Source organism: Wenyingzhuangia sp. 2_MG-2023 (assembly GCF_030548295.1).
GTDB lineage: Bacteria > Bacteroidota > Bacteroidia > Flavobacteriales > Flavobacteriaceae > Wenyingzhuangia.
In genome coordinates this window covers 57,526-473,180 of record NZ_JAUOSB010000002.1, presented here as the reverse complement: position 1 = coordinate 473,180, position 415,655 = coordinate 57,526, and the positions used below count along the sequence as shown (strand labels likewise).

The window sequence follows — 415,655 nt, the reverse complement described above, 5'->3', positions numbered from 1 at the left end:
TTCAAAATATAAATGAAGTGTTTCTTCTTTTTTATGATGTTTTACTAAATCAAAGTGATCAATTAAGAATTCAGGTAAGATCAGTTTTAATAAGTCTGAGGATAATTCCAATATAAGTCAGTTTAAAAACTCCTAAATTAATGCTATCCTAATTCACACACAACTTTTGGGCTTGATCCATAATTAGGGAGAATTAAAAGAAATATAAGGATATTGAATTGAGGAAATGATGGTTTTCTAGGCAAGTAATCATTAAAAGGGGTAAGTGAAAATTAGGCTTTAAGGTTCTCAACAGTGTTCAAGATGATTAAATTGTTTGAATCCTCTACTAGGTTTTTTATTATAATGATTTATAGTGGCATAGGTATTTAAAATATAAACAAGTAAAAAAAAGTTACAAATCTGTGTGTTAATGTTTTTTTTACGACTACAGATTAACATTTTTTTAAGAAGTGAAACTTAGGTGAAGATCCGATTTATGGTTCGTAATATCTTTGTTATTTTTGCTGTATAAAATTTTAGTATTATGAAAGGAGAAGTTTCTTTGATGCCTCAAAACGACAAAGCAAGTCTGTTTATTGCAATTGCTGTTGTCATGTTTGTTTTAGGTACTGAGTATTTGATTGCTCGAAGAAAAGGAAAGACGATTTTTAGATTTGAAAATACCATTGCAAATATTTCTATGGGTATTTTTGATCGAATAGCAGGAGTCTTTATGGTGCCTATTATTTATTTTTATTTTCATTATCTGCATGAGTACTTTGCAATTTTTGAAATTCCAGAAACTGTAGGGTGGTTTGTTTTTGCCGTATTTGTTTCTGATTTTACATGGTATTTCTATCACAAGTCTGGACACAAAATAAATTTGTTTTGGGGGGCTCATATCATACATCACCAAAGTGAAGATTACAATTATTCAGTAGCATTTAATTTAACTCCTTTTCAGGTATTTGTAAGGGTTATGTTTTGGTCTTTGATGCCTATTATTGGTTTTAGTGCTAAAATGGTTTTAGGAACACATCTAGTAATTGGTTTGTATCAATTTTTATTACATACTCCTTTAATTCCAAAATTAGGAATTATAGAAGAGTTTATGGTAACTCCTTCTCATCACAGAGTACATCACGGAAGTAATGAAAGATATTTGGATAAAAATTATGGTGGTGTTTTGATTATTTGGGATCGATTGTTTGGTACATTTCAAAGAGAAGATGAAGAGGTGAGTTATGGAATTACAAGAGATATCAATTCAAGAGGTTTTTTAACAGGTGTTTTTCATTATTATGGAAATTTATTTCATTTAATGAAGCAGATGCCAACTCTTGGAGGAAAATTAAATGTTTTGCTAAAAGGCCCAGATTGGATTCCTGCATCAGGTGAGTTAGAGCATTTGCCATTGTATGTAGATAAAGGAACGTATGAATATAAAGTATACACAAAAGGTCAAAAAACATATATTATAGGAAGTTTGGTTTTGACCATTGTTGTGCTAGGATTCATGTCAGCGTTCATAACTTACATTCCAACTGCTGGTATGGAAATCATCACAATGTTTATTTTAACAACTCTAATTACCATAGGAAGGATGATGGAAAAACAACCCGTGGTAACTTTAGAGTTGGTGAAATATGGAGTGGTTTTGGCTTATGTAGGCTATCTGTTTATATAAAAACGTAGTGTAGACAACAAGATTTTAAATGCAGAGAGGAGCTTCTATAAGTTTCTCTCTGTTTTGGTATCTAAACCTTATATTTGTAAGTAGAATCTATTAGAAATGAACGAAAACTTAAACCCAGATAATTCAAATTTTTCAAATGATGAATTGGATGTAGAAAAAAAACTACGTCCTCTTTCTTTTGATGATTTTACAGGTCAGGAGCAGGCTATAGAAAACTTAAAGATTTTTGTAGAGGCGGCTAATATGAGAGATGAAGCACTAGATCATACTTTGTTTCATGGACCTCCAGGGCTGGGGAAAACAACATTGGCTCATATTCTTGCAAATGAATTGAATGCGGGAATCAAAGTTACTTCAGGTCCCGTTTTAGACAAGCCAGGAGATTTAGCGGGTTTGTTAACAGGGTTGGATGAAAGAGATGTTTTGTTTATTGATGAAATTCATAGATTGAGTCCTATTGTAGAAGAGTATTTGTATTCTGCAATGGAAGATTTTAAAATTGATATAATGATTGAGTCTGGACCCAACGCAAGAACGGTTCAAATCAATTTAGAACCTTTTACCTTGATAGGAGCTACCACTCGTTCAGGTTTGCTAACAGCTCCAATGCGTGCACGTTTTGGAATTTCTAGCAGATTACAATATTACGACACAGAATTGCTAAGTACTATTGTACAGCGTAGTGCTCAAATTTTGAAAACACCAATCAGCATGGAAGCGGCAATAGAAATTGCTGGAAGAAGTAGAGGAACACCTCGTATTGCCAATGCATTACTGCGAAGAGTAAGAGATTTTGCTCAAATAAAAGGAGATGGAACCATTACCATAGATATAGCAAAATATGGATTGAAAGCTTTACATGTAGATGCTTATGGATTGGATGAAATGGATAATAAAATTCTAAAAACGATTATTGAAAAATTCAAAGGAGGGCCTGTGGGTATTAGTACATTGGCTACGGCAGTAAGTGAGAATTCGGAGACTATTGAAGAGGTGTATGAGCCATTTTTGATTCAACAGGGATTTATTATGAGAACTCCAAGAGGTAGAGAGGTTACGGATTTAGCATACAGACATTTGAGTATTACCAAACCAACCAATCAAGGAGAATTGTTTTAAGCTATGAAAAATATATTTCCCATACTAGAATGGCTGCCTAGGTATTCTAAAGAAAAATTTAAAGCAGATTTGGTAGGTGGTTTGACTGTTGGAATTGTATTGATTCCTCAGGGAATTGCGTATGCTTTGATTGCAGGTTTGCCACCAATTTATGGGTTGTATAGTGCGTTGTTACCCCAAATTATGTATTTAATTTTTGGTACTTCACAGCGTGTTGCTGTGGGGCCAGTAGCTATGGATTCCTTAATTGTTGCTGCCGGAATTTCTACTTTGGCGGTAGCAGGAACCGATGCATATATTTCCTTGGCTATTTTACTAACGTTTATGGTTGGGCTTTTTCAGTTTGTGTTAGGGATTGGGAAGTTAGGTTTTATCGTGAATTTTTTATCCAAACCAGTGATTAGTGGCTTTAGTTCTGGGGTAGGTTTGATGATTGGGGTAAATCAATTGAAAAACTTGACGGGGATAGACATTCCTAGAAGTAGTCATTTGCAAGCCATTGTGTATTCGTTTGTTAAAAATTTTCAAGACTTAGATGTTCAGACTTTTTTAGTTGGAGGAGGAGCAGTTGCTATTTTATACCTTGTTAAGTACACAAAAATAAAAATTCCAGGCCCCTTGTTGGTTGTGGTTTTAGGGATTTTAATTCTTCATTATTTTCACGATTATTTGCCAAATGTTAATGTGTTGAAAGAAATTCCATCAGGATTGCCTTCTTTTGAAATGCCAACATTTACTTATAAAATGATGGCAGATGTATTTCCAATAGCTTTGACTTTGGCGGTGATAGATTTTTTAGAGACAATATCAATAGGGAAATCTTTAGAACAAAGTACAGATGATGTTGTGATACAGCCTAACAAAGAATTGGTGGCCTTAGGAATGATGAATATGGTAGGTTCGATGTTTAAATCATATCCAACAAAAGCAAGTTTTTCTAGATCGGCAGTTAACGATGAGGCGGGGTCTAAAACGGCTATGGCAGGTCTTTTTTCGGTGATGGTAATTGTAATTGTATTGTTGTTTTTAACGACTCATTTTTATTATTTACCCAAAGCAGTTTTGGCTGCTATTATTATGGTTTCCATTGTTAAGTTGGTAGATTATAAAGAAGCTTCTAGATTGTGGATCTTGAATAAAAGTGATTTTTGGATGTTGATCGCTACTTTTGCAGGAACTGTTTTTTTAGGAATCAAAGAGGGAATTTTAATAGGGGTGGTTTTGTCTCTATTAATGTTGATTGCAAGAACTTCTAGACCTCATGTAGCTGTATTGGGTAGAATTCCGAACACCAATATTTTTAGAAATATTGAAAGATTTGGAGAGGTAGAAGTAGATGAAAATATTTTAATTATACGGTTTGATGCAAGAGTTTATTTTGCAAATGCCAATTATTTTAGTGAGATTTTACAACTTGAAGTTCAACGAAAAGGAGAAAAACTAAAACTTGTTTTGTTGGATTGTGAATGTATCAATGGTGTAGATAGTACGGCGATACAAATGTTAGAATCAGCAATAGATTTCTATAACGATAAAAAAATAGAAGTCTTCTTTTCTAACGTAAAAGGTCCGGTGAGAGACATGCTTACCAAAAGCAATATTGTTGATAAAGTTGGTTTTCAAAAGTTCTTTATCAACAATAATGATGCTGTTACCTACTTTAAAACGGGTAGGTTAGATAGAAAAGAAGACTTGACTAATTATATTGAGCAAGCCAATGTTTAATTAAGCTTGGTGCATTGGCGAAAGCAAATCTGTTACTGTTTTTACAGGGTTGAATGTTTCGATAGGTACTTCTACAAACACAGACAACCAGTCATGCATTGCACCGTTCCATAAACCTGGTAATTCTAAACCTTTTACCTTAATTCCGTTAACTGTTTTGTCTGTAATAAAAACGGCATCGTGGTTTACGTACTTGGTCAAATCAAATTTATTTCCTTCAAAATCTCTAACAGAACAAACAATGTCTACAGGATTAAAATGGGTTGCTTGGTGCATTACTCCTAACTGTTCTTTATTGGTTTTGTCAACCTGAGCACTTTCTATAATTTGTAAAGACACACCACCTTCAGTATTGCTAATCCAGAAAGGTCCACCTCCTGCATCTCCCTGATTTTTAATCATACCACAAACTCTAATAGGTCTGTTCAAGAAATCTATCAAACAATCGGTATCACAGCTATCATCAAAACTAATAAAGAAGTTTTCCATAATAAAATAACGAACTTCTTGTACGTCTAAATTTTTAGAATTACTTTTTAAAAGTGTTAAATAATGGAATATTTTTTCTTGTAAAAACAATAATTTTCCAGCCAATACTTGTTTGTATTTGATGGTTTCTTCCATGTGGTTTTGGTGACTTACATTATCAATATTTTTGATAAAAATAACGTCAGCATCTAGTTCGTTTAAGTTTTCAATCAAAGCTCCATGTCCACCAGCTCTAAATAGGTAGTTCCCATTTTCGTCCTTAAAAGGAGTATTGTCGTAATTCAACGCAATGGTATCAGTACTTGGTTTTTGTATAGAATACGATATGTTAAAGGTTACTCCAGAATCTGAGTAGTTGTTTTTGATGTAGTCTTGAGCCTTTTTCTGAAATTTTTTCACAAAATCAGGGCTTACAGTAAAATGAATATTTACTGTTTGATTTTTACAAATAGCATAATAGAATCCTTCGTCAATTTGTTCCTCCAAAGCAGATTTGTTATCAATATCGTATTGGTGAAATTTGATCAATCCTTTTGGAGTTTTTTGATAATTCAATCCATTGTCTACGTCACTTAAAATAAAGCTTAAGAACAATAATTTGTTGGTTAAATTGTCTAATTTTTTAATAGAAGGATAAAGTTTGTGAAACTCTATAATCACATCTTTATAAAAAGGAAACTTATGTAAGTTGTTAAAAAAGTATTGTGACATTGGGTTGTTGGTTTTAGTATTGTAAAACTCAGACAAACCTTTGAACATTCTTGAGGCCAAACCAGAAGCGGGAGTAAATTTAACGATAGAAACCTCTTGTTGTTTCAAGTTGTAAATATTCATGAATTTACTTCTGTCGTAGCTGTTAATTTCAATAATTCCATCGCCAAGGGTAGCAATTCTATCTAATTTGATAGTCGGAGTACCTTTTACAAATGCCAACATTTGATGTGCAAGCATCTCTTTTGTAATACCTCTCTTGTCAATTTCCTCTCTTAGTTTTTGTTCTAACCTCATACTTGTTTTGATAATTTTAATAACACTTTTTTTTGTAAGACACTCCCTATTATTTAAGTAGGGATTTTATCTAAGACAATAATAGTGATATTTATCTAATTAACTACTAGTAGGAAAACATGTTTTTGTAAAGCTTTTGTCAATTTTTAATAAATATATGTTAATAGAATCTTTTTGAGTGGTTTAGGTGATTTATGTTAGTTTTGGTTAAGAGTCAAAGCAATTGCTAACGAATAGTTTTCTATTTGATAGAAATGAATGTGGCAGTTTTGTTGTAGTTCATCTGTATTAATGTAACCATCTGCATTTTTAGTGTTTAAGTTTTTGACAATCAGATCTTGTTTAAAGTTTAAACCACCACATGGATGAATTTTAAACATAGATTCTTTTGCACCCCATACAAAAGTTAGTTGTTGTATGTATGCTTCATCTGTCAGTGTGTTTTGTTCTAAATCTGTAAAACGATGACGGATAATTTTAATTTTATCCCTGTTTTTTTCAATGTCTATTCCCACAATTTGGTCAGAAATTACAATAGCAGAAAAGTCAAAAGAATGGGTGATAGAAATGTGTCTTTGATCTTTTAATAGGGGTTTTCCAAATTCATTGTAATACAAATCTTCATCATTCAGTTGAATTTGTTTCAACAAGTGCCTGATGCTTAAAAAACCTTTTTGATGTGAGACTGATTTCATGGAATTCAATCTATTTATACTGTTTTTAGATAAGTAAACATCCCTTAAAATATCTAGGCTCTCGGTAATTTTCCACACATAAATAATCGTATTTGGTGTGATTTGGAATGTTTTAAATAAAGACATTTATTGTAGTAAGGATTTCGTAAATTTGTAGTCTAAAAGCAACAAAGATAGTAATATGAGTTTAGAAACAACATACGTTCCTTATAAAGTAAAGGACATCTCATTAGCAGAATGGGGTAGAAAAGAAATTAGATTGGCTGAGTCTGAAATGCCAGGTTTGATGAGTCTTAGAGAAGAGTATAACGGTCAAAAACCATTGGCAGGGGCAAGAATTGCAGGGTGTTTGCACATGACAATTCAGACAGCAGTATTGATTGAGACTTTGGTAGATTTAGGTGCAGAGGTAACTTGGTCTTCTTGTAACATTTTTTCAACACAAGATCAAGCAGCTGCGGCAATTGCTGCAACAGGAGTTCCTGTATATGCTTGGAAAGGGATGAACGAAGAAGAGTTTGATTGGTGTATTGAGCAAACTATTTTCTTTGGAGAAGATAGAAAACCATTGAATTTAATACTAGATGATGGTGGTGATTTGACCAACATGATTTTGGATAAATATCCTGAATTAGCAGGTGGAATTAAAGGTTTGTCAGAAGAAACAACTACAGGGGTTCACCGTTTGATAGAGCGTGTAAAGGCTGGAACTTTACCAATGCCTGCTATTAACGTAAACGATTCTGTAACCAAGTCTAAGTTTGACAACAAATACGGGTGTAAAGAATCTCTAGTAGATGCTATTCGTAGAGCTACGGATGTAATGATGGCTGGTAAAGTTGCCGTTGTTGCTGGTTATGGTGATGTTGGAAAAGGTTCTGCCGCATCATTAAGAGGAGCAGGAGCAAGAGTAGTAGTAACAGAAATTGATCCTATTTGTGCTTTACAAGCTGCTATGGATGGTTTTGCTGTTAAAAAGATGGATGATGCAATTAAAGAAGCTGATATTGTAGTTACTACAACAGGTAACAAAGATATTATTGTAGGTCGTCATTTTGAAGCATTAAAAGACAAAGCAATTGTATGTAACATCGGTCATTTTGACAATGAAATAGATATGGCTTGGTTGAATAACAATCATGGAGATTCTAAGGTTGAAATCAAACCTCAGGTAGATTTGTACAACGTAAATGGAAATGATGTAATTGTATTGGCAGAAGGGCGTTTGGTAAACTTAGGATGTGCTACAGGACACCCAAGTTTTGTAATGTCTAACTCTTTTACAAACCAAGTATTGGCTCAATTAGAATTGTGGTTAAATGCAGATGCTTATGGAAATGATGTTTACACGTTACCAAAGCATTTGGATGAAAAAGTTGCTCGTTTGCACCTGGCAAAAATTGGTGTAGAATTAGATGTTTTATCAGAAGACCAAGCAAGTTATATTGGTGTTTCTGTTGAAGGTCCTTTCAAACCAGAATACTACAGATATTAATATTTGTACAGTTTATAACAAAAAAACCTGTGAATTTCTTCACAGGTTTTTTTTATGTATAAGCTTAGATCTTAGAACTAAGCTTGTTTTCTTTGTATTACTTTTTGAGCAGAAGCAACAATTGCAGCAGCGTTCAATCCGTATTTGTCCATCAATTGAGCTGGAGTTCCAGATTCACCAAAAGTATCATTTGTAGCAACAAACTCTTGTGGAGCAGGAGTGTTTAATGCTAATGTTCTTGCTACACTTTCTCCCAAACCTCCTAAAAAGTTATGTTCCTCAGCAGTAACAATACATCCTGTTTTGGCTACAGATTTGATAATAATCTCTTCATCCAAAGGTTTAATTGTGTGAATGTTGATTACTTCAGCACTAATTCCTTTAGCTTCTAACTCTTCTGATGCTTGTAAAGCTTCCCAAACTAAGTGACCAGTTGCAATAATAGTTACATCGGTTCCTTCTGTCATTTGAATTCCTTTACCAATCACAAATTTGTTTTCGTGTTCAGTATCCGTAAATTTAGGCATGTAAATAGGCACTACAGGTCTACCAAAACGTAAATATACAGGACCATAGTGTTCTGCAATAGCTACAGTAGCAGCTTCTGTTTGATTGTAATCACATGTGTTGATTACCGTCATTCCTGGTAACATTTTCATCAAACCTAAATCTTCTAAGATTTGGTGTGTTGCTCCATCTTCACCCAAAGTCAAACCTGCGTGAGAGGCACATATTTTTACATTTTTATCAGAGTAGGCAATAGATTGTCTAATTTGATCGTATACACGACCTGTAGAAAATCCTGCAAAAGTACCTGTGAAAGGAATTTTACCACCAATAGTCAAACCTGCAGCAATTCCCATCATGTTAGCTTCTGCAATACCAATTTGGAAAAATCTTTCAGGATTTTCTTTGATAAATTCATTCATCTTTAATGAACCAATTAAATCAGCACATAAAGCAACTACATTAGGATTTGTTCTACCTAAGTGAGCCAAACCAGCACCAAAACCTGAACGAGTATCTTTTTTCTCTGTGTATGTATATTTTTTCATTTTACAGTTCTAACGTTTAATTGCCGACAAAAGTAATAATTTTATAATGGGATAGGGAATTTTATAAAAAGTTTTTAAGCTCTTTGTACAACTTGCTGGTTGGTATTCCCACAACATTTGCATAACTACCTTCTATTCTTGAAACTCCAATCCATCCAATCCATTCTTGAATACCGTAACTTCCTGCCTTGTCAAAAGGTTTGTAATGATTGATGTAAAAATTAATTTCTTCAGAATCCAATTCCTCAAAGTAGACTTTTGTTTTGTCTGTAAACACTATCGATTTTTTATGAGTAGCAATACAAACAGATGTAATGACTTCGTGACAAGTACCAGATAAGGTTTCTAACATTTTACAAGCTTCTTCTTTGTTAGAAGGTTTTTCAAGCGCTTTGTTGTTTGCCCAAACAATAGTATCTGCGGTTATTAAAAGTTCATTGTTAGAAATTTTGATGGTGTTTGACTTCTGTTCTGCTAAAAATTCTGTGATTTTTTCAGAGGTTAAGTGATGTGGATAAACTTCATCACAATCAGAAGTTCTTATTTCAAAAGGAATGTTTAAGTCTTTTAAAAATTGTTGTCTTCTAGGTGATTTTGAACCTAAAATAATTTGATAAGTATTGAGTAGTTGTTGTAGCATTTACTTGTAATCTGTTTACTGTGCTATATAATAAGTGTTAATTGAAGCTCTTTTTAATTCTATCCAAAGCTACTTTATTGTCTCTGTCTTTTAGAGTTTGTCTTTTATCATGTAATTTTTTACCCTTACACAAACCAATTTCTAATTTTGCAAGACCTTTGTCATTTAAAAATAATTTAAGGGGAACAATAGTCAACCCAACATTTTGTACTTCTTTGTACAAACGTTTCAACTCTTTTTTGTTTAGTAATAATTTTCTAGAACTTTTAGGTTTGTGATTGTAAGCATTACCGTATAGATATTCTTCTATAAACATGTTGATAGCAAACAATTCTCCCTGATGGTTAAACTCACAAAAACTTTCTGTAATTCTAGCTTTACTCAACCTGATGGATTTTATTTCAGTTCCTGTTAAAACAAGTCCAGCTACGTATTTGTCTAGAATTTCGTATTCAAAACGAGCTTTCTTATTTTGGATGTTTATTTTTTTTTGCATTTTTGTAAGTTTTATAGTTCGTTAATTCTGTAACGAACGTTGAAACCAAATTGTAAAATTTCTAACGATGTTTTGGTTAAAATGTTTACTTGTGGTCTCCAATCAACTCCTATAGTTATTGGAGTTTTTTTAAAAAGATATTCAATTCCTGTTTCACCATTGATTCCTAAAGTAAAAGGATCTCCAATAAAAGTAGACAATCCCATCCCAAAATAATATTGAAAGTCTAATTTTTCAATAGCTAGTTTTTCTACAGTAAAGTCATACAACAAATCGGCTCCTATTCCATCTCCAAAAGTAATATTCCCGTGGAGTCTTGTGTTGTCTTCAAAATTCACAATACCATCAATAGCTACATTACTTTTGTAAAAACTACCAAGTCTAATTCCAATTTCTTGAGCACTAACAGTTGCACAAATAGTGAATATTAGGAGTATAATTAATTTCTTCATTTATTTTTCAATTTTATTAATGGCAAAAATACAAAGTTTCCATTACAAACTCTATAGATAGTTACAGAAGGAAATTTGTTTTTAAAAATGGTATTAAGTTGTATGAATTCTATAAAACGAGCAAAATAATAACTGGTTGTATTTTTAATGACTTAAAGCGTTTTTATAAGTTTAGTGTTTGTTTGTTGTAAAAAAAAACAAATAAATAGTTTGTTTAATGATTCGTATACGTATTTTTGCAATATAGTTTACGTATATTTACGTAGTTAATGTTAAGTATATTGTTAAAATAAGAAATATGTCAACTTCATCTAAAGCAACAAAATTAGAATTATTTAATTTAAAGAGTAAGCCTATTCAAACTTTTTGGATCACATCCATAGCCTTTTTCATGTGTTTCTTCGCTTGGTTTGGTATTGTTCCATTCATGCCGTATGTGGTAAAAGATTTGGGGCTGACTCCAGATCAGAAGTGGAATTCTATCATTTTAGCGGTTACAGGAACTGTCTTTGCAAGGCTACTAATAGGAAAACTATGTGATAAATATGGCCCTAGATTGTGTTACACATGGTTGTTAACTTTGGGTGCTTTGCCTGTAATAGCTATTGGTCTGGTTCAGACACCTGCTCAGTTTTTAATATGTAGATTGTTTATTGGTTTTATTGGAGCTTCTTTTGTAATTACACAATTTCATACATCCATCATGTTTGCTCCAAATATTGTAGGAACAGCAAATGCAACTTCTGCAGGATGGGGAAATTTAGGAGGTGGAGCCAATCGTTTGGGAATGCCTTTGATTGCTGCTGGAGTGATCAGTTTTGGTGTTGCAGAAACAGAAGCGTGGAGGTATTCTATGATTATTGCAGGAGTGATTTGTTTTTTGATGGGGATTGTTTACTATTTCTGTACACAAGATACTCCAGAGGGAAATTTTAAAGATTTAAAAGCCTCTGGTCAGATGCCGGAATTGAAGAAAGACGAAGCTGGTTTTGGTGTCGCGGTAAAAGATTATAGAGTTTGGATTTTGTTTTTGGTATATGCAGCTTGTTTTGGAATGGAGCTAACGGTTTACGGAACTATGGATGATTATTTACAAAATACATTTCAACTTGAGCGTGTAACAGCTGGTAATTTGGTTTTATCTTTTGCTTTGATGAATATTTTTGCAAGAACTTTAGGAGGTTTTTTTGGAGATAAATTTGGTAAATTAAAAGGGTTGAGAGGACGTGTAATTTTCTTAACTGTAATTTTAGCTATAGAAGGGATGATGTTGATGCTATTTTCTGGAGTTGATAATTTTATAGTGGCATTTGCATTTTTAATAGGGTTTAGTTTGTCTGTACAAATGGCCGAAGGAGCAACTTTTTCGGTAGTTCCATTTATCAATAAAAAAGCGATTGGTTCTATTAGTGGAATTGTAGGAGCAGGGGGGAATGTTGGAGCATTTTTAGCTGCAATTTTATTAAAATCTAAATCAGCAGTTGCAGAAAAAGCAGCTATTATAGAGACACAAGGAGCTAGTGAAGCAGTTGTCAAAGCAGCTCAATCTGCAGCTTCTTCAGATGCGGTTTCTAGCGGATATTTTGTCATCGGTATTTTAGTGGTTGTAGCAGCGTTGGTTTCGTTAACTATTAAATTTTCTAAAGAAGATGAATTGCTTTCTGCCTAAACAATAATAGGTTACTGAGTTAATACATTTGTTATATAAATATTTTAAATCCACCACTATCTATGTTAGTGGTGGATTTTTGTGTATTTCAGCTTTTATTAGGTATTGTATTGTTTATGATGTCTTTACATGTTTGGAAATTTAAAATAGACTAGATTTCTTTTTGGATTCTATAAAACATTACTTAGTTTTGTACGTATAAATACTTAATTTAATTTTGTGTTTATAATTTCTACGATCGTTGTGTGTTTTCCGTCAACATAATTGAATAAAATTGAGAGTTTTTTGAGATGAAAAGTTGTTTTGTCAGTATAAGGAAAGATACATTTTTGGAAACAATATTTATTAGGTTGAAATCCCCTTATGCTGTAAATTCTGGAAGTTTAATGTTTGATAGAATTTGGTTTTATCTGCTAAGAAACACCAATGTATCGTAGAATCTTTTTAATACGTATTAGTCTGCACTTTATTATTTTATAAAAGGTAGTTTTAATAGTTTCTAGTTATTCTTGCCATTTCATTAGTCAGTTATGGCAAGAATTTTTAATTTATTTCACGTACAAAATAAGAGTAGCTCTGGATGGTTTTCTGGGGTTACTTTTTTGTATTTTTGGGGCTTTAAAAATACATTTATGATTTCTGTAGATAATTTAGCGGTAGAATTTAGTGGACATGTGCTTTTTAGTGATGTTTCATTTGTAATTAATGAAAATGACAAAATAGCCTTGATGGGGAAAAATGGTGCTGGAAAGTCTACCATGATGAAAATTATTGCAGGTATGCAAACTCCTACCAGAGGAGGAATACGCTGTCCTAAAGATACCGTTATTGCTTATTTACCACAACACTTATTAATAGATGATGATTGTACGGTAGTAGAAGAAGCATCAAAGGCTTTTAATGAGGTTTTTCTTATGAAATCTGAAATGGAAGAGTTGAACAAGCAATTAGAAACCCGTACTGATTACGAATCTGATGAATACATGAAAATTATTGAACGTGTGTCAGATTTGGGTGAAAAGTACTATGCATTAGAAGATGTAAATTACGAAGCAGAAGTAGAGGTGGCTTTAAAAGGATTAGGATTTACACAAGAGGATTTCAGCAGATCTACATCTGAATTTAGTGGAGGATGGAGAATGCGTATAGAATTGGCTAAAATTTTATTGAAAAAACCAGATTTGATATTGTTGGATGAGCCTACCAATCACGTAGATATTGAATCGGTTATTTGGCTAGAAAACTTTTTACTGAACAAAGCAAAAGCGGTTATTGTAATTTCTCACGATAAAGCCTTTGTAGATAATATTACCAATAGAACATTGGAAGTTTCTATGGGAAAGGTATACGATTACAAGGCAAATTACTCACATTATTTAGAATTGCGTAAAGAACGTAGAGCTAATCAACAAAAAGCTTACGATGAGCAGCAAAAAACAATTGCAGATAATAAATTGTATATAGAGCGTTTTAAAGGAACATATTCTAAGGCTTCTTCGGTAGCTTCTAGAAAAAGAATGCTTGAAAAAATGGAAATTATTGAAGTAGATGAGGTAGATACTTCTTCTTTAAGACTTCGTTTTCCACCTTCTCCGCGTTCAGGAGATTATCCTGTTAAAGTGGAGAATATGAGCAAAGTTTATGGAGATCATGTGGTGTTTAAAGATGCGAATATGGCCATTGCTAGGGGAGAAAAGGTAAGTTTTGTTGGGCGAAATGGTGAGGGAAAATCAACCATGATCAAAGCGATTATGGGGCAAATTGATTTTGAAGGTGTTTGCGGTTTGGGTCACAATGCAAAAGTGGGATACTTTGCACAGAATGAAGCTTCTTTATTGGATAATGAACTTACAATTTTTGAGACGGTAGACAATGTTGCGGTAGGTGATATTCGTACACAAATTAAGAATATTTTAGGTGCCTTTATGTTTAAGGGTGACGATATTGAGAAAAAAGTAGGTGTGCTTTCAGGGGGAGAAAAAACACGTTTGGCCATGGTAAAATTATTATTAGAGCCCGTAAACGTATTGATTTTAGATGAGCCAACCAACCACTTGGATTTACGTTCTAAAGATGTGATTAAAGAGGCTTTGCAGAATTTTGATGGAACGTTGATTTTAGTTTCTCATGATCGTGATTTCTTAATAGGATTGTCAGAAAAAGTTTTTGAATTCAAAGAAAAGAGAGTAATAGAACATTTTGAAACAATTGATGCCTTTTTAGAGCGTAATAAAGTTGAAAATTTAAAAGAAATGGAACTGTAAGAATTCAGTACTACATTTCAAAAAGCCCAAATAACTTAAAGTTATTTGGGCTTTTTATTTTTTATTTTTTTCGTTCTTTTAATTGTTGCAAGTAATATCTTTTAATAGGTTGTAAGGGACCAATTCTATGTTGAATTTCTGGAAAAATATCATCATAAGGTCCATAAGGAATATCTGCTCCTTTAGTCAATCTATCTGGGTAATCTTGTTCTAAATCAGGAGGACTAGGTCTTTGCTTTGTGTTAACATAAGCAGCAATGTCATAAGCATCTTCATCAGAAATTTTAGGGTCATTAGCTTCAACACCATAAGGCATATTTCCTTTTATAAAACCAGCTAAGGTTCCAAGTTTAGCCATTCCCGCTCCTAGATTGTAGGATTGTTTTCCCCATAGTGGGGGGTATACATATCCTTTAGATACATTTCTATCGTCAAAAAATATTCCACTACCATTAGTACCATGACAATAAAAACACTCCTTATTATAAAGAGCTTTTCCTTTTATTGTATCAGCAGCTCTTTTGGGTAAATCAATTTTTAAAAATCCTTTGTATTGTGGTAAATAATTTAGTTTTTTATCTGTGTTTAGCCATCTAAAGTATTCTACAACTCCTTGCATTTCTTTGGAATCCTTTTCTAAGGGACGACCGTTCATACTTCTTTCCATACATCCATTAATACGCATATAAATATCATTTACTTTACCGTTTTTGGTTCTATAAGCAGGATAACTACTCATAACACCAATCCAAGAACCTGCATAAGCCTTTGTACCTCCGCTAATGTGACAGTTTACACAAGCCAAATTGTTTCCAGCGTATCTTTTTTTAGGATTGCTAACCACATAACCCACATAACGAGATGTTGTTGTTAAAAATTTATAACCATATTTAATCAATTCAATATTTAACCCTTTAGGAGGATGTTGATCTATGTTTTTAATGTTGAATTTTAGGATGTTTGGATCAGAAGTAAATATTTGTGTTTCTGATGTCAATGTGTCTTTTTGCAATTCTAAATAAGCACTGTATTTTTTTTCTGTTTTTTTGCAAGCGATAAGACCAAGTTGTAGGCAAAGAATTATCAATGCTTTTGATATAGTTTTAACTGTTTTCATTCTATTTTGTTTAATTCTTCTTTATCTTTTTATTGAGATATAAGCATGAGAAGTCTGTTATTTAGGAAAGACTAAATAATTGTAGAGGGTAGTGTAAGAGTCTTAGATTTTTTTACTACGGCATTAATACGTATCCTTTTAGGACGTAGTTAGGAATGGTAATTAGAGCAGATAAGCTAAGGTGTATGTATGGATTCATTTCTGAATATGGATCTATATTGTTTTCTGCTACCGCTTGTCCACAAACATAAATTTTTACACCTTGTTTAGTCAAAGCTTTCAAAATTTCTAAGTTGGGATTGTGTTTGTTATATAGTTGTTGATGTTTGTTGTCTGATAAAACAATAGATGTTGCAGGGCCATGAATAACAGCTACTATATGAATTTTTTTAAGGGGAATTTCAGCGGCACCTAATAAATTTATTTGTCTAGCAATATGCCATAAAACTTTATTAACGCCATCCTTTTCCTTAGCATCTTTAATGTCAAAAATAATTTTATAGTCTAAATGTTTGTTGGGAAGTATTTCTGCATCTCTGTAATATTTTATACGACCATATTCTTTAATAATTGGGTTTTTCCATTCTTGTGCAGTTGTTTTTGATCCAAAAAATAGAAGTACTAGTAAAGCGATTAAGTTAAATGCTTTCATGATTTTTAGTTTTTAATGGTGTCAAATCCGTATTTTTTGTAAATATTTTGTGCTAGATCGGTAGCTAAAAAAGCTATAAACTGATTTGCAGCTTTTGGATGCGGAGCATTGTTGTAAATCCCAGCCATGTAGACTGTTGATACATTGTTTTCATCAGGTATAGTAATCATATCTATAGGATGATTGGTTAGTTTTGAATGATAGTAGGCTTCAGTATACCAAACAGGACCTGCGTCAGAATTATTATACATAATTCTTAAAGGTGTTTCTCTATGATGAATTGTAGTGAGAAAGGTGTTGTTTTTTTCTACTTTATTTTCCATTATGGTTGTTGTTAAGTTAGGGCCACCAACATTTTCATAAGCTTTAACAATTCTTGTTGCAATTCCTTCCCACTTAGGATTAGGCATACTTACTTTTACATCAGCTCTCGCCAAATCTATCAAAGATTTTATGTTTTTAGGATTTCCTTTTTGTACCATAATTGCCAATTTATTTTTAGCATAAGCATAGGTATTTTTTAGTACGTGTGTTTTTTCTTGCGCAATAATTCTGCTTTTTCCTGCTGTTACTACATCTGGTTGTAGTGTGATTTTCATATTTCCAAATACCAAGGTTCCACTTTTTTGTTGTGACTCTTCAATTCCTGGTGGAATAGTTTCTGCAAATACACGTGTGTATTCAGGATGTTCTTTTTTAAATGCAGCTAATAATTCTGGTACAACCATGTATTGATTTCCTGCAAAAAAAATTACCAAATCAGGATTGTTTATATCTCCATGAAAATCTGGTGCATTGTCTATTCCGTAACCTATAAAAGTAGTGGCTTGTTGTGTTTTTTGCTGCCATGGAGCATCATATCTATGTTCGTAATCTTTCTCTGTTTTTTGTGCTGTTAGCACGTAATTGGTAAAGATCAATAGACTGAATAAAATGATTTTTTTCATAATTGTAATGATTTTTAAATTGAATAATTATGTTTATGTGTATTTCAAATGTAGAATTAATAGATAATCATACGAAACCGATTTAGTTATAGTAGATAACTGTTAGTTATGAAATGATGGTGGATGAAACAAAAGAATGGGCTAGGTTGTAATTTTGTTTGTATATATGTTACTTGTTAAAATAAGGTGTAAATTAAAAATAGAGCCTATGAGTTGTTGTATTTTGAAAGCTATAATCAGACTCGAGGTAATTAAAGATTACAATAGCTAGGTGTTTCTAAAGGTATGGTGTTTTAGATCAAAGAACATAAAGTCATACGTATCACGTAGGTGAATAGGCTGTCTAGATATGTTAGTAACAAAGCTGTGGTGATAAGAAAAGTACTAGTTTGTGGCTTTAGATTGTTGAAACTAGTAATTGTTTAATGTATTTTAAGCGAAAAAATATCTATGATATATACTTCAAATAGCATATGGAGAAATAAATGTTCTTTTGTCAAGTGAATAAGTTTAGTTTCTATAAAAGGAAAATAACTTAAAAAAGAATATTGGGTACACGTAGAAAATATTTGCTAGTTAAAGGATTTGTCTATAGATAAAAGTGAATTGTAAGTACCTAACAAATAAGTCAAACCTCTTAAGATTATTAAGAAAAATTTAAGAGGTTTGTAATTTTCTTTGTGGTTGTTAATTTCTTTTGTTAGAAGAATATAGTTTGTCCCTTTCTTTTTCTAATGTCAATTCATTAAGAAGCTTTACGGTAAATGTAGTTCCTATATTTTCTTCACTTGTAAAAGAAATATGACCATTTAACAAATCAAGATAATGTTTTACAATATTTAACCCCAATCCAGTTCCTTGGATGTTTGAGGTGTTTTTGGCTCTAAAAAACTTTTCAAACATTTCACCTTGTTGATCTTTTGGTATACCAATACCATGATCAATAACTTCAATCTTTATTATTTTAGGATCAACAACAATATTCAATTCAATATCCGTTTTTGAATATTTAATAGCGTTAGAAACTAAGTTTTGAATAATGTTTCTAATTATTTTTTTATCACTAACAATTTCTTTATCTCCTTTAAAGGAATATTTAATTTTTTGTCCTCTCTTGAGAATTTCTTCAAATTGTTTTAAAAGGTCTTTTAGGTAATCATCAAAATCAAATTGTTCTTTTGTGGTGTCTACTTTACCATGCCCTAATTTGTCAGCGGTTAAAAAGTAATTAAGTGTTTCTACAAGATTTCTGACAGAGGATTTAATTCTTTTAAAATGTTTTTCTCTTTTGTCTTGTTGAGAACTTTCCGTGTATTTTTCTGCAAGATTTGCACTGGTTAAGATGATTCCTAAAGGGGTTCTTAATTCATGAGAAGCCATGGAGATAAATGAACTTTTCATTTTAATAAGTTTTTTCTGACGATCAAGTGATTCACGAAGTTCTAGAGTTCTCTCAATTACTAAATTTTCTAGAAGCTCATTCATTTTGAATAATTCTTCTTCAGCTCTTTTTTGAAGTGTAACATCATACGTCATGATAAGAATTCCTTGAGGAATAGGCTCAATACGTAAACTAAACCAATTTTTACTTTCGTCTGGAAATTTAAATTCAGTAGTTATTTGAGTTGGAACTCTTTTAGTCATACTTTTCAAAATAGGAGCAAAAATATCTGTTTCTTCAATACCAGGGTATTTTTCCATCATTGTATGACCAAGTAATTCCTCTCTGGTTAGTTTACTGTGAACAACCATTGAATCGTTTACATAGACGTACTGCCATTTTTTATTTACGACTTGTACGCCCTCTATCATGTTATCGAATATGCTATAGTCCGTAATCTTCATTTGTTATTTAATAATAACCATTGTTAGTCTGGTTTGGGGTAAATATTACTTTTAATTAATTAAAATAGGAATCTATGGTTTTGACTATTATAAAATTAATTTATTTTTTCACATGCAAAAAAACATAAAAAATACTGTTTAAAAACATATATCAATAAAAATTATATATTTGATAAACAATGTTTTAGAGAATTAACTTTTGTTATTCATAGTTCATATGGGGTTTAAGGGGTTTGGTAAGCATGAAGTTAATATAAAAATTTGAGCTAAACTAGTACTAAAGAACTAGTGTTGTTAAAAAATAAAAAAAATCCTCATTTATAACTATAGACGAGGATTTTAGTGGGGTATTTAATAAAACTAAAGTGTGGTAAACTAAACCTGCCCCAAATTTACAGATTTCTAGTTTTACTTACAGAACTTCTTTACTGTGTCTTTCCGTAGTTTTATCGCTTAATTTTAACTTTTATTGATTTTGAAGAAGGTGTGTGGCTTAAATGTGCCGTTAAATTAATGGGAACTAATGGGTTTGATTCTGGGTAATAAGTAGCCAAACACCCTTTAGGAATGTTGTAAGGTACTACAGAAAAATTATCAACTTGTCTTTTTACGTTGTTGTAGTTGTTGTACAAAGAAACTTTATCTCCTTTTTTTAATTCTAATTTATAAATGTCATTTGGATTCATAAATACAACCATACGACCATTGTAAATTCCTCTATAACGATCGTCTAAACCATAGATGGTGGTGTTAAATTGGTCGTGGCTACGGGTGGTCATCATGATAAATTCATTATCTTCTACAGTAATTTCGTTGATTTTATTGACTGTAAAATTTGCTTTTTTGTTTGGTGTTGTAAATTCACCAGTTCTGGCACCATTTGGTAACTCAAAACCAATAGGTTGCTGTATTCTTTGGTTGTAGTTTTCAAATCCAGAAATAGTTTTTTCTATCAGATCACGAATATTGTTGTAGTCTTCTGTTAAAAAGTCCCAGTCTACTTTGTCTTGATTCAATGTAGCTTTGGCAATGTTGGCAACAATCACAGGTTCACTTTCCACAAATTCAGAAGGAGGCGTTAACATACCTTTACTAGTATGAACAACTCCCATTGAGTTTTCTACCGTTACAAATTGTTCCTTACCATTTTTTACAAAAGTATCAGTTCTTCCCATAGAAGGTAAAATCAATGCGGTTTTACCAGGAGTTAAGTGAGAACGATTTAATTTGGTAGAAATATGAGCTGTAAGATTGCAATTGTTTAGTGCTTTGGTTGTGTAGTTGGTGTCTGGTGCTGCAGATAAAAAATTTCCTCCCATTCCAATAAAAACCTTGGCCTCTCCCTTATACATAGCTTCAATAGCTTCTACTACAGAATACCCATGTTCTTTAGGAGGTGTAAAACCAAAATTTTCACTAATTTTATCAAGTAGTTCTTTGGACGGTTTTTCTGCAATTCCCATAGTCCTATCTCCCTGTACATTGCTGTGTCCACGCACCGGACAAGTACCAGCTCCTTCTTTGGAAATGCTTCCTTTCATCAATAAAAGGTTGACGACTTCTTGAATGTTATCAACACCATTAACGTGCTGGGTCAATCCCATTCCCCAACAAGCAATAATTTTACTTCTATTTGCAATTAAATCAACCAAAATATCAATTTCACTTGTTGCTATGCCTGTTTTTTGAATGAGTTTCTCTATGTCATGACCTAAGATTTCCTCTTTAAATTCCGTAAAACCAGCAGTTTTGTTGTTGATGAATTCATGATCTAATACTTCAGGTCTTGTCGCAGTAAGTTGAAATAATTTAGCCATTACAGCTTTTAACAAAGCAACGTCTTCGTTTATTTTTATTTGCAAATACAAATCGGCAATATCAACCCCTTTTAAAATTCCGCTTGGACTCTGAGGGTTTTTAAAGTTGATCAATCCAGCTTCTTTTAGTGGGTTGATGGCAACTACTTTAGCTCCATTTTTTTTAGCCTTTTCTAAAGTAGACAACATTCTAGGGTGATTGGTTGCTGGGTTTTGACCAAAAATTAGAATCAATTCTGCTTTGTTAAAATCATTTAAAGTAACAGATCCTTTTCCTATTCCAACGGTTTTGGATAGTGCAACCCCGCTAGATTCGTGACACATGTTAGAGCAATCTGGCAAGTTATTTGTTCCAAACATTCGTACAAATAATTGATATAAAAAGGCAGCTTCGTTGCTAGTTCTTCCTGAAGTATAAAAAGCGGCTTCGTTAGGACTGCTCAAACTATTTAATTCTTTCGCAATAATTTGATTGGTTTCTTTCCAGGAAATAGGAGTATAGTGAGTTTCTCCATTTCTTAAAATCATAGGATGTGTCAATCTACCTTGTTGTCCCAGCCAATAATCACTTTGATTAGACAATTCTTCAACGCTGTATTTTGCAAAAAAATCAGGATCAGCCACCCGTTCCATAGCTTCTTCTGCAATTGCTTTTACACCGTTTTCACAAAATTCACCCAGCTTAGATCTATGATCAGGATCTGGCCATGCACAACCAGGACAGTCCATTCCTTTTTTCTGATTCAGTTTACTCAGTACTTTAAAAGAGTTCTGAAAAGACATTCTGCTAAAAATTTGTTGTAATGAAATATACACAGCTTTTATTCCTGCTGCACTTTGGGCTTGTGAGGCAATGACGAGATCTTTTTTATTCTTCATTTTATTATTTTAGCTGATAAAGATTAATAATATACTTTATGAATGTAGCGTACAATTCTAAGATTATTTATTGAAATGACTTGAAACCTTATTGATGAATTTTTGTACAGAATTAACTGATTTTGTGTTGTCATTTGTTAAAATAAACAATTTTGTGTTTTGTGCTAAAAGAATCAGTTTTCATAAATTTCTAAAGGTAAATTGTCTGGATCAGCAAAGAAAGTGAATTTTTTACCCGTATGTGGGTCCATTCTAATAGGTTCTACATTTACATTTTTATCTTGCAAAATTTTCACATTTTCTTCAATATCATCTACTTCAAAAGCAAGATGTCTTAATCCAAGCGCTTCGGGCCTTGATGGTCTTTGTGGTGGGTTAGGAAAGGAGAATAATTCAATAATATAAGTTCCGTTTAGACACAAATCTAATTTATATGAATCTCTTTCTTTTCTGTAAATTTCTTGTAGTATAGTAAAGCCTAAAACGTTTGTATAAAATTCCTTAGAAAGCTGGTAGTTTTTGCAAATAATGGCTACATGATGAAGTTTGTTGAGTTTTAGCATGTTTTGATGTTTGGTTGTGATTTGCCTAAAATAAAAAAACTCCATGAAATAAATCATGGAGTTTAAAAATTGGATAACAATTTTAGATGTTTGGTTGAGGTGTTACTCTCAAATAAGGTTTTACTTCTTTGTGTCCTTTAGGGAACAAAGTTGGGATTTCTTCGTTACTTACGGCAGGAGAAATTACAACGTCTTCACCATTTTTCCAGTTTGCAGGTGTTGCTACTTTGTGGTAAGCTGTCAATTGTAAAGAATCAATTACTCTTAACAATTCATCAAAATTTCTTCCTGTAGAAGCAGGATATACAATGATCAATTTTACTTTCTTGTCAGCACCAATTACAAATACAGAACGAACAGTTAAGGTGTTGTCAGCATTTGGGTGAATCATATCGTACAAGTCAGATACTTTTTTATCTTCATCGGCAATGATTGGGAAATTTACAGTTGTATTTTGAGTTTCGTTGATGTCTTTGATCCATCCGTGGTGAGATTCTACACCATCTACACTCAATGCAGCAATTTTCACATTTCTTTTGTTAAATTCTTCTTTGTATTTAGCAACGGTTCCTAATTCAGTAGTACAAACAGGAGTGTAGTCTGAAGGATGAGAGAATAAAATTCCCCAACTGTCTCCTAACCATTCGTGAAAATTAATTTCACCTTCTGTAGTTTGTGCGGTAAAGTCTGGTGCAATGTCACCTAATCTTAATGTGCTCATAGTTATTTATTTTATTGAATTATGATTTTATATATATCCACCCTTTTATACCAGAGGCAAAAGTGGCTTCTATTCGTTTGTAATCAGACACTTCATAAGCATCTGCTTGGTCTAGCTCTTCTTGGGTAATTTCAAAAAGAATTCCTTTTATTTGGTCGTTATTATTTTTAGAAATTTCAGCAATTGGATGAAATTCTTGCTCACTTTTTGCAAGTACGTCTGCATCAGTAATTTTAAGTTTCCCTAATTTGTATCCTTTAAGAGTATCTGGAGTTCCTGTTAAGGTCCTTCCAAAAGATTCTTGCTGAACTTTTTCTAACTGTAAGGTTCCGTAGGAAAATAGTAAATGCATTTTGTAATAGAATTGGTGAATTTTTGGATTAAGATTTTCAAGAATAATGCCAAATAAATTTAAAAATTAAATATGATATTGAAATGGAAAAGACCAATAAATAATTAGAAAAAAAAGAGAGCTAAACATCAGTGGGTTTAGCTCTCTTAGTTATAAAAAAATGTTTATCAATTTTTAAATAATGATTTTCATATTTACTTTGTTATTTTTTTGCTAAAAAGCTTTCCTTCACTACCAATGTTTACAATGTATACTCCAGTTTTTAAATAGTTAAGGTTGATGCTTTTTTCGGTCGTAGAAATAATTAATTTTCCACACACGTCATAAATAGCAATATGGTCAATTATTTTTTTACTTGTAATTGTTAGATTGGAATTAGAAGTGTTGTAATAAATGGTAATTGCTTTTTTTAATTCAGCACTAGAATTGCTTAAGGTTGTAGGGTTCAATTCATATGAGCTTCCTGAAGTAAATGCAGATACATATCCACTAGTTCCATTTCCGTTACCTGCAGGATCTATTAAATTGGTGTTTGCTTTTAAATCTAAACGAATTGTACCACTATCTACTGTTGGGTTAGAAATAACAACGTTAACAATTACGTTAGAACCCGTTCCTGATGAAGGTGTGATAGAGTTGATAGATGCTCCCACGGAATTTGTCAAAGTTAATTCAAAATCATCAGCAGAAATGTTGTTTACTTTTTCACTAAAATTCACCAAAAAATTGATAGATGTTGGTTGTGTTTCGCTAGGAGTAACTACTGCAATAGACGTTACTTCGGGAATTATAGTATCTATAGTTACTGATTTTGGATCAGAGTCCATTGATTCACCACCTAATGAAGATTCGGCAATAAAGGTTGTCGTACCATCGTTTAAAGGATCATAGGGAGTTAAGTCAAAAATAAAGTTTCCTGAGCTATCAGTTATTACATATACGCCAAAAAGGGAAGTGGAAAATCCGTTTATTTTTAAAGCTATTTGACTATTTGGTGTTGCTGTACCATGTATTTGAATACTTGTGTCGTTGGTAATGTAGTCAGAAACGCTTATACCGCTATCTGTTGTAATACTAGTTATTACGGGTTTTGTCAATGCATGTGCATTTATTTGATAAGCAAAAAGAACAAAAAGTGTAATGAGAATGTTTGTTTTTTTCATTATTGATTTAGAATAATGTTGTTTCATGTTGAATAATTTTGTGTGGTTATTTGTATTGTTAAATGTTAGGTAAAACTAGTTGGCTTTTTCTTGATTTTTATCATACTTTAGTATGCTTTTCTATAAAAAAAACTCTTTACCTGTAGGTAAAGAGCTTTAGTGTTCATTGAGAAAACAACGTATAATTAGCGTTAATTTATAGTTATGTTTTTGAAGAATAATTTATGATCAACAGCATCTAAAATTACATGACTCTTATTGCTAATGTTCCCTGCTAGTATTTCTTTAGACAAAAGATTCAAAACTTCTTTTTGAATTACACGCTTTACAGGTCTTGCACCAAATTCAGGATCAAATCCTTTTTCTGCTAATGTCAATTTAGCATGTTCTGTAGCTTCTAAAGTAATTTCTTTGTTGCTTAACAGATGTGTCAATCCTTTCAAGTGCAATTCTACAATTTGTGCAATTTCTGTTATGTTTAAAGGAGTAAACATTACTATTTCATCAATACGGTTGATAAACTCGGGTCTTACTATTTGTTTTAAGTTTTGTAAAACATCAACCTTTGCTTCCTCAGCAATTTGTTCTCTGTTTTGTGCTGTTGCTCTTTCAAAACGTTCTTTAATGATTTCAGCTCCCATGTTAGAAGTCATGATAATGATAGTGTTTTTAAAATCTGCCAAACGACCTTTGTTGTCTGTCAACCTACCTTCATCTAAAACTTGTAACAAAATATTGAATGTGTCAGGATGAGCTTTTTCAATTTCATCTAGCAACACAACAGAATAAGGTTTGCGTCTTACGGCCTCGGTCAACTGTCCACCTTCATCATAACCTACATAACCAGGAGGTGCCCCTACCAATCTACTTACTGAATGACGTTCTTGATATTCACTCATATCTATACGAGTCAATGCATTTTCATCATCAAACAAATATTCAGCCAATGCTTTTGCCAATTCAGTTTTACCTACTCCTGTTGTTCCTAAGAAAAGAAAACTTCCAAGCGGTTTTCTAACGTCTTGCAAACCAGCTCTAGACCTTCTTACAGCATCAGAAACTGCTTGAATAGCATCCTCTTGTCCAACAACTCTTTGGTGTAGTTCATCTTCTAACTTTAGCAATTTTTCGCGTTCACTTTGTAGCATTTTCTGCACGGGAACTCCAGTCCATTTGGCAACAACTTCCGCAATGTCATCTTCCGTTACTTCTTCTTTTATCAAAGAGGTTTCTTGATTTTTAGCCAATTTTGCTTGAGCAACTTCCAGTTTTTCTTGCGCATCTTTAATTTTTCCGTAGCGTAATTCTGCTACCAAACCGTAATTTCCATCACGTTCTGCTATTTCTGCATCTTGTTTAAATTGATCAATCTCATCTTTAATGGTTTGGATATTGTCTACCACATCTTTTTCAGATTTCCATTGTGTGTAAATACTATCTCTATTTTCTTGAATATTGGCCAATTCTTTACGCAAAGCAGTCAGTTTTTTCTCATCCTTTTCACGTTTGATAGCTTCAATTTCAATTTCTAACTGCATTATTTTTCTATCCAATACATCTAGCTCCTCTGGTTTTGAGTTGATCTCCATTCTCATTTTAGCAGCAGCCTCGTCCATTAAATCAATCGCCTTGTCTGGTAAAAAACGAGAAGTAATGTATCGTTGACTCAATTCTACAGCAGCAATAATCGCACTATCTTTGATTTGAATTTTGTGATGTGCTTCGTATTTTTCTTTAATACCACGCAAAATAGAGATGGCACTTTCTGTATCAGGTTCGTTTACCATTACTTTTTGGAAACGTCTTTCTAGTGCTTTGTCTTTTTCAAAATATTTTTGATATTCATCCAGAGTTGTAGCTCCAATAGCTCTTAATTCTCCACGAGCCAATGCTGGTTTTAAAATGTTGGCTGCATCCATAGCACCTTCACCACCACCAGCTCCTACCAATGTGTGAATTTCATCAATAAACAAAACAATGTCTCCGTGAGCAGAGGTTACTTCTTTTACTACAGATTTCAAACGTTCTTCAAACTCACCTTTGTATTTAGCTCCCGCAATTAAAGCCCCCATATCCAAAGAAAACACTTGTTTGTCTTTTAAGTTTTCGGGTACATCACCTTTTACAATACGATGAGCTAAACCTTCTGCAATAGCTGTTTTACCTACTCCAGGTTCTCCAATTAAGATTGGATTGTTTTTGGTTCTACGTGATAAAATTTGCAAAATTCTACGAATCTCTTCATCACGACCAATTACAGGATCTAATTTTCCTGTACTAGCCAATTTGTTTAAATCTTTTGCATATTTGTTTAGCGCATTGTAGGTCTCTTCAGCACTTTGAGACGTTACATTTTGTCCTTTACGGATTTCATCAATGGCTGCTTTTAGACCTTTTTCGGTCACCCCTTGGTCCTTTAATAACTGGCTAACAGTGTCTTTGTTTTTTAACAACGCAATTAATAAATGTTCAATAGAAACATATTCATCGTCCATTTTTTTAGCAATGTTGCTAGCGTCTGTCAATGTTTTAGACGATGTAGCGGATAAACCTATTTGCCCTCCACTTACCTTAGGATAGCTTTCTAATGTTTTGTCTAAAATTTGAGGTAGTATAGAAATGTTTACCTGTAGTTTTTTTAGAATAAAAGGAGTAACATGTTCATCTACTTCTAAAATGGCTTTAAATAGATGTGCATTTTCTATTTGTTGATGACCCAACCCTTGAGTTATCTGTTGAGCTTGTTGTACAACCTCTTGTGATTTTATGGTAAAATTATTAAAGTTCATTTTTAATTGATTTATAAAGTTTGACTTTTTAAATAGCTATTTCTGATAGGTAAATAGCAATTGTTGTTCCCATCCTGTAAAACGGAAATCTTGTCGTGTTATTAGACAAAATGACTTAATATTTAGATAGTTAACCGACGTTTTGACCTATAGTGTAAGTTGTGAGTGATGTTACGACTTAATTTTTGATATTTGTAGAAGGAATTATTAACAATAAATTAAAGTATATGGGATTTTTTGATAAAATTTTAGGAAGTACATCAGAAGAGAAAAAACAAGGGCATAAAAAAACACAATGGAATTATTTAACAGCGGTGTCACAATTAGATCAAGTTGTTGAAGATTCTAAAACTCAGAAAGTAATTGTTTTTAAACACAGTACAAGATGTAGTATTAGTGCTAGTGTTTTGAATAAATTTGAGAAACAGGTAGGTGAAGGTTATAAATTGTATTTTTTAGACTTGATATCTCATAGAGATATTTCGGCTGCTATTGCTGATAAATTTCAAGTAGTGCATCAATCTCCACAGGCTTTACTTATCGAAGATGGAAAAGTAACTCAGCATGATTCTCATTACGGAGTTCTAGAATTGTCATTATAAATAGCACCTCTTACCATACCATATATTATGATGGTGGATTTTGGCTTGTAAAAACTGTTTGTTAGCAGTCATGAAAATGTTTTTTGATTCCTAATGTTAATTTAATGTTAATTAAATGTTGTTTAAGTGTAAAATAGTTGTATATTTGTATCATCAACATTTAAATAATAGAATTATGAAAAAAATATTAATAATCGTAGGATTAATGATCGGATTCGTTTCTTACAGCCAAGATAAAAAAGTAAAAGTAGAACAAGAAGGTGATTTGTTTGAGGTAACATTTTACCATGACAATGGAGAAGTTTCACAAACAGGTTACATTACCGCAGACAAAAAATTACAAGGAACTTGGAAATCATTTGACTTAAAAGGAGAGAAGAAAGCTTTGGGACATTATGACAATGGTAAAAAAACAGGAACTTGGTTTTTTTGGAATGCAAACAATAATCAAGCTTATACACAAGTAGATTTTGGTACAGACTATAGAGTTGCTAAAATTTATGAGGTAAAACAAACTTCTCAATTTGCTGAGAATGATAGTGATGAATAAATCAAAGACTTGTCTAGTATAAAAAAATCCACTCAATTTGAGTGGATTTTTTTTATGAAATAACTTCTTCGGTATTTTTTTCTGAAACTCCAGAATCTATGCAAATGGATTTGTCTATTCCTTTTAGGTAAGCATAAAATGCACTACATGTAGAACAGTTTAACAGTTCAACAAAGAACAATAGCTTCAGAAACTTCTTTTTACGTTTTTTTGAACGTAATGTTGAATCACAACATGGACAGTATCTTTTTTTCATTTTGTGTTTATAAATGATTTGTATATAAAATTATGAAAAAAAAGAATCAAAATAGTTGACATTGGTTAGTTTTTGTTTCTTTTGTTGCGATTTATGTATTATAACAGTTTTTTTTCTATGATTTCTGCAACACCATCGTTGTTGTTTGAAGCTACGATGAGGTCTGCTTTTTCTCGCAATTCAGGAGTTACATTGTCTACCCAAACACCTAGTCCTGCAAATTCAACCATGGTCAAATCATTTCCAGCATTTCCTACAGCAATGATTTCTTTTTGTAAAATACCCAATTGATCAATCAATCTTTTTAGAGTGGCAGCTTTGTCAATTCCTTTTGGCATCACTTCTAAAAAGAAAGGTTTGGACATAGATACGCTCAAATCAGGTCTTACTTGTTTTAATTTGGTTTCTACGGTTTTTAAATAACTAGGCTCTTCCAATAACAAACATTTCACACAGTTTTTGGTAATGTTAGTTTTCAAATCAACTACTTTTTTATATGGCATTCCTGTAAGTTTTCTTTCAATATCAATGTATTCAGAATCTTTAGTACCTATAATTACTCCATCTTTGTAAGTAATAAAAGCAGTATTGTTTGCTTGTCCAAAGTCATAAATATCATGTACGTCTTCTACAGACAATGTTTGTTCAAAAATACATTCTTCCTTAGCCATGTCTATAATTTGACTTCCGTTAAAAGAGATAATATAGGAGTTGTATTGATCTAATTGCAATTCTTTGGCATAATGAACCATAGCAGCAGTGGGTCTTCCGGAGGCAAGTACAACGTAAATTCCTTTTTCTTGGGCTGCTTTTATAGCTCTTTTATTTCTGTCAGATATAGTGTGATTGTCGGTTAACAAAGTGTCATCCATATCCAAAACTATCATTTTATATTTCATAGAATTCTGTGTTGATTGAGGCAAATTTACTTAGAATTTTAAACCCATGAGTTGATTTTGCATTTGATTTTTGATCTCGTTTTCAACATCTAAAATCATTTGTTTATTATTTAGGATTTAAAGAAGTAAGATCTAAATATTGTTTGGATAAAGCTCTTTTATCTCCAGATTGTGTAGTATATATATTCAAAAACATAATGACTGGTTACTGGAATGGAAGAAGTTATTTGGTTTGTACGATTATCAATAATATGAATATTGACAATTCTAGTTGAATGGTGAACACCCCAATAATTGTCAAAATTGTACCTAGTTATGCTTAGTGAATTCATTTCTATTACTATTAGGAATGCTAAGTTGTGAGTTGTTTTGTAATTGTATAAATCAAATATTCAATAGTATAATCGTAATTACAATGCTAATTGTTGATGAATTTTTTAGATTGATTGCTACACTTTATAGATAAAGTAGTAATAAGTAGAGTCGTTTTTTACCAGAAACGCTTTTTTTGGAACAAGAATTAAAATTTAACACCAAGCTAAATAAAATTTATCAGAAGAAAAGAAATGTAATGTTTTGGTTGAAATACAGCTTGTAAATCATACTAAAAGTAAAATTTACCAATAGCAATAGTTTGCAATACGGTAAATAGAATAGGTTTCTAAATAGGGTTAATATAAAGAAATATATTCTTTTGAGTTTTAGCTTAGTGTGAATAAATATTTATTATTTTTGCATTTTATTTTCAACTTCAAAAACACCTAGAATATGAAACGTGATCAAATCATATTTGATTTAATTCAAGAGGAAAAAGAGAGACAATTAAAAGGAATTGAATTGATTGCCTCTGAAAACTTTGTTAGTGAACAAGTGATGGAAGCTCAAGGTTCTGTTTTAACTAATAAATATGCTGAAGGGTATCCTGGAAAAAGGTATTACGGAGGTTGTGAAGTAGTTGATGTTGTAGAACAATTAGCTATAGATAGAGCAAAAGAATTATATGGAGCGGAGTACGTAAACGTACAGCCTCACTCTGGGTCTCAGGCAAATGCAGCAGTGTATTTTGCAGTATTAGAGCCAGGAGATAAAATTTTAGGTTTTGACTTATCTCACGGTGGTCACTTAACACATGGTTCTCCAGTAAACTTTTCAGGAAAAATTTACAAAGCAGTTCACTATGGTGTAGATAAAGAAACTGAGGTTTTAAACTACGATAATATTTTAGAGATTGCAAAAGCAGAAAAACCTAAAATGATTGTTGCTGGTGCATCTTCTTACTCAAGAGATATTGATTTTGCAAAATTCAGAGAAATTGCTGATGAAGTAGGAGCTTATTTATTAGCTGATATTTCTCATCCATCTGGAATGATTGCAAAAGGAATCTTAAATGATCCTATGCCTCACTGTCACTTTGTAACGACAACTACTCATAAGACCTTAAGAGGTCCAAGAGGAGGGATGATTATGATGGGTAAAGACTTTGATAACAGAGATGGTCTTACGTTAAAAAACGGAAGCTTAAAGAAAATGTCAGCAATGCTTAACAGCGCAGTATTCCCAGGAATGCAAGGTGGACCTTTAGAGCACGTTATTGCTGCTAAAGCTATTGCTTTGGGTGAAGCTTTGACAGATGAATATTTATATTATCAAGTTCAAGTAAAAAAGAATGCTGCTAGATTGGCTGCTGAATTGGTTGCTAAAGACTATAAAATTATTTCTGGAGGAACAGACAACCACTGTATGTTGATAGATTTAAGAAATAAAAACTTATCAGGTAAAGATGCTGAGCAAGCGTTGGTAAAAGCAGATATTACAGTAAATAAGAACATGGTTCCTTATGATACTCGTTCTCCGTTTGTAACTTCTGGGATCCGTTTAGGAGCTTCTGCAGTTACTACTCGTGGATTAAAAGAAGATGATATGGCTGTAATTGCTAACTTTATTGATGAAGTAATTAACAACTTTGAAAATGAAGATTTACTAGAAACTATTGCAGGTAAAGTAAACGAATTTATGCAAGATAGACCATTGTTTCAATGGTAGTATTTAGCAAATAAAATACTATAAAATTAAAAAGAGTCACTAATTAGTGACTCTTTTTTGTTGGTTTTAACTTTTCTATTTTAATTTGATGGTACAATTTTCCCGAGTCTTTTGTGTAATCTGTATCTTGAAAAATACCACAAGATGTATTGGCTCTTACTAGAGATTTATGACTCTGTAATTTAGACAATGCTTCTATATCTTTGCTTAAATATTTCATAATTGTTATTTTGTATTAAGTCAATATTTACAAAACAAACTTACACAAAAGAAAAAGGATTACTTTTTCTATCTCTACGATAAAGTGCGGATTCCTAAACCAGATTCTTTTACTAGAAATAGGTTGTAATCAGAAGTTTTAAAAATATCATCAGTTAAAGTACGGTTTGCAATAGATGTATTGTTTACTTTTTTAGTACTTGGTTCAATACTTTTGTTCAAAAATAAATAGCTCATAGTTTTAAATGTTTAAAAGTTGTGATTTATAGGTTCTCTTTCTCTATATGATTTATAAACGATACTAAATGAAAAGATAATTTATAGAGTTTTCATTTTCGCTTGATTTGTCAGTTTTACTGCTTTGAAGAGAGTTTTTTACAGCAGGACTATTGTAATCGTGATTTTGAAATATTCCACATGATGTTGAACGATTCACCAATGATTTTTCACTAGTCTTTTTTCCAATTTCTTCGATGTTCTTGTTTAAATACTTCATGGTCTTAAATTTTAAGTTTTTATTTATATTTCATATAGTAAATTTAAAAAACAGTGACAGTATACGAACTGATATATCGCAGTTTGAAATCATCTTTTTTATAATATCAAACACTAGATTTGGTTTTTGTTTAAAATTTTTAGGAATAACTAAAGAATTGTTAAATTATAGTTTTTTAAGGCTAAAAATAAGAGATGTAGTTTGTAGAGATTTCTTTACTTTTATAAAGTATAAAATAGAACAATATGCTAACCTTACTGGAACAACATTACGGATATATTTTTGAAAAAGAATTGCTAGAAGAAATTGTTAGGGTTTCTACTATTAAAGAAGTTCCTGCAGGAACTACATTGATGAATATAGGACAGTATGTAAAATCAATGCCTTTGTTATTGGAAGGAGTCATCAAAATTTTACGCGAAGACGAAGAAGGTGACGAATTGTTGTTGTATTTTTTAGAAAAAGGAGATACTTGTGCTATGACTATGAGTTGTTGTACGGGTAATAAAAAAAGCGAAATAAAAGCAGTAACGGAATTAGATACAAAACTGGTGATGATTCCTGTAGAAAAAATGGACGAGTGGGTAGGAAAGTATAAAAGTTGGAGAACTTTTGTGTTGGGTAGTTATCATCATAGATTGATGGAATTACTGGAGACTGTTGACAATATTGCGTTTAAAAAAATGGACGAACGTTTGTTAAAGTATTTGCATGATAAAGTTGCAGTTACAGCAAGTCGTAAAATTAAAAGTACGCATCAAGAAATTGCTTACGAGTTGCATACCTCTAGAGTAGTGATTTCTAGATTGCTAAAAAAATTGGAAAATCAAGGAATAATTGCTTTGCATAGAAATTCTTTAGAAGTGTTGTAGTTTTTTATTTAAAAACGGAATTGCATTCTGTTCTAAAAAAGAAAAAGCCTCTCCAAAAGAAATGGAAAGGCTTTTTGTTTGTAAACAATAATATAATTACTAATATGTATTATAACATATCAATATGTCTGTCATGGTAACCTAATAAGTATAAAACACCATCCAGTCCTAAACTAGAAATAGAACTTTCTGCGTTTTCTTTTACTTTTGGTTTGGCATGAAAAGCAATTCCCAGACCAGCTAAATTTAACATGGCCAAATCGTTAGCACCATCACCAACAGCAATGGTTTGGTTTAAGTGAATTCCTTCTTTTTCAGCAATTGCTTTTAAATATTCTGCTTTTTTGTTACCATCTACAATTTCTCCTAAATAACCACCTGTTAAGGCACCGTCTTTAATTTCTAATTGGTTGGCATGTACGTAATCTATTCCTAATTCTTGTTGCAAATAATGAGCAAAATAAGTAAAACCACCAGATAATATTGCAGTTTTAAATCCGTAATATTTCAAGGCCTTGAACAAACGATGTGCTCCCTTGGTAATAGGTAAGTTTTCAGCAACATTACGCAATACATCTTCGCTCAATCCTTCCAACATTGCCATGCGTTTTTTAAAACTAGTATTGAAATCTATTTCTCCTCTCATTGCTGATTCCGTAATAGCAGAAACTTCTTTTCCAACACCAGCCAATTCAGCCAATTTATCAATAACCTCAGCTTGAATTAGAGTAGAATCCATATCAAAACAAACCAAACGTCTGTTTCTACGGTAAATATTGTCTTCTTGAAAAGACAAATCCACATTTAAGTTTCTAGAAATGTCCATAAACTTAGCTGTCATTTCTGATTTGTTTTTTACTTCTCCTCTCACAGATAACTGAATACAAGAACGAGGATGATCGTTATTTTCTATTAAAGAAGTACGACCAGTCAAACGTTTGATAGCGTCAATGTTTAAGTTTTCTTCAGCCATAACCTTAGTTACTGCAGATACTTGTTCTGCGGCCAAAGTTTCTCCTAAAATAGTTACAATATAACGAGGTTTTCCTTGAGATTTTACCCAGTTTTCATAATCCTCTATAGAGATAGGAATGAATTTTACTTTGATGTCTAATTCATAAGCTTTGAATAATAAATCTTTCAATACAGGTCCTGAATCAGCTCCTGCAGGAACTTCGAACAACATTCCTAAAGATAATGTATCGTGAATATCAGCTTGACCAATATCTAAAATATTTGCTTTGTATTGTGCCAATACAGAGGTCAAACCTGCTGTAACTCCTGGCTTATCTTGTCCTGAAACCTTTAGTAAAATGACTTCTTTTTGTGCGTTTTCCATAGAAAATCGATAATTAATTTCGAGCGGTAAAAATCGTTAATCTATTGTTGATAAAAAAAAATATCACTTGTTTTTTTACAGGATTGCTAAACAACTTTGCTGTTCTGTAACTTTTGTTACTGCCTGTTTTTAGAAAGATAAGTTTCTTTGTATTAAAATATAAACTATGAAAATGTATTTTCCATTCTTTACGTGGATTCGTGACTATCAAAAAGAGTTTTTGTACGGAGATTTGATGGCGGGAATCACAGTTGGAATTTTGTTAATTCCGCAGGGAATGGCGTATGCATTAATTGCTGGATTGCCACCTGTGTATGGATTGTATGCTGCTCTTATGCCACAAGTTGTATATGCTTTTTTAGGAACCTCTAGACAACTAGCAGTTGGGCCTGTAGCTATGGATTCTTTGTTAGTGGCAGCTAGTTTAGGAGTATTGCACCTTTCGGGTATTGACGATTATATTGCAATGGCAATTGTATTGTCTTTGTTTATGGGGTTGGTACAGTTGATGTTAGGAGTTTTGAGAATGGGTTTTTTGGTCAATTTTTTATCCAAACCTGTAATTAGCGGATTTACATCAGCAGCTGCAATTGTAATAGGATTGAGTCAGTTGAAACATTTATTGGGAGTCTCTTTAAAAGGGAGTTCCAAATTACATATTATTTTAGGACAGGTAGTAACGGTACTTGATCAAGTAAATTTCACAACATTTTTATTGGGGTTGTTGGGAATTGTTGTTCTAGTATTGTTGAAAAAATTTGTACCTAAAATTCCAGCTGCACTTGTAGTAGTAGCAGTAGGAACCTTGGCAGTTTATTTTTTGGATTTACAATCTTTAGGGGTAAAGATAGTGGGAAGTATTCCAGATGGACTGCCAAGTTTTAAAATACCAGAACTCAAACACCTTCCTTATGCAGAACTGATACCAATGGCTATTACGTTGGCTTTGGTGGCTTTTATGGAGGCTATTTCTATTTCTAAATCTTTAGAAGAAAAAGTAGAGAATTATAAGGTAGATGCCAATCAAGAATTGATAGCATTAGGAACATCTAACATGATAGGGTCTTTTTTTCAAGCGTATCCTACTTCTGGTGGTTTTGCTAGAAGTGCCGTCAATCATCAGGCAGGAGCAAAAACAGGAATTGCAAGTTTGGTAAGTGCTGCAGTTGTTGGGGTAACATTGTTATTTTTAACCCCCTTGTTTTATTATTTGCCCAAAGCAGTGTTGGCTTCTATGATTATGGTTGCCGTTTATAAATTGATAGATTTTAAATTTCCCGTGCAATTGTGGAAACAAAATAGAGATGAGTTTTTTTTGTTGTGTGTTACATTTATCATCACACTTTTTGTAGGTATCATTCATGGTATATTGGTAGGAATTGTAGTTTCTTTAATTTTAATGGTATACAGAACATCTCAGCCACACATTGCAGTATTGGCTAGAATAGAAGAAAGTAATTATTTTAAAAATATATCAAGATTTAGTGGTGAGATCCAAGAGCGAAATGATGTGCTCATCGTACGATTTGATGCTCAGTTGTTTTTTGGAAATAAAGATTATTTTAAGAATAAATTAGAAGCATTGGTTCAACATAAAATCAAGACTTTAAAAGCAGTAATTTTAAATGCAGAATCTATTAGTTATATAGACAGTAGTGCCAATGCAATGTTGATATCGTATATAGAGCAATTAAAATCACAAAACATTAAATTTTTTATTACAGGAGCAATTGGTCCTACTAGAGATGTGCTGTTTCAGAATGGAATTGTAGATGTTTTAGGAAAAGAAAATTTGTTTGTGAGAACCTATGAAGCCGTAGATTGTTTTGATGGAATTGTGTGTAAGGATGATTTACAAAATAAAATTTGTCAACAAAATTCAACAACTGTGTAACGTATGTTACTGTAAGAGAAATAGAAACCACTTATTTTTGAAGTATAAAAAAGTCATAAGATGAAAATAGAACAAATATATACAGGATGTTTGGCTCAAGGAGCCTATTATATTGAAAGCGAAGGAGAAGTAGCCATTATTGATCCTTTAAGAGAAGTGCAGCCATATATAGATCGTGCTGATAAAGACAATGCAAAAATCAAATATATTTTAGAAACACATTTTCATGCAGATTTTGTGAGTGGTCACGTTACTTTATCTAAAAGAACTGGTGCTCCTATTGTATACGGTAAAAATGCCAACCCTAGTTTTGAGGCTATTATAACAGAAGATGGACAAGAGTTTTCTTTGGGGAAATTAACCATTGTTGCAATCCACACTCCAGGACATACTATGGAGTCTACTACATATTTGTTGAAAGATGAAGAAGGTAAAAATTACGCATTATTTACAGGAGATACGTTGTTTTTAGGAGATGTAGGTAGGCCAGATTTGGCTCAGAAAGCTGCAAGCATGACACAAGAGCAATTGGCAGCAACATTGTTCCATAGTTTGAGAACTAAAATAATGCCTTTAGAAAATGAGTTGATTGTATACCCAGGTCATGGAGCAGGATCTGCTTGTGGTAAGAACTTGAGTAAAGAAACAACAGGTACTTTAGGAGGGCAGAAAGAAAATAATTATGCTTTACGAGCAGATATGACAGAGGCTGAGTTTGTAAAAGAAGTGACAGACGGTTTGTTGCCACCGCCACAGTATTTTCCTTTGAACGTGAAAATGAATAAGGAAGGTTATGAAGATATTAGTGAAGTAATAGCACAAGGTACGCATGAATTAACGCCTCAAGAATTAGAGAATTTGGCAAACGAGACAGGTGCTTTGGTGCTGGATGTTAGAACGCAAGAAGAGTTTGCAACTGGACACATTCCTCAATCTATTTTTATAGGAATTGATGGAGGTTTTGCTCCTTGGGTAGGTGCATTGATTGGTGATGTAGAACAGCCTATTGTATTGGTTATTCCAGAGGGAAGAGAAGAGGAAACAATAACACGTTTGTCCCGTGTTGGTTTTGATCACACTTTAGGATATTTAAAAGGTGGTTTTGAGTCTTGGATTCAGGCTGGAAAAGAATACGACACAGTTCAACAGATTTTAGCAACTGATTTAGAAGATGTTTTAACGGATAATTTGCCTATTTTTGATGTAAGAAAACATACAGAATTTTTGTCGGAAAGAATTCCACAAGCAAAAAATACTCCTCTAGATGTATTGAATAGTCATTTAGAAGATTTTCCAGAAAAAGAGAATTTTTACATTCATTGTGCAGGTGGTTACAGAAGTATGATTGCTGCTTCTATTTTAAAAAGTAGAGGTATTCATAATTTTGTAGATATTATGGGAGGTTTTGCAGCTATTAAGGAATCGGATATTTCCACAACAGCTTATGTGTGTCCTTCAACATTATCGTAAATATTTTTAAATAATTGAGAATGAGAGTTGTTTTTATTGTTATAGCCGTTGTTTGGGGATTGAGCTATTTTTACAGATTAAATGCCCAGGTAAAATTTAATAGGTTAAATGTAGAAGAATTTCAGAAAGCAATAGCAAAGGATGGAGTTCAAGTTTTAGATGTGAGAACAGATCAAGAGTATAAAAACGGACATATTGCCAGTGCTATTAATATGGATGTCTTGTCTAATATAACTTTTAAACAACAAATAGAAGCTTTAGATAAAACAAAGCCCTTGTATGTTTATTGTAGGTCTGGAAAAAGAAGTCTGATGGCTTTGAGAATTCTACAAAAAAAAGGATTTGTAAGTATTTGGGATTTAAAAGGAGGTTATCAAGAATGGGAAAAGACTCATAAGAATTAAAAAGATGCTTAGGCATCTTTTTTTGTTTCCATATTTTTGTTGAGATTATTACAAATACTCTTAAATTTAACGGTATAGTAGATCTATTGTATTTGTCTGCTTAATACCCTATCAGAAATATGAATTTTTTCAAATCACTAAGTGTCTTTTTTTTATTTATAAATAGTGTTTTTTCTCAAGGATTGCCACCTATATCTGTTTATACAGCAAAGGATTATCATGCAGAAAATCAAAACTGGTCAATTACGCAATCTCAAAGCAAAGAAGTTTATGTTGCCAACAATCAGGGACTTTTAGAATTTGATGGTGCTTCATGGAGGTTGTATCCCATGGAGAATGAAACCATTGTTAGGTCTGTAAAAGCTGTTAAAGATAAAATATATACAGGTTTTTACAACGGATTTGGTTATTGGGAAAAAAATGATTTTGGGGTGTTAAAATTTACATCACTTTCTTCCGAAATAGACTTGTTAGAAGATGAACAATTTTGGCATATTGAAATTCTAGAAGGATGGGTTTTGTTCCAGTCTTTAGAACGTATCTACTTGTATAATTTAAAAACAAAAGAATATAAAATTATTCAGGCAAGAGATCAAATTTTATCCATGTTTAAAGCAAAGGGTACAATTTATTATCAAGTGTATGATGAGGGAATTTATTTGTTGCGTAATGGAATTTCTCAGTTAATTTCTAGTCATAAAATTTTTAAAAAAAATAAAATTGTTGGAATTCATGAACTTGAAAACCGACTAGTGTTTACGTCAGAGAGTCAAGGTTTATTTTATTTAGAAAATGGTGTTTTACTTCCGTGGAATGAATCTCTAAATTCAAACTTAAGAGATTACACACTTTACAGTAGTCTAAAATCAGCCAATGGAAATTTAATTTTAGGAACTATTTCTGAAGGGGTTATTGTTTTAAATAATGAAGGGAATATTAAGTATTACATCAATCAAAAAAAAGGGTTGAATGATAATACGGTGCTTTCTGTCTTTGAAGATCAAGAAGAAAATATTTGGTTGGGGTTAGATGATGGAATCAATATTATAGATATCAATTCTCCTTTTAAAGTACACAGAGATTATAACGGAATTTTAGGTACAATCTATGCGTCAATTTTACATGAAGGGAAAATTTATTTAGGAACCAATCAAGGGTTGTTTTGTAAAACATACAAGAAAGAAGAGGAATTTAAGTTTGTTGAAAATACAGAAGGTCAGGTTTGGGGATTGAAAATTATTGAAGGGGAATTGCTCTGTGGTCACAATTCTGGAACTTTTTTAATAAAAGATACAAAGGCAGAATTGATAGGGGATGTTATGGGAACCTGGAAAATAGAATCTTTGGGTAAGAATAGGTTTTTACAAGGAAATTATTCTGGTTTGTATGTTTTTGCGAAGGAAAAAGGAAGTTGGAGGTTGAAAAATAAAATTGAAGGATTTAACATTTCAAGTCGATATTTTGAAATTGGAGATGATGCTTCTGTTTTTGTAAATCACGAATACAAAGGAGTTTACAAAATAGATGTAGATGAGGAATTCACAAAAGTGGAAAATGTATCAATTTTAAATTCTGTAGAGAAAGGAATTCACTCTGCATTGTTAAAGTACAAAAACAACATTTTATATTCGTATAAGAAAGGGGTTTATAGGTATAATTTTTCTAAAAATATTTTTGAAAAAGATACAGTGCTCTCTAAATATGCCTTACAATCTGAGTATATTTCAGGGGTTCTGGTCAATACTTCTGCGGAGAATAAATTATGGGGGTTTTCTAAAAAAAATGTTAGTTATATAGAGCAAGGAACTTTAAGTAAAGAGCCTATAATACATCATATTTCAATTCCCTTAAAAGATCGAAAAGGAGCAACTGGTTTTGAGAATATTTGTGAATTATCTCAAAATCGATATCTGTTAGGAACCTCTAATGGGTATATTACTTTAAACTTGAGAAATATAGAAAAACACAAAGATTATAAAGTAAAAATCAATCAAATTAAAAATTCATCTTTGACTAGTTGGCCCAAAAATGTGAATTTAACTACTACAGAATTATTCCATAACAATCAGAATAATTTTAAGTTTACGTGTAGTGTACCTGTTTTTAATGAATTTTCTCAGGTTGAATATCAGTATCAATTAGAGGGATTGAATTCACAATGGAGTTCATGGAGAGAAGAAAGCGATGTTTTCTTTGAGAATTTGCCTTTTGGTAAATATCATTTTAGAGTGAGGGCAAAAATAAATGGGATCTTAACAACAAATGTTGCTAGTTATCAATTTAAAATAGACAAACCATGGTACATTTCTATTCCTATGATTGTTTTTTACTTTGGTGTTTTGGCATTGTTTTCTGTTTTTATGCATATTATGTACAATAGGTATTATGCCAAACAACGGGAACGAATTTTATCAAAAAAACAAAGAGAATTTGAATTGCATAAGCTAGAAAACGAGCAAAAAATGACCTTGTTAGAAAATGAAAAATTAGAAGCAGATGTAACATTAAAAAATAAAGAATTGGCAAGCTCTACAATGAGTGTTATCAAAAAGAATGAATTGTTGAATAGTATTAAAGAGGAGTTGCTTAAAACTGATGGTCAAAAAAATATAGACAATGTAATTAAGATCATTGATAAAAGTTTAAATAATAGTGATGATTGGAAATTGTTTGAAGAAGCTTTTAACAATGCTGATAAAGATTTTATTAAAAAAATAAAAACAGAACATCCATCATTAACTAATAACGATTTAAGGTTGTGTGCTTATTTAAGATTGAATTTGTCATCTAAAGAAATAGCTCCGTTGTTAAATATTTCTACAAAAAGCGTAGAAGTAAAACGCTACAGGTTGAGAAAAAAGATGAATTTGACAAATGAAGAGAATTTAGTGGATCATATTTTAGAAATGTAAAGTTTTATTTATGATTTATTCTTGTGAAAAACCCTTTAAAAATAGGAAATATCTATTTTTAAAGGGTTTTTTGTGTGTATTTGTTTGTGTAGATGTCTTTGTGTTTGTTCTCTAACTTGACGTTTTTAGATTCTTTTTTTGTAAATACATGTTTTAAAGCAGGTTTTAGTACACTACATATTTGATTTTTACCACTACAACACCACTACATTGTGTTTTTTTACTGTTTGAAAACCTAGAGGAATACTACTGGTATGGTTTTTTTTAAGTGTGTATGTTTTTTGTAGTGGGCGTTTTTGGTTAATTATCAGTTTTTGGGGTGTAGCTTTGTTTAAAACACAAATAATAACTAAATCATATGAAAAATTATCTTATTTTAATTCTTTTGTTAGCAATTCCGTTTTTTGGAGTTGCGCAGAGTGTAAATGTAAGTGGTATTGTAACAGACTCGCAAAATGATATTGTTTTATCAGGAGTAAATGTTACTGTAAAAAATACTACAAAAGGGGTGTATTCTAATTTTGATGGAGAGTACACTATTAGTAATGTAACCAAAGGTGAAATATTAGTCTTTAGTTATTTGGGATTTGAATCTCAAGAAGTAACTATAGGTTCTGAAACTACAATCAATGTTCAATTAAAAGAAAGTGTTGAAGCTCTTGAAAGTGTTGTCTTGATAGGTTATGGTACACAGAAGAAAAAAGAAATTACAGGTGCAGTATCTGTAGTAGAAGCAGAAACTATTGAAAAGTTAAATCCTGTAAGAGTAGAACAAGCTTTACAGGGACAAGTTTCAGGAGTTGCAGTAACTTCTTCTTCGGGTTCTCCGGGTGCATCATCTAACATTAGGATTCGTGGAATTTCTACCAACGGAGACAATGCTCCTTTAATTTTAGTTGATGGGAACCCAATTACAGATTTGTCTGTAATCAACCCAAATGACATTAAAAGCGTAAACGTATTAAAAGATGCAACTGCAGGAATTTATGGAGTACGTGCTGCAAATGGAGTGATTTTAATAGAAACAAAATCAGGAAGAAAAAATAGTGAACTAAAATTTAACGTTGATAGTTACTATGCTTTTCAGCAAACCAGTAAAAAACTGGATTTGTTAAATCCATCACAATTTGCTTCTTATGTAAACCAAGCTAACGGAAACTTAACGTACTTTGAACAACCGGTAACTGGGCAAATTTACAATCCTTCTGTAAGTGCAGTAACACCAATGGGTACAAGTAATTGGCAAGATGAAGTTTTTGAAACTGCACCAATGTATAACTTAAACTTATCAGCTAATGGAGGTACTGATAAATTAGCTTATTCTTTTGGAGGTTCTTATTTAACTCAAGACGGTATTGTTGGAGGAAGTCAGTCAAACTATCAAAGAATGACGGCAAGAACAAAATTACAATATGATGTAACTGATGACTTTACATTATCAGCAACTGCAATATACACTTACTCAGAAAAAAATAACCTGACTGAAGATGGAGTAGGTTCTGTTTTGTACAATGCAATCAACGCAGATCCTTTAACAGGGGTTTACGATGATACACCACTTGCCGATGCTGGATATGAAAAATACAGAAATGGATTTGGAATTGTAAATACCAATGCAATAGAAGTAGCCAACCCAATGGCTCAAATAGCAAGCACATACAATACAAATGTTGTTAGAAAAATTAGTCCAACTTTTACTGCGGAATACAAGTTTTTAGATCATTTTTCAGTAAGGTCTAAATACCAAATGAATCACGCAACAGACGAATCTACTGTTTTTAGACCGTTGACTTTTTTAGGTATAGGTAAATCTTTAACAAGAAGTACTAGAAATGAATTGTCTGATAATAAAGACACTTATGATGATTATACTTGGAATAACTTGGTTACCTATAAAAATACTTTTAACGAATTACACAATTTAAATGTATTGTTAGGTCAAGAGATTAGAGAAAATAGAGGGGAATATGCAGGAACATTTGGTCAAATATTAAGAGATGGAAGCAACTCTTTTAGCGATGCAGTTATTTCAAATTTTGAAGAAGTAATAGATCGCTTTACAGAGGCACAATATGCTATAGGTAGCGATCAATTCAAAGAGCGTTTGTCTTCTTATTTTACAAGAGTACAGTACAACTTTGATGAAAAATATTTGATTTCGGCAATGTTTAGAAGAGATACATCTTCAAAATTTGGACCTAATAATAAAGTAGGGTATTTTCCTTCAGTTTCTTTAGGGTGGGTAATTTCTGACGAATCATTTTTAGAAAATACAGACTGGATTAACAACTTAAAATTAAGGTTGAGTTATGGTAAAATAGGAAACGATAGAATAGACGACTTTGCTTACATTTCTAGATTGGACGGAGAAGGAGTTTACAGTAACAATGAAGAAAGTTCTGTTGAAGATTTATTGACAGGAGTTGCAATTGGAAAATTGGCAAATCCAGAAATCAAATGGGAAACAAGTGTTACAAGTAATCTAGGTGTTGATTTTTCTATGTTGCAAAACAGAATCAACATTACAGCAGATGTATATTCTAAAAAAACAGAAGATTTATTAATTGCAGCTCAAATTTCTGGATTGACAGGAGTAGGAGGAATTGGTTCTTCTGCACCAGTAATTAATGCGGGTACTGTAGAAAATAAAGGTTTTGAATTTATGGTTTCTTACAGAGATCAATTCTCAGATGATTTTAAATTTAATACAAGTCTAAATTTCTCAACTATTCATAACGAAGTTTTGTATGTAGGTAGTGAATCAGGTTTTATTGAAGGAGGTGCTTTTGGTTTAGGTACGGGAATCTTACCATCAAGAATGGAAAAAGGACATGCTATTGGTTATTTCTATGGATACAAAACCAATGGAATTTATCAATCACAATCTGAAATTGATGCATTAGATACAGCTTCTCCAGATGGAACTTATCACAGTGGTGCAGGTGTAGGAGATTTAAGATTTGTTGATGTAAATGGAGATGGACAAATTAGTGAAGATGATAGAACAGATATTGGAGATCCAATTCCAAACTTTACAGCTGGTTTAAACATAGGGTTTTCTTATAAAAACATCGATTTTAGTGCATCTACTATTGGTTCATTTGGAAATGAAATGGTAAGAGATTATGAAAGAGTAAATACTTTGGCAAATAAAAGTACTAGAGTTTTAGATGCATGGACAACTACCAATGCAAGCACAACAACACCACGTGTTGTTTCAGGAGCATCTGTAAATACAGACTATTTCTCAGATTATTATGTAGAAGATGCTTCGTATGTAAGAATTCAAAATGTACAAATTGGGTACACTTTTAATAAAGATTTTTTATCAAAAGTAGGAATCGATAAGTTGAGATTGTATGCATCTGCAAACAACTTACACACTTTTACAGATTATTCTGGTTTTGATCCTTCTGCTTCTTCTTCAGATCCAATTGGAGCAGGAATTGATAGAGGTTTTTATCCAGTAGCAAAGACCTATATTTTTGGAATGAACCTAAGTTTTTAACCTAAAAAAAGAAACAAATGAAAAATATAAAAATAGTTAAAAAATCAGGCTTGTTATTTTTTATGATAGCTATGACGGCCTTAGTTTCCACATTGCAATCTTGTGATGATTATGTAGAATTAGATCCAGTAGGACCAACTTCAGACAATTACTTTAACAGTCAAGAAGAATACGAGTCTGCTTTGATTGGTGCTTATGACATGTTACAAAGTACTTATATAAATGTAATGACTTCTGTAGTGGCTTCAGATGATATTATTGCAGGTGGTGATGCAGCCAATTTTGATCAGCCAACACTACAAAGAGTTGATAAAATGGATCAAACACAAGCAGATAACAATCAGTTGAGAGATGTGTGGAATTTTATGTATGCAGCCATGAATAGGGCTAATTACGTATTAGAATATCAAGGCAAAACTGAGTTTGAAGGAAGAGACGAAATTATTGCTCAAGCTTATTTTTTAAGAGCTTATTTTGGTTTTGAATTAGCTAAGTTTTTTGGAGATATTCCTTTGTTAACAGAAACAAGAGATGGTGTTTTAAGAATTGCTGATAGACAGGTAAGTGTAGGTGATGAGTATGAAATTAATCGAGTAGGAAGCATTGCTCAGGTTTACAGTTTGCTTGAAGAGGATTTAAAAGAAGCAATTTCTGATTTGCCTGTAGTACAAGGTCAAAAATACGAGATTACCAAAGGAGCTGCGCAGGCATTGTTAGGAAAAGTGTATTTGTATCACGGAAAATTTGACAACACTAAATTTGCAGATGCTGCTGATGTTTTAGAAGAAGTTATCATTTCAAATGTATATTCTTTAGTTGATTTTACCGTTTTGTTTACAGATAGTGGTGAAAATGGTGATGAAGCTGTTTTTGAAGTTCAATATACCAATGTAGAGGGAGCTGGTTGGGATTGTATGCAATGTAGCGAAGGGTATTATTTTCCGAAAACAAATGCTCCACGTAACCTAGCAATTGCACCTTACATTGCTGGTTGGGGACTTAATTTACCTACTCAAAATTTATACGATGCTTATGATGATAATGACATCAGAAGAGATGAAACTTTATGGGATTTGAGAACCAATGATTCGTATGAGAAAAGTAGAGAAGATACCGGGTTTTTTAATAAAAAATATTTACCAACTCAAGAGGATGAAAATGAAAGAGCAGGTTCAGATCCATTAAACTACAGTAATAATTATCGTGCAATTCGTTATGCAGATGTTTTGTTAATGGCTGCGGAAGCAGAAGTACAAAGCGGAGGTTCATTAACCAATGCGGTTAGTTACTTGAATCAAATCAGAGCAAGAGCTTTTGGAGACAATTCACACGATTATCCTTATGGAGGAGAAACAGATATGTTAGGAGCTATTTATGCAGAAAGAAGGTTAGAGTTTGCGGGAGAAGGACACAGGTTTTTTGATCTGGTAAGAACGAATAAAGCCTCAGAAGCATTCGCAAATTACAATAGTAGTAAGTCTGCTGATTTTGGAACAATCAATTATACAGAAGGAAAAAATGAAGTTTTTCCAATTCCTTTGGTTGAGTTGAATTTAGCCAATGCGGTAGAAAGATGGGGACAAAATCCTAATTACTAATTTATAGATAAACGATAAAACTTAAAGATATGAAGTTATTAAAAAGAGGAATAGGGATCCTAGCAGTTTTAGGGCTATTTGTTGCTTGTACTAGTGATGATGGTGAAATGAATGGTGGAGTGTTGACTGATGTAGATTTTACAGTAAGCATAAGTGGTGATGGAACCGTAGCTACGGTAACACCAACCTCATCAGGAGCAACCATGTTTGAAATAGATTTTGGTTCAGATGCTACGGATGATGTACAGCAAACAGTAGGAGTACCACTAACATACAATTATGAAGATGAGACAGCTACTTATACAATAAAAGTAACAGCACAAGCAGAAGGAAAGGAAAGTGTGTCTGTGGCAAAAGAACAATTAATTACATATCAAATACCACAAACAGATGTAGTTGGTAGGTGGGTAATGTTACACGATGCAGGTGCCATGGCTATAGGGCCTAGTGTTACAGATTTCTCATGGTGGTCAAATGGTTTGCCTGATGTTAAAACTCGTTCTTGTTTCTTTGATGACGTGTTTGAATTCAAAAGTGATGGAACTTTTGTAAATGAGTTAGGTAGTGAAACTTGGATGGAAACATGGACAGGAGTAGATACGGAAGGATGTGCAAGTCCATTAGCACCGTTTGACGGAACAGCTTCGGCAACTTGGTTCCATAACGAAGAAGAAGAAACAATCACACTAACAGGAAAAGGAGCTTTTTTAGGATTGATTAAAGCCATCAATGGTGCAGAAATTTCATCATTAGATCAAGCAGCAACAAGTCTTACATATACGAGTGTGAGTTTTTCAGATGATAAAAACATCATGACTGTACAAATTTCAATCGGTAGTGGAGTTTGGCAATTTAAGTTGGCAAAAGAAGGTTCTGAAGGAGCTTCTTTACCAGATGTTGATTCCGATGGTGATGGTGTGTTAGATGTAGATGATGAATGTCCAAACTTACATGGTGGTGACAATGAAAATGGGTGTCCTGATACAGGTATAGGTGAAGATCCTAATGATGATTTTGAAGGAACTGGAAATATTACTTGGGAGGGAGATGCTGCAGGAGCTAACACAGGTGTAGCCAATCCATCAAAAACAGGTATCAATACTTCAGATAATGTATTACAATATGTTGATGAGGGTGGACAATATGCGAACATCCGTTTTGATTTAAATGCAGACAAAACAGATAAGTTTGATTTGTCAACTAAAAATGTATTCAAAGTAAAAGTATATGTACCAAGCCCTGGAACAGCTCATGTAGAGTCAAACAATATAGTTTTGAAGTTACAAGACGGTTCAAGTGCTTCTCCTTGGGAAGGTCAAGTTGTAGTAGAACATACTTATGAATACGATACTTGGCAAGAATTGACATTTGATTTCTCTGCGTACAGTGCAGAAACTAAGTTTAGTAGAGTTGTTGTTCAGTTTAATGGAGAAAATAATTATGAGTGGGTAACTGCTTATTTAGATGACTTTACTTACGGTGCAAACGAATAATAAGTTTATTTAAAAATCTATCCGTGTTGTTTTACGGTGCGGGTAGATTTTAACTCAAAAAAAATACAAAATGGAATACAAACAAATTATTACAGCTGGTTTATTACTAGTTTCCTTTTTTTCTTGTGGAAATGATGGTGGTGTAGAAAGTGTTGATCCGCCAGAAGAATCCTGTAATGCATTGATAGAATCAGCAATTCCTACAGGAGACTTTACTACTTTGGTGTGGGCAGATGAGTTTGATGTTGACGGATCCCCTTGTTTAGAAAACTGGAGTTATGATATTGGAGCTAGCGGATGGGGAAATAATGAATCTCAATATTATACTAGAGAGGCTGACAATGTTAAGATTGAAGATGGAGTGCTTAAAATAACAGCTAAAAAACAATTGTATAACGGAGCGGAGTATACTTCTGCACGATTGATTACACAAGAAAAATATGGTTTTACCTATGGAAAAGTAGAGGTAAGAGCAAAATTACCAGATGGTGGTGGAACTTGGCCTGCAATCTGGATGTTAGGAGAAAATATATCAACTATAGGGTGGCCAGCTTGTGGTGAAATTGATATTATGGAACACACAGGTAACGATTTAGGAATTACTTCGAGTGCTATACATACTACTTCAGGTTCAGGAGGAAACCCTTCATTTGTAAAGCATTATGACAAAGTGGATGATGTTGCAACTGCTTTCCATGTCTATGGAATCAATTGGACTGCTGAAAAAATAGAATTTACTGTAGATGGAGTGGTAAAAGGTACTTATCAAAAACCTACTGATAGTACTAGCTCTAATTGGCCATTTTACCAAGATCAATTCCTGATTTTAAATTTAGCTATGGGAGGAACTTTAGGAGGAGACATTGATCCTGATTTTACAGAATCGACTATGGAAGTTGACTATGTAAGGGTTTACCAATAGGGATTTTTTAAAGTTCAGAAGACAAAGTGATAAGTAAAGAAATAAAAACATGAAGAAATTAAACAAAATAGTAAGTTTTTTGACACTTGGGGTAATGTTGCTTTCGTGTGGTCAAAAAAATGAAAGTACTTATGAAAACAATGAGTTGTCAGTAGATAAACGAGTAGAAAATTTATTGTCTAAAATGACTTTGGAAGAGAAAATCGGACAAATGAATCAATACAATGGTTTTTGGAATGTAACAGGTCCAAGCCCTATTCAAGGAGATGCTGCAAAAAAATACAAAGATCTAAGAAAAGGGTATGTTGGGTCTATGTTAAATGTTAGAGGAGTTGATGAGGTAAGAGCCATACAAAAAATAGCAGTAGAAGAAACTAGATTGGGAATTCCGTTGATTATTGGTTTTGATGTAATTCATGGGTATGAAACGATGAGTCCTATTCCGTTGGCAGAAGCGGCTAGTTGGGATTTAGAAGCTATTAAAAAATCAGCAGAAATGGCTGCTTTAGAAGCATCTTCTGTAGGGATTAATTGGACATTTGCTCCAATGGTAGACATTTCTAGAGATGCTCGTTGGGGACGTGTGATGGAAGGTGCTGGTGAAGATACTTATCTAGGAAGCAAAATTGCCATTGCTAGAGTAAAAGGTTTTCAGGGAGACGATTTGTCTAAACACAACACTATTGTAGCTTGTGCCAAACATTTTGCTGGTTATGGTTTTGCAGAATCTGGAAGAGATTACAACACAGTAGATGTAGGAACTTCTACATTGAACAACGTTATTTTTCCACCTTTTCAAGCCTCTATTGAAGCTGGTGTTAGAACTTTTATGAATTCATTTAATGAATTGAATGGTGTACCTGCAACAGGGAATAAATTTTTACAAAGAACTGTTTTAAAAGAAAAATGGGGATTTGATGGGTTTGTAGTTTCAGATTGGGGATCTATCTCAGAAATGATTTCACACGGTCATGCAAAAGATAACAAAGATGCTGCTAATATTGCTGTAAATGCTGGTTCAGATATGGATATGGAATCGTATGCGTATGTAGATCATTTGGCTACTTTGGTGAGTGAAGGAAAGGTAGATGCGAAACTAATTGATGATGCAGCTAGAAGAATTTTAAAAGTGAAATTTGAATTAGGATTGTTTGAAGATCCTTACAAATACTGCGATAACAAAAGAGAACAAGAAGTTTTAGGAAGTAAACCTGTTTTAGACGCTGCTTTAGATATGGCAGTAAAATCTATTGTATTGCTTAAAAATGAAAAAAATATATTGCCGTTAAAAAAACAAGGACAAAAAATTGCAGTAATTGGAGCTTTGGCTAATGACAAAACAAGCCCGTTGGGAAGTTGGAGAATTGCAGCAAAAGATAGTACAGCAGTCTCTGTTCTAGAAGGTTTGTCAGAATATGAAGGAAACAATGTTGTGTATGCTAAAGGAGCTGATGTTTCTTTAGGGACTCCAGATTTTATTACAGAAGTTAAAATTAACGAAACGGATAAAAGCGAATTTGATGCTGCCAAAAAAGCAGCAAAAAATGCAGATGTAGTGGTGATGGTTTTAGGAGAGCATGGTTTTCAAAGTGGTGAAGGTAGAAGTAGAACAGAAATAGGTTTGCCTGGAGTACAACAAGAGTTGTTAGAAGAGGTTTATAAAGTAAACAAGAATATTGTTTTGGTCTTAAATAATGGAAGACCTTTGACTTTAGGTTGGGCAGATGCTCATATTCCATCTATTTTAGAATGTTGGCAGTTAGGTACGCAGAGTGGTCATGCCATTGCAAAAGTGCTGTACGGAGATTACAATCCAAGTGGAAAGTTACCAATGAGCTTTCCTAGACATGTAGGGCAATTGCCTTTGTATTACAATTATAAAAATACAGGAAGACCAACTTTACCAGGAAAAGATGTGGTGTTTTGGTCTCATTATCAAGATGAAAAAAACGAAGCTTTGTATCCTTTTGGACATGGGTTAAGTTATACACGGTTTACTTATGAAAATTTAAAAGTTGAGTTACAAGGAAACGAAGTATCAGTAAAAATAGATGTGAAAAATGTTGGAGATGTTCATGGAAAAGAAGTCGTACAGCTTTATTTGAGAGATATGGTAGCAAGTGTAACTAGACCGGTAAGAGAATTGAAAGGTTTTGAAATGATAGAATTAGAAACAGGGGAAGAAAAAACAATTCAATTTAGATTAACTGCTAAAGAATTAGGGTTTTACAACAATGAAGGAAGTTTTGTTGTTGAGCCAGGAATGTTTAAAGTGTTTTTAGGAGGAAGTTCTAAAACAGTGATTGAAACAAGCTTCGAAATAAAAGAATAAGATATATAGTTTGCCCCTATATCTTAATCGGCTGAAGAATGAGTGTTAAAATTCTGCTTCAGCCTTTATCGTTACATCCTTTTTCGAGATAGGATGGCGAAAGGTGATAGACTCTGCATGTAAGTGGAGTCTATTTTCTTTTATACCATACAAATCATCACCTACAATGGGAGTGTTTAAGCCTAGTTGATGAGATGCGTGTACTCTTAATTGATGAGTTCTACCTGTAACAGGAAAAAAATAAACTTTGGTTTTCCCATTCTTTTGTTCAATATTTTCCCATTTTGTTCTTGCAGATTTTCCATGTTCAAAACAAACCAATTGTCTAGGTCTGTCATCAATATCCAATCGTAGAGGCAAATCAATAAAACCTTCGTCTTTTTGTGGAATACCATCTAACAACGCTACATAACGTTTGCTTATTTGTCTTTTGATAAATTGGCTTTGTAAATATTCATGAATATCTTTGGTTTTGGCAATCAGCATCAAGCCAGAAGTAGACATGTCTAAACGATGTACAATTAAAGGTCCTGTAGCATTTGGGAATTTTAGTTTGACACGTAAATAAACAGAATCAGAAATGGTTTTTCCTGGTACGGATAAAAATTCGGCAGGTTTGTTTACCACAGCCAAGTATTCATCATTGTATACATATTCTAATTCTTTTCCTATAGCAGGGTTTTCTAGCAAAGGGTTTTTGTCCATTTCTATTCCTTCTAGCATATGTCCTAAAATAGGCTTGCACTTTCCTTGGCAAGCAGGGTAGTATTGTCCGTGTTTTCTAATTTCAGACTTAGGACTGTCCCCCCACCAAAATTCAGCCATGCAAATAGGAGTTAAACTGTGCTCAAAAGCATATTGTAATAATTTTGGAGCTGCACATTCTCCTGCTCCTGCGGGAGGAATGTCAAAAGGAGTGTGTTTAAAAATATGAAGCAAATCACGCTTGGTTCCGTATTGATTTAAAAACTGATATTGTTGGAACAAATAATGTTGCAGTGTGTTGGATTTCTCTTTACGTTGCTGTTTTAGTATTTCTATTTGAGATTCAAATACATGCAATTCTTTTTGAATTTGAATTAGTTGTTGCTCCCATGTTTGAGTCAACTTTTTAAGTGCTAGTTTAGAGGTTACACTTTGTTTGGCCAAATTATCTATCAATGTCAAATAATCAGTTTCATTTAATGTTGTTTTGGCTTTTATTCGTTGTTGCTTTCTAATTTTTCTATCATCAATGATTTGCAGTCTAAGAGTTTCAATTTCTTGTTGAGATTGTTTTTTGAATTTGTTTAATCTCTCTAAAGTGTTTAGATAAACCAGATTGTTTTCTAAGGTGTCTAAATCCTTGTTGATTTGATTCAGTATTTTCTCTTCTGTTAAAAAATGACTATCTTTTTGCAACATGTCATACACCGGGGGAACAAAAAAACTATGTTGATTTGTTCCTGCTAGTTTTCCAGAAAAAGCAGACAAATAACCAAGTTGTCCTTTTGAGTTTTTTACAACTAAGACTCCAAACATTTTTCCAATGGCTTTTTCGTTTTGCTCATTTGGTTCTTTAAAAGGATGTTCCCATTCGTTTTGGGTAGTAATGTAGTTTTGTACTTCTTGAGCAGCTACTTCACACAAAAGATGTGTCTCGTAATAAAATGGGAAGGTGAATTTTTGTGGCAAAGAAATGTTAGAAACATCACTTGTAAAAAGATGAAAATGTTTATCGGAGGACATTCAACGTATTTTAGCTTGCAAATATATTGAATCTAAAAAAGAAATGAGGTGTTAAAAAACATATTGATGTTTACATATACACATACCTCTTGGTGGATGAGTTTGTATCTTTATGCACGAAAAAAAAGAAGGTGTAGTGTTGGTTGTTAAAAATGAGTATTTCAAAAATGACTGTTCTATAATCCATAACAAATTTAAAAATGATAGAAACTAAAGAGCATTTAAAAAGAGAAGTTGGAGTTTTAGGTTTGAGTGCAAATATTGTAAATATTGTAGTAGGAGCCGGAATTTTTACACTACCAGCTATTGTTGCTGCTGGTTTAGGAACTTCAAGTATTTTTGCCTATTTGTTTTGTGGTGTTTTGGTTACCCTAGTCATGTTGTGTTTTGCCGAGGTAGGAAGTAAATTGACAGATTCTGGTGGTGCATACACGTATATTAGAACTGCTTTTGGACCTTATTTTGGTTTTATAACCGTGATTCTTTTTATTTTATCTACCATTTCTGCAGATGCTGCTGTGGCAAATGCCGTTGTGGATGTTCTAGGTTCTGTAGTTCCCGAATTCAAACTAAAATGGGTAAAGATTCTTACGTTTGTGTTGTTTTTTTCTGGTTTTGGATACATCAATATAAGAGGTGTAAAAGAGGGAATGGCCGTAGTAAAGTTGATTACTATTGCAAAGTTAATTCCATTGTTATTACTTGTTTTCTTTTCTTGGGGAAATGTTTCTATCGCTAATTTATCTATTACTTCGACAGCGAGTTTTACCGAAGTTGGAAAAATGTCGTTGATTTTATTTTTTGCTTTTCAAGGTGCAGAGTCAGGTTTGTCTATTGGAGGAGAAGTACGCAATCCACAAAAAACAATACCCAAGGCAATATTTATAAGTATTCTCGGAATTTTAATTTTGTACATTTTGATACAAACAGTTTCTTTAGGTGTATTAGGAACCTCATTGGCTACGTTCAAAGAAAACCCATTGGCTATTGTTGCACAACATGTTTTTGGGCCAGCAGGTTTTGTATTGATGACTATTGGAGCAGCTATTTCTATGACAGGTTATTTGAGTAGTTCTATTTTAAGCATGCCAAGAATTTTATTTAGAGCAGCAAAAGATGAAGTATTGCCTGTAAAAGCTTTCACAAAAATCCATTCAAAATTCTACATTCCACACATTTCTATCATAGTGTATGCTACTATGGGGTTTTTATTTGCTTCGTTAGGAGGTTTTGAGCAATTGGCAATTATTTCAAGCGCAACTATTTTATTGGTCTATTTAGGAGTGTCTTTGTCTGTAATAAAATTGAGAAAAGATAAGACTAAAAGCACAACTAATAAAACAGAATTTAAAATTCCTGGTGGTTGGTTGATTCCAATTTTGTCTTGCGTTATCATTCTTTGCTTGCTTTCTAATCTTGCGATGAGTGAATTTGTAGGTATTGGAATGTTTGTTGCTATCCTAACAATTGTCTATTTTGTAAAAAAAGGAAAAGCAGATCGTTCTTGATGTTATCTAAACCCTACCCACAATTGCTTCCAAAATGAAGTAGGAATGTTTTCATCTCCTTTAAAACCAAGTTTTGTATTTTCATCTACTTTGGGAATGTAATATGTTCTAAAAATATAATCCCAAAGGCTAAGACTGATTCCAAAATTGACACCATATTTTTTGTTTTTAGGCAAGTTATATGCATGATGATACAAATGCATTACAGGATTGTTAAATACATATTTTAAAGGTCCCCAAGTAATGTTTAAGTTGGAATGATTCAAGTGTCCAATACAGATAGCAATAAAATGAACAATGTATGCTTGTTCGGGTTCAAAACCTCCCAATAGCATAATAGCGAATGTCTTTAATGGTTTGTATAAAATGTTTTCCATCCAATGATAGCGCAAATGTGCTGCAAAACCCATTTCTTTTACGCTGTGATGAATTTGATGAAACTTCCAGAAAAAATCATATCGATGTAAAAGCACATGCGTAAACCACTGAAAAAAATCACTGATGACAAAAAATACCAGTAATTGAGTTGCAGGATTTAGTTTTTGAATGTTTAAAACAGCAAAGTCAGTGATGTTAAAACCTAGAAAATTGATGAGGTTTGAGAACAAAGCATAAATTCCACTAATAAAAATGGTGAATAAGAAGAAGTTGAAAAACATGTAAAAACCATCCAGCCAAAAGTCTTTTCTAAAAATGCCTTGTTGTTTACGCCAAGGGAATAAAATTTCTAATCCCCAGACAATTAAAGAAATAAGAATCAATCCCCAGAAATAATTGTGATACCAAGCAGATTGGAACGTAATTAAGCTCCATACCCAGTTAAGTGTATTGTAAATTCCACCCATAAAAACATCTTCAAATACAATCATATTTCAAAAATAGCATAAATAAAAAGGATCAATGTAACAATTGTTACTGCCGTCTTTGTCGTTAAAAAATATCTTTGCTTAAAAAAAATACAAAGTATGATGGATTTAATTTTAGCTCCGTGGCCTTGGTACGTTTCCGGGTTTTTAATAGCATTGGTAATGTTTTTGTTGTTGATGATGGGAGATAGTTTTGGAATGTCGTCCAATTTAAGAACGTTGTGTACTATATGTGGTGCAGGAAAAAAAACGGATTTCTTTCAGTTTGATTGGAAAAGTCAAAAATGGAATTTATTGGTGATGATTGGAGCGGTAATAGGTGGTTTTATAGGAGCTTATTTCTTGTCTTCAAATTCGGGAGTAGATATCAGTAGTGAGACTGTTTTGAGTTTGAAAGATTATGGAATTACAAGTTCTGCAACCTCTTATTTACCAACTGAGATTTTTTGGGATTTTAGCATTAAAAACTTATTGTTGTTGGCTATTGGTGGGTTTTTAGTTGGCTTTGGTACTCGTTATGCAGGAGGTTGTACCTCAGGACATGCTATTTCAGGATTGAGCAATTTACAACTACCTTCTTTAATAGCTGTGATTGGTTTTTTTGCAGGAGGTTTGTTTATGATTCATTTTTTATTTCCTATCATTTTTTAAATTAATAACATGAAAAAAATAATATATTTAAGTATCGGGATTTTGTTTGGAATTACCATGTACAAATCTGAAGCAGCTTCTTGGTTTAGAATTTATGAAATGTTTAATTTTCAAGCTTTTCATATGTACGGAATTATTGGTGTAGCTGTTGTATTAGGCTTGATAACTACCCAATTGATTAAAAAGTTCAACATCAAAAGTTTTTATGGATTTCCTATTAAAATAGACGACAAAGCTAAAAGTTTTAAAAGGTATTTGTTTGGAGGTTTGATTTTTGGACTGGGTTGGGCATTGGCAGGAGCGTGTCCAGGTCCTATGTTTACACTTGTAGGAGCAGGTTTTTTTAGTTTGCTAATAGTAATTGCTTTTGCAATATTTGGAACCTATGTGTATGGTGTTTTTAAAGAGAAGCTACCTCATTAAAGAGAATATTTATAAAAAGAAAGAAAAGAGACTGCATAAAAAACAGTCTCTTTTTGTTGTTATTTTAAATCGACAAGTTTTTCACTAACAGCCCATTCGTAAAAACGTTCTATCCAGGTGTCAGAAGGCAATCCCTGTTTTTTCATTCCAAAACCGTGTTTTCCTTTGGCGTACATATGTAATTCTGCACTAAACTCATTCTCTTTCCAAGAATTGTACAAGTCAATACTACCTGTGGCCAACTTTAAAGGATCGTTTGAAGCACAAACAATAAACATTGGAGGTTCATCATTTTTTGGCTTTTGTATAGGATATTTTGAAGTCCAAGGATAAATAGGTGCTAAAAAATCAGGTCTATTTTTTGGGATATAATTGTAAGCAACTCCCATAGTTACAGCACCACCTGCGGAAAACCCCATCATTCCAATTTTATTAGGATTCACATTCAATTCTATTGCATGTGTTCTTATATAATCAATAGCATTCAAAGCATCAGCAATAGAATAAGGAAATACATTTTGTAATAGTTGTTCTTTTTTTATAAAATCGTTGCTTTTGTTTACCTTATTAAAATCTGCCATGTCTCTTCCTTTTTGAGTAGGAACCAATCTGTATTTTAAAACGATGGCTGTAATTCCTTTTTTTACGAGCCAATCGGCTACCCAAGTTCCTTCGGTAAGAATACTATTGATACGCAAACCTCCACCGGGAGCAATAACAACGGCTGTACCTGTACTGTTTTCTTTTTTAGGACTGAAAATTTGAATACTAGGTTCAGAAATATTTGCAATACGAACAATACCTTCTGTTTCATAGCTTTGTTCACCACCTGTCCAAGTAACATTTTGGGGTTTCTCAAAAGGAAGTTTTATTGTTTTTTGAGCATTTATACTTAAAGAAGTAGCAAATACTAAAAGGGCAATTTTTTTAAGCATGGTTTAATTATTTGTGGTTATCAATTTTTCATTTAGAGCCCATTCGTAAAAACGATCAATCCAAGTATCAGAAGGCAGCTCTTTTGTTTTTAATCCAAAACCGTGACCTCCTTTGGCATACATATGTAGCGCAACATTTAAGTCTGCTGCTTTCCAAGATTTGTATAGGTTTGTACTTTCCAAAGCCAGCTTTAAAGGATCATTAGAAGCGCAAACAATAAATAATGGCGGAGCATCTTTTTGAGGTTCTCTCACAGGATATTCAGTGAGCCAAGGATAAACAGGCACTAAAAAATCGGGTCTATTTATAGTGGTGTAATTGTAGGAAGCACCCACGGTAACAGCACCACCTGCAGAAAATCCCATCAATCCTATTTTGTTAGGTTTTATGTTGAGTTTGCTAGCATTTTCTCTAACGTAAGAAATAGCACTTAAAGCATCGGACACAGAATAAGGCATGGTTTTTTGAACATTTTCATGAAGCAAAGATCTATTTTCTTTACTTAGTTTTTGATATTCCTTAATTCCATCATCAGTATACGTTGGTACCAATCTATATTTTAAAATTACGGCTGTAATTCCTTTTTTTACCAACCAATCTGCAACCAAAGTTCCTTCATTATTCATACTCAAAGCATACAAACCACCTCCGGGAGCAATAATTACACAGGTTCCCGTGTTTATTTCTTGGTTAGGTGAAAAAATTTGAATGCTAGGTTTAGATACATTCGTTACAACCTCTGAATTCCAACGTTTGGAAAAAAACGCTTTTTCTTCACCAATCCATTTGATATTGTCTGCCTTTTGATGAGGTAGGTTTACAATAACTTGAGCGTTTGCAATACATACAAATAAGAACAAATGAAAAATTAAAAAAGCTTTATTTTTCATTTTCTTTGTTTCCGCTAATGATTCTTGATATGATTCCCTTATCTTTTTTAAATTCAGCCCACAACACACCTCCTAGATGTAAAGCAATATAGGCTAGTAGATAGTAAATAGACAATACGTGAATTTCTTCAGAAGTATGGTGTATAGATTTTGGTCCAAAAACAACTAACAAACCTGTTACTAGAGAAATAACAATACAGATATAAAAAAGGATGTATGTCCAGGCCTTAGAAGTATCGATAAAAGAATTTTCTTTGTCAAAAGGGTTTTGAAATTTCATTCTACCAAACAATGGCAACGAAAATCTAACGGCAAACAATCCCGTTAATACATAACCTAAATAAATGTGCCAATTCCACATAGGGCTTCTAATGGTTTTTGCTAATTTGATAGCTTGGTTGTGTGTCAAAGTAACATCGGTATTTGCTTTCAAATAGGTTTCAATAATTTCTGCAACATGATTTTTATTAAGCCATGTAGCTCTTAAAAAAATGGTGATTAGTAACAAAATCATCGAAAGGGCAATTGCCCAGTGCATGATTCTGTAAATGCTGGAGTAAGATTTAATTTTCATGAGATTTCTTTTGTATTTAATGGTTTGTGTTGTGAGGTGTCTTTTTAGAGTTTGAAATAAAATCCATCTTCTTTTAGTTTCTGATAAACATCTTCGTCAAAACGATATAAGATAGCAGGTTTGTGCGCTACATTTTCTTGTTTTTTTCCTGTATCAATCAACAATTTCATTTGATTGATTTTTGTTCTAAAGTTACGTTTATTCAATTCTACTTGTAAAATTGTTTCGTAAACATGTTGCAAATTTGTCAAACTAAATTCATTAGGAAGTAAGTTGAAGCCAACCGGCTCGTGTCTTACTCTTTGTTTGAGTCTTCTATGAGCAGACTGAATAATTTTATGATGATCAAAAGCCAATTCAGGTAATTTATCTATATCACACCATTCTAATTTCTCGGCAGTATATCCTGCTTGCGGAGAATATTTTTCAATATTGATAAGCGCAAAGTAGCTAATGGTAATGACTCTTTTTCCAGGGTATCTATCCGTTTCTCCAAAAGCCCTGATCTGTTCAAGATAAATATCTTCTAGGTTGGTAATTTTTTTTAATGTGTTTCTAGCGCTGTCATAAATACTAACATTAGCATCTAAAAAATCTCCAGGCAAAGCCATCAATCCTTTCTGAGGATCGTTTTTTCTTTTAATTAACAACACTTTTAAACTTTCATCTTTAAAACCAAAGATGACACAATCCACAGAGTTTTCTATCATATTCATAATTGTAAATGTAAATAAATGAAGATAGTTTAAAAAATAAACATAGTTTGTATTTGAAATTTAATTTCAACTCTATATATTTGCTTAGTTTGTTTTGTAAACTAAGATTTTTTAAGACATTAACTTCTTTTAAAAGAGTTAAATATAAAGGATTCAAAAGGTTTCAATTCAACAATATTCATGAAATTATAAAAATAAGATATGTTATCAATAGGGTATGATTTAGGAAGTTCGTCTATAAAAGCAGCTTTGATAGACAATAAAACCAAGCAAGTTTTGGCAAAAGCTCAGTATCCTGAAAAAGAAATGACCATTGATGCCCCTGAAGCAAATTGGGCAGAACAGGACCCGCAACTTTGGTGGGAATACATCCAGAAAGTAACGGAAATTCTTTTTGAAAAAAACTCGACAAAAAAAGAAGAGGTTGTGGCTATTGGTATTTCATATCAAATGCATGGTTTGGTTACGTTAAAAGCAAACGGAGAACCTGCAAGACCTGCTATTATTTGGTGCGATAGTAGAGCAGTAGAAGTAGGAAACAAAGCTTTTAAAGAAATAGGAGAAGATAAATGTTTGTCTAGTTTGTTAAACTCACCAGGGAACTTTACAGCATCTAAATTAAAATGGGTGCAGGAAAACGAACCTGAAGTTTATAAAACCATTGCCAAAATTATGTTGCCTGGAGATTACATAGCTTATAAATTGACAGGAACTTATACTACTACCAACTCAGGATTGTCCGAAGGGATTTTTTGGGATTTTAAGAAGGAGCAAATTAGCGATGAGGTGATGAATTATTTTGGGTTTGATGCTTCTTTGATGCCCGAAATTGTGCCTGTTTTTGCCAAACAAGCAACCATTAGTAAAGAGATGGCAGAAAAATTAGGTTTTAATGCCAATGCTGTAGTTTCTTATAGGTCAGGAGATCAACCCAATAATGCTTTTTCTTTGAATGTTTTGAAACCTGGAGAAATAGCTGCTACTGGAGGAACATCTGGAGTAGTGTACGGAGTGGTAGATCAGTTAAAATACGATTTTAAAAACAGAGTAAATACGTTTGCACACGTCAATCATACAGAAAAAGAAAGACGATTGGGAGTGTTGTTGTGTATTAATGGAACAGGAAGTGCTTATGCTTGGTTGCGAAATAATTTGGCTGCAGATCAGGATTATTTTGAATTGGAAACTTTGGCAAAAACCGTCGACGTAGGTGCAAATGATTTGTCCTTTTTACCTTTTGGAAACGGAGCAGAACGTATGTTGGAAAATAAAATTATTGGAGCACATTACCAAGGATTGCAGTTTAATAGACACAAATTGGCTCATTTGGTGAGAGCTTGTTTGGAGGGGATTGCTTTTTCTTTTGTGTATGGAATCAATTGTATGAAAGAGTTGGGGTTGACTCCAGAAGTTATGAAAGTAGGAAATGACAACATGTTTCAATCAGAAATATTTGCCACTACCATTGCTACATTAACAGGAGCAACTATTCAAGTAAAAGAAACAAATGGTGCTGTAGGTGCTGCTATTGGAGCAGGTTTTGGAGCAGGAGAAATTGAAGATTTAGAGGAGGCTTTTGTGAATGAAAACATCATCAAAACTTACAAAGCAGACAACGCAAACGAAACCTTGTATAGAAAAGCCTATGCAACTTGGTTGAAAACATTAGAATCAAAATTATCATAAAATAAAAAAAGATGTCAAAATTAACAGTAGGAAGTAAAGAGTACTTCAAAGGAATTGGAGAAATTAAGTTTGAAGGAAAGGATTCAAAAAATCCATTAGCATTTAAATATTACAATCCAGATCAGGTAGTAGCAGGAAAAACAATGAGAGAGCACTTTAAGTTTTCTATTGCTTACTGGCATACCTTCTGCGGACAAGGTTCTGATCCTTTTGGACCAGGAACACAAAACTTTGAGTGGGATAAAAATGCAGATCCAATACAAGCGGCAAAAGACAAAGCAGATGCTGCTTTTGAATTTATCACTAAAATGGGATTTGATTACTACTGTTTTCACGATTTTGATTTGGTACAAGAAGGAGCAACTTTTGAGGAGTCTGAAGCTCGTTTGAAAGAAATTGTTGCTTATTTAAAAGAAAAGCAAGCTAAAAGTGGAGTGAAATTGTTGTGGGGAACGGCAAATTGTTTTTCAAATCCTCGTTATATGAATGGAGCAGCAACCAACCCTAATTTTGATGTTGTAGCTAGAGCCGGTGCACAAATAAAATTGGCTTTGGATGCTACTATGGAGTTGAAGGGAGAAAACTACGTGTTCTGGGGAGGGCGTGAAGGTTACATGTCTTTATTAAACACAGATATGGGACGTGAATTGAATCACATGGGACAATTCTTAGGATTGGCAAAAGATTACGCTCGTGGAAAAGGGTTTAAAGGAAACTTTTTTATTGAGCCGAAACCAATGGAACCCACCAAACATCAGTATGATTTTGATGCAGCTACTGTAGTTGGTTTCTTAAACAAGCATGGTTTACAAGATGATTTTAAAATCAACTTAGAAGTAAATCACGCTACTTTGGCAAGCCATACAATGCAACATGAAATGGATGTGGCTGCACAAGCAGGTATGCTAGGTAGTATAGATGCCAATCGTGGAGATTATCAAAATGGATGGGACACAGATCAATTCCCAAACAACATTCAAGAAACGGCAGAAGCTATGTTGGTATTTTTACAAGCTGGTGGATTGCAAGGAGGAGGAGTTAATTTTGATGCAAAAATCAGAAGAAACTCTACGGATTTAGAAGATATTTTCTTAGCTCACATTGGTGGTGCAGATACGTTTGCTAGAGGTTTAATGGTTGCTGATAAAATTTTGCAAGAATCTAATTACAAATCCTTAAGAGAAAAACGTTACAGTTCTTTTGATGACGGAAAAGGAAAAGAGTTTGAAGAAGGGAAATTAACTTTTGAAGACTTGTATGCTATTGCAAAAGAAAATGGTGAATTAACAAGCATTAGTGGTAAACAAGAATTGTTTGAAAACATTGTAAATCAAAATATATAATAAGATGAAATCTAACAAAGCATATTTAGTAGGGGTTACATTGGTAGCCACACTTGGAGGTTTTTTGTTTGGGTATGACACAGGTGTTATCTCTGGAGCCGATAAATTGATTCAGTTGTATTTTACACTTTCTGCAACAGAAATTGGCTTTGTGGTTTCTAGTGCCTTATTAGGTTGTATGTTAGGTTCTACAGTTTCTGGAGTTTTATCCAAAAGATTTGGAAGAAAAAAATCGATGCTGTTTGCAGCCATTTTATTCTTTATTTCCGCTATGGGTTCAGCATTGCCAGAATCCGTAACGGAGTTGGTGATATACCGATTGTTAGGAGGAATAGGAGTTGGGTTGGCTTCTGCCATAGCTCCTGTATATATTGCAGAAATTGCACCTTCTAATATGAGAGGTAAGTTGGTTTCCATCAATCAATTGGCAATTGTAATGGGGTTTGTAGTGGTCTTTTTTGTGAATTATTTTATCAAAGATCCTGTAAATTTAGATTGGAACTTAAACACAGGATGGCGTTACATGTTTGGTTCTGAATGCATTCCTGCATTGTTATTTTTCTTGTTGTTGTTAATTGTTCCTTATAGCCCTCGCTGGTTGGTGATGAAAAACAGAAATGAAGAAGCATTGTCTATTATTACCAAGGTAAATGGAGCGGAAAGAGCTGCAGAAGAAATGATAGAAATTAAAGATTCTCTAAAAGGAGATGATGGAAAATCGTTTAGCTTTAAATATCCTAAAATAGGTTTGATTATTTTGATTGGAGTAGCCTTGTCATTCTTTCAACAAGTAACGGGGATCAATGCCATTATGTATTACGGACCTAGAATTTTTGAAAGTATGAATCTTCCTGGAGATGTTGCTTTAGTGAATCAGATTGTGGTAGGATTGGCGATGATGATTTTTACGATTATAGCTATTTTTACCGTAGAAAAATTAGGAAGAAAACCCTTGCTGATATGGGGAACAGTGGGAATGGGAGTTTGTATCATTCTGTTTGGAGTTTTGATGTACAACCAATATTCAGGGATTTTTGCCTTGGTAGTTTTGGTAGGTTATATTGCTTTCTTTTCTTTGTCGCAAGGACCAATTGTTTGGGTATATTTGTCAGAGTTGTTTCCGAACAAAGTAAGAGGAGCAGTAATGTCTATGGCTGTATTGGCTCAATGGACAGCAAATTATTTAGTTTCTCAGACTTTTCCAATGATGGCGGATGAATCAGGAACAATTTATCAAACCTTTCACGGAGGATTTCCGTTTTGGTTGTATGGAATTTTCTGTTTTATAGCGGTAGTATTTACATGGAAAATGGTGCCAGAAACCAAAGGAAAATCATTAGAACAAATAGAGACATATTGGTCAGAATAACATAAATAACTAAAATTATAAAAGAATGAAATTTTTTATCGACACAGCAAACTTGGATCAAATCAAGGAAGCTCAAGCATTGGGAGTTTTAGACGGTGTAACAACCAACCCATCTTTAATGGCTAAAGAAGGTATTTCTGGATCTGAAAACATTTTACAACACTATTGTGATATTTGCGATGCTGTTGACGGTGATGTAAGTGCTGAAGTTCTTTCTACTGTATTTGAAGAAATGGTAGAAGAAGGAGAGGCTTTGGCAGCGTTGAATCCTCAGATTGTGGTAAAATTACCAATGATCAAAGACGGAATTAAAGCTTGTAAATATTTTTCTAGCAAAGGAATTAAAACCAATGTAACCTTAGTGTTTTCTGTAGGACAAGCATTGTTGGCTGCAAAAGCTGGTGCAACGTACGTATCTCCATTTATTGGTCGTTTGGACGATATTTCTACTGATGGATTGCATTTGGTTGCTGAAATTAGAGAAGTATATGACAACTACGGTTTTGAAACTGAAATTTTAGCGGCATCTGTAAGACACACAATGCATATTGTAGATTGTGCTAAAATTGGTGCAGATGTAATGACAGGTCCTTTGTCTGCAATTGAAGGTTTGATGAGGCATCCTTTAACTGATAGTGGTTTGGCTACTTTTTTAGAAGCTGCTAAAAAAATGTAATAGTATAAAATTTACTAAAGTATTTAAAACTCTCTTTTTGCAATAGAAAGAGAGTTTTTTTGTGGTTTAGAATTTTTCGTATCTATTTTATAATGTCATTGGTCTATAAAAAAATAGGATTGGTATAGTTGATTTTATCAGAAGATGTCTTTCTGTATATTTTTGGTTTAAGAGTAAATGTAAACGGAATAGTAACTTCTTAAAAATCAACAAAAATGAAAACAATACTTAGAATAACAATGATGGTTCTGATGTTAATAGGAGGAACTTCAGAAGGATTTTCACAAAAAAAGACAAAGAAAACAGTAGTTGTACAAAATAGATCAATTTCTAGAGCAAAGGTTGTCTACAAAACTCCTAGAAAAAAAGTTGTCACAGTACGTAGTTTGCCAAAATCTACCATAGCTATAAAGCATAATGGAGCAACGGTACATTACGATCAAAATCATTTTTATAGAATGAATGGTGGTAGGTATATGCCTATAGTGCCAAGTATTGGTTTGCATATAAAAGCACTTCCTGTAGGTTACCGTGTAGTTATATTTAACGGAAGAAGGTATTACAATAGCAATGGGGTGTTTTTTGTGAAAATGAATAACGATTACGAAGTTGTAAATCCTGAAATAGGAACTATAACCTATGAGTTGCCATCTGATGCTGAAAAAGTATTGGTGGATGGGCAAACAATGTACGAATACAACAATGTGTTGTATGAAAAAATACAAGTTGATGGTACCAGAGCGTATGAAGTTATAGGATTTGTAGAAAATTAATCTACAACTATTAGCACTGTTTTATAAAGGTAGCCTTTAAAAAATATTTTAGTTTTTTGATAAATGTGTGAATGCTCTCTTTCTATAATGGAAAGGGAGTTTTTTGTATCAATACCTCCAAGCTACAAATCTACTTTTTTTATTTCCCTGTTCCATGTCTACAATTTTTACTTCAGCTGGCTGTGTTTTGTTAATGGCTCTTTTGATGTTTTTTAAATGTTCCTTTTGAGAAACTAAAGAAGTAAACCAACCTACTTGAGTTTTAAAATTAGCACTTTCTTCGGCCATTTTTTTTACAAAAGCTTCTTCACCTCCTTTGTACCACAATTCGTTAGATCGTCCTCCAAAGTTTAAGGTTTCATCAGTATCTATTTTTAAATTTTTTATTTTTCGTTTGTTTGTTTGATCAGCATCAAAAGAGTTTTTAAAAAAAGGAGGATTGCAAACCACCAAGTCAAAAAAATCATCGGGTTGAATAATGTGTTCTAAAATACTGTTTTTAAAAGGTTGATGCCTTAGGTTGATGGAGTTCAGAACAGGATTTTTGTCTGTCAAGGCTTGAGCATTTGTCAAAGATTCTTTATCTACTTCACTCGCAGTACAGCTCCAATTAAAATGACAAGTCCCTAAAATGGGATAAATCAAATTAGCACCTGTTCCAATATCTAAAAGTGAGACTTCTTTTTTGTCCGTTAACAAATCATTTGCGTGTAATAAATAATCCAAACGCCCTGGAATAGGAGGACAAAGATTGTTTTCTGGTATGTCCCAAAATTGCAATTGATAATATTGTTTTAACAAAGCTTTGTTCAGCTCTTTAACTGCTGTTTTGTCTGCAAACTTAATGGTTTTGTTTCCGTATTCATTCACAAATACATGTGGTTCTAGTTCGGAGTTTACCTTGGTAAGAATGTCAAGATTGTAGTCGGCTACAAAGGGATTGTTCGGATGCATAACATGTTTTAATCTGTATCAAATGTAATTAGAATAACGATTTATATAAACTTAGAAAACAAAGTTTGGATGTAATTTAGAATTATTTTAAATACAATGACTATTGTCATATTTCTAACATAGAATGAGTCATACATTTGGTCTTATAAAAACAATTAAATATGTGTAGAAAAAACAAAATTAGAATAGTAATGTCTTTGATGTTGAGTTTGTGCATAGGAGTTTATGGACAAGAATATAAAGGACAAAAAGAAGGGAGTTTTATTAAAGTTTTAGGAACCTCTACGTTGCATGATTGGGAAGAAAGTGCTGAAGATTTTTCTACCAAATTAACCTTAGCAAGTTCTGAAACTATAAAAATTAAAGCTTTAGAAGTAAGTGTGAAAGCAGAAAGTTTAGAGAGTGGAAAATCTACCATGAACAAGATTACCTACGAAGCTTTAAAGTCTGACAAAAACCCTAATATTTTGTTCTCTTTCATCAGTCAAGAAAATACAACTAAAGTAAAAGAAGGGGTTTGTGTTGTTTTAGTAAAGGGGAATTTAACTATAGCAGGAGTTAAAAACGAAATCACCTTAGAATTAGAAACTACTCAAAAAGAAGCAGAAGTTGTTTTAAAAGGAAAAAAGACAATTAAAATGACAGATTATGGAATGAAACCTCCAAAAGCAATGTTTGGAACCATAAAAACAGGAAATGAAATAACAATAGAATTTATAACAAATTATAAAAATTAAGAAGTATGAAAGCAATATTAAAAAACTCAATGTTGGCGACTACTATGTTGCTGGGAATTACAGTGTTTGGACAAGGAGGAGATAGGAGTTTGGACAATTTTAACGATGTAGGAAAAAAAGGAGTAAATGTTTTTGAAGCTCCTAAAACAGTAGATTACACTTTTGATGGTTTAAAAGTTAGAATAGGTGGAGCTTCTACCTTACAATTTCAGGGTGTAAATCATGAAAATTCTGGAGCGGTATCTATTGTAGATATTGGAGATAACTTTAACCTTGCAACAGCCAATTTAGATTTAGATGTGGCATTGGCAAAAGGGATGAGAATGCACTTAAGAACCTATTTGTCATCTCGTCACCATAACGAGCCTTATGTAAAAGGAGGATATTTACAAATAGATCAGCTTGATTTTATTCAAGAAGGGTTGTTTGAAGATGTAATGAAATATGTAACTATTAAAGTGGGTCATATGGAAAACAACTATGGGGATGCACATTTTAGAAGAACTGATAATGCATTTGCAACGCACAACCCATTTGTAGGGAATTTAATTATGGATGCTTTTACAACTGAAGTTGGAGCTGAGGTTTACTATAGAAATAATGGTTGGTTGGCAATGTTAGGAGCTACCAATGCAAAATTAAATCAATCTGTAGAAGATCCTGGAAAAACAAAAGCTTCTGTAATGGCTAAATTGGGATTTGACAAACAATTGAATGATGATTTAAGAATTAGATTAACAGGATCAGCATATCACAATAATAAAGTAGCTAATTCTTATTTGTATACAGGAGATAGATCTGGAGCAAGATATTATTCTGTATTGGATGAAGATGAAACTGCAACAGGAGGTATTAATAAAGCAGATTTTAGAACAGGTAGATACAATCCAAATTTAAAAAATGAGATTACAGCATTGATGTTTAACCCATTTTTAAAATATAAAGGATTTGAGTTTTTTGGAACCTTAGAAAGTTCTTCAGGAAAAATTTCAACAGAAGCAGATAATAGAGTTGCCAATCAATATGCAGGGGAATTGCTTTATAGATTTGGATCTAATGAAAGATATTACTTAGGAAGTAGATACAATAAAGTAGCTGCGGAAGATGCAACTTATGGAGATGTTGATATTGATAGAATTCAAGTTGTAGCAGGGATGTTCTTAACCAACAATATTTTAGCAAAATTGGAATATGTAAGTCAAAAATATGATGGATTTGGTTCTACTAGTGAATATGAAGAAGGTAAATTTAATGGTATAATGTTAGAAGCTGCTATTAGTTTCTAGAGGGGATAATTAATAAGTTTTATCTAAAATCACATCTTGATATTCTATAGATTTTAGAAATATTAAGGTGTGATTTTTTATTTAAATAGTTAAGACATGAAAAAAATAATCATTGCTTGTGCAATTCTTTCTTGTTTGAGTTTTAAACAAGAAAAAGTAATCAAAACAGTTTTAGGGGTACTTCCTGAAAGCGAGATTATAGTGTCAGGAAAGTCTAACGTAAACAGTTTTGATTGTGAATATCAGATTCATGATTTGTCAAAACCAATCACGGTTTCTTTTAAACAAACTAAAAACGATGAAAATAAAGATCAATTAGAATTTAAGAACGCTAAATTTTATCTGAAAAACAAGTGTTTTGATTGTGGGAATAAATTCATCAATAAGGATTTTCATAAAATGCTTCAAACAGATCAGTTTCCTCAAGTTTTAATTGAATTACTTTCTGTTTGTGTTGCAGAAGATGGTTGTAGCGCTTTGGCTACTATGGGCGTGAAAATTGCGGGAATTATACAAGAGTATAAGATTCCGATTAGTTTTTATTATGAAAATAACACTTATGAAGTAGGTGGAATTATCAATATGAATTTGGATGATTTTAATATCAAATCTCCTAAAAAGGTATTGGGTTTGATTAAAGTTGATAATCAGGTAAATGTGAATTTAGATTTAAAATTAAAAGAGTTAACTATTACCAAAAAGTAATAAAAAAACGTTTGTAAATTTCTCCTCTTTTCATCCAAACTAACGGACTGTGATTTACTTTAATTTGTTCTAGAATAATGGGTTTTGCATCTGTAAAAGAAATCCATTCAGTATGGTGTTTAGGATCAATCAACCAGTCTTGTTTTACAGGAATGTGATAGGTGGCTAAAGCAAACAAAGAATCAATCTCTGTGTAACTTATATAAAATCCTTGAATACAATCGTTATTCACATGTGGAAACGTGTGATTCTTTAAGTTGAATGGAACATACAATTGCCCTTTTAGATGTATAGATTGTTGAATGTTGCGAGTATCAATTCCTTTTTCTTGTAATATTTCCTGTGTTTTGGAATGATGTAACATAGGAAACTGTTTTTCTGTTAGTTTTTGAAGTTTTTGTGTTAAGGAATCTTTTAAGTTAGGACCTACCCATTTGTCTATTTCGTAAGGAATGTCTGTCTTGTACAGATAAAACTTATAAGCAAGTTCTATGTGATGAATCTCTTTTTCTGGAGTTTCTACTATAAAATCGATTTCTCCAATAGTTTGATGTTTGTCTATTTGAATTTGAACATTATGAGTAAGAGACCTAAAATCAGCTTGAGTTTCTAAGTTTATTTGATAAAAGACTTCTACCAATTTTCCTAATCTATGATGTTTCTCTGTATCAATAGTTGTTAAGTCTACATTTTCTGTAAAAGGAATTTCAATGTGTGGGTACTCATAAAAAGTAGCTTCTTTCCATAAGTTGGGAGTATTACACAATCCTTTGTATTGAAAAGTCAAACGTTTTAAAGAACTCATTTAAGCTAGATGTTTTTCAAATGAGTTTCTAAAATTTTTACACCCTCTACAGCAGAAGTTTTAATACAAGTGTAATGATTTGGAATGTTAATTTCATCAACCTTTGGGTCTATTATAAAGACAGGACAGTTTGAAGGTACATTGTAAATCAATCCTGCAGCAGGGTAGACTTGTAAACTGGTTCCAATAATTACAAAAATATCGGCAGTTTCACAAATGGCAGCAGCTTTGTCTAGCATTGGAACTTCTTCTCCAAACCAAACAATATTAGGTCTTAACTGATGTCCTTTAGGACAAAAATCCCCAAGCTGAATTTGTTTTTTTGCAATGTCAATTACATGATTAGAATCTCCTTCACTTTTGGCTTCGGATAATTTTCCATGCAAATGAATTACTTGTTTGCTTCCTGCTCGTTCGTGTAAATCATCAACGTTCTGAGTAATAATTTGTACGTTGTATTTTTCTTGTAAATCACTTAAATACAAATGGGCAGCATTGGGTAGTACGGTTTCAGCTTGTTTTCTACGTTGATTGTAGAACTCTAAAATCAAAGCAGGATTTTTATACCAACCACTAATAGAAGCTACTTCCATCACATCGTGGTTTTCCCACAAACCATTACTATCTCTAAAGGTTTTAATTCCGCTTTCGGCACTAATTCCTGCTCCTGTTAAAATAACTACGTTTTTCATCAAATTAAAATTTCATGGTCAACCCAATACGTTTGTTGTCTAAATCCAACTGAATTATTTTTACGTTTACAATCTGATTCAAATGTAAAACATCGTTGGGTGATGATATAAAGGTATCGCTTATTTGCGAAATATGGATCAGTCCATTTTCTTTAATTCCCAAATCTACAAAAGCACCAAAATTGGTAATGTTGCTCACTTGTCCCTTTAAAATCATCCCTTCATACAGGTGATTGATACTTGTAATGTTTTGGTCAAAAGTCAATTGATCTTCTTGATTTCTTGGATCTTGATTGGGTTTTGCCAATTCGTTTAACAAATCCGTCAAAGTCATTTTTCCTAATTTTTGCTGTAAAGAAACATCGTCTATTAAGGATAAAATGGTGGAATTTCCTATTAATTCTTTTGTAGAGATGTTTAACGTTTTAGCAATTTGTGATACTTCGTCATATAGCTCTGGGTGTACTCCTGTGTTGTCTAAAGGCTGTTCACCTTCTAAGCGTAAAAAACCAGCACACTGTTCAAAAGCTTTGTCTCCCAGTCTCGGAACTTTTTTCAGTTGTTTTAGGTTGGTGAATTTTCCATTTTTAGTTCGGTAATCTACAATGTTTTTTGCCAAGCTAGGGCCAATTCCAGAAATGTACTGCAACAAGTATTTACTTGCGGTGTTTAGTTGTACACCAATTTTATTCACACATTTTTCTACTATATGATCTAATTCTGTTTTTAACAAAGTCTGATCTACATCGTGTTGGTATTGACCTACTCCCATAGACTTAGGGTCAATTTTAACCAATTCAGCCAAAGGATCTACCAAACGCCTACCAATACTCACGGCACCACGTACAGTAATGTCATGATTCGGAAATTCTTCTCTTCCTATTTCTGAGGCAGAATAGATAGAAGCACCATCTTCATTAACCAAATAGATGTCTAGTTTCCTATCAAAAGGAATTGATTTTATTAGAATTTCAGTATCTCTTCCTGCGGTTCCGTTTCCAATAGCAATGGCTTCTATGTTGTGTTTTTGAACCAGTTGAATGAGTGTGTCTACCGTTTTGTTTTTTTGTTGCTGTGGAGGATGCGGATAAATAATGGTATCTGTAAGCAAGTCTCCTTGTGCATTTAGACAAACCACTTTGCAACCGGTTTTGTAACCAGGATCTATGGCTAAAATTCTTTTTTTACCAATTGGAGTAGCTAATAACAGTTGTTCTAAATTTTTTGAAAAAACCTGAACAGCATCTTTATCAGCTTTTAGTTTCAATTCTTTAATGAATTCTTTCTCCAAAGCAGGTTTTAAGTTTTTGCTATAAGCGGTTTGTACTACTTGTTTGATGAGTTGACTAGCTGCATTATTTCCTTTTACAAAATTTCGTTCCAACTGTGCTACGGCTGTTGTTTTGTCTATAGCAATTCCAGAGCTTAAAAAACCTTCATCTGTAGCTCTTAAAATAGCCAGAACTCTATGAGAAGGTACTTTGGTTGCTTTTTGTTCAAAATCAAAATAAGTTTTGTAAATCTTTGCTTCTTCCTCTTTTCCTTTTTTAAGTTTACTAAACAACATTCCCTCTCTGTTGTACAGTCGTCTTAGTTGTGTTCTTGAGTAACTATGTTCAGCAATCCATTCATTAATAATGTCCAATGCTCCATCAATAGCCTCTTCCTCAGTTTTAACAACACCTTTAACAAATCTACCCGCGCTGATAGTACCGTTGTTTTGAGACATAATAATTTTTGCCAAAGGTTCTAATCCAAGTTCTTTGGCAGTACTTGCTTTGGTTTTTCGCTTGGTTTTGTACGGTAAAAACAAATCTTCCAATTCTTTTTTGTCCCAGCAATTTTCTATTTTCTGATGTAACCCTTCGTTGTTAACGTTTTGACTAGATAAGGTTTCTAAAATATAAGCCTTTCTTTTCACAAGTTCATCTATAAGTTGGGTCTGTTTGTGAATGGTGAAAATTTCATGATCCTCCAAGCCACCTGTTAGGTCTTTACGATAACGAGCTATAAAAGGAATGGTAGCTCCTTCTTTTAATAAGGTTAATACGGTGTTTACTTGTTTTGGATTTATGTTTGTTGAGCGGGCTATTTGCTGCGAGTTGTCTAAATGCATTTTGAATAACTGTTTTTTAAGGGATGTAAATATAGTTTTTAAGAGTTTTTCTACATAATTATTATGCTAGTTTTGACCTTCGGTAGATAAAAAGAAATCAAGAACAATAAAGTAAAGTCATTTTAGTATCTTGCGATATATTGATATTTTTAGGATGAATTGGATTGACAAAATTCGTTATTTTTTTGAAAGACATGGTTTTGATGTTTCCTCAAGATTGGCAGATCGTTTGGGAATAAGAACTGTAAATGTAAGATTGTTTTTTATATACATCTCATTTGTAACCTTTGGTGTCACGTTTGGGATTTATTTGACATTGGCATTTGTGTTAAAACTAAAAGATATGATTCGTACCAAAAGAACATCTGTATTTGATTTGTAGAGATCTATGTTTAACAAGATATACAAAGGATTATTTTTATTTGCTGTTGTTCTGCTCATTGGAACATTGGGTTTCTTTACGGCTTTTGACTATTCTTGGTTAGATGCTTTTTATATGACCATTATTACCACAACTACTGTTGGTTTTGGAGAAGTTAGACCTTTAGATGATTGGGGTAAAATTTTTACAATTGTTTTGCTCTTAATGAGTGTAGGTGTATATGGTTATTTGGTTACAGTTATTTCAGATTTTTTTTCAAACAATGTACTTATGGAAGCTTTTCGTATTAAAAAGGAATTAAAAGAAATTGCCAAACTAGAAAAACATACCATTATTTGTGGATTCGGACGAAATGGAAGACAGTCTTATGAAAAATTAAAAAAGTTCAAAAAGACTTGTGTTGTGATTGAGCAAGATGATAATTTTATAGAAAATCCTATATATGAGGAGATTCAATTTGTCAAAGGAGATGCTACCAATGACGATGTGTTGAGAAATGCGGGAATTGAAAAAGCTGCAAATCTAATCACCGCATTACCTTCGGATGCAAACAATTTATATGTAGTATTGTCAGCAAGACAGATCAACGGAAAATTGAACATTGTTAGTAGAGCAAATGACGAAAATGCAACAAAAAAGTTAAAAATAGCGGGTGCAGATCACGTTATTATGCCAGACAAACTAGGAGGAGAACATATGGCCTCTTTGTTAGTAACTCCAGATTTGGTTGAGTTTGTCAACCGTATCAATATGGAAGGTGATTCTAATGCCAATTTGGAAGAAATAGGTGTAGATGAATTGCCAAAAGAATACATGATGAAATCTATTCAAGATTTAGACGTTCGTAGAAATTCAGGATGCAACGTTATTGGTTTTATAACGGAGAAGGATGAATACATTGTAAATCCCTCTTCAAAAATGATTTTAAAGCCACATTGTAAGTTAATCGTTTTAGGAAGGCCTGAACAAATTGAAAAATTTAAAGAAGTTTATGAGTAAAAAAGTCAAACAATTTTTAAGTGCTTTGGTATTAATAATTCCAACATTTACATTTGCAAACGGTGGGATTGATGAAAAAATAAATAGCGTTTTTGAACCTTTGGTAGAGGTTTTAGCAACTATATTCTTTTTCAAACCTTTTGGTTTTTTAGGTTTTGAAATGCCTATGATCGTGATGTGGTTAATTATAGGAGCTGTTTTTTTTACCATCTATTTAAGATTTGTCAATCTAAGAAAAGCCAAGCATGCTATAGAATTGATCAAAGGAGATTTTGATGATCCCGATGACAAAGGAGAAGTTTCTCACTTTCAGGCATTGGTAACTGCTTTGTCTGGAACCGTAGGTTTAGGAAATATAGCAGGGGTAGCCGTTGCAATAGCAACCGGTGGAGCTGGAGCTACTTTTTGGATGGTTTTTGCTGGTTTTTTCGGAATGTCTGCCAAATATGTAGGGTGTACTTTAGGAGTAAAATATCGTGAAATTAATGAAGAAGGAGAAGTTTCAGGTGGTCCCATGTATTACTTGTCTAAAGGTTTAGAAAAGCAAGGAAAAGGTGTTTTAGGAAAAATATTAGCAGTAGTTTTTGCCATTCTATGTGTAGGAGGTTCTTTTGGAGGTGGAAACATGTTTCAATCTAACCAATCATATGCTCAATTAAGCAATGTGTTTCCTGTGTTTGAAGGATATGGTTTTGCTTACGGTATAGTAATAGCTATATTGGTGGGAGTGGTAATTATTGGAGGAATTAAATCTATAGCAAAAGTAACAGATAAAATAGTTCCAGTAATGGTTGGAGTATATGTTTTGGCTTGTTTGATTATTATATTTGTAAACTTTTCTAATTTAGGACATGCGGTTTCTTTAATTTTAGAAGGTGCTTTTACAGGTAAAGGAATTCAAGGTGGTATAATAGGAGTGTTGGTTATTGGAGTTCAGAGAGCTGCCTTTTCGAACGAAGCTGGTGTAGGATCTGCAACTATTGCACATGCAGCAGTTAAAACAGACGAACCCATTACAGAAGGTGTTGTGGCAATGTTAGGGCCATTTATTGATACGATTGTAATTTGTACCATGACGGCTTTGGTTTTGATTTTTACTGGATTTGCTGAAGACACAACAGGTTTGACGGGAGCTGAATTGACTTCTGCTGCTTTTAGTAGTTTGTTTCCTTGGTTTAGATACGTATTATTGGTGGCTATTGTTTTGTTTGCATTCTCTACCATGATTTCTTGGTCTTATTATGGATTAAAAGCATTTACTTTTCTGTTTAAGAGATTTATAGGAGAAAAAACATCAGAAATTATATACAAAGTTATGTTCTTGTTTTTTGTAGTCGTAGGTTCTTCTTCAAGTTTAGGTGCTGTAATGGATTTTTCGGATATGATGATTTTAGGGATGGCTCTACCAAATGTATTAGGATTATATTTCTTAGTTAGAGAAGTAAAAGACGATACTGTAGATTACTTTAAAAGAGTTGCCTCTGGAAAAATAAAGAAATTCAAATAAAATTACGATATTTATAGAATGATCAAATTTCTTAAATCCCATTTTTCTTACTCAAAAAGTCAGAGAAATGGGATTTTTGTTTTAATTCTATTGGTAGTTTTACTCCAAGGATTTGTTTTTTATGTCAAGTTTGAGACAGAAGATGGGTATGTTTTAGATTCTGTTTCTATGCAAATGCAAGTAAAATTAGATAGTCTAGAGAATGCTGCATCTAGTCCTAATATTATATATCCTTTCAATCCTAATTATATTTCAGATTACAAAGCTTATCAGTTTGGAATGTCTGTAAATGAAATTGATCGATTGTTTGCGTATCGAAAAAAAGGAAAGTATGTGAATTCAGTCAAAGAATTTAAAGACATCACTCAAGTTTCAGATTCGTTGTTAAAAGTAATGAGTCCTTATTTTAAGTTTCCAGACTGGGTGAACAAGTCTAATAAACAGCCTAAGAAAACTTTTGTGGCTCCTAAAAAAGTCATTGTAAAAGACATCAACACTGCTACTGAAGAAGAGTTGGTTAAAATTTATGGAATTGGCCAGAAAAGAGCTCAGACAATATTAGGTTACAGAACAAGGCTAGGAGGTTTTACCTATGATCGTCAAATAGACGAAGTTTGGGGATTGACTCCCGAAGTATTGATAAATCTAAAAAAAGAATTTCAAGTTCTTTCCAAACCTGTGATTGTTAAAATTGACATAAATCAGGCAACGGTAAATGATCTAAAAAGTATAATTTATATAAATTACAAACAAGCCAAATCTATCATAGAATATAGAAGAGAAGTTGCAGAAATTCAGAACTTAGCCGAATTAAAGACAATAACAGATTTTCCAGTGGACAAATATGATTTAATAAGTTTATATTTGCACGCTCAATAAAACCAACTAAAACTTTTTTTTGAATGAATTTCGAGACGAATGAAACCCAAAAAATGATTGCAGAATCGATTAGAGATTTTGCGAAAATTCACATAGCACCTAATGTTTACAAATGGGATGAGTCTCAAGAGTTTCCAGTTCCTTTATTTAAAAAATTGGGAGAGATGGGGTTTATGGGAGTTTTGGTGCCTGAAACTTATGGTGGATCAGGTTTGACCTATCACGAATACATTACAGTAATTGAAGAAGTTTCAAAAGTAGATCCAGCAATTGGTTTGTCAGTAGCTGCGCATAATTCACTATGTACAGGACATATTTTGCAATTTGCCAATGAAAATCAAAAACAAAAGTGGTTGCCTAAATTGGCTTCTGGTGAATGGATTGGTGCTTGGGGATTGACAGAGCACAACACCGGTTCTGATGCTGGTGGAATGAGTACAACTGCTGTTTTGGATGGAGAGTATTATGTGTTGAATGGAGCAAAAAATTTTATTACACACGCAATTAGTGGAGATATTGCAGTGGTTATTGCCAGAACAGGAGAAAAAGGAGATTCTCACGGAATGACTGCTTTTGTAATAGAAAAAGGAACTCCTGGATTTAGTTCTGGTAAAAAAGAAGATAAATTAGGAATGAGAGCTTCAGAAACTGCGGAGTTAGTTTTTGACAATTGTAGAGTGTCTAAAGAAAATGTTCTAGGAGAGGTAGGAGATGGTTTTATACAGTCGATGAAAATATTAGACGGAGGAAGAATTTCCATAGCGGCTTTGTCTTTAGGTATTGCAAAAGGAGCTTACGAGGCAGCCTTAAAGTATTCTAAAGAAAGAGTACAGTTTGGAAAACCCATTTCATCTTTTCAAGGTGTTTCTTTCAAATTGGCAGATATGGCAACTGAAATTGAAGCATCTGAGTTGTTAACACACAAAGCAGCAGCAAAAAAAGAGTTGGGAGAAAAAATGACCACGATTGGTGCTATGGCAAAAATGTTTGCCTCAGAAACTTGTGTGAAAGTTGCGAATGAAGCCGTTCAAATTCATGGAGGTTACGGTTATACAAAAGATTATCCGGTAGAGAAATTTTTCAGAGATAGTAAATTATGTACCATTGGAGAAGGGACAACTGAGATTCAGAAAGTTGTAATTTCTAGAAACATTTTAAAAGATTAGTTTTATTAGGAATTTAAACTATCTTTGCAGTCCAAAAAATAGATTTAAAAACACTTAAAATATATTACGACAATGAAGGGAGGTGCTATAGTATGTTAATCATTCCAATTAAAGACGGAGAGAACATTGATAGAGCTTTAAAACGTTTCAAAAGAAAATTTGATCGTACAAAGACAATGAGAACTTTACGTGAACGTCAACAGTTTAATAAACCATCTGTTGTTAATCGTAAACAAAGAATTAAAGCGGCTTATGTTCAACGCATGAGAACAAACGCTGAACAAGCGTAATTTTTTGAATAAGTTTATTTTAAGACCCTGTGAATTTTCACAGGGTTTTTTTGTACCTTCAAATCAACGATAGAAAGAATTATTATGGAGTTGTTGGATAAGTTTATGGATTATTTGTTAATGGAGAGAAATTACTCACCACATACCATTACTGCTTACAAAAAAGATATTCAAGATTTTTTTAATTTTTCAAAAGAAACTTCTGGGGTTGTGTCTGAAGCTGAAATAGCTTACACGCATGTTAGAATGTGGGTTGTATCGCTTAATCAAGATGAAATCAGTAACAGGTCTATCAATAGGAAAATAACCGCTCTAAAGTCGTTTTATGCATTCTTGCAAAAAATAGAAGCAGTGAAAGAAAATCCGATTGCCAAGCAAAAAAACTTAAAAACGCAAAAAAAAGTAATCATTCCTTTCTCTGAAAAAGAAATTGGAGAAGTTTTTTTGATAGAAAATGACGATTTGTGTGATTTTGATAAGGTTCGTAATCGAGCGTTGATTCATTTATTTTATGCAACAGGGATTCGTCAGGCAGAATTGATGGATTTAAAAATATTTGATGTCGATTTAAAACAACAAACAATTAAAGTATTAGGGAAAAGAAATAAAGAAAGAATAGTGCCTGTTTATGAAGAGGTTGTAGAGGATTTAAAGAGGTATTTAGAAGATAGAGGGAGTATTGGCACGAATTTAGATTATTTTTTTGTTACTAAAAAGGGAGGAAAAATGTATGGTGCTCTTGTGTATCGAATTATTAATTCATATTTTAGTAAGGTTTCCACCAAGCAAAAAAAAAGTCCCCACGTTTTAAGACATTCTTACGCAACGGATTTGGTAAACAATGGAGCGGATTTGAATTCTGTCAAGGAACTGCTAGGGCATTCCAGTTTGGCTGCAACTCAAGTTTATACCCATAATAGTTTGGAAAAGTTAAAGAAAGTTTATAATCAGGCACACCCTAGAAGTGCTCAAAAAAAGAAAAACATATGAAAGTAATTGTACAGTCAGTAAATTTTACAGCAGACAAGGATTTGGTAGAATTTGTAAACAAGAAGGTAGAAGGTCTAGAGAAATTTCATGATAAAATTGTAGATGGAGAAGTGTTTTTAAAGGTGCAACAGACAAGTGAGAAAGAAAATAAAGTATCAGAATTAAAGCTGAACATTCCCAATCATGATTTGATGGTGAAAAAAGAGTCTAAGACGTTTGAAGAAGGGATTAGTTTGTGTGTAGACTCAATGAAAAGGCAGTTAATGAAGATTAAAGAAAAGGAAAGAGAGCTACAACAATAAAAAAAAATAAAATATTGCTCAAAATTTTTGGAAGATATCTAAAACTTTATAAATTTGCAGTCCGTTAAGATAGCGGGCTGCTTTTTTGTGGAAACTATCTTGAAAAAATAAAAGCCGATATAGCTCAGCTGGCTAGAGCAGCTGATTTGTAATCAGCAGGTCGTAGGTTCGAGTCCTATTATCGGCTCAAAAAAAAGAAAGTCGTTCTTTTACATTTTAAGGTAAGGTGGGATACTCAAGTGGCCAACGAGGGCGGACTGTAAATCCGCTGACTATGTCTTCGAAGGTTCGAATCCTTCTCCCACCACAAAAAGGTTTTGTGAAATAAAATCTTTCTAATTGAAATAAATTAGTAAAACGCGAAAGTAGCTCAGTTGGTAGAGCGTCAGCCTTCCAAGCTGAATGTCGCCGGTTCGAACCCGGTCTTTCGCTCGAAAGTTTTGTTAAGCCGGTGTAGCTCAGTCGGTAGAGCGCATCCTTGGTAGGGATGAGGTCACCGGTTCAAATCCGGTCATTGGCTCAAAAGAATAAAAAGGTTTAAAATAAACACTAATATATATAACTAAGAATTAAATTTAATAATCATGGCAAAGGAAACATTTGACCGTTCGAAACCGCACTTAAACATCGGTACAATCGGACACGTTGACCACGGTAAAACTACTTTAACAGCTGCTATTACTACAGTATTAGCGAATGCTGGTTTGTCTGAATTGAGATCTTTCGACTCTATCGATAACGCTCCAGAAGAAAAGGAAAGAGGTATTACAATTAACACTTCTCACGTAGAGTATTCTACAGCTAACCGTCATTATGCTCACGTTGACTGTCCAGGTCACGCGGATTACGTAAAGAACATGGTAACTGGTGCTGCTCAAATGGATGGTGCGATTTTAGTAGTTGCTGCTACTGATGGACCAATGCCACAAACTCGTGAACATATCTTATTAGGACGTCAGGTAGGTATTCCACGTATCGTTGTTTTCTTAAACAAAGTTGACATGGTAGATGATGAGGAGTTATTAGAGTTGGTTGACATGGAAGTTCGTGAATTATTATCTTTCTACGACTATGATGGTGATAACACTCCAGTAATCCAAGGATCTGCTTTAGGAGGGTTAAACAATGAGCCTAAGTGGGTTGATTCTATTATGGAATTAATGGCTGCTGTTGATGAGTGGATTCAAGAGCCAGTTCGTGAGGTTGAGAAAGATTTCTTAATGCCTATCGAAGATGTATTCTCTATTACAGGTCGTGGTACTGTTGCTACAGGACGTATTGAGACTGGAATAGCTAACACTGGAGATTCTGTTGATATTATTGGTATGGGAGCTGAAAAATTAGTTTCTACTATTACTGGAGTTGAAATGTTCCGTAAGATATTAGATAGAGGTGAAGCTGGAGATAACGTAGGTATCTTATTAAGAGGTATTGCAAAAGAAGATATCAAAAGAGGAATGGTAATCTGTAAGCCAGGTTCTGTAACTCCACACGATAAATTCAAAGCTGAGGTTTATATCTTGAAAAAAGAAGAAGGTGGACGTCACACTCCATTCCACAACAACTACCGTCCACAGTTTTACGTACGTACAACTGATGTAACAGGAACTATTAACTTACCTGATGGAGTTGAAATGGTAATGCCAGGAGATAACTTAACTATTACTGTTGATTTACACTCTCCAATCGCAATGAACATTGGATTACGTTTTGCAATCCGTGAAGGAGGTAGAACAGTAGGTGCTGGTCAGGTAACTGAAATCTTATAGTCTAAGATATATTTATATAAAGGGGCTTAGCTTTAAAATTAAGCTCCTTATTTACGGGCGTAGCTCAGTTGGTAGAGCACTGGTCTCCAAAACCAGGTGTCGGGAGTTCGAGTCTCTCCGCCCGTGCATTCAAAAAGGAATTATATAATTATATAGTTCCTTTTTTTTACCAAACAAAATTAAAAAAAGAGTTAATCTTATTCATGTGTTGAATAATTTTATATCTTTGCACCACTTTTTAAGAAAATAAAATGAATATTATTAATTACATAAAATCGTCATTCTCAGAATTAAAGGATGAAATGACTTGGGTGTCAAAAGAAGAAGCTCAGAAATCTACTGTCGTAGTAGCGGTTTTTACCATAATTTTTGCGATAGCGGTTTTTCTAGTAGATCAAGGATTTCAAAAAGCACTAGAAGGTTTTTTTAATATTTTAAAGTAAAAGTGAATTATGGCTGATTCTGTAAAGAAATGGTATGTAGTAAGGGCTATAGGTGGTCAAGAGAATAAAGTAAAGTCTTACATAGAGCATGATATTGCTAGACTAGGCTTATCTGACTACGTAGAACAAGTATTGGTGCCAACAGAAAAAGTTGTTCAAGTGCGTAATGGAAAAAAATCTACAAGAGAACGTGTTTATTTTCCAGGTTATGTAATGGTAGAAGCAAATTTAACGGGAGAAGTTCCTCACGTTATCAAAGCTGTTACAGGAGTTATAGGTTTTCTAGGGGAAACAAAAGGAGGAGATCCTGTTCCTATGAGACAAAGTGAAATCAATAGAATGTTAGGTAAAGTTGATGAGTTGACTGTAGAAACAGAAAACAACATTGCAATACCATATTCAGTTGGTGAAACAGTAAAAGTAATTGATGGACCGTTCAATGGATTTGACGGGGTGATTGAAGAAATTCATGAAGAGAAGAGAAAGCTTGAAGTAATGGTGAAGATCTTTGGTAGAAAAACACCATTGGAATTGAACTATATGCAAGTTGATAAAATATCATAAATAACAAGAATGTTACAAATTGATTTTGTGTTTGCTTCCAACAATTATACACAAGGTTTAATTTAATTTTATATTAAAAATGGCAAAAGAAGTAAGTAAGATTGTAAAGTTACAGGTAAAAGGAGGGCAAGCTAACCCTTCACCACCAGTAGGTCCTGCTTTAGGTGCTGCCGGAGTTAACATTATGGAGTTCTGTAAGCAGTTTAATGCTAGAACCCAAGACAAACAAGGGAAAGTTTTACCGGTTGCAATTACTGTATACTCGGATAAATCTTTTGAGTTTGTTGTTAAAACTCCTCCAGCTGCAGTTCAGATTTTAGAAGCTGCAAAGTTAAAAGGAGGATCTGGAGAACCTAACCGTAAAAAGGTAGCAAGTATTTCTTGGGATCAGGTTAAGGTAATCGCAGAGGACAAAATGCCAGACTTAAATGCATTTACTGTAGAGTCTGCAATGAGAATGATCGCAGGTACTGCTAGATCTATGGGTGTAACGGTAAGCGGAGACGCTCCATTTTAATCGATAAACAATAATAACATGGCAAAATTAACAAAAAAGCATAAAGAAGCTCTAGCTAAGATTGACAGTTCTAAAGTTTATTCTTTGAATGAAGCATCTACTTTAGTAAAAGACATCACATCAGCTAATTTTGATGCATCGGTTGACCTTGCTTTGCGTTTAGGAGTTGATCCTAGAAAAGCAAATCAAATGGTACGTGGAGTAGTAACATTACCTCATGGAACAGGAAAAGATGTAAAAGTATTAGCGTTGGTTACTCCAGATAAAGAAGCTGAGGCTACAGAAGCAGGAGCAGACTACGTTGGATTGGATGAGTATTTAGCAAAAATAAAAGCAGGATGGACAGACGTTGATGTAATCATCACAATGCCTTCTGTAATGGGGAAATTAGGTCCTTTAGGACGTATTTTAGGTCCAAGAGGTTTGATGCCAAACCCTAAGACTGGTACAGTTACTATGGATGTTAAGAAAGCGGTAGCAGAAGTAAAAGCTGGTAAAATTGACTTTAAAGTTGATAAAACAGGTATTGTTCATGCTGCAATCGGAAAAGTATCTTTTGATGCTGAAAAATTATCCGAAAACGCTAACGAATTAATTCAAACTATTATTAAGTTAAAGCCAACTGCGGCAAAAGGAACTTATATAAAGAGTGCTTTTATTTCTAGTACTCAGTCTCCTTCAGTTCAGTTAGATACTAAATCGCTTTAATTAGCTGTTAAAACTCACAAACAATGACAAGAGAAGAAAAATTTCAAGTAATTGAAGATTTAACAAGCCAATTAGAGAATAATGGAGTAATCTATATTGCTGATATATCAGGATTAGATGCAGCTACAACTTCTAACTTAAGAAGAGCTTGTTTTAAAGCAGATATCAAATTATCTGTTGTAAAAAATACTTTGCTTGAAAAAGCAATGGAGAAGTCTGACAAAGACTTTGGAGATTTACCAACAATTTTAAAAGGAAATACATCTGTATTGTACTCTGAAATTGGAAATGCTCCAGCAAAATTAATTAAAGAATTTCGTAAGAAAGCTGAGAAGCCTATTTTGAAAGGTGCTTATGTAGAACAAGCAGTTTATATTGGTGATGACCAATTAGATTCACTTGTTAGCATTAAATCTAAAGAAGAGGTTATTGGTGACATCATTACGTTGTTACAATCTCCTGCTAAAAATGTTATTTCAGCATTGCAGTCAGGTGGTCAAAAATTATCTGGAATTGTTAAGACTTTGTCTGAACGTCCAGAATAAGCTACGCGCACAAATAAATTAATATACAAAATTACAAATCAAACGAAAATGGCAGAATTAAAAGATTTCGCAGAACAATTAGTTAACTTAACAGTTAAAGAAGTAAACGAATTAGCAACTATATTAAAAGAAGAGTACGGTATTGAGCCTGCTGCTGCTGCTGTAGCTGTTGCTGCTGGTGGAGGTGCTGGAGCTGAAGCTGTTGAAGAGCAAACTGAATTTGATGTTATCTTAAAAGAAGCAGGTGCTTCTAAATTAAAAGTTGTTAAAGCTGTTAAAGAATTAACAGGTTTAGGATTGAAAGAAGCTAAAGAATTAGTTGATGGTACTCCATCTGCAATCAAAGAAGGAATTTCAAAAGAAGAAGCTGAAGGAATCAAAGCTTCTTTAGAAGAAGTTGGAGCTGTAGTTGAGTTGAAATAATAATTTCACTACAAAACCTTATCGGTTTAGGTCTTTCTCAGTAGAGAAAGACCTAAACCATTTTTTGCGTTTAAATATTTCGTTATTTACGCACCTCTCTCAAAAATGCTATAAAAGAGAATAGAATTATTAATTCACCTAAATTTTTTCACCTTTGGCAACGAAAAATAATACAAGAGTTAACTTTGCTTCAGCCAAACTAAGTACAGAATATCCGGACTTTTTAGATATTCAGATAAAATCTTTCCAAGATTTTTTCCAGTTGAAAACTAAGGCTGACGAACGAAGCAATGAAGGTTTGTATAAAACTTTCATGGATAATTTTCCAATTACTGACACAAGAAACAACTTTGTGTTAGAATTTTTAGACTACTTTGTGGATCCACCAAGATACTCTATTGAAGAGTGTATTGAGCGTGGTTTGACTTATAGTTTACCATTAAAGGCTAGATTGAAATTGTACTGTACAGATCCTGAACATGAGGATTTTGAAACAATTGTACAGGATGTGTATTTAGGTACAGTTCCTTACATGACAAGTTCTGGTACCTTTATCATCAACGGTGCTGAGCGTGTTATCGTTTCTCAGTTACACCGTTCTCCAGGGGTTTTCTTTGGACAGTCTTTTCATGCAAACGGTACAAAATTATATTCAGCAAGAGTAATTCCTTTCAAAGGTTCTTGGATTGAATTTGCTACCGATATCAATCAAGTAATGTATGCTTATATTGATAGAAAGAAAAAATTACCTGTTACTACTTTATTCCGTGCGATTGGATTTGAAAGAGATAAAGACATTTTAGAAATTTTTAACCTTGCAGAAGAAGTTAAAGTTTCTAAGTCTGGATTAAAGAAAGTATTAGGACGTAAATTAGCAGCTCGTGTCTTAAGAACTTGGTTCGAAGATTTCGTAGATGAGGATACTGGAGAAGTTGTCTCTATCGAACGTAACGAGATTGTTTTTGATCGTGATACTATTTTAGATAAAGAACATATTGATGAAATTGTTGATACAGGTGTAAAAACAATTTTATTACATAAAGAAGATAATGATAGTGGAGATTATGCAATCATCCACAACACATTACAAAAGGATCCTACCAACTCTGAAAAAGAAGCAGTAGAGCATATCTATAGACAATTGCGTAATGCTGAGCCGCCAGATGAGGAAACTGCAAGAGGAATTATTGATAAATTATTTTTCTCTGAGCAACGTTACAACCTAGGTGAAGTAGGACGTTTTAGAATGAACAAAAAGTTAGGATTGAACGAATCTTTGGATGAGAAAGTTTTAACTAAAAATGATATTATCACTATTATCAAGAACTTAATTGAGTTGGTTAACTCAAAAGCAGAAATTGATGATATTGACCACTTATCTAACAGGCGTGTACGTACAGTAGGAGAACAATTAGCAGCTCAATTTGGAGTAGGATTGTCTCGTATGGCTCGTACTATTAGAGAAAGAATGAACGTTCGTGATAACGAAGTGTTTACACCGATTGACTTGATTAACGCGAAGACTTTATCTTCTGTAATTAATTCTTTCTTTGGAACTAACCAGTTGTCTCAGTTCATGGATCAAACAAACCCGTTAGCAGAGATTACACACAAACGTAGATTATCCGCTTTAGGACCTGGAGGTTTATCTAGAGAAAGAGCAGGATTTGAGGTTCGAGATGTACACTATACGCACTACGGCCGTTTGTGTCCTATTGAAACTCCAGAGGGTCCAAACATTGGATTGATTTCATCTTTAGCAGTATATGCAAAAGTGAACAATTTAGGGTTTATTGAAACAGCATATCATAAAGTAGATAACGGAAAAGTTAACATAGTTGATGTTCCTACTTATTTAAGTGCTGAGGAAGAAGAAGGAATGAAGTTTGCACAATCAAACATTGATATCGCAGATGACGGACAAATCAATTTAGAAAAAGTAATTGCTCGTGAAGAGGCTGATTATCCAGTTGTAACTCCACAAGATATCGATTACATGGATGTATCTCCAAACCAGATTGCATCTATTTCAGCTTCATTGATTCCTTTCTTGGAACATGATGATGCCAACCGTGCATTGATGGGATCTAACATGATGCGTCAGGCAGTACCTTTGTTACGTCCAGAAGCTCCTATTGTAGGAACAGGATTGGAGCGTAGAGTTGCTAAAGATTCAAGAATCTTAATCAACGCACAAGGAGTAGGTGAGGTTATTTATGTTGATGCAAATAGAATAACAATTCGTTACGAAAGAACTGAGGAAGAAGCTTCTGTAAGTTTTGATTCTAACGAAATTAGTTACAACCTAATTAAATTTAGAAAAACCAACCAAGGAACTTCTATCAACTTAAAACCAATTGTTAAAGTTGGTGATGTTGTTGAAGAAGGACAAGTTTTGTGTGAAGGTTATGCTACGCAAAAAGGTGAATTGGCCTTAGGACGTAACATGAAAGTTGCCTTTATGCCTTGGCAAGGATACAACTTTGAGGATGCGATTGTGATTTCTGAAAAAGTGGTAAGAGAAGATATTTTTACTTCTATTCACATTGATGAATATTCATTAGAAGTAAGAGATACAAAGTTAGGTGCAGAAGAATTAACCAATGACATTCCAAACGTTTCTGAAGAAGCTACTAAAGATTTGGATGAAAATGGTATGATTCGTATTGGAGCAGAGGTAAAACCTGGAGATATCTTAATTGGTAAGATTACACCAAAAGGAGAATCTGATCCAACACCAGAAGAAAAATTATTACGTGCTATTTTTGGAGACAAAGCTGGAGATGTAAAAGATGCTTCTTTAAAAGCTTCACCTTCATTAAGAGGAGTTGTAATTGGTAAAAAACTGTTTAAGAAAGCAGTTAAAGATAAATCAAAGCGAGTAAGAGATAAAGAGCAAATTGAAGCTTTAGAGGCACAATTTACACATGATTTTGAATCGTTGAAAGATACTTTGATCGACAAGTTATTTACGTTGATTTCTGGAAAAACATCTCAAGGAGTACAAAACGATTTGGGTGAAGAAGTTTTTCCTAAAGGTAAAAAGTATACGTTAAAAATGTTAAACTCTGTTACAGACTTTACACATTTAACAAAAGGTTCTTGGACTACTGATGATCAAATTAATGAATTAGTTGCAGAATTGATTCACAATTATAAAATCAAAGTTAGTGATTTACAAGGATCATTGAGACGTAAGAAATTCTCAATCACTATTGGAGATGAATTGCCAGCAGGTGTGTTAAAATTAGCAAAAATTTACATTGCTAAAAAACGTAAGTTAAAAGTTGGGGATAAAATGGCGGGTCGTCACGGTAACAAAGGTATTGTTGCACGTATCGTACGTCAAGAAGAAATGCCTTTCTTAGAAGACGGAACACCAGTTGATATTATTTTGAATCCATTAGGGGTACCTTCTCGTATGAACATTGGACAGATTTATGAAACGGTATTAGGATGGGCAGGACAAAAATTAGGTCAAACATACGCAACACCAATTTTTGATGGTGCTAAGTTAGATCAAATAAATGCCTTGACAGACGAAGCAGCGATTCCAAGATTTGGACATACTTACTTATATGATGGAGGAACAGGAGAACGTTTTGATCAACCTGCAACAGTAGGAGTGATTTATATGATTAAGTTAGGTCACATGATTGATGATAAGATGCACGCTCGTTCTATTGGACCATACTCATTAATTACACAACAGCCATTAGGAGGTAAAGCTCAATTTGGAGGTCAGCGTTTTGGAGAGATGGAAGTATGGGCATTAGAAGCCTATGGAGCATCTAGTATCTTACGTGAAATTTTAACAGTAAAATCTGATGATGTTATTGGTAGAGCCAAAACTTATGAGGCAATCGTAAAAGGAGAACCAATGCCAGAACCAGGTTTACCAGAATCTTTTAACGTATTAATGCACGAATTGAAAGGTTTAGGATTAGACGTAAGATTAGAAGAATAACTAAAGTATTAAGTAAAGAGTACAAAGTAAAGGGCATTAAAAACTTAATACTTTGTACTTAGTACTAAAGACTAAAAAAGAAATCATGGCAAGAAATAACGATAAAAACCCTACACAAAAGAAATTTGAAAAAATTTCTATTGGTTTGGCATCACCAGAGTCTATTTTAGAGGCTTCTCATGGTGAAGTTTTAAAACCAGAAACAATCAATTACCGTACACACAAACCAGAAAGGGACGGTTTGTTTTGTGAGCGTATCTTTGGACCTATTAAAGATTATGAATGTGCCTGTGGAAAATACAAAAGAATCCGTTATAAAGGAATCGTTTGTGATAGATGTGGTGTTGAAGTAACCGAAAAGAAAGTACGTAGAGATAGAGTTGGACACATCAATTTGGTTGTGCCAATTGCTCATATATGGTATTTTAGATCATTGCCTAACAAAATGGGATACCTTTTAGGTTTGCCATCTAAAAAGTTAGACATGATTATTTACTACGAAAGATACGTAGTAATTCAACCAGGTAATGCAACTCAACTAGACGGAACTCCATTACAAAAAATGGACTTCTTAACAGAAGAGGAGTATTTAGATATTTTAGAAACAGTGCCGTTGGAGAATAGATATTTGGACGATGAAGATCCAAATAAATTTATTGCGAAAATGGGAGCTGAGTGTTTGATTGAATTGTTAGACCGTATCGATTTAGATGCGTTGTCTTACGAATTGAGACACAAAGCAAACACAGAAACTTCTAAACAACGTAAAACAGAGGCTTTAAAGCGTTTGAATGTTGTTGAGGCTTTCCGTGAATCACAACAAAATAGAGATAACAATCCGTCTTGGATGATCTTAAAGGCTATACCTGTAATTCCACCAGAATTACGTCCATTGGTGCCTTTAGATGGAGGACGTTTTGCTACTTCTGATTTGAATGATTTGTACCGTAGAGTAATTATCCGTAACAACCGTTTAAAGCGTTTGGTAGAAATTCAGGCTCCTGAAGTAATCTTACGTAACGAAAAGCGTATGTTGCAAGAATCTGTAGATTCATTATTTGACAACACTCGTAAATCATCAGCAGTAAAAACAGAATCTAACAGACCATTAAAGTCTTTATCAGATTCATTAAAAGGTAAGCAAGGACGTTTCCGTCAAAACTTACTAGGTAAGCGTGTGGATTATTCTGCTCGTTCGGTAATTGTTGTAGGACCTACTTTGAAATTATCAGAGTGTGGTATTCCTAAAGACATGGCTGCGGAATTGTACAAACCATTTATCATTCGTAAGTTGATTGAGCGTGGTGTTGTAAAAACAGTAAAATCTGCTAAGAAAATAATAGACAAAAAAGAACCTGTAGTTTGGGATATTTTGGAAAATGTAATTAAAGGACACCCTGTTTTATTAAACCGTGCTCCTACATTACACCGTTTGGGAATTCAAGCATTCCAACCTAAGTTGATTGAAGGAAAAGCAATTCAGTTACACCCATTAGTATGTTCGGCATTTAACGCCGATTTTGATGGGGATCAGATGGCAGTTCACTTGCCATTAGGACCTGAAGCTATTTTGGAAGCTCAAATGTTATTGTTAGGTTCTCACTCTATCTTAAACCCTGCAAACGGTGCTCCTATTACAGTACCATCTCAGGATATGGTATTGGGTCTGTACTACATGACCAAATTGAGAGTTACTGATGAAACGTATAAGGTAAAAGGTCAAGGATTGACGTTCTATTCTCCAGAAGAAGTTACAATTGCTTTTAATGAAAAAGCAGTTGATTTGAATGCTGGAATTAAAGTTAGAACACAAGATGTTGATGAAAATGGAAATCAAGTAACAAAAATTATTGAAACTACTGTAGGTAGAGTTTTGTTTAATGAACATGTACCACCAGCAGCAGGATATATAAATGATATCTTAACTAAGAAATCTTTACGTGGAATTATTGCAAAAGTTTTAAAAACTACCGATATTCCTACAACAGGTGAGTTCTTAGATAATATTAAAAACATGGGGTTCAAGTTTGCCTTTAGAGGTGGATTGTCATTCTCATTAGGGGATATTATTATTCCTGAAGAGAAAAAAGCCATGATTGCTGATGCAAATGCTGAAGTTGATGTGATTATCCAAAACTATAACATGGGTATGTTAACGAATAAAGAACGTTACAACCAGGTGATTGATATTTGGGGATCTACAAACAACCAATTGACAGAATTGTCTATGAAACGTTTGAGAGAAGATCAACAAGGATTTAACTCAGTGTTTATGATGCTTGATTCTGGAGCCCGTGGTTCTAAAGAACAAATACGTCAGTTAACAGGTATGCGTGGATTGATGGCGAAGCCTAAAAAATCTACATCATCAGGAGGAGAGATTATTGAAAACCCGATTTTATCTAACTTTAAGGAAGGGTTATCAATTTTAGAGTACTTTATCTCTACGCACGGTGCCCGTAAAGGTTTGGCCGATACGGCTTTGAAAACTGCCGATGCTGGATATTTGACACGTCGTTTGGTGGATGTTGCACAAGATGTAATTATCAACGAATTTGATTGTGGTACTTTAAGAGGATTGGAAGTTTCTCCATTAAAGAAAAATGATGAAATTGTTGAATCTTTAAGCGAGCGTATCGTTGGTCGTGTTACTTTACACGATGTTAAGGATCCTATAAAACATGAAGTTCTTGTTTCTGCTGGATCAGTAATTTCTGATGAATTGGCTGAAATTATTGAAGCTTCTGGATTGGATACTGTTGAAGTTCGTTCTGCATTGACTTGTGAATCTAAGAGAGGAATATGTGCTAAGTGTTACGGACAATCAATGTCTACACGTAACATGGTTCAGATTGGAGAATCTGTAGGAGTTATTGCAGCACAATCTGTTGGAGAGCCTGGTACACAGTTAACATTGCGTACTTTCCACGTTGGAGGGGTTGCGGGTAACTTCTCAGAAGATAACAAATTGACTGCTAAATTTAGTGGTAAGTTGGTTATTGATGATTTGGTAACTGTACCTGGTAAAAATCCACAAGGAGAATCAGTAGAGATTGTAATATCTCGTACTGCAGAAGCCAAAATTATAGATGATAAGATTGGAACAGTGTTAAGTAACACTGTAATTCCTTACGGATCGTATATTTTTGTAAATGGTCAAAATACTATTGATAAAGGAGTTGCAATCTGTCAGTGGGATCCATTTAACGGTGTAATTGTATCTGAATTTGGAGGTAAAGTTGTCTTTGAAGATTTAGCACAGGGTGTTAACTACTCTGTAGAAATTGATGAGCAAACAGGTTTCCAAGAAAAAGTAATTATTGAATCTAAGAACAAAACTAAGATTCCTGCATTATTAATTCAAGATGCTGATGGTAATACCTTACGTTCTTACTCTTTACCTTTAGGTGCTCACTTAATGGTTGATAACGGAGAAGCAATTGAAACGGGTAAAACATTGGTTAAGATTCCTCGTAAGTCTGGTAAGGCAGGGGATATTACTGGAGGTTTACCACGTGTAACAGAATTGTTTGAAGCACGTAACCCATCTAACCCAGCTGTAGTAGCTGAAACTGATGGAGTGGTAAGTTTTGGTAAAATCAAACGTGGTAACCGTGAGATTATTGTTGAATCTAAGTTTGGGGACATTAAGAAATACTTAATCAAACTTTCTAACCAAATATTGGTACAAGAAAATGATTATGTAAAAGCAGGTATGGCTTTGTCTGATGGTTCCGTAACTCCAGAAGATATCTTAAGAATTCAAGGACCTTCAAAAGTTCAAGAATACATTGTAAATGAAATTCAAGAGGTATATCGTTTACAAGGGGTAAGAATTAACGATAAGCATTATGAGGTGATTGTTCGTCAAATGATGCGTAAAGTTAGAATTATTGATTCTGGTGATACTCTTTTCTTAGAGAATTCATTAGTACATAAGAATGACTTTATAGAGAAAAATGATGAGATTTATGGAATGAAAGTAGTTGAGGATGCTGGTGCATCTGATAGCTTTAAACCAGGTCAAATTGTTACTTCTCGTCAATTGAGAGACGAAAATTCTAAATTGAAACGTGAAGATAAAGCAGAAGTAGTAGCAAGAGATGCGAGACCAGCAACGGCTGAGCAAATTTTACAAGGTATTACAAGAGCTTCTTTACAGACAAAATCATTTATCTCTGCAGCATCGTTCCAGGAAACTACGAAAGTGTTGAATGAAGCAGCTGTTAATGGTAAGATTGATTACTTAGAAGGATTGAAAGAAAATGTTATTGTTGGTAAGAAAATTCCTGCTGGTACAGGTATGAGAATCTACAATAATATGATTGTTGGTCCTAAAGAGGAAATAGAAAAAAGCTTTGAAGAGTAATCTTTGACTTTTTATAAATATAAAATCAGCTTCTATTTTTTAGAAGCTGATTTTTTTTGCCTTAAAATTAATAGTATTTTAGAACTCTAGATAAATTAAAATAGCATTATGCAAGAATCAAAAAAGGAAGACGGAAGTATCAATATAGAATTGAGTCCAGAAATAGCAGAAGGAACGTATTCAAACTTAGCCATTATCAATCATTCAAATTCTGAGTTTGTTGTGGATTTTGTGAATATCATGCCAGGAGTACCTAAAGCAAAAGTAAAGTCAAGAATTGTATTGACTCCACAACACGCTAAAAGGTTGGCTCAGGCATTGATTGACAATATCAAACGTTTTGAAGCTCAAGTAGGTGAGATAAAAGAGTTTGAGCAGCAAGATTTTCCAATTAATTTTGGCCCTGTTGGTGAAGCTTAAACATTATTATATTCTCCTTTTGATTTTTTTCAGTTGTGGAAAAGGATCTGCACAAAATACAATAGAAACTATTGGAGATGTGGCTTTGTATGCTTCTCCAGCAATAGTTTTAAGTGTTTCTTTAATAGAAAAAGACAAGAAAGGATTGATAATTTATGCCAAAGGAGCAGCGTTAAATGCAGCTGTTACTTTAGTATTAAAAGAGATTGTAAAAAAGGAAAGACCTAACGGAGAGGATTTTAAATCTTTTCCATCGGGGCATACTTCAGGAACTTTTCAGGGAGCTGCTTTTCTGCAAAAAAGATACGGTTGGAAGTACGGAATACCTGCTTATGCTTTGGCAACTTACACGGGTTTTAGCAGAATACATGCTAAAAAACATTTTGTAGAAGATGTTGCTGTAGGTGCTGTAATAGGAATACTTTCTTCTTCTATTTTTACAAAAAAGAAATTAATACCCAATAGCACTTTTTATTTTGATAAGAAAGGGAAAGATTTTTACCTAAGTTATAGTTATCAGTTTTGAAAGGAATTTTTTTAATAATCAAAGAGATTCTGTGGCAAACTCATAAAAGTAAGATACACAGGATTCAGATACAGATTAATTAAGTACAGGGTTAGAACATTTATACTTCAATAAAATTTAATTTTACCCATAAAAAAACCTGTCTGAGATTTATTCAGACAGGTTTTTTATCAGATTTAAAGTTTAGTAAATTAATTAACCAATACTTTCTCAGTAACCAAAGTGTTGTTGCTTTTTACAATAACGATGTAAAGACCAACAGCTAATTTACCATTTTCAACTTTTTGCCCAACTACATTGTAGATGGTTGTAATTTCACCTGTATTAGTAGTCACAGTTCCGTTAGATGCTGTTAACACCAATCCAGGGATTTTGTTGTCTTTGATAGATAAAGTAGCACCAATCCAAGCACCTGGGTCAAAAATACCATCTGTAGTATCTACAGGAGCATTAGAGTGACTTGTACATCCAGAAATATCATTATCAGCTTTAATATTCCAGTTGGCTTCATTCCATATACCTGAGTTTCCAAAAGAAACACTAGAAATTCTTTCCGCCCTACCATTTTCAAATTCATGACAAGTACCAGTACCATCTTCTCCAGGAATTCCAAAAATATCTAAAACATTAGAAGAAGCGTCTACCAATTGAATTTGATCGTCTCCATTACTATCTGCGGGACCACCAGTACTTATATCTTGGTGAGGTGCAAAACCATAAGCAGTTTCAAAACTAGTAGCATTTGCAGCTACTATATAAAAACCTCCAGCTTCAATAGTCCCAGTTAATGGCACATTGGAAGTAGTTGCAGCATTACCGTTTGTATATCTCTCTAAAGCATAACCTGTGCTTAGGTCTACATCAGCTGTTCCAGCGTTGTACAATTCAAGGTATCTAGCAGTATCGTTGTTGTTAGGGTCTGCAATTTCAGTAATAAAAATAAGGCTAGGAGGCAAATCACTAGCTGTAATATTAATTGTATGTTCAGCTATGTTTCCAAGTTTAGCAGAAGTTCCTCCAGAAACATTTTCTAAGTTTAAAACAATAGTTTCTTCAGCTTCTTGAATCTCATCATCGGTAATAGTGAAAGTAAAACACTGATTGGTACTACTTCCTGCAGGAAAAGTAATTGATTGAGGAAAAGTTACAGTAGAATAATCTGTTCCATTAACAGCTGTACTTGTTACGTTTAAATTCAAATCAACAGTTGTAGCATTGGTGTCGTTAGGGTTGGTAATAGAAATACAAACATCTATAGTTCCGATATTTTCTGAAACACTAGTGGATGAAGTAAAGAAAGAAACTGAAGTTGTTGTATCTGCATCCGGGCTTCCAATCCAAGTACCAGGGTCATAAATACCATCTGTAGTGTTTACTGGAGCATTAGAGTGACTTGTACATCCAGAAACATTTGAATCAGCTCTTACATTCCAATTTGCTTCGTTCCAAGTTCCATTATTTCCAGAAGTAACGCTTGCAATTCTTTCTGCTCTACCATCTTCAAATTCGTGGCAAGTACCAGTACCATCTTCTCCAGGAACTCCAAAAATATCTATAACATTTGATGAAGAATCAATCAATTGAATTTGATCGTCTCCGTTACTATCTGCAGGTCCACCAGTACCTATTGCTTGGTCAGGAGCAAAGCCATAAGCATTTTCAAATTCTGTAGCGTTTGCTGCTACCAAATAAAAACCACCAGCTTTAATAATTCCTGTTAATGGTACATTAGAAGTAGTTGCAGCATTATCGTTTGTATATCGCTCTAAAGCATAACCCGTGCTTAGATCTACATCAGATGCTCCAGCGTTGTACAATTCAAAATATCTAGCAGTAATGTTGTCATTAGGATCTGCAATCTCAGTAATAAAAATTTGTCCAAAAGACAAAGTGGTCACTAATAAAGTGATAAAAAGAGTAATTTTTTTCATGCGGTTGTCATTTTATGATTCGTTGCAAGTTTTGAAAAATATACCCTTATAGGGTTGAGTTAATGTTATGAATTTTAAAGAGCTAGGTTAATATTTAAAGTCTAATCTTAAGTAATTATTAAAACCAATCAACATGTTAAACATATGTATGCGTAAAATGTTGTTTATGTACTTTAGTTGGTTTTTGAATAGCGACTTAGGTCTTAAATAAATCTACAGTTTATTGTTGTGCTTAGTTGAGTGATAAATTGATTAGAAAAACAAATTTTGTACTCCTTTTACAGTTGTGATATGATTTCTAAGAGTAGGATTTGTAGTACAATCTAGCGTTAATGTTCTCGGTGGAGCATAATTATAGTAAAGACTTCCTTTAAAATAAGCATTTTTTATTATTTTCTGAACATGTTAAATAGGGGGAAATACACTTTTTCTCCCCACATTGAACAACAAAATTACGAATGATATAAGTATCAAAAATACCAGGTTTCAAACCCAATTTTCAACAACTATTTAGAAAGAAAAAATTGTAGCGTTTTCTACTCTACTTTTAATGAACAGAGTTGTTCGTTTATTCTTTAATTTTAAAATGGCACATCATCATCTTGATCAGGAGCTACAGGAGCATCAAAAGCATCAGAAGGAGATATACTTCCAGAAATTTCGTTAAAAGTATTCATAGAAGACTCCAATTGACCTCCATAATCTTCTTCCAAATCCGAGAATTTAGCCAAATGACCTGTAAATTTCAAACGGATGTTGTCCAATCCACCGTTACGGTGTTTGGCTACTATAAATTCACCTTGTCCTTCACAAGGAGTATGATCATCGTCATCCCACTCAGTCATTCCGTAATACTCTGGACGGAAAATAAACGATACAATATCGGCATCTTGCTCTATCGCTCCAGATTCACGTAAATCAGATAACAAAGGTCGTTTGCTACCTCCACGTGTTTCTACAGAACGAGATAGCTGAGATAAGGCAATAACAGGAATATTCAATTCTTTTGCCAAAGCTTTTAGGTTACGAGAAATCATAGAAATTTCTTGTTCACGGTTACCTCCAGCAGCGCTTCCTGCAGTCATCAACTGCAAGTAGTCAATCACAATAATTTGGATGTCGTGTTGCGATTTTAATCTTCGTGCTTTTGCACGCAAATCAAAAATGGACAATGAGGGAGTATCATCAATAAAAATAGGAGCTTCTGTTAAGTTTTTTACCTTAATGTTTAGCTGTTCCCATTCATGCGGTTCTAAAGTTCCTTTTCTCAGTTTTTCAGAAGACAATCCTGTTTCCGAAGAAATCATACGGGTAATCAACTGTACAGAAGACATCTCCAGAGAGAATACGGCAACTCCGTGGTTAAAATCTATTGCCATGTTTTTAGCCATAGAAATTACAAAGGCTGTTTTTCCCATACCAGGACGAGCTGCAATAATAATCAAATCAGAAGGTTGCCAACCTGATGTTAAAGCATCTAGTTTGGTAAATCCAGTTTGCAAACCAGACATTCCTTCTTTACCACCCATTTCTTCAATTTTTTTAAGAGCTTGTCTTACCAAAGAATCAGATTTTTCAGAACTTTTTTTCAGGTTTCCTTGTGTAACTTCAAAAAATTTGGTTTCGGCCATGTCTAACAAATCAAACACGTCTGAAGTTTCATCGTAAGCATTTTCAATAATTTCACTACTGATGCTAATAAGCTGTCTCTGTATGTATTTTTGTAAAATAATACGAGCATGGAATTCAATATGTGCCGAAGAAGAAACTTTTTGAGTCAGCCCAATCAAGTAAAAATCACCACCTACAAAATTCAATTTTCCATCTTTTTTTAATTGATTGGAAACTGTTAATAAGTCAATAGGTTCTGAGTTTTGAAACAAGGTATAAATAGCTTGATAAATGGCTTGATGCTGTTCTTTGTAAAAAGCATCAGGATGCAAAATATCAATTACTGCATCAATTCCTTTTTTATCAATCATCATAGCACCTAACGAAGCTTCTTCCATATCCACTGCTTGTGGGGGGATTTTTCCGTGTGCTAAGTTGACCACTTTACTCTTGTCAACTTTGTTATTGGTGTATTTTTTCGTCTGTTCCATGGGGAGAGCAAATTTAGTTGATATTCTGATTTTTCAACTAAAAATCTAAAATTAATTTCTTGACAAAATCTGTTGATAACTTTTATATTGTTAATAACTGTTTTTAAAGTTGAGTGTAAGTGCTTGTTTGGACTATTTTTATTTGAAAAATGAAGTAGAAGCTTTAAAATGAGAGCCGAGGAAAAGTGTACCTTTGCGGAGATTCTAAAAGCAAAAAAATACATGGATTTATCTAAAGTAAAATTGATTGTGTCTGATATGGACGGAACTTTATTAAACTCAGAACACAATGTTAGCGAGCTGTTTTTTGAGCAGTTTGAAGTGTTAAATTCAAAAAACATAAGATTTGTTGCTGCAAGTGGAAGACAATACCATAGTATTTTGCAAAAGTTAGAAAGCATACAAGAACACATTACTATTGTGGCAGAAAATGGAGCTTATGTGGTGGAAAACGGAAAGGAACTTTTTGCTAATGTTTTTGTTAAAAAAGACATAGAAAAATTGATTGCTGTTAGTCAAAAAATTCCGAATGTACATATTGTGCTTTGTGGAAAAAAGAGAGCTTATTTTTTACGAGAATCTGCTGAATTTAAAAATATTGTTACAGAATATTATAGTGAATACGATACGATTGAAAATTTTGATGAATTGCCAGAGGATGATTTTTTTAAGATTGCTCTGTGTCATTATGATGGATCAGAGGCTAACATATACCCTTATTTAAAAGAAATTGAAGGAGATTGGCAAGTAAAAGTGTCGGGGGAATTGTGGGTAGATATTGCTTTAAAATCAAATCATAAAGGGAATGCTTTAGAACGTATTCAAGAACAGTTTGGGGTGACTGATGCAGAAACCATGGCTTTTGGAGATTATCAAAATGATTTGGAAATGCTAAAAAAAGCAGCGTTTAGTTTCGCAATGGAAAATGCACACACAGATGTGTTAGAGGTTGCAAAATACAAAACAGGTTCTAACAACAATTTTGGAGTAGAATCGGTATTGAAAAAGCTGATAGAAGTAATTTCATAATTTTGCATCAAATTTAAAGACAAACATGCATAAACAGATTAGCAGTGTTCAAAATGGATTGATCAAATCTTTGGTGGTTTTGAGCGAAAAATCCAAAATAAGAAAAGAAAGCCAAACATTTATTGTAGAAGGAAGAAGAGAGGTTTCTTTGGTGCTACAAGGTGGTTATCAAATAAAGCAATTGTTTTTTTATCCAGAGTTGTTACCTGCTGATTTTGAAATAGAAGAATTTAAAGCAGAAGAATATATAGCAGTAAGTAAAGAGGTTTATGAAAAGGTAGCTTACCGAGGCTCTACAGAAGGTGTTTTGGCGGTGGTTAAAGAAAAATCGATGTCGCTTCAAGAGTTGAAATTTGAGACTCAACATCCGTTAATTTTGGTTGCAGAAGCTCCCGAAAAACCAGGGAACATAGGTGCAATGTTGCGTACTGCGGATGCTGCCAATGTAGATGCAGTGTTGATTGCCAACCCTAAAACCGATTTGTACAACCCTAACATTATCCGTTCTAGCGTAGGTTGTTTGTTTACTACACAAATAGCTACAGGAACTACTCAAGAAATTTTAGAATATTTAAAGAAACAGAATATAGCTACGTACGCAGCTGCTTTAAAAGAGGATTCGGAACTTTATCATCAACAAGATTATACCAGAGCTACTGCTTTGGTAGTAGGGACAGAAGCCGATGGTTTGTCTGACGAATGGTTGAAACAAGCAGACAAAAAAATCATCATTCCTATGTTAGGAAAAATAGATTCTATGAATGTGTCCGTTGCGGCAGGAATTTTGGTGTATGAAGCCAAAAGACAAAGAAATTTTAAATAAATGACAGGAAGTTTACTATTTGCCATCATCATTACTGTTTTGGTGGTGAATTATCTAAAAGACGAATTGATAAGTTTTGTAAATGCCAAGCATTTTAACGATCCTGTACCTACAGAATTACAAGATGTGTACGATGCGGAAGCGTATCAAAAATCTCAAGAATACAAATTGGCAAATTATAATTTTTCTAAATATTCAGGATTGTTTTCTTTTGTGTTGACTTTGATGTTTTTTGGTTTGGGAGGAGTTGCATTGGTAGATCAATGGAGTTTACAAATAACAGAACAACCTATTTTACACAGTTTGGTGTTTTTTGGAATTGTAGGTTTGGCTAGTTCTGTACTTCAAATTCCTTTTGATTATTACCATACGTTTGTGATTGAAGAAAAATTTGGTTTTAACAAAAGCACTAAAAAATTATTTTGGTTAGATAAAATCAAAGGTTTGCTGATGTCTGTAGTTTTGGGAGGTGCAATGTTGTCACTCATTGCTTGGTTGTATCTGCAAATGGAAGATCGATTTTGGTGGTATGCTTGGTTGGTATTTGCCGTTTTTACTTTATTTTTCACCTTGTTTTACTCCAGTTTAATTGTGCCTTTGTTCAACAAACAAGCACCGTTGGAAGAAGGGAGTTTGAAAGAAAAATTGTTTACATATACAGCAACTCAAGGTTTTAAATTAAATAATATTTTTGTGATTGATGGATCTAAAAGATCTACCAAAGCCAATGCTTATTTCACAGGATTTGGTCCCAAAAAAAGAATTGTATTGTACGATACATTGATTAATGATTTAAGTGAAGATGAAATTGTGGCGGTATTTGCGCACGAAGTAGGGCATTACAAAAGAAAACATACAGTTTACAACATGGTGTTGTCTTTGGGGTTGACAGGGTTTACTTTATATGTTTTGGGAATTTTGTTAGGAAATCCTTTGTTGTCAGCAGCTTTTGAAGTAGAAAAAAGCAGTTTTCATATTGGATTGTTAGCTTTTGGGATTTTATATACACCTATTTCTGAAATTACAGGATTATTGATGAATGTGTTGTCTAGAAAGTTTGAATACCAAGCGGATGATTTTGCAAAAGAAACTTACGAAGGACGTTATTTAATTTCGTCTCTTAAAAAACTGTCCAAAAACAGTTTGAGTAATTTGACGCCACACAAATGGAATGTGTTTTTTCACTATTCGCATCCAACATTATTACAAAGAGTTTTGAATTTAAAAAATACTCGTACATCTTAGAGAAAAACAGTATATTTAGTAATCAAGAGCATAAAAATTTACTGATGACCGATGTTAAGGTTGTCAGTAATTTTCGTTTTAAAAAAACTAATTTATGGGGTATGTAGTTGATCCAGAAAAGGAAAATAAAGAGATTACTCGCAGGTACAAAGATTTGTTGAAAGATAGTTATCAACATTTGTCTGAAGAGGATAAAAAACTCATCAGAAAAGCCTTTGACCTTGCGGTAGAAGCTCATAGCGAACAAAGAAGAAAAACAGGGGAACCTTATATTTATCACCCAATAGCAGTGGCAAAAATAGTGGCCTCAGAAATTGGTTTGGGAGCTGTTTCTATTGCATCTGCTCTGTTGCACGATGTGGTGGAAGATACAGACTATACCATAGAAGATATGGAACGTTTGTTTGGTGAGAAAATAGCCAAAATAGTGAATGGATTGACCAAGATTTCTCGAATGAGTAAAGATCAAATGGCTTCTATTCAAGCGGAGAATTTCCGTAAAATGTTGTTGACTTTAAATGATGATGTTCGTGTTATTTTAATCAAAATAGCAGACCGTTTACACAACATGCAGACCATGGATGCCATGCCTCCGTTAAAACAAATAAAAATAGCTTCGGAAACGTTATATATTTATGCTCCGTTGGCACATCGTTTAGGTTTGTTTAATATCAAAACGGAATTGGAAGATTTAGGATTGAAATATACCGAACCTGAGGTTTACGATGATATTGAGAAAAAAATCATTGCAAATAAAGACAATCAAACGGATTATATAGAAAATTTTTCGTCTAAGATAAGTGATGCCTTGAAAAAACAAGGTTTTGAATTTGAAATTAAAGGAAGAACCAAATCCATTTTTTCTATTCGTAAAAAAATGCGTTCTCAAGGAGTACGTTACGATGAGGTTTATGACAAATTTGCAATTCGAATTATTTACGATTCAGATAGTGAAAATGAAAAGTTTGATGCTTGGAAAATATACTCAATTGTAACAGACAATTATAGACCAAACCCTAGCCGATTGCGAGATTGGATTTCTCAACCCAAAACAACAGGTTATGAGGCATTGCATATTACAGTAATGGGGCCTGAGGGACGTTGGGTAGAAGTTCAGGTTCGTTCTAAAAGAATGAATGAAATTGCAGAAAAAGGATATGCAGCCCATTTTAAATACAAACAAGCAGATGTAAATGAAAGTGGTTTAGAAGGATGGTTGAATAGATTGAAAGATACTTTAGAAAATCAGAGTACTAGTGCTGTAGATTTTGTTGAGGATTTTAAGTTGAACTTATATTCCAAAGAAATTTACGTATTTACTCCTAAAGGAGATATCAAATCTTTGCCAAAAGGATCATCGGCATTAGATTTTGCTTTTAGCATTCACACAGACATAGGCTTGAAATGTAGAGGTGTAAAAGTAAATGGAAAATTAACACCATTAGATAGAGTTTTAAGTAGTGGAGATCAGGTAGAGGTAATGACTTCGGAGAATCAGAAACCTTCGGAAAGGTGGTTGACTTTTGTGGTAACAGCAAGAGCAAGAGCAAAAATACGTACAGCTTTAAAAGAAGAAGAAAGAAGAGTTGCAGAAGAAGGTCGTGAGGTATTGAAACGTAAGTTAAAGCATTTAAAAATCAATCCTACAGATAAGAATTTAGGAGCAATGGTATCGTTCTTTAAATTACAAACCACGTTTGATTTGTTTTATAGAGTAGGAATTGGAACCATCGGAAATACCGAAATAAGAAATTTTGCCAATCAGCAAACAAGTACTTTTGCGAAGTTGTTTAGAAGAACAAAATCCAATCCTGATAAAGTTGTTAAGAAAGAAGAAATTAGTACCAATTACGACACTTTGTTGTTTGGGAATGACAATGAAAAATTGGAATACACACTTTCTAAATGTTGTAATCCAATTCCAGGAGACAAGGTTTTTGCCTTTTTAACGATTAATGAAGGAATTAAAATACACAAGAACAACTGTCCAAATGCCATCAGTATGCAGTCCAATTATGCATACCGAATTATGAAAGCAACTTGGGTAGATTCTACCAAACAAGAATACAAAGTTACCTTAAGTATAAAAGGAGAAGATGGATCGGGGATGTTAGGAAATATTACCAGAATTATTTCTGTAAACAATAATATGAACATCAATAATTTGAATATTTCGGGTGATGGAAGCTTGTTTGATGGGAAATTTACAATTACGGTAACGAACAAAGCAAAATTAAGTAAGGTGATTAGTCAATTGAACGGAATCAAAGGGGTGAAGCAAGTGAAACGTATCATTTAAGAAAAAAAACATTTCTTTCTATTATCGATATCAAATAAAAGTATAAATTTGCACCTTGCTGTTTTAAAACAACATTTTTGAGTTATGGATACTAAACAGAAGAATCAAGAAATTGTTAAGAATGTGTTTGTGAAGTTTTTAGAAACGAACAAACACCGTAAAACGCCTGAGCGTTTTGCTATCTTACAAGAAATTTACGATTTAGAAGAACACTTTGATATTGAATCATTGTACATCAATATGAAAAATAAAAAGTATCGAGTTAGTAGGGCTACGCTTTACAATACGATAGAATTGTTGTTGGAGTGTGGTTTGGTAAGAAGACATCAATTTGGACAAAACCAAGCACATTATGAGAAAAGTTTTTTTGACAAACAGCACGATCATTTGATATTAGATAATGGTGAAGTAATTGAGTTTTGTGATCCAAGAATTCAAACGATTAAAAAAACAATAGAAGACGTTTTTAATGTAGAAATAAGCAAACATTCGCTTTATTTTTACGGATCGAAAAAAGAAAAATAGAATTATACATTATAAAGTAAGATGGCGGTAGATTTATTATTAGGATTGCAGTGGGGTGATGAAGGAAAAGGAAAGATTGTAGACGTTTTAACTCAGAACTACAATTTGATATCTCGTTTTCAAGGAGGTCCAAATGCAGGACACACTTTGATTTTTGACGGACACAAACATGTATTACATACAATTCCTTCAGGGATTTTTCACAAAGAGGCTGTCAATGTTGTAGGAAACGGAGTGGTGATAGACCCTGTGATTTTTAACAAAGAAATTGATGATTTGTCTCAGTTTGATATTGATTTTAAACAAGTCTTGTTGATTTCAAGAAAAGCACATTTAATTTTACCAACACACCGTTTGTTAGATGCTGCTTCTGAAAAATCAAAAGGGAAAGATAAAATTGGTTCTACTTTAAAAGGTATTGGTCCAACATATATGGACAAAACAGGACGTAATGGAATGCGTGTTGGAGATTTGGAGCTAGATAATTGGAAAGAGATTTTTGAAAAATTGGCTCAAAAGCACATCAATATGCTTGATTTCTATAAAGTAGAATTGGAGTACGATTTGGATGCGTTGAGAGAAGAGTTTTTTGTAAGTGTAGAAAAGTTGAAAGAATTGACTTTTATAGATAGCGAAGAATACTTGCACCAAGCAATCAAAGCAAATAAAACTATTTTGGCAGAAGGAGCACAAGGTTCTTTGTTAGATGTAGATTTTGGAACGTATCCTTTTGTAACATCATCTAATACAACTGCTGCAGGAGCTTGCACTGGTTTAGGTGTAGCACCCAATCAAATAGGTGAGGTTTTTGGAATTTTTAAGGCATATACTACTCGTGTAGGTTCAGGACCTTTTCCAACTGAATTGTTTGATGAAGATGGAGCAACAATGGCTAGAGTTGGTCATGAGTTTGGAGCAACAACAGGTCGTGCACGTAGATGTGGATGGTTGGATATGGTAGCTTTAAAATATGCTTGTCAAGTAAATGGAGTTACACAATTAAACATGATGAAAGCAGATGTGTTGTCTGGTTTTGAAACGTTAAAAGTGTGTACAGCTTACGAATACAAAGGAGAAGTTATTAGTCACTTCCCTTACAATATTGAACCAGAAAATGTAAAACCTGTTTATACAGAGTTAAAAGGTTGGAAAGAAGATTTGACAGGAATGACTTCTGAAGATCAATTGCCACAAGCTTTGTTAGATTATATCGCTTTTATAGAAAAAGAAACAGGTATTAAAATTACGATTGTTTCTGTTGGACCAGATAGAAAACAAACTATTGAAAGATAAGATAGTCGAATCAATTTCGAAAAAATAATATAAAAATCCCTCATCATATTGATGAGGGATTTTTGTTTACAGAAATTTTAAAAAGTACTTCAGTGCATTTTAGAGTTAACTTCTGTTTTTCATTAGTTGATTTGTATGTACTAGATATTTAGATTTTTGTAAAAAAGCAACGACTTTAGATTACTAAGTATATACACAAATAGTAGTTAATAGAAAGATTCAGTATTTAAAATGTTAACCAAATACATAGCAGATTAAATCCATTTCTATTAATAAAGAAACTTTTTCATGTTTGTGAATTGAAATGATAGTACTATTTTATAGAAGAAATGTTTTTTACTATTCTATAGCTACTTATTTTACGTTGTGATTTTACCTTGTCTTATGAATTGTTTTCTCGGAGGATTTAAAAATAAAACCTATGTTTTAGTGTGTTTTTCATCTATAAAGGTAGGTTTTGTTGAGTTTTTGTTGGTTAGTTGTACATTTGATGTAGGGAATTGTTAATGTGTCACCCTTGCGAATATGGAATTTAATCAACTTTGTAAGAGTAATATAAACATACTTAAACTATGAGATTTAAATTATTTGATAACTTAAAAATGAGAGGTGTAGTGTTCGCACTCATTAGTGTTTTTAGTTTCAGTTTTATGCATGCTCAGACCAAAAAAGTTACTGGGGTAGTAACATCAAATGGTGAGCCATTAATTGGAGTAAGCATTAGTGTAAAAAGCACGGGGTTTGGTACAATCACTGATTTTGATGGAAATTATGAAATCAAAGCAAAGAAAGGTGATGTGATACTTTTTGATTACTTAGGTTTCCGTAAAAAAGAAGTTAAGATAGCTGATCAAACAAAATTAAATATTGAGCTGATAGAAGATGCTCAAGCTTTGGATGAAGTAGTCGTGATAGGATACGGTGAAATAAAAAAGAAAGAGGTTATTGGTGCAGTAGGAAGGGTAGATTCTGAAGTAATAGAACAGACGGCAACATCTGATATTGGTTCGGCATTACAAGGACAAATTGCAGGGGTAACTGTTGTGGCTAGTACTGGAGATCCTGGTGCGGAGTCTAACATTCAGATTAGAGGATTGACTTCAGTGGATGGGTCTAATTCGCCACTGTATGTGGTTGATGGGGTTCCGTTTGATGGAGATCCTAAATTGAGTATGAGTGAGATTGAAAGTGTAGATGTATTAAAAGATGCTGCATCGGCTGCCATTTATGGTACGCGTGGTGCTGCTGGGGTTATTTTAATCACAACAAAAAGAGCTAAAGAAGGAGTTATGAAAGTTAGTTTGAATAGCTATTATGGTGTTCAAAACATTACTTCTAGTACACCTATTATGAACACAAAAGACAAGTTTTATACAACGCACCTACAATCGGCTGCGTTGAATGATCTTTACTATGGTAATACTTGGACGGTAATCAACAATTCACCACATCAATTGACAAACAATACCAACTTATTCAACTTGATTGAAAATAATCAAGCTCCTATACAAAGTCACAGTTTAAACGTATCTGGAGGTAAAGAAGGATTGTCTTACAACATTAACGCTAACTTTTTTAGTCAAGAAGGTGTTTTGATCAAATCAAAATACGATCGTTTTAATGTGAGAGCAAATACTCAGTACAACAAAGGAAAGTGGAAAATAGACACGGGAATGTCTTTTAGAATAGAAGACAAAGCCAGTTCTCCTTATGGATTGATACAAGATGCTATCAAATACAATCCTTATCAACCAGAATTGTCTTTGAATACGGATGAATTTACAGATGCAGGTGAAGGAACACAAGCAACCAACTTGTCTTACTTAGGATACAAATTGTTACAGACAGATACTCAAGAAAATCAATATTTTGATGGAAGATTAAATGTTAAATACCAATTCAATCGTGATTTAAGTATTACAGCAAGAGCTTCTGCTAGTTATAATAATGGTACAAGATACATTATCAACCCAGAATTTGTTGCTTATGATGATCAAGGAGATAAAATACCTTCACAACAGTCTAGAATTAGAAACGTAAGTTCTTTAGATAAAAAAACAACAATGGAAACTATTTTAAACTATAAAAAAAGGTTTAATAGTCACACTTTTAATTTTACAGCTGTGTATTCTGCGGAAAAGTATACACATTCAGAATTCTTAGCAGATAGATACGATGTGTTTAATAATGATATTACTGTTATTAATGGAGGTACGGGAGATTCTTATGCTGAATCCGGAAGAAATAGATGGACAATGGATAGAGAAACAACATTGATTGGTTCTTTGGCAAGATTGCAATACAACTACAAAGGAAAGTATTTGTTAAGTGCAAGTGTACGTAGAGATGGTTCTTCTAGATTTGGAAAAGAGCACTACGGTTATTTTCCTTCTTATAGTTTAGGATGGAATGTGTCTGATGAATCTTTTTGGGATCCTATCAAACATGTAATGCCTTCGTTCAAGTTACGTGCAAGTAGAGGTACTACAGGTAACCAGGGAATTGCAGATTATAGTTATGCTTCTGTTATTGATTTACAACAAGATTACGTTTTTGGTAATGATGATGCTCAAAACCTAGTTGTTGGAGCAATACAAACAGCTTATGCAAATCCTGAAGTAAAGTGGGAAACGTCAGTATCAACCAACGCAGGTTTAGATGTAAGTTTTCTTAAAAATAAATTGACAGCTTCTGTTGATTATTATGTTACAAATAAAAAAGACATGCTGTTTCCGGTAGTAATACCACCTAGTACAGGTGCAGGTTTGGATGGACAAGTAACCTTGAATGCAGGAGATATGGAGAACAAGGGGTTTGAATTTGCAATGAATTACAGACATTCAGGTAAATTTTCATGGAATGCAGGGTTGACCTATACACAAAACAATAACAAGATCACTAAAATGAGTGGTACTAATAAAATTATCTATTTTGATGATAGTACAATTTCTGGTCATGATAACGATCAAGATTTAACAACTGTTATTGCAGAAGGTTATGAAGCTGGTGCATTCTTTTTAATGAAGACAGATGGAACAATCAAGACAGAAGAAGAGTTGGCAGAATATAAAAAACTTGAGAGTGAAAAAGAAACTGCAGAATTAGGAGATTTAAGATATGTAGATTCTAATGGAGATGGTACTATTGACATCAACGATAGAGTATATGTAGGTAGTGGTACACCAGACTTTGAAATGGGATTAAACTTAGGTGCCAACTACAAAAGATTTGATTTTTCTATGCAGTTGTACGGTTCTTTTGGAGCAGAAATATTAAATGGTAACAAAGCATTGGCATACAAATCATCTAGTCACCAAGATTTAGTATATCAATGGACACCAGCAAACAATACGTCTAATATTCCTGTAAATAGAAATGCAACACATAACAATTATAGGGGGCATACAGATTACTGGATGGAAGACGGAACTTTTGTAAGATTACGTAACGTAAGTTTAGGTTATACATTCAATAAAAATAAGATAGAGCAGTTTGGTTTAAAGAGACTTAGACTGTATGTGGCAGCACAAAACCCACTAACACTTACCAAGTATACAGGATACGATCCTGAAGTAGGTGGAAACGGATTGAGTACAAGAGGTATTGATAAAGGAAGATACCCTATTAGTAGACAAGTAAGAGCAGGTGTACAAATAGACTTTTAATCAAAAAACTTTAAAGACATGAAAAAAATAATATATACAAAAATTGTCAGCCTATTGATACTGGCAATCACTGTAATTGGATGTTCGGATGAATTTTTAGAACAGACCAACCCAAACAGCCTGTCTACAGGTACGTTTTGGCAAAATATGGACGATTTAAATATGGGACTTATTGGAGCTTATAAAAGTTTTAGTAGCCCAAACAATATACTTTTGGTAGATGATATTTTAAGATCAGATCTTGCCTGGGGAAGTGGTTACCAAAGACCAACCAACACAAATGTATATTACTTACAAACATTTAACGATGCAGCTGATTTTCCAAACAAAGTTTGGGCACAGAACTATAAAACAATATTTGGAGCCAATCAAGTAATAGTAGCAACAGAAAAATTGTTAGAAAATACTTTTACAACTGCTACAGAAATTGAAGAAGCTACTAAAATTTTGGCTCAAGCTAGATTTATAAGAGGATACATGTACTTTTTATTACATCATGCCTTTAACAATGGAGATGTTCCTCTTTTTGATTTTGTTCCAGAAAAGGAATCAGATTATTTTCAGCCAATTAGCCCAGGAGAAGAAGTAAGAGCATTTTTGTTAGCAGATTTAGAATTTGCAGCAGAAAATCTACCAAACTCATGGGATGCCAATGAAGAGGGGAGAGTTACAGCTGGTGCAGCCGTTGCTTTGATAGGACAAACGTATTTATATCAAAATCAATTTGATCTTGCAGCTCCTTATTTTAAAAGTGTAATTGAAGATTTTGACTACGCTTTGACATCTAATGTAGGAAGTAACTTTACAAGTATGGATGAATTGAATGAAGAGTCTATTTTAGAAGTTGTTTATTCAATGGATTACAAAAATGAATTGGGACAATGGGATTCTAGAGATGTAGCAAACACTGCATATAATAAAAAACTAACAGGAGGACCAGGATCTTGGAGAGGTGCTATACCAGCTAACTGGTTAATTGTTGAGTATAGAAATGATCCTATTGATACGTCAGACCCAAGAAATAAAGTAACAGAGGAAGATGGAACAGAAAGATTTAGAAAATTTAGTTTAAGAACATCGTACTCTATTGCTTTGGTAGATGATGAAGATTTAGGCTACTATGGTTTTGATACACCAGGACAAGCATCTCCATTTAATGTGAATTTAACCTCTTTTTGGAGAAAACATACCAACTGGGATTTAGGATTTGGTAGTGAAGATTTAATGTCTCCAGGAAAAGTAAGATCTCCAATAAATGAAAGATTGATCCGTTTGGGAGAAATTTACTTACAGTATGCAGAATGTATGATTGAAACTGGAGATTTGGATGAAGCGTTAAAATACATCAATAGAATAAGAAGACGTGCAGGTGTTGTTTTATTAGGAGCTGCAGGTACTGGAGAATATCCAGCTAACGATCATGACGATGTTACCTATACAGCAGAAACTTTAATGGAGCATTTAAGATTTAAAGAATATCCACTAGAATTGTCATGTGAAGGAGATAACAATAGAAATATTGATTTAAGAAGATGGGGAGTTAAAAAAGAACGTTTTCAAGAGTTGTCTGAAAGAAGATACGATGTGTTACATTATGATGTAACAATGCCATTGCCTGAAGCAAATGTGGTTACACGTTGGTCTTCTATAATGGTAGAGGTTTCTCCAAGTGACCCTGAAGTTGATAATAATTTGAATGAATTTGTAAAAGCTGCTGCGAATTATACCGATGATAAAGCTTACTGGCCAATTCCAAACAGTGAAATTATTGCTAACCCTAAATTATATGAATAAGCATTTGAGCTTTCAATTTATATAAACTAAAATATTAATAAGATGAAAAATAAAATAATCATATTACTGGTATCGTTATCTACATTCTTTATGGGATGTAATAAGGAATACGAAGCACCGCTGTCTTTTTCCGACATAGGATTTATGACAGGCCTAGGTACTGAGAAAACACTACAGTTAGGAATTTATAACTACCTAACTTTTGCAGATTTATCACAAGGAGTTGTAGATCATGCTTGGCAAATTGAAGAAGGAAATTTTTTCATAAAAGGACCTATCGATAGAAAACAGACAGATTTTGAAAGTCTAATCATCAATGCAGGAGATACTATTTCTAATGAAGATATTGTAAATGTCTATTTTAAGAAATCAGGTTTGCAAAAAGTACGTTTGTACAATGTGTTTAACGATTCTGTAACTTTTAGAGGAAATAATGGATTAGAGGATTATATAATGCCTTCTAAAAAATTAGGAAATAAATGGGTAATTGACACTACTTTTGTAGTAAAAGTATACGATACTATTGTGCCAGATGTTATGGTAAAACAAGCAGATGTAGAAATAGATATTACTAGTAAAGATACAGTGTATGTAGAAGCAGGAGATTTTTTAAACTTTACAGACAATACAACTCAGGGAGAACCAACTACTCGTAATTGGTATGTTAGAAAAGTTGGAACTGGAGAAAGTATAGCCAGTAGCAATGATCAAGAAGTAGATATTGTTATGAAGAAATTAGGGGATTTTGTTGCAGGTATCACTATATCAAGATCCGGAGAGAATATACCAGGAGATTCTGAATCTACGCAATTTGCATTTCCTATTAAAGTTATTCCATCTTCTAAACCATTTGAATTAATTGGAGTTATTAGAGAGTTAGAGGATGAAACTATTCAAATTCCTTTTAATGGTGAGTTTGTTCAGTTCTTTAATAAAGAAGCTTTCTTTGAGGTTAAGGTAAACGATGTAGTAACTAATATTAGTTCTGTTGTTGTAGATGCTGATGATGCTACTTTCATTAATATTAAACTAGATACTCCAATTTTTCAAGATGATGAAATTAAGGTAACATGGTTAGATGGAAGTGGAATCATGTCTACAGATACTAGAACCCCTGTAACATTTACAGATGAAATAGTTAAATCATATGTTGAGGAGTATTTAGTTTCTGAAGGAATGTTTGAAAAATCTCTAGGAGCTGATTGGGTGAAGCCTTTCGTAAATGAAACAGTAGAAGGAATTACTGAAGTATTAATTGTAGATGCTCCTGTGGGTAATGCATCAACTGTAACTCCAACTGGACAAGTAATTAACTTAGCATTAAATAGAAATGGAGGAACTATAGCTACTAATGTTAGAGCAGAAACTAGTAATTTAGAAATAAATTTAGTTGCAGGTAGGGAATATACTATTGAATTTAAGTATTTAGTTAGATCAGGATCTCCTAATATATTATTCCGTTTTGATAATAAAGGAGGTACTAACCAAATTACATTTAACCCTGGAGCTGGAGACCCTGCAAATGTAGATGTATGGAAAGAAGGACAAGTTAAGTTTATTGCATTAACTGCGCATCAAGGTAAATTTAGTATTCTTTCTGCTTGGAGTGCTTATGCGGATTTCTATATAGATGATATCGTGATTTCATCTGATGAATCAAGACCATAAGAATTAAATTATATTAAACTTAAAAACCCTGTTTGAGGTAATCTCATACAGGGTTTTTTGTTTTATAATGGTAAGGTATTAATGTTTCTAGATTGTTTACGTAACTTATAAATAGAGAACAAATCTTGTTGTTTCTTTTGTGAATTATATATAGTGTAAAACCATTTTAGCTTGTTAAGTTGGTGTTGTGTTACAATCAAACAATGATTATTGTATGTAAGGAATCTGTTAAAAAGTAGATCGTTTTTATAAATAATTTTGTTGGTTTTATTACAGAAAGTAATAGAAGTTGTTTTAGGGAATATATGAGAGCTCTTGAGAATGGTTGACAAGTTTATACAATAGAAACAGTTTGTACTTATATATGTGTTTGTGAAAAATGATGCTTTTCTAAATTTATTACGCATAAAAAAGAGCTTATTTCTAATTAGAAATAAGCTCTTTTTTATGTTGTATAATGTTTAATTAAAGTAAATCATCAATAGAAATATTATCATTATTTCCTTTTTTCTTGTTCAAATAATCACTTGGTTTGGCTCCAAATTGTTTTTTAAAGCACTTAGAAAAGTAAGAGGCTGTGCTAAATCCTGTTTTGTACATTACTTCTTTTACAGGTAAATCTGTAGTGTCAAAAAGCTGCATAGCTCTTTTTAAACGGATACTTCTAATAAATTCACTAGAAGATAGTCCTGTAATTTCTTTTAGTTTTAAATATAAATTACTTCTACTTTGACCAATTTCTTGCACCAGTGTTTCAACACTAAACTCTGTATTGGTCATGTGTTTGTCTATAATTTCAATTACTTGTTTTAAAAATCTTTCATCTGCTGAGGTTACTGTTACTTCTGCAGGTTTTAGGTTCACTTCTCGGTTGAATCGTTTTCTTAAAAGCTCTCTTTTTTTGGTGATGTTTTTAAGTTTTAAATTTAAGAGCTCCATGTCAAACGGTTTTCTAATGTAATCATCAGCTCCATTTTTTAGTCCTTCTATTTCGGTTTCTTGAGATAGTTTTGCAGAAAGAATTAGAATTGGAATATGGCTTGTTGTTACTGTTGTTTTTAGTTTTTCACAGAGTTCCAAACCATCCATAATATGCATAACCAAATCCGTAATAATTACATTAGGAATAATTTTGGTAGCCATTTCAAAACCTTCTAATCCATTTTCTGCTTCGTATATTTTGTATTCATCAGACAAAGAATGTCTTATAAATGTTCTAATATCCTTATTGTCATCTACAATCAAAAGAATAGGCAATTCGTTAGATCTTCTCTTAGTCAGACTTTCGTCAGTAAGTTCATCGTTCATATCTATTGCAAAAGACTCTGTTTCGGAAGTTCTTCTTACAAAATCACCATCTGTATTGTCTTTACAAACAACCTCTGGAATGTTTTCGTATGATTTTTTGTCTATAGGCAGTTTGATGATAAACTCTGTACCTACGCTCTTTTCACTAATTACTGTAATTTCTCCTTGATGTAACTCTACCAAGTTTTTAGTAAAAGCCAAACCAATTCCGATTCCTTTTGGATTGTTTTCGTCCTTTTCTTTTTTGGTATAATAACGTTCAAAAATATTATTCATTCTTTCGGGAGCTATTCCAATTCCAGAATCTTTTACTTTTATAATTACATAATTGTCTTCTTTTTGAATATAGGCATCTATATTTCCAAACTTGGGAGTAAATTTATAGGCGTTGGAAAGTAAATTGTTGATGATTTTTTCAATAGCATCATGGTCAAACCAACTGTGTATTGTATCCATTTCTTTATGAATGTTAAAGTTGATTTGTTTTTTATGAACTAAAAATTGGAAAGGTTCTGCAACCTCTTGTATAAAGCTTACAATGTTGCTGTTACGCATAACCAAAGTTGTTTTTCCTTGATTCATTTTTCTAAAATCTAACAACTGACTTACAAGACGTAACAAATAGTTGGTGTTTTTTTGCATCAAGCGCAATTGCTCATTATAAACCTCAGGTTTTAGAGTTTGTCCTTTTTTAAGTAGTTCATCCAAAGGCCCTTTGATCAATGTTAACGGAGTTCTAAATTCATGAGATATATTTGTGAAAAACTCAAGTTTAAGGTTTTGAAGTTCTTCTTTTTTGTTTTTTTCAATTTCTTGAACCTCTATCAAATGTTTGTTTTTTGCTCTGTTTAAAATGTAATTTCCAAAGAATAGCAACAACAATACAGTGAATAAGAAATAGATGAAATAGGCTTGGGTTGTCATCCAAAAAGGAGGAATTATCTTTATTTTTAATTCTGTGTAATGATCTTCCCAAACATTATCATTATTAGATGCTTTTACTTTTAATGTATACTCACCAGGACTTAAATTGGTATATGTAGCAAATCTTTTTTTAGAATTGGTATATACCCAACTTTTATCAAACCCTTCTAGTTTATAGGCAAATTTGTTTTTTGATGGAGCTGAATAATGCAATGCAGCAAATTCAAAAGAAATACTGTTTTCATCATATTGTAATTCTAGCTCTTTGGTTTCATAAATTGCCTGATTAAAAATAACTCTATCGTTAAATTTCTGTCCTCTTTTGATAGGTTTGTTGGAAATAGAAAAAGAAGTAATCACAGCATTTGCTTTGTGCGGATTGTCTTTTATTTTATTTGGATAAAAAGTATTGAAACCGTTGATTCCTCCAAAAATTAATTCTCCATTTTCTCTTTTAATACAAGAGGTTTCTACAAATTCATTGGATTGAAGCCCATCATTTACATCGTAATTTTTAAAAATTTCGGTTGATGGGTTAAACTTAGAAAGTCCCTTGTTGCTAGAGATCCATAAATTTTGATCTTCGTCTTCTAGAAACCCTTTGATTACATTGTTAGCCAAACCATCCTTTTCAGAGTAGTGTATAAACTCTGCTTTAGGTTCATCCTTAGGAGTGATTAATTTGTTAATTCCTCCTCCCAAAGTTCCTATCCACAAAGAACCGTCAGAAGTCTCTTTAATTTGTAAAATATAATTGTGACTTATACTTTTTTTATCTTGACTATTGTTTTTATAGTTGATGAATTTAGGATGTGCTTTGTATGTTTCATCTTTATCTAATTTAGACAAGCCGTTACCAGTACCAAACCAAATGTTTCCTATACTGTCTTCATAAATAGAACGTATAATATCACTAGAAATACTGTTTGGATTGCTAGGGTCGTAGAAGAATTTATCTTTTTTATAAGTATCAGTTTTAGGATCTTTAATCCAACGATGAATACCTCCACTATACGTACCAATCCAGACAATTTTATTACGATCCTCAAACAATGAAAAAACACTTTGTTCAACATCATGATGAGGAATCATATCGTCTTTTTCTATGTCTTCTAAATCTTTAATTTTAGTCAAATCAAGTTCGTAAAGACCAGGGAAAGACTCGTAACCAAGAAGCATCTTTTTTCCATTATCAATCTCTAGCATGGTTAAACTTTTCTTAAGATTACTGTTTATATTAATGAACTTAGAATATTTAGTTCCTTTCTTAGCAATATTTATTCCTCCACCTGCAGTACCAATCCAAAGGTTTTGGTTTTTATCTTCGTAAAAAGTTCTAACATTGTCGTAGCTAAGACTATTGTTATCAATTGTTTTTTTGATGATACGAAATTGTTTTTTTTCATGATCAATTTTGTTCACTCCTCCTCCTTGAGTCCCAATCCAGACAATTCCTGTTTTATCAACAAATAAAGAGGTGATGACATTTTTATTAATGCTAAAATCATCCTCAGGGCTATAAATATATCTTTTAACAAACCTTGGCAGTTTATCTTTGTTTTTTATTTTATAATGAAACAAACCACCATATCCACCTATCCATAAATTATTCTCTTTGTCTATGGTTAGTGTGTTTACAAACCCTTTAAAGAAAGGTTTAACTGTAGATTCTTGTTTTCTTAAATCATAGATGTATAGACCAATTCCTGTTCCTATAATCAATCTTCCAAACTTATCTTCTACAATTGAATTGATAGGAGCTTTGGGTAGTTTCATGATTTTGTTTATATGTTTAAAATAAATTTCACCCATAGAATCTCTAGACATAAGAAATAAACCGCTATTATCTCCTACCCATATTTGACCTAAGCTATCCTGAAAAATGGAATGAATTCTATTTTTGTACGACTTTTGAGCTATCTTATTTTCGTTAAGACCAAAATGTTTAAATTTAATAGAACCATCATAGTCGTTAAGATTAGCAACATCCAACCCATTATTGTTCCCTACCCAAAGTCTATTTTCGTTGTCTACAAAAATATAACTGATATGGTTGTTAGAAATGCTTTCAGGATCGTTTTTGTCAGAAACATAACGTTTAAATTCATCTTTGTATTTATCGTAATAATTAATTCCATTTCCTGTGGTACCAATCCATAAATTATCATTTTTATCACCTGTAATTGTATAAATAAGATTACTACTAATAGATGAATCGTTATTCATGTCGGGTTTGTAAACAGTAAAATTATACCCGTCAAATTTGTTCAATCCATCGTGAGTACCAAACCACATAAACCCTTTTTTGTCTTGATAAATACTATTGATGTCACCTTGAGAAAGTCCATCATTTGTGGTGATATGATCAAAATAGATAGATTGTTGACTCCAAACAGCATTCGTAGTGAAAGACAACAAAATAATAGATATAATGAAGGAAGTTTTAATTTTATGAAGCATTGTTAAATAATTGTTATTGTATTCTATCAAATATAAGAATATACTAAACACTACATATGGTTATTCACTTTATGAGGTAGTGTATAGGCCATTTGTTACAATATATAGTGTTTATAACTCTTTTGATAAGTTAAGAATATATTTTTAAGTTGGAAAAGGTTTATGAGTATCTTTATAAAGATAAAAAAGTCTTTTTATGTTTTTTTTTAGTTTTGACGTTGTTTTTAAAGAAGTACCTGGAGAAGTAAGTCTATGTTTTTCTATTTGTGGTTGTCCGTTACAATGCAAAGGGTGTCATTCACCTTATTTGTTTAAAAAAGAAAATGGGAAGTTTTTAGATGATGATTTTTACCAAAAAACATTAATTGATTATCAAAAATATGCTACCTGTGTTTTGTTTATGGGTGGAGAATGGGAAAAACAAGAATTGCTGTCAAAATTAAAAATAGCTAAGATGTTGAATTACAAAACCTGTCTGTATAGTGGGTTAGAAGATATAGATTCTGAAATTTTAGCACATTTAGATTGGGTAAAAACAGGAGCTTGGAAAGACAAATTAGGAGGGTTGGATAAAAAAACAACCAATCAGATTTTTAAAAACGTAAAAACAGGAGAAGTGTTAAATCATCTTTTTCAATAAAATATTAAAATTATGATCAGATTGTCAGAAGAACAAATCAATCAAAAATTAAATTTCATCAACAATTATTTGTATGCAGAAAATGCTGCGGATGGTTCTAAAGTAGATGCCAATGCCAATGTAACGTCTAAAAACATTGCTACTATGGAGGCTGAATTGAATAAGGACATAAATATTCAAATCAACAGAGCTTTGTTAAAACGTAAAATAGCGGAGTTGTTTGGGGATGAATTGGCAGAAGAGTACGAACGTCAAATAGAGCATCATGAAATTTATGTACACGATGAAACGTCCTTAAAACCTTATTGTGTTTCTATTAGTATGTATCCATTTTTAATAGATGGTTTGACCAAGTTGGGAGGAGAAAGTCAAGCCCCCAAACATTTAGAAAGTTTTTGTGGAGAATTTGTAAACTTGGTTTTTGCAGTTAGCTCGCAATTTGCAGGTGCTTTGGCCACGGTTGAATTTTTAATGTATTTTGATCATTTTGCAGGAAAAGATTACGGAGATAATTATTTAGAAACGGTTCCTAATACCATTAAAAATCACTTGCAACATGTGGTTTATGCCGTAAATCAACCCGCAGCTGCTAGAGGATATCAATCTGTTTTTTGGAATATTTCTTTGTACGATGCCTATTATTTTGAAAGTATGTTTGGTGATTTTGTGTTTCCTGATATGACAAAACCAGAATGGAATCGATTGAAAAAATTACAGGCTTTTTTTATGACTTGGTTCAACAAAGAAAGAAGCAAAGCTGTTTTAACTTTTCCTGTGGTGACGGCAGCCATGTTGGTAGATAACAATGCACCTAAAGACAAAGAATTTACAGAACTGTGTGCTAAAGAATTAAGTGAGGGGAATTCTTTTTTTATTTACCAATCAGAAAATGCAGACAGCTTGGCATCTTGTTGCCGATTAAGAAATGAAATTACAGATCATACTTTTAGTTATTCTTTAGGAGCGGGAGGAGTAGCGACAGGTTCTATTAATGTAATTACACTGAATATGAACAGATTGGTTCAGCAAAAAAAAGATGTGAAAAAGGAAGTAAGAAAAATTCATAAATACCAAGTAGCGTATCGTAAGTTGATGGATGAATATAGCCAAGCAGGGTTGTTGCCTGTTTACAATTCAGGATTTATAAGTTTGGACAAACAATTTTTAACCATAGGGGTAAACGGAATGGTGGAAGCTGCTGAAAGTTTGGGTATCAAAGCACACAATACTTCAGAATATAAAAGATTTATCAATAATTATTTGAAAGCAATTTTTGACGAAAATAAAAAAGCAAAAGAAGAATGGGGATATATGTTTAATACTGAATTTGTTCCTGCTGAAAATTTAGGAGTTAAAAATGCCAAATGGGATAAAGAAGCTGGCTTTAAAGTACAAAGAGATTGCTACAATTCCTACTTCTATGCTGTAGATGATGACGAATTAAACAGCTTGGATAAAATAAAATTACATGGAAGAGAGTATATTCAGTACTTGGACGGTGGTTCAGCATTGCATTTAAATTTAGAACAAACATTAACTAAAGAAACGTTTGTAAAATTATTACACGCTACGGCTCAATCAGGATGTAATTATTTTTGTTTTAATATTAAAATTACGATCTGTAACAGTTGTAATCATATAGATAAACAAACATTGCAATCTTGTTCAGAATGTAGTTCTTTAGACATAGATCATGCAACAAGAGTCATAGGTTATCTTAAAAAAGTATCCAATTTTAGTTCAGCAAGACAAAAAGAACATGCGTTAAGATATTATGATAGGAATCATTCTAAAGTAGAGTTGTAAAATAAATTATAGGTATAAAACGTAATTTTAATATTCTTAGGAATAGAGATTACGTTTTATTTTTCTAAAAGTTTTAGAGAAAGTAAAGTCCCTTTAGTTTCTATTTCTTCTTTCAATTGATAAATAGTCTTATGTTTAAAGTCGTTCAATATCTGATTTTTGAAAGGTTTGAAAAGATGGTGTACGGGGCAAGGATATTTGTCACTGCACAAAGCTAGCCCTAAAAAACATTCATCAAAGCGTTCTGTACCGTCAATATTCACAATTATATCCCATAATTTAATATTCAAATCTTCTTCAGATAAGTAAAAGCCTCCACCAGGACCTTTGGTAGAGGAAACCAAATTATGTGTGCTTAATTGTTGTAACAGCTTGGCTAAGAAAGGTTGGGGTGATTGTAATTCTTCGGAAATACGCTTAATTCCTATCTTTTTATCTTTATTTGAATGAATGGCTAGGTACAAAATTGCCCTAACTGCATATTTACAGGCTTTGGATAACATATGAGGTAAGTCTTGGTTGATTAATCAAAGATAAGAATCTAGTAGAGGAACTAAGAAATAAAATAAGTTAAATATTTAAGGAGATGTGTTGTGTATATTGTTAATATTAACTATCTTTGCCATCCAAATCGCGGGATAGAGCAGTAGGTAGCTCGTCGGGCTCATAACCCGAAGGTCACTGGTTCGAGTCCAGTTCCCGCTACTAGAAAAACACTTCATAATTGAAGTGTTTTTTTTTGCCATAAACTTAATGTGGTCGTATAGATGAGGGTTTTTTGCTGAGTAAAATGCAATTAAGTCATGTTTAGTCTAACTTTTTCTAGTATAGAAGAGTTCTAAGTAGATTTTTTTGTTTTTTAAGAGGATTTAGAGAGTAAAAGGATGAGAGATTTAAAATTACTCCAAAGGGTTTTGTTGAAAACAAAAAAACCACAACAATTACGTTGTGGTTTTTAATGTGGTGCCTCCAGGAATCGAACCAGGGACACAAGGATTTTCAGTCCTTTGCTCTACCAACTGAGCTAAGGCACCATGCTTAACTTAGCGGTTGCAAATATAAAACCTTTTTGAAGTTTCACAAACTTTTTTGAATAAAAATGTTTCTATATTTGAAGACCATAGAATGAGAAGATGAATTTAATTATTGACGAAGGAAATACAAGAATCAAATTGGCTGTTTTTGACAAAGGTCAGTTGGTTGATATAGAGTATACTAAAATTGAATCCTATAGAGAAAGTGTTAAAAGAATAATTACAGGTTACAAAATAGAGGCTGTTATTTTATCTTCTGTAACGGATGAAATAATTTCAGTTTTTAATGAAATTGAGATTAAAAACAAGATTATTTTATCTTATAAAACCCCATTACCGTTTAAAATTAGTTACGAAACTCCTAATACGTTAGGAGTAGATAGAATAGCATTGGTGGCAGCAGCATGGAAAAAAAATCCAAATGAAAATAGTTTGATTATAGATGCCGGAACTTGTATAACGTATGATTTTATAGATGCAACAGGGAATTATCTGGGAGGAGCTATTGCCCCAGGGTTGGGCATGCGTTTTAAAGGTATGCATTGTTTTACCAAAAAGCTTCCAGATTTAAAAGTTCCAGAGGGTACTATAGGTTTGATAGGAAAAACAACTAAGCAGTGTATGGAAAGTGGTGCTTTGAATGGTATGGTGTTTGAGATAGAGGGTTCGATTAGGGCTTATCAACAAAAATTTAAAAAAGTTAATATAATATTAACCGGTGGAGATGCTAATTTCTTGTGTAAGCAATTAAAAAATAGCATATTTGTCAACTCGAATTTTCTGTTAGAAGGATTGAATGAGGTTCTAACATATCAATTTAAAGATGAAGCAAAACTTAAATAATGTTGTAGTAGTAGTGGTAATGTTCTTATGTGTAACTATTTATGCTCAAGAACAACAAGTATCGTCGTTGTTGTCCAATTATGGTTTGGGTACAACGTTTTCTGAAACTACTATGGTCGAAAAATCTCAAGGAGATTTATCTGTGGTAACTAATAATAATGATGAGGTTGCTTCTATAGCCAACCCAGCATTGTTGTCAGATTTAAAATTAACTTCTTTCTCCTTGTCTATGCAGGTTCTAGGAGCCAACGTAGAAAATATGGATAGCAATTATAAGTCTGGAGCAGTATCTCTAGCAAATATTTCTTTAGCTGTTCCGCTAGGTAGTAAAGGTGCTTTTTCATTAGGACTTAGAAATCATTCTTCTGTTGGGTTTGAAACGAGCAATAGTGAATTTTATAATTTTGGGAATGGTAGTGTCAATCAGTTTTATTTATCTGTAGGACTTAATGTTACTAAAAACCTTTCTATTGGAGCACAAATGAATCGATATTTTGGAAAAACAGACAAGAGACAAGCTTTTAAAGGAGGTATTCAAAAATCAACAGTGTTTGATCAAAGTTATAACGTAACAGGTCTGTCTACTAAAATAGGAGCACAATACAAACAACCTATGTTTAAAACATTAGAAGCTGTTTTTGGTGCATATGGAGTTTTAGCATATAAGAATAAAGCAAAAGGCGAATCAAGGTTTTTTGAAGCAGTACAAACAGATGTAAATACATTTAGTGAGTTGATCACAAGAGATTCTGATGGAAATATTGTAGACACGGCAATTGAAAAAGATATTTCTGGAGAAGAAAAAAAATCTTTTAAAACAGTATTAGGAGCTGGTTTAGGAGAAAAAAATCATTGGTTTGCAGGAGTTTCATATGAGCTTCAAGATGCGGTTTCTTATACTGGAAATGTGTTCAATCAAACTACGTCATCCCTTATTCCTGTTGGATTTGAAGCTTCTAATAAAATTAGTTTAGGAGGATATATTATTCCAAAAAAATATTCATTGAAGAGCTATTTTAGCAGAGTTGCCTACAGAGGAGGATTTAAATATGAAAATACAGGATTGACCCTGAATGAGAACAGTGTAAAGAATCTTGGCATATCTTTTGGTCTTGGTTTACCACTAGGTAGAAGAATTTCGTACGCAAATTTTTCGTTTGAGTTAGGTAGATTAGGCGATTTTTCAAAAAACAAGTATCAAGAAGAGTATTTTAACGTGGGAATTGAACTATCCTTATCTGACAAATGGTTTAACAAAAGAGTGATCGATTAAATTAACAATATGAAAACAAAACTAACTACATTATTTACAACAGTATTTTCAGTTTTTATTTTAACAGTACAAGCGCAAGATGATTGTGCCTTAAGGTACAATATGTTAAAAACTGATTATAAAACCAAGAATTACGAATCTGCCTTAAAGAATCTAGACTACTGTTTGGATAATTGTGGAAAATTGACAGCAAATATATATATATACGGAGGAAACTTGATTGATGCTGTTTTAAAGACCGCAACTCCAGAGAAAAAAACAGAATTGTTTGCGTTAGGAAAAAAGATGTTTGCAAAACGTTTTGAGAATTTTCCAGATGCGTATCCTGCAAAAGCTCACAGTGATTATGCAGATTTTTTGAAAGAATTAGGTGGAGACAAAGACGAGATATATAACAATTACGAACAAGCTTTTAAAATGGATCCAACCAAATTAGGGGTAGGATCGATCATTTCATATTTTAATCAAGTTGTTGAAAGAAATAAGGACAGTAACTTACAGGTTGTATTTAATACTTATGATGTTACTTTAGAAGCTATCAACAAAAAAGTAGAAGGATACTTAGCAGATATAGCTGAATTACAAGCAAAAGAAGAAGCTGGTCAAACATTGCTGTCGTCTGAAAGTAGAAAATTAAGAGCTGCTACATTAAACTCTAAAGCATTAGGTCAGGTAGAAGGAGCTTTAGATCAAAAAATAGAAGAAATTTCTACGTGTCAATATTTAATTCCATTGTACAAACAAGAGTACGAAGCTAATAAAAATGACAAGTTGTGGTTGCACAGAGCAATCAACCGTATGTACAAAAAAGATTGTACTGAAGATCCTTTATATGTTACATTGGTAGGGCAATATCAAGAAATAGATCCATCTCCAGAAGCATCTGTATTGTATGCAGGTATCTTAATGGATAAAGGAGAAGTAAACAAAGCAGTTTCTTATTTTGAAAAAGCAATTGAACAAGAAACAAATGCTGATAAAAAAGCAAAAAACTTGTATAAAGTTGCTGATATTTTTAGAAAAAAAGGTCAAAATTCTAAAGCAGTATCTTACGCTAAAAAAGCAATTGCAGCTAAACCAAACTTGGGTAGAGCATATACAATGATTGCTACTTTGTATGCAAGCGGTGCTAACAGCTGTGGGAGTGATGAGTTTGAAAAAAGAATGGCTTATGTAGTTGCTGAGCAATATGCTTTAAGAGGAGGAAAAGTAGATCCAAGTATTGGAGTCTATGCTTCTAAATTGGCAAGATCATACAAAGCAAACCAACCAAGTAAAAAATTAGTTTTTAACAACGAAGGAGGATACAAATCAGGAGATAATTATACCATCAAATGTTGGATTAACGAAACAGTTCAAGTTCCTTAAGTATAAGAACGATAAACGATCAGAAGCCAAAGAACTATCTTTGGCTTTTTTTATGCTCTAAAGCTAGGTTTGTGATACTAGCATTAGAATTTATAATTATATATTTGTAGTAGTGATAAAAAACATGACATTACCCGTAACATCTATTTTAAAACAGCTTGGTAAAGTAGCTTTGCTATTGTTTTTGTTAGCAAGTTGTAAAAACTCGTCTAAAGAAATCAATGATTTTTTAGCGGATCAAAATTTACCGATTGGTGTTGCAGAAGATATCAATATGGTTCATAAAGATTCTGGAAAAGTAACAAGTAGGATGATTTCTCCTCTTTTATGGGATTTTACCAATCGGAAGTTGAATCCTTATTTTGAGTTTCCTAAGGGAGTAAAAATTGTTACAATTGATAGAATTACTAGAGACTCGGTAACGATTACTGGTGATTATGCTATTTCGTATCAAAACACTGCTATTTCTGAAATTATAGGAAATGTTGTTGTGGTAAATCATAGGAATGGAGTTGTGCTAAATTCTGAGCAAATGTTTAGAGATCAGAGAGAAAACTATTTTTTTACAGAAACACCGTTTACTTTGTACACGGAAAAAGATACTTTGCATGGAGTTGGTTTTGAATCAAATGGTGATTTGAGTAATTGGATATTAAATAATACAAATGGTAATATTGCCATTGAGGATAAAGAAGATAAATAAAATGCGTAAATTTTTAAAAGTTATAGAGTGGGCATACCTTATTGTAGGGATCGTTTTTGTAGTAGAGGTATTTTTAAATTGGAATACAGATAGACAAAAATCAATAGTTTCATTGGTCATGGCTGCATTGGCTTTTTTTATGTTTGTTTTTAAACGAAGGTTTCGAAATAAACGTTTTGAAAATAATTAAATGGACTCAGAAATACTTATCATTATTGTATCCATCATATTGTCCGCCTTTTTTTCAGGCTTGGAAATTGCCTTTGTGTCTTCTAACAAGTTGCAAGTTGCGTTAGAAAAAAGGAAAGATGGATTCAGATCTCAGTTGTTGACTAAGCTAACAGAAAGATCTTCCAAGTTTATTACCACCATGTTGGTTGGGAATAACATTGCTTTGGTTGTTTACAGTTATTATATGGGAGAAAAGTTGTTAGCTTTTTTTCCATCAGGATTGAATGAAGCAACAGTATTGATTTTATCGACACTGATTTCTACATTGCTTATTTTGGTGTTGGCAGAGTTTTTACCCAAGGCAATTTTTAGAGTATATGCCAATGAAACACTTCGCTTTTTTGCTGTACCAGCTTACTTTTTTTACTTGTTATTTCATTTTATTTCCATAGCTATAGATAGTATTTCTAGCATGTTGTTAAAATTCTTTTTTGGAGCTCACAGTGAAGAAGGAGAAACAGTGTTTAGCAAAGAAGAACTAGGACATTATATTGACAAACAAATTGAGATTGGTAGAAAAGATGATGAACAAGAAATAGATTCGGAGATTCAAATTTTTCAAAATGCTTTGAGTTTTAACTCGGTAAAAGCAAGAGAAATTATGGTTCCTAGAACAGATTTAGTTGCTGTTGAATTGCACGAACGTGTAAGCAAATTGAAACAACTTTTTGTAGATACTGGTTTTTCTAAAATTTTGGTTTACAAAACATCAATGGATGATATTGTAGGGTATGTGCATGCTTATGAGATGTTTAAAAACCCAAAAACAATAAAAACAGTTATACTGCCAGTAGAATATATTCCAGAATCCATGATGATTAACGATGTACTAAACGTTATGACTAAAAAACGTAAAAGCATTGCTGTGGTAATTGATGAGTACGGAGGAACTTCAGGAGTTATTACTGTTGAAGATATTATAGAGGAATTGTTTGGTGAAATTGAAGATGAACACGATAAGATTGCGTTGGTAGAAGAAAAAATTAACGAAAATGAGTTTCAATTATCAGCAAGGTTGGAAGTGGATTATTTAAATGAAGCTTACGAACTGAACATTCCAAAGTCAGAATCTTATGAGACTTTAGGAGGGTTTATCATTCAGAATGTAGAGAATATTCCAGAAGTTGATGAAGAATTTGTGATGAATAATCTTCATATAAAAATCACAAAAGTAAGCAATACACGTATTGAAGAAGTGTATCTAAAATCCGATTATAAATTGGAATAATCTTTTTTCTTTAAAACTTGTCTTTTTATTTTAGGATTTCAATTGAAATTGTATTTTAGCGGACAATCAAAAAAATAGACGTATAACATGGCAATATTATCAAAAATCAGGGATCGCTCGGGATTTTTAATCATAGCTATCGGATTAGCAATGTTTTCTTTTGTAGTGAGTCCTAAAGATATTTTCGACTTTCTTACAAGCAAAAATGTAGATGTAATTGGAAAAGTAAATGACGAAGAAATTTCGCACAAAGAATTTGCAAGAAGAGTAGAATTATACAAGTCTCAATCCAATTCACCAAATTATGGTGGTTTGGCTATAGAAAATATGGTTTGGAACCAAATGGTTCGTGAAAAAATATATGAGATAAAATTAAAAGAAGCTGGCGTTGTCATTGGTGAAGGAGAAATCTGGCAAGCAATCATCGCTAGTCAACAAGTGTTAAATACACCCCAGTTCAAAGATCAACAGGGAGTATTTAGTCAAGATATTTTGAAAAATTACATTGCTGATTTACAAAATGACAAAACAGATCAAGGGAAAGTACGTTTGCAAGGATGGTTGAACTTTGAAAAAGACATCAAATACAATTTGTTGACTCAATCTTACAATGATTTGGTGAATTTAGGTGTAGGAGCAACTGAAGAAGAAGAGTTGAAAAACTATGTGTTGAACAATACAAAAGTAAGTGCAGATTTTGTGTATTTACCTTTTTCTACAATTCCTAACACAGATGTGAAAGTTACAAAAGATGATGTAGCTGCTTACATTAAAAATCATGAAAATGAATTTCAAACAGAAGCTGCAAGAAATTTAAAATTTGTGAAGTTTTCATTTCAAGCATCTACAGAAGATGAGGAAGAAATTAAACTGGAATTGGCTTCTTTGGTAGACGGAGAAGAAGGTTTTAAAAAAGCAGAAGATGCTTATTTGTTTGTAGACGAAATTGGAACAGATTTACCAGTTGTTGATAGATTTCAAACAGAAAGTGAATTGCCAACAGTAATTAAAGAAGAAGTAGTAAACGGAACTAAAGGAGCAATTGTAGGTCCTTATAAATTTTCTAAATATTACAAAATTTCTAAGATTTTAGATGTACAAAAAATTCCAGATTCGGTACAATCAAGTCATATTTTAATTTCTTTTGTGGGTGCTCAAGGTGCACAGCCTAATGTAACAAGAACGTTGGTAGATGCGCAAAAATTGGCAGATAGTCTTTTGACTGTGGTGAAAAAATCACCAGCTAAGTTTGGAACATTGGCACAAAACTATTCTTCAGATCCAGGTTCTGCTGTAAAAGATGGTGATTTAGGATGGTTTGGATACAGAAGTATGGTTCCTGAATTTAGAGATTACTGTTTTGAAAACAAAAAAGGTGATATTGGAGTTGTAAGAACTGCTTACGGATTTCATGTTATTAAAATTGAGAATCAAAAAGATTTTAACCAAGCATACAAATTGGCAACAATTTCTAGAAAAATTGAAGCATCAGAAGATACAGAAAACAAAGTTTTTCAAAATGCAGAAACATTTGCAAGTGAGTTGAGAAACGGTGCTGATTTTGATAAATTGGCTAAAGATTCAGGTTACGAAGTAAGTACTGTAAATGGAATCAAAGCAATGGATGTTTATGTTGGAGCTTTAGGAGAAAACAGAAGAATTGTAAAATGGAGTTTTGAAGAAGATAATGACGTAAATACATCACAACGTTTTGATTTGGATGAAAAAGGGTACGCTGTTGTTATGATTAACAATAAACAAGAAAAAGGATTGAAATCTGCTAGCAATGCTTTTAGCCAAGTAGAACCTATCTTAATCAAACAAAAGAAAGCTGAAATATTAAAAGGAAAAATGCAAGGAGCAAGTTTAAAAGCTATTGCAGATAGCAACAACGTAACAGTTGGTTCTTTTGCAAATGTAACAGTTGGAGCTCCAACTATTGGAGGTGTTGGTACAGAACCAGCAGTTATTGGAGCAGCAGTAGTTAGCAAAAAAGATGCATTGGTAAAAGAAGTTGTTGGAGATAAAGGAGTCTTTGCTTTTTCTGTGAATAATGTAGCTGAGGCTAAAACTGAAGTAGGTGCGTTAGATGTAAAATCAGCATCAAAAAAATTAAAAGGATCAGTTTCAAGACAATTGTACGAAGCATTACAAGAAGGAGTGACAATTGAAGATTATAGAGCTGAGAGATATTAAATTAAGTATCCTAAAAAAATAAAAGAGGCTTAAGGGCCTCTTTTTTTGTCTCCAACAATCCCCTTTTATACCTTTATATTATGATAAATCAAGAACAATTACAAAAATTATCCGATAGAGTTTCTAAACTGAGAGTGTATTTAGAAATAGATAAAAAGTTGATTGAAGTTCAAAATCAAGAAGAACAGTCTTTATCACCCGATTTTTGGAACGATCCTAAAAAAGCAGAAGCACATATGAAAGCTTTACGAGGATTGAAAAAATGGGTAGACGATTATAAATCGGGAAAAGAATTGGTAGAAGATTTAGGAGTTACTCTTGAGTTTTTTAAAGAGGGAGAAGCAACGGAAGAAGAGTTGAGTGAGCTAGAAAAGAAGACAATTACTTTGATAGAAGACATAGAATTCCGAAACATGCTTTCAGAAGAAGGAGATGAAATGAGTGCAGTACTTCAAATTACTGCAGGAGCTGGAGGTACAGAAAGTTGTGATTGGGCTGCTATGTTGTTTAGAATGTATACCATGTGGGCTCAAAAACAAGGATACAAAATAAACGAATTGAATTTACAAGATGGAGATGTTGCTGGAATTAAAACAGTAACTGTTGAAATAGAAGGAGAATTTGCTTTTGGTTACCTAAAAGGTGAAAATGGAGTGCATCGTTTGGTGCGTATTTCTCCTTTTGATAGCAATGCTAAGAGACATACTTCTTTTGCATCGGTATATGTATATCCGTTAGTAGATGATTCTATTGAAATAAAAATTGATCCTTCGGAATATACATTTGAAACCATGAGAGCTAGTGGTGCAGGTGGTCAGAATGTAAACAAAGTAGAAACTGCGGTTCGTTTGCGTCACCATCCAACAGGAATTATGATTGAAAATTCAGAAACACGTTCTCAATTAGACAACAAAACCAAAGCAATGCAATTGTTAAAATCACAATTGTATGAATTAGAGTTGCAAAAGAAAATGGCTGCTCGTAGTGAAATAGAGGCAGGTAAAATGAAAATTGATTTTGGTTCCCAAATTCGTAATTACGTAATGCATCCTTATAAGTTGGTAAAAGACGTTAGAACTGCTCACGAAACAGGAAATGTTGATGCCGTAATGAATGGAGAAATTGATGGTTTTTTAAAATCATATTTGATGAAATCTGGGCAACCAGAAACAAAGGATGAATTGTAAAAAGAAGTTATGATAAAAATATATCACAATCCACGTTGTACCAAAAGTAGACAAGGTGTTGCTTTTTTAGAAGAAAAAGGTGTCTCTTTTGAGGTGATTAAATATTTAGAAACTACGTTTACCGTAGAAGAATTGTCTAAGGTTATTGATGAGTTAGGGGTAAAACCAATCGAACTAGTTCGAAAAAACGAAGCTATTTGGAAGCGTGATTTTAAAGGACAAGAAATGACGGATTCTGCAATAATAGAAGCAATGATAGCACATCCCAAACTGATAGAACGTCCTATTATTGTAAACGATGGAAAAGCGGTAATTGCAAGACCTACAGATAGAATTGAAGAAGTTTTATAAAGTTTTTTTTCCTATCTTGATTAGATGTTTAGTAGTTTTATAAGACATCATTTGGGCAAAGAGGATACAAGTCTATTTGTAATACAAGATTGATTGTTGAGTAATTCACTGTTTTTTATTTAATTTTAATTAAAAATTATGATGGGAGGAGCGGGGCATATTCAGGATATGATTCATAAAGTAAAACAAAACAGAGCTTTAAAATCCTCGCAAAAGAGAGACTTAAAAAAACAATTCGGAAGAAAAGCAGATACAAGGGAATTAGAGTTTGTGAAAGTGTCTGAAATGGAATTGGAACAAATCAAACAAAAAAACAGATTAAAAGCTAAAAAGGAAAGAATAAAAAAGCATGTGATGACTTTATTGATTTTTATCCCTTTGTTTATTCTAATCATGTATTACTTAAAAAAGTCACTCTTTATGACTTTAAAATAATAAAAAAGTGCATAGACATTTTATCATCCATAAGCCCTATGGCTACATTTCACAATTTAGCAGTGCTGAAAAAAATGCTCATAAAAAAAAGTTTTTAGGAGATTTGTACAAAGTGCCTACAGGTACTATGGCAATTGGACGTTTAGACGAGCCTAGTGAGGGTTTGTTGCTTTTAACTACAGATGGTCAGGAAAGTGAGCGTGTAAGGTCTAGAAAGGTAGAAAAGGAGTATTTTGTACAGCTAGACGGTCTACTTACTGATGAAGCTATTCAAGTTTTAGAAAAAGGTGTGCTCATTGGAGTAGAAGGGACTCAATATAAAACTTTGCCTAGTGAGGTAAAAAGTATTCCAATACCAGAAAAACTGCCTCATAGAGCAAAAAAAATAAGAGATGATAGACACGGTCCTACTTCTTGGGCAAGTATTGTTATTACCGAAGGAAAATTTAGACAAGTTAGAAAGATGTTTTCTGCGGTTGGTTTCCCAGTATTGCGCTTAATTAGAGTTAGAATTGGACAGGTTTATTGGAGTGAAATTCCAGAGGAGGGAATATTAGAAAAGGTTTTTTTTAAATTATAAGATAAAAATAAATGATTTTTGTTATCTTGTCTGTAAAATTTACTTTATGGAACAACCCCTAATCAATTGTGTCCTATTTACCTCCGTAGGATTGCTTGCAATTATTATCAGTATCGCCAATTGGGATTTCTTTTTCAATTCCAAAACAATCGGTAACACATTTCTTAGTGTCTTAGGACGAAAAGGGATGCGTGTCGTTTATTTATTGGTAGGAGTAGTCATTATCACCAAAGAAGTGATGATGATAACATCTAGAGGTATATAATCAAGTTTTCTGATTTTTTGTCTCAAAAAATGAATGTCTAACTTTTCCACAACAAGTTTTATTTCTTGTTGTGGAATAATTTTTTTCCTATTTTTCAAAAAGAACAATGCTTTCTATGTGTGCTGTGTGTGGAAATTGATCTACCATACTCATCTTAGAAATTTTGTATCCTGCTTGCATCAATGTTTCAGTATCTCTGGCTTGTGTAGCTGGGTTACAAGAAACATATACCATTCTACTGGCTCCTAATTGAATTACTTTTAACAATGTTTTTGGTGCAATTCCAGCACGAGGAGGATCCAAAACAATGGTCTCTATTTTGCCTTTGTATTCAGGATATTCTACTAAAAATTTACCAACGTCGGCAGCGTAAAAATCAACTCCAGTGATGTTGTTTCTCAATGCGTTTTTTCTTGCATCTTTGATGGCATCTTCAACAATGTCTACCCCAATAATATGAGCATCTGTAGTTTTAGAAGCTAAAATTTGTCCTATAGTTCCTGTTCCACAAAATAAATCCATTACTATTTTTCCGTTGACAGTATCTGCTTTTTCTAAAGCGTAGTCAATCACTTTACTATATAGCTTTTCTGCAGATTTAGGATTGGTTTGAAAGAAACTCTTCATTGAAATTTCAAAATTCAAACCTAATAAGTTTTCTACAATATGATTTTCACCAAAAACCAATCGTTCGTTTCCAGTAACCGCTAATGTACGATCTCCAATTTCATCGTTGGTGGTGTGAATCAATCCTGCAATTCTATCTCCAAACAATTCTTTTAACAAGGCAACAAATCCTTCCATATCAAAATGCGATAGTTGTGGAGAGGTAGTTACCAAATTGCATAAAATCTGGTTGGTTTTGTATGACTTGCGTACTACAAAATAACGGAAAAACCCTTTTTTTTGTGGAGCATGCCAAGGTTCTAAACCTGAGTCTATACAGAATTGACGAATGACTTTTAAACCATCTTCTACTTGAGCATCAAACAGTCCGGAGTCTTTATCTAAATTTTCTGCACACCACCAAGTTCCACGTTTTTTGAATCCTAAAGCAAATTCATCCACATCTGTTTTTTGTTCAAAATCGTAACGGATGGCAGAAAAACCATATTCCATTTTGTTTCTGTAGTGAAATACTTCTGGAGATGCAATAAAATCATCAAACAGATCTTCAATATTAGCTACTTTTCCAATACGTTTAAACAGTTCTAAAGTACTGTCTTTTTTGTATTGGTGCTGAATATCAATAGGTAATTTAATGTAGGGAGCACCTGGAATGGTCTGAAAAGGCACTTCAACTTCTTGGTCTGATGGACTCAATACTTCAAACAATTTGGCTTCTGCATAGCGTTTGCTTGTTTTGTTGATTTGTGCTCTTACGGTTTGTCCTGGCAAAGTGTTGGGTACAAAGACCACAAACTCACCTTCTTCGTTTCTTATTCTTCCAATACCTTTTCCTCCAAAGGCATAATCTTCTATAGTAATAGAGATGATTTCACCTCTCTTTACAAACTTATTTCGTTCTCTTCTTGGCATGGGGCAAATTTACTTTTTTATTGTTAGTAAAAAACCACAGCTTCAAAAATTTAATTCATCAAAATAATATAAGCATTTAAAGAACTGGCGATAAGTAACCAGATAAAATACGGAGCAATCCAAAGAGAGTTTAATTGTAAATTTTTTCTGTATTGGAATAGAAATATACTTACGATACTTGTTAAACTTAAAATAACAAACAAGCCCAAAACGGTTTGCTGTAAATAGAAGAAAATAGGGTTCCAACTAGTATTTAAAACCCACTGAATAACAAACAAACCAATGATTTTTTTACGATTGTCTGTTTTGGGAATCAATAAAGCCATGTAAATTGCAAAACAAATCATAATAGTAGTCCAAGCCACACCAAACATCCAACCTGGAGGAGTCCAAGGGGCTTTGTTTAGGGTTTGATACCAGTCTGAGGAAACTCCCGCTGTGGTATACAAACTTCCAATTCCCAAAGCAGAAAAGTTAAGTACTAAAAATAAAAAGACTCGTTTTAACATAGTGCTCAATCTTTAGGAATGATGTTGTTTGTCAATAACAAATAGTCTAGATAATTGGTGATTAATTTGTTTTGACTGCTAAGTAATTTCAATTCAGATTCAATTAGTTTCTCTTGTCTCTTGTTGATCAAAAACATAGAGCTCTCCCCGTAATCAAATTTTTCAGTTTCAGCGGCCAACAATTGCTGGTATCCTTCAATATTTTTTTCTAACAAAGATATTTGCTGTATCAATGCTTTTTGATTTTGCTTGTTGGCTAAAATTTTATTGGTAACCTCTGTTTTTTTATAAGCAATTTCATAGTTAATCTCTTCAATTTTGTACTCGTTCTCTCTAATTTTTCCTAATTCTTTTCTAAAAAATAAAGGAAATGTAAGACTAGCTCCCCATTTGTAATTATCTACATTGTAATTAGGAGAAACGTTGTTTTGACCCGTACTTAACAATGCATTGTATTTCAGTTTCAATTTTGGTTTTAACTTTTCTTTGTTCAAACGTTGTTTAAGAATCAATTGTTCTTTTTTAGCACTTTTTTCGGCAATGATAGGAATGCTATCCAAATTGTTAATCAACTCTATTTCGTCTGATTTGTGAGGGATAATGTTCTTTTCAGGAAATACGCTTTCTTGCAAGCCTACAGGAAGATTGTCTAACCACAAATGATTTTCAACTTTTAGCCTTTTTTCAATTAATAACTGCTTGTATTTTACAATATCTATCTGATTGTTTTGCAAATAAACTCTAGCTTCTAAAGTATCAATGGCTGTTTTCTCACCACTTTCTAAGGCACTTTTGGTATTGTTTAAATACAAGTAGCTTAGTTTAAGATTGTCTTGTAAAATCTCATAAGTAGAAGCATATTGTTGCCAGTCTGCATACGCTTGCGAAGCTTTGTATACCAATTCATTCAACAATTGCAACTGTTGATTTTGCGCAATTTGCTCGTAAATTTTTGCGTTTTTTAAATCAGTTTTTCGTTGGTTGGTTAGCAAACCTTGCAATACATCTATTTCAACACCCGCACTCCAAAGACCTTTATTTGTGGTTTTATTTTCTGGGTTTAAATAAGTTCCTGCATTGTTGTCAAAACCTCCTGTAATATTTACACCTATTGGTGTAGGAATGGTGATTTTGTTTTTAAAAACACTATAATACTCTTTGTTGTCAAATTCCTTTTGATCAATGCTAGAAGTCAATATAGGGTCAAATCCACCTTTGGCATTTAACAATTGAGCTTTGGCTGTTTTCTCTTTAAGCCTTGCGGTTTTAGCTATTGGATGCTGGCTAATTACATTGTAAATAAACTCCTTGTATGTAAGGATGTTTGGATCGTTGGTTTGTGCAATTAGATTTGCCGAGAACAATAGTAAAAAAAGATAGATTGTTTTCGTCATTATTTAACCGATTTTAAAGGTGCTTTTTTCTTTATGCTTTCAGATTCTCCACTTTGACGATCATTGTTGTCTCTGTAAAAATCAGGAGGAAATCCGTTTAAGTTTCTCCACAATTCATACCAAACTGGTACATCTTTTAAAAGAATAAAAGTATAAGTTCCTGTTCCTACACGTAGATTTTCTGGCCATTTTTTTTCTTTTTCATCAGGAGCAATCAAAACACGGTATTTTCCGTTTTCGCTAATGTGCTGATCTATAGCAAAAATTCTACCAGAGAAGATACCTGTAGATTTTTCTGGCCATCCAGAAATTACCATAGCAGGCCAACCGTCAAACCGCAATCTAGAATGATCGTTCATTTTTAGCAAAGGTAAATCTTGTGGTTTTACATAAACTTCTACTGCCAGGTCGTAATCTGCAGGCATAATGGTTAAAATGTCAGTTCCTTCTTTTATAAGCTGTCCTGTTCCTTTCTTAATGGTTTTGGTAATGTACCCATTGGTAGGAGAGGTGATGTAATACAAATTTTGACGTTGCTCGTAGTTACTCAATTGATTTCTTAACTTAGAAGTATTAGATCTAGCTTCCAGTTTAGAAGACAATGCGCTTTGAATGTCAGAATTGGTTTTTGCTATTTTTTGATTATAATCTTCTATGGTTGATGACAATTCTAAGGACAAATTGATCAAGCCATTTTTTTGATTCTCTAACTTATTTTCTTGAGAAAGATAAGAAGCATATGTTTCTTGTTTTTTCAATTCTTTATCTTGAAAATCGGATAAAGATTTCAATCCTTTATTATATAGCTCTTGCGTTCTTTTTAATTGATTGGTCGCAATTTCATATTTAATTTTGTAAGCATTTAAATCAATACTATCAATCGTTATTTTGTTTTTGGTTTGAAGTATTTTGTTTCTTACTTGCTCCATCTTTAAGTCTTTACTCTGTCTGATGGAAAGCAATTGAGCTTTTAATGCATTTATTTTGTCATCATAAGAAGTAATACTTTCAGATTTTGCCGTTACTTGCTCTTGTGTTCTAGAGATCAAATTCGGATCAAAATAATCGTTCTTTACTTCGGTAATGTAAATCAAAGTATCTCCTTTTTTTACATAATCACCTTCTCGGACATACCATTTTTCCAACCTACCAGAAATGATAGACTGTATAGGTTGTGGTCTTTGTTCTGGCAATAAGGTGGTTACATATCCTTTACCTTCAATATTCTGTGTCCAAGGAACAAAAATAACAATCAATAATGCTATCAATATTGTAATACCGTAATAGAATCTTTTTTTACTGTCTTCTTTGTTTTTTAAATACAAATAAGATTTAAAACTATTTAACTTCACTAAGTGAGCAATGCTATTGTTTGAAATGTTTAACATGAGCTTATAGTTTTATGATTTGGTTAGACTTATGTGCCCAGTATTGATGATCGGCTATTACGATGACTGTCCAAGGTTTTTCTGGATCCATAATGTAATCAATAATAGATTTTTTTTCTTCTTCGTCAATAAATTGTAGAGGATCTTCCAGCAATAAAATACTTGGTTTGCTAATCAATGCTCTGGATAGAATAATTTTTTGAATGATACTTCTAGAAAATCGTCTTCCTTCAGAATCTACTTTGGTTTCTATACCTTCTGGCAATTGAGAAATATAATCAGTCAATTTAAGAGCTTCAAAAATTTCTTTTAAATAATCATTATCTATAGCTCTGTTTAATGCAATGTTTTCTTCAATAGTACCTTCAAACAGTCCTGTGGTGGGAACAATAAAAGATATTTGTTTAAAAAAAGTATCCAGTTTGTAAAAAGAAGCAGGTCGGTTGTTGTATTGAATTTCTCCGTTTTCTAGTGTATGTATACGTGCTATAAGGTTTAATAAGGTAGTTTTACCAGTACCAGCGTTTCCTTTTAATAATACTTTAGACTTTGCTTTTATAGAAAAAGAAAGGTCTTTTAAAATGTTGTTTTCACTATCTTGGTAACTGAACGATAAGTTTTTTGCCTCTATAGAAACACCGTTTGTGGTATCTAATTCTCCATGTCCATTTTCATCATCCAAACTTAAATCGGTTACGTATCCAATTTTATCTAAAGCTGTAAGTACATCATAAATTGTTTCAACAATTCTAGTAATTTTTTCTACTGAGTTGATGATCATGATGATGATGATTTCTGAAGCTACAAATTGTCCTATATTCATTTGTTGTTGGAAAACTAAAAAACCACCCAACACCAATAATGCTGCAGCTACCCAAACTTTAAAACCAATGAATAGCATAAATTGTTGAATCAAAACATTAAAGTGTTTTTCTCTACTTTCTAGATAATTCAGATTGATTTGATCTGTTTTCTCCATGTGTAGATTTCCTTCGTTTAGAATTTTAAAGGTTTTGGTATTGCTTGCTATTTCTTCTATCCAATGAGCCAAGCTGTATTTGTACTTACTTTCTTTGATGCTTGTCTCCAATCCTTTTGGCCCAGTAAGTTTAAAAATTAAATAGATGATAAGGAACAAACTAATTCCTAAAATAATAAAGTAAGAACTATAAAAAGTTAATAAAATCAATCCAAAAATGATCTGAAAAGCAGCCAAAGAGAAATCAATTAAAATTTTAGGAAGTCCTTTTTGAATTGTCATCACATCAAAGAAACGATTGACCAATTCTGGGACATGAATTTTATCAAAATTGAGCTGTTTTATTTTGGGAATTCTATAGGCAAATTCAAATGCAGATCTGGCAAATATATCTTGCTGAATGTCTTCTACAATTCTTAATTGATTGATTTGAATTTTACCATTTACAGCAATACCAATTAGCACAAATACCACCAATACCATCCAAGATGTAGTAGTTTCTCCTGTTTGCAAATAGTTTATAATTGCTTGTATTCCAAGAGGTAAGGATAGATTTACCATTCCGCTAATAATAGCGTAATAATAAATTAATCGAATTCTTTTTTTGTATTGGTTGATCAAATTCCAAAACCGTAACAAAGGCGATGTCTTCATATTTAATTTAGTTTGCGTAAAAATAAGAAATACTTAGATTTTAGAACAATAATAAACATTAATATTTATGAAAAAAACTATAAATTAAACTTATCATTTACAACCTTAAATCTGTATGAAAAAATGGTTTCTAGCTGCTTTTTAATAAACAATTTATTGGCCAATGCCCCTATAAAACCCATAGGAGGTTGGTAGGTTACAATATCTTTCATCAACACACCATCTCCTAGGTCTTCTAGAATGTGTTGGTGGTGCCATAATTTGTAGGGTCCGATGCGTTGTTCGTCTACAAAATATTTTTTTTCTACCACATGTGTAATTTCTGTAACCCAGGTAGTGGGGATATTTAAAACAGGTTTTACAATATAACTGACAATCATGCCTTGGTACATTTTTTCGTCTTTGTTGTTAGAAGTAATATCAAAACCCATGTGTTTCGGGGTAATTTCTTTTAAGTTTTTAGGAGAAGACATAAATTCCCAAACAGTATCAATATCTGCGTTGATGAATTGTTCTTTTTGTAATTGGTAAAATGCCATGACTGTATATGTTTGAAATGTGTTTTAGAAGTTAATTAGGGATCCATTATTTCTTTATGACGACGAGTTCTTTAATTTTTGAATTTGAATAGCAATAAGCTCTGCTTCGTATATTTTTTTATCACTCAGACTTCTGTTTGTTGTAGAAAGTCTATGAGCTTCTTCCAATAATTTTTTGTATTGAATCTCTAAGGCATTCATGGGATTCTTTTTTTTGAAAAATGAAAACATAGCAAAAGATTTGGATTAATAATTAAGAGCGTATTTCTTTATTTTTTGAATTCTCTTGGCTACTTTTTCAGCATCTTGAATTCTAGAGTAGCTTTTTTCTCTGTTGATTTCAAAAAAGACAAAAGATTCGTTTAGCAACCTTTCATGTTTTTCTTGTAAAATTTTGATGATATATTTTTTAACAATTGAAATTTTCATAGTCCTTATATTTTTAATGTTGACATTCCGCCGTCTATTCCTAAAACTTGTCCTGTGATCCATTGCGATTTTTCGGAAAGCAAAAAATCCACCATATGAGCAATGTCAGTTGGCTTTCCAATTTTTTTCAAAGGATGTCTTTGTGCGTTGGCATCAATTTTAGCTTGGTTGCTCAAAAGTTTAGAAGACAAAGGTGTTTCTGTAATAGAAGGAGCAATACAGTTTACACGAATGGTAGGCGAAAATTCAGCTGCCAAACTACGTGTAAGTCCTTCTATAGCTCCTTTAGATGCTGCTACTTGTGAATGAAAATTAAACCCATGTTGTACGGCAACTGTAGAAAACAAAACAATACTTGGGTTGATTCCTTTTTTTAGCTGTTTTAGTATTGTCTGAATTACTTTGATAACTCCCACTACTTGTAGTTGATAATCTTCTAAAAAAGCATTTGGCTGTATTCTTGCAAAAGGTAATAAATTAATGCTTCCGGGACAATAAACCAATCCGTCAATTGTCTCTATGTTTTCCAAGAATTCAAAGTTGTCATCAAGTACATTTAACGAATGAAAATTGATGTTTTCTGTAGTTTCTGGAGTTGTTTTGTAATAGGTTGCTATAACTTGATGTCCTTGATTTGCTAATAAGGTTGCAGTTGCTTTTCCAATTCCAGAAGAAGCTCCAATAATTAAGTAGGTAGACATAATTTATCTTTTTGAAATTTTTGAGTTGCTAATTGTTCTTTGCAAAGAAGATTTGAAAATCCCCTTAACAAAGTGTCTTTTTTTTAGGTGTTTGGTTTTTCTGCCTTGTACTCTTTTTCTCCAAAGTTTAAAACTACTGGGGTTTATTTCTGATCGCATCAATTCAATAACTTGTGATTCTGAAAGATGAAATTGAAAATAAATTGCTTCAAACGGTGTTCGATCTTCCCATGCCATTTCTATAACTCTGTCAATTTGGGCAAGCGTTAGTATTTTATTTTCTTTGTTTTTTCTCATTAAGATTGATTTTAATTTACACAGCACGAATCAATGTAGCATGCTTTAATGTGTGTTTTTTTAGAATGCGATTATTTTCTTCCATAACCAAAGGATCGTTTTTCATTTCCCAAAGTATTTTACTTGCTTTTTTTCTGTTTGCTTTCAGATCAATAATGGGTTCAGGATAATCAATTCCTAATTTTACATTGTACATTCCTTGTTCTAGTGGAGTCATCAAATAGGGTTCGTGAATGTGTTTGGTTTGTAAGCTAGCTAGTTCTGGAACCCATTTTCTAATAAAATCTGCATTGGTATCGTGTTCATAACCATTTTTAATAGGATTGTAAATTCTAAGTGTATTTATACCTGTTTCTCCTGCCTGCATCTGAACTTGTGCAAAGTGAATTCCTGGCTCAAAATCTATAAACATTTTAGACAGATATACAGCACAATTTTGCCAAGGTTGCCACAATAAGTGTGTAAAAAAAGAAACAATCATAGCACGCATTCTAAAATTTAAATATCCAGTTTCATTCAAACACCTCATGCATGCATCTATCATAGGAACACCTGTTTGTCCTGTTTCCCAAGCAATTTGATATTTTTTAGAAATGGCCTTTTTTAACATACTATATCCTTTATTTATGCTGGAGTCTTCCATGGTATGTTCCATTTCAAATTTTTGAATAAAATGAGCTTGCCATTTCAAACGAGCTGTAAAAGCATCCAAATCCTTTTTGTTTTTGCTTAGAGGTCTAATTGTTTTTGCAGCTTGCCAAACTTGTCTTGTAGATAAATTTCCCCATGCTAAATAAGGAGAAAGTCTACTGCATGAATCCACAGCTTCTTTAGGTTTAGAAATTCCTCTGGTATAGTTTATATAACGTTCCTCAAAAAAACTATTTTGATAGTCTAACGCTTCAGTAATACCACCTTTCTGAATAGAGCATTGTTTTGGGGTAGACAAATCTGCAATGCTAAATTGTTTTTCCAGTTCGTTGATTTCATGAAGCGTTAGTAATTGATTTTTTGGGTGAAAAGGTAATAATGGAGTTTCCATATAGTTTTTCCAGTTTTTTTGCCAACCTTTTCTATTTTGAATTCCTCTTAATATTCCGTTCCAAATATTTTCTTTCCAATTGATGAGATTGTTATGGCAGTAACGAGCAATTTTTAAATCTCTATGGTAAGTGCACATCAAACCGGTCTCTTGATGAGAAAACAAATCACGGATATTGTAGTATTGTTGCAGTTGGTTAATGGTAGCGCTTACTTCAGAATTTACAGCTAAAACCTTGGAATTGTAAGGAAGCAATCGCTGGTTTAAATCCGCAATAGATTCTTTGATAAAATTCCAATGTCTAGTGTCATAATGAGGATCTTTTAATAAAAAGTCTTCAAAAACAAACAACAACAATACTCTTTTTCCAGTTTGTATTGCGTTGTAAATGGCTTCGTTGTCTTGTAATCTTAAATCACGTTTTAACCAAACCACAGCTAAAGATTCTTTAGGATACATATTGTGATGGTTTTAAATTTTAATAATATTTTGTAACATTCCTTTGAATATGAATCCATGAAAAGGCCAAACAGCATACCAGTACAAACGTCCGTACAACCCTTTAGGTCTAAAAATTGCCCTTTGGTATAGTTTGTCTCCTAATATTTTAAATTCCAACCAAGCTTCTCCGGGTAATTTCATTTCTGCGTAGAGCAATAATTTTTTTTCTTTTTTGTTGGCATACAATACTCTCCAAAAGTCAATAACATCTCCTGTTTGTAATTTGTATTGATGGGTTCGTCCTCTTCGGAGTCCTACACCTCCAAAAAGGAGGTCTATATACCCACGCAGTTTCCATAAAAAGTTTCCATAGTACCAACCTGTTTCTCCACCTATAGCCCAAATTTTCTCCAATGTTTTTTCAGCATCTATAACTTGAGAAAAGCGTAGGTCTTTAAAGCATCCATGTTTAGGAGGGTTGATGTGTTTTCCAAAAAAATCAGCATCTTGGGCCGCATTGATAGCATCTTTCCAACTAGAAACAATAGCATTTTGTTCAATTTTTTTAAAAGCATTTTTTACAGCTTCGTTGTATTTTATAGGTTTTATGTTTAGAACATCGTTAATTTTTGATGGATTTCCAATAATTTCTACATTCATACTGTCTACCAAACTAGCTGCTAATGAATAGGTTGTAGCAGTTACGAAATACAACCAATAAGAAGAAAGTTTTGGGGTCATGATAGGAATGGTGATAATCCATCTTTTTAAGCCTCTTATTTCTCCAAACTGCAATAGCATTTCTTTGTAGGTTAAGATTTCGGGACCGTAAATATCAAAGGATTGGTTGTAGAGTTTTTCAATTTTTAATGCCCTGTGTAAAAATTGAATCACATCAGAAACCGCAATAGGTTGTGTTTTGGTGTTCAGCCATTTTGGGGTCACCATTACGGGAAGTTTTTCTACTAAATCTCTTATAATTTCAAAAGAAGCACTACCACTACCTACTATAATTCCTGCTCTAAAAGTGGTCAGAGAAAATTCTCCAGAGGCTAAAATATCTTCTACTTTTTTTCTAGAACTAAGATGTTTGGACAGTACATGATCGTTTACAATACCACTCAAATAAATTACCTGTTGGCAATGGGTGTTGTTGATGGCATTTCTGAAATTATCAGCACAAGTAGATTCTAAACTTTCAAAACTACGAGCATCCGCAGACATAGAGTGAATTAGGTAGTAAGCTACGTCTATGCTTTGGGGAATTTCATCCAGCGTTTTAGATTTTAAAAAATCAACTTCGATAAAAGAAATTTGTTGATGATTTTTGTATTCTTCTGGAATTCTATTCAAATCTCTCACACAGCAAATCAAATTGTGCTTGTTTTGCAACAATACGGGGATCAATCGTAACCCTATATACCCTGTGGTTCCTGTGATTAAGATGTTCATGTTTTTCTTTTTAATAATGTATTGTTGGTAAAATATTTCTGAGTTTTTATAACTAAAAAAATTACTGATGGTTTATTTTAGGTCTTTGATATGGCAATCTTTCTATCAATTCCGTTTTTACATATCCATCCAAACCATTGATGCCAACTACGTTTCCTTGTGTCAAACTCACAAAACCATCGTTCTGAATCAATTCTTCATTTATGTATAATTGTTGAATTTCTCCTAATAATAAAATAGTTCCGTTTTCCTTTATCTTATATTCATTTACGTATTTTAACAACATTTGGATTGGACTATTTTTTACAAAAGGCACGTAAGATGCATCTTTGTATTCTTCTTCTAGTGTTGTCATTTCAAATTCATTAACATCAAAAGGATATTTGGCACTTGTGTGATGTGCATCTTTTATGATGGAATGGTGAATAGCATTAAGTGTATAATATTCATTTTCTTTGATGTTGTCATACGTGTTTCGTTCCACGGTGGTAGGTCTAAATACCATACCAAGAAGTGGGGGAGCAGAACCAAAATGTACTACAGAACTAAAAACAGAAACATTAGGAATTCCACTATTAGAAATTGAGCCTATAAGGTTTGCTGACTTGATTCCCGTAACACTATTAATCAAATTGATTTTGTACAAATGTTCTAGTTCAGAAATTTCTTTTTTACTAAAAACTTTCATGAATTAATAATTTTTATAATTGTTGATGATGATATTTTTAGATTTTAAATCGTGCATCAAATTGTATAGCCCAAAAAAGGTTCTGTTCATGTATATAAAATGTTTAGAACCTCTATTTCCGTTCATCTTTTTTAATTGAGGGTCATTGTTGAATCGTTCTCCTAAGCTTGCAATTTTCCAAAAGAAAGTTTCGTCAGAAAAATCAAAAGAGTCTCCATGAAAAGGTTGTGTAAACAGACTGAGTAATTCATGAAATAACTTTGTGAAAAAGTCAATTTCTACAGCATTGTCTTGAGAAGTTAAAATTTCCAAATCGTACAGTTTCTCTTTGAATAATTGTGGATTTCCTATCACTTCTGGATTCGCCAATTCAAAATAAGGAATGTAAAAACTGTTAGGAATTACTTTGGTACAACCAAAATCTAACGCAATTAAATCTCGTTTTTCAGAAACCATAAAATTTCCTGGATGCGGATCTGCGTGTACTTTTTTAAGTACGTGAATTTGATACATATAAAAATCCCAGAAAGCTTGTCCAATTTTTGTTCTAGTTTGTTCATCAATAGTACTTAAATCTAATTCTGATAGATGTACTCCATCCATCCAATCCATAGTAATAATTCTATCCGAAGATAGTTCAGGGTAGTATTTTGGGAATTTTAGATTGGGTATGTTTTGACAAGCTTCTGAAATTTCTATGCTTTGTTGTACTTCTAGAATGTAGTTGGTCTCTTCAATCAATTTATCTTCAACCTCTTTAAAATATTTGTCAGAACCTTCTCCTTGAATGTTAAACATTTTAATAGCAATTGGTTTTACCAAAGCCAAATCTGAACTAATACTTTGTGCGACACCAGGATATTGAATTTTTACAGCCAATTTTTTTCCGTTTAGAGTTGCTTTGTGAACTTGCCCGATACTGGCAGCGTTTACAGATTCAAAATCAAAAGAATCGTAAAGATCATTCGGACTTTTACCGTAGTATTTTCTAAAGGTTTTTAAAACCAACGCAGATGAAAGTGGGGGAACAGAGAATTGAGAAAGCGAAAATTTTTCTACATAAGCTCTTGGCAAAATACTTTTTTCCATGCTCAACATTTGAGCAACTTTTAAAGCACTTCCTTTTAAATCTTTTAGACTATCGTAAATATCTTCGGCATTAGATTTGTCTAAATTTTCTTTTGCAACACGGGAATCACCAACGGTTTTTTCTACGTTGTATTTTAGGTAATTAATTCCCACTTTGGCTCCTGTGCTAATAAATTTAGTAGCTCTTTGTAATTTTCCCGTTGGGATGCTATCGAGTTTTTTCATAGGGTAGGATTATAATGTAGGTTTGATTTTTTCTTTGAAAAAGAATTTTCCAAAATCGATTAAATTTTTAATAGGTGTAATGTCTAGCAGGTCAAAACTAGCATTGACAGATTTTTCAATAAAAATGTCTGTTTTTTCAAAAGATGTAGAAGTGTCTTCTAGCCAAAATTGGATGGTAAATAACAATTGCTTCCAAGCCATTTCTTCTAAACTTTTTTGATTCCATTGATTCAATTTATCTTGTTTCAAATCAAGGGTTTCAATAGGTAGAGATTTTATGAACTCTCTGAATTTTACTCTCAAACCTTTTAATGTTTGAATTTTTTCAATAATATTTTTGTTTTCTTTTAGTGTCAGTAACACATAACTTCTGTTGGCGGTTAACAACTCAAAAAAGGTATAGTAAAACAGAAGAAGTTTATTTTTGGCATCTGATTGTATAAAAATTTCGTCGCCAGAAATCATCTTATGAGTTTCTTCGTAAAAAGTTTCATACACGCTATTTGCAATGTCTTCAAAAGAAGTGTAATGCTCGTATATGTTTTTTTCTTCTATCGTTAATGCTTTGGCAAAAGCATAAATTGATTTTGGGTTTTCTCCATGTTCCAAAACGTATTCCATGTATTTGGATAAAATTTCTTGTTTGCTTACAGCCGATGTTTCCATAATAATTCCGTTGTTTTCTATTAAAACTAGTACGAAATCAACAAGAAATCAATTTTTTTACGAGTATTTTTAGCAGAAATCGCTCGTGGTAAATGGTACACCTTAAAAGCTGTAAAGCCCCTTTTTTATTAATGTTTTTTTTAAAATGTGACGAATAGGAATCTCAAAAAAACACAAATAAGAATCTTTTTTTATGGCTTGGGGTTGTTGGGAGTCAAATGTTTCAGATGGGATGGGAGAAGTTGCTGATAATGATCTTATTGTTAACGATTAGTTAACAATTTACATGGGGTAAATTAACGAATATGTACATAAATTTGTCACCCTGTATATTAATAATATAGAATGAAAAAATTTATCAACACAACCATTTTAGCTTCAGCAATGTTTTTTGCAACAATAGTGTGTGCTTCAAATCCTACTTCAGGAGGAGATGATAAATTGAACAATGCTCATAAAATAGACACTTCTATTTTTTCTACACCTAAAGTAGATTATAAAGAAGTGAAAGATGTTTTTAGAATCAATAAAAGAGTAGACAGAATCTTTAAGCCTAAAAAGAAACTGTCTAAATTAAAGTACACAATTGCTTAACTAAACTTTTATAGGTGCTAATTTTTACTGCAAGCATCAACTACTGCTTGTGGAGCAAACTTGCTCAAATCTCCTTTGTGTTTGATGATATCTCTAACAATACTAGAACTAATAAAGGAAGTATCTGCACTGGTCAATAAGAATACAGTATCAATTCCAGATAATTTTCTGTTGGTGATGGCAATGGCTTTTTCAAATTCAAAATCCGCAGGGTTTCTCAAACCTCTTAATAAAAAATCTGCATTTACTTCTTTACAAAACTCAGTAGTAAGTCCTGTGTAAGTTGCTATTTTAATGTTAGAATATTCGCTAAAAGTTTGTTGGAGAAAAGCCAATCTTTCGTCTAAAGAAAATCTATATTTTTTAGCATCGTTGGTACCAATTGCAATGATTAATTCATCAAACAGAGGAACTGCACGTTGAATCACATTTACATGTCCTAAGGTTACAGGGTCAAAAGAACCAGGAAAAACAGCTTTTTTTTTCATAACAATCGTTATTTGGTTTTGATAGCCATTTCTATGGCATTGCTTAACAAATTAGGTAATGGAATTCCTGCTGCTTTTGCTTGTTGTGGCAGCAAACTTTCAGTAGTCATTCCTGGTACTGTATTCATTTCTAAAAAGTAAGGAATATCTCCGATAAAAATAAATTCTGATCTAGAAAAACCTTTCATATTTAATGCTTTGTAGGCTTTGATAGCTTCTGCGTGCAAATTGGTCAATTGTGTTTCTGAAATTCTTGCAGGTGTAATTTCGTTAGATTTTCCTTCGTATTTGGCTTCGTAGTCAAAAAAGTCGTTTTCAGAAACAATCTCTGTTGCGGGTAAAGGAATTACTTTGTCTTGATAAGTAATTACACCAATTGAAACCTCTGTTCCGTTTAAAAAAGATTCAATTAAAATTTCATGATCTTCTTTAAAAGCTTTTTCAAAAGCAACATCAAAATCTTCTAAATGATGAACTTTTGAAATTCCAAAACTAGAACCTGCATTGTTAGGTTTTACAAAACATGGCAATCCTAATTCTTGTGCAACCATATCAATATCAATGTTATCTCCTTTGTTAAAGTACAAAGACTTAGCCGTGTTTATTCCGTGTTTTCGCAACACGCTCAAACAATCTCTTTTGTTAAAAGTCAATGCCATTTGATAAGCAGGAGCAGAAGTGTGAGGAATGTCTAACATTTCAAAATAGCCTAAAATTTTTCCATCTTCTCCTGGGGTTCCGTGGATAACATTAAAAACACAGTCAAAAGTAATTTTATCCCCGTTTATTACAGCTGAAAAATCATTTTTGTCTATGGGAAATTCTAAATTATCTTCAGACAAAACAACCCATTTCTCTTTGGTAATAATGACTCTGTACGGATTGTATAAATGCTTGTCTATGTGGTTGTAAACTACATTTCCGCTGATGATAGAAATAGAATATTCACTAGAATACCCTCCCATAATTACTGCAATAGTAAGTTTCATAAATAGGCTATATTTAGGTGCTAAAAATATTAAATATTAATTCAAAACCCTAGATATAGGTTTTATATCTTTGCCAAAAATAGTTTGAAATGAAATTATTGCGTTTTTTAATCAGTAAAGTTTTTTTGATAAACCTTGCTATTGCGTTGGTTATTACTGTGCTTGCAAGTTACGGAGTGGTAAAATTTTTACATTCTTATACCAATCAAGCTCAAAAAATTGAGGTTCCAGATTTAGCAGAATTGACACTAGATGAGGTAAAAGTGGTTTTAGATGATTTACAATTAAGATCTGAAGTTTTAGATGCAGGAGCTTATCAGCCAGAAATTCCCAAAGGAGCTGTTTTAGAGCAAGAACCAAGTCCTGGACAAATAGTAAAAGAAAAAAGAAAAATTTACATTACGGTAAACCCTCAAGGATATGCAATGACATCTATCCCTGATTTTTATGGGAAAACAAAAAAAGAAATAGAACAAATTATTGCCAATAGTGGATTTATCATTGGTGAATACGAAGAAATAGAAGACATAGGAACGGTGGTTCGTGGATTAAAATACAAGGAACAACCACTAGAAACAGGAGACAAATTGCCTAAAATGTCTGTGATAGATATTGTAATAGGAAATGGATTGAATAGCAAACCGGTAGAAGCAGATAGTTTGCAAGTAGCACCGGTTGCAAACGAAAATTAAGAACATAGATGGAAGAAATAACAAGTGATATTGATGGTGTAGAAGATAATTTTGAACACTATAGATTTGTAGCAGAGCAAGGACAACAACCTTTACGAGTAGATAAGTTTTTGATGAATTTTGTGATGAATGTAACTCGAAACAAAGTTCAGCAAGCAATAAAAGATGGAAATGTTTTGGTAAATGATGAGGTGGTAAAAGCCAATCATAAAGTAAAACCAGAAGATGTGGTGAGAGTTGTTTTTGAATACGCACCAAGAGAAACAGAAATTTTGCCCGAAGATATTCCCTTAGATATTGTGTATGAGGATGATGATGTGATTGTAGTTAACAAACCTGCAGGATTGGTAGTACACCCAGGTCATGGAAATTATGATGGAACGATGGTCAATGCATTGTTACATCATTTTAAAAATTTGCCAGAAAACGCAGATGGTCGTCCAGGATTGGTACATAGAATAGATAAAGATACAAGCGGATTGTTGGTGGTTGCTAAAACCGAAGAAGCGTTGGTACATTTGTCCAAACAGTTTCACGACAAAACATCAGAACGTTTGTACCATGCTTTGGTGTGGGGAAATATAGAAGAAGATGCAGGGACTATAGAAGGACATATAGGTAGAAATTTAAAAAACCGTTTGCAACAAGATGTATTCCCTGATGGAGAACAAGGAAAACCAGCAGTAACTCATTTTAAGGTTTTAGAACGATTTTTGTATGTAACTTTGGTAGAGTGTAAGTTAGAAACAGGACGTACACACCAAATTAGAGCACATTTTAAACACATTGGTCATACTTTATTTAATGACGAACGTTACGGAGGAAATGCCATTTTAAAAGGAACAACTTATACCAAATACAAACAATTTGTAGACAATTGTTTCAAAATCATTCCTCGTCAAGCATTGCATGCAAAAACATTGGGATTTGAACATCCAACCACAGGAGAAATGATGCGTTTTGATTCTGAAATTCCAGAAGATTTACAACAAGTATTAGAAAAATGGAGAGGATATACGTTGACAAATAGCTAAACTTGACGTATAATAAAGAATTTTGAATTTGATGTTATAGTGTAAGGATAGGAAAAGTTTTTACACTAACCTTTTATCAAAATATAAAGTATAAATGAAAATTGTAGTTTCCCCAGCAAAATCATTAGACTTTGAGTCTAAAGTACCCACAAATAATTACACGCAAGGAGTTTTTTTAGAACAAGCAGAGAAATTGAGCAACGTTTTGAAAAAAAAATCACCGAAAGATCTGTCTGCGTTGATGAAAATTTCAGACAAATTGGGTGAGTTAAATTGGCAGCGAAATCAAGATTGGGTATTGCCTTTTACTCCAGAAAATGCACGTCAAGCAGTATTTGCTTTTAACGGTGATGTGTATACAGGTTTGGATGCTTATACGTTGAAAGAAGAACAAATAGATGTATTGCAAGATAAATTGAGAATTTTATCAGGACAATATGGTATTTTAAAACCCTTGGACTTGATGCAACCTTACCGTTTGGAAATGGGAACCAAATTGAAAATTAACACCAAGAATAATTTGTATGAATTTTGGGGAGATACCGTAACTCAAAAATTAAACGAAGAATTGTCTAAAGATGAGTTGTTTTTAAATTTGGCAAGCAATGAATATTTTAAAGTGGTTAAGCCAAAAGTTTTAAAAACAGCTATCATTACTCCAGAGTTTAAAGATTACAAAGATGGAAAGTTGAAAATTATTTCTTTTTACGCTAAAAAAGCAAGAGGATTGATGGTGCGTTATATTATAGATCACAACATAGAAACTCTTGATGGTTTGAAAGGATTTGACTGCGAAGGTTATGCTTTTGATGCCAACCTTTCTACCGAAACAGATTTGGTGTTTACAAGGTAGGCTTATTTAGAATAAAAAATTTAAATCCCCAACAACAGTAAAAGTTGTTGGGGATTATTGTCTAGGGGTAGTAACGATAAATTATTTTTGTTGACTTTCTATGTTGGGTAAAAAAGCGGTTAAAATTCCAATTAAAGGTAAAAAAGCACAAATAGAAAATACATAACTAATACTTGTCATGTCTGCCAATTTACCTAAAACAGCAGACCCTATTCCTGCCATTCCAAAAGCAAATCCGAAAAAGAGTCCAGCAACCAAACCTACTTTTCCTGGTAGTAGTTCTGTAGCATACACTAAAATTGCAGAAAAGGCAGAGGATAAAATCACTCCTATAACTACAGATAAAATTCCCACCCAAAACAAAGAGGCATAGGGTAACATTAAAGTAAAAGGAGCAACTCCTAAGATGGAAATCCATATCACATATTTTCTTCCAAATTTATCACCCAAAGGACCTCCTAACAAAGTTCCTGCAGCAACAGCTCCTAAGAATATAAATAAATAGACTTGAGATTCTTGAATAGATACGTTGAATTTATCAATCAAATAAAAAGTATAATAACTAGTAATACTTGTCAAATAAAAGTATTTAGAAAAGATTAAAATCAACAAAATGAGCAAAGAGAAAGTGACCCTTTTTTTAGATAAATTATGGAGTCTAGCTTCTTGAAAAGTGGATTTATTTTTACGTTTCATTTCCATATGAGCTCCATACCAAAGCCCAATTTTGTACAAAACTCCAATTCCGATAAAAGCAATTAAGCAGAACCAAATAATGTGCAACTGTCCATTTGGAATCACAATCATGGCAGCTAGCAAAGGTCCTACGGCAGTACCCGCATTCCCTCCTAATTGAAAGATGGATTGTGCCAATCCTTTTTTACCACCTGAAGCCAAATGTGCTACTCTAGAAGATTCGGGATGGAAAATAGAAGATCCTATTCCTATCAAGCTTACAGATAATAATAAGTAAGTAAAGCTAGAAGCTATGGAAACTAAAAACAAACCAATAAGAGTAAAACTCATTCCGATGACCAAAGAAAAAGGTTTGGATTTTTTATCTGTATACATTCCTACAAAAGGTTGTAAAATAGAAGCGATTATTTGATAGGTAAGCGTAATCAAACCAATTTGAGTAAAATTCAACTGAAACTGATCTTTTAACATAGGATATACAGCAGGAATTACAGCTTGTAACAAATCATTGATGAAGTGAGAAAAGCTAATGGTAAACAGAATCGCATATACTGTTTTTTGAAGCTCTTTGGGTGGAGGTGTTGTGTTTGCAAAGGCTAATTTTTGAGCATTCATGGTTGTAGATTTGTAAATGGCAAAGTTGCAAATAAAAAAGACTGTCTAAATTGCTATATTTGGACAATGAATAAGGATTATCAGACATATCCAATACAGAGTCTTGGATTTTTAATCAATGCGGATGTACCTGTTACAGGTTATTCCGAAATAATTACCGATGCCGTATGTTCGTCACACTCACACCCTAGAGCACAATTGATTTATGCAACTAACGGTGTGATGAAAGTAATAACTCCTGATCAAATTTGGGTTGTAAATCCTTTGCAAGGATTTTGGCTTCCTGGAGGTGTAGCACATCAGGTTTATTTTCAGAAAGACGTGAGTATGCACAGCGTTTTTGTAGATCCTTCTGTTGCTGGTTTATTGCCTTCTTTAAGTTTTGCTTTTGATATTTCTATGTTTTTAAAACAGTTGATTTTTAAAATTATTTCTTTTAAAGATATTGAAAATACAAGTATTTCAGAAAAAAGAATAGTGAATGTTTTTTTAGATGAATTGGCATTGATCAGTCCAAGTTCTACGTTTTTACCCACTAGCAACCATGATAAATTAAAAAAAGTGTTGACTCTATTGATGGAGGATGTTTCTAGTAAATACACAGTAGATTATTACGCAGATATTTCTTGTATTAGCAGCAGAACCTTGTCTCGTTTGTTTGTAAAAGAATTGGGAATGAACTTTAGTGATTGGAGAATTCGACTAAAACTCATAGAGGCCATCAAAAAATTGGGAGAAAATCAATCTGTAAAAAAAATAGCATTGGATTTGGGCTACGAAACTACGAGTGCTTTTATTTATATGTTTAAAAAGAATTTAGGAAAAACACCTTCTCATTACATTTTAGAACAACATAAGGCAAAATAATAGATGCAAGAACACCAGGAGTCTTGCCCTTTACCTATTTAGATATTAACAAATCACTAAATATTGTATTCAGGCCTGTACTCTGATTGTTATTTCTATACTTTTGGTTGCAATTAAAATATTTTACTTTATTTAATTCAGGAACTTAATATGTTGGAAACATCAAAAGATTTAGAAATTTTACAAAATCTTAAGAAAGGTGATGAGAAAGCGTATAAAGAATTATTTGATCTCTATTATATTCCTTTGTGCATTTACTCTTTAAAATATTGTGATTGTTACGATGTGGCAGAAGATATTGTTCAAGATTTGTTTATCAAATTTTGGAATGAAAAATTGTACTTAAAAATAGACAACACTATTTCTCCTTATTTATTCAAAGCTGTAAAGAATAATAGTTTGCAGTTTCAAAAATCCAATCCTCATACAGATGAAATCAATGATTATGTGTATAAAGTGATTGAAGGTGATGAAGAAGAAATAGATATGGAATCTTTAGAGACGGAAAAGGAAAAATTGTACCAAGAAATAGAAAAATTACCAGAAAAAAGTAGAGAAATATTTAAAGCCATTGTTTTAGACAATTTAAAATATAAAGAGGTTGCTAATCAGTTTGATATCTCTGTGAACACTGTAAAAACTCAATACTCAAGAGCACTGTCTAAGTTAAGAGAATCTTTAGACATTATTGTCTTATTGTTAATTGTCTCCTAAGGCCATTTTTCTTGTCACCCATTTTAGTGAATTTCTATTTGTATAGTATAAAACGTGCAAATAATGAGTTTCAAGGAGATTGATATTTTTTCATTGGTAAAATCATATATTGATAAATCTTTAGATAAAGATCAGTATGTAATTTTGAAAACATGGCTGGAAGAAGACAAGGAACATCAAAAAATATTTTCTGATTATTTACAAGTGTACAAAAAGTACCGACAAATTTCTTTTTTAGAAAAGATAGAGAAAGAGAGCGCTTGGTTAAAAATTACTTCAAAATTAAACCAGCCTGTATCTAAATCAATCAAAGTTAAACAATTGTTCTCTAGGGTTTCTATTTACAAATACGCGGCTATTTTTATCGGAATAATGGCTGGGGGAGCATTTTTTTACAACTTAACACAGAAAACGGTTGTATCTCCTACCGAAGTAGCTTTAAGGTTGACCAATGGTACTATAAAAACACTAAAAACTTCGGAACCTAAAACTATTTTAAAGATAGAATGTAATGCGGTTCAATTAGGAAGTCAGTTAACCTACGAGAAAACAAGCTTTGATGAAGTTGCTGTTGAATATCATAAAATTACCGTTCCTTATGGAAAAGTATTTGACATAGTTCTTTCTGATGGAACTCAAGTAAAGTTGAATTCAGGTTCTTCATTAAAATACCCAACTCAATTTGTAGCTCATAAAAATAGAGAGGTTTTGCTAGAGGGTGAAGCTTATTTTGAGGTGTACAAAGATCAAGCACATCCTTTTGTGGTGAATGCAAATAAAGATATCAATATTAGAGTATTGGGAACCAAGTTCAACATTTCTGCTTATCCAGAAGATAAAAACATCAGCACAGTATTGCTGGAAGGATCTGTGAGTTTGTATCCGGAAAAGAACAAATACAATATAAAAAATAGCACGTTGTTGTCTCCAGGACACATGGCAATATGGGATGTAGAGTATAGAAATTTTTCAGTACAAAAAACAGATATTGAACAGCATACTGCATGGTTGGACGGAAAGTTAATTTTTAAAGACACTCCTTTCAAAACAATTCGAAAAAAGCTAGAAAGAAAATACAACGTACAGATTGTGAATGACAATTTGTTGTTGGAAGAAAATACGTTTAATGCGGTTTTTGATTCAGAAACTATTGAAGAAACAATGGAGATTCTAAGCAGAAGTTTTGGAATTCATTATCGTATAAAAGAAAATACAATCACCCTAGAATAAAATGAGATGCCAATGAAATAAACCACAGATTTATTTAAAAAAAGAACCGGAAAGTGGTTGCAACACTTCCCGATTTTATGTAGTGACTATAGAATAACCACAAATTTTCAAAACAAAAATATGAAAAAAAATAATGATTGGATGAAAACATCCTGCTTTACTTTAAGGCAAAACATTAAAATGAAGATAACAATACTTATGTTGTTATTAACAATTACAAGCGTTTCCGCAGGAAACACTTATGCTCAAGACACAGAAATTACTTTGAAATTAAAAAAAGTAAGCATGAGTCAAGTATTGAACAAAATAGAATCTATAACTGATTATAACTTTTTTGTAGATACAAAAAAGATTGATTTATCTAGAATTGTTTCTGTAGACGAAAATCAAAAAGGAGTTTCAGAAGTGTTAAAAAAGTTGTTTTTAGGAACGGGAATTTCTTTTGAGATTTATAAAAATCAAATCATCTTAAAAAAAGAAATCAAAAACACAAAACAAGCTGCTATCAAAATTAAGGGAATGGTAACGGCTGAAGATGGAACACCTGTTCCAAGTGCAACAATTAAAGAAAAAGGAACCGAAAATGTAACGGTTTCTAGTTTTGATGGTGAATTTTCTATGGCAATTTCTGGTACTAATAAGGTTTTGATAGTTAGTTGTTTGGGGTATAGAACCAAAGAGGTTGTGGTGTTAGGGAATGACTATTTAAAAATTCAGTTGATAGAAGATTTACATCAATTGGATGCAGTTGTTGTTGTGGGGTATGGTAAACAGAAAAAAAGAGATCTTACAGGAGCAGTGTCATCAGTTTCTGAAAAAGATATTTCTGAAATTCCAACCACCAATGCACTACAAGCATTGAAAGGTAAAGTAGCAGGAATGGATGTTTTTAGTGGAGGAAATGAACCAGGAGGAGCTATTACTGTTAGAATTCGTGGAGAACGTTCTATTGGAGCAGACAATTCTCCCTTAATTGTTTTGGATGGAATTCCAATTATTGGTGGAATTAATGAAATCAATCCCAATGATATTTCATCAGTAGAGGTGTTAAAAGATGCTTCTTCTACAGCAATTTACGGTTCTAGAGCTTCTAACGGGGTTATTTTAATTACTACCAAAAGAGGTTCAAACAAAGGAAAAACGACTGTGAGTCTTTCTTCTTATTACGGACAAACTTCTGTAATGAACAAATTAGATTTGATGAATGGAGAAGAGTTTGCACAGTTAAGACGTGAGGCAGAAAGAACAGTAACAGGTGTTTATCCGGACGATAGCGATATTTTTGACAATATTGGTTTGGAGTCTATTGCACAAGGTAGAGATACAGATTGGCAAGATTTGATTTATGGAAACGGAAGCAAACAAAATCACCAGTTGAGTATTAATGGAGGAAACGAAAAAACACAATTTAACACGTCTTTAAACTATTTTAAAGAACAAGGAGTAGTGGCTAATTCTAAGTTTGAAAGAGGTTCGTTAAGAATAAATTTAGACCACAAAGTAAACGATGCGTTCAAGTTTGGAGTGTCTTCTTTTATTAGTCGTTCTAAACAAAATATTACTCAGAATGATTTGTTTGACAATGTTTTGAGATTAAATCCTTTGGGAATTCCTTATGATGAAGAAGGAAATATATTGTTTAGACCTACCAATGATGAGAGTCAACGTGTAAATCCATATTCAGATATTCAAAACTCGGTAAGTGAACAATTTAAGACAAGAGTTTTTGCAAGTATCTTTGCAGAATATGCCTTTTCAGAAAGTTTGAGTTACCGTTTGAATGTAGGGCCTGACATGCAGTTTGGTAAAAAGGGATATTTCTACGGAAGTATGACTACTAATAATCAAGGTGGAGCTTCTACAGCAGGAGTGAATAATAGTGATACAGTATCGTTAACGGTTGAAAATATTTTGAACTACAAACAAGATTTTGGTGATCAGCATGAGTTTGCGGCAACGTTTGTGCAGAGTTCTCAAAATCAAACAGAAAAAACAAGTTATACCAATGTAAAAGACATTCCTTACGATTCTCAAACATACAACAATTTGGGTTCTGCAGGTGAGGTATCTAGTATTGGTAGCAATCATCTAAAATGGAGATTATTATCTTACACAGCAAGATTCAACTATCAATTTGACAAACGTTATTTGTTAACTTTTACAGGAAGAGCAGACGGTTCTTCTAGATTTGCAGAAGGGAACAAATGGGGGTATTTTCCATCTGCAGCTGTAGCTTGGAGATTGTCAGAAGAATCTTTCTTTAAAGTGCCAGAGAACATTGTTTCAGACTTAAAGTTTAGAGTAAGTTTTGGTAAAACTGGAAATACAGCAATTGCTCCATACCAAACATTTAGTTCTTTAGAAAAGAGTTATTATGCTTTTGGAGATGGTGGAGCTCCTGGTTTTGTACCTGGTTCTATTTCAAACCCAGAATTAAAGTGGGAAACGACCAAACAAACAAACGTAGGTTTGGATTTTGAAATTTTAAAAAGAAGAGTAAGCGGTAGCGTAAACTATTACCAATCTAACACGTCAGATTTGTTGTTGCCAAGAAGTTTACCAACAAGTTCAGGATTTACCACTGTTTTAGAAAATATTGGAGCCACAAGTAATGAAGGTTGGGAAGTAAACGTTTCTTTCAAAGACATCATTCCTTCTAAAGATTTTAAATGGGAAGCAGATTTCACCTTTTCTACCAATAAGAATAAAATCACTCAAATTTACGGAGATGGTAAAGATGACATTGGAAACTTGTGGTTTATAGGAAAACCAATCAATGTTTTTTACGACTATAGAAAAGTAGGGATTTGGCAAACAAATGAAGCAGAAGAAGCAGCTTCTTACGGTTTTACTCCAGGTCAAATAAAAGTGGAAGACATTAATAATGATGGAGCTATAGATGCAGATGATAGAGTGGTTTTAGGGTCTCCTACACCAAAATGGGTTGGAGGGATGACACATAGATTTTATTACAAAGGATTTTCATTGTCTACAGTAATCCAAACCAGACAAAACAATATGACAAGTTCTGAGTTTTATGGAAACAACAACAGACTTGCAGGACGTTACAATAATTTAGATGTAGACTATTGGACTCCAGAAAATCCAACAAACAGCAATCCAAGACCTAATGTTAGTCAAGAAAGTGTGTATTTAGGGTCTACATTAACTTACAAAGATGTGAGTTTTATTAGAGTAAGAAACTTAGTGTTTACCTATTCTTTGCCAAATCATTTGTTGAAAAAATTAAACTTAACAGGAGTCTCATTCAATTTTACGGCAGAAAACCCATTTACCATTACCAATTATAAAGGATTTGATCCTGAGTTTGAATCCAACGGAGAACGAGCTTTGTATCCTTCTACAAAAACCTATGCTTTAGGTTTAAATATCAACCTTTAAAAGAAGTTAAAAATGAAAAAAAGATTTTTTTACATAACAATTTTAGTGTCCATTTTTTTCTTTAATGGATGTAGTTTAGAAGAAGAGCCTTTGTCAGAAGCTGCTCCAGATTCTATATTTAGCACTCCTACAGGAATTAGAGATGGAGTAAACGGAATTTATTCCACTTTAAGAAATATTTACGGAACGCAAGAAGGGTTTACCGTAACAACCTTTGGAACAGATCTTTTTAGACACGGTAAAGATGGAGGTGCTAAATTTATGGATACTTATTCTAATGAGTTGAATTCTACTGAGACTTATTTGTATAGAATTTGGACATATTTGTATGCGGGAATCAATTCAGCAAACACCATTTTAGATAGAATTGATGCAGTTTCAGAACTGACAGAAGTACAAAAAAATACGTACAAAGCAGAAGCACGTTTTTTAAGAGCACATTACTACTATTGGCTTACGCTGCAGTTTGGAGATGTGGTACTAAGAGAAACAGAAACCAAAGGAGTAAATACAGAAGATTTGCCTACAGACAAAAAGGTGATTTGGGAATTTATGAAAGCGGATACTCAGTTTGCAATAGACAATTTAACGTACACAGCATCAGATTATGGTAGAGCAACCAAAGGAGCAGCGTTGCATCAAATGGCTAGAATTTTAATTTTGTTAGAAGATTATCAAGGAGCAGAAACAGCAGCTAAAGAAGTAATTAATAGTGGGGCTTACAATTTGTTAGATAGTTATGCAGATGTGTTTGATTATAACAATCAAGAAAATTCGGAAATTATATTTTCCGTACAATATTTAAACGATGCATTGAACAATGGAAATGGAAACCAAGGGCATTTGTTTTTTACACCTGCATACGATCAGTTTCCTGGTTTGACAAGAGATGTAACTCAAGGAGGTCGTCCTTACACAAGGTTTAGACCTACAGAGTTTTTTAGAAACCTTTTTGAAGAGAATGATACTCGTTTTGATGTCACTTTTAGATATACATGGTATTACAACAAAGCAGAAACGCTTCCTGATGGAAAATCTATTGGAGAAGTAGCTATTTGGGAAACAGAACCAGGAGTGTTTTCTGAGATTGCTCCAAATACTGATAAAATGCACTGGGGAATGAAAAAACACGACGATCCTACCAGAGCTAGTTTTCAAGACAAAGCAGGATTTAGAGATTTCTTTGTATTTAGACTTTCTGAAACCTATTTGTTAGCTGCCGAAGCATTGTTGATGCAAGATAAAAAAACAGAAGCATTGGTGTTTTTAAATACGGTACGTAACAGAGCTGCCAAAGCAGGAATGTCGTTAGCAGATATTGTTGCTGGAGATTTAGACATAGATGTTATTTTAGATGAAAGAGCTATGGAACTAGGAGGAGAAGAATTGCGTTGGATGGATTTGGCTAGAACAGGTAAATTGGTAGAGCGTGTGCAGAAATACAATCCTAACGGAGCTGCAAATATTCAAGATTTTCATCAGTTAAGACCTATTCCTCAAACTCAGATAGATTTAAGTACGGTTGATTATCCACAAAATGATAAATATTAAAAAATGAAAAATACTAGAAGTAGTTTTATTACAGCAATCTTTTGTTTTTTCTTATTGATTTCAACGTTTGGATTGCAAGCACAACATACCCAAGCAGAAAAAATTCTTCAGAATTTTCATGAAAACAAAGAAATTTTGGTGGTTTCGCACAGAGCTGCGCATCAAAAATATCCTGAAAACTCCATCAAAGCCATTCAAGAATGCATCCGTTTAGGAGTAGATATTGTGGAGTTGGACGTAAGGCAAACCAAAGATGGTATGTTAGTAATTATGCACGATAGTTCTGTAGACAGAACCACAAATGGTAAAGGAAAAGTAAGCAAATTAACTTGGGCAGAATTGCAAGAACTTTATTTGGTTGTTGATGGAGAAACTACGAATGAAAAAATACCAACGTTCGAAGAAGTTTTAAAAGTAACCAAAGATAAAATTCTGATAGATGTAGATTTTAAAGCTGATAGTAAAAAAGCAGCAAAAGATACGTATACACTTATAGAGAAACACGGAATGGAAGATCAAATATTGTTCTTTTTGTACAATTATAAAAAGCTTCCAAAGTTACGTAAACTTAACCGTGCTATAAAAATTATGCCTAGGGCTTATAGTGAAAAAGATGTAACTAAGATACTTGAGTATGGAAACATAGACATTATTCATGTAGATGAAAGTTATTATACACAAAGTTTTATGAAAAACCTTGCAGACAAAGGGATTAGAGTTTGGTTGAATACTTTAGGAAAATATGATAGAATGGAGAGAGTATCTAAAAATTCTGGGTTTAATGAAATGTTGAAAAAGAAATATGTAAACGTGATACAAACAGATTTACCAGAAGAATTATTACAGTTTTTAAAGGCTAAAAAATTACATCACTAACAAAAAATAGATTTAGTTTATTTTTGATTTTTTCAGACAAGAAACCTCTAGCGATTAGATTTGCTAGGGGTTTTTTAATTTTAAAGTTATTCTCTTAAATTTTAAAAGAAGCCCCAGATTTTACAGAAATTAAGACAGTGTATTCAAGTATTTTAAAAGTAGATGAAAAAAATATGATCTTGAAATAGGATGCTGTAGATGATGGATAAAATGGATTTTAGTATGCTTTTAAAGCTGCAACTTGTTTAATACTAGTTTTTTAATTTAAATATGCACTTGTTTGTATATAGGGTTGTTTTAGTGTTGAATATGAGGAGTGAAAAGTTGTTTTTGTGAGATAAGCTTTTGAAATGGATTATTTAGAGTGTTTTTCTTATCTTAACACATGAAAAAGAAAATTTGTCTAAACTAAACATCTATGAAATTTTACCAATTTTCTCTTTTACTTAAAAGTTTTTTTTTAAAGTCTAATAAAAAAAAATACTACGAAAGTCTATTGATAGACAAATACACAGGCATAAATTCTTATAAAAAATTAGTTGAGGAATTTGAAACGGCTACTTTTAAACCTACAGCAGAAAAAGTCTTGTTTATGGGGTTGGTTTTTGGAATGTCGCAAAAAATGATATTAAAAAAACTAGGAAATCCTAGTTTGATACACATTGTTTCTAAAAAAGAAGAGATTTATGTTTTGTCTTATACCCTTAAAATAATGAAAAAAAGAGCAAAAGCGGATTTTCATTTTTTTAGAAATAAATTGTTCTATGTAAACGTAAATTTTTACAATCAAGAAATAAATTCTATTGAAGATGTTTTAAAGATCCTAAAAATTAAATATGGAAATTTCTTGTCTTCAGGTAAAACCTTCTTTAAGAATAATTTAAACAACTCAATTGGAATTGATGTGAATTTAGGCTTGAGTCTGAACTATTATTCCATGTGTTCTAATTTTCATGAAAAGTTTAATGTTTTACGAAAAATAGAAGAGCAAAAGTCTATAAAGGAAAAAGACAAGCAATCTAAAATTCTTTTCGAAAATTTATAGTCTTTTAATAAATTCATGGTCCATATAGGGAATTTTACAACCTTTATTTTTTTCAACAGATCAATAAAGAATATTCAAAAAGTTGATTAAAAACAACTTAAGTTTGATTTTTGATCAATTAGAAAAGGAGAAGGCAAGGGTATCTTTGGGTAAGTTGCTATACTTTAACCCCAATTAATACCCCAAAATTATGATTAGATTTATTCTATACCGTTCGTTTTTTAGATTTAAAAGTTGTGTGAAATGTTCTTTAAAAAAATGTATTGATGTTCAAAATTACAGAGATTTACTCAATGAAAAATATCCTACAATAAGATCATATATTCCAGTTGTTGATAGGATTAATAAGATTTCCAATAGCAATGTGTCAGATAGAAACATATCATTATCAAATGTAGAGTTAGGAATTTCGAGAAAAGAGTTATTGCATGTGTTGGGGATTCCAAAAACCATTTTACAAGTATCCAAAAAAAACAAAGTTGAGGTATTTTATTACAAACGAATGTTTGGAAGACATAAAGCTAAGGTTGAATTTCATTTTCATGAAAAAAAACTTTTTTATATAAATGTAGTACTTCCTAATTTAGACGAAATAATAAACACACTTGAATTAAAGTATGATTTTACGCTAACCGATAGAGAGTATGGGTTTAGAGCAAAATACAATCATGCATTTTATATAGAAAAAGATGTGAATATTGTCTTGAGTTGCTTTTCTAATGATCTATATTTTTTACAAGTATTAGAATCAGAAGATGCATACTTCAAAATTCAACAAGAAAAGGTTGAAGAAAAGAAAATGAATTATTACTACGAAACATTCTGATTTATTATTTTAAGATAAGGGTTGCTGTCATATTGTCATATATTTGTGACAATTTATGAAATAACTACACATGGCATGCATATTGACTAATTCAAATTGTAAAAATGAATTAACAACCTTATTAAATAAAATATATCATTATGAGTAAGATTATTGGAATTGACTTAGGAACTACAAACTCATGTGTTTCTGTAATGGAAGGAAACGACCCAGTTGTAATTCCTAATGCTGAAGGAAAAAGAACAACACCTTCTATTGTTGCTTTTGTAGAAGGAGGAGAGCGTAAAGTAGGAGATCCTGCAAAAAGACAAGCGGTAACCAACCCAACTAAAACGGTTGCTTCTGTAAAACGTTTTATGGGAAACAAGTTTTCTGAATGTACAGATGAGGTAGCAAGAGTACCTTATGCTGTAGTAAAAGGAGATAACGATACACCACGTATTGATATTGACGGACGTTTGTATACGCCACAAGAAATTTCTGCAATGACATTGCAAAAAATGAAAAAAACTGCTGAAGACTATTTAGGTCAAGCAGTAACAGAGGCTGTAATTACAGTTCCTGCATATTTTAACGATGCACAACGTCAAGCTACAAAAGAAGCTGGAGAAATTGCAGGTTTAAAAGTACAACGTATCATCAACGAGCCTACTGCTGCTGCATTGGCATACGGTATTGATAAAAAAGGATCTGATCAAAAGATTGCTGTGTACGATTTAGGAGGAGGTACATTTGATATTTCTATCTTAGAAATTGGAGACGGAGTTTTTGAAGTATTGTCTACCAACGGAGATACTCACTTAGGAGGAGATAACTTTGATGAAGTAATTATTGACTGGTTAGCAGATGAATTTAACGCTGCTGAACAAATAGATTTACGTAAAGACCCAATGGCTTTACAACGTTTGAAAGAAGCTGCTGAAAAAGCAAAAGTTGAATTGTCTTCTTCTGCTCAAACAGAAATCAACTTACCATATGTAACTGCTACGGCTTCTGGTCCTAAGCACTTGGTAAAAACATTGTCTCGTGCTAAATTTGAACAATTGGCAGCAGACTTGGTAAATCGTTCTATGGAGCCTGTTAAAAAAGCATTACAAGATGCTGATTTAGATATTTCTGATATTGATGAGGTAATTTTAGTAGGTGGATCTACTCGTATTCCTGTAATTCAAGAAAGAGTAAAAGCGTTTTTTGGAAAAGAGCCTAACAAAGGAGTGAATCCTGATGAGGTTGTAGCAATTGGTGCTGCTATTCAAGGTGGAGTTTTAGCTGGAGATGTTAAAGATGTATTGTTGTTAGACGTTACACCTTTGTCTTTAGGTATTGAAACTATGGGGAATGTATTCACAAAATTAATTGAAGCGAATACAACCATTCCAACTAAAAAATCTCAAGTATTCTCTACAGCTGTAGATAACCAACCATCTGTAGATATTCACGTATTACAAGGTGAAAGAGCAATGGCTGCAGATAACAAAACAATTGGTCGTTTCCAATTGACTGACATTCCACCAGCACAAAGAGGAGCACCTCAGATTGAAGTAACTTTTGATATTGATGCTAACGGAATTATCAAAGTTTCTGCATTAGACAAAGCAACAAACAAATCTCAAGAAATTAAGATTGAAGCTTCTTCAGGATTGTCAGAAGAAGAAATTGCTAGAATGAAAGCAGATGCTGAAGCAAATGCTGAATCAGATGCAAAAGCAAAAGAAACTGCTGAGAAATTGAACACTGCAGATCAAATGATTTTTCAAACAGAGAATCAATTGAAAGAGGTAGAAGGAAAATTACCAGAAGACAAAAAAGCTCCTATCGATGCTGCTTTGACAGAATTGAAAGCTGCTTATGCTGCTAAAAATGTAGAAGGAATTGATCCTGCTATCGAAAAATTAAATACTGCATTACAAGGTGCTGCTGCAGAATTTCAAGCGGCTGCTCAAGGTGAAGCTGCTGGAGCTCAACAAGCAGAACCAACAGCAAATGCTGAACAAGATGATGCTGTAGAAGATGTTGATTTTGAAGAAGTAAAATAAGACGAAAGTTTTAGATTAAGTTGAATATTAGAAAACCGTTTCAGGAAACTGAAACGGTTTTTGTTGTTTTAAAAAGTATGTTAGGAAACATTATAGAGTCTTTGGGAAATATATAATGCAATTTAAAAAGAGAAGACGTATCTTTTTAGATTGAAATTAAATTGATGATTGTGATTGAATCTAAGTATAGTAAAATCATTAGGTTAGGGGTGAATTCTAATTATTCTAGCGAACAAAATAAAAGAATACAGCTGTTAAATACATATGCATTAATTTGGATGCATTTTACAATTTTGTTTCCATTATCAGACTATTTAACAAAAGATGTAGATTCGGTCGTTATCAATTCTACAATAGCTCAATTAACAACGTTTACGAGTTTAATTATAGTGATTGTATTAAACAGGTATGCTTTTTTTAAAGTTGCTAGGTTTTTATGGATTTTTACCGCTTTCTTAAACTTTTTTTGTTTTTCTATATATATACTTCCGGGTATGTATATGGAATATTATTATCTGCTTATTCCAGGTATTGCACTTTCCTTGTATACTAAAAACACCATTCCTTGGGTGATTGTTTTTTTATGTTTTGTGTTGTTTTTAACTCCGTATTTTTTTATTGTGGTGTATCCAGTAGATTATGTTGAGAGAATGGAGGTTCCAGCAATATTAGGTGTTTTTTTAAGTCTCTTTTTTTTAGTGAATTACTTTAAAAAAAATAACATCGAAAATGAAAAGAAATTAGCAGTTGCCTATCAAAAATTAGAAGAAACAAAAAAGAGTGAATTGGCACATTTGCAATTGAAATCTTTAAAAGCACAAATGAATCCTCACTTTATGTTTAACGCTATGAATTCTATTCAAAGTTTGGTGTTGAAAGGAGATAAGAATGAAGCTTATAATTACTTAACTAAGTTTTCTTTAATGATACGTGAGAACTTAAACATGAGCGAAAAAAGTTTTGTTTTCTTTGAAGAAGAGTTGTCATTATTAAAAAAATATTTAGAATTAGAAAAATTGAGGTTTAAAGATGATTTTGAGTATCAGTTATTTGAAGTAGAAAACATGGAAACGGTTAAAATTCCAGCCATGATTATTCAACCTTTTATAGAAAACTCCATCAAACACGGATTGCTACATAAAATAAATGGAGTTAAAAAGCTAGAAGTGTTTTTTAAACTAGAAGAAGAGGTATTGGTGTGTGTAATTGTAGACAATGGAGTAGGTGTTGTAGCATCTGAAATAATAAACGAACAGAATGATGATAAACAAGCTTCTTTTTCTACAAAAGCTATTGAAGAAAGACTTGTTTTTTTAACAGATTTTTACAAAACAGATATTGGATTTAAATATTTGCCAACAGATGTAGGAACCAAAGTAGAGGTTAAAATTCCGTATGTAAAAGACAACTATTCATATTAAAACTTGTTATTTTGAAAAATATATATCATGCTTTTTTAGGAGTAGGACAGCAATCAAACTACTCTTCTTTAGAGAATAAAAAGATAAAATTATTAAACATTTACGTGCTGATAACACTTCACTTTGTAGTAATTATGCCTATAGGAGATACTATTACCGGGATTATTACATCAAAAATAATGTTGAGTTATTTGGTCTTGTTGTTGTTTATGGCGGTTATTTTAATCTTAAACAAACATCATAAATATTATTTGGCAACATCTCTGTGGTTAGGGATTGTTTTGTTTACCATTTTTATGTTTTCAACAGTTTTGCTACCAGAGGCTTATAGCGAATATTACTATGTGTTTGTACCAGGAATAGCATTAACGCTTTTTAATAAAAATACCATTCCAGCTTTTGTTACATTGTTTAGCTTGTTTCTTTTTTTTATTCCTTACTATGTAATTGTTGTGTATCCAGCATCTGTCGTAAATAAATTAGATCCATTTGCTGTATTTGGACTGTTTACCTGTGTTTATTTATTGGTGAATTATTTTAAAAAAATTAACACAGATAATGAGAAAGAATTAAGAGCAACTTATTTAAAACTAGAAGAAACTAAAAAGAATGAACTAGCTAATTTACAGTTAAAACTTTTAAGGGGTAGAATGAATCCTCATTTTATGTTTAACACTATGAATTCCGTACAGAACTTGGTGATTAAAGGCAATACCATGGATACTTATACGTATCTCTCTAAATTTTCTGCAGTGATTAGAGATAATTTAAAAATGAGCGAGAAAACGTATGTGTTTTTTGAAGATGAATTCTTTTTGTTACAAAGGTATTTAGAGCTGGAAAAATTAAGATTTAAAAACTCCTTAACATATAAGTTAGAGAAAGTAGATGTTGCTCATCATGTTAAAATTCCATCTATGATTGTTCAGCCTTTTGTAGAAAATGCTTTGCATAGAATGTTTCATAAAACAGAGGGAATCAAAGAAATTAACATTCAATTTCATCAAAATAATAATTTTATCACCTGTACTATTTTAGACAATGGAGTTTATTTAGAGGAATTGTTTTTAGATGATTCTAAAGATTCTTTAAAAGAACAGCCCACTTTTTCTGTAGAAAATATAAAGCAGCATTTAGAGTTGTTAAAGGAGTATTATAAAATAAATATTCATTTTGAATATTCGTTGCTAGATAATAAAACAAGATGTTTGATACAAATACCACAAACTAAATAATGAAAAAAAACAAAGCCATTATCGTAGATGATGAGTTGAGTGCTAGGGAAAACTTAAGTTATTTAATTCAAAATTTTTGTCCAGATATTTGTATCATAGATACTTGTTGCAATGTTAATGAAGCAGTACTTAGCATAAAGAATAAAAAACCTGATGTGGTATTTTTAGACATAGAAATGCCACAAAAGAACGGATTTCAATTGTTAAAAGAGTTTGATGAAATTGATTTTCAAATTGTGTTTATTACAGCTTACGATCAATATGCAGTAAAAGCTTTTGAAGTTTCAGCGTTGGATTATTTGTTAAAACCTATAGATATTGATAGACTTTTGGAAGTATCCAAAAAAATTGAAAATACCTTAGGTTTGATCAGTTTTCAAAAAAGATTAAGTACGTTGTCCATCAACAAAAAGAAATTATCCAAAATTTCTATTCCATATAAGAGTGATTATGTAATTATTGATATTGATGATATTTTATACATAGAAGCAGATAGAATGTATAGCCATGTTTATACTACAGGAGAAAAAAAATATACAGCATCTAAAAAACTAAGTTATTACGAAGAATTGTTGTTTGAAAGTGAAAAAATAAAACGAATTCATAGGTCTTGGGTTGTCAATTTAGACATGGTGACAATTTATTCTAAAGCGGAAAGAAGTTTGATGATTCATGGGAAGGAAATTCCTGTAGGAAAAACATACAAAGAACAAACAGAGTCTTATTTAAATCCTTAAAAAATAGATTGGGAAAGAATAATTTGTAGTTCGGAAACTATGTAAAAGTAAATGTTGATAAAAGTTTCATTTTTGGGTCAAATAAAAATTATTAAAAATGAAAAAGACCCATTATTTATCAAGAGCATCATTGTTTTTGTTGTTATTTGTTACGTGTTTAATAACTGTAAGTTGTTCAAAAGAAGATACAGAAGATACTGCTACGTTAGAACCAGTAAGTATTCAAAGTGCCAATTTTGAAAATTATACATCAAAAACAGCTAGTTTAAATAGAGCAGTGTATGATTTTAAAAATACTCCTGTAATTCAAGTAGAAGGATACAATGAAAACTATACTTATGAATTAAAATTAACAGGAAGGTATTTAGAAAATGAATATACCTTAGACTTAACTGCTGAAAATTCTGGAGATGAAATTAAAGTAGAAGAGGGAAAAAAAGGAGGTGAAGAATTGGCATCTGTGTCGGTTCCCGTAGGTAATACTACAGAAGAAACAAGGGTTAATTTAGAAGCGGATATTTCAGACTTAGATTTAGAAGTAGATGATTATATTGCTGTTATTATTGAAAAAGAAAGTGCTACCGAATTAACAGTCACATCTTCGGATGATTTACAATCTGAAAGTGTAGCCTATGAAACTTATGTAATTGATTCTGATGCAACAAATTTTTTAAGCGGTACACAAATAGAAAATTATGATAATTGGACAGTTTTGACAGAACTTAATTTAAATAGCCACACAGAATTTAGAGTAAGACCTAGTGTAACAAACTTTCTTAATGGAGTTGGAGTGGTATTGGGAATTTATGATTTAGATGCTAATAAAATAGATTATATCTCCTCAAATGGTTCAAATGGATCTGGATCGGGAACTTATTCTTACAAGTTTACAGCTAGTAAATTAAATGAGATCATTACAGAGGATGGAGAGTATTTGTTAAGGTTGGAAGAAAGAACAAGTACTATAGATGCAGACGATACAGGATATAGAAATGGATTGTTTCAAAAAATAAACATTACAAAAATTACAGGTTTTGGTGTAATCATAGAAGAACATAAGTAAGAAAAAGGAAAGCTATTTATTGATTTTACCTCTACATTTTTTTGTAGAGGTTTTTTATGTTTTAAAGTGTCTTTTTGATGTTTTAGCTCTGAGACTTTTTTATTTTAGTGTTAGAAAAAAAATTATGCAGTTTTATCAAAAAGAAATTCAGCTAGCTCCCAAAAAAAGAGGATATCATTTAATTACAAATGAAATCCTTTCAGCTATTCCAGAACTAAAAAAACTAAAGATAGGACAGCTACAAGTATTTATCAAACATACATCAGCAAGTTTAACTATTAACGAAAATGCAGATCCTACGGTAAGATTAGATTTTGAAACACATATTAATAAAATGATTCCGGAAGATATGCCTTACTATATGCACGATTATGAAGGAAGTGATGACATGCCTGCACATATAAAAGCATCTATGTTAGGAAGCTCTATAACCATTCCTATTTCTAATGGAAAGTTGAATTTAGGAATTTGGCAAGGAATTTATTTGGGAGAACATCGTAATTATGGTGGAGCTAGAAATGTTGTGATTACTGCATTTGGAGTATTCGTTTAATTGTATTTTCCTTTGAACTGAATCGCATTTTTAATGTGGGCTAAATGATGGTTACAATGCCAGGCATAGATACCAATATTTTCTGCCAAAGAGAATTTTTTGCCGTGTTCAGGGTGTACAAATTCTAGTTGCAACTTATCTTGAGACAAACTTTTTAACAAACAGATCCATTTGCGATGCAAAGCAGTGAGTAGTGCTAAAGAAGGTGAAATATCATTATCTACAGCATCGGCAAGTTCTGCCCATTTGTCTTCGTAATAAGGACGAATGTCAGGAGTTTCTTCTGTGAGCGCTAGTTTGAAACGAATAAAGCTATTCATATGGCTATCGGCACAATGGTGAACTACTTGTTTGATCGTCCAACCTTTTGGACGATATTTCCAATTTAATTCTTCAACGGTTAAGTTTTGGGTGATTTTTGTCACCAAACTTGGAAAAATTTCAATGTCTTGTAACCACAGTGTCAATTGTTCTGAAGAAGGTGATTTGCAATCTGTACATTCACCAATTGGAAATTTTAAATGCTCTAAAGTCATACTATAGTAATGTTTACCTGCCTAAATATAAATAAAACATATAGGATCAATGCTGGTATCCATAAATAATTTGTGTTATCATAATATACAAATTGATAAGAGAGATGAGAAAAATTACAGTCTTTTGTTTACGAGTCATTGCATAAATTTTAAAAAATAGTCTTTGTTTTTTAAATTCACTTACAAAGTAAAACCCATATATTTTGATAACTATCAAAATATATGGGTTTGTATTTTTTAGAAACCAAAATAGGTTTGTAGTTAGTCTATAGAGATAAGATTGATATCAAAAACAAGTACAGAACCTCCAGGAATTGTACTATAATCATCTGAACCATATCCTAAACTTGAAGGAACCAATAGTTTACCAGAGCCACCAGTTTTAAAGTAAGGAATTCCTTCTGTCCATCCTTTAATTACACTTTGTAAATTAAAACTAACACCAGAAACACTGCTTTGATCGAAAATTGTTCCGTTGGTATAATACCCTTTATAGGCTACTGTAACATTGTCTGAGCTTGTTGGGGATTCACCCGTTCCGTCACCTTCAATAATGTAATATAATCCGGAATCAGTTTTAACGGCAGTATCTGTTAAGTCATTTTCAGCAAGATAATCTACAATTTCTGCATCGTTAGCGGTATCAATATCATTATAAATAGCAAGTAATTCAATATCAAAAATAAGTACAGATCCTCCAGGAATGCTACCGTAATCGGAATTACCATAAGCTAATTTTGAGGGAATGATGATTTTTCCAGAACCTCCTGTTTTAAATTGTGGAATTCCATAAGCCAGCCCCAATAAAATTTTTTGTAAAGTCAATTGAGTTCCATTGTCAGCACTTTGGGTAAAAATAGTTCCATTAGTAAAATAACCTGTGTAATTTACTTTGACAATATCTGAGGAGATAGGAAAATCTCCTGTTCCTTCTTCATCAATTACATAGTAAATTCCGGTATCACTTTTTTCTGCATTTAGATTGTTATCAGCAATGTATGTCAACATTTCGTTTTCATTATCTTCGGTATAATCTTTAGGAAGATCGTCTCCAGAACAAGCAGTTAATAGAATAAAAGATAGGGCAAAAAGTAGTTTTTTCATGTTGTTAATTCTTTAAAAAAAATAAAGATATAACAAATAATGGGTTTAGTTCAATTTCCAATGGTACTCTCTATGCACTTTTAGCATAATATATCCAAAAGGAAGCCACCAAATGAGATCATTAAAAATAAGGGTGTAGAAAAATTCAAAAGGAACAATTCCTTGAGCGTAATTACCTACAAAACCAATGGGTCCAAATATTTTCCCCAGAAAACCTACAGCAACTATCGGCCAATGTCTCATCGGGTTGTAAGATGCCCACCAATAACCCAAACCATATACGCCAACAATCATTCCCACACCTTGCCAAATCATAGGTAAGTTTAAACGCTCCATGCCTACCAAATCAAAGAATTGATTGGGAAATAGCACTACCCAAGCTCCCCATATAAGATTGTAAACAGCTGCCAGTTTTAAAATTATTTTCATGATTTAAATGTTTTGTAAAGCTTTTTTGTACGTTTCAATAGCACGTTCTCTAGCTAATTTATGATCTACCATAGGTTTAGGATAGCTTACTGTTTCTAATTCTGAGATCCATTTTTTAATGTATTTTAAATCTTTGTCAAATCGTTGAATTTGAGTTGTAGGATTGAATACTCTAAAATATGGAGCAGCATCGCAGCCGGTTCCTGCTGCCCATTGCCAGTTCCCGTTGTTGGCAGACAAATCATAGTCTAATAATTTTTCAGCAAAGTAAGCCTCGCCCCATTGCCAATCTATCAGTAAATGTTTGCATAGAAACCCAGCAGTAATCATGCGGACTCTGTTATGCATATGCCCCGTTGTATTTAGTTCTCGCATACCTGCATCTACCAACGGATAACCTGTTTGTCCGTTACACCATTTTTCAAATTCTTCTTCGTTATTTCTCCAAGGAATGGCATCGTATTTAGCTTTAAAATTACGATGCTGTACTTTAGGAAAATGAAATAAAATCTGCATAAAAAATTCTCTCCAGATCAATTCACTCAAATATACATCACTCTGTTCTTGTAAGTCCAAAATTACCTGACGAATGCTAAGAGTTCCAAAACGTAAATGAGGACCTATGTGCGTGGTATGGTCTTGTGATGGGAAATCTCTATAATCTCCGTATTCTTTAATTTTTTTAGGATTAAAATCATTAACTTTTATAGTTGAGGTTTCAAACCCAATTTGAGCTAATGATGGTATTTCTTTTTCTTGTTTGATGAAATTTTGAAAAGAACTAGTTTCTGTGTGTAGGTTAATTTCTTTAAAAGTAGCCAACCATTTGTTTTTGTATGGAGTGTATACTGTGTAAGGTTTACCATCAGCCTTCACAATTTCTGATTCTTCAAAAATCACTTGATCTTTATAGCGATGAAACTCAGCATTGTTTTCTTTGGCTAGTTTGTAAACGTTTCTATCTCTTTCTAACGCATACGGTTCGTAATCCTTGTTGGTGTATATTGTTTGAATATTATAGTCTTTAAACAATTGTTTCCAGACCTCTAAAGGGGGGCCTTTTAAGATATGTAAACTGCTACCTTTTTCTTTTAATTGCCGATGAATGTTTTGCAAACAGTCGTAAATAAAATTAACACGGGCGTCATTTTTATCTAAGTGTTCTAAAATATTGGTGTCAAAAATAAAAATAGGCAACACAGGAATTTCCCCTTTCAGGGCAATATTTAATGCCGTGTTGTCTGTTAAACGTAAATCACGTCTAAACCAAAAGATATTAACTCTTTGCATGATATCTTTGTTTAAAGTATTGATGTAGGTAAATGTTTCCAAAAATTAGCAACATGCCATAAAAAGTATCTTCTATAGGAATGGTAAACATTCTAATTCCTAAATTCTCTGCATTGTTATACCAAACAATGGGAGCTTCTAAAAAACTACCTGTAAGTATTCCGTTACTTACAAAAAAGAATGGAATAATAGTTAAAAAGGTTAGGTAGTGGTAATATAGATTTACTCTTTTAATATGCAGGAACCACAAGAATATTCCTAAAAAAAAGAAAGTTAAAAAAGTATACCATTTAAAATAATATAATCCACTTGAACACAATAAAAATATAGCTAAAAAACTATTTAATTTTTTGATGAATAAAGTGTTTTGCTTATTGGGAATTAAATATTGATAAGCAAAAAAAGTAAAAGAACAAGCGTAAGGAATACAGACAAAAAACAGAAGTTCTTCTATAGGTAATTGTCCTACATAAATACCTGTTAAATACGTTGGGTTAAAACCCCAAAATCCTGCTTGAGTAAAGATTTCATCCCAAATTAAAAAAAACATTCCCACCAATATACAGCTAGAGAAAAAGTATTTCCACTCTTTGTAAAAGGCATGTTTGCTGTAAAAACTAAATAAAAAAGGAATTATAATACAGCCCAAGTCTATGATTAAATAGGTGTACTGCATTAAAAGTATTGTTTAAAATATTTAATAGGGACATACAACATTCCAAAACATTCTCCTTCTTCTTTTCCTAAGTGTTTGTGATGTACTTTATGAGCTTTTCTTAAAGATTTTATATACGGGTTTTTAATGTTTTTAAACCAATTAAAACGTTGGTGTATGATAATATCGTGTACTAAAAAATAGGCCATTCCGTAAAACAATATTCCCAAACCAATAAAAAACAAAAAATTTAGTTCGGGCCTAATTCCGTAGTAGAATAAGGCAATACTAGGCATAGCAAAAATCACAAAAAAAGCGTCGTTTTTTTCAAACACTCCTTGGTATTTGGGCTGGTGATGATCTTCATGCAAATACCATAAAAAGCCATGCATTACAAATTTATGGGTGCACCAAGTAATACACTCCATCAATAGAAATGTACCTAAGGTAACTGCTATATATATAGGAATACTATTCATTTTTTATTTTTTTTAGATGCGCTAGCATGATTTTTTGGTAACTCGAGTCAATATCACTTTTATTGATGTTTTTAAGTATAAAAAGTTCATCTTGTTCTAGATTGTTATGATATCCTAAAAAACGAGGAGCCATTTTTTGAGTCAACCAACGAATGTATTTAGCTTCAATATTTTTAGGATTTTTTTTGATGAAATTTTCTAACATTTTTTTTCCTCTGTTAAAGTTAGCCAACTTATCAAAAGGAGACCAAGCAAACTCTGCTTTTTTCATGGTAGCTGCTGCTAGGTAGGGAATTACTTCTTCACAATCAGATTGTTTGCAAATGGCAATCATTTCTGTCAATTCTTTTTCGTTAACTCCAGCTTGAAAAATGTTTCTGATTTTGTTCAGAGAGTCACAATTACTTGCTTGTAATTGAAGTGTTAAAAATAAAACAAACCATAATTTTTTCATCATTAAACCAATCTTAAAGAATACTTGGTGTAAGCCCTCATTAAAATTAATATTTTTGTGGGATTTGACACACGTATTCGTTCATTCATTATTTGTTCACTAGTTGTTTTCTTTAGTTTGTACAATAATTTTAAGTAGTATTTGTAGGCTAAATAGACACCCATTTTACTTTCTATCGGTAGTTTTTGAATTCCGATTAAAGCTTCATTAAAGTCATTTTCTATATCAAGAATAATGGTTTGTTTGGTGTGAGCATCCATAGGTAAAGAGGTTAGGTTTGGAAAATAAGATCTTTCTAAACTTTCTAAATCATCTTTTAAATCTCTTAAAAAATTCACTTTTTGAAATGCAGAACCTAATTTCATAGCATAAGGTTTTAACTCTTGAAATTTTTGTTCGTTATTGTTTACAAAAACACGTAAGCACATCAGTCCTACAACATCGGCAGATCCATAAATGTAGGCTTCATATTCTTCTTGAGTTGCATAGACTGTTTGAGACAAGTCACGTCTCATGCTTTTTAAAAATTCTTTCACAAAAGGCTGTAAGTCATAACGAAGTGCAACCTCTTGAAAAGCATTCAAAATTGGGTTTAAACTAATTTTTCTATCTAAAGCTTTGTAATATTCTTCTTCAAATTCATCTAATAGAGTTTGTTGAGGATACTCTAGAAAGGTGTCTACAATTTCATCGGCATAGCGTACAAATCCATAAATGGCATATATAGCAGGTCTAATGGAAGGTTTAAATAGCAGGATTCCCATAGAAAAGGAGGTACTGTATCTTTTGGTAATCAATTGGCTGCATTCGTAACTGGTACTGTCAAAAAGTGCTTTCATAATTACTGATTTTTAAGGATTAATTCGCTTACAATTTCCCCAGATATAATAGCGGGTGGCACTCCAGGTCCTGGAACGGTTAGTTGCCCAGTAAAATATAAGTTACTAATTTTTTTGCTTTTTAGTTTAGGTCTTAAAATATGTGTTTGCAACAAGGTGTTTGCCAACCCGTAGGCATTTCCTTTGTAAGAGTTAAATTGCTCTTTAAAATCGTTTACACAATAACTCTCTTTAAAAGTTACGAAAGGAGCAATGTTTTGGTTTGTTATTTTTTCTAATCTTTCTACAATAATGTTAAAATAGCACTCTCTAATTTCTGGGGTATCTTTTATTCCTGGAGCAATAGGAATTAAAAAAGTACCCGCTTCTTTTCCGCTAGGAGCAAAATAAGAATCTGTAATGCTAGGGAAACTAGCATAGAATAAAGGTTTTTCTGGCCATTCAGGAGTATCGTAAATTGATTTAGAGTGTGCATCAAAATCAGTGTCAAAAAATAAGGTATGATGTGCTACATTTTCTATTTTTTTATCAAAAGCAACATAAAACAATAGGGCAGAGGGGGCAAAAGTTTTTTTATTCCAATAGTTTTCGGAGTACTGTCTAAATTTTTTAGGCAACAAAGTTTCTGTAAAATGATAGTCTGCTCCGCTTAATAAAGTATGACAAGAATAAGTGTTGTTGTTTGTAGTTACAGAAACAACACTGTTGTTTTTTAGATTGATGTTGGTAATGTTTTCATTGCAAATAATGTTAACTCCTAATTCTTTGGCCAAAGTTGCCATTCCCAATGCTACTTGATGCATTCCTTTGTTGGGGTGCCAAGTACCTAGTTTTAAATCGGCATAATTCATAAAGTTATAAAAACCAGGAGTGGTTTCTGGTTTTGCACCTAAGAACAATACGGGGAATTCTAATATTTGTTTTAAATCAGGATGTTTTAAATGTTTGGCAACTTGAGATTTGATATTGCTAAAAAAAGCTCCCACTTTTAAGGCTGTTTTGGGAGTAATAATTTCAAATAAATTTTCTCCAGGTTGATATACCAAATCTTTAATAGCCAAGTTGTAATTTTTCTCTGCATCTGCAATAAATTTTAGCAAAGCTTTACCAGCTCCTTTTTCTTTTTCTTCAAAAGTGTTTACGATGGTGTTAAAATTGGCTGCAATACAAATGGAGTTTTGAATGTCTGAATAGACTTGGTAACCAGGATCTAGTTGTGTGATTTGATAGTATTCTGCAGTTTGTCTATTAAAATCAGCAAAAAACTTATCAAAAACATCTGGCATCCAATAAAAAGTAGGTCCCATATCAAAAACAAAACCATCTTTGTGTAATTGTTGTGCTCTACCACCAACGTGATTGTTTTTTTCTAAAATAGTTACATTAAAACCTGCTTTGGCCAAATAGCAACTAGCCGACAGCGAAGAAAATCCAGCACCTATAATTACAATTTCTTTCTTATTCATAACTTGTTCTTTAAGTACCTTGTGTTTAAGTTGTTACACAATGATACGAATTACAAGAAAGATATTTTTAAAAAAGGTGTGTTTGGGTTGATTTTGTGATTAATGGGAAGTTTGGACACTTTACAGTAGTGAAATGTGGTGAATTGCAACTTATGAGGTCAATTGGTCTTTGGGAAAAGAGCGTGAAACAGGAATAACATCTTTTACATATTTCAAATGTACTTGTAAAGAACGAGCATTTCCTTCCACATTTAGTATCTCATTTTTATTGATTAAAAACGAACGATGACATCGGATAAATTGAGGATATTTCTCTAAAATGTCTGCTACCTTTTTTAGGGTGATTCTCATCAACTCATGTTTTACCACATTGTTTTCTAAATAGCTAATGGTGGTGTAGTTGTTGTTAGATTGTGCATACAAAACAGTATCTATGTCTAAAACTAATGGAGCTTCTTTAATGTTGTCTGATGGAATGACAACGTTTTCCTTTTTCTCTTTTCTGATTTTTTCAATAATGTTTGCTGGTTGTGCATTGTGGACTCTATACAGGTGTCGTTCTACCATAAAAATGATGAATAAGACAGGAAAAATACCAATAGAGAAAACTACAGAAACAAAACGAATAAAAGAGAAATCAGGCAAATATACAGCAACAAAAGCCGTGTGATAAAAATAATTAGTAGTGCTGATAATTAAAAAAGAGAAGAGTAAAAAAAGAGCTTCTTTTTGTACAGTCCAACTTTTAACGCTAAAATAAAAAGGAAGTAATTTGGGTAAAATAAAATAGCTGATAAACAAACTAAAGCTAACCAAAAATCCGTAACCTACAATTAAAAAATGATTGGCATTTACAACCTGATCAATACCGTAAGGTTGAAAAGTATACAAGAACAAATAAGTAAACAAACCAACACCCAAAACCATGGATGTTTTAATATTGAAATTGTCAATTAAATAATAAGGTTTGTTACACCAGTTTTTAAATTGTTCTAGCATCTATTTTTTGTTTTAAGCCACAGGTTCTTCTGTTTTTGGAGCTTGTCCTAGATATTTAAATCTTTTATGTGTCCAAAAATATAGCTCAGGGCATTTAGCAATGTCTTTTTCTAATATTCTTAAATACTGATCTGTCAACGGATATCCTTCTGTTTTTTCAGGAGAAGTAGTCAACGTTTCAAAAGTAATTTCATAATAACCCCTTTTAGGCATGGCTACATGCATGTAAATCACAGCAAAATCAAAACGTTTAGCCAACATTTCTGCTCCTGTGTGAATGGGAACGGTATGTCCAAAAAATGGAGCCCAATAATGCGTTTTACTAATGTGTGGCGTTTGATCACTCAACAAACCATACATAGACGGAATTCCTTTTCTGTAATTTGAAATTATTTGAGGAATGGTGTCATTGGTTTGCACAAAATTAGAACCAAATCTACTTCTGTTTTCTTTTACATATTTGTCAAAATGTTTGTTTTTCAATCTTTTGTAAGCACCATAACATTGCAAACTTGTATGGTGGTTGATGTTGAAAAGCCATTCCCAATTTCCGTAATGTGCCCCTAATAAAATCACACTTTTGTTCAATCCTTCTATTTCTCTAAATACTTCAGGGTTGATGTATTTGTAACGTTTGTCAATTTCTTTTTGAGGAATTCCAAAACCTTTTAACATCTCTATAAATATATCAAGAAAATGGTGAAAAGACTTTTTTTCGATGATCAATCTTTCTTTATCGGATTTTTCAGGAAAACAAAGTTTTAAGTTTTTACGAATAGTACTTCTTCGGTATTTGATAACGTAATAAAATAAATAATATAGCAGATTTGATACTCCATATAAAAACCAAAGCGGTAATTTTGATAACAAGAATATAACAGGGTATAAAATCCAAAAAATAAGTTTGTCTTTATTCATTTTTGTTTAAAAATAAGTAAGTGCAAATATCGGATATATATCCAATAAAACTAAATCAAACAAAATGAATTTCATCGTAATTGCTTTAATCATAGCCAATGTATTGGTCTCATTGCAAGGATTTAAAGATATGTCTTTTTTTAATAAATATAAGTTCAATGTGTTAAGCATTCAAAGAGGGGAGCAGTATAGACTAGTTTCTTCTGGGTTTTTACATGTAGATTATATGCATTTAGGTTTTAATATGTATGCATTGTATTTGTTTTCTAATTCCATTCTGTATGACTTTAACAGTTTTCAGTATTTGTTAATTTATGGAGTTAGTTTGGTGGCAGGGAATTATTTATCGTTGTTAATTCACAAATTAGATTCGTATTATACTGCAGTAGGAGCTTCTGGTGCGGTTACGGGAATTGTGTATGCTAGTATTGTGTTGCACCCTGATATGAAATTGTCTTTTTTGCTTTTACCCATAGCAATCAATGCTTATGTGTTTGGAATAGCTTATTTGTTTTATTCCATTTACGGAATGAAAAAACAAGTAGGAAATGTAGGTCACACAGCACATTTAGGGGGAGCTGTTACGGGGTTTGTAATGGCTATAGTAATGAAGCCAAGTGTTTTACAATTGCATCCGTTTAAAATATTGCTTTTGGCAATTCCTATTGGTGTTCTGTTAGTGTTAGAGAAAAAGAATCTTTTTCAGTAGTTATTTGAAGCATGATTGTTGGTTTCCTTCATTTTTAAAACTTACTTTTGCGGTTCAAAAAAACAAAGAATCATGAATAAGTTTTTAAGAGGATTGACTGCAAATCCAAAGAACGATATTTTGGCAGGAATGACGGTTTCACTAGCAATGATTCCTGAGGTTGTAGCCTTTGCCTTTGTTGCTCAAATAGATCCGTTAGTTGCCTTGTCTGGTGCTTTTATCATTGGTTTGATTACAGCAATTTTTGGAGGGAGACCTGGTTTAATTTCTGGAGCAGCAGGAGCTGTAGCTGTAATTTTTGTGCACATGATCCAAGAAGGACATGAAAAAGGAATGTTGTTTGACAATCCTATAGAAAATATGGGGTATTTCTACCTATTGGGAGCAGTAATCTTAATGGGGTTGATACAAATTTTGGCAGGTGTGTTCAAACTAGGACGTTTTGTGCGTTTGATTCCACATTCTGTAATGTTAGGATTTGTAAACGGGTTGGCTATTGTTATTTTCTGGGCTCAAGTAAAAATGTTTAGTCATAAAACCTTGGAAGTATCTTCAGATGGTGTCAAACATTATCTAACTAGTTTTATGACAGGTACTGAATTGTACATTATGATTGGTTTGGTAGCTTTTACCATGGCAATCATCTTTTTATTACCAAAAGTAACCAAAAAATTGCCCGCTGCTTTGACTGCTATTTTGGTGGTTACTTTGATTGTAGTTTTTTCAGGATTGGAAGTTTCTACAGTAGGTTCATACATACGTGAAGGTGGTGGAGAAGGATTAAAAGGTCATTTTCCCACACCAAATATAGAATTATGGCAAAATTTACCCATCAACTTAGATACGTTTACATTCTTGCTGCCTTTTGCTTTTTTAGCAGCTTCTGTAGGGTTGATAGAATCTTTAATGACTATGAATTTGGTAGATGAATTGACAGATACCAGAGGAGATGGAAATAGAGAATGTATAGCTCAGGGAGTAGGAAACATTACAAGTGGTTTGTTAGGAGGAACAGGAGGATGTGGAATGATTGGACAAACAGTTATCAACATCAATGCTAAAGGTAGAGGACGTTTGTCAGGAATTATGATGGCAGTAACATTATTGTCTTTTATTTTATTTGCTGATAAATATATAGAACAAGTACCTATTGCAGCATTGATTGGAGTTATGTTTGTAATGGTGATAGAAACTTTTGCATGGTCTAGTATTAGAATTTTAAGAAAAATACCTAGAGCAGATGCTTTTGTACTGATAGCTGTTTCTGTAATTACTGTTATTTTTGATTTGGCGATTGCTGTATTTGCTGGAGTAATTATTTCAGCTTTGGTATTTGCATGGGAAAATGCAGTGAGAATTAGAGCTAGAAAAAGAGTAAAAGATGGAGTTCCTACCTATGAAATTTGGGGACCTTTGTTTTTTGGTTCTGTAAATGTATTTAATGAAAAATTTGATCCTAAAAACGACCCAAAATATGTTGAGATTGATTTTATAGAATCTAGAATAACGGATCATTCAGGTTTGGAAGCTATCAAAAACATTGTAGCAAAATATAGCGAATTAGGAAAAGAAGTAAAGTTGAGACACTTAAGTAAAGATTGTAAAGTTTTATTAAAAAAGGCAGATCCTAAGTTTGCAGAAATCATTCTAGAAGATATAGACGATCCACGTTACCATTTGGTAGAAAATCCAGAGGCTTTTAAAAAAGGGCTGAATGAGGCTTAAATAAGAAACAATAAAAAAGGAGATACTCAATTAGAGGATCTCCTTTTTTATTTCCGATGTTTTGACTTTATGCTAAAAAAATAAATAATAATTCAGGTTGAATGATTTTAGTAAATCAATGATTGAATTGCGTGTGGTTCAATATTTAGAGTAACACTATTATTGTTTATCATTAAGTTATAAGCTATTGTATCATCTGTTTTGTTCATTACAACTGTTACCATTGTATTGTCAATATTTCTAAATGTTGTACTCTCAATAGTACTTCTACTAGTTGTAGTACTTACTCTTACAGCTCCTTTCTTGATGAATTTTGAAAAGTGACCAATGTAATAATAAGCAGGAGTATAAATTAACTCACCAGTTTGAGTATCTGCGTGAACAGGAGAAAAACATAAGTTTCCAACGTGATTTGGACCTCCTTTTTCATTTAATAAAATGTTCCAGTCTGTCCAACCTACAGTTCCATTATTAAAATCATTAATCATAGAGTTTCCGTAACGCTCTGCATTTGGCCAATATTGATATTTTGTAGGGTCGAATTTTTCGTTACATCCTTCTGTAAAAAGTAAGTTTTTATCAGGAAAAGATTCTTTAATATTTTTTAGGTTATCATACTTAGGATCTCCACCTGTCCAAGTTTCGTACCAATGGAATCCTGTTCCCCAAGCGTATTTAGCAGCTTCTTCATCTTCAAAAATTGTGTTTGCTCTTTGCGACACTAAATCTCTGTTATGATCCCAAACCACAATGTTTTTATCTCCCAAACCAGCTTTTTCAAAAGTAGGCCCTAAGTAATTTTTTAAGAAATCACGTTCTTCTTCGGCAGTATAAATACAAGACTCCCATATTTGAACAGCCATAGGTTCGTTCTGAATGGTAACTCCCCAAACATGTAGCCCTTCAGCTTCATATGCTTTTATGAATTTTACAAAATAATTTGCCCAAGCTTGGTTGTATTCTGGTAGTAACTTACCACCATGTAGCATGTTGTTGTTTGTTTTCATAAAAGCAGGAGGACTCCATGGACTTGCGTAAAAAACAAGATTATCTTTAATTAAATTAGCCGCTTTTTTAATCATTGGAATTCTGTATTCTTTATCTTTCTCTATAGAAAAAGTTTTTAATTCAGCATCTCCTTCTTCTATGTAGGTATAGCTTCCTGTGCTAAAGTCGCAGCTATGAATATTTGTTCTGATTATATTATAACCAATACCGTTTTCTCCATAGTAAGAGTTTAATAATTGACGTTGTTTTTCCTTGCTTAGCGTAGCAAATACTTCAGCAGAAGCATCTGTAATGGCTCCTCCTATACCCAAAAAAGTTTGAAATGTTTTTTTAGGGTTTACAAATACTGTAATGTCAGTTTCTTTAGGTTGTTCAGAAGATTTAAAAATCAAATTGTTTGTGTTTGAAAGCTTTAAGTCTGTGTCTTTAGCTGTAGTGTATACTTTAAGGTTTTTATTTAGAAAAGTTTTTGTTTTTTCTACCTTGGGTTGTGTGTTGGTTGTTAAGTTTTCTTTTTGCTTAGTCTTTCCACAAGACATTATTGCAATTGCAAAAAGTATTAAAAAGTTGTGTTTACGATTCATGATATAGATGTTATTTAAATTTTATTTCCAAACAAAAGTTCCAACAGATCCTGCATCTAAAGAAGTTATGATACTTTCTGTAGATGTTTTTATGTTGAATAGTTTATTGATAGTAGTATTGTTAGCCACTACAACTACAATTTTACCTGTAGGTGTTTTAAAAGCTACATTAGGTAGATCTGAAGAATAGTTTGATTGAATTCTATAAGATCCTGGTGTTACAAACTTAGAAGCATGCGCAATAATATAGTAAGCAACATTACGCTTTACATTGTTTCCATCAATAGTTAAGGCACCTAAACATTCTGTACATCCACCTGGTGTATGTGGTTCTAGTTGAGAATTAGCAGCCAAATTCCATTCCAAAGCAACCTTGCTCCAGTTTCTAGTAGCTCCAACAATTATTTCTCTAGTGTGCCACAGTAAATTATCTTTAAATTCACTGTTAGAACCTACCCATTGCTCTGTAAAGTATAAATTTTTATCGGGATAAGCATTGTGTACGGTACTAAGATTGTTTATTGTACCAGCATACAAATGAAACGCAGCCCCATCAATGTATTTGTTTGCCAAAGCATCATTGTAAATCTCTATTGGGTAACTAGGATTGTCAGCGTTGTGATCCCAAACAATAATTTTAGAGTCAATGTTTTCAGTTTCAAAAGCAGGACCTAAATGATTTTTAATAAAATTAGCCTGATCTATAGCTTCCATATACATGCTAGGATTGTTCCCATCATGTAGAGGTTCATTTTGTATAGTAACCGCATCAATTGTAATTCCTTCTGTTTGATAAGCTTTGATGTATTTTACAAAGTAGTTTGCATAAACTGAATAATATTCAGGTTTTAAACTTCCACCAACACTAGCATTGTTTGTTTTCATCCAAGTTGGGGCAGACCATGGAGAGCTCAAAATTTTAATATTAGGGTTGATGGTTAAAATTTCTTTTAAAACAGGAATAAGGTTTGTTTTGTCTTTTTCTATTGAAAACATTGATAAATCAATATCTGTTTCACCTTCCTCTAAGTCATTATAAGAAAAGACCTCTGCATCTAAATCTGAGGCACCAATACTTATTCTTAAATAGCTAACTCCTATATCATTGTTGGTATTACCAAATAGTTCATTTAGTAATTTAGTTCTCTCTGATGGCAACATGTTGTTAAGCAACTGAGCGCTACCTCCTGTTAAAGAAAAACCAAAACCATCAACTTCTTGATAAGTAGTTTCGGAATCTACAGTTATTGAAAAATTAATATTTTCTGTGTACAAAGGAGGATTGTTTGCCTGTAGTTTAAACAATTCGGATTTATCAGCCTTGGTAAGATAAAGATTTACATTGCTATAATTAATTTCAACGGAATTATCTTCTTCTTCTTGTTCATTGATATTTGTACTAGAACAAGAATAGTTTAACAGTAATAGTAAAGAGAATAATAAATTATAATATATTTTCATGTTTTATTTTTATAAAAGAGGTTGGGTATGTGTGTTTTGGCAAATGATAAATAACACTTGCCAAAAGCAAACACAAATATTAGTTAAATGATTATTTTACACCTCGAATTTCAATGTTTTTGATGGTGATTCCTGCAGCATTAAAATCTTGACCACCACTTCTTATAACTAAATAAATGGTTCCAGATTCAGAAAATGTTACAGTATTGTCAATAGTATCTGTGTTAGAATTTTTAACACAACCTGCTTCTGATAGCCATCCTGAGAAAGCTGATGTAGCACAACCGTCCCAAGTACTTAAGCCCATAATTCTATTGTCTGAATATTCTTGACCTTGAACAGGAGGTGTTGTACCTGCATATACTTCAAACCAGGTATTTGTAAAGCTACCTTCGGCAGAAACCAACATATCAACACTATATTTTTGATCTTTAACAACTTCAATAGCTTGATAGATTCCTTGCTGAGCCCATTCTTGAGTGCTTAGAATTGTAGCGCTTCCTTGGTTAAAAATCCATTGAGCACCGTTGTCACTTATATTTAATATTGTCCACTCATTGTGATCGTTAGTATCTTTTAATTTACCTCCTTTAACGATGTTTCCAACTAAAGGGTCTGATGTTTCAACATCAATAGTTTGAGAAACCAATGCAGATTCACCACCAATTCCAGAAACTTTATGTTGAACGGTATATGTGTCGGCATCTGGGAAAAAAATTTCTTTTGTGTTTCCTCCTGTAGTAAAACCTTCTCCGTTATCAATATCCCAATTGGAGCTTATATAGCTATGGTTTGCTGTAAGTAAATAAGTGTTGGTTGCATCGCTAACCTCTGTAATGGTAAATCCTGCATCTAAACTGGCAGTTGTTAGTCCGTTTCCTTCTCCAATATCATCTGACTGACAAGAACTGATTGTTGTTGTTATAGTAGCTAGAAAGAAAAGATTAGCTACGTTTTTGAATTTTATATGTAGGTTCATGAAATTTAATTTTAGTGATTAGTATTCAGGATTTTGCTCTAGTAAAGTATTTTCTAATTCGGTTAATGGAATTGGTAAAATTTCGTGTTTACCTGCAACAAACCCTTTCTCTGCTAATACAGTTGCAGCTCTACCTGTTCTTACTAAATCATACCAACGATGACCTTCTCCAGCCAACTCTAAACGACGTTCATTTAAAATAGCATCAATAGATACTGGTATTGATGGCAATCCTACTCTTGCTCGTACAGCATCTAACAAAGCTTGCGCTCTTGCTCCTGTACCTCCTAAAGCTTCTGCCTCCATTAGATAGGTGTCAGCCAAACGAATCATATAAGTATGTTGTTTGTAATTTAAAGCGCTTGCACCTCCACCTGTTGATACATCAGAATTTAGAGGCATGAATTTTTTTAGAAAATACCCTGTGTTTTGAAAGCTTTCATCATATTCTACTTCTCCAGCAGTTGCAAAAGCTCCTATGTTTGCTATTGTATCGTCAAATCTAGGATCTCCATCTAAGGCATCATATAAACTTTGAGTGATAATTCCAAATCCCCAACCAGTAGCATAATCTGGAGAAGAAGAACCATTGGCTCTTACAAAACCTCTAGGACCTACCATTACATTTAAGCTATTTCCTTCATCATTACCCCAGCCCCAGTTTCCCCAGTCAGCATTGCTCTGGTCTGTGTGTGCTACTTCTATAATAGATTCGGTATTGTAAATGTTGCTTATAGACCATAAATCAGAAAAATTGTCTAGTAATTTATATCCATAAGAACTTGTTGTACCTGGAGTTCCGTTAACTTCTGCTAACTGGTTGACAGCCTCATTGTTCTTTCCTTCAAATAAATAAACTTTTCCTAGTAAGGCTTTTGCTGCTCCTTGTGTTAAACGACCTCCTTCGGTTTCTATATTCAAAGTGCTAGGTAAGTCAGGGATAGCTTCTGTTAAATCTGTTTCAATTTGTGTGTAAACATCATTTGGATCTGCTTGCAGCACTGTGTAAATTTCGTCTGTAGCTAAAGGGGATGTGATTAAAGGTATGTTTTTAAACATTCTAACCAATTCAAAATAATAGATAGCTCTTAAAGCTTTGGTTTCTGCCGTAAACCTCTTTTTGGTATCTTCATCCATATCTACTTCTGGAAGTTTTGTTAAAAGAGTATTGGCTCTAAAAATACCTTGATAAAAATCGCTCCAATAACTAACAGCCATATTAGATTCGCTTATGGTATAGTTAGAAAATGCTTGTAATTGTGAACCATCTGCTGAGCTACCACCACCTGCGTAGTGATCATCAGAACCAGAGTTCATTAAAATAATCATGTTTTCGAATCCTCTAGATTGTTTTCCTATCACATCATAAACAGCCACTAAACCAGAATAAGCTTCAAATTCGTTGGTGTAATAATTGTCTTCTAGAGACGTACCTTTAGGTTCTACTTCTAAAAAATCTTTGTTACAAGATGTGATTAAAAGAGTTACCATTAACCCAAAGTATATGTTTTTAATATTTATTAGTTTTTTCATATCTCAATAATGTTTTTTAAAATTGTAAGTTAATTCCAATTTGATTTGTTTTTGCTTGAGGATAATATCCACGATCAATACCAAAAACACCACCTCCAATTTCAGGATCGTAACCGCTGTACTTTGTAAAAGTGAACAAGTTTTCGGCAGTGAAATAAATTCGAAGTTTATCAATATGATACTTACTTACTATTTTTGAAGGAACTGTATATCCTACTTGTATGGTTTTAAATCTTAAATAATCACCATCTTCAAGATAGAAATCAGAAGGATTAGAGAAGTTGTTGTTAGAGTCGTTAGAAGTTAGTCTAGGAAAGCTATTAGAAGTTCCTTCTCCTACCCATCTACCCAATGCTGTTGTTTGATAATTAGCATTTTCTATGTCTAATCTTCTTAAACCTTGGAAAATTTTATTACCACTAGCTCCTTGTGCAAATACCATGAAATCGAAGTTTTTGTAATCCATATTTAGTGTAATACCAAAAGTGAATTTAGGAATAGAGCTTCCTAAAAAAGTTCTATCATCGGCATCAATATTTCCATCATCATCTAAATCTTTCCATTTAAAATCTCCAGGTCTTGCATTTGGCTGAATAACTGTTCCAGATGAGTTTACATAGGCATCAATTTCTGCTTGGTTTTGAAAAATTCCATTTGTTTTAAAACCGTAAAATGAATTTACTGCTTGTCCTACTTGTGTTCTTGTAATAGGGTAGGTGCTAGATTGTATGCTTTCTCCACCCGATAGAAAATCAACACCATTTCCTAAAAAAGTAACTTCGTTTTCTAGGTAAGAAACATTTCCATTTAAAGAAAAGTTAACCTCATTAAATTGTTTGTTGTAGCCTACCTCTAAGTCAATCCCTGTGTTTTTCATGTCTGCAACATTTCCTGTAGGACTACCAACAGCACCTACATATCCAGGAATGGTTACACTTTGTAAAATACCAGTAGTTTCTTTCTTATACCAATCAAAAGCGACGTTGAATCTTTGAAACAATCTACTATCAAAACCAATGTTAAGTTGGCTAGTTTCTTCCCATTTTAAATCTGGGTTAGAAGGAGCATCGGGACTACTACCAATAGTAACAGAACCAGTGGTTCCTATAGTATAGTCTCTTCCTCCACCAACAGTTGATAGATATTGGAAATCACCAATATTATCGTTTCCTGTAACACCGTAACCTCCTCTTATTTTTAATTGATTGATGACCTCGTTATCTTTCCAAAATTCTTCTTTTGATGGCACCCAACCAGCAGAAAAAGAAGGGAAATATCCATATTTATTATTGGTTCCAAATCTTGAAGAACCATCTCTTCTAATAATAGCTGTTAATAAATATTTTTCATCAAAATTATACGTCAACCTAGAGAATAAAGAAGTTACCCTGTGTTCTACACCAGTTGAGGCAGAGGCATTAATTTGATCAGTTGCCACACTATAGTTAAAAGAAGCATCTTTGTAACTATCTACAGGAATATTGTAATAGGTTACTGTTTCACCACTTGTAATATTATCAACATATGCACCTTGACCTAATAAAATATTAAAGTTGTGTTTGTTGATGCTTTTTGCATAAGATACGATGTTTTCAATATTCCATCCAAAGCCTTTATTGGTTCCTCTAGATATGTTATTTTGTGTAACAATAGATGAAGCGTTTAAATAAGATACTGGAGTGTAATTTTGATAACCCCAGTAGGCTAGTTTAGCTCCTAAAGTCGATCTAAAAGTTAATCCTTTGATTGGCTCATACTCTACATAAGCGTTTCCTACAAAATTATCAGACCAGCTAGAATTTCCTAAAAGAGTTTGTTGATAGGCTAGGGGATTAGATATTTCTTGGGCTACTAAACTAGAAATACCATAAGGATTTCCGTTAGCATCTCTAAAAGCTCCATTATTGGTATAAGGTGCAAGTGATGCTTTTGTAGGATCTGTTTCTACGGTAGGAGTTAAAGGATCTAAGTTGATGGCAGAAGCTAATGGTCCTCCAAATTCACTATTAGTGTTTCCAATCCCTTTGTTTTTCTCGTTAGAGAATCCTATTGTTTGACCAAATCTTAATTTGTCCGAAATATTGTGTGTTGAGTTTAATCTAATGTTTTTTCTAGTGTATTTAGAAATTTCACTCAATACAATCCCTTCTTGATCTGTATATCCAAAAGAAGCATAGTATTTAGAAACATCATTACCTCCGCTTAAGCTTAATTCGTGACTTGTTCTTTGAGCGTTATTGTTAAAAATTTCTGATTGCCAATCTGTTCCTTCTCCGTAAGATTGAGGGTTAGAAAATAGAATTGAACCTCCACCATTAACAGATTTTTCGTTGAGTAATGTGGTGTATTGTGTTGCATTTAATAAATCTAGTTTTTTGGCAGCAGAAGAAACCCCAGTATACCCGTTGTAATTAATACTTAATTTCCCGGATTTTCCTTTTTTAGTGGTAATAAGTATTACTCCTGTTGCTGCTCTTGCACCGTAAATGGCTTGAGAGGCAGCATCTTTTAATACTTCAACAGATGCAATGTCTGATTGGTTTAAATATCCAATTCCTCCAGCATCTACAACAACACCATCAACTACCCAAAGAGGTTCATTACTTCCTAAGGTAGTAATTCCTCTTATTCTAACAGTAGAAGAAGATCCAGGTTGACCAGAATTAGAAGCAATAGTTACCCCAGATACTCTACCTTGTAGCGTTTGTTCTACCCTTGTAATAGGCAAATCTTCTAGTTCACTTTCTTTAACTCCAGAAATAGCTCCAGTAACCACACTTTTTTTCTGGGTTCCGTAACCAACAACAACAACTTCCTCTAGTTGGGCAAGGTCTTGTTTTAAGATGATTTTTAAATTTGAATTACTTCCAATTACTACATTTTGAGTTGTATAACCAATATAGCTAAATGTTAAAGTAGCTCCTTTTTTTACATTATTGATGATGAAGTTACCATCAAAATCTGTGATTACACCTTTGTTGGTGCCTTTTTCAATGATGTTTGCTCCTGGAATAGGAAATCCCGTGTCGTCTGTAACATTTCCGCTTACAGATATTTCTTGTGCAAAAGCAGCAAAAGACATTATCATAAATAAAATTGTTAACGACTTAAATTTCGAAAAATGTTTTTTCATATTTAGTTTGATTTTAAGTTCAGTGATTATTAAATCGGTCCTATGATTTGACGATAAGACAAATTCAATAATTATGATACAAACTAAGCCAAGAAAAGTCTTTGGTACAACTAGAAGTAGGTAATTGGTAGTTGTATTGAGTTTTTTATTTTCTTAAAAACCTATTTTTTAGTAAGTTATGATTTTTTTAGAAAATAAAATAGTAGTTGTGGTGTGATATAAATGTGAGTTTTATTTCGGTTTTTTGTTTTTAAATATGAGAAATATATAATTAAGTAGCTTTTGATTTGGGAATAATTTTGTTTTAAGGTATTTTTTTAACCATATTCTCAAATTCATCTCTGTTGATTGCTCCGTTTCTATTCTTAACACGGTAGTTGTAAATGGTGTTTACGGAGTATCTAAGTATTTTAGAGATTTTAGAACTATTTGTTATTCCTAATCTTATTAAGGCATAAATTCGTAATTCAGTATTTAATAATTCTCCTTTTTTAACCACAATTTTTTTGTCATCTTTTAACAAGGCATTCATGTCTTGAACAAAATTTGGATAAATATGTAAAAAAGATTCGTCAAAATTTGAGTAAAATAATTTTAACTCACTTTCAATAACTTGTTTTGATTTGGTGAATTCAAGTAAGGCATTTGTTTTGTTTGTTGTTAAATGTTTGACCACCATTTTTCTATATACATCAAGTTTGTTGATGTATTCAGAATAAAGGTTTAAAAACGTACCAATGTATTGTTCTTTAATTCTATCAGAAGCAGACAACTCCTCATAAAGTCTTTTTAAATCTTTATTGGTGTAGCTTAATTGATTATTTAAATCTTTCAATTGATTATTGGCAGATTTTAATTTATTACGGGCAATTTTTAATTTTTTAAATTGATCAAAAATATAAAACAACAATCCTATAAGAATAACAAACAATACACTAATAAAAATAAGCGACTGTTTAAGTTTTGTTTTTTGTATGGTACTTTGTTTTTCGTAAGATTTGGAAATTAGAGGAAGAATGTTAGAAATGTTTAAAAAACGAAGCTGTGAGTTGTAAAATTTAGCATCATCAAAAGAAAAACTGATGTATTTATGAGCTTTATCTACATAGCCTTCTTCAAAAAGAATTACAGCTAGAGTTGTTAATGATGCATTGTCTTTTACAGATGCCTTGATATCTGAAATGGCAGATAAAATCAAGTATTTTTTTTGATCGGTTCTCTCATTAAGATAATCATAATACGTATAAGATCTTTCAAAAGCAATCATAGAGTAGTCACGTGTTCCTAATTTTACTTGTGACAATCTTTTGGTATTTAATTCTAGGGCTTTTACATACTCCTTTTTATCTCTATAATGTTCTTCCGCCAACGCTAAAGCGTGTAATGAGTTTGGGTTGAGTTTAGCAATTTCTATATTAAGTGAATCTTTATAGGCTTGAAACAGATTAACATATTTTTGCTTTGTGGTTTTAACTATAGAATAGTAATTAAGTTCAGAATAACATCTTTGGTAATTAAAATAATACTCTTGTAATAACTCCCTGGGAATGTTAGCTCTATAAATTTCATTCAGTACATCTATAGATTCTTTAAATCGACCAGACATGGCTAATAATTTAGCTAGTTTTAATGATGATTCTTTACTAAAATAGTTATTGTTTAATTTTTCAGAAATGGATATGTTTTCTTCTATATAAAAGAGAGCGTTATCAAAACTGTAATATTCGTATTCTAATATAATTTTGTTGTTGATGAAATACTGATTTTCGAGGGTAATATTGTTGTCAGATTTTAACTTTTTTAAATTATCAATACGTTGTTCTTTTAAGTTATCGTATTTTTTTTGATTTAGCATTTCTTCTTCTAATACTATTAATAATGAATCTAGTTCATTATTTGCATGTATCGAATTAGAGAAAATAGATAAAAAAAAGAGTGTAAAAAAGATAGATGTTTTAGCCATAAGAAAAAGATACGTAGAAAAAAATCTAATTAGAAATACAAATTTAGGAGTTTATGACGAATAAAAATGTTGATATTTTAGGAATTGTCTAAGGAATCTTAATTTATTAAGGCTTTCTATTTAAAATAATTAATAACATCCATGTGTCATTATTTTTTATGTGAGTTTTGTTATTGTGAGTGTTTATAAGAATTTTAATTTTCAAAAAATTATCTGCTTTTAGAATTAAACAAATACATGATTCTTTTTAAAAAGCGGAAAGGCAAATTTTTTTGAATTGATTTTTTCTGAAAGTAGATTGATAGTCAAAAGGTTGTGCTTAATTAAGGTGTTTAAATACATTTGTTAAAATCTATATTTAGATGCCTTTATCTCAATAATTAGACCTAGCTTTGCACGAAATATAGAAAGTACTAGAATGAAACGTATCAACGAATATAAAAAGTTATTCAATGTCCAAGGGGCTATTGATTTGAAAGAAATAAAAACAACCTACAGAGGGTTGGTGAAAAAATATCATCCAGACAAGTTTCAAGACGAACAAGAGAAGGAAGAAGCAGGAGAAATTAGTCTGAAAATTATTGATGGTTACCATTTTTTAGTAAGCATTGCTCCAGAAACTAAAGAGGCTAATTTAGAAGCTTACACCAAAACAATTAAAGAATCTTATATAGAGGATTTTAAGCACAAAAGTATGTTGATGGAAATTACCTTTTCTGATGGTAATGTCTATGAATATTTTGGTGTGAATAAAGCATTGTACACTAAGTTCTTAAACACGCCACAAAGAGCAAACTTTGCAAGAAGAAAAATATTCAATTCGTTTATTTACAGAAAAGCAATGAAAGCATCAGAATTGGTGTAAACAAGCTTAAAATTATACAAAACCCCACTTTTAATACATTAAAAGTGGGGTTTTTTGTGCTAAACAATTAAAGATTCAGTTACTTGTTGAATCTCTAGTTTAGTTATGAATTTTTTTATGATGAGATTTTTTTTTCTTTTTTTTCGTCATGTTTTTCTCAAAAGTAATCAACAATGAAGGAAGTAAAATCAAATTAGAAATCATAGCAAATAATAAGGTAATAGAAACCAAACCTCCTAAAGCTTTGGTTCCTCCAAAACTGGAAATTACAAAAACCAAAAATCCAAAGAACAGCACAATAGAAGTGTAAAACATACTGATTCCTGTCTCTCGTAAAGCTTTGTAAACAGAAGTTTTTACATTTCCTTTGCTAGCCATTAATTCTTGTCTGTATTTGGCTAAAAAGTGAATGGTATCATCTACAGAAATTCCAAAAGCAATACTAAAAACCAAGATAGTTGAAGGTTTTAGAGGGATTCCTAAATAGCCCATCAATCCAGAAGTTAAGATAAGTGGAAAGATGTTTGGAATTAACGAGATTAAAATCATTTTGTAATTTTTGAACAAACCTCCAATGAATAGTGCAATTAACAAAATGGCCAATCCTAAAGAAATGATTAGGTTGTGAATTAAATAATTGGTTCCTTTTACAAACACCAATGCTTTTCCTGTCAATGTAACATCGTACTGGTTTTTAGGAAAATTTTTATCAATAATAACCTGCAATTCTTCTTGAATCTGTTCCATGCGTTCTGTACCAATATCTTTCATAAAAGTGGTAATACGCGTGTGTTGTCCTGTTTTATCAACCATGTTAGCCAGAGAAGATGTGTTTCCTCCTGAATTTTTTGCGTAAGCTAGAATGAAGTTTTTTTCTTGTGATGTAGGTAAGGAATAAAACTTAGGGTTTCCGTTGTAAAAAGCTTGTTTAGAGTATTTTACAATGTTATTGATAGAGATAGGCTTAGAGAGTTCTGGTATTTTGTTTATTTCGGATTCTAGTTTATCAATACGCTTAAGAGTGCTTAAGTTCATTACTCCTTTGTTCTTTTTAGTATCTACTAAAATTTCAAGCGGTAAAATTCCCCCAAATTCATTTTCAAAAAAGACGATATCTTTAAAAAATTGCGTTTTTTTAGACATGTCTTCAATCAGACTTCCAGAAACTTTTATACGATTTGCACCAATACCAGCAATAACAATCAAACTAAAAGCAACTACGTAAACGTAAGGTTTTTTGTTACGAATAATTTTTGCCATTCCGTTAACAATACCATCAGCCCATTTTTTTTCCAAGTGTTTTAGGTGTTTGGGTTTGGGTAATGGCATAAAACTATAAAGAACAGGAATCAAACAAAGAGAGATGACAAAAATTCCCATAATATTGATTGAAGCAATGATACCAAATTCTTTTAAAATAGTACTCTTGGTAAAAATAAAGGTAGCAAAACCAGCAGCAGTAGTTATATTGGTCATTAAAGTTGCGTTTCCAACTTTGGTAATAACCCTTTGCAGAGATTTTGCTTTGTTACCGTGTTTGTGAACTTCTTGTTGGTATTTGTGAATCAGGAAAATAGCATTGGGTACTCCAATAACAATAATTAAAGGAGGAATCAATGCAGTAAGAATAGAAATTTTAAACCCTAACAATCCCATAAAACCAAAAGACCATAAAACACCAATAATAACGACAGATAGCGTAATTACAGTAGCTCTAACAGATCTGAAAAACAAAAAGAAGATAAAACCCGTAACACCCAAACCAAGAATAACAAACATTCCCATTTCAGATTTTACACTCGCCGCATTCATACTACGCACGTAGGGCATTCCTGAAACCCTAACTTGTAAATTATTTTCTTTGTCAAACTTTTTTATAAGTGGATTGAAAACGTTTTTAACAAAGTCAGAGCGCACTTTGGTGTTTACAATAATTTTATCAATATAAACAATGGTTTGAACCGTTCCCGTTTCTTTGTTAAAAAGGATGTTGTCATAAAATGGCAGGTTGTTAAAAATATGATCTTTAATACTGTCTATTTCATGCTTGTTGAAGTTTTTTTTATGGAAAGAAGATTTTAGTTCAAACTTTTGTTCTTCTATATTTTTTTGAAGCTCTTGTATGTTGCTAAAAGAAATAACCCCTTCAATAATTTTTTTATAGTTAGAAATGGAATCAGCCAAAGCCAACCAATTGTTAAATTTTTTTGGATTTGAAAATAATGTAGAATCTTTAACAGCTAAAACAACAATATTCCCTTCTTCACCAAAAATGGATAAGAATTTATTGTATTCAATATTGGCAGGATTGTCTTCTGGTAATAAGTTTGCTTCTGTGTAAGAGAACTTGACATTTTTAAATTGTGATGCCAAAAGACCTGTGATGACAGCAATAATAATGATGGTTGCTACTCGGTGTGTTAGAATGGTTCTAGCAACGGTATTCCAAAATTTCATAAGTTAAATATGATTGAATGAGAGGTGTAAAATTAGATAAAAAAAGCCATCTAATTAGGTAACAGTGTACTTTATTAGATGGCTCTATGTATTTTTAAATTGAGAGTAGTAATTATATTTTCATGATTTCTGTATCTTTTACAGCATACAATTCATCCACTTTCTTAATATATGTATCTGTCAATTGTTGAATGTCAGCTTCAGCAGCTTTTTTCTCATCGTCAGAAATATCAGCTTTTTTAACATCGTTGTTTGAATCACGTCTGATGTTACGAACACTAATTTTTGCATGTTCAGCTTCTGCTTTTGCTTGTTTAGAAAGTTCTTTACGTCTTTCCTCTGTCAAAGCAGGTACGTTGATCATAATCAAATCTCCGTTGTTCATTGGGTTGAAACCTAGGTTTGATACAATAATTCCTTTTTCAATTACAGGAATCATAGACTTTTCCCAAGGCTGAACCGTAATGGTTTGAGCATCTGCAGTACTTACATTTGCTACTTGGCTTAATGGCGTTAAAGATCCATAATAATCCACCATTACACTTCCTAGCATGGCAGGGCTAGCCTTACCTGCTCTAATATTTCCAAATTCTTTCACCAAATGAGTGATGGCAGCTTCCATTCCCTCTTTGGTTGTGTCAATAATAAATATAACCTCTTCGTTCATTATTAATATTATTTATCTGTAACTATTGTTCCTATGTTCTCTCCTGTAATTAATTTTTGAAGATTTCCTTTCGTATTCATATCAAAAACTAAAATAGGTAAATTATTTTCTTCACTTAAGGTAAAAGCTGTAGAATCCATAATTTTCAAACCTTTGCTCAACACATCTTTGTAAGTGATGGTGTCAAATTTTGTTGCAGTCGGGTCTTTTTCAGGATCTGCAGAGTAGATTCCATCTACACGAGTTCCTTTTAAAATAACATCAGCCTGTATTTCTATAGCTCTTAAAACAGAAGCAGTATCTGTTGTAAAATAAGGATTTCCTGTTCCAGCACCAAAAATAACCACTCTTCCTTTTTCCAAGTGTCTTACAGCTCTACGCTTGATAAATGGTTCAGCAATTTCTTCCATTTTGATGGCAGTTAATAGCCTTGTTGGAACTCCTTGAGCTTCAATAGCACTTTGTAATGCCATTCCGTTGATACAAGTTGCTAACATTCCCATATAATCTCCTTGCACACGATCCATTCCTTGTGCAGCACCAGAAATTCCTCTAAAAATGTTTCCTCCTCCTATAACAATTGCAATTTCTAATCCGGTATCTACGGCAGCTTTTACCTCTTCGGCATATTCTTCTAAACGTTTAGGATCAATACCATATTGATTGTCTCCCATTAAAGCTTCTCCACTTAATTTTAAAAGTATTCTTTTGTATTGCATAGTTATTGATTAGGTAGTGCAAATATAAAATTTTAGATGAATATTTATACTTTGCTAGGTTTGTTTCTTGTTTTTATTCCAAAAAAAACCTCTCAAGTTATTGAGAGGTTTTTGATATTTTATAAGGAAAATTATCCTAGTGTTACTCTTGAGAAGCTAGTTACTTCTACATCAAAAGAAGAAACGTAATCTGCAACAGTTTTCTTTTCGTCTTTGATAAAGTTTTGATCCAATAAACATTGTTCTTGATCTAAAGTAGTATTGTCAGAAATAAATCTTTCAATTTTTCCTGGCAAAATTCTATCCCAAATTTTTTCTGGTTTACCTTCTGCAGCCAACTCGGCTTTTGCATCAGCTTCTGCTTTTGCTAAAACTTCCTCAGTCAATTGAGACATAGAAATGTATTGAGGAACATTTTTCAATGTTTTACCCAATCTTCCTAACTCAATATTATCTTTTTCGATAACAGCAATTCTAGCTTCGGTTTCAGCAGCTACAAATGAAGGTTCAAAGTCTTTGTAAGATAGTGTGGTAGCACCCATAGAAGCAACTTGCATTGCAACATCTCTAGACAATTCATCTGCTTTGTCAAATGCTTTAGACAAACCAACTAAAGAAGCAATTTTGTTTCCAACGTGAATGTAAGATCCAACAAAAGGAGCCTCAACTCTAGAGAAATCATTGATTTCTAATTTTTCACCTACAACACCAGTTTGCTCAACTAATTTCTCTGCAACAGAAACACCCTCAAACTCAGAAGCTAAAAATTCTTCTTTTGTTTTAAAGTTCAATGCATGTACAGCTAATTTTTTAGCCAAAGCAACAAAATCATCGTTTTTACCAACAAAATCAGTTTCACATCCTAATACGATAGAAACTCCTGCAGTTTTGTCTTCGTTTACAACAGCAATAGCAGCACCTTCGCTAGACTCACGGTCAGCTCTCTTTGCAGCCATTTTTTGCCCTCTCTTACGTAATACGTCAACTGCTTTGTCAAAATCTCCTTCAGCTTCAATCAAAGCTTTTTTACAGTCCATCATTCCAGCTCCTGATGATTTTCTTAGTTTCATCACGTCAGCTGCCTTAATATCTGCCATAGTATTGTGTTTTAATTATTTTTAAAAAAATGAACGGTACAAAATTATAAAAGTTTTGTACCGTTGCATGTTAAATTTGTGTGATTATTTTGCTTCTTCTACAGGAGCTACAGTTGTAGGAGCTACAACTTCTTCTTTACCTGATTTTCTTTCGCTCAACCCTTTAGCTACAGCTTCAGTAGTTAAGGTTAAGATTTTATCGATAGATTTAGAAGCATCATCGTTAGACGGGATTACAAAATCAATATCACTAGGATCAGAGTTTGTATCTACCATAGCAAAAACAGGAATGTTTAATTTCTTAGCTTCTGCAACAGCAATGTGTTCTTTTTTAACATCAATAATGAACAAAGCTCCTGGCAAACGTGTCATGTCAGAGATAGAACCTAAGTTCTTTTCTAATTTAGCACGTTGACGATCGATTTGTAACTTTTCTCTTTTTGACAATGCATCAAAAGAACCGTCAGTCTTCATTCTATCAATTTGAGACATTTTTTTAACTGCCTTACGGATAGTTACAAAGTTAGTCAACATTCCCCCAGGCCATCTTTCAGTGATGTAAGGCATGTTTACAGCCGCTGCTTTTTCAGAAACGATGTCTTTTGCTTGTTTTTTTGTTGCAACAAATAAGATTTTTCTTCCTGATGCAGCAATTTTTTCTAAAGCAACAGATGCTTCGTCAATTTTAGCTGAAGTTTTGTACAAATCAATGATGTGTACTCCATTACGTTCTGTGTAGATGTAAGGAGCCATACTTGGATTCCACTTTCTAGTTAAGTGTCCAAAGTGTACACCAGCTTCTAATAATTCTTGAATATTTGCCATAATATGGATATTGTTTAGATGTTAGCAATAGCGGAGTAGTTCTGTGTAGAAGTCTCTACTATTTTTGCTAAACAATCGATTAATTTTAATTTTAAATAAATGTGTAAGATTAACGTTTCGAGAATTGGAACTTCTTACGTGCTTTCTTCTGACCAAATTTCTTACGTTCAACCATTCTAGGGTCACGAGTTAACAATCCTTCTGGTTTTAAGATCAATCTATTTTCAGGGTCTAATGCACACAATGCTCTAGAAATAGCCAAACGGATCGCTTCTGCTTGTCCTGTTACACCACCTCCAAATACATTTACTGTAATGTCAAAAGATTCTAAATTTTCAGTCAATAACAATGCTTGTTTTGCTTTGTATTGTAATGTTCCTGTAGTAAAGTATTTTGCTAATTCTCTACCATTGATAGTCATGTTTCCTGTACCTTCAGAAACATATACTCTTGCTACGGCAGTTTTACGTCTACCAATTTTGTGAATAGTTTCCATATTATAATAGGTCGTTTAAGTTAATAGCTGTTGGTTGTTGTGCTTCTTGAGCGTGCTCAACACCAGCATAAACATATAAGTTTCTGTAAAGAGCGCTTCCTAATTTGTTTTTAGGTAACATTCCTTTTACTGCCTTTTCGATCAATCTTGTAGGATCTTTCTCAAACATTTCTGTTGCAGATAAACTTCTTTGACCTCCTGGATATCCTGTGTGACGGATATAAGCCTTGTCAGACCATTTTTTTCCAGATAATTGAATTTTTTCAGCGTTGATAATAACAACGTTGTCTCCACAATCTACGTGAGGAGTGTAACTTGGTTTGTACTTACCTCTAATCAATTTTGCAACGATAGAAGCTAAACGACCCAATGTTTGTCCGTCCGCATCAACTAGTACCCACTGCTTGTCAGCAGTCGCTTTGTTAGCTGATACTGTTTTGTAACTTAATGTGTTCATTTACACCAGTTTTTGTAATAATTAAACAATAATTCTTCTTGGATTCTCCAAGGGATTGCAAAAGTATTAATTATTATTTATTTAGCAATTTATTTTTTGTGTTTATTTAGTTTTATATTGACTGTTGTTCCTTTAGGTTTGTTTTGATTATCAGCTAAATCAACTATTTCTATAGTATTTGGTGTACCGTATAGGTTGTATAATCTATCTTGAATAAGTTTAATGCCTAATGATTTGTTTTGTGTAATTTTTCCTTCTTGTAATTCTTTGCTTTTTTTTCTGCCAATACCATTATCATCAATCTTAATTTTTATGGAATTATTTGTAGCTGTAATATAAATATCAATTTGTTTATCACCTTCTTTGGTAGCCAATCCGTGCCAAATAGCATTTTCTACAAAAGGTTGAAGTATTAAAGAAGGAACTTTTATTTGTGTTGAGTTGATTGACGAATCTATTGATATATTTGTGTGTACAGGTGTTGTTAATCTAGTGTTTTCAATATCAATATAAAGTTGTATAATTTCTAATTCTTCTTCTAAAGAGATATAATCTAAGGAAGAAACTTCTAGTATCTTTCTAATCAATCTGGCAAAACGATCTAAGTATTTACTGGCTTTATTAGTATCGTTTTTGTTGATATATAATTTTATAGAGTTTAAAGCATTGAAAATAAAATGTGGTTTTATTTGACTTTTTAATGCGGTGAGTTTTAAACTTTCAACTTCTTTTTGGAGTTTAATTTGTTTGTCTAATACTTTTATTTTTTCTCTAAGTTCATCGTAGGCAATTTTTTTCAACAGTTTATTTTCCTCTAGCTTTAAAATCAATTTGTTTTGTGTATTGCTTTTTTCCAAAGCCATTAGTTTTTGTTTTAAACCTAGTGCTAAAGAAAAACACAGGTTTTCTAACAGTATTCCAATATAAAATATAAAAAAACCAACAGTAGCTGTATTTGTTAATGCTCCAAAATCAATAATTAAAATGGCAAATAGAGATCCTATAAATAAAAATGAACATCCACATAAAATATAATATTTGGTGTCTTCTTTTACTTTAGCAGTTAAATAAAAACCCCAAAGAGTGATAAGTACAATTATTTTGGTGTAATATGTTGTATAAATAAAGTTTAGTAATTCGTTTGTATGGGTAATAACGGTATAGGTAAATAAAGCGATTCCAATGAAAAACAAACTAATGAGTAGCATTAATAAAATTTTATTTTGCTTGGGATAGTGTTTTTGGAAGTTTAAAAAATACAGTACAAAATAAAAGTAAATGATATTGTATATCCATACCCAAAATTGATGTGTGAGTTTTAAAAATGAAATTCCTTTTGGTGGAATAATATTTATGAAACTGTTTTCTGGATAGATAACATAGGCAATAAGCAATAAAAAAGTATATAAAGAATAATATAAATAGGACTTGTTTTTTTGTTGGAAGTATAAAAGGAAGTGATAAAGACTTAAAATAAAGATAACTCCTAAAATAAATAAAAGAAAACCGTTTTGGTGTGGAGATGTAAATAGTGTAATAAAACAGGTTTCCATATGCCCTATATTTTGGTTAATAAAATGCTTTTATAGGTTTTGGATACAGGGATATTGATATTGTTTTTTAAAATGATAAAATTATCAGCCACAACAAAACTTTTAATTTTTTGAATATTTATGATGTAAGAATTATGAACCCTTAAAAAAAGGTGATTGGGCAATAACTCTTCGATTTCTTTTATTTTTTTAGTTAAATAAAGTGTTTCTTTATTGGAAAGAAACACTTTAGAATAATTTCCGTCAGAAATAACATGACTAATTTCATTTGGCTCAAAAAACATCAATTTACCGTTGTTTTTAAAAGCTATTTTTTTAGGACTAGCAAGCTCATTAAGAGCAAGAAGTATAGAGCTTGCGTTTTTTTGAGAAGTTAAAAATTTTGAATTTATTTTTTCAACCGTAACAGCTAGTTCTTCGCTATTTATGGGTTTTAACAAATAATCTATAGCATTGTGTTTAAATGCTTTAATAGCATAATTGTTATAGGCGGTTGTTATTACAATGTCAAAGTTTTGAAGGTCTACTTCTTGTAGTAATTGAAACCCATTCATAAAAGGCATTTCAATATCTAAAAACACCAAATCAACAATGTTGTTGTTCAGGTAATTTAATGCTTCTTTGGCGTTAAGAAATGTTTTTAAAATGTGAATGGTTTTGTGTATTTCCAATTCAATCACAAGGTTTTCTATAGCGTTAGGCTCATCATCAATTACAATACATTTAATCATTTTTCTAAGATACCTTTTTTATGAGTGTATCGTAATATTCAATTATACACTTTATAGTGCCATCTATACAATATACTTTGCGGCTTTATATTTATAAAAATATTTTTATAGTCCTAATTAAATATAAAACTATGAAAACAAAATTACTTGTAATAATTATACTATTTATTAGTCAACAAAATTTTGCTCAATGGGCACAAGTTGGTAATGATATTGATGGGGATGCAGCCTATGATTATTCAGCGAATTCTGACCAATTGTCTATCTCTGGAGATGGAAGCATAGTGGCTATAAGTGCTCCTGATAATGATGTTAATGGAGGTACCTCTGGAAAAGTTAAGGTCTTTAAAAATGTTAATGATACATGGCAACAAATAGGCGGCGATTTAAACGGAGAGGCTATAGGAGATTATTTTGGGAGTGGAATAGACTTGTCTAAGAATGGAAATGTGCTTGCGGTTGGAATACCAGGTGCAGATGCTTTGGTGAATAATTCCGATAATGGAGAAATAAAAGTGTATATAAATTCAAATGACAGTTGGGTTCAGTTTGGAAGTACTATTAATGGTAATGGAATTGGTGGTAGTATTGGCTCTGATATAGCATTAAACGCAAACGGTTCTATTGTAGCAACCTGTCTGAGTAATACGATTAATATCTATTATTTTACAGGAGTTGATTGGAATTTAGCGCATGAAATTCATCTTAATGGTGAGAGGAATTTTTTAAATGGTGAATCTTTAGAGTTTAATGATGTTGGTGATGTTTTAATTGTTGGTAACAATCTGTATAATGGTGATAATGATGGAACAGAAGATGGAAGGGTAATGGTTTTTCAAAATATATCAGGAGTTTGGTCAATGAAAGGAAATTCAATCATAGGAGTTGATGAACAAGGTTATTTTGGATCTTCAGTTACAATAAGTGGTGATGGTAATATGATTGCTTTTGGTTCGCCGTATAGTGAGGTAGGTGGTAATATAGAAGCAGGTTTTGCTAGAGTTTATAAGTATGAATCTAATGATTGGGTACAGGTTGGTAATGATTTAACAGGTAAGGTTGAGAGTATAAATTTTGGGAGGTCTGTAAGTTTGAATACTGATGGTACAGCATTGGCTGTTGGTTCTAGTGGTAGGGGTGAGTTTGGTGCAAGTAGAGGAATTGCTCAAATTTATAATCTAGAAAATAACTCTTGGAATCAAATATCGTCAACAATTGTTGGAGAAGCTAGTAAAGATGATTTTGGGTCTTCTATTGCTTTAAGCGATAATGGTGCTATTGTTGCTGTTGGAGGTTCTTATAACGATGGAGGAGGTATTAATTCAGGTCATGTTAGGGTGTATAAAAATGATTTACTAACACTTTCTACAACAGAACATAACGTAGAAAAATTGGTGTTTGAGATTGTTAAAAGAAAGGTAGTTGCTAACCTAGAAAACGTTGAAATTCATGTGTTTAATGCATTAGGGCAACAAATAGCTAATGAAAACCTTAAAAAAGGAGTGTATATCTTGATGGCTAAAAATTCAGAAGGAAAAATACAGCGATCTAAAATAATTGTTAATTAACTTTTTTAGAATTATAAAAAAAACAGGGTTAGAACATTTTAAACCCTGTTTTTAAAACTTACACACTTTATGGCTTAGTGCCTAAGAGATGTTAGTGAGCATCTAACCAATTGTCTCCCATGTCAGTATCAACTACTAGAGGGACACTTAATTTATATGCATTTTCCATTTTAGAAACAATTAATGGTTTTAGCGTGTCAATTTCTTCTTTGTGCATGTCAAACACCAATTCATCATGTACTTGTAGCAACATTTTACTTTTGTAGTTTCCTTCTTCTAATGCTTGTTGAATGTCAATCATGGCTATTTTAATAATGTCGGCAGCAGTTCCTTGTATTGGAGCATTTACAGCATTTCGTTCATCAGCAGAACGAACAATAGCATTGGCAGAGTTGATGTTTTTTAAATATCTACGTCTGTCTAATAGTGTTTTTACATAGCCATTTTCTTTAGCAAAAGTTACCTGATTGGCCATGTATTTTTTTAAAGTAGGATACGTTTCGTAATAGGTATCTATCAATTCTTTAGATTCTTTTCTGCTCAAATTGGTTTGTTGGCTCAACCCAAAGGCAGAAACACCATATATAATTCCAAAATTCACCGTTTTGGCTTGACTACGTTGTTCACGGGTTACCTCTTCTAAAGGAACTCCAAAAACTTTGGCAGCAGTAGATTTGTGAATGTCATCTCCGTTTTGAAAAGAAGCTAGCATTTCAGGGTCTTTACTCAATTCAGCAATCAAACGCAATTCTATTTGAGAATAATCGGCAGCAAAAAGCACGTAATCTTCGTTTCTTTTGATGAATGCTTTACGAATTTGTTTTCCTCTTTCGGTTCGGATAGGAATGTTTTGTAAGTTTGGATTGTTAGAACTCAATCTACCTGTAGCAGCAGTTGCTTGACTGTAGGTGGTGTGTACTCTTTTTGTAATTGGGTGTACTTCGTTAGGTAGCGAATCTACATACGTATTTTTCAACTTTACCAATCCTCTATATTCTAATATTTTAGCAACTATTTCATGGTCTGTTGCCAATTTGCTTAAAATATCTTCTCCTGTAGCATACTGACCCGTTTTGGTTTTTTTTGGTTTTTCAATTAATTTCAAGTTTTCAAACAATACAATTCCTAATTGTTTAGGGGATGCAATGTTGAATTCTTCTCCAGCTAAGGAATGAATGTCTCTTTCTAAAGTTAATATGTCACTAGTAAGGTCTATAGATAGATTTTTTAAATAATCAACATCTAAATTGATTCCTTCTAATTCCATAGTAGCTAGTACTTTTAGTAAAGGGAGTTCAATGCGATCGTATAAGTTTTCAAGATTGTTCTGATTCAATTCTTTTCTAAATAAACTTTCTAATTGCAAACAAACATCAGATTGTTCACAACAATAAGGTGTGGTGATGTTCAAATCAACATCTACTAATTTTAACTTGTTTCTTCCTTTTCCAATCACGTTATCTTGATGTGTAACTTCGTATTTTAAATAAGTTTCAGACAGTACATCTAATTGGTGTCTCATGTCTGGATGCAACAAGTAATGAGCAAGACTAATGTCAAAAATAGGGCCTTTCAATTGAATGTTGTAATGAGCCAAATATTTGATATTGCTTTTTAGATCGTATGCAACCTTTTCAATGACTTCACTTTCAAAAAAAGGTCTCAAATCATTTAAAATTTCATTTTTATTTTCTGAAATAGGAATGTAGTAACCTGTGGTAGCTTCGTAAGAAAAACCAAACCCAATAATAGTGTCTACAAAATTTTCTCTTTCTGTAATTATTTCAAAAGCAACTTTGGTTTGTTTTGATAATTTTTTGATGAATAGTTGTCTTGCAATTGTAGTATTTAAATATTGATAAATAGGTTTATTGCTGGCAATGGTTTTGTATCCAAAAGAAGATGTAGTGGTGTTGGCATCGGGATTTCCAAACAAATCTAATTGACTGTCTGTTGTGTTGGCAGCCACAGTTTCTTTGGGAGCTTGTTGTGTAACTTCTGTAGAAGGAGTCATGTCAAATAATTTGTTGACCGCATCTGCAATTCTTCTAAATTCTAATTCTTGAAATATTTTGGTTGTTTGCTCTATATTAGGTTTGCATAAAGTGTAATCCTCTTCGTGATAGGTTACAGGGCAGTCTAAAATAATGGTTGCAAGTTGTTTGGATAATATTCCTAATTCTTTATTGTCTTCAATTTTTTCTTTCATTTTACCTTTTAGCTCATGAGTATTTGCCAAAAGGTTTTCCATAGAACCGTATTGTTTGATGAATTTTTTTGCTGTTTTGTCTCCAACTCCTGGAAGTCCAGGTATGTTGTCTGCAGCATCTCCCATCATTCCTAGGTAGTCAATTACTTGTAGCGGATTTTCTACCTCAAATTTTTCTTTTACTTTTTCTAAATCCCAGATTTCAATCCCGTTCCCCATTCGTGCGGGTTTGTACATAAAAATATTTTCAGAAACCAACTGAGCGTAATCTTTGTCTGGAGTTACCATATACACCTGACAACCTTCTTTTTCGGCTTGTTTGGCAATGGTTCCAATCAAGTCATCTGCTTCAAACCCTTCTTTTTCTATGATGGGGATATTCATAGCATTCAAAATTTCATGAATGTAAGGAATCGCTATTTTGATAGCTTCGGGTGTTTCTTGTCTGTTGGCTTTGTAAGCTTCAAAAGATTCTGTTCTAGAAACGGAGCCTCCTTTGTCAAAAGCAACGGCTAGCAATTCTGGTTTTTCTCTTTTGATAACGTCTAATAAAGAATTGGTAAAACCTAAAATAGCCGAAGTATCCATTCCTTTGGAGTTGATTCTTGGGTTTTTTATCAAAGCGTAATACCCTCTAAAAATTAAGGCAAATGCATCCAGTAAAAACAGTCTTTTTTGTGAAGCCATGAGTGAAATTTAATGTAGCGTAAATGTAGGCAAAAAGTGATGAAATTGAAACGAGCAGTGTTTGTTTTCGTTGGTTTTTGATCTTCTTTGTTAAGAAATCAGATGAAATACGTAAAAATATAGTTCTGTTTTTTTGTATAATTCGAAAAAAAGTTATATTGCATTGAAAAAGGAGTCATTACAAGAGAATAACAGTTTGATGTAGTGAATTTTAAAATAATTACATATGACTAAGTTTGGTGATTTGATCAAGGTTGACATTCCCGTTTTAATCGATTTTTATGCTCAATGGAGTGATGAAGAAGAAGAGCCGACTGGAATGGTTTTAAAAGACGTGGTTGCTGCTTTGGGAGACAAAGCAAAAGTCATTAAAATTGACATTCAGAAAAATGAAATTTTAGCCAGCGCTTTGAAGGTTAAGGCAAATCCTACTTTTGTGATCTACAAAAATGGAGAAATGAAATGGAGACATTCTGGAGAGCAAGATGCCAATACATTGATTAGTTTGGTACAGCAGTATGTTTAACCAATAGTTTTAAATTGATATCCTTTTTTGTGCAATTTAGCTAAGACCTTAGGGAGTGTTTCTTTTAGTCTAGGAAAAGCTTTTTTGCTGTCGTGAAAAACGATGATGCTTCCATTTTGTATATTTTTTAATACATTTTCAGTACATTCTTCAGTAGTTATTTTTGTGTCAAAATCAGCACTTAGTATTTCCCACATCACAATTTTATAGCCAAGAGTTCTCAGAGATTTGGATTGTTCTAAAGTGATTTTTCCATAAGGAGGTCTAAACAATTTAGAGCTAGTTTCTGGTATGAATTTTTCTGCTTTTAAAATATTATCAATGTATTTATTTGGTTTGCATCCCCATCCTTTTAGGTGGTTGAATGTATGATTGCCAATTTTGTGATGGCTGTCAAGCAAAAGTTTAAAAACATCAGGATGTTTTTGGATGTTGTCTCCAATACAAAAAAAAGTAGCTTTGGCGTTGTATTGTGCTAACAGTTGCACAACCCAAGGTGTTATTTCAGGAATTGGACCATCGTCAAATGTAAGGTATACTTCTTTACTAGTGGTGTTAAAAGCCCAAATCCATTTGTGAAAAATGGATTTGAGTAGTTTTGGAATTTTAATAGGATACGTTCTCATGGTGGAGATTAGTTCATCATATCTTCAAATAACTTGATATGTGCAATAAATTCATCTTCCACTTTTTTCTTGTATGTTTCGTCTTTTTCGTATTTATTAATATCGGCTGCTATGGTTTGATATAGTTTAAATTCAGTTTCAATTTCATCAAACAAATAATTGATGTTTGAACTGTTTAATTTGCTGAAATAAATTAATTTTTCTTGAAAAATATTGATGAGTACATCTGCTGCTTTTTGAGCTTTTTCAGGCTTATTAAGTAAGTAGTATTGCTCAGGAAAACCTAAACATACACCGTATTGCTCGTATTTTTCGATAGGCATTTTTTCGTAACTAAGGTCTAACATTTCTTCTGCCTTGTCTAGCTTTCCTTCGTTTATAAGAGCTTCTACCAATCTAGAAATATTATTTCTATAAGAAATAGAGTTTTTTCTAGATTCTGGGTCTAAATAAAAGTCTTCTCCGTGGTGACCAAAATCCCAGTTTTTAATTTGAGCGTAAAGTTTGTCAGTGTCAACTCTACCCATTCCTAAAATTCCGTATTTATTTTCGGTTTTTATAGGAACCAGTTGAAAAGCCAATCCGTCTAATTGCAAGTGATCTTTTAGCCATAAATATTCTTCGTCAGCATTAGATCCTCCTGTAAAATAAATAGGTCTTTCCCAGTTGTTGTTGGCTAAAATATCCAACATTAAAATTCTGTTTTTTGTCAAACCTCTATCGTCAACATCTAAATCCATATAGTCAACAATCAAATCAGCATCTTTTTGTTTTACAATTCCGTTTTTCAATACAGCTTGTTTGTCTACAGTCAATCTTAATTTGTTGGTAGGATAAAACTTCTCGTATTTTCCTTCAGAAATTTCAATGTATGTTTTTTTGTTAGAAACACTGATCCATTTCATAAAGTTGTGAATGTCCCATCGGTCTTTTACTTGTCCGGTATGGTAGGCTACGTCCAAAGTTCCAAATCGATATTGTTCGTGTGTTAATTGTGATGGAATAGGTGCGGCATCATAAGTTTTTCGCTTCATTTGATCAATGTACCAATCTGTAGCTAACAAACTTGTATTGATGATTTTAATGTCTGTTCTATAGCCTTCTACTTCTTGCATGTACCAAAGAGGAAAGGTGTCGTTATCACCAATAGTAAATAAGATGGCATTTTTATCACAGGAATCTAAATAGGCTTTTGCGTTAAAATAAGCAGTGTATTTGTTAGATCTGTCATGATCGTCCCAGTTTTGAGAAGCCATTAGAATAGGAGAGGCCAAAAGGCAAATAGTAGGAATGGCTACAGCAATTGCTTTGGATGATTTTAGGCTGTCTATTTTTTCAAAAATAGCATAAACTCCAAAACCGACCCACATGGCAAAAATGTAAAAAGATCCTACAATAGCATAATCTCGTTCTCTAGGCTCAAAAGGTCTAGGGTTGGTGTAAAATATAATTGCAAACCCTGTAAAAGCAAAGAACAATAATAGATTGTAAAAGTTTCTTTTGTCTTTGCTAGATTGGTAAAACAAACCAATCATACCTAATAAGAAAGGAATTCCGTAATATAAATTTCTTCCTTTGTTTTCTTTTACTTCGGTTGGTAAATTGTCTTGAGGAAGATCTAACATAAATTGGTCAAGTGGTTTGATTCCAGACAGCCAATTTCCGTTAAAAGGATCCATTCTCCCTTGTTCATCATTTTGTTTTCCGATAAAATTCCAAAACAAGTATCTAAAATACATGTACCCAAATTGGTATTTTACCATAAAGGTAATGTTTTGAGCAAATGTTGGTTTTTCTTGACTTTTAGAAGGGATTCCGGCAATGGATTTGTAATAAGGCTCAGAAGATGGCATTACCATTCTAGGAATAAAACCTTTGTGTTTGTCAGAGGTTTTTTCTCGTACTTTTTTGTAGTCGTTTACAATAATGTACTTACCACTCTCTTTGTCCATTTCATATTTTGGTTCTACATCTTCCATTATAGGTTCTCCATTAGCATCCAAAGCGGGTTGTCTGTCGTATTTAGAAGAGTAATAAGTATCGTAAAAAATATTAGAATCCCCGTACTGTTCACGATTGTAATACGCTAAAAGTTCTCTTGCGGATGAGGGATTATTTTCATTAATAGTTGTGTTTGTATTTGCTCTAATAGGAAGCATCAGCCAACAAGAAAAACCAATCATTACAAATAAGATGGATAAAAGAGCAGTGTTGGCTAAGTATTGTTTGTGATTTCTGGTGTAGTTCAATCCAAAATAAAAAGCAACAATAATAATAATTCCAGCAATGATTGTTCCTGTATGGAAAGGCAACCCTAAGTTGTTGATGAAAAACAACTCAGAAGCACTAAAGAATTTTAAGGTAAATGGAAAAAGGAACTTGAAGATAAAAATCAAGGTACCAATTGCAATCACATTGGCAATGATGAAATTTTTGATTGTGTATTTTTTATAATAATGGTTTAGGTAGATAAAAACGATAGAAGGAATTACCAAAAGAGATAAAATATGCACTCCAAAAGAAAGACCAATAACCAAAGAAATTAAAATCAACCATTTGTTTCCACGAGGTTCAGAAAAGGATTTTTCCCATTTCAAACCTAGCCAAAACAACAAAGCCATTAAAAAAGAAGACATGGCATACACTTCTGCTTCTACAGCACTAAACCAAAAACTATCAGAAAAAGTATATGTCAAACTTCCTACAAAAGCACTACCTAAAATAGCAATTCCTTTGTTTGTGGTTAGTTCGCTGTCTTTGATAGCTACTCTTTTGATCAGATTCGTCAAAGACCAAAACATGAATAGAATGGTAAAGGCACTTGCCAATCCAGACATAAAGTTTACCATATAAGCAACATTACTACTAGAACCGCTAAACATGGCAAAAAAGGCACCCAGCATTTGAAATAAAGGAGCACCTGGTGGGTGACCTACTTCTAGCTTCACAGAAGTTGAAATGTATTCCCCACAATCCCAAAAACTAACAGTGGGTTCTAAAGTAAGTGTGTACGTTATTAAAGAAGCGATAAAAACAATCCATCCAAGGATTATGTTCCATTTTTGATATGTGTTTTCTTTCATCTGAAGACTAAAGGCTAAATTTTAGTCACAAATTTAATTAAATATAAATGCTGTATGTCTAAATGGTTAAAAATGTTCTATGTTTTATGAGATTGTTATGGTGTTTTGTAAAGTAGTTTGTTGATATTCAATTGTTAGAAACAAACGTGTAAAAAAAAACGATTTTTTTTTGAAAAAAATTTTGCAGAATTGTAGATGTGCTGTATATTTGCAACCGCTAACGCACTGTCCCATGGTGTAATGGTAACACTCCGGTTTTTGGTACCGTCATTCAAGGTTCGAGTCCTTGTGGGACAACTTCAACCCCTTTTAATCGACTGATTATTAGGGGTTTTTCTTTTTAAACACTCTAACTTGCACAGTATCTGCACAGTAATACTTGCTTTAAAAAAAACAAAACAGGTAGTTGATTTTAATCAACTACCTGTTTTGTTTTAGTTTTTTTTTAAATTACACTTTGTAGAATACGTAAAATTGTTTTAAGTTGGCTTCTTTGTTGACCGTACACGGCAGCATTTTTTTTATTAATCTTACAACTTAAAAAATGAAATCAAAAAAAAATAATTCTTTAAAAAAAATAGAGGTAACCATTGTAGCTGTCGTAACTCCAGAAATGGAAATTTATGAAGAAAATAAAATACGTGCAAAGCTATATGAGAGCAGGCTATTGAAATCAAATAGAGTTAATCTTCTGACTTCATTTGATTAGAATGATACTCTGTTAACATTCTAAACGACATATTACCCTTAAACCTTTCGTAATTATCCATTATATATCCCAAAACTAGATTGTCTGGAATATTAGACAAAGCTTCTTTTATCTCTTTCAAACTCTCCTCTGCTTTAGCATCCAAAACACCAGGAGACTGTATGCTTTCTTTTTCTATTTGACTAATAACATCACTATATACTTCTTTTATTTTTTTCGCGGTGCTTCTATTAGGGAATCTATCCCCAGATTCCCATTTTTGAACACTAGGCACGGAAACATTTATTGACTCAGCAAACTCTCCTTGTGTCAACTTGGTCTTTAACCGTATTTTCTTTATTCCAATATTAGTAAAATCCATATTTTTTGTATTAGGGGGTTTAAAAAACTATACTAAAAAGTTGCAACACATACAAAATGTATGTATGTTTGCTTCCTATATGTACAAATATACATCAGCTATGTTTCCTATGCTAAAATTAAGAGAAGATTTAACAAAAAATAAACAATTGCTTATAGGTAAGAACTTGTTTATCAATGGTGTTGAGTACTTTACATTGAAAGATTTTGGAAATAAGATACTAGAATTCAATAAAGATCTATACCATACAGAAATAAGGTTGTCTCACTATCAAGAGCGTGATTCTTGGGAATCTGAGTCAATAAGCGGGCAACCAAAAGGATTTAAGGCATTATATGTTTATATCTACAAAAAAAGAAAAGCTTCTAAAACTAAAACATCCGACAGTGGTGCGGCTGCCTTTTATAAGGAGCACGGAACTAAAGGAGAATTTTAATAATACAAAAATAATATGAATTCAAAACTAAGCAACCTAAAAAGACTTTACTCGCAAATCGATAACAAAGGAGAATTCGTTCAGTTTGTTGCAGATGAATGTAAACTGTCTTACGGTCACGTACTTAATAGATGGTTTCAATCTAAATGGAAAATCCCAGAGGATCAACTTGATACTATGATTTCTTACGCTCAGAAATGGATTTTTAAGCAAACCGAACACAAAAGAAAAATACTACTAGAAACGGGGTTTTCTTTTAGTGAAAACGTAAATAATTAGAGCTTTTTCATAGCAATTTCCGTCCTGCTTAGGGGTAGGTGGGGCGGTTTTAAAACAAACACTTCAATTCAATGGATATAACAATAAAACTACCAGATGATTTTGCAGAAAAGGTTGCACAGAAGATAATTGAGCTTACAGAAGACTCAAAACCTGTAAGAACTAGACTTAAAATAAATAGAGATACAGATATTTCTATAGACTCTATAAAGCCTAATACATTTTATAATACTCAAGAAGCTTCGTGCCTTTTAGATAAAAGCCAAAGAACTATATCTAAGTATGTTTTAGACAACGTGTTGATTGGTACTAGAAACGGTAGATCTTGGTTAATTAAAGGAAGTGAAATTTTAAATTTTATAAACGGTGATGACGAATAAACTAAACAAGAAAGCTATTGGACTAGTAGCTAAAGGGTATACAGAATTAAACCCTACTACAGAATATAGACTTTGTAATGAGATTTTTATTGATTCTGAAAATAAGACTTTTTGGTTCACTACTAAAGAAACAGCAAAGCATACCAAGCAATTAGCAAACATTAAAACCTATTGTAAAAATGAGTAATAACAAAAACATGATTATAGCTACCGAAAGACAGGTAGATATTGCAAAAGCTTTTAAATACTCTATTGAGGAAGTTGCAGTAATTCAAAACACAGTCGCTAAAGGAACTAATGGAGTAGAACTGGGTTATTTCCTAAGCGTATGTAAATCTGTAGACCTTAATCCATTTAATAAGGAAATTTGGTGCTACAAAGACAATAAAAACAACATTATTATAATAACTGGACGTGACGGGTTTTTAACCAAAGCCCAAAGGTCACCACAGTATAATGGTATTAGAAGTTCTGAGGTTTGTGAGAAAGATGTTTTTAACCTAGATGTCGCCAACAACAAGATAACTCACAACATTACCGAATCAAGATCTAAAAGAGGAGCTATAATAGGAGCTTATGCTATTGCTTTTAGAAAAGACGGTGAACCAACAATTGAATGGGCTGATTTCGCTACTTACAACAAAGGTTCTTTCGTTTGGAAAAGTCATGATGCGGATATGATTAAAAAAGTAGCTGAATCACATGCGTTAAAAAAAGCGTTTGGTATGAGTAATCTACATTCTGAATATGACTTCAATACCTCTAGCGGTATAGCAGTTCCTGTAAACCAAGAGTCAACATCCAACGTAGATACAGGGCAGCAGAAAAAGGATGATTTAAGAGATAAGAAAACTATAGAAGTAACAGAAATGCCGTAATTATGAGTAGACAGAATCAATTTAGAAATCTAACTCCAGAGCAATCAGAAAATCACTTTAGTAATTTTCTGATAGATAGCTGTAGCTATTCAAAAGTAACCGCATTCGCTAGAAACGAAAAAGCTTTTGAAATGACATACATATATCGTATGCCTTTTAAAAGTTCCGCTTCAAACATAGCAGGTAAAGCCTATCACGAAGCATTGAAGTTTTATTTTGATGAAAAAAAATTAAACATAGATACAGATATTGTTGACTTACAAACAACAGCTTACAATTTCATAGAATCTGTACCCGCTAACGATTGGAAATTACAAGCAACCACCCCAACGATAGATAAATGTATAGAAAAAGCAACCAAAGATGTAAATGCTCTTTTATCATACTTTATTAAAGAAGTATCTATTTATGACTTTGTGGAAATTCTATACGTAGAAACCTACTTGAAGGAATTCTTAATTATCAACGGAGTTGATATCCCTATTCCTTTTTCTGGAATTATAGATTTAGTATTAAAAACAAGTGACGGAAAGATTGTTATTGTAGATCATAAATCTAAAAGCAAATATTCCAACGAAGACGAAATTGCTTTGTCGGTTGGTAAACAAGCAGTTACTTACTACAATTTACTATTTGAAGTATTTGGCATTAAGGCTGATGAAGTTTGGTTTGTTGAAAATAAAGCATCTAAAAACAGAGGTGGAGGACCTCAATTAGTGTGTTTTAAAATACCATTAGATAAAAACAACATCAAGTTATTTGAAGCATTATTGTACGAGCCATTAAGAAGAATGATACAAGCGGTTCAAGATCCAGACTACGTGTATTTAATGAATGAAGACGATAACTATGTAGACAAAGCTGAACTACATGCTTTTTGGGCTAAAACCATGATAGCTGAAGTTGATGATTTTATTGAAATTCCAGACGATAAAAAAGAGGTAATAGGGAAAAGACTTAAAAAAATTAGAGACTCTTCTATTACCAATGTATCTCCTACAGTAATTAAAAAATTCAGAGATCAAGCAAACAACTTTATACGATTTGATTTAAAAGACAAAAACATGACTAAAGAAGCAAAAATTGAATACCTATTAAAAACATTCAACACCTTAGTAGAAACAGCTCATAAAATAGAAGGATATGCTTATGACACCTTCTTACTAAGAACTTCTATGGGTACTAACATAGCAAGTGTTAAAAAATACAAATTAGACATCGCCAACGCTTTAGATGTTTCAAATGTTAGAATTCAATCAGATTTAGTAGTACACGAGAATGAATCTTTTGTAAGTATAGAAGTACCTAAAAAAAGAAATGCAGACCTGTTTTGGGATCCTAAATACCTATCGGAATACAAAATACCTATAGGACTAGATAATTTAGGAAACTTAATCTTTTGGGATTTAAAAAATCATTCAACACCTCATGTAATTACTTGTGGAGCCACTGGTTCTGGTAAATCAGCAGGTATATTTTCACAAATAGAATATATGTTGTTAGCAGGAATCAAAGACATTGTTATTCTTGATCCTAAAAACGAATTTTCTAAATACAAGAACACTCCAGGAATAGAAGTAATAGAAGACATAGAAGATATTGAAGCAATGATGGAATTGTTGGTTGATGAAATGAAAGAAAGAACTCAAAGCGGATATAAGAAATTTAAGGTTATCATTTTTGACGAGTTTGCCGATGCAGTTGCTAATTCCAAAAAAGGAAACGCTTTAAAAGTTTACGAAAATCAAATAGTAGGCGAGTATAAAAATGGTAAACCAAAATACAAAAGAGTTCATGTTGATACTAAAAAATCACTAGAAGAAAACTTGCAAGTTTTATTACAAAAAGGTAGATCACTAGGGTTTAGAATTCATGCAGCAACACAAAGAGCATCCGTAAAAGTTATTAATGGAGATGCCAAAGCAAACTTTCCTGTACAAATATGCTACAGAGTACCTAAAGAAGTAGATTCTAAAGTGGTTATAGACGAAGGTGGAGCAGAACTACTACAAGGTAGAGGTGACGGCTTAATTAAGTCACCAGAACTACTATCAGTAACCAGATTTCAATCATTCTTTAAACCAGAGTAACAAATGAAGACTTTTGTTTTTTACAACATCAACAACGCATTTATAAAAATTAGTATAGATGCCACAAGTATTGCCTACGCAAAGCACTTGCTTAAAGGTGCTGTAAAAGACATCAATCACTACAAACATATTAATTAATCCAAAAACAAACATTTATGTGGTACGAAGTAAAAGTCAAATATTCTAAAATTGACGACAACGAAAAAATTAAAACCTTCAATCAGCCTTATTTATTTGATGCCTTAACGCATACAGAAGCAGAAGCAAGAGCTAATGAAGAAATGGGGAAATATCTTTCAGAAGGATTTAAAATTACAAGAATAAAACCCGCTAACTTTTCAGAAATATTCCCAAGCGAACACGGAGATCGTTGGTTTAAAGCAAAAGTTTCTTTAGTTGTTTTAGACGAAGATAAAGGACTAGAAAAAAGACAGAACTCTTTTGTTTTAGCACAAGCTTTAGATGTTAAAGATGCTTATGAGTGGATTCAAGAACAATTTGAGGACACCGTTTCTGATTACTCAATTCCAAGTATTACAGAAAGCCCAATTATAGACATATTCCCATTCTTTGATGAAGATATAGAAGAAGTAGATTTTGAGGAGCCTACAAAAAAAGAGTAAAAACCACAAAAACAATACACAATGAGTGATTTTAAACAAAGGCTAGAAGCCGAACAAGCAGAACTTAAAGATAAGCTATCTAAGTTAAATGGATTTATAGGAACAGGCAATTTCAATAAAGTAGACAAGGATCAAAAGACTTTATTAAAAATCCAAAGTTCAGCAATGGAAACCTATCTAAAATGTCTTACCGAAAGACTAGAAAGGCTTTAATCAACAAAAAACAGTGGTTATAAACAAGCTCATTAAATCTGGAAAGTCGAAACACAGTATTTAAATATAGCTAAACAGTTTTAACCACTGTTTAAATCAAAACTTTATGCAAGTAACAGGAACAATAAAACTCATAAGCGACACACAGACGTTTGGAGTAAGCGGATTCAGAAAAAGAGAATTAGTATTGACTACTGATGATCAATACCCTCAAATGCTCTTAATCGAGTTCGTACAAGACAAATGCGATATCTTAGATAATTACAAACTAGGCCAAGAGGTAACTATATCTATCAATTTACGAGGTCGAGAATGGATTAATCCAGAAGGAATTGCTAAATACTTCAACTCTATTACAGGTTGGAGAATAGAAACAACACCTCTGTCAGCTATTGATAGAAAAGCAACGGCTCAAAACACTTCTGTAGCCCAAAACGAAGAACCAGACGATTTACCGTTTTAAACAAAATTTAATCACTACAAAAACACAATAGATGGAAGGACAAGACCCTGCGTTATTAGTTTATACAAAAGACTTCTTAGAGGGCACTGCGGATCTTTCTGCAGAAGAGTTTGGAGCCTACACTAGACTTATATTTCACCAACATCAAAGAAAAGTTTTACCAAAAGACACAAAGAAATTAGCAAGACTTTGCGGTGTTGGTATCTCAGAATTTAAAGAAATATGGGAAGAAATAAAGCACAAATTCACGCTAAGCGAGCGCGGTTACGCTAACAAAAGGTGCGCTGCTGAGATCGCTAAGCGTTCGCAAAGCGGTACGCTAAAATCCATATTAGCGGTGTACGGAAATTGGATAAAAGCCAATAAAAAACTCAGTAAAAGAACAGTTTTACACATAAAAAAAGAGTTCAACGCTTTTGACTTTGTTAACATAGAAGATGATAAAAAAAGAAAAGAAGAAATATTAAATTTTCTTAGGAACGAAATTTTAGCGTTCGCTAAGCGAACGCATATAGGAAATGAAAATGAAAATGAAAATGAAAGTATTAATAACAATACTAATTCTTCTTTAAGCAAAAATTTCAATTTTAAAAATTCATTGATCGAGAGTGGATTTGACAAAGAGTTATCGAACGAATGGATGATTGTTAGAAAAAACAAAAAAGCATCTAACACAAAAACAGCTTTCAATAAATTCATAAGTGAGGTTGAAAAAACAAACAAAGAAAAAGATGATATTCTGAAGACTTGCGTTGAAAGAAGTTGGGGGAAGTTTGAAGCCATTTATTTAGAAAATATAGAAAAACAAGGAATAAGTCATGGAAAACAACAAGCTATCAGTAACGAGCCAAGAGTTAACCGTCAATCAATTTCAGAAGTTGGAACTAACCAACAAAACATCAGAAACATTCCTAACCCACTTAAATAAAACTTGCAATTTAGCTCCTGTTAAATTTTTATCAGTACCCAAACAAAGAATTGATGAGATAGAGTATGATTTGTTTAATGAGGCTTTATCTGCAATTCTCACAAAACAATCTAATTTTTTAGGGATTAAAGGACTTATAGACATTCCAACACTGGAAGATTTGATAAAAATGATTTTAACGTGTTTTAAGCACTTATCTCTTGTCGAGATAAATAAAGCGTTTGATTTAGAAAGATATTCGCAGTACGAGTATAAAACAGAGCATTTTCAGCTATTTAATGCGGATTACGTGTCTGAAATATTCAAAAAGTTCGAGAATTGGAAAAACAACAACATCAAAAAGAATAAAAAACTATTTGAAAAAAAAATAGAAGCTTCTAAGCCATCACAGGAAGAAACTAATAAAATTATTCAAAACGCAATTATTGAGTGTTATCTGTATGTTGAAAAACACAACAAGCTGCCAAACAACAAGCTGTATTTGTATTATGAACTTTACAAAAAAAATCAACTACCAAAACATGATTTAGCTTTTAAAGAAAAAGTAAAAAAAGCTGTTTTTAAAAAACTATATAAATCAAAAGGAAACAACACAGACTCTCTAAAACTTTTAAAAAGAAATGCAAAAGTAAAATTACTCTTATCAAAAGGAATGTCTCCAGATAAAGTAGCTGAAATTGTATCAAAAGAAGAAAAATATTGCATAGAAATGGAAAACTATTCAATCAAAAAAAAGATAGATCAAGTTCTTAAAAAAAAACAAGACATCCAGTCACTATGTAGAGAGTATATTTTGTTTCAATATTTCAAAAACCAAATTAAGAACAGCCAATAATTATGGAATTCATCAAGGTTAAAATAAAAAAAAGTTCTTTCAGAGATATTTGGTACAATCAATCTATAGGCGATGAATTTAAAGTATCAGAACATCAACACGATAGTGAATTCTATAATTTGGTAGGAGAAAAAAGAGTTATATACAAAGATGATTGTTATATATCTAACGGGGCAGTAAGGAAAAAACCTATTCCAGAAACAACTATAGAAGAAAGATTTATTAAAGATGGCTATAATAACGCTTCACACGCATTAAGCGTTTTAGGTACACTAGAATTTAAAAAAAAATACATTGGATTTCCTAAAAGATAAAATACGATCTCAGCTAAAAGAATACCATCAAAAAACAGGTGGCTACTGCGGAATTTTAATAGTAAACATTCCTGGAGATTTTAAAAAAGTAAAAGAAGTTTTAAGAGGTCTAAAAAAAGAAGGAAAAATATCAGTCCATGATAGCGTTAAAGGACATATGGTTAAATGGAAGGAGAGATAACGGTTTGTGGCTATAAGAAGTTGCCGATAATTAAACACAGAAATTAAAAACACAAAAACAAGTTACCGAGTAAGGATAGATAACGGTTTGAATATGAATTTTAAAAATTACGGATTATGAGCATACAAGTTAAAAATATAGATACCAACCAAGCGAAAGCCGAGTTGAAGAAATGCCCTAAAATAGTAAGAGATTACGTTAAGAGTTTAGAAGGTGTTTATGAAATGAATAGAGCGACCTTAAACAGGGCAATTGCTAAATTAAGACAGAAGTAAGTAATTTTTATTATTTATACTCTGTGTTGTTGTGGCGAAGCGAACGTTTTAATGCACTGCTTACTTAGCTAGGAATAGTACGATTAGAACAGCACAAACATTGATTAAAGAACAGAATTAAATTAATATTAACCAACACCGATAAGGCACTAAACCGCTTTTAATTTTATACGGTGTTGTTAAAAGTTTTAAAATTTACATTATGAAAGCAATAACTTATTATAAAAGGACAAACTTTTTTTGGTTCCGAATATTTGGACGTGGAATAGTTGGCAAAAACTTAAAAACAGAACCTTTACTTTTTAGCGAAAGAATTGGTAAAAGAAAAGTTATACAAATATTTGGATGGCGATTTAGCTACTTGAAAAAGATATAAATTTTACAATTTTTTACAACGCTTTGGCTGTGAAGCGTTGAGGAACGAAATGATTTTATAGCCTGTGTTATCTACTGCACGGGCTTAACAACTAAAATTTAATGATATGAGTATAAAAATGAAATTCAAAGATGCTCCGATAGGTGCAAGATTTAACTTTATTGGTGATGATGTGCCAAAAGATATTTATGTGAAAATACACGCTTACGATGATGGGCTTGTTGTAAAATGGAATGGTAATGTAGAAGGACATCAATCACATTGTTGTTGGTTAGATGAAGAAAACGGATATGACTTTGACACGGAAATATTAGTGTTGTAGATAACTGCACACGATAAGAATTGGTTGCTACACGTAGCTACTCTTTGCAACTGATTTTTATTGGTTGTTCTGCGGAGTTACTGAAAAAATAAGCCTGCCGTAGGCAAACACGGAGTTACGAATTATAAAAAAGTAAAAACAAATAAAATGGAAAATATAGTACAATTAAGAAAAACACAGTATGATGATTTAGTTGAAAAAGCTGAAATGAATGAAGCTGAAATAGAAAAAAGAGCTGATGAATTGTATCAAAAAAATGGAACGTATGCTATTAGCATAGAGCCTAAAGTTACTGATTTTGATAATAAAATTAAGATTAAGGCAAGTGCTTATGTTAGCGATTGGAATAGTAAGTTTCCTATTTCAGATAAAGATAAAAGAAAAATAGTTCAAGTTGCGGAAGAAAAAGCTGCTAATTTATTAGAAAATGCTTTCGGAGATATAATTTACAATATCAACGCTATAAAGAGTGCTAAGGCTGTTTTAAGAAACAGAATAAGATTATTTACAGGAGTTAGTGTTACAGGTTGGATTTTAGCTATAATAGGCATTCTAGTTATTTTATTCAAAAACTAATTAGTTATATTTTCGAATATGGCTAGTTGGTTTTAGCGTTGTTACTGGGCTTATTTTTGCAGTAATTACGTTGAACTTACTTAGCTAAGGTTAGGCTTGAAAGGTCGGAGACATTTCGAACCGAAACCGAAAGCGAGTAGACTAGGACAAAACTTTGAAAAAGCACAAAAGTAAGCTTGACTTTAGCGTGTGTTGTGGCTAGTTTTTGTAAAAAGCCCATGCCGTAGGCAAACCCCATTACACCAAGGAATAAATATTAATAATTAAAAATAAAATTATGAGTAAAAGTAAATTTGATACAATACACGAAATGCACCAAGACGATGTTAAAAACGACACTAGATTTGTAGCGGTTAGCCCTTATTTTGTTGATAGTAAAAATGTAGAGCAAGGAGCGTTGGTTACTATGGGTATAGATGGTAGCACTCACTTAGAAATGGTTAGGCAAAAAAGATTCCCTTTACTTATTATGGTTGATAAAGAAGAATATGAAAAGAGAATAAACACATAGCTACTGTGGGCTTTTTGCAACAATTAGCTACAACGGTCTTGTATAACCGTAGTTGCGTGGAATTATAAACTAAAATTAGTAAAAATGGACAGACCAAATAGAAACGAAAGAATAAAAATGCAAGATGAGTATTTTAATAAATATAATGATAAAAGTTACTTACAAGCATTAGAGAAGTATGCAAGTGCGCTTGAAGAGCAATTACGGTTATACGGTGTTAGCAAACGTTTAAAAGACTATGCTAATTGGATAGGTAAAAACGAGTTTACAATGTTTGCAGATGGGAACTGGCGTGATGGTTTTGGTAATGAGTTTACAAATAGTGAACTACATAGCTTATACTTAAATAAACCAAATAAGTAAATGTTTGCTAACTTATTAGCTAGGAATAGTTAGGTAAACAATCACAGAGTATCACGAATGATACTCACTTAAAAAACAAGAACAAAACTTTAGGAAAGCACGGAACTAATTATTTTTAGCGTGTGTTGCTAGTTGCTACTGTAAAAAACAGCCTGCCGTAGGCAAATACGGAGTTACTGAGTTATAAATTATTAAAATTAAATATTATGAAATGTAAGGATGTATTAGACAAACCTATACTAGAATTTCTAAAAGAAAAAGATTGTTGGTGTACTTATGGGAATGGTTACTCCATGCCTACTGTTCAAGACGTAATGCCAAAGGAAACACCTATTAAATTGCAATTAGCAAAAATGAGACAATTAAAAAAAAGAGGTTTGATTGATGGGTGTACTTGTGGATGCAGGGGTGATTTTGAAATAACAGATAAAGGTTTAGAGTATTTAGAAAAAAACTAATTAGTTATATTTCTGAATATGGCTAGTTGGTTTTAGCGTGGCTACTGTGGCTGTTTTTTACAGTAGTTACTTGTCAACATTCCTCGCATATGATTTGGTTGCTAAACGCATCGACTAATCGCAACTAAATTATATGCAGTGTTGGCTAATGTATGCGTAGCATCGGCATTTAAACGGTGTAGTAAAGTGGTTGTAAAACCTGTTTGCGTTAACTGAAATTCAAATAATAAAACATCAATTTATGGAAACCAAAATAATTATAGAAAGTCTTAAAAAAACAATAATTGAATTAAGAGATGAGAAATATCAGCAAGAAAAAAATGGATTAGCACACTCAGCTCTTGAATTTGTTAAAATGATAGAATTTAAACTACCTACGGAAAATACTAAAGAAGACTATTGCCAGTGTATTAGTACGGTTGGTGTTAGTGGTGAACCTTATGGTAAGCATACTTGTGATAGTTGTGGAAAAGAAGTTCCCAATAAGAATAGAAGGTATTGAAGGCAAAAAAATAAACGTGCTTGTCAAAGCTTGTTTATTGCGGGCAAAGGCAAAGAGCGTTGGCAGGCATATTTTAGCTCAACACTGGATAACATCACTAATTACGCAAGGTGTAATGTTATCCAGTGTTACACCCCAAAAACATCACCTTTTTATATAAAACAATTTTTACAAGTAAATAACCATGTTTAATTTAAAAGCAAGATTAACAACAATAGAGGATTATCCAGAATTAGTTGAATGGTGGAAATTTCACCGATGGTCTGTACCACCAAGCACGGATCTGTTAGACGATTTAAGGCACGGTATTATAATTTCTTTAGATGGAGAAAATATTTGTGCCGGGTTTGTTTATTTTACCAACGCTAGAGCTTTTGGGCTTTTAGAATTTATTGTTTCTACCAACAAAGTAAGGGATAAAGATATTCGTGCAGAAGCATTGCATACTTTAATTGAGGTTTTAAAACAAGCTGCAAAAAATAAAGGGGTAAAGATGTTGTTTTCGTCTTTAAACAACCCTAAATTAGTACAACATTACCTAGACTGTGGTTTTGTTATAGGATCTGAAAACACCAAAGAAATGACTTGTAAATTATAGATTATGGAAAATTTAACAGATTGGAAAGGAAATAAAATTACAGCAGGACAAACATTAGTTTTAGTAAGAACAAAACCTATTTTTGGAGAAATGAAATTAATGTTGTTTGATTTTAAAGAAAAAATGATGGAGCAAATTGGCGAAACAATAGTATCTCCAAAACATATATGGGAATTAGGCGGAGAATTTAAAGTATGGGAAGATAAGAGGGGAACTTTGTTTTACACCTTAAAAGAAGATGATTATAAATGCCACATTCAATTATCTTCTTTATTTTGGATGAATAATGCTGTTGTTTGTATTAAAGGAGTTTCAGATAACGAAAAGGATTATTACACCGAATTTTTTAAAAATTAAAATTGATGGAAAATAAATATTACACACCTAGTTTAGAAGAATTCCATGTGGGTTTTGAGTATTCTTACAAATCTAATTTATGGGGTTATTTGGATTGCACAAAAGGTTACTGGGCTTTAGTAGAGTTTTCTGCAGGTAGTTCAGAAGGTGACCTTTCAGAGATTCAAATGATACAAAATGCTATTGATAGTGAATCTGACGATATAGAAGTTAGAGTAAAACACCTGGACCATGAAGATATTGAAAGTTTAGGATTTAAGTTAGTATCTTCTGACTGGTATCACAACAATAATGATGAAAATCCTTTTCAGATATTAAAATCTTATAACAAGGAAAATGAATATCACATATCTTCTGGAACTCACGAACATAATAAAACACTTTTTAACGGTGTTATTAAAAACAAATCTGAGTTAAAGAGACTATTAAAGCAACTTAAAATTATTGATTAATGGAAAAAATCATAAAAGACATAAAGCATAAATTTAAAAACTCTCAAAGCTACTTGTTTGAAAACAACATTAGTATAGATTTAATGAATGATGTAATTTCTGAGATAAAAAAAGAAGGTAACTATATATAATTTTACACTAATCTAATTAGGTTTTAGTGTAATTAAGTTCTATATTTGTTTTATCAAAATGATAATACAATGATTAGCAACGACTTTAACTCTATATTAGAACTTATAAACGCTTTCCCAAATGAGCAAGCTTGCATCAATCATTTAGAAAAATTACGTTGGAACGGAAACGTTGTAAGTCCTTTTGATAACACCTCTAAGGTTTATAACTGTAAAGGTAATAAATACAAGTGTAAAAATACAGGTAAATACTTCAACGTAAGAACTCAAACTATATTTGACAATACTAAAATGCCATTGCAAAAATGGTTTCTTGCTATTTGGTTAGTTACTTCACATAAAAAAGGAATTTCATCTTTACAATTAGGCCGTGATTTAGATATTACTCAAAAATCTGCTTGGTTCATGCTTCAAAGAATTAGAAACTGTTTTGGTATTGATAATGATGCTCAATTAAATAATGAAGTTGAAGTTGATGAAACTTATGTAGGTGGAAAAAACAAAAACAGACACGCTAACAAGAAAATAAAGAATTCACAAGGTAGAAGCTCAAAAGACAAAACTCCTGTAGTAGGAATGGTTGAAAGAGGTGGTATAGTTACTGCTAGAGCTGTAGACAATGTGAAATCGGTTACTTTAACGGCTGAAATTATTAGAAACGTAAAAGAGAGTGCTAAATTATATTCTGATGAATGGTTAGGATATAATGGTATTGCTAGAATATATGACCACAGTATTGTAAAGCACAATCAAGGACAGTATGTTAATGGTAGAATTCACACGAACACGATAGAGGGGTTTTGGTCACTTTTAAAACGTGGTATCTTTGGAATATATCACTTCACATCTAAGAAGCACTTACAAATGTATGTTGATGAATTTGTATTTAGATACAACACTAGAAAAGGAACAGAAAGTAATAGATTCAACTTGCTTTTAAACAATATTGAAAATAGAATAACTTATAAAGAATTAATAAATGGATAACAAAATTTACGCTACCCACGCTTCTGACAAAACTCCTCTAGCTATAGGAGACGTTGAAATACCAGCTTATGTTTTAAGTAACGGTATGAGGGTATTATCAAGAAGCGGTTTGCAAAAAGCTATTGGTTTTGAAGGTAGTTCTGGTGATTGGATAATAAATTTCACTAATTCAAAATCAATATCACCATTTATAAATGCTGGGGTTTTTGATGCTTTAAGTAATCAAATAGAGTTCAAAAGAAACAACGCTGGTGGCTCTGTTTCAAAGACTTATGGATATGATGCTACGATACTTATTGATATTTGCGATGCAATTATTGAAGCTAAAAATGCTGGAAAATTAACTGAAAAACAGATTAAATACGCTGAAAAAGCAGAATTAATTATAAGATCAGTAGCTAAAGTAGGTATAATTGCTCTTGTTGATGAGGCTACAGGTTATCAATATGATAGAGAAAGTGGTGAGCTACAGAAGATACTGAAAGCATATATCAGTGAAGAATTATTACCTTGGCAAAAGAAGTTTCCAGACATCTTTTACAAAGAGTTGTTTAGATTGAATAGCTGGGATTTTACTGTAAAAGGAATTAAAAAGAGACCAGGAGTTATAGGAAAATGGACTAAAACACTTATATATAATGAATTACCTAAAGGTGTTTTAACAGAACTTGAAGAAAACACTCCTAAAAACCCTAAAGGTAAAAAAATTGCTCACATGCATAGATTACTAACTGATGATATAGGTAATCCACACTTAACAGCTCAAATAAATCAAATTGTAACTTTATTTCAGTTGTCAGATAATATGCAACATATGTGGAATCAATTCGAAAAATTAAAATTAAGACAAGGTGGTCAATTAGAGCTTCCTTTTAATTTTGATGATAAAGGTAGAACAGTAGAACCAATAGAGGAGAATACATTATCTGATTTTGACCAAAAACTAAAAAAAGGGTTGAATTACAATCCTAAAAAAGAATAAAAAATAAAAGCCCGAAATTAGACTAGTCGGGCTGATTTTTTATTTGGTGTAAACTTGTAAGTAGTTACCAAAAAGAATTCACCATTGGTGTAACTGCTGTGGGTAATATTCCAATGATTTGGGAAAAATAAAATATTTAAAATTATTGAGTAATGAGTAAATTCACTCCAAAAGACTACCCGAAAGATCAATTAATAAATGGTGTTTATTTTAAATCAGATAAACACATAGGATATCAATATGTTATAGAATTATGTAATGTAGATAAAGAAATTAATGCTTTAGTTAGAATACATGAGATAACACCACCAGAAAATCATTTTGACATAACTGGTTTAGTTAATGGTTCAGAAATATCATTTCCTAGTTATGATTCTGAATATATTGCAGAAGTTAATTTATGGGGTAAATATTTCTTTCCAAAATTTAGCGAAGATCTTCAATTGTACTACAATGATATAGATAATAACGAAGAAAAATGTAAATCTAACGCTATAACCTCTTTGTTAGAAGCTATCAATTTTGCAATAGATTACGGACTAAAAAAAAGCAACATAAACCTTTACTAATTATGAAATTTGATTCCAAAAAAACAATTGACACAGAAGAAGTAAACAAATATCATACATCCGAATTAACATATAGATTAAAAACGACTAAATATTTTACTCCACCAAATAAGTGTTTTAAAAACAGTGAGATCAAAGAATAATCTCGCTGTTTTTATTATATTTGTTATTCAACTTTATCCCTCCAAGAAACAAGTTTACCTGTCAATTATCTTATTATTATAAACCTGTATTCTCACTACAGGTTTTTTTATTATAAATAACTCTTAACCACATTACAACTTACTGCAAATAGTTCGTTTTGATCTTCAGAATCATCTTCTAAAGTAACTTCTAGTACATATCCACGCATAGCAGCACCTTCTATTCTGCTATCTTTTTTACCAAAGCAAAAAGCATCAAAATTAGGAGCGTTAATAAAAGCACTAACAGTTATTTTATTGTCTTGTATAGAGTCTATAATTCCAATTTCATCTGTAATATTATTATAAACTTGATATAATTTATCACCAATACTAATCATGTCGTTTAATAGCTTAAACTCGACCTCTAGTCCGTTTATATCTTGAATTATCCCAGTACCATGAGTAGATCCTTCTAAACTGCTAGAATCTTCGCTTTTACGAGTATATGCAAACCACCTACTTTCACGTTTGTTATATTCGTTTTTAGTAATTGTACTGTTGCTTAAATTTGTTTTCAAGATTGTTTCCCAAGGCGAACTACTTTCAGTTGTAATTGTCTTGTATATCTTATCCTGGTTGTTCGCTTCGTTAAAAACAGTCTTAACAAAAGATTTGTACTGAATACCATAGAATTCACCAAAGCCAATATTGTTGACATTGTGTCTATACAAGTCTCCGTTTTTAAAAGAAAAGAACAAACTATTAACTCCTATCATGTTTTCTGGAATAAAAGAATGAAACGAGGTCCATCCTTTAATGATAGGTGAGTATGATAAGTTTTGATTTCCTAAAGTAACAAAGTAAAGATCATTTTCTTGGTCATATGCTCCAAAAATTCTTCCTTTATAACTTTTTAATTTCTCTCTAAAATAACCTTTCACACCTGTTGTTATTTTATCAATACCGCTATTGCTCAATCTTAGAGCAGCTCCTCTCTTGCTGTCTATCCAGTAAATATGAAAATCATTAAAAGCAATGCTCTCTGGTTGACTACCTATACCAAACTCTCCTTTGTAAGATATCTGATTACCGAAAAAACTATCTGTTGTGGTAAGACTTGTGGTTCCGTCTGCATTAGTTACAATACTTTTCTTTATTAATACATAAGACACTTTGTCTTCTTGAAAAATGATCAAATTAGTGTCTCTAGCAATTAATTTATGTACTGGTCCGTATTTTTTATCTATATCATCTTTGTAATTAATTCGATATAGATTAAATTCATTAAGACCATTGTAGTTTGATGATTCATTGTAAGGTTCTGAGTTTGTTAAATCTGCAAATCTTCTTTTTTTAGAGAATTCCTCTATAGTTGTGGTAGTTGGCCTTAAATCTATGTTTAGATAATTTTCGTTAAAAGCGTCTAAGTAAGAAATACTCTCAATACCATTACCCATAACATAGCAATTAAACCACCCTAACAATACTTCTGAAGGAGTTGATGTAGTTTGATTATTTACGTTACCAGTATGTAGCCCATTTACAATATCAAATACCTCGGAAGTTTCAAAGAAAACATTAATGTTGGCATCTACAGGTTTTGATTCAAATATAATATCGGCAGTATCATTTTCTGGATTTCTAAAAAAAACAGTTACAGTGATATCAGTAGTTCTCCTTTTATTACCACCTCCATCAAGACCTGTCTCAAATCTAACTCCAGTACCTTCGTCATAAACTTTTATATATTTCTGACTTTCTGTTGTTTGATCACCTCTATCTTCCTCTGGAATATACAAGTCTCTAAAACCGATTTCATTAGCGTAAAAATCTCTAAAGTTATCATATGAATTATTAGAAACGTGTTCTGTTTCATAATCTATATATCTACCTGTTCTTTCTGTATGAGACTGAATACGTATTCTTATGTATGCGTTGTTATTTATTTTTAAAGCAAGGTTGTTTCTAATTGGAGCAATAGTTACTGTAGGGTAACCGCTGTGACTTGCAATATGTTCTTCTTCCTCGTCAAAAGTATTGGAATTATAGACCATATTAAATCCAGAAGGTTTAATTTTCATGTATGTCCCTGCAGGTTCTATAATTTCATTGTCTCCTCCAACAACTACAGCTCCAGTTTCTTCATCAAAAGCGTTACCCGTAATAAAGTTCTCTTCTTGAACAGTAACCTCCAAAACTCTTACTTCTGTAGTTTTACCTATAATCCCAGAGGTGTCAGATTTAACAAATAAAGTATCTCCAGTTTTAACTTTGTCTTTGTCGCTTCCTTCTAGTTTTACCCAAACATACTCTTTGTCAACATAAAAATTAAGTCCAAAAATATTGTAATATGTGTATCTGTTTTGTTTTATTGCAAACTTATATCTTACAGCATCAGCAGGGGCTTTGTTGTATATTTTCACCTTAAATCTATTCTGAAAATCTGACAAGTATTGGGCTACACTAATACCGTTATTTTCACAAGTTAAAACAGACGATGATCTGTTGTATTCGTCTAAGTATATTATTCCTAATTCATAGTCTCTATTTGTTTTGACACTTCTGTTTGCACCAGAATTAGATATTTTCACAAATACATTTTCAGAATCCGACCAAACCCAATCATCATACTCTATAGAGGTTATAGTAGGGGCTCCGACTGTTGTGACTACGGTGGTTATTGTTTCTATCACGGTAACTACAGTCTCGCTAGCTTCATTTGTAGTTGTTACTGGATCACTAACTACAGTTGTAGTCTCTGTAGAATCAATTATAGTTACATTGTCCGTAGAGTCTGATACAATAGTATCTGTATCAGACTCAGTTGTTGTACTTGGCTCACCTCCGTCAATAGTAACGGTCGTATTTGTTACCACGGTAGTTTCTACAGTAATTGTAGTTGTTATTGTGGTGTATTTTATTTTTGGAATAGTTATAATTATAATATCCGGACTACTATATGTAAAAGAAAAAGAAGTTACTTCTTTGGTGGTATAGTTATCTGGAGGGATAGAGTTTTCTGTATTTGAAAAAGAGTTTGTAAGAACCTCTGTTATAAAAGAAACAAATTCATCACTACTCGTAAGATCACTTACTGAGTCGTAGTCTGTATTTAATGAAAAATCTATTTGTGTTTTATATTTTCCGAAATAATCATCATCCTCACTCTTTAAGTCAAACAATATTGATATAACTTTCCCTTTAGATAAGTCTTGATTTTGTAGATCTATACTAATGCTTTTTGTGGTATTCAGTGTAAAAGGAATATCTTCTTCAAAAGTCTCATTAGATTCTAATTCTACTCTAAAATCAACATCTATAGAATTATTATTACTATCAACAAGATCAAAACCTTCTTCGTAGTTAGAGAATACTAGTCTGTTACCAATATACTCTACACATTCTGCTTTATTTGGAACATTATCAAACCTTCTAAACAACTCATCCTCGGCAAGCTGCCTATATAGTTTGTTGTTAGAGAATTTAAAACTAAAGCCATCTTCAATATTATCACTCAAGTTAAGATTATCTTTGTTAAAGCTTTCTATCAAGTAAACAGCGTTGGATCCAGATTCTTTATAAACTAACTCAATATCTGTTACATTGTGGCTCCCAGTATTCATAGATACGGTATAAGCATTAAAAGCGTTAACCATTCCTTTGTTCTCGAAAGTACTATAGTCTATCTTTAAATCTTTTGGCTCAAACGCATAGTAGCTAAATGAAGATAGTGCACTATACTCGCCATCAATGTACTTGTATCTATACGCAAAAGCTATAAACTTATCTTGTAAAGATTCTAGTGAAGTATTACTTTCAAAAGAATATCCAATATTAGGAGCTCTAAGTGGTGGTTTTTTTATTAAAGAAATATCATCCTCTGTAAAACCATCAACAGTATATGTTTTGGACCTTGAGATATTAATAATTCTAATAGGGTTATTATTGTCTGTCCAGACTAATAAATCTTTTTTAGAATCTTCATTATATATTTTTACAATTCCTGTAATAAGAAAGTTAGTACTAAAATTTAATACTCCTGTAGTTGTGTTAGACTCTAAAAGCACTGTATGACTATCTGAATCCGTATTGTATTCAACAACTAAGTCTTTAGAATCGCTATGAATAAAAAAATATAGATTTTCATTAGAAGAGTCTCCATAAGAACCTATAGTCTTTGCGTTAGATAACTCTAAAGAAAGAATTAATTTATTGCTTTTAATTTTTCTTATAGCTCCAACGTTCCCTTCACTATTGTTTAAGATGTCTATATTCTGGGCTTCTCTAAAAAAGCCTTTTGGAATAAGTCTTTCATCGGAGTCAAGGTCCATTTTACCGCCTACAAATGTATTTCTTACTTCCATGTCTTAGTCGATCTTGATGTTCTTTGTAAATTCACTAAACTAAATTTCATTGAATCTACTTTGGCTTCGTGTCTAGTTGTTTTGAATCTTAGCAGAGCTGAGTTAATTCTATTCTGAGGAATTCCTCTTTTATATTTTATCAAGTCGTAAAAAATCCAATCTTTTAAAACCTGTATAGCGTTTTTATGAACGCTTATTTCGTCTTCCTCATAAATACTTTTAGAGAGCCCATCGCTCCTGTATTCTATTACTACATCTGAGTTAGATAAGTCTGAGCTAAAGAATATTTTACCCCTTCTACTATCTATTTTAAAGTCACCATATTTACTTGTTCCGTTACCATCTTCACCAAATTCGTAACGCACATACGGCTTGTGGTATGTGTTTAAATGATCTGCTGCCAATATATTTCCGTTTCCATCGTAAATAAGCTCTTTGTCATTAGTTTGCAAATAGCTAATTGCTGTATTGATGTCGTTATTACCGTTTAGCGGGTACAGCCTATAACTATTGTTTTTTTCGTCAAGAATTAAAACAGATACCCTAATGCTATTCACAAAGTCGTTGGGTAGCGTAAAGCTAGGATTGTCTGGAATCGTAAACTGAATAGACCGTATGTCGTTAATTACGTTTTTATTTAACTCTCTTAGCCCTGCCTTAGCAGAATCTACAATTCGGTATCTCCTTGTGTTTTTTAACAAACTATCATCGTCCATGGATTCTCTAACAAAATCTTTTACAATCTCAGATAGTTTTACGTATTGGTAGCTTCCGTTTAGCTTTCTGTTGGTGTGATATTCAAAAGGTGTAGGCTCCATTAGTTAGTGATTTTTTGGTTAAAATCTTGTGCTTCGTGTCTTTGTGCTATTTCCTGTAAATCTTTTTCTTTTAGATTTATACCGAATCTAAGTAAGATTTTAAATAATAGCTTGTGTTCTTCTCCAGGATGAATGTCTACATCTTGGAAATCATTTGCATCTGGATTAAACATTTCCACTCCATCTACAAGTATATAGGTCCATTTATTTAATTTTGGGTTTCTTAGGTAGGATATTTCTACATTATCCTTTATACTAACAGGAGCTACTTTAATAGATAAACCTTGCTTAATTCCTACAGGGTACTCAATACCAACATCATCTTGTATCTCATTAAACTCCCTATAACTTTTAAGCATTTCTATACTTGTAGATTTATATCGAACAGAATCAAAATATCTTAAATCTGAAGGAATTAAGAAAGAACCATTTTGGTAAACCATGGATTTACTAGGTTCTAAATAATGCTCTAGTTTCTCCCTGTTTTTTTCAAGAGTATTTTCTAAATCTACACCAATAAGACCTCTATTGTGCCTGTTAGATAGCTTTGTAGCATCCTCAAATAATTCCTCGTACATTTCTACAACAGAGCTATATACTATTAAATTAAAATCACTAGGCTTAAAATTACCGTTGCCATCGGTGTTTACAATTGTTTTTGTTGTATTGAATAGCCTGTTTAACATTCTGTATAGGTAAAAATTATTATCATAACAAAGATAATAAATAAAAAGTATCAAATAATTGATGTTTAAATGATAAAAAACATCAATTTGTTTGTATTTTTGAATTCACTACAAAAACGACAAATGAAATACAATATTTTTCAACAAAGCGATATTTTACAAAATACCGTAGCCAAGGCATTGGGTATTGAGCCAAATGATAAATATCCATGGCTGATAACTTCCAATATGTATTTTGAAACTTATTTCTATCTATCTAGAAGATTTGGCCCTCCAAAAATATTAGATGATTTAAAAGATGGTGGTACTTGGGATTTTGCTGTTAAAAATTATACCATAAGAATTTGCTTAAACTCTAGTTGGGTTAGTTTTATTGTGTTTGGAGAATATCGCCTGCAGAATAATTTTATACATAGTGGTTTTTGGGTAAAAAAACAGAGAGAAGAAAGAAAGAAGAACCATTTGTTAATTAAAGAATTAGAAAATCCTTCTGAAAGAACTGATTATGAAAATGAGCAAATTCAAATACTTCTTAATGAGTTTCAAAAAGAACAAAATATTCCAGATGATATTACCCCAGAAGAATTTAATGATACATATGGTGTTCAGTTTTGGTATGATAAAATAAATGATTTTAATAATAAAATTATTGATGTAAAACTAGAAGACTACGAAGAGCATGGTGAGTATTCTAATTCTAAAACAAGACACGCACTAAAAACACTAGATCAGTTTATTAAAAACATGCTTACTCCTATATATATTAGAGATCGTGCTTTTAATATAAAAGGAGTTTTAACAGATAAAGAATCATGTGATTTAGTTAGGTACGAAAATAATATAAAAATTGAATATAAAAAACCATGAACGCAGATATCAAAGGAGCCTTAGAGCAAATAAATAGAAGTTATAAAGCTTTTACCCACAAAGGTAAAAGTATGACCAAACAACAGGTTAAAAAAGTTCTTGAATACGGAATTAGAAAAGGATATACAAACACAGGACAACTAAGCGATGATGAAGTTGATGCTGTTTTAAAAAACTCCCATGAAACACAAAATTAAGAGCATAAAAGACCTATCTAAAGTCGCTACAGAAGAAAACGTAGATAGACTCCTAAAAGATTTAGAAGGTGTATTAAAAGGTTTTGTGCAGATTAAAAAAACAGATCCTAAATCTACCCTAGAATATGTTGAGTGGAAAGATGATGGAGAGAACGTAATAATTGATTTAAATAATCTATAAGCACAGAGGATAGTATCGACTTATCAGCCTTAGTATTTTATGACGATAAAAGAAAGGGTGTTAATATCACCGAACATGAGCCTAGTAGCGTATCTGTAATGGAGTAAAACGAAAAACCCGCAACATTAAGTAAGTAAACGTTAATTAATCTGTGCTAAATTTTAAAAGATATGCCAATAGACTACAAAAAATATCCACCAAACTGGCTTTCAGAAATAAGGCCAAGAATAATGAAGAGAGCAAATAACAAATGTGAGTGTTGTGGGCTAGAGCATAAACAAATAGTTTTCGCTATAAAACTTTTCGTTAGGATAGATAAAAATTACAAACAAAGAACTATTTGGTTTAGAAATTTAGAAGACGCTGAAAGAGAGTTGATGCAAGATAAAGTCAAAGAAGTAAAAGTAGTAATTACTATTGCTCATTTAGACCACGATGAACTAAACCATGAGGTTAAAGATGATAGATTAAAAGCAATGTGTCAGATATGCCATTTAAGGTATGATGCTAAAGAAAAATACAGAAGAAGCTTATTTTAAAATCATGAAAAAAATAACCGAAAAATTATATTTCAGAAGCATAGACCATAACGTATGCTATCCTTTGTCTCATTTTATAGAGGAAGCAAAAGAAGAAGGGTTAACAGAAATAACTCTAGTTCAAGCAATACCAGACAAAGACACTAAAAATATTTTTTGGTGTTCTGAACATTTAGAAACAGTAGAAAAATCAGATTGTGTAAAGTCTTATTGCGATAGCTATTTTTCTAAAAGTGGACGTGGACCTTGTAGTAGTAGAGGTAAGCTCTATTTACACGGAGAAGAAGAAACTTTTAAAATTGCTGATTAAATGATAGTAGTACGACCACTAACAGAAAAAGAAAAGTCTAAAAACAAGGACATGGAATTTATCATTGAAATAAATGGTAAAAAAAGATTCTTCACTCAAAAAGCACTAACAGAGTTAAAAAATAAAATCACTAAATCATTAGACAAATGAAAAAACAAATAAAACAAGTAGAAGAGTTCCAGACCACCTTTAAGCAAGCCGTAAGACATACTCCACAACTAAACCATTAAGCACTTCTATTCTAAGATATGATTTAATGGAAGAAGAAAACAAGGAATATAGGGATGCTATTTTAGCAGGTAATTTAATAGAAGTAGCCGATGCACTAGGCGATATGCTTTACATTCTTTGTGGTACTATCCTAGAGCATGGAATGCAGAACAAAATAGAAGAAGTCTTTAACGAAATCCAAAGAAGCAACATGAGTAAGTTGGGCGAAGATGGTGAACCAATATTCCGTGAAGATGGAAAAATATTAAAAGGACCTAATTACTTTAAACCAAACATTGCTAAAATATTAGTAGAATAAAATGTGTGCGTTTAAATTGCATTAATAAAAAATGAAATGCCATTACATTCAAGATGAAATTGCAGGCAAAGTATTAATACCTGGTTGTTGGGGAACAGTTCACTCCAACGATATGAGTGATTGCTATTGTGATCGTTCTAAAAAAAGTCCAGAGCAAGTAATAGAGGATCTTAAAGAACAAGTTAAAAAACTAAAAAAACAATTAAATGAAAAAACTACTAATATGCAGTAAAAAAGGAGCATCCTTATTAGAAAAACTATTAAATCATTTTAAATCTCTTAGCCACCAACCGGTAACCATGGAGTTAGATCGATTAGATGGAAGTGATTATATAGATGTTACAGTTCGTTCAGCAGAAGGAACCATGAAGTTTAACGCAGAAGTTCACCAAAGAAAAAATAAGGTTCCTGTTTATCAAAATGAAAAATTGATTAATAACATGTGCCTAAGTTATAGACATGATTTTGGTTTATTACCTAAATTAATTCAACAGGACTTGGTTAAAGAATGCAAGGAATGGCTTATGGCTTATGAAAAAAATAAAAACCTAACTCCTTAATGGTAGTTAGGTTTTTTGCTTTTAGAACCTTTTTTGGCTTCGTCTATTTTGTACTTACTATATCCCATAATGTGTTTTGCTTTATCAGATATTTCGTAGTCTTCTTCTAAATAAACTTCATCCCAATTTTTGAGAATATCAAGTAATATTTTTGGAGCTCCTACAGACATCATGGCAACTTTAGAAATTGCTTTTTCTATGTTTTTGTCTCTAGTTTCCTCACTCTTTGCTTCTAAAGCTTTACCGATTAAATCCTCAATACTTTTTACTTCTTCATATAATTGGTTGTCTATAACTCCACCATAAGTAAAGTCTTTGTCTAAGACAATTCTATCTACGGTATAAAGCAGCATACTACCAATAACAGGAACAGAATTTACATTTCCTAAAATAGCAGCACTTAACATAGACTTATCATCGTCAGTAGCTTCTTCATCGCCAAAACCTAAAGCGTTAAAAATACTTCCTGCCATCATGTTAGATAGGTAGGTGTAGAGCATTGGTTGTGCAAATTGGTAGTTTGCAAAGGCCATGGCATTGTTAAAATTGGTACCTTTTTTATTTAGTCCTCTTAATCCTTTTACCAATTCTCTTCTATGGTAATTAGCGTTATTCTGGTTTTGAATAGGCGAGGTAGCAAACATCATAAAATATCTAAAACCTGGATGCTTTTGAAGTTCACTCTTACCAAAAGCACTATTAGATTGCTGTGCTCTATCTACAACACTTTCAAACTTAACCATGGCTTTTTGTCTAGCTGCTTCTGGAGTATTGGTTTTTAAATAATGATCGTACCATGCACTATAAACAGGAGCCGAACCTAAAACCCCAACAAAATCACCTAGTTTTACATTTGCCATCATGTAGTTTCTAGCCTTATTAAAGAACCTTGCACCTTGTTTTCTTCTAGCTTCAAGAGTTGGGTTGTCTAAAGAAAAACTATCTGAGTTTTTAGAAATATCTGTTAATCCTGTAACGGCATCGTCCAGACTTTCCATGTCATATCTATTTTTGATATAATCAGAATTCTTTACCAAAAATTTCATAGTAGAAACAATGTTAGTAGGCGAGTAGTGTTTTACAAAATTTACGGGGCTTAGTCTTGGCATTTCAAAAGCACCGTTCATAAAAGATATGGTTTGCGTAATCATAATTTTACCTTTACCCGCTAAAACAGATACCGCAAAATTCCTACCTAATAAATCAATGTTTTTTTCTAACAAACCACCTTTCATACCTTGCTGCTCAATATCTCTTTCTTTGTAAAACTTTAAACTTTCTAAAATCTTATCTCCAACCTTTCCGTTGTTTAACAGAATAGCCTTCTTAATATTTTTATCGTTTAGTATTTTTCCATATTGTCTATTGGCTTCTGCAAAAGCAACGTAATGTGAAGACTCGTTTATATGTAATCTAAGCAACGTATTTACATCTTTAGGTATAATCGGCTTAGAATTGGTTACACGTTCTTTAAGGCTTCCAAAATTAACTGTACCCGCATTGGTTTTGTCTAACAAATCACTATCTCCAGACTCATAACCTTCTCTAATTACTTTACCGGCATACTTTTTAGGTTTTCCTAATGAAAAAAAGTTTTGATCGTAATAAGCTTTGTTTAATTCGTCATAAGATTGTTCGTAAGCTTCAAATAAAAAGTCTCCGTACTGTTTTACTTTTTCTGGTAGTAATTCATCAATAGCAACTAAGTCAAAACCAGAATTTTCTAAACCAGGAACTAGATCCTCATTTTGTGAATTCATCCAAACATTTAATAATTGTGAATAGGTATAGCTTGCCTTCTCCTGTTTTAAAGGTGCGTTGGTGTCGTTATCTGGGTGTCTTAGTAAATCTATATCTACTTTAGTATTTAGTAGAGTATCGGCTTTAACAATACTACCAAATATTTTTTTCTGAGCGTTCTGAGCTTTTTTAGATAGATTTTTAATTCTAGTCTTTTTAGCCGTCTCAGCTCTCTTTAAACTATTTACAAATTGTACCCATGGACTAGAATCTCTACTTTCACCTCCAATCTTAGAAATAATAGTAGCAATGCTGTCTAAACTACCTATCCATTTACCAGAAAAAGCAGTGAAAAAACTTCTTTGGAAAATAGCATTTTTATTTTTTTCCTTTAATTTGTCTTCGGGCAAAATAGTACTCTTACCTTCTGGGTTTGCATCTTTTTCTAAAGCATCAACAAGCACCTTGTCACTGTTTAGTCTTTGCTCTTTTAATGCTTTTAGTTCACTTCTACCATTTTCAAAAACTCCGTTTAACTCATTAAAAGCTTCTGCTAAAAGTTCCATTTTTTGTTGTGAGCTTTCTGCAGTCAATCCGTTTAAGACGGATAATGAAATTTGCTTAGATATTAGATCCGTGTTTTCTTCATTGGTCCTATTTTCTTTTTGATTAAGAGTATCTATTTCAGCACTTAAATTTTGAATAAACGCAATTGAGTTTCCTAAAACAGTATTTGGAATAGTAACGTTTTTCTTTTTGGTTGCTTCTTTGTGGTTGTTAAGTATTTTTTTTACCCCTTTTAAAATTGTTCCTGCTTCTTCTGTCGTTAGGTTTGCCTTACGCAACCCATTAAGGTTTTTACTAAGGTTTTTACCTAAGATGGTATTGATTGCTTTTAACGTTTTTCGGCTTTCAATATCATAAGAAATATCCGTTACTTTGTCTAAAGCCTTCTGTAAAGAACGCTGAGTTTTAACCTTATTTAATTCACTAAGAATTGTATTAAGATTAGATTTGGTGATGTAACTTATATCTTTAGAGTCAATTGCTTTCTGTACGTGTTTTTTTAATTGATTTCTCAATGCAATTACATTAGCACCTCTAGTTTTTAATTGGGTAACTATTCTGTTAGATTTTGATAACAATGTTTTTAATCCATTATTCTCTTTTTCTAAGTCTTGAATTAAAACCGTTTTTTTAATATCTTCATCAAACTTGTTATCTACAATAGTTTTAGATTCTTCTGATAAGTTTTTATACCAATCAGATTTTTTTAAATGAGCAATTCCTTTTTGAATAGCATCATTAATGGTGGCTCCTGCTTCTAGTGCGGTAGCTGTAATTTCTACGGCTCCATCCCATGCTACTTTTATAATTCCTAAAGGATCACTTTGTAGTTTCCCTAAATCTTTATGCGATTGTATAAACTTTGCTTTACGTAATACTTCTGCAGCTTTACGGAAATTTTCACTACTACTTACTATTTCTTCTGTTGGTTCTTTTTCTTTTGTTCCATTACTTTCTTGAACGCTTTTACTTTTGGTATTTCCTCCTTCGTTAGTTTTCGGTTGATATTCTTGGTATTGTTCTTCATAATATTCGGCTTTTTGTTGCTCTGTTAATTCGCTAAGATAATCATCTTCTGCTTTAATAGATTCATACATAGCAAACTCTTCCGGAGTTAAACTATTTATGTATGCTCTTAATTCTTCTTCCTCCTGTATTTGTGCATTTTCAGAATATACATTTTTAATTTCATCTTTTACCTGTTGAATATTATCATTGTCTTTAATAGCTTTGATAATCTCATTTCTTACTTCTTGCTCGTCTAAGTCTAAGTCAGATTCTTGTGTAATTAATTCTGCAGCTCTTTCTATAGAAACAGATTTGTCTTTTTTATTAAATCCAACAGCCCAAATAACTTCTTTGTGAGATAGTCCAGTTTCGTTTTTTGCTGATTCTGCATCAATGTTACCACCTCTAGCAAAATAATCTAAAACCGCTTCTTTTTCATTGGTAGGAGTAAAATCATTAAGGATTCTTTTTTCCTCAGCAATTTCCTCTTCCTTTATTTGATTTTCAGTTTTAGTACCTGTTGCATCAGCAAGTATTTTAGAGTAGTTGGCATTTCTTTGTAACTTCTTTTTGCCTGTTTTTTTATCGGTTACTTCTCTAAACTTAGAAATTTCTCTGCCGTCTTTTGTGCTTTTAATCTTGGTAACGTTTCCGTCTGTACCAAAATAAACATCATAAATTGAGTTCTTTAAAGATGTTACTTGCTTTACGGTTTCCTCTACTTCAACCTTTCCTTCACTTGCTTTAGACTCAGTTCTGGTTTGTACACTTTCCTGCTTAACTTCGGTTGGTGTCTCGTTACTGATAGGAGTACCAGGTCGAACTTCTCCATCAGTAGCAATATCGCTTGTCTGTGTTCCTTCATCTGGTTTTAATGTTACTCCACGTTCTGCATTGTCAAGATTATTTTTTCTAGCTTCGCTTTCGTATCTTAAATACTCTTGTTCTTCATTTGTTTCAGAATTTCTATTCTGTCCTTCATTGGCAACTTGTTCAGCTTCTCTCTTAGAGATTGCTTCGTCTGCAAGTCTATTGGCTTCTTGGTAATCTTGTTCTGTTGCATTTTCTTGGAAATTTAATAGTTTATACTCGTAAGCTATTTGCTCGGCTCTTTGTCCTCTAATAGTTCTCTTATTACCGTTTTCATCTTCTAGGCTAACTGAATAACCTTTAGAGGTTTCTGTAATAGCTGCTTCTGGATCGCTATAGTTATTATTATATTTTTGTCCATCAATTTCAACTCCGTAAGCATCATCTACTTTTATATCTAAAGCTTCTTCTTTGGTAATGTTTAAATCTTCTAAAGTTCCGTTTTTAGACAACTCATCTATATTACCCAGTTCGTGAATAGTTCCATTAGTATCTTCAAAAACTACTTGTTGGTTTTCGGTAGTAATAGATCCTTTTTCGTTATTGTATAGATAAATATTTCCATCATCAATAGTATTGTTAATAGGAGTTTTTACTACTTCATCAACCTGTTTTGGTGGTTCAATTTTTGTTTCTGGTACTTGTTCAGTAGGTTTAGTTTTTTCATCACTTCCTTTATCAGTATCGTTTCTAGTGATAGTATCTTCATTAACAGGAGTTTTTACAATTTCTTTTCCAGGGTTTTCAGCAATACCGCTTAACTCTGTGTCAATTTCTGCAATACGGTCTTTAAAGCCTTTGGTAAGTCCATCGTCTAAACCTTGCATATTTTCTTTTAGAGTTTGTTTTTCAACAACCAATTGGGCTGCCTTAACTCTGTTAGGGTCTGAGATTCCTTTTATTTTTGTTTTGCTTAATGCTTCTCTTGATTTGTCAAAATTCACTAAAATTTCATCGGCTCTTTCCCTGGTTAATTCTCCGTTTACAACAGCATTTTCTATTTCATTTTTTAAGAAATATTCAGATTTGGGCGAAGCTGTAACTTTTAGTGTAGATAAATCAATTTCGTTATTGCTATATACGTCAGAAATTGATGTATATGGGTTTGATTCATCTTTAACAACATTTTCTATAACGTTGTTGGTTATGTTGTCTTGAATAAGGTTTTTTGAGTTCTTGACTAATCCAGTTAATTGTGCTGCGGAACCTGTAGATCTTGACAAAGCAAAACCAACAAAATAACTATCCATTGCCTTAATTAATGATTCTTCTAAATTTCCTTCCTTACCTTGTATATAAACGTCAGATAGGTCTTGGATAGCTGATGTTGCTGCTTCTGATAGACCTTCCATATTAGCATCTGCAGTAAGTGATATAAATTTTTCTGCTATTTGCTTGGTAGAGAATCCTTTTGATACTGCTTCTGAAAAAAACTTTTTAGATAATTTTGCTGAAAATATTTCTGTTAAAAACTCTGCCGAAGTTTTAACTGCTGAATTAAGAAGTGTTTTGTTCTCAAGTTTTTCTCCAGACTCTTCAAGTTCTTGAATGTTGTCTGTAAACATTTGATGAGCTGCAGCCGCAGATGTTGGAATTGTAAGAAACTGAACCATATCTAAGAGTGATCCTGCACCTTCTGTTAGAGCTCTTTTTGTTGCTTGTCCAATATCACCATTACTGAAATCCTCTGTAATAGAACTTTCGTATTCACTTACCTTTTGCAGTACTTTATCTGCATATTCTTTTTGAATACGGCTTGTTTTAGCTCCATATTTTAGTATGTCTCCAACTGTCTCCGAAACTTTTCCGTATCTATCTGCTATAAATAAATCTTTTTCTAACTCTACATCTGCTTTATCATCAAATAACTGGTCTAAATTATTGTAGATGTCTTTATCTTTATTAGAAGCAGTTAATGAGAATATGGCTTTGGCACTACCCATTAACATATTTCGCAAGGAACCGTCTAACCTATAAGCACTAGATTTGATTTTGTTTTTAGTGTCTTGCCAAAAAGAAGGTTTTTCTTTTTCTTGTATAGTAGAGTCTTGTGTTGGCTCTATATTTGTAATATCGTTGTCTACCTGCTCTGTTGGTTCTGTAACGGTTGGTTCTGCAGTATTATTATCAGTAATACTACCACCAAAAACTTTGTTATTCCATGTATCATAATCAGCGTTTAATTTTTCTTGTCCTCCAAAATGATCAAACATTCCTTGCTTGTAATCATCATTGTCTTTTATTTTATTAGCCCATGTGTTAAAATCAACCCCCAAAGATTCTTCTCCCCCAAAATCGTTATAGGCTCCTTGTAAATATTCCTCGTTCATTGTTTAAAATTTTGTAGGATCAAAAGCTTTTGGCTTATCTTCTTTTGGTTCTGGTTTTGGAGTTTCCTCTTTTGGTTCCTCTATATTGTCTTTTTTAATGTATTCTTTCAAAGACCTCATACCTTCTTCTGTATTTACGTTATATACTTCCCCAGTAGGAGTTTTTATCTTGTTGCTTAAACTAAATCTTCCAGAGCTTTTGTCTTCAAAACCTTTTAAACCTATGCTTTCTATGTCTTTGATTATGTTTTGTGATTTTCCTGTTTTAGACCAACTATCAACTTTTTCTGTGATCTTTTTAATTTGCTGTTGCTTAACTTGATTTTTCTTTTTAGAGAAATCCGGCTCTTTTCCTTTGTTGTATTCTTCAATGACTAAATCGGCCTTGTCTTTAGGTCTTAACAATCTGGCTACTTGAATAGAAGCTGATTTAGGATCTGAGGTATCTATTCTTGTTGTTGTTGGAGTTGACTCATTTCCTTTAGGATCTATTTTTATATCAGTTACCTCAAGAATTCCGTTTTTGTACTCGGCTCGTCTTATCTGGCTCTTGTCAGTAATATTTAAAGATGAAACATACTCTGGAATTCCTGCTACAATACCATCTGCCGTTTTCCTAAGAGTATCTGCGTTCTGTTCGTTTTCTTTTTCTTTTAAAGCAATCTCTCTTTCTCTTAATGCTCTGTCTTTATCGCTATTGGCTACGCTATAGTTAATGGTTCGGTCATCGGTCTTCGGATATTTGTCTATTACTTTTTGAGCGAATTGATCTTTTATCTTATTGAATTTTTCATCGTCCATTGTGGATATATCTATATTCATAGTATCTCCTATAAAAGATTTTGCTTCGTCTGTTGCGTTTTCCCAATTGGTTCCAAAAAGACTATTTATATCTTGGTATAATGATACTGTTTTTCCAGAGTCAAAACCTTTTACAACCTCTCTTACTCCTCCTTGACTATCGGTAGTTTTTGATATAGAACCGTAGTTTTTAAAGGTTTTTTCAAGCCATTGTTGAGCGTTGAACTTCGTTTTCAATCCGCTTAGAATAGTCCCTCCTGCAATATCGTTTAAGGTGAATTTATCTGGAAGACCATCACCGTCATAATCTCCTAGATTTTCTACAATAACATTACCATTATCATCTAGCTTGTACTCGTATTTGTAGTTGTTGGATATTTTATCAATATTATCAAGTAGGCTTTTGTTGAGGGTGGGGCTTATGTTAGGGTCTGATTTTAATCTGCTTTGTAGCTCTATAAATGAGTTCTGAGTTTTTTTAATTGTATCAACTGCGTTAAAAAGCTGTTTCTTTCTAGCTATTAATTTATAGTTGTTAGGTTCGTTTTTTAAGGCAGAAGTAACCTCGTTGAACTGGTCAAAAACTCCTCCAGGACCTTGAAGTATTTTTAAAGTGGCTTCATCATGGCTTTCGGATCCAGTTTTGGAAATATTTAATTTATCAAGACCTGTCTCATAGTCTTTACCCTCTTGTCTTTTCTTTTGATACTCTTTGTCTTTTATAGCCTGCTCATTAGCTTCTGTCAGACGTTGTTCTTGCCTGTACTTGAAGTTTTGATTCTCATTGGCTAAAACAGTCTGGCTCAGACTTTGGGTAGGCTGTAATCCTTTATAAAATGCTCCTGTTCCTTTGTTCATGACTATTAGTTTTTTAAATAGGAGTCTGTGTAGTTAAGGCTAGGCATTCCTAAAGAGGTATTGTCAAATGAAGTATTTCCTGCTTGGTTTGTAAAGCTCCCTGTAAATCCTGTTTCTCCGGTTGTTGGTGAAGCTCCAGGAATAGATCTTGCTAAAGATCCAACACTTGTAATAGCTCCTTGTACACCGTTCATCATTGTTTGTTGGCCAGAATTGTACAATGCTCCGTAGCCTGCTAATTCATTTTGATACCTATTTTCCTCAACTCTATTTTTTTCAGTTTCATAATTAGCTATAGAGTAATTACGTTTTGTTATTTGATCGTCTAAATATTTGGCTGCTTGTTGATTTACGGCATTGTTTAAAGAAAAAATACGAGGAACGTTGGCAGCCACAGATCTTGCCCCTCCTTGTCTTGCTGCATCTATTAAATTAGCCGTGGTTGCTTGCCCTTGTTCTATCATTAAATCAGAACCTTTAGTACTTATAGGCATATTTTCAAAAGGGTTCTCAAAATCTGGAACCTCTATGTTGTTTAAAGCATTTTTGGCTTCCTTTTTTTGTTGCTCTCCTTGTACTATTTGATATGCTGAACCGGCTAAAGAAGCTCCTCCTGCTACAATAGCTGCTGTTGTTAATGCTGCCATGACTATAGATAAAAATTATTAATATAACAAAGATAATAAATAAAAAGTATTAAGTATTTGCTAGTTGGTTAATAATAAATATTAATACTGGCTACAAAAACAAAAACCCTCCTTAATTAAAAGGAGGGCATGAACTGGGAAGGTTCAAATATCCAAAAGAATCGGAAGTATATTATTCTGCTTCTTTAGCATTTATTTTGTCAGTCAACCATTCGATATTGTTTTTCATGTTATTTGGCACAGGACCTACAACATCCTCGAACTTAGCTCTAAGTTCTAACAGCTTTTGTTCTTCGTTGTCTACAGTATCAACGTTTCCATCTTCTGCAGGAGTGTTTTTAGCAGCTAATTGTTCTCTTAGCAAAGCTATTTCTTTATCTTTTTCAGCTAAAACTTCATCTTTAGAAGTGTCCTTTTCCTTTAAATTGATTTCTGCCTTTTTGACTTTATCTGTTAATGTTTGTAGAACCAATAATGACTCATCTGTTCTTTCAGATAAAAAGTCTGCTAAAGTGTTGATTCCATTTTGACCTTTTGCAACTTTTACAATAACACCTCTGCTTGAGTCGTTCCAAATAACAGCATCTTTACCCATACTGTCTGTAACAATATTTTTAGCAAAAGCCAAAGCAGCTAAATACTTGGTTTGGTAGTCTTTTCCGTTTAATGTTTCTTGTAGCTTTAATGGGTTGTTTTCTGCAAATAATCTTAATTCGTATTCGCATTTAGCAGGTCCCCAAGCTAAGGCCATAACACCAAAAAGAGCAATAGATATGGCTTTTTGTTTTTCTTCATCAGACTCTTCAACAATAGAGCCTATTTTGGTTTTGAATCGTAATGATTCTAATTTCTCATTGAATTCTTTTTCTTCATCAACCAACTCATACTTAACATTTAACCATGGGTGTAATTCCATAATCTTAATTAGGTTAAGGTCGTTTATCGGTACGTATAAAAGTCCTTTTTCAAACCAAACTTGTTTTGGTGATAAATTACCAGATATATCTTCTTCCCAAATAGAAGGGGCTCCTTTGACATAGACTATTTTTCTATGTCCTAAATTTTTAGTTTCTTTTGTTACTTTATCTACTATTTCCCTAGTAACGTATACTTCTGACAAAGGCAATTGGTAATATCCATTGCTTTTGATTTTTAGTTTGTATATTTTAAACTGCTCTCCACTCATAATATTTGTATTAAAAACCCAGTCTATAAACTATAGACTGGGTAATGATTTATATTTAAGAACCTGTGTAGATTCCTGTTCCTTTTCTAATAACAAAATGTTCATTAGCTCCAACCAACTGGCTTGTTTGCTCGGTTGTATAAGTTACTCTCATTTCGTCTTCGTCAATAGGAGTACCTATATCTCCACCAAAAATCTTTGTTTTTTTGTATCTGTTGATACCTTTTAATCTTCTGTATTTAAGGTTGAAATAAGAAGCGTCAAAAGTTTCACCACCAGACATGATTTTCTTTTGACCTGCAGGCATAATAATACAAGCGATAGAAGAATCTTTAAATTTAGAAGTTCCTAATAACTTAGGGTTATCTAAAATATTTAACGGAGCAAAATGGAATGTTACACCGGCAACTTTAATAGAAGTGAAATCTAAATTAATAGCCATTTCTTTATCGTTGTCAAAAAGTCCATAATTTTGACCAGTAGCATAAGCACCGTTGGCATCAGCAGCAATATCGCTAAAGTAAATTCCTTGTTGGTGATCTCCCCAAACAGTAGCAACGGTAACACCACCTTGTTGTTTTAATCTAAAAGCAATAGCTTGTAAATCAGCTTTTGTTTTTACATATTCATTACCAATATTACCTCTTTCTTCAACTTGTTGAACGTAACCTTTCATTCCTCTTGGCTTTCCATCAATTGCAGCAGCAGAGTCAGCAGATAGTCTTCTACCTAACAAGTGAGTCATTTCAATTTCATTCTCATACAAATCAAGGGTTCTTTGCATTTCCATGTTGTACCATGCTTCACCACCTTTAAATTGAGGTGTTTCAAACCATTGTAAGTGAGCCATATCACTCTCATTAATAGAATAGTATTCTTTAATAATTTGAGGATAATTGTAGATTGTTTCAGACTTCCATTGCTTACCAATAGTAAATCCACCCGTTCCTTTAGCAAAAGAGTTAGAGTAAGGGAATAAAGAAACTGTACCGGTAAAACCAAAAGCACCACCTTCGTTATTTAAGGCTTCGATAACAGTTGGTGACGTAATAGAGTCTACTGTTGCGTGTTTTTCAATAGTACCATCAGAAATAATGATAATTTCACCTGGTCTAAGGTTGTGAGCTTCTGTAAATGTAAACGTGCTACCTACCACAGTTACATTCTCAAAGTTTTCATGTAATTCTCCTAATTCAGCGTGCAAAACTTGATCCGAAGCAAAAGAAGATTCTTGTCCAAAATAAGAACAGAATTTCATTAAACTCCCACTACCTCTTTTTAGGTATGCTTTTTTGTGTTTGTCTGGCTCGTATTGTTGAGCGTATGTATACGGGTCTATAAAGTTACCAGGTGTTGCTAACTGACCTCCAGGTGATGTTATTGCATCATTTCCTAATGCAGTGTTATTTTTTAAAGGCATAATATGTTTTTTTAGTGTTTAAAATATTACACTCCCTTATTGTTTATTGTTAACTTTCCCAATTTAACAGATGCCTAAGCATACGGATCTACATAACCTTCTTTCTTCGCAGGTTTATCATCATGTAGGTTTTTACTAGTAAAATTCTCATTGTTACCATTAGCTATCATTTCTTCAATAGCTTCAGCTCTTACTTGTTTTGCAACAGCAGCTAAAACTTTATCAAAATTTTGCTTGTCACCTCTCCATAATGTTTCAGAAAGACCTTTGTGGTCAAATCCTTTTTCGGTTTTGAATTTTTGATTTACAAAAGCATCAAGATCTAAGACGTTCGACAACATACCATGCTTGTCTTCTTTAGAAAATTCATACGAGTAATTCAAAGTTTTTTCTTCACCATTGTCGTCAATAGTAACGCTAAACTCATTAGCAGTAACACTGTTCACTGCTTCTGTTACGTTTTTCGTATACTCTTCACGAACTAACTGATTATATTTTTCTCTAGGCATTTTTTGTCCATCCGACAACGTAACAATATCTTCTTGTTGTTGATTTGGTTGAGCTTGCCTTTCAGTAGCTTTGTATTTTTCTTGCTGTGATAATATTTTGTCAATTTGTGGTTTGACATACTTATTAAGAGTGATAGAGTTTGTTGGTGACAACTCTTTTTCTGACAAATCTATTCCTAGTGAGTCTTCTAAATAAGCATCAATATCTTCGTTAGACAAGTTCTTTTTTCCAGTTTCTTCTTTTACTTGCTGTCTTGCAAGGTCTAAAGGGTTTAATGTAGAAACATCTTGTTGAACAAAATCAAACTCAGCTCTACCAAGACCTGTATCTTTTCTAAATTCTAAAAGCTTATTTAGATAATCATCTTGAATATCTTCGTAAGGATTTACAATTTTCTCTTCAATAATTTTTTCGGGCTCTTTAAACAAGTTGTCAAAAGAATCAATTTCTTTTCCGTATTTGTTTTTAAAAAAAGCTTTTACAGAATCCTCATCAACTTCTTTGTCAATGATTACTGGGTCTGTATTAGGGCTTACTATCTTGTCTTTTTCATCGTCAACGTCCTCACTTTCTTCTGCATCAATATTAGGGTCTGGAATATTATCCTCTTGAATCTCAGCATCTGGAACCTTACCGTCTATTAAGTCGTCTAATGAAGCGTATCCTATTTTTGACATCACTAATTGTTTTATAGTTAAAAATTATAGTTAAAGCAAATTTAGTAAATAATATCTATAATTAATAAAAAACATCATAAATTGATATTAAACATCAATTTATGGTGTTTTGCTTATTTTATATCATTGGGTTTACGTCTTTAAACTCAAAATCAACGGGTTGCTTATAAGAGTGCTTTCTTTGATCTATCAGTTGGCTTTGTTGAGTAGATTGCTTGTCTAGCCTATCATCTTTTGCCTTCTCTTGAAAAGCCCTCATGTTCAATACGCTTGCATTTTTTAGTTTTTCTAAATAAACCTCTTGCTCAAACTCTTTGTCTGCTACAGGTTGTCTCACTTGCTGCATCATTTGTTCTTTGGTTACTTCAATTTCAGCTAGTTGTTTATTATATATTAAATCAATCTGTTTTTGCTGTTGGTATGATTTTAATTTGTTTTGAGTTGCAGCCGTATTAGATTGTATATCGCTTTGACTTTTCGCCATAAGCATCTGTTGTTCTTGCTGTTGTTTTTCTTGAATTCTTTTCTTACGCATATAGAACAGGTATTGGTGAGCAAGTTTCATGTTTACTCTAGCTACCCTTTGAGCTTCTGCTTTTATTTCTACATCTATACTTCCTTCCTGGAGTGCTATAGTTAAGTCTCCAATGAAGTCTTGTATTTCTTTCTGAGCAGGCAACATTTCAATTGAAAATCCAAAATCATGCAAGTGTCTATTTTTCATAGCTTCTAAAGCTTCAACATTTTGTTTACCAACGGCTCGTGTATATATGTCTTTTAACGATTTTGCATTTGGGTTTCTAAATATAGAATGAACTCTTGAAGAAATTGTTTCTGCTATTCTTTTATTAAAATCAGTAGCAGCTACAACTATATGTTTAGTAACGGTGTTACTTGCTAATTGAGCCATTTGATTGACTCCTAATAAAGCATCGGACGGTAAAGATCCGTCACGAGCAGGATTGATACCTGTTGTTTCTCTAATAAGATTTAGGTCTGCAGCAAATAAGTTAAACAGGACGGTTAGGGCACTTCCTTGTTGACTAGCAACAGGTCTTGCAGCAGCAGCATTTTTCATACCGGCTTCACCCATATCTATGTTTTTACCAATAGATACACCTTTTACATCAATAATATCTATAGCTATCTTCCAGTTGTCTTCTTTTTTTGCTCCTTCTGCAGAGGATAAATCTGCTAAGGCATCTATATCAATAGCTATTAAATCTGGTCTTAATTGTGATCTAAGGTGACGTATTTTGTATACGGTTTCATTTAATCCATCTGCAATAGTTTCAATATTGTCTAAAAAGGAGTGAAGCTTGTTTTTGTAAATATCTGTAGCTCTAACAATAAAAGGAGGTAGAGCTTTATTTAACTCGTCTCTAACTATGTTTTCGCATTCTTGATATCCGTAAATGTAATCAGAGCCTATAATATAACTTCCTTCCATCCAAGTGTCTCGAACATCAAATAACGCTTCGTAGTCTTTTCTTTTTGGTGCGTTGTAGTCTTCTTCTCTTTTAGAAACTTTAACTGTTTTTCCTTTACGGAAATTCTTTTTAAAGGTTTCTTTTTTAAATGTTTTGAAGGAAAATCTTAACACGTCTATACGCATAGACATTATTTCACTTATTTTACATTTTTCAAAATCAAGATCGCCATAACCTTGGTTTTGTGCGGAGTATGTTTTTGCTATTTTTCTCATAGCTATTTCATCAAGACCACCTTCTCTATAAATATCTCCAATGCTAATTGGGTCTAAATATCCATAATAGTTGCATTTAGAAAAATCATTAGAAACTACAGGGCCATGAACAAGATATTCCGGATCAATATATTCTAATTTTATACCTTCTTTTTTGTCGGTATACACTCTGGCTGCGCAAATTCCAATGTCAGTTAAATCTTTATTTTTTGAATCTTCTGTGTTATCCCAATTGTTGCTTTTCTTGATGTAGTCTATAACTATTTCTTCTGCAATTTCTATTTTAGGACGTTCATTTATTTCGCTGTAAATCTTCAACTCTTCCTCATCTTGAGGAATAAACTCATCGGGTACTAGTCCAGGTATATTGAAAACTTCCTCTGCTTTTTTTCGCAAAGGTAATGTCCTCATATTTTTTAAATGATTGTCATATCGGTCTTGTTTCATTTTTAGACTAAGACGGTCATTGGCACGGATATCTAACATGTAGTTTTCATCATTGATCCCGTTCGACACAATTCTACAGAATTTTTCGCCAAAGTTCACGACTCTAAAGTCTTGATTGTATAGTGAAAGATCTCCAGACAAACTTTTCTTAAATTTCTCAATAGATTGTTCTCCTCTTACAAATTTTCTTTTTTTATTGATGTAGTCTCTACGGTCAGCGTACTCGCATTTGTCTGAAACAAGAGAACCATTAAACCAATCTTGACCTATCATTTTAGCAAATGACAAACCGTAACTATCTTCTTTTTTTTCTGACCATGGTGCTAATGGGTCTGGTGTATGTTTTTTCATATTGCTATAGATTTTGATCCAGAATTATCGTATCTGGGAAAAGGATTGAATGGTTTAGGCTTTTCAGTTTCTTTCTTTTTTTGTCTTCTTTGGTTTCCTAGTCTTGATAAACTACTAGAAATGTAGGCATCGTATTTGGTCCTGTTTTTTAAATCAACATCTTTCCATTGTTCTAAAGTTCTGGTGAATGGCATATTCCCCATATATCCTTTAGGTCTAATTCTGTTATCCATAGAAACACCTACATGATCTACTATATAGGATTCAATTGCATAAAATTGTTGATCGGCTATTTTATCATTTTGTGGTGGTGCTCCACCTAGTTTCTTTTCTGTTGGGTTTAACTCACTGTAATTTTTAAAAGGATTGTTTAAAGAAAAATGTCTATATCCTCTATCTGCTACATATTGTAAAAAGGCTTCGTTTGAAAGTTCTGATAGCATTGGCATAGAAAAATATACCATAGCCATAATTACTTCTTCAAAAAATATAGTCACCTTACTAGCTCTGTCTAAATATTCTAAAATAAAAGCTTCGTTGGGTAGGGTAGAAGTATTGGTTTTAGTGGATAAATGAATAGCTCCTTTTGATCCTCTACCATCGGCACTTTTATCACGGTTATAAGGGTCAACTCCAAAACAACCTACGTCTTCCGCCATTGGTCCCCATGCTAATATTCCGTTTTTAAATATCTTCTCCTTTTTGTTTCTAAATTCTAACGGAGGGTGACAATCTTTTCTTAACCAAAATCTACCTTCTGGATCTGGAGTCCAAATTACTTCTGTATCTTGAATTCCATCTTTCCATATAAAATTTCCTCTTTCAATATCGTTGTTACCAATAATTATTCCTCCACTTGATTTTTCTTCTAGTTCAACATCATTGTGTTCTTGTTGTTCAATAAGTTTATTGATGTTAAATTCACATTCTTCTGAACTTGCTCTAAAAGCATGAGCTTCTTTTCTTGGGAATTTTCTTAATTCTTCGTTTAATATATCTGGAGTTTCTTTTAATCCTCTAAACTTATTTTCTAAAAAGGTAATTGAACCGTTTATTTTGATTTTACCTTGATCGTTTTTAACAGGTTCTTTAGGGTCTTCTGTAATACAGAATCCATAAACATCATAATATCCTTGAATACCATATTCCGCAGGAATAAATAAGCTGTACAATCCGCTTATAGTTTCGTCATTTTCGTTTCTAACGTTTGGGTTTGATGTATCGTAAACCTCTTTAAATTCTCTACCTCCTTGGTCTAAATGGTTAACCGTAGAACCTACCATTGCTTTTCCTGTAATATCTTCTCCTACGGTATGAGAAGTTTTCACAACGTTCCAATAAGCGTTAAACCTACAGTCTTTCGGGAATTTTCCTACTTCATCTAAAGCAGATCTAAATATTGCATCCCCATCCATTGAGTTTAATGTTGTGGTGTGCCATCTAATTACAGTATCTAAAGCTTCATCTTCGTAGTCTGAATTTTCTTCATCTGTTTTTCTTTTACCGTTGGGTTCTGCAAAAAATATTTCCTTTTTAGGAGTTTTGTTACCATCATAAATAGGTCTAAAAAAACAAGGTAATTTTTTAAAGGTCCTTACTAACCTTCCAAACAGCTTAGAAGCATCTGAACCTTCTTTAGATATAATACCTAATTCTTTTTCGTTGTGCATGGTTCCAGAATACAATAGTTCTGCATTACAAATTGTACTCCATCCAAAACGTCTGTTTTTTACATAACAAATTCCGTAACATCTATAGTCTGCTTTACAAGCTTCCCAATAAATCATTAACTCGTTTTGAATAATTCTAAAAGTTGGTGCTCCAATGTTTATTAAATTCCATTGATAGAAGTAATAAGCAAGTCCTGTAAAATAAACAGGCTTACCTTTTATATACACATACACACCGTTCTTTCTTCTTTCTATTTCTTCTTCAATATAATCGTTGTATTCTTCATTATATTGGGTTTTAGAATTAAGTCCTTTAGGCGGTTCTTTTCTTTTCCATTTTTGGTTTTTTTCCGTTTTATCCCAGTTGATGATTTTTTTTCTATCTGTTGGTACATGAGGTAATCCAATATGAATTCCATTAACATAAAATATATCGCCCAAAGTTCCGTCCTTAGAAATAATAATTACATCATATTCTTCGTTGTAACCATATTCCCATGACTTAGCTTTGTTACCGTTTACACGAGTAACAACGTCTATTTTATCTTCTACCTTATGTCCTAAATAGAATATCATTGTTTTTCTGCCATTTTTTTAGCCCAACTTACTTTCTTATCTGTTTTATTATTGCTGTTTAAATCAGAATTAAGTAAATCAATGGTTGTCATTACCCACTCACAATCTTCTGCTGCAGTTTTTCTGGACCTAATTACATTGTGAAGCTTATCTTCTGTAATAGATTTTCCAGAATTCCTTAAAAGAGCTGCTACGGTTTTTTTACCAAACATTTCTTCTAATTGTCCTTCTACTTGTTTTATTAAATTGGTATCATCTTCAAACGGATCTAAATCAATATCAATTACTTGTAGATTTAAGGTGAACATGGATTTTAAACTTTGAATTAAGTCCGGTAGTTTTTCTTTGTAATACCCACTTACTTCATCTTCTGCCAAACCATCTATTTCTTTGTACAGGGCATCTACTTTTTTCATTCCCCAAACACATTGTTCTGCTGCAGTTCTACGTCCTTTTAAAACATTGTAGTATTTATCCTCGCTAACATCACCTTCAACTTCTTTCACAACAATCTCCATGTTTTTATCGACCATGCTTTTTAAGTGGCCTATGTAAACAGGAATATTTTCTTTGTAAAAACTCATACTTTTTATTTATGCTGAAACATATTTTAATCCTGTTGTTGGATCTACTATTTCTTTATTCTTAATTTTTGCTAAAATCTGACTATTATATACCCACCATAATTCTTTTCCTCCAAACCATATTTTAATACCACCTATGGTATTCATTATAGCAGTATCACCAACGTTAAGTCCTAGTCTTTTAAGCGTATCGTTAATGTGCACCAATTTTATTTTTCCTTTAAAAGAGGTTTTATCTATTTGGTGAATAGGACTCTTGTTTTCTATCTTTTCAATAATAGGTTCCGCAATTGCGTTTTGTCCATAGCCTATCCAATTTTCTGTTTCGTTTTCACGATAACAAATTATCAAGTCGGGGTCTATGTAGTAAAGCTTTTTTTCTTCGCTAATACAGTTTTGGTACTCTTGTTTTACACCTCGGTAAATCTGTCTTCTAAAGTTTGAGTTGTCTATAAGGACCTCGTAACCTGGTTTAATTTCTGAGGGAAACATTTCTGGAATTAAAGCGACTTTAGCTATTCGATTTCCCATTCTATCTGCGTTAAAATCTACGTTCCCATGTAATTCCAGACCTCCTTCTGTCTTGAATGTTTCGTTATATGGGTTTTGGACTTCAATAATAAAATGATGTAATGATTTCATATAATTTTAATTAATGTTGGTATGTAATTTTTTATTGGAGAAATTAAGATGAGTAATAAGGCAATGGCAGATATTAAAAAAGTATAAGTCCATTTGGACCAGGTATAGTTTGTCGTTTCTGTAGACTTTAGTTTCTTTATCTGAAGGTCTTTTTCGAGAATTGATTTTTCAAGAGTCTCTGTTTCTTGACTGTGTTTTGATTCAAGTTCAGAATATTTACTTTCTAATCTTTCATACTCGCTCTTTATTGTTTTTATAGTAGAAACTAAGTCTTGATTCTGTTTTGATTGGATGTTGAGTTTACCATTTATATTGCGAATAATAAGCTCGTGGTTTTCAGATCCTAAAGTTTGATTTATACTGTTTAAATTTCCAAGGCTATCACATATATTGGAAATATCTGTTTCAAGATTTGTAGCTTTTGTGATTGTAGTTTCTGTAGTTTCTGTATGGTTTTTGTATACAGAAACACTGTCTCTGTATTTTTCAACCAAACTATTTAACTCTTTGTTTACTTTAGAGATAGAGTCTTTTTGAGCAATCAAAAGTTTTTCTACTGACTTATCTTGGATCTCTTCTGTTGATTTGCACCCAAAAGTGAAAATCATTAATAATAGGATAATTGCTATTTTTTTCATCGTAATTGTTTTATAGAATCCACATTTCTTTATATTCTTTTAGAATAGATTTTCTGTCTTTAAGGCCGTTGTAACCTCCGTTTATTTTCTTGGTAATACCGTTGATGTCGTCAATGTCTGCCAATGCGTTTAGTCCTCTTTTCGTCCAGAACCATAATGCAGCAATCATAGAATATTTTTCTTCAAGCAATAGGTCTGGGTTGGTCATGAAGTCAATTCCTGTGTCGTTCGTTAATTGTTGATAGTTATCCCTCAAGGTGATTTGAATAAAACCACGACCTCTAAACTTCCAACCATCACCACTTGCTTCGTCACCATTACCTCCTTGGTTAGCGTACACAAAGTTTGCAATGGCTTCTGGGTTTCCTATTAAAGAGATAGCCTTGTTTCTTTCGTTTTTGTCTATCTGTCTATTTTTGTTACTGTCAAAGTCATAAATAAAAACTTGTAGTAATCGTTCTAGTGAATAATTAAAACTTTCTTCGCAAGGCTTTAAACCACTCTCGTGTTCTAATTGCGTGAATAAATGACACATTCTTAATGGTGTTTTTATTCCTGCTTCAATTAATAAATCAGCGTATTTTAAATTTAGTATGCTTGGCTTCATAATTAAAAATTGTCTATTTTGTCTTTGTACTTAATAAGCCTACCGTTTACATCATCAAAGCTCAACATAGCATCCCTAGGTATTACATATAAACTCAAAGCGTATACGTCAAAAATGGCACTAAGTTTATCGTAATTGGTGGAGTAGGTGTTGTTGGTGGTTATACTTTCTACACTCTCTATAAAGCCTTCCGTAATTACAGTTCTGAAGGCATCATAACTATCTAATATAACTTTAGCATCCTCCGAAGATATACCTCTTGACACGTAAAAAGTATAGGCTTCCTCCATGTAAATCAGCTTTATACAGTCTAAACACTGTATAAACTCATACTTTAATCTAAGAGAAGATAATTTGCTGATATCGTCTCTATCTAGGAACTCATGAAACTTAGCAGTAACAGTGTCTACTTTAAGTGCTATTAATTTATGGAGCATAGCACTTTTAACAATATCTGGATTTCCGTGAGTTATGAATTGTATTTTTGTTACCTTGACTTTAACGGCATTAGCTACTAAAAACATAGTGTGAATCTTTAAATCATCTATGTTCCCTTTTTTACGGTATGCTGAAATAGCATCTGTAACTACGTCTTTATACTTTACTAGTATAAATGCTATAGCAGCTATTGTAAAAGCCGATAAAGCATATATGTTAGTTATACTCTTTATAGAGTTGAATATTTCTGTCATAATTAATTATATTCTAGTTGTCATCTCTGCATGAACCCCTATTGCTAACTTTTCTGCACCGCTATCATTAGGGTGTATTCCATCAGAAATGAGAGCTGTAGTTGCATCTTTTAAATAATAATCTCCTCTACATAAGTGAATATCCCCTTTTCTTATTACCCAAGCTCTAACACATTCTTGTATAACAATCTGCATTAATCCATTTGCATGGTATCTATCCTCTGTTGGTAGATAAGTAGAGCCATCAAAACTTATAACTTGTGGGGTAGGTACTATTAAAAAGAACTTAGAACAACTTGTCTGAGTTATTATTAAGTCTATTAATTTATTTAAATTAACTCTATACCATTCTCTAAACTCCTCATCTCTTCTGTTAGTAGCAGTAGCCCCATGATCTGAAAACCAATGTGCTATATCATTCATACCTATCATTAAAGAAGCTATATCATGGCTTGTTTTTGGGTTACTTATTAGATTTAAGTAAACACCATCTGCATCACTACCTGATCTACCACCATTTGTAACAGTAATATTGTGGCCATCTGCATTTAACTTTGTAACAACTCTATCAATAAACTTAGTTGTAGCACCTACTCCATATGTAATACTATCACCAGAAGCATACCATGACCCTGTAAATGGTGTTATAGTATAAGGAGTTAATATAGAGCCTACAGAAAATGTGGCTATAGTCAAAGGACTTACTACGACTCTCAATTCTAAAGACCCTCCATTATCATATAGGTAGGATTTACCTTGTGTAAGTACTGAAGGTAAAACATCTGTTTCTCGCATCTCTACCTTACCTTCCCAAGATGGTACATAAATATCCGCTACTGCGTTATCTAGTCTATAGTTAGGTATAGCATCATTAGTTTTTTCTTCGGTAGCTTTTACTACTCCTTCTTTTATGCTTAATGTTTCTTTATTCCAGTTGTCTTTTGTAGCGTACAACTTAAAGCTACTATCTGTGTATGTTTGTCCACAAAAAACTACGTACCCTTCACTTGGTATCTGATCTTCATGTACTAAAGATTTCACAAAAGTAGTATCATCTTTCTCTGTATAAAAGGCACAAAATAAGGCAGCTCCCCCTTTGCTTGCTTCTGTAATACTAACATAAAACTTAGAATCTACTCTAATAAAATCAGAATAGTAATGACCTACATTTGCCTCAAGTAGAGTACCATCAGTTTCAATGTAACCTAAGTTAGTTGGGGTAAAAGTAGCTTCCCCATTAATAGTATCAACTACTGTAGTAGATGCTTGTTTCTGTATTATAAAGCTATCATCCTCAAATATATCAGCACAAAAGACTACATACCCATCACTAGGTACAACTCCACCCTCATTCATAGTTATTACATAAGACGCGTCATCTTCTTCTGAGTATAAAGTACAGAATTTAGCAGAACTACCTTTTATGGCATCCTTTATAACTATAACGTTACCTTTTTCAACAGGTCTAAATTCAGATATCCTAGCTCCTCCATATGCCGACCCTAATGCTATACCTCCACTACTATTAACGTAACCTAGTATAGTAAGAGGGACAATCTCCTCTTCCCCTACTTTTATAGTCATATTATCGGTCTCTCCTGCTTTGTACACCCAATCACCTAACCCCGCTATACTTACAACACTATTTTCCCAGTCTAGTTTACCTTGAGCATCAAGAGCATCATAGAAAGCAATAGCAGAATCTTTATCAGAGAACTGCTTGTAATTATTAGTAGCATTAATAGCATCTACTTCTGACTTCTTTGCAAAAGGGTCTAGAGCCTCATTATTAAACTCAGATAAATCAGTTTGAGTTGGGTCAATAGTAACTCCCTCTAAGTCACTTTGTTTTGCAAAAGGATCTACACTTTCATTTTTAAACTCATCTAAATCTGTCGTGCTAGGGTCTATTGTAGAACCATCAGAGGTATTGTTTTTAATATTAGTGATGAAGTCTTTAAACGTTTCGTGAGTGTATGGGACTCCTTCTTTATTTGTTGCTACAGCAGCATCAAACAATCCTCTTCCAAAATGAATTTCAACTCCTTTTTTCTTTACTTTGTATTTGTTTGAGTTTTCAGAATCTTCTAAGAATTCAAAATATTTTGAACGTCCACTAACAATTTCCCCTCCCTGCTTAACTATATATAAATAGTTGTTTTCTGTATAGACTTTAAATGACATAATTATTGTTTTTTGAGTTGATTAAAGACTAGTGACAAAATCTCTAAAACTAGTTTCTGTGTATGGATCACCTTCTTTATTTGTGATGTTTTCTGCTGTTAAATCCCCTCTTCCGATAGAGACAGGCACACCATCTTTCTCTACGGTGTATTGGTTGTTGTTTTCAGAATCTTCTAAGAATTCAAACGTGTTTGAGAATCCGCTTATCATTGATTTATCGGGCTTAACTATATATAAATAGTTGTTTTCTGTATAGACTTTAAATGACATAATTATTGTTTTTTGAGTTCTCTAATCCCTGCTTCCGGATATCCTTCTGCGTTGTATTCTAAATTCGATTTATCTACAGTTGTAAAAGGCTCCCATAAAATTCTGTTTATTTGGAAATTGCAAACTTCCCATTTAGCTGTAGTCCCTGCCCACGATCCAGTTCCTTCTTCGTATAGGTTTCTGTATTCTAATTCTATCCATTCCTGTATCTTAGCTAGGTTATAGCTTGGGAACCAACCTCCTAAAGTATATTTCATTATATTAAAAGGGACGAACACGGTTGTTGTTCTTATCAGTTCTCCATCTACCCACAATTCTGTTCTGTCTGGGTACCAGGCTAACCCCCAGTCATGGTATTTATTATCGTTGTATTTGTATGACAGCTTGGTTAGTTTTGCAATGTACTCCTCTCCATCATAGTCGTTCTCGTTATAAGCCCAACCGTTACCACTAGATTTTTCTCCTACCCAGTTGTTGAACTTACAGTTGTCGTATGTTGGCTGCTCTCTTCCTTGTACGTATTTAGATACTCTGGTCCAGGACTCTCTAGCATTAGGATTCGCTCTTGCATTATCGGTATCTTTTAGTAAGAAAGTACCATTGTTTTCTGTTGTTGGGTCGTCTGTTATACCTATGTGATATTGGTTATCTAAAGCATCTAAATCAAAGTATGCTGTTGATTGTTCGGTCCATGTAGCAAAAGCCCCCATAGTCACTTGTGACGGCAACTCCATATCTATTTCGTTGTTTATAACCATATAAGGGTCGGCTCCTCCGTATGGTTGTCCTCCTTTAGCTATCCAAGTGTCCCATCTAGGGTCTGTTGGGTATAATTCCATGTAATGAAAAAACCATAGAGCAGGGCACACCCCGTATATTCCTACGGGAAGCTTCATTCTTACGGTCATTTTTCCATATTCACAGTATTTTTTTGTGATAAGAATTGAGCCTACTCTAGTTCTGAAAGGGCTTAAATAATTAGGGTCGTCAGCTCCTTCATAAAAAGAAGGTTGTCCGTAACCTTTGAATTCGTAATTTTTAGGTGGCTTTGCAACACCTATAATCTCACCGTCTTGAGGATAATTATCACCGTGATTTTCTAGTACAATAGATTTATCTGTCTCATTAAAGTAGATTAATTCTCCGCTACATCCTCCGTTATAACCTCCCCATTGTGTATGATTTGTATCAAATAATTCAAAAAATTTATCTTTTTCGGCTTCAAAATCTACGGCATTCTCAAAGTCTATTAAAAAAGCTTCGTCTTGTAGCCATTCGTTAGAAGATATAACTTCAATAGGTATTCCTCCAAGTCTGAATCCATCTATATCATCAGATCCAGTAGAGCCTATGCTCATAGAATAATTTCCACTAGGTATTAATGGATCTATGATCATATTCATAGAATCTGACCTTACGAAACCTAGCCATTTACTATCTGCGAAATACTCTTCATCGGTTAGTGTTCCGGTGGCTAGTGTAGGTATGCTTAATAAATGTGAGTCACTTAGTAGTTCACTTACGAGTGCTCCATCTATGTTGTCTCTTACAAGTAATGGTTGTCCAGATCCTAATCTAAGAATTTGATCAACTGTTTTTGTTACTGTGGTTTGCAATTCATAACTAGAGTTTAGTTGGTCTAAAGTGATACTAGTTATGTCTACACCTACAGGAACTTTTGTCGTTCCTTTTATTAAGTCTATACTAACTTCTAATCTTACGGACCAGTTGTCTGCATTTTCAAAAGCAAACCATTGTCTGTCAGTATTTCCAAGACTAGAGTTGTATATTTTATTTGTAACAGTTCTATATGCTGTGTAGTTTGTGCTTGTTGGTCCTACATAAAAATATGCGTGAACTGTCATTTCATAATAATCCTCTAACTCTGCTAAGGTTGCTGTAGTGGTAGTGTCATAGGTTATGGTTACTGCCATTACAGGAGCTTTGTTTGTGTCAAAAGTCTCGGTTCCAACGGAACTTCCTTGGCCTAGTAGTACTTTTGCTCCGATACCTAGTATCTTATCTGAAGGATTGCTACTTGTAGTTTTATTAAATATGAACGTTGGTTGAAAGTCGTAGAACTTTGCTATTTTGCTAAAGTTTGCATAAGCATTAAGTACATTTTCAGACCTTCCATCAGCACCGTGTTTAAGTCTTACTTCTGTAGCGTTTGAAACATTGTAAACATCTAAAGGTAAGTCAACACCCATAAATACTCTCTGTATAGCAAGTCCTGTTGTCCCTCCTTGTTTATCTCCTATGTATATAGGGAATTTCACAGAAGTATCAGAAACGGGAGCTGCCCAACTTTTAATATCGTAAGCTATTTTTTCATGATGTTTTAAATCTCCTGCTTCGTATATAAAAATATCTAAATCACTAGAGTTTAAATGCAACCTCATGGTGTACCAATTTTCTACAGGGAAATTGGTAGATAGGGTAGTGGTGTCTAATCCATCGGCTACAGTAATAGATCCGCTACTGTATGTGATTTTGAATTGTTTTGTTCCTGTATTTCCAAATATATGGAACAAAACTACACTAGTATGTACGGTGTCAACAAAGAAGTTCATTGCAAAATACACCCCCTCATAAGGATCTGTATCTCCACTTGAAGCGTTTGGTTGTGTTGTAAACAATAATCTTGAATCTATTCTAGCTTCTTCATTTTCATGTGTTTGATTTAACCATAGATATAAGCTATCGCATAAGAAACATTTAGATACAACATCGGTGTTATTTGTAGATGTTCTGCTTGTCCAGGATTTACCACTTGAATCCATGCTACCCCACCATTCACGGTATTCTCTAAACTTATCTAGCATACGGTAATAAAACCCTGCTCTTTCACCGCTAGGCTCTACTTCATTATCTACTCCGGTTATGTACCAAGTAAAATGTTGCTCTTTAAAAAGTTTTTTTAAATAATAAGGGCTTTCCCCTACGGTAATATTACTGTTAGTTTTAAATACATCATCATACTCTACGTTATTGCTAAGAGTGGTCAATCTAACTCTATACTCTGTAGCTTCTTCTAAGTCAGTAAGAACTACTTTGGTTTGAAGGTAACCTACTTCATTACATTCAACTAAAGGATTAGCTACAGTCCATTCCACCGAATCTTCTTTTCTGTATTTAACAGAAATCATAAAAGGAGCAGCAACTTTCTTAGCTAAATTTACTTTTAGTATTTCGTATTTTATAGGTATTCTTGACATAATTACTTAAAGTTTACTACGTTAATACCTTCTATAACAGCTTCTGGGTCTATATCTGTACCTACTGCCACTCCAAAAGTCTTTATCCATAAACTTACACCTACCTTTTCGTAGATGGATTTATGGACAGTATCTACTACCTTGGTGCCTACATCTTGTCCTCCGTAGGTCGTAGAAAAATAATCTTCATGATCCACTACTTCATCATCCATGATATGTAAAACTCCAGAAGCCGATACGGAAGTAACTATTGGTATTAGATTTTCATCTAGTATACCAGTCTTCCACATAGCCATATAAGCTTCACCATCTTCAATGATTATCACGTCTTTCCCTATAGCTCTAAGAGCAGAAGGTATGGCTGTGTTAGCAGCAGCAATAGATTCATATGGCCCTCTGTCATAGTCAGCACTTACTACAGCTTTAGTAATTACTCTTAATTGTTTTGTTATCCCTATATAATTTGACATTAGACTGTTGTTACGTTAATAATTACATCTTGACCTAATGGAAGTATAGAAGTGAAAGCGTATAAGCTGTAAGTCTCTCCTCCTATAGTTATTGTGCTTTTTGTGTAGTCGTTGTCACTTTCGCTAGTGTATAGTACGTCTGCTGTGATAACGCTATTGTACGCAGAGACAATCGACAACTCATTTGGTATTGCAAACCAGTGGACAACCTCAGTATCAAATGGTGCGTTTACATTAGTGTTTCCTGTTATGGAGCTGCTAAATCCTAATTGAACGGCTGCTGCATCTGGAACTGTTGCACTTTGGCCATAATACATAGTGTATGAAGCGGGAAGTGGAACATTTATTGATTCTGTGGATTCTGTAGAGTAGCTGCTAGAGTTATCAGATGAGTCAATTGACTTGACTCTAAATTTATAATTACCACTCGTGTTTATGTTTAAGACAGAGCTTGTATTCTGTGTAGAAACAACTTGCTTGTTTGCCCATGTAGAGTCTGACGTTAGCGTGTACTCTAATACGTAAGAGCTAACTTCAATATTGTCTGTAGCTTCATCCCACGAAGCAGTCACTTGTGTATTGTTAGATACGCTTGTAGTGAAGTTCAGAGGTGTGCTTGGGTTTTCAGTGTCTTGTGGAATACCTCCTTGAAATAAGGAAATAGGATATCCGCAAAGAATCCCATCTTTGTCTATAGCTAAAACGATATCACTATCGTCTAGTATCTGCTTTATTTTCAATTCTGGTAGGTACATAATAAAAACTTATTGAATATTACAAATTTATAGAAATTATTTATTAAACTGTGTATTTTTGTGTAATAAATATCAATTGACTAATAATAAATATCAATTCAGAATGAGTGAATTAAACTGTAATGCTTCAAAAAGAGTGAAGAAGGTGATCTCTGATAAAAACGCTCAACTTGTGTGTGTGAATGAAATTCCGAAGTATTCTAAGAAACAATTTAAGGAGGTTTATAAAGGGTATGATTTCTTGGAAAATCTTTTTACAATACGTACTTATATCCAAAAAAAACACAATGTTCCTTATGAATTTTTGGAGTTGATGTTGAGATTAATGGGATTGAATCTATTTACTATGGTAGATTTCTTTGACACACCTAGAACTTTTACCTATAAAAAATGGAATAGCATAAAAGAATCTGGGTATATTAACCTCGTAATGGATGATAAAGATGTTATGAAGCGAGTGTATTGTTTGAATAAAAAAGGGCAGAACATTGTAATAGATTTTTACGAATGTCTTTCCGGGGAAAAGAGAATTCCAGAATCTCCAGAAGAAAACCCTTTTGAGGATGATAGTAAGAAGGTGGATTTTGATAGAAAAAAAATGGAACTGATAAAAAAGTTAAATAAATTACCAGTTCCAGATCATAAAAAACATTTATTTAGGGGTTAATCTAAGACCGTCCAATCTTCTGCTAAAACATCTTCTTCTGTAGGAACCCATGTGGTAGAGTTCTTTTTGTCAATAGTTATTCTAATAGACCCTATGCTATTTTCTTTTTCTCCCTCAAAAGAATCAATTATTTTAGAACTTCCAACCCATTTTTTTCTTTCCGTGGGGCTAGGTAAAAACCATATGAAATTAACCTTTCCGATCCATTCAGATCTATAAGCTTTTTTACCTAACTTAATAGCTTCTAACACTAACCCAAAAGTTAATCCTTTTGTTTTTCTGTAGGCTTTATCAAAAACATCTTTTGGACTCCAAGATATATAACCTTTGTGGTTTGGGTGTACGATTTTTTTCGAGTCTAAATATTCAACTAGATATCCTTTTTCAGAACCATCTTCATCTTTAGGTAAGTCCCAACCTCTGTACCTGTTGTATTCACCCCTTGTCATTGGACTAGCCTTGATGTTTTTAACACCTATGTAATTTTCCATAATATATTTGGATTTTAAGATTAATCAATAATGTACCAGTCTTCTTCTAGTGTATCTGCAACACTTGGGGACCAACCTTGAATTTTATTTTTTTTATCTACAATAGCCATTTGGTTCACATACTGTAGAGTAGTGTTGGTTTTGCTGAAAATATTTTGCTCTTTGTGTTTAGCTTCTCTTTTCAAAAATTCTTGCTTAACACTTTCTGGAAGGGATTGCATTTTAGGAACGGTTTTTACAACATCTATAACAGAAGGCACTTGCATAAACACAAATAAACCTTTTCCGTTCCATCCTTTTCTTTGTATCATTTTTCCTTGCTTTACAGCTTTTAACGCTTCGCTATAGCTGTATAATTTTTTTCTTTCTGCCATGGTCTTTAGATTAAATTTTTATTTTTCAAAAAAGAATAATATGTGATTTCGATATCTCCATCTGTGGCTATACCAATCATATCATACCATTCGTTAAAATATTTTTTAGGTATATCGTTTTCAAGGTCCAGTCTTATGTCTTTAAAACATACTGAATAGGCTCCGTTAAAATCGGCTGTACCTCCAATTTGATCACCAATCCAAAAATGAAAACCTAAATCGTGTTTTTCCTCAAATATTCTAACATACTGTTGGATAGCATTATTTAGCTTGCTGAATAGGTTTAATGGTATTTTTCCTTTTTTTAAAACTTTGTTGTTTGCTTCCATATTTTTGTTGCAATTATTGCAGTTTGATTTACAGTTGTTTTTAGGCATTATTTTAATTTTTTTCCTTTCTCTTTAATAAATTTATGAACTTGGTCTGTTACCCATCCCTGCAGATACGCTAATGGTTCATCATTATTAAAATCTGCTACAAATCCTCTTGTGTCGGCAATGAAGCTTGTGATATGTAAGGCTTCATGTGACACTACTCCTGGACTTATATTTTTCTGGTCAGAATCTATGTTTAACACAATGCAAAAAGTCTCTCTGCTTTTGTAGTTTAAATGTATTGCATGTGCGTAAACATAGTCTCTGCTGAAATTTGGGTCTACTTTGGTTTTTAAAAGATGTAAGTCGTTGGTGAGAACGATAGCTAAATACCCACCATACAACGGAACTTTTCTTCTTTTTATATGTATGTATGGATTGTTCATTACAGTACTGCTATGATATCATCTTCCTTTAAAAAGAGACACTCTTCTCCTTCGTAAACTTGACTTATACCTGTGTGCGGATGATGTTTTACTTTATCACCAACTTTTACAATTTCGGCTTTAGGGCCTGTTAATAAAACTTCTCCAACGTTTTGTTTTTCGGCTTTACCTTCTGGAATAATTAAACCGCTTGCTGTTTTGTTCTCTTCTTTTATTGGCTTTACCAATATTAGATTTCTTAGTAATTGCATATTCGTATTGATTAATTATTGTTTCATAGTGGTGGCCACACTTATTTTGTCTTGTTTGTATAGCTCATCAAGCTCTTTTAATAAGTGTTTGTTTTTTATAATAGGAGCGTTTAAAAAGCTCTCAAATAAATTAGATAGAATAGCAAAGGTTTCTATGCTGTAGCAGGTTTTGGTGTTTAAAATATGTCTGCTTTTAAAATCTATTAGCGTTTTAGTTTCTACTAAAAAGACTTTTATACCGTCTTCTCTTTCTGCTAACTGAATTAGAATTCTTTTGTTTTTTGCTTTAGCTTCGTTTGCTTCTAGGACTTTCATTTCTTCTTAATTTTTATATTATGTATTAACATGTAAGCATCCCTTTGTTCTTGATTTGTTCGGATTTTTATTCCTGTGATCATTTTAAAAAGTCTTGCATTTACTTTACTTGTTGTGGGCTTGGTAACTTTATGAGGAATCTCTAAGTAGATTAACATTTCTACAATCTTTCTACCCGTCTCATGGTTACGTCCTGTATTGTTTCCTATGGCTGCGTTTACTGCTGCAGTACCATCTTCATCTTTATGCCAATTCCCTTTGTTTAGCCAACCTCCTTCGATAACTACAAGCAATGGCCTGTTTTCTTTTAAAAAATCAAAGAGTTCAAAAAAAGTCAGATTCATTAATTTAACTTCTTTACTTTCTATGGTTGCTAAACCCGACTTATCTACATCTGGATCAATTCCTGCTATCATTTTTTTCGAGAATTATAAGTGTATTTTTTTTTACACTCTTCGTTTTTACAAACAACTGTTTTACTTCCAGATCTAACTTGTTTTAAATTGCTTCCGCAAATACATTTGTCTTTTTTTAGCCTTTCAATAATTTGAATGTTTATGTTCTCGTTTCTTTTGATACGAATTTTTTTTTCTATATTTTTTTCCAAATCTGTTTTTGGTAAAAGAATTTTCTGCAGCCTTTTATACTCTTTAGCTATCCAAGGGTCTTCGTGGTGTAGTCCGTCTCCTATAGCTTCTCCTAGTCTACAGAACGACTCCCAGTCATGATCGTTGGAATTACTCATTTTGTGAGATTGTTTTTTGAAGATTTCTTAATTCACTTTTTGCTTCGTAGTGTTTTATCCAACTCTCAAACCATTCATTGTCATATGGTATGTTGGCTTTGTTTAAAGCCCTTCTGTGAATTTTTAAGAGCATGGCATTTGTTTTAACCTTCTCACCATATTTTATATGGTTGTCTCTAGTAAGAAACATTAAGTTTTCTATCCTGTCTTCACGATTTACTATGTGGTGAACATCATTCCCTTTTGCTCCACATATTTCACATGGAATAAATTGATCGCTAAAACTCATTTCAAGGTCGTAGCCAAAAGCTTTTAAATATATTTTAGTGTGATTTTTCATGAATTGTATTTATATAAATTAACCATTGATTAGTGCAATCTCTAAGGCAGCAAGTACATTGTCTATTCTCTCCATGCAATTCAATGACTGTTGAATTGCAGCAATCTGTTCTAAATCCATCTACTCTTTGATTAAGATTTTTCACTGTACATTTTCTTTAAAAAAACAGGAGCGTGCTCATCTGTTACTAAGTAGAAATGTTTGCCTTGGTGCATAAAGGAAAAAAAGTGTTCGGTATTTACTAGGTTTGTTACCATAAGTATAGCGGGTGTATTTTGGTATATTTCCTCTATTTCATTTTTAAAAGATTTTACATCTTTCTCAGAGCATATTATAATCACCTCAGAACCCCCGCTAAAACCAGTTGCCAATTGTTCGATCCTATTCATTAGATTCCTTTTTTAAAGATTCAAGCTTGGCTAAATAACCCTCGTGTATTCTAGCTACAGCTTGGACCACCTCTATATCTCCAGAAGAAAGTTTTTTTATAAGCCCATCAATGTCGTTTAGGATGGTTTGAGCTCCTTCCCCTCCTTCGTCATAAACCAAATCGTACTGATTAGCTAAAGAATCTATGCTTTTACAAAACTTGTTAGCGTAATTCTTTGCCTCTCTTACATATAGATCCGTACCTATAAGTCCGGCTATAGCTTCACAGGCTAGTTGACAATATATAACTGCCTTTAATCCTCTTTTTTGTGCTTCTTCTTGTGTGATTTTTTTCATTTGTTTAATTTTGTAACTCTTCCCAAAGTTGTTCTATTGTTTTTGTAGGCTCCAATCTTCGTCCAAAATCAAGCTCATAACAAAAATGCTGTATACTGCAAAAATCTTTTCCTGGAGGAAATTTTTGGTGTAGTATTTTAAAGAAGCTATTGATCAATCTGCTATTATCGTAAATAGTTGTATCGCAGTTTAAAATCTCTGAAAGTTTTTCAGATTTAAACAAGTCATAGTCGTGTTGGTTTTTGATAGTAGTGATTATATCAACGAATACCTCCTTAGTTAGATTCATTATTTTTGTCGCTTTAATTCTGTATGCCCTGCTATCTAGGTATCTAGTCCAGAAACTCATAACAAGTATTAATTGTACACTTAGTACTTGCTGTAAGCTTTCACAAGGCTTCTTTTGATTGTTGCTCTCAAGATAGGGGTCGAACCTATAACCTCCCGATTAACAGTCGGGTGCTCTAACCAGTTGAGCTACTTGAGATTTTTGTGGCCCCTATTGGAATCGAACCAATGACCTTCACTTTATGAGAGTACTGCTCTAGCCAATGAGCTAAGGGGCCTTTAAAAGACTCTAGTAAAACACTAGAGTCTTTTCGTTTTCTTTTATTGGGGGTTTGTTTTAAACCATCCTAATACCGTCTCTTGGCTTTCGGTGGTTTTCAGCAAAAAAAATATTGTTATGTATATCATTATCCTTTAAGCCTTTTATTAATGGAGGTTTGTATACCGAGCCAACGTATTTGTCTTTTATTTTAGCTTCCTTCGCTGTTATCATTAAGTCGGAAACTTTAAAAGAAGTGCTTTTGACCTGGCTCTGATAGCCAATGACAATAACAACTTCATCCAGTGAATCATCTACGTTTTTAATTACTGTAATGGGGCCATCGTCCTCATAAACAGTAATAACCGAATTTATGGCCAGGTCGGGTGTAGAATTCCCGAATCCCGCAAATCCAATCATACAGATCAGAAAAGTAAAAAGCCTAGTTACCGCTTTCATGGTTGTTATCATAACAGGATTTGAACCTGCGACCTCTCCCAGTTACAAAGGAGTGCTCTAGCCACTGAGCTATATGATAAACCAGTGTATTGATTTTAGGTTTTAACAAATTCACTTTGGCCGTAGTTTTAACTATTCGTACAAGCTCAATACACTTTTTTGTTAACCTAGTTAGGGTAAAGGGAGTCGAACCCTTACGGCAATTAACTGAGTCGGTCAAGACTCTACCACCACTTACCAATTAAAAAAAGACCGCACCTATTGACTAGATAGGGTTGATCGCCCCTTTAATAAAAATTTCAATTTTAAAAACCTTGTACTTTAGTTTTTTAAATATCTCCGTGGAATCACCTTATTCGATTAACGTCTACCAATTCCGCCATACCCTTATGTGACGGTTTATTTACTACCGCCAAATCAGTCTTATCGTTATTTATGGCCATGAAATATGGTTCAACCACCTAGCTCAACCACTTTAATGCTTTACGCACCATAACGAATAGCGACCTTGCCGACAAGCAAAGATTCAAAAGAGCCAGGTATTACGAGTCCAAATATAGGAAAAATATCAATCTATTGATATTTTATATCATAAAAATTGATAATTTTAACACGTCAAAAGTGTTGATATGAAAAAACGATATAAATATACTGCTATTAAGCAAGATGTGTGCAGCGTGTACGCAGTGATTAATGATGAAAATCAGACCATTACATTGGGGAGTTGTCCAGGAGATGTAAAGATACATAAGGAGCTATCTGAGGCTATAGGAGCTAAAACAAGACTACTGTTTAAATCTAAAGAAATCTATGAATACAAGACCGTGCTGCAGACTGTAGGGCTTGAATACAAGGACCTAAAGACTATTGGAAAATGGTACAAAGCACCCGAAAAGGAGATCGTAGAGCGATTAGAATCAATCTGTGCTAATGCAACCACCTGTAAAGTGATTGAGTCATTTATGAGTAGTCTGAGTGCTACTGAGGTGGCGAGACAGTTCCGTGCATCCAGAACAGGTGTGATAAAATATCTTAAATCCAAAGGCATAGACCATGCAGAGCACAATAAGCCAAGAGTGTATAAGAACACCAAGGATGAAAAAGAAAAGCTCAGCAAGGACCGAATAGAACGAATGATACAGGCTCAGAAGCTTAAATATAAAAAATTGTAAGCCATGGCTATATTAACAAAGAAACAATTCATAGAGGATATAGAACACAGTAGAGCAATGAAGGAAAGACGTGATCTCGGAGAATGGAACGAGGGCTACCTCAATGCTCTTGAAAGATACGAGGAACTTATTCTATCTATGGAGTCCGGTAATGATCCAGAAGTTAAAGGCTAATAGGTTTATTGGTCGATACTTGGTCGATATCTGGTCGATAACATTTAATAGGGCCGGAATCCCCAAGTGTAATCCTCAAGCCTTAATTAACGCTGCCACCTTTAAAGCAATTCAAAGGGGGAAAGGGGTTTTTATTTTTTGCTCTATAACTGTTTTTTTGGGGCTGTATGGGGTGCTACGAGCAATTGCCGGGAATAGGAAACTCGAATCTTTTGGGGTATGGGGTGTCTTTTGTTGGTCTTTGGTTTAAAATTCTAGCTTTTGGTTTGGCTATTGGTTAGCCCGCATTAACTCAGTCCCTCGGGGACAACAACATCACAACGTACTTATTTATTAATCAATCTATTAAGGAAAAACTATCTAATATTTGCACAGTATTTGCACATTAAAGCGAAATGTACGGGCAATTTTGTACGATACCCAAACGCAACAACTATATTACAAGAATCTAACAATCAGTAATTTATATTATTTATTCTCTTATGTTTGAGTGTGTGCAATAGCCCCGCACAAAATTTTACAGTCACCTAGAAAAAAAAAGAAAAAGGTGTTTAACACTTTCTATGTTTTAGTGTGTTGTTATGTTGGTTGTTCTTATGATGTATAGTATAGAGTACTTCTTTGCTATAGTTTTGTTTGAGTCCTTTGTTTTACTGGGTGTTTGGCTTTGTTTGGTGGTTCTAGCACTTATATAGTTGCAGGACGTTTAAAAGGGTGTTTATACGCTTATATAGTTATATAGATTTATAGATCCTTAATTAATAGGCTTTTGATATTAAATATTAATCTGTTGATAAAAAATATTAAAAAAAGTTTGCGTAATTATATACTTGTGTATATATTTGCGGTATAATTTAATCACTACAACATCATGAAACATTTAATCGCTACTATTATTATTGCTTTATCCGTTACAACTGCAAACGCTCAAAGCCCTATTTCGAAGCACATACAACACAAAGTAAACGATATAGCTAACTTGAAAGTAAATGAGACTATCAATGTAAGCGCGACGTATTTTATTGCCGTTTATCATTCTTTAATTGATAACCACTATACAGTTGTTACAAATGGGAGAATAATTGAAAGACTAGTAAAGGATAATAAATCTATCACATACACTCAAGTAAAAACATTAGTTAACGGTAAAATGCAAACTACTTCTTTTAATTTCAAAAGAATAAAATAATTAATAAACCTAATCACTACACTATTATGAGCATTCAAAAAAACAAGCTTTCTGTTAAACGTTTCTTTGCTACAAGCGTACAGACTACAACGTTATCAACAGGGGTACAAATCAAAAGCAGTATTTCAAACGGGGTACAAGTATTTAAAACTACTCCCAACCCCGCGAAGTATTCGCAAGCATTCAACCATCCATTTAAAAGAGTTTAATCGCTCAGTTCCTTACTAGTTATCACAGGGTAACGTAAAACTCATATTTTGTAAGGAAACTAATTTTTACTACTTGTTAGTAGTGCGTTAAGCCGTTGAGGGCTAAGGCTTTTAAAACCTCGCAGTTCATTGAAATATTGTTGCCACAGTGGGCAAGTAAACAATACGCGTTAAATCACTCTTTTTTTTATTGCCAGTCGTTGACTAGTAGATAAAATTATAAGGCTCGCAACCTTAGAGAGTAGCAAATAAATATTAATCACTACAAAAATTTAATTATGAAGTATTTCAAAGAATGCAACACACTGGACGAAGCAAAGAACAAATTTAAAATACTTTGCTTTGAGTTACACCCCGATACAAGCGGAGGAAACACACAACAACAATTTATTGCAATGTTTAAAGAGTTTAAAATTGTTTCTAAGACTTTAAAAAACAATAGCACAAACGAAGCAGAGCAAAATTTTGATTCTGATAAGTTTTATAACTTAATCAAAAAGTTTGACGGCTTAGAGAATATTAAAATTTCGTTTGTTGGTTCTTTCATTTGGCTTGAAGATATTGAGCCGTTTGCAATGTATCAACAAAAAGACATCATTAAAAGTATCAAGATTGAAGACTATAACCCGCCAAGGTGGGCAAGAGCCAAAAAAAGTTGGTACTTCTCCCCGCAAGACTACAAGAGCAAAGGACGAAGCCGTAAGAACTTAGACGAATTAAAAAGCGTTTTTGGTTCACAATCCTACAAAACAAAATCAAAAATTCGTTTAACTGCTTAATCTTTTTTCAACATGATGAATTTATCAAATAGAGCGTTTGTAAAAGGTAATCACATTTTTTTTATTGAATATGTAAAAAACTTCAAACACTTGTTAACAGCTAAAGCGATAACAAAAAAAGAGTTTAAGAGAAGAATAAAAGAAGACCACAAACACAGCCAAGCAAACAAAGACAAGTTTATTAAATGGCTCAACAACTCAGATTTTAAGACTATTTTTTTAAAATCTGACAGTATTATTTACTGGAATTATTAAAGACCACCACCCGCCACCGTGCGGGTTTTGGCAGTATAAAAAAGCATTAATCTAAATCACTACAATATGAAAAGCAACAAACAAAAAATTGAAGCATTGACAAAAGAAATGCTAAAAGAAGCAACAAAGCAAATGCAGTCTAAAATAAAAAAAGCGATAGAAAGCGGATCTTTAGATACTGATAACTGGAGCGAGAAAAACAATAAAATGATCTTGCCTAAAATTATTTTAATTGCGATCCTAGAAAATGAAGCCGATCAATACAAGGCCACAGGTACACGCTTTGAAAAGGAGGTAAAAAAAGAAGTTAAAAATATTAAATACTTTATTTAAAAAACAGATCACAAAAAAAAGCCCGCAAAAGCGACAAAGCAAAAGCGGGCAAATAAACGTTAATCACTACAAAAACGCATATTAAGAAATGCAAATATAAGGCTTTAAAAACCTAATACAAAATATTTATTAATTACTTAAATCACTACAAATGAAAACATTTAAAAAATCTTATTTGCCTGATCAAATAAAATACAACGGAGAAATATACAAACTAAACAGTACTATAAGCGGAGGAATGGAAGCAAGCGGTACAAGTCCTAAAAAAGTTTTAGAAGCCTTAAAAACCACAGGAAGAAAAGGGGTTTTAGTTGAAGTACACAACCCAAGACTAAAAAACAAAACAGATTTACACGGACAAACATACAAGCCGAGCAAATTTATATTTACTAATTCTGATAAGCTTTAATACGATGATAGGAATATTAAAAGCAAAAAAAAAGGTTTGTTGTTCAGTATGCAACAGCAGTTATACAAGACGGCTAAAACAGGGAGTAAAGGAAAACACACCCGAAGAAATAAACAAAGCTAAGGTTTTATTAAGGGCTAAAATAAACAGCCCTTATACTTGCAAAACTTGTAAATCAATTTTAAAACCAGTATAAATATTAATCACTACAAAAATATGGAAATATTAAACACTTATTTAAAAAAAGCTCGCAGAGTATACACCGAAGAAGTAACAGTAAACGAGTACCAAAGTATTTATAAAGAACTTAAAGAGGGTGAAGATCTTATAAAGGCAGAATTAAAAACAAAGACCGTTAAAATTTTAAAATCTGTTTGCTATCAACTTGGTATCTGGTCAGATAACAGAGATAAAAAAGCAGATTTGATAAATAAAATCTATGAAAGCTTAAGCGATTATTTATTATTAAATAGGTCAGTTTCTTATTTTATAGGAGAAGAGACACACGAAACCACAAAAGAAAAGTTAATTATAAATACGACTCCAGAAGTTTTGCAAAATTTCTACAAGGAAAGAAAAGCAAAAAAAGAAGCCACTAAAAAAGCTATAGAAAACCCTAAAACACTAGAGGAGTTCAGAACTTTTATAAGGGTCGAAGGTTTAGATAAATTAAATATTGAACAGGTCGCAGAATTTGAAAGGCTAAAATCTGATGTTTTACTAAAGAGACAGGAAGAACAAAAAAAGCAAGAAGCCACAGTAAATAAAATAAATATTGATAATGTAGACTTTGACCTGCACCCCACAAAACACAGCAAAACAGGAGCCGACATTTTTACTGTATTAATGCTTAATAGAGTAGGTAAAGAAGAGTTTAATACCCTTAGAACTAAAGCCAAACAAATGGGCGGTTACTATTCAAGATTTACAAACCTTAGAGCAGACCCACCGATAAAAGCGGGGTTTAACTTCAACACAGAAGAAGAAGCGAAAGCCTTTATCGGTTTAAAAGAAGAAGATAAAAACACGGCAGAAAAGGCAGAAGCGAAAGACAGCGAAAGACAGCAAACAGCAGCCGAAAAGATGAAAGAAAGAGGTTTAAAACTTATTGAAAAAGGAACAGAAAGCAAAAACAAAGAAAGAAGAACCAACACACACAGACAGGCAACACAAGCAGCAAACAGCGAAGAAAAAGCACAGGACGAAATAAATTTCGGTAAAAAGTTAATTTTAATTTCTGACGGCTTAGAAAGCGGATCTATAAAATATTTACATGCCATTAGAAACGGTAAACAATTAGAACAGTTGCAAAATTTATTAAACATTGGTTTTAGCAATAGATTATCCTCTTTAAATTTAACATATACAGAGAAGCAAAACGAGATTAAACAACCTTATTTAGATGTTAATTTTATAGAGTACCCATATCCAAAATATGGATCAAACGTTTTAAAAACAATTTTTTTAAAATATAAAGATACTACAGGAATGAAGAAGGCTGTAAAAACGATTTTAGACTACGAAGCAAGAAACAAGACTAAAAGCGAACTAGTAACCTTTAAAAATGAATCTATTATAAACACTCTAAAAACCACAGCCTTAAAAATACCCGATTCTTGGGATCGTGATAGAATACTAGATAGTATCAAATCCTTTGAAAGAATCCAAAAAATGGGATTAACAAACGAAGCCATTTTAAAAACGGCATTACGTGAGTTAATTTGTTTAACAGAAGGAGCAGAGCCAACGGAAGAGGAGAAAAAAGCTACAGAATTAAAAGCAATAGAAAGAAGCTTTATAAATAAAAAAATAGACGGATTTTTTCCAACACCAAAGCCGTTAATAGATAGAATGTTATCCATGGCTAAAGTTTACGAAAACGAAACTATTTTAGAACCTAGTGCAGGACTTGGACATATAGCAGAAGCCATAAGGGAAAAATACCCACTCAATGATCTTAGTTGTATAGAATTTAACTATCAACTATCTGAGGTACTTATCAAAAAAGGATTTGAAGACACCGAGAATATAAACTTTTTAACATCCACGCACAAATACGATGTTATTTTTATGAATCCACCATTTGAAAAACACCAAGACATTGATCATGTTAAACATGCTTTCAACCTACTTAATACTGGAGGTCGTTTAGTCGCTATCATGGCGGGAAACAAGCACGAAAGTAGCAGTAATAAAAAAATAAATGAATTCCTTCAAATGGTGGAGGAATACGGACACATACAAGAAAACGAAACAGGAAGCTTTAAAAACGCATTTAACAGCACCAACGTAAACACTGTTACGGTTTATCTGGAGAAATCTTAAATAATTTAACAAAACCCTTTCATTCATTAAAAAATAAACTACATCATGGAAAAAACAATCAACCTATTTAGTTGGGCTGTAGTAATTACAGCCATAGTATTATTTGTTTTATTTATTTAAACACACCACCCGCCCTAAAAAGCGGGTTTTGGTGGTAAAAAACAATATTAATTTAAAAATCACTACAATGAAAACAGTAAACAAAAACGAATTTATAGACTGGTATTTTGAAGACCTTGAAAAAGATACTTTAAAAAACCTTTGTATCAATTTATCACTAGGAAAAACAAATATTCAACAAATTTTTAACGAGTGCGGATATATTCCTTCACACTTAATTATTGAAGAAGTTAAAAACGACAATAAAGAATTTACCCCAAATGAAGATTGTATTTTATTAGATCTAGTTGATAAAATTCAACAAGCTAAAGACCTACTAAAAGACAACGGTTATTTTGTAGACAACCTTTGGACCATACACGATGTTAAGAAAATATTTGAGTGCTCAACAAATCAAGCACAAGAGATCTTAAAAGAATCCTTAGTAAACGACAGCATAACAGACCAAGTAAATTTAAATATTCGTTTATCGGGAGAAAACAAAAATTTAACAGCAATAGAAGACATGGAAGAAGAAGTCGTTTAGACGACTATAAAAAGACTTTAAGCCTAAAGCGTTGCGGGTTCGCCCGCAGGTAGTATAAACATTAAAATCACTACAAAAAATGAATTATAGCCAATTTTTATTCAGCCAGTTACTAAGAGAAACGAATTCTTACTATAACGAACTACCTTACGATGAGATGTTTAGTAATTATATTGGTTTATATAACGAGTTTACGAAATCAAAATTTAATTGCGAAGAAGAAACAGAGTATCAGTGTATTTTAAATTTCTTTAATCACAACAAAGTAGAATTATTAAAATTTTAATCACAACAAAATGGAAGATAACAGCATCATTTGGAAAGACCTCGAAGACATATACGGAAAGTATTACGAGGTTTCTAATACTGGAATTATTAGATCCAAAAAAAGAACTCTAAAAAGAAGTAATTGCAACACTACAAAAAACAGTTTTGAACTAAGCAGATCTTTAAATAAGGAAGCTGATTTACTGTATTCTGATATAAGATTTACAGATGGCAAAAAACTAAACAAAAGAAGAGCCTATATTCATAAAGAAGTAGCTATTGCTTTTTTAGAAGAGCCAACAGACCCAAAAAGAAAATACATCAAGCATAAGGACGGAGACAGAAAAAACAACAATTCTGATAATCTTGAATGGATCACTTTTGCAGAAGTCAAAAAAATTAAGAGAGAATTAAAACAGTTAACCAATTAATCACTACAAAATGGAACACAAACACTTCACACTTACAAACGAAGACAACGAGATAATAGGAGTCGTAAACTCCAAAAACAACTCTATTACAGAGTTTTCAGAATTAATACAAGAAGCTATAAAAGAGCACTACACAGCTACTAAAGTTTTTATTGTCGCAGACACGGAAGATCTCATAATGGCACACGGTAGTTCTGATAATGAATCAGAATACATTACAACTATAATAACTCTTGACAACGGAACAGAGCCTTTGATCAAAGTAAAAGTAACTCCTGTTTCCTTGTATCAAAAAAAACAAGAACCAAAAGTGTTAGTATATTTTGAAACACCGAATCACAGCTATGCAGAAGTAGCAGCAACTTTTGACAGCGAAGAATTATATCTTGCTTGTAGACCAATTTTGGTAGCCAAGGCAAAAGAAAGCAGAATGATAGTAACAGAATCAATTGATTAATCTTATTTAAAAAAAGCGACAAAATGAAAGATTTATACAACGAATGGGTTATGCTTCATAACTTTTTTTACGACAATGAACCTATTAAAAACTGGATCAACGAAGAAAATTTTAACAATAATTTTAAAGACGACTGGGAGTCTCTTATGGAATTTGTTGAAAAAATAGAAAACATTAAAAACGAAGAAGGATCTTCTTTGTTTAATATTATAATCGAGCAATGTTTTGTTGAGATCATAATAAACCAGTCCTCTGAAACTATTGTAAATATAGACGGAGACAACAAAATAGATGCTATTTACAAATCTATTTTAGAATTTGTTAAATGGAACAACTTAAATAATAAATAAAAAAATGGACACAATTAACGCAATTTTAGAAAATGAAAACCTTGATTATATAGAAATAACACAAGGTTCAAACGGATATCCCAAAAATCTTTACAGAGCAATAACAGGGAGCAATTTTAAAAACTTTAAAGAACTAGAAGAGTTTGCAGACAAACATAACTTAGAAGTCTTTAAAGCTCATAAAAAGGACGGCTGGCAGTTATGGGAAAGTCAAGGATGGACTAACAAACCCATTAAAGCTTCAGAAGACGATTATGGAGACGACTACGGATCTATTAATTATATGGAGTTTGACAATGAAGAGGATTTTATTTCAAGAGAAATAAGTAAAACTATAAGCGAAGATACAGATCTTAATTTTGAAGGACTTGAAAGTTTTATCAACTCAAAAAAAGAACTTTGGGAAAAAATAGAAAGTCTTGAAGAAGACGAGTTGATCATAACTCACTTTGGAGTGTATTCAGATACGGTAAAAGAAGAATCACTTACTTTTTATCACGACACGCATCATTATCAAATCTGTTTACAAAACAAAAACTAATTTTTATCAAAAGAATTTTGAAACAATTTTGAAACATAATCTTTTGCTCCTTGAACTGACGGATGAGCCAACAACTCTTCATTAGATAAGGAGCAATCGTATGTTTCTATCAGTACGAACCTTACTGGTACTTCCTGTTTTACCCAAACCAAAAACTGAGGATCTTCTCTATGAAGCACATATATTTCATTTGTAGCTTGATCTACACTAGTCAAATAAGGAGATATAATTTTTGGGTACATGATAATTATTTTTAAGCAACAAACATAATAAAAAACCAATAATTAAAGACGACAAAAATGTTGAAGAAAAAACTCATAAATTTTGTAATCGAAAAAAGGAAAGCTTTAGGAATGACACAAGCTGAGTTTTCCGAGCACGTTTTTGGAGACAAAAGATACCAAAATAGAATAAGCAATCTTGAAAACGGCAAAAGAGGAACAAGCACCGAGACATTAATCGAAATGCTTGAGAAACTAAACTGCGATCTTGATATACTTGAAAATTAAAAAACTCCGAACTAACTAATTGTTGGTTTCGGAGTTTTTTTTTGCCAAAATCTCATCTAACTTTTGTTCCATCACCTCCATCTTCTCCGACATATCTAACATTAAAGCCCACAGCATATTCATACTAGGCTTCCTACCCATAAGATTAGATTGACCTATCTCTTCTTCTTTTTCTAATAAAATAGGACTAGAGCCTGTTTTTAAATACAACTCGTTTACATTAGGATATTTCAACATGATCCTATTTATCATACCAGGAGATATTGACTCGCCCCGATTTAATACTCCGTAAATTGATGCAGGACTTTTATATCCTAATTTCAAGGAAAATGAATTTCCTGTAACATCCAATTCTTTCATTAGGCTGTTTAATATTTCTGAATCTTTCATTATTTTTCGTGAATTTTAATTAAGTTATCTACTATTTCCCATTAATCAATTTATTAAGCTCTTCATCTTTAGACCATACTTCAATCAAAGACTTACCATGCTCTCTACTGGTTCTCTTGAGATAAGTCATCATCATTTCTACAGTTGTCCAACCTCCAATTCTCATTAGATCCTCGTTAGGTACTTTCCCTAAATGATTAGTAACAAAACTCCTTCTACATATATGCGAAGATACTAATTTGTATTTTTCGTAAACACCCTGTACTTTTCTATTTACACTAGGATCAACCAATCTTCCCTCCATCATTTCCTTGAAACCACATAGCTTACTAATGACTTTAATTTTCTCGTTAAAATCCTTGTCGCTAGTCTTTTTAGGCAGACGACCATTTCTTTTGATCAAAATTTGCTTTATCACTGGATGAACTGGAATAGAAACACGGGCTTTTGTCTTTTGATTTATAATCTCAATATAATCGTCAATAAAATTTGAAATATCTAACCTTGAGTTAAAATCACTAACACGAAGTCCAGACCAACAACCTATAAGTAGATTATCTCTAGCATCATCCATAGGATCGCTAATGTCTAATTTTAAATTATACACCTTAGCCAATTCTCTAGGACTTAGAAAAGGCTCTAGTATTTCTTTTTGCTTTGGAACAAATACTCTACCCTTATAAGAAGAGTCAATTTTCAATCCTTCATCTGAAGCTCGATTGCAGAAAAATTTAAACCTCTTTACATTTCTTGATATAGTTGCGGGGGAATAAGATTCGTCTATCATTTTTTTCACAAAATCATTGATCACTGAGTGTAAATCCCCAGTTAATTTAATTTTTGTTTTTCCTTCAAAATTGACAAGCTTGTCTACAAAAATAGAATATTGATTCTTGACTCCTTTACTCATGTACTCATCACTTGAAGTCAGCCATCTGTTAGCTTTATTATCTAGCCACCATTGGCAAAAATCTACAAGATAAATAGTGTGATTTTTATTAGTCAAACGGATCTCTTCTTTTGGCCTATTAAAAAATAAGCGGACTTGGTTATCAAACCAAACCCTATCAATTATAGTTCCATTCATAAAATCAGAATTGAAGTTATCCAAAACCTCTATTTTAAAATAAGCAATCTTTCTATTTATCTCGTCTCTATTCTTTATAGAAATAACGTTTTTGATTTTTTGATTCTTTTTATCCCAACATTTAGGATCTACATATATCCCTGTCTTGATAAAAAAATCAATACCTGTCCCGCTAAATCTAAAGTATACTTGTGAGGGATTTTTAGCCCCTCTAAGCATGAAGTTTAAGCTCGCCATATTCGTTTATTTTATATTAGAAAACTTCCCAGTAATTTCTATATTAACAACTAACCTACTTTAAAAACTGCACAGTATTTGCACAGTAATCAACGATACTAGATACCGCTATAGTGTTTTATATCAGCAAATATAAGTAAAAATATCAATCTTTGCCGTAATCATAAGTAATTATATGGTTTTTTTAGTGGTTTTTAATATCAATCCTAGTCCTTGTGGGACAACAAAAAAGTCTTAAATCTTACGATTTAAGGCTTTTTTTTGTTTTATTAATTTTCTTAATTCATTTGTGATATAGATATAGTCATATGTTTTAGACGTTTTGTTAAACTATTTAGTTCTTTATATTTAGAAAAAATATCAACAAATAATTTAAGATTATGAAAAAATATATATTCCTGTTTCTAACCCTAGTCTCTATGGGGTTCTCTTTTGCACAAAATCCTTTTATCACGCATAAATTTACAGCAGATCCATCAGCTAGAGTGTTTAATGGAAAGTTGTATGTTTATAGTTCGCATGATGAAGATGATGCTACTTATTTTGATATGTTAGATTGGGCTTGTTTTTCAACAACCAATATGGTAGATTGGAATGATCACGGAGCTATTTTTTCTTTAAAAGATATTAAGTGGGCTAACAAATGGGCTTGGGCTCCAGATGCTGTAGAAAGAAACGGTAAGTATTATTTTTATTTTCCTGTAGAAAGAAAAAAGATTGGAGTTGCGGTTGCTAATCATCCAGAAGGGCCCTTTAAAGATGCATTGGGAAAACCTTTGATAAATTCCTTAGAAGAACCCTTTGCAGGACCCGAACCAATTGATCCTGGTATTTTAATTGATGATGACAAACAAGCTTATTTGTATTTTGGATGTAGAGATGCTAGAGTAGTAAAGCTAAAAGAGAATATGATTGAAAGAGAGGGATCTTTGCATGAAATTGTAATTCTAGACAAACAAGGTAAACGCTTGCTTTGGAAAGAAAGAGCTAAAAGTGCTGCAAATCTACAAGTAAATCACGGAGGAGATGGAGTATATGGAGAAGGTCCTTGGGTCTTTAAAAGAAAAGATTTGTATTATTATGTTTATTCAAACGGGTGGGCAAAAGATGCTACCATGGTGTATGCAACCTCTCAAAATCCGCTCGGGCCTTTTGTGTATCAAGGAAAAGTTATGGAGCCCGTTAGTTCTTGGACTTCTCACGGTTCTGTGGTTCAATACAAAGGAAAATGGTATGTTTTCTATCATACTCAAGATATTTCTAACAGTGGGTTTAAAAGATCTATTTGTGTTGATGAACTGTTTTTTAATGAAAAAGGAGAAATAATCCCTGTAAAACCTACCAGAACAGGAGTCATAAAACTAAAATAATACAAAATAGAAGTATTGTAATATAGCCTTAAGCAGTAATGTTTAAGGTTAGATGTATGCCTGGACAAAAGAGTTAGTAACAACTACTTTGTATGCTAAAAGACAAAGTTTATACCGCTAGAATTTAAACTTAAATATTTGATTTCATTTTTGTAGAAATTAAATTTAAAGTGATTATGAATTTTAATAAAGTATGGAAGTTCAGTTTGTTTGATAGCCTTGATTATTCTATCGAAAATTGCAATGGTTTTCGACCCCATTTATCCAATCATATGCTAACGCCTAATCAAATGCACAAGCAAAATAAACTCAAAAGAAAACAATACACAAACAAAAAATATAGCAATATAGAATCACTACCTCTAATTTATTAATTTGTAACGCTATTTCAGGACAGTACAGTGAAATTTGTAATTCAAAAGGAATGATTGATTCGTATTTGTGATAATTTAAAAATATACGGAGGAGTAATTTTAATTTACACAGCTAGACATACTTTTTTTAAGAAAATCATTATTTCGTAGTATTAATTTTTAACATTTAAAATTATTTTCAAATGAAAAAACAAATACTTAAAATTTCGGCATTGTTTTTAATGACCGTAGGTGCAAACGCACAAATATTAAATGCAGATGCGTTTGGTTTTGAATTGACCAATGTAGATTACAGTGGTAGTACATCTGATATTGTAACAGCTTGGACTCAAGTTGCGGGTTTTTCACAATCTAGTGATGAAGCACATTCAGGAACATACAGTATGAAAGCAGAGTTTGATTACAGTGATGGGGATCCTACTGCGGCTAAATTACAAACATGGAGGTCTAATACAAATAAAGAAGGGAATTTTAGTTTAACGGAAAGAGATTATTTAGTTTCTGCCTGGATAAAAGTAACTAGTGGTACGCAACCAAGTGTGTTAAATTTACCTATTAAAGGTGCTGGGGTAAACATTGATGTTTCTGGAGTATCAACAAATGTATGGACAAAAGTTTATAAAGTTGTTACGACTACTGCTGATTCAGCTCTAGGAGATGACAAAAATTGGATGACAATAAACTTTCAAGGAACGGTACCTGCTACTGGAACTTCTACTGTGTATGTAGATGATATTTCTATTGTGGAATATAATGGAATACAAAGCTATACTACGGAAGAATATTTAGGTTTTGAAGGAGCCGATGCAGAAGTGGATGGTATAATAGAACCATTAGCAAATGGAAATTCAGGAGCAACAGGTTGGTTTTTACAAAATAATACATATTTCTCTTTTTCAGACGAACAAGCTAATTCTGGAGATCATAGTGTAAAGTTTGATTCAAGTGATGGGGCTGCTGAAAAGCAAATTCAAGGAGGATACAATACTACACCAGGAACATCATTGGTTAGTTTTGCTGCAGGTGATTATGCAATTCAAGCTAATATATATATTCCATCAGGAAAGTCTGTTCCGTCAAAACTATCATTAAATATTAAAGAAAATAGTGATTCAAGTCCAGTGACATCTTTTATGGCAATGTCTATTGATATAGATCCAGGTTTGGCAAAAGATACTTGGCATACTATTACTTCTGATGTAGCTACTTTTGGACAAACTACAGATGCAGGATATACATTAAAAGTAAAGGCTGATGATGCAAATACAGTCGTGTATATAGATGATTTAAAATGGGTAGATGGAGTAACATTATCTACCAAAACATCTAAAATAGAAGGGGCTTCTGTAAAAACTGAAAATGGAACTATTAGTGTTTCAGGAGCAAATTTAGACTCAGTATATTCTATTACAGGTCAACAGGTAAGTGTAGATGGATTGTCTAGTGGAATTTACATTGTAAAAATTTCAAAAGGAAGCAAACAAGATATAATCAAAATAGTGATGTAGTTGATGTTTTTTTAAAGCTTATAAAACCTTTTCCATTTTGATGGAGAAGGTTTTTTGTTTGGAAATACAAATTATATATTTTCAAAGACGTCGGAATTGAAAAAAAAAATGTTTTAATCGAGAATAATTAAGTAATAAACAGTGAATCTAATGAAAAATAAAATGTGTTGTTTTTTGAGTGTTTTTTTGAGTGTTTTGGTTGCAAATGCACAAAAAATAAATACCAGTTCTGCTCTTTACAGCATTGAAACAGGGTATACAATTTCTAAAGTGAGAACTGCTCAGAATAAAGGGAAGTCTTATATTGTAGGAAGTAGTTTTGAAGGTACTTTGATTGGTGTTTCTTATGAAGGAAAAACTTTATGGGAAAACAAATTGTCAGGGTTTATGAATCACGATTTGTGGTGTAGAGATTTAAACAATGATGGGAAAGATGAAATTGTTGTTGCCAACGCAGATGGTTCTATTTATTGCTTAGATAGTAAAGGTAAATTGTTGTGGAGTTTTAAAAAGAATGATGCACCTATGTATGCTGTTACCATTCTTAAAAACGGAAATAAATCTTATGTAGTTGCAGGTGGTTTTGACAAAAATATTTATTATTTATCTGCTAAAGGAATGTTGTTAAAAACAATTCATTCTTCTGTGTTTTCTATAGAAAAACCTTGGAGCAAGTACAAAAAGGAAATGCCTAAAAGCAATGAGTGTGCTGCCAATTTTATTAGGCCTGTTAAAAAAGCTGATGGTACCGAAGTGTTGTTAGTTTTAGGGAGTAACAATCATATGAATGTTCCTGGAACTTTATATTTCTTTAATCCTTTAGAAGAAACTCCTTTTAAAAAAACAAAAATTGTAGCTCCTAAGGAACTAAAAAACAAAATAAGAATTAGACCTATTGGGCATGTAGAAATTGTAGATGTAAATAATGATGGAAATCAAGATGTTGTTCTTGGAGCATCGGCACATGTAAATGATTTACTAGTTTCAACTTACGATTTAGAAAAGGATACTTTTAGTTTTAAACAAATCAACAAAGTTAAATTTGGATACGATATTGTGCATACGGTATTAATTGATCAAAAAACTTTTTTAAGCAGAGCAGGGAATCAAATTCGCTTGTACAATGTTGAGAATCCAGCCAAAGAAGAAAGGCTAGAAGGAACTTATGCGTATAATGATTTATGGAAAGATTCTCAAACAAATAAAGTGTTATTAGCTAGTTCACAAAGTGGAGGGAGTTGTATACATGTAATAGATACGGATCAGAAAGATTGGAAAAAAAAGTTTAAAGAGTTAGAACCTAAAGGGAAGATTGCACAAATTATAGAGGAAAGAGAAAAAGTAGCCCAAAATTTAAAAGATTTTGAGAAACCAAAATGGCAAAATCAATCAGAATCTGTGTTTTTAATGACAGAAGGTGTGCCAGATAATTTGGTTAGTCTAAAGAATAATATTGATAAAAAGTATCATAATCCAATCTTTTTAAATTCTATATTTTTAAGAAATGTAGAAAAGTTTGATAGATCTAGTTTTACAAATGCTAAGTATAAAAAAGCAAGAGATAGAAGAAAGAAATATACGTTAACCCAGCAACAAGCTGTAGAAACTATAACAAAAGAATACAATGGAGAGCCTGGAGTTGCTTATTGGGCAGGACATGGTAACGATCCTTTTATGTTTAGTTTAGAAACTACAAAAAAAGTAATAGACAAAGCAGATGGAAAAAAGACGGTGTTAATTTATCCGGAAGTAGAAGATCACAATCCAGAAAATTTAAGTTTTTTAACCAATCATTTAATATATCCTTTAGCTGATTATGCAAAAGGAAAAAATACTAATGTGTTTTTAAGAAATAAAAATGTGTTTTGGTTAGGATCTAATTATTTAAGTGAATGGTCTAGATTAATGTCTGGAGAGTTTGCTGATGTATTTGTACCTTCTATGGAAGAAACTACCGATAAAACAATGGAATTTAGTTTGGCAGGTAGAATGGGAATGTGGACAAGTGGTGTTGTAAACGGTTGGGGAACTCGTGCAGTTCCAGACAATGTTTCTATAGATAGAGCTCGTCAGTTAGGTTATCAAAGATTACCAAGCCATTTTTTAAGAATGTTAATTTTTCATACTTCTAACGGAGCCCAGTTTATTAACAACTTTTCTATAGATCAAGATTATATGAGTGTCTATTGGGAGTTAATTGCCAAAGGAGCTTTGTATGTTCCTAAGCGTAATCAAATTTTAAGTTTATCGCCAGTACATGTTAGTATGAAAGAACCAGATCATCACTTTTTAAACGATGGAGCTAATGTAAAATGGACTACTTTTTACGATGAAGAATTTGAGAAAAACAATCCTTTTGTGTTTAGTAGAATGAATGGTTCTTGGCCAGGAGCACAAGTTACCAATTGGGACTTTTCTAGATATGCAGCAGGTGTTAAAGAAAGAAGAGTAAACTTTTTAGCTCCGTATCAAAACGGATTGGTGCTAATTACTCCTCCTCAACAAGGTGTATTTGCCGATGCTAATGCTCCTAGAGGATTGTTAAAAGATAATTTGCATCCTATCTATAAAAATATTTTAAAAGAATTTATTACAGATGGACGTAATTATTATTCAGCTGATGGAAAGCAAACCTATAAAGCAGATGAATATTACAAAGTAGTAGAAACCGCTATTAAAGAAGGTGCTAAAAAATTACCAATTACGGTGTCTGGAGATGTGGCTTGGGTAGTGGCTCAAACTTCACCAAGGCATTTAAGGTTAACGTTAATAGATAATGGTTATATCAATCCTGCAAAGAGTACAGCTGTAGTACAATTCAATACTATAAAACCAGTTGGGGTTACTGACGTGTTGAGTAAAGAAAAATTTAAAGTTTCAAATTCAGCGAGTCAAATAGAAATTCCTTTAGGTGGATTTAGGTTTATAGATATTGAACTGGATACTGTTTTCGAATAGCTTATATCATAAAAATTATAAAAAAGGCATTAGTGTTTCTCTCTAGTGCCTTTTTTAATTAAAAGGTAATATTTGTTTGAATAATATCAATATAATGTTGTTGTTTGTTTTTGACGTGTTTATTTGTAAAGTATTGTTTTGTTAAATTGTATTCAATTATTAACTATAAAAACTAATAAAAATGATTAAAAAACTACTTAAAAAAACAATTATCGTAATGAGTGTGTTTTTTGGAACGCAACTACAAGCTCAAACTTTTGATTTTGATATAGATTTGCAAAACTGGGCTGTAAGTTGGGGAGGAAATAGTGAAGTAACATATGCTGGAACAGAAGGTGTATCTGGAGATGGTGCTTTAAAATTAGAAAGATCAGGAGCAAATTCAAACTTTGGAATTAAAAATAATGTAGCAGGTACTGTAGTCACAGGAATTGATGCTACGGTTAAAAAGTTTATTAGAATTAGATATAAAAATGAAACCAATGGTACTCAAATAAGAATTGGGGGTACTAATGGAGATGATTCTGCTATTAAGACAAATGCCAATGGAGATATTAATTTTTCTATAGGGGCTAATTCGGATGAGTATGTAACCAGTTATATTGATATGAGTTCTTATACCTTATGGAAGGGAGATTTGACAAACTTTTATATGATGGTTAGACAGAATGAACCAGATACTGCCGGAGATGCTTTTTACTTAGATGAGATTGAGTTTTTAACGTCAATGCCGGCAATTACCTATTCAGAGTTTGTTAAAAATCCTAGTTTTGATGGTCCTTCTGGAGATACACATCTTTCAGGAAATAAAGGATATGCTACCAGAGGAATTACTTCTACGGAAGCTCATGATGGAGGTCAAAGTTTACGATTTGCATTTACGAGTGATGCAACAGACCCTTTTTGGACTTTTAGTAGTTACGAAAAAGTATATGGAACTCAATATCCTGCAAATACAGATATTCAAGTTAAAATGTGGGTAAAAACAAATAGAGCAACTCCTATTTCTTTATCTGCGAGAGTTAGTTTAACAGATGGAAGTGTAGATACAGCTACTAAGCCTATTGCTACGGTTACGACAACAAATACGGCAATGGAATGGGAAGAAATAACGTTTAACCTAACTTGTCCAGATGCTTTTGATGGAGTTAAGTTTTGGTTTGCTTTAAATTATACAGATGGGGATGCTGCTAATTTACTGAATGGAGATATTGTTTACATAGATGAAATGTCAGCTACCTTAACAACACCATCATTATCAACATCTAATTCAAAAATAGAAGGAGCTTCTGTAAAAGCAGAAAATGGAAGTATTAGTGTTTCTGGAGCAAATTTAGAGGCAGTGTATTCTGTTGCGGGTCAGCAAGTTGGTGTAAAAGGACTGTCTAGTGGGATTTACATTGTTAAAATGTCAAAAGGAAACAAGCAAGATGCTGTAAAAGTTGCTTTATAATTACAAAACAACTTTATTTTTTAGTTAAAGACCACTTTTAGTGGTCTTTTTTGTACCCAAAAGCACATTAAATATACCTACAAAATCATGAGATTTGTAGGTAGTAGGTATATTTAAATATTGAACAATTAGTAATAATATTTATTTATGCATTTAAAAAATTACTTTTTAATAGTGCTACTTTTTATGAGTAATGCTCTTGTTTTTTCTCAAAAAGAATATGATTTTGAAGAAGGAATAGAAAATTGGAGAACAGCATCAACAAGTCTTTGGAGTATTTCAGACAGTAAATCTTTTAAAGGCAGTAAGTCTTTACAATACAAACTTCCAGAAAAAGTGAAAGAGAATGGTGCTATTTTAAGTATTGAAACCGGGCATACCATCCATAAAGTAAGAACGGCTAGTTTTAACAATGTTAGCTCCATTGTTGCAAGTTCTTATGATGGAATTGTAATGGCAATTGGTTTTGATGGAGTTATCTTATGGAAAAATAAATTGTCGGGTTTTATGGTTCACGATTTTTGGTGTGCTGATATTACAGGAGATGGAAATGATGAGGTTTTGATAGCCAATGCAGATGGAACTATTTACTGTTTAGATTCAAATGGGAAAACAGTTTGGCAATACCAGAAAAATGAAGTGCCAATGTACGCAGTAACTGTTGTTCAGAAAGATGGAATTCCACATGTGATTGGAGGAAGTCTGGATTTGAATTGTTACTACATTTCTGCAAATGGAATTTTGGAAAAAGAATTAAAATCTTCAGAATATTCAGAAGAAAAAACATGGGGAACCACTACAGCAAAAGACAATGTTCACTATGCAAATTTTTTAAGACCCATTAAAAAAGATGCATCCAATGATTATTTGATCATGCATGCAAGCAACAATCCGTCTCAAGACAAAGGAGCTATTTATGTGTTTGATGTTTTAGAAGATGAACCTTTAAAAAGAATAGAAACAGAAGGACTAAGTCCTATCGGAGAATTAAGGTTTTCAGACTTTGATAAAGATGGTACACAAGAAATTTTAATGGGAGCTTCTAACCATCAGAATAGCGCAAATGTATCTCGGTTAAATTTAAAAAATGATGAGACAGACCAATATGCATTAACAAAGCTTGGTTTTGGCTACTCTGTAGTGCAGCCAGAACTAATTGTTGATGTCGATACAGAAAAATATTTCTTTTTAGTGGGGAATCAAATTGTGTTGGTTAACAAAGATTTTGATGTGGCTAGTGAAGAAAAATTAAACACAAAATATTCGTATTACGACTTGTGGAAAAAACCCAATTCCAATACATTAATTTTAGCAAGTTGTCAGAGTGGCGGAAGCCAAATTCACATTTTAGATACTGAAAATCCAGATTGGAAAACGGCTTATGAAGATTTAATTCCTCAAGGAAAAATTCAAGACATTTTAGAAAACACAGCAAAAATAAGAACAAATTTAGCTTCATACGTAAAGCCAACTTCGCAAAGAGAAGCTAGAGAAATTTATTTTATGACAGAAAGTACTGAAGAAGGTTTGGCCAAAACAACTGCAAACAACATCAGAAACAATTACAATTCTCCTGTGTTCTTAGGAGGAAGTCATATGGGGCAAGCAGAAAATTGGGATCGCTCTAGTATGGGAAATGCTAAATATCAAAGCAAAAGAGATGGACGTAGAGATTATACGTTGACACAGCAAGGAGCTATAGATTACATTACGGCTTGGTATGATGAGGTTCCAAATGGAGATAAAGGAATCGCGTATTGGGGTGGTCACGGAAACGATCCCTACATGTTTCAGTTGAATACCACCAAACAAATATTAGACTATGCAGATGGTAAAAAAACAGTATTGATTTATCCTGAATTAGAAGATCACTCTTCTGATTTTGAATGGGTAATGAATGATTTGTTTTATCCTTTGGCAGATTATGCAAAAACTAAAAACGGAAATATTTTTGTGAGAACAAAACATAATTTTTGGCAAGCAAATGTGTTTTTGCCTATGTGGGGAGGATTGTTATCAGGAGAATATGCCGATGTTTTTGTGCCTTCTATGGAAGAAACTACAGACAAAGCTATGGATATAAGTGTGGCAAGTAGAGTTGGTATTTGGGCAAGTGGATCTGTGGATAATTGGGGAACAAGAACGGTTCCAGACAACCCTAGTTACGATAGGTCTAGACAATTTTGTCATCAGCAATTGCCGAATCATTTTTTACGTCATTTGATTTATCACATGGCAAACGGAGCAACTTTCATTAATAATTTTGCAGTAGATCCTGATTACATGAGTATTGTTTGGGATTTGGTAGCCAAAGGAGCTTTGTTTGTGCCTAAGCCAAATGAATTGTTGAGTATATCACCAGTTCATATTGGTATGTTTGAACCTGATGAAGATTTTTTAGTAGAAGGAAGTAGTTTGAAATGGGCAACACATTATGATGAGGAATTTGTGAACAACAATCCTTTTGTGTTTAGCAGACAAAATGCCAATTGGATGGGAGCTAAAAATACTTCTTGGGATTTTTCAACCTATGCAGGAAATGTAAAAGATCGTAGACAAAATTATTTGCCTAATTATCCAAACGGATTGGTTTTAATCACACCTCCGCAGAAAGGAGTTTATGCTGATTTGTCAGCACCTAGGGGATTGTTAAAAGATCATTTGCATCCTATTTATAAAGATATTTTAAAAGAATATTACACGGATGGTAGGTATTATTACTCAGCAGACGGATTGCAAAAATTCAATGCCAATCAATATTACAAAACTGTTGAAGCTGAAATAAAAGAAGGAGCAAAAAAAATTCCTCTTACAGTTAGTGGAAATGTAGCTTGGGTGGTTGCTCAAACATCTTCAACCAACCTTCGCTTGACGTTGATAGACGGAGGATATCTGAATCCCGAAGACAGAAAAGCCGTGGTTACATTTCAGAGTATAAATGCCATCGGAATGAGGGATGTTTTGGATGGGACTACGTATGGAACTTCAGGAAGTGTTGAAGTAAATATTCCTACTGGATCTTTTCGTTTTATAGACATTACATTGAGCTCACCATTAAACTAAAAGCTATGAAAATTAATAATTTGTTTAGGTTGATTGTGGTTTTTAGTCTGGGAAATATATTGAAAAATCAGGCACAGGAAAAAGTAAATATTTTGGATTCTGAGTATTATGGTTTTGAAGTTTCTACAGGAGATGATGGATGGTGGATGCAACAACCTGAAAATTGGTCTATTGTAACTAATAAAGGGGCTGATGGAAGTTCTCGTAGCTTAAAATATACCAATGATGTTTCTTTTACAGGAAGTAAAAAAGCGTTTGGGAGCAGTACTATTTCTGAAATGTTAATTGCTTTAGAAGCGGGTAATTACGATTTGAAAACCAAAGTATGGGTAGAGACTGGAGCAAATATATCAGCAATAAAAGTAAATTTTAGAACGGAAGGAGAGACGGATGTAAATGTGATTTTTGACTTGTCTACTGTGGCAAAAGATCAGTGGGTTGAGCTTTCTATACCTTTTGAAATATCAAAACCATTTGTAAATACCAATGTTAGACTTTTAATGGATGCTTCTTATGGTGGAATTGGGACTTTATATGTAGATGATTTGCAATTGTTGGTAAATGAAACAGAATTGCCAGCAGAAGTTCCATTAATTGGTGAAATAAGTACTATAGAAAGTGAAAATCTGTACTTGTCTACAGGGAGTTACGAGGTAAGTTTACAGGTGTGGATAGAGAGTGAAACAACCATTCCTAGTTTTTACACACATATTTCAGAACCATGGATTTCTACAGAATGGGAAATAGAAGAACTTCCTAGACATGAATGGGTTGGTTTAAAAAAAGAATTTGTATTGAATGAAAAGGCAGAAAATACTGATTTTAAAATTCTAGTTTCAAATTTTTCTGATGATGAGGCTTACAAAGGTAGTTTTTATGTAGATGCTATTGTTTTTAAAAAAATAGGGGAAATAGAGGAGGTAGTACTCTTTGATGTAAGTACTGTTGGTGAGTCTTGTCAAGATAAAAATAATGGTCAAATTAACATCAACGCTCAAGAAGAAGGAAGTTATTATGTTTTATTGGAAGGAGTAAAAACAACATTTTCTAGATCTATAAGTATTGAAAATTTAAATCCTGGTGATTACGATTTTAAAATTGGTTCAGAAGAATCTACAACAGTAAATGAATATGTTGTCAATATTATTGAAGCAAAAAATATTGAAGTACATATTACTTCTCAATTAAACAATTCAACAATTGTGGTGAATGAGGGAACAGCTCCTTATACTTTTTATAAAAATGGAAATAAAGTTCAAGAATCAATGTCTAGCACGTATAAAATGAGCACTGAGCCTGGAGATTTATTAGAAGTAAAAACTGCTTTAGATTGTGAAGGTGTGTTTTCGAATAGGGATAACGGGGTTTATGTATATCCCAATCCTGCAGATTCTTTTTTTAACGTTTATTGTCCTAAAGGAAGTCGTGTTAAAATGTACAATTCTGTAGGAAGTTTGATTCAAGAATTTGAAGCGAAAGAAACCAATCCTAGAATTGATATCTCAGAGAAATTAAGTGGTGTGTATTATTTAGAAATATTAACAGGTTCAACTTCAGTTGTTAATAAAGTTGTGGTAAAGTAGGTATCTCTCTTTTTATGTACTGTAAAGAACATAAAATCACTAGTGAAAGACATCTTTAAGAAGATAGAGCGGTAATTTTACGTTTACATATAATTTGTAAAATTCATCAAAATAATGAAGGTAAGTAGTAAATATTTAATTCTTTTTTTATTCGGTTTTGTGTGTGTTTCATGTGCTCCTAAACAACATAAGGAAGTAAAAAAAACATCGAAACCAAATATCATTTTGTTTGTTGCAGATGATCATGGAAAAGATGCTTTAGGAAGTTATGGAAATAAAATAATTCAAACTCCTAATTTAGATAAAATGGCATCAGAAGGTGTTCGTTTTAACAATGCGTATTGTACCAGTGCAAGTTGTGCAGCCAGCAGATCGGTTATATTGACAGGTAAATTTGGACATGCAACAGGTTCTTACGGACATGTACACGATTATCATCATTTTAGTACTTACGACAACGTAAAATCTTTACCTGTTTTGTTAGAACAAGCAGGCTATGAAACAGCTAGAATAGGAAAATATCATGTAGCTCCAGAAAAAGTGTATCATTTTAATACTGTTTTAGAAGCAGATCCGAGAAGTACTTTAGAAATGGCAGATGCTTGTGTAGATGTGTTAAAATCAGAAAAACCTTTCTTTTTATATTTCTGTACAGATGATCCACATAGGGGACATCCTTTTGTTTCTGATCCATGGAATTTACCCAATACTTTTGGAAATAAAAAAGAACCTTATCCAGGAGAAAAACAAGTTGTATATGATCCTAAAGATGTAATAGTTCCAGATTTTTTACCAGACACCAAAGAGTCTAGGGAAGAAATAGCGCAATATTATCAGAGTATTTCTAGAATAGATCAAGGGTTTGGTCAATTAATGAAACATTTACAAGATGTAGGGAAATTGAATAATACGATTGTTTTTTATATATCAGATAACGGAATGGCTTTTCCAGGAGCAAAAACAACGGTTTACGAACCTGGAATTCAATTGCCGTGTATTGTTAAAAATCCTATGCTAAAAGAAAATAAAGGCGGGGTAAACAATGCTAAAATTTCTTGGGTGGATTTGACACCAACAATTTTAGAAATGGCAAATGTAGATTATGATACTACAGAGTTTCATGGAAAATCTTTTGATAAAATTATAGGAAAAGAAAATCCCAAGGGATGGGATGAGGTGTATGCATCTCATACGTTTCACGAAATTACCATGTATTATCCAATGAGAGTTGCTATAGAGGGAAAATACAAATTGATTTGGAACATTGCTTGGCAATTGGATTATCCGTTTGCTTCAGATTTATGGGCTTCATCTACTTGGCAAAGTGTGTATAGAAATCATGCTGAAATGTATGGGAATAAAACCGTGGATCAGTATTTAAGACATGCTGAATTTGAACTGTTTGATTTGGATAAAGACCCGGGAGAAGTAAACAATTTGGTTGAGAAAAAAGAATATCAAGAAGTATTGATACATATGAAATCTAAGTTGAAAAAATTTCAATTGAACACGAAAGATCCTTGGTTGATTATGTGGAATCATGACAATACATTACAAGGGACAGGAGTAGATTTATAATACGATCAAAAAATGAAAAGAAGAAATTTTATTAAAAACGTAACAGGTGTAGCTGTAGCATCTAGTGTATTTCCATTAGCAGTTTCATGCAAAACTTTAGATGGTGTTGCAGAAGAAGTAAACAAGGGAAATACAATTGAGGGTGATGAACAATGGCATCAATTGAGTACGGGGAAAAAAGTTCCGAATCCAGACAGAAAAAAGACAGAAGTGTATGATGTAGTGGTTGTTGGAGCAGGTGTGGCAGGTATTTCTGCAGCAGTGGCTTCGGCTAGAAATGGAGCTAAAACAGTTTTGATCAACGATCGCCCTGTGTTGGGAGGAAATGCATCAAGTGAAATTAGAGTAACTCTAAACGGAGTGAATCGTTTGGCAACGGGTTTGGCAGAGCGTGAAACAGGAATTGTAGAAGAACTAATGTTAGAAAATAGGTTGTACAATCCACAAGAATCTTATCCTGTTTGGGATCATATAGTGTATGATTATGTGGTTAGAGAGCCCAATTTAACTGTGATGTTAAATACACAGGCAATTGATGCTGAAATGGACGGAACTAAAATAGTAGCTGCTCGTTGTTGGCAATTGACTACAGAAACAGAGTTTACCATAAAAGGAGCTGTTTTTATTGATTGTTCTGGTGATGGATTGATGGCTGCAAAAGCAGGAGCTTTATATAGAACAGGACGAGAAGGAAAAGCAGAGTTCAATGAAAAATATGCTCCAGATCAACCAGATGGTTGGCAAATGGGAGCTTCTATTTTGTTACAAGGAAAAGATCACGGTAGACCAATGCCGTACACACCACCAACATTTGTAAAAAAATACGATGGAGACAATGCCAATCATGAAAGAAAAATAAATAATTATTTAGATGGATATTGGTGGGTAGAATTGGGGAGTGATCATGACATTATTGATGTACAAGAAGACAACAGACATGATTTGATGGGGTATTTGCATGGAGTTTGGGATTATATCAAAAACTCAGGGAAATTTCCAGATTCAGAAAATTATGCTTTAGAATGGGTGGGCTCTTTGCCAGGTCGTAGAGAATCTCGTCGTTTTATAGGAGATCACATGTTGTCTGAAACAGATTTGACAGGTCATAGACATTTTGAAGATGCCATTGGTTATGGCGGTTGGTCTTTAGATGAGCACAATCCTGGAGGAATTTTAGACATAAAGGAAAGACCAAGTTTTTTTCATGAAAAATTCAAAACTGTTTACGAAGTACCTTTTAGTAGTTTGTATTCTAAAAATATTAGCAATTTAATGTTTGCTGGACGTAATGCAAGTTTGACTCACATTGCATTGTCGTCAACAAGAATTCAGGGAACTTGTGCACTAATGGGGCAAGCGGTTGGAACGGCAGCTACTATATGTGTAACTAAAGGAATTCTTCCTAGAGAAGTAAAGAATAAGCATATTAAGCAATTGCAAGAAATGTTAATGCGAGATGATGTTTATATTCCAAATGTAATTGCCAACGACCCTAAAGATTTGTCAAGAAAATCGAGTGCAATTTTTGGCTCTTCTACAAAATCTGGAAATGCAAAAAATGTGATTAATGGAATTTCTAGGGATATTGATGGTGAAATTAATCATTGGCAGTCTGAAGGTGTTCCAGCTACGTTTCAAATGGAATGGGAAACTCCAATTAAATTGTCTAAAGTAGAAATTAAGTGCGATACCAATTTGCATAAAAATATCACCATGCGTAAACAACCTTTGTCAGATTGGTTGAAAAAAAGTTTCATTACCACAGTTCCACCAGAATTGATGAAAGAGTTGGATTTGGAAGTAAGAGTAAATGGTGTTTGGGTGAAAGTGGGTGAAAAGGATAGAAATATAACTCGTTTGATAAAGTTTGATTTTGACCAAGTGAGAACAACTGCTATCAGAATTAATTTAAAGGAAACTTACGGTGCAAAAACAGTTAAGTTGTTTGAGGTTCGTTGTTATGAGTCTTAATTATAATTCATTGTTTTTAGTTTGTGTGAATAATGTTTAAAAAGTGTTGTTTTTGGTAGGTTATGGCTTGCTAATAAGGTAATAACCTTAGTTTGAAGTGACAAATATTTGTCATTTTTATGGTTGATTTTGGTGATAAATAATACAACTGTAATAGATTGATAATGAAAATAAAAAATCAAAAAATAGAGTTTGTTCAAGAAGGCAAAATACAATCTTTAGGGGTAAAGATTGTAGGTTTTGTATTGTTGGGACTTGTTTTTTTTGGTTTGCAGGCTAGTACTCCACCAAATGAGGTTAAAATCACACATACTGTATCTGTAATTCATCCAGCGATCGATAAATTAAAACCAATAGATTGTTATCTGGTAGAAGAAGTATTAGAAGATGGAACCAAACAATTTTATTTAGATGTAGATTCTGTAAACTGCGGAGAAAATGTATGTAAAGTAGTAGTGGTAAGAATGTATTGGGATGAATTGGGAAGATACACTACATACAAATTACAAGATGACGAAGGATTGGAGAAGAAAGAAGGAGCTCCTTTTACCAAACAAGATTATATAAAATTAGAAAAAATTTTAAAGAATAAAGATTCAGAATTAAAATCTGTTTTTAAAGATGAGTTGGTAACTAGCGATTTTATAGATCACGGAAATGTTGATGTGGATGCTGTTTCTGGAGCAACTTCAAGTGTACGTCCAGAAGAAACAGTAGAAGGAGCTGTGTGGACTTGTTATACATTATGGCATTGGGCAAACGGAGGTATGGTTTCTGAAATTAGAGACATTACGAGTCAATACTTATCGGCAAAACAGTTAAGAGAGAATTATTTGGCTGATAAAAATATTGCGTACAAGGAGTTTGCAATAGAAAAATTGATTCAGAAAAAAGCTTATGATTCGGTGACTGTTTTAGAGCTAGAGTCTGAAGCAATATTGGGAGAATATGCTGTGTTTAAAATGGCTTTAGAATATATAGAGCAGCTACCTAAAGATGTTTATTATTCTGCAATTACAACTCTTTTTGAAAAAGGAAGTTATAAGAAAAGAGTGGCATGTTTAAATTCAGTTTCTAAAACAAAAAAAGGAAATAATAAAGATTATTATGATACACTGAGTAAGAAAATAGGAGATTTTAGTTATCAAGAATTGGAAATGTTTTTATCCTTATTGCAAAGAAATCAATATACGTCTAATACACTTTTAGAGGAGTTGATGCCCTTGTTAAAAGCAGATAATTTTTTAATAGCAAGAAGAGCTTTTTGGTTTTTATCCAACCAAGAACAAGTGTTGACTAAAAAACAAAAGAAAATTTTAAAGAAGTTTAAAAAGAAGAATTTAGAAAAATTATAGATCAATTAATAGAAAGTAAATGAAACAGATGGATAGAAATAATAGAATAATTTTATTTTTATGTATGGTATTTGCTATACAAGTAAATGCTAAAGAAATTATAGAAATAAAACCAGGTAAAGAAGACATGACTACCGTGGTGAGAAATGCTATAGAAAATGCAAAAGACAAAGATATAAAGCTTGTTTTTTCAAAAGCTACTTATAGATTTTTACCAGATTATGCAAAAGAGCAATTTTCTTTTATAACGAATCACGGTAATGGATTGAAAAAAATCATTTTTTTATTATCTGACTTTGACTCTGTTGAAGTAGAAGGAAATGGAGCTGAGTTTATTTTTCATGGACAAGTAGAACCTTTTCAGTTCAACAACTGTAAAAAAATATCTGTAAAAAATATAACTATTGATTGGGACATACCTTTTAGTTTTCAAGGAGATATTACTGCGGTAAATGAAAAAGAACATTGGTTTGAAATGAAACCATACACAAAAGGATATTCTTGGAAATTGAACAAAGGACGTATTTATTTTCCAAATGTTGATGACTTTCATTTTGCTTCTTTGGGAAGTACGTTGGCTTTTGATAAAGACACCAAACAAGTTGCTTATGGAGCTTGGGATATGTCTTTAAGGCCTAATAAAGTAGAACGAAAAAAAGATGGTGTTTTACGTATTTATGATGAGAATATGAAGAAATATCCCAGAGTTGGTTCTGTTTTCCATTCCAAAGGTCCGCATGAACAAAATAGATATGCTCCAGCATTTCAAGTTACAGAATCTAAAAATGTAGTTTTTGATCATGTTGTTATTCACCATGCATTAGGAATGGGGTTTTTGTTTGAAAGAACGGATGGAGTTCAAATTTTAAACTCAGGAATTTATATCAAAGATGGTTCAGATAGGGCAATTTCTACCATAGCAGATGCAACTCATTTTGCCAATTGTAAAGGAAATATTTTGATTGAGAATTCTCGTTTTGAGGGAATGTTAGATGATGGTACCAATGTTCATGGAACCTATGTTGTCATAAATAAGGTTATAAATAAAAATACGGTAAGAGTAAAATTAGAACACTTTGAGCAAACAGGCTTTAAATTTGCAGACAAAGGAGATGAAGTGTGGTTCATCAAATCACCAAACCCAAGTAGAGGAGAAATCAACACTGTGAGCAATGCAAAATACATCAACGATGTGTATACCGACTTGACATTTACAGATGAAATTCCATCAGACTTAAAAGTAGGAGATGTACTTGAAAATAAAACATGGAATCCCGTTTTTACAATGAGAGGATGCACGATTCGTGATCATAGAGCGAGAAATATCATCATCAAAACTCCTTTAAAAATTATTATAGAAAATAATGATTTGTCTTCTATGATGTCGTCAATCATGTTAAGAGGAGAAACTTATTTTTGGTTTGAATCTGGAAATGTAGAAGATGTGGTAATTAGAAACAACAGATTTGTGCATTGTGCCTATGGAGGTGCTCCAGAACATGCAATTTTAAAAGTATCTCCAAGATTGGGGAAAACCTTTGACCAAACAGCCTTGTATGATAGAAATATCCTGTTTGAAAACAATACCATTGAAACTTTTGACAATTGCATCATTTGGGCAGACAGATTGGATGGATTGATTGTTAGAGGGAATACCATCAAACAAACTACAACTGAAAAACCTCAATACCCAGATGCAGCTTTGTTTTATTTAAAGAATTGTAACGATGTTGAAATCTCAAAAAATAAGTACGATGGAGACGTAACAAATTACTTTGATGTAGATGATAAAACCAAACAAACTTTAAAAGTTAAAAGGAATAAGGGATTTACCTATAAGAAATAAAGTAAATTATAAATAGACAAAACAAGCACAACTAACCAAAGTTGTGCTTGTTTGTTTATAAATAGTGCTTTTTGGTTTATGGTTTGTATTTCAGTTTGTTGTAAGGCTTTTTTTAGTCCTAAATTTGTAATGATATATAATAATAATTCACAAAATGAAAAAAATAACCATCTTGTTTATTTGCCTATTTTCTGTTCAGTTCTATGCGCAGGATTTAGAAAAAGAGGCATTAATTAAAATTAAAGCCTTAGAAAAGCTGATTAAAAAAGCGGAGAAAAAGGGAATTGATGTTTTAAAAGAAAAAACAACGGTTAGAACTGCCGAAGTGTTTTTGAAATATGCCAATTGGGATGAGAAGAATACAGAAGCAAATACCAAAGCATTCAATTTAGTTTCTATTTATAAAAATGAAGCTGACAAATTAGCCAAAGAATTACCAGACTTTGAAAGAAAAGATGTGGTTCTAATGTTAGATCAAGCTACGCAAGAATTGAGTCTAGTCTTGAAAAAAGAAATACATAGAGCACCTTCGCCTATGGTTGATTGGACAAAAGTGACTGTAGATGCAGATCAACTGTCTTACAAAGGGAAGCCCGTTTTTTTAGCAGATTATACTTGGAAGCCCAAAACGTCTGAATTGACTGAGTATCACGGAGATCAGGACGGTTTTTTCATTACACCTTCTTATTTGATAGCTAAAGAAGGAACAATCAATCCTAAAAAAATGATAGAACTTACTTCTAAAACTACAGGTTCTTTAGGGTTTATATTTCTAAATCATAAAAGTGTGCCTAAATGGGCTCTTGCGGAGTATGGTCAAGATTTTAAAATGAGAGAAGACACTTACACAGCCTATGATATTGACAATCCTGGAGCAAGAGAAATTCAGGAAAAATTATTGGGAGGGATTGTGCCTTATACAGCTGGAAAAAACTTTTCTAAATTAGGATACATGTTGTGTAACGAACCTCATTTTTATACTCAGAAAAATGGAGATAAAAAAGTTTGGGCATCGGGACCTGTTTCTGCGTATACTATTGATAAGTTTAAGATGTGGTTAACTCAAAAACATAAAAATATAAAGGAACTGAATCAATTATGGGGAACTAATTTTGCATCGTTTGAGGCAGTTTCTATTGATATTCCAATCGAAATGAGTTTGAGAGGAACTCCAAAATGGTACGATTGGACTATGTTCAATATGGATAGAGTTACAGATTGGTACAAATTTCTAAAGTCTGAGATTTTAAAGAATGATTCAGAGGCAAAAGTGCATTTGAAAATTATGCCTAATTTATGGACAGACAATTTGAGAGTTCATGGAATAGATTTAGAGGCATTGACAGATATGAGTGGAATTATTGGAAATGATTCTGGAGCTGCACATTCTAAATTATGGGGAAAAGAACAAGAATGGGAAAAAGATTACAAATTTGAATGGAGAGAATTGTGTATGGGGTTTGATTTTATGAAGTCAGTAAGTCCTAACAAAGTAAACTTCAATTCAGAATTACATTATTTGTCTACGGTAAAATCAAGAGATTTGTATTTAGATCCAGCATATGCCAGAGCTACTTTTTGGTTGGCACATACGTACGGAATGACGGCGAGTCAAATTTGGTATTGGCCAAGAGAAGCGGATGGATCCATTTCTAAAAAAGCACAAAATGACAAAGGATATGCAGGTTCTAATAACATGCAACCAAGAGTAACAAATGAAGTGGCAATGACTTTGATTGATTTGAATGCATATTCAGAAGAAATAATGGCTATGCAACGTCAAAAAAAATTATTACGTATTTTTTATTCTAAAACGTCAGCTATCAATAAGAAAAAACACATGGACGATGTTTTTGAATTGTACGAAGGTTTGCATTTTAACGGAACTCCTATTGGTTTTGTGACCAAAGATATCATCAAAAAACAAAATAATAAAGATTGGGAGGTAGTGATGATCAATAAAACTCAATTTGTAACGCAAGCAGAGTTTGATGCTGTTCAAGACTATTTAAACAATGGAGGAACTGTGTTGATTGACAAACTGAGTTTTAAGAAAAATGAATATGGAGAACCTTTAAAAACTTTGTTGAAAGCTGGAAATGGAACATTAATTTCACTAAATACTACTAAAGAAATAGAAGACAAAGCTATGGATTTGTTAGCACAGAGAAACTTGTTATCTAAAGTTTCTGTGAAAGAAGAAAATAGTATTGGTAAAAAAGGATGTGCATGGAAAGTGATTCAGAATAAAGATGGAAAATATATTTTGTCAATTGTAAATGTTGGTAAAACAGATGCAAAATTAGAGATTACTTTGCAAGGAGCTAAAGAGATAAATTGTACCGATTTGTTAAAAGGAATAACAGTTAGTACAAGGCCAACCTTAAAGCCAAATGAAGTATACTTTGTAGCAATATCAGCAAAATAAGAAAGAATTTAGAGTTGATTTTTAGTTGAAAACCTACAAGTGATTGAAATAAATCATTTGTAGGTTTCTGATTTTTAAAATCAAAAAACAGATAAGTATTTTAGACTATTTATTTACTTCTGAAAACAAAAATTAGATTCAAGAGTACATGTAATAGGTATAAAAGAAGTTATTTTACTTTGTAATAAATACAAACGATATGTTTTATAGAAAGTTACTATTTCTGGTTTCATACATTCTTTTTTCGGTATTTGGTTTTGCTCAAAAAAAAGAAGTACAAGTAGTTTTGTTAGCGGGTCAATCTAATATGGCAGGACATGGGAATTATGAAAATTTAGATGCTAATCTGAGAGTAAGAATAGATAAAATAAAACACAGAGTGTTGTTAAGTGATGGTGGAAAAGAGGCAAAACCACTTTCTTACACTAGAATAAAACCAAGTGAAAAATATCAATTTACCAAAAGTTTTGGGCCAGAAATATTTATAGGACTTACGCTGGCAGAAGCACACCCTAACCAAGAGTTTTTATTGATAAAAAAAGCACAAGGAGGTACCGCTTTATATGGAGCTTGGAATCCTGAATGGTCTGAAGATAAAGCTAAAGAGATTGAAAAAGGATTTAAGCAAAAATTGAATCTATGTAAGATTCATATAGCGGCAATACACAAAAACTTAAAAGCATTAGAAAAAAAGGGACAACCGTACAAAATTATAGGAATGGCCTGGATGCAAGGAGAAAATGATGCCATTTTAGATGTCTCTGCAAATACTTATGGAGAAACGTTAAAAAAGTTGATATTGTTGTATAGAAAAGAATTCCATTTAGAAGAAATGCCTTTTGTTATTGGTCAAATTAATTCAAGATATGGTGTAGAAAACGGAGCTGCTAGAGTAAGAAAAGAGATGGAGGAGGTTGCAAATGATGATGCTAAAGTTGGTATTATTAAAACATCTACAGATACTTCTTGGAATGATTATCCTAAGAATCCTGACAATGTACATTACAATGCAGATGGACAAAAACGTTTGGGGATATCTTTTGCAGAACAACTAATAATATTACAAAATAAACACTAAAATGATTTTAGATAAGTTGTTTTTAATTTGCTCTTTTATAAGTGTGTTTTGTGTGGCACAGAAAAAAGAAATACAAGTAGTTTTGTTAGCAGGCCAGTCTAATATGGCAGGGCATGGGAATTACGACACCTTAGATGCAGAGACAAAACAGAGAATAGAAAAAGTAGCTCATAGAGTATGGTTAAGCACATCAATCAAATCTACTATAGCTCCCAAACCATTGTCTTTTTACGTTTCAACATCACAATCAGAAAAATATGATTTTACCAAGCATTTTGGTCCAGAGTTATTGATAGGATTAACATTGGCAGAAGCACATCCTAATGAACAATTTTTATTGATAAAAACAGCAGTAGGAGGAACATCATTGTACGGAGCTTGGAATCCTAATTGGACTCAAGAAAAAGCAAATATAGCAGAGAGAGGTGCAGAAAGAAAATCGTTGCATTTGTATCGTACACATTTAATACATTTTCAGAAAGAATTGAATCGTTTAAAGTCGGAAGGACAGCCGTACAAAATTATAGGAATGGTTTGGATGCAAGGAGAAAGTGATACAAACAAAGAAATAACAGCCTCAAATTATCAAAAAAATTTAGAAAATTTAATAACGGGATATCGTAAAGAAGTGAGTTTGCCAAACTTGCCCGTTGTTATTGGTCAAGTAAACCCATTGCCAAGAAAATTTAAACAAGGACCTGGTTTGGTTAGAAAAGCAATGACAAATATTGCAGATTACGATAAAAATATAGTCGTTGTAAAAACAAGTACAGATCCGTTGTGGAAAGATTATCCAAAACATACAGATAACTTACATTACAATACAGAAGGTCAAAAAAGATTAGGAATTGCTTTTGGAAAAGCATTGATAGACTTACAGAATTAAATTAAAATGAAGATGCATAAAATATTTTTTAAGATACTAGTTGTTGGTGTTTTGTTATTTGGTTTAGGTTTGACTGCTCAACAAAAACCGAACATTGTTTTTGTTTTAGTAGATGATTTAGGGTATGCGGATGTTGGTTTTAATGGATCAACTTATTACGAAACTCCCAACTTAGACAAATTGGCTGAAAATAGTTTGGTGGTTAGTAATGGATACATGTATCCGACTTGTTCACCATCAAGAACGGCTATATTTACAGGGCAACAATCTTTTAGAACAGGGGTGTATAATGTACCTGTCTTAGAGTATGGTACTGCTAATGAAAATATTTTTTCTAGATGGACGGTGACTAAAGATCATCAGATATACGCAGAGCCTTTGGCAAAACATGGATACAAAGCTATTCATTTGGGAAAATATCATATTGTAGGACCTTATCCTCAAAAAGAGTTGAGTTTGGCTTACCCATTTCAGGAAAAATTAACTCAACCAGAACCAGGAGATTATTCTTGGTTGGCAGCACACAAAACAAAAGAAGTTTTGCAATATTATCCTCAAGGAAGAGGATTTTTAGAAAATGTAGGAGGAACTTATAAAGGAGATCCTGCGTTTGAAATGGGAGGATACAAAAGTCACAAAGGAGGATATAGAGCCCCATTTAGCAATCCGTTTATTATTAATAAACCATCGGATGAATGGCTAACAGATAGATTAACAGATGAGGCTATTGACTTTATAGGTCAACATAAAAACGAACCCTTTTTTATCAATTTAGATTATTATGCAGTTCACAAACCGATCAAGAGTAGAAATGAGGAATTGTATAAAAAATACATCAACAAACCTGGAGATTCTATAAGGGGACAAGGCTTGGGAAGAAAAAGAGAAATTATGGCAGGATATGCTACAATGATTGAATCTGTAGATGCTAATATTCAGCGTATCATAGATTATTTAGAGGAAAAAAATTTAAGAGAAAACACCATGATTGTAGTAACGTCTGATAATGGATACAATGGAGGTGAAAGCAGTAATAACTTAATGAGAGGTTCTAAAAGACAAATATATGAAGGAGGTATTCGTGTGCCTATTTTGTTAAATTGGAAAGGGAAAATAGCTCCACGTAGAACAGAAGTACCAGTAACATTATTAGATTTTTTTCCAACATTTTTAGACGTGGCAAATATCAAAGATTATAAAGATGTTTTGGATGGAAATTCCCTAGTTCCTTTGTTTAAAAAAGATGTGAAAAAATTAAACAAAAGACCTTTGTATTGGCATTTGGCAAGTAATAATAAAATTCAAAAAGCTTGTTCTGTAATTAGAAAAGATGATTACAAACTGATTCAGTATTTGGCTACAGGAGATTTAGAATTGTACAATCTTAACAAAGATCCTAAAGAGTCTACCAATTTAGTAGCGTCTGAAACTGATGTAACCAAAGAATTGTTGCATGATTTAGTTACTTGGAGAAAAGAAAATAATGTGCCATTACCACCTAATTCAGCATTAAAATTTTAAAATAAGACAGATGAAAAATATAAAATATAGTTTAATAACCTTTTGTGTTTTGTGTTTTAGTGTTATAAATATACACGCACAAAAGAAACCGAATGTATTGTTAATTATGGTAGATGACATGAATGATTGGGTGGGAGCTTTTGGAGGACATCCACAAGCCATTACTCCTAACATGGATGCGTTGGCTAAAAAAAGTACGGTATTTCAACAAGCATATTGTTCTGCTGCATTATGCAATCCATCAAGAACCAGTATGCTTACAGGGTATCAACCTTATAAAACAGGAGTTTACGGAAATAATGAAGTCTTTAGACAAATGAAGGGATTTGAAAATACGGTTACATTACCACAATACTTTGAGCAAAACGGATACAAAACGGCAGCTGCAGGTAAAATTTTTCATAGTCCAAGAGGAACTTCAAAAGAACCTAAAGAAGGAAGTGATCCAGGATCATTTCAACAAGAACACAAAGGAGGTTTAGGGGTACAATATCCTGAAAAAGAAGATCGTTTTCAACACGGATTAAATTTTAAAAGAGCAGGAGTAAAAGGAAGTAAAACAAGATCTTTTGATTGGGCTGGAGTAGATATTGCTGACGAAAAAACACACGATTGGAAATCTGCTGATTATGCAGTTAAGTTTTTAGAGCAAAAACACGACAAGCCATTCTTTTTAGCATGTGGAATTTTTAGACCTCACTTGCCTTTATATGCACCTAAAAAATATTTTGATTTGTTTGATGAAAAAAACATTCAATTACCTAAAGTATTACAAAACGATTTAGAAGATACGGGTAAAATCGGTCAAAATTGGGCAGGATCTAAATTACATGCAGAAATTTTAAGAAACAACAAATGGAGATCTGTTGTAAGAGCCTATTTGGCAAACCTAGCTTATGCAGATGCTTGTGTGGGGCACTTGTTAAACAACTTAGATAAAAGTGAGTATAAAGAAAATACCATTATTGTTTTAATGGGAGATCATGGTTGGCATTTGGGTGAAAAAGAACACTGGTCTAAACAAACTCTTTGGGAAGAAGCTACTAAAACTCCTTTAATTGTTTTTGATCCTAGTAAAGGAAAAAACGGAATAAGCATGCGTACGGTTTCTTTAATAGATGTATATCCTACGTTGATTGACTTGTGTGGATTACCTAAGAAAAAAGATTTGGATGGAAATAGTTTTAGTCATTTGGTAGCCAATCCAAAAGCAGATTGGAACCATTCAGCCATTACAACCAAAGGAGAAGGGAATTATACACTAAGAAGTGAAGATTACAGATACATTGTCTATTCTGATGGTTTTGAAGAATTGTACAATCATAAAAAAGATCCTATGGAATGGGATAATATTGCTAAAGACAAAAGCAACAAAAACATCTTAGACAGATTTAGAAAAGAGTTAAAAAGCTTAGTAAAATAAAACAAAATGAAGAACAGAATATTAGTTATAGCAATTGCAATTTTCTCGTTGATAGCAAATGCACAGGAGAAACCAAATGTTATTTATATTTTAGCAGATGACTTGGGGTATGGAGATTTAAGTTGTTATGGACAAACAAAATTTAAAACTCCCAACATAGATAAGTTAGCTAAAAAGGGAATGAAGTTTACAGATCACTATTCTGGAAATGCAGTATGTAGTCCTTCAAGAGCAGTTTTAATGACAGGACAAAACCCGGCACATGTATACATAACTGGAAATTCCAAAGCAGAACCAGGCATGGATTTGGCAATGACCAATTTACCAGAGTTGTTTAAAAATGCAGGGTATACAACAGGTGCATACGGTAAATGGGGATTAGGGGATACTACATCCAAAGACAATAGAAATCCATTAAATCAAGGGTTTGATGAGTTTTACGGATGGAAAACTCAAGTAACAGCCCATACATATTATCCTTCTAAAATGGTGCATAATGGAAAAGAAGTGCCTGTAGAAAAAGGAACCTATGTACATGATATTATTATGGATCATGCATTTGATTTTATCAAAGAAAATGCGAAAAAGAAACAACCTTTCTTTTGTTACATTCCCACAGCAATACCACATGCAGCCATGCATGCTCCTAAAAAATTACATGACAAATGGAGAAAGAAATTACCTCAGTTTGAGAATGTAATAGGTGAATATTATGCAGATCCAGAACCAACACCAGATGTTATAAATCCTGTTGCAGCGTTTCCAGCTATGGTACAGCATTTAGATGCACAAGTAGGAAAAATTGTGAAAATGTTAAAAAAATACAACGTTGATAATAATACATTGATCATTTTTACGAGTGATAATGGAGCACATCATGAAGGGGGACATGATCCTAAGTTTTGGAATTCTAATGGGGATTTAAAAGGAGGGAAAAGAGACGTGTATGAAGGTGGAATTAGAGCTCCAATGATTGCTTATTGGCCATCAAAAATAAAACCAGGAAGTGTTACAGATTTACCAAGTGCTTTTTGGGATGTAATGCCTACCATGGCTGATTTAACAAAACAAAATACTCCTAGTCAAAGTGATGGAGTTTCTTTCTTACCTACTTTATTAGGGAATAATAAAGAGCAAAAAATAGCAGATTATTTATATTGGAAATTTACCAATTGGGAAGCAACTAAAGAAGCTGTTAGAATAGGAAACTACAAAGGAATATCAATTCATTACAATAAATCTAACAAACATAAAGAGCATACAGCTCCTTTTGAATTGTATGATTTGTCTAAAGATTTGGGAGAAGAAAAAAACATAGCTACTCAAAACGCTGAGATGGTGGCAAGAATGAAAAATATTATAACGAGTTTAAAAAACTAAACATGCTTACAAGTAAATCAATGTTTTGAGAATATTTTTATTGAAGTTTGTAGTTTGGACTTAAATTTGAGGAGAATTGGGCTAAATGTTATTATTTTACATTAAAATCTAAAGCCCTTTTATTAGAATGAAATACCTAATAAGTTATTTTCTTTTTAGCGTTGTTTTTACTGCAAATGCACAAAAACCAGACAAATTAAATTCCAATCAGATATATGAAAAAATTCAAGAATTAAATTTTTTAGGAACAGCGCTTTATATTGCAGCACATCCTGATGATGAAAATACACGATTAATTTCTTATTTATCCAACCAAGTAAAAGCTAAAACGGTGTATTTATCGTTGACACGTGGAGATGGTGGGCAGAATTTAATTGGTCCAGAAATTAGAGAATCTTTAGGGTTGATTCGTACACAAGAGCTTTTAGCAGCGCGTGGCATAGATGGTGGAGAGCAAAGATTTTCAAGAGCTAATGATTTTGGTTTTTCTAAAGATCCAGAAGAAACTTTAGAAATCTGGAATAGAAAAGAAGTGTTGAGTGATGTGGTTTGGGCAATTAGGACTCTAAAGCCAGATGTTATCATCAATAGATTTGATCATAGAACTCCAGGTACTACACATGGACATCATACATCTTCGGCCATGTTAAGTGTCGCTGCTTTTGACTTAGCTGCGGATAAAAACCAATTTAAAAACCAATTAAACTATACGGATGTTTGGCAACCACAACGTTTGTTTTTTAACACGTCTTGGTGGTTTTATGGAAGTGAGAAAAAGTTTGAAGAAGAAAGAGATGATACCAAGTTTTCTACTTTAGATGTGGGAGTGTATTATCCACAAAAAGGACTTTCAAACAATGAAATAGCAGCCTTGGCAAGCAGTCAACATTTGTGTCAAGGTTTTGGGCGATTGTCTACACGTGGTTCCGAAAAAGAATATTTAGAATTTTTAAAAGGTGACAAACCAACCAATTCTTCGGATATATTTTCAGGAATCAATACTACTTGGTCACGCGTAAAAGGTGGTGATAAAATTGCTGCTATTTTATCTAAAGTTGAAGAGGGTTTTAATTTTAAAAACCCATCAAAGCATCTTTCTGAATTGATGAAAGCCTACGTGTTGATTGATGATTTAGAGGATGAACATTGGAAAGCTATCAAGAAAAAAGAAATAGAAACTATTATTTTAGCTTGTTCTGGTTTGTATATAGAAGTTTCTGCAAACACAGGAGCTGTTACACCAAATAGCAATGTGAATTTAGAGATAGAAACGCTGAATAGAAGTTCTGAGAAAGTGATGTTGAAGTCGATTGTTTTACTTCCTAAAAGTAAAATTATTTCAAAAAATGTTGAGTTAAAAACAAATGTAAATCAGTCTTTTAAGGAAGTCTTAGCTCTAGATAATGAAGCAATGACCAATCCTTATTGGTTGAATGAAATAGGTACAGTAGGAATGTATACTGTAAAAGAACAGCAAAAAATAGGACTGCCAAATACACCTAGAAATATTAGTGTTGATTTTAATTTAGAAATAGACAATACTCCAATCACCATTACAAAAGAGGTGGTACATCGTTTTTCAAAAAGAGACAAAGGAGAGTTGTATGAGCCTTTAGAGGTTGTTCCAGAGTTAACAACAAAAATTAAAGAAAAAGTGCTCATTTTTTCAGATTCTAAAGCAAAAAAAGTAATTGTAGAAGTAAAGTCTGGAATTAAAAATGCAACAGGAGAATTAACGCTAGAACATCCAAAGGGTTGGACAGTTTCTCCTGAAAAGATTTCCTTTTCAATTGTTGAAAAAGGAGATGCAAAAGATTTTGTGTTTTATGTGAGTCCTCCATCTCAACAATCGGAAGGAGAGATTTTGGCGGTTGCATCAATGCAGGGGAAAAAATATAATAAAGAACAAATTGAAATTGTTTATGATCACATTCCAAAACAAACTTTATTACAAAAAGCAGCTACAAAAATAGTTAGATTAAATATTGAGAAAAAAGGAACCTTTATCGGATATATACAAGGAGCAGGAGATGTGGTTCCAGAAAGTTTAACTCAAATAGGTTACGAGGTTTCTACCATTCATCCTGAAAACATCAATACAGAAAATTTAGAAAAATACGATGCCATTGTTGTTGGAATAAGAGCTTATAATACGGTAGATGCATTAAAATTTAAACAAAAATTTTTATTAGAATATGTTAAAAATGGTGGTAATTTAATTGTTCAATACAATACCAAAGGGAGGAGTGAACTAGATGTTTTAGCCCCGTTTCCTTTAGAGGTGTCTAATAAACGTGTGACTAATGAAAATGCAACGGTGACTTTTTTAGACAACAAGCATGATATTGTAAATATACCTAACAAAATAACTTCTGCTGATTTTGAAGGTTGGGTGCAAGAAAGAGGTTTGTATTTTCCAAACAAATGGAGTTCGGAATACGAAGCTATTTTTGGAATGCATGACAAAGGAGAGCCATTGTTAAAGGGAAGTTTGTTAGTGGCCTCTTATGGAAAAGGAAATTACATCTACACAGGGTTAAGTTTTTTTAGAGAATTACCAGCAGGTGTGCCAGGTGCATATAAATTATTTGCGAATATGTTATCTTACAAAAAATAAGACTCAAAAGATAGTTGATGAAAACAAAAAAATATACTTGGAAAAAATCATTTACAGTTATTCTAATTGCGAATGCAATATATTTCGTTCTGTTTTACTTAATAACCAATCATTTTTCACTTTAAATAAGAAACAAAAACATGCAAGTTATAGATTGGATAGTACTGATAGGAACCTTATTGTTTATTGTAGTTTATGGAGTATACAAAACACGAGGTAGTAGCAATGTAAACGATTATATTAGAGGAGGTAGTGAGTCTAAGTGGTGGACTATAGGATTGTCTGTAATGGCAACTCAAGCTAGTGCTATTACATTTTTGTCTACTCCTGGTCAGGCTTTTAACGATGGAATGGGCTTTGTGCAGTTTTATTTTGGTTTGCCTATTGCTATGGTGATTATTTGTTTGGTGTTTATTCCCATTTATCACAATTTAAAAGTTTACACGGCATACGAATATTTAGAGCAGAGATTTGACCTTAAAACCAGAACTTTGGCAGCTGTTTTGTTTTTGGTGCAGAGAGGGTTGGCAGCAGGAATTACCATTTTTGCTCCAGCAATAATTTTGTCAGCTGTTTTAGGATGGAGTTTGATTCCATTAAATATTATCATTGGAATTTTAGTGATTATTTATACGGTTTCAGGAGGAACAAAAGCGGTAAATGTGACTCAAAAACAACAAATGGGGATCATTTTTTCAGGAATGTTTGTTGCTTTTTATTTGATTTTAAGTTATCTACCCAAAGAAATAACGTTTTTAAAAGCACTTGAAATTGCAGGTGCTAGTGGAAAAATGAAAGTGTTAGATTTTTCATTTGATGTCAACAATCGTTACACAGTATGGACAGGTTTGATAGGAGGAACTTTTTTAATGCTGTCTTACTTTGGTACAGATCAAAGTCAGGTACAACGTTATTTATCTGGAAAATCCATCCGTGAAAGTCAATTAGGAATGCTGTTTAATGGTCTGCTAAAAGTACCGATGCAGTTTTTTATCTTGTTGGTAGGGGTATTTGTTTTTGTGTTTTATCAATTCAACGCTTCTCCTTTAAATTTCAATCCAAAAGCAGTAGAGGTAGTTTCAAATTCGGAATATGCAACTGCTTACCAACAATTGAATGTTAAGCATAAGGATATTGAATCTGAAAAACAAACCTTGTTATTGGGAGATTTAAACTCGCAAGCAGTAGCAAGAATTAAATTTTTAGAAAAAGAAGATAAAAACTTAAAAACGGAAGCTAAAACAATTATAGAAAAAGCGGACTCTAAAGTGGAGACAAATGATAAAGACTATGTATTTATCCACTTTATATTAAACAACTTACCAAGAGGATTGATTGGCTTGTTATTAGCCGTTATTGTTTCTGCAGCAATGTCATCCACAGCTTCAGAGTTAAATGCATTGGGAGCTACAACAGCTTTAGATTTGTACAAACGAAATGCAAAAGGAAATCATCAAGAGGAGCATTTTGTAAAAGCTTCTAAATGGTTTACATTATTGTGGGGAATTATAGCAATAGGAGTTGCTTGTATTGCCAATTTGTTTGATAATTTGATTCAGTTGGTAAATATTATAGGATCTATTTTTTATGGAAATATATTGGGGATTTTCTTATTGGCATTTTTTATAAAATACGTTAAAGGAAATGCTGTTTTTGTGGGAGCAGTAATTACACAAACTATAATTGTTACCGTTTGGTATTTAGATGTATTGCCTTATTTGTGGCTAAATTTATTAGGCTGTATGTTGGTGGTAATGTTGGCAGTGGCACTTCAAAAGGTGTTGCCAAAACAAAAAGAAATAGCAGTATAAAAAAATCCTCATTTCAGTATTTATGAAATGAGGATTTTTTTTTTGAGAATAGCATTTACAATGCTCCCCATTCTTTTAGAGAATCTAAATTCATTTTAACATAATCATCATTCTTTTCTTTTTTAGCCAATTCTAAAGACTTTTTTGCAGCTTTAATCGCTCCTTTTTTATCTCCTGCTTTTGCATGGATCAATGACTGTTTTCTAAGTGCCCAGAACTTAGGAGTCTCACCTTGTAATTCAATAGCTTCATCAATCCATTGTAAAGATGTTTTAATATTCTTGTTACTCTCAAAATAATATACAGCAGCTGCGTAGTAATCATTCATTTTAGGTTCTGCAGCCATTGTTTTTTTAATGTTTGCCATCACTATTTTATCTGTAGGTACTTCAAACGGAATAGAAATGTATGTTTTTTCCCAAGCAATGTCTATTGTAGCACTATCGTTTTTTAAGTTGTTAATGTCAATCATAAGACTCTCTACATTAAAAGGCATAGAAAATGATTTTACAGTTGTTTTGGCAACAATTTTTGTTTCATCCCATTCTTTAGGATTTCCCCAGTTTTTTGCATCGTTGTAAAAAAATACCTCCCAAGAATCTTTGTTAGGAATTGTATATATAGCGTAAGTACCCGCTTTTAGTGTGGAACTTGCTATGGTTACTTCTGTACTAAACGTAATCGTTGTATTTTCATTGGCACCTGTTCTCCAAAGTTTTCCAAAAGGAATTAAGTTTCCAAAAACAGTTCTTCCTTTTACGCCAGGTCTTGAGTAGTTTAAGTTAACATCTGTCAGTCCTACTTTTTGTTCTACTTTAGAAAACGGACTAGCTTGAGGTGTGTTAATTTGCGCTTTTATAGAAAAAGCAATCATAAAAGTGAATAGGAAAATTGAGATTTTCTTCATGATATTTTGTGTTTATGCATTTGTATTACGAACGTAAATTTAGTCTATATATGTTTTACAAAGACGAATGAACTTTTAATTTTTTGAGTTTTATAGGTTATGTTTTGTTGTTTTAAAATTTGTGAAATTAGACTGAGAAAGACAATAACTTAACTTGAAGGGACAAACATCTGTACAATTAGTTATTATTTAGTAGCGGTTTTAAAAGATAGACTTCTAGCATCGTATAATTTGTTAACTAGAATAAAAATATGGATGAACACAATGAGTAATAGAAGAGATTTTATAAAAAAAATAGGGTTAGGAGGTTTGGCAGTTGCTAGCGTAGGAGCTAGTGCTATGAATCCTTTGCAAAGAATAAATGGAACTCCTTTGTTTCATAATAATAAAGTAGTTACAGGTAATGGAGAGTTTCTTAAAATAAAAGTAAAAACACCTTTGTTTTGTCCATATCACAGTGTGGGTGGTCCTAAAGGGGGTGATGCCTATTATTTTTTAAGTGAAGCTTTTACACACAACCCTTTTACGATTGAAGCAAGTGGAATGTCAGGTTCTCCTGTTGTTATAGATGCTTCAGGTAGTTTTGTAGGATTTATGACAACTTTGGGATATGAAAACTCAACCTTTAGTTTTGATGGAAAAGAAACATTGACGATTTCTATTCCTGAGGGACAAAAAGTGTTTGTAGACGAATCTGGAAATGGAGATGAAGCTTGGAAAGAATACAATACACAAATGATGGAAAGGTTAAATATTCAACCCTATACACAAACTCCAAATTTCTGGTCGGATGTAGAATATTGTACTTGGTCAGAACAAAAATATTTATCAACAAAAAGACACGAACACTTTCATTTGTTGAATCACGATTTTGTGGAAAGCTATTTGAATAAAGTTATTGAATTTGGATATCCTAAGGGAAAAATGACCTTAGATCATGGATGGGGAACTTTCCCTGATGGCAGTATCAATTCCGGTTTTGGTTCTTGGGTTCCTGACCCTAAAAAATTTCCGAATTTTAGAAAAACTATGGATATGATCAACCAAAAAGGATTTACGCCAGGTTTGTGGATTGGCTTTCCTAAAATTCATCAGAATAGTTTAGCAGCTAAACAGTATCCAGAACTATTAGGGAATTATCAACAAGGAAGCACAGCTGATAGAAAAGATGATATTCAATGGTTAAATGCCAAAGCGGATATTTTTGATTATGCATCAGAAGTAATTTCAAGATTTCATGCTATGGGGGTGATGAAATTTAAAATAGACATGTCTTACAATACCAAGTCAGATATGTTACACATTCACAAAGAATTGTACAAAGCAGCAAAGTTGATTGATAAGGACATAGAAATGGAATTTCATGTGCCAGATATTTTCTTTACCAAATACACAGATGTATTAAGGACTAATGATGTATGGTTGAATGATAAATACGATTGGCCAGCTAGAGTAAAAACGCATTATGAAATTTGTTACAAATCTTCTCCAGGTAGAGCAATCAATTTAGATCATATTGGAGGGAATGATACAGGAGCTATTACAGAAAAAAAGTTTTTACAGCATTTAGAAATGTATAAAACCAAAACAGGTTATCCTTTGGTGTCTGTATTGCCACATCACTACTCTCAAAAATGTGTAGACAGAACAGGAGATTATTTATGGGAATACCAAAAAGGAACTAAAAATATATTGTCAGATTTTTATAAAAAATAAAACAGCACTATTTAAACCTTTAGAACCACTATATCTATTGCGGTTAATGTTCTTATTAAACCAATGTTAAAAAAGACTATCTTAAAAGTTAGAGTAATAAACCAATAATTAAAAATTAAATGTATTTAAAAAATCAATTTAAAAAAATAATATTTTTTGGGGGAGTTGCATTGTTTGGCTATTATGCACAAGCGGCCAAAAAAGAACCTATCAAACCCAATATTTTATTCTGTATTGCAGATGATGCTTCTATGAAAAGTTTTGGGGCTTATGGAGATACATTTATCAATACTCCGGCCATTGATAAATTAGCAAAAGAAGGATTAACATTTAACAATGCATACAACTGTAACCCTAAATGTGCACCCGCTAGAGCGTGTATTGTAACAGGAATGTATAGTTGGCAATTAAAAGAAGCAACCAATCACTTTCCTAAGTTTCCGGATCAATTTAAATTTTATCCACATTTGTTGATGGAGAAAGGATATAATGTTGGATTTACTGGAAAAGGATGGGGACCCGGAGAATACACAACCCAACACAATCCTGCAGGACCAGAGTACAGCCAAATAAAGTTAACTCCGCCACACAAAGGAATTAGCAATGTAGATTATGCTGCTAACTTTGAAAAGTTTTTAGTTGATCGAAAAGAAAATCAACCTTTTTGTTTTTGGTTAGGAACTAAAGAACCACACCGTTTTTACGAATTAGATTCATGGAAAAAAGAAGGGAAAAAATTAGCAGATGCTAAAGTGCCTCCGTTTTATCCTGACAATGTAACTGTAAGAGGAGACATTTTAGATTATGCGGTAGAAGTAGAATGGTTTGATTCTCATGTTGGAAAAGCGATTAAATCTTTAGAAAAAAGAGGATTGTTAGAAAATACGTTGGTGGTGATTAGTTCTGACCATGGAATGCCGTTTCCTAGAGTAAAAGGACAAATTTACGAAGAAGGATTTCACATACCATTAATTGCTTATTGGAAAGGAAAAATTGTCAAAGGTAGAGAGGTAGAAGATTTTGTGAGTTTTCCTGATATTGCTCCAACTTTTATGGAAATAGCAGGTTTTAAACCTCATGAACAAATGACAGGAAAGAGTTTTGTTGATTTATTGTTTTCAAAAAAATCAGGACAAATAGACCCTACTAGAGACCATACCTTATTAGGAAAAGAAAGACATGATATTGGACGTTCTAACGAAGATGGAACGGACTTGTCTTATCCTGTAAGAGCTATTAGAACACATCAATATTTATATACTCATAACATTCAGCCAGAACGTTGGCCAGTTGGAAACCCAGAATACGGTTTTAGAAATGTAGATGGTTCGCCAACAAAAACATTTTTAATGAACATAGATCCATATGATAAAGATTATCGTTTCTATGAATTGAGCTTTGCAAAAAGACCAGAGGAAGAATTATACGATATTAAAAAGGATCCACATTGTATGGTAAATTTAGCAAGTTTACCTGCTTATAGAAAAGTATGTAAAGAGTTACGTGCTCAAATGGAAGAAGAATTGATTGAACAAAGAGATCCTAGAACTTTAGGAAAAGGAAAAGTATTTGATCAATACCCATATTATGGAAGACAGTTTAATTATGAAACCGGAAAAAGTATGGGCTTTAGAAAAGACTAATAGCAAGATGATGAATAAAGCTAGCAAACTACAAATAGCATTAGCTTTTTGTAGTTTGTTTTCTATAGCAAATATTGTCCAGTTAACGCTAGGATTTCGTTAATCGATTATATAGTTATCCAACAAAATACGGATGGAAAAGTTATATAGATGGTAGTTTGTATAACACAGCAGGTTTACCTGATTCTAGTTTTACAACCGAAGAAAAATAAAATAAGTAAAGACAATTTAGAATAAAGATTATGAGTATTAAAAAGTACCTACTGTTAGTTTTGTGTTTTATAGCATTTACAGCCAATGCACAAAGAGAAACGACATCATTTAATGAAAATTGGAAATTTGCCCGTTTTGGTACTATGCCAGATGGTTCAACAAAAGCTGAGCCTAAAGATATTGATGAAGTAGCTTATGATGATGCCGATTGGAGAATTTTAAATTTACCTCACGATTGGGGAATAGAAGGTCCCTTTAGAGCCGATTTACCTAACCAAACAGGAAAGTTACCTTGGGCAGGAATAGGATGGTACCGTAAAGTATTTACAGCCACAGAGTCAGACTTATCTAAAAAAGTTTTTGTAGAATTTGATGGTGCTATGTCTAACACATCTGTTTTTGTAAACGGAGGTTATGTAGGAGAATGGGCTTATGGATACTCTTCTTTCAGATTCGAAATTTCTCGTTATTTAAAAGAAGGAAACAATACCATTGCCGTAAGATTAAATAATAAAGAAGAATCTTCTCGTTGGTATCCTGGTGGAGGAATTTACAGAAATGTACACTTGGTAAAAACCAATCCAACTCATATTGCACATTGGGGAACTTTTGTAACCACACCTAATGTTTCTAACAAAGAAGCTACTGTAGAAATTACTACAGAAGTTGTGGGGGTTAAAAAAGATGTTGAGGTAATGCATGAAATTTATACGGCAGGTAAAAATGCTGTAAAAGTTGCTGAGCAAAAACTACCCTATTATCAACCAAGTAGCATTACTATTTCAAATCCAAAATTATGGGATTTAGAAAATCCAAATCTATATACCTTAAAAACTACTTTAACTAAAAAGGGTGAAATTTTAGATGTGTACAAAACAACTTTTGGAATTCGTTCTATAGAGTATAATGCCAATGGTTTTTTCTTAAACGGAAAAAAGGTAAGAATGAATGGTGTTTGTCAACATCACGATTTAGGTCCTTTGGGAACCGCAGTAAATGTAAGAGGAATGGAACGTCAAATAGAGATATTAAAATCTTTTGGAGTTAATGCCATTCGTACAGCTCATAATCCACCTGCTCCAGAGTTTTTAGAATTGTGTGACAAAATGGGAGTTTTGGTACAAGTAGAAGCTTTTGATGTTTGGGGAAAGAAAAAAGTAGATAATGATTATGCTTCTTTATTTGGTGCTTGGCACGAAAAAGATTTAATCACTATGGTAAAAAGAGATCGTAATCATCCTTCTGTAGTTATGTGGAGTACTGGAAATGAATTGATTGAATTAAGAGAAGCAAACGATGCTCCTTTGGCAGCTAAATTGGCTGATATTATTCGTTCTGTAGATACTACTAGACCTACTACTTTTGGAAACAGTAGACCTGAAGCAGCAAGTAATGGATTTGAAAAAACAGCTGATGTTTTTGGATTTAACTACAAGCCACATATGTATGAAGATTTTATAAAAGCAAATCCTAATACTCCATTGTATGGAAGTGAAACTGCTTCTACAATTAGCTCTAGAGGAGAATACTTTTTTCCTGTAAATTTTGATGATAAAAAACAAGGAAACGGAGGTTTCTTTCAGGTAAGTAGTTACGACTATTCTGCACCAAACTGGGCAGATGTTCCTGAAAAAGATTTTGAAGCAGAAGATAAATTTCCTGGATTGTTTGGCCAGTTTGTATGGACAGGTTTTGATTATATTGGAGAACCTACTCCTTATAACAAAGACAAAACTAACTTGTTAAATTTTTCTGATCCTAAGGAAAAAGCAAGAATGCAAGCAGAATTAGCTAAAATGGGAAAACAAATTCCGCCACGTAGTTCTTATTTTGGAATTGTAGATTTATGTGGTTTTCCTAAAGATAGATATTATTTGTATCAATCTAAATGGAAACCAGAATTACCAATGGCACATATTTTACCACATTGGAATTGGCCAGAAAGAGTAGGAAAAGTAACTCCTGTTTTGGTGTATACCTCTGGTGATGAGGCAGAGTTGTTTTTAAACGGTAAATCTTTAGGAAGAAAAAAGAAAGGTCAATACGAATATAGATTGATTTGGAAAGATGTGGTTTATCAAAAAGGAGAATTAAAAGTAGTTGCCTATAAAAATGGAAAAAAATGGGCATCAGAAAAAGTAAAAACTACAGGTGCTGCAAACAAAGTTTCTTTAACGGCAGATAGAACTATAATAAAAGCAGATGGACAAGATTTATCTTTTATAACAGTTGAAATTAAAGACAGAAAAGGACAAACAGTTCCTAGAACTCACAATGTTGTAAGTTATACCATTAGTGGGCCAGGGGAAATTGTAGCGGTAGGAAATGGAGATGCTACCAATCACGAATCTTTTCAAGCTACTACAAGAAAAGTGTTTAACGGAATGGCATTGGTTGTGGTAAAATCTAAAAAAGGAGAAACAGGAAAAATTACAGTAACTGCTACTTCTAAAGGATTAAAAACCACAAAAATTAATTTAATCACAGAGTAATGAAAACAGTAAAAAAATATATTAGTTACGCGTTTGTGTGTATGGGTTTGCAAGCTGGTTTGGTTGCACAAAATAAAATGCCCAATGTTGTGGTGTTAATGGCTGATGATATTGGTTTGGGAGATTTAAGTTTTTATCAAAAAGAAAGAGGTGTTAAAAAAGTAACTGTAGAAACTCCTAATATTGATAAGTTAATCAACCAAGGAATGCGTTTTACCGATGCACATTCTCCAGCTTCCTTATGTGCTCCAACTCGTTTTTCTATGTTAACAGGGAATTATTCTTATAGAAACTCAAGACCTTTTGGAGTGTGGACACCAGAAGCAGATGCTTTGATAGATAAAAATGAATATACAACTAGTGCCCGTATTGCTAAATCAGGAGGCTATACGACTTCGTTTTTTGGAAAATGGGGACTTGGAGGTTCTTGGGTTAGAGAACAAGGAAAAAAAATAGATCATGCTTATTTAAACGGAGGAGCATTAAGTTATGGTTTTGAATATGCTTGTGAATTACCAGAAGGAATTCAGAATGAACCTTATGCTTTTTATGAAAATAGAAAATGGTTGCCTTTAAAATCAAACTCAGTTTTAAAGGAGTTAGATGCCAATCAAACAGGGTATGCAACATCAAAAAAACACAAAACCCGTGGCGGATTAGGAGATTCTAATTGGGATCCAAAATCGGCAGGAAATATTTTAGCGCACAAAGCAGTTGATTATATTCATACTCAAAAGAAAAGTAAACCATTTTTTATGTATTACTGTAGTCAAGCTGTACACATTCCACACGAACCACCAGCTAGGTTTGATGGTACTAAAGTGGCAGGAACAACACCTGGAGATCATGGAGATATGATTTTTGAATTGGATTTACAAGTAGGATTAATTGTAGATGCTTTAAAGAAAACAGGAGCTTATGAAAATACCTTGTTCATTTTTACGTCTGATAATGGAGGATTGTCTTTTGATCAAGGAATGAAAAAAGCGGGTCACGATACTAGTAATGGATTGCTAGGAAGTAAAGGATCCATTAACGAAGGAGGACACAGAGTTCCTTTTATAGCAGTTTGGCCTGGTAAAATTAAACCCAATACAATTTCTAACGAACCTATTGTGGGACAAGATGTAGTGGCTACTTTGGCAGCATTGTCTCATCAAGAATTAGACAAAACAAAAGTGTTAGATTCAGCAAACCTATTGCCATATTTTAAAGGAACTGCTAAAGGAAAAGCACATATTTATTTAATGCATCAATCTGCAGGAGGTCCTACTTATGCTTTAAGAGAAGGAGATTGGAAATTAATTGTAAAATCTGATGTTAAGAAAAAAGCAAACAAGGTAGGAAACTTAACCAATGTAGCTTTGTTTAACTTAAAGGATAATTTATCGGAAGATGTATCTAAAAACTTAATTAACGATGCAAAATATGCAAAGAGAATTGCAGAAATGAGAGCTAAGTATATTGAGTTGAGAAAAACAGGAGTAAGTACTGTAAATTAATATAGTTCTAAATTATGATAAATAACAAGATTCAATTTTTACTTATTCTGTTTGTAATAAGTATGGGGTATAGTCAACAAAAAACAAAAATTTTGTTGGTTGGAGATAGTACCACTATAGGTAATATGCCAAGGCAAGTAAAGCCAGAAGGACCACATTTAGAGCAAATGATAGCGCAATTGGCTGTGGTAGAAGGTTTGCCTGAATTAGAAGTAGTTAATGCTGGAAAAGGTGGAGAAACCGCCAAAAGATTGTTAGGTAGTAAACATTACGAACAAAAAATAGCAACCGTTAAAGATGTAGATATTATCTTTTTAAGAATGGGTATTAACGATTGGTTTAAGTGCAAAGATTTTAAAAAGGAATTTCCTGTTCAAATGAAAGCCTTAATACATCAGTTGCACAAAGATCATCCTAAGGCTGTTTTGTACTTGGCAACTATTACTAGCTTTATGCCACCAGAAGAATGTATACAGGTAAACAATCAAATTTATAACATAGCCAAAGACCAAAAATTAGAGGTGTTAGATATTTTTACACCTTATAATAATTATTTAATAGTCAATGGTACAAATAGTTTAAATGTTCGTCAGTGTTATTTAGATAAAATTCCAGAAAAATACCATGCTTGGTTAAAACCTTATACTTATTACCGAAAAGGATGGGGAAGTAAACCTGATGGATATGTGGTAAAAGTGAATGATATGTCTTTAGATCCTATTTTTGGAAACATCAAAGGATGGTATTATGATCGTCATCCCAATTCAACAGGATACAATTTAATAGCTTATGAAACGGTTCAGTTTTTAAAGAAAAAACAATAGTTTTTTACCACTCAAAACTTTAAAAGTCTTTCATAAAATTGGAATTTCCATTTTTTGAAAGACTTTTTTCTTAGGTATAAATGTACCCGTACATCTTATGAATCAACAAACACATTAATATGATACAGATGTGCTTTTTTTGTAGGGTCTGATATTAGATGTAAATAATAACATATGAAGAAATTAAATAAATATTTATCGGTTTTTAAAAGCGTACAAGCTTTAACCCTTTTTTTAGTAGTGTCATTTGGTAAAACAAATGCAACCAGTTTGGCTACTAGTAATTTTTCTGTAGAAGAAACAAATATTAGAAATTCTGTAACGGCAACCATTAACAAACAACCAATGTTGTACGTTTCTAGTTTAAGTGATGGAGTAGGTTGTTATTCTTTAGACGGAAAAAAAATATGGAATCTAAAAATAGAGCCAGCTGCGGTTATTTTTGAAATTGAAGCAGCAGATATTGATGGTGATGGAAATGATGATGTATTAGCAGCATCAGGAAACGGAAACATTTATTGTTGGTCTAGCAAAGGAAAATTATTGTGGAAGTTTACACCAGATCATAAAGTACGATTTTCTGAAATTGCAGTAACAAAAAACAATCAGCAAACAAGAGTTTTTGCAGGAGGAAACGATTCTAAATTGTACGAATTAGATACAAAAGGAGTTCTAGTATCTACTACTAAAATAGAAGGAGTTGTAAGAAAAATAGAAGCAGGAAAATTTACCAATTCAAAAAATGATGAATTGTTTTTAATGACTTACAATCACGATAAATTTAGATGGGAATTTATGGGGGTTTTAAACGCAGAAACAAAATCAGTTATAAAATCAGTAAGTATTAAAGATGCTCATTTAAAAGAACTAAGTAAAGCAATGATTACCAAAATTTCAGTATCGGATCTTAACAAAGATGGTTTGTCTGATATTTTGTTTTTTGGAGATGTTTCTTTTACACCAATGTTTACAGCTGTAAATGGAGATTTTAAAATTATAGCAAAATTTAAAGCCTCTAAAAAAGATGCTCAACGATACGGTAATGCTAAAGGAACTAGTTTACTACCTGTTAGAGATGAAATTATGTTTCAATTTGGAGGAGTCATGTTTCGTTTAGATTTAGCAGGAAAGCTAATAGAAAAAAATGGAGAGCGTTATGGCGGAAATGTATATAGCAATTTTGTATTAGAGCCAAAAACCAAACAATTAATTGCCACGGGTGAGGTAGATGGTGGAAATGGAATTTATTTTTACGATTTAAAAAGTAGCAATTGGTTGTTTAAAAATCAGAAGTTAGTAGGAACAATGGTTCAGGTAGAAGAAAACTTAGATTTGTTGTACAAACAAATTTTAGATTTTGAAATGCCTAGTTATCAAAAAAAATCTGAAGAAGAATGGGTAATGGTTACAAGTAAGCAGGTAGATGCTAAAGTAAACAAGTTAAAAGGAAACGATGTTCAGTTTGTAATTCAGAAATCGCCAAAAGAAAGTACTGATAGAGCTCCTTTGGTAGCTATTATAGGGAAAGATGCTCTTAAAAAAGATAAAAGAGGAAAGTATCAAGATTCTAGAGAAGACATAGTAAACATGGCTAGAAACTACGAAAAACAAGGGCAACCTTTTACGTTTTGGGCAGGTCACGGAAACGATCCTTTTTACATTCAGATAGAAACTTTAGAAGAAATTTTAAGAGTAGCTCCTAAAACTTGTAGAGGATTTGTATATGCAGAAATGGATAAAGTAGACGATCCTAGAGTAATTCATTTTGTAAGAGAATACATTCCAAGATTGGCAAAAGCAATTAGAGTTAACAATAGAGCTAAACTATATTTTAGATATAAAAACACCTTTTGGGGGCTGACCAACAAACTACCTTTATGGCAAGAATTGTTTTTCTCTAAAAAATATAACGACTTTTTAGTACCAGCATCAGAAGATACAAGTAACAGAACGCAAGATGTAAATTTAGCAGGTAGAGTAGGAATGTTAGCAGCTAATTATGTAGATGATTTTGCGATGCGTTTGGTAGATGATAACCCTACAAGTTGGAGACCGTTATCTCCTGGGGGACAGCGTTCTTTTTCGCCATATTTAAGACAAGGAGTAATGATGGCTGCTTATGGGGCAAAACACGGAGTTATTATTGATAATCATTTTACCAAAGGTCCTGGGTTAAATATTTTATTCGGTTTGATGAAATCTGGAGCCTTGCCAATTGTACATAAAGAAGATATTTTATCGATTGGTTCTTGGCACTTAATCAAAGATGTAGATGCACATTTAATTCACTCTATAGAAAATCATCATTCTTTAAACCAGTATAAAAAAACAGACGATAAAGATGTGTTTTCTGTAACGCAAATGCATTGGGCAGGAACGAGTATTCCTGAACATGATTTCTCTAAAATTGCTTTAGGAGTAGACTATAGATGGTTGAATTATATGCCTATAATGCCTAATGGAATGGTGCCAATTGCTCCTGTAGAATATGCAACTCATTTGGAAAAGAACAATATTCCTTTTAGTATAAGTAACGGTTCTAAAGGATTTTATAACGGAAATTTAGTGTCAGCAAAAGAGTATGCAAATGAGTTTAAGAGTATTGTAGCTAAAGGAAAATCACAGTTGCCAATTGTAGTGAATGGTGCTTCGTGGAGTGCTGTTCGTATTGATGAAAATCATGTACGTGTTATTTTGGTAGACCCAGGTTATATAGAGCCAAAAGACAGAGAGGTAACCATCTCTTTTAACGGAAAAACTCCCAAGTCTGCTATGGACATCTTAGCCAAAGAAGATGTGAAGGTGACTAAAAACGGGATACAAACCAAAGTATTGGCAGGTTCGTTAAAATTTATTGATTTAACATATTAATATTTAAGAATGAAAAAAATAATAGTGTTACTCTTTATTTTGTGTGTATGTGTTTCAGCATACACACAAAATAAACAACCTAATGTACTATTTATTGCTATTGATGATTTGAATGATTGGATAGAGCCCTTGGGAGGAAACAAACAAGCTATAACTCCTAATATGGATAAGTTTACGAAACAAGGAGCTATGGTATTTAAAAATGCGGTTTGTGCAGCTCCAATTTGTGGACCATCACGTTCGGCAATTTTGTCTGGTTTTTTACCAAGTACTTCGGGTGTTTATGGAAATGCGCATGACATGGTCTTTTCTGATGTGGTAAAAAAGAATGCAACCTTACCTGAGTATTTCTCCAAGAATGGATACCATACGCTGTCTAACGGAAAAATGTTTCATAAGCACGGAACTAAAAACGGAAAGACTGATTTTGGAGCTTGGGCTTTTGATGAGTTTGCAAGAGGAAGAAGGTATAACAACGATAAGGCAGATCCAAAGTTTTTAACTTCGTCTAAAGGAGGAATTATCAATGGTAAAAAAAGTCCTGAATTTAAAGACAAGAAAAGCAAATTGAGTTGGGGACCTACCAAAGATTCTTTTGAGGAAACGGTAGATTATGCCGTAGCAGATTGGGCAACCAAACAACTTTTCATGTCTGTAGGATTTATCAAACCTCATTTGCCTTGGTTTGTACCAAAGGAGTTTTTTGATCTATACAATGTTGATGAAATTGAGGATGTTATTGTTAAAGAAGATGATTTAGAAGATATTACCAACGCTGAAGGAAAGCCATTGTTTAAGCCTACAGGAGAGTATAAATGGATTCAAAAACACGGATTAGGAAAAGAAGCTACAAGAGCTTATTTAGCCAATATTTCTTTTGTAGATAAATGTTTAGGAATGGTAATGGATGCTTTGGAAAAAAGTGATCATGCTGATAATACCATTGTTGTAGTTTGGGGAGATCATGGATGGCATTTGGGAGAAAAACTTCGTTACCTTAAAAATACCTTATGGGCAGAAGCCGTTAAACCTCCATTAATGGTAAGAGTGCCTGGTATGAATAAAACTATTTATTGTGAAAAGCCAGTGAGTCTCCTAGACTTGTATCCAACTTTGGTAAGTCTGTGTGATTTGCCTAAAAAGAAAAACATAGAAGGACATGATTTTTCAAAATTGCTTAAAAATTCAAAAGCAACATGGGAATATCCAGGGCTTACAGTTTCTACTGCTGGAACTTCAGTGTTAACAGAAGCGTATCATTATATTCAGTATGTATCTGGCGAAGAGGAATTATACAATGTAAAAAAAGACCCTAGAGAATGGAATAATCTAGCTCACAATAAATTGTACAGTAAAGTTATTAATGACTTAAAAAAATGGGTGCCAAAAAAAAGAGCTAATCCTAAAAAAGAGCACTATCAAAAGCCTAAGAATTATGTAGATGCGGATCAAGATCCAACGATCAAAACAACTCGTAAATTGAGTGAGTTAGAGTAGCTAGAATTTTTATATAGAAATAACAAAACCTGAGATATTCTCGGGTTTTAATTTTTTGTGTGAGGGATGTTTAATTAGAAACTTAAAAAGACAAAATATGAATGTGTAAAGACAAGATAGTACTAATATTCATAGAACTTCGTGATGTTGTACAATTAATAAGAACATCATATGAACATATTTAAAATTTTTACTATTTCCATAGTATTGCTAACTGCATGTAAAACTAAAACAACATCAGAAAAAGAAAAACTTAATAAACCAAACATCATCTACATTTTAGCAGATGATTTAGGTATTGGAGATTTGGGAACCTACGGACAAGAAAAAATAAGTACACCTAATATAGATGCCATGGCTAAAAATGGTATTAAGTTTACACAACATTACAGTGGTTCTGCAGTTTGTGCACCTTCAAGATCATCGTTAATGACTGGTCAGCATACAGGACACACACCTATTAGAGGAAATAAAGAGGATGTTGTGCTTGGAGGACAAGTACCATTACCAGCGGAGTCTATTACCATTGCCGAAATGCTTAAGAAAGTAGGATACGTGACAGGAATGTTTGGGAAATGGGGCTTAGGTTTTGGAGAAGGAGATCCAAACAAACAAGGCTTTGATGAGTTTTATGGGTACAACGATCAAAAATTGGCTCATAGATATTATCCAGCCTATTTAAATCATAATCAAGAAATTGATTCCTTAGAAGGGAATGATTGGACTCAAACGGAGATTTATGCGCAAGATAAAATTCAGGAAAAAACGTTAGAATTTATAGAAGTTAATAAAGACAAACCTTTCTTTGCGTATGTGCCTTTTGTGTTACCACATGCAGAATTAATTTCTCCTAAAGATTCTATTTTACAAAAGTATATTGGAAAGTTTGATGAGGTGCCTTATAAAGATCATCCTTATTCATCAGATTATGGCCCTAATATGGTTGAGTATAAATATTGTACACAAGAAATTCCGTTTGCTGTTTTTGCTTCTATGGTAGATAGAATGGATACCTACGTGGGGCAAATTATAACCAAAGTAAAAGAATTAGGATTGGAAGAAAATACCATTATTATGTTTACAAGTGATAATGGAGCTCATGATGCAGGAGGTGCCAATCCAGCATATTTTAACAGTACTGCAGGTTTAAGAGGGATAAAAAGAGATTTGTACGAAGGTGGAATTAGAGCTCCTTTTATAGCTTCTTGGCCTAAAACTATCAAGCCAGGAACCGTAAGTAATCATATTTCTGCTTTTTGGGATGTTATGCCAACTTTGGCTGAATTAGTTGGTGTAGAAACTCCAAAGCAAAGTGATGGAATTTCTTTTTTACCAACGTTATTAAATCAAAAAGAGCAAAAACAACACGATTATTTGTATTGGGAATTTAACATTAAGGGAGGTAGAAAAGCGGTTCGTTTAGGAGAATGGAAAGGAGTTATTTATAAGGGAAATAATAAAAAATCAAAAATTGAATTGTACAATTTGGAGTTAGATGAAAAGGAGACAAATAATGTTGCTAGTGAACATCCAGAAGTGGTTTCGAAAATTGAAAAAATAATGACCTCTGCTAGAACAAAGAGTACTCATTTCGAATTTTAAAATTAAAAGATGAAATTTATTTTAAAACTATTTTTGTCGCTTTTCTGCTCTACAGTATGTGCGCAGTTAGAAAATACTGCTATTACTAAAATAGCTGATTTGAATACTTTAATTATTCAAGCAGAAGATGAGGGCTTGGATGTTACTAAAGAAAAAATGAGCATTAGGGTGGCCGAAGTTTTTTTAAAATATGCCAATTGGGATGAGAACAATGTTCAAGAAAATATAGATTATTTTGGATTGGTGAGTAGATACAAGAATGAAGCAACACAATTAGCAAATGATTTGCCTGACTTTGAAAGATCAGAAATCATAGCCATGTTAGACGATGCTATTGTCACAATTCAAAAAGTTATTTCGGGAGAGATTGTTAGAAAAGAGAGTCCAGAAATAGATTGGTCTAAAATCACCATCGATGGAAATCAAGTAAAGCAGAACGGAAAGCCTGTTTTTTTAACAGATTATACTTGGAAACCCTATATATCTGAGTTGAATGAATTTTTTGGAGCAAAAGACGGTTATTATTTGACTCCAAGTCATGTAGAGAATGCTTCTGGAGAAGTGAAAAACTGGATTTTAAATGAGTTGAACTCTAAAACTACAGGAACTTTTGGAAGTATATTTTTAAACCATACCAATGTGCCAGATTGGACAGAAGCTCAATATGGACCTGATTTTAAAATGAGAGAAAACACATATGTTGCTTATGATATAGACAATCCTGGAGCACGAGAAATGTTGAGTTACTTGTTAGAAAAAACAGTGCCAAAAATGACGGGTAAAAAATATACTCAGTTAGGATATATGTTGGCAAATGAACCTCATTTTATCACCACAAAAGATGGAAGTAAAGAGGTTTGGGCATCAGGATCTGTTTCCGAATATAGCAAAGCTAAGTTTAGAACTTGGTTGGAAAGCAAACACAAATCAATAGCGGATTTAAATACATTGTGGGGAACTAGTTTTTTAAATTTTTCTAATGTTACAATTGAAATTCCCATTGAAAGAAATCTACAGGGTACACCCATGTGGTACGATTGGCAAAGATTTAATATGAATCGTGTTACGGAATGGTTTGGTTTTTTACAAAGTGAAATTAAAAAGTACGATCCACAGGCAAAAACTCACATCAAGCTGATCCCTAATTTTTGGACAGAAAACCAAGGAGATCATGGTTTGGATATAGAAGCTTTAACCAGACAAAGTGATATTATAGGAAATGATGCAGGAGCATATAACAATTACATGTGGGGAAGTAAAGAAGAATGGGAAGATAAGTACAATTTTGAATGGAGAGAAATGGCGATGTCTTACGATTTTTTTACGAGTGTAAGTCCCCATAAAATCATGTACAATTCAGAAACACATTTTCTTTCTACGGTAAAAGCTAGAGATCTGTATCAAAAACCATCGTATGCAAGAATGACGTACTGGTTGTCTCGTTTGCACGGTTTAGATGTAGATCAATGTTGGTTTTGGGCAAGACAAGAAGATGGCTCTATCAGAAATGGAGCTGGTAACGGTTATGGAGGATCTAACAACCAACAACCAAGAATTATCAATGAGGTGACTGCTACCATGATGGATTTGAATGCTTATGCGGAAGAAATTACTGCAATTCAAGATTTAAGAAAATCAATTAGAATTTTTGATACACAAACAACATCCATCAACAAACCAGATCATATGGATGCTGTTTTCCATTTGTACGAGTCTATGTATTTTGAAGGATTGCAGTTAGGGTTTGCAACTAAGGATATTATTAATTTAGAAAATAACGATGATTGGGATGTGATTTTGGTGCATGACAGTGAGTTTGTTAAAGAGTCTGAGTTGGATGCTTTGCAAACTTATTTGAACCAAGGAGGAACAGTGATTGTGGATGCTGTAAGTTTGAAAAAAGATGAATATGGTAGAGCGCATACAAAAGCTTTAACAGCTGAATCAGGTTCTTTAATTCAAGTATCTACAAGATTAGAAATGAAAGAGAAAGCTTTGCAGATAGTGACTTCTAAGAATAGATTACCAAACTTAAATTTGTCTGAAACTAACGAAGTTGGAGCTAAAGGATGTCATTGGAGAGCCATTACAACTAATGATGGTAGAGAAATTATTAGTATTGTAAATATTGGAAAATCTAAAGCAAGCGTGACTTTAAATTTTAGAGGAATTACTACAAATGTAATTTGTACAAATTTGCTGAATGGTAACAAATTTAAAGGAACTTTTGAGATGGAACCCGAACAAGTATTGTTTTTACAAGTAGAGGATTTTGGTGATGTTCAAACTCATTATGAAATAAAAGCAATAGGAGAGAGTTGTCCCAACACTAATAATGGCGAATTGCAAATTTCAGCAGCACACATTGGGAATTATAAAGTTGTTTTTAATGGAGAAGAAATTCCTTTTACACAAACGACAACATTACAAGACTTGGCACCTGAAACACATAAGGTGTGTTTGATAAATGTAGATTTAAACAAAGAACAGTGCTACGAGTTTGTGATTGAAGAAAGTCAAGAAATAAAGGCAAGCACCACCAAATCTAACAATACGCTTTATGTGAATCTAAAGCAAGGTACTCCACCTTATCGTGTCATGATAAATCAAAAAGAGATTTTAAATACGACAAATTCTGTTTTTTCTTTACAGACAAATCCTGGAGATAAAGTAGAAATTAGTACAAATGCAGATTGTGAAGGAAAGTTTATAGAAAACATAAGTCCCATAACAATTGCTTATCCAAATCCAACGGATGGAGTTTTTCATGTGTACGCTCAAACGGTATCTAAAAATGTTTGGGTAGAGTTGTATGATATGCAATCACAATTGGTAAAAATATTTGAAACTAATGTAGAGAATAATAATGTAAGTGTAGATATTTCCGAGGTTTCAAATGGTGTTTATTTGGCTAAAATAATAGGAGAAAAAACAATAATGGTTAAAGTGATAAAAAGATGATAAAACAATTTTGGTACACAATGTGTTCGGTGTTTTTGCTCTCTTGTGGAGGAGGAAACAAAGGAGGAGATACAATAGAGGATGTTCTTGTTGCAACCCCTGTTTTGAGTGAGCCGTCAAATCAATTTATTTGTTTAAATCATGAAAATATAGATTTTAGTTGGAGTCAAAGTACAGGTGCTCAGAACTATTTGTTAGAAGTAGCAACAGACAAACAATTTTTAGAGAAAGTAAGTTCCATTAGTGCAATTACTCAAACAAATAAGACCGTTTCTCTTAACAAAGCAACTACTTATTATTGGAGAGTAAAAGCCATAGGAAATGATTCGGAAAGTGAGTATTCATCCATATTTCAATTTTATACCCAAGGAGATGCAGTTATCAATCATTTACCTAAAACTCCAAGTATCATTAGTCCAGAGAATGGTGATGAAATTTTTAGTACGAGTGTAAGTTTGGAGTGGGAAAGTACAGATGAAGATAGCTCTGATGTGTTGGTTTTTGATGTGTATTTGGGTACAGAAGTAGCGAATTTAGAATTGATTTCAGAAAATCAAACGAGTAAAACACATTTGGTAAATGTAACGTTAGGAACTAGCTATTATTGGAGGATTGCTGCAAAAGACAATCATGGAGGTGTAGCTCTTGGTTCTATGTCAAATTTTAATGTTCAATAAAGAAGAAAATAAGAAAAATGAAGAATTGGATTGTAAGTTTAATGGTGGTATTGTCTGCATCTATATATGCACAAGAACACATTAATTTTGATGAGAACTGGAAATTTATACAAAAAGATGCAACGGGAGCAGAAGTTGTAAATTACAACGACACTAGTTGGAGAACCCTAAATCTACCTCATGATTGGAGCATAGAGGGAGAATATGATGAAACAAATCCGATGGGAGACCAATGCGGATATTTACCTGCAGGGTTTGGTTGGTATAGAAAAACCATTACGGTTCCCAAAGAATGGAAAGAAAAACAAGTAGAAATTGCTTTTGAAGGAGTTTTTATGAATAGTACCGTTTGGGCAAATGGAATTAAACTAGGAAACAGACCTTATGGATGGATTTCTTTTGCGTATGATATTAGTGAAATTGCTCAAAAATCTGATAAAATTACTTTTGCTGTAAGAGTAGATAATGACAAGCAACCATCAGCAAGATGGTATACTGGGAGTGGAATCTATTCTCATACTTGGATTGATGTAAAAAACAAAGTAAATATTGCTAGAGATGGTGTCTTTGTAAGAACCCAAGGAAATAAAGTTTTAGTAACTACGGACTTAAATAATACCGGAGACTCTAAAAAAGTAAGGGCTACTTTAAGAACTTCTGTTGTAAATGCACAAGGAGTTAAAGTTGTAACTACTTCAGAAAAATTAAAAGCAGTAAATGGAGTTCAAAATACTATTGATAATCAATTAGAAATAGAAAATCCTAAGCTATGGAATCCAGGAGCACCTTATTTGTACACGTTAGTATCAGAAGTATTGGTAAAGGGAAAAGTGGTAGATGTTGTAAAAACAAAGTTTGGAGTTAGAGATGTAAAATGGGTAGCAGAGTCTGGAATTTGGATCAACGGAAAAAATGTAAAATTACAAGGAGTTTGTAATCATCAAGATGCAGGGCCTTTAGGAGCCGCAGTTCCCGATAAAATTATTCGTTATAGAATTCAGCAATTAAAAGATATGGGGGTTAATGCCATTAGAACTTCACACAATCCTCAAACGCCAATTTTTTACGATATCTGTGATGAATTAGGAATGTTGGTAATGGATGAAATTTTTGATGGATGGATGGAAAAAGCTCCAGAAGATTATGGAGGTAGATTTTTTGATGAATGGTGGAAACAAGATTTAACTGATTGGATCAAAAGAGATAGAAACCATCCTTCTATAATTATTTATAGTGTAGGTAACGAAACCAAAGGAGAAATTGGGGCAGATTTGGTAAAAGCTTGTCACGAATTAGATACTACTCGTCCGGTAACTTCAGGACATTCAGGTTCAGAATACATGGATGTTTTGGGAGTGAATGGGCATAGTGAGAAAAAAGGATTTTTTGATCATATAGAAGAAGAGCAAAACGGAAAAGTTTTTATTGGTACAGAAAACACACATACTTGGCAAGTAAGAGGGTATTACAGAACCAAAACTTGGTTTAGAGATGGATATCCTAGTAAAAAACAAAAACCTTACGCATTACCAGATTTAACAGAAAAAGAAGTGTTTACACATGATTGGATAGATGAATTAAACAGAACCAATCACAAGCAAATATTTAATTCTAGTTATGATAATGCCATGGTACGAGTATCATCTCGTTTAAATATTGCTCAAATAAGAGATATTCCAGCATATGCCGGTTCTTTCCGTTGGACAGGTCACGATTATATTGGAGAAGCAGGCTATGTACATGGAGGTTGGCCTTTTAAAGCATTTATGGGAGGTGCAATTGATTTGTCTAACTTTGAAAAAGATCTATTTTATCTATATCAAAGTCAATGGACAACAAAACCAATGGTACACATATTACCACACTGGACACATCCTAAAGTTGCTTTAGATACAGAAATTCCAGTTTGGGTGTATTCTAATTGCGATGAGGTTGAATTGTTTTTTAATGGTAAATCTTTAGGAAAACAAAAACCAGGTAAAGAGTGGTTAAAAATGCAGTGCCAATGGATGGTAAAATGGCAGCGAGGAACTTTAAAAGCTGTAGGATATAAAAATGGAAAACTAATAACAGAAAAAGTTATTAGAACGGCAGATGTTCCTAGTCAAATAAAATTATCGGTAGATGGGGAATCCTTAAATCAGCAAGAAAATGACATTGTACAAGTACGTGTAACCACTACAGATGCTAAAGGAGAATTTTATCCTTACGGAGAAAATAGAACTTATTTTAATGTAATTGGAGCAGGAAAAATTAAAGCTTTAGGAAACGGAAGTCCTGTAGATGTAGAACAACATGTAGGTCCAGACAATAGAATTGCTTTTTATGGATTAACAAGAGCTTTTATAGAGTCTACCAATGCAAATGGAGATATTGCTTTGTTGGCGAGTTGTATTTTGGGAGAAAAAAAACAGATTACCTCTAACAAAGTAAGCATAGATACAGATGTGTTGGTGTTAAGAGGTGAAAAACCAAAAACTGACATTCAAATTTATTATACTACAGATGGAACAACACCTACTAGAAAATCAAACTTATATACCAACAGTTTTGAAGTTTCTTTAGAAACTACGGTAAAAGCTTTGATTGTTTTAAATGGAAAAGAAGTTCAATTTTTAGAAGAAACGTTTTCTAAGAAATTAGGTTTTACTTGGAACAAAAATACTGGAGAAAGAGTAATTGCAGGAGAACAAGCAGAAGATGCCAAAATTACCAAAGGAAAAGTTATAGAAAAAAAGACTTTGGTAAGAGGTAAAGGCTATGTAAAACTAGACAATGTAGTTGGAGCAAGTTTAGAATGGTATCAAGAAAATGATGGAGGAGCTGGAGAGGCCGATTTATTTATACGTTACAGCGGTAAATACAAAGATACTCCAGGGACGTATATTAAAGTAATTGTAAACAAAATAGTTGTTGATGATAAATTGTTTTTACGAAACACCAGAAATACAGGTAACTTTTGGAACAAAGTAAAGTTGCCAATTCAACTAGAAAGAGGTGCGAATACTGTTAGAATAGAAACAGTAGAAGACAAAGGAATTTTAATAGATGAAATTCTAATCAATTAAAAAAAGAGCCTTTCTAATTAGAAAGGCTCTTTTTTTTTAATATTTGCAATCACTAGGTTTGTTTTTAACATAGTAAGATTTGTAATTTTTAGCTTTAGGGTCTGTACAGCCACATAAATCTAAAAGTTGAATGTTTTTAAAATCAACAGGATGACTTTCTGCTTGTAAAGCAATATATCCACTATCTATAATTTCACCTTCTTTATGAACCCAATCATTTTCATCCATACCCCATTTTTTCCAATTTTCTCCTCTATAATATTTATTACGTTTGCTAGCTCCTATTTGTGGGTTTTTAAATTTAAGAACCGTATCGTTTTCAACAATAAAAACCATAGATTCTCCACCATGTACAATAGCTTCGGCATGCACCCATTGGTCTCCATAATACGTTTTAGAGCTAGAAGAAATACAGTGTTTATAGTTAATAGTATCTCCCATTACCACAGCTGTTCCTGGGGTACATACATTTGCCGTAGTTCTTTCTTTGTTATCATTTAATCCGCCTAATAATTGTAACTCTACAGAAACAGGAAAGTTTTGGTTATTTTTATTACTTGTGGCAGCTTGTGAATGTAGCATGATTCCACTGTTTCGAATGTTAGACTTAAAGCCTCCTTCTATCTGTTCTCCTACAAACCTATAATCAAAAGCTAATTTGTAATATGAGTAAGGAGTTTTGTAATATAAATGACCGAATTTATTGTCAAAATTAGTGTACTCATCATATTTAACTCTAAGCATATTATCTTCTACCGTAAAAGTATTTTTGTAATTATCGTTTAGTTTTAAGCCTACAATCTTAATATCCCAACCCGTTAAATCTTTACCGTTAAATAACGAAATCCAATTTTCTTCATCTGCAGAGCTACATCCTATAAGAGAAGTAAGGCTAATTAGAAGTGTAAAACTAAATCTTGTTTTTGTTAAGAAGTTGATGAGTTTTGTTTTTTTCATTTGTCTAGTTTAATTATGGGATTTAAATATATAGATTTCTATTGTGTTTGAATGAATTATCTTTTTGAGATTGTGAAATTTACGGATAAGTGCTTTTTATAAACGCACGATTACATTCTTTTTTTTAATTGTGAGTAGTTTTATATCTCGAGAATAAAATAACGTAAAAATTTTTTTTAACTAAAAAAAGTAACATGTATAAGATTCAATTGTGTTTAGCAATTGCACTTTTAGGAATAAAAGGATTTGCACAACAAACCCAAAAAACCAATATTATATGGGTAATTACGGATGAGCATAACTTTAGAACATTAAGTTGTTACAGAGATCAATTAACACCTGAGCAAGCTTTGCAATGGGGAAAAGAAGCTGTGGTAGAAACTCCAAACATTGATTCTTTAGCCGAATTTGGAACTATTTTTAATAGAATGTATTGTAGTGCTGCCGTTTGTACAGCATCTAGAGCCTCTATGTTTACAGGAATGTATCCTATGACTTTGGGAATTCCTAACAATTCAAACAAAAAAGGAGATGGTAAATATTTAAAACCAGAAGTAACAACCATTGCAGATGTATTATCAGAAGCAGGATATTACACAGGTTATGCAGGTAAATGGCATTTGGCCGAGAGTAGATCGGCAGATGGTAATAAAGATCATGATGAATGGTGGTCTCCATTTCCAACAAATCATCCACAAGACACTTATGGTTTTGCCGATAAAAAATTTATGTTTAACGGAGCTCATGATAAATTTAAAGGAATAGATGCAAATGGAAATCCATACAACGCTGCTAAAAGACCTAAATTGATAGGAAAAGATACATACGGACAACCTTTGTATCAAGATGGGAAATCTAAAAACGTAAAATTCACCACAGATTTTTTAGGAGATAGAGCTGTAGAGTTTATTGGAAAAAACAAAAGCAAACCCTTCTTCTATGTAGTCAGTATTCCAGATCCACACACGCCAGACATAGCGCGTACTCCGTATGATACTTTGTATAACAATATGAAAGTGGAATTGCCAGAAACTTATAGATATGCGTTTGCTAATAAAAAAAAGCTACCTAAGTGGCAAAGCCCAGATAATAAAACCAATGATGAAGAAAAGTTGAAAAAAAGTATTCAACAATATTTAGGGATGGTGAAAATTATAGATGAAAATGTGGGTAGAATTATCCAGAAATTAAAAGAAGAAGGAATTTTAGAAAATACCATTATTATGTTTTCATCTGATCATGGAGATTTGTTAGGAGAGCATGGACGTGTAAATAAAGGAACTATTCATGAAGCTTCTGCAAAAATTCCATTTGTAATTGCACATGGTAGAACCCATAAGAATCCATTAATTCCAAGAAAAAAAGTGGTGAACTTGGCAGCAAACAATACAGATTGGATGCCTACATTCTTAAGTTTATTGGATATTGATTGCCCTAAAGTTGCAGGAAGAGATATTAGTCCGTTGTTTCATAATGAATTGCCAACCAACTGGGATGATGTTACTTTTTCTAGATTAGGATACTATGCAGCCATTACAAGTAGATACAAATTACACGTAATGGGAACAGGAAAACCATGGTTGTTAGATATTGAAGCAGATCCAAATGAAATTATCAATTATATAGACGATGCTAAGTATTCTAAAATAGTCTTAAAGTTGGCGAATGATTTGAATCACTATATGAAATTAGCCAAAGACAATAATCAGAAAATTAAAGAACAAGTAACAAAATTGATTGATAAAAATTCTTAAAACAAATGTTTTCAACTTTTGAGGCATACAAATATACGCTTAGGAATATCAGATGTACTTACAGAGACTTTAGAGTTAAAAACATCTGTTAGGTTTGTGTCAAATAATTATAATTGAATAGAGGAATGAAAAAGAACAAAATCGTTTGTATACTGTTTTTGTTGTTTATAACCCAAGTAAAAGCACAGGTTGTAAATGTAGCAGATTATGGAATAAAACCTGGAAAAGATGTAACCTTTGAGGTGAATAAATTATTGGTTTCTTTAAAAGGGAAAAAAGGAATAACGATGTTTTTTCCAAAAGGGAAATACGAATTTTATCCAGAAAATGCTTTTGAACAATACAGAGCAGTAACCAATCATGATAATAGTTTAAAACGTATTGCTTTTCCAATTTTTGGATTTCAAGATTTTACAATAGATGGAAATGGTTCTACCTTTAATTTTCATGGAAAAATATGTCCAATCATTGTCGAAAGATCCAAAGGAACAGTCTTAAAAAATATTAAGATAGATTGGGAACATTCTTTTGTAAATGAGTTAAAAGTAATTGAAAATAATAGCAAAGAAAATTCTTTTGTAGCTCTCATAAATGATGGAAAATATGGTTTTGAGGTAAAAGACAATGAAATTCGCTTTAATCATTATGATTGGCAGGATGTAATTGGTCAAAATATAGCCTTTGATCCTGCTACCAAGGCTCCTATTTGGAATACTAGAAACTATGCGTTAAGAGCTAGTTTTGGAAAAAGTAAAGTTGTTAAAATAAATGACAAAACAGCAAAATTCATCAAATACACCAAAAAAACGCCACCTGTTGGAACCGTGTTTGCTACTTATGGCCCAAGTCCAGGCGGAAATAGATTTGCACAGGCAATACATTTATCTAATTCCAGAGATAATTTTATAGAGAATGTAACTGTGTATGCTGCAGGGGGAATGGCTTTGATTGCTGAAAGATGTGAAAATATAACTATTGATAAATTGAATGTTACTTCTCGTGAGGATAGGTATTTTGCAACAAGAGCAGATGCAACTCATTTTTTAGGTTGTAAAGGATTGATAAAAATGGAAAATTCAGTGTTGGAACACATGATGGATGACGGAATCAACGTGCATGGAGCATATGTAAAAGTGGAAAAATACATGGGAAACAATACTTTTTTGTGCGAAGTAAGCCATGTACAACAAGCTGGAATTGTGTTTTCTGAACCAGGAGATAAAGTAGCGCTTATTTCTAGGGAAACCATATTGCCCATTTATAAAACCACTGTTATTAAAACTCAAAAATTAAACGAAAAAAGATTTTTATTAACCGTTTCCCAAGTGCCAAAAGAACTACCATCAGGACTTTTGTCTTTTGAAAATTTAACATGGAACCCAGATTTATATATGAGTAATAATACCATTAGAAATAATAGGGCAAGGGCAGCTTTGATTACAACTAAAGGTAAGGTAATGATAGAAAATAACTATTTCTCATCGCAAATGCATGGTATTTTAATAGAAGGTGATAACAATAAGTGGTATGAGTCAGGTGCAGTAAAAGATATAACAATTAGAAACAATACTTTTGAAAACATAGGATACGGAGATGGGGCAGGTTACCCGTTGTACATTTCACCTTTGTTGACTTCAACTCAAAAATTAGGAGCTTTTAAATACCATAGTAACATCCGTTTTACAAATAATACCTTAAAAAGTTATAACGGATTGCTGACTTATGCAAAGTCAGTTAAAGGACTCTATTTGGAAGGAAATACAATTGAATTGAGTAACAAATATCCTGTGGGGACTGAGTTGCCATCCATTGTGTTGGATTATTGTGAGGATGTGGTTATAGAGAAAAATAAGTTTAAGAACTTTAATTGGCCTATCAAAATAGATCAAAAAGAAAATAGTACTGATGTAATTGTTAAAAAAAATATAGGAATCAAATAGATCAAATTTAAATGTTTATAGTATGTTTAAAAGCTGAGGAAATGTATTTTTCTTCGGCTTTTTTTAGTTTGTACTAATTTACCTTTGTTCATTTTTTACTATTCTAAAAAGGTGTTTCTGAAATAAGTGTTTGGAGTGCTTTTGTCATTAAGTAATGAAATGTATGTGTTTTTTACGTGAAAATAGATCATTCAGAACCTAAGAAAATCAACAACTAGTCAATATAGAATAGTAAAAAGTATGAATAGGATTGTTATTTATTTGCGAGTTAAAAAAATGTACTCAAGGGGATAAATGCTAAACTGAAAGAGACATTCCTGCTGTGTGTTTTGGTTAAATTTGTATGTGAATTATACAAAATATCAAGTATCAATGAAAAGAATCTTACTAGTTGCTATCATGTCTTTGATGGCTATAAGCACTTACTCTCAAGAGAAACCCAATATTGTTTTATTATTTGTTGACGATTACGGTTGGGCAGATATAGGTTATAGAAATAACTCGTTTGAAACCCCAAATTTAGATCAACTAAAAAAAGAAAGTTTAGATTTTCAGAGGGCATACATACCTACCCCTACATGTAGTCCTAGTAGATTGTCTTTATTAACAGGAAAAGAAGCAGTTCGTTTGCAAATGGTAAGACACATTGCCTTGGATCCAAAAAATCCAGATGCTAAGTATGCCATGTGGAAAACAGACCCTGTACAAATGCCTTCTTTAAATTATTTGCCCTTAGAAGAAACTACGTATGCAGAAAAAATTAAAGAATACGGTTATTACAATCATTTTATAGGGAAATGGCATTTAGGACATGAAAATCGTTACCCAATAGATCAAGGTTTTGATTCGGAATTTGGAACAACAAATGCAGGACATCCTAAAAGTTATTATTATCCATTTTTCAAAAAAGACGAAGATCCTAAAGGATATTTTAATACCAATAAAAAAGGAGACTATTTAACCGATGTGTTAACGGACAATGCAGTAGAATTTATTCAGAATTATAATAAAGAAAATCCGTTTATGTTAACATTTTGGTACTACTCAGTACACGGTCCTTCTGTAGGTAGAAAAGATTTGTTAAAAAAATACAAAGAAAGAGGAATAGAAGGAAAATACGCGGATCACCATGCCATGGTAGAAGCTATGGACGAATCTGTAGGTAGAGTAAGAAAGGCTTTAGAAGAAAAAGGAGTTGCAGATAATACTGTAATTATTGTATTATCAGACCAAGGAGGAGCTTATGCAAATGATCCTTTAAGAGGAGGTAAAAAAGGTGGAGATACCTTGGCAGAAGGTGGAGCACGTGTTCCGTTTATGATTAAATATCCTGGAATTACAAAAGCAAATACTGAATCTTTTGTACCTGTGCAATCTATTGATGTATTCCCTACTCTTATAGAAATTGCATCAGGAAAAAAATACAAAAATAAAGATATTCAGGGAGTTAGTTTAATGCCTTTGTTAAAAGGAGAAAATATTAAAGAAAGAAACTTATTTGGATTTAGAAGTTACGAAGATCAGTATACATCTATTATTCGTGGAGATTGGAAAATTATCAAATACCATTCAGGAAAATATCAATTATACAATGTAAAAACAGATCAAAGTGAATCACATGATTTGATCGGTACTGGGTTAAAAATAGAAAAGAAATTAAAAAAAGATTTGGCTAAGTGGGAAAAGAAAGCTGTACCTGCTTTTGGACCTTATCAGTTAAACGAAAAATAAAATGAAGAATTTTAAGTTGCTTAATGTACTGTTAGCAATGGCAGTACTGGTTTCTTGTGGACAAAATCTAAAAAAAGAAACTGCTAAAAAAAATAAAAAAGTATTAGAAAAACCAAATATCATCATTCTTTTGGCGGATGATCTAGGATACGGAGAACTGGGAGCTTATGGACAAAAAGTAATCAAAACACCATTTTTAGATGAAATAGCAAGTAAAGGATTAAAGTTTACTGATTTTTATGCAGGAACATCTGTTTGTTCTCCATCAAGAGCTGTTTTAATGACGGGTAAACACACAGGTCATTTAAGCATTAGAGGAAACAAAGGAAAATTATCCGAAAAAAAATGGGATCGAGTAGCTTTAAAAAAATCAGAGACTACTGTAGCTGAGGTTTTACAAAGTGGAGGTTATCAAACAGCTATGATTGGAAAATGGCATTTAGGAATTCCAGAAGACGTTTCTACTTGGGCAAAAGGTCGTGGTTTTGACTACGCTGTTCAAGAACAATGGGGAGAAGATAAAAATGGAAAAGAAATTGATGAACGTGTTCATTGGGTGAATAACAACCAAGATTCTATTTTTTACAATTACAATAAGTACAAATGCTTGGATGAGTTTAGAACCAATTTTGCATTGGATTATTTAGACAAAAAATCAGATGAAAAGCCGTTCTTTTTATACATGTCTTATCGTATTCCACATGCACATGAATTCTTTTTGAGTAAAACAGATTTGTATGCAGATAAAATAGAAGAATGGCCAGAAATAGAAAGAAGACATGCGGCTAGAATTACCATGTTAGATGCTCAAATAAAACGTTTGTTTGATAAGTTAGAAGCTAGCGGAGATTTAGAAAACACATTGATTCTTATTACAAGTGACAATGGACCAACAGCAGAAAATCATCATGATTATAAATTTTTTAATAGTTCGGGTTCTTTAAAAGGTTACAAAAGAGATGTGTACGAAGGAGGAGTTAGAGTGCCTTTAATTGCATATTGGCAAAACAAAATTGCAGAAGGAACCACTACAGATTTTCCAGCTACCTTTTATGATGTAATGCCAACTTTGGCAGAAGTAGCTAAATCAAAAGCCCCAGAAGCTATTGATGGAATTTCTTTTTTACCTCATTTATTAGGTAAAGAACAAAAAGAAAAACATGAATTTTTATACTGGGAAATTCAAGAAGGTCCTATAGTAAAAGGATTTAGACAAGCTACTCGTATTGGAAATTGGAAAGCGGTTCGTTATGGAGATAACTATCATACAGAATTATACAACTTAGAAACGGATTTGTATGAAACCAATGATGTTTCAAAAGATCATCCAGAAATTGTAGCAAAAGCAGAAGAGATTTTAAAAAGAGAAAGTGTTAAAGATGAACATTTTCCGTTTTCGGGAGGAGTTTTTAAAAAGTAAAAAATGAAAAATACAATAATAGCCATCGTATTAATGTTGACAATCAACACGATTTATTCTCAACAAAAACCCAATATTATTTGGATTATGGCAGAGGACATGAGTACAGATTTGGAATGCTACGGAATGCCAGATGTAAAAACTCCCAATCTAAATAAAATGGCATCAGAGGGAATTCGGTTTAACAATGCGTTTGTAACCAATCCTATTTGTTCTCCCAGTAGATCATCTATGATGATTGGAACGCATCAGGTTAAAACGAATACGCACAACCATAGGAGTAATAGAAATGTTCCTTTAGATACTCAGTTTACACCTTTTACCAAATTATTAAGAGATGCTGGATATACTACTATTTTAGGAAATCATGCAGTGATGAAAAAAGGTAGAAAAATTGATGTGAATTTTAAACACGAGCCTCTTGGAGAATGGGATGGTAAAACAAAATTTGGATTGTTTGATAAATACGATACGTTTGAAAAAGAAGATCAACCTTTTTTTGCTCAAATTCAATGTGTGGTTACTCACAGAGGTGATTGGTGGAATAAGGTTAGAGAAGAGTCAAAGCATCCAACAAATTCCAAAACAGTCATCTTGCCTCCATACATGGCAGATCATCCGGCTATTAGGTTAGACTGGGCTAAATATTTAGATCAGATAGAGTATATGGATTATGAGGTGGGAATGATTTTTAAGGAATTGGAAGAAAAAGGAATGGCAGATAATACAATTGTTATTTTTATTGGAGATAATGGTCGTTGTAATATTAGAGGAAAAGGATATTTACAAGATCCAGGACTTAGAATTCCTTTATTAATTCATTATCCAAAAGAAATAAAAGCAGGACAAGTAACCGATCAAGTAGTTTCAGCTACAGATATTACAGCTACTATTGTTGATTATGCAGGGATAAAAGTTCCAAAATACATGACAGGTCAGCCAATATTCAGCAAGAAATTTGATAGAGAATACGTATACGGAGCTCGTGATTTATGGGATGAGATAGAAGAAAAATCAAGAGCTGTTACTTCTGGCGATTGGTCATATATCCGAAATGACAAACCAGAAGTTCCTTACGATGCACATCAAGCCTACTTAGAGTTTTACAGACCAGCAGTACATATAATGAGAGAATTGTATAAGGAAGGAAAATTAAATGAGTATCAAAAACCATTTTTTGAACCCTTAAAACCTGCAGAAGAATTGTATGATTTGAAATCGGATCCTTACCAACTACACAACTTGGCTAACAATCCAAAATACACTAAAATACTCAAAAAATTACGAAAAGAAACCAAGTGTTTTGACAAAGAGATGAAGCCTGTAAGTAATGTATATGAACCAATTATTACACAAGGACCAGAAGTAGTAGCGTGGCTAAAAGAAGCAATGCCTAAAGAGTATCAGAAAATGATAAATGGTGAAGAGATAGGTTACAAAAAAATTACAGCGTTGTATAAAAAAGCACATAATATTAAAAAGTAATGAATAGATTAGAGAAAACATACCTTTTTGGATTTTTGCTAGCTGTGCTTTTGATTTTTCAATCATGCAAAAAAGAAAGTCAAGTTAAGTACGGAAAGGTTAGCATCAATTCTGGATGGAAATTCAATTTGTTAGAAGGAAATGAATCGGAAACAGATTTTGAAAAAACAAACTATAACGATGCCAATTGGGAAGCCATAAGTTTGCCACATACTGCAAACATAGAACCCTTGGTGGTTAACAATCAATGGCAGGGAATCTGTTGGTACAGAAAACAATTGGAAGTTCCTGCTTTGGAGGTTCAAAAAAGAGTTTTGGTTGAGTTTGAAGCAGCAATGAATACGGCTGAAATTTGGATCAACGGGAAGAAGATTACAAAACACATGGGAGGATATTTACCAATTGTGTTGGATGTAACGGATTTTGTACAAAAGGGAAAATCCAACGTAATAGCCGTGAGGTTGGATAATCAAGACAATCCTATAATAGGACCAAAACCTTTAAAAATATTAGATTTTAATACCTATGGAGGTTTGTACAGAAATGCATGGATGATTTTAAAAGATGAGGTTCATATTTCTCATGCAGCTATTGCTGATAAAGTTGCTGGAGGTGGAGTTTTTGTTACTTATCCAAAGGTTAGTGCAAAGCAATCTGTTGTAAATGTAAAAACAAATGTTGTGAACCATGGAGAGGGAAATATTGAAATAGAAATTGAAAATTCTATATACTTTGAGGATAAATTAATCATTCAACAAAAATCAGATTTATCATTGTCATCAATACAAGATAAGGATGTGACCATGGATTTGAACATAATCAATGCAGAATTATGGTCTCCGTCAAACCCTAATTTGTACACGTTAGAAACTAAGGTGTATCGCAATGGAATAGAGGTGGATAAAGAAGTACAGAAAATTGGAATTCGTGAGTTTACTTTTAAAGAAAATCAATTGTATATTAATGGCGTAAAGACTTTTTTAAGAGGAGTGAATCGTCATCAAGAATATCCTTTTGTTGGCTACGCAATGTCTGACAATGCACAGTATAGAGATGCAAAGAAAATTAAAGACGGTGGCTTTAACTACATTCGTTTGTCTCATTACCCACAATCACCTGCTTTTATGGATGCTTGTGATGAGTTGGGAATTGTAGTGATAGATGCTATTTTAGGATGGCAATACTATGCAGATAATGATGATTTTAGAAATTATTGTTACCATTCTTCCAAACAATTGATTCGTAGAGATAGAAACAGACCTTCTGTTTTGGCCTGGGAAGTTTCTTTGAATGAAACACAAATGCCAATCTTTTTTATGGAAGAATTGAACAAAATTGTACACGCAGAATATCCAGGGGAACATGTTTTTTCTTGTGGTTGGATGGATGATGTTTACGATATTTATTTGCAAGCTCGTCAACACAGAATTATGCATCCGAATAAATTGAAAGAAAATCAGCCTTATTCGGTTTCAGAATATGGAGATTGGGAGTATTATTCTAAAAACGCAGGATTGAATCAAGATCAATTGCCAAATGATTTGCGTGATGAATTTAGCAGTCGTCAAGCACGTAGTTATGGAGAAGAAAGAATGTTACGACAAGCGTATAATGTACAAGAAGCACATAATGATAACTTAACCACTAGAGCTTATTCTGATAGTTATTGGGTAATGTATGATTACAATAGAGGATATCATGATCAGATTGAAGAGTCTGGATTGATGGATATTTTCCGTTTGCCAAAATTTGCATATTATTTTTATCAAAGTCAAAGAAATTTACAAGATGGGGCAGTGGTAAAAATTGCGTCTTATTGGAATGAAAAATCACCATTAAACTTAAAAGTATATAGCAATTGTGAGGAGGTTGCTCTGTATTTAAATGGAGAATTGATAGGAAAACAAAAACCAGATACCGATAAGAATTCAACAGAATTATTACATCCGCCTTTTACCTTTGATCTTAAAAAATTTGAAAAAGGAACTTTAAAAGCAATTGGATATGTAGATGGAAAAGAAACAAAAATAGAGGAGATAACCACACCAGAAAGTGCAGTTGGTTTAAAACTTTGGTTAGATACAGCGGGTAAAAAAGCAGAAACAGGAGTAAATGATGTTTTGTTTTTATATGTAGCTGCTATTGATGCAAACGGAACCATTGTACCTGGTTATTCAGAAAAGGTGACTTTTACAATTGATGGAGCTGCAACAATTGTAAATGTAGGAGAAATAAAAGCAGAAGCAGGAATTGCCACAGCTTTACTGAAAATAGGAACAGAACAAGAGAAAATTAAAATTGTAGCAAAATCAAAAAACTTGTCTCAAGACTATGAGTTAGCATTATAATTTCATCATTACCATGATTTTAAAAAGGGCTTGTTTGTTACAAATAAGTCCTTTTTTACGTAGAAATACAATTCATTGACAAAAGAGAACAATGTTTTTTTATGAAAAAACAATCTTTGTGTACTTGTAAATTATCAAAAGAAAGAATGAAGAACATAAAAAAAATAAATTTAAGAATCATCAGAAATATCATCATGGTTCTGTTTACTGCAAATTCTTTTGCAAGCTCTATTTCTGTGGAGCCTATTTTATTTAAAACAAATATAGCTAATGATGCTACACCTGTTGTTTTGGATAGAATTTTGAAATTAGATAAAACCAAAGAAAATCAAATCAAATTTGAAAAAGGAACGTATCATTTTTATTCTGAAAAAGGTTTGGAAAAGTTTTGTTACATATCCAATCATGATGATGTAATGGTGAGAACAGCTTTTCCCATTTTTGATTTTAAAAACATCAGCATAGATGGTCAAGGTTCTACTTTTATATTTCATGGTAAAATGATTCCTTTTATGATAGATGATTCTAAAAATGTATCAGTTAAAAATGTAACGATAGATTGGGAGATGTCTTTTCATAGCGAATCTGTGATTGTTGCTGTGGATGAAAAAAACAAAACGTTTGATATGCGTATTTCAGAGGAATATCCTTATGAAATTAGAAACAACCAATTGTATTTTGTAAAAGAGTATTATGAGCACGATTTGGGACAAACCATAATGTACGATCCAAATAGGAAAGCAATTATGTTTGATACAGAAAGCTATACAAACTTAACTATTTCTAAAAAAGCAAAAGTTTCTAGAAACGTATCAAATATTGACTACAAGTATGAATATGACCATCGTTCTAAGTTTTTTGGACCTTTGGGGAGAGAGTTAAGTATTGTTATAAAAGAATTAGAGCCAGGTTTGGTTAGAGTTTTCAATCATAAAAAAAAGTTACCTCCTGTAGGGATGGTGCTGGCAAGTAAAGGGAGCCAAAGCGTAAATAGATTGGCTCCAGCTTTTAGAGTAACCAATACGGCAGGTTTTAACGGAACAAATATAAATATTCATCATGCAGGTGGAATGGGAATTATTGCAGAAAATTCTTCAGATTTAATTTTAGATAATTTTAATATCACACCTTCAAAAGGAAGAATGGTTTCTACAACAGCTGATGCAACTCATTTTGTTGGATGTAGCGGAAAAGTTGTATTGAGAAACTCAACCTTTCAAAATCAATTAGACGATGCTATGAATGTACACGGAACGTATCAAAAAATAGTAGATGTGTTAGATGAAAATCGTATTGGAGTAAGAATGGGACATTCGCAACAACAGGGTTTTGTAATTGGTAAAGAAAATGAATCAATTGGTTTGGTACGGTTGAGCAATTCGTTTTTTCCATATCATAAATTATCAATCAAAAATATTCAATACATTAACGGGCGTTATCAGATCATTACATTTAATGAGGAGTTGCCAAAAGAAGTTCAGCCAGGAGATTTGATAGAAAACTTAGATGGATATCCAGATTTGTTGGTAGAGAACTGTGTTATTAGTAACAACCGAGCAAGAGGTTTGTTAATTTCTAATCCAGTAAAAACCATTGTGAGAAATAACTTTTTTAGTACAGAAATGGAAGCAATTTTAATTCCTGTAGAAAGCGGTCATTGGTATGAATCTGGAAATGGAGCAAATATTACTATTGAAAATAATGTTTTTCAAGATTGCCAGCACAGTGGCTTTGATAGAGGAGTGATTCGTTTTGTAACAGATGACGATAACGAAAATATTGCATTTCGAAATATAAAAATTACCAACAATACATTCAATCAATTTGATAATTTGATTCTAGAAATTGCAAATACCGATGGCTTGGTGTTTTCTAATAATACCATTACCAACTCAGAAACGTTTCCCATGTTATATTCAGAAAATTCTGTGGTCACTGTAAAAACATCAAAGAATATCATTTTCAAGAAAAATAAATACAAGGGAAAAGCTGAAATTATCCTTAAAAAAGATGAATCTATCTCTAAATTAAAATTTAAATAGTACTCTGTGGTAAGAAAGCAATACAAACTTGATTTTATTGCTTTTTTTACTAGTATGTCCATGTAAAGTCTAATATGTTTATCACTAAAATATGTGATAAATTGTTAAATTCGTAATTCAAAATACTTAAAAATTATATAAATGAATTTTAAAAAGATCTTTCTGTCTAGTTTAGCCGTTTTGGCTATAGGAAGCACTATTTCGTGCAAGTCTAAAAAAGAAGAAAAACAATCAGAAAATAAAAAGAAACCCAATGTTGTAGTTATCTATTTAGATGATTTAGGATATGGTGATGTTAGTGCTTACGGAGGTCAAGGTTTAGAAACTCCCAATATAGATAAATTAGCTGCTGGAGGTATACAATTTACCAACGGTTATGCATCATCAGCAACTTGTACACCAAGTAGGTATGCTTTGTTAACAGGAGTTTATCCGTGGAAAAATAAAGATGCTAGAATTTTACCAGGTACAGCACCTTTATTAATATCTACTACGCAACAAACATTGCCAAAAATGTTCAAAGCTCAAGGATATCAAACAGGAATTGTAGGTAAATGGCATTTAGGTTTGGGTGATGGTCATACAGATTGGAACAAACATATTTCTCCAGGACCTAATGAGGTTGGTTTTGAATCATCTTATATTATGGCCGCAACTCAAGATAGAGTTCCTACTGTATATATAGAAAATGGAGATGTAGTTGGTTTAGATCCAAACGATCCTATTGAAATTAATTACAAAGAAAACTTTGAAGGACAACCTACAGGAGTAGACAATCCAGAATTATTGAAAATGATGTGGCACCACGGACACAATAGTAGTATTGTAAACGGAATTCCACGTATTGGATATATGAAAGGTGGAGAAGCTGCTAAATGGAAAGATGAAGACATGGCAGACCATTTCTTAGCTAAAGCAAAAACATATGTGAAAGAGCACAAAAAAAATCCTTTCTTTTTATACTATGCTATGCAGCAACCACACGTGCCAAGAACTCCACACTCTCGTTTTGTAGGAAAGTCAGGATTAGGAGCAAGAGGTGATGTTATTTTAGAAGCAGATTGGGTAATTGGTGAGTTTATCAAGACATTAGAAGAGGAAGGGATTTTAGAAAACACATTAATTGTATTTTCTAGTGATAACGGACCTGTTTTAAATGATGGTTACAATGATGGTGCAGATAAAACTTTAGACAAACACGATCCTAAAGGAGAACTAAGAGGAGGAAAGTATAGTTTGTATGAAGCAGGTACAAGAGTTCCTTTTATTACTTACTGGAAAGGGCATATAGAACCAAAAGTATCAGATGCTTTAGTTTGCCAGATGGACTTGTTAGCTTCTTTAGCAACTTTAGTAGGTACAGAAGAGAATACAACAGATAGTAAAGATTTGTTAGACGTGTTTTTAGGAAAAAGTGATAAAGGAAGAGAATCTTTAGTGATTGAAGCAAATACAAAAACAGCTTTGAGAAAAGGAGATTGGATTATGATTCCGCCTTATAAAGGTCCTAAAGTAGCAGATCAAGTAAATATAGAGTTAGGAAACGATGATGAATTCCAATTATATAACTTAAAACAAGATATTGGACAGACACATAATTTAGCGAAAGAACAACCAAAAGTTTTGAAAGAAATGCTGGCTAGTTTTGAGGCTATTAGAGGAAAAAACTATTCTAAAGTTCAAAAATTAGAATTAAAATAGCACTATTTTTTTTTAAAAGGACAAAAGCATTCAGTGGGGCTAAGCAACTTATTGAATGTTTTTGTCCTTTATTAAAGACATAAATATATGCTTGTATATCAAGAAAAAACTACTATATTTGCATTGGAATATTTGAAATGAGTGAGTGGGGCTATTATGCCCCACTTTTTATAGGTATATATGGATAAAAATAAAGTCGAAAATTACATAGACTTAGCTTTAGAAGAAAATCCGTCTTTGTTTTTAGTGGAGTTGCATATTGATACAGACAACAAGATTTTAGTTACAATTGACGGTGATAAAGGGGTTCCTTTGAGCGAGTGCATTCGCATTAGTAGATTTGTAGAAAACAACTTAGATAGAGAAGAGGAAGATTACAGTTTGGAAGTTGCGACACCTGATATTGCAAAACCGATAGTAATGAGAAGACAATATGTCAAAAATATTGGTAGAGTCTTAAAAGTTAAAACAGAAGAAAAAAGTTACGAAGGGGCATTGACTGAGGTAAACGATGATAACATCGTGTTAGTTTGGGAAACAAGAGAGCCAAAGCCAGTAGGAAAAGGTAAGATAACTGTAGAAAAGACAGCAACTCTAACCTATGAAGAGATAAAGGAAACAAAAGTTAAAATATTATTTTAGTTAAGATAATTAAATGGAGAATATAGATTTAATCAATTCATTTTCAGAATTTAAAGACGATAAGAATATTGATCGTGTAATGTTAATGTCTATCTTAGAGGATGTTTTTAGAGCAGCCTTAAAGAGAAAATATGGTTCTGATGAGAATTTTGATATTATTGTAAATCCTGACAAAGGAGATTTAGAAATTTGGCGTAACCGTGTGGTTGTAGAAGACGGGATGTCTGAGGATGATAATGAAGAGATTGAGTTGGCTGAGGCTAGGTCAATTGAACCAGATTTTGAAGTAGGAGAAGAGGTTTCTGAAGAAATAAAATTACACCAATTAGGGAGAAGAGCTATTTTAGCATTGCGTCAAAACTTAATTTCTAAAATTTACGAGCACGATAGCACAAATCTATATAAGAAATTTAAAGAGTTAGAAGGAGATTTATACACAGCAGAAGTACATCACATCAAACACAATGCAATCATTTTGTTAGATGAAGAAGGAAACGAAATTGTATTACCAAAAAGTGAACAAATTCGTTCTGATTTTTTCCGAAAAGGAGATTCTGTAAGAGGAATTATCAAGACGGTAGAATTGAGAGGGAACAAACCTGCTATTATTTTATCAAGAACAGCTCCAGAATTTTTAACAAAATTATTTGAGCAAGAAATTCCAGAAGTATATGATGGTTTGATTACTATTGAAGGAGTTGCACGTATACCTGGAGAAAAAGCGAAAATTGCAGTGGACTCTTACGATGATAGAATTGATCCTGTTGGTGCTTGTGTAGGTGTTAAAGGATCTAGAATTCACGGTATTGTTCGCGAATTAGGAAATGAAAATATAGACGTTGTTAATTACACAAAGAATACGCAATTGTATATTTCTAGGGCTTTGAGTCCTGCTAAAGTTGTGAAAATAGATATCTTTGACGCTGTAGGTGATAAAAAGCCAAAAGCAGAGGTTTATTTAAAACCAGAAGAAGTATCTAAAGCAATTGGTAGAAATGGTGTAAACATTCGTTTGGCAACACAATTAACAGGTTACGAAATTGACGTGTTAAGAGAAGGTGCAGAAGATGATGAAGACGTAGAGTTGACAGAGTTTTCTGATGAAATAGAAGCATGGATAATTGACGAATTCAAAAGCATTGGTCTTGATACTGCAAAAAGCGTTATCGAAAAAGATGTTGCTGAATTAGTGAGCAGAACCGATTTAGAAGAAGAAACAATTATTGAGGTTCAACGTATTTTAAAAGAAGAATTTAATAAATAGGAATATTCAAACCTATTGGCAAAACATCTTCTTAAACAAAAAAAGTAAAAAGTATATATGTCTGTAAGCAAAATATTAAGGCTTAACAAAGTTTTACGAGAGTTAAACATATCGTTAGATAGGGCTGTAGAACATCTTTCATCCAAAGGGATAGAAATTGAAGCTCGTCCTACAACAAAAATCTCTAATCAAGAATACCAAATCTTATTAGATGGCTTTCAAACAGATGCAGAAAAAAAAGCTGTGTCTAAGGAAGTTGGTGAAGAAAAGAGAAAAGAAAAAGAAGAATTACGTTTAGCTTTAGAAGAAAAAAGACGTAAAGAGGAAGAAGAAAGAACTAGTGTTTTAAAAGCAAGAGCTGAGAAGCTTTCTGTTAAAACGGTAGGTAAAATAGATTTGAATCCTAAACCAGTAGAAACCCCTAAGGAAACTCCAGTTGAAGAGAAAGTTCCTGTAGAGGAAAAACCTGCTGTAGTTGCAACTGATGAGACTGTTAAAGAAGAACCGGTTGTAGAAAAAGAAATTCCAAAAAAGGAAGAACCACAAGTTATCAAAGCTAGTGCTCCAAAATTGGGAGGTTTGAAAATTGTGAAACCCGCTGTGGAAGTTGTTAAGCAAGAACCAAAGAAAGAAGAAATAGTGAAGGAAGAGGTAAAACAACAACCAAAAGTTGAAAAACCAACAACTCCACCTGTAGAAGCTCCAAAACCGGAAGCTCCAAAAACTGCTGCTGTTGAAGAAAAAACAACAAAACCAGTAAATACAGGGAATAATAATCCGGAAGAAGGAGGAGAGCCTGAAGCAATTAAGACTCAATATCAAAAACTTTCAGGACCAAAACTTACAGGTACTAAAATTGATTTAAAGCAATTTGAAAGACCTAAAAAGAAAAAACCAGATCCAAAGGCAGCCAATTCAGCAAACGATCCTAAAAAGAAACGTAAGAGAATTGTAAAACCAGGAGGAAATACAGCCACAACTGGACAAAATCAAAATAGACCAGGTGGACAAAATAGACCAGGTGGACAAAATAGACCAGGTGGTGGACCAAATAGACCAGGTGGACCAAACAGATCAGGTGGTCCAAATAGACCAGGACAAAGAGGACGATTCAATACTCCACCAGTTACAAAAGAAGAGCCATCTGAGGAAGAAGTACAAAGACAAGTACGTGAAACTTTAGAAAGATTACAAGGAAAGTCTAAAAAGAACAAAGGTGCTAAATACCGTAGAGAAAAACGTGATTTACACCGTCAACAAGCAGATGATGTTCAAGCTCAAGAAGCAGCAGATAGTAAAGTACTGAAAGTAACTGAATTTGTTACAGTAAGTGAAGTTGCTACCATGATGGATGTTGCTGTAACAGAAATTATTTCGGCATGTATGATGTTAGGAATGATGGTTACAATGAACCAACGTTTGGATGCTGAAACAATTAAAATTGTAGCAGAAGAATTTAATTATGAAGTTGAGTTTGTTGGTGCTGAAGTTGAAGAAGCTATTTCTGATGATGAAGATAGTGAAGAAGATTTAGAAGATAGAGCTCCTATTGTTACAATCATGGGGCACGTAGATCATGGTAAAACTTCTTTACTAGATTACATTCGTAAAGCAAATGTAATTGCAGGGGAATCAGGAGGTATTACACAGCATATTGGAGCGTACTCAGTGAGAATTAGTACAGGACAAAAAATTGCATTCTTAGATACACCAGGTCACGAAGCCTTTACAGCAATGCGTGCTCGTGGTGCACAAGTAACGGATTTAGTAATTGTTGTAATTGCTGCTGATGATGATGTGATGCCACAAACAAAAGAAGCAATTAGTCATGCGCAAGCGGCGGGTGTACCAATTGTTTTTGCACTGAATAAAATTGACAAACCAACAGCTAACCCAGATAATGTGAAACAACAATTAGCAAGTATGGATTTACTTGTTGAAGATTGGGGTGGTAAATACCAATGTCAAGAAATATCTGCTAAAACAGGTTTAGGTGTTGAAGATTTATTAGAAAAAGTAATTCTAGAATCTGAAATTTTAGAATTGAAAGCAAATCCAAATAAATTGGCTTTAGGTACAGTAGTTGAGGCTCAATTGGATAAAGGTAGAGGTTATGTTTCTACAATTATGGTACAAGGAGGTACTTTAAAAATTGGAGATTATATATTAGCAGGGAAACACTCTGGAAAAGTAAGAGCTATGTTTGATGAACGTGGTAAGAATGTAGATCAAGCACCGCCATCAACACCAGTTTCAATTTTAGGATTGGATGGAGCACCACAAGCGGGTGATAAGTTTAATGTGTTTGAAGATGAAAGAGAAGCAAAACAAATTGCTTCAAAACGTTCTCAATTACAACGTGAGCAATCTGTAAGAACTCAGAAAACATTAACATTAGACGAAATTGGTCGTCGTATCGCTTTAGGAGATTTCAAGGAATTGAATATTATCTTAAAAGGAGATGTGGATGGATCTGTAGAAGCATTGACAGATTCTTTCCAAAAACTATCTACAGAAGAAATTCAAGTAAATATTTTACACAAAGGTGTAGGGGCTATTACAGAGTCTGATGTATTGTTGGCTTCTGCTTCTGATGCAATTATTGTAGGGTTTAACGTAAGACCAGCTGGAAACGCTAGAATTGTTGCCGATACTGAAGAAGTTGATATTAGAACATACTCTATTATTTATGACGCTATTAACGACTTGAAGGATGCGATGGAAGGTATGTTATCTCCAGATACAAAAGAAGAGGTGTTAGGTAATGTTGAGATTAGAGAAGTTTATAAAATTTCTAAAGTTGGTAACATTGCAGGATGTATGGTTGTTCAAGGTAAGATTACTAGAAATTCTAAAATACGCATCATTAGAGAAGGAATTGTTGTTCATGATGGTGAGTTAACTGCATTGAAACGATTCAAAGATGATGTAAAAGAAGTTACCAAAGGATATGATTGTGGAGTTCAAATTAAGAACTACAATGATATTGTTATTGGAGATGTAATTGAATCTTACGAAATTGTAGAGGTTAAGAAGAAATTATAAAATTTCAAATTAAATATTAAAAAGAGCATTCTTGTAAAAGAGTGCTCTTTTTAGTTTTTAGCCATTTCAATTAGCTTTACAACCGTATTCCAGTTACGTGATGTAGCCTTAATATGTAATTGTTGTTCTAAAAAGTTATTGTTAATTTTTGAGGCACTGTATTTTGTAGCATATAGAATAGAAATAGATTTTTGGCCAATTTGATATAAGTCTTTTCCAAAATCTTTTTGACTCAATAACTCTATATTTTCTATGTTTGGTTTTTGTTTTGTAAAAACAACGTAGTTCCTTTTGTTTAAAATTTCATAAGGATATGATTTTACAATTTCTATAAAATCAGTCAATCTATAGCAAAAAACTTCTATCTTGTATTGGTACTCTTGCTGAATTGTGTTTTGGATCAAATCTGAAATTTTTGTGTTCTTTGTCAAAGAACTCTCAATGACAAAATTACCACTTTGTATGTAGCTTATTACAGATTTAATTTCCGTTTTATCTGTTAGGATTTTGACAAAATCATTAAGGATAATTTTGTTTTTTCCACCAACATTAATTCCTCTTAGAAGTACAATATATTTCATTTAAAAAGTATTATTAACGTTAAAGTATGATTTATATTAGTTTTTAAAGCTATTTAAAAATGTATTTTTGTTTAAATTTCAATCACTATTTATGAGTAAAGCTATATACATTGCTGCATCACATTCCAACAGTGGAAAGTCAATTGTAACATTAGGTCTAATGCGTTTGTTGCTTGGTAAAACAACAAAAGTAGGTTATTTGAAACCTATTATTACTACAGAAAAAAGTCAAAAAGATTTTCATATAGAGACTATATTGTCTCACTTTGATTTGGATATAGATTACGATGATGCTTATGTTTTTACAGGAAAACAAGTCATTGCTAAAAGAAATCAAGGGAAAAATGGAGAAATTATTGACACCATTATCAAAAGGTATAAAGAAATGGAATCTAAATACGATTTTATTTTGGTTGAAGGTACAGATTTTGAGGGGGATGCGACTTCTTTTGAGGCAGAGTTGAATGTTAAAATAGCAAAAAATTTAGGAATTCCTGCTTTGATTATAAGCAAGGCAAAAAAAGGAGTTTCAGTTAATGATGTGATTGAAACTACCAAACTAATTTACGACACTTTTATCAATGATGACGTAAATGTATTGTCAGTAGTTATCAATAAAGTGAATAAAAATCATGTTGAAATGATTGAAAAACACTTGGATAAAATAGTGGCTTCTTCTGTTGTAAAAACAGTAATTCCTTATTCAGTTAAATTATCAAGCCCAACGGTTGCAGAAATTGTAAGAGAACTGGATGCTGAAGTATTGTTTGGAGAAGGAGGATTGAACAATCCAATTAGTGCTTACGGAGTTGGTGCCATGCAATTGAGAAATCATTTAGAACATTATGTAGACAATTACTTGGTTGTAACACCAGGAGATAGAGCAGATATTATTTTAGGTTCTTTGCAAGCAAATAGTTCTAAAAATTACCCTAAGGTATCAGGAATTGTGTTAACGGGTGGATTGAAACCAGAAAAAACAATTTTAAAATTGATAGATGGACTGTCTGATGTAGTTCCAATTTTATCAGTAAAAACAGGAACTTTTGAAGCAACTACCAATGTGGCAAAAGTACAAGCTCAGATTTATGCCGGGAATACGGATAAAATTTTGGCATCATTAAGAATTTTTGACAAATATGTTCCAACTGAAGAGTTGACAAATGCCTTAATCAAATTTAAAGTAGACGGAATGACACCAAAAATGTTCCAATACAATATGATTGATAGGGCAAGTAAAACGAAAAAAAGAATTGTTTTGCCAGAAGGAAATGACCCTAGAATATTAGAAGCGGCAGCTATGTTGGCTACGTTGAATATTGTGGATGTTGTTTTATTAGGTAGCGTTGAAGAGATAAAAGAGAAGGCTGAAAAAATTGGGGTTGTGCTTAATTTGGATAAAATTAAAGTCATTAACCCAATAGATTCCGAGTATTATGAATATTTTTCAAACACTTTGTTTGAGTTGAGAAAACACAAGGGAATGAATTTAGACATGGCCAAAGATACAATGAGAGATGTTTCTTATTTTGGGACCATGTTGGTTCACAAAGGAATTGTAGATGGAATGGTTTCTGGAGCAGTAAATACCACACAACACACCATTAGACCTGCTTTACAATTTATCAAAACCAAACCTGGAGTTTCGGTAGTTTCTTCAATTTTCTTTATGTGTATGGACAATAGGGTTGCCATTTTTGGAGATTGTGCTATCAATCCAGATCCTACAGCAGAACAGTTGGCAGAAATTGCTATTTCTTCTGCAGATTCAGCAGCTAATTTTGGAATTGAACCAAGAGTTGCTATGTTGTCTTATTCTTCTGGTGCTTCTGGAAAAGGAGCTCAAGTTGATAAAGTTCGTTCAGCTACAGAAATTGTGAAACAAAAAAGACCTGATTTAAAAGTAGAAGGGCCTATTCAATATGATGCTGCAGTAGATACAGGTGTTGCAAAGAGCAAAATGCCAAATTCCGAAGTAGCAGGGAAAGCAACAGTGTTGGTGTTCCCAGATTTAAATACAGGAAACAATACCTATAAAGCTATCCAACGAGAAACAGGAGCTTTGGCCATAGGTCCTATGTTACAAGGATTAAACAAACCAGTAAACGACTTGAGTAGAGGTTGTACTGTAGACGATATTTTTAACACTGTAATTATAACCGCTATTCAAGCACAAGAATTATCATAAATATGAACATATTAATTATCAACTCAGGAAGTTCTTCTATCAAGTATCAATTGATTGAAATGCCATATGAAAAAGTAGTATGCGAAGGTTTGATTGAGCGTATTGGTGTAGGTCAAGAAAATTCAATATTTATATACAAATCCATTCATGGTGAAAATATTAAGATAGAAGGAACTATTGAAGATCATAAAGAAGGTTTGTCCTTGTTAGTATCTCATTTGTTTGATGAAAAAGTAGGTGTTATTGCCCAAAAAGAAGATCTAAAAGTTATTGGACATAGGGTGGTACATGGAGGAAGTGCTTTTTCTAAAGCAGAAATAGTAACTCCAGAAGTAAAGGCAGAAATTAAAGAATTATTTTCTCTAGCACCTTTACACAATCCAGCACATTTATTAGGAATAGAAGTGTGTGAAGATTTGTTTCCACAAGCAAAACAAGTCGTTGTTTTTGATACTGTATTTCATCAAACAATGCCTGCGATTGCATATAAATATGCTTTGCCTAAACAATTGGCTGAAGAGAAAAAAATACGTGTATACGGTTTTCATGGAACCAGTCATAAATATGTATCTGAAAAAGCAAATGAGTTTTTAGGAACCACTCAAACAAAACTAGTAACGTTGCACATAGGTAATGGTGCTTCTGTATCTGCAGTTCAAAATGGTCTTTGTGTAGATCATTCTATGGGTTTTTCTCCAACTACAGGTTTGGCTATGGGAACACGTACAGGAGATATAGATCCTGCTGTGATTGTTCATTTAGTGAAGAATTTAGGATATACAGGGCAAGAGGTTAGCGATTTGATCAATAAAAAAAGTGGAATGTTAGGAATGACAGGCTACTCAGATTTTAGGGATTTGGTGAACCAGTCTGAACAAGGAAATAAAGATTGTACAGAAGCTTTAGAGTTGTATGCATATAGGGTTAAAAAATACATTGGTGCTTATACGGCAGCTATGAATGGTTTGGATGCTCTTGTTTTTACGGCAGGTGCTGGTGAAAATTGTATCGAAATTAGAGAATTGATATGTAAAGATTTAGAGTTTTTAGGAATTGAAATTGATAGGGATTTGAATAAGGTTAGAGCCAAAGAGTTAATCGAAATACAAGCTAAAAATTCAAAAGTAAAAATATTGATTATTCCTACCAATGAGGAATTAGAAATAGCCAAACAATCTTTTCAATTGGTATAACTATCAATTGTTTTAACTTTAATTTAAAGAAGACCTCTTTTAGAACTGACTGTTTTAAAAGAGGTTTTTTATGTAAGCTCAAAAAAAATTAGACATGATTTTGTTTATGATGTGTTGTTGTAGATGGAATACTAGTGTCTCAGGAACTTTTGCTACTTTACAGTACTGGCTCTAACAATTGTAGTAGAACAAAAGACAATACAGGGGATCCAATTCTAGGAAACACTTTTCCTTTGAATGTTAGAGGGAAAATGATTGTTATTTCTTTAGAGTTTTATGCTGATAATATACCTTGATTTGATAGAATTGAATTTATAAATAAAACTGTTACACTTGGATTCAAAGTTGTAACGCAACAAATGCGTACACTACTTTACGGTTTATGATATGTCTGCAACCTGAATTTGGACTAGTTTTCTACTGAAACCACTATTGGAAAATAGACAGATAGAAAAAGTTGACTAATTATTTTAGCTAATTTTTTTATATTGAAACCTGGATAGATTCACTAACGAGGTTTTTTTGTACTTATTTATTTGTTTTTATAGTCTTGATCTGAATCAAATCAACCAAGAAAGCAAATAACATTGAAAAGTAAATATATCCTTTAGGAATTTCAAAATGCAGTGCTTCTCCTATTAAAGAAACTCCAATCATCATTAAGAAACACAGTGCTAAAATTTTAAAAGAAATATGCTTGTTGATAAAATTCACAATTGGTTTTGAGGCAAAAATCATGATTAGAACACTTACAATAATTGCAGCATACATCACGTACAGATTACTGACCATACCAACAGCTGTGATAATAGAATCTATTGAAAATACAATATCTAGAATAAGAATTTCAATCAATAAATTAGTGAAAGTTGGTTTTTTAATTTTGGTAGAGTGATCTTTTTCTTGTTCCGTATGATGAAAAATTTCGGTACTTGCTTTGTAAAGTAAAAAAACACCTCCAACCAATAAAATAATATTTTTACCACTAAAGGACAAACCAAATAGAGAAAATAATTCATTGTCTAACCTTAAAATCCAAGAAACAACTGTTAACAATCCAATTCGGATAATAGCAGCTAGTGCCAGTCCGATGATTCTAAGTTTGTCTCTTTTTTCTTCAGGAAGTTTGTCTGTTAATATAGATATAAAAATAATGTTGTCTATTCCTAAAACAACTTCTAAAAATACTAATGATAATAATGGGATAATAATCTCTTGTAACATGAATTGGTAGCCTTTTATTTTAGATAAAGATATTTAATTAATTATAGGATTCTCTATGATTTTCTTATGAAATTTAAAAACAAAATAAAAGACTTTAAACGATACTCTTTATGAGATAATTGATTGAATTTTTTATTTATTAATAAAAATACTATAATTATAGAGATATGTGTTTTGTGTAAATAAAAAGCACTAAAAAATAAATCTTTAGTGCTAAAAAACAATTAAAAACAACAACTTTAAAAATTATAGGCCATATCCTGTATTTTGTTTAAACAATGGTAGTTTGTTTATTTCTTCTTGTGGAATTGGTAAGTAATAATGGCGTTCAAACCAAGGTCTGTTAATCACTGTATACTCTTCATTTGTTACATTTCCAAGGACATCTTTTTTCCATTTTAAACCTTTAATATCAAAACCTAAATTAGCTGTGTTCATCCATCTTCTCTCGTCATAAAAGTTATGACCTTCAAAACAAAGCTCAATTCTTCTTTCACGTTTGATAGCTTCTAATAAATCTACTCCAGAAACAGTAATTTCTGGTAATAATGCTCTAGAGGCTACTTTATTAACATACTTTCTCGCATTTATTTCATCACTTAAGTGATAACTTGCTTCTGCATAATTTAAATATACTTCTGCTAAACGATATAAAATATAAGGTCTACCAGGTGTAGTTTCTGTTAAACCAACACTTTCATTTTGAAATTTTCTAATATTATATCCCGTTTTAGAAGAATGCAATACATTTCCTAATCCCTCTGGAGAATCTAAACCATGCGGGTTTGTTGCTGGGTCATCTGATAAGAAATATTGAACATCTCTTCCTCTAAATTGAGCACCGTTATAAAGAATGTTTGCATAATATCTCATTTCACGATTATCGTTAGGATTTAAAGGATCATAAGTTCCTGTAGATGTGTCTGTACCATCTTCCATATTAAACTCTAATGCAAAATTATGAGTTGGTGATGAAAGTGCCCATCCTCCATAACCACTTGGACTTTGAGTTTGGTCTGGCAATGAGTTAACATCTACTCCAAATCCATAAACTGTACTCCCAAAAGCACGACCAAATAAAATATCTTGATTTACAGAAAGAAATAAATTTTGATATTCTTTAGCATCCGCAACAGAAATTAAATCCCTATCTGCTACAGCATCAATAATATCTTTTGCTGCATCTGCTGCATCTTCCCATTTACTTGCTTTTGTATAATCATACAATGGTCCATTTGGTACTGTAGATGAATCATGCAAATTACTAGCTGCATATAATAGTAAACGAGATTTTACTGCCATTGCAGATAAACTAGTAGCTCTACCAAATTCGTCACTTGGTCTAGTTTCTGGCAATACTGCTATTACTTGATCTAATTCTGAAACAATAAAGTCTACACACTCTTCATATGAGTTACGGGCTAAATCATAAGAATCATCTAAACCACCTGCTTTTTCAATAATAGGTACTCCTCCCCAAAGATTAATTAACTTAAAGTAGATATTAGCTCTCAAAAATCTCATTTCGGCAACTAAAATAGCTACACCACTTGGATCTTGAGACATAGCTTCACTACTTTCTACTTTTTCTATAAAATCGTTTGCTTCTCTAATGTAAGACCAGTAGTTTTCCCACTTTAGTCTAAAATCACCAACGTTTGTTGGGGTCCATCCCGCTCTTAATCTTAATCTATCTTGATCCTTAAAATTAAACTTAGCCTCATAAGAACCACTTTCTAAATTGTACCTTCTAGACCACCAAATACTATTGTTATATCCCCAAGTCTCCGTACTATTGTAGGTCTTAAACAGTAAGTTTTCTACCAAAGCTGGATCAGAAAGTATTACTGTTGCATCAGTCCTGTTTGTGGGTAACGTGTCTAACGAATCTTCACAACTAGTTAGACTTAGTGTTGAAACTAAAATCCCCAAACATATATGTTTATATTTTTTTATATTTTTCATTTTATCTCTTTTTAAAAGTTAACATTTACTCCAACAGTGTACGTTTTTAAAGATGGATACGTTGCATCTCTAAAATTGTTAAAGCTAGTAGCTTCTGGATCCAATCCTAAGTCATAAATGTCAGAGAACATTGTAAATAGGTTAAATCCTCTTGCAAAAACTCTGATGTTTCCAAATTTTAATTTTTCTTTTTTAAAAGTATAGGCAACCTCAACTTCTTTTAATCTTAGAAAAGAAGCATCTTTTAAGTAAATATCAGCACCTTCAAAGTTTGCCGAATCTCCACTTTGATTTCCGCTAAAAGGGTCTGCTTGACCAAAAGCCCTAGGAAAACTAGCATTTCTATTTTCAGGTGTCCATCTATTATTAAATACAAAATCTGGTTTAGCACCTACTTGATCAAAGAATACTAATGTTTTAGCACCAGCTTGTCCCTGTAGTAAAAAGTTAAATTCAAAATTCTTGTACTCTATACCTCCAAAAACTCCATATTGTGCGTTTGGAATATTGGTTTCATCGACTCTTACTCTATCGTCTCCTGAAATTTCACCATCACCATTTGTATCTACATAAATTGGTTCTCCTTCAACAGTATTAGGTAGTTTTACAGCAGTAGCATCTACCTGTGCTTGATCTTTGAAAATTCCATTTGTAGGATAAACTAAGAATGAATTAATTGGTTTACCTTCTTGTTTTTGGTAAGACAAGACTCCATCTGCTTCATTAATATCAACAACTTCGTTTTTAGCTAAAGAATAATTCATCCCTAGGTTATAACTAACTTCTCCAATTTTATCTGCCCATGACATTTCAAATTCGTAACCCCAACTTTTGGTTTTTGCAAGGTTTACATCTGGTTTTTGTGCATCAGAGATTCCTGAAATGGCAGGTAAGCCATCAGTATCTTGTCTTAAGATGTCAGATCTTTTTTGATAGAAATAGTTAATATCTGCATTAAATTTTCTATCGAACATAGTAAAGTTTAATCCTAAATTTTGCATATGTGCAGTTTCCCAGGTTACTTCTTGATTTGCTAACGTTTGTAACCCAAAGGCATTTACTAAACTACCTGAGTTACCAAACACATAATATCTAGGTAAAGCTGCATCTAAGTTTGTGTTTCCAGAAACATATCCTGTTGACCATTGAAATGCATCAATTCTATCATTACCCATTTTAGACCAAGAGGTTCTTAACTTTAATTGATTTAACCACGAAACATCTTCCAAAAAACTTTCTTTAGAGATATCCCAACCAAGTGCAAGACTAGGAAATGTTCCATATCTATTTCCTGTATAAAAATTACTAGAACCATCTCTACGCAAGGTTAAGTCTACGTAATATTTTTTATCATAATCATAAGATAAAGAACCAAAAAAATCTAATCTTTTAAATTCTGTAGACTCACTAGATGTTAACTGTTGTTCTTGATCTCCAAAAGTTAACTCTGTAGATGTTGCTGTTGGGAAAGCACCTGATCTTTGTGCCCAATAAGATCTTGTTTCTGAGGTTAAATTTTCTATACCAACAAATCCACTAAAATTGTGGTTTTTTACTGATTTAGCATAATGCATTGTTGCATTTAATAAAAGTTCATCGTATTTCCAAAATGTATTTCTTAGAATTCTTTGTTGACCTCTTTGAGAAAAACCAGTTTGAGGAATATAATCAGCTCCTTGTAAAGTATAATAGGTCCAAGGTGTGTACCATGACTTTTCATCGTTATTCATTTTTCTAATTCCTGCAAAACCTTTTACACTTAAACCTTCTGTAACTTTGTCTAGGTTTAAATCAAAAGAAAATTTTCCTCTTAAATCTGTATCTTTTCTGTTTACAGAACCGGATTGGTTACTTGACATAATTGCTGGATTTGCTCCGTTCTCTCCTCCAAAAGCTGGTAATCCATTTGGATAGATTCCTACTTGAGTAGGGAAGTTTGTATAGATATGTTTGTAAATAAATCCAGCATCTATACCTGGTTGTTTTCTATCTCCAAATCTTCCTAATAAATCTACCCCAATTTTTAAATTATCAAATACATTAATATCAATGTTTGATCTAATTTGTTTTTGTTTAAAACCTAAATCTCCAGATTTATACAATCCTTTTTGATCAAAGATATCACCACTAACAAAATATCTAGTTTTTTCATCACCACCAGAAATACTTAAACTAGTACGAGACTCTGGAGAACTATTTGCCAAGGTTAAATCTGCCCAATTTGTGTTTGGAAAATTTATTGGATCATTTCCAGTTTTGTATGCTTCAATTTGTTCTGTAGTATATGGTAAAGCTGCACCATTTCTTTCTGCAATTTCATTTTCATAAATAGTAAACTGTTCAGATGACATTAAACTTGGAGTTCTAGAAAAAGAAGAAGAGCTATAGGATGTAGTAAAATTAATTTTAGGATCTCCTGATTTACCTCTTTTGGTTGTTATTAAAATTACTCCGTTGGCAGCTCTTGACCCATAAATGGCAGCAGCACCATCTTTTAATATTGTTAAAGAGGCTATGTCTTGTGGTGATAAATGAGAAAATGAACCGGCTTGCATTCCATCTATTAAAATTAAAGGAGAGTTGTTACCTGTGGTAGACATACCTCTAATTAAAATGGTCGTTGTATCATCATTTGTATTTCCTCCGTTTCCATTACCAGCTCCAGGATACCCTCCACGATCACTAATAATTAAACCAGAAGCACGACCTGCTAAAGATTTAGCAATATCTTTACTAGAAGATTTTTCTATAACATCATCAGCAATGGTAGATACAGATCCTGTTAAATCTCCTCTTTTTCTTGTGGTATAACCTAATAAAACAACTTCATCAAGACTTGATACATCACTTTCAAGAATTACATCTATATTAGTTTGGTTTCCTACAAGTATTTCTTGTGTTTTGTATCCTAAATAAGAAATTACTAAAATCGTTTTTGAAGGGCTGTCTATTTCCATTTTAAAGTTTCCATCAAAGTCGCTAACAGTTCCTTTTGGAATTCCTTTGACAACAATATTTACACCAAATAAAGGTCCATCCTTATCAGAAATTGTTCCTGTAATTGTTGTTTTTTGCTGTGCATAAATTGCGTTTGTTTCTATTTTGTTTGTATTTGTAGCGTTTATGTGTAAGAAAGAAAATGTGAAAAGACAAAAGAAAATTTTGAGTTTACTGTTAGTACTTAATATATCAAGGGTCTTATTCCTTTTGATAAAATAATTTTTCATAGGTGTATAATTCAGTAGTTAAAAGTTTAGTTTAAAAAAAGCAAAAGAGGTTTACTCATTATTTTGTGTTTTTATTGTTTATAAATTTAATTATGTCTTTTATTTGTGTCATATTATTAGTTTTTTATGTGTTTTATTGTTAATTATATAATTTCAAAACTAGTTTATATATTTGTTTAAAACCAATACATAATTAACATATGCATACTTAAAATTGTCTATTTATGTTTTTTAGTAAATGATGATGATTTTTTTTGATATAAAAAGACTTGAATTGTTAATTTTGTGGTTTGGATGTTATGTTCGCTATTGTTTCATAATATATAAGCAAACAAAAAAGGATTCCTTTTGTATATAGCACAAGAGGAATCCTTTTTAAAAAGGGTAATAAAAACAAAAAACCTTTGCTAAAGCAAAGGTTTTATATAAGCAAGATGTTATTTTTAAATTATTTTACTTTTTCGACGATGGCCTTAAAAGCTTCTGGGTTGTTCATAGCCAAATCAGCTAAAACCTTACGGTTTAGTTCGATGTTGTTAGCTTTAACTTTCCCCATAAACTGCGAATAAGACAATCCATGATTACGTGCACCCGCGTTGATACGAGTAATCCATAATCCACGGAAACTTCTTTTCTTGTTTTTTCTATCGCGGTAAGAGTAGCACATAGCTTTCTCTACTGCATTTTTTGCTACCGTGTAAACGTTTTTACGTCTTCCAAAATAACCTTTAGCTTGCTTCAAGATTTTTTTTCTTCTATTTCTTGAAGCTACTGAATTTACTGATCTAGGCATAATTTCAATGTGTTTTGTAGTAAGGCCATTTTCAATTTTCAATTAGCAATTAATAATTGCATTATTGTCCGTTGTTAATTGTTTTTTGCCCACTCCATGGTTAATAATTAATATTCCCGTTAAGCTTAAATTACTTTAAGTTTAATTGATTTTTGATGTTTGCTTCATCACTTTTGTGAACCAACCCGTCATGAGTTAATTTCAATTTACGCTTTTTAGACTTCTTTGTTAAGATGTGACTTTTAAAAGCGTGCTTTCTCTTTAATTTCCCAGTACCAGTAACTTTAAAACGTTTCTTAGCACTAGATTTTGTTTTTAATTTAGGCATCTCTATAAGTGTTTATTCTTGCTTATTTTATTGTAAATCAGTAAAAAAATACTGTTTTTATTTCTTCACCTTTGGAGCTATAAACATAATCATACGTTTACCTTCCAGTTTAGGCATTTGTTCTACTTTACCATATTCTTCTAGTTCTTGTGCTAATTTTAATAATAAAATTTGCCCTTGATCTTTAAATATGATAGAACGTCCTTTAAAGAAAACATAAGCTTTTAATTTTGCTCCATCTTGCAAAAATTTTACAGCATGTTTCTTTTTAAACTCATAATCGTGTTCATCTGTTTGAGGTCCAAAACGAATTTCTTTTACGGTTACCTTTGTAGCTTTCGCTTTGATAACTTTATCACGTTTCTTTTGCTCGTACAAAAACTTTTTGTAATCGATGATTTTACAAACAGGAGGAACTGCTTTGGGAGAAATTTCTACCAAATCTAATTCTTGTTCACGAGCTATCTGTTTCGCTTTGGATATTGGATACACACCAACTTCGATGTTTTCTCCTACCAAACGTACTTCGTCCACAAAACGAATTTCATCGTTAATTCTGTGTGGGTTCTCTTTAATTACTCTTGCGGGTCCTCTGGACCTTCTTCTTTTAATTGCTATGGCTATCTATATTTTGCTCTTATGTTCTCACATAAGAAGATTAAACTCTATTTGAATTGTACTAATGTTTTGTTTACTTCTTCTGTAACTAAATTGATAAAGTCAGCTGATGAAAAAGTTCCTAAGTCACCTTCTCCATGTTTTCTAACAGAAACACTTTCCTCGTTTTCTTCTTTTTCACCGACAATAATCATGTAAGGTATTTTGCTTACTTCAGCATCTCTAATCTTTCTACCTGTCTTTTCACTTCTATCGTCTATGAGCGTGCGAATTTCGGAATTTTCTAGCAATTCTGAAACTTTTTCTGCATATTTCTGATATTTCTCACTGATTGGTAGGATAATAACTTGCTCAGGCATTAACCAAAGAGGAAAATTACCTCCTGTATGCTCTAATAATATAGCAATAAAACGTTCCATAGATCCAAAAGGAGCACGATGAATCATTACAGGTCTATGGTCTGCATTGTCAGAACCTTTGTAAGTTAAGTCAAATCTTTCAGGTAAATTGTAATCTACTTGAATAGTTCCTAACTGCCAACTTCTACCCAAAGCATCTTTAACCATAAAGTCTAATTTAGGTCCGTAGAAAGCTGCTTCTCCAGTTTCTACTACATAATTTAAACCTTTTTCTTTAGCGGCATTTAAGATTGCAGTTTCTGCTTTTTTCCAATTTTCATCAGAACCAATATATTTTTCTGGATTTTCAGAATCTCTTAAGGATACTTGTGCTGTAAAATCTTCAAAACCTAAAGCTGTAAAAACATACAACACCAAATCAATAACATCTTTAAACTCTTGATCTAATTGATCTGGAGTACAGAAAATATGTGCATCATCTTGTGTAAAACAACGTACACGTGTCATTCCGTGTAATTCACCACTTTGCTCGTATCTATAAACAGTACCAAATTCAGCATAACGCTTAGGTAATTCTTTATAAGAATAAGGTTTAAAGTTAAAAACTTCACAGTGATGAGGACAGTTCATTGGTTTTAACAAGAACTCTTCATCCATTTTTGGGGTTTTGATAGGTTGAAAACTATCTTCTCCATATTTTTCATAGTGACCAGAAGTCACATATAATTCTTTTTGACCGATATGCGGAGTCATCACCATTTCGTAACCGGCCTTCTTTTGAGCTTTCTTTAAAAAGTCTTCTAATCGAGATCTTAAAGCGGCTCCTTTAGGCAACCATAAAGGCAATCCTTGTCCTACTTTTTGAGAAAAAGTAAACAATTCTAATTCCTTACCTAATTTACGATGGTCACGTTGTTTTGCTAATTCTAATAATTCTAAGTATTCAGTCAACAACTTGGCTTTAGGGAAAGAGATTCCATAAATACGAGTCAACTGAGGATTTTTTTCATCACCTCTCCAATAAGCACCCGCAGCGCTCATTACTTTTACTGCTTTTAAAATTCCAGTGTTAGGAATATGTCCTCCACGACATAAATCGGTAAAATCATCATGATCGCAGAAAGTAATTTCTCCATCTGTTAAGTTTTCAATCAACTCAACTTTAAAAGGATTTCCTTCTTCTTTATACTTGGCCAAAGCATCTGCTTTAGAAACTTCACGTAAAGTAAATTCGTGTTTTCCTCTAGCCAATTCTAAAAACTTTTTCTCAATATTAGGAAAGTCATTTTCAGAAACTTTGTGTTCACCAAAATCAATATCATAGTAAAAACCGTTTTCAATGGCAGGACCAATGGTTAGTTTTACACCAGGGTACAATTGTTGAATAGCTTGTGCTAATACGTGTGCAGAAGAGTGCCAAAAAGCTTTTTTTCCTTCTGGCTGATCAAATGTAAATAAGGTTAAGTTACCGTCGGTGGTTAATGGGGTTTTGGTTTCAACGGTATTTCCATTGAAACTTGCAGAAATTACATTTCTAGCTAAACCATGGCTAATACTCATAGCCACATCCATTGGCGTACTATTTTGTTCGTACGCTCTTACACTCCCATCGGGTAAAGTAATATTAATCATTATTGATATTTTTTTGCTGAGCAAAGATAGGGTATTAATTGTAAGATAAAAACATTCAAAATTAAAGTTTTAATGCCTTTTTACTTTGGTTCAATTGTTTAAAACAGCCTTGTTTTACAGAGTATTAAAATTGTATGTGATTCTTTGACTTTTAAATTTTTAAATCTTTGAATAAAAAGTTACTTTTGCGCATGCAACAAAAAGTACTTATTCTAGATTTCGGATCTCAAGTTACGCAGCTGATAGCTCGTCGAGTGAGAGAATTGAACATTTATTGTGAAATTCACCCATACAACAGCGAAAAATACAATTTTGCTGATTACAAAGCAGTTATTTTATCAGGTTCTCCACACTCAGTTAGAGGGGTGAATGCACCTAAAATTGACTTATCAGAAGTAAAAGGTAAAAAACCATTATTAGGGATCTGTTATGGAGCTCAATACTTAGCGCACTTTTATGGTGGAGAAGTAGGAGCATCCAATACAAGAGAATATGGTAGAGCTAACTTATCTTTCTTAGATCATACGAACCCTTTATTTGATGATATCAAAGAAGGAAGTCAAGTTTGGATGAGTCATTCTGATACTATTTTAAGATTACCGGCCAATTACGAATGTATTGCAAGCACACCAGATGTGAAAAATGCTGCATATCATGTAAAAGGTGAAGACACCTATGCAATTCAATTCCACCCAGAAGTATATCACTCTACAGACGGAACTAAGTTGTTAGAAAACTTTTTAGTAAAAATTGCAGGAGTTGCTCAAGAATGGACACCTAATAATTTTGTGGAAACTACGGTTCAAGAAATTAAGGACAAAGTAGGAAATGATAAAGTCGTTTTAGGATTGTCTGGTGGAGTAGATTCTACCGTAGCAGCAGTATTATTAAACAAAGCCATTGGAGAAAACCTGTATTGTATATTTGTAAACAATGGGTTGTTACGTAAAAACGAATTTGAAGGTGTGTTAAAGCAGTACGAAGGTATGGGCTTAAACGTAAAAGGAGTAGATGCTACCGATAGGTTTATGAAGGCTTTGGCTGGATTGTCTGATCCTGAATTAAAGCGTAAAGCTATTGGAAATGCTTTTATTGAAGTTTTTGATGCGGAAGCTCATTTAATAGAAGATGTAAAATGGTTGGCACAAGGAACTATTTATCCTGATGTTATTGAGTCTGTTTCTGCTGATGGAGGACCCTCAGCAACGATTAAATCTCATCACAACGTAGGAGGTTTGCCAGATTTTATGAAATTAAAGATTGTAGAACCTTTACGTATGATTTTTAAAGATGAAGTTCGTAGAGCAGGAAAATCTATGGGAATTGATCCTGAATTGTTAGGACGTCATCCTTTTCCAGGACCAGGATTGGCTATTCGTATTTTAGGAGATATTACAGCAGAAAAAGTAGCGATGTTACAAGAAGTAGATGCTATTTTTATCAACGGATTAAAAGAGCATGGATTGTACGATTCAGTTTGGCAAGCCGGAGCTATCTTATTGCCAGTACAATCTGTAGGAGTGATGGGAGATGAGCGTACGTATGAAAAAGCAGTTGCTTTACGTGCCGTTGAATCTACCGATGGTATGACCGCAGATTGGGTAGATTTGCCTTATAAATTTTTACAAGAAATTTCTAATAAAATTATAAATGGAGTGAAAGGAGTAAATAGAGTTGTTTACGATATTAGCTCTAAGCCACCCGCAACTATTGAGTGGGAATAAACATAATTTAAAGCCAAACTAGAACTCTTTAGTTTGGCTTTTTTTAAACTTAAAGAGTGCAATTATCAAAAGTTGGTTTTACCAATAAACAGCTACCTATATTTGGTATAATATATGTAATATTGCCATTCGTAAACACGTTAAAAATATGAGGATATTTAAAATATATAGTTTTTTAATTTTTTTAATAACGGCTTCTTTGTCAGCACAAGAGTTTAAAAACTACAAAACTCAAAAAGGTGAAACATTAAAGGCGATTGCAGATAAATTTGAAGTCAATTATAGAACACTATTAAGTTTAAATCCCGGGATTTCCAGAAGACCACAAGAAAATACAGAGATTAAAATTCCTGCGGATCGTTTTGTGAGAGTCAATCATCCTATAGATTTTAGACCAGATAACAAAGAAGATTTAACAACAGTTGCTAAAGATTCTGTAAAAATACACGTAGTTCAGCCTAAAGAAACGTTGTATAGTTTGTCTAAATCTTACGATGTTTCTATGGCAACATTGATAAAATACAACAGTGTTTTGTCTCAAGAAGGATTAAAGATAGGACAAGAGTTAAGAGTACCTATCAAAAAAACAACTCCTGTTAAAGAAACGGTAGTTTCTTTGAAAAAACACAAAGTTGTTGCTCAAGAGACACTTTACGGTTTGTCTAAAATGTATGGTGTTGGTATAGAAGAATTAAAAAAGGCAAATCCACAAATAGAAAAAGAAGGTCTAAAATTAGGAGCTGTAATAGAGATTCCAAATACAAGAGTTGAGTCAGTGCTACAGAAAGATACATTGAACAAGAGTACTTATGTAATTTCTGAAGGAGAAACGTTGTATAGCATTGCTCAAAAACACGGAGTCAGCATAACGGAATTGTTAAATGCAAATCAATCGGTTGTGATTGATAGTTTAAAAGTAGGAAGTCTTTTAAGATTGCCTTTAAGTAATGATGAAGTAACCATCAAAGGAAGTTCAATCCATCCCATATATAAGAACGAGCCTATAAAATATACTTACAGACCATATACAGATACATTGAGCTCCATTTTAGGGACTTATGAAATTAGCGAAGACTCGCTAAGATCTATCAACCCCTCTATAGATTCCATTTTAAATTACGGAGGAGATTTGTTGTTGGGGTTCAAAAAAACACCTTTCTTGTTTTACGATTATCAAAAGTTTGAAGATTCTATCGTTACAGACAGATTGCTTTCTGTGGTGTTGATGTTACCTTTTGAATTTACAAAAAACGATACTTTGTCTGAAAAAGTCTTGTTTTCTAGAGAAAATGGATTGCCAAATATTGTTTCAGATTTTTATTTAGGTGCAGAAATGGCGATTGATTCTCTGAAAAAACAAGGTGTAAAAATCAATTTAGAAGTAGTAGATACAGAAAATTCTGTAGATGTAATTGACAGTCATTTGGAAAAGATAAAGAAATTAGAACCTAATTTGATTATTGGACCTTTGTATAGCGGAAACGCAATGTATGTAGCCACTCATTTTCCAAAGACACCCGTTTATTACCCAGTGTATTCTAGCAAACAGTCTAAGTTTTTAAATTCTAATCTGATGAAAACATCAACAGATAAAGATGTTTTTGAAAGAGAAATTACCAAGTACATTCAAGAAAATAGAAAAGAAGAACATTTGGTAATTGTAGGTAAACAAGAGAATATTAGTAAATTAAACGCATTGAAAGCTAAATTCTCTAGAAGAGATAGTCTAGGTGTACTTATAGAAGATGATGTTTCTGTGGTTACTTTGTCACGTGGATATTTTACCAAACAAGATTTTGAACCTAAGATAAAAGCAAATAAGAGCAATTGGGTGTTGATTGCAGAAAATAACAACGTTATTACAAATGATGTTTTTAGTATTGTTAGAGGAATTTCTCGAAACAAAGATTTAAATGCAGCTTTTAGAGTTTTGTCTTTTGAAAAATTGGACTTTGTTCAAAACTTATCTTATGATAAATTAGCAACCTACAAGTACACTTATGCAACAGATGAAGTGGAATACGATGAGTTTTTAGGCAATGCTTTTAATGATGCTTATTTTAAGAAAAACAATGTGTATCCTGGGAATTATGCCATAAGAGGTTTTGGAGTAACCTACGATGCTATTTTACGTGCTTTGGGTGAAGGTGTGAAAAAATATGGGGCTACCCAAAGAGGAAAACAAGCTTTTTATTACAAGAAAAATGATTTTCCAATCAATGGAAATCAAGCAGTTTTTGTAAACTATATAGAAAATACAGAAGAGGAAGGGTTAAAAATTGTCCGTTTAAGATAATTTATCAGCAATTTCTTGAATTGAAATATCAAAAGGAGTATAGGTGAAATCTATACTCCTTTTGATATTATTTCCACTATAATTCGTTTGGTTGTGTGCAGATCTTGAGCTGTATTTGTTTAAAAGATTGTCGATTTTATAAAACGATAAAAAAGAAAGAAAACTATTAATTCTCCACAGAATTTCTGTCAAACCTTTTGGTGCGTAAAATCGAGGAGGAGAAACTTGTAACTTTTCTGCAATCAAATCAAAAAGATTTTTAAAAGAAATGTTTTGTGTAACCAAGACAAAACGTTGATTCTGAATTGTACTTTCCATCAATTGAATCATCGCTTTGGTCACATCGTTTACAGCTACAACTCCAGTAACTCCTTTGGTGTAAAAAGGGAATTTATTTTTTATTTGAACAAATAATTTACTAGTATTTGCGTGCCACATTCCAAATCCAAAAATTACTCCAGGATTGACAATTACAACTGGTAATCCCTCTTGTGCACCTCTCCAAATTTCCATTTCAGCACCAAATTTAGAAATGCTATAATCGCTGTGGTCTTCTTCAGGATTCCATTCGCAAGATTCATCAACTATTTTTATTCCTGGTTTTTTAGACAAGGTAGCTATGGAACTTACAAAACATAGTTTTTGTATTTGATTAGACAAACAGAGGTTGACAATATTGGCAGTACCTTCAATATTAACTTTCCTAAGTTGTACATCGTCTTTTGGGTTGAAGGAAACCATGGCTGCTGCGTGGTACACCAGTGTAATGTCTTGAAAAGCTATTTCTAGTGCAGGAATATCTGTAACATCCGCGTTTCTCCAAATAATTTTGTGGTAATGGGAGCAATCACCGTACAACTTAAAAATTTCTTTTGTGTGTTTTTGTGAGTCTTCATTTCTATAAGTAGCCACAATTTCATCATGTTGCTTGCATAATTTGTAAAGTAGATGTGCACCTACCAATCCTGTTCCTCCAGTAACTAATATCATGATGTGAAATTAATCAATTTTAGGAAATATTAATTGTTAATTTTGCTTTTCAAAGTTTTTCAAAATGAATAAAAACAAGCTAAGAAAAAAATACAGTCAGCTCAGAGATGATTTCAGTCTGGAAGTTGTTGAGAATAAAAGTATTCAAATAGCAAATCAACTGCTGAAATTGAATATATGGGACCAAACCTATTACCATTTGTTTTTAAGTATTCAGGACAAAAAAGAAGTAGATACAGAACAAATACTACACATTCTATTTGCCAAAAATAAAGAAGTTGTGGTTTCTAAGTCTAATTTTAAAACAAATGAGTTGTCTCATTTTTTATTAACAGACAACACCAAATTGGCTGTTAATTCGTACGGAATTCCTGAGCCTACCAACGGTTTATCTGTTCCAGAAGATATGATTGATGTTGTGTTTATTCCATTATTAGCATTTGATGATCAGGGAAATAGAGTTGGGTATGGAAAAGGTTTTTACGATGGGTTTTTAAGCAAATGCAAGCCAGAAACCCTAAAAGTAGGTTTGTCTTTTTTTGAAGCAGAAGAGAATATAGAAGATGTGATTTCAAGAGATGTAGCTCTTGATTATTGTGTAACCCCAAATAAAATATATGAATTTAAGAGCAAGTAATTTGATTAAGAACACAATTGTTTTTGTGAAAGAACAACTTAAAGATGCAGAAGGCGGACACGATTGGTTTCATATAGAACGAGTTTATAAAAATAGTCTATTGATTGCTAAAACGGAAGAGTGCAATTTAGAAGTGGTTAGTTTAGGGGCTTTATTGCATGATATTGCTGACTCTAAATTTCATGGCGGAGATGAAGAAGTGGGGCCAAACGTAGCAAGAACTTTTTTAAAATCTCAGCAAGTTGAGAAGGATGTTATAGAACATGTGGTGAAAATCATCGAAAATATTTCTTTCAAAGGTGGTCACGAGAATCAGAAATTTACTTCTAAAGAATTGGATATTGTACAAGATGCAGATCGTTTAGATGCCATTGGTGCTATAGGAATTGCAAGAGCTTTTAATTATGGAGGGTTTAAAAATAGAACCATGTACAATCCTGAAATAGCTCCAGATTTGAACATGACCAAAGAAGAGTATAAGAAAAGTACGGCACCTACCATCAATCATTTTTATGAAAAACTATTGTTGCTAAAAAACAGAATGAATACTGCTACTGGAGTCAACATAGCAGCGCAAAGACATGAGTTTATGGAGGTGTATTTAAAACAATTTTACGATGAGTGGAATGGATTGCTGTAAGAAGCTCTTGTTTATTTCGACAAAACCATCACTAGAGTACTAGAGTAATGGTCTCGAGTTTTTTCATAGCAATTTTCACCCCCTTTTATCAAATGAGTAAAAGGGGGTGTTTTTTTAGTGCTCGTTTAGCAACGTTTGTATATCGGCAGTTAGTAGTTCTATTTCTTTGGAATCGGTTCCATCGTAAAAGCCACGAATCCTTTTTTGAGTATCAATCAATATAAACTGCTCCGTGTGAATAAAATCTTGTGCTCCTCCATCTCCTTCGTCCAAAACAGCAAAATAATTTTTACGAGCCAAATTGTAAATTTCTTTTTTATCCCCAGTGGTGATGTGCCATTTTCCAGAAATAGCTCCATGAATTTCAGCATAAGTTTTTAAAACAGGAACGCTGTCCATTATAGGAGTTACGGAATGTGATATAAATTTTAGCTTAGGTTCATCTATAAAAATGTTTTGTAAAATCGCCATATTGTCAGTCATTATAGGACAAATAGATTCGCAACGAGCAAAGAAAAAATCAGCAACATAAATTTTATTTTCAAAATCTTTTGGAGTTACCGTGTTTCCGTCTTGATCTATCAATTTAAAATCACCAATAGTATGATTCTTAGACTTGTTTAAAAGGCTTTCATCAACCAATTTAGGATTGATATCTATAGGATTGTAAATTGGCAGAGATTTTGCTTTGTGGTTGAGGTGGTATAAGTAAGAAATGATAATTATGGATAGCACACCCATTGCAATAAAGGTGTATTTGGATTTGGAAAAGAAATTTTGACTCATAAGAATACTTTTAGCAAAGTTACAAAGCGTTTCAGAAACTTTAGCTAAAAAAAGTGGAACACATAATAAAATTGTACATTTGTGCGACTTAAAAAAGAATTAGAGATTACATGGAGAATTTAATTATTGCAGGGCAGTTTTTGTTAAGCCTTTCATTGTTGATAGTATTACACGAATTGGGACATTTTATTCCTGCAAAACTATTCAAGACAAGAGTTGAAAAATTCTATTTGTTTTTTGATTATAAATTTTCGCTAGTTAAGAAAAAAGTTGGTGAAACAGTTTACGGTATCGGTTGGATTCCATTAGGAGGGTACGTGAAAATTTCGGGTATGATTGACGAAAGCATGGATACCGAGCAAATGCAACAACCAGCACAGCCTTGGGAGTTTAGATCCAAACCAGCGTGGCAACGTTTGATCATTATGTTGGGAGGAGTAATTGTAAATTTTATTTTAGGATTATTCATATATATTATGGTCTTTTCTGTGTGGGGAGAAGAGTTGGTAGCACCCAAAGGAGTTAAGAATGGATTTGCCGTAAATGAACACTTTGAACAATATGGATTTAGAAAAGGAGATACTTTTTTAAGTATTGACGGAAAACCATTAGAAAATGCATTAAAAGTTAGCAAGTATCTGTTTTTAAGAGATGTAAAAATCATTGAGGTTTTACATGCTGATGGAACTACAGAGGTTGTAAATATTCCAGAAAATATAGGAAAAGAAATGTGGCAACTAAATATTTTAGAGCCTTTTTCTCCTTTATTTCCTGCAGTGATTGATTCCGTTTTTGCAGATATGCCAGCTTTAAAATCTGGTTTTTTAAAGAACGATAAAGTAGTTTCTGTAAATGGAATAGAAACTCCATACTGGTCAGATTTTACTTCTAAAATCAAACAAGCAGAAAACACAGCTTTAGAAGTTGTTGTCAATAGAAATGGAAGTTTGGTGAATTTGACCGTTGTTCCAGAAGAAGGAAAAATAGGAGTAATGCCTGTATTTGTACCAGAAGAAGTTGTAGATATAGAACACAAAACATATAGTTTTGGAGAAAGTATTTCTAGAGGTTCTACAGCCGCATATTGGACGTTAAAAGATTACATGGCTCAGTTTAAATATGTGTTTACTAAAAAAGGAGCGAGCAGTATGGGAGGATTCATTTCCATTGCTAAAATTTTCAAACCTGTTTGGGATTGGCAGATATTTTGGACAAACACAGCCTTTTTATCTATCATGCTAGGGTTTATGAACTTGTTACCAATTCCTGCATTGGACGGAGGACACGTTGTGTTTACCTTGTATGAAATGATTACAGGAAGAAAACCTGGAGATAAATTTTTAGAATACGCACAAATTACGGGGTTTGTACTGTTATTATCATTGTTGGCTTTTGCAAACGGAAATGATTTGTACAAATTGGTGATGAGCTGGTTGTAATAGAAAATATATTTTTTGAATGGGAGGTGTTTTTATTTAGTAAGAACACCTCTTTTTTTGTGGATTAGTCATAAAAATTCTTATTTTTCAAATTAATTAAGTTGCTTTGTTTATGGTAGAATTAGCGGGTATTATCATTTTAGGAATTTTGGCTCAATGGTTTGCATGGAAATTAAAACTTCCAGCCATTTTACCATTGATATTGATTGGTCTGATTGTAGGGCCTATATCCACATTTATTACCAATGATGGAGAAAAATGGATTGAGCCAGTATGGAATGGAACTAGAGGGCTTTTTGCAGGAGAAAGTTTGTTCTTTTTTGTGTCTTTGGCCATCAGTATTATTCTTTTTGAGGGAGGTTTGACACTAAAGAAAAAAGAAATTTTTAATGTAGGTCCAGCAATTATCAAATTGATTACAATAGGTACGTTTGTTACTTTTTTTGGTGCAGGTATTGCTGTTCACTATTTATTAGGATTGAATTGGTCTATTTCATTTTTATTTTCATCCTTAATCATTGTTACAGGTCCTACCGTAATTACACCAATTCTAAGAAATATACGTTTAAAAAGAGATGTCTCAGCCATTTTAAAGTGGGAAGGAATTTTAATTGATCCTATTGGTGCTTTGGTAGCAGTTCTGGTGTTTGAATTTATCAGTATAGAAAATACAAGTGACTATACGCAAACAGCTTTGATAGAATTTGGAAAAATAGTACTGTTTGGTTCTACATTTGGATTTACGTTTGCTCACACATTCAATTTCATTCTAAAAAAACAAATGGTGCCCAAGTATTTGCTCAATGTTTTTACACTAGCATATGTCTTAGGTGTTTTTGTACTTTCCGATTCTTTTGCTCACGAATCAGGGTTGTTGTCTGTGGTGGTGATGGGGATGGTGCTGGGAAATATAGACATGCCACATCTAAAAGAAATATTAGATTTTAAAGAATCCTTAAGTGTTTTGTTGATTTCTATTTTATTCATTCTACTGTCGGCCAATATGAATGTAAAAGATTTTGATTTGATCAATAACTGGCAAACCTTGGCTCTTTTCGGAATCATTATTTTGGTGGTTCGTCCTTTGGGCGTTTTTTTAAGCACGAAGAATTCAGGTCTAAAATTTAGAGAAAAAGTATTTGTAAGTTGGGTGGGGCCAAGAGGAATTGTAGCAGCTGGTATTGCTTCGTTATTTGGGTTAAAGTTGGTTGCCACAGGAGAAGAAGGAGCGGAATATATTACTCCGTTGGTTTTTTTCATAGTGTTAGGAACTGTATTGTTAAATGCTACTACAGCAAGATTCGTAGCAAGATTGTTGGGTGTTTATATGCGTTCATCCAAAGGAATTTTAATTATAGGTGCATCTGAAGTTTCTAGGGTAATTGCTAAATATTTAGAAGAGAAAAATAGATATGTTGTTTTGATTGATAACAACGCAGATAAAATTGAATTGGCTCAACAAATGGGATTGAATGCAGATGTTGTTGATGTGTTTTCAGATGAAGTTATAGATAATATAGAGTTTAACGACATAGGCTATTTATTGGCACTTACTGGCAGTAAAAAGGTGAACAAACACGCTATAGAGAGTTTTAGCAAAAGAATAGATAGCTCTTCTGCTTTCCGATTTGTTTCTGAAACAGAATTGAGTAGTGGAGAAAGAGAGGATAGTAGCAACTTTTTGTCTTTGTATGATGATTTTATCAAGTTTAGCGAATTGATCCGTGAATACCCGCAAGTAAATGAAGTTAAAATTATATCTCAAGAAGATTTTATACACAAAAAGCAATTGTTAATAGAACAACCCAATACCATTCCTCTATTTGTAGCGGATGAAAAAGGAGAAATGTACGTAATAGCAGCCGCAAATCAAACCATTACGATAGGTAAAGATTTTAAACTGGTTTATATAGGAGAACCTTTAGCTAAAGAACAAGTAGTTGTTGAAAAATAATTTCAATAGGAGTAGATCATAGCAAAAATAATATTTGTATATTTGCACACTTAAAAATTAATAACGTAGGTCGTGAACCTACACAATTTTAAATTATGTCAGTAAAAATTAGATTACAAAGACACGGTAAAAAAGGAAAACCTTTTTACTTTGTAGTAGCAGCAGATGCACGTTCTAAAAGAGATGGTAAATTCTTAGAAAAATTAGGAACTTACAACCCAAACCACAATCCAGCAATCATTGAATTAGATGTTGATGCTTCTGTAAAATGGTTAGACAACGGAGCACAGCCTACAGATACTGCAAAAACTATTTTGTCTACTAAAGGTGTTTTGTTAAAAAAACACTTACAAGGTGGAGTTAAAAAAGGAGCTTTAACAGAAGAGCAAGCAGAAGCTAAGTTTACTGCATGGCTTACTGAAAAAGAAGCTGCAATTCAAGCTAAAAAAGACGGTTTAACTGCTGAACAAGCTGCTGCAAAAGCAAAAGTTTTAGATGCTGAAAAAGCTGTTAACGAAGCTCGTGTAAACGCTGCTAAAGAAGCAGAAGCTGCATTGATCGCTGAGGCTCAAGCTGCAGAAGCAGAAGCTAATGCAACAGAAGAAACTACAGAAGAAGCTGCTGAGTAATTTTTAAAACTACGATTTATTATGCGTAAAGAAGAATGTTTTTATTTAGGCAAAATCGTAAGAAAACACAGTTTTAAGGGCGAAGTGGTTATCAAATTAGATACCGATGAACCCGAATTGTATCAAGATATGGAATCTGTCTTTGTCGAACACGGCAAAGATTTGATTCCATTTTTTATTGAAGAAAGTTTGCTTCAAAAAGGAAATCAGCTAAGGGTTCGTTTTGAAACTGTGGATACTGAACAAGATGCGGATGCTATTATGAATTCTGGAATTTATTTGCCTCTTGCTTTTTTACCCAAATTGACTGGAAATAAGTTCTACTTTCATGAAGTAATCAATTTTACAGCCGTTGATGTCAACTATGGAGAGTTTGGAGTGATCAAAGGAATCAATGATTCTACCGCACAAGCTTTGTTTGAAATAGATAACAATGGGGTAGAGATTTTAATACCCATGATTGATGAGTTTATCAAAGAAATTGATCGTAAAGGAAAACGTGTTGTCTTAAAAACACCTCCAGGATTGATAGAGATGTATCTGTCTTAATTTCTCTTTTTTTTCAGAAACATTTGTACTTTTATTGTAATAAGTTTTCTTAATGTTTCAATTCAAACAATTTTCTATAGTTCAAGAAAAGTCTGCCATGAAAGTGGGAACGGACGGTGTTCTTTTGGGGGCTTGGGTACCTGTACATGAAAAAAAGAACATTCTAGATGTAGGAACAGGCACAGGATTGATTGCTTTGATGTTGGCACAAAGAAATTTAGAAGCAAACATAGATGCGATTGAAATTGACGATGCAGCGAGTTTAGAAGCAACTTTTAATTTTAACAAATCTCCATGGTCAGAAAGATTAAAGTTAACAAAGGCCTCTTTTCTAGATACAACTATTTCTCAGAAATACGATTTAATCGTTTCCAATCCACCCTATTTTACAGATTCTTTTAAAGAACAAGCCTCACAAAGAACTTTGGCAAGACATGTAGGGGCACTGACTTTTGAGGTTTTGTTAGAGCGTAGTTTTGAATTTCTTACAAATCAAGGAATGTGTGCTTTTATCATTCCATACAAAGAAGAGTCTACATTTGTAGCTTTGGCTGAAGCTATTGGTTTTTATCTAAAAAAAAGAACTCGAGTAAAAGGACGTGAGGGAATTCCTTATAAAAGATCTTTATTGTACTTGTCTAAAGAAAAATGCAACTGTGAAAAAGATGAGTTGATTGTGGAAATAGATAGACATGTGTATACGCAAGATTATATAAATTTAACTCAACCTTTTTATTTAAAAATGTGATTTATGAAAAAATATTTAATAATAGCTTCTTTTAGTGGAGCACTTTCTGTAGGTTTAGGAGCTTTTGGTGCTCATGGACTTAAAAAAGTATTGTCAGAAACAGCATTGCAAAGTTTTGAGACGGGGGTTAGGTATCAAATTATTCATAGTTTGTTACTGTTGTTGGTTGTTTTACTACCTGTTTTATCATCTTCTCAAAAAACCAAAATAGCCAATGTATTGACGGTTGGAATTGTATTCTTTTCAGGATCTATTTATGCATTGTCTTTAGGGTTGGTACCGTCTAAATATATTTGGTTTGTAACTCCTTTAGGAGGATTGTTGCTGTTGACATCTTGGTTGATGATAGGATTGTATGCTATAAAACAAAAAACGACTTTATCGGAATAAAGTCGTTTTTTATCAATTAATGTGTGTTCTTACTCTAATTCTTTTATGTTTTTAAGACCTGGATCGTGTAGTTCTGAGGGGGTATTTAATGAATCTAGGGCTTTTTCTGCTTCCTTTATTTCTTCTAGCTGATACTCTATGTTTTCTTTCACAAGTTTTAAAATTTCTTCATGCTGACTAATATTGGCACTGTAATATTTCAAACTATTGTCAAAAGTTATAGAATCTGTATGGTGATTTTGGTAAATAAAAGTCAAATAATTTACATTTCTATCTCCGTTAATGTTTCTTGTATTCCTTGCAATTTTTGCAATATATGTGTCCACCAAAATAGAAACCATTTGTTCTTTTGGTAAAAGGTTTTTAGGTTTTTTTAGAATGGTATTACTGTTGCAACTCAATAACGTGAAACAGAAAATGGCGATATAGCTTAAATGTTTCATCTAATTTTATCTGTTAAATGTAATGCGTTTTCCTTTTGCTTCTTCGTTAAATTCACCGTTGTCATACATTAAGTTTCCATTGACAAAAGTATGTGTAATCGTGTTGTTAAACGTTTTTCCTTCAAACGGACTCCATCCACATTTGTAAAGAATATTGTCTTTGGTTACAGTCCATTTTTTGTTAGGTTCTACCAAAACCAAATCAGCATAAAATCCTTCTTTTACATAACCACGTTTTTCAATGTCGAATAAAATTGCTGGGTTGTGACACATTTTTTCTACCACTTTCTCGATGGTTATTTTTCCTTCGTCTACAAAGTTCAACATAGCAGGAAGTGCGTGTTGTACTAAAGGACCTCCGCTTGGAGCTTTGGTGTATCCTTGTTGTTTTTCTTCTAATGTATGAGGAGCGTGGTCGGTTGCAATAACGTCTATTCTGTCATCTAACAAAGCTTTCCACAATGCACCTTGATCATTTTTAGTTTTTACAGCTGGGTTCCATTTTATAAATGTTCCTTTTTTAGCGTAATCATCACGGTTAAAAGACAAGTGATGTACACAAACTTCGGCAGTAATTTTTTTATCTTTTAAAGGGATGTCGTTGGTAAATAGATCAGTTTCTATAGCGGTAGATAAGTGAAATATGTGCAATCTAGCTCCTGTCTTTTTAGCCAATTCAATAGCTTTTGATGAAGATAAATAACAAGCTTCAGCACTTCTAATGTTTGGATGTTGGTCAATAGGAATGTTTTCTCCGTATTGTTCCAGTGCTTTTTTTAAGTTGTCTTTTATGGTTTGTTCGTCTTCACAATGTACAGAAATTACCATATCTGTAGAAGCAAATATTTTTTCTAAAACTTCTGGGTCATCTACCAACATATTTCCTGTAGAAGAGCCTAAAAACAATTTGATACCTGCTACTTTTTTAGGGTCTGTTTTTAACAATTCCTCTAAATTATCATTAGTACCTCCAAACATAAAAGAATAATTGGCATAAGAATCTTTAGAAGCTATGGTGAATTTTTCTTCTAACAGTTCTTGTGTAGTTGCTTGAGGAACTGTGTTTGGCATTTCTATAAAAGTAGTGATTCCACCAGCAATGGCCGCCTTACTTTCGCTTGCAATATTGGCTTTGTGTGTCAGCCCAGGTTCTCTAAAATGAACTTGATCGTCTATAGCACCGGGAATTAAAAATTTTCCTTTGGCATCAATAATGGTCGCACTTCTAGGAATTTTGATTTCTTTAGCAATAGTTTTGATGATATCATTTTCAATCAACAAGCTGCGTTTAAATATTTTTCCTTCATTAACTATATTCGCATTTTTAATAACAGTACATCCCATAATTTATTTTTTTGTCAATCCTTTTATTTTCATTTTAATCACTCCAAAAATGGCTTCATGTATAATGGAGCTGTCTAATTTTGAGGTTCCTTTTGCTCTATCGGTAAAGATAATAGATACTTCTTTGATAGTGAAATTTAGTAGCCAAGCTTTGAATTTCATTTCTATTTGAAAAGCATAACCAGTAAATCGAATGTTGTTTAAATCAATTGTTTCTAGCACTTTTCTGTGATAGCATATAAACCCAGCAGTGGTGTCATAAATTGGAATTCCAGTCACTATTTTTACGTATTTAGAAGCAAAGTAAGATAGTATCAGTCTTTTAAAATCCCAATTAATTACATTTATTTTATTGTTGATGTATCTTGATCCAATAGCCAAATCAGCTCCGTTTTTACAAGCGTTTATGAGTTTGAGTAAATCTTTAGGATTGTGAGAAAAATCTGCATCCATTTCTAAAACATATTCATACGCTCTCTGAAGAGCCCACAAAAAACCATGAATATAAGCTTTTCCTAATCCTCGTTCTTTTGTGCGTATTTCTAGATGTAAATTATCGTAACTATTTTGTAATTTTTTTACAGCTTCTATGGTTCCGTCTGTAGAATTGTCATCAACAATTAAAACATGAAAATTGGAGTCAACATTAAAAACAGCCTCTATAATGGCGTTTATATTCTCTATTTCATTAAGTGTAGGAACAATAATCAATGATTGACTCATACTAAGAATTTATTTTGCCAAATTTACGTTTTTTTATTCCTAATTTTGTAGCAAGTATTGTTCCATATTCACAAAAAATGAAAATTTCAGAAATGATAGACTTTTCATACTACAATAAAATTGGGTTTGTATTGTTGTTGCCTTTAGTTTTTGTTTTTTTAATGAGTAGAATAGACTTAAGAAAGACAAAAAGATTGTTTTTTGTTTTCTTTTCCAATAGCTATTTTTATGCATATCCGGTAGATACAACCCCCAACATTTCGTTATTTACTATTTTAAGGTTTGGATTTGCTTCTACCTTGTTAGGACTACTGATAATGCTACTTTTTTACGATAAAGACTACCTGTTTGCTTTTTTTTTTACGGCCTATTTTGAAAGTTTAGGAATGTCAGTATTGTATTTGTTGATAAAGTATTTTGTGGCTGAATTTGTGTATTTTGCCTCTAATAAAAAAAGTTATTATAAACAAATGTTAGTGTTGGAAACCAGTTATTTAACGTCTGTTTTAATGGCTAATTATTTTGTAATTAGCTATGCTTTTTTACACTTAAAAGAGTTGGATGTTGTCTTTAAAATAATGTATATTAGTCTTTTAATTACCTATTTTATGAGGTTGTCTGGAATGCTAATAAACAACAAAAACCTACTTTCAGGTAAATTGTTTTATATTATTTTGTATCTTTGCACACTAGAAATATTTCCGTTTATTTATTTGTTTAAACGTTATTTAGTGTAAGAAAAAGATGAAAGTAAAAACAATATTAGTTTCACAACCAGAACCGAAAACAGACCAACAATCCCCATTTACCATTTTATCAGAAAAGCAAAAAGTCAAAATTGACTTTAGGTCTTTTATACATGTGGAAGGTTTGTCCGTTAGAGAAGTTCGCAATCAAAAAATTGATTTGAGTAAATATTCTGCAATTATACTTACGAGTAGAAATGCAGTAGATCACTTTTTTAGAATTGCAGAGGAGATGAGATACAAAGTGCCAAATGAATTGAAGTATTTCTGCCAATCAGAAGCTGTTGCCTATTATTTGCAAAAATATGTGGTTTATAGAAAACGTAAAATTTATGTAGGAAAAAGAAGCTTTCCAGAATTGTGTGAAGTGATTAAAAAACACAAAACAGAAAAATTCTTATTACCATCATCAGATAAGTTGAAAGATTTAATTCCAGAATCATTAGATGCAATGGGTCTTCAATGGAAAAGATTAGACTTGTACAGAACTGTGACTAGTGATTTGTCTGATTTAAAAAATGTTTTTTATGATGTATTGGTTTTCTTTAGTCCTTCAGGAATTGATTCATTATTTAAGAATTTTCCAGAATTTGAACAAAACGATACCAGAATTGCAGTTTATGGAAACTCTACTGTAAAAGCAGCTACAGATGCTGGATTAAAAGTAGATATTGCTGCACCTTCTCCAGAAACACCATCAATGACGATGGCTTTGGAAAAGTATATAAAAGAAGTAAATAAAAAATAATTTTATTTTAAATATAACATAAAAGCCTATTTTTAAATAGGCTTTTTTTTATCTTAAAAAAGTATGTTTCAGATAGGTAAAACCATTGTTTCGGAAGAAGTTATTGAAAATGATTTTGTGTGTAACATTTCAGCTTGTAAAGGTGAATGTTGTGTTGCTGGTGATGCTGGAGCTCCAGTGTTAGATGAAGAAATTGAAAAGCTTAATAGTGTTTATCCTAAAATAAAACATTTGTTAAGGCCAGAAGGAGTAAAGGCGATAGAAGAACAGGGTACATATACTACATCTCCTTTTGGGGAGCATGAGACTACTTTGGTGAATGATAAAGAATGTGCTTTTGTAACGTCTGATGAAAAAGGAATTACTTCGTGCGGAATTGAACAAGCTTACAATAAAGGACTTGTGGATTGGAAAAAACCAATATCTTGTCATTTGTACCCAATCCGAGTTCAAGATTATACTGAATTTGCTGCGGTAAATTATAACAAATGGGATATTTGTGATGATGCCTGTACTTTGGGAAAAGAATTGCAAGTGCCTGTATATAAGTTTCTTAAAAATGCACTGATTTTAAAATTTGGAGAAAATTGGTATATGGAATTAGAAAAGGTGGCAGAAGAATGGAAAAAACAAAAAAAGACAGATTAAGACTTTCTTCTTTAAAAGAAGCAAAATAAAAAAGGCTCAAAATTAATTTTGAGCCTTTTTTATGGTGAAAAATATTTTGTTACCCTTCGCAACTAGTACATTCTTTTTTTTGTTTAAATTTTTGTGCAGCGTTCATACTGTGTTGATAATATAGAGACTTTACACCTAATTGCCATGCCGTCGTGTGGATTTTGTTCAAATCTTTCACAGGCATTTCTGGGTGTACCATAATATTAATAGACTGTCCTTGATCTATGTGATTTTGTCTATTCGCTGCTTGATAAATAATAGAAAGCTGATCTAATTCTGCATAGGTTTTAAACACTTCTTTTTCATGAAGAGTTAAAAATTCTAAGTGCTGCACTGAACCGTCACGGTCTCTAATACTTTTCCAAACATCTTTGGTGTTTTTACCTTTTGTTTCTAAAAGGTCTTCAAGATATTTATTTTTTATAGTTGTTTTAACTTTCGCAATATCTTTTACGTAACAATTAGACCAAATAGGCTCTATTCCTTGAGATACTTGTCCTAAGATAAAAGCCGAAGAGGTAGTGGGAGCAATGGCATTTAAAGTAGTGTTTCTACGACCATACCCTCTTAAAACTTCTGGTTCTCCATACAGTTTAGCCATTTCTTCAGAAGCCTTGTAAGATTTCTCTTTGATGAATTTAAATATTTCAGAATTGTAGTTGAACGCTTCTTGAGAATCAAAAGCTAGGTTTTTAGATTGCAAGAAAGAATGCCATCCTAAGACTCCTAAACCTAAAGCTCGGTTTTCTTTAGAGAAATTATATGCTTTTTCCATAAAGTGGAAAATTAATTGATCGTCTTTACTTTCAGAATCTCTATAGTTTTCTAATTTAGATATAAACTCTTCTAATACAGCATCTAAAAAGTAGACCATAGTTTCAACAGCATCGGTATCTTTCCATTGGTCGTAATGTAAAATATTTACAGAAGAAAGTACACATACAAAAGACCAATCATCATTGGTAGGGAGCATAATTTCTGAGCAAAGATTACTACCGTAAATAGTGTGTCCTTTGTCTTTGTAAACATCAACAGTATTGTTGTTGGCATTGTCTTTAAAGAAAACATAAGGATATCCTATTTCGCATCTTCTTTGTAAGACTTTAGCCCATACGGTTCTTTTTTGCTCATCACCATCAATCATTTCTTGCATCCAATCATTTCCAACACAAACTCCATGAGTCAACTCTTGAATAGGGTTCCCTTCGGTACCAATTTCTAAGAATTCCATAATATCAGCATGTTCTATGTCTAGATAAGGAGCAAAACGTCCTCTTCTTACAGACCCTTGGCTTACCACATCAACCATGGTTTCAAAAAGTTGCATCATATGTACGGCACCAGAAGATTTTCCGTTGTTGCTAATATCTGCTCCTCTAGGTCTTAGTTTTCCAAAATAACCAGAAGTTCCTCCTCCTAATTTAGACATCATTCCTGCTTCTGATTGAGCGTATAAAATATCTCCTATATCATCTGCTACATGAGAACCAAAACAACTAATAGGCAGTCCTCTTTTTTTTCCAAAATTAGACCAAACAGGAGAGGCTAAGGAGTAATAACCTTTAGACATGTAGTAGTAAAACTTGTCTGCAAATCCGTCTAATTTTAATATTTTTTCTGCGTGTTCTGCAATTTCTTTAATACGTTCTTCTGGACTCACACCTTCTAAAAGGTATCCTGCTCCTAAAAAATTTCTACTGTGTTCTGTTAACCATTTAAACTCAGTGTCTTTTTTTATGTTAACGTTGTTTTCTGTATTGATATCTATCATAGTATGTTTTTTAGGGAGCTTAAAATAAATCGTCTTTGGTGATGCTTCTAGTTCTTTTGCTGTAGTTGATGGATCGTTTTACAAAAAAATCACCGTGTTTTGTTCCAATAATTTCATCATCAAACCATTCTGTTTGACTTAGCAATGTTTCATCAATTTTAAATATAGGGCTGATGTTGATGCTTTCAAGAGATTTATTAAAACGGTTTTTAATAAATTCTTGAATAACATTTACAGGTAAAAAGTCTAATTCACCGTTTTCAAAAATCCAGTTGACAACACCAGTTTCTGCTTGGTAAGCTTCTGCACAGATCAATTGAATCATTTGTTCAAAATCCTTGGTAAACCAATCAGGGTTTTCTTCTTTGATGATTTTAAGTAAATCTATACCAAAATCGCCATGTATTTGTTCTTCTTTAGAAGTAGCTTCTACAGCGTTAGAAATTCCTTTTAACATGTTTTTGTGCTTGTTAAAAGCCATGATAATTAAGAACTGAGAAAATAAAGAAACGTGTTCTATAAATAAAGAAAATAATAAAATAGCCTCTGTGTATTCTTTGTTGTTATTGCTTTTAGAATTGACTAGAGATTTTTCTAAATAATGAATCCTTTTCATAATGCTAGGATTCTTTTTAAGGTTGTTAAATTCTTCGTTCAACCCTAAAATTTCTAATAAATGAGAATAGGCATCGTGGTGTCTTACCTCACTTTCTGCAAAAGTAGCTCCTACGGCACCAATTTCTGGTTTTGGCATTTTGTGATGCAAATCTCCCCAGAAATTTTTAACAGCAACTTCTATTTGAGAAATAGCCAACATGGTGTTTTTTATAGCACTTTTTTCAGGTGGAGTTAATCTAGATTTAAAATCTTGAATGTCACTAGTAAAGTTAAATTCTGTATGAATCCAATAAGAATGTCTAATAGCATCTACATATTCATTTAGTTCAGGATATTCATACGGTTTAAGGTTGACTCTCTTCTCAAATACATTTTTCTTACGTTTTCTTTTTTGTTCGTTTCTATATAAAATATAAGATTTGGCAACATTTAAAAACTCACTGTGCATTAATTCTGCCTCTACTATGTCTTGAATTTCTTCAACAGTTGGTGTATAGTACTTGGTTTCTAGTGAGCAAATATTTAATTTTTCTAAAACTTTAATAGCTATTGCGTTAGCTTCTTTAATAGAGCCTGTATTTACAGAGTTCATAGCGGCATATATGGCACTACTAATTTTAGAAATTTTAAAATCAGTAGTAGTATAATCTCTTTTTATGACTTTTGATATCATTACAGTGCGTTTTTTATTTCATATAAAATTATAGAATAAATAGGCTGAGATGGAGACGTGGTGTATTTAGTTATCGACAATGTTTAGAATGTCTCTAAATACTGATTTTGTTGAGCTTGAGAGAAAAACTAATTAGTTTTTAACATTTAGAAACAGCGAAAAAACTAATAAAAACAAAAAATAAAAGGCTGAAATCTCATTTTGAGATTCTCTTTTTAAGCTTGTTTTAATAGTATAGACATATGTTTAGAATTCCATTTTGTTAAGAACTTTAGAGCTTTGTGGAAAAGTATATCTTTCTTTTAAGACTATTTTTTACAATCTTTGCTAAAGTCATAAAAAAAGATAACTAACTCATACACAATATAAAATGTCCCAAATAGAACCGATTTTACAAGACGACCCTAATAGATTTGTAATTTTTCCTATACAACACCAAGATATTTGGGAATGGTATAAAAAACAAGAAGCAAGCATTTGGACAGCAGAAGAAATTGATTTACACCAAGATGTGGTAGATTGGGAAACTAAATTAAATGATGATGAACGTTATTTCATCAAACACATATTAGCATTCTTTGCTGCATCTGATGGAATTGTAAATGAAAATTTGGCCGAAAACTTTGTCAGTGAAGTTCAATATGCAGAAGCTAAATTTTTCTATGGTTTCCAAATTATGATGGAAAACATTCACTCAGAAGTATACTCTTTGTTGATTGATACTTATGTGAAAAATGAAGAAGAAAAGAACAAACTTTTTAAAGCAATTGAGTATTTTCCAGCGATTAAATTAAAAGCAGATTGGGCTTTAAAATGGATAGATTCAGAATCTTTTGCAGAAAGATTGATTGCTTTTGCAGCAGTAGAAGGAATTTTCTTTTCAGGAAGTTTCTGTGCTATATTCTGGATGAAAAAACGTGGTTTGTTACCAGGATTGACATTTTCAAATGAGTTGATTTCTCGTGATGAAGGTTTGCATTGTGATTTTGCAGTACACTTGCACAACAATCATATTATAAACAAAGTACCAAAAGAACGTATTGTAGAGATCATCACCAATGCTTTGGATATAGAAAAAGTATTTATTACTGAGTCTTTACCTGTTAGTTTGATTGGAATGAATGCTAAATTGATGAGTCAATATTTAGAGTTTGTAACAGATAGATTATTGGTAGAGTTTGGATGTGAGAAAGTATACGGATCTACCAATCCTTTTGATTTTATGGATATGATTTCTTTAGAAGGAAAAACAAATTTCTTTGAGAAAAGAGTATCTGATTATCAAAAAGCAGGTGTGAAATCTGGAGGTACAGGTGAGATTAGCTTTGATGCTGATTTCTAAAACAAACAGAATAAATTTATATTTTAACTTTTTTGCAGCATTGCTTTTGCAACGTTGTTAGATTGTTAGTCCCTATTAATTAACAAAAACTAAGCTTATGTACGTAATAAAAAGAAATGGACAAAAGGAGTCTGTAATGTTTGATAAGATAACGGCTAGAATTAGAAAAATCTGTTATGGGTTGAATCCTTTGGTAGATCCTGTAAAAGTAGCCATGAGAGTTATTGAAGGGTTGTATGATGGGGTTACCACTTCTGAATTGGACAATCTTGCAGCCGAAATTTCAGCAACATTGACTACTGCTCATCCAGATTACGCAAAATTAGCCGCTAGAATATCAGTTTCTAACCTACATAAGAATACAGAAAAATCTTTCTCTACAACTATGAAAGATTTGTACGAGTACGTAAACCCCCGTACAGGTTTAAAATCTCCTTTATTGTCTGATGAAGTGTTTAATGTGATTCAAGAAAACTCAGCTTTGTTAGATTCATCTATTGTATACGATAGAGATTTTAATTACGATTATTTTGGTTTTAAAACTTTAGAACGCTCTTATTTGTTGAAAATCAATGGTGAAATAGCAGAACGTCCACAACACATGTTGATGCGTGTAGCGGTAGGAATTCATTTAAATGATATTGAGGAAGCTATTGAAACGTATAATTTAATGAGTAAAAAGTTTTTTACGCATGCAACACCAACGTTATTTAATTCAGGAACACCAAAACCACAAATGTCTTCTTGTTTTTTATTGCAAATGCAAGACGATAGTATAGATGGTATTTACGATACATTAAAACAAACAGCTAAAATTTCTCAGTCTGCTGGGGGAATTGGTTTGTCTATTCACAACATTCGTGCTACAGGTTCTTACATTCGTGGTACTAACGGAACTTCTAACGGAATTATTCCAATGTTAAAAGTGTACAATGATACGGCTCGTTATGTAGATCAAGGAGGAGGAAAGCGTAAAGGTTCTTTTGCTATTTATATTGAACCTTGGCATGCCGATGTTTTTGAGTTTTTAGATTTAAGAAAAAATACAGGAGCAGAAGAAAAACGTGCTAGAGATTTGTTTTTGGCATTGTGGATTTCCGACTTGTTTATGAAACGTGTTGAGGAAAATTCTACATGGACATTGATGTGTCCTAATGAATGCCCAGGTTTGTATGATACTTACGGAGAAGAATTTGAAGCTTTGTACACCAAATACGAAACAGAAGGAAAAGGACGTAAGACCATTAAAGCTCGTGAGTTGTGGGAAAAAGTACTAGAAGCTCAGATTGAGACAGGAAACCCATACATGTTGTACAAAGATGCTGCAAACCGCAAATCAAATCAAAAGAATTTAGGAGTTATTCGTTCTTCTAATTTGTGTACAGAAATTATGGAATACACTGCAAAAGATGAAGTTGCTGTGTGTAACTTGGCTTCTATTGCCATTCCAATGTTTGTGGATACCAACAAAAAAGGAGAAAAGTTTTTCAATCACGATAAGTTGTACAAAGTGGTGAAAAAAGTAACGAGAAACTTAGATACGGTTATTGATAGAAATTACTATCCTGTAAAAGAAGCGGAGAATTCAAACATGAGACACCGTCCGGTAGGATTAGGAATTCAAGGTTTGGCCGATGCTTTTATCATGTTACGCATGCCGTTTACTTCAGATCAAGCTAAAGAATTGAACAAAGATATTTTTGAAACGTTGTATTTTGCTGCGGTTGAATCTTCTATGGAAATTGCCACCAAAAAAGGAGCTTATTCTACGTTCGAAGGTTCTCCAATGTCGCAAGGAGAGTTTCAATTTAACATGTGGGGCGTTAATGATGAAGATTTAAGTGGTCGTTGGGATTGGAAGTCTTTAAGAGAAAAAGTAATGAAAAATGGTGTTCGTAACTCATTGTTAGTTGCTCCAATGCCAACAGCATCTACTTCTCAGATTTTAGGAAATAACGAAGCGTTTGAACCTTATACATCAAATATTTATACCCGTAGAGTATTGTCTGGTGAATTTATTGTAGTAAACAAACACTTGTTAGAAGATTTGGTAGAGTTAGGTTTGTGGAACAACAATTTGAAAGAAGAGTTGATGAGAGCAAATGGATCTATTCAACACATGGAAGAAATTCCTCAAGAGTTGAAAGATTTGTACAAAACAGTTTGGGAATTGAGTATGAAAGATATTATTGACATGTCTCGTCAAAGAGGATATTTTATCGATCAATCTCAGTCATTGAACTTGTTTATGGAAGATGCCAACTATTCTAAATTGACTTCAATGCACTTTTATGCGTGGAAATCAGGATTGAAAACAGGTATGTATTACTTAAGAACCAAATCAGCAGTAAATGCAATTAAGTTTACGCTGTCAAACGAAAAGAAACAAGAAGACGAACCATTGTCTGCAGAAGAGTTTAAAGCGATGGTATTGCAGTCTAAAGAGAATCCAGACGATTGTGAAATGTGTGGATCTTAAAAAATAAAGTAAATATATACTCCTAAGTGCTTTTTCGATGTAGTGATATTATCGCACACTAATACTCTTAGGAGTTTTTTTAATAATTTGTTTAACCTTTTAATTAATACAGAGGGATATAAAATAATAAGCATAAAAAAAAGGGATACTGGAAATACCCCTTAATTTTTTAATTTGAAAATTTTTGCCGTCGAACTCAAAAATTTATTTTCAAAAAAGAAGAAACAGACAGAGATTACCTCGTCTTTCCTTATTTACTTCAAAAGTAACTAATTCTAGTTTCTCTTACAAAATAATTATTTCCGAATTTTTTAATAAATATTCAAACAGAGCTTTATTCTAAAGGGAATAAGGGTTGTTTTGAATGTTAATAACTTATTAAGTGATGATGAATTTTACCAAAAAAACATTAAAAAAAGAAAATGTTTTAAAAGAAGATACTGGAATTAAGGTTTCAGATTTAATTAAATTATTAGGAGAGGACTCTATGTCTATAGAGTTTTTAGAATTATTGAATATTAAATCAATAGAAGATGAATTTATTAATATAAAAGGAGCTAAAACGGTAGTTGAGGCTCAGAAGTTAATGAATTCAAAATTCAATAAAATAGATTTATTATGTTCATTAGAGAATATATCTCTATATGATCAAAAGGAATTTACTGTTAATTTTCAAAAGATATGTAATAATGATTATTCTGAAAGTTTAGGTGTAAAAAACATTTCTGTATGGCCTATTTATTCAGCTAATAGAGATTTTTTCTCTTGCTTATACCAAATGGATAAATATGCAAATAGACTTATTCAAAACGAACACAGTAATCTTGTAAAATTTAATTTTGATTATCTCAAAAATATTATTGTAATATCTAATGATGAGATTAAGAGAGAGGCTTTGAGATTTTCGGCGGGTTGTTCTCTTTTTTTTGATGAGAAAAACAGAGAAGGATTGATTATGTTGCCTAGCAATATAAAGTTTGATATTTTATCAATTAAATATAATCAAGTTTCTAAAACAGCTATGACTGAGCTGAATAATATATCAGAAGCTAAAAATATTCATGATGAATTATTTGATGATATATCTAAGATTTCTAATATAAAAAATCCTGAACAAATTAAATTTGTGGTTAGAGAAAAAATCGAAAAAGCAAAGAGAGATGGAGTGAAAAAAATAAAAAAATATTTAATTAGAGAATTAGATAAAACAAGAATTAGGAATGTAATAGATTTTTTATTAAAATTTTCATTATTGATGTTTAAGAGAATAGAACTATTGGATGAAGAGAATATTGAAGCTATTGATTATTTAAGGTTTATAATGTATCAAGCATTAGTTCTAATAAAATAGTTGTCTTTTAAGGAATTAGAGATTTTATCAAATAAACCAAAAAAACCACAACAATTACGTTGTGGTTTTTAATGTGGTGCCTCCAGGAATCGAACCAGGGACACAAGGATTTTCAGTCCTTTGCTCTACCAACTGAGCTAAGGCACCATGCTTAACTTAGCGGTTGCAAATTTAATCTTTTTTTGGAATTAGAACGTAAAATTTGATAAAAAAATAAATCTTTTTTTTAAATCACAAAAGGTCTAGTTTTTGCTATTTGCTAAACATCTACATTACAATAATTTTGTGTTAACGTAAGTTAGAGGTAGTTTTGTAGACATATATTGAAAAATAAGAATATGCGCATAGGTATTGTATGTTATCCAACGTTTGGTGGTAGTGGAGTTGTGGCTACGGAATTAGGAATGGCTTTAGCCAAAAAAGGATATGAAATTCACTTCATCACTTACAAACCGCCTGTTCGCTTAGATTTGATCTCAAGCGGAATTCATTTTCATCAAGTTCAAATTCAGGAATATTCGTTGTTTCAATACCAACCTTATGAATTGGCTCTTTCTAGTAGAATGGTTGAGGTAGTCGAAAAATATAAGTTAGAGGTTTTACATGTACATTATGCCATTCCACATGCTTATGCGGCTTATATGGCAAAACAAATGTTGGCTCAAAAGGGAATAGAGGTTAGAGTGGTTACCACATTACACGGAACAGATATTACTTTGGTAGGTAGCCATCCTAATTACAAAACAGCTGTAGAGTTTAGTATCAACAATTCAGATGTTGTTACGTCTGTTTCTAATAGTTTAAGAGAGGATACTTACAGATTGTTTGATATCAAAAGAGAGATAGAAGTTGTTTACAATTTTATTGAAATAGAACAGTACGAAAATCATCCATTAGGAGTTCATGATTGTCAAAGAGGAAATATTGCCAATAACGACGAATTTATTTTGACACATATCAGTAATTACCGTCCTGTAAAAAGAGCGAGTGATGTAGTGATTGTTTTTGCAAAAGTATTGGAACACAAGCCTGCAAAATTGGTTTTGGTTGGAGAAGGACCAGAGATGGTAGATGTAAAAAGAAAAGCCAAAGAGTTAGGAGTGTTTGATAAAATTGTGTTTTTGGGAAACAGTACAGAAGTTGCAACCATTTTATGCTATTCAGACGTGTTTTTATTGCCTTCTCAGTCTGAAAGTTTTGGTTTGGCAGCATTGGAAGCTATGGCTGCCAAAACGCCTGTAATATCAAGCAATACAGGTGGGTTGCCAGAAGTGAATATTCATGGAGTTACAGGGTTTTTAAGCAATGTAGGTGATGTGGATGATATGGCATTGAATACTTTAAAATTGATAGAAAATAAAGAAACCTTAGAGAAATACAAACAAAATGCCTTAGATAGGGCGAGTACTTTTAGCATAGATGCCGTATTGCCTAAATATGAAGCCATTTATAAAGGAGTGTTAGTTTCTTAAGGTAGATAGAAGACTTTATGAAATCTGTGAAAATATAAAACATAAAAAAAGCAGGATCGAAATTTTTCAATCCTGCTTTTTTATATCTTAGAAAGTTTTTTATAAAAATTAAAATTCTTGATTTAACAAATCTCCACTTAAAAATAACAATTGTAATTCAGCAACTTTTGCTTCGTATTTTGCTTGACTTTTGTTCAATTGTACATTTAATAAGTTCAGTTGTGCTTGTCTAAAGTCGATAGAGTTTAGTTGTCCTAACTTAAATTTTTCTAAAGTTCTGTCAAAATTATTTTGAGCAGTCTCTATATTCAGTTCCTGTATTTGAAAAATTTTGTATTTGTTTTGATAATCTTCCCAAGCATTGTTAAAATCTCTTTCTATTTCTATCAAGATATTTTGTTGGGCAAGTTTTTCATTTTCTAAACTGAGTTTTGTGTTTCGAACAGAAACGTATTTTTTACTATCAAACAAACTCCATGACAAACTCAAGCCCGCAGACAAACCAGTGTTGGTAGCTGTGGTTAAAAATGATGCAGCATTGTTGTTGTTTTTAGACCATCCGTAACTACCTGTAAGTCCCAATGTAGGTATAAATTCTGATTTGATAAGCTTAGCCTCCAGTTCTTGAATGGCAATGTTGGTGTCAGATTTTAACAGTGCTATATTTCTACTTTTTGCCTTGTTTAGCAATTGTTCCTTTTTTTGCTTTAGATTGAAACCAACTTCTGTATTTACATCAAAATCTGTTTTAATGGCATTTCCTAAAATCACATTTAAATTGCGTTTGGCATTGCTTAGTTCTTGGTCTATTTGCATCAACTGTATGCTATCGTTATTCACATCAACTTGGGCATTTAATACTTCCAGTTTGGTGTTTTGACCGTAGTCAAATTGATAGACAGATCTTTTAGATCTTTCTTTAGAAATTTCAAAACTCTGAGATAACGTAGCTGTATTTTCTTTAAGTAAAGCCACATTGTAATACAAAGAAAACAACTGAATGATGGTGTTTTCTATGGTTTCTCTAGCTTGCAATTCAGATAAATGATACTCTTCTTTTAATTTTTTGTAGTTGTATTCTCTACCAAATCCATCAAAAAGAGTGTAATTGATATTTAAAGAAGCATTGTAACTAGAACTTTTAGCTTTGTTTAAAACAGTAACAGTCCCATTAGAAAATACGGCTTCTGTATTGTCTAAATTAGTGTTGGCACCAGCACTACCAGACAACGTAGGTAGGTAATCAGAGTTTAAAATGCTAGCGTTGTTTTTAGCCATTGCTACATTGTTGTTCTCCATTTTTATACCAAAGTTGTTTTGCAATGCTAACGCAACGGCTTGGTCTTGTGTTAAAAGCTCTTGTGCTTTTAGGGTTGAAATGCTAAAAGCAAATGCAATCCATAGACAGGTTTTAGTGCTCTTGTTCTTCATGTTGTTCTTTTATTGCGCGTTCAACTTCTTCTTTACTTACAGTATTTCCGGTAGCTAACCATTTTACATTCTTCTTAACACTATTGCTAAAAGACAAAAATAATGGTAAAACTAAAAGGGTTAGTATAGTAGCATATGCAATACCAAAGGATATTGAAATAGCCATAGGTTTTAAAAATTGTGCTTGTCTACTTTTTTCTAAAAGCAAAGGAGCTAAACCGGCAATGGTGGTTAATGAGGTTAAAAAGATGGCTCTAAATCTAGATTTACCAGCATCTAATAAGGCATCGTCAAATTTCATCCCTTCTTTTAAGTTGGTGTTGAATTTTCCAATCAAAACCAACCCATCATTTACCATAATACCAATCAAAGCAATAATTCCTAGTAGCGATAAAATGTTTACAGGGAAATTTAAAATCCAATGTCCCCAGGCAACTGCAGTCAAACTAAAAGGTACTAATAGCAACAATAATAAAGGCTGACTATAACTTCTAAACGTAAATGCAATGGTGATGTAAATCAAAAGCAAAATAATAGAACCAGCGGTGCTTAAAGAAGAAGATAGCTTGCTAGCTTCTCTGTTTTGCCCTTCAAAAGATGCTGAAATAGAAGGATACTTACTTTGCAAATCGGGAATGAAATTAGTTCTTATATCGTCTAAAATTTCAGTGTTACTTTCGTTAGGATTTTTTAAATCTGCAGAAATCTGAATTTCTCGTTGTCCTTCTAAGTGATTGATGGCTACTTCTCCACGAATGATGTCATAACTCGCAATATCTTTAAAAAACACTCTGTTTCCTGAAGGAGTAACAATACGCATTTTGTCTAAATCGTTGATAGAATTTCTGTTGTCACTATCGTAACGAACCCAAACTTTAATTTCATCTTGTCCTCGTTGAAAACGTTGTGCTTGTACTCCAAAAAAACCAGAACGTACTTGATTCATCACCGTTTTTAAATCCAACCCAAGAAGATAAGCATTTTCTTTTAAGAGAATTCTAATTTCTTTAATTCCCACAGGGTCGTTGTCTTCTATATCTTTTAATAGCGGATTGGTTTCTAGATAAGCTTTCAATTCTTTTTTAGAAGCTTTTAGTTCATCAATATTATTACTCAAAAGAGAAACAGAAACAGGGCTACCCCCAAAGTTACCCCCAGAGTTGTAAAGTAATTTTTCTACACCAACTACAGGTCCTACCAATTCTTGCAATCGGTTACTAATCATAAACGATTTAATTTCGTTAGGTCTTTCTTCACCAGGTAATAAATTTATGGTAAGTTTTGCGCTAGAACTACTTGTGAAACTTAAAATGGTGTTTTCAAATAGTTGTTTTTCGGTTGAACTATCAAAAAACTTTTCGGTAAATTCTTGGTTTACAATAAAAGATTTTTCTTCGATGAGCGAAATAATTGAATCTGTAATTTTTTCGTTGGTTCCTGCGGGCATTTCAAGTTGTATTGTAACACTATCACTTGCAACACTTGGAAAAAGAGTTACTTTGATAATACCTCCCATAATAGATCCAACAGTTAAAATTAGAAAACCAAAAAAGATACTTATTGATAAAACTTTAAATTTTAAAACAAAATCTAAAGTAGGACTGTATATTTTATCTCTTAAATAAGTCATTAGTTGATCTCCTAGCTTATTAATAATCCTCATTTTACCAAAAAAGAGTTTTAGTTTTGATGGATTTTCTTCTTCTACATAAGGTTGTAATGCTTTGGAATGAGCTAAGTGAGCAGGTAAAATAATCAGGGCTTCTACTAAAGAAACAACTAACGTTAAAATTACAATTACAGAAACTTCTCCAAAAAATTCTCCAATTCTACTGTCTAAAAATAAGAAGAGAGAGAAGGCTAAAAGTGTTGTGATGATTGCAGAAACTACAGGAGGAATTACTTCCATAGTTCCATCTATTGCAGCTTGTATAGGTGATTTTCCTTTCTCATAATGTTGGTAAATATTCTCAGCAATTACAATTCCATCATCTACCAAAATACCAATTACGATAATCATTCCAAAAAGTGACAGCACGTTGATGGTTACATCAAATTGATGGGCAAAAATAAACATTCCTAAAAAGGAAATAGGCAAACCAAAAGCTACCCAAAAGGCCAAACGAGTATTTAAGAATAAGGATAAAAATACCAAGACCAAAATCATTCCTACAATGGCATTTTCAGTAAGCAATTCTGTACGTTGCACCAATGTTTTAGACATGTCTCTAATAACATCTATCTGAATGTTTTCACTTTTTTGATTGTAAACTTCAATATAGTCTTTGATTTTTTCTGCAGACGTAATCAAATCTTCATTATTGGTACTTGTAACCGTTATGTTTACAGACAATTGTTGGTTAAAATAAGTAGCATTAGGAGTCTCTTCAAAACGATCTCTAATAATTGCAACATCTTTTAAACGAATCACTGTTCCGTTAGCATTTGCTTTTACAATGGTATTAAACAATTCGTGACCGTAATAAGACTTGTTGTTAGCTCGTATTAAGTATTCTTCAACATCTGTTTTAATTTCTCCTCCTGTTGTCAAAATGTTAGAATTGCTAACTGCATCTGCTACATCAGAAAAAGTCAAATTGTAGGCAATCAAACTAGTTTCGTTAACAGCAATTTCAATTTCCTCATCGGGAAAACCACTAATTTCTATTTGAGAAATACCATCAATAGCTCTTAAATCGGTTTCAACAGATCTGGCCAATTGCTTTAAGGTAGCCAAAGGGACTTCTTTACCACTGATAGCAAAAGAGATGGTTTGTCTAACTTCTTCTTGTTTGGAAACCACCAAAGGCTCCATTCCTGTAGGAAAACTAGGAACTCTATCCACTGCGTTTTTTACTTCTAAGAGCATAAAATCAATGTTTTCACCCTTTTCTATTTCTACAGTAATGGTTCCACTGTTTTCTTTAGAAATAGAGGTAACTCTGTCAACACCTTCAAGACCTTTTAAATTGTCTTCTATTTGCAATACAATTCCTTCTTCAATTTCTAGTGGAGCTGCACCAGGATAAACAATACTTATATTGATGATTTTAGAATCTACTAAAGGGAAAAAAGAAGACTTTAAAGAGGAGATTCCAAAAATTCCGAAAACAATAAAAGCAAGGATAAAAACATTTACCGCTACGTGATATTTGATGAAATAACTAATAATTTTTCTCATTAGTTTACAGTGTTTTTATAAGGACGTACCAACATACCTGCATAAGCTCCCGCAACAGGACTCTTTAAAATTACGGTTCCGTTAGGAATGTTTTGTAAGACGGCTTTTGTGTCTGAAAAATATACAGGGTTTACCGTTATTTTTTGAAGTGTTTTATTTACAACGCAAAATATTTCATTATTTTCTAACAATAGATTTCTGTTAATTTCGATAGCATTTTCTACTTTTTTAGCATCAATCAAAGCTTCTAAATACACTCCTTCTTTTAGTCGTTCTCCTTTTACTTCTATAAAAACTTCAAATGTTTGAGTCTCTGGATCTACACTTCCGTTGATACGGGTAATAGTACCAGTGTATTCTTCTGTTTTGTCTAAATTTCTCAAAGCCACCTGTTTTCCGGTTTCTAACACATGGGCAAAAGATTTGCTGATAGAAACTTGCATTTCGTAGATAGAAGGACTGATAAACTCTCCTAATTTTTGATTGCTTCTAATCAAACTTCCTTCTGTAGCCAATGCTTCCGTAAGAATTCCATCAAAAGGAGCCGTTAGTTTATATTTACCCAAACGCTCTTCTAGGTTTTTAACATTGTAATAGCTACTTACAATTCCACGTCCTACAATAAAAAAGTTTTCCTTCTCTGTTGTCATTTTTGGAAGTTGGTGGATAGGCTTGTTCATATCAAAACTACTTAGGTAACTTTGCCATTTTTCATACACTTCAGGAAAATCCAAACGTAAATCTGGCATGATAGCGACAAGATCATTGTACAAAACACTTTTAGCAGATTGTACATTTGCAGAATATTCAGCAGCATCAATGTGAATTAATGTTTCACCTTTGTGATAAAATTGTCCAGTTTTAAATAATTTTTTTCCAAGTTTTAGTATTCCTTGTACTTCGGAATACAATTCTATTCGTTGTTTTGCTACCAAACTACCGTTGGCTGGAATAATAATTGGAATTTCTTTGTTTAGAACAGTGTCTGTTAAAATAGATTTTACTGTTTTTTTAATTACAGGTTTGGGTTTTGTTTTATTGGCTATGATGTTCCTAGAAAGTAAAACGGCCCCAATAATAAATAATATCCCTAGGACGGACAAAATAATTTTTCGCATTTTTTATAGTGTAGTAAAGTTGATATAGTACTGTAAACGTTTGTTGTTAGTTAATCTGTATGTTTAACAAATATAGTACCAATACTTTGTTTATGAAATTTTAAAAAAAACTTAATTTAAGTAAGATAATTTAAGTACTATTATATTGCACTTTAGTCGTTATAAAGTAAAAAACCTTCTTAAATTAATAAGAAGGTTTTATTTATTTAATGAAAGGAGAATTAAATTCTTTTCAATTGATCTTTCATCATTTTAATTTGATCAGTAAGCATTCCGTGCTTGTCTAATTTTTTAGCTTCGTTTAATAGGGTGGTAGCTTCACGTTTTCTACGTTTGCTCATAGCAACACCTGCTAAGTTTAATTTTGCCATGGCAATATCGTGCCCCATACGCAATCCAATTCCCAAAGCTTTTTTTAATAGTTTTTCACCTTGAGTCATGTTTTTTTGAACCACCATCAATCCTTGTAAATAGTAAAAATAGGCTTGTTGAGAAGTAATCAAAGCTGCTTCTGGATTTTTAATTTTTGCCAACCACTGTTCGGTTCCTTCTAAGTTTTGTTTTCTCATTTGTAAAAATGCCAATAATAAAATCTCATTTTTAAAATAGAAAAACACAAATACTCCAGCTAACAAAAGTAGTAGAATACCATTTCCAATGTTTTCGTCTATAAATTGTAGTACTGCCAACACAGCAATACCTCCTGCTAAAACTAATTTTAAATACTTATGAAACATGTTGTTTGTTTGTAATTATACGATTTGCGAATTTACATTTTTAATTATGGAATCAACAATTCAATTTATTTTTTGTAGTATTTTTTAAATTTTAAGTAAGCCAAGACTCCAATTATAGCCACAATAGCTATAGAGTAATACACAAAACTAGGTGTTACTACCTGATCTCCACTAGCGTAAGAATGCAATCCAGAAAGGTAAAAATTTACTCCAAAGTAAGTCATCATAATACTAGCAAAAGCATATACAGATATAATGTTAAAGGCAAATTTTCCTCTCAATCCTGGCACCAATCTCATATGTAGTACAAAACCGTAAATCATAATACTAATCAGAGCCCAAGTTTCTTTAGGATCCCATCCCCAGTAACGTCCCCAACTTTCGTTAGCCCACATACCACCTAAAAAGTTACCAATGGTTAGCATAATCAGACCAACGGTCATACTCATTTCGTTGATAATAGTCAACTCATCAATTTTATGACGTAATGACTTTTTGTTTTTAGAAGTGGTTAAAATCATTAAAATTAACACCACCAAACCTAAAATCATACTTAGTGTAAAAGGCCCATAACTAGCAACAATAATGGCTACGTGAATCATCAACCAATAAGAATTTAGTACTGGTTGTAAATTTGCAATTTGTGGATCCATCCAGTTCCAGTGTGCAATCATCAATATCATGGCAGCAACAAAAGCAGTAGCAGCAACGGTCAACGAAGATTTTCTACCAAAAATCAATCCGAATAACATGGTTGCCCAGGCTACGTAAATAATAGATTCATAGGCATCAGACCAAGGAGCGTGACCACTAATAAACCAACGTACTCCCAAACCAATTGTTTGTAGAATGAATAAGAAAACAACAATTCCAACACTTCCTTTGATCAATAAGTTGACAATTTTTCCGTCTTTAAAAATTTGAAAAATGATAAATACAAATAACAAAGCACTGATGTACATGTAGTATGAAAACAGTTTTTTGAAAATATCATATTTGTTATAAGTAATTTCAAAATCAATTTTCTTTTGACTAGGATAGATTGCTGCACCGTATTTTTTTTGAAAGTTTTTAATTCCGTCTAAAATTTGATTTGCTTCCGTATAGTTTCCAGATTGTTTTGCTTGCCACAATGTTTGTCTGTAGGCAGGAATAATTTGTTTTACAAACACAGAATCAATACCAGTAAAACCAGCAGTTTCTAATTCTAGTTGAGAAACCCATGTATTGTTTTCATCATTTAATTTAGGATAAATACGCAAAATACTTCCGCTAATAGCAGTGTACAACAACCCTACACGTTTGTCTATGTTGATGATGTCTTTTTCAAAAGTGTTTTTCTTTTGATTTTTTTCTGCATTGGCAACATAATTGGTCAATTTGTAATTTCCGCTTGGGTCTATAAAATTAGACAATGCAGCGTATTTAGATTCAACATCAATGCCTAAAATGGTTCTTACTTTATCATCATTTCTTTCTAAATAAATCACAGGAGCTTCAAACCAAGCTCTAGGATTTTCTATCATAGATAAAAACACTTGATTGGCATCCAAACCGTTGTAAGTATCACTTTTACTCACTTTTCTCAACAATTCGCTCGCAAAAGTGTTTACGGGTTTCATTCGTCCACCAGCATCTTGAATCACCAATTTACTAAACTCTAGTGCGTGTTCTGGTTTTACAGCATTTTTAACAATAGCTTCTTTAATTTCTTTTAACGTTAGTTTTTGAGTAGGTTCGGTAGTGCTGTGGTTATGTGTATCATGATTGTGTTCTTCATGACTGTGCTCTTCATGACTGTGCTCTTCATGACTGTGCCCTTCGTGGTTGTGTCCCTCATGATTTTCTTGTGCAAATCCGAAGGATGTAGAAAGCCCAATAAGTAACGCAATGATGGTTGTTTTGTTTTTCAACTTGTTTAATTTTTGTCCTAACAAACCAAATCTTGTCTTTTTAAGAAATAAAGTCATAATCAAACAGGTGTATAATAAAGAATAACCTACATAGGTAATAAAAGTACCAATGGCATCATGGTTTACGGACAGTCTTGTTTCTTCTTTAGGTCCAGATAAATCGTAGCTAGATTGAAAGAATTTGTAACCTCGATAATCTAAAATATGATTCATAAAAATTCTAAAATCAAAAGTATTGTTGTTCTCTTCATCAATTAAAGTAACTTCACTTGCATAAGAAGCTGCGGATTCAGAACCAGGATATTTTTCCAATTGAAAATCATTCAGCTGAATGTGAAAAGGAAGTTTGATGATTTTTGATCCGTAAGAAAGGTTAAAGTTCAATCCTGCTAAAGTGAATGAAACAGGTTTGTTAGATGTATATTTTCCTCCTTTTACTTGTATCAAAGTCATTTTATCGTTAGAAGTAACTTTGAAAGTAAGCATGGCTTCTGGGAAAGATTTTTTGTCTTTTGCAGAGATTATTTTCATATCTCCTTTTACTGGTTTTTCAGGAATTACAAAACTCAATCCAGCAATTTGATGTAGGCTTAAGTAGTTAAATTTTGTGGTTTCTCCTTGAGGTATTTCCCCTGTAAATTGATCGGCCATTCTCATAAATGTACCTTTGTGCTGAGATTGAATATAGATTTCTCCGTTTACATTGGTGAAATTTATAGAAGTATTTTCTGGATTTTCAAATCCAACTAAAACCCCGTGAACATTCTCAATAGTTCCTTTTTTGATGTAGTGATCGTGTCTAGAACCAGAACTAGATTCTACAAAATGTAAATAATCATCCCCTTTTTCAGAAGTTGTAAATTCAGTTTTGGCATTTGGAATGTATTCCGTCAACTCAAATTTAATTTTTTGACCTCTAAAATCAGTTTCCAAATCATAAGAAGCCTTTCCCCATGCAGATAACAAAATAGGGCTGTGAACGTATTTTTCTTCTTTAAAATTATGAACGTTTACGTTTATATAGGTAGTCTCAGAAAATATTTCATTGCTTTTTTCTCCTTCCAAAATAGGCATTACTCCTTCAAAACTAACATATCTAGTTACACCAGCTCCAATAAGAATAAAAATAAAAGAAAGATGAAATAACAAAACCGTTAACTTTTCTTTCTTAAAAAGTTGGTATTTAAAAATATTTCCAAGAAAGTTGACAACAAAAAGTAACATGATCATTTCAAACCACCATGTGTTGTATACTAGTGCTTTTGAAGTTTCAGTTCCGTAATCATTTTCTATAAATGTTGCGATTCCCATTGATGTAGCAAAAACAATAAACAAGATTGCCATCAAGCGGGTACTGTAAAGAATATTCCAAATTTTTTTCATGGGGAACAATAAATTTTTAAGGTGCTAAATTACGTAATAAACGGTTAAAACTTGTCAATATTAGTGCCAATAGTGGTTCTAATTTTAACTTTTTTAGAGGATATTTTAAGACGGTAAAAATGTGTTTTGTTTTTTACTTTCATTAAAGAAGAAACTATTATATTGGTCTTAAAAAAAATAATATATGTCGCAATACAGTGTCGCTATTGTAGGTAGTGGGCCTTCGGGAGCATCCGCAGCTTTTCATTTGGCAAAAGCAGGAATCAAAACAGTTATTTTAGAAAAAGAAATTTTACCAAGATATAAAGTGTGTGGTGGCGGATTGGTTTATAGAGGTAGAAAAGAGATGCCTTTTGATGTTTCGGATGTGGTAGATATTGAATTCAATAAAATTGATGTCTATATGGGCAAAAATTTACATTTTCAGACAGAAAGAGAAGAGCCTATTGTTTCTCTTGTGATGCGAGATGCTTTTGACAAGTTGATTGTAGATAAAGCAAAAGAATTAGGAGTAGATTTGATACAGAATTGTAAGGTTCAAAAAATCAATAAAGTAGCCAATGGTATTGAGTTAGACACTACTCATGGAATTGTAAAAGCACAATTTGTAATTGCAGCAGATGGTGTGTATAGTCAAGTAGCAAAAATGGCAGGTTGGAAAGAAGAAACGCGTAATCTAATTCCAGCCTTGGAATATGAGATAGAAGTAAATGATGCAGATTTTGAAAGATTGTCTAAAGAAATACGTTTTGATATAGATGCTATTCCAGCGGGTTACGGTTGGTGTTTTCCTAAGAAAAATCACTTGTCTATTGGAGTGGGGGCTATTTTAAAAGACGATCAAAAAATTAAAGAATATTGTGCTGAGTATATTAAGTTTTTAGGGATAGAAGAAATTATCAGCATTGAAAAACACGGATATCAAATTCCAGTAACACCTCGTTTGGATGGTTTTGTAAAAGACAATGTGTTTTTGATTGGTGATGCGGCTGGTTTTGCAGATCCATTAACAGCAGAGGGAATTTCTAATGCTATATTGAGTGGTAAATTGGCTGCGGAAGCTATTGCTAGTTCAGAAGGGAATTCGGAAAAAGCAGCTAAGATGTACACAGACATTATTGAAAATACGATCATGCCAGAATTGCTAACATCTATGAAGCTGGCAAGGTTGTTTTACGGAAGTAAGGTAGTTAGAAAGTTCTTGTTGAAAAAATATGGGCAGCGTTTTAGTGAGGCTTTGACAGATATTTTTATGGGAGAAAAAAATTACCCCAAAGATGTAAATGAGAAGCTTAAAGAGAAATTGAAAGGATTGGTTTTTTAAACATTCTATCAATATGATTTTAAGATTGTTAAAAACAAAAAAACGCTTTGTAATATGTTTACAAAGCGTTTTTTATTTCTATTTTTTTTGTGCTAATTAAGCAACTCCGTCAATAATAGAATTCAACGTAGCACTTGCTCTCATTACAGAGTAAGTTAATTCTTGGTCTAATAAGTAATAACCACCAATGTTGGCAGGTTTACCTTGTACAGAAATTAATTCTTCTACAATTTTAGCTTCGTTTTCAGTCATTGCTTTTGCAATAGGAGTAAAGATAGCTTTGAACTCAGCATCTTTATCTTGAGCAGCCAATTCTTGTGCCCAATACAGTCCTAAATAGAAGTGAGAACCTCTGTTGTCAATTCCCCCAATTCTACGAGTAGGAGATTTGTCATTGTCTAAAAATCTACCTGTAGCTATGTCTAAAGTATCTGCTAAAACTTGTGCTTGTGTATTGCTGTATTTTTCACTAAGATGTTCTAAAGAAACAGCCAATGCTAAGAATTCTCCTAAAGAATCCCAACGTAAATAGTTTTCTTCTATCAACTGTTGAACGTGTTTTGGAGCAGAACCACCAGCACCTGTTTCAAACAATCCTCCACCATTCATTAATGGTACAATAGATAACATTTTAGCGGAAGTACCCAATTCTAAAATAGGGAATAAATCTGTTAAGTAATCACGCAATACGTTTCCTGTTACAGAAATAGTATCCAAACCAGCTTTTACTCTTTCTAAAGTGTATAAGGTAGCTTCAATAGGAGATTTGATGAAAATTTCCAATCCACTAGTATCGTGATCTGCTAAATAAGTCTTTACCTTTTTTATCATTTCAGCATCGTGAGCTCTGTTTTCATCCAACCAAAATACGGTAGGCCAACCTGTAGCTCTAGCTCTGTTAACTGCTAATTTTACCCAGTCTTGAATAGGAGCATCTTTTGCCTGACACATTCTAAAGATATCACCAGCTTCAACTTCTTGAGACAAGATAACGTTTCCGTTTTTGTCTACAACAGTTACCGTTCCTGCTTCTTCCAATTGGAAAGTTTTGTCATGAGAACCGTATTCTTCAGCTTTTTGAGCCATCAAACCTACGTTAGGAGTTGTTCCCATAGTAACAGGATCAAAAGCACCATTTTCTTTACAGAAGTCAATAGTAGCTTGGAATACTCCAGCATAACATCTGTCTGGAATCATTGCTTTGGTATCTTGTTGTTCTCCTTTGGCATTCCACATTTGACCAGAAGTACGAATCATTGCAGGCATAGAAGCATCTACAATTACATCTGATGGTACGTGCAAGTTGGTAATTCCTTTGTCAGAATTTACCATTGCCACAGCAGGAGCATTTGCATAAACAGCATCAATAGCTGCTTTTACTTCAGCTTCTTTTGGGTGCCCTGCAATTTTATTGTAAACATCACCCAAACCATTGGTTGCAGTAACATTCAGTTCCGTAAATAAATCAGCATATTTTTCAAAAACATCTTTGTAGAAAACTTCTACAATAGCACCAAAAATAACTGGGTCAGAAACCTTCATCATGGTAGCTTTCATGTGTAAAGATAACAACACGCCATTTGCTTTTGCATCTGCAATTTCTTTAGCAGCATATTCTTTTAAAGAATTGATGCTCATTACAGAAGTATCAATAATTTCTCCAGCCAATAAAGGAGCATATCCTTTTAAGTCTGTACCGTTGAAAGTAATTTTGTATTCAGTAGCTTCAGGAATTGTTATTGATTTTTCAGAACCATAAAAATCATTAGCTTCCATAGAAGCTACGTGTGTTTTAGAGTCTTTGCTCCAAGCACCCATTTTATGAGGATTCTTTTTAGCGTAATGTGAAACTGCTTTAGGGGCTCTACGGTCAGAGTTACCTTCACGTAACACAGGGTTTACAGCAGAACCTAAAACTTTAGAATATTGAGCTTTGATTGCTTTTTCTTCTTCGTTTTTAGGGTTTGCAGGATAGTTAGGGATATTGAATCCTTTTCCTTGCAATTCTTTTATAGCAGCTTGTAACTGAGGAATTGAAGCAGAAATGTTAGGCAATTTGATAATGTTTGCCTCTGGCGTTTTTGCCAATTCACCCAACTCAGCTAAAGCATCAGAAATTTTTTGATCATCTGTTAAGTACTCAGGAAAGTTAGCTAATATTCTTCCTGCTAAAGAGATATCTCTTGTTTCAACGTCAATACCAGCCTTGCTAGTAAAAGCTTTGATGATAGGTAATAAGGAATAGGTTGCTAGAGCAGGAGCTTCATCCGTTAACGTATAAATGATTTTTGAATTTTCTGTTGCCATTTTTAATTCTTTATGTTGTGTTATTAAGTTCTAAAGTTAGAAACTATGGTTTGATAAGTTTTGCAAATGTAGTAATATTCTCAACTTAATTGATGGTGTGTTAAAAACACAACGATTTTGGTGAAAATGTGCTATTTTAACGAATAAAAAAAGCCCAATACCTTGGTATTGAGCTTTTAATTTTCTTAAGTGGATAGAAATTACTTTCTTCTAACTTCTTTGATTCTTGCTTTCTTACCAGTAAGTTCTCTAAAGTAGTAGATTCTAGCTCTACGAACTTTACCTTGTTTGTTCATTTCAATTTTCTGAATTGCTGGCAAGTTGATTGGGAAGATACGCTCTACACCAATAGTTCCAGACATTTTACGAATGGTAAAAGTTTCGCTAGATCCAGTACCTCTTCTTTGGATTACAACTCCTCTAAAGAACTGAGTTCTAACTTTTTCTCCTTCTCTAATTTCGTAATAAACAGTAATAGTGTCTCCTGCTTTAAATGCCGGTAATTCTTTTTTTGTTACAAATTCGTTTTGTACAAATTTTACTAAAGATTCCATTTCTTATAATTTAATCATGGTTGTTCACTAAAATAACATTCACGGACCTCGTCAGAGGTTATTTTAGATTTGCAAAAATAAGAACAAAATATTAGATAACCATAAGTTTTGTTAAAGAAAATATAATTAATCTTCTAGTAAATCTGGTCTTACTCTCTCAGTGATTTCCAATGCTTTATCGGTTCTCCATTCTTCTATTTTCGGAAAGTTTCCACTAGTCAATACTTCTGGTACTTTGTGTCCCTTGTAATCTGCAGGTCTTGTGTATACAGGTGGTGATAATAAATCGTCTTGAAATGAATCTGTCAATGCGGATGTTTCATCTCCTAAAACTCCTGGAATCAACCTTAAAATAGTATCACACAATACGGCTGCACCCAATTCACCACCACTCAAAACATAATCTCCTATAGAAATTTCTTTGGTGATGAACATGTCTCTCACACGCTGATCAACTCCTTTGTAATGTCCACACAAAATAATCATGTTTTCTTTCATAGAAAGTGTATTTGCAGTGCGTTGGTTTAGTGTTGGAGCATCTGGAGTCATGTATATAATTTCATCATAATCTCTTTCGGCTTTTAGTTTGCTAATGCAAGCATCAATAGGTTCTATCATTAGCACCATACCTGCACCACCACCAAACTGCATGTCGTCAATTTTACCGTAATCGTTAACAGCAAAATCTCTTAAGTTGTGAAAATGAACTTCTACCAATCCTTTCTCTTGTGCTCTTTTCATAATAGAGTATTCAAATGGACTTTGTATCAATTCTGGAGAAACGGTAATGATATCTATACGCATGGTAATTTTTTTTGCAAAAGTAGTTATTTAGTAGTTAGCACTGTGTACTAAAAAGAAGCTTTGATCATTCTATCATTTCCAAAAATATCTTTTTGGAGTGTTACATGTTTAAAACCGATGTCTTTTAACAAATCAACAGTTTCTTTTCCTAAATACTGATTGATTTCGTAGTACAATGCTCCATTTGGTTTTAAAGCTTGTTTGGCAAGTTGTGCTATTTTTCTGTAAAAAATTAAAGGATCTTCATCTGCAACAAACAAAGCCAAATGAGGCTCGTGTGCTAAAACATTTTGTTGCATTTCTTTTTTTTCTAAATTTCTTACATAAGGCGGATTGCTAACAATGACATCGTAAGATTTGGAGATTTTTTCTGTTTTTAAAATGTCTTGATGTATAAACTCAATAGCTACTTTATTGATGTTTGCATTTTCTTTAGCAGTCTCAATAGCTTTTTTAGAAACATCTATTGTTTGTACCGTTGCTTGTTTTAATTGATGTTTTAATAGAATGGGAATGCATCCTGTTCCTGTTCCTATATCCAAAATATCGATGTTGTTTTTAGAAAAAGAATCGGCAACAATCCATCGAATCAATTCTTCGGTTTCAGGTCTGGGAATCAATACGTTTGGATTTACAATGAATTTCAAATCCATAAATTCTGTAAAACCAATCAAATGCTGTATTGGTTGTTGTGTCATCAATCCATCAATAATATTTTGAAGTTGCAATTGCTCTATTTTAGAAATTTCTTGCTGCGGATTTAATGCAACATCAATTTTGGACAATTTGAGTACATCCTCAAGTAAAATTCTAAAGAAAGAGTCAAGCTCAGTAGTGGGATAGTGATCTTTCAAAGTAACATAAAGATGTTGTTTAAATGAGAGTAAAGTCATTAATTGGCTTATTTATTGATATTTTTGTTGCGACTACAAATATACATATATGAAGTACGTAAAAATAATATTGGTTTTTATAAGTGTAATCTCTCTGGTTTCTTGTGGAGATTTAAAAGCTCCAGAATATGTGGGAGTCAGAAATGTAATGGTTTCTAAAGTGGTGAATGATTCTATTGTAATCAAAGCAGATTTGGATTTTAACAATCCAAATAAAATTGGAGGTAAAATTAGTTTGAATAATTTGCATGCGGAAGTCAATAGTATTGATTTGGGCTATTTAAAAAATCAAAAAGTAAAAGTACCTTCTAAGAAAAACTTTTACGTTCCTTTGGAGTTAAAATTATCGTACAGTCAACTTTTTGATTCTAAAAAAGGATTGATGAGTTCTATATTAAATAGTATTTTTACCAATAAAATTGAGGTGAAGTTGCAAGGACAAGCTACGTTTGAAAAACTGTTTGTGACAAAAAAATACCCTATCAATTATTCAGAAAAAATAAAGATTCATAACTAATGGATGTACAACATCTACAATACATGCAACGGGCAATAGCCATTGCAAAAAAAGGAACAAGACAAGCATATCCAAATCCATCTGTAGGAGCTATTGTTGTTTGTAATGGTGTTATTATAGGTGAGGGGTATACCAACGCTTATGGTGGTTCACACGCAGAAGTAAACGCAATCAATTCTGTAAAAGACCAAAGTCTGTTGTCTAAAGCTACGTTGTACGTTACGTTAGAGCCTTGTTCGCATTATGGAAAAACGCCCCCTTGTGCAAATTTGATTGTTGCGAAACAAATTCCTAAAATATACATTGGATGTGTAGATACATTTTCTAAAGTTGCGGGTAAAGGAATTCAACTGTTGTTGGCATCGGGTTGCGAAGTGCATGTGGGAGTTTTGGAAGAGGAATGTGAGGAATTGCACAAGCGTTTTTTTACGTTTCATAATAAAAAACGACCTTATGTTTTGTTAAAATGGGCTGAAACCAGAGATGGTTTTATTGATAAAGATAGAACGGTAACTGCTTATGAAGAAGCACAGCCTACATGGATTTCTAATGAGTTGTCTAGACAGAAAGTACATCAAATTCGTGCTCAAGAACACGCTATTTTGGTAGGAACCAATACTGCGTTAAAAGACAATCCTACGTTGACCACAAGAAGTTTTGGAGGAGAATCTCCCGTAAGAATTTTGATAGATAAATCTTTAAAAGTTCCTCAATCGTATCATTTGTACAACGGAGCTGTTAAAACATTGGTGTTTACAGAACAAGAAGCTACTCATGAGCATGTGATTTTTAAGAAAATAAATTTTAATGAAAACATACTTTCGCAGTTGTTGACAGCTTTGTATGAAGAAAATATTCAATCTGTTTTGGTAGAAGGAGGAAGGCAGTTACTCACTACTTTTATAGCACAGAAATTGTGGGATGAGGCAAAGGTTTTTGTTGGAGATTCACTTTTTGAAAATGGAGTTTTAGCTCCTGAATTGGAAGGAGAACTCGTGAGAATTCAGCATTTTGGAGAAGATTTTTTAAAACACTATAGACCCAAAGCCTAATGATGTATCTCTTTTTAAGTATTTTTTTTACTGTTTTGGTATTTGTCATTTTGAAAGAATTCAATCGTTATCAGTTGGATAACCTTCAGGCGATTGTAGTTAGTTATTTTTTAGCTTTTGCGATTGGTTATTTTTTTAGTGAAGTAGAGATTTCAGTTCCGTTTTTAATTACAAAAGATTGGGTTTTTGGAGCTGTTGCAATTGCAATTATTTTTATAATTGTGTTCAATTTAATGGCATTAACAGCTCAAAAAGGTGGTTTGTCTGTAATGACGGTTGCCAACAAAATGAGCGTGGTAATTCCCATTGTTGCAGGAATTGTTTTGTACAATGAGTCTATAGGAATAGTAAAGTTGATAGGAATCGTTTTTGCGCTTTTAGGAGTTTGGTTTACATCGAAAAAATCGGGAGCAGAAAAATTTGACAAACGCCTTTGGTATTTGCCGTTGCTAATTTTTATAGGAAGTGGATTGGCAGATACATTGTTAAATCACATGCAAACCCATTATGTTCCAAGTCATGAGTTTGACATATTTTCCACATCGTTATTTTTGTTTTGTGGTCTGATAGGTGTCTTGGTTTTCAGTATCCGATTGTTTTTTGGAAACACAAAAATATCACCCAAAAGTTGGCTTGGAGGTTTGGCTTTGGGAGCTCCTAATTACTTTTCTATTTATTTTTTTATCAAAGCACTGTCTCAAAAAGAATACGGTACAGCTCTTATTTTTTCTGCTAATAATCTTTTAGTGGTCCTGTTGTCTGTATTATTGGGATTGTTTTTATACAAAGAAAAATTAAGCAAACTAAATTATTTTGGTTTGGGAATGTCGTTAATTGCTATTGTCTTTTTGTCCTTTGCCTTATGAAAGAACCGTTACATACTTATAAAACCATTGATATAACTGTAGCGCAAGTTCTTTTCAAAGAAAAAGGAAGCAAGTTTATAGGTTATTTAATTCCTGTAACTACAGAAGATGAGGTGAAAGAAGCCTTGGAGGGAATTAAAAAACAATACCACGATGCTAGGCATTGGTGTTATGCTTACAGATTGGGTTACGATGGATTAACCTATAGAGTGAATGACGATGGAGAACCAAGTAATACAGCTGGTCAGCCTATTTACGGACAGTTGTTGGCTTTTGATGTAACTAATGTTCTCTTGGTGGTTGTTCGGTATTTTGGAGGTGTTAAGCTAGGTGTAGGAGGTTTGATAAAAGCATATAGAACTTGTGCGGAAGAAACATTACGTGAGGCAACAATACTGGAGAAAACAATTAAAGAAACATTTACTGTTTTAAGTTCTTATGAGCATGTAGATAAAGTGATGAGGTTGATCAAAACTTTTGACTTAGAAATAACAGAACAAGAAATGTATTTAGATTGTAAATTTGTATTGTGTTCTCCAGTAGCTATTTTTAAAAATGTAATTCAAGCATTTGATGATTTGAGATGTGTAAAAGTAATTTTGTCATCAAATTCATAATATTATGCATGCATAATTGCATTTAAAATGTATTCTGGGCATCGTATCGGTTTATTTTTTTTCATGTCTACAAATACCAAAGTCGATTCTGCAGTTGTTAACAATTCGTTTTCTTGATTGTAGACTTCATAAGTGAAAATAATCTTTACATTAGGTTCTTGTTTTAGGGCAGTTTTAATTGTTAAAACATCATCATATTTGGCAGGTTTTTTGAAGTTGATATTTAAGTTGACAACGGGCAGCATAACACCATTGTCTTCCATGCTTTTGTAGGAGATGCCAGAGTCTCTAAGCCATTCAATACGAGCAGTTTCAAAGTGTTTTGCATAGTTGCTGTGATGCACATATTGCATCTGATCTGTTTCGTAATATTTTACTCTATGAGTATAAAATTTGGGATTCATATTGTGTATTTGATAATTACTTCATTCTAGGTAAAAAAAAACTGAAATGCAATAGGGGATAGGTTTTTTTTTAATGAATTTTATTCACACTTTTGTAGTCCCCTAAAGATGATTGTGGTACTTAACTAATGTTAAGGGCTCAATCAGCTGATTATTAAAACTAATAAGTGCAAACGAAAACTATGATAAAAACCGCCGAAGATGTTTGGGCATCATGCTTGAGATTTATAAAGGACAATATTACACCAGTTGGTTATAAAACATGGTTTGAGCCTATTGTTCCGGTTAAATTAGAGGGTGCTGCATTGACAATTCAGGTACCTAGTAAATTTTTCTTTGAGTTTCTAGAGGAGAATTACGTCAAGATTATGCGAAGTGCATTGGTAAGAGAATTAGGAAAAGAAGCTCGTTTGTTGTACGATGTTCGTTTAGAAAACTCATACAGTAGTAAAGTTCCGCAAACAGTAAAAATACCGAGTTCTAACCGAGCCCCAATGAAACCTCAAAACGTTTCATTTGTGGCTAAAAGTGTTAGCAGAGAAGTTAAAAATCCATTTATTATTCCTGGATTACAAAAGGTAAAAGTTGAGTCTAATTTGAATCCAAATTATTGTTTTGACAATTTTATGGAAGGAGAATCCAATCGTTTAGGTAGATCTGCAGGAATGGCAGTTGCTAACAAACCAGGAGGAACTTCTTTCAATCCTTTGATGATTTACGGAGGTGTAGGTTTGGGTAAAACACACTTGGCTCATGCCATTGGTGTACAGGTAAAAGATAAATATCCAGACAAAACGGTTCTTTACGTATCTACGGAAAAGTTCATTCAGCAATATGGTGACGCTGTTTTAAAAAATAACAACAGAAACGACTTTTTACATTTTTATCAGATGATAGATGTATTGATTGTTGATGATATTCAGTTCTTGTCAGGAAAGACAAAAACTCAAGATGCTTTCTTTCAGATTTTTAACGAATTGCATCAAAATGGGAAACAGGTAATTTTGACATCTGACAAAGCACCTGTGGATATGCAAGATATTGAACAACGTTTGTTGTCTCGTTTCAAATGGGGATTGTCTGCAGAGTTGCAAGCTCCAGATTACGAAACTCGTATCGGGATTTTGAAAAATCGCTTGTATAGAGATGGTGTAGAAGTTCCAGATGATGTGATTGAGTTTATCGCTAAGCACATCAAAAGCAATGTGCGTGAGTTGGAGGGGGTTGTTACTTCTTTGATAGCACAATCTGCATTCAATAAAAAAGAATTTAGTCTTGCTTTGGCTAAAAGTATTGTTGATAAGTTTGTGAAAAACACAAAGAAAGAAGTTTCTGTAGATTACATTCAGAAAGTAGTTTCTAAG

The 415,655-nt window shown here is 32.7% G+C and carries 357 protein-coding genes, 12 tRNA genes and 1 pseudogene (1 of these 370 running past the window's edge); 219 read left to right on the top strand and 151 right to left on the bottom strand.

Translation table 11 applies throughout. From position 1 onward, the window contains the following. Nucleotides 1–526: 526 nt before the first annotated feature. The 3 genes from Q4548_RS05550 to Q4548_RS05540 all read left to right on the top strand — a co-directional run bounded on the left by Q4548_RS05550 (nucleotide 527) and on the right by Q4548_RS05540 (nucleotide 4,522). Nucleotides 527–1,669: a sterol desaturase family protein gene (locus tag Q4548_RS05550; RefSeq protein ID WP_303452387.1), complete on the top strand. Its 1,143-nt coding sequence runs from the start codon at nucleotides 527–529 to the stop codon at nucleotides 1,667–1,669. A 105-nt stretch (nucleotides 1,670–1,774) separates the two neighbouring features. Then, complete coding sequence (ruvB, locus tag Q4548_RS05545) at nucleotides 1,775–2,797, top strand: Holliday junction branch migration DNA helicase RuvB (RefSeq protein WP_303452385.1); 1,023 nt, start codon at nucleotides 1,775–1,777, stop codon at nucleotides 2,795–2,797. A gap of 3 nt (nucleotides 2,798–2,800) precedes the next feature. Continuing rightward, nucleotides 2,801–4,522 (top strand): SulP family inorganic anion transporter, encoded by a 1,722-nt coding sequence (locus Q4548_RS05540; RefSeq protein ID WP_303452383.1) that lies wholly within the window; start codon nucleotides 2,801–2,803, stop codon nucleotides 4,520–4,522. Here Q4548_RS05540 and Q4548_RS05535 read toward each other — a convergent pair whose 3' ends face one another. Together Q4548_RS05535 and Q4548_RS05530 are read right to left on the bottom strand one after the other, a co-directional pair. Beyond that, nucleotides 4,523–6,019 (bottom strand): DUF4301 family protein, encoded by a 1,497-nt coding sequence (locus tag Q4548_RS05535; protein ID WP_303452381.1) that lies wholly within the window; start codon nucleotides 6,017–6,019, stop codon nucleotides 4,523–4,525. It lies immediately after the preceding gene. 197 nt (nucleotides 6,020–6,216) lie between these two features. Next, on the bottom strand, nucleotides 6,217–6,714 hold the full coding sequence (locus Q4548_RS05530) for a 4'-phosphopantetheinyl transferase superfamily protein (protein ID WP_303452379.1): 498 nt from the start codon (nucleotides 6,712–6,714) through the stop codon (nucleotides 6,217–6,219). Nucleotides 6,715–6,895: 181 nt separating this feature from the next. Between Q4548_RS05530 and ahcY the strand changes: the two genes are divergently transcribed. After that, nucleotides 6,896–8,209, top strand: a complete 1,314-nt coding sequence (gene ahcY, locus Q4548_RS05525; RefSeq protein ID WP_303452378.1) for an adenosylhomocysteinase — start codon at nucleotides 6,896–6,898, stop codon at nucleotides 8,207–8,209. A 77-nt stretch (nucleotides 8,210–8,286) separates the two neighbouring features. Here the strand turns inward: ahcY and Q4548_RS05520 are convergent, their stop codons facing one another. The 4 genes from Q4548_RS05520 to Q4548_RS05505 form a co-directional block, all read right to left on the bottom strand. Next, complete coding sequence (locus Q4548_RS05520) at nucleotides 8,287–9,264, bottom strand: transketolase family protein (protein WP_303452376.1); 978 nt, start codon at nucleotides 9,262–9,264, stop codon at nucleotides 8,287–8,289. A 61-nt stretch (nucleotides 9,265–9,325) separates the two neighbouring features. Beyond that, a complete protein-coding gene (locus Q4548_RS05515; RefSeq protein ID WP_303452374.1) occupies nucleotides 9,326–9,904 on the bottom strand; it encodes a Maf family nucleotide pyrophosphatase in 579 nt (192 codons plus the stop codon). A gap of 37 nt (nucleotides 9,905–9,941) precedes the next feature. After that, nucleotides 9,942–10,400 (bottom strand): SsrA-binding protein SmpB, encoded by a 459-nt coding sequence (smpB, locus tag Q4548_RS05510; RefSeq protein ID WP_303452372.1) that lies wholly within the window; start codon nucleotides 10,398–10,400, stop codon nucleotides 9,942–9,944. A gap of 11 nt (nucleotides 10,401–10,411) precedes the next feature. After that, nucleotides 10,412–10,852 carry a hypothetical protein gene (locus tag Q4548_RS05505; RefSeq protein ID WP_303452370.1) on the bottom strand — a complete coding sequence of 147 codons (441 nt, stop codon included), beginning with the start codon at nucleotides 10,850–10,852 and terminating at the stop codon, nucleotides 10,412–10,414. Between the two features lie 298 nt (nucleotides 10,853–11,150). Between Q4548_RS05505 and Q4548_RS05500 the strand changes: the two genes are divergently transcribed. Both Q4548_RS05500 and Q4548_RS05495 read left to right on the top strand, forming a co-directional pair. After that, the gene (locus tag Q4548_RS05500; protein ID WP_303452368.1) at nucleotides 11,151–12,521 is read left to right on the top strand and encodes an MFS transporter; all 1,371 of its coding nucleotides are present in this window, start codon (nucleotides 11,151–11,153) and stop codon (nucleotides 12,519–12,521) included. A gap of 632 nt (nucleotides 12,522–13,153) precedes the next feature. After that, nucleotides 13,154–14,785, top strand: coding sequence for an ABC-F family ATP-binding cassette domain-containing protein (locus tag Q4548_RS05495; RefSeq protein WP_303452400.1), 1,632 nt, complete (start codon nucleotides 13,154–13,156; stop codon nucleotides 14,783–14,785). Nucleotides 14,786–14,846: 61 nt separating this feature from the next. On the opposite strand, the gene Q4548_RS05490 is transcribed toward Q4548_RS05495, so the two are convergent. From Q4548_RS05490 to clpB, 10 genes are all read right to left on the bottom strand, one after another. Further along, on the bottom strand, nucleotides 14,847–15,902 hold the full coding sequence (locus Q4548_RS05490; RefSeq protein WP_303452365.1) for a c-type cytochrome: 1,056 nt from the start codon (nucleotides 15,900–15,902) through the stop codon (nucleotides 14,847–14,849). A 115-nt stretch (nucleotides 15,903–16,017) separates the two neighbouring features. Next, nucleotides 16,018–16,554, bottom strand: a complete 537-nt coding sequence (locus Q4548_RS05485; protein ID WP_303452363.1) for a DsrE family protein — start codon at nucleotides 16,552–16,554, stop codon at nucleotides 16,018–16,020. A gap of 5 nt (nucleotides 16,555–16,559) precedes the next feature. Then, nucleotides 16,560–17,501 carry a substrate-binding domain-containing protein gene (locus Q4548_RS05480; protein ID WP_303452361.1) on the bottom strand — a complete coding sequence of 314 codons (942 nt, stop codon included), beginning with the start codon at nucleotides 17,499–17,501 and terminating at the stop codon, nucleotides 16,560–16,562. A gap of 687 nt (nucleotides 17,502–18,188) precedes the next feature. After that, nucleotides 18,189–19,346 carry a PAS domain-containing sensor histidine kinase gene (locus tag Q4548_RS05475; RefSeq protein WP_303452359.1) on the bottom strand — a complete coding sequence of 386 codons (1,158 nt, stop codon included), beginning with the start codon at nucleotides 19,344–19,346 and terminating at the stop codon, nucleotides 18,189–18,191. A 446-nt stretch (nucleotides 19,347–19,792) separates the two neighbouring features. Next, nucleotides 19,793–22,042, bottom strand: a complete 2,250-nt coding sequence (locus Q4548_RS05470; RefSeq protein ID WP_408068627.1) for an FdhF/YdeP family oxidoreductase — start codon at nucleotides 22,040–22,042, stop codon at nucleotides 19,793–19,795. A gap of 173 nt (nucleotides 22,043–22,215) precedes the next feature. Further along, the gene (locus Q4548_RS05465; protein WP_303452358.1) at nucleotides 22,216–22,605 is read right to left on the bottom strand and encodes a VOC family protein; all 390 of its coding nucleotides are present in this window, start codon (nucleotides 22,603–22,605) and stop codon (nucleotides 22,216–22,218) included. An 82-nt stretch (nucleotides 22,606–22,687) separates the two neighbouring features. Further along, nucleotides 22,688–23,326 (bottom strand): peroxiredoxin, encoded by a 639-nt coding sequence (locus tag Q4548_RS05460; protein WP_303452356.1) that lies wholly within the window; start codon nucleotides 23,324–23,326, stop codon nucleotides 22,688–22,690. 19 nt (nucleotides 23,327–23,345) lie between these two features. Next, complete coding sequence (locus Q4548_RS05455) at nucleotides 23,346–23,678, bottom strand: gamma-glutamylcyclotransferase family protein (RefSeq protein WP_303452353.1); 333 nt, start codon at nucleotides 23,676–23,678, stop codon at nucleotides 23,346–23,348. 194 nt (nucleotides 23,679–23,872) lie between these two features. Next, nucleotides 23,873–24,868: an Ig-like domain-containing protein gene (locus Q4548_RS05450; RefSeq protein ID WP_303452351.1), complete on the bottom strand. Its 996-nt coding sequence runs from the start codon at nucleotides 24,866–24,868 to the stop codon at nucleotides 23,873–23,875. A 164-nt stretch (nucleotides 24,869–25,032) separates the two neighbouring features. Continuing rightward, nucleotides 25,033–27,630, bottom strand: a complete 2,598-nt coding sequence (gene clpB / locus Q4548_RS05445; protein WP_303452349.1) for an ATP-dependent chaperone ClpB — start codon at nucleotides 27,628–27,630, stop codon at nucleotides 25,033–25,035. Nucleotides 27,631–27,857: 227 nt separating this feature from the next. On the opposite strand from clpB, the gene ytxJ reads away from it, so the two are divergent. Both ytxJ and Q4548_RS05435 read left to right on the top strand, forming a co-directional pair. Beyond that, a complete protein-coding gene (ytxJ, locus tag Q4548_RS05440) occupies nucleotides 27,858–28,232 on the top strand; it encodes a bacillithiol system redox-active protein YtxJ (RefSeq protein ID WP_303452347.1) in 375 nt (124 codons plus the stop codon). Between the two features lie 175 nt (nucleotides 28,233–28,407). After that, nucleotides 28,408–28,782, top strand: a complete 375-nt coding sequence (locus tag Q4548_RS05435; protein WP_303452346.1) for a nicotinic acid mononucleotide adenyltransferase — start codon at nucleotides 28,408–28,410, stop codon at nucleotides 28,780–28,782. 354 nt (nucleotides 28,783–29,136) lie between these two features. Here Q4548_RS05435 and Q4548_RS05430 read toward each other — a convergent pair whose 3' ends face one another. Further along, nucleotides 29,137–29,937, bottom strand: a complete 801-nt coding sequence (locus Q4548_RS05430) for a Cof-type HAD-IIB family hydrolase (protein ID WP_303452344.1) — start codon at nucleotides 29,935–29,937, stop codon at nucleotides 29,137–29,139. 768 nt (nucleotides 29,938–30,705) lie between these two features. On the opposite strand from Q4548_RS05430, the gene glyA reads away from it, so the two are divergent. Continuing rightward, nucleotides 30,706–31,980 carry a serine hydroxymethyltransferase gene (glyA, locus tag Q4548_RS05425; protein WP_303452342.1) on the top strand — a complete coding sequence of 425 codons (1,275 nt, stop codon included), beginning with the start codon at nucleotides 30,706–30,708 and terminating at the stop codon, nucleotides 31,978–31,980. 43 nt (nucleotides 31,981–32,023) lie between these two features. On the opposite strand, the gene Q4548_RS05420 is transcribed toward glyA, so the two are convergent. From Q4548_RS05420 to Q4548_RS05410, 3 genes are all read right to left on the bottom strand, one after another. Next, nucleotides 32,024–32,200: a hypothetical protein gene (locus Q4548_RS05420; protein WP_303452340.1), complete on the bottom strand. Its 177-nt coding sequence runs from the start codon at nucleotides 32,198–32,200 to the stop codon at nucleotides 32,024–32,026. 74 nt (nucleotides 32,201–32,274) lie between these two features. Further along, the gene (locus tag Q4548_RS05415) at nucleotides 32,275–32,436 is read right to left on the bottom strand and encodes a hypothetical protein (RefSeq protein WP_303452338.1); all 162 of its coding nucleotides are present in this window, start codon (nucleotides 32,434–32,436) and stop codon (nucleotides 32,275–32,277) included. Between the two features lie 64 nt (nucleotides 32,437–32,500). Then, complete coding sequence (locus Q4548_RS05410; protein ID WP_303452336.1) at nucleotides 32,501–32,695, bottom strand: hypothetical protein; 195 nt, start codon at nucleotides 32,693–32,695, stop codon at nucleotides 32,501–32,503. Nucleotides 32,696–32,940: 245 nt separating this feature from the next. Between Q4548_RS05410 and Q4548_RS05405 the strand changes: the two genes are divergently transcribed. Continuing rightward, entirely contained in the window at nucleotides 32,941–33,567 is a 627-nt protein-coding gene (locus Q4548_RS05405; protein WP_303452334.1) for a Crp/Fnr family transcriptional regulator, read from the top strand. A 109-nt stretch (nucleotides 33,568–33,676) separates the two neighbouring features. Here the strand turns inward: Q4548_RS05405 and serB are convergent, their stop codons facing one another. Then, nucleotides 33,677–34,906, bottom strand: coding sequence for a phosphoserine phosphatase SerB (gene serB / locus Q4548_RS05400; RefSeq protein WP_303452332.1), 1,230 nt, complete (start codon nucleotides 34,904–34,906; stop codon nucleotides 33,677–33,679). 166 nt (nucleotides 34,907–35,072) lie between these two features. On the opposite strand from serB, the gene Q4548_RS05395 reads away from it, so the two are divergent. The 9 genes from Q4548_RS05395 to bglX all read left to right on the top strand — a co-directional run bounded on the left by Q4548_RS05395 (nucleotide 35,073) and on the right by bglX (nucleotide 51,439). Then, nucleotides 35,073–36,800 (top strand): SulP family inorganic anion transporter, encoded by a 1,728-nt coding sequence (locus Q4548_RS05395; RefSeq protein WP_303452330.1) that lies wholly within the window; start codon nucleotides 35,073–35,075, stop codon nucleotides 36,798–36,800. 60 nt (nucleotides 36,801–36,860) lie between these two features. Then, nucleotides 36,861–38,270, top strand: a complete 1,410-nt coding sequence (locus Q4548_RS05390) for a rhodanese-like domain-containing protein (RefSeq protein WP_303452328.1) — start codon at nucleotides 36,861–36,863, stop codon at nucleotides 38,268–38,270. 20 nt (nucleotides 38,271–38,290) lie between these two features. Continuing rightward, nucleotides 38,291–38,674 (top strand): rhodanese-like domain-containing protein, encoded by a 384-nt coding sequence (locus Q4548_RS05385; protein WP_303452326.1) that lies wholly within the window; start codon nucleotides 38,291–38,293, stop codon nucleotides 38,672–38,674. Nucleotides 38,675–38,793: 119 nt separating this feature from the next. Beyond that, complete coding sequence (locus tag Q4548_RS05380) at nucleotides 38,794–41,586, top strand: triple tyrosine motif-containing protein (protein WP_303452324.1); 2,793 nt, start codon at nucleotides 38,794–38,796, stop codon at nucleotides 41,584–41,586. A gap of 358 nt (nucleotides 41,587–41,944) precedes the next feature. Next, nucleotides 41,945–45,094, top strand: a complete 3,150-nt coding sequence (locus tag Q4548_RS05375) for a TonB-dependent receptor (protein ID WP_303452322.1) — start codon at nucleotides 41,945–41,947, stop codon at nucleotides 45,092–45,094. A gap of 17 nt (nucleotides 45,095–45,111) precedes the next feature. Next, nucleotides 45,112–46,692: a RagB/SusD family nutrient uptake outer membrane protein gene (locus tag Q4548_RS05370; protein ID WP_303452320.1), complete on the top strand. Its 1,581-nt coding sequence runs from the start codon at nucleotides 45,112–45,114 to the stop codon at nucleotides 46,690–46,692. Nucleotides 46,693–46,721: 29 nt separating this feature from the next. Beyond that, nucleotides 46,722–48,185, top strand: a complete 1,464-nt coding sequence (locus tag Q4548_RS05365) for a hypothetical protein (RefSeq protein WP_303452319.1) — start codon at nucleotides 46,722–46,724, stop codon at nucleotides 48,183–48,185. 70 nt (nucleotides 48,186–48,255) lie between these two features. Beyond that, nucleotides 48,256–49,107: a glycoside hydrolase family 16 protein gene (locus Q4548_RS05360; RefSeq protein ID WP_303452318.1), complete on the top strand. Its 852-nt coding sequence runs from the start codon at nucleotides 48,256–48,258 to the stop codon at nucleotides 49,105–49,107. Between the two features lie 49 nt (nucleotides 49,108–49,156). Beyond that, nucleotides 49,157–51,439: a beta-glucosidase BglX gene (bglX, locus tag Q4548_RS05355; protein WP_408068626.1), complete on the top strand. Its 2,283-nt coding sequence runs from the start codon at nucleotides 49,157–49,159 to the stop codon at nucleotides 51,437–51,439. 45 nt (nucleotides 51,440–51,484) lie between these two features. Here the strand turns inward: bglX and Q4548_RS05350 are convergent, their stop codons facing one another. Beyond that, entirely contained in the window at nucleotides 51,485–53,167 is a 1,683-nt protein-coding gene (locus Q4548_RS05350) for an RluA family pseudouridine synthase (RefSeq protein WP_303452316.1), read from the bottom strand. Between the two features lie 200 nt (nucleotides 53,168–53,367). Here Q4548_RS05350 and Q4548_RS05345 point away from each other — a divergent pair, with 200 nt between their 5' ends. Then, entirely contained in the window at nucleotides 53,368–54,675 is a 1,308-nt protein-coding gene (locus tag Q4548_RS05345; protein ID WP_303452314.1) for an APC family permease, read from the top strand. Nucleotides 54,676–54,677: 2 nt separating this feature from the next. On the opposite strand, the gene Q4548_RS05340 is transcribed toward Q4548_RS05345, so the two are convergent. Continuing rightward, a complete protein-coding gene (locus Q4548_RS05340) occupies nucleotides 54,678–55,544 on the bottom strand; it encodes a sterol desaturase family protein (RefSeq protein ID WP_303452312.1) in 867 nt (288 codons plus the stop codon). A 99-nt stretch (nucleotides 55,545–55,643) separates the two neighbouring features. Here Q4548_RS05340 and Q4548_RS05335 point away from each other — a divergent pair, with 99 nt between their 5' ends. Together Q4548_RS05335 and Q4548_RS05330 are read left to right on the top strand one after the other, a co-directional pair. Beyond that, nucleotides 55,644–56,192 carry a YeeE/YedE family protein gene (locus tag Q4548_RS05335; protein WP_303452394.1) on the top strand — a complete coding sequence of 183 codons (549 nt, stop codon included), beginning with the start codon at nucleotides 55,644–55,646 and terminating at the stop codon, nucleotides 56,190–56,192. A gap of 9 nt (nucleotides 56,193–56,201) precedes the next feature. Further along, the gene (locus tag Q4548_RS05330) at nucleotides 56,202–56,615 is read left to right on the top strand and encodes a DUF6691 family protein (protein ID WP_303452310.1); all 414 of its coding nucleotides are present in this window, start codon (nucleotides 56,202–56,204) and stop codon (nucleotides 56,613–56,615) included. Nucleotides 56,616–56,674: 59 nt separating this feature from the next. On the opposite strand, the gene Q4548_RS05325 is transcribed toward Q4548_RS05330, so the two are convergent. The 4 genes from Q4548_RS05325 to Q4548_RS05310 are packed head-to-tail and all read right to left on the bottom strand — an operon-like array spanning nucleotide 56,675 to nucleotide 59,731. Then, the gene (locus tag Q4548_RS05325) at nucleotides 56,675–57,550 is read right to left on the bottom strand and encodes an alpha/beta hydrolase (RefSeq protein WP_303452308.1); all 876 of its coding nucleotides are present in this window, start codon (nucleotides 57,548–57,550) and stop codon (nucleotides 56,675–56,677) included. Between the two features lie 3 nt (nucleotides 57,551–57,553). Then, complete coding sequence (locus tag Q4548_RS05320) at nucleotides 57,554–58,441, bottom strand: alpha/beta hydrolase (protein ID WP_303452306.1); 888 nt, start codon at nucleotides 58,439–58,441, stop codon at nucleotides 57,554–57,556. Further along, nucleotides 58,431–59,015: a cytochrome b/b6 domain-containing protein gene (locus tag Q4548_RS05315; protein ID WP_303452304.1), complete on the bottom strand. Its 585-nt coding sequence runs from the start codon at nucleotides 59,013–59,015 to the stop codon at nucleotides 58,431–58,433. The genes Q4548_RS05320 and Q4548_RS05315 overlap by 11 nt, the downstream gene beginning before the upstream one ends. A gap of 44 nt (nucleotides 59,016–59,059) precedes the next feature. Beyond that, nucleotides 59,060–59,731, bottom strand: a complete 672-nt coding sequence (locus Q4548_RS05310) for an NrtR DNA-binding winged helix domain-containing protein (protein WP_303452302.1) — start codon at nucleotides 59,729–59,731, stop codon at nucleotides 59,060–59,062. 201 nt (nucleotides 59,732–59,932) lie between these two features. On the opposite strand from Q4548_RS05310, the gene Q4548_RS05305 reads away from it, so the two are divergent. From Q4548_RS05305 to Q4548_RS05285, 5 genes are all read left to right on the top strand, one after another. Continuing rightward, nucleotides 59,933–61,417 carry a xylulokinase gene (locus Q4548_RS05305; RefSeq protein WP_303452300.1) on the top strand — a complete coding sequence of 495 codons (1,485 nt, stop codon included), beginning with the start codon at nucleotides 59,933–59,935 and terminating at the stop codon, nucleotides 61,415–61,417. A gap of 11 nt (nucleotides 61,418–61,428) precedes the next feature. Continuing rightward, nucleotides 61,429–62,760: a xylose isomerase gene (gene xylA, locus Q4548_RS05300; protein ID WP_303452283.1), complete on the top strand. Its 1,332-nt coding sequence runs from the start codon at nucleotides 61,429–61,431 to the stop codon at nucleotides 62,758–62,760. Between the two features lie 4 nt (nucleotides 62,761–62,764). Continuing rightward, on the top strand, nucleotides 62,765–64,129 hold the full coding sequence (locus tag Q4548_RS05295) for a sugar porter family MFS transporter (RefSeq protein WP_303452281.1): 1,365 nt from the start codon (nucleotides 62,765–62,767) through the stop codon (nucleotides 64,127–64,129). A 25-nt stretch (nucleotides 64,130–64,154) separates the two neighbouring features. Continuing rightward, nucleotides 64,155–64,805 carry a fructose-6-phosphate aldolase gene (gene fsa / locus Q4548_RS05290; protein WP_303452279.1) on the top strand — a complete coding sequence of 217 codons (651 nt, stop codon included), beginning with the start codon at nucleotides 64,155–64,157 and terminating at the stop codon, nucleotides 64,803–64,805. 215 nt (nucleotides 64,806–65,020) lie between these two features. After that, nucleotides 65,021–65,578 (top strand): DUF6515 family protein, encoded by a 558-nt coding sequence (locus Q4548_RS05285; RefSeq protein ID WP_303452277.1) that lies wholly within the window; start codon nucleotides 65,021–65,023, stop codon nucleotides 65,576–65,578. Nucleotides 65,579–65,686: 108 nt separating this feature from the next. Here the strand turns inward: Q4548_RS05285 and rlmF are convergent, their stop codons facing one another. After that, complete coding sequence (rlmF, locus tag Q4548_RS05280) at nucleotides 65,687–66,532, bottom strand: 23S rRNA (adenine(1618)-N(6))-methyltransferase RlmF (RefSeq protein ID WP_303452275.1); 846 nt, start codon at nucleotides 66,530–66,532, stop codon at nucleotides 65,687–65,689. Between the two features lie 161 nt (nucleotides 66,533–66,693). Between rlmF and Q4548_RS05275 the strand changes: the two genes are divergently transcribed. The 3 genes from Q4548_RS05275 to Q4548_RS05265 all read left to right on the top strand — a co-directional run bounded on the left by Q4548_RS05275 (nucleotide 66,694) and on the right by Q4548_RS05265 (nucleotide 69,260). Beyond that, nucleotides 66,694–67,269 (top strand): YceI family protein, encoded by a 576-nt coding sequence (locus Q4548_RS05275; protein ID WP_303452273.1) that lies wholly within the window; start codon nucleotides 66,694–66,696, stop codon nucleotides 67,267–67,269. A 5-nt stretch (nucleotides 67,270–67,274) separates the two neighbouring features. Next, nucleotides 67,275–68,555 (top strand): hypothetical protein, encoded by a 1,281-nt coding sequence (locus tag Q4548_RS05270; RefSeq protein ID WP_303452271.1) that lies wholly within the window; start codon nucleotides 67,275–67,277, stop codon nucleotides 68,553–68,555. Nucleotides 68,556–68,651: 96 nt separating this feature from the next. Then, nucleotides 68,652–69,260 carry a hypothetical protein gene (locus Q4548_RS05265; protein ID WP_303452269.1) on the top strand — a complete coding sequence of 203 codons (609 nt, stop codon included), beginning with the start codon at nucleotides 68,652–68,654 and terminating at the stop codon, nucleotides 69,258–69,260. Here Q4548_RS05265 and Q4548_RS05260 read toward each other — a convergent pair. The 3 genes from Q4548_RS05260 to Q4548_RS05250 are packed head-to-tail and all read right to left on the bottom strand — an operon-like array spanning nucleotide 69,247 to nucleotide 72,873. After that, a complete protein-coding gene (locus Q4548_RS05260) occupies nucleotides 69,247–70,065 on the bottom strand; it encodes a DUF1853 family protein (RefSeq protein ID WP_303452267.1) in 819 nt (272 codons plus the stop codon). The genes Q4548_RS05265 and Q4548_RS05260 overlap by 14 nt on opposite strands. 5 nt (nucleotides 70,066–70,070) lie before the next feature. Further along, entirely contained in the window at nucleotides 70,071–70,757 is a 687-nt protein-coding gene (locus tag Q4548_RS05255; protein WP_303452265.1) for a Sir2 family NAD-dependent protein deacetylase, read from the bottom strand. A gap of 4 nt (nucleotides 70,758–70,761) precedes the next feature. After that, nucleotides 70,762–72,873, bottom strand: coding sequence for a Tex family protein (locus Q4548_RS05250; RefSeq protein WP_303452264.1), 2,112 nt, complete (start codon nucleotides 72,871–72,873; stop codon nucleotides 70,762–70,764). A gap of 154 nt (nucleotides 72,874–73,027) precedes the next feature. Between Q4548_RS05250 and Q4548_RS05245 the strand changes: the two genes are divergently transcribed. The 24 genes from Q4548_RS05245 (at nucleotide 73,028) to Q4548_RS05130 (ending at nucleotide 93,639) form a co-directional block, all read left to right on the top strand. Continuing rightward, complete coding sequence (locus Q4548_RS05245; RefSeq protein WP_303452262.1) at nucleotides 73,028–73,255, top strand: PspC domain-containing protein; 228 nt, start codon at nucleotides 73,028–73,030, stop codon at nucleotides 73,253–73,255. Between the two features lie 6 nt (nucleotides 73,256–73,261). Beyond that, a complete protein-coding gene (locus tag Q4548_RS05240; RefSeq protein WP_303452260.1) occupies nucleotides 73,262–74,254 on the top strand; it encodes a TrkA family potassium uptake protein in 993 nt (330 codons plus the stop codon). Next, complete coding sequence (locus tag Q4548_RS05235) at nucleotides 74,247–75,761, top strand: sodium:alanine symporter family protein (protein WP_303452258.1); 1,515 nt, start codon at nucleotides 74,247–74,249, stop codon at nucleotides 75,759–75,761. Before Q4548_RS05240 ends, Q4548_RS05235 begins: the two co-directional genes overlap by 8 nt. 18 nt (nucleotides 75,762–75,779) lie before the next feature. Then, complete coding sequence (locus Q4548_RS05230) at nucleotides 75,780–76,640, top strand: helix-hairpin-helix domain-containing protein (RefSeq protein ID WP_303452256.1); 861 nt, start codon at nucleotides 75,780–75,782, stop codon at nucleotides 76,638–76,640. Between the two features lie 23 nt (nucleotides 76,641–76,663). After that, on the top strand, nucleotides 76,664–77,806 hold the full coding sequence (locus tag Q4548_RS05225; protein WP_303452254.1) for an acyl-CoA dehydrogenase family protein: 1,143 nt from the start codon (nucleotides 76,664–76,666) through the stop codon (nucleotides 77,804–77,806). A 92-nt stretch (nucleotides 77,807–77,898) separates the two neighbouring features. Then, nucleotides 77,899–78,096, top strand: a complete 198-nt coding sequence (gene rpsU / locus Q4548_RS05220) for a 30S ribosomal protein S21 (RefSeq protein WP_303452252.1) — start codon at nucleotides 77,899–77,901, stop codon at nucleotides 78,094–78,096. Between the two features lie 84 nt (nucleotides 78,097–78,180). Next, nucleotides 78,181–79,086: a tyrosine-type recombinase/integrase gene (locus tag Q4548_RS05215; RefSeq protein ID WP_303452250.1), complete on the top strand. Its 906-nt coding sequence runs from the start codon at nucleotides 78,181–78,183 to the stop codon at nucleotides 79,084–79,086. Next, nucleotides 79,083–79,388 carry a ribosome hibernation-promoting factor, HPF/YfiA family gene (hpf, locus tag Q4548_RS05210; RefSeq protein WP_303452247.1) on the top strand — a complete coding sequence of 102 codons (306 nt, stop codon included), beginning with the start codon at nucleotides 79,083–79,085 and terminating at the stop codon, nucleotides 79,386–79,388. The genes Q4548_RS05215 and hpf overlap by 4 nt, the downstream gene beginning before the upstream one ends. Before the next feature lie 113 nt (nucleotides 79,389–79,501). Further along, nucleotides 79,502–79,575 (top strand) — tRNA-Thr (locus Q4548_RS05205). 38 nt (nucleotides 79,576–79,613) lie between these two features. Next, nucleotides 79,614–79,695, top strand: a tRNA-Tyr gene (locus tag Q4548_RS05200). 52 nt (nucleotides 79,696–79,747) lie between these two features. Continuing rightward, nucleotides 79,748–79,820: transfer RNA gene (locus Q4548_RS05195), tRNA-Gly, on the top strand. Nucleotides 79,821–79,835: 15 nt separating this feature from the next. Then, nucleotides 79,836–79,908: transfer RNA gene (locus Q4548_RS05190), tRNA-Thr, on the top strand. 64 nt (nucleotides 79,909–79,972) lie between these two features. Then, the gene (gene tuf / locus Q4548_RS05185; protein ID WP_303452245.1) at nucleotides 79,973–81,157 is read left to right on the top strand and encodes an elongation factor Tu; all 1,185 of its coding nucleotides are present in this window, start codon (nucleotides 79,973–79,975) and stop codon (nucleotides 81,155–81,157) included. 53 nt (nucleotides 81,158–81,210) lie between these two features. Then, nucleotides 81,211–81,283: transfer RNA gene (locus Q4548_RS05180), tRNA-Trp, on the top strand. Between the two features lie 125 nt (nucleotides 81,284–81,408). Then, entirely contained in the window at nucleotides 81,409–81,600 is a 192-nt protein-coding gene (secE, locus tag Q4548_RS05175) for a preprotein translocase subunit SecE (RefSeq protein WP_303452243.1), read from the top strand. A gap of 9 nt (nucleotides 81,601–81,609) precedes the next feature. Then, the gene (gene nusG / locus Q4548_RS05170; protein ID WP_303452241.1) at nucleotides 81,610–82,164 is read left to right on the top strand and encodes a transcription termination/antitermination protein NusG; all 555 of its coding nucleotides are present in this window, start codon (nucleotides 81,610–81,612) and stop codon (nucleotides 82,162–82,164) included. A 79-nt stretch (nucleotides 82,165–82,243) separates the two neighbouring features. Then, complete coding sequence (gene rplK / locus Q4548_RS05165) at nucleotides 82,244–82,681, top strand: 50S ribosomal protein L11 (protein ID WP_303452240.1); 438 nt, start codon at nucleotides 82,244–82,246, stop codon at nucleotides 82,679–82,681. Between the two features lie 18 nt (nucleotides 82,682–82,699). Beyond that, entirely contained in the window at nucleotides 82,700–83,389 is a 690-nt protein-coding gene (gene rplA, locus Q4548_RS05160) for a 50S ribosomal protein L1 (protein ID WP_303452238.1), read from the top strand. A gap of 23 nt (nucleotides 83,390–83,412) precedes the next feature. Next, nucleotides 83,413–83,934: a 50S ribosomal protein L10 gene (gene rplJ / locus Q4548_RS05155; protein WP_303452236.1), complete on the top strand. Its 522-nt coding sequence runs from the start codon at nucleotides 83,413–83,415 to the stop codon at nucleotides 83,932–83,934. 48 nt (nucleotides 83,935–83,982) lie between these two features. Further along, nucleotides 83,983–84,357: a 50S ribosomal protein L7/L12 gene (gene rplL, locus Q4548_RS05150; protein WP_303452234.1), complete on the top strand. Its 375-nt coding sequence runs from the start codon at nucleotides 83,983–83,985 to the stop codon at nucleotides 84,355–84,357. Between the two features lie 154 nt (nucleotides 84,358–84,511). Then, entirely contained in the window at nucleotides 84,512–88,324 is a 3,813-nt protein-coding gene (gene rpoB, locus Q4548_RS05145) for a DNA-directed RNA polymerase subunit beta (RefSeq protein WP_303452233.1), read from the top strand. Nucleotides 88,325–88,409: 85 nt separating this feature from the next. Next, on the top strand, nucleotides 88,410–92,693 hold the full coding sequence (gene rpoC, locus Q4548_RS05140) for a DNA-directed RNA polymerase subunit beta' (protein ID WP_303452231.1): 4,284 nt from the start codon (nucleotides 88,410–88,412) through the stop codon (nucleotides 92,691–92,693). 108 nt (nucleotides 92,694–92,801) lie between these two features. Beyond that, a complete protein-coding gene (locus Q4548_RS05135) occupies nucleotides 92,802–93,113 on the top strand; it encodes a DUF3467 domain-containing protein (RefSeq protein ID WP_303452229.1) in 312 nt (103 codons plus the stop codon). Nucleotides 93,114–93,132: 19 nt separating this feature from the next. Further along, nucleotides 93,133–93,639 carry a phosphatase PAP2 family protein gene (locus Q4548_RS05130; protein WP_303452227.1) on the top strand — a complete coding sequence of 169 codons (507 nt, stop codon included), beginning with the start codon at nucleotides 93,133–93,135 and terminating at the stop codon, nucleotides 93,637–93,639. Between the two features lie 191 nt (nucleotides 93,640–93,830). Here the strand turns inward: Q4548_RS05130 and Q4548_RS05125 are convergent, their stop codons facing one another. Both Q4548_RS05125 and dnaB read right to left on the bottom strand, forming a co-directional pair. Then, complete coding sequence (locus tag Q4548_RS05125; protein WP_303452225.1) at nucleotides 93,831–95,570, bottom strand: lamin tail domain-containing protein; 1,740 nt, start codon at nucleotides 95,568–95,570, stop codon at nucleotides 93,831–93,833. A 581-nt stretch (nucleotides 95,571–96,151) separates the two neighbouring features. Continuing rightward, nucleotides 96,152–97,672, bottom strand: coding sequence for a replicative DNA helicase (dnaB, locus tag Q4548_RS05120; protein ID WP_303452224.1), 1,521 nt, complete (start codon nucleotides 97,670–97,672; stop codon nucleotides 96,152–96,154). A gap of 222 nt (nucleotides 97,673–97,894) precedes the next feature. Between dnaB and Q4548_RS05115 the strand changes: the two genes are divergently transcribed. The 9 genes from Q4548_RS05115 to Q4548_RS05075 all read left to right on the top strand — a co-directional run bounded on the left by Q4548_RS05115 (nucleotide 97,895) and on the right by Q4548_RS05075 (nucleotide 112,013). Next, complete coding sequence (locus Q4548_RS05115) at nucleotides 97,895–98,701, top strand: HAD family hydrolase (protein WP_303452221.1); 807 nt, start codon at nucleotides 97,895–97,897, stop codon at nucleotides 98,699–98,701. A gap of 25 nt (nucleotides 98,702–98,726) precedes the next feature. After that, nucleotides 98,727–99,524: an RNA methyltransferase gene (locus tag Q4548_RS05110; RefSeq protein ID WP_303452219.1), complete on the top strand. Its 798-nt coding sequence runs from the start codon at nucleotides 98,727–98,729 to the stop codon at nucleotides 99,522–99,524. Next, nucleotides 99,525–100,769, top strand: coding sequence for a M48 family metallopeptidase (locus Q4548_RS05105; RefSeq protein ID WP_303452217.1), 1,245 nt, complete (start codon nucleotides 99,525–99,527; stop codon nucleotides 100,767–100,769). A 94-nt stretch (nucleotides 100,770–100,863) separates the two neighbouring features. Further along, the gene (locus tag Q4548_RS05100) at nucleotides 100,864–103,068 is read left to right on the top strand and encodes a bifunctional (p)ppGpp synthetase/guanosine-3',5'-bis(diphosphate) 3'-pyrophosphohydrolase (protein ID WP_303452215.1); all 2,205 of its coding nucleotides are present in this window, start codon (nucleotides 100,864–100,866) and stop codon (nucleotides 103,066–103,068) included. Nucleotides 103,069–103,152: 84 nt separating this feature from the next. Continuing rightward, complete coding sequence (locus tag Q4548_RS05095; RefSeq protein ID WP_303452213.1) at nucleotides 103,153–103,593, top strand: Fur family transcriptional regulator; 441 nt, start codon at nucleotides 103,153–103,155, stop codon at nucleotides 103,591–103,593. Between the two features lie 21 nt (nucleotides 103,594–103,614). Beyond that, nucleotides 103,615–104,886: an adenylosuccinate synthase gene (locus Q4548_RS05090; protein WP_303452211.1), complete on the top strand. Its 1,272-nt coding sequence runs from the start codon at nucleotides 103,615–103,617 to the stop codon at nucleotides 104,884–104,886. Nucleotides 104,887–105,458: 572 nt separating this feature from the next. Then, a complete protein-coding gene (locus Q4548_RS05085; RefSeq protein WP_303452210.1) occupies nucleotides 105,459–108,551 on the top strand; it encodes a TonB-dependent receptor in 3,093 nt (1,030 codons plus the stop codon). 18 nt (nucleotides 108,552–108,569) lie between these two features. Further along, a complete protein-coding gene (locus Q4548_RS05080) occupies nucleotides 108,570–110,345 on the top strand; it encodes a RagB/SusD family nutrient uptake outer membrane protein (RefSeq protein ID WP_303452208.1) in 1,776 nt (591 codons plus the stop codon). Between the two features lie 42 nt (nucleotides 110,346–110,387). After that, entirely contained in the window at nucleotides 110,388–112,013 is a 1,626-nt protein-coding gene (locus tag Q4548_RS05075; RefSeq protein WP_303452206.1) for a hypothetical protein, read from the top strand. A 465-nt stretch (nucleotides 112,014–112,478) separates the two neighbouring features. On the opposite strand, the gene Q4548_RS05070 is transcribed toward Q4548_RS05075, so the two are convergent. Next, on the bottom strand, nucleotides 112,479–116,705 hold the full coding sequence (locus Q4548_RS05070; protein ID WP_303452204.1) for a two-component regulator propeller domain-containing protein: 4,227 nt from the start codon (nucleotides 116,703–116,705) through the stop codon (nucleotides 112,479–112,481). Nucleotides 116,706–116,901: 196 nt separating this feature from the next. Between Q4548_RS05070 and nrdG the strand changes: the two genes are divergently transcribed. Beyond that, complete coding sequence (gene nrdG, locus Q4548_RS05065; protein ID WP_303452202.1) at nucleotides 116,902–117,345, top strand: anaerobic ribonucleoside-triphosphate reductase activating protein; 444 nt, start codon at nucleotides 116,902–116,904, stop codon at nucleotides 117,343–117,345. Between the two features lie 12 nt (nucleotides 117,346–117,357). Beyond that, nucleotides 117,358–119,151: an anaerobic ribonucleoside-triphosphate reductase gene (gene nrdD, locus Q4548_RS05060; protein ID WP_303452200.1), complete on the top strand. Its 1,794-nt coding sequence runs from the start codon at nucleotides 117,358–117,360 to the stop codon at nucleotides 119,149–119,151. Nucleotides 119,152–119,207: 56 nt separating this feature from the next. Here nrdD and Q4548_RS05055 read toward each other — a convergent pair whose 3' ends face one another. Further along, on the bottom strand, nucleotides 119,208–119,654 hold the full coding sequence (locus Q4548_RS05055; RefSeq protein WP_303452198.1) for an Rrf2 family transcriptional regulator: 447 nt from the start codon (nucleotides 119,652–119,654) through the stop codon (nucleotides 119,208–119,210). A gap of 129 nt (nucleotides 119,655–119,783) precedes the next feature. Between Q4548_RS05055 and Q4548_RS05050 the strand changes: the two genes are divergently transcribed. After that, nucleotides 119,784–119,856, top strand: a tRNA-Met gene (locus Q4548_RS05050). Between the two features lie 256 nt (nucleotides 119,857–120,112). Here Q4548_RS05050 and Q4548_RS05045 read toward each other — a convergent pair. After that, nucleotides 120,113–120,185: transfer RNA gene (locus Q4548_RS05045), tRNA-Phe, on the bottom strand. 99 nt (nucleotides 120,186–120,284) lie between these two features. Between Q4548_RS05045 and Q4548_RS05040 the strand changes: the two genes are divergently transcribed. From Q4548_RS05040 to Q4548_RS04990, 11 genes are all read left to right on the top strand, one after another. Continuing rightward, nucleotides 120,285–121,028: a type III pantothenate kinase gene (locus Q4548_RS05040; RefSeq protein ID WP_303452195.1), complete on the top strand. Its 744-nt coding sequence runs from the start codon at nucleotides 120,285–120,287 to the stop codon at nucleotides 121,026–121,028. Then, nucleotides 121,009–122,301 (top strand): hypothetical protein, encoded by a 1,293-nt coding sequence (locus Q4548_RS05035; protein WP_303452193.1) that lies wholly within the window; start codon nucleotides 121,009–121,011, stop codon nucleotides 122,299–122,301. The genes Q4548_RS05040 and Q4548_RS05035 overlap by 20 nt, the downstream gene beginning before the upstream one ends. Nucleotides 122,302–122,310: 9 nt before the next feature. Beyond that, the gene (locus tag Q4548_RS05030; RefSeq protein WP_303452191.1) at nucleotides 122,311–123,669 is read left to right on the top strand and encodes a lipopolysaccharide assembly protein LapB; all 1,359 of its coding nucleotides are present in this window, start codon (nucleotides 122,311–122,313) and stop codon (nucleotides 123,667–123,669) included. 124 nt (nucleotides 123,670–123,793) lie between these two features. Continuing rightward, nucleotides 123,794–124,372, top strand: coding sequence for an LPS export ABC transporter periplasmic protein LptC (gene lptC, locus Q4548_RS05025; RefSeq protein WP_303452189.1), 579 nt, complete (start codon nucleotides 123,794–123,796; stop codon nucleotides 124,370–124,372). 190 nt (nucleotides 124,373–124,562) lie between these two features. Beyond that, the gene (locus tag Q4548_RS05020) at nucleotides 124,563–125,831 is read left to right on the top strand and encodes a hemolysin family protein (protein WP_303452187.1); all 1,269 of its coding nucleotides are present in this window, start codon (nucleotides 124,563–124,565) and stop codon (nucleotides 125,829–125,831) included. An 87-nt stretch (nucleotides 125,832–125,918) separates the two neighbouring features. After that, complete coding sequence (locus Q4548_RS05015) at nucleotides 125,919–128,027, top strand: peptidylprolyl isomerase (protein WP_303452185.1); 2,109 nt, start codon at nucleotides 125,919–125,921, stop codon at nucleotides 128,025–128,027. An 80-nt stretch (nucleotides 128,028–128,107) separates the two neighbouring features. After that, nucleotides 128,108–129,214, top strand: a complete 1,107-nt coding sequence (prfB, locus tag Q4548_RS05010) for a peptide chain release factor 2 (RefSeq protein ID WP_303452183.1) — start codon at nucleotides 128,108–128,110, stop codon at nucleotides 129,212–129,214. Between the two features lie 9 nt (nucleotides 129,215–129,223). Next, a complete protein-coding gene (arsC, locus tag Q4548_RS05005) occupies nucleotides 129,224–129,565 on the top strand; it encodes an arsenate reductase (glutaredoxin) (protein WP_303452181.1) in 342 nt (113 codons plus the stop codon). A gap of 138 nt (nucleotides 129,566–129,703) precedes the next feature. Then, on the top strand, nucleotides 129,704–130,000 hold the full coding sequence (locus Q4548_RS05000; RefSeq protein WP_303452179.1) for a hypothetical protein: 297 nt from the start codon (nucleotides 129,704–129,706) through the stop codon (nucleotides 129,998–130,000). A gap of 7 nt (nucleotides 130,001–130,007) precedes the next feature. Further along, nucleotides 130,008–130,580: a pseudouridine synthase gene (locus tag Q4548_RS04995; RefSeq protein ID WP_303452176.1), complete on the top strand. Its 573-nt coding sequence runs from the start codon at nucleotides 130,008–130,010 to the stop codon at nucleotides 130,578–130,580. Between the two features lie 46 nt (nucleotides 130,581–130,626). Further along, on the top strand, nucleotides 130,627–130,845 hold the full coding sequence (locus Q4548_RS04990) for an immunity 17 family protein (protein ID WP_303452174.1): 219 nt from the start codon (nucleotides 130,627–130,629) through the stop codon (nucleotides 130,843–130,845). An 87-nt stretch (nucleotides 130,846–130,932) separates the two neighbouring features. On the opposite strand, the gene rlmD is transcribed toward Q4548_RS04990, so the two are convergent. The 15 genes from rlmD to Q4548_RS04915 form a co-directional block, all read right to left on the bottom strand. Continuing rightward, complete coding sequence (gene rlmD / locus Q4548_RS04985; protein ID WP_303452172.1) at nucleotides 130,933–132,384, bottom strand: 23S rRNA (uracil(1939)-C(5))-methyltransferase RlmD; 1,452 nt, start codon at nucleotides 132,382–132,384, stop codon at nucleotides 130,933–130,935. 50 nt (nucleotides 132,385–132,434) lie between these two features. Continuing rightward, nucleotides 132,435–132,893, bottom strand: coding sequence for a TspO/MBR family protein (locus Q4548_RS04980; protein ID WP_303452170.1), 459 nt, complete (start codon nucleotides 132,891–132,893; stop codon nucleotides 132,435–132,437). Nucleotides 132,894–132,898: 5 nt separating this feature from the next. Continuing rightward, nucleotides 132,899–134,287, bottom strand: coding sequence for a TolC family protein (locus Q4548_RS04975; protein WP_303452168.1), 1,389 nt, complete (start codon nucleotides 134,285–134,287; stop codon nucleotides 132,899–132,901). Further along, nucleotides 134,287–135,675: an HlyD family secretion protein gene (locus Q4548_RS04970; RefSeq protein WP_303452167.1), complete on the bottom strand. Its 1,389-nt coding sequence runs from the start codon at nucleotides 135,673–135,675 to the stop codon at nucleotides 134,287–134,289. Before Q4548_RS04970 ends, Q4548_RS04975 begins: the two co-directional genes overlap by 1 nt. Nucleotides 135,676–135,679: 4 nt before the next feature. Then, the gene (locus Q4548_RS04965; protein ID WP_303452165.1) at nucleotides 135,680–137,308 is read right to left on the bottom strand and encodes a peptidase domain-containing ABC transporter; all 1,629 of its coding nucleotides are present in this window, start codon (nucleotides 137,306–137,308) and stop codon (nucleotides 135,680–135,682) included. A 77-nt stretch (nucleotides 137,309–137,385) separates the two neighbouring features. Then, a complete protein-coding gene (locus tag Q4548_RS04960; RefSeq protein WP_303452163.1) occupies nucleotides 137,386–137,847 on the bottom strand; it encodes an SRPBCC family protein in 462 nt (153 codons plus the stop codon). Nucleotides 137,848–137,901: 54 nt separating this feature from the next. Beyond that, nucleotides 137,902–138,078 (bottom strand): Lacal_2735 family protein, encoded by a 177-nt coding sequence (locus Q4548_RS04955; RefSeq protein WP_303452161.1) that lies wholly within the window; start codon nucleotides 138,076–138,078, stop codon nucleotides 137,902–137,904. A gap of 15 nt (nucleotides 138,079–138,093) precedes the next feature. Further along, nucleotides 138,094–138,276: a hypothetical protein gene (locus tag Q4548_RS04950; protein ID WP_303452160.1), complete on the bottom strand. Its 183-nt coding sequence runs from the start codon at nucleotides 138,274–138,276 to the stop codon at nucleotides 138,094–138,096. A gap of 5 nt (nucleotides 138,277–138,281) precedes the next feature. Then, the gene (locus Q4548_RS04945; protein WP_303452158.1) at nucleotides 138,282–138,977 is read right to left on the bottom strand and encodes an SDR family NAD(P)-dependent oxidoreductase; all 696 of its coding nucleotides are present in this window, start codon (nucleotides 138,975–138,977) and stop codon (nucleotides 138,282–138,284) included. 3 nt (nucleotides 138,978–138,980) lie between these two features. Next, entirely contained in the window at nucleotides 138,981–139,274 is a 294-nt protein-coding gene (locus Q4548_RS04940) for a TIGR03643 family protein (RefSeq protein WP_303452155.1), read from the bottom strand. 16 nt (nucleotides 139,275–139,290) lie between these two features. Further along, nucleotides 139,291–140,775 (bottom strand): cryptochrome/deoxyribodipyrimidine photo-lyase family protein, encoded by a 1,485-nt coding sequence (locus Q4548_RS04935; RefSeq protein ID WP_303452154.1) that lies wholly within the window; start codon nucleotides 140,773–140,775, stop codon nucleotides 139,291–139,293. Nucleotides 140,776–140,787: 12 nt separating this feature from the next. Continuing rightward, the gene (locus Q4548_RS04930) at nucleotides 140,788–142,209 is read right to left on the bottom strand and encodes an SDR family oxidoreductase (protein WP_303452152.1); all 1,422 of its coding nucleotides are present in this window, start codon (nucleotides 142,207–142,209) and stop codon (nucleotides 140,788–140,790) included. A gap of 61 nt (nucleotides 142,210–142,270) precedes the next feature. After that, the gene (locus Q4548_RS04925; RefSeq protein ID WP_303452150.1) at nucleotides 142,271–142,897 is read right to left on the bottom strand and encodes a flavin reductase family protein; all 627 of its coding nucleotides are present in this window, start codon (nucleotides 142,895–142,897) and stop codon (nucleotides 142,271–142,273) included. A 3-nt stretch (nucleotides 142,898–142,900) separates the two neighbouring features. Then, nucleotides 142,901–144,211: an AarF/ABC1/UbiB kinase family protein gene (locus tag Q4548_RS04920; RefSeq protein ID WP_303452148.1), complete on the bottom strand. Its 1,311-nt coding sequence runs from the start codon at nucleotides 144,209–144,211 to the stop codon at nucleotides 142,901–142,903. A 9-nt stretch (nucleotides 144,212–144,220) separates the two neighbouring features. Next, nucleotides 144,221–144,877 carry a TetR/AcrR family transcriptional regulator gene (locus Q4548_RS04915; RefSeq protein ID WP_303452146.1) on the bottom strand — a complete coding sequence of 219 codons (657 nt, stop codon included), beginning with the start codon at nucleotides 144,875–144,877 and terminating at the stop codon, nucleotides 144,221–144,223. Between the two features lie 345 nt (nucleotides 144,878–145,222). Here Q4548_RS04915 and Q4548_RS04910 point away from each other — a divergent pair, with 345 nt between their 5' ends. Next, nucleotides 145,223–145,471 (top strand): hypothetical protein, encoded by a 249-nt coding sequence (locus tag Q4548_RS04910; RefSeq protein WP_303452144.1) that lies wholly within the window; start codon nucleotides 145,223–145,225, stop codon nucleotides 145,469–145,471. A 17-nt stretch (nucleotides 145,472–145,488) separates the two neighbouring features. Here Q4548_RS04910 and coaD read toward each other — a convergent pair whose 3' ends face one another. Both coaD and Q4548_RS04900 read right to left on the bottom strand, forming a co-directional pair. After that, complete coding sequence (gene coaD, locus Q4548_RS04905) at nucleotides 145,489–145,959, bottom strand: pantetheine-phosphate adenylyltransferase (RefSeq protein ID WP_303452141.1); 471 nt, start codon at nucleotides 145,957–145,959, stop codon at nucleotides 145,489–145,491. Nucleotides 145,960–145,967: 8 nt separating this feature from the next. After that, on the bottom strand, nucleotides 145,968–146,948 hold the full coding sequence (locus Q4548_RS04900; RefSeq protein WP_303452139.1) for a D-alanine--D-alanine ligase: 981 nt from the start codon (nucleotides 146,946–146,948) through the stop codon (nucleotides 145,968–145,970). Between the two features lie 89 nt (nucleotides 146,949–147,037). Here Q4548_RS04900 and Q4548_RS04895 point away from each other — a divergent pair, with 89 nt between their 5' ends. From Q4548_RS04895 to yaaA, 3 genes are all read left to right on the top strand, one after another. Next, nucleotides 147,038–147,640, top strand: coding sequence for a PASTA domain-containing protein (locus Q4548_RS04895; RefSeq protein ID WP_303452137.1), 603 nt, complete (start codon nucleotides 147,038–147,040; stop codon nucleotides 147,638–147,640). A gap of 8 nt (nucleotides 147,641–147,648) precedes the next feature. Then, nucleotides 147,649–148,674: an RluA family pseudouridine synthase gene (locus Q4548_RS04890; protein ID WP_303452135.1), complete on the top strand. Its 1,026-nt coding sequence runs from the start codon at nucleotides 147,649–147,651 to the stop codon at nucleotides 148,672–148,674. Between the two features lie 94 nt (nucleotides 148,675–148,768). Further along, complete coding sequence (gene yaaA, locus Q4548_RS04885) at nucleotides 148,769–149,527, top strand: peroxide stress protein YaaA (RefSeq protein ID WP_303452133.1); 759 nt, start codon at nucleotides 148,769–148,771, stop codon at nucleotides 149,525–149,527. An 81-nt stretch (nucleotides 149,528–149,608) separates the two neighbouring features. Here the strand turns inward: yaaA and Q4548_RS04880 are convergent, their stop codons facing one another. Beyond that, nucleotides 149,609–150,838, bottom strand: a complete 1,230-nt coding sequence (locus tag Q4548_RS04880; protein ID WP_303452131.1) for an MFS transporter — start codon at nucleotides 150,836–150,838, stop codon at nucleotides 149,609–149,611. A gap of 66 nt (nucleotides 150,839–150,904) precedes the next feature. Here Q4548_RS04880 and Q4548_RS04875 point away from each other — a divergent pair, with 66 nt between their 5' ends. The 14 genes from Q4548_RS04875 (at nucleotide 150,905) to Q4548_RS04810 (ending at nucleotide 168,394) form a co-directional block, all read left to right on the top strand. Continuing rightward, a complete protein-coding gene (locus Q4548_RS04875) occupies nucleotides 150,905–151,705 on the top strand; it encodes a helix-turn-helix transcriptional regulator (protein WP_303452129.1) in 801 nt (266 codons plus the stop codon). A gap of 150 nt (nucleotides 151,706–151,855) precedes the next feature. Continuing rightward, entirely contained in the window at nucleotides 151,856–152,419 is a 564-nt protein-coding gene (locus Q4548_RS04870) for an RNA polymerase sigma factor (protein ID WP_303452127.1), read from the top strand. A 63-nt stretch (nucleotides 152,420–152,482) separates the two neighbouring features. Further along, entirely contained in the window at nucleotides 152,483–153,649 is a 1,167-nt protein-coding gene (locus Q4548_RS04865; protein WP_303452125.1) for a FecR family protein, read from the top strand. 120 nt (nucleotides 153,650–153,769) lie between these two features. Continuing rightward, nucleotides 153,770–157,051, top strand: coding sequence for a TonB-dependent receptor (locus Q4548_RS04860; protein ID WP_303452123.1), 3,282 nt, complete (start codon nucleotides 153,770–153,772; stop codon nucleotides 157,049–157,051). Nucleotides 157,052–157,063: 12 nt separating this feature from the next. Continuing rightward, nucleotides 157,064–158,602, top strand: a complete 1,539-nt coding sequence (locus tag Q4548_RS04855) for a RagB/SusD family nutrient uptake outer membrane protein (protein WP_303452121.1) — start codon at nucleotides 157,064–157,066, stop codon at nucleotides 158,600–158,602. A gap of 3 nt (nucleotides 158,603–158,605) precedes the next feature. Further along, entirely contained in the window at nucleotides 158,606–159,478 is an 873-nt protein-coding gene (locus Q4548_RS04850) for a glycerophosphodiester phosphodiesterase family protein (RefSeq protein ID WP_303452119.1), read from the top strand. A 418-nt stretch (nucleotides 159,479–159,896) separates the two neighbouring features. After that, complete coding sequence (locus Q4548_RS04845) at nucleotides 159,897–160,523, top strand: hypothetical protein (protein WP_303452117.1); 627 nt, start codon at nucleotides 159,897–159,899, stop codon at nucleotides 160,521–160,523. 190 nt (nucleotides 160,524–160,713) lie between these two features. Then, nucleotides 160,714–161,349, top strand: a complete 636-nt coding sequence (locus Q4548_RS04840) for a hypothetical protein (RefSeq protein ID WP_303452115.1) — start codon at nucleotides 160,714–160,716, stop codon at nucleotides 161,347–161,349. A 140-nt stretch (nucleotides 161,350–161,489) separates the two neighbouring features. After that, entirely contained in the window at nucleotides 161,490–163,385 is a 1,896-nt protein-coding gene (dnaK, locus tag Q4548_RS04835) for a molecular chaperone DnaK (RefSeq protein ID WP_303452113.1), read from the top strand. A gap of 164 nt (nucleotides 163,386–163,549) precedes the next feature. Continuing rightward, nucleotides 163,550–164,806: a sensor histidine kinase gene (locus Q4548_RS04830; protein ID WP_303452111.1), complete on the top strand. Its 1,257-nt coding sequence runs from the start codon at nucleotides 163,550–163,552 to the stop codon at nucleotides 164,804–164,806. Nucleotides 164,807–164,817: 11 nt separating this feature from the next. Next, complete coding sequence (locus Q4548_RS04825) at nucleotides 164,818–166,041, top strand: sensor histidine kinase (protein ID WP_303452109.1); 1,224 nt, start codon at nucleotides 164,818–164,820, stop codon at nucleotides 166,039–166,041. Further along, nucleotides 166,041–166,778 (top strand): LytTR family DNA-binding domain-containing protein, encoded by a 738-nt coding sequence (locus tag Q4548_RS04820; RefSeq protein ID WP_303452107.1) that lies wholly within the window; start codon nucleotides 166,041–166,043, stop codon nucleotides 166,776–166,778. The genes Q4548_RS04825 and Q4548_RS04820 overlap by 1 nt, the downstream gene beginning before the upstream one ends. A 97-nt stretch (nucleotides 166,779–166,875) precedes the next feature. Further along, the gene (locus Q4548_RS04815) at nucleotides 166,876–167,841 is read left to right on the top strand and encodes a hypothetical protein (protein ID WP_303452105.1); all 966 of its coding nucleotides are present in this window, start codon (nucleotides 166,876–166,878) and stop codon (nucleotides 167,839–167,841) included. 124 nt (nucleotides 167,842–167,965) lie between these two features. Beyond that, nucleotides 167,966–168,394, top strand: a complete 429-nt coding sequence (locus tag Q4548_RS04810) for a secondary thiamine-phosphate synthase enzyme YjbQ (RefSeq protein ID WP_303452103.1) — start codon at nucleotides 167,966–167,968, stop codon at nucleotides 168,392–168,394. Here the strand turns inward: Q4548_RS04810 and Q4548_RS04805 are convergent. From Q4548_RS04805 to Q4548_RS04750, 11 genes are all read right to left on the bottom strand, one after another. Then, complete coding sequence (locus Q4548_RS04805) at nucleotides 168,391–168,930, bottom strand: YfiT family bacillithiol transferase (RefSeq protein WP_303452099.1); 540 nt, start codon at nucleotides 168,928–168,930, stop codon at nucleotides 168,391–168,393. The genes Q4548_RS04810 and Q4548_RS04805 overlap by 4 nt on opposite strands. Nucleotides 168,931–169,191: 261 nt before the next feature. Next, on the bottom strand, nucleotides 169,192–170,034 hold the full coding sequence (locus tag Q4548_RS17170; protein ID WP_336622729.1) for an FKBP-type peptidyl-prolyl cis-trans isomerase: 843 nt from the start codon (nucleotides 170,032–170,034) through the stop codon (nucleotides 169,192–169,194). 45 nt (nucleotides 170,035–170,079) lie between these two features. Further along, nucleotides 170,080–170,463, bottom strand: coding sequence for an alkyl hydroperoxide reductase (locus Q4548_RS04790; protein WP_303452097.1), 384 nt, complete (start codon nucleotides 170,461–170,463; stop codon nucleotides 170,080–170,082). Between the two features lie 3 nt (nucleotides 170,464–170,466). Further along, the gene (locus tag Q4548_RS04785) at nucleotides 170,467–171,753 is read right to left on the bottom strand and encodes a deoxyribodipyrimidine photo-lyase (protein WP_303452095.1); all 1,287 of its coding nucleotides are present in this window, start codon (nucleotides 171,751–171,753) and stop codon (nucleotides 170,467–170,469) included. Next, on the bottom strand, nucleotides 171,740–172,429 hold the full coding sequence (locus Q4548_RS04780) for a lycopene cyclase domain-containing protein (RefSeq protein WP_303452093.1): 690 nt from the start codon (nucleotides 172,427–172,429) through the stop codon (nucleotides 171,740–171,742). Before Q4548_RS04780 ends, Q4548_RS04785 begins: the two co-directional genes overlap by 14 nt. Then, complete coding sequence (locus Q4548_RS04775; RefSeq protein WP_303452091.1) at nucleotides 172,429–172,887, bottom strand: sterol desaturase family protein; 459 nt, start codon at nucleotides 172,885–172,887, stop codon at nucleotides 172,429–172,431. Before Q4548_RS04775 ends, Q4548_RS04780 begins: the two co-directional genes overlap by 1 nt. Continuing rightward, entirely contained in the window at nucleotides 172,880–173,344 is a 465-nt protein-coding gene (locus Q4548_RS04770; protein WP_303452089.1) for a hypothetical protein, read from the bottom strand. Before Q4548_RS04770 ends, Q4548_RS04775 begins: the two co-directional genes overlap by 8 nt. Beyond that, on the bottom strand, nucleotides 173,344–174,180 hold the full coding sequence (locus Q4548_RS04765) for a squalene/phytoene synthase family protein (RefSeq protein WP_303452087.1): 837 nt from the start codon (nucleotides 174,178–174,180) through the stop codon (nucleotides 173,344–173,346). The genes Q4548_RS04770 and Q4548_RS04765 overlap by 1 nt, the downstream gene beginning before the upstream one ends. 2 nt (nucleotides 174,181–174,182) lie before the next feature. Further along, a complete protein-coding gene (locus tag Q4548_RS04760; RefSeq protein ID WP_303452085.1) occupies nucleotides 174,183–175,646 on the bottom strand; it encodes an NAD(P)/FAD-dependent oxidoreductase in 1,464 nt (487 codons plus the stop codon). A gap of 150 nt (nucleotides 175,647–175,796) precedes the next feature. Continuing rightward, entirely contained in the window at nucleotides 175,797–176,645 is an 849-nt protein-coding gene (locus Q4548_RS04755; protein ID WP_303452083.1) for a LytTR family DNA-binding domain-containing protein, read from the bottom strand. A gap of 12 nt (nucleotides 176,646–176,657) precedes the next feature. Beyond that, a complete protein-coding gene (locus tag Q4548_RS04750) occupies nucleotides 176,658–177,563 on the bottom strand; it encodes a lysophospholipid acyltransferase family protein (protein WP_303452081.1) in 906 nt (301 codons plus the stop codon). Nucleotides 177,564–177,627: 64 nt separating this feature from the next. Between Q4548_RS04750 and Q4548_RS04745 the strand changes: the two genes are divergently transcribed. Continuing rightward, on the top strand, nucleotides 177,628–178,272 hold the full coding sequence (locus Q4548_RS04745) for a rhomboid family intramembrane serine protease (protein WP_303452079.1): 645 nt from the start codon (nucleotides 177,628–177,630) through the stop codon (nucleotides 178,270–178,272). 72 nt (nucleotides 178,273–178,344) lie between these two features. Continuing rightward, entirely contained in the window at nucleotides 178,345–179,997 is a 1,653-nt protein-coding gene (locus Q4548_RS04740; RefSeq protein WP_303452076.1) for a SulP family inorganic anion transporter, read from the top strand. Nucleotides 179,998–180,104: 107 nt separating this feature from the next. Here Q4548_RS04740 and Q4548_RS04735 read toward each other — a convergent pair whose 3' ends face one another. From Q4548_RS04735 to Q4548_RS04710, 6 genes are all read right to left on the bottom strand, one after another. Further along, a complete protein-coding gene (locus Q4548_RS04735) occupies nucleotides 180,105–181,589 on the bottom strand; it encodes a glycoside hydrolase family 30 protein (protein WP_303452074.1) in 1,485 nt (494 codons plus the stop codon). Nucleotides 181,590–181,610: 21 nt separating this feature from the next. Further along, nucleotides 181,611–183,050, bottom strand: coding sequence for a glycoside hydrolase family 30 beta sandwich domain-containing protein (locus Q4548_RS04730; protein ID WP_303452072.1), 1,440 nt, complete (start codon nucleotides 183,048–183,050; stop codon nucleotides 181,611–181,613). A gap of 91 nt (nucleotides 183,051–183,141) precedes the next feature. Continuing rightward, nucleotides 183,142–184,029 carry a hypothetical protein gene (locus Q4548_RS04725; RefSeq protein ID WP_303452071.1) on the bottom strand — a complete coding sequence of 296 codons (888 nt, stop codon included), beginning with the start codon at nucleotides 184,027–184,029 and terminating at the stop codon, nucleotides 183,142–183,144. A gap of 18 nt (nucleotides 184,030–184,047) precedes the next feature. Next, complete coding sequence (locus tag Q4548_RS04720; protein WP_303452069.1) at nucleotides 184,048–185,562, bottom strand: RagB/SusD family nutrient uptake outer membrane protein; 1,515 nt, start codon at nucleotides 185,560–185,562, stop codon at nucleotides 184,048–184,050. 16 nt (nucleotides 185,563–185,578) lie between these two features. Continuing rightward, nucleotides 185,579–188,650 (bottom strand): TonB-dependent receptor, encoded by a 3,072-nt coding sequence (locus tag Q4548_RS04715; protein ID WP_303452067.1) that lies wholly within the window; start codon nucleotides 188,648–188,650, stop codon nucleotides 185,579–185,581. A 349-nt stretch (nucleotides 188,651–188,999) separates the two neighbouring features. Further along, the gene (locus tag Q4548_RS04710) at nucleotides 189,000–190,658 is read right to left on the bottom strand and encodes a DUF6377 domain-containing protein (RefSeq protein WP_303452065.1); all 1,659 of its coding nucleotides are present in this window, start codon (nucleotides 190,656–190,658) and stop codon (nucleotides 189,000–189,002) included. 418 nt (nucleotides 190,659–191,076) lie between these two features. On the opposite strand from Q4548_RS04710, the gene Q4548_RS04705 reads away from it, so the two are divergent. Then, nucleotides 191,077–191,523, top strand: a complete 447-nt coding sequence (locus Q4548_RS04705) for a KTSC domain-containing protein (RefSeq protein ID WP_303452063.1) — start codon at nucleotides 191,077–191,079, stop codon at nucleotides 191,521–191,523. A gap of 99 nt (nucleotides 191,524–191,622) precedes the next feature. Here Q4548_RS04705 and Q4548_RS04700 read toward each other — a convergent pair whose 3' ends face one another. The 9 genes from Q4548_RS04700 to Q4548_RS04660 form a co-directional block, all read right to left on the bottom strand. Further along, nucleotides 191,623–193,980, bottom strand: coding sequence for an RND family transporter (locus Q4548_RS04700; protein ID WP_303452061.1), 2,358 nt, complete (start codon nucleotides 193,978–193,980; stop codon nucleotides 191,623–191,625). Between the two features lie 112 nt (nucleotides 193,981–194,092). Next, nucleotides 194,093–194,647, bottom strand: a complete 555-nt coding sequence (gene frr / locus Q4548_RS04695) for a ribosome recycling factor (protein WP_303452059.1) — start codon at nucleotides 194,645–194,647, stop codon at nucleotides 194,093–194,095. Between the two features lie 8 nt (nucleotides 194,648–194,655). Next, nucleotides 194,656–195,366: a UMP kinase gene (pyrH, locus tag Q4548_RS04690; protein WP_303452057.1), complete on the bottom strand. Its 711-nt coding sequence runs from the start codon at nucleotides 195,364–195,366 to the stop codon at nucleotides 194,656–194,658. Nucleotides 195,367–195,497: 131 nt separating this feature from the next. Continuing rightward, entirely contained in the window at nucleotides 195,498–196,463 is a 966-nt protein-coding gene (tsf, locus tag Q4548_RS04685; RefSeq protein ID WP_303452055.1) for a translation elongation factor Ts, read from the bottom strand. Nucleotides 196,464–196,547: 84 nt separating this feature from the next. Next, nucleotides 196,548–197,288, bottom strand: coding sequence for a 30S ribosomal protein S2 (gene rpsB, locus Q4548_RS04680; RefSeq protein WP_303452054.1), 741 nt, complete (start codon nucleotides 197,286–197,288; stop codon nucleotides 196,548–196,550). Nucleotides 197,289–197,397: 109 nt separating this feature from the next. After that, nucleotides 197,398–197,784: a 30S ribosomal protein S9 gene (rpsI, locus tag Q4548_RS04675; protein ID WP_303452053.1), complete on the bottom strand. Its 387-nt coding sequence runs from the start codon at nucleotides 197,782–197,784 to the stop codon at nucleotides 197,398–197,400. Nucleotide 197,785: 1 nt separating this feature from the next. Beyond that, nucleotides 197,786–198,241 (bottom strand): 50S ribosomal protein L13, encoded by a 456-nt coding sequence (gene rplM / locus Q4548_RS04670; RefSeq protein WP_303452052.1) that lies wholly within the window; start codon nucleotides 198,239–198,241, stop codon nucleotides 197,786–197,788. An 89-nt stretch (nucleotides 198,242–198,330) separates the two neighbouring features. Then, nucleotides 198,331–199,794, bottom strand: a complete 1,464-nt coding sequence (locus Q4548_RS04665) for a sensor histidine kinase (protein WP_303452051.1) — start codon at nucleotides 199,792–199,794, stop codon at nucleotides 198,331–198,333. A gap of 5 nt (nucleotides 199,795–199,799) precedes the next feature. Beyond that, nucleotides 199,800–200,525 (bottom strand): LytTR family DNA-binding domain-containing protein, encoded by a 726-nt coding sequence (locus Q4548_RS04660; protein WP_303452050.1) that lies wholly within the window; start codon nucleotides 200,523–200,525, stop codon nucleotides 199,800–199,802. A gap of 131 nt (nucleotides 200,526–200,656) precedes the next feature. Between Q4548_RS04660 and Q4548_RS04655 the strand changes: the two genes are divergently transcribed. Continuing rightward, nucleotides 200,657–202,093, top strand: a complete 1,437-nt coding sequence (locus Q4548_RS04655; protein ID WP_303452049.1) for a hypothetical protein — start codon at nucleotides 200,657–200,659, stop codon at nucleotides 202,091–202,093. 91 nt (nucleotides 202,094–202,184) lie between these two features. Here Q4548_RS04655 and polA read toward each other — a convergent pair whose 3' ends face one another. Continuing rightward, on the bottom strand, nucleotides 202,185–204,989 hold the full coding sequence (gene polA / locus Q4548_RS04650; RefSeq protein ID WP_303452048.1) for a DNA polymerase I: 2,805 nt from the start codon (nucleotides 204,987–204,989) through the stop codon (nucleotides 202,185–202,187). Between the two features lie 226 nt (nucleotides 204,990–205,215). Between polA and Q4548_RS04645 the strand changes: the two genes are divergently transcribed. Then, nucleotides 205,216–205,515, top strand: a complete 300-nt coding sequence (locus Q4548_RS04645; protein ID WP_303452047.1) for a co-chaperone YbbN — start codon at nucleotides 205,216–205,218, stop codon at nucleotides 205,513–205,515. Here the strand turns inward: Q4548_RS04645 and Q4548_RS04640 are convergent. Beyond that, the gene (locus Q4548_RS04640; protein ID WP_303452045.1) at nucleotides 205,512–206,141 is read right to left on the bottom strand and encodes a polysaccharide deacetylase family protein; all 630 of its coding nucleotides are present in this window, start codon (nucleotides 206,139–206,141) and stop codon (nucleotides 205,512–205,514) included. The two genes, Q4548_RS04645 and Q4548_RS04640, sit on opposite strands and share 4 nt — an antisense overlap. A gap of 8 nt (nucleotides 206,142–206,149) precedes the next feature. Further along, nucleotides 206,150–209,224, bottom strand: coding sequence for a DUF2723 domain-containing protein (locus Q4548_RS04635; protein WP_303452043.1), 3,075 nt, complete (start codon nucleotides 209,222–209,224; stop codon nucleotides 206,150–206,152). A gap of 226 nt (nucleotides 209,225–209,450) precedes the next feature. Between Q4548_RS04635 and Q4548_RS04630 the strand changes: the two genes are divergently transcribed. Next, nucleotides 209,451–209,521 (top strand) — tRNA-Gln (locus tag Q4548_RS04630). 386 nt (nucleotides 209,522–209,907) lie between these two features. Here the strand turns inward: Q4548_RS04630 and Q4548_RS04625 are convergent. After that, nucleotides 209,908–210,294, bottom strand: a complete 387-nt coding sequence (locus Q4548_RS04625; protein ID WP_303452041.1) for a DNA-binding transcriptional regulator — start codon at nucleotides 210,292–210,294, stop codon at nucleotides 209,908–209,910. Nucleotides 210,295–210,358: 64 nt separating this feature from the next. Between Q4548_RS04625 and Q4548_RS04620 the strand changes: the two genes are divergently transcribed. The 28 genes from Q4548_RS04620 to Q4548_RS04485 all read left to right on the top strand — a co-directional run bounded on the left by Q4548_RS04620 (nucleotide 210,359) and on the right by Q4548_RS04485 (nucleotide 225,373). Beyond that, nucleotides 210,359–210,730: a hypothetical protein gene (locus Q4548_RS04620; RefSeq protein ID WP_303452039.1), complete on the top strand. Its 372-nt coding sequence runs from the start codon at nucleotides 210,359–210,361 to the stop codon at nucleotides 210,728–210,730. A 15-nt stretch (nucleotides 210,731–210,745) separates the two neighbouring features. Next, nucleotides 210,746–211,009 carry a hypothetical protein gene (locus Q4548_RS04615; protein ID WP_303452037.1) on the top strand — a complete coding sequence of 88 codons (264 nt, stop codon included), beginning with the start codon at nucleotides 210,746–210,748 and terminating at the stop codon, nucleotides 211,007–211,009. Between the two features lie 71 nt (nucleotides 211,010–211,080). Further along, nucleotides 211,081–211,389, top strand: coding sequence for a helix-turn-helix domain-containing protein (locus tag Q4548_RS04610; RefSeq protein ID WP_303452035.1), 309 nt, complete (start codon nucleotides 211,081–211,083; stop codon nucleotides 211,387–211,389). Next, entirely contained in the window at nucleotides 211,379–211,576 is a 198-nt protein-coding gene (locus tag Q4548_RS04605; protein ID WP_303452033.1) for a hypothetical protein, read from the top strand. The genes Q4548_RS04610 and Q4548_RS04605 overlap by 11 nt, the downstream gene beginning before the upstream one ends. Beyond that, a complete protein-coding gene (locus Q4548_RS04600; RefSeq protein WP_303452031.1) occupies nucleotides 211,569–212,267 on the top strand; it encodes a RecT family recombinase in 699 nt (232 codons plus the stop codon). Before Q4548_RS04605 ends, Q4548_RS04600 begins: the two co-directional genes overlap by 8 nt. Before the next feature lie 2 nt (nucleotides 212,268–212,269). Then, nucleotides 212,270–214,357, top strand: coding sequence for a DNA translocase FtsK (locus tag Q4548_RS04595; protein WP_303452029.1), 2,088 nt, complete (start codon nucleotides 212,270–212,272; stop codon nucleotides 214,355–214,357). 3 nt (nucleotides 214,358–214,360) lie between these two features. After that, nucleotides 214,361–214,495: a hypothetical protein gene (locus Q4548_RS04590; RefSeq protein WP_303452027.1), complete on the top strand. Its 135-nt coding sequence runs from the start codon at nucleotides 214,361–214,363 to the stop codon at nucleotides 214,493–214,495. Nucleotides 214,496–214,512: 17 nt separating this feature from the next. Next, nucleotides 214,513–214,980 (top strand): DUF4494 domain-containing protein, encoded by a 468-nt coding sequence (locus Q4548_RS04585; protein WP_303452025.1) that lies wholly within the window; start codon nucleotides 214,513–214,515, stop codon nucleotides 214,978–214,980. Between the two features lie 21 nt (nucleotides 214,981–215,001). Beyond that, complete coding sequence (locus Q4548_RS04580) at nucleotides 215,002–215,193, top strand: crAss001_48 related protein (protein ID WP_303452023.1); 192 nt, start codon at nucleotides 215,002–215,004, stop codon at nucleotides 215,191–215,193. Between the two features lie 106 nt (nucleotides 215,194–215,299). Continuing rightward, nucleotides 215,300–215,656, top strand: coding sequence for a DUF3127 domain-containing protein (locus Q4548_RS04575; RefSeq protein ID WP_303452021.1), 357 nt, complete (start codon nucleotides 215,300–215,302; stop codon nucleotides 215,654–215,656). A 31-nt stretch (nucleotides 215,657–215,687) separates the two neighbouring features. Then, nucleotides 215,688–216,584 carry a YdaU family protein gene (locus Q4548_RS04570; RefSeq protein ID WP_303452019.1) on the top strand — a complete coding sequence of 299 codons (897 nt, stop codon included), beginning with the start codon at nucleotides 215,688–215,690 and terminating at the stop codon, nucleotides 216,582–216,584. Then, entirely contained in the window at nucleotides 216,475–217,419 is a 945-nt protein-coding gene (locus Q4548_RS04565) for a hypothetical protein (protein ID WP_303452017.1), read from the top strand. The genes Q4548_RS04570 and Q4548_RS04565 overlap by 110 nt, the downstream gene beginning before the upstream one ends. Nucleotides 217,420–217,421: 2 nt before the next feature. Then, complete coding sequence (locus Q4548_RS04560) at nucleotides 217,422–217,733, top strand: hypothetical protein (protein WP_303452015.1); 312 nt, start codon at nucleotides 217,422–217,424, stop codon at nucleotides 217,731–217,733. Continuing rightward, nucleotides 217,714–217,914, top strand: coding sequence for a hypothetical protein (locus tag Q4548_RS04555; protein ID WP_303452013.1), 201 nt, complete (start codon nucleotides 217,714–217,716; stop codon nucleotides 217,912–217,914). The genes Q4548_RS04560 and Q4548_RS04555 overlap by 20 nt, the downstream gene beginning before the upstream one ends. A 116-nt stretch (nucleotides 217,915–218,030) precedes the next feature. After that, complete coding sequence (locus Q4548_RS04550) at nucleotides 218,031–218,189, top strand: hypothetical protein (protein WP_303452011.1); 159 nt, start codon at nucleotides 218,031–218,033, stop codon at nucleotides 218,187–218,189. Between the two features lie 482 nt (nucleotides 218,190–218,671). Continuing rightward, nucleotides 218,672–218,887, top strand: a complete 216-nt coding sequence (locus Q4548_RS04545) for a hypothetical protein (RefSeq protein WP_303452009.1) — start codon at nucleotides 218,672–218,674, stop codon at nucleotides 218,885–218,887. Nucleotides 218,888–219,034: 147 nt separating this feature from the next. Beyond that, entirely contained in the window at nucleotides 219,035–219,463 is a 429-nt protein-coding gene (locus Q4548_RS04540; RefSeq protein ID WP_303452007.1) for a hypothetical protein, read from the top strand. A gap of 277 nt (nucleotides 219,464–219,740) precedes the next feature. Continuing rightward, the gene (locus tag Q4548_RS04535) at nucleotides 219,741–219,974 is read left to right on the top strand and encodes a hypothetical protein (protein ID WP_303452005.1); all 234 of its coding nucleotides are present in this window, start codon (nucleotides 219,741–219,743) and stop codon (nucleotides 219,972–219,974) included. Nucleotides 219,975–220,058: 84 nt separating this feature from the next. Further along, nucleotides 220,059–220,337, top strand: a complete 279-nt coding sequence (locus Q4548_RS04530) for a hypothetical protein (protein WP_303452003.1) — start codon at nucleotides 220,059–220,061, stop codon at nucleotides 220,335–220,337. Between the two features lie 206 nt (nucleotides 220,338–220,543). Beyond that, a complete protein-coding gene (locus tag Q4548_RS04525) occupies nucleotides 220,544–220,795 on the top strand; it encodes a hypothetical protein (RefSeq protein WP_303452001.1) in 252 nt (83 codons plus the stop codon). 241 nt (nucleotides 220,796–221,036) lie between these two features. Continuing rightward, on the top strand, nucleotides 221,037–221,297 hold the full coding sequence (locus Q4548_RS04520; protein WP_303451999.1) for a hypothetical protein: 261 nt from the start codon (nucleotides 221,037–221,039) through the stop codon (nucleotides 221,295–221,297). Between the two features lie 184 nt (nucleotides 221,298–221,481). Beyond that, nucleotides 221,482–221,895, top strand: coding sequence for a hypothetical protein (locus Q4548_RS04515; protein WP_303451997.1), 414 nt, complete (start codon nucleotides 221,482–221,484; stop codon nucleotides 221,893–221,895). A gap of 3 nt (nucleotides 221,896–221,898) precedes the next feature. Further along, nucleotides 221,899–222,252, top strand: coding sequence for a hypothetical protein (locus Q4548_RS04510; RefSeq protein WP_303451995.1), 354 nt, complete (start codon nucleotides 221,899–221,901; stop codon nucleotides 222,250–222,252). Nucleotides 222,253–222,254: 2 nt separating this feature from the next. After that, nucleotides 222,255–222,704, top strand: a complete 450-nt coding sequence (locus Q4548_RS04505) for a hypothetical protein (RefSeq protein WP_303451993.1) — start codon at nucleotides 222,255–222,257, stop codon at nucleotides 222,702–222,704. Further along, nucleotides 222,704–222,835: a hypothetical protein gene (locus Q4548_RS04500; RefSeq protein ID WP_303451991.1), complete on the top strand. Its 132-nt coding sequence runs from the start codon at nucleotides 222,704–222,706 to the stop codon at nucleotides 222,833–222,835. Before Q4548_RS04505 ends, Q4548_RS04500 begins: the two co-directional genes overlap by 1 nt. A 69-nt stretch (nucleotides 222,836–222,904) precedes the next feature. Continuing rightward, nucleotides 222,905–223,822, top strand: coding sequence for an IS1595 family transposase (locus tag Q4548_RS04495; protein WP_303451989.1), 918 nt, complete (start codon nucleotides 222,905–222,907; stop codon nucleotides 223,820–223,822). Continuing rightward, a complete protein-coding gene (locus Q4548_RS04490; protein ID WP_303451988.1) occupies nucleotides 223,815–224,804 on the top strand; it encodes a P63C domain-containing protein in 990 nt (329 codons plus the stop codon). The genes Q4548_RS04495 and Q4548_RS04490 overlap by 8 nt, the downstream gene beginning before the upstream one ends. 152 nt (nucleotides 224,805–224,956) lie before the next feature. Next, nucleotides 224,957–225,373: a hypothetical protein gene (locus tag Q4548_RS04485; RefSeq protein WP_303451986.1), complete on the top strand. Its 417-nt coding sequence runs from the start codon at nucleotides 224,957–224,959 to the stop codon at nucleotides 225,371–225,373. 253 nt (nucleotides 225,374–225,626) lie between these two features. On the opposite strand, the gene Q4548_RS04480 is transcribed toward Q4548_RS04485, so the two are convergent. From Q4548_RS04480 to Q4548_RS04470, 3 genes are read right to left on the bottom strand one after another with little or no spacing between them, the layout of a single operon-like run. Beyond that, complete coding sequence (locus Q4548_RS04480; protein ID WP_303451984.1) at nucleotides 225,627–229,862, bottom strand: hypothetical protein; 4,236 nt, start codon at nucleotides 229,860–229,862, stop codon at nucleotides 225,627–225,629. Continuing rightward, a complete protein-coding gene (locus tag Q4548_RS04475) occupies nucleotides 229,853–230,680 on the bottom strand; it encodes a hypothetical protein (RefSeq protein WP_303451982.1) in 828 nt (275 codons plus the stop codon). Before Q4548_RS04475 ends, Q4548_RS04480 begins: the two co-directional genes overlap by 10 nt. Next, entirely contained in the window at nucleotides 230,680–231,366 is a 687-nt protein-coding gene (locus tag Q4548_RS04470; RefSeq protein WP_303451979.1) for a hypothetical protein, read from the bottom strand. The genes Q4548_RS04475 and Q4548_RS04470 overlap by 1 nt, the downstream gene beginning before the upstream one ends. Nucleotides 231,367–231,489: 123 nt before the next feature. On the opposite strand from Q4548_RS04470, the gene Q4548_RS04465 reads away from it, so the two are divergent. The 9 genes and pseudogenes from Q4548_RS04465 (at nucleotide 231,490) to Q4548_RS04425 (ending at nucleotide 234,549) form a co-directional block, all read left to right on the top strand. Continuing rightward, nucleotides 231,490–232,233 (top strand): hypothetical protein, encoded by a 744-nt coding sequence (locus Q4548_RS04465; protein WP_303451977.1) that lies wholly within the window; start codon nucleotides 231,490–231,492, stop codon nucleotides 232,231–232,233. After that, nucleotides 232,230–232,430, top strand: coding sequence for a hypothetical protein (locus Q4548_RS04460; RefSeq protein WP_303451975.1), 201 nt, complete (start codon nucleotides 232,230–232,232; stop codon nucleotides 232,428–232,430). The genes Q4548_RS04465 and Q4548_RS04460 overlap by 4 nt, the downstream gene beginning before the upstream one ends. Next, nucleotides 232,414–232,611 (top strand): hypothetical protein, encoded by a 198-nt coding sequence (locus Q4548_RS04455; RefSeq protein ID WP_303451973.1) that lies wholly within the window; start codon nucleotides 232,414–232,416, stop codon nucleotides 232,609–232,611. The genes Q4548_RS04460 and Q4548_RS04455 overlap by 17 nt, the downstream gene beginning before the upstream one ends. 170 nt (nucleotides 232,612–232,781) lie before the next feature. Continuing rightward, complete coding sequence (locus tag Q4548_RS04450) at nucleotides 232,782–233,150, top strand: hypothetical protein (RefSeq protein ID WP_303451971.1); 369 nt, start codon at nucleotides 232,782–232,784, stop codon at nucleotides 233,148–233,150. Nucleotides 233,151–233,154: 4 nt separating this feature from the next. After that, a complete protein-coding gene (locus tag Q4548_RS04445; protein ID WP_303451969.1) occupies nucleotides 233,155–233,460 on the top strand; it encodes a hypothetical protein in 306 nt (101 codons plus the stop codon). After that, on the top strand, nucleotides 233,461–233,610 hold the full coding sequence (locus Q4548_RS04440; protein ID WP_303451967.1) for a hypothetical protein: 150 nt from the start codon (nucleotides 233,461–233,463) through the stop codon (nucleotides 233,608–233,610). Further along, nucleotides 233,607–233,989 (top strand): annotated as a pseudogene (locus tag Q4548_RS04435) (hypothetical protein). The gene Q4548_RS04440 and the pseudogene Q4548_RS04435 overlap by 4 nt, the downstream one beginning before the upstream one ends. Before the next feature lie 31 nt (nucleotides 233,990–234,020). After that, nucleotides 234,021–234,221 carry a hypothetical protein gene (locus Q4548_RS04430; RefSeq protein ID WP_303451965.1) on the top strand — a complete coding sequence of 67 codons (201 nt, stop codon included), beginning with the start codon at nucleotides 234,021–234,023 and terminating at the stop codon, nucleotides 234,219–234,221. Beyond that, nucleotides 234,196–234,549 carry a hypothetical protein gene (locus tag Q4548_RS04425; protein WP_303451963.1) on the top strand — a complete coding sequence of 118 codons (354 nt, stop codon included), beginning with the start codon at nucleotides 234,196–234,198 and terminating at the stop codon, nucleotides 234,547–234,549. The genes Q4548_RS04430 and Q4548_RS04425 overlap by 26 nt, the downstream gene beginning before the upstream one ends. Here Q4548_RS04425 and Q4548_RS04420 read toward each other — a convergent pair. The 18 genes from Q4548_RS04420 to Q4548_RS04335 all read right to left on the bottom strand — a co-directional run bounded on the left by Q4548_RS04420 (nucleotide 234,546) and on the right by Q4548_RS04335 (nucleotide 261,972). After that, complete coding sequence (locus Q4548_RS04420) at nucleotides 234,546–241,064, bottom strand: hypothetical protein (RefSeq protein ID WP_303451961.1); 6,519 nt, start codon at nucleotides 241,062–241,064, stop codon at nucleotides 234,546–234,548. The genes Q4548_RS04425 and Q4548_RS04420 overlap by 4 nt on opposite strands. Before the next feature lie 3 nt (nucleotides 241,065–241,067). Beyond that, complete coding sequence (locus Q4548_RS04415) at nucleotides 241,068–242,723, bottom strand: hypothetical protein (RefSeq protein ID WP_303451959.1); 1,656 nt, start codon at nucleotides 242,721–242,723, stop codon at nucleotides 241,068–241,070. A gap of 5 nt (nucleotides 242,724–242,728) precedes the next feature. Further along, nucleotides 242,729–243,370 carry a hypothetical protein gene (locus Q4548_RS04410; RefSeq protein ID WP_303451957.1) on the bottom strand — a complete coding sequence of 214 codons (642 nt, stop codon included), beginning with the start codon at nucleotides 243,368–243,370 and terminating at the stop codon, nucleotides 242,729–242,731. Between the two features lie 172 nt (nucleotides 243,371–243,542). Next, nucleotides 243,543–244,556, bottom strand: coding sequence for a hypothetical protein (locus Q4548_RS04405; RefSeq protein ID WP_303451955.1), 1,014 nt, complete (start codon nucleotides 244,554–244,556; stop codon nucleotides 243,543–243,545). A gap of 55 nt (nucleotides 244,557–244,611) precedes the next feature. Continuing rightward, nucleotides 244,612–245,976 carry a hypothetical protein gene (locus tag Q4548_RS04400; protein WP_303451953.1) on the bottom strand — a complete coding sequence of 455 codons (1,365 nt, stop codon included), beginning with the start codon at nucleotides 245,974–245,976 and terminating at the stop codon, nucleotides 244,612–244,614. Between the two features lie 74 nt (nucleotides 245,977–246,050). After that, nucleotides 246,051–247,163, bottom strand: a complete 1,113-nt coding sequence (locus Q4548_RS04395) for a hypothetical protein (RefSeq protein ID WP_303451951.1) — start codon at nucleotides 247,161–247,163, stop codon at nucleotides 246,051–246,053. 118 nt (nucleotides 247,164–247,281) lie between these two features. Beyond that, entirely contained in the window at nucleotides 247,282–249,666 is a 2,385-nt protein-coding gene (locus Q4548_RS04390; RefSeq protein ID WP_303451949.1) for a hypothetical protein, read from the bottom strand. Beyond that, nucleotides 249,663–251,912, bottom strand: a complete 2,250-nt coding sequence (locus tag Q4548_RS04385) for a hypothetical protein (RefSeq protein ID WP_303451947.1) — start codon at nucleotides 251,910–251,912, stop codon at nucleotides 249,663–249,665. Before Q4548_RS04385 ends, Q4548_RS04390 begins: the two co-directional genes overlap by 4 nt. Then, nucleotides 251,909–252,496, bottom strand: coding sequence for a hypothetical protein (locus tag Q4548_RS04380; RefSeq protein ID WP_303451945.1), 588 nt, complete (start codon nucleotides 252,494–252,496; stop codon nucleotides 251,909–251,911). The genes Q4548_RS04385 and Q4548_RS04380 overlap by 4 nt, the downstream gene beginning before the upstream one ends. 9 nt (nucleotides 252,497–252,505) lie before the next feature. Next, nucleotides 252,506–253,138, bottom strand: a complete 633-nt coding sequence (locus Q4548_RS04375; protein WP_303451943.1) for a hypothetical protein — start codon at nucleotides 253,136–253,138, stop codon at nucleotides 252,506–252,508. Continuing rightward, nucleotides 253,135–253,776: a hypothetical protein gene (locus tag Q4548_RS04370; RefSeq protein WP_303451941.1), complete on the bottom strand. Its 642-nt coding sequence runs from the start codon at nucleotides 253,774–253,776 to the stop codon at nucleotides 253,135–253,137. Before Q4548_RS04370 ends, Q4548_RS04375 begins: the two co-directional genes overlap by 4 nt. A gap of 10 nt (nucleotides 253,777–253,786) precedes the next feature. Beyond that, on the bottom strand, nucleotides 253,787–254,383 hold the full coding sequence (locus tag Q4548_RS04365; protein WP_303451939.1) for a glycoside hydrolase family 19 protein: 597 nt from the start codon (nucleotides 254,381–254,383) through the stop codon (nucleotides 253,787–253,789). Nucleotides 254,384–254,385: 2 nt separating this feature from the next. Continuing rightward, on the bottom strand, nucleotides 254,386–254,907 hold the full coding sequence (locus Q4548_RS04360) for a hypothetical protein (RefSeq protein WP_303451938.1): 522 nt from the start codon (nucleotides 254,905–254,907) through the stop codon (nucleotides 254,386–254,388). A gap of 174 nt (nucleotides 254,908–255,081) precedes the next feature. After that, nucleotides 255,082–257,259 carry an SGNH/GDSL hydrolase family protein gene (locus Q4548_RS04355; protein WP_303451936.1) on the bottom strand — a complete coding sequence of 726 codons (2,178 nt, stop codon included), beginning with the start codon at nucleotides 257,257–257,259 and terminating at the stop codon, nucleotides 255,082–255,084. Nucleotides 257,260–257,280: 21 nt separating this feature from the next. Then, entirely contained in the window at nucleotides 257,281–257,529 is a 249-nt protein-coding gene (locus Q4548_RS04350; RefSeq protein WP_303451935.1) for a hypothetical protein, read from the bottom strand. Between the two features lie 2 nt (nucleotides 257,530–257,531). Then, nucleotides 257,532–260,747 carry a hypothetical protein gene (locus tag Q4548_RS04345; RefSeq protein ID WP_303451934.1) on the bottom strand — a complete coding sequence of 1,072 codons (3,216 nt, stop codon included), beginning with the start codon at nucleotides 260,745–260,747 and terminating at the stop codon, nucleotides 257,532–257,534. Between the two features lie 2 nt (nucleotides 260,748–260,749). Then, nucleotides 260,750–261,217, bottom strand: coding sequence for a hypothetical protein (locus tag Q4548_RS04340; RefSeq protein ID WP_303451932.1), 468 nt, complete (start codon nucleotides 261,215–261,217; stop codon nucleotides 260,750–260,752). Beyond that, nucleotides 261,217–261,972, bottom strand: coding sequence for a fibronectin type III domain-containing protein (locus Q4548_RS04335; RefSeq protein WP_303451930.1), 756 nt, complete (start codon nucleotides 261,970–261,972; stop codon nucleotides 261,217–261,219). Before Q4548_RS04335 ends, Q4548_RS04340 begins: the two co-directional genes overlap by 1 nt. A 103-nt stretch (nucleotides 261,973–262,075) precedes the next feature. Here Q4548_RS04335 and Q4548_RS04330 point away from each other — a divergent pair, with 103 nt between their 5' ends. Then, nucleotides 262,076–262,639 (top strand): hypothetical protein, encoded by a 564-nt coding sequence (locus Q4548_RS04330; RefSeq protein WP_303451928.1) that lies wholly within the window; start codon nucleotides 262,076–262,078, stop codon nucleotides 262,637–262,639. On the opposite strand, the gene Q4548_RS04325 is transcribed toward Q4548_RS04330, so the two are convergent. From Q4548_RS04325 to Q4548_RS04255, 15 genes are all read right to left on the bottom strand, one after another. Next, the gene (locus Q4548_RS04325) at nucleotides 262,636–263,130 is read right to left on the bottom strand and encodes an MW1434 family type I TA system toxin (RefSeq protein WP_303451926.1); all 495 of its coding nucleotides are present in this window, start codon (nucleotides 263,128–263,130) and stop codon (nucleotides 262,636–262,638) included. The two genes, Q4548_RS04330 and Q4548_RS04325, sit on opposite strands and share 4 nt — an antisense overlap. Nucleotides 263,131–263,150: 20 nt before the next feature. Continuing rightward, nucleotides 263,151–263,504: a DUF2829 domain-containing protein gene (locus tag Q4548_RS04320; protein WP_303451924.1), complete on the bottom strand. Its 354-nt coding sequence runs from the start codon at nucleotides 263,502–263,504 to the stop codon at nucleotides 263,151–263,153. A gap of 5 nt (nucleotides 263,505–263,509) precedes the next feature. Continuing rightward, on the bottom strand, nucleotides 263,510–263,833 hold the full coding sequence (locus tag Q4548_RS04315; protein ID WP_303451922.1) for a hypothetical protein: 324 nt from the start codon (nucleotides 263,831–263,833) through the stop codon (nucleotides 263,510–263,512). Nucleotides 263,834–263,880: 47 nt separating this feature from the next. After that, on the bottom strand, nucleotides 263,881–264,264 hold the full coding sequence (locus Q4548_RS04310; RefSeq protein ID WP_303451920.1) for a hypothetical protein: 384 nt from the start codon (nucleotides 264,262–264,264) through the stop codon (nucleotides 263,881–263,883). Then, nucleotides 264,264–264,515 (bottom strand): co-chaperone GroES, encoded by a 252-nt coding sequence (locus tag Q4548_RS04305; RefSeq protein WP_303451919.1) that lies wholly within the window; start codon nucleotides 264,513–264,515, stop codon nucleotides 264,264–264,266. Before Q4548_RS04305 ends, Q4548_RS04310 begins: the two co-directional genes overlap by 1 nt. Before the next feature lie 15 nt (nucleotides 264,516–264,530). After that, nucleotides 264,531–264,830, bottom strand: coding sequence for a hypothetical protein (locus Q4548_RS04300; RefSeq protein WP_303451917.1), 300 nt, complete (start codon nucleotides 264,828–264,830; stop codon nucleotides 264,531–264,533). After that, complete coding sequence (locus tag Q4548_RS04295) at nucleotides 264,827–265,246, bottom strand: hypothetical protein (RefSeq protein WP_303451915.1); 420 nt, start codon at nucleotides 265,244–265,246, stop codon at nucleotides 264,827–264,829. The genes Q4548_RS04300 and Q4548_RS04295 overlap by 4 nt, the downstream gene beginning before the upstream one ends. Then, the gene (locus Q4548_RS04290; RefSeq protein WP_303451913.1) at nucleotides 265,243–265,575 is read right to left on the bottom strand and encodes a hypothetical protein; all 333 of its coding nucleotides are present in this window, start codon (nucleotides 265,573–265,575) and stop codon (nucleotides 265,243–265,245) included. Before Q4548_RS04290 ends, Q4548_RS04295 begins: the two co-directional genes overlap by 4 nt. Beyond that, nucleotides 265,568–265,915, bottom strand: coding sequence for a hypothetical protein (locus Q4548_RS04285; protein WP_303451911.1), 348 nt, complete (start codon nucleotides 265,913–265,915; stop codon nucleotides 265,568–265,570). Before Q4548_RS04285 ends, Q4548_RS04290 begins: the two co-directional genes overlap by 8 nt. Before the next feature lie 131 nt (nucleotides 265,916–266,046). Beyond that, nucleotides 266,047–266,304, bottom strand: coding sequence for a hypothetical protein (locus Q4548_RS04280; RefSeq protein WP_303451910.1), 258 nt, complete (start codon nucleotides 266,302–266,304; stop codon nucleotides 266,047–266,049). Next, nucleotides 266,297–266,641: a hypothetical protein gene (locus tag Q4548_RS04275; protein WP_303451908.1), complete on the bottom strand. Its 345-nt coding sequence runs from the start codon at nucleotides 266,639–266,641 to the stop codon at nucleotides 266,297–266,299. Before Q4548_RS04275 ends, Q4548_RS04280 begins: the two co-directional genes overlap by 8 nt. Nucleotides 266,642–267,054: 413 nt before the next feature. After that, a tRNA-Asn gene (locus Q4548_RS04270) sits at nucleotides 267,055–267,128 on the bottom strand. Nucleotides 267,129–267,134: 6 nt separating this feature from the next. Then, nucleotides 267,135–267,207: transfer RNA gene (locus tag Q4548_RS04265), tRNA-Ile, on the bottom strand. A gap of 59 nt (nucleotides 267,208–267,266) precedes the next feature. Next, nucleotides 267,267–267,647 carry a hypothetical protein gene (locus Q4548_RS04260; RefSeq protein ID WP_303451906.1) on the bottom strand — a complete coding sequence of 127 codons (381 nt, stop codon included), beginning with the start codon at nucleotides 267,645–267,647 and terminating at the stop codon, nucleotides 267,267–267,269. Nucleotides 267,648–267,652: 5 nt separating this feature from the next. Then, nucleotides 267,653–267,726 (bottom strand) — tRNA-OTHER (locus Q4548_RS04255). Between the two features lie 550 nt (nucleotides 267,727–268,276). On the opposite strand from Q4548_RS04255, the gene Q4548_RS04250 reads away from it, so the two are divergent. The 14 genes from Q4548_RS04250 (at nucleotide 268,277) to Q4548_RS04185 (ending at nucleotide 277,184) form a co-directional block, all read left to right on the top strand. Further along, nucleotides 268,277–268,819 (top strand): hypothetical protein, encoded by a 543-nt coding sequence (locus tag Q4548_RS04250; protein WP_303451904.1) that lies wholly within the window; start codon nucleotides 268,277–268,279, stop codon nucleotides 268,817–268,819. Nucleotides 268,820–268,822: 3 nt separating this feature from the next. Further along, a complete protein-coding gene (locus tag Q4548_RS04245; protein ID WP_303451901.1) occupies nucleotides 268,823–268,993 on the top strand; it encodes a hypothetical protein in 171 nt (56 codons plus the stop codon). Between the two features lie 871 nt (nucleotides 268,994–269,864). Next, nucleotides 269,865–270,182 (top strand): hypothetical protein, encoded by a 318-nt coding sequence (locus Q4548_RS04240; protein WP_303451899.1) that lies wholly within the window; start codon nucleotides 269,865–269,867, stop codon nucleotides 270,180–270,182. A 26-nt stretch (nucleotides 270,183–270,208) separates the two neighbouring features. Beyond that, entirely contained in the window at nucleotides 270,209–270,391 is a 183-nt protein-coding gene (locus Q4548_RS04235; protein WP_303451898.1) for a hypothetical protein, read from the top strand. A gap of 278 nt (nucleotides 270,392–270,669) precedes the next feature. Beyond that, complete coding sequence (locus Q4548_RS04230; protein ID WP_303451896.1) at nucleotides 270,670–271,170, top strand: hypothetical protein; 501 nt, start codon at nucleotides 270,670–270,672, stop codon at nucleotides 271,168–271,170. Between the two features lie 12 nt (nucleotides 271,171–271,182). Then, nucleotides 271,183–271,425: a hypothetical protein gene (locus Q4548_RS04225; protein ID WP_303451894.1), complete on the top strand. Its 243-nt coding sequence runs from the start codon at nucleotides 271,183–271,185 to the stop codon at nucleotides 271,423–271,425. Between the two features lie 66 nt (nucleotides 271,426–271,491). Then, a complete protein-coding gene (locus Q4548_RS04220) occupies nucleotides 271,492–271,758 on the top strand; it encodes a hypothetical protein (RefSeq protein ID WP_303451892.1) in 267 nt (88 codons plus the stop codon). Between the two features lie 151 nt (nucleotides 271,759–271,909). Beyond that, nucleotides 271,910–272,167, top strand: coding sequence for a hypothetical protein (locus Q4548_RS04215; protein ID WP_303451890.1), 258 nt, complete (start codon nucleotides 271,910–271,912; stop codon nucleotides 272,165–272,167). Between the two features lie 216 nt (nucleotides 272,168–272,383). Further along, entirely contained in the window at nucleotides 272,384–274,492 is a 2,109-nt protein-coding gene (locus Q4548_RS04210; RefSeq protein ID WP_303451889.1) for a methyltransferase, read from the top strand. Between the two features lie 187 nt (nucleotides 274,493–274,679). Then, nucleotides 274,680–275,138, top strand: coding sequence for a hypothetical protein (locus tag Q4548_RS04205; RefSeq protein WP_303451887.1), 459 nt, complete (start codon nucleotides 274,680–274,682; stop codon nucleotides 275,136–275,138). A 296-nt stretch (nucleotides 275,139–275,434) separates the two neighbouring features. Further along, complete coding sequence (locus Q4548_RS04200; protein ID WP_303451885.1) at nucleotides 275,435–275,836, top strand: HNH endonuclease; 402 nt, start codon at nucleotides 275,435–275,437, stop codon at nucleotides 275,834–275,836. A 10-nt stretch (nucleotides 275,837–275,846) separates the two neighbouring features. After that, the gene (locus Q4548_RS04195) at nucleotides 275,847–276,293 is read left to right on the top strand and encodes a hypothetical protein (RefSeq protein WP_303451883.1); all 447 of its coding nucleotides are present in this window, start codon (nucleotides 275,847–275,849) and stop codon (nucleotides 276,291–276,293) included. 23 nt (nucleotides 276,294–276,316) lie between these two features. Further along, nucleotides 276,317–276,643 (top strand): hypothetical protein, encoded by a 327-nt coding sequence (locus Q4548_RS04190; RefSeq protein WP_303451882.1) that lies wholly within the window; start codon nucleotides 276,317–276,319, stop codon nucleotides 276,641–276,643. A 4-nt stretch (nucleotides 276,644–276,647) separates the two neighbouring features. Then, a complete protein-coding gene (locus Q4548_RS04185) occupies nucleotides 276,648–277,184 on the top strand; it encodes a hypothetical protein (RefSeq protein ID WP_303451880.1) in 537 nt (178 codons plus the stop codon). Here the strand turns inward: Q4548_RS04185 and Q4548_RS04180 are convergent. Next, nucleotides 277,181–277,426: a hypothetical protein gene (locus tag Q4548_RS04180; RefSeq protein ID WP_303451878.1), complete on the bottom strand. Its 246-nt coding sequence runs from the start codon at nucleotides 277,424–277,426 to the stop codon at nucleotides 277,181–277,183. The two genes, Q4548_RS04185 and Q4548_RS04180, sit on opposite strands and share 4 nt — an antisense overlap. A gap of 57 nt (nucleotides 277,427–277,483) precedes the next feature. Here Q4548_RS04180 and Q4548_RS04175 point away from each other — a divergent pair, with 57 nt between their 5' ends. Continuing rightward, nucleotides 277,484–277,693, top strand: a complete 210-nt coding sequence (locus Q4548_RS04175) for a helix-turn-helix transcriptional regulator (RefSeq protein WP_303451876.1) — start codon at nucleotides 277,484–277,486, stop codon at nucleotides 277,691–277,693. A gap of 15 nt (nucleotides 277,694–277,708) precedes the next feature. Here Q4548_RS04175 and Q4548_RS04170 read toward each other — a convergent pair whose 3' ends face one another. Then, a complete protein-coding gene (locus Q4548_RS04170; RefSeq protein ID WP_303451874.1) occupies nucleotides 277,709–278,083 on the bottom strand; it encodes a hypothetical protein in 375 nt (124 codons plus the stop codon). 31 nt (nucleotides 278,084–278,114) lie between these two features. Then, entirely contained in the window at nucleotides 278,115–279,407 is a 1,293-nt protein-coding gene (locus tag Q4548_RS04165; protein WP_303451872.1) for a hypothetical protein, read from the bottom strand. 380 nt (nucleotides 279,408–279,787) lie between these two features. Here Q4548_RS04165 and Q4548_RS04160 point away from each other — a divergent pair, with 380 nt between their 5' ends. From Q4548_RS04160 to Q4548_RS04075, 18 genes are all read left to right on the top strand, one after another. Next, the gene (locus tag Q4548_RS04160) at nucleotides 279,788–280,777 is read left to right on the top strand and encodes a family 43 glycosylhydrolase (protein ID WP_303451870.1); all 990 of its coding nucleotides are present in this window, start codon (nucleotides 279,788–279,790) and stop codon (nucleotides 280,775–280,777) included. A gap of 556 nt (nucleotides 280,778–281,333) precedes the next feature. After that, nucleotides 281,334–282,659 (top strand): T9SS type A sorting domain-containing protein, encoded by a 1,326-nt coding sequence (locus tag Q4548_RS04155; RefSeq protein ID WP_303451868.1) that lies wholly within the window; start codon nucleotides 281,334–281,336, stop codon nucleotides 282,657–282,659. A gap of 150 nt (nucleotides 282,660–282,809) precedes the next feature. Next, the gene (locus Q4548_RS04150; RefSeq protein WP_303451866.1) at nucleotides 282,810–285,617 is read left to right on the top strand and encodes a hypothetical protein; all 2,808 of its coding nucleotides are present in this window, start codon (nucleotides 282,810–282,812) and stop codon (nucleotides 285,615–285,617) included. Between the two features lie 181 nt (nucleotides 285,618–285,798). Then, nucleotides 285,799–287,070 carry a hypothetical protein gene (locus Q4548_RS04145; protein ID WP_303451864.1) on the top strand — a complete coding sequence of 424 codons (1,272 nt, stop codon included), beginning with the start codon at nucleotides 285,799–285,801 and terminating at the stop codon, nucleotides 287,068–287,070. Nucleotides 287,071–287,256: 186 nt separating this feature from the next. Then, nucleotides 287,257–290,133: a hypothetical protein gene (locus Q4548_RS04140; protein ID WP_303451862.1), complete on the top strand. Its 2,877-nt coding sequence runs from the start codon at nucleotides 287,257–287,259 to the stop codon at nucleotides 290,131–290,133. 5 nt (nucleotides 290,134–290,138) lie between these two features. After that, complete coding sequence (locus tag Q4548_RS04135) at nucleotides 290,139–291,716, top strand: T9SS type A sorting domain-containing protein (RefSeq protein ID WP_303451860.1); 1,578 nt, start codon at nucleotides 290,139–290,141, stop codon at nucleotides 291,714–291,716. 114 nt (nucleotides 291,717–291,830) lie between these two features. Next, entirely contained in the window at nucleotides 291,831–293,294 is a 1,464-nt protein-coding gene (locus Q4548_RS04130; protein WP_303451858.1) for a sulfatase, read from the top strand. 12 nt (nucleotides 293,295–293,306) lie between these two features. Then, nucleotides 293,307–295,265: an FAD-dependent oxidoreductase gene (locus tag Q4548_RS04125; RefSeq protein WP_303451856.1), complete on the top strand. Its 1,959-nt coding sequence runs from the start codon at nucleotides 293,307–293,309 to the stop codon at nucleotides 295,263–295,265. Between the two features lie 164 nt (nucleotides 295,266–295,429). Continuing rightward, on the top strand, nucleotides 295,430–296,620 hold the full coding sequence (locus Q4548_RS04120) for a hypothetical protein (protein WP_303451854.1): 1,191 nt from the start codon (nucleotides 295,430–295,432) through the stop codon (nucleotides 296,618–296,620). 19 nt (nucleotides 296,621–296,639) lie between these two features. After that, nucleotides 296,640–298,466, top strand: coding sequence for a right-handed parallel beta-helix repeat-containing protein (locus Q4548_RS04115; protein ID WP_303451852.1), 1,827 nt, complete (start codon nucleotides 296,640–296,642; stop codon nucleotides 298,464–298,466). 154 nt (nucleotides 298,467–298,620) lie between these two features. Next, nucleotides 298,621–300,894 carry an alpha-amylase family protein gene (locus Q4548_RS04110; protein ID WP_303451850.1) on the top strand — a complete coding sequence of 758 codons (2,274 nt, stop codon included), beginning with the start codon at nucleotides 298,621–298,623 and terminating at the stop codon, nucleotides 300,892–300,894. A gap of 199 nt (nucleotides 300,895–301,093) precedes the next feature. Next, on the top strand, nucleotides 301,094–301,972 hold the full coding sequence (locus Q4548_RS04105; protein ID WP_303451847.1) for a sialate O-acetylesterase: 879 nt from the start codon (nucleotides 301,094–301,096) through the stop codon (nucleotides 301,970–301,972). 52 nt (nucleotides 301,973–302,024) lie between these two features. Further along, entirely contained in the window at nucleotides 302,025–302,858 is an 834-nt protein-coding gene (locus Q4548_RS04100) for a sialate O-acetylesterase (protein ID WP_303451845.1), read from the top strand. A gap of 12 nt (nucleotides 302,859–302,870) precedes the next feature. Then, a complete protein-coding gene (locus tag Q4548_RS04095; protein ID WP_303451843.1) occupies nucleotides 302,871–304,379 on the top strand; it encodes a sulfatase in 1,509 nt (502 codons plus the stop codon). Between the two features lie 10 nt (nucleotides 304,380–304,389). Beyond that, entirely contained in the window at nucleotides 304,390–305,802 is a 1,413-nt protein-coding gene (locus tag Q4548_RS04090; RefSeq protein WP_303451841.1) for a sulfatase, read from the top strand. 6 nt (nucleotides 305,803–305,808) lie between these two features. Further along, nucleotides 305,809–307,182 carry an arylsulfatase gene (locus Q4548_RS04085; protein ID WP_303451839.1) on the top strand — a complete coding sequence of 458 codons (1,374 nt, stop codon included), beginning with the start codon at nucleotides 305,809–305,811 and terminating at the stop codon, nucleotides 307,180–307,182. 127 nt (nucleotides 307,183–307,309) lie between these two features. Next, the gene (locus Q4548_RS04080) at nucleotides 307,310–309,799 is read left to right on the top strand and encodes a PIG-L family deacetylase (protein ID WP_303451837.1); all 2,490 of its coding nucleotides are present in this window, start codon (nucleotides 307,310–307,312) and stop codon (nucleotides 309,797–309,799) included. 140 nt (nucleotides 309,800–309,939) lie between these two features. Next, nucleotides 309,940–311,610: a sodium:solute symporter gene (locus Q4548_RS04075; RefSeq protein WP_303451835.1), complete on the top strand. Its 1,671-nt coding sequence runs from the start codon at nucleotides 309,940–309,942 to the stop codon at nucleotides 311,608–311,610. Nucleotides 311,611–311,665: 55 nt separating this feature from the next. Here the strand turns inward: Q4548_RS04075 and Q4548_RS04070 are convergent, their stop codons facing one another. After that, nucleotides 311,666–312,517 (bottom strand): DUF2911 domain-containing protein, encoded by an 852-nt coding sequence (locus Q4548_RS04070; RefSeq protein WP_303451833.1) that lies wholly within the window; start codon nucleotides 312,515–312,517, stop codon nucleotides 311,666–311,668. Nucleotides 312,518–312,781: 264 nt separating this feature from the next. On the opposite strand from Q4548_RS04070, the gene Q4548_RS04065 reads away from it, so the two are divergent. The 11 genes from Q4548_RS04065 to Q4548_RS04015 all read left to right on the top strand — a co-directional run bounded on the left by Q4548_RS04065 (nucleotide 312,782) and on the right by Q4548_RS04015 (nucleotide 333,583). Further along, entirely contained in the window at nucleotides 312,782–314,233 is a 1,452-nt protein-coding gene (locus tag Q4548_RS04065) for an alpha-galactosidase (protein ID WP_303451831.1), read from the top strand. 119 nt (nucleotides 314,234–314,352) lie between these two features. Further along, a complete protein-coding gene (locus tag Q4548_RS04060) occupies nucleotides 314,353–315,876 on the top strand; it encodes a sulfatase (RefSeq protein ID WP_303451829.1) in 1,524 nt (507 codons plus the stop codon). A 242-nt stretch (nucleotides 315,877–316,118) separates the two neighbouring features. Next, on the top strand, nucleotides 316,119–318,581 hold the full coding sequence (gene galB / locus Q4548_RS04055; RefSeq protein WP_303451827.1) for a beta-galactosidase GalB: 2,463 nt from the start codon (nucleotides 316,119–316,121) through the stop codon (nucleotides 318,579–318,581). Then, nucleotides 318,581–320,083, top strand: coding sequence for an arylsulfatase (locus Q4548_RS04050; protein WP_303451826.1), 1,503 nt, complete (start codon nucleotides 318,581–318,583; stop codon nucleotides 320,081–320,083). Before galB ends, Q4548_RS04050 begins: the two co-directional genes overlap by 1 nt. A gap of 14 nt (nucleotides 320,084–320,097) precedes the next feature. Continuing rightward, complete coding sequence (locus tag Q4548_RS04045; RefSeq protein WP_303451824.1) at nucleotides 320,098–320,907, top strand: SGNH/GDSL hydrolase family protein; 810 nt, start codon at nucleotides 320,098–320,100, stop codon at nucleotides 320,905–320,907. A gap of 174 nt (nucleotides 320,908–321,081) precedes the next feature. Then, on the top strand, nucleotides 321,082–323,778 hold the full coding sequence (locus Q4548_RS04040) for a hypothetical protein (RefSeq protein WP_303451821.1): 2,697 nt from the start codon (nucleotides 321,082–321,084) through the stop codon (nucleotides 323,776–323,778). A 9-nt stretch (nucleotides 323,779–323,787) separates the two neighbouring features. Next, the gene (locus Q4548_RS04035; protein ID WP_303451819.1) at nucleotides 323,788–325,275 is read left to right on the top strand and encodes a sulfatase; all 1,488 of its coding nucleotides are present in this window, start codon (nucleotides 323,788–323,790) and stop codon (nucleotides 325,273–325,275) included. A 171-nt stretch (nucleotides 325,276–325,446) separates the two neighbouring features. Continuing rightward, nucleotides 325,447–326,877, top strand: a complete 1,431-nt coding sequence (locus Q4548_RS04030; RefSeq protein WP_303451817.1) for an arylsulfatase — start codon at nucleotides 325,447–325,449, stop codon at nucleotides 326,875–326,877. Nucleotides 326,878–326,886: 9 nt separating this feature from the next. After that, on the top strand, nucleotides 326,887–329,838 hold the full coding sequence (locus tag Q4548_RS04025; protein ID WP_303451815.1) for a T9SS type A sorting domain-containing protein: 2,952 nt from the start codon (nucleotides 326,887–326,889) through the stop codon (nucleotides 329,836–329,838). Further along, the gene (locus Q4548_RS04020; protein WP_303451813.1) at nucleotides 329,835–330,515 is read left to right on the top strand and encodes a hypothetical protein; all 681 of its coding nucleotides are present in this window, start codon (nucleotides 329,835–329,837) and stop codon (nucleotides 330,513–330,515) included. Before Q4548_RS04025 ends, Q4548_RS04020 begins: the two co-directional genes overlap by 4 nt. Nucleotides 330,516–330,532: 17 nt before the next feature. Then, on the top strand, nucleotides 330,533–333,583 hold the full coding sequence (locus Q4548_RS04015; protein WP_303451811.1) for a glycoside hydrolase family 2 TIM barrel-domain containing protein: 3,051 nt from the start codon (nucleotides 330,533–330,535) through the stop codon (nucleotides 333,581–333,583). Nucleotides 333,584–333,619: 36 nt separating this feature from the next. Here Q4548_RS04015 and Q4548_RS04010 read toward each other — a convergent pair whose 3' ends face one another. After that, nucleotides 333,620–334,540: a DUF1080 domain-containing protein gene (locus tag Q4548_RS04010; protein WP_303451809.1), complete on the bottom strand. Its 921-nt coding sequence runs from the start codon at nucleotides 334,538–334,540 to the stop codon at nucleotides 333,620–333,622. 194 nt (nucleotides 334,541–334,734) lie between these two features. Here Q4548_RS04010 and Q4548_RS04005 point away from each other — a divergent pair, with 194 nt between their 5' ends. The 11 genes from Q4548_RS04005 to infB all read left to right on the top strand — a co-directional run bounded on the left by Q4548_RS04005 (nucleotide 334,735) and on the right by infB (nucleotide 353,912). Further along, a complete protein-coding gene (locus Q4548_RS04005; protein WP_303451807.1) occupies nucleotides 334,735–336,294 on the top strand; it encodes a sulfatase-like hydrolase/transferase in 1,560 nt (519 codons plus the stop codon). A 125-nt stretch (nucleotides 336,295–336,419) separates the two neighbouring features. Further along, a complete protein-coding gene (locus tag Q4548_RS04000; RefSeq protein ID WP_303451805.1) occupies nucleotides 336,420–338,234 on the top strand; it encodes a right-handed parallel beta-helix repeat-containing protein in 1,815 nt (604 codons plus the stop codon). A 372-nt stretch (nucleotides 338,235–338,606) separates the two neighbouring features. Further along, nucleotides 338,607–339,965 carry a sulfatase gene (locus tag Q4548_RS03995; protein WP_303451803.1) on the top strand — a complete coding sequence of 453 codons (1,359 nt, stop codon included), beginning with the start codon at nucleotides 338,607–338,609 and terminating at the stop codon, nucleotides 339,963–339,965. Nucleotide 339,966: 1 nt separating this feature from the next. After that, on the top strand, nucleotides 339,967–341,385 hold the full coding sequence (locus Q4548_RS03990) for an arylsulfatase (protein ID WP_303451801.1): 1,419 nt from the start codon (nucleotides 339,967–339,969) through the stop codon (nucleotides 341,383–341,385). A 3-nt stretch (nucleotides 341,386–341,388) separates the two neighbouring features. Further along, on the top strand, nucleotides 341,389–342,870 hold the full coding sequence (locus tag Q4548_RS03985) for a sulfatase (RefSeq protein ID WP_303451799.1): 1,482 nt from the start codon (nucleotides 341,389–341,391) through the stop codon (nucleotides 342,868–342,870). Beyond that, nucleotides 342,870–345,218 carry a glycoside hydrolase family 2 TIM barrel-domain containing protein gene (locus Q4548_RS03980; RefSeq protein ID WP_303451797.1) on the top strand — a complete coding sequence of 783 codons (2,349 nt, stop codon included), beginning with the start codon at nucleotides 342,870–342,872 and terminating at the stop codon, nucleotides 345,216–345,218. The genes Q4548_RS03985 and Q4548_RS03980 overlap by 1 nt, the downstream gene beginning before the upstream one ends. 146 nt (nucleotides 345,219–345,364) lie before the next feature. After that, the gene (locus Q4548_RS03975; protein ID WP_303451794.1) at nucleotides 345,365–347,260 is read left to right on the top strand and encodes a right-handed parallel beta-helix repeat-containing protein; all 1,896 of its coding nucleotides are present in this window, start codon (nucleotides 345,365–345,367) and stop codon (nucleotides 347,258–347,260) included. Nucleotides 347,261–347,401: 141 nt separating this feature from the next. Beyond that, entirely contained in the window at nucleotides 347,402–348,961 is a 1,560-nt protein-coding gene (locus tag Q4548_RS03970; RefSeq protein ID WP_303451792.1) for an arylsulfatase, read from the top strand. A 180-nt stretch (nucleotides 348,962–349,141) separates the two neighbouring features. After that, the gene (gene rimP, locus Q4548_RS03965; protein ID WP_303451791.1) at nucleotides 349,142–349,603 is read left to right on the top strand and encodes a ribosome assembly cofactor RimP; all 462 of its coding nucleotides are present in this window, start codon (nucleotides 349,142–349,144) and stop codon (nucleotides 349,601–349,603) included. 13 nt (nucleotides 349,604–349,616) lie between these two features. Next, nucleotides 349,617–350,867 (top strand): transcription termination factor NusA, encoded by a 1,251-nt coding sequence (nusA, locus tag Q4548_RS03960; RefSeq protein WP_303451789.1) that lies wholly within the window; start codon nucleotides 349,617–349,619, stop codon nucleotides 350,865–350,867. Between the two features lie 57 nt (nucleotides 350,868–350,924). Next, nucleotides 350,925–353,912, top strand: a complete 2,988-nt coding sequence (gene infB / locus Q4548_RS03955; protein WP_303451786.1) for a translation initiation factor IF-2 — start codon at nucleotides 350,925–350,927, stop codon at nucleotides 353,910–353,912. A gap of 50 nt (nucleotides 353,913–353,962) precedes the next feature. Here the strand turns inward: infB and Q4548_RS03950 are convergent, their stop codons facing one another. Next, nucleotides 353,963–354,493, bottom strand: coding sequence for a DUF1697 domain-containing protein (locus Q4548_RS03950; RefSeq protein ID WP_303451784.1), 531 nt, complete (start codon nucleotides 354,491–354,493; stop codon nucleotides 353,963–353,965). A 91-nt stretch (nucleotides 354,494–354,584) separates the two neighbouring features. On the opposite strand from Q4548_RS03950, the gene pta reads away from it, so the two are divergent. Beyond that, a complete protein-coding gene (pta, locus tag Q4548_RS03945; RefSeq protein WP_303451782.1) occupies nucleotides 354,585–356,681 on the top strand; it encodes a phosphate acetyltransferase in 2,097 nt (698 codons plus the stop codon). A gap of 2 nt (nucleotides 356,682–356,683) precedes the next feature. Then, nucleotides 356,684–357,874 (top strand): acetate/propionate family kinase, encoded by a 1,191-nt coding sequence (locus tag Q4548_RS03940; protein ID WP_303451780.1) that lies wholly within the window; start codon nucleotides 356,684–356,686, stop codon nucleotides 357,872–357,874. Between the two features lie 528 nt (nucleotides 357,875–358,402). Here the strand turns inward: Q4548_RS03940 and Q4548_RS03935 are convergent. The 7 genes from Q4548_RS03935 to thrS all read right to left on the bottom strand — a co-directional run bounded on the left by Q4548_RS03935 (nucleotide 358,403) and on the right by thrS (nucleotide 368,020). Continuing rightward, complete coding sequence (locus Q4548_RS03935; RefSeq protein ID WP_303451777.1) at nucleotides 358,403–359,098, bottom strand: TerC family protein; 696 nt, start codon at nucleotides 359,096–359,098, stop codon at nucleotides 358,403–358,405. A 246-nt stretch (nucleotides 359,099–359,344) separates the two neighbouring features. Next, entirely contained in the window at nucleotides 359,345–361,063 is a 1,719-nt protein-coding gene (locus tag Q4548_RS03930; RefSeq protein ID WP_303451775.1) for a RagB/SusD family nutrient uptake outer membrane protein, read from the bottom strand. Nucleotides 361,064–361,074: 11 nt separating this feature from the next. After that, nucleotides 361,075–364,290, bottom strand: a complete 3,216-nt coding sequence (locus Q4548_RS03925) for a TonB-dependent receptor (RefSeq protein WP_303451773.1) — start codon at nucleotides 364,288–364,290, stop codon at nucleotides 361,075–361,077. Between the two features lie 448 nt (nucleotides 364,291–364,738). After that, on the bottom strand, nucleotides 364,739–365,083 hold the full coding sequence (gene rplT, locus Q4548_RS03920) for a 50S ribosomal protein L20 (protein WP_303451771.1): 345 nt from the start codon (nucleotides 365,081–365,083) through the stop codon (nucleotides 364,739–364,741). Between the two features lie 130 nt (nucleotides 365,084–365,213). Beyond that, nucleotides 365,214–365,411: a 50S ribosomal protein L35 gene (gene rpmI, locus Q4548_RS03915; protein WP_010134986.1), complete on the bottom strand. Its 198-nt coding sequence runs from the start codon at nucleotides 365,409–365,411 to the stop codon at nucleotides 365,214–365,216. A 57-nt stretch (nucleotides 365,412–365,468) separates the two neighbouring features. Next, complete coding sequence (infC, locus tag Q4548_RS03910) at nucleotides 365,469–365,987, bottom strand: translation initiation factor IF-3 (protein ID WP_303452392.1); 519 nt, start codon at nucleotides 365,985–365,987, stop codon at nucleotides 365,469–365,471. An 89-nt stretch (nucleotides 365,988–366,076) separates the two neighbouring features. Then, complete coding sequence (thrS, locus tag Q4548_RS03905) at nucleotides 366,077–368,020, bottom strand: threonine--tRNA ligase (RefSeq protein ID WP_303451765.1); 1,944 nt, start codon at nucleotides 368,018–368,020, stop codon at nucleotides 366,077–366,079. Nucleotides 368,021–368,211: 191 nt separating this feature from the next. Between thrS and guaA the strand changes: the two genes are divergently transcribed. Then, nucleotides 368,212–369,744 (top strand): glutamine-hydrolyzing GMP synthase, encoded by a 1,533-nt coding sequence (guaA, locus tag Q4548_RS03900; protein WP_303451763.1) that lies wholly within the window; start codon nucleotides 368,212–368,214, stop codon nucleotides 369,742–369,744. Nucleotides 369,745–369,892: 148 nt separating this feature from the next. Then, nucleotides 369,893–372,040, top strand: coding sequence for a LysM peptidoglycan-binding domain-containing protein (locus tag Q4548_RS03895; RefSeq protein WP_303451761.1), 2,148 nt, complete (start codon nucleotides 369,893–369,895; stop codon nucleotides 372,038–372,040). Here Q4548_RS03895 and Q4548_RS03890 read toward each other — a convergent pair. After that, nucleotides 372,032–373,030 carry an NAD-dependent epimerase/dehydratase family protein gene (locus Q4548_RS03890; RefSeq protein WP_303451759.1) on the bottom strand — a complete coding sequence of 333 codons (999 nt, stop codon included), beginning with the start codon at nucleotides 373,028–373,030 and terminating at the stop codon, nucleotides 372,032–372,034. The genes Q4548_RS03895 and Q4548_RS03890 overlap by 9 nt on opposite strands. A gap of 64 nt (nucleotides 373,031–373,094) precedes the next feature. Between Q4548_RS03890 and Q4548_RS03885 the strand changes: the two genes are divergently transcribed. Continuing rightward, nucleotides 373,095–373,667 (top strand): 5-formyltetrahydrofolate cyclo-ligase, encoded by a 573-nt coding sequence (locus tag Q4548_RS03885; RefSeq protein ID WP_303451757.1) that lies wholly within the window; start codon nucleotides 373,095–373,097, stop codon nucleotides 373,665–373,667. Beyond that, the gene (locus tag Q4548_RS03880; RefSeq protein ID WP_303451755.1) at nucleotides 373,648–374,307 is read left to right on the top strand and encodes an HD domain-containing protein; all 660 of its coding nucleotides are present in this window, start codon (nucleotides 373,648–373,650) and stop codon (nucleotides 374,305–374,307) included. The genes Q4548_RS03885 and Q4548_RS03880 overlap by 20 nt, the downstream gene beginning before the upstream one ends. Nucleotides 374,308–374,421: 114 nt before the next feature. Here Q4548_RS03880 and Q4548_RS03875 read toward each other — a convergent pair whose 3' ends face one another. Next, nucleotides 374,422–375,093, bottom strand: coding sequence for an SCO family protein (locus tag Q4548_RS03875; protein WP_303451753.1), 672 nt, complete (start codon nucleotides 375,091–375,093; stop codon nucleotides 374,422–374,424). Nucleotides 375,094–375,203: 110 nt separating this feature from the next. Here Q4548_RS03875 and rseP point away from each other — a divergent pair, with 110 nt between their 5' ends. The 6 genes from rseP (at nucleotide 375,204) to Q4548_RS03845 (ending at nucleotide 380,802) form a co-directional block, all read left to right on the top strand. Beyond that, complete coding sequence (gene rseP, locus Q4548_RS03870; RefSeq protein ID WP_303451751.1) at nucleotides 375,204–376,532, top strand: RIP metalloprotease RseP; 1,329 nt, start codon at nucleotides 375,204–375,206, stop codon at nucleotides 376,530–376,532. A 112-nt stretch (nucleotides 376,533–376,644) separates the two neighbouring features. Next, nucleotides 376,645–378,486, top strand: coding sequence for a sodium:proton antiporter (locus tag Q4548_RS03865; protein WP_303451749.1), 1,842 nt, complete (start codon nucleotides 376,645–376,647; stop codon nucleotides 378,484–378,486). Nucleotides 378,487–378,581: 95 nt separating this feature from the next. Beyond that, the gene (locus Q4548_RS03860; protein ID WP_303451747.1) at nucleotides 378,582–379,115 is read left to right on the top strand and encodes a 30S ribosomal protein S16; all 534 of its coding nucleotides are present in this window, start codon (nucleotides 378,582–378,584) and stop codon (nucleotides 379,113–379,115) included. A 21-nt stretch (nucleotides 379,116–379,136) separates the two neighbouring features. Further along, nucleotides 379,137–379,664, top strand: coding sequence for a ribosome maturation factor RimM (gene rimM / locus Q4548_RS03855; RefSeq protein ID WP_303451745.1), 528 nt, complete (start codon nucleotides 379,137–379,139; stop codon nucleotides 379,662–379,664). A 52-nt stretch (nucleotides 379,665–379,716) separates the two neighbouring features. Then, nucleotides 379,717–380,412 carry a tRNA1(Val) (adenine(37)-N6)-methyltransferase gene (locus Q4548_RS03850; protein WP_303451743.1) on the top strand — a complete coding sequence of 232 codons (696 nt, stop codon included), beginning with the start codon at nucleotides 379,717–379,719 and terminating at the stop codon, nucleotides 380,410–380,412. 3 nt (nucleotides 380,413–380,415) lie between these two features. After that, complete coding sequence (locus Q4548_RS03845) at nucleotides 380,416–380,802, top strand: DUF423 domain-containing protein (RefSeq protein WP_303451740.1); 387 nt, start codon at nucleotides 380,416–380,418, stop codon at nucleotides 380,800–380,802. A gap of 29 nt (nucleotides 380,803–380,831) precedes the next feature. Here the strand turns inward: Q4548_RS03845 and Q4548_RS03840 are convergent, their stop codons facing one another. Genes Q4548_RS03840 through Q4548_RS03830 form a run of 3 tightly spaced genes read right to left on the bottom strand, consistent with a single transcriptional unit; the run spans nucleotide 380,832 to nucleotide 383,312 of the window. Continuing rightward, a complete protein-coding gene (locus tag Q4548_RS03840; protein WP_303451738.1) occupies nucleotides 380,832–381,245 on the bottom strand; it encodes a DUF4296 domain-containing protein in 414 nt (137 codons plus the stop codon). A gap of 6 nt (nucleotides 381,246–381,251) precedes the next feature. Then, nucleotides 381,252–382,589 carry a dihydroorotase gene (locus Q4548_RS03835; RefSeq protein WP_303451736.1) on the bottom strand — a complete coding sequence of 446 codons (1,338 nt, stop codon included), beginning with the start codon at nucleotides 382,587–382,589 and terminating at the stop codon, nucleotides 381,252–381,254. 3 nt (nucleotides 382,590–382,592) lie between these two features. Further along, on the bottom strand, nucleotides 382,593–383,312 hold the full coding sequence (locus Q4548_RS03830; RefSeq protein WP_303451734.1) for a polyprenol monophosphomannose synthase: 720 nt from the start codon (nucleotides 383,310–383,312) through the stop codon (nucleotides 382,593–382,595). Nucleotides 383,313–383,389: 77 nt separating this feature from the next. Between Q4548_RS03830 and Q4548_RS03825 the strand changes: the two genes are divergently transcribed. From Q4548_RS03825 to Q4548_RS03815, 3 genes are all read left to right on the top strand, one after another. After that, nucleotides 383,390–384,049, top strand: a complete 660-nt coding sequence (locus tag Q4548_RS03825; RefSeq protein WP_303451732.1) for a DUF4271 domain-containing protein — start codon at nucleotides 383,390–383,392, stop codon at nucleotides 384,047–384,049. A 7-nt stretch (nucleotides 384,050–384,056) separates the two neighbouring features. Then, nucleotides 384,057–384,806, top strand: coding sequence for a uroporphyrinogen-III synthase (locus Q4548_RS03820; RefSeq protein ID WP_303451730.1), 750 nt, complete (start codon nucleotides 384,057–384,059; stop codon nucleotides 384,804–384,806). Nucleotides 384,807–384,869: 63 nt separating this feature from the next. Then, nucleotides 384,870–385,454: a DUF3109 family protein gene (locus Q4548_RS03815; protein ID WP_303451728.1), complete on the top strand. Its 585-nt coding sequence runs from the start codon at nucleotides 384,870–384,872 to the stop codon at nucleotides 385,452–385,454. Nucleotides 385,455–385,533: 79 nt separating this feature from the next. On the opposite strand, the gene Q4548_RS03810 is transcribed toward Q4548_RS03815, so the two are convergent. Together Q4548_RS03810 and Q4548_RS03805 are read right to left on the bottom strand one after the other, a co-directional pair. Then, entirely contained in the window at nucleotides 385,534–387,255 is a 1,722-nt protein-coding gene (locus tag Q4548_RS03810) for a ribonucleoside-diphosphate reductase subunit alpha (RefSeq protein ID WP_303451726.1), read from the bottom strand. Between the two features lie 19 nt (nucleotides 387,256–387,274). Then, nucleotides 387,275–388,546, bottom strand: coding sequence for a ribonucleotide-diphosphate reductase subunit beta (locus Q4548_RS03805; RefSeq protein ID WP_303451723.1), 1,272 nt, complete (start codon nucleotides 388,544–388,546; stop codon nucleotides 387,275–387,277). Nucleotides 388,547–388,916: 370 nt separating this feature from the next. Here Q4548_RS03805 and Q4548_RS03800 point away from each other — a divergent pair, with 370 nt between their 5' ends. From Q4548_RS03800 to Q4548_RS03790, 3 genes are all read left to right on the top strand, one after another. Continuing rightward, nucleotides 388,917–389,888, top strand: a complete 972-nt coding sequence (locus Q4548_RS03800) for a ribonucleotide-diphosphate reductase subunit beta (RefSeq protein WP_303451722.1) — start codon at nucleotides 388,917–388,919, stop codon at nucleotides 389,886–389,888. A gap of 97 nt (nucleotides 389,889–389,985) precedes the next feature. Continuing rightward, nucleotides 389,986–392,367, top strand: coding sequence for a ribonucleoside-diphosphate reductase subunit alpha (locus Q4548_RS03795; protein WP_303451720.1), 2,382 nt, complete (start codon nucleotides 389,986–389,988; stop codon nucleotides 392,365–392,367). A gap of 385 nt (nucleotides 392,368–392,752) precedes the next feature. Further along, the gene (locus Q4548_RS03790) at nucleotides 392,753–393,718 is read left to right on the top strand and encodes a hypothetical protein (protein WP_303451718.1); all 966 of its coding nucleotides are present in this window, start codon (nucleotides 392,753–392,755) and stop codon (nucleotides 393,716–393,718) included. Between the two features lie 74 nt (nucleotides 393,719–393,792). On the opposite strand, the gene Q4548_RS03785 is transcribed toward Q4548_RS03790, so the two are convergent. Further along, a tRNA-Phe gene (locus tag Q4548_RS03785) sits at nucleotides 393,793–393,865 on the bottom strand. 191 nt (nucleotides 393,866–394,056) lie between these two features. Between Q4548_RS03785 and bshA the strand changes: the two genes are divergently transcribed. Beyond that, complete coding sequence (gene bshA, locus Q4548_RS03780; protein WP_303451716.1) at nucleotides 394,057–395,190, top strand: N-acetyl-alpha-D-glucosaminyl L-malate synthase BshA; 1,134 nt, start codon at nucleotides 394,057–394,059, stop codon at nucleotides 395,188–395,190. A 108-nt stretch (nucleotides 395,191–395,298) separates the two neighbouring features. Here the strand turns inward: bshA and Q4548_RS03775 are convergent, their stop codons facing one another. From Q4548_RS03775 to ccsA, 5 genes are all read right to left on the bottom strand, one after another. After that, a complete protein-coding gene (locus Q4548_RS03775; RefSeq protein ID WP_303451714.1) occupies nucleotides 395,299–396,621 on the bottom strand; it encodes a TolC family protein in 1,323 nt (440 codons plus the stop codon). Beyond that, a complete protein-coding gene (locus Q4548_RS03770) occupies nucleotides 396,602–399,802 on the bottom strand; it encodes an efflux RND transporter permease subunit (protein ID WP_303451712.1) in 3,201 nt (1,066 codons plus the stop codon). Before Q4548_RS03770 ends, Q4548_RS03775 begins: the two co-directional genes overlap by 20 nt. Beyond that, the gene (locus tag Q4548_RS03765; RefSeq protein WP_303451710.1) at nucleotides 399,802–400,920 is read right to left on the bottom strand and encodes an efflux RND transporter periplasmic adaptor subunit; all 1,119 of its coding nucleotides are present in this window, start codon (nucleotides 400,918–400,920) and stop codon (nucleotides 399,802–399,804) included. The genes Q4548_RS03770 and Q4548_RS03765 overlap by 1 nt, the downstream gene beginning before the upstream one ends. A gap of 221 nt (nucleotides 400,921–401,141) precedes the next feature. Next, a complete protein-coding gene (locus Q4548_RS03760) occupies nucleotides 401,142–401,657 on the bottom strand; it encodes a DUF2892 domain-containing protein (RefSeq protein WP_303451708.1) in 516 nt (171 codons plus the stop codon). A 65-nt stretch (nucleotides 401,658–401,722) separates the two neighbouring features. Beyond that, nucleotides 401,723–404,953: a cytochrome c biogenesis protein CcsA gene (gene ccsA / locus Q4548_RS03755; protein WP_303451706.1), complete on the bottom strand. Its 3,231-nt coding sequence runs from the start codon at nucleotides 404,951–404,953 to the stop codon at nucleotides 401,723–401,725. Between the two features lie 184 nt (nucleotides 404,954–405,137). Between ccsA and Q4548_RS03750 the strand changes: the two genes are divergently transcribed. Next, the gene (locus tag Q4548_RS03750) at nucleotides 405,138–406,277 is read left to right on the top strand and encodes a geranylgeranyl reductase family protein (protein WP_303451704.1); all 1,140 of its coding nucleotides are present in this window, start codon (nucleotides 405,138–405,140) and stop codon (nucleotides 406,275–406,277) included. 96 nt (nucleotides 406,278–406,373) lie between these two features. On the opposite strand, the gene Q4548_RS03745 is transcribed toward Q4548_RS03750, so the two are convergent. The 4 genes from Q4548_RS03745 to prmC all read right to left on the bottom strand — a co-directional run bounded on the left by Q4548_RS03745 (nucleotide 406,374) and on the right by prmC (nucleotide 410,835). After that, nucleotides 406,374–408,584 (bottom strand): NADP-dependent isocitrate dehydrogenase, encoded by a 2,211-nt coding sequence (locus Q4548_RS03745; RefSeq protein ID WP_303451702.1) that lies wholly within the window; start codon nucleotides 408,582–408,584, stop codon nucleotides 406,374–406,376. A 200-nt stretch (nucleotides 408,585–408,784) separates the two neighbouring features. After that, entirely contained in the window at nucleotides 408,785–409,138 is a 354-nt protein-coding gene (gene rplS / locus Q4548_RS03740) for a 50S ribosomal protein L19 (RefSeq protein ID WP_303451700.1), read from the bottom strand. Between the two features lie 126 nt (nucleotides 409,139–409,264). Then, a complete protein-coding gene (trmD, locus tag Q4548_RS03735) occupies nucleotides 409,265–409,942 on the bottom strand; it encodes a tRNA (guanosine(37)-N1)-methyltransferase TrmD (protein ID WP_303451698.1) in 678 nt (225 codons plus the stop codon). A gap of 47 nt (nucleotides 409,943–409,989) precedes the next feature. Further along, entirely contained in the window at nucleotides 409,990–410,835 is an 846-nt protein-coding gene (gene prmC, locus Q4548_RS03730) for a peptide chain release factor N(5)-glutamine methyltransferase (RefSeq protein WP_303451697.1), read from the bottom strand. Nucleotides 410,836–410,884: 49 nt separating this feature from the next. On the opposite strand from prmC, the gene Q4548_RS03725 reads away from it, so the two are divergent. Genes Q4548_RS03725 through Q4548_RS03710 form a run of 4 tightly spaced genes read left to right on the top strand, consistent with a single transcriptional unit; the run spans nucleotide 410,885 to nucleotide 413,887 of the window. Further along, entirely contained in the window at nucleotides 410,885–411,352 is a 468-nt protein-coding gene (locus tag Q4548_RS03725) for a hypothetical protein (protein ID WP_303451694.1), read from the top strand. Then, nucleotides 411,352–412,404, top strand: a complete 1,053-nt coding sequence (gene ribD, locus Q4548_RS03720) for a bifunctional diaminohydroxyphosphoribosylaminopyrimidine deaminase/5-amino-6-(5-phosphoribosylamino)uracil reductase RibD (RefSeq protein ID WP_303451692.1) — start codon at nucleotides 411,352–411,354, stop codon at nucleotides 412,402–412,404. The genes Q4548_RS03725 and ribD overlap by 1 nt, the downstream gene beginning before the upstream one ends. After that, nucleotides 412,404–413,270: an EamA family transporter gene (locus Q4548_RS03715; protein WP_303451690.1), complete on the top strand. Its 867-nt coding sequence runs from the start codon at nucleotides 412,404–412,406 to the stop codon at nucleotides 413,268–413,270. The genes ribD and Q4548_RS03715 overlap by 1 nt, the downstream gene beginning before the upstream one ends. Next, entirely contained in the window at nucleotides 413,267–413,887 is a 621-nt protein-coding gene (locus Q4548_RS03710) for a YigZ family protein (protein WP_303451688.1), read from the top strand. The genes Q4548_RS03715 and Q4548_RS03710 overlap by 4 nt, the downstream gene beginning before the upstream one ends. A gap of 2 nt (nucleotides 413,888–413,889) precedes the next feature. On the opposite strand, the gene Q4548_RS03705 is transcribed toward Q4548_RS03710, so the two are convergent. Continuing rightward, a complete protein-coding gene (locus tag Q4548_RS03705) occupies nucleotides 413,890–414,291 on the bottom strand; it encodes a thioesterase family protein (RefSeq protein ID WP_303451687.1) in 402 nt (133 codons plus the stop codon). Between the two features lie 182 nt (nucleotides 414,292–414,473). Here Q4548_RS03705 and dnaA point away from each other — a divergent pair, with 182 nt between their 5' ends. Then, nucleotides 414,474–415,655, top strand: partial view of a chromosomal replication initiator protein DnaA gene (gene dnaA / locus Q4548_RS03700; protein WP_303451685.1) — the 5' portion only. Its footprint extends 249 nt past the window's final position; the window shows 1,182 of its 1,431 coding nt (coding positions 1–1,182); the start codon lies at nucleotides 414,474–414,476; its stop codon lies off the right edge, out of view.

Excerpts from the sequence above, each read along its gene's own strand:
- Q4548_RS05550 (WP_303452387.1), top strand. The coding sequence starts at position 527 with ATGAAAGGAGAAGTTTCTTTGATGCCTCAAAACGACAAAGCAAGTCTG.
- ruvB (WP_303452385.1), top strand. The coding sequence starts at position 1,775 with ATGAACGAAAACTTAAACCCAGATAATTCAAATTTTTCAAATGATGAA.
- Q4548_RS05540 (WP_303452383.1), top strand. The coding sequence starts at position 2,801 with ATGAAAAATATATTTCCCATACTAGAATGGCTGCCTAGGTATTCTAAA.
- Q4548_RS05535 (WP_303452381.1), bottom strand. The coding sequence starts at position 6,019 with ATGAGGTTAGAACAAAAACTAAGAGAGGAAATTGACAAGAGAGGTATT.
- Q4548_RS05530 (WP_303452379.1), bottom strand. The coding sequence starts at position 6,714 with ATGAAATCAGTCTCACATCAAAAAGGTTTTTTAAGCATCAGGCACTTG.
- ahcY (WP_303452378.1), top strand. The coding sequence starts at position 6,896 with ATGAGTTTAGAAACAACATACGTTCCTTATAAAGTAAAGGACATCTCA.
- Q4548_RS05520 (WP_303452376.1), bottom strand. The coding sequence starts at position 9,264 with ATGAAAAAATATACATACACAGAGAAAAAAGATACTCGTTCAGGTTTT.
- Q4548_RS05515 (WP_303452374.1), bottom strand. The coding sequence starts at position 9,904 with ATGCTACAACAACTACTCAATACTTATCAAATTATTTTAGGTTCAAAA.
- smpB (WP_303452372.1), bottom strand. The coding sequence starts at position 10,400 with ATGCAAAAAAAAATAAACATCCAAAATAAGAAAGCTCGTTTTGAATAC.
- Q4548_RS05505 (WP_303452370.1), bottom strand. The coding sequence starts at position 10,852 with ATGAAGAAATTAATTATACTCCTAATATTCACTATTTGTGCAACTGTT.
- Q4548_RS05500 (WP_303452368.1), top strand. The coding sequence starts at position 11,151 with ATGTCAACTTCATCTAAAGCAACAAAATTAGAATTATTTAATTTAAAG.
- Q4548_RS05495 (WP_303452400.1), top strand. The coding sequence starts at position 13,154 with ATGATTTCTGTAGATAATTTAGCGGTAGAATTTAGTGGACATGTGCTT.
- Q4548_RS05490 (WP_303452365.1), bottom strand. The coding sequence starts at position 15,902 with ATGAAAACAGTTAAAACTATATCAAAAGCATTGATAATTCTTTGCCTA.
- Q4548_RS05485 (WP_303452363.1), bottom strand. The coding sequence starts at position 16,554 with ATGAAAGCATTTAACTTAATCGCTTTACTAGTACTTCTATTTTTTGGA.
- Q4548_RS05480 (WP_303452361.1), bottom strand. The coding sequence starts at position 17,501 with ATGAAAAAAATCATTTTATTCAGTCTATTGATCTTTACCAATTACGTG.
- Q4548_RS05475 (WP_303452359.1), bottom strand. The coding sequence starts at position 19,346 with ATGAAGATTACGGACTATAGCATATTCGATAACATGATAGAGGGCGTA.
- Q4548_RS05470 (WP_408068627.1), bottom strand. The coding sequence starts at position 22,042 with ATGAAGAATAAAAAAGATCTCGTCATTGCCTCACAAGCCCAAAGTGCA.
- Q4548_RS05465 (WP_303452358.1), bottom strand. The coding sequence starts at position 22,605 with ATGCTAAAACTCAACAAACTTCATCATGTAGCCATTATTTGCAAAAAC.
- Q4548_RS05460 (WP_303452356.1), bottom strand. The coding sequence starts at position 23,326 with ATGAGCACATTAAGATTAGGTGACATTGCACCAGACTTTACCGCACAA.
- Q4548_RS05455 (WP_303452353.1), bottom strand. The coding sequence starts at position 23,678 with ATGCATTTACTATTTTCCTACGGAACCTTACAGTTAGAAAAAGTTCAG.
- Q4548_RS05450 (WP_303452351.1), bottom strand. The coding sequence starts at position 24,868 with ATGAAACAACATTATTCTAAATCAATAATGAAAAAAACAAACATTCTC.
- clpB (WP_303452349.1), bottom strand. The coding sequence starts at position 27,630 with ATGAACTTTAATAATTTTACCATAAAATCACAAGAGGTTGTACAACAA.
- ytxJ (WP_303452347.1), top strand. The coding sequence starts at position 27,858 with ATGGGATTTTTTGATAAAATTTTAGGAAGTACATCAGAAGAGAAAAAA.
- Q4548_RS05435 (WP_303452346.1), top strand. The coding sequence starts at position 28,408 with ATGAAAAAAATATTAATAATCGTAGGATTAATGATCGGATTCGTTTCT.
- Q4548_RS05430 (WP_303452344.1), bottom strand. The coding sequence starts at position 29,937 with ATGAAATATAAAATGATAGTTTTGGATATGGATGACACTTTGTTAACC.
- glyA (WP_303452342.1), top strand. The coding sequence starts at position 30,706 with ATGAAACGTGATCAAATCATATTTGATTTAATTCAAGAGGAAAAAGAG.
- Q4548_RS05420 (WP_303452340.1), bottom strand. The coding sequence starts at position 32,200 with ATGAAATATTTAAGCAAAGATATAGAAGCATTGTCTAAATTACAGAGT.
- Q4548_RS05415 (WP_303452338.1), bottom strand. The coding sequence starts at position 32,436 with ATGAGCTATTTATTTTTGAACAAAAGTATTGAACCAAGTACTAAAAAA.
- Q4548_RS05410 (WP_303452336.1), bottom strand. The coding sequence starts at position 32,695 with ATGAAGTATTTAAACAAGAACATCGAAGAAATTGGAAAAAAGACTAGT.
- Q4548_RS05405 (WP_303452334.1), top strand. The coding sequence starts at position 32,941 with ATGCTAACCTTACTGGAACAACATTACGGATATATTTTTGAAAAAGAA.
- serB (WP_303452332.1), bottom strand. The coding sequence starts at position 34,906 with ATGGAAAACGCACAAAAAGAAGTCATTTTACTAAAGGTTTCAGGACAA.
- Q4548_RS05395 (WP_303452330.1), top strand. The coding sequence starts at position 35,073 with ATGAAAATGTATTTTCCATTCTTTACGTGGATTCGTGACTATCAAAAA.
- Q4548_RS05390 (WP_303452328.1), top strand. The coding sequence starts at position 36,861 with ATGAAAATAGAACAAATATATACAGGATGTTTGGCTCAAGGAGCCTAT.
- Q4548_RS05385 (WP_303452326.1), top strand. The coding sequence starts at position 38,291 with ATGAGAGTTGTTTTTATTGTTATAGCCGTTGTTTGGGGATTGAGCTAT.
- Q4548_RS05380 (WP_303452324.1), top strand. The coding sequence starts at position 38,794 with ATGAATTTTTTCAAATCACTAAGTGTCTTTTTTTTATTTATAAATAGT.
- Q4548_RS05375 (WP_303452322.1), top strand. The coding sequence starts at position 41,945 with ATGAAAAATTATCTTATTTTAATTCTTTTGTTAGCAATTCCGTTTTTT.
- Q4548_RS05370 (WP_303452320.1), top strand. The coding sequence starts at position 45,112 with ATGAAAAATATAAAAATAGTTAAAAAATCAGGCTTGTTATTTTTTATG.
- Q4548_RS05365 (WP_303452319.1), top strand. The coding sequence starts at position 46,722 with ATGAAGTTATTAAAAAGAGGAATAGGGATCCTAGCAGTTTTAGGGCTA.
- Q4548_RS05360 (WP_303452318.1), top strand. The coding sequence starts at position 48,256 with ATGGAATACAAACAAATTATTACAGCTGGTTTATTACTAGTTTCCTTT.
- bglX (WP_408068626.1), top strand. The coding sequence starts at position 49,157 with ATGAAGAAATTAAACAAAATAGTAAGTTTTTTGACACTTGGGGTAATG.
- Q4548_RS05350 (WP_303452316.1), bottom strand. The coding sequence starts at position 53,167 with ATGTCCTCCGATAAACATTTTCATCTTTTTACAAGTGATGTTTCTAAC.
- Q4548_RS05345 (WP_303452314.1), top strand. The coding sequence starts at position 53,368 with ATGATAGAAACTAAAGAGCATTTAAAAAGAGAAGTTGGAGTTTTAGGT.
- Q4548_RS05340 (WP_303452312.1), bottom strand. The coding sequence starts at position 55,544 with ATGATTGTATTTGAAGATGTTTTTATGGGTGGAATTTACAATACACTT.
- Q4548_RS05335 (WP_303452394.1), top strand. The coding sequence starts at position 55,644 with ATGGATTTAATTTTAGCTCCGTGGCCTTGGTACGTTTCCGGGTTTTTA.
- Q4548_RS05330 (WP_303452310.1), top strand. The coding sequence starts at position 56,202 with ATGAAAAAAATAATATATTTAAGTATCGGGATTTTGTTTGGAATTACC.
- Q4548_RS05325 (WP_303452308.1), bottom strand. The coding sequence starts at position 57,550 with ATGCTTAAAAAAATTGCCCTTTTAGTATTTGCTACTTCTTTAAGTATA.
- Q4548_RS05320 (WP_303452306.1), bottom strand. The coding sequence starts at position 58,441 with ATGAAAAATAAAGCTTTTTTAATTTTTCATTTGTTCTTATTTGTATGT.
- Q4548_RS05315 (WP_303452304.1), bottom strand. The coding sequence starts at position 59,015 with ATGAAAATTAAATCTTACTCCAGCATTTACAGAATCATGCACTGGGCA.
- Q4548_RS05310 (WP_303452302.1), bottom strand. The coding sequence starts at position 59,731 with ATGAATATGATAGAAAACTCTGTGGATTGTGTCATCTTTGGTTTTAAA.
- Q4548_RS05305 (WP_303452300.1), top strand. The coding sequence starts at position 59,933 with ATGTTATCAATAGGGTATGATTTAGGAAGTTCGTCTATAAAAGCAGCT.
- xylA (WP_303452283.1), top strand. The coding sequence starts at position 61,429 with ATGTCAAAATTAACAGTAGGAAGTAAAGAGTACTTCAAAGGAATTGGA.
- Q4548_RS05295 (WP_303452281.1), top strand. The coding sequence starts at position 62,765 with ATGAAATCTAACAAAGCATATTTAGTAGGGGTTACATTGGTAGCCACA.
- fsa (WP_303452279.1), top strand. The coding sequence starts at position 64,155 with ATGAAATTTTTTATCGACACAGCAAACTTGGATCAAATCAAGGAAGCT.
- Q4548_RS05285 (WP_303452277.1), top strand. The coding sequence starts at position 65,021 with ATGAAAACAATACTTAGAATAACAATGATGGTTCTGATGTTAATAGGA.
- rlmF (WP_303452275.1), bottom strand. The coding sequence starts at position 66,532 with ATGCATCCGAACAATCCCTTTGTAGCCGACTACAATCTTGACATTCTT.
- Q4548_RS05275 (WP_303452273.1), top strand. The coding sequence starts at position 66,694 with ATGTGTAGAAAAAACAAAATTAGAATAGTAATGTCTTTGATGTTGAGT.
- Q4548_RS05270 (WP_303452271.1), top strand. The coding sequence starts at position 67,275 with ATGAAAGCAATATTAAAAAACTCAATGTTGGCGACTACTATGTTGCTG.
- Q4548_RS05265 (WP_303452269.1), top strand. The coding sequence starts at position 68,652 with ATGAAAAAAATAATCATTGCTTGTGCAATTCTTTCTTGTTTGAGTTTT.
- Q4548_RS05260 (WP_303452267.1), bottom strand. The coding sequence starts at position 70,065 with ATGAGTTCTTTAAAACGTTTGACTTTTCAATACAAAGGATTGTGTAAT.
- Q4548_RS05255 (WP_303452265.1), bottom strand. The coding sequence starts at position 70,757 with ATGAAAAACGTAGTTATTTTAACAGGAGCAGGAATTAGTGCCGAAAGC.
- Q4548_RS05250 (WP_303452264.1), bottom strand. The coding sequence starts at position 72,873 with ATGCATTTAGACAACTCGCAGCAAATAGCCCGCTCAACAAACATAAAT.
- Q4548_RS05245 (WP_303452262.1), top strand. The coding sequence starts at position 73,028 with ATGAATTGGATTGACAAAATTCGTTATTTTTTTGAAAGACATGGTTTT.
- Q4548_RS05240 (WP_303452260.1), top strand. The coding sequence starts at position 73,262 with ATGTTTAACAAGATATACAAAGGATTATTTTTATTTGCTGTTGTTCTG.
- Q4548_RS05235 (WP_303452258.1), top strand. The coding sequence starts at position 74,247 with ATGAGTAAAAAAGTCAAACAATTTTTAAGTGCTTTGGTATTAATAATT.
- Q4548_RS05230 (WP_303452256.1), top strand. The coding sequence starts at position 75,780 with ATGATCAAATTTCTTAAATCCCATTTTTCTTACTCAAAAAGTCAGAGA.
- Q4548_RS05225 (WP_303452254.1), top strand. The coding sequence starts at position 76,664 with ATGAATTTCGAGACGAATGAAACCCAAAAAATGATTGCAGAATCGATT.
- rpsU (WP_303452252.1), top strand. The coding sequence starts at position 77,899 with ATGTTAATCATTCCAATTAAAGACGGAGAGAACATTGATAGAGCTTTA.
- Q4548_RS05215 (WP_303452250.1), top strand. The coding sequence starts at position 78,181 with ATGGAGTTGTTGGATAAGTTTATGGATTATTTGTTAATGGAGAGAAAT.
- hpf (WP_303452247.1), top strand. The coding sequence starts at position 79,083 with ATGAAAGTAATTGTACAGTCAGTAAATTTTACAGCAGACAAGGATTTG.
- tuf (WP_303452245.1), top strand. The coding sequence starts at position 79,973 with ATGGCAAAGGAAACATTTGACCGTTCGAAACCGCACTTAAACATCGGT.
- secE (WP_303452243.1), top strand. The coding sequence starts at position 81,409 with ATGAATATTATTAATTACATAAAATCGTCATTCTCAGAATTAAAGGAT.
- nusG (WP_303452241.1), top strand. The coding sequence starts at position 81,610 with ATGGCTGATTCTGTAAAGAAATGGTATGTAGTAAGGGCTATAGGTGGT.
- rplK (WP_303452240.1), top strand. The coding sequence starts at position 82,244 with ATGGCAAAAGAAGTAAGTAAGATTGTAAAGTTACAGGTAAAAGGAGGG.
- rplA (WP_303452238.1), top strand. The coding sequence starts at position 82,700 with ATGGCAAAATTAACAAAAAAGCATAAAGAAGCTCTAGCTAAGATTGAC.
- rplJ (WP_303452236.1), top strand. The coding sequence starts at position 83,413 with ATGACAAGAGAAGAAAAATTTCAAGTAATTGAAGATTTAACAAGCCAA.
- rplL (WP_303452234.1), top strand. The coding sequence starts at position 83,983 with ATGGCAGAATTAAAAGATTTCGCAGAACAATTAGTTAACTTAACAGTT.
- rpoC (WP_303452231.1), top strand. The coding sequence starts at position 88,410 with ATGGCAAGAAATAACGATAAAAACCCTACACAAAAGAAATTTGAAAAA.
- Q4548_RS05135 (WP_303452229.1), top strand. The coding sequence starts at position 92,802 with ATGCAAGAATCAAAAAAGGAAGACGGAAGTATCAATATAGAATTGAGT.
- Q4548_RS05125 (WP_303452225.1), bottom strand. The coding sequence starts at position 95,570 with ATGAAAAAAATTACTCTTTTTATCACTTTATTAGTGACCACTTTGTCT.
- dnaB (WP_303452224.1), bottom strand. The coding sequence starts at position 97,672 with ATGGAACAGACGAAAAAATACACCAATAACAAAGTTGACAAGAGTAAA.
- Q4548_RS05115 (WP_303452221.1), top strand. The coding sequence starts at position 97,895 with ATGGATTTATCTAAAGTAAAATTGATTGTGTCTGATATGGACGGAACT.
- Q4548_RS05110 (WP_303452219.1), top strand. The coding sequence starts at position 98,727 with ATGCATAAACAGATTAGCAGTGTTCAAAATGGATTGATCAAATCTTTG.
- Q4548_RS05105 (WP_303452217.1), top strand. The coding sequence starts at position 99,525 with ATGACAGGAAGTTTACTATTTGCCATCATCATTACTGTTTTGGTGGTG.
- Q4548_RS05100 (WP_303452215.1), top strand. The coding sequence starts at position 100,864 with ATGGGGTATGTAGTTGATCCAGAAAAGGAAAATAAAGAGATTACTCGC.
- Q4548_RS05095 (WP_303452213.1), top strand. The coding sequence starts at position 103,153 with ATGGATACTAAACAGAAGAATCAAGAAATTGTTAAGAATGTGTTTGTG.
- Q4548_RS05090 (WP_303452211.1), top strand. The coding sequence starts at position 103,615 with ATGGCGGTAGATTTATTATTAGGATTGCAGTGGGGTGATGAAGGAAAA.
- Q4548_RS05085 (WP_303452210.1), top strand. The coding sequence starts at position 105,459 with ATGAGATTTAAATTATTTGATAACTTAAAAATGAGAGGTGTAGTGTTC.
- Q4548_RS05080 (WP_303452208.1), top strand. The coding sequence starts at position 108,570 with ATGAAAAAAATAATATATACAAAAATTGTCAGCCTATTGATACTGGCA.
- Q4548_RS05075 (WP_303452206.1), top strand. The coding sequence starts at position 110,388 with ATGAAAAATAAAATAATCATATTACTGGTATCGTTATCTACATTCTTT.
- Q4548_RS05070 (WP_303452204.1), bottom strand. The coding sequence starts at position 116,705 with ATGCTTCATAAAATTAAAACTTCCTTCATTATATCTATTATTTTGTTG.
- nrdG (WP_303452202.1), top strand. The coding sequence starts at position 116,902 with ATGTTTTTTTTTAGTTTTGACGTTGTTTTTAAAGAAGTACCTGGAGAA.
- nrdD (WP_303452200.1), top strand. The coding sequence starts at position 117,358 with ATGATCAGATTGTCAGAAGAACAAATCAATCAAAAATTAAATTTCATC.
- Q4548_RS05055 (WP_303452198.1), bottom strand. The coding sequence starts at position 119,654 with ATGTTATCCAAAGCCTGTAAATATGCAGTTAGGGCAATTTTGTACCTA.
- Q4548_RS05040 (WP_303452195.1), top strand. The coding sequence starts at position 120,285 with ATGAATTTAATTATTGACGAAGGAAATACAAGAATCAAATTGGCTGTT.
- Q4548_RS05035 (WP_303452193.1), top strand. The coding sequence starts at position 121,009 with ATGAAGCAAAACTTAAATAATGTTGTAGTAGTAGTGGTAATGTTCTTA.
- Q4548_RS05030 (WP_303452191.1), top strand. The coding sequence starts at position 122,311 with ATGAAAACAAAACTAACTACATTATTTACAACAGTATTTTCAGTTTTT.
- lptC (WP_303452189.1), top strand. The coding sequence starts at position 123,794 with ATGACATTACCCGTAACATCTATTTTAAAACAGCTTGGTAAAGTAGCT.
- Q4548_RS05020 (WP_303452187.1), top strand. The coding sequence starts at position 124,563 with ATGGACTCAGAAATACTTATCATTATTGTATCCATCATATTGTCCGCC.
- Q4548_RS05015 (WP_303452185.1), top strand. The coding sequence starts at position 125,919 with ATGGCAATATTATCAAAAATCAGGGATCGCTCGGGATTTTTAATCATA.
- prfB (WP_303452183.1), top strand. The coding sequence starts at position 128,108 with ATGATAAATCAAGAACAATTACAAAAATTATCCGATAGAGTTTCTAAA.
- arsC (WP_303452181.1), top strand. The coding sequence starts at position 129,224 with ATGATAAAAATATATCACAATCCACGTTGTACCAAAAGTAGACAAGGT.
- Q4548_RS05000 (WP_303452179.1), top strand. The coding sequence starts at position 129,704 with ATGATGGGAGGAGCGGGGCATATTCAGGATATGATTCATAAAGTAAAA.
- Q4548_RS04990 (WP_303452174.1), top strand. The coding sequence starts at position 130,627 with ATGGAACAACCCCTAATCAATTGTGTCCTATTTACCTCCGTAGGATTG.
- rlmD (WP_303452172.1), bottom strand. The coding sequence starts at position 132,384 with ATGCCAAGAAGAGAACGAAATAAGTTTGTAAAGAGAGGTGAAATCATC.
- Q4548_RS04980 (WP_303452170.1), bottom strand. The coding sequence starts at position 132,893 with ATGTTAAAACGAGTCTTTTTATTTTTAGTACTTAACTTTTCTGCTTTG.
- Q4548_RS04975 (WP_303452168.1), bottom strand. The coding sequence starts at position 134,287 with ATGACGAAAACAATCTATCTTTTTTTACTATTGTTCTCGGCAAATCTA.
- Q4548_RS04970 (WP_303452167.1), bottom strand. The coding sequence starts at position 135,675 with ATGTTAAACATTTCAAACAATAGCATTGCTCACTTAGTGAAGTTAAAT.
- Q4548_RS04965 (WP_303452165.1), bottom strand. The coding sequence starts at position 137,308 with ATGAAGACATCGCCTTTGTTACGGTTTTGGAATTTGATCAACCAATAC.
- Q4548_RS04960 (WP_303452163.1), bottom strand. The coding sequence starts at position 137,847 with ATGGCATTTTACCAATTACAAAAAGAACAATTCATCAACGCAGATATT.
- Q4548_RS04955 (WP_303452161.1), bottom strand. The coding sequence starts at position 138,078 with ATGTTTTCATTTTTCAAAAAAAAGAATCCCATGAATGCCTTAGAGATT.
- Q4548_RS04950 (WP_303452160.1), bottom strand. The coding sequence starts at position 138,276 with ATGAAAATTTCAATTGTTAAAAAATATATCATCAAAATTTTACAAGAA.
- Q4548_RS04945 (WP_303452158.1), bottom strand. The coding sequence starts at position 138,977 with ATGTCTACCTACTTAATTATTGGAGCTTCTTCTGGAATTGGAAAAGCA.
- Q4548_RS04940 (WP_303452155.1), bottom strand. The coding sequence starts at position 139,274 with ATGAGAAAAAACAAAGAAAATAAAATACTAACGCTTGCCCAAATTGAC.
- Q4548_RS04935 (WP_303452154.1), bottom strand. The coding sequence starts at position 140,775 with ATGTATCCTAAAGAATCTTTAGCTGTGGTTTGGTTAAAACGTGATTTA.
- Q4548_RS04930 (WP_303452152.1), bottom strand. The coding sequence starts at position 142,209 with ATGAACATCTTAATCACAGGAACCACAGGGTATATAGGGTTACGATTG.
- Q4548_RS04925 (WP_303452150.1), bottom strand. The coding sequence starts at position 142,897 with ATGAAAGTTTTTAGTAAAAAAGAAATTTCTGAACTAGAACATTTGTAC.
- Q4548_RS04920 (WP_303452148.1), bottom strand. The coding sequence starts at position 144,211 with ATGAAAAAACTCGATAGCATCCCAACGGGAAAATTACAAAGAGCTACT.
- Q4548_RS04915 (WP_303452146.1), bottom strand. The coding sequence starts at position 144,877 with ATGGAAACATCGGCTGTAAGCAAACAAGAAATTTTATCCAAATACATG.
- Q4548_RS04910 (WP_303452144.1), top strand. The coding sequence starts at position 145,223 with ATGAAAAAATTTATCAACACAACCATTTTAGCTTCAGCAATGTTTTTT.
- coaD (WP_303452141.1), bottom strand. The coding sequence starts at position 145,959 with ATGAAAAAAAAAGCTGTTTTTCCTGGTTCTTTTGACCCTGTAACCTTA.
- Q4548_RS04900 (WP_303452139.1), bottom strand. The coding sequence starts at position 146,948 with ATGAAACTTACTATTGCAGTAATTATGGGAGGGTATTCTAGTGAATAT.
- Q4548_RS04895 (WP_303452137.1), top strand. The coding sequence starts at position 147,038 with ATGAAATTATTGCGTTTTTTAATCAGTAAAGTTTTTTTGATAAACCTT.
- Q4548_RS04890 (WP_303452135.1), top strand. The coding sequence starts at position 147,649 with ATGGAAGAAATAACAAGTGATATTGATGGTGTAGAAGATAATTTTGAA.
- yaaA (WP_303452133.1), top strand. The coding sequence starts at position 148,769 with ATGAAAATTGTAGTTTCCCCAGCAAAATCATTAGACTTTGAGTCTAAA.
- Q4548_RS04880 (WP_303452131.1), bottom strand. The coding sequence starts at position 150,838 with ATGAATGCTCAAAAATTAGCCTTTGCAAACACAACACCTCCACCCAAA.
- Q4548_RS04875 (WP_303452129.1), top strand. The coding sequence starts at position 150,905 with ATGAATAAGGATTATCAGACATATCCAATACAGAGTCTTGGATTTTTA.
- Q4548_RS04870 (WP_303452127.1), top strand. The coding sequence starts at position 151,856 with ATGTTGGAAACATCAAAAGATTTAGAAATTTTACAAAATCTTAAGAAA.
- Q4548_RS04865 (WP_303452125.1), top strand. The coding sequence starts at position 152,483 with ATGAGTTTCAAGGAGATTGATATTTTTTCATTGGTAAAATCATATATT.
- Q4548_RS04860 (WP_303452123.1), top strand. The coding sequence starts at position 153,770 with ATGAAAAAAAATAATGATTGGATGAAAACATCCTGCTTTACTTTAAGG.
- Q4548_RS04855 (WP_303452121.1), top strand. The coding sequence starts at position 157,064 with ATGAAAAAAAGATTTTTTTACATAACAATTTTAGTGTCCATTTTTTTC.
- Q4548_RS04850 (WP_303452119.1), top strand. The coding sequence starts at position 158,606 with ATGAAAAATACTAGAAGTAGTTTTATTACAGCAATCTTTTGTTTTTTC.
- Q4548_RS04845 (WP_303452117.1), top strand. The coding sequence starts at position 159,897 with ATGAAATTTTACCAATTTTCTCTTTTACTTAAAAGTTTTTTTTTAAAG.
- Q4548_RS04840 (WP_303452115.1), top strand. The coding sequence starts at position 160,714 with ATGATTAGATTTATTCTATACCGTTCGTTTTTTAGATTTAAAAGTTGT.
- dnaK (WP_303452113.1), top strand. The coding sequence starts at position 161,490 with ATGAGTAAGATTATTGGAATTGACTTAGGAACTACAAACTCATGTGTT.
- Q4548_RS04830 (WP_303452111.1), top strand. The coding sequence starts at position 163,550 with ATGATTGTGATTGAATCTAAGTATAGTAAAATCATTAGGTTAGGGGTG.
- Q4548_RS04820 (WP_303452107.1), top strand. The coding sequence starts at position 166,041 with ATGAAAAAAAACAAAGCCATTATCGTAGATGATGAGTTGAGTGCTAGG.
- Q4548_RS04815 (WP_303452105.1), top strand. The coding sequence starts at position 166,876 with ATGAAAAAGACCCATTATTTATCAAGAGCATCATTGTTTTTGTTGTTA.
- Q4548_RS04810 (WP_303452103.1), top strand. The coding sequence starts at position 167,966 with ATGCAGTTTTATCAAAAAGAAATTCAGCTAGCTCCCAAAAAAAGAGGA.
- Q4548_RS04805 (WP_303452099.1), bottom strand. The coding sequence starts at position 168,930 with ATGACTTTAGAGCATTTAAAATTTCCAATTGGTGAATGTACAGATTGC.
- Q4548_RS17170 (WP_336622729.1), bottom strand. The coding sequence starts at position 170,034 with ATGAAAAAACTACTTTTTGCCCTATCTTTTATTCTATTAACTGCTTGT.
- Q4548_RS04790 (WP_303452097.1), bottom strand. The coding sequence starts at position 170,463 with ATGAAAATAATTTTAAAACTGGCAGCTGTTTACAATCTTATATGGGGA.
- Q4548_RS04785 (WP_303452095.1), bottom strand. The coding sequence starts at position 171,753 with ATGCAAAGAGTTAATATCTTTTGGTTTAGACGTGATTTACGTTTAACA.
- Q4548_RS04780 (WP_303452093.1), bottom strand. The coding sequence starts at position 172,429 with ATGCAGTACACCTATTTAATCATAGACTTGGGCTGTATTATAATTCCT.
- Q4548_RS04775 (WP_303452091.1), bottom strand. The coding sequence starts at position 172,887 with ATGAATAGTATTCCTATATATATAGCAGTTACCTTAGGTACATTTCTA.
- Q4548_RS04770 (WP_303452089.1), bottom strand. The coding sequence starts at position 173,344 with ATGATGAAAAAATTATGGTTTGTTTTATTTTTAACACTTCAATTACAA.
- Q4548_RS04765 (WP_303452087.1), bottom strand. The coding sequence starts at position 174,180 with ATGAAAGCACTTTTTGACAGTACCAGTTACGAATGCAGCCAATTGATT.
- Q4548_RS04760 (WP_303452085.1), bottom strand. The coding sequence starts at position 175,646 with ATGAATAAGAAAGAAATTGTAATTATAGGTGCTGGATTTTCTTCGCTG.
- Q4548_RS04755 (WP_303452083.1), bottom strand. The coding sequence starts at position 176,645 with ATGCTAGAACAATTTAAAAACTGGTGTAACAAACCTTATTATTTAATT.
- Q4548_RS04750 (WP_303452081.1), bottom strand. The coding sequence starts at position 177,563 with ATGAATAAAGACAAACTTATTTTTTGGATTTTATACCCTGTTATATTC.
- Q4548_RS04745 (WP_303452079.1), top strand. The coding sequence starts at position 177,628 with ATGAATTTCATCGTAATTGCTTTAATCATAGCCAATGTATTGGTCTCA.
- Q4548_RS04740 (WP_303452076.1), top strand. The coding sequence starts at position 178,345 with ATGAATAAGTTTTTAAGAGGATTGACTGCAAATCCAAAGAACGATATT.
- Q4548_RS04735 (WP_303452074.1), bottom strand. The coding sequence starts at position 181,589 with ATGAATCGTAAACACAACTTTTTAATACTTTTTGCAATTGCAATAATG.
- Q4548_RS04730 (WP_303452072.1), bottom strand. The coding sequence starts at position 183,050 with ATGAAAATATATTATAATTTATTATTCTCTTTACTATTACTGTTAAAC.
- Q4548_RS04725 (WP_303452071.1), bottom strand. The coding sequence starts at position 184,029 with ATGAACCTACATATAAAATTCAAAAACGTAGCTAATCTTTTCTTTCTA.
- Q4548_RS04720 (WP_303452069.1), bottom strand. The coding sequence starts at position 185,562 with ATGAAAAAACTAATAAATATTAAAAACATATACTTTGGGTTAATGGTA.
- Q4548_RS04715 (WP_303452067.1), bottom strand. The coding sequence starts at position 188,650 with ATGATAATGTCTTTTGCTGCTTTTGCACAAGAAATATCTGTAAGCGGA.
- Q4548_RS04710 (WP_303452065.1), bottom strand. The coding sequence starts at position 190,658 with ATGGCTAAAACATCTATCTTTTTTACACTCTTTTTTTTATCTATTTTC.
- Q4548_RS04705 (WP_303452063.1), top strand. The coding sequence starts at position 191,077 with ATGAAACGTATCAACGAATATAAAAAGTTATTCAATGTCCAAGGGGCT.
- Q4548_RS04700 (WP_303452061.1), bottom strand. The coding sequence starts at position 193,980 with ATGAAATTTTGGAATACCGTTGCTAGAACCATTCTAACACACCGAGTA.
- frr (WP_303452059.1), bottom strand. The coding sequence starts at position 194,647 with ATGAACGAAGAGGTTATATTTATTATTGACACAACCAAAGAGGGAATG.
- pyrH (WP_303452057.1), bottom strand. The coding sequence starts at position 195,366 with ATGCAATACAAAAGAATACTTTTAAAATTAAGTGGAGAAGCTTTAATG.
- tsf (WP_303452055.1), bottom strand. The coding sequence starts at position 196,463 with ATGGCAGATATTAAGGCAGCTGACGTGATGAAACTAAGAAAATCATCA.
- rpsB (WP_303452054.1), bottom strand. The coding sequence starts at position 197,288 with ATGGCAAATATTCAAGAATTATTAGAAGCTGGTGTACACTTTGGACAC.
- rpsI (WP_303452053.1), bottom strand. The coding sequence starts at position 197,784 with ATGGAAACTATTCACAAAATTGGTAGACGTAAAACTGCCGTAGCAAGA.
- rplM (WP_303452052.1), bottom strand. The coding sequence starts at position 198,241 with ATGAACACATTAAGTTACAAAACAGTATCAGCTAACAAAGCGACTGCT.
- Q4548_RS04665 (WP_303452051.1), bottom strand. The coding sequence starts at position 199,794 with ATGGAAACCTGTTTTATTACACTATTTACATCTCCACACCAAAACGGT.
- Q4548_RS04660 (WP_303452050.1), bottom strand. The coding sequence starts at position 200,525 with ATGATTAAATGTATTGTAATTGATGATGAGCCTAACGCTATAGAAAAC.
- Q4548_RS04655 (WP_303452049.1), top strand. The coding sequence starts at position 200,657 with ATGAAAACAAAATTACTTGTAATAATTATACTATTTATTAGTCAACAA.
- polA (WP_303452048.1), bottom strand. The coding sequence starts at position 204,989 with ATGGCTTCACAAAAAAGACTGTTTTTACTGGATGCATTTGCCTTAATT.
- Q4548_RS04645 (WP_303452047.1), top strand. The coding sequence starts at position 205,216 with ATGACTAAGTTTGGTGATTTGATCAAGGTTGACATTCCCGTTTTAATC.
- Q4548_RS04640 (WP_303452045.1), bottom strand. The coding sequence starts at position 206,141 with ATGAGAACGTATCCTATTAAAATTCCAAAACTACTCAAATCCATTTTT.
- Q4548_RS04635 (WP_303452043.1), bottom strand. The coding sequence starts at position 209,224 with ATGAAAGAAAACACATATCAAAAATGGAACATAATCCTTGGATGGATT.
- Q4548_RS04625 (WP_303452041.1), bottom strand. The coding sequence starts at position 210,294 with ATGGATTTTACTAATATTGGAATAAAGAAAATACGGTTAAAGACCAAG.
- Q4548_RS04620 (WP_303452039.1), top strand. The coding sequence starts at position 210,359 with ATGTTTGCTTCCTATATGTACAAATATACATCAGCTATGTTTCCTATG.
- Q4548_RS04615 (WP_303452037.1), top strand. The coding sequence starts at position 210,746 with ATGAATTCAAAACTAAGCAACCTAAAAAGACTTTACTCGCAAATCGAT.
- Q4548_RS04610 (WP_303452035.1), top strand. The coding sequence starts at position 211,081 with ATGGATATAACAATAAAACTACCAGATGATTTTGCAGAAAAGGTTGCA.
- Q4548_RS04605 (WP_303452033.1), top strand. The coding sequence starts at position 211,379 with ATGACGAATAAACTAAACAAGAAAGCTATTGGACTAGTAGCTAAAGGG.
- Q4548_RS04600 (WP_303452031.1), top strand. The coding sequence starts at position 211,569 with ATGAGTAATAACAAAAACATGATTATAGCTACCGAAAGACAGGTAGAT.
- Q4548_RS04595 (WP_303452029.1), top strand. The coding sequence starts at position 212,270 with ATGAGTAGACAGAATCAATTTAGAAATCTAACTCCAGAGCAATCAGAA.
- Q4548_RS04590 (WP_303452027.1), top strand. The coding sequence starts at position 214,361 with ATGAAGACTTTTGTTTTTTACAACATCAACAACGCATTTATAAAAATT.
- Q4548_RS04585 (WP_303452025.1), top strand. The coding sequence starts at position 214,513 with ATGTGGTACGAAGTAAAAGTCAAATATTCTAAAATTGACGACAACGAA.
- Q4548_RS04580 (WP_303452023.1), top strand. The coding sequence starts at position 215,002 with ATGAGTGATTTTAAACAAAGGCTAGAAGCCGAACAAGCAGAACTTAAA.
- Q4548_RS04575 (WP_303452021.1), top strand. The coding sequence starts at position 215,300 with ATGCAAGTAACAGGAACAATAAAACTCATAAGCGACACACAGACGTTT.
- Q4548_RS04570 (WP_303452019.1), top strand. The coding sequence starts at position 215,688 with ATGGAAGGACAAGACCCTGCGTTATTAGTTTATACAAAAGACTTCTTA.
- Q4548_RS04565 (WP_303452017.1), top strand. The coding sequence starts at position 216,475 with ATGGAAAACAACAAGCTATCAGTAACGAGCCAAGAGTTAACCGTCAAT.
- Q4548_RS04560 (WP_303452015.1), top strand. The coding sequence starts at position 217,422 with ATGGAATTCATCAAGGTTAAAATAAAAAAAAGTTCTTTCAGAGATATT.
- Q4548_RS04550 (WP_303452011.1), top strand. The coding sequence starts at position 218,031 with ATGAGCATACAAGTTAAAAATATAGATACCAACCAAGCGAAAGCCGAG.
- Q4548_RS04545 (WP_303452009.1), top strand. The coding sequence starts at position 218,672 with ATGAGTATAAAAATGAAATTCAAAGATGCTCCGATAGGTGCAAGATTT.
- Q4548_RS04540 (WP_303452007.1), top strand. The coding sequence starts at position 219,035 with ATGGAAAATATAGTACAATTAAGAAAAACACAGTATGATGATTTAGTT.
- Q4548_RS04535 (WP_303452005.1), top strand. The coding sequence starts at position 219,741 with ATGAGTAAAAGTAAATTTGATACAATACACGAAATGCACCAAGACGAT.
- Q4548_RS04530 (WP_303452003.1), top strand. The coding sequence starts at position 220,059 with ATGGACAGACCAAATAGAAACGAAAGAATAAAAATGCAAGATGAGTAT.
- Q4548_RS04525 (WP_303452001.1), top strand. The coding sequence starts at position 220,544 with ATGAAATGTAAGGATGTATTAGACAAACCTATACTAGAATTTCTAAAA.
- Q4548_RS04520 (WP_303451999.1), top strand. The coding sequence starts at position 221,037 with ATGGAAACCAAAATAATTATAGAAAGTCTTAAAAAAACAATAATTGAA.
- Q4548_RS04515 (WP_303451997.1), top strand. The coding sequence starts at position 221,482 with ATGTTTAATTTAAAAGCAAGATTAACAACAATAGAGGATTATCCAGAA.
- Q4548_RS04510 (WP_303451995.1), top strand. The coding sequence starts at position 221,899 with ATGGAAAATTTAACAGATTGGAAAGGAAATAAAATTACAGCAGGACAA.
- Q4548_RS04500 (WP_303451991.1), top strand. The coding sequence starts at position 222,704 with ATGGAAAAAATCATAAAAGACATAAAGCATAAATTTAAAAACTCTCAA.
- Q4548_RS04495 (WP_303451989.1), top strand. The coding sequence starts at position 222,905 with ATGATTAGCAACGACTTTAACTCTATATTAGAACTTATAAACGCTTTC.
- Q4548_RS04490 (WP_303451988.1), top strand. The coding sequence starts at position 223,815 with ATGGATAACAAAATTTACGCTACCCACGCTTCTGACAAAACTCCTCTA.
- Q4548_RS04485 (WP_303451986.1), top strand. The coding sequence starts at position 224,957 with ATGAGTAAATTCACTCCAAAAGACTACCCGAAAGATCAATTAATAAAT.
- Q4548_RS04480 (WP_303451984.1), bottom strand. The coding sequence starts at position 229,862 with ATGGAAGTAAGAAATACATTTGTAGGCGGTAAAATGGACCTTGACTCC.
- Q4548_RS04475 (WP_303451982.1), bottom strand. The coding sequence starts at position 230,680 with ATGGAGCCTACACCTTTTGAATATCACACCAACAGAAAGCTAAACGGA.
- Q4548_RS04470 (WP_303451979.1), bottom strand. The coding sequence starts at position 231,366 with ATGTTAAACAGGCTATTCAATACAACAAAAACAATTGTAAACACCGAT.
- Q4548_RS04465 (WP_303451977.1), top strand. The coding sequence starts at position 231,490 with ATGAAATACAATATTTTTCAACAAAGCGATATTTTACAAAATACCGTA.
- Q4548_RS04460 (WP_303451975.1), top strand. The coding sequence starts at position 232,230 with ATGAACGCAGATATCAAAGGAGCCTTAGAGCAAATAAATAGAAGTTAT.
- Q4548_RS04455 (WP_303451973.1), top strand. The coding sequence starts at position 232,414 with ATGAAACACAAAATTAAGAGCATAAAAGACCTATCTAAAGTCGCTACA.
- Q4548_RS04450 (WP_303451971.1), top strand. The coding sequence starts at position 232,782 with ATGCCAATAGACTACAAAAAATATCCACCAAACTGGCTTTCAGAAATA.
- Q4548_RS04445 (WP_303451969.1), top strand. The coding sequence starts at position 233,155 with ATGAAAAAAATAACCGAAAAATTATATTTCAGAAGCATAGACCATAAC.
- Q4548_RS04440 (WP_303451967.1), top strand. The coding sequence starts at position 233,461 with ATGATAGTAGTACGACCACTAACAGAAAAAGAAAAGTCTAAAAACAAG.
- Q4548_RS04430 (WP_303451965.1), top strand. The coding sequence starts at position 234,021 with ATGAAATGCCATTACATTCAAGATGAAATTGCAGGCAAAGTATTAATA.
- Q4548_RS04425 (WP_303451963.1), top strand. The coding sequence starts at position 234,196 with ATGAAAAAACTACTAATATGCAGTAAAAAAGGAGCATCCTTATTAGAA.
- Q4548_RS04420 (WP_303451961.1), bottom strand. The coding sequence starts at position 241,064 with ATGAACGAGGAATATTTACAAGGAGCCTATAACGATTTTGGGGGAGAA.
- Q4548_RS04415 (WP_303451959.1), bottom strand. The coding sequence starts at position 242,723 with ATGAACAAAGGAACAGGAGCATTTTATAAAGGATTACAGCCTACCCAA.
- Q4548_RS04410 (WP_303451957.1), bottom strand. The coding sequence starts at position 243,370 with ATGGCAGCATTAACAACAGCAGCTATTGTAGCAGGAGGAGCTTCTTTA.
- Q4548_RS04405 (WP_303451955.1), bottom strand. The coding sequence starts at position 244,556 with ATGAGTGGAGAGCAGTTTAAAATATACAAACTAAAAATCAAAAGCAAT.
- Q4548_RS04400 (WP_303451953.1), bottom strand. The coding sequence starts at position 245,976 with ATGCCTTTAAAAAATAACACTGCATTAGGAAATGATGCAATAACATCA.
- Q4548_RS04395 (WP_303451951.1), bottom strand. The coding sequence starts at position 247,163 with ATGTCAAAAATAGGATACGCTTCATTAGACGACTTAATAGACGGTAAG.
- Q4548_RS04390 (WP_303451949.1), bottom strand. The coding sequence starts at position 249,666 with ATGAAAAAACATACACCAGACCCATTAGCACCATGGTCAGAAAAAAAA.
- Q4548_RS04385 (WP_303451947.1), bottom strand. The coding sequence starts at position 251,912 with ATGATATTCTATTTAGGACATAAGGTAGAAGATAAAATAGACGTTGTT.
- Q4548_RS04380 (WP_303451945.1), bottom strand. The coding sequence starts at position 252,496 with ATGAGTTTTTACAAAGAAAATATTCCTGTTTACATAGGCCACTTAAAA.
- Q4548_RS04375 (WP_303451943.1), bottom strand. The coding sequence starts at position 253,138 with ATGAAATCATTACATCATTTTATTATTGAAGTCCAAAACCCATATAAC.
- Q4548_RS04370 (WP_303451941.1), bottom strand. The coding sequence starts at position 253,776 with ATGAAAAAAATAGCAATTATCCTATTATTAATGATTTTCACTTTTGGG.
- Q4548_RS04365 (WP_303451939.1), bottom strand. The coding sequence starts at position 254,383 with ATGAAGCCAAGCATACTAAATTTAAAATACGCTGATTTATTAATTGAA.
- Q4548_RS04360 (WP_303451938.1), bottom strand. The coding sequence starts at position 254,907 with ATGTTTTTAGTAGCTAATGCCGTTAAAGTCAAGGTAACAAAAATACAA.
- Q4548_RS04355 (WP_303451936.1), bottom strand. The coding sequence starts at position 257,259 with ATGTCATTTAAAGTCTATACAGAAAACAACTATTTATATATAGTTAAG.
- Q4548_RS04350 (WP_303451935.1), bottom strand. The coding sequence starts at position 257,529 with ATGTCATTTAAAGTCTATACAGAAAACAACTATTTATATATAGTTAAG.
- Q4548_RS04345 (WP_303451934.1), bottom strand. The coding sequence starts at position 260,747 with ATGTCAAGAATACCTATAAAATACGAAATACTAAAAGTAAATTTAGCT.
- Q4548_RS04340 (WP_303451932.1), bottom strand. The coding sequence starts at position 261,217 with ATGTCAAATTATATAGGGATAACAAAACAATTAAGAGTAATTACTAAA.
- Q4548_RS04335 (WP_303451930.1), bottom strand. The coding sequence starts at position 261,972 with ATGTACCTACCAGAATTGAAAATAAAGCAGATACTAGACGATAGTGAT.
- Q4548_RS04330 (WP_303451928.1), top strand. The coding sequence starts at position 262,076 with ATGAGTGAATTAAACTGTAATGCTTCAAAAAGAGTGAAGAAGGTGATC.
- Q4548_RS04325 (WP_303451926.1), bottom strand. The coding sequence starts at position 263,130 with ATGGAAAATTACATAGGTGTTAAAAACATCAAGGCTAGTCCAATGACA.
- Q4548_RS04320 (WP_303451924.1), bottom strand. The coding sequence starts at position 263,504 with ATGGCAGAAAGAAAAAAATTATACAGCTATAGCGAAGCGTTAAAAGCT.
- Q4548_RS04315 (WP_303451922.1), bottom strand. The coding sequence starts at position 263,833 with ATGGAAGCAAACAACAAAGTTTTAAAAAAAGGAAAAATACCATTAAAC.
- Q4548_RS04310 (WP_303451920.1), bottom strand. The coding sequence starts at position 264,264 with ATGAACAATCCATACATACATATAAAAAGAAGAAAAGTTCCGTTGTAT.
- Q4548_RS04305 (WP_303451919.1), bottom strand. The coding sequence starts at position 264,515 with ATGCAATTACTAAGAAATCTAATATTGGTAAAGCCAATAAAAGAAGAG.
- Q4548_RS04300 (WP_303451917.1), bottom strand. The coding sequence starts at position 264,830 with ATGAAAGTCCTAGAAGCAAACGAAGCTAAAGCAAAAAACAAAAGAATT.
- Q4548_RS04295 (WP_303451915.1), bottom strand. The coding sequence starts at position 265,246 with ATGATAGCAGGAATTGATCCAGATGTAGATAAGTCGGGTTTAGCAACC.
- Q4548_RS04290 (WP_303451913.1), bottom strand. The coding sequence starts at position 265,575 with ATGAGTAATTCCAACGATCATGACTGGGAGTCGTTCTGTAGACTAGGA.
- Q4548_RS04285 (WP_303451911.1), bottom strand. The coding sequence starts at position 265,915 with ATGAAAAATCACACTAAAATATATTTAAAAGCTTTTGGCTACGACCTT.
- Q4548_RS04280 (WP_303451910.1), bottom strand. The coding sequence starts at position 266,304 with ATGAATAGGATCGAACAATTGGCAACTGGTTTTAGCGGGGGTTCTGAG.
- Q4548_RS04275 (WP_303451908.1), bottom strand. The coding sequence starts at position 266,641 with ATGAAAAAAATCACACAAGAAGAAGCACAAAAAAGAGGATTAAAGGCA.
- Q4548_RS04260 (WP_303451906.1), bottom strand. The coding sequence starts at position 267,647 with ATGAAAGCGGTAACTAGGCTTTTTACTTTTCTGATCTGTATGATTGGA.
- Q4548_RS04250 (WP_303451904.1), top strand. The coding sequence starts at position 268,277 with ATGAAAAAACGATATAAATATACTGCTATTAAGCAAGATGTGTGCAGC.
- Q4548_RS04245 (WP_303451901.1), top strand. The coding sequence starts at position 268,823 with ATGGCTATATTAACAAAGAAACAATTCATAGAGGATATAGAACACAGT.
- Q4548_RS04240 (WP_303451899.1), top strand. The coding sequence starts at position 269,865 with ATGAAACATTTAATCGCTACTATTATTATTGCTTTATCCGTTACAACT.
- Q4548_RS04235 (WP_303451898.1), top strand. The coding sequence starts at position 270,209 with ATGAGCATTCAAAAAAACAAGCTTTCTGTTAAACGTTTCTTTGCTACA.
- Q4548_RS04230 (WP_303451896.1), top strand. The coding sequence starts at position 270,670 with ATGAAGTATTTCAAAGAATGCAACACACTGGACGAAGCAAAGAACAAA.
- Q4548_RS04225 (WP_303451894.1), top strand. The coding sequence starts at position 271,183 with ATGATGAATTTATCAAATAGAGCGTTTGTAAAAGGTAATCACATTTTT.
- Q4548_RS04220 (WP_303451892.1), top strand. The coding sequence starts at position 271,492 with ATGAAAAGCAACAAACAAAAAATTGAAGCATTGACAAAAGAAATGCTA.
- Q4548_RS04215 (WP_303451890.1), top strand. The coding sequence starts at position 271,910 with ATGAAAACATTTAAAAAATCTTATTTGCCTGATCAAATAAAATACAAC.
- Q4548_RS04210 (WP_303451889.1), top strand. The coding sequence starts at position 272,384 with ATGGAAATATTAAACACTTATTTAAAAAAAGCTCGCAGAGTATACACC.
- Q4548_RS04205 (WP_303451887.1), top strand. The coding sequence starts at position 274,680 with ATGAAAACAGTAAACAAAAACGAATTTATAGACTGGTATTTTGAAGAC.
- Q4548_RS04200 (WP_303451885.1), top strand. The coding sequence starts at position 275,435 with ATGGAAGATAACAGCATCATTTGGAAAGACCTCGAAGACATATACGGA.
- Q4548_RS04195 (WP_303451883.1), top strand. The coding sequence starts at position 275,847 with ATGGAACACAAACACTTCACACTTACAAACGAAGACAACGAGATAATA.
- Q4548_RS04190 (WP_303451882.1), top strand. The coding sequence starts at position 276,317 with ATGAAAGATTTATACAACGAATGGGTTATGCTTCATAACTTTTTTTAC.
- Q4548_RS04185 (WP_303451880.1), top strand. The coding sequence starts at position 276,648 with ATGGACACAATTAACGCAATTTTAGAAAATGAAAACCTTGATTATATA.
- Q4548_RS04180 (WP_303451878.1), bottom strand. The coding sequence starts at position 277,426 with ATGTACCCAAAAATTATATCTCCTTATTTGACTAGTGTAGATCAAGCT.
- Q4548_RS04175 (WP_303451876.1), top strand. The coding sequence starts at position 277,484 with ATGTTGAAGAAAAAACTCATAAATTTTGTAATCGAAAAAAGGAAAGCT.
- Q4548_RS04170 (WP_303451874.1), bottom strand. The coding sequence starts at position 278,083 with ATGAAAGATTCAGAAATATTAAACAGCCTAATGAAAGAATTGGATGTT.
- Q4548_RS04165 (WP_303451872.1), bottom strand. The coding sequence starts at position 279,407 with ATGGCGAGCTTAAACTTCATGCTTAGAGGGGCTAAAAATCCCTCACAA.
- Q4548_RS04160 (WP_303451870.1), top strand. The coding sequence starts at position 279,788 with ATGAAAAAATATATATTCCTGTTTCTAACCCTAGTCTCTATGGGGTTC.
- Q4548_RS04155 (WP_303451868.1), top strand. The coding sequence starts at position 281,334 with ATGAAAAAACAAATACTTAAAATTTCGGCATTGTTTTTAATGACCGTA.
- Q4548_RS04150 (WP_303451866.1), top strand. The coding sequence starts at position 282,810 with ATGAAAAATAAAATGTGTTGTTTTTTGAGTGTTTTTTTGAGTGTTTTG.
- Q4548_RS04145 (WP_303451864.1), top strand. The coding sequence starts at position 285,799 with ATGATTAAAAAACTACTTAAAAAAACAATTATCGTAATGAGTGTGTTT.
- Q4548_RS04140 (WP_303451862.1), top strand. The coding sequence starts at position 287,257 with ATGAGTAATGCTCTTGTTTTTTCTCAAAAAGAATATGATTTTGAAGAA.
- Q4548_RS04135 (WP_303451860.1), top strand. The coding sequence starts at position 290,139 with ATGAAAATTAATAATTTGTTTAGGTTGATTGTGGTTTTTAGTCTGGGA.
- Q4548_RS04130 (WP_303451858.1), top strand. The coding sequence starts at position 291,831 with ATGAAGGTAAGTAGTAAATATTTAATTCTTTTTTTATTCGGTTTTGTG.
- Q4548_RS04125 (WP_303451856.1), top strand. The coding sequence starts at position 293,307 with ATGAAAAGAAGAAATTTTATTAAAAACGTAACAGGTGTAGCTGTAGCA.
- Q4548_RS04120 (WP_303451854.1), top strand. The coding sequence starts at position 295,430 with ATGAAAATAAAAAATCAAAAAATAGAGTTTGTTCAAGAAGGCAAAATA.
- Q4548_RS04115 (WP_303451852.1), top strand. The coding sequence starts at position 296,640 with ATGAAACAGATGGATAGAAATAATAGAATAATTTTATTTTTATGTATG.
- Q4548_RS04110 (WP_303451850.1), top strand. The coding sequence starts at position 298,621 with ATGAAAAAAATAACCATCTTGTTTATTTGCCTATTTTCTGTTCAGTTC.
- Q4548_RS04105 (WP_303451847.1), top strand. The coding sequence starts at position 301,094 with ATGTTTTATAGAAAGTTACTATTTCTGGTTTCATACATTCTTTTTTCG.
- Q4548_RS04095 (WP_303451843.1), top strand. The coding sequence starts at position 302,871 with ATGCATAAAATATTTTTTAAGATACTAGTTGTTGGTGTTTTGTTATTT.
- Q4548_RS04090 (WP_303451841.1), top strand. The coding sequence starts at position 304,390 with ATGAAAAATATAAAATATAGTTTAATAACCTTTTGTGTTTTGTGTTTT.
- Q4548_RS04085 (WP_303451839.1), top strand. The coding sequence starts at position 305,809 with ATGAAGAACAGAATATTAGTTATAGCAATTGCAATTTTCTCGTTGATA.
- Q4548_RS04080 (WP_303451837.1), top strand. The coding sequence starts at position 307,310 with ATGAAATACCTAATAAGTTATTTTCTTTTTAGCGTTGTTTTTACTGCA.
- Q4548_RS04075 (WP_303451835.1), top strand. The coding sequence starts at position 309,940 with ATGCAAGTTATAGATTGGATAGTACTGATAGGAACCTTATTGTTTATT.
- Q4548_RS04070 (WP_303451833.1), bottom strand. The coding sequence starts at position 312,517 with ATGAAGAAAATCTCAATTTTCCTATTCACTTTTATGATTGCTTTTTCT.
- Q4548_RS04065 (WP_303451831.1), top strand. The coding sequence starts at position 312,782 with ATGAGTAATAGAAGAGATTTTATAAAAAAAATAGGGTTAGGAGGTTTG.
- Q4548_RS04060 (WP_303451829.1), top strand. The coding sequence starts at position 314,353 with ATGTATTTAAAAAATCAATTTAAAAAAATAATATTTTTTGGGGGAGTT.
- galB (WP_303451827.1), top strand. The coding sequence starts at position 316,119 with ATGAGTATTAAAAAGTACCTACTGTTAGTTTTGTGTTTTATAGCATTT.
- Q4548_RS04050 (WP_303451826.1), top strand. The coding sequence starts at position 318,581 with ATGAAAACAGTAAAAAAATATATTAGTTACGCGTTTGTGTGTATGGGT.
- Q4548_RS04045 (WP_303451824.1), top strand. The coding sequence starts at position 320,098 with ATGATAAATAACAAGATTCAATTTTTACTTATTCTGTTTGTAATAAGT.
- Q4548_RS04040 (WP_303451821.1), top strand. The coding sequence starts at position 321,082 with ATGAAGAAATTAAATAAATATTTATCGGTTTTTAAAAGCGTACAAGCT.
- Q4548_RS04035 (WP_303451819.1), top strand. The coding sequence starts at position 323,788 with ATGAAAAAAATAATAGTGTTACTCTTTATTTTGTGTGTATGTGTTTCA.
- Q4548_RS04030 (WP_303451817.1), top strand. The coding sequence starts at position 325,447 with ATGAACATATTTAAAATTTTTACTATTTCCATAGTATTGCTAACTGCA.
- Q4548_RS04025 (WP_303451815.1), top strand. The coding sequence starts at position 326,887 with ATGAAATTTATTTTAAAACTATTTTTGTCGCTTTTCTGCTCTACAGTA.
- Q4548_RS04020 (WP_303451813.1), top strand. The coding sequence starts at position 329,835 with ATGATAAAACAATTTTGGTACACAATGTGTTCGGTGTTTTTGCTCTCT.
- Q4548_RS04015 (WP_303451811.1), top strand. The coding sequence starts at position 330,533 with ATGAAGAATTGGATTGTAAGTTTAATGGTGGTATTGTCTGCATCTATA.
- Q4548_RS04010 (WP_303451809.1), bottom strand. The coding sequence starts at position 334,540 with ATGAAAAAAACAAAACTCATCAACTTCTTAACAAAAACAAGATTTAGT.
- Q4548_RS04005 (WP_303451807.1), top strand. The coding sequence starts at position 334,735 with ATGTATAAGATTCAATTGTGTTTAGCAATTGCACTTTTAGGAATAAAA.
- Q4548_RS04000 (WP_303451805.1), top strand. The coding sequence starts at position 336,420 with ATGAAAAAGAACAAAATCGTTTGTATACTGTTTTTGTTGTTTATAACC.
- Q4548_RS03995 (WP_303451803.1), top strand. The coding sequence starts at position 338,607 with ATGAAAAGAATCTTACTAGTTGCTATCATGTCTTTGATGGCTATAAGC.
- Q4548_RS03990 (WP_303451801.1), top strand. The coding sequence starts at position 339,967 with ATGAAGAATTTTAAGTTGCTTAATGTACTGTTAGCAATGGCAGTACTG.
- Q4548_RS03985 (WP_303451799.1), top strand. The coding sequence starts at position 341,389 with ATGAAAAATACAATAATAGCCATCGTATTAATGTTGACAATCAACACG.
- Q4548_RS03980 (WP_303451797.1), top strand. The coding sequence starts at position 342,870 with ATGAATAGATTAGAGAAAACATACCTTTTTGGATTTTTGCTAGCTGTG.
- Q4548_RS03975 (WP_303451794.1), top strand. The coding sequence starts at position 345,365 with ATGAAGAACATAAAAAAAATAAATTTAAGAATCATCAGAAATATCATC.
- Q4548_RS03970 (WP_303451792.1), top strand. The coding sequence starts at position 347,402 with ATGAATTTTAAAAAGATCTTTCTGTCTAGTTTAGCCGTTTTGGCTATA.
- rimP (WP_303451791.1), top strand. The coding sequence starts at position 349,142 with ATGGATAAAAATAAAGTCGAAAATTACATAGACTTAGCTTTAGAAGAA.
- nusA (WP_303451789.1), top strand. The coding sequence starts at position 349,617 with ATGGAGAATATAGATTTAATCAATTCATTTTCAGAATTTAAAGACGAT.
- infB (WP_303451786.1), top strand. The coding sequence starts at position 350,925 with ATGTCTGTAAGCAAAATATTAAGGCTTAACAAAGTTTTACGAGAGTTA.
- Q4548_RS03950 (WP_303451784.1), bottom strand. The coding sequence starts at position 354,493 with ATGAAATATATTGTACTTCTAAGAGGAATTAATGTTGGTGGAAAAAAC.
- pta (WP_303451782.1), top strand. The coding sequence starts at position 354,585 with ATGAGTAAAGCTATATACATTGCTGCATCACATTCCAACAGTGGAAAG.
- Q4548_RS03940 (WP_303451780.1), top strand. The coding sequence starts at position 356,684 with ATGAACATATTAATTATCAACTCAGGAAGTTCTTCTATCAAGTATCAA.
- Q4548_RS03935 (WP_303451777.1), bottom strand. The coding sequence starts at position 359,098 with ATGTTACAAGAGATTATTATCCCATTATTATCATTAGTATTTTTAGAA.
- Q4548_RS03930 (WP_303451775.1), bottom strand. The coding sequence starts at position 361,063 with ATGAAAAATATAAAAAAATATAAACATATATGTTTGGGGATTTTAGTT.
- Q4548_RS03925 (WP_303451773.1), bottom strand. The coding sequence starts at position 364,290 with ATGAAAAATTATTTTATCAAAAGGAATAAGACCCTTGATATATTAAGT.
- rplT (WP_303451771.1), bottom strand. The coding sequence starts at position 365,083 with ATGCCTAGATCAGTAAATTCAGTAGCTTCAAGAAATAGAAGAAAAAAA.
- rpmI (WP_010134986.1), bottom strand. The coding sequence starts at position 365,411 with ATGCCTAAATTAAAAACAAAATCTAGTGCTAAGAAACGTTTTAAAGTT.
- thrS (WP_303451765.1), bottom strand. The coding sequence starts at position 368,020 with ATGATTAATATTACTTTACCCGATGGGAGTGTAAGAGCGTACGAACAA.
- guaA (WP_303451763.1), top strand. The coding sequence starts at position 368,212 with ATGCAACAAAAAGTACTTATTCTAGATTTCGGATCTCAAGTTACGCAG.
- Q4548_RS03895 (WP_303451761.1), top strand. The coding sequence starts at position 369,893 with ATGAGGATATTTAAAATATATAGTTTTTTAATTTTTTTAATAACGGCT.
- Q4548_RS03890 (WP_303451759.1), bottom strand. The coding sequence starts at position 373,030 with ATGATATTAGTTACTGGAGGAACAGGATTGGTAGGTGCACATCTACTT.
- Q4548_RS03885 (WP_303451757.1), top strand. The coding sequence starts at position 373,095 with ATGAATAAAAACAAGCTAAGAAAAAAATACAGTCAGCTCAGAGATGAT.
- Q4548_RS03880 (WP_303451755.1), top strand. The coding sequence starts at position 373,648 with ATGAATTTAAGAGCAAGTAATTTGATTAAGAACACAATTGTTTTTGTG.
- Q4548_RS03875 (WP_303451753.1), bottom strand. The coding sequence starts at position 375,093 with ATGAGTCAAAATTTCTTTTCCAAATCCAAATACACCTTTATTGCAATG.
- rseP (WP_303451751.1), top strand. The coding sequence starts at position 375,204 with ATGGAGAATTTAATTATTGCAGGGCAGTTTTTGTTAAGCCTTTCATTG.
- Q4548_RS03865 (WP_303451749.1), top strand. The coding sequence starts at position 376,645 with ATGGTAGAATTAGCGGGTATTATCATTTTAGGAATTTTGGCTCAATGG.
- Q4548_RS03860 (WP_303451747.1), top strand. The coding sequence starts at position 378,582 with ATGTCAGTAAAAATTAGATTACAAAGACACGGTAAAAAAGGAAAACCT.
- rimM (WP_303451745.1), top strand. The coding sequence starts at position 379,137 with ATGCGTAAAGAAGAATGTTTTTATTTAGGCAAAATCGTAAGAAAACAC.
- Q4548_RS03850 (WP_303451743.1), top strand. The coding sequence starts at position 379,717 with ATGTTTCAATTCAAACAATTTTCTATAGTTCAAGAAAAGTCTGCCATG.
- Q4548_RS03845 (WP_303451740.1), top strand. The coding sequence starts at position 380,416 with ATGAAAAAATATTTAATAATAGCTTCTTTTAGTGGAGCACTTTCTGTA.
- Q4548_RS03840 (WP_303451738.1), bottom strand. The coding sequence starts at position 381,245 with ATGAAACATTTAAGCTATATCGCCATTTTCTGTTTCACGTTATTGAGT.
- Q4548_RS03835 (WP_303451736.1), bottom strand. The coding sequence starts at position 382,589 with ATGGGATGTACTGTTATTAAAAATGCGAATATAGTTAATGAAGGAAAA.
- Q4548_RS03830 (WP_303451734.1), bottom strand. The coding sequence starts at position 383,312 with ATGAGTCAATCATTGATTATTGTTCCTACACTTAATGAAATAGAGAAT.
- Q4548_RS03825 (WP_303451732.1), top strand. The coding sequence starts at position 383,390 with ATGAAAATTTCAGAAATGATAGACTTTTCATACTACAATAAAATTGGG.
- Q4548_RS03820 (WP_303451730.1), top strand. The coding sequence starts at position 384,057 with ATGAAAGTAAAAACAATATTAGTTTCACAACCAGAACCGAAAACAGAC.
- Q4548_RS03815 (WP_303451728.1), top strand. The coding sequence starts at position 384,870 with ATGTTTCAGATAGGTAAAACCATTGTTTCGGAAGAAGTTATTGAAAAT.
- Q4548_RS03810 (WP_303451726.1), bottom strand. The coding sequence starts at position 387,255 with ATGATAGATATCAATACAGAAAACAACGTTAACATAAAAAAAGACACT.
- Q4548_RS03805 (WP_303451723.1), bottom strand. The coding sequence starts at position 388,546 with ATGATATCAAAAGTCATAAAAAGAGATTATACTACTACTGATTTTAAA.
- Q4548_RS03800 (WP_303451722.1), top strand. The coding sequence starts at position 388,917 with ATGTCCCAAATAGAACCGATTTTACAAGACGACCCTAATAGATTTGTA.
- Q4548_RS03795 (WP_303451720.1), top strand. The coding sequence starts at position 389,986 with ATGTACGTAATAAAAAGAAATGGACAAAAGGAGTCTGTAATGTTTGAT.
- Q4548_RS03790 (WP_303451718.1), top strand. The coding sequence starts at position 392,753 with ATGATGAATTTTACCAAAAAAACATTAAAAAAAGAAAATGTTTTAAAA.
- bshA (WP_303451716.1), top strand. The coding sequence starts at position 394,057 with ATGCGCATAGGTATTGTATGTTATCCAACGTTTGGTGGTAGTGGAGTT.
- Q4548_RS03775 (WP_303451714.1), bottom strand. The coding sequence starts at position 396,621 with ATGAAGAACAAGAGCACTAAAACCTGTCTATGGATTGCATTTGCTTTT.
- Q4548_RS03770 (WP_303451712.1), bottom strand. The coding sequence starts at position 399,802 with ATGAGAAAAATTATTAGTTATTTCATCAAATATCACGTAGCGGTAAAT.
- Q4548_RS03765 (WP_303451710.1), bottom strand. The coding sequence starts at position 400,920 with ATGCGAAAAATTATTTTGTCCGTCCTAGGGATATTATTTATTATTGGG.
- Q4548_RS03760 (WP_303451708.1), bottom strand. The coding sequence starts at position 401,657 with ATGTTTCATAAGTATTTAAAATTAGTTTTAGCAGGAGGTATTGCTGTG.
- ccsA (WP_303451706.1), bottom strand. The coding sequence starts at position 404,953 with ATGAAAAAAATTTGGAATATTCTTTACAGTACCCGCTTGATGGCAATC.
- Q4548_RS03750 (WP_303451704.1), top strand. The coding sequence starts at position 405,138 with ATGTCGCAATACAGTGTCGCTATTGTAGGTAGTGGGCCTTCGGGAGCA.
- Q4548_RS03745 (WP_303451702.1), bottom strand. The coding sequence starts at position 408,584 with ATGGCAACAGAAAATTCAAAAATCATTTATACGTTAACGGATGAAGCT.
- rplS (WP_303451700.1), bottom strand. The coding sequence starts at position 409,138 with ATGGAATCTTTAGTAAAATTTGTACAAAACGAATTTGTAACAAAAAAA.
- trmD (WP_303451698.1), bottom strand. The coding sequence starts at position 409,942 with ATGCGTATAGATATCATTACCGTTTCTCCAGAATTGATACAAAGTCCA.
- prmC (WP_303451697.1), bottom strand. The coding sequence starts at position 410,835 with ATGACTTTACTCTCATTTAAACAACATCTTTATGTTACTTTGAAAGAT.
- Q4548_RS03725 (WP_303451694.1), top strand. The coding sequence starts at position 410,885 with ATGAAGTACGTAAAAATAATATTGGTTTTTATAAGTGTAATCTCTCTG.
- ribD (WP_303451692.1), top strand. The coding sequence starts at position 411,352 with ATGGATGTACAACATCTACAATACATGCAACGGGCAATAGCCATTGCA.
- Q4548_RS03715 (WP_303451690.1), top strand. The coding sequence starts at position 412,404 with ATGATGTATCTCTTTTTAAGTATTTTTTTTACTGTTTTGGTATTTGTC.
- Q4548_RS03710 (WP_303451688.1), top strand. The coding sequence starts at position 413,267 with ATGAAAGAACCGTTACATACTTATAAAACCATTGATATAACTGTAGCG.
- Q4548_RS03705 (WP_303451687.1), bottom strand. The coding sequence starts at position 414,291 with ATGAATCCCAAATTTTATACTCATAGAGTAAAATATTACGAAACAGAT.